Genomic DNA, 461,373 nt, shown 5'->3' with positions numbered 1-461,373 from the left:
TGGTGGTATTGCAGCTTGGTTGGGTTCGAAAAATATATATAAACCGATGGGCAATCTAATAAGACATATTCGACAATTGGTAGGCGAACCCAATGAAACTGCAGAATTGCCGATGGATGATTATAATTATTTGGAGCAAATCTTTAAAAATTTGAATTTGGAAAATAAAGAATATATCCATACTATACGTACAAATCAAAATCTGTTTAAACAAAAGCAATTGTCCTGCTTGATTAATGGAGATATCGCTGGTTTCCAATCATTTGAGGTCCCGGAAAAGGTAAGAATGCCGCTTCTACACGAAAATTATTCGGTAATTTTTATGGAGATTGAGGGGATTCACGAGTTTAATAAGAAGTTTACATCGCTTGAGCAAGAATTAATGTACTTTGCGATTGAAAATATTACAGAGGAGGTATTCGGTGAATTTGGCTTTGCTATGACTTGCCGGATCGAGCCTTATCGTATTGTAAGCGTACTCAACTTCTCCGAAGGTGTGCAAAGTGTTGACGATCATGAAAGTGTCAGGAAAATCGAAGAGCTAAGCAGATTAGCACAGGCTGAGATTGAGAGGCTGCTTGGCATTTCCACCAGTATCGGATTCAGTGCAGCTGTTAAAGATATTCATGCCATTAAAACGGCCTATCAGCAGGCGATCATTGCGAATTCATACAGGGTCTATTTTGGAAAGGGGAGCATTACCTATTATCAGAATGTAGCTGTAATTGATGATGTTAAATTATTTGATAGTAAAACCATACAATGGACCGAGATTAAAGAACAATTAAAGATATATCTGCGCATGAATGAATGGGATAAAATTGAGGACTGTATTTCGCAAATTATCGAGAACATTTCATTTGTCGGGATTACGCAGGTGGACTTACAGTTTATTTTTCTCCAATATATTGCTTGCATTTCGGATATTTCCAACGAGTCGCTCATTCCGATCTCAGAAGTATTTGGCGAGGATTTTAGCTTTGATCGCAATGTAAGTCAAATAGCAACTATGGTAGAAATGCAAACGGAAATGATTCGGTTAGCCCAAGAATTGCTTGTAAAATTAGATCATAAGAAAAGTCACATTCATCAGGAGCTTATCGATAAACTTTTGATTTATATAGAGGAGAATATTGAGAAGAACATCACTTTGGAATCTCTTGCCGCGAAAGCTTTTATGCATCCCACTTATTTGAGTAAAATTTGCAAAAACATAACAGGAATTGGGTTAGGAGAGCAAATCGTCCGGATCAGAATCCAGAAAGCAAATGAACTGCTCCTGAATACAAATATCGGAATCAATGATATCTCCATACGAGTAGGGTACACCAACCCGCGTGCATTTTACCGATTATTTAAGGATCATACTGGATACACGCCGGGCGAATTTAGAAAAAAAGTCTCGTTAAACAAGATAGTTTAAGTCAAGGGGGTCACAATTATGGTTATTAGCTTAAAACGAATGGTCGGGTTGTGTTTAATAATACTATTAGTCGCAGCGGCTGCAGGCTGCAACGGAATTTCGAGCCTGGATTCTGCAGCCACTACGCCAACCCGTTCACCGGCTGAGACAATATCCAATACAACCGATGACCAAATCTATGAGATTAAATGGCATGGTTCATTTCAGCTCCAGAATATTGAAGCGGATACTTATGTGGAGCGAATGCTCGAAAAGAAATTCAATGTAAAAATTACTTTAGTTAATGCCAACATGGATAAGCTGAAGCTAATGGCGACCACCAATGATTTACCGGATATAATAAGGCTTGCTGATCCAAGGGATGTGAGTTCTTTTGCAAACACAGGCTTTACCCTTGAGCTTCCGCTCGAGCTGCTGAAGGAGCAAATGCCCCATATTACAAATTCAATTAACTATTCAGACCCAAGCTTATGGGGTTTGACCAAAACCAATAATAAGAATTATGGAATTCCGCAATATCTGTCTATCGTGCCTTGGGATGCGGAAATGACCTGGCGCAAGGATATTCTTGACCTTGCAGGCATTGCCAAGGTACCCGCTACTATTGCGGAATATGACGATGCATTCCGTATTATTTCGGATAAGAAATTGGAGATCATTGCCCAAACCAATCCTGAACTTAAAGAACTGTATATGTTCTCTGCTCCGGACATTCAATTCTCGCACAACCAGTTTACCTGGCTCTTCGGCGCATATGGATCAATGCCAGGCTCCTGGCAGCTGGATGCTCAGGGCAAGGTAGTCCGCGGTGAGACTTTGCCTGGAACGAGAGAAGCATTGGCAAAGCTTGCTGAATGGTATAAATTGGGATATATTGATCCGAGATTCGTTACAGATCGATCTCAACAAATCGACGCCAGTTACTATTCGGGAAGGATCGTCATGACAACGAAAGGAATCGGTGATGTCGTTGCCAAGGAACCGAATGCTTTGCAAAAGGCATTGCCCAGCGTTCAATATGTGAATACGACCGCTCCAAAGGGACCAAATGGACATGCCGGCATATGGTCTTGGGGCAAGCGTCAAAACTTTGTCGCTCTATCGTCCGATCTAAAGGCTGACCCAAAGAAGGTCAATAAAATATTGCAAATCCTTGAAGCGATTGCTTCCGATGAAGAGCTCTATAAGCTGACTCAGTGGGGAGAGGAGGGCAAATCATACACCATAATTGACGGTGTTCCGAATCAGCTTCCGCCCTACAACTCCCCGCTTTCTGCGGAAAGCTCTGCGATGGGGGCACTCGGAGCCGGAATCGGGTTGTTTGGCCCCTTCGGCGAGACGGAAATAGTCAACAAGTTTTTGGATCCCGTCATGGTAAAAGAATGGAAGGAAAAATACTCGGGGAAACCGGATGTTACTTTCGCGCTTGAATTACCGTCAACTAATGTGTTAGAGCAAAGCCTTATTGAAAAGTGGGTAGAAACCTTTGTATCGATCATTATCGGCAATGCACCTTTATCCGCTTATGATGATTATCTCCTATGGCTGGACTCCCATGGCGGAAAACAATTAACCGAAGAAGCTAGTGAACTGTATGCACAACGCTTTAAAATCAAATAACATTTGCAAGAAAAAGCGCATCCCGGTTCACTTTGATAAGTGGAATGGGATGTTTTTTGTTTTGATATATAGGAATGAGCACTAATCTTGGAGAAAGTCACTAACCACTTTTTACCATTTAGAGCAAAGTTATATCGGAATGCGCACTGATATGGGGGATTGTCACTTGTCGCTGATAGGCTTTCTAACTAGTCTATAGGAGAGAAACAAAATTAGGGGAGATGAGGCTAATAAAAGCAATGCTGCAGCTTTTAAGATACATTATTGGGGATTAGTCAGACAATTTAAGCATTACATATTTGTTTTTGGAATGCCAAGCTTAGTCAAATAAATGGACAAAAAAACAGGAGGATGGACAATGAATAAGAGTTTTACGAAAATTTCCAGTTTAATACTTATACTTGCGTTTACATTAACCACTTTTGCAGGCTGTACAAAGGATCCTAAACCAGCGGTAACTGCTACAACAGCTGCAAACTCACCAGCTGCAAACTCACCGGCTGCAACTCAGGCAGCAACGGAGTCACAAGCACCAGCAGAAGCTGGCAAGTATTATGATATGTATGACAAGGTGCAGGACAGCTCGGAATTGCCGGATTGGACTGGAAAGCAGCTGAAATTGAAGGTGTGGTATGCACATGGTACAGGCGATGCCAAGCGTACAACATCCGAATCAGATGTTGTTTCCCCAGAATTCAAGCGGGTAACGGGCATTGAATTGGATAAAGATGCATCCTTCGATAATGGAGGAAATGAAAATACAGTGAAAATGGGGATGCTGAATGCATCCAATGACTGGCCGGATATTGCTTTTTCTTCAGGATTAGGGCCATTCAAGGATTTGCTGGCGGCAGGCAAGGTTTATGATCTGACTGAGCTTATTAAGCAATACGCTCCTAATATGGCGAAAAGAATGCCAGCGGATCTATTTCCGTTAATAAAAGAACAAATCACAAACAATAATCAAACGGGTGAAACGTTCGGCTTTCCAACTATGCTTGGTGATCCTGACAAATCTTTAAAGAAAATGGATCCTTCTTATATAAGCCCCAATGCTCAGAATGGTCCAAGCGGCTTCATCTATGTGAGAGATGACATTATTAAAAAGCTGTATCCAACTGCAAAAACGCAAAATGAAATTGACGACTTATATGTGAAGAACGGGAAGTTCACGAAGGAAGATCTGTTTGATATCCCGCTTAAGACAAAAGATGATGTCTTCAAAATGCTATATGATATCCAGGCTTTGATTAAAAAAGAAGGAATCAAGGAGAATGGCAAGCCTTTGCAGGTTTCCTACGCATATGGCGGAGGGGATAACTGGAGTGCTTTTACTTCATTGCTTCCAACTCTAGAAAGAATTCCGGCAAATAATAATTATTTTACTTACTATGATAAAACATCAAAAAGCTTGAAGTTAATGTTTCAACAGGATTTTTTCAAGCAAGCTGTGAAGGGATTTAATAAATTGGTTCAAGATAAAATTATGGATCCCAATTCATTGCTTGAGAATAACGCTACGCATCTTGAAAATTTAAATAATGGTCAATATGCTGTCGTTTATCTCAATGATACTCCAGATGAAACCAAGCTGAAAGCTGCTGGTAAAACCTTCAGATATAGAAAGGTTTGGTTGGATTCTCCGGTTCAGACAGATAAATTCATCTCACCGTCCGGACCTACAGGAATTAATTACAGCATTCTTATTTTTAAAGATAAAGTAAAAGAAGAAGATCTGCCGCAAATTATTCGTTACCTGGATTATATGATGTCCGAGGTTGGAGAGAAAATGTATACTTGGGGTCCCAAAAGTGCCGGTCTTTTCAATGAAGTTGATGGGAAAAGGACTTTCAAGGATAAGGATTTAGAAGATGCCATGGTTTACAATAAGGACAATGGCAGCTCGGTTAAATACAATCTTAACAATACAAGATTAGCTTCCACTAATGGGTTTGGCAACACTTGGCCGTATTACCCGACTTACATGTGGGGAAATGGCAAAGTCGCTCCACTGTATACGTATGAAAAGGTGAGAAGTCCTGGAGATGCTTTGGCATTCTTTGATCCGGGCAATTTACCAGGGAATACGCAAGCAGATATGGCGACAACTCTCAAAGTAGATTCAGCCATTTGGGCATTCTTTTCCACAGTTCCTTCTGCTAATGAGTTTTGGAAGGGTAGAGATGCTTTAGAAAAGGTCTTAACCAAAACAATGACAGCTAAGAATGACGCACAATTCGAAGCATTATGGAAAACGTTCAGCGATCAGGCAATTGCAAGCGGCGCAACACCAGCAACACTAAAAGATATTAATGATTACTTCGCGAAAGAAAATGCAGGGATTCTGAACTAAAACATATCAGTTCACAATGAGATTACCTTGGCTATATCAGGCATTTATTAATCCTGATATAGCCAAGGATTACTATTTTAACGAAGGGGGCGGATATTCAACTAATCTGATTTTTTTATTAAGCGCTTTCATTCTAGGAGGTTGACATTAATATTAAATCAAGATGAGCTCAGAATAAAAAATGGAGGTATGAAGATATGTTGAAAAAATTTAACATGCTTGTTTTATCACTTGTAATGGTATTTGGCCTATTAATAACGAACATAGACAAGGCAGAGGCAGCAACCTCTTATTATGTAGCCACTACAGGCCTTGATACGAACGCAGGTACTTTGGCATCACCTTTCCTGACGATTCAGAAAGCAGCAACGGTTGCCGTTGCCGGGGATACGGTCAACATTCGCACAGGCACTTACCGCGAGACGATAACGCCTACGAACTCTGGTACATCAGGCAATCCAATTACGTACCAGCCGTATAATAATGAAGTTGTTACAGTTAGTGGAGCCGACACGGCTAATGGCAGCTGGTCTATGTACAGCGGAAACATCTATGAGCGGACGATGACGATGACGAATGGCTACAACAACTATATGACCAATAACACGACGTTGTTGGCCAATCAGGTGTTTGTTAACGGTGCCATGATGATCCAGGCTCGCTGGCCCAATTTGCCCAATTCGGATGATCTATTCAACCGCAATGATTATCGAAATGCAACACTTGGTACTTGGTCAACAACAGGATCGCAGACGGTTAACGACAGCGGCATTCCAAACATTGCTGGAGGCTGGGTAGGCGGTACCATTTGGGTCAATGGCTGGTATTATACCCAAACACGCAACATTACAGCTCATGCAGGCCCGTTGATTACTATGGATGGCGGTCTCATCAGTCCTGGGGATGGGAAATTTAGAAAATTTTATTACTTGACCGGCAAGCTCGGAGCGTTGGATGTAGCAAAGGAATGGTTCTACGACGGCACCAAGCTTTATCTATATCAGCCGGGCGGTGGAAGTCCGACCAACGTTGAAGTGAAGAAGCGCAACTACGCTTTCGATCTTAGCAACAGATCCTATACTACAGTCAAGAATTTGAAGATATTCGCGGCTACAATTATCTCAAACTCGAGCAGCACCAATATTACATTGGATGGGTTGACTGCCAAATATATTAACCATGGAGTGACCCTGACAGAATCTGAAGTGACCTATTCGCACACTGGACAAAGCGACACTACGACTGGAGCTACAGGCATTCGCCTGATGGGGGCTAACAGCATTATCAAGAACAGCGATATTTCGTTCAGCTCCGGTATGGGGATTATGCTGGGAGCGGGCAACACGGCGACTAATAATCTGGTACATGATATCGATTATGACGGTTCATATGCCAGTGCAATTGCGCCGCTCAGCGGGACCAGTGGGCAGCAGATTACGTACAACACGATCTATAGAACGGGGCGATCCAGTATCGACATGCGGCCGCCGAGCAACCAGAACGTGAATATCGGCTATAACAATATGTATGACTTCGGGATGATCAGCCAAGACTTGGGTGCGATCTATTCTTGGGATGAAGCGAATTTGACTGGAACACGCATCCATCACAACTGGATCCACGATTCTAAAGCCGTTCTCGGTGCGGAAGGAATACAAGTTGGAATTTATTTTGACCAGGGTGCTGGCCCGACACAGTCAGATCATAATGTACTCTGGAATAACGTGACAGCCGACTACTACGTACAGCATTTAACTTCAGCCGACTCTCAGAAAATCTACAACAACACTATGGCTACTTCTTCCTACGCTTCATATGTAAGTTATTCTGCCGGTTATGCCAATGACAGCATGAAGAACAATATTTACCGTGACGAAATAATTAATATAAATGGGCTTGTGGTTCCAGAAACTAATATCGATCCTTCGACAACATCCCTTAATATGGGGACAAACCCGTTATTCGTAGGTGCAGGAACGGCAGGACTTGATTTCCGCATACAATCGGGATCCCCAGCTAAGGACACCGGGGCTGTCATTGCAGGGGTAACAGACGGATATGTGGGGAGTAATCCTGACAAAGGCGCATATGAGTACCTTGGAACAGATTGGGTTCCTGGCTATGTTGCAGGTGGTGGACCAACACCAACGCCTACACCAAGTCCGACACCTCCTCCAGGCGGAACAACGGTTTATGAAGCAGAAGGCGGAACTTATGCAGGCGGATCTGGCCAGCAAAGCGCATCTAATGCATCGAACGGTTTAGTGGTTGGTGGCATTAATGCAGTAGGGGCTTACTCCCAGGTTAGCAATGTAAACGGTGGTGCCGGAGGAAGCGCAACGCTTGTTGTCCGATTCTCTAATGGTTCCGGTGGTGTGAAGACATTGAGCTTATACGTTAATGGAGTGAAAATCCAGCAAACAAGCTTTGCCAATACCGGAAGCTGGAATACGTTTGCGGATACGGCATCTATACCGATTACACTTAATTCTGGAACCGGCAACACGATCAAGATTCAAAGAGATGCAGCCGACACTCCTGCGGGGGATATCGACAAATATACCGTAACGACATCAGGCACGCCGACACCAACGCCGACACCAACGCCGACACCAACGCCGACACCAACGCCAACTCCGCCGCCAACGACAACAATCAATGACACGGTGACTGGCACCGGACAGAATCAGTTTGAGTATGTGGGTGCAGGCTGGGCTTCAGGAGCGAGTGTTGGAGCGTACTTGGATAATGAACACTACTCTGGCACCACCAATGATTACTATAACGTAGATTTTACAGGAACGAAGATTACCGTCTATTCGCAAAAATTCACTTCTTCAGGTATTGCCGCCTATTCCATTGACGGTGGGACAGAGACCAATGTGGATCATTACAATGCAACCAAATTATTAAATACATTAGTATTTACGAGCCCTACATTAACAAGCGGCAGTCATACGCTTAAGGTCAGGGTAACTGGGACGAAGAATGCCAGCTCATCGTCTTACTGGCTTGTAGCCGACAGAGTGGTTATAACTCCTTAGCAGGTTGTCAACATGATTAACAGAGTCCTCCGGTCATTCAATGATCGGGGACTTCGTTCGTATTACAGAGTAATGGATGGGAGCTAAGTTCTAGCGGATTACGCGCTATTATTGGCTTAAGTCATTTGCCTTTTTTAAATGGCTTAGGCTAAGTTGTATCGGATTACGCACTGATATGGGGGATAGTCACTTGTCACTGTATTGCATTCTAACTAGTCTTAAGTAGAGAGTTAAACTGTATGATCAGATCTGAAAGGAGTGGTGCTTTCTCTAGAATCCATATGAGGATTCACATTTAAATGGTTATAATGCAGCACAAATTTGAGGAGGTATTAATTGACATGCATTTACTAAAGCTGAGTTTAAACAAAAAGTTGATTAAATTGGCAATTATTATTCTTATTAGCGCTTTTATTGCACCTGTAGCTCCATTTGGGATTACACACTATGTACATGCGGCTGGAACGCTCTATTTCGTAGGCGGAGCGGGTGCTTCTGACAGCAATCCGGGTACACCTTCCCAGCCTTTTGCGACGATCCAGAAGGCTGCCAACGTGGCAGTAGCCGGGGATACGATCAATATCCGTACTGGCATTTACCGGGAAACGATCCTACCAGCCAATTCCGGCACAGCCGGCAATCCAATCGTTTATCAGCCGGATGGAGCTGCCGTAGTAACGGTAAGCGGAGCGGATATCGCTGATGGCGGTTGGTCGGTTCACAGCGGCAATATCTACAAGAAGACGATTGCGATGACCAATGGCTATAATGCCAATATGACCAACAATACCACTCTGATGGCGAATCAGGTGTTTGTTAACAGTAAGATGATGATTGAGGCACGCTGGCCGAATCTTCCCGATTCCGATGATTTATTCAACCGGAATAATTTACGCGACGGGTTGGCGGCTACTTGGTCAACATCAGGTACCCAGACGCTTACTGATGCAAGCATTCCGAGTATAAGCGGCGGTTGGGCAGGCGGCACAATCTGGACGAATGGCTGGTTTATCTCGCAAACCCGCAACATTACCGCCAGTACAGGTTCACAGCTTACACTCTCAGGCGGTTCGATCGCTCCGGATTTCAGAAAGTACTACTATCTGACCGGGAAGCTGGGAGCATTAGATGTGGAGAAGGAATGGTTCTACGACGGCACGGAGCTTTATCTGTGGCAGTCAGGCGGAGGAACTCCCTCTACTGTGGAAGTAAAGAAACGGAATTATGCTTTTGATTTGAGCAATCGATCCTATATCACGATCCAGAAGATTAATTTGTTCGCAGCGTCGATCACGACGAACACGAGCAGCACGAACATTACATTGGATGGATTGAATGCCAAATACATCAACCACGATGTGACCTTAACGGATTCCGACGTTAATTACTCGCATACTGGGCAAGTCATTACAAATGTAGGAGCCGCAGGTATCCGCTTGATGGGAGCTAACAGCATCATCAAGAACAGTGAGGTTGCATACAGCTCCAACATGGGAATTGTGTTAGGGGCAGGCAACATCGCGACCAATAATCTGGTGCATGACATCGACTATGATGGATCCTATGCCAGCGCGATTGCGCCAGTCAGCGGGACTGCTGGGCAACAGATTACTTACAATACGATCTACAGAACGGGACGGTCAAGCATCGACTTGCGTCCGCCAAGCAATCAAAACCTCAATATCGGCTATAACGATATGTACCACTATGGGATGCTTAACATGGACATGGGCGCGATCTATTCATGGGGTGATTCTAATCTGAGCGGAACTCGTGTCCACCACAACTGGATCCATGATTCGAAAGCACTTTTGGATGGGCAGGGTATCCAAACAGGGATATATTTTGACCAAGGTGCCGGACCGGTGCAATCAGACCATAATGTGCTCTGGAACAACATGACAGATTATTATGACCAGCATGCCGAGAACAGTGTTACTCCGCAGGTCTTCACACTCTACAATAATACGTTCGGGTCAACGAACTATGCTTCTTACGTGACCTACCAAAACGGACAAACCGATATACTGACCAACAATATTTACCGTGATGAGGTGCTTGTCGTCAATAATTCGACGCATTCGCTCAATAAAACCACGTATCCCGAGTTTCTGAACGAGGGTAACGGCGGGCTGAAGTATCGCTTGAAAACGAATTCGCCGGCAGTTGACACAGGGGCTGAGATTGCAGGTGTAACTGATGGATTTAAAGGAAGCGCCCCGGACATTGGTGCGTATGAGAGTGGCGATACGGATTGGATTCCGGGCTACTCAGCAGCGGGTTATGTGCCAGGATATTACGCCACCGAATTGCCGATTCCAACACCGGCCCCAACGCCAACGGATACATCGGCTCCAGGTACTGTAACGGTCAATGATGATGTGACAGGCACTGGAGAAAATCAATATGAGTACGTGGGAGCCTGGTCCGCAAGTGCGAATACAGAAGCGTATTTGCAAACGGACCACTACGATAATGCGGCCGATGATTACTACCAGATCAGGTTTACTGGAAGCCAAGTGAAGGTATACGGCGAGAAAAATGCTTCTTTCGGTATCATTGCGGTATCCGTTGACGGTGGACCAGAAACTTTGGTGGATCTGTATAGCTCGACCAGGGTCGTCAATACGTTGCTTTATGCGAGCTCTACGCTAACCAATAGCAGCCATATCGTAAAAGTCAGAGTTACTGGAACGAAGAATGCAAGTTCAAACAATACTTATACGACTGCCGACAGAGTTGTCATTACAACGGGTATCGTCACAATCAATGACGATGAAACAGGCACCGGAGAAAACCAATATGAATATGTAGGCTCATGGTCTGCAAGCGCGAATACGCAAGCCTATATGCAAACGGACCACTACGATAACGTAACGAATGACTACTACCAGATCAGGTTCACAGGCAGCCAAGTGAAAGTATATGGCGAGAAAAACAGCTCATTCGGTATCGTCGCTGTGTCCGTTGATGGCGGACCGGAAACGCTTGTGGATCTTTATAGTGCCACCAGACTGGTTAATACATTGCTTTATACCAGCCCAACATTGGCAAATAGCGGCCATACGGTTAAAGTCCGGATTACCGGAACGAAGAATGCCAGCTCAGGCAATACTTATACTACTGCCGATAGAGTTGTCGTCACACTCGGGGTTACGCCGCCACCAGGCACTGTAACGGTCAATGATGATGTGACAGGCACCGGGCAAAACCAATATGAATACGTAGGCGCATGGTCTGCAAGCGCGAATCCGCAAGCTTATCTGGAAACGGACCATTACGATAATGCGGCCAATGATTATTATCAGATCAGGTTTACCGGAAGCCAGATCAAAGTGTACGGGGAGAAGAATAGCTCCTTCGGGATCGCAGCGATATCCATTGACGGTGGAGCAGAAACATTGGTGGACAGCTACAGTGAGGTGAGGATGGTTAATACGTTGCTCTACACCAGCCCTGTATTAGCCTATGGCAGCCATACGGTTAAAGTCCGCATTACCGGAACGAAGAATGCTAACTCAGGTAACACTTATATTACTTCTGACAGGGTTGTTATTCATACCGGCTCCAAATATGAAGCGGAAAATGCTTTGCTGACAGGAGGAGCCGTTGCAAAAACAGACCATACCGGTTATTCCGGAACCGGATTTGCCGGCGGGTTTGAGAATGCTGGCGCTGCCGCTGCCTTTGCTGTGAATGCGGCAACGGAAGGCAGCAAGGATATCACATTGCGATATGCAAATGATAGCACCTCGATTGTAAGTGTTTTTGTTAATGAGGCCAAGATCAGGCAGATTAGCTTGCCTGCTACAGGCGGTTTCGATAGCTGGAGCTACGATACACAGGCATTAACACTGAATGCAGGGGATAATACAATTACCTATAAGTACGACACAAGCGATACCGGTGCTGTAAATCTTGATTTTGTGAGTGTGCCGATTGAAGAGGCTACTACGCCGGTGCCGACTCCAACGCCAGTACCGACTGGATCACCGACTGCAACGCCAACACCGACGCCAACTCCGGTTCCAACACCGACACCAACGCCGGAGCCAGTGCCTGATCCGGGAACCAAGTATGAGGCGGAAGATGCGGCACTTGCGAATGGGGCTGCGGTCAATACGGACCACACGGATTATTCGGGAGCTGGATTTGTCGGCGGGTATGGAAATGCTGGCGCTTTAACTACTTTCACAGTAAATGCGGCGACTGCAGGAAACAAGGATGTCACCTTGCGCTACGCCAACGGCAATAACACATCATCCTTAAGTGTTTATGTGAATGGTGTGAAGATTAACCAGATCAGCTTGCCGGGTACAGGAAGCTGGGATGCATGGGGATACAAAACGGCGAACTTGGCTTTAAATGCAGGGAATAATACGATTACCTACAAGTATGATGCAGATGACATTGGTGCCGTGAATCTCGATTATATTAAAATAGCATTTGATGTGTCGCCTGCTCCTGAGCCAGGAACCAAGTATGAGGCGGAAAGCGCTGAGCTTGCAAATGGGGCATCGATCAATACGGACCATACCGATTATTCCGGAGCCGGGTTTGTTGACGGGTATGGGAATGCTGGCGCTACAACTACCTTCACGTTAAATCTGGCGACAGCGGGAAACAAGGATATCTCATTGCGCTACGCTAACGGTAATAACACATCATCCTTAAGTGTTTATGTGAATGGCGTTAAGATCAAGAGGACCGCATTGCCAGGAACAGGCAGCTGGGATACGTGGGGCTACAAAACGAATACATTAACCTTGCAGGCCGGTGTTAACACAATCGCCTACAAGTTTGATGCAGGAGATATTGGTGCGGTAAATCTCGATTATATCAGCATACCATTTGAGTCTACTCCAACACCGACACCAAGTCCGACACCTACTCCTACGCCAACAATTCCACCATTATTCCAGAATAATGTTGTGTCAGGTGTCACAGGAACAGGGACAGCAGAGATATCCAATCCTGCTGGAGGATACACATTGAATCCGAATTTTGCTTTAGCTTTCACCAGCTATTTTGATCAACAATTCAGTGCGCAGCCTTTGCCACAGGCAGTTGTAACGCCAAGTTCGGTTACAGCGGGGAACAAATCCGTTTCGCAAAACAGCAGTACAATGGCATTGCCGAAACAGGTTTATGCAGGCTCGGTTTCAATAGCTAATGCATATGGGACGATGTCCATTGGTGATTCAACGACCGTAGGAAGCACGGCAATCTACGGCGGAACCTCCTGTACCATCGGAGCAACAACGAACCTGACCATTTATGGGGATGTTGTGTGTAACGGACCACTTGTCTTTACCGGTTACATTAACGGTTTGACGATTCATGGCAACGTGATTGCGGCAGGGGGTATTACATTTAATTCAAGCGTAGGCTCGTTTACGATCGATGGCAGCTTGAGCTCTCAGGGAAGCGTTGCCTTCCAAGGCAGCAATATTGCAGCGGGCCAAATCAATGGCGATCTAATCGGGCATGGCATCAGCTTTCATGGCTTCTCGTCGTTAGCGGTTTTAGGCAATGTGAGCAGCACGCTGGATTTTATGCCAAGCAGCGGGAATTATACAAGCTTCACGATTGGCAAATCCGTATATGTCACGGGCAACTCACAGTTTTCAACCTTCAATAAAGTGGCGATCCAAGGCTCTTATTATGGAAAAGGCGGCATTGATATGCATAACCAAATATCCGGTAACGGTTTAACCGTTGGCAAATCGATGCTTTCTAGAGATTCCGTAAACTTCCATGGCATTGGTGCTCCCGTAAATATCGGTAACTTTATTGGCGCATTAAATCAGCTTAATTTCAATAACAATATTTCGGGCACGGTGAATCTAGGCGGTATAACCGCTGGGAAAGTCAGCATATACAATAATTATGCTCCAGCGAATATATTCATCAATTACAATCCACCAACAGGTGCACAGGGATGATAAGCGGCATTTTATTAATTTAAAAAAGGCGAACCTCCGTGCTTTTCATAAACGGAGGTTCTTCCTTTTTTCATAGCGTAGTTTCTCGTTATTTTATCCATAATTTAAATTGACCTACGGCTGTATGAAAATTTTTATAGTTTACAATCAATCACATCTCCTTGACATTTTGTAGCATAATAAGCTTGAATAAAGAGATGAAGTTTATGGAGGTGGCAATTATGGCAAGAGGACGTCCGCGTGCTTTTGATACGGAAGGGGCTCTAGATTGTGCGCTTCATATGTTCTGGGAGAGAGGGTTTGAAGGTACATCTGTGGCTGATTTAACGGAAGCTATGGGGATTAATCCTCCAAGCCTGTATGCTGCTTTTGGAAATAAGGAAGAATTGTTTATTAAAATTCTTGATCGATATGCGGAGGGACCCGCTATATATATGCGAGAGGCCTTTGCAAAACCTACCGTACGCGAGGTTGTAGAAGGATTGCTGTATGGCGCTGCTGAAGCTACAACTAATCCAGCTACTCCTCTTGGATGTTTAACTGTGCAAGGAGGTATCTCATCTGGAGCATCGGGTGATGCGATCAAGCAGGAATTAAGTGCTCGTCGAGCAGGAGGCGAAAATGCGCTTAAAGAACGGTTCGAACATGCAAAAATAAATGGGGAAATTCCAACTGATGTTAATGCTGAAGATCTGGCAAGCTTCTATGTGACCGTATTCCAAGGAATGGCTGTACAAGCAGGTGCTGGTGGAAGCCGCGAGAAATTGATAAGAATAGCTACTAATGCCTTACGTCTTTGGCCATCTTGAACGCAGAAAATTAATAGTATCCCCTTTAAGTAAACAGTGAAAGCAAGACACCTACTGTTAAACTTAAAGGGGTTTTTTTATGGGCAGAATATCAGTGAACCGCTTAGGGTGTTTTAAATTAAGGAAACATTTTCTTTAAAACAGACCCTATTTTCGCTAACTCTTAAGCTGTAAGGTAATTTTACAGTAAATAACGCAAGAATGGCGCTAACATAAAAAAAATTTCGCTATTAACGCCATTCTTGCGTTATCTGCCTAATAATTCACCCATACAAGTTGTTTTTAGGAAAATCATAACACTAATAGCGAAATTCTTTCCCTAAGAATAGCGGGTCAGATAAGGACTAGAAAGTTACGAGGTTGAGTTGGCTTTTAATTTCCATTTGACATAATATTAGTTAGTATATATATTTAGTGAGTGCTACATAATTAACTCAAACATTAATTGGGAATGGAGGTATACATCTTGTCAACGACATTAACTCACCAAAGTATTCCTTTATCTACCGTTATGCGTGAACGTCGTGCTGTCAGAACTTACGATCCGACATTCAAAATAGCTAGAGATGAGATTAAGGAAATATTGCGAGAAGCCATTCAGGCTCCGTCTGGATCCAATTTGCAGGCTTGGCGCTTTTTGGTTATTGATTCACAACCGCTGAAAGAAAAGCTGCTGCCAATTGCCTACAATCAAAAGCAAGTGGGGGATGCATCGGCTGTTATTGCAGTACTAGGTGATTTGGAAAACTTTAAGTTCACAGAAACAATCTACGATCGTGCTGTTAAAGCGGGACATATGACTGAGGCTGCAAAAGACTCTAAAGTTGAGGGTACACTAAAAATGTATGCAACATTTCCTTACGAGCTTACAAGTAAGTACGCATATATTGATGGCGGACTCGTATCCATGCAATTGATGCTTGCAGCAAAAGCTAGGGGTTACGACACCGTGCCTATGGCTGGTTATGATGTAAACAAGTTTAAAGAAGCATTCGGAATTAGTGAGCGTTACGTTTCAGTCATGCTTATTGCTATCGGAAAAGCGACTAAAGAAGGACATCCTTCCATTCGCTTGACCGTAGATGAAGTGACAAGCTGGAATGAAATGTCATTCTAATTCAAATTTAGTTATTTGGAGGATTGAGGATTAAGATATGAGTACTGCCAGTAACCTTATAGACACGCATCTTAAAATCTGGTCTGATACAAATCGTGATCGACGCAGAGAGTCGATTAATGAGCTCTACGCTGAGAATTGTAAGGTTTATGACCCTTTTTATCCGGACGTATTTGTTGGCCGCGATGCACTAATGACATTAATTGATGAAGTACAGCTGAAGTTTCCTGGGTTTGCATTTAGCATTATATCTGGATCGCTAGATGAACACCATGGAGCAATAAAACTTAGCTGGTTTTATGGGCCAGCTGAAAATCCCAAAGCAATCACGGGTCAGGATTTCTTCCTTATTGAGGATGATTTAATTAGCTCGTTGTATATTTTTATTGAAAAACTCGCGGACTAATTAGTATTAATAATTATTTGAAAAAACTAATGCAACATGAGGAGATATACACAATGACAAAAGTATTATACGTAACCGCACATCCACTAGACCACAGCGTATCCAGCAGCTTGGCTGTAGGCAAGGAATTTTTAGAAGCATACAAAAATTCAAATCCCGATGATGAAATCATTCTATTAGATTTGTACAATATGGATATTCCGTATATTGATGCCGATGTATTCAGTGGCTGGGGTAAGCTTGCTAGCGGCTCAGCTTTTGATCAATTAAGCCCAGAATCTCAAGCAAAAGTATCACGTTTGGGTGAAATTGTAGATCAATTTGTTTCTGCAGATAAAGTTGTTGTCGTCAATCCAGTATGGAACTTTTTATTCCCTCCTATTCTAAAAGCATATATTGACGCGATTTGCGTAGCGGGAAAAACATTTAAATTCAATGAGGCAGGTGTTCTTGTAGGGTTAGCGGCTGACAAAAAATTGCTGCACATTCAAGCTTCCGGCAGCGTACTTTCCGAAGGTCCTTTTCAAGGCTTTGAATTCAGCCACCGTTACCTGACAGCTATTGCACAATTCATCGGAATTCAATCTATTGAAGTTGTTTATGTAGAAGGTGCTGGTGCTTCACCGGATAAGGGCGCGGAAATCAAGGAAAAAGCTATGCAGAAAGCACGTGAATTAGGAAAAAGCTTCTAAACAGAAGCGATCATATGATTGATTTTTTAAAGTGATGCGGAAAGGCCCTAAGCCATAAATTGGCTAGGGGCTTTTCTGCGTGGAATTCCTGTCTTATTTCGCAACTTTCTGATCAAATCCCCCTTTCACAACCTCTAGGCCAGTTGCAAGGGCACCGCTCTTTAGGGCAGTCAAAAGTTTCTCAAGCGTAATATCGAATGGCTGGTTTGGATTACTTACCGCAGTCAGAAGTCGTTGGCCGATATTCTCAGCGCCGCTTCTCATAGTAGCTTTGATGATAGGTTTGGACTTTTTTATAACTTTCTTGAAGATTTTTCTCGGGATACTAGACATGTGTCTCACCTCCTTCCGAAAATCCGGTTCCCCAGAAGTAATGGTTTTTATTCTAGCGCCGACTTTTTTTATTCTTGCGGCGTTTACGACGAAGAGCTGCTTTTTCCTTTTTCTTCTCTTTTTCTACCCAACGGGAGAATGCGTTGCCGATAGCGAGAGCAGCTCCTACCAACATCGACGAGAGGCTCTCGGTCTTGTTGTCTTCAATCTCCGGTTTGCCTTCTAGTGACTGCAGATTTGTACTAAGGAGCTGTTGCATTTCTGGATCTTGGGTTTGGTTCTCCAACCTTTTCCAGCACATCTCAGCATCCTTGTTCCGACCGATTCTGTGGTACGCCTCACCGAGATCATAGACTACTTGCGAGTACTTCTCAGGCTCGAGTGTGCCCTCTTGGCGCATCTCTTGATCGATAAGGAAAGTATAATCTTCAATTACCGTCTGTGTTCGGCGGAAATGCTTCTCCGGCAGCTTGAATACAGCTTTGCCACGAAGCAGTCGGATCAAGCTGTCCTCCGGAGCGGCGGCTACCGCTTTGTCGAGAAGCTTCAAGCCGTTTTTCGACCATTTCAGTTTTTCTAATGGTTTTGTTTTATCCCGAGCAATTAATAGCATTGTGCCGCCATAATATGCGTTGACAAGCGGGTGGGCGGGATTTTCTAATCGCAGCTGTTCAAACAGCCGATTCGCTTCCTGAACGGCGGTTACATCGCCTGCAACGGCATCCCTATATATTTGGGCAGCCTGGTCGAGTCTCTCATTAAATGAGTCAGAATTATCTTGGTTTTGGTTTGTCAATGCTTTCCTTCCTCTCTAAACGTTATTTGGGAGAGACGCTGCAAGACCGCATTCGCTTTGTCCGGTTTTCCAGCATTTTGATAAGCGGTACTGAGGTTTTGGATTACCTCTCTGACTTGCTTTTGGGTAAGGTAACTAGCGTTTTCTTCATAGCGATCAAGAAGGAAGGTGAAGTCCTCGATCGCCGTTTGCAAGCAATGAAAAAAGGACTCCGGCAGTCGCAGACAGACGTTTGCGCGTAACAGCCGAATTTCTTTATCGTTCGGATCTGAATTAATGGCCCGATTCAAGGTATCAAATCCTTCTTGCGCTTTATCTGCTTTTTCCAGAGGTTTAACGGAATCTCGCGCTATTAGAACTAGAGAGCTTCCATAATAGGCTTCAATTAGTGCATTGCCAGGCTCAGCCTCACGGAGTTTTGAGAGATGCTGGTTTGCGCTTTTCACCGCGTTTTTGTCTCCGTCTACACCTTTATAATGGAGCTTTTTGGCTTCCTCGAATTGTTTTTTATGTTTGCTGTCAGTTGCTATTTCTATCACCCTCCCTATGAAAAGTCATGATGAATCACGAGAATCTGGTATATCTGTTGTACAGGAAGCGATACAAAACGGGAGATTCCAGACTCGGGACTGAATACATGGATGCCACTGTCCAAGCTGCGTTTTGCAGATTCTTGTGGTATTCGCAGAACATGTCTCATTCTGCTTTGTCCGATAAAGATCGTATCATCCGTTATAGCAATTCCCCGCGTAAAGCCCGTAACTTGAATCTTAGTCTGGTTTCCAACAACTGCACAGAATGACATGGAGTCGCAATAAGTCAGTTGGCCTTCATGCACCATAACCGTATGAGGCATATGCAAATCGCTAACGACGATATGATTCGCTGGCGCTATATCCAAGCGTTTATTAGGTTGAAAATCGGTTAGGTCAATAGCGACTATCCCACCGTTTTTTTTAGCCGGATCCAGATACCATTCGTCATAAGGAGAAAACATCGAAGCATATAAGATGTTTCCTTCTAACCAAATATCATTGATATGATGAACATCTTTATCTGCTGGATTGAATCGAATTTCTCCTATTCGCATGAATGTATCGACCTCATAGCAACCAATCGCATTGATTTCCGTTTCTACGACAAGTACAGCTTTATCATTCAGCTTTGCGATGCCATGAAAGTCGAGTTTCGGGTGTTTCGTTGTAGATATGAGCTGAAACCGATGATTCATAGTAATAATCTGATTGTCATCAGTCGTAACGATGAGTTGGTCATTTACCCACGTCATTCCTAAACAACTGGCAGTGAACAGCTTCTTTAAAGAATTATGTTTAAAATCTAGTAAAAATAATCCCCCCTCATCCGAGCTGCTAGCCGGACAGCTTATTAGAAGCCGTGTGTAGAGATGTTGAAAATCTGGGCCTTGCTCCAATCCGTATAGCAACACCGATATGTTCCCTCCTTCCTTCATGCTTCCGGAAGCTTCATACTTGATACGATATGTGACTCTCCCATATAGCGATTGGATGAAATACTTACTTTTATAAAAATATACGCTTGTCTGAGTCAAGTCTTTATTTCTTGCATTTAATACAGAGAGAGTAACTAGGAAGGAGGGAAACAAATCAACAACATGATTAATGAAGGATAAGTAGAAAGAATGCTAGAACTGACGCAGAAATCTGCTAATAAAACGGGATCAGCATAGTTGTTCAGGGGGAACGGAATAGGGGGGAGAACTTGTCAGAGAGCAAGATTACATGGTGTCCATCCATTATTGTAAGAGATGACCGCTACCGATTGAATAATCACAAAAGCTGTGTATTGTGGTTAACGGGACTCTCTGGATCTGGGAAATCAACTTTGGCCTTTGAAATAGAAAAGGAGCTTTATAACTTGAATTGCCACGCTTATGTCTTGGACGGGGACAATATCCGTCACGGTTTGAACAATGATCTTGGTTTCAGTCCGGATGAGCGTAAAGAGAATATTCGTAGAATAGCGGAAGTGGCCAATCTTTTTGTAGATGCAGGAATTGTTGCCGTTACGGCATTTATTTCGCCTTATCGAGCGGATCGTGACATGGCACGATCTATTTTTCATAAAGGGGATTTTATAGAGATTTATGTAAAGTGTTCGCTTAGTGAATGCGAAAGACGTGATCCAAAGGGACTGTACAAAAAAGCTAGAGTTGGTGAAATCTTAGAGTTTACTGGGATTTCGGCTCCCTATGAACCTCCAGTTCTGCAGGAGATAACAATAGAATCGGAAAGGCTAACGGTAAGCGAATCAGTTACCCAGATCCTAGACTTTTTAATATTCCATAACTACTTATATAAAGTGTGAAAAAAGATAGGAGGATTTTTATGAAGTTGCAATCCCATAAGATGACGGTTTCCATTGACGAGCATTCATCCCATTTGGAGCCATTCAAAGTTTTTTTCAAGCAATTGGATGATGAAGGAGTAACTATAGAAAAACTGCCTCGGCAAAGAATAGAAGACTATCAGTTGAAAGCTATTAACTCTACGCTTGCTCATATTTGGAACCGGAATGAATATTACCGTTCACAGCTGGTAGCGGCAGGCTTCACAGAACCGAAAATCGAAAGCCTAGAGCATTTAACTTCTATACCATTGTTGAAGAAAGCCGTTATAAGAGGAGATAAGCAGAAGATCTTGTGCGTTGATCATAAAGAAATTGGTCAGGTTCACCTGACAAGCGGGACCTCGGGGGTACCGACTTATACCTCCTACACCTTAGCTGATCAATATATATACGACTTGCTGCCGAAATATTTGGAATTGTTTAAGGAGTCGGAAGTGGATGTGGCGGCAATCGCGCTGCCGTATGAATTTGCGCTGCCAGGTCTTGGATTCCAGCGGTTGTTTCAATTTGCGTTTGGAATGGCAGTGCTGTCGCTTGGTAAAGGCGGATACATGGCTCCTGTCGATAAGTCATTGGAATTAATGAAGGAATACCAAGCTACAGTCCTAGCTACGACCCCTTCCTATGCAGCGCTCTTGGCGGAAGAAAGCGAGCGGGCTGGCATTAAAATAGGTGAAGATATCCGATTGAAGAAAATTTTACTTACGGGTGAAGGCTGTTCTGCCACCTTCCGAGAGCGGCTGGAAAAATGGTGGGGATGCGAAGTATCTTTCTTCTACGGCTCAACGGAATGCGGGGGAGTTGCTGTTGAATGTAGTGAACACAATGGGTATCACGTGATGGAAGGACATGTAAAAGTAGAAATCATCGATCCGGTTACGGAGGAACGGCTTCCTAACGGCAGAACGGGTGAAATCATTGTGACGACACTGCTGCGCGAAGGAATGCCAATGGTGCGCTATCGCAGCGGGGATATCGGTAATATCCAAAAATCCAATTGCGCTTGCGGCATCACAATGGATCTTCTGCACCTGAGAGGCAGAATGGAGAACATGCTGCACCTGGGAGGTGAGGACTATTCTCCATTCATGATAGAACACTTCCTCATGGAAATCCCCGATGTGGGTATGTGGTATCACTTCAAGTTAAATCAAGGAGTCTTTAAGATTGAAGCTGAGCCATTTCGGACGGAATTAAGCGACGAGCAATTGGCAGCGAAAATCCGAAAGCATATGTCTGACCGGATCGGGATTGATTGCGAGGTAGAAATCAGGCACGATATCCCTCGTACATTCGGTAAAGCGACCCGTGTATTCATTTAACGGCATGGAACAAGGAGGTAGCCTTATGACCGACAGCAGTAGGGAGCGGGAGGAGAAGTTCAAGGATTTATTAATACGCCTTGCTAAATCCCCTCTGTACAAGGATAAATTATCGCCATATAACCTGGATAGCATTGGATTAGACCGCATACAAACACTGCCGTTGACAACAAAAGATGATCTCCGGAAAGCCGGCACTTTCGGTCACCTTGCCGTTGAAATGAAAGAGATTGCGCAATACCACGAATCAACCGGTACGACAGGAGAGCCTTCTGCTTCCTGGTTTACTCAAGAAGATTTGAGGATTGGCGGAAAACAGCTGAAAGAATGCGGTGTTCGCTTAATAGCGGAAGATCTTGTGCTGATTCGTTTTCCCTATGCATTGGCACTACCCGCTTTCTTAATGCAGCAAGCAGCATGGCAGTCGGGAGCAGGGGTGGTTCCAGCAAGTGGTCGTACTTTAGTAACGCCATATCCGAGAGTGCTGAATCTTATGAAGCGTCTTCGAGTCACTGTGATGGCGGGACTGCCACGCGAAATGGAACTGCTGGCCGAGACAGCGCGTCTAGTTGGTTCCGTTTCGAACAAAGATTTTCCAGCACTGCGGGCTATTTGCGTTGCCGGTGAATTGATGAGCGACAAGCGCAGGGAACATATAGAAAAACTGTGGGGCGTGCCTGTATATAATATGTATGGTTCGACGGAAACAGCTAATATCGCTGCCATGTGTGAATATGGTGCGATGCATATCGTGGAACAGGATTTTTTCGTGGAAGTGCTGAATGAAGACGGTTCAGGTCCGGTTACTCAGGGTGAGAGAGGGTTTGCCGCGATTACAACACTTTCCCATCAGGGTTCTCCTCTGTTGCGATACTTTAATGAAGACATTATCTCTGTTGAACCTTCCTTGTGTGCTTGCGGTCGATTAGTAGGAAAACTGGTGCACTACGGTAGAAGTAAAGATCGAATTGTTTTCGGTGAAACCATTCTCGACGCCTTGGATATCCATGAAGCCGTATATTCGTTGTTTCCTGCTCCAGATGCTTGGAAGGTGTTGGAGCAAGAGAACGGGCTGCACTTTCTTCTTGATTCTCATGAGTCTGGAAAATGGCCAGAGGAGTATATCCGTTCTCAATTATCGTATAAGCTGCAAGTGCCTGTCACTATAGAGATCATTGCCGACTCAATGTTGCTCGATCGTGCTGCTCTCGTGAGTTATGTTTCGTCGACAAAGCCGGTATATATTCAAAAGCTTGATCGAAGCGGGCAATCGAATCATACGGCAGATAAGGAATAAGGAGATTAGTTAGCCAGGATAAGAAGGGAGTGTTCGTCATGAACGAAAAATTGCAACAATTACTATCTCAAATGGATGGAGTTAACCGCCAATTGCTCCAGCTGCTGGGCGAACGGGCACGTATGGTCAATGAAATTGTTGAAGAAAAGAAAAGTCAGGGCATAGCGGAAGAGGAGTCAATTGGCGACCAACAAATACTAATCGAGCTTGCAAAACATAGCTTGGCAATTCCTCAAGGAAAAAAAGCTGCTGAAACAGGCCGCAAGCTGCTCGTTAGTCGCCATCATAAGAATGAGGATACGATCATCCATATCAAAGGCACCGAATTCGGAGGTTCCTCTCACGTTACTGTCGCCGGTCCTTGTTCAATCGAATCTAGAGATCAGCTTCTGACGGTTGCGGTCGCTTTGAAGAAAGCGGGAATTACGGTCTTGCGCGGAGGTGCATTCAAACCGCGAACTTCTCCGTATGACTTTCAAGGGCTCGGCGAAGATGGCTGGAAAATCATGAAGGAAGTTGCTGATGAAATTGGCATGGTGACTATCAGTGAAATCATGACTCCTTCCCAAATCGATATGGCAGCTCGTTATATCGATATCTTTCAGATTGGTGCCCGCAATATGCAGAATTTCGATCTGTTGAAAGCCGTCGGCCAAACCAAGAAACCTGTACTACTGAAGCGCGGCCTTTCCGCAACGCTGGAGGAGTTCATTCTTGCCGCAGAATATATCCTATACAACGGCAATGACCAGGTTATGTTAATCGAGCGCGGGATACGTACCTTTGAAAAATGGACTCGAAATACGCTAGATATTTCTGCAGTTCCCCTATTGAAACAGGAGACTCATCTTCCGGTACTTGTGGATATTAGTCATGCCACCGGCCGTAAAGATATCCTGCTTGCTTGCGCGAAAGCTGCTCTAGCTGCAGGCGCCGACGGGATCATGGTCGAAGTGCACTCGAATCCAGAGGCTGCACTCTCTGATGCGAAGCAGCAGCTCAATATGGATGAGTTTAGCACATTCTGGAAGGGGCTCCGCGATTCGGGCTTGTATCATTGACAGTGTCGCGAAGTGGCACGAAAAGACATTCGGTTAATGGAGGAGAGTGTATGACAGATATAAATTCTATTAGCAAGGACTCGCAGTATGAAGATGAGGCTTTGGAATTTTTACACGGGTTGATATTCGATATTCTTTTGGTGACGGACGGACGTACGACGGATATTCTGGAAACATTGTTGAATGAAAAAGTACTCGTTACTGTGATTCGACAAGAGCAAATCAATGAAGAATATGCCGATCTTCTGGGTGAATCGTCCGGCGCTCCGTATTATATTAGAGAATCTATCTTAATAAGCGAAAAGAGCCACTTTATTGTATCTCACAATATTGCACTTGTCATTTCGAAGCATGTGCCGCCTTCTTTGTTTGAGAAGATTGCGCATCAACAAGAAGGGATTGGAAAGTCAATTAGCTCTATTGGTTTGCAATCATTCAGAAAGCTGGTCGACTCCGGATATAAAAGTGAGGAAGAAGCTGTCGATTTATTCCAAAAGCCGATCAAGCTGCGTTTTCCAGAGCTGTGCCATAAAGTTCCTTACAAGAGATACTCGATTTATTTCGGACTTTTACCAGGGATTCAGATGCTTGAATATTTTAATCCGGATGTCGTCAGACGCCGTTTGAAACAAATTATCAAAAATAAAATTGGAGGGATGAATCATGAGTGACGAAACGACAAAAAAGCAGAAGCTAGCAAATAAGATATTAAAGATGGTGGAAAAAGAAAAAGTAAAAGCAGAGAAGAAAGCAATGAAGCAATTAAAGAAAGCGGAAGAAGAAAAAGTAAAAGAGCAGGAGCGCCTTGAGAAACAAACACTGAAAGAGGAAAAGAAAGCAAAAGAGCAAGCAGAAGAGCAAGCAGATGAACAAGCAGATGAACAAGCAGAAGAGCTAGCAGAAGAGCAAGCAGAAGAGCAAGCAGAAGAACAAGCAAAAGAGCAAGCAGAAGAGCAAGGAGATTAATATAAGGCTTGTATGCTGAGACTGCTCCCCTGGAATTCGCTAGGGGAGCGGTCGTTTAGTTTTTTCTGTTAATTAGGTGAGTGTCCTCGATATTATGGGTACATGCATATAGTTCGGAGTAATTCCACTACTGTCCATTCCCAAGGTACAAATCAGTACATAAGAATATGGAGAAAGTAGTGAGACATGAACTGGGAGGGTTAAATATGGATAATCCTAAAAATGAATCAGATGAGATTCCGAAGGAAGCTACGGAAGCAGATCCATCAGCAACAGAAACGGAGACAGATCAGGATTGGAAACAGTTTATCCATGCAGAACAAGAAAAATTTCAAAATCGGGAAAAAATGGAGCAGAATCCTATAATCAAAGAGGGTGAATCCTCAGCTGAAATACTTGCTTCCATCCTAGTAAAGATTCCAGTTAAACGTATAGTGGAATCGGCGGTTGAATTCCTTAATAAGAAAGTATCCAAATCAAAGAAAAAGTCTAAAAAGTGATCTAGCCCTTATTGTGAAGGGTTATTTTTATTATTATTCTTCGCATTGCTTCTATATTGATTAGGGGTTACTCCATAAACCTTTTTAAAGAGTGTGAAGAAATGACTGCGACTTAGAAAACCTGATTTTTCCATAATATCATTAATGGTCTCTTCCGTATTGGCAATCATCTCGCCTGCATTGACTAATCGAACGTTATTGATATAGTCTGTCATTGAGATTAGACGATGTTTTTTGAATAGCTTGCCCAAATAAGAGGCAGATAGATTAACCTTTTCTGCAATTGTATCAAGCGATAAAGCCGGATTTGCAAAGTCTTTATCAATGATTGAGGTCACATCTTCTAAAAGCTTAATATATTTGTTGTCTTTCTTCGATTCCAACTCAATAGATAAAGATTCAAACAAACTATAAAAGTCGGTTTGGATTTTTTCCAAGGTTTCAATTTTTTGCAGCTTAGCCAGATAAATATTTAGATTGAAATTTACTTTTAGCGAATGATTGGCTTCTAAGACTTCAATGGCAGAGCGGATGGACAATAGCAAGCGAATCAGCACGGAATTGAGAATGGTAAAGCTATACTGTGAAGCATTTTGGATAATATCCGATAATGCTTTTTCGGCTTCGATATGCTGGCCTTGGATAAGGGAATCTGTCATTTTTTTATCCAGCTCCTGTGGATACTTATAGTTCTCATCGAACTTTATATTTAAATTTTCTTGGAAAATCAGTGACTTATAGCCAAAAATCAGTCTGTAATAAGATAAATCTAATGTTTTTAAATATTGGTGGTTCAGCTCGTGCAAGGTTTCAAAGGCTTCACTAGATGTGAACGAAATCGAAAGATTCAAGAATTTTTGGGCATTTTCTTGAATTTCTATAATTAATGCAACCAATTGTTCATTTTTTGACGGTAAGCCAGGCAAGCTATAGTTGATTAAGACAAGTATTTGATCTTCTTCTATATCAATGCACTCATGCTTATATACCTTGGAGAAAATTTCAGAAACGATATTATTTAGCCCATATTTCAATAAGCCTCGATCTGTAAGGTTGAAGTTGGCATTGAATTCGGCAAAATGATCGAGTTTGATTAAAACCATGAGAAACGAATCCTTCGGCTCGAGCATAATATTATATTTGTTAAATTGCTTTTGGATTCCTTCAACCGAATGCAGACCTTCCGTATTAACCATTTTTCGCAAAAAGTTTTGTTTCTTGTAATAATAATCATTCTTTTTCTCAGATTCTAGGATGTTGTAATTTTGAATGACTAATTTAATAGGGAGATAGAGCCTGCGGGAAAAATAAAACGACAGGATAAAGCTGCATAGAATGAAGATTAAAACAAAAAGATAAGTATTATGCTTCATTTTATTAATATCTTGAACAATGTAAGGATACGGTGTAATACTAACTAATTTCCAATCAAATACATCTGTAGCTGTATAGGTTACAAATGAATCTACACCATCGACATCCATCCGCAGATAACCTGCTTTTTCTTTAGAGGCATTGATCGCTTGGATGTAATTTGTGTTGCTTATGTTTGTTGAAATCGGATGCAAAGAGTCATCTGATAGCAGTTGGCCGTCATGGTCTACAATAAATGTCCGATTATGGCCGCTTTGTCCAGATGTGCTGATGCTTTCTCTAAGCGATTCTTCGGATATATTGAGAATAATCGCTTCACTCACTTTTCCACTTTGAACTTGAGAGTCGAAGAAAAGATAGGAATAGACATAAATGAATTGCTTAGCTTCTGCATCTTCTAACTCACTTATCGCATTTGGGATCTTTCTAAGCACCATACTATGCGATTTAATGTGGTAAATGTCATCTAGAGTAGTGAATATCCCACTATCCATGAAGTTGGAACGATCATAAACAAAGCGTAAACCAGGATATGCGTAAATATTATGACCATTATAGATATATATAGATTGCAGGAAAGGATAAATGTTTTTATAAGAAAGTAATTTGTCCTTGTAAGTGGTGTATTTATCTGAATCAACATCTGAATATAAGAGATCTGTTATGGTATTGTCGAAGAATGCAGTGGTTGCAAGTGAATTGGCAGTTCGCTCCATAACGCTAACGTTGCGGCTTGTGTTCTGCAGGTCTGTTTTTTGCTGATTGTAGACCATAGAAAGTGCGAATTTCTCGAAGTTTTTAGTTAAAAAGGAAGATTGCACAAAAATCACTAATACAGAGCTCAATAAGAAGGGCATTAATATCGATAAAAACAGCTGGAATGGGTTTTTCAAGATGAAATTTTTAAGCATGTTTGCAGCTCCTCCTAATTGAAAATATTACTCTATGTAATAAAAAGAATTCAAAACGAATGAAATAAAAGCAAAAAACGCGAATTACAGTACAAAAACATGCTTTGAGAACTCCAAATTTGCTCGAAAAAGAACTAATTTATCGATTTAGAAATTGTTTGTTTGCCAAAAGGAGGTTATAGTTTGGGACATGAAACAACGATTGATGGAAAAACAAAAATGAAGAAAATGGGTTAGAGGGGTGAAGCACAGTGAACAAAAAGAAAGGATTCATGTTTTATCAAAATTATAGAAAAAATATACAATTGAGTATGTTAGCGCTTCCAGCCATTCTTCTAATATTTATATTCTCGTATATCCCAATGGCAGGCGCATTCATTGCGTTTAAGAGCATTAACTATGAACTTGGCTTATTTCACAGCCCATGGGTAGGCTTCGAGAACTTTAAATTCTTCTTCACTTCAAGCGATGCTTGGCTGGTAGTAAGAAACACGCTTTCCTATAATATCATATTCATCGTAGTTGGAACATTCCTTTCTGTCGTATTCGCTATTCTTCTAAATGAAGTTCTCAGTACTAAACTAGTAAAAATTTATCAAACGATCTTTTTCTTTCCTTATTTCTTCTCGTGGATCATTGTAGCGTATATGGTATTTGCCTTCATCGGGCCTTATGGAATCATATCTATGGCGATGGCAAAAATGGGTATCACAACCGAATTTTATACGACAACCTGGATATGGCCTTTCTTGTTAACTTTAATTAATATATGGAAGGGTCTGGGCTACGTCAGTATTATCTTCTATGCAGGTATCTTGGGTATTTCACAGGAATACTTTGAAGCTGCTGCGATTGATGGGGCTACTAAATTCCAAATGGTCCGCAACATTACGATTCCACTGTTAATGCCTTTAATTATGATCCTATCCTTACTATCTATTGGTAAAATATTCTACTCGGATTTTGGTTTATTCTTCTTCGTTCCACGGGAAATTGGCCAGCTGTACCCTGTCACGCAGGTTATTGATACCTATGTTTATCGGATGCTAAGAGTTTCAGGAGATCTGGGGATGTCATCTGCGGTTGGTTTATTCCAATCTACAATGGGCTTTATTGTAGTTATGCTTAGCAACTATGTCGTGAGGAAAGTAAATGATGAAAACAAAATGTTCTAAATAGAGCTTGATCGTATGAACGAAGTTTTCTATTGATATCACTAAGGAGGTGGGAAAATGTTGCTTAAGAAGATATTGCCTCAGACACTAATTAATACATTGTTCATCTTATTTAGTCTCTCTTGTATAATCCCACTTATAGCTATAATCTCGATTTCATTCTCGAATGAAACGGAGATTATGAAGAATGGATATAAGCTGCTTCCGCAATCATTTGATCTTAATGCCTATGCTTATATTTTATATAAACCCCTGCAAATATTAAATGCATTTAAAGTTTCGCTTTTTATAAGTGTCTTTGGAACCTTCATTTCAGTGCTGATTATGGCAGGAATTGCTTATCCCTTGGCACGTGAAGACTATAAATGGAAAAACAAGCTTAGCTTCTACGTGTTTTTTACAATGTTGTTCAATGGTGGGTTGGTTCCAACTTATATCTTAATCAGCAATTACCTGCATTTGAAAAATACGATTTGGGTGCTGATCCTGCCCTATTTGGCAGCTCCGTGGTTTATTCTAATCCTGCGCTCTTTTATGCAGAAGATTCCGCACAGTATCATCGAATCCTGCATGATAGATGGTGCCAGTGAATTTAGAACGTTTTTTCAAATTGTTATTCCGCTTGCCAAACCAGGACTTGCCACTGTCGGATTATTTACACTTCTGACGTATTGGAATGATTGGTGGCTGAGCCTGCTTTATATAGAGAAGGAAAGCTTAGTACCCTTGCAATTTATGTTATATAGGATGATGAACAATATTCAGTTTCTAACTAGCTCGTCGAATCAACTGCCGCCAGGAATGGTGAATGCAGTGCTTCCTTCAGAATCAGCGCGTATGGCAATGGCAATCCTTGCAGCTGGGCCTATGCTGCTAGTGTTTCCATTCTTCCAGAAGCATTTCGTTCGCGGTTTAACAGTTGGCGCAGTTAAAGGGTAGCTTATTAATGGAGTCAACTCCATTGTAAGAATAGATCAAAACACTATAGAGGAGGATTCAACTATGTTAAAAGGATCAAAGTTTTCAAAAGTGGGGATCGTTGCAACAATTATGGTATTGGTTCTAAGCATGCTGCTTTCCGCATGTTCCAAAAAAGAAGCTACTACAGAAACACCTGCTGCATCAGTAGCAGCAACTGCAGCAGCGACGGCAGCACCAGCTGAATCAGCAGCACCAGCAGCTTTACCTGAAGTTAAATTGACATGGTACTTCCCAGGGAATTTCCCACAACCAGAGCAAGATAAAGTATTTGAAGAAGTCAACAAAGTCTTAAAAGAAAAAATCAATACTACAGTTGATTTCAAGCCAGTTGGTTTTGGAGAATATGAGCAAAAAATGCAAGTTGTAATCGCCTCAGGTGAAGCTTACGATTTGGCATTTACTTCAAACTGGATCAACAATTACACCTCAAATGTTGCTAAAGGCGCTTTCTTACCTTTGGATGACTTACTTGTTAAATATGCTCCGAAGTCATTCGCTTCCGTTCCAGAAGCGTTCTGGACAGCTACTAAAGTAAAAGGAAAAATTTACGGATTTGTGAATCAACAAATCTCTGCAAGAACGCCTGACGTCGTTATTCCTAAATCATTGGTGGATAAATACCAGCTTGATACAAGTGCAATTAGCGGAAAACTTTCTGTTGATAACTTATCTGCGCTTGAGCCGTTTATTCAAGCCGTAACGAAAGACGATCCAAAGAAACCGTTTATTACAGCTCTTAGCCAATTTGGAGATGGATTTAATTTTGAAACTATTGCAGGGATGAATGTTCCAGGGGCAGTCGTTTATACGGATGATACTCTTAAAGTAGTTAATCAATATGAATCTGCTGAAGTTATGAAATTTGCTGCTTTAATGAGAGATTGGAATAAAAAAGGATACTTGAACGCAAGTGAGCGTATTGCCAAGAAACTTGATAACAGCCAAGACGATTTAAAAGCTGGTAAAGCAGGCGTAATTATTGGTGGTGCTTATAAACCAGGTGTTGAAGTTGTTATGGCGGCACAAGCCGGATATCCTACAGTTGATATCCCAGCGGGGCAAGCCCACCTTACTACAGGCGGAATTATTGCTACGATGCATGCAATCAATAGAAATTCGAAAAATCCAGAAAGAGCTATGATGCTGCTTGAGCTATTGAACACGGATGCTGATCTTTATAACCTTCTAAACTTCGGAATTAAAGACAACCACTTTAAAATTGATGCAGACGGTTTCATGGTTCCTGGAGATAACAGCAAAGCATATGCTCCAAACGTGCCTTGGATGTTCGCTACGAATTACCTTGCATTTGTAGACAAAGGAATGCCAAAAACAGTTTGGGAAGATACTAAGAAAGTTAACGCTGATGCAGTTCCTTCCAAATTATTAGGGTTTACATTCGATGGTACTCCAGTTAAAGCTGAAATTGCTAAAACTAGTGCAGTATACGATGAGTACTACAGAGCGATTGAACTAGGTGTTGCTAGCGAAGCTAAATATACGGAATTCGTTGCAAAACTGAAAACAGCTGGATCCGACAAGGTTATTGCTGAAATGCAGGCACAAATCGATGCTTGGAAGGCTACGAAATAAGCTGAGTTACTAAATGAGTTGATCTTCAATCATCTTCATGGATTGAAGATCAGCTTTCATTGTTATTAGGAATTTTCAAGAACAATATAGGTTTAATGTTAAATTACATATGTCTCGCATTAACATCAAAGAATCAGTTTTACATAAGTTTGTTAAATTTTATTAATAATCGTACATGATATATTATAAATGCAGAAAATGATTTACATGATATGAAAACATGGGCTAAACGAACGGAGGAACTATGAGTTTTAATCACAGAAATTTATCGAAAAATATGTATCCTTCATCCTTTTGGGGAGCTAAATGGAAAGAAGCCATACCTGTAGGCAATGGAGTAGTAGGTGCTTCGGTATATGGAGGTGTGTATAAAGAAACGGTATTGCTGAATCATGCGGATTTATGGACTCAAGGCATTACAGCTGAGCTGCCTGACGTAAGCGACAAACTAAGATCTACACGTGAGCTGTTAGCTCAAGGGAAAGCTGAAGTCGCAGATCATGTTATTGCACAATCCTTGAAAGATGCTGGCTATAACGCTGAACATGCGCTGCCGCTGCCTCTAGGCGATTTGCATATTATCATGGATCAGAGTAAAGGCTTTGAGGATTACAGCCGGACGTTGGATATGGAAACAGGGGAGGTTTCCGTTTCCTGGTTGGAAGGAAGGATTAGATATGAACGGGTTTTGTTCGTTTCAAGATCAGATGATGTCATCATATATGAGCTGAGTTGTTCAGAGCCGGATCATATTTCTTGTATCCTGAAATTTGATGTGCATGGCAATGGTGAGCCAGAACAATTTAAAACGGCTTTGGAGAGATCATTGTCAGAGAGTAAGCAATCATATGGCGAAGATAATTATCTCTATTACGCTGTGAAGAATGATAATGGTATGGATTTTGGAGCAGTAGCTAGAGTTGAGCTTGATGGCGGAAGTATTACGAATAAGAATGGATCCTTGCAAATCCAAGAGGCTAATCGTGTTCTGATCTACATTCGATTGTTCGTGAATGGTGCCAGACAAGAGTGCTGGCAAGAATTAAAAAGTGGATTGAACAGCATGACTTCTGATTATTTCACTTTATTGGAACGGCATGCGAGTGAGCATTCTCGCTTATTCCACGCGATGAAGTTTAATCTCCATGCGCCCGATAGAGATCGATATAATGAAGAATATTTGATGGATGCGTACAAGGGCAAGCAATCATTGGCGTTGATGGAGAAAATGTGGTCATTTGGCCGCCATTTGCTGATCTCCAGTACTCGGGAAGGCGGTCAGCCTTGCCATTTGTATGGCCTGTGGTGCGGCGAATATAACGCGCTTTGGGCATTTCATATGGTCAACTTGAATTTACAAATGATTTATTGGCAAGCGTTAAGCGGCAACATGCCTGAGCTGCTGCTCCCAGTATTTGATTATATGGAAGATAAGCTGGAGGATTTTCGCACTAATGCCAAACGCTTATTCGGCTGCCGAGGGATCTTCGTTCCTGCGCCGACGACACCTGAATCAGGTTTGTTGAAGATTACATATCCACACATTATCCACTGGATATCAGGTGCGGGCTGGATTGCTCAATTCTATGTGAAATACTATCAATATACATTGGACGAAGATTTCCTGCGACAACGGACTTTGCCCTTTTTATATGAAACTGCTTTATTCTATGAAGATTATTTCACGATTGGCGAGGATGGCTTTATTGTCATAAGTCCCTCCATTTCCCCTGAAAATACGCCTAGTAATTACGTGAAGCAGTCGAATCTAGATGGGTATGAGTCTGGCGGAGTTATGGAAACGACGATGAATGCGACCATGGATTATGCAGTAGCTAAGGAAGTATGGACGAGCTTAGTAAATTTGGCTCCAATAGCAGGTATGTATGGAGATGAAGTTGCGAAATGGAATGAAATGCTGGCACGTATTCCAGCTTATCAGACCAATGAGGATGGAGCTATTCGGGAGTGGATGCATCCGGGCTTTGACGACAATGATCAACATCGCCATTTGGCGCATATCTATCCGTTATTCCCAGGCTCAGAGATCGATATGGACAGCCCTCCAGGGCAGTATAATCCGTTCGTTAAAGCCGTGGATAACCGGGCAAATGATCGTACGCTAAGAGAGCAATGTGCATGGTCTTTCATGTATATTGCCAATGCGTATGCCCGTATGGGGAAAGGAGAGGAAGTGATTAAAAGCTTCGAAAAGCTAAGCAAAGCCAATCTATTGAGCAACTTATTTACATTATGCAATGATTGGCGCGATATGGGACTGACTTTCGAGATGCCAGCAGCGCCATTTCAAATTGATGCGAATATGGGCTGGTGCGCTGTTGTTCAAGAAATGCTGGTGTTATCCTCACCAGGGAAAATTCGTGTTCTCCATGCTTTACCGCAAAGCTGGAGCCAAGGTAAGGCAGGCCCGATGCTGGCACACGGCAGTATCGAAGTTACACTTGAATGGGATTTAAGCAATAAGGAAGCTCAAGTTGAATTATGCGCAACCAAGATAGACCAGACTATTGAGTTGATTGTAGGTGATCAAAGAACAAAGATTGAGCTCAAGGCTCAAATTCCAAGTGTGTTTAAATACGAATTATAATGGAGGAATAAGGATGAAAAAGTTATTTTCGCATGTTCTAGTTGTCTGTATGCTGTTCACCATGGCCAACTTGATAAGCTTTTCACAAAATGCTTCCGCAGCCGTCCAAGCTACTTACTATGTATCACCTACAGGCAGTGACACCAACCCAGGCACGCTAGCCCAACCTTTTCTAACCATTGGGAAAGCTCAAACCGTAGTTCGTACGATCAATAGCTCTATGACAGGAGATATCCTGGTTTATCTTAGGGGAGGAACCTATGCACTCTCATCGACCTTTACCCTTACTTCGCTGGATTCGGGAACCAATGGCTTTAATGTCATATATAAAGCCTACACCAGCGAGAATCCAGTTATAAGCGGGGGAACTCCAATTACAGGCTGGATACTGGATGATTCTATAAACAATATCTATAAAGCAAATGTAGGAACCTCACTGAATACAAGACAGTTATATGTGGATGGTGTTAGAGCCATACGGGCAAGAGGGCTGGACAATCCCGCAGGCTTTACCATGACAACAAACGGATATACTTTGCCATCGACGGGTACCTACGCCAATATGGCGAGCTGGGGCAATAAAAGTGAGATTGAAACGGTAAATAAACAAAGCTGGATGAGTAAAAGATTTGGCTTCAGTACGATTACGGGAACAGCTGCAATAATGAAAAACCCGGGATGGACAGATGCGACCATTAATGGCAATAGTCGCGGAAGTATAAGCTGGATAGAAAACGCTTATGAATTATTGGATTCAGCTGGAGAATGGTACTATAACCGAACAACAGGATATATGTTCTATAAGCCGCGTACCGGAGAGAATATGTCCACTTCGACTTTCATTGCTGCTAAACTGGAAACTTTAGTCAATGGCGCTGGAACACTGGCTTCGCCAGTTACTAATATTCAGTTTGACGGGATTACCTTTGCTTATAATACTTGGCTTGAACCAAGCGGCAATAACAGCTATGCAGATTTTCAATCGGGAGTCGTGTATCGTGACCTTGGTGCAGCATATACAGAACATCAATGGAGTACTAATCAATATAAGACACCTGCTGGTGTAACCTTTAAAGCGTCAAAAAATATTGTGATTAAGAACAGTACGTTTACTCATATGGGTAACGCAGCCTTGAATTTTGAGTACGGCAGCCAAGACAACCAGATTGATTATAATACGTTTTCGGATATTTCGGGAAATGGAATTAACATAGGCGGTGTAGATGTTGCTGACCACCACCCGACCGATGCAAGAGTAATTGTGAAGAATAACGTGGTGTCTAATAACACGATCACTAAAATCGGTGTTGAGTATTTAGACAATGTCGGAATCTTTGTTGGTTATTCGGAAGGTACTGCGATCACGCATAATAAACTTTACGATTTACCTTATACAGGTATTTCTGCAGGTTGGGGTTGGGGATTTATAGATACTTTGGGAACATCGGTTGCCAAGAATAACGTAATCGATCACAACCTTATTTATAACTTTAACCATACTTTGAATGATGGCGGGGGAATATACACCCTAGGCAGTCAACCTGGATCCGTTGTGTATAGCAATTATATTTATGATGATAAGAACCAATATGCTTTTCTTTATCGAGACAATGGCTCGTCCGGTTTTTTTGATTCAAACAACGTCTTAAGTAAGCAGAACTCAGGCACAAACAATTGGTATTATACGAATCCGAATCCTGCAGGTTATTTTTCAGCGCATGACAACAACGCTTATTATAACTACTATTCATCAGGAATGAGTACTTATCAGACTGGCGGAACCAACGTTGCAGCGAATAATACGGCAGTTGTGAGCGACGCTTGGAATTCAACTGCACAAGCCATTATTGCAAACGCTGGCGTAGGCGGCGGTGATGGACCAACACCTAATTTTCAAGTTCCAGGCAGCACGACTTCCGTTTTACTCTCACAAGGTAAAACAGCTACAGCATCATCCTTTGCTTCAAGTACGTTTGATGCCTCCAAGGCTGTAGACGGCAGTACTACTACACGCTGGACACAATCCAGTGGAGCGGCAAACCCGACATGGTTGAAAGTAGACTTAGGCGCTAATTATTCGGTTACAAGTGTGATTTCAGATTTTTACGTTGCTTCAAGCAGCGGAAATAAGTACAAGATTGAGTATTCAACGGATGATGTTAATTACACGATGTATGCAAACAAAATCGATAACTTCAAGGTAACAGGTGCGGATTCAAGATCAGCAGTTACAGCCAGATATATGAAAATCACGTTTGCGGATACTCAAGGACTGGATGCTTCGCTGAAGGAATTTAATATTTATGGAGATCCAACACCGATTATGAGTCCTATTTCTCAAGGGAAAACGGCGACAGCATCTTCTAATTATTCAACTATATATGATGCAGCCAAAGCAGTTGATGGCGATATGGCATCCAGATGGGCACAAGTCAGTGGAGGTGCAGATCCGCAGTGGTTAAAGGTTGACTTGGGAGCGAATTATACGATTACCAGCACGAACACGAATTTTCATTTGCCTTCAGGGCTTGGCATGAAGTACAAAATTGAATACTCAACGGATGACAGTACTTATTCAATGTATCTGGATCATACGGGAAGTTATGCAACACAATCCTCTGTTACGGATACGAATGCAGGCTCCATTACCGCGCGTTACATGAGAATCACGTTAACAGGAACACAAGGGCAAGGAAGCAGCCTCTATGAGTTTAAGGTGTTCGGAAGCTCAGGTGCGCCTTCGGTTCCGGTTTCTCAAGGTAAAACAGCCACAGCTTCATCGATTTATTCTGGCACTTATGATGCTTCTAAAGCTGTGGATGGAAGTATTTCAACAAGATGGGCACAAGTCAGTGGCGGGTCTGATCCGCAATGGCTGAAGGTTGACTTGGGTGCCAATTATACGATAACCAGTACGAATACGAATTTTCATTTGCCATCGGGACTTGGGATGAAGTACAAAATTGAATATTCATCTAATGATAGTACCTATTCCACTTATTCCGACCATACAGCAAGCTATACGACACAAGCGTCTAACACAGATACCAATGCGGGCTCAATTACAGCAAGGTATATTCGGATAACCCTTACAGATACACAGGTTCAAGGCAGCAGTATATACGAGTTTGCCGTGTATGGAAGCCTGAGCAGCACACCGGTATTGCTCTCACAAGGTAAAACAGCTACCGCTTCTTCAACTTACTCCAGTACTTATGATGCTCCTAAAGCTGTAGACGGCAACTCTGGAACTCGCTGGGCACAAGTAAGTGGTGGGTCAGACCCACAATCGTTGAAAGTAGATTTAGGCTCCAACTACTCTATCAGCAGTGTGAATACGACATTCTATCAACAGTTGGGATTAGGGGAGAAATATAAAATCGAATATTCAACAGATGATAGTACTTACAGCATGTATTACGACCATACCGGAAGCTTTACGACCCAAACCTCGAACACGGATACCAATGCTGCTTCGATAACAGCCAGATATATGAGGATTACATTAACGGCTACGCAAGCTCAGGGCAGCAGCATTTATGAATTTTCTGTTTATGGTCAATAGGTCTATGGTCAAAAAAAATCACCGTATCATCGACTTAGTGCGATGATACGGTGATTTCTATTACAACCCTTCTCTTACTAGTGACGATAGCTTCTTATAACGTGCATAATTTGCTTGGTAGATTTCTGTTATTTTTGGGTTGGGGTAGTAGGTTCTTTTAACTTTTACGAGCTGCTCTACAGCTGTCTCATAGGAGGGATAAACACCTGATGCAATACCTGCAAGAATGGCAGTACCCATCGTTCCTGCCTCGCTAATTGCTAGAGTCTCCACTTTTCTTCCCATAATATCTGCTTTCATTTGCATCCACAGCTCAGATTTGGCTCCGCCGCCAACTGCTTTTAAGGTGTCGACTTTAATACCTGCGAGCTCCAAGCACTCTAAATTATAAAGCATCTCATAGGTAATACCCTCCAAAAGTCCGCGATAAATATGGGCAGGCGTTGTCTCAAAGCTTAACCCGTAGATCATTCCTTTTGCAGCGGGATTCATAAACGGTGTTCCTGAGCCAGCGAAATGCGGGATGACCAGCAGCTCTGTGGGGTCTGTTCCAGCCAGTTCATTAAAAATATCATAAACGCTTATTCCTCTGCGACGCGCTTCGGCTGCCTCTATTTGCCCGTAGCATTCTACATACCATTTTAATAAAGAGCCCCCCGTAAAATTAAAAGCGTAGGTGAGATAGTGGTTGGGGAGCGTGTGTGGAGCACAATTGAAATTATGCTGCAGCATCGATTTATTCAATACAGGCTGCTTAAATGTAGGGACTATACACTCGACAGTTCCGATTCCATCAATGGCTTGACCCGCTTGTAAAACTCCCGCTCCAAGAGCAGCACAAGCTTGGTCATGTCCTCCAGCTACAACTAACGTTTTTGGTGAGAGACCAATGGTTGCAGCGATTTTCTTGCTAACTGTTCCAATAATGTGACCAGAAGGAACTAATTCAGAGAATAGATGGGAATCGATTCCAGCAGCTTCCATAATGGCCGGCTCCCAAGCTTTCTGCGTAATATTCATCGCCATCGTTCGGGAAGCTAATGAATAGTCAATCATGGCAATTCCCGTAAGCTGATAAGCAATAAAATCTCCGAAGAGCATGAATTTCCATGTTTTAAGATAAATCTCTGGTTGATGCTCTTTGATCCACATGATTTTGTTAATGGTGTACATCGGATGAACCGGTATGCCGGTTAAAGCCATAATCTGCTCTCCGCCCAAATTCACTTGAAGCCGTTTAGCCTCAAGCTGTCCTCGGGAATCTGTATACAGGATGCTGTTGCCCAAAACTTCGCCATTCACGCCAACAGGAACAGCCGATTCTCCAAATGAAGAAATCGAAAGCGCCTGAATAGGAGCACCCTGATAATCTCGGGTTACTTGATAAATCACTTTTTGAACAGCCTGCCAAACCTCGTTTGGATTTAATTCTGCATATCCGCTGTGAGAGTGGATGATGGGATAGTCTTGATAGGCAAAGGCAATGGCGTTTCCTGCTTCATTAAACAATGTACATTTGCTTCCAGAGGTTCCGATATCTAAACCCATAAGTGACATTTTAATTGGCTCCTTCTTTTAAAGCGCTTTAAATAAATTATAGTATATTTTATTATGTTTGAAAATACCTCGGTATATTAATAAAAAATAATCCGTTTTATATTGAAGTTTGGCTAAAAAAGTTTTACAATAATATTTAAAGCGCTTTAAATAAAATTAGGTTTATAAAAAGAGAGGATGTTTATTGATGCTAACTAGAAAACAGGTAAAAGAATTTCAAGAGCACTCCAAGCAGCTTTTTCTTGCAAATGGGATTGTGCTGGCTGCTCATGAAGTGGATCAAATTGAGGTTGCAGATTTTGGCTTGAACGAGTTTGAAGTTACAGGGCTTGGACTGTTGGTTTATGTGAATACACCGCGAGTTTGTGCCAAGGAGCTTATTATGCTGCCTATGCAAACCTGTCCAGAGCACCGCCACCCAAGAATCGATGAGCATAATCCCGGTAAAGAGGAAACTTTCCGCTGCAGAGCAGGCAAAGTATATCTTTTTGTCTCTGGAGAACGCACGGATCAGCCGCTGGCATTGCCCCCGAAAGATAGTGAAGCCTATTACACCGTATGGAATCAGGTTGAGCTGAATCCAGGGGATCAATATACGATTATGCCAAATGTGAAGCACTGGTTTCAAGCTGGACCTGAAGGTGCAATTATCACTGAATTTTCTACAACTAGTTTAGATCAATTTGATATTTTTACCGATCCTAATGTATCCAGATTCACGACGATCGTAGAGTAATAAGAATAGGAGGACATACCATGCCAAACGTGCCGATGAAAGAAATGCTCCAGGATGCAGCAGCAAGAGGGTATGCTGTTCCTTGCTTCAACGCGATTAATCTCGATATGATTCGCGGTATTATTCAAGCAGCAGAGGAGGAGAATTCCCCGGTTATTCTCTGCCATGCCGAAATCCATTTCAAGTACACACCTTTGGAGCAAATTGCCCCGATTATGGTTGCAGCGATGAACAATGCCAAGGTCCCCGTTTCCATTCTGCTCGATCATGGCAAGAGTTTTTCCGCTACTATGAAAGCAATGAAGCTGGGCTTTAACGCCGTTATGTTTGATGGCTCCGAATATAACTACGAGGATAATGTGCAGCGAACAGCTGAGGTTGTGAAAATTGCGAGAGAGTTCGATGTTTCCGTTGAAGGCGAGCTTGGATATGTGACAAGACCCGTAAGCGGTGGTGCTGAAGGAGCAGATGATGATTCGATTATTGATGATACCTCCTATTACACGGATCCGGAGCAAGCTGGAGAATTTGTTGAACGAACAGGCGTAGACGCGCTGGCAGTTGCTTTTGGAACCGTTCATGGCGTATATCTCAAAAAACCTAATCTAGATATTCATCGACTAGGCCAAATCAGAGACAATGTGGCTGTTCCCTTGGTTATGCATGGGGGATCAGGGCTTAGTGAAGTTGATTTCTCTGATTCCATTCATCAAGGAATTGCCAAAATAAATTATTATACGAACATGGCATTAAAAGTAAGCGATAAGCTTAGAGAGCAATTGATTGAAAAGCAAGAGCATGTATTCTATCATGATATTATGATGTCTACCATTCACGAGTTCAGTGAAGATGCACGACAGGTTATGCGAATGTTTGGCAGTCATCAGAAAGCCTAAATTCGGAAGAGGATCGTTATGATTACTTTAAAAGATGTCGCGATTAAAGCAGGCGTATCGGAAGCAACTGCTTCTCTAGCTATGAATAATAAAAAAACAGTCAACGCAGAAACAAGGAAAAAGGTGCTTGAGGTTGCTGCTGCCATGGGCTATATTCCCAACAGTATCGCTCGGGGGTTGGCTAGAAGTAAAACGAACACCATTGGCTTGATTGTTACAGATGTGCAGAACCCCTATTTTGGCGGAATTATTGGTTATATAGATGAGTATTTAAGATTGGAGCAATATAATTTTATTCTTTCGGTTTCTAATGATGATCTCTTGAAGGAGAGTCAGATCATTGAGAGCTTTATTCGCCAACGGGTAGATGGGGTGATTATCATCCCTGCTCAGTCACCTAGAGCGGACTTTCTTTCTTTTAACCAATTGGATTTGAATAAAATTCCTTATGTATTCTCGACAACCTATGATGAAGGCTGGGAGAGCCATGCTGTCATGACGGATTTGACAAAGGGTTCTTATTTATTAACGAAGTACTTGCTAGGCTTAGGCCACAGATCCATTATGGTATTAGTCAGCAGCAATCGGACGGTTTCGATTTCTAAGCTTCGTTTGGACGGGTGCATGCGCGCTTATGATGAAGCTGGTTTGGCGTGGGATACAGTCAATATTGTGGAGTGCAGGAAGAATGATTTCAATTCCGGCTACAAAGCGGTCATGAACGAGTTGAGTAATGGAAATAAGCCTGATGCGATTATGGCGATTAACGATATTATGGCTTTAGGGGCTATGAAGGCGCTCAAAGAATTAAATTTGAAAATTCCAGAGGACATATCTGTAGCTGGCTATGATGATCTGATTTTCTCGTCCATTTCAGATATTTCGTTGACTACAGTACGTCAGGATATTGCGGAGATTAGCCATGAAACTGTCCAATTGCTGCTTGATCGTATTAAAGGAAAAGATCTGATACCTAGAACCCGATTCGTTCAGCCTGAGCTAATTATCCGCCATTCGACTGGGGTTCGTACAGAGTGAATATAGCTATTCAATGCTCTTATTGTGTACAATGAGAAGGAGTAAGTAGTATTAATCTATGTATGAAACGGGAGGAAACAAAGTGGGTAAAATGGAAGTTGGTTTACAGCTGTATACGCTTCGTGATCAAATGGCTATTGATCTGGAAGGTACCTTGCGTCATGTTGCTGCTCTTGGTTATAGTGGTGTGGAGTTTGCCGGTTACTTTGGAAGAAGTGCACAAGAAATTCGTAGTCTCTTGGATGAATTAAACCTTAAAGCTATCGGCAGTCACATTGGGTTAACGAATATTAGCGAGAATTTGCAAGGTGAAATTGATTTTATCAAAACGATCGGTGGCAGTTACTTTACTTGCCCGAGTGTGCCAGAGGAAGATCGCAAGGATGCTGCGGGCTGGCAGAGCTTGTATGCGATTTTTCAGAAGACTGGTGAAGAAGTAGGCAAACAAGGTTTGCAGTTCTGCTACCACAACCATGCCTTTGAGTTTGATATTCAAGTTGGCGATGAATTTGCGTTTGATGCTTTATATCAAACGACTACAACCGAAGCGGTTAAGGTAGAATTGGATGTTTGCTGGGTCCAATTTGCCAAACAAGATGTTCTGACTTATATCGAAAAATATAAAGGTCGAATTCCTTTATTACATTTGAAGGATTTTACGAGAGATGAACAAGGGCAGTTAAAGACATTGGAGCTAGGGCAAGGTGAAGTACAGCTTGACCAAGTAATTGATGCTTCTGTCAAAGCGGGTGTGAAATGGCTGATTGTGGAACAAGACAGCTGCCAGAATCCTCCGCTCGAGAGTATCGCTAACAGTATGAATTGGTTGCGTTCACAAAATTCGGATACATACATTCTTAGATAAGCAGTGAAGTGCGTCGATAAATTTAATAAGGAAGCAGAGGGGCTGTTAACTCATATGAGTTAACAGCCCCCTCTTTTTTAAATAAACTACTCTTAATAATTTCTTAATATAACGAAAACATACCGATTACAATACGAATATATACTTACTTAGGATCAAGACAGCATTGAGTGAAATGTTGTTTAATTTTATGCGGCCACGAATGGTACAATATTTCTATATTATGGAAAATACACGGCATATTGTTTCATAACCGTGTTTCATAATTTAACAAGAGAGGAGATTTGCACTATACGTTGACGGGAAGGGCAGGCAGATAAAATGACAAAAAGGTGTGGATTTTAGAGTGAATAGAACTATTTTCAATACTGGAAAGAAAACGTTGGTAATCCTTGCAGTGACTTTGGCGCTGTTTATGAGCTTTACAAGCTTGGCATGGGCCCATTTCACTTCAACAGGTTATTCAGATATTACGGTAGAGGCCAATACTTTAAAGTATGGCTTGTTTTTCTCGGATCATGACCTTATCCAAATTTTCCCTGCAGACAAAGATGGCGACGATAAGCTAAGCAACGAGGAACTCGCTGGGTCAATGGACAAGCTGAGTGCGTTAATAGATGACGGACTAATTCTTACGGGAGACGGTAAACTCGGAAAAGGAATAATAGAAAGTGCTAGTCGAGTTAAGAGAGCCAGTATGGATATGATTGGCATTAATATTCAATATAATTTTGAGGCGCCCGTGAAGCTTTTTATGGTGCAATATGATTTTTTTTGGTATGGCGGAATCGATCCGGCCCACCGCAATTATGCAACAATTCACTTTGGAAGCCAGACAATTGAACAGGTACTGAATAGCGAGAATTATATTATTCAGCTTCAAGGAGCTGATACCGCCCCAGCTGCAACATCTGCCGATACTGTCCCAGCTGTAACATCTAATGAACCTGTGAAAAACCTGTCGACTTCCTGGATGACAACACTACGTACATATACAGTTATGGGCATGGAACACATTTGGTCTGGGATTGATCATATGTTGTTTCTGTTAGGGCTAGTCCTAGCATCGGATAAGCGAAAATGGAACGTGGTGAAGCTGATTTCAGCCTTTACAGTCGGGCATTGTATTACACTTGCCTTATCCTCATTCGAGCTCGCTTACCTTTCTCCGAAAATTGTCGAGCCATTGATCGCGTTGAGCATTGTGTATATTGCGGTTGAAAACATTTGGAAAAGAAAGCAAAACAGTCCTATTGGGGTTACTTTACTATTTGGTTTAGTACACGGCTTTGGATTCGCTGAAATATTGAGAGGAACGCTGACTGATCATATGGCACTTCCATTATTCTCATTTAATCTTGGAGTGGAATTCGGACAACTCGCTGTACTGGCAGTTATTATTCCGGCGCTTTGGGCGCTCGGCCGTATCCCGGTCAAAATCAATTGGGTACGCTACGGTTCAGGTATCATCGGTGTATTTGGGCTGATCTGGTTAATAGAGCGAATCGTGTCTCTATAAAAATTTATTATTCATTACATTCTACTAATTGAAGGAGTGTTTAGATTTTGTTTAAAAGAAGCTTTAAACGTTGGATTTCATCTATTTCTATAGCAACAATAATACTAGGCTCTGTAATCCAGCCAGCAATGGCTGAGATGGATATTACCGCTGGACCTCCAGCTCCTAAGCTGTTGATTACTGAGCTGGTTCCGGATTCTGCAAACGTAAATTCGAAGGATGCTTACGAATTTATTGAAGTTTACAACAACTCTGATGTGCCTGTAAACTTTAAAGATTACGATCTGGCTTATCGTGCTCCTGGACCATCTGTTCCATTGATTTGGTCAGCAGGAAGCGGAGACATTATTATTCCAGCTAGAAAACCCTTAGTATTTTGGGTTATGAATAGTGAAAGTAATCTTCTAACTGCCGATCAGTTTAATTTAAACTACGGCACTCACCTTACAGAAGGTACCAATCTATTTCGAGTCGTTGGTGGAGCTGATGTTGCTACTGCAGGTGGCATGTCTAATACCGCAGCTAGAGATCTCATTATTCAAGACAAGGCTAAAGTGGAAATAGCAATTGCCTCTTATCAGAATGACGCACAAACCGTGCCTGATAAAGGTATCTTCTACAAGCTGCCAACGGACGGGAAGAATATGGTGATGCTGCCGATGGCAGGTTCGTTTGCAGCAACTCCAGGAGATGTTGGAGCTTTTCAGGTTTCGGATATCTATGTGAACGAGCTGCCAGTAATTACGCATACCCCTCTTGCAGTGGCTAATCCTGCTGATAATGTGACAATTAATGCAAAAATAACGAATGCAGAGAACATATCTGGAATGGATACTGTAACAGCGGCGATCTACTATAAATCGTCGACGGAATCCGTTTTTAAAGCAGTATATATGACCTCTTTAACGTTAGATAGCTTTAAAGGCCAGATCCCGAAGGCATCACTAACAGGAGCTCAGCTGCAATACTATATTGAAGCTCGGGACAGCGCTAATACGGTAAAATCAAATGTTTATTCCGTTGCAATTGGCGATGGAAGCTATGACTATACAAAGGTGCCACCGTTAATGGTAACAGAGTTGGTTCCAGACAGTGCCAACGTTACAGGAGTAAGCAGTGATGCTTACGAATTTATCGAGGTGTATAACAACACGGATAAAATTATTAATTTTAAAAACTACAAATTAATTTACAGATATATGGATAGCAATCCGATCAAAGATGTAGAGTGGTCTACTGGAGGCCAGAACATCTTGATCCCAGCTCAAAAATCAATTGTTTTATGGGTTATCAATAGTGCGAATGGCGCCTTAACTACTTCAGATTTCAATGCGAACTATGGTGGAAGTGGTCTTGTAGAGAATGAAAACCTATTCCGTATTTTTAACGATGGCATGGCTAATGGAACTCCACGCGGAATAGTCATAGAAGATGTTACAGGTAAAGAAATTTCTGGCTCTTATTACGAGAATGATGATCAAACACAGATTAACAAAGGGATATTCTACCGATTCCCGATGGATGGAACCAAGAATACGGTTATCACAAGCGCGGGTGTTAATAATGCAACCCCAGGTGTGGTAGACGCATCTCAGGTCCCAGTGAATCCAGTGACATTGGCGGAGCCGCCAGTAATAACACATACTCCGGTATTGCAGGCAGATACTGAGAATGACATCAATATTGATGCAGCTATCAGTAATGTTGGACCAAACGAAACGGTTAATGCAACTGTATATTACAAGGTATCCTCCCAATCTGCATACCAATGGGCTGTGATGAATTATTCGGCAAGCACTGGATATCATGCAGCTATTCCGAGGGAGTCCTTGACGGAAACTACTATTGATTACTATATTCAGGCTAACAAAGGTGATCTTACAGTTAAGACGGATACCTATACCGTGATGGTTAAGCTTCCGGCATTTGATCCCCAAAAAGTACCGCAGCTGCTTGTAACAGAAGTTGTTCCTGACTCAACGAATGTCGGAAGCGCAGATGGTTATGAGTTTGTGGAGGTATATAACAATACCGATCAGGCGATTAATTTCAAAGATTATGTTATTCGTTACCGTTATACAGATCTAGGACCAGATGGTGATGTACTATGGCCTTCCGTTCCAAACGATTTAGTAATTCCGTCTGGAAAAACACTAGTATTCTGGATTATCAATACCCAGAATGCAAGTAAAACAGTTGCAGATTTCAATGCCATTTATGGTACGAGTCTAGTTGAAAATCAGAATATTGTACGGATATTCAGTGATGGTATGGCCAATACAGGACCACGCGGTCTAGTCGTAGCTTCCAATTCAGGTACTGACATTTCTGCGTCCTACTATGTTACCGATGCTGAAACCGTAGCGAACAAAGGGATTTTCTACAAATTCCCGGTTGACGGCAGCTCGAAAATGATTAAATATAGTGCAGGTCTTCTAGCAGCTACCCCAGGCACAGTCAATTCGGTTCAAGTACCTGGACAGCGAGTGCATTTGATTGCAGATACTATGAAACCCGAAATTACAGATAATACAGGCAAGACCGAAGTACCGCAATCGGGGGACTTTGAAATCTCCGCCGATGCAAATGACGATCACCAGGTTAAGACAGTACTGCTTTACTATAAAACGGACAAGCAAGCAGACTATAAGAAGGAATACTTGACCGAAAGCTTTGCAGATACTTTGTACCATTTTATGTTTTATTCTCCTGATCTTATTGGAAATACATATTTGGAGTATTATTTTGTCGCTTCAGATGGGACCAATGAGACCAGCACAACGCCAGTCAGGGTTAACATTACTGGAGGCCCGGATCATTCACAGCTTCGTTTGAATCTAAAGAATGGTGATTTTGTATCAAATAATAAAATCATTAAAGCTAATGGTGAAAATGTTGATCCGTCCAAGCTGAAGTTATCTATTGATGATAGTGAGCTGACGCAATCCACATTCACTGCACTTGAAAATGGAGCTTATTTTGCTTTCGATGCAAATGGTGTTAACTATTATTTCAAGAACGGTGTTACGATGGGCCAGGATATTATGCAAATCTTCCAAGACCCGATTAACAGCTATACAACCTTATCAGTACCCATTCAGGCTGACCGCTTGAAAGAAGGCAATAATGTTATTGCAATCAGGGCGGGTACAAAAGCGTCGCCTTTTGATGACAGTCCAGAAGAGAACAAAGATAATTTTACAGTAAAGAATGTCCGACTCGTATTGGCGGACGGCACCCAAATCTATGATCCTAAATATGCTAATGCAGTTACTATTATTAAAATGGGTGACAGCGGTGCTGCAGTTCCGGTCATTGAATTCAGCTTCAATTTGCTCGCGAGCAAGCTGACATCCAAGGCATACGATTGGAATACCAAAACAGCTAGCGATGGGATTCATAAAGTATCTCTAACAAATGAACAGAGCGAAACGATTACCGCAAACGTAACAATTGACAATACAGCGCCAGTCATTGTGCCTTCAGTAAAAGAAGGACAATTGTACCGAGGTCCATTTACAATTAATGCTGCTGTAACTGATGCATACTCTGGAGTAGATAAAGTGGAAGCGACATTGGATGCCAAGCCGCTTACTATGCCGTTTTCCACTTCCTCCTCGAAATTAGCTGCTGGCAATCATGTGCTAGTGGTTACGGCAACTGATAAAGTCGGGAACAAAGGTACTTCAACCATTAAATTCGCAGTGCCTGATGAGAACCCGATCGCTCCGGTGCTTGTTTCGCCAGAGCAAGGTGCAACTGTACTTGCTGGTAACGTTAGGTTGACTGTTAAAGTAGCAGATCCAACAAACGATGATCTGGACGTTTCCTTTTACAGAGGCTTCAAGTACGATGCCAATGTGCAAAATGACTTTGTCAGCTATCATGGCGCGGCTGTTACAGAGCCTCCAAAGCAGCAAATACCAGGTGGCGAAACTGCCTTTACTCAAGAGGATTACCAGAAAATCAGCAAGCCTGATGGAGACTACCTGATTGATAATTCCGTTGAAAAATTCCCTTATCAGCGCTTTGAGGTTGCGATAGATGAATCTGTCAAAGCAACGGATAAAGTGAACATTAATTGGAAGGGTAAATCACTCGAGGGACGCAAGGTCTCGCTTTATGCCTGGAGTTCAGCAAAGATGAGCTGGCAGGTGCTAGATTCTAAGATAGCTGGCACTGTTGATTTTGAGCTAACAGCTGATGTTGAGGCTGGGGTTTATGAGAATGGAAATAAGATCCAAGTTATGGTTCAGGATGAAATTGCTGTAGTTCAGGATGATGGCGGAAGCTCAGATAATTATGACTTCTCTTTTGCCTGGATGTCCGATACGCAATATTATGCGGAGAGCTATCCATATATCTTTCAGGATATCGTAAAATGGATCGCTGACAATAAAGAAAAGAATAAAATTAAATATGTCATTCATACAGGCGACATTGTCGATGATGCCGATCAGCAATATGAGTGGGATGAAGCTAATAAAGATATGAAAGTGCTTGAGGATGCGAAAATTCCTTACGGCGTTTTGGCTGGTAATCATGACGTTCTTCATCAGGACAACGACTACAGCTATTACAATAAGCATTTCGGAGAAGATCGTTTTAAGGATCAACCGACCTATGGTGAATCATACGATAACAACCGGGGACATTATGATCTGATTTCTTCCAATGGAAATGATTTCATAATCGTTTATATGGGTTGGGGTTATGGTGATAAAGAGATCGATTGGATTAATGAAGTGCTGGCGAAGTATCCTAATCGCAAAGCGATTTTGAACTTCCACGAGTATCTTTTAGTATCAAACAATCGTGCTCCGATGGCTGATAAAGTATTTGAGCGTGTCGTTAAACCGAACAAGAATGTGTTTGCCGTATTGTCCGGACATTATCATAATGCCTTGCTGCATCAGGATGCGATCGATGATGACGGTGATGGTGTACCTGACCGTAACGTATATCAAATGCTTGCAGATTATCAAGGAGCGCCAGAAGGCGGTCTTGGATACATCCGTTTGCTGCAATTCGATATGAAGAATGATAAAGTCAACATCAAGACCTACTCACCTTATCTAGATGACTTTAATTTCTACGATACAGATGAATATCCAGGTAAGGATGAATTTTCTATTAATTTAAATATTCAGCCAGTGACTAAGCAAGTAGCCACCGATTATATCGGGGTAAGAGTATATTCTGATCAGTTGATCCAGAAGAATGAAGGGGTCATAAGCGGCAGTAATTCATCTGCTGATTGGAATGGACTTGCAGATAAGGCAACCTACGAATGGTATACATCCGTACAAGATGTATACGGAGGCAATAAGCTCTCGGAAATTTGGAAGTTTACTACTGGAACACCTCCAGCTGCTCCAAATGTGACCGTGAACGATGAGACGAATATCGTAACTGGCTTAACGACAGCGATGGAATATAAGCTGGATAGCGCAGACTATGTCATGTACAATCCGACGATCTTCAATGCGTTAGACTTAAGCGGAATTCATACCTTGTTAGTGCGCATAGCTGCTGATGAGAACACAGGAACACCGGCTGGACTTGTTACAACATTGATATTTACGGCACCACCGGGGACGCCAGCTGCTCCAAATGTGACCGTGAACGATGAGACGAATATCGTAACTGGCTTAACGACAGCGATGGAATATAAGCTGGATAGCGCAGACTATGTCATGTACAATCCGACGATCTTCAATGCGTTAGACTTAAGCGGAATTCATACCTTGTTAGTGCGCATAGCTGCTGATGAGAACACAGGAACACCGGCTGGACTTGTTACAACATTGATATTTACGGCACCACCGGGGACGCCAGCTGCTCCAAATGTGACTGTGAATGATGATACGAATATCGTAACTGGCTTAACAACAGCAATGGAATATAAGCTGGATAGCGCAGATTATGTCAAGTACGATGCGACGATTTTCAATGCGTTAGATTTAAGCGGAATTCATACCTTGTTAGTGCGTATAGCTGCTGATGAGAACACAGGAACACCAGCTGGGCTTATCACAACTTTGGCATTTACAGCAACACCGGGAACGCCAGATTCACCAGCTGCTCCAAATGTGACCTTGAATGATGTCACGAATATCGTAACTGGCTTAACGACAAAGATGGAGTATAAGCTCGATACTGCAGACTATGTCATGTACGATGCGACGATTTTCAATGCGTTAGATTTAAGCGGGATTCATATCTTGTTAGTGCGAATAGCGGCTGATGAGAACACAGGAACACCGGCTGGACTGGTCACAACTTTGACCTTTACACAGGCAACAACGCCACCACCAACATCACCGCCAACGTCTACGCCGACACCAGCGGTAACACCGACACCAATTCCAACGGCAACTCCAACGCCGGAGCCAATGGTAATCGATAAAGGTATCGATGGAGCAGTTTCTATTCCAACTGCGATGTTGTCTGTAAGTCAAAACGGTAACACAACGATTACACTGCCAGCGGATACTTCGGAAATTAAATTGCCGTCTAATACAGTGGAACTGTTAGGCGATAGCAAGCTTGAATTGAAAATGGACCATGTTTCTCTAAATATTCCAACTAATTTAATTAAACAATTAACCGGATTATTGTCAGCAGATGAGCTGAAAGACAGCAGTATTTCATTAAAATTAAATCCGTTGTCCGAATCACAAGCACAAGATATTTTAGATAAGAGTCAAACCTCTCCAAAAGATAGCATTAAACGAGCAGGTGATATCTACGAATTTAGCCTTTCCATTACTTCTAAAAATGGAGCTAGTGCAAATCTATCTAAGTTTAATGAGCCGATCACCATTCGTTTAAAAGTAGATAGCTCTAGTGATATGAACTTAACCGGTGTATTCTATATTTCCGATTCTGGGGAGTTGGAATATGTAGGCGGAGAGCTTGTAAATGGAGAAATAGTAGCACAGATCAATCACTTTAGTAAGTATGCGGTTTTGGAGCTGAACAAGAATTTTGACGATGTGGCTAGCAGCTATTGGGCATCCAATGTGATCAAAGGATTAGCAGCTAAGCAGATTATTAATGGTGTTACTGCAACTACCTTTGAACCTGCAAAAGATGTGACACGAGCTGAATTTGTCTCACTTCTTGTCCGAGCATTAAAGCTCACTGATAAAGGCGCGAATGCATTTAAAGATGTATCGGCAAATGATTGGTATGCAGATGCCGTTTCCATTGCCACTAAAGCTGGAATTGTGAATGGTGTGAGCGGGAATTTATTCAAACCAAATGCTCCAATTTCTCGTGAAGAGATGGTTACCATCATGATGCGTGCTTATGCAGTAGTAAATGGAAATCCAGATCAAGGTACTACAGAATCCTCTTTCAAAGATGATGCGAAAATATCTGCCTGGGCTTCACAATATGTAAAAACGGCAGTAGCTTTAAACTTAATAAAAGGCCGTACATCAAGCACATTTGATCCGCAAGGCATTACTTCGCGTGCTGAGGCAGCTCAAGTGATCTACAATTTGCTTAACAAATAATTGGACAATGCTCATTGAGTAAAAATTTTGACGGCCTTAATCATTTTCCGCGCTTGCCATACTTGACACTTATCAAGATAGTGTGTGAAAATGATTTAAGGCAGCATAATTTAACCTAAAGTGAGTGGTCGCGATGAAGGATAGGCGCAAGCAGGATACCGGACAATCGCATATAACCCTCTTTTTTAAAGGGACCGAGTGGAAGTTAACAACTTCCGCCCGGTCCCTTTCTTTAGGTACAGCACGAAAGGGGACAAGAAAAATGATCACAAATAGAGAACAAGGCATAGGTGATGAAGAGGCAGCTTCAGCCTTATTAAGTGGTGAACAAATGTCTACTGAAGCATTAGCATCAGTAGTAATAGATGGAGAGCAGCTGACGCCAGAACTGGTGGCTGAGGTAGCTTTTAACAATAGACCTGTAGTACTTTCTATGGAAGCTTTCAAGCGAGTATTGGAATGTCGCAATATGGTGGAGGAGCTAGTCACCTCCGGAAGGGCTGTTTATGGCGTTACAACCGGGTTTGGAAAATTCAGTGATGTGCGCATTTCGCCAGAAGACGCAGCGCAGCTGCAGGTCAATTTGATCCGCAGCCATGCCTGCGCAGTCGGCACCCCCTTACCTGAATCAACTGTTCGCGCACTGATGTTATTACGAGCAAACGCGCTCGCCAAAGGCCATTCCGGTATACGTCCAGTAACCTTACAACTCCTAATTGATTGCATCAACCATGATGTGCTCCCGGTTGTTCCGGAACAAGGTTCACTTGGCGCAAGCGGAGACTTAGCACCCTTGTCTCATTTGGCACTTGTGCTGATGGGAGAGGGAGAGGCCTTCTACAAAGGACAGCGAATGCCGGGCGCAGAAGCTCTAGCAATAGCAGGTCTGACCCAAATCGCCTTGCAAGCCAAAGAGGGACTTGCGCTCATTAATGGGACACAAATTATGACTTCAATCGGAACTTTGGCGTTTGTTAAATCGGAGCGCCTTGCGAAAATCGCAGATGTAATTGCTTCGCTAACGGTAGAGAGTTTACGCGGGATACCTGATGCTTTTGCTGATGAAGTCCAGCGTATACGTCCTTATCCGGAGCAAATCGGTGTGGCTGGAAACCTGCGTACGTTGCTAGAAGGCAGCAAGTTGACAACTCGGCAGGGAGAGATTCGAGTACAAGACGCCTATTCGCTGCGCTGCTTGCCACAGGTTCATGGAGCTACACGCCAAGTTCTCTCTTATGTACAAGATAAGATAACCATCGAAATCAACTCGGCGACTGACAATCCGCTGTTATTCGTCGATAAAGGTCTTGTTATCTCCGGTGGCAATTTCCATGGTCAGCCGATTGCCTTTGCCATGGACTTTCTAAAAATTGGCATGAGTGAGCTGGCGAACATTTCTGAACGCCGTACTGAGCGGCTGGTGAACCCAGCTCTGTCAGGAGGGCTGCCTGCTTTCCTAAGCCACAATCCAGGCATTAGTTCCGGTATGATGATTACACAATATGTCAGTGCATCACTCGTATCGGAGAATAAAGTTTTGGCTCATCCCGCAAGCGTTGACTCAATCCCATCCTCGGGGAACCAAGAAGACCATGTATCTATGGGTACAACAGGAGCTAGACATGCAGTGATAGTAGTCGATAATGTGTCGAAAGTGTTGGCAATCGAGCTGATATGCGCTGCTGAAGCAGCTGATTTTGTCGGAGTGGAAGGTCTCGCTCCAGCAACTCGCGTATTGTATGACAAGCTGCGTATGCTAGTTCCACCGGTCTTGGAGGATCGGTCTACTTCACGAAATATTGAAGACGTAGCTAATGCTCTGCTGGAGGGTGAATGGTTGAAAGCCGTTGAAGCGGTGTCTGGTTCACTTTTCTAATCTAAATTCCATTATGAATGAATAATATAAATAACCTTTTGGGAGGGAATAGGTATGACTGCTAATATTGAAACCAATAAAAAACGTGAAATCCGCGCTCCTCGTGGTATCGAACTATCTTGTAAAGGATGGGTGCAGGAGGCTGCGATGCGTATGTTAATGAATAATCTCGATCCGGAGGTTGCCGAGCGCCCAGAGGATCTTGTCGTGTACGGCGGAAATGGCAAAGCTGCGCGTAATTGGCCGTCTTATGACGTAATTGTGCGCGAACTGCAACGTTTGGAGAATGACGAAACCTTGCTAATTCAATCAGGGAAGCCTGTCGGAGTCTTCAAAACGCACGAGCGAGCACCACGCGTACTGCTTTCGAACTCGGTGCTCGTACCAAAATGGGCGAACTGGGAGCATTTCCGTGATTTGGAGCAAAAAGGTCTCATGATGTACGGTCAAATGACGGCAGGAAGCTGGATTTACATTGGCACACAAGGTATTTTACAAGGAACTTATGAAACCTTTGCTGAAGCCGCTCGTCAGCACACAAATGGTACACTCAAGGGCACTTTGACCCTGACTGCAGGCTTAGGAGGAATGGGCGGCGCACAACCGTTGGCTGTTACCATGAATGATGGGGTTGTCATCGCTGTCGAAGTTGACCGCACTCGCATTGAGCGACGTATCCAAACTCGCTATTGTGATGTTCTTGCAGAGACATTGGATGAAGCCCTGGAAATGGCTAATAAAGCGAGAGAAAAGGACAAATCACTAGCAATTGGCCTGTTAGGCAATGCGGCGGAGATCTATCCGGAATTTGTTCGACGCGGGATCAAGCCAGATTTTGTAACGGATCAGACATCGGCCCATGACCCGTTAATTGGCTATATTCCTGCAGGATACACACTAGAAGAAGCTTCTGCTCTACGCGATAAAGATCCGAATCAATATATAGAGCTTTCTAAATCCAGCATGGCAATTCATGTTCAAGCAATGCTGGATTTGCAGCAAATGGGTTCAGTAGTGTTCGACTATGGTAATAACATTCGTCAAGTGGCGTTTGATCAAGGTGTAACAAATGCATTCGATTTTCCTGGCTTCGTACCAGCCTATATCCGACCGCTTTTCTGCGAAGGTAAAGGTCCATTCCGCTGGGTCGCACTCTCCGGGGATCCCGAAGACATACGTAAAACAGATGAACTCATCATAAAGCTATTTCCGGAAAATGAGCACCTGCACCGCTGGATCAAGATGGCAGGTGAACGTATAGCGTTCCAAGGACTTCCGGCACGGATTTGCTGGCTCGGATATGGCGAACGTGAAAAATTCGGCCTCGCATTAAACGAAATGGTAAAGAATGGTGAGCTGAAAGCGCCGATTGTTATAGGGCGCGACCATTTGGACTGTGGATCCGTGGCATCTCCAAACCGTGAAACGGAAGCAATGAAAGATGGCTCAGATGCGGTTGGCGACTGGGCGATTTTGAACGCACTGATCAACACCTCTGCGGGAGCATCTTGGGTATCCTTCCATCATGGCGGAGGAGTTGGCATGGGCTATTCCCTGCATGCAGGGATGGTAATCGTAGCAGACGGAACGGATGAAGCAGCAGAACGCTTACGTTGTGTATTGACTTCAGATCCGGGAATGGGAGTCATCCGCCACGTGGATGCCGGTTATGACGAAGCGATAGAAACGGCAGAAAAGCACGGCATTTGTATCCCAATGCGTGATCATTGTTAGAAAATTAGGTTTAGCAATTAATAGGAATTATCTAAGGGGGAAAATGCGCATGGAACCGATTGATTTGCTTGTGAAGGGTATCGGTCGTCTCTTTACTCCACCGGGGAATGCACCTCGTTATGGAGCAGAAATGCAGGAAATTAGCGCGATTATAGACGCTGTAATTGCGATTCGTGAAGGGAGAATCGCTCTCTTCGGACCTGTACATGAGGTTTACCAACTTCTTGAAGGTGTTGAAATTCGGAGCACAATCGATGTTGGCGGACGTATGGTCACTCCAGGTCTGGTCGATCCGCACACGCATCTAGTACATGGTGGTTCACGTGAGCATGAGTTAGTTCTGAAGCGTTCGGGCGTGCCTTATTTGGATATCTTAGATCAGGGTGGCGGCATTCTGAACAGTGTGAAATCCACCCGTGCTGCCAGTGAGCAGGAGCTTTATGACAAGGCATCTAAGAGCCTTAAAGAAATGCTGCTTAATGGAGTTACTACTGTAGAAGCAAAAAGCGGCTACGGACTTACATTGGAGGATGAGCTGAAGCAATTGCATGTGGTGAAACGTCTCAATCAGACTAATTCAATCGACATCGTCTCGACATTTATGGGGGCACACGCTGTACCAATGGAATACAAAGGGCGCACAGAAGAGTATGTAGATCTGGTCATCGATAAAATGCTTCCTAAAGTAGCTAGCGAAGGGCTTGCTGAATTTTGCGATGTTTTCTGCGAAGAGGGTGTTTTTTCGGTTGAACAGTCGCGCCGAATATTACTGGAGGGCAAGCGTCTTGGACTAATTCCAAAAATTCATGCGGACGAAATTGTTTCTCTTCATGGTGCTGAACTAGCAGGAGAAGTAGGTGCGATCTCGGCAGAGCATTTGTTAGCTGCTACGGATGAAGGCTTAGCTAAATTGGCAGAAGGCGGCGTGATTCCGGTGCTTTTGCCAGGCACTTCGTTTTATCTCGGACTATGCAAGCACGCGAGGGCGCGAGACATGATTGATAAGTTTAATTTGCCAGTGGCGTTATCTACGGATTACAATCCAGGATCTTGTCCGACCGAGTCGATACAGCTCATCATTATGCTGGCGTCCCTGAAATTGAAAATGACGCCAGAGGAGATCTTGACCGCATGCACGATCAACGCGGCAAACGCACTTGGCCGCGGTTCTGATATTGGTTCTATCGAAGTTGGGAAACGGGCAGATTTGACGATTTTCAATGCGCCGAACCTTGCTTATCTGCCATATCATTTTGGCATTAATCATACGTTTGGTGTGATTAAAGACGGGCAGGTAGTCGTCTGGAACGGCCAAATTACGGCATTAGAAAGGAAAAAGGAGGAAACAGTGCTATGAGTCATGAGATCCCTTTTCTGAAATCACCAGATCAAGCTATATTTCGTGATCATATGGAAACCAAGGTCGCACAATGGATTTCCCAATGGGACGGATATGAACAATTACTCGCAGGAGTCATCGGTATTCCTTTGTCCAAGCCCTCAATTTCTCATTCAGGCGCCTCGACAACACCGGCTGCAGTTCGTGCGGCATTTAAATCTTTTACTACATATTCATTGGAATATGAGGTTGATCTGCAGCATTTGAAGGTGCGCGATCTCGGTGATATCCAAATGCATGTGACAGATATCTCAGAATGCCATCGTCGTATTGAGGAGAGTTTGCGTGCACTGTATAAAGCGCAGCCTAATCTCATTCCGCTCATCTTTGGCGGCGATCATTCCATAACCTTCCCTTCACTGAAAGCATTTGTTGAGCGGCACCCTGGGAGGAAGGTGGGTATTATCCATTTTGACGCCCACCATGATGTTCGCAATTTCGATGATGGCGGAGTTACGAACGGGACTCCATTCCGCAGCATTATCGAATCCAATATTGTCGAAGGGCGTAATATTGTGCAAATTGGCATACGGGGTTTCATGAATTCGAAGCCTTATCACGACTATGTGAAGAACAAAGGTGTACATGTTTATACCTCGCGAGATGTACGCACCATGGGCATTAACGCTGTGCTCGATAAAGCGATCGAGCTCGCAGGTGACGGCACCGATGTGTTGTATGTGAGCTTCGACATGGATGTAATTGACCAAGCGTACGCACCAGGCTGTCCGGCAATAGGCGCAGGCGGCATGGAGCCATGGGACGTGCTGGATGCTATGTATCGACTGGGTGCATTGCCGCAAGTACAAGGTTTGGATTTTGTTTGTATAGATCCAACTGTTGATGTTCGCAATATGACCTCGCGATTAGCGGTGCAGATCATGTTAAGCTTCTTAGCAGGATTGGCGATGAGAACTTAAGCGAATTTTTTTGACAAGTTTCCCCCTTCCCAAAATTAACCATCTATGATATGTTATTTTTCGACAATAACGTTTATTAGAAGAAGGGGACACAAATTAATGAAAAAACCATTTAGTCTTAAATTCGTTAACTTTTTTATAATTGCCAAGCTATTCTTTTTTTCCTTGTATATTTTATTGCTAATAACTCTTGTGTATATTCATCCGATTGAAGGGTTTTGGTATAACTTTAAATTGGGGGTTTTAGATGCAATTACAGGGGATTCCGATATAGTGCTCACTGACAGCGAAATTGCAGAAGCTATAGGGGAAATGATAGGTAGTATTTTAATTCCCACTATTTTAGTAATATTGAACATTCTATTTATCCGAAAATTTATGTATAAAATGACGGTTACTATGTTGGTTATACAGGTTTTCTTTGCTTTTTCCAATAATATTTTTAGTGTACTCTTGAGCGTTATTTTGCTATTCATTGTTTTATTTAATAAGAACACCAAAAATTATATAAAACAAAGGAATGCAATAGAAAGTGATCCTATTGCCCTTGAAAATCCTCCGTATTAATAATGGTATCAAAAACAGGACATCCCTTAATGGCGATGTCCCGTTTTTTTTGTGTTTCCTATAATTCCAAAGTCTCACCAATAGTTAACGCTTGTCCTTTTACTCCGCGTTTTGCCAACAATTCAATGAATCCTGGCGCATCCTGATTGATCATCGGAAATGTATTGAAATGAATGGGTACAACTAGCTTAGCGCCTAACCACTCTGCAGCGATCGCCGCATCCTCAGGACCCATTGTGAAATGTCCCCCAATTGGCAGGAATGCTACATCAATGGAATAAAGCTCACCGAACATTTTCATATCCCCAAAAAGACTGGTATCTCCTGTATGGAGAATTGTCAGACCTTCCACACGGATGATGAAGCCAGCAGGCATGCCGGCATACATAATTCTTTGCTCATCCTCCAGTACAATTCCCGAGCTGTGGAAGGCTTGAATCATCGTCGCTTTAGCAAAGCCAAGATCAACGGTGCCTCCCATGTTCATTGGAATCGTCTTGACTCCCTTCCAGCCCATATAAGTAGCCAATTCTACAATTGCTACAACGGGAGCATCATTGCTCAAGGCAATCGGTTCGGCATCCAAAATGTGATCCATATGTGCATGAGTTAATAATACAGCGTCTGTTTTGATGTCGTCAGGCGTGGAAATGGCTGCTGGATTCCCTCTTAGAAAAGGATCGATAATGAGCGATTTGCCTTCTGTTTCAATTTGTATACACGAGTGACCATGGTTAATAATTTTCATTGGTATCCCTCCTATATTTCTATTATATCTCTCTTTATCCCTTTTGAAAAAGGAAGGTCTTATTCACTCCATTTTGAGATCGCTGTAGAGTAATATTAAGGATTAGGTTAGTATTAAAATTAGCAACGTATTGAAGCATTATGGCGTAATGCAAAGGGAGTTGAGGGTATGGAAGATATACATGTGGATGATTCCTTGCCATTTCTGCATAATGCAGGTGACATCGTTATTCAATCTGGCTTCGTACTTGGTCCGAGGATAATTAGAGATTACGAGCTGGTTTATTTTCCTGAGGGGACCCATTCGATTTATAAACTGGGGAATCTGCCATTTATCCTCGATGAACCATGTTTCATTTTTACCCGTCCAGATACGATTCATACTTATCATTTTGCTGCAGATAAGATTGTACGGCATATGTTTGTACATTTCGATTATGCAGCACTGCGGAATGCAGAACCCAGATTCCAATTGCTCTTACAGGACGGCAATCATTTTCCGGCACTCCATCAACCGCTTTTACCTGGGATTATGAAGAAAATACTCTGGATCGCCAACCACCAGCCTCCTTATTGGAAGCGACGAATGGCGGTTTTATTGGCAGCATTGCTGGAAGAATTATCTTCGGTTTCAGGTCACACACCTGAGGAAACTGCACCTGATCTGCCCATCCCAATCATCCGTGCCATTGAATATATGGAAGAGCATCTCTCGAGTCCAATAACCATTGAAGAGATTGCCCAACGTTCAGGGTGGTCTCATGAGCATTTTACAAGAGTATTCGTTGCTAGTGTAGGTATAACACCTAAGCGAATGCTGCTCGAAAGGCGGCTTATTCGTGCTGAAGGAATGATGATGAAGGGTGAAATTACGGTCAAACAAATCGCCTTCTGGGTAGGTTTTCGTGACGAGCATCACTTCTCCAAAATGTACAAACGAATTCGTGGAATGAACCCATCTGATTATATTAAACGCTGTAAAGACACTTTATTCCGGCATACCGCCATGATATCCGATCCACAGACCCCGTATCCGGTAAATCGTCATATTCTGATCAATACCTATATCAAATAAACACATCATTTTGCGGTTTTGGTACATTGAAAACGTTCACACAAGTGGCTAAAATGAAGAATATAACTAGCAGATAGGATAGGAGAATAAGCGCTATGGGGAAATATTATATGCCGAAATCCCGTTCACGGGAAAACCGCTACATGGTTAGTGTTAAAGAGTACTCCCATTATCAGCGAGAAGGTTACCTAATAGTAAGGGGACTTTTGTCACCAGAAGATATTGCAGAGCTGTATGCTTTTGCTGAGAAATCGAGACTTCAAAAAGAAAATTCTAACAAAAGCTCTGAGAAAAGGGATGCAAGTCCACTCGGGGAAGAGTTTGCACAGGCGACTCGAATTCATATGCTTTCCCGATTAGATGAGGTAGCGGAGCGAGGAATGCTGCATCCGCGTATTCTTGATGTAACAGAAGCGATTATCGGACCTGATGTATATGCGGTTCAATCAATGCTGTTTCTTAACCCCCCTGGTAAAGGTGGTCAAGGCTGGCACCAGGATGCTTGTTATATCAAAACTCACCCGGATACACTAGTTGGTGCATGGATTGCGCTCGAACCAGCGGATGAGGAAAACGGCTGCTTATGGGTCGTTCCCGGATCCAATCATGAGCCTATTTATCCGCCAGTTGAGGTTGGTGGCGGTAATGTTCATGCGTTAGATTCGTTTGGGGATCTGAATACGGTTCAGAATGTCAGCCATCTGGATGATGAAATCAATACCCTTTCGAAGGTAGTGGCGAATTACCCGCCAGCGATTTCAGTACCTTTGAATGCAGGGGATGTACTATTCTTCCATTCACATTTATTGCACAGATCCTTTCCTAATAAGTCAGTGGATCGGTTTCGCCGCTCCTATGTATGCCACTACTGTAATGCTAGATCATGGATTCCTTGGGATCATGATGGGTATGAAGGCGATTCAGGCAATTACAGGCAGATTCTCGCTCGCGGTAAAACGCATATGCCGTATGCTGCACCAACTTACGGTACTGAAATATTCTTGGCCGATGAAGACAATGAGGATAGTGTCACCATGGTAGGTACGGACGATGGCATGATGATGCCGATGGGGATGGAGAAAGACAAGTGATTATTAACTAGAGTACAATAGAAAAGGCCATCCCAAGTGAACGATTACTGGGGATGGCCTTTTCTATTGTAGGGTCAAAAAGCTGCTATATTTGCTTCCGATAACCGCCAGGAGTTTGCCCAGTCCATTTCTTGAAAGCGTTATGGAAAGCGACTGGCTCGGAAAATCCAAGCGCATAGGAGATATCGCTGATTGAAAAATGTGGGTTTCTAAGATAGCTCTCAGCCATGTTCTTGCGGATTAAAGCAAGCAGATCCTTGAAGGTAGTATTGTCCTTTTTTAATTGCATCTGAAGGGAGCGGACGCTATAGCCAAGATTGCTAGCTATATCCTGGATTCTAGGAATCGTTCCGTCGAATTTTTTGATAATCGCATGGCTAATCATTTCTGAGAATGATTGCTCTAATTTCAAAGCACGTATCATTTGGACCGCATGGTCCTCCACAATTTGCAACAGCTGCTGATTGCGATAAATAATCGGTAAATTCAAAACACTTGAGTCAAAAACAAATGCATTTTCCTGTTGACTGAAGGTGAGATTTGTGCCGAACAGACGGGTGTAGGGCTCGATATCAAGAGGTGTATTTTGTGTGAATGAGACCGTTTTTAATTTTAGCGGATCGCCTGTAAGCTTCTGAAAAGAGCTCATTGTTACGGTTATCCCATCGTTTCCTGTAGTAGGATGGGCAGCCCCAATTGGCAGTACAATGTGGCTTTTATGGATGATTGCTTTGGGAATTTCACTCGTCCGCCGGAAATGAAGTAGGGGAGTTTGGAAAGGTTTTAGCCAACTTGTATACAAAATAATTTATATGTTGACATACTGCGATTGAGCTATTAAACTTCATAGTGAAAAGCTAAAAAACAGGCAGAAGTATTATCTAATTCACGGATAAAAATGGAGGGTACTCATGAGTATGACGGCGCTCACAAAAGAACAAATCGATTTTTTTGAAACGTTTGGCTTTATTAAATTCCCCCAGCTTTTTGCAGATCGTTTAGACTGGATTTTGGAGCAATTTGCCGATACCTTTCCTCAAGAAGACAAAGCAATGGTGCATGATGGCAGCAAGAGAACCTGTGTAGTGCCTTTTATTGATCAGAAAATGTCTACTTTGTTGGATGACCCACGTATTCTGGCAATTGGCTCTTCCTTATTAGGCGATGATTTTAACTACATGGGCAGTGACGGCAATTATTATACGGGAGATACCGGATGGCATCGTGATGGTTTTCATAAGAAGCATAGGCATCTGAAAATTGCCTTTTACTTGGATCAGCTGGATGGGAATTCGGGTGCGTTACGGGTTATTCCGGGGAGCCATCGTGTGCATGACCAGTTTGGCAAGGATTTAACGGGGACAACTGGGAAAAGCGAAACCTTCTGGCAGGTAGCTGGTGCAGATGTACCCGCTTATGTATTGGATGTAACGCCAGGAGATGTGCTCGTATTCAATCATAATACCTTCCATTCCTCATGGAACGGGAATTCAAATCGTCGAATGTTCACGATTAATTTATGTGAGCGTTATGAGGAGCAGGACCTTCAGGAGCTGCGAGACTACATTTCGAGCTTTGATCGGTTCTGGTTGGATCGTGTATTCTCCGAAACAATGAGGAATACCGCTTCACCAGAAAGAATGAAGCATTTGGAGCAGGTTATGGCTAACGACGGACATTTGGCAGCATTAAGCGCGGAGAAACGCCTTACTATGGCGGAGCCTTCACGGGGTTAGGATCTAAGTAAATCTATCAAATTGTAAAAACCACCTTCGGTTATGGAGGTGGTTTTAATTTTAGTACGTTATGAGATGTTTAGAAACCACCTAGAAAATGAACTATCTGCAAAAATCCATTCTCCAGAGATATTCTTGAGTAATATCGCTCATTTTTTTTGCTCTAACTGGAAAACCTCCAGTTAAAATTACATTATTCGGGCCAATTCAGTGAATAACTGGAAATGATAAATTCCAGATAAATTCTACCCATTATCGCGATATTCCTGAGGTGTTAAATTGGTTTCCCGTTTAAAGAATCGACCGAAAGAGGTGGCGGAATCAAAGCCTGCTTTTACGGCGATTTCCTGAACCTTAAGCTTGGAATGCTTGAGCAATTCTTGAGATTTTATCAGTCGCAATTGGGTGATATAGTGGGAAATCCCTTGCCCAGTATGTTGTTTAAAAAGCCGAGATAGATAAGTTGGATTTAGGTATACAATTTCCGCCAATCGAACCAAGGATAATTCCTCATCGAGATGCCGGTCTATGTATGCCTTCAGCTTAGTAACCAGAAATTCGGCGCCTTCTTCACTCTCTTTATTCCGATCCTCGAGCAATAAGAGGATTAATTCTTTTAAATAAACAACGGCTTGCTCCCAGCTGAGATGGGCATCTAAGGAAAAGAGCTTGTTCAGATCCTCAGTTAGTGCAAGCTGGCTCCATTTCTGATGCTGATTGATATAAGCCAGCAGCATGTAGGAAATGCCATTATAGGTTTCATGCAGAAACGGGTTGTTGTGCTTCAATTGGCGGGTGAGCTCAACTAATTCCTCGAAGTCATTCAATAGACGATGTTCCATAATTAAATCGGATGACAAAAGCTGCTTTAGCTTACTCTGGGCCTTTAATTCAAGCTCGCTTTTAACCGTGCCCTCTTGAAAATTGCGGGTTACTTCATCCGTTAAGATCATTTCTTCGCGTTGACCAAAGCCATAGAAGAGAATCTGACGGAGCTCAGCATACTTAACAGGAATCCCATTCCAGTCTATAGTCGTACTGCTTGCTACAAAGGAAACCGGCAATTTTAAATACTTTTGACAAGCAGATTGAATGGATTCCAGTTGGCTATGCACATAACGAATCCATTTATTCGGAGTGGAGCCCCATTGACTTGCAGGGTTCTCCTGAAGACAGCTAAGCAATGATCTATGGTCCAAGGTCATGCCAAAGTAATTAAAGTCCTTCAAGAATTCCTCCGTAATATTCTGCACAGCATAATAGAGTAGAGCTTTATCAGCATCTGATATCGAAGGATCCCAGCGATCTACCCTAGCTATGATTAACAGCAAAGGCAGCTTGGCATCAAACTGAATTTTCAGTTCGTCAAGCCGATGCTGTTTCACTGAATTCAGTCCGTATACGAGCTTATGGAAATAATCCTTTTGTAAAGTAACTAGTGATTGCTGTAGTTTGCTTTGTGTCTGTTCATGAAGATTATCTATTTCAGATTCACGGCTCAGCTCTGTCATCGCTTTTTGAATCGCTTGAAGAATGACCTCATCACCATCTGTTTTGAGGATATAATCTACACTGCCATTGCGAATTGCGGTTTGAATATAGTTGAAATCATCGTAGCCGGAGAGAAAAATAACCTTGCATTGCGGCCATTGCTCGATAATTCGCGCTTGCAGCTCCAATCCGTTCATCCCCGGCATCCGAATGTCACTTAAGGCGATATCAATTTTAACTCTATTTAACAGCAGTAATGCTTCATCTGCAGAATGAGCGCAATAGACCTCTAATTCCAGTGAGGATTCTTCAACCAACAGCTGCTTTAACCCTCTTACAATATTCGGCTCATTATCTACGATCATCAGACGGAACATCGTTGATTTCCTCCTCAATTGGAATCATTACTACTACTATTAAGCCACCTAGCTTACCTCTGTTTACCTCGAGATTTGCCGCATTTCCAAAATGAAGCATCAGCCGCTGTTTCACATTAAGCAAACCTTCACTATCGGTCATTTTATCAGACTGTTCTAATTGAGCCCGAATCATTTCTAGCATCGTATCGCTTAATATTGTTCCATTATCCTCTACAGATATTTCAAAATAATTCGCGTTCTCAGCAAAAGAAATTTGGATCAGTCCACCTGTTGAGTTATCCTCTAAACCATGTTTATAGCAGTTTTCAATCAAGGGCTGCAGAAATAACTTGGGTACATTTAATGCAGTGAACTTTTCCGGGATCATTCCGAATTCCACCTGTATATGATCCTCGAAGCGAATATTTTGGATAGCAACATAAGATAGGCAGAAATTAATCTCCTGTTCTAGAGGGACAAAGTCAGCGGTTTTAGTCACATATTTAAAATAATCCCCAAGATTTTTCGTGAACGGGATGACTTTATCCAGTTCATGCATTTTGGCAAGACGATATAAATTGAAGAAGCAGTTATAGAGAAAGTGAGGATTAATCTGTGATTGCAATTGCTTGAGCTCTGCTACCTTAACCTGATACTTTTGGACATAAACCTCATTGATAAGCTCATCCAGCCGGAATACCATCCGATTAAATTGTAAGTAGAGGTAGTTAAATTCATCCTTGGATCGATAGCTTAGCTGAGTTGACAAATTACCTTTTTCGACATTCCTAAAAGCACCTGTTAATTGTTTGAGAGGCGTATGAATCACCTGATAGATTTGATATGAAAAGAGCAGGATGACGAGAATAGAGGCGATCGAAATCCACCATAGCCAGGTGGCAAATTGCTTGATGGGTCCAATAAAGCTATTCTCATCTACAAATATCGCTAGAGTAAGGCCAAGCTTTGGGGACTTCTCATAAAAAGCATAATATTTGGTTTTATTAGATTGAAAGCTTTCATACCCACTTATTTGATTAGCTAATAGATTTTGCTTGATTGTTTGCTTGGTTTTCTCAATATTAGCGGGTATGTTGCCCCCGATTTCATTCCAGCTAAGATCCTCGTTCATTAGCATGGCTCCACCGTTTCCATTGATTGAAAAGCTAGATAAGGATTTTTGCAAGGCAGAGCTTGAGATCTGCAAACCGAGAGTAAATCCTTTACCAATTGAAGTAAAGCTGGGATAAGGTCTACTCATCCATAGGCTATTATTAAATAGAATAAACGGAGAGGAATAAGTATCTGTAAGCTGATTCATTGCAGCAGCTTCATCAGGATGGATGGGGTCGAAGCTGGCAGCAGAAACTTTACGGTTGAAAGCGGGAATGTAAACAAAGGCATCCTCGACATAAGAACTCATATATTTCAAGATTGTTAGTTTATTTTGGACACTCTTAAAGGTTTCCGTATACAGCTGATCTGACATGAAAGATGAAGTATAGGCCAGATTATTGATATCTTCATCGATGAGATACTGTTGCTGAATCGAAATTAGGGGGGCGAAGCTATATTCTAATGCTGTTAAATAATAATTTACTTTGGCCTGCATCGAGCTTGTGATTTCATTGCGAACCAAGCGCTCACTGCGAATATTCGTCGCAAGGCTAATAATAATTAACGGAATAATGATAACTAGAAAGGTTAGGACAAGCTTAGGGAAAATATTCAGGTTATTGATGAATCGCAAGAGTTTCACTCCTCTCAGCTGGGTAATTCTAGTATAGCTTGAATTGCTAGTTAGACAAAGAGGAGACCGTAAAAAGTTGAGGATTGTAGAGTGAATGTAAAGGAATGTAGAGTTTAAGGCAATTAGTTGAGGAAGGTAGAGTTGAAGTAAAGAAAGGATGATATTCATTAGTAAATCACTGCTTTATTGTTAAAGCATCAACATATATGGCTGCAATTCGTCAGCGAGATGTTGAAAAAATGATAAGGTTGGAGTGTGTATATGATAATGCTGAAGCACTTTTATGTAAAATGGTTGCCGCTTGTCTTAACATTTGCTATCGTGGTGAGTTTTCTCTCAGGAATTCCCGCAACGGCTGCCATCGATTCCTCAGGAACAGTTACTGCTTCGTACACTTACCACGGTGATAATGTGAGCCAAGTAAATGATGGGATTTTGTCGTATGATGACTCACCTAAAAACCGTTGGACCTCCTATGAATCACCTAATTCTACGGATTGGGTACAAACTGAATTCACAGAAGCAGTAACGAAAAATACAGTAGGTATTTATATATTTGATGATGGGGGAGGAATAAAAGCTCCAAGTTCTTACGATGTCCAATATTGGAGTGGAACTACTTGGCTTAGTGCTTCGAACCAGGTTAAATCTCCTGCAATTCCCGCAGGAAACGAACTGAATACAGTTGTATTTAGCTTGGTATCTGCAACTAAATTTCGTGTTCTGTTTACACACCAAGGCGCGAAAAGTGGCGTGACGGAAATTCTTTATGTGGATTCAAACATGGAGGCTCCACCAACAACGCCAGCAGTTCCCTTAGGCATTGCATCTGCCTCCTACACCTTTCATCTTGATCAAGTTAACCAAATTAATGATGGAATTATATCGTATGACAGCTCGCCTCAAAACCGCTGGACTTCCTATGAATCACCTAATGCAACAGACTGGGTGCAGACGAATTTCGAAACGGATAAGCTTAAGGATACGGTAGGTATTTATATTTATGCAGATGGGGGAGGGGTAAAGGCGCCAAGTGCATACGATATCCAATACTTGAATGAAAGTGATGTTTGGGTTAGTGCTGCCGGACAGATCAAATCACCATCAATCCCGCTAGGCAATGCTTTAAATATAGTTTCATTCACACCAGTTGTGGCTGCTAAGTTCCGTATCTTATTTACACACTCCGATGCGAAGACGGGTATAACCGAGATTGTTTATGTGGATTCAACGACTCAATCTATCCCTGCACCTCCGTCATTAGGGATTGCAACGGCATCCTATGCTAATTCTGGTGATCCGGCAACCAAAATCAATGATGAGATCATCTCGTTTAATGATTTTCCACAGAACCGATGGACAGCATATGGCTCCCCCAACTCTACGGATTGGGTACAGACAGAATATGAAAGCGGCAGATCGAAGAACACGGTAGGCATTTATATTTATGACGATGGGGGAGGGGTAAAGGCTCCAAGTGCATACGATGTCCAATACTGGAATGGAACTTCATGGGTTAGTGCTGCTAATCAGATCAAATCACCCGCTGTACCTACCGGCAGTGTATTAAACCTGGTTACTTTTCATACTGTAATTGCGACAAAGTATCGTATTCTGTTTACGCATCTGCCTGGGGCAAAGACAGGAGTTTCGGAAATAGCTTATGTGGATTCAAATATGGAGCCAATTCCAGTAGCACCACCGGTGATAATAGTGGAACCGATTATAAATATAATATCTCCTGACTATGGTTCAACGGTCTCGGGTATGGTAACTATCCAATTTAAAGCGCCTGGAATGAAGAATCTTTGGGCAAGAGCTTGGCATCAGCCCGATGCAACGCACACGGATCCCAATGGATATGATTCCAGATTTCAGAATGTGATCCCAGATGCTGAAGGGAATGGCACGATTACTTTCCCAGCGGATCAATTCCCGCATGGTCCAACAACGATAATATTAAACAGCTGGAATGCGCCAGAGGGAGATGCTTCTTTCACTAAAACCGCTGACAGCTACCTTCAATTGTATAATCAAGGTGGAGTCACATGGAATCAAGGAATTCCAGCTGCACCGCCACAAGCTGCGGGTATGCAAATGCTGTATCAAGATGACTTCAACTCAGCGTTGTCTATTTCCAAAACAGGCGCTGGCACTAGGTATGCTTCGCTTAAACCGGATTGGCCTAATGGAGCCGAATTTGGTGAAGCCATTTTTGCGGATCCGATCGATAGTGTTAATCCATTCTCCATTCTTGGAGATGATTATCTGCGTATTCGGGTAAGTAAAGCTCCTGAAGGATACGTAGATCCACAGGGCTGGAATCGTAAATTCGTCGGTGGTCTGCTCTCCTCCGTCCGGCTTGACGGTACAGGTATTTCAGCTACAAATGGTTACTTCGAAGCGCGAATTCTGATGCCCGCCGGTAAAGGTGCTTGGCCAGCATTCTGGTTGATGTCCAAGGAATCTACAGGACCTAATCATACAGCATCAACTGCTGAAATCGATACAGTAGAAGCATATGGACATAATCCTAGCGGAGCATGTCAAGCCAAACATTGGTGGTCGGGCAGCCCAGAATCCCATCAAACCAATTGCTCATCTACAAATTTTGCTTATGGGGATAATGCTTCCACATGGCATACTTACGGTACTAAAATTACACCAACAGAAATCATCTATTACATCGATAATGTTGAGGTTTGGAGACATTCGTCTTTTGCCCAAGCCAATACACCGATGTATTTCATGCTTAACCTCGCTCTTGGCGGTGGATGGCCGATTGACCTTGCAAAGTATAACAATCAAATCGATATGTTTGTTGATTATGTAAGAGTTTTCGAGCCTGTATTAGGTGGAAGTCCAACACCAACACCGACTGCAACACCAACACCAACAGCAACAGCAACGCCAACACCAACACCAACACCGCTCCCAGTCGGAACAGCCTCTGCATCATACACTTTTAGAATGGATAACGTAGATCAGGTCAATGACGGCATCATTTCTTATATCGATACTCCTCATAATAGATGGACTGCTTATGAATCACCGAATGCAACGGATTGGGTTCAGACGGATTTTGGCAGCAGCATTACTAGGAATAAAGCAAACCTCTACATTTATGATGACGGAGGCGGTATTAAGGCTCCTAGCAGCTATGACGTACAATTTTGGAATGGAACGAGCTGGATTAGTACAGCCAATCAAGTTAAATCACCGCTATCGCCAGTTGGAAGCCAGTTGAATAGTGTTAGCTTTACTTCGGTATCTGCAACCAAGTTTCGTGTTGTGTTTACCCATCCAGCAGGGGCGAAGTCAGGCTTAACAGAAATTTCTTATGAAAGCACAGGTGGAACAACACCCACACCAACACCAATTCCGGCAATTTTTCAGAATAATATTGTTTTTGGAAGCGCAGGTACAGGGACAGCAGAAATAGCTAATCCTGCAAGTGGGAACACATTGGATCCTAATTTTGCAACAGACTTCAATAGCTACTTTAATCAACAATTTAGTGCACAGCCGTTGTCACTTGCCATTGTTACTCCAAGTTCGGTTACAGCGGGAAATAAATCTGTTTCGCAAAACAGCAGTAACATGGCTTTGCCACGGCAGCTTTATGCCGGCACTGTTTCGATTTCAAACGCATATGGGACGATGTCCATAGGTGACGCTTCAACTATTGGGACTACAGTACTCTATGGCGGAAGTTCCTGCACCATAGGAGCGACATCTAACTTGACCATATATGGGGATATCGTGTGCAACGGACCGCTTACCTTTACTGGAAATATCACTGGATTGACGATCCATGGAAATGTAATTGCAGCAGGCGGCATCACTTTTAAATCAAGTGTAGGATCATTTACGGTTGATCAAACTATGAGTGCACAGGGAAGCATTGTCTTCCAAGGAAGTAACATTGCAGCGGGTATTATAGGTGGTGATTTAATTGGGGCCGGAATTAGTTTTAAAGGCTTCACTTCCCTATCTGTAGCGGGAAATGTGAGTAGTACGCAGGACTTTATGCCGAGCAGTGGGAACTATACAAGCTTTATTATCGGCAAATCCTTGTTTGTTACCGGCAAATCCCAATTTTCAACCTTCAATAAAGTACTAATCCAAGGATCTTATTACGGAAAAGGTAATATCGATATGCATAATCAAATATCCTCAAATGGTCTTACCGTGGGTAAATCTATGCTTTCTAATGGATCTATCGATTTTCACGGTATTGGTGCCCCAGTAAATATAGGCAATTATCTAGGTGCCTTAATTAAGCTGAATTTTAATAATAATATTTCTGGCAATGTTCATCTCGGCGGTATAGCAGCAGGGCAAATAAACATATCCAATAATTTTGCTCCAGCTAATATTTTTATCAATTAGGATGACAAAACCAATAGTCCTTTTAAAAGCGGTGCTGCCGCTTTTAAAGGATTATAAAGCGAGTTTTCAACAAAGTACTTGAGGAAGGTAGAGTCGATATAGAGAAATGCTCATTTACTCAGCATTTACACTGGATTAAACTTATTACATAGGTGAAAGGAGGCGGAATTACACAGAAGTATGCAACTAGAAATTTTCTGTTCTAAAACTCAAAATTGAAAAGGAGAATGTAAATGATGATCGCTAGACAGCTTAAAGCCAAATACATTTCTATCGTATTAACACTGGTACTTATGGCTTCTTTTATTTCGGCAATTCCTGCTTCAGCAGATGTACCAGGAACAGCAACGGCCTCGTACACTTTTTTTATGGATAATGTGAGTCAGGTCAATGATGGGGTAATCTCTTATAATAATTCACCGCAAAATCGCTGGACTGCCTATGAATCAACCAATGCTACGGACTGGGTTCAAACAGATTATGCCAGCAGCTGGACTAAGAATAAGCTTAGCCTATACATTTATAGTGACGGAGGCGGGGTAAAAGCTCCAGCCAGCTATAATGTGCAATACTGGAATGGAACAGCATGGGTAAATGCAGCCAGTCAGGTGAAATCGCCCGCAGCCCCAACGGGAAATCAATTAAATACGGTTACTTTCACAGGAGTCGCGGCAACCAAATTCCGTGTTGTCTTCACTCATGCAACTGGAGCGAAAACAGGTGTAACGGAGCTCCTCTATGAAAATACAGGTGGGGCAACACCAACGCCTACTCCAACTCCAACAGCCACACCTACGCCAACTCCGCTTCCTGTGGGAACAGCCTCAGCCTCTTATACCTTTAGTGGAGATAATGTGGCTCAGGTCAATGACAGTATAGTTTCCTATACGGATACACCTAGAAACCGTTGGACAGCTTATCAATCGCCTAATGCTACAGATTGGGTCCAGACGGATTTTGGGAGCAGCAGTACAAGGAATAAAGCAAAGCTGAATATTTATGATGATGGGGGCGGTGTTAAAGCACCAAGCGGCTATAATGTACAGTACTGGAATGGAACTACATGGGTAAATGCAGCCAGTCAAGTTAAATCACCAGCTGCACCGGCCGGCAATCAATTAAATTCGGTTACTTTTACTGCTGTATCGGCAACCAAGTTTCGTATCGTTTTCACTCATCCTGCTGGAGCGAAATCGGGAGTAACAGAGATTTCATATGAAAATACAGGCGGGGCAACACCAACGCCTACTCCAACACCGACACCGACTGCAACGCCAACTCCTACAGCAACACCCGTACCAACAGCTACACCAACTCCTCCGCCTGGAGGTTACACTCCCTATGAGATTACGGTTACCTCACCAGCGATTGGTTCAACTATCAATGGAACCATTACCGTGCAATTCTACGCACCAGGAATGCAAAATGTTTGGGCAAGAGCCTGGCATCAGCCTGATGCCACACACACGAATCCCAACGGTTATGACACTTGGTTTCAGAATGTGGCACCGAACGCAACAACAGGCTTTGGGCAAATCACTTTTCCTGCAGATCAATACCCACATGGACCTATTACCATCGTTTTAAACGCCTGGGATACGCCGGAAGGAAATCCAAACTATACTCATTCAGATAACAACTATTTGCAGCTTTATAACAATGGAGGTGTTGTTTGGAATCAAGGCATACCTGCCGCACCCTCACAAGCTGCTGGTATGAGTATGTTGTTCCAAGATGACTTTACTTCTGCATTGTCCGTTTCTAAAACGGGTGCAGGAACTACCTATACAAGTCTTAAGCCAGACTGGCCGAATGGCTCTGAATTTGGTGAAGCAATATTCGCAGATCCTGCTACAGTAAACAATCCATTTACCATATTGGGCAGTAATTATTTGCGAATACGTTCAAGTAATGCACCTGCAGGATTTGTAGATCCACAAGGCTGGAATCGTACTCATTTAGGAGGCATGCTCTCTTCCGTTCGTTTGGATGGAACTGGTATTGCTGCCACAAATGGTTACTTTGAAGCACGTATTCTAATGCCTGCTGGGAAAGGAGCATGGCCTGCATTCTGGCTGATGTCCAAAGACAGTACGGGGGCTTCACATGTTGCATCCACAGCAGAGCTAGACACTGTTGAGGCGTACGGGCAAGACCCGTCTGGAGCTTGCAGATCTGTACATTGGTGGTCAGGCAGCCCGGAATCCCATCAAACCAATTGTTCATCCTCGCTCTTTTCTTATGGCGATAATGCTTCTACTTGGCATACCTATGGGACTAAAGTGACTTCAACTAACATCTTATTTTATATTGATAATGTCCAGGTTTGGAGTCAGCCTACTTTTTCTCAAGCTAATACCCCCTTATATTTTATGCTAAACCTTGCACTGGGTGGAGGCTGGCCGATTGACTTAGCGAAATATAACAATCAGATAGATATGTATGTGGATTATGTAAGAGTCTTTCAATAAGTCTTGAAGTTGCTTTAAATGAATATTCTGAATCGAAGACTCTAGCCTTTTGGCTGGGGTCTTCTTTAATTAAGAAGTTGAGAAATGTCTATCGAATGTAGAGAAAGGATGATATATTTTGTCGAGAGACTATCTTACTATTAAGCCATAAGGAATCATCCTTATCACATTATCAGGGAGGCAAAAACAAATGAAGAAGAATGTTAAGAAATGGTTGAATCTATCCTTTATTTTACTACTTACAGCTGCAATTGCGGCATGCAGTAATGGGAAAGCAGTTGAAACAGCAAGCCCAGAAGCAGCGGCAACAGCTGCACCAGGAACAACAGCACCAGAAGCTACACCGGTAGCTGCAGTAGAAACGGCTAAGCCTGATCCTAATGCTAAGTATGAACCGGCTATCGAGATAACGACTGTGAGAAATCAAGAACCATCGGATAAGTTTAAAGAAGGCGAATCCTTAGACAATAATGTTTGGACAAAAGCTTATGAATCCGAGCTTGGAATCAAAGTTAAAAACTTATGGGTTGTAACTGGAGCTCAATATGAACAAAAGCTAAACCTATCGATTGCGGCTAATGATTTACCTGATTTTTTTCGAGTTAACGCTAAGCAATTTAGACAGCTAGTTGCAGAAGATAAACTTGAGGATTTAACAGGTCTAGTGAATGACTATGGATCAGCACAAACCAAAGAAATGATCGATCGCGGCGTTAATGCAAAGCTTGCAGCAAGCGAAAAAGGCAAGCTGATGGCGATACCACATGCTGAAGATTATTATGGCGGAGCAAATCTATTATATGTTCGTACAGATTGGCTGAAAAAACTAAATCTTCCAGAGCCTAAGACTATGGATGATTTCCTGAAAATTGCAAATGCATTTACAACACAAGATCCAGACGGCAATAAGAAGAATGATACTTACGGTCTTGCTGCTTCAAAGGATATTCTCGGCGGTTACCCTGACTTGTCCGGTTTCATGAACGGCTACCATGCATATATGAAAATTTGGGTTAAAGATGCTGCAGGCAAGCTGGTATACGGCAGTGTTCAGCCAGAAATGAAAACGGCTTTGGCTAAGCTGCAGGAACTGTATAAAGCAGGAGTAATTGATAAAGAATTTGGGATTAAAGATGGCGGTAAAGCGGCTGAATTGCAAGTAGCTGGTAAAGTAGGGATGAGTTTTGGGGCAATGTGGAATCCACTTTGGCCATTACAGGATGGAGTAACTAAGGACCTGACTGCAGAATGGACGGCTTATCCGATTCCTTCCGCTGATGGAACACCAGCTAATGTCCAAACAGATGCAAACTTTGATGAGTTCTGGGTAGTGAAAAAAGGTGCCAAGAATCCGGAAGCTATCGTAAAAATGTTTAATTTCTATAATGAAAAAATAGACGGAGATAAAGCACAGCCTGATATTTATCAAACTTCTGGAGGTATTGAAGTTTTCAAATATGCTCTAATGTCAGGTGGATATGGAACAACAAAGGGTCTACTTGCTATTCATAAGAGTGTTGTTGATGCGCTTCAATCCAAAGATGCAAGTAAATTGAATCCCGAAGGAAAAGGCTACTATGATAAAATTCTCTTATTCCAAGGCGGCGATCGCACCAATTGGGGAACAAACAAAGTGTTCGGAGATGGCGGTTCTTGGGCTGTGATTGGTCAGTACTATGATCAGAATAAGCAATTGACCAAAAACGAATTTTTTGGACCACTAACTACGACAATGACTGAGAAAAATGCCATATTAGAAAAATTGACACTAGAAACTTTTGCGAAAATAATTCTTGGTGCACCAATTACTGAGTTTGATAAGTATGTAGAGTCATGGAACAAGCTTGGCGGAGAGCAAATTACTAAAGAAGCTAATGAATGGTATGCAAACAAATAAGAAATAGTTTACGGGGAAGGTCGGAGTATTCCTCCGGCCTTTCCTAATCTTTGAAAAGTTAGGTGGGAGATTAGTTATGAATAGTAAACGGTTCGGACGTGAGTTTCCGCTTCATCTAATGGTGCTTCCATCCTTCATACTTGTACTTATTTTTAGCTATGGTCCCATATTGGGATTAATCATTGCTTTTAAGAAGTATTCTTTAGTTAAAGGTATATTTGGTTCCAAATGGAATGGCTTCGAAAACTATACTTATTTGTTCCAAATGCCAGATATATGGATAGTCATTCGGAACACGGTCTATATTGCAATCTTAAAAATACTAGCAGGGTTAATAGTTCCCATTACCGTTGCTTTGCTTTTAAATGAAATCAGGATGGAAAGATTTAAGCGTTGGATTCAAACGATGATTTATCTGCCGCATTTTCTTTCATGGATTATATTAGGTGGTATTCTAATTGATATTTTGTCGCCATCTTCAGGAATTGTGAATCAGCTGCTTGGTGTGTTTGGGATTGATCCCATCTTCTTTCTTGGAAGCAATCATTGGTTTGCAAATGTAATGGTCACATCGGACGTTTGGAAGGAATTTGGTTTTAGCACAATTGTTTATTTGGCCGCTTTAACAGGGATTAATCCATCGCTTTATGAAGCTGCTGTTATTGACGGTGCTAACCGTTGGAAGCAAACGATGAATGTCACACTTCCTGGGATGGCGCCAATCATTGTGTTATTGGGCACCCTGAGCCTAGCAAATGTACTAAATGCAGGATTCGACCAAATTTATAATCTTTATAGCCCTCAGGTTTATGAAAGCGGGGATATAATCGACACTTGGGTATACAGGCTTGGCATCCAGCAGGCTCAATATAGCTTAGCAACAGCAGTTGGACTATTAAAATCATTTGTATCCGTCATATTGATTTCCAGCTCCTATTATTTAGCTTACAAATGGGCAAATTATCGGATTTTCTAGTTGGAGATAGGAGGATTCGTCGTGAAGCAAGCTTCTTTATCTGGAAAAATATTTAATGCAGGCAATTATATCTTTTTATTCTTAATGGCTGTGATCTGTTTGCTGCCTTTAATTAATGTCTTTGCGGTCTCATTCAGCTCCAGCACAGCAGCAAGTGCAGGCTTAGTTAAGCTCTGGCCCGTGGAATTTACTTTGAAATCCTATGAATATGTGCTGCAGAAGCCTGAATTTCTCCGAGCATTTGGGATTAGTCTGCAACGGGTTGTTCTTGGCACAACCATCAGTATGATTCTGGTCACTTTTCTAGCCTATCCTTTGTCCAAAGAGTCGAAAGCATTTAAAGGCAGAACTTTCTATGCATGGTTCTTTGTCCTGACGATGTTAGTTAGTGGTGGATTAATTCCGTGGTATCTTATTATCAAAAGTGTGCATTTATTAGATAGCCTTTGGGCGTTGATCTTGCCAGGAGGCGTGGTTATATTCAATGTTGTGCTGCTGCTAAACTTCTATCGCGGGCTCCCTAAGGAATTGGAAGAAGCAGCTACTGTAGATGGGGCCAATCATTGGACCATTCTCGCAAAAATATATATTCCTTTATCCGGTCCAGCTTTGGCAACAATCCTGCTGTTTACGATGGTGGGGCATTGGAACTCATGGTTTGACGGATTAATTCTGATGAATCGGCCTGAGCATTATCCCTTGCAAAGCTATTTGCAAACGGTAGTGGTCAATCGTGAATTTAGCCTGCTTGACCCAAACGATATATCTTCGCTATCAGAAGTATCCGACAGAACCTTAAAAGGTGCACAAATTTTCTTAGCTGCTTTACCGATATTAGTTGTATATCCTTTCCTGCAGCGGTTTTTTATTAAAGGTGTGGTAATGGGGAGTGTTAAGGGATAAAGCTTTGTATTTCAATTGGAGGTATAGATTATATGGACATGATTAATCGAGCTGAAGTTGAGCATTTAGCAACACCTCATAAATGGGGGCGTCAGGTAGTTCAGGGGTCAGGCATTGCTGGAAGTTTTGATGAAAAGGGCGTTGATTGCCCGTTTGTTTTCTATCACAATGACTTATTTCACATGATGTATATTGGGTTCAATGGAGAGGGCTATCAAACGGCGCTGGCTACAAGCTCGAATTTAATCGATTGGGAATTTCAAGGACTTATGTTGGAAAGATCGGAAACATCGCATTGGGATCATGTAGGTGCTGCGGGCTCATGGATTCTGCTGGAATCGGCTGATTTATACACTTTGCCGAAGCTTAAGAAAATAGACAATAAATATTGGATGATCTATCATGCCTATCCGCAGGTTGGCTATGAATCTGGCGGGGCAGTTATGGGATTGGCTTGGTGCGAGGATGAGCTGCTGCTGAATTGGCATCGGCTTGAACAGCCTGTTTTCACCTATGAGCAAGGTGCAGAATGGGAGCAAGGCGGGTTGTATAAATGCTGTGTGATCGAAGCTCAAGATCAGTATTGGATGTTCTATAACGCCAAAGAGAAAGCAGAATGGCCATGGAAGGAAGAAACAGGCGTGGCTGTTTCTGAGGATCTAATCCATTGGACACGAACTGAAGAAAATCCACTAATGACTGTTAAGGACGATAGCTTCTTCAGCCAGTATTACAGCGATCCATGCATTAAACATGACGGTCAGCGCTGGGTCAATTTCGGCTTTGGTTTTGATGGGAAGCATGCCCAAGGAGCTTTGGCTTTGTCCAATGATTTATTACACTGGGATAGCTTACCAGAGCCTTGGATTCCGATTGGAGGTCCGGGTGAATTGGACGAAATACATGCACATAAATCTTCCGTAATCTATTGGCAGGATACTTTATACCACTTTTACTGTGCCTGTCGACCCGCAAAAACGGGTGATCCAGCGACGATTGAATACAATGATAATTACCGAGAATTCAGATGTATTACAGTGGCTACGAGTAAGAAGCTGGATTAATGCAAAGGGACAGACCTTAAAAACGGTTTGTCCTTTTGTGGTTTTTTAAATTGGAGAAACGGGCTTGGGATTTGCATATAAATAGGATTTTATATCATGGCCCACGAAAGCCTTCCAGATAATAAAGTTGTACGGGTAGGTCCAATCTATATCCGGTTGAGGTTCATCAAATATTTGGTGGAGCCTGCTGTTATTGAATAATATAGATCCCCGTTGGTCAAAGGCTACACCGTCGACCCACAGCATTCTGTCATCCGAGACAAAATGATTAAAGCTGTTGCTTTCAGGTGAAAAGAAGCCAACTCCCTTCCCTTCCACCATAGTATAAAAAATATTCCCTTTATTGTCGCCACGCATGCCATCGCTGTTAGTGCCTTTGCTTCCAAGGGATCGCACAGCTTTACCTATTTCCTCTAATGGAGTGTTGGAATTTCTTAGCAGTAAAGTATCAATAGCATATAAATTTCGCCCTGTTACCTGACAGTAGTAGAGAGTTAAGCGATCTGCAGACAGAGCAATTCCATCGGCCCCTATTTTTAGGGGCTTCTTTCTATATACCGGTTGGTAATCTATTTCAAAATGAAACCCAGGAAAGTCTTGCGTACTATAGTGCTGATCAAGCACTCTGCGGAACGTTTTAGTTCGCATATTAAAGATAATGATTCCACCGACTACCGGATGGTCGGTCCAGCCGTTCCCTGAATCAGTGATATAGACATACCCATTAGTATTATCAACGACCAGGTCATTGAGAATGGAGGTGCGATAAGGAGCAATTTCATTCGGGATGATTATAGAAGTGATTAGATTATTAGTATTTAAATCCCATAAAACCAGCTTCTGTGAACTCTCAGGTGAAGGGTTAAAATCGATTTTACCTTGATCCAATATCCACATTCGATTATATTCGTCGATTTCATATCCCAATACGGATTGCAAGGCATTTAAGCTTCCGGCTTTATTCCATTCCCAGCTTGGAAAAGCTTCTAGATAAGGCTTTCCATTCTGGATGACAATTCGATTCAGTGTAGCTGGAATACCTTGGGCCCAACGCGGAACCGAGACATAGTAGTTCCCTTGCTGGTCAACCTTGACCCCGGCAGGCATACACTTCTTCCAATATTGATTATCCTCAAATTCCTGCTTCATTTTTTGATCCGCAAAAATCCAGTCCAAATGATTCCAATGAAAAATTATTTTGAATTGACCTATTTTATTTGAGTCCAAATTATTGAATTGGGTTAGCCCCTTATTCTGCATTTAGCGTCTGCCCCCTTATCTAAGGTATATAGCTAGATATATGCCTAGGGTACAAAAAGGGTTAACGAGCTATGAGCGGAAGATAGCTAAATTAATAATGTAATTCTTACGAAGATATTAACAGAATATAACAAATTTTTATCGGAATTAGCAGGCTGCCATTTAATAAATTGTAAGCTTAATGTAAGGATTAATTAACAATTGCGTTAGTATCTTATAATATTTACTCGTTAAGGTTAGGAGGAAGAAAAAACCATTTGGGAGGAATAGAAAATGAAAAAATTAACTAAAATCGCAGCAGCTATTTTACTAACTTTAACATTATTGGCACCTGGATTTGCTGCTGCAGATGACATGAAAGCAATGGTCGATTACAGTAAAGTAAAAGTAGTAACTAAAAGCAAAATGGAGCTGGTGCCGCTGAGAGAAATAGCAGAAAGCCTTGGATATCAAGTTGCATGGGATGCTAAGACTCACTTTATTACATTGACATGTACAACGATGAGTAACTCTATGATGGATGACAAGAAGATGGACGACGGTAAAATGATGGATGATAAGAAGATGGATGACGGCAAAATGATGGATGACGGCAAAATGATGGATGACGGCAAAATGATGGATGACAAGAAGATGGATGACGGCAAAATGATGGATAACAAGAAGGTGGACGACAGCAAAATGATGGAGAAAAAATATATGGTGAAAATTAAGGTAGGCAGTAAAAATATTACTGTGGATATGTCCGAAAAAATGCTCTCAAGCGCACCTACAATAATTAATAGCAAGACGTATGTTAGTAAATCATTCATAGAAATGTACTTAGCCAACAAAACGATGATGAAATAGGTAGATATAAACCAATATAAGACCTTCTCTCAAAAAGTTAATTAATTGAGGGAAGGTTTTTTAATGGACTTTTTTAGGTTTTATTAGCGGTAGTATAAAAAAACAATTTGTGTAGATATTAACATATGTTCACATAGACAGCTTAGATTTTGAAATCTATTTTTAAAGGATGTATGTACATACATGTTTAACACAATATTATTATGGACGATTTTTATCTCATCATGGACCTCATTGTGTTTCTTGAGTAAGTGGACTATTAAGCGATTCATGCCAGTAGCAATTTTTGGCTCACTTTTAGTGACGTTACAAAATGAGCTTTCCTATACGTTTAAATGGTGGGTTGTCGAAAAAACTATATTTCCTTGGGTTATTACCTATGTGCCATTTGTTTATGGTGCCTTTTTAGTGGGAACCATCTGGATATTTCACTTTACCTTCGGGAGGTTTTGGTTGTATTTAATAACTAACATCATTATGGATTTATTTTTTGCTTTTCCTATGAATTATTGGTTTAACAAATTAAAGCTATATCAATTAGTTAATTATACAAGTTGGAATGTTTTCTTCACATTTGTAGGTTTATCTATTGTGATTTATGGCTATCAGCTTTGGCAAGAAGGAGTACTAATAAAACCAGCTCAGGAGGAGGATAAAAGAAATACAAAAAAAATCGACTTTAATTACTGGGGTGGCAGTAAGAAACGTGCCCGCTAAATGGATGGCTCCCTCAATAACATTAAAATTTTATCAAAACATCAACCATTCTATATCCGGTTGATGTTTTATTATTTTATTCGGGTCTTACTGTTCTCCCTTTTTCAATTCAGATGAGCTTTCGAGCAGGCCTAGTTTTCGGGCAATAAAAGGTGTTGTACTTGCTTGCAGCAGCAGAGTAACTAGGATGGCCATAAAGACGATAGCAGACACCAGCTTTCCTTCAGCCAGACCAGAGCTTGCGACAATTCCAGCAAGTGCGGCAGCGATAACACCTGTTTCCCTTGTCCAGAAGAAGAAAAGGACTTCCGGGCGCGTCCATTTGGCTTTGGAATCGGGTAAGAGACTCGCAAGCACGGTAATCGGTCGGGCTACGAAAATGAAGATGGCAATAACAATTAAACCTAGCCATCCATATTGTTTCAACGCAGCAAAGTCGACCTGACTTCCTAATAAAATGAACACTAGCATACGCAGCTTTAAGCTCACAGCATCAATGAATTGGTGGGCTGCTTGTTCTTCTTTAGGCAATACAGTTAGGCGTAGAGATTTGGCATTTCCAAACATTAAGCCTGTAACAAAGACACTCATAAAACCACTTGCATGAATCTGTTCGGCCACTAGATATGATCCTAGAACAGCTAATACTACGACCATGGGGGTAAATTCACGTAACAAACCCCGGTCATTTTCAGAAATAAGAAATGTCGCTACAAATCCGATAATAGCCCCTACAATAATTCCACCCAATGCAAGCTGGATAAATTCAAATCCGATAGAAAATACTCCAGCATCCTTGCTTGAGAATAACAACCCAAATACTACTGTAGTCATAATTGCACCTGTTGCATCGGTGAATGCGGATTCTGTGATAACGGTTTGAGCTACTTTCCTGCGAATCGGGAACTTTTGAAATATCGGAACAAGTGCTGCTGGATCTGTGGAAGCTAGGATTGAGCCAAGCAGCAGAGCAACCAGAAAAGGAATATTAAATATCCACATGGCTGCAAAAGCAACAATAAATGCAGTAATTACGACACCTAAGGTAGACAACAAGCTGATCGTACGCCATACTTTCTGCAATATCTCAAAGCTGGTAATAACCCCGCCATGAAAAATAATAAAACAAGCTCCGAACAATAAAATCATCTGGTTCATAGTAGACTCAGCATGGATATCGACAAGTGACAACACAGAAGGACCTAGCAAAATGCCTAATACAATGAATATCGCAACATCTGGCAGTCCTAATTTCTCAGCCAATTTCCCTCCCAAAGTCCCAATGAGAAAAATGATAAATAATGCCAACAGATAATGCTGTGCTAATAATAATGTTTCCGAATGCATGTGAATAGCCTCCAGTAAGTGTTTGATACCCATAAATCTGAAATAACCCCAAAAATGACAAAGAGAAGCCTGCATTGACAGGCTCCTCCAGTGTGGTTCTATTCTTCTGTCTGTTATTATATAAGTATTCTCACCTTCAATGCAAATATGTATCGTCAATGTTATAATGCATTTATCATGGACCAAGCCTAAGAAGCGTGGTTTTCCGACTTTTTTGATTTAATTAGGAGGCTCTTATGAATTGGATTGATATCCGTAAATGGAAGTTTACACCGCCTCAGGTGCTTGTATTGGGCTTTGCTCTAATGATTTTGATTGGGACATGCCTATTGGCTTTGCCGATCTCTTCTGTTCATGGTACCTCTTTGACCCTTATCAATGCTTTTTTTACGGCTACATCTGCTACTTGTGTCACTGGACTAGTTATCGTCGATACAGGAACCCACTTTACGATTTTTGGACAAATAGTAATTATTGCATTAATTCAAATTGGCGGATTAGGATTTATGAGTATGACGACTTTAATCGCTTTTGTCCTTAAGAAGAGAATTTCGTTTAAAGAGCGGCTTCTATTGAAAGAAGCTTTGAATCAGGAAAATGTAGATGGGATTGTCCGTTTATTTCGCAAGGTGCTAGTGTATTCCCTTTCTATTCAATGTGCAGCAGCGGTTCTTTTTACTATCCGATGGTCATTCGATCTCGGGTTTTCTAAAGCGCTTTACTTTGGAGTCTGGCACGCAATTTCTTTTTTTAACAATGCAGGGTTCGACTTATTTGGTTCTATTAATGGCGAATTCAGCTCTTTAACTGGATATGCAAATGACTTTATCACGAATTTTGTAACTATGGCTTTAATCATTCTAGGTGGGTTAGGTTTTATAGTTTTATCCGATTTAATTGAATTCAAGAAGGTTAAGAAACTTAGCTTGCATTCCAAAGTCGTTCTCAGCATGACAGGCTTTCTTATCGCTTCCGGGGCGATTATTATCTTTATTCTTGAGTTTACGAATCCTCACACTATGGGGCATTTATCTTTTGGAGGCAGAATGCTTGCTTCCTTCTTCCAATCTGTAACGCCAAGAACGGCTGGTGCCAATACACTGGATTTGAGCAGCTTAAGGCAAGCGACCCAGTTTTTCTTGGTTATTCTGATGTTTATCGGTGCATCTCCTGGGTCGACTGGAGGCGGAATCAAAACCACAACCTTTGCCATTCTAATTGGCGCAGTGATTGCGATGATCCGCGGTAAAGAAGATATCGTTTTCTTCCGATTCCGCTTGGCCAAAGAACGCATACTTAAAGCGATTACGTTAACCATGCTTGCATTATTCCTTGTAATTTTTGTAGCCATGGTATTATCCACCACTGAGGATGCTGCCTTTATAAGAATCATATTCGAGGTAACATCAGCGTTTGGAACAGTAGGTTTATCATTAGGACTTACCCCTTATCTAACTGTTTTCGGTAAAATCATGATCAGCTTAACGATGTTTGCAGGGAGACTTGGACCCATAACAATGGCTTACGCCCTCCAGCCTAAACAAGAAAAAGAGTTATATCGGTATACCGAAGGGAAAATTACGATTGGATAGGAGACTGGCCATGAAAAAACAGTATGCGGTGATTGGCTTAGGTAGGTTCGGATCAAGCCTGGCTAAAGAATTGATCGAGCTCGGTTTTGACGTTTTGGGTATTGATAGCTCAGAGCAAACTGTTGAAAAATTGAACGGAATACTCACCCGTGCAGTAATTGCTGATTCGACAGACATTGAGGCTTTGAAAGCACTAGGCATTGGTAATTTCGATTGCGTTATTGTGGCGATTGGCAATGATATTCAATCCAGTATTTTAACTTCGATGCTCTTGAAAGAATTGGAAGTAAAAACCGTAGTAGCCAAAGCACTCACCGAACTACACGGCAAGGTATTGAATAAGATGGGGGTCGATCGTATCGTTTACCCGGAAAGGGATATGGGCATCAGAGTAGCGCACCAGCTGGCATCTCCAAATCTGTTGGACTATATTGAAATATCCAAAGATTACACGGTAGCCGAGCTTTCCGTTCCTAAACGTTTGTCTGGTCTATCCCTTAAAGAGTTGGATCTCCGTGTTAAATATGGCTGCAGCGTTATTGCAATTAATCGTAAAGATAGTGTAACCATTGCACCTATGGGAACAGATATCTTAAATGATTCAGATGTAATGGTTATTATCGGAAATAACCAGCAAATCATAGATTTTGAACGTGAATTTATTGATTAGTCGATTTGGGAGATGAACAGTTTTCTTTAAAGAATTTCCAGTTCTATCAAAGCAAACTTTCTATTATGTCCTACAGGGGAGTCGCATTCATGCAATTCTTAAATAAATATATACGCAAGTTTCGCAAGCAATTTGGGCTTGCTTTTATCTTCTTGTCCTTCGAGGCTTTGGCAGATTTGATGCAGCCGACAATCATCGCCAAAATCATCGATGTTGGTATAGCTCAGAATAATCTGGATTATGTCCTGCGTATGGGCGGCTTGATGCTGCTGATAACAGCCGTAGGTGCAGTTGCAGCCAGTGGCCGCAATATTGTGGCCAGTCGGGTTTCGCAGCGATTTGGCGCAGACTTACGTTCGGATATGTTTCGCAAAATCCAAGGCTTTTCCTTCGAGAATTTGGATAAATATGATAGAGCTTCTCTAGTAACCCGATTAACAGGTGATGTGACCCAAGTGCAAGTGTTCGTTAATGGGCTAATGCGCATCTTCATGAAGGCGCCCTTATTATGTATAGGTGCGCTTATTATGGCGATACGTCTGGATCCTCATTTGGCTATTGTGCTGCTTATCGTGGTTCCACTAGTAGGCTTGCTCATTGTGATTAACGTTAAGGTAGGCTTTCCTTTTTTCACCAAGGTACAGTTAGCTCTTGATCGGATGAATAGTATTATCAGAGAGTACTTATCGGGAGTTCGGGTTGTAAAAGCCTTTAACCGCTTTGATTATGAGGTGGGCAAATTTGATAAAGCAAATGATCAGTACCAAGAAAGATCCAAAACAGCATTGCGTGCCTTGGCCATATTCACTCCAGGCATAACACTAACCGTCAATTTTGGAATTGTCGCTGTGGTTTGGTTCGGTGGTCTTCAGGTTAAACAGGGGCATATGCAGGTAGGGCATATCATTGCTTTTACTAACTATATGACACAAATTCTGTTTGCCTTGATGGTCATTTCAATGGTATTTAATATGTTCGTGCGGGCTAGAGCTTCTGCAGTACGAATCGGCGAAGTGTTTGCGGAAGAAAATAAGATGTCCTGGAAAAAGGAAGCTCCAAAGCAAGCTGAGGTTAAGGGTAAGGTTGAGTTCAAGGATGTTGCTTTTTCTTATGAAGGGCTTGAGGGTGAGCCTGTAATTCGTCGTATAACCTTTGAATGCAAGTCAGGTGAAACAGTGGGGATTATTGGTTCTACGGGCTCTGGTAAAAGCAGTCTAGTTAGCTTGATCCCGCGTTTTTATGATGCAAGCTCTGGCTCTGTCGAGGTAAACGGAGTGGATGTGAGAACGATAGATCCGAAGCTTTTAAGAGAAAAGGTAGCTATAGTTCCGCAAAAAACGGTGTTGTTCAGTGGCAGTATCCTTGAGAATATCAGATGGGGTAAAGAAGCAGCAACTCTGGAGGAAATCGTGCAAGCAGCTAGTATGGCTGAAGCTAATTCGTTTATTGCTGAATTTCCAGAAGGCTATGAGACTAGATTAGGCAGAGGCGGAGTCAATTTATCAGGCGGGCAAAAGCAGCGGATTTCAATTGCGAGAGCTTTGGTGCGGCAGCCGGAAATTCTGATTCTCGATGATTGTACAAGTGCTGTAGATCCAGTAACAGAGGCGAATATTAAGCAAGCTCTGAAGAGCTATGCGAAGGATCTTACCTGCTTGATTATTGCTCAACGAATTTCCTCCGTGATGGATGCTGATAAAATAATAGTCTTAAATGAAGGTGAAATCGTCGGGATGGGCAACCATGATGAACTAATGAAAAATAATCTAGTTTACCAGGAAATCTTCCAATCGCAGGTCGGTAAAGAGGTGCATAAGAATGTCTAAAGCCAATCAACCATCACCGGAGCAAAAAGCCCAAGCGGATGCTGCCGCTCGCCCTAATCCACTAGGTAATATGGGAAACTTTGGCAATCGCGGCGGAGTTAAAGTTAAACCGAAGAATTTTAAAGGAACCATAGGCAGGTTATGGGCGTATTTTGGCAAAGAACGTAGATTATTAACGATTATTTTCCTACTGATTGTGGTTAATGCGATCATAACCTTATCAGTGCCCTACCTGCTAGGCTTATCGATTGATGCTATGTCCATGTCCACGACGACGCATGGTTTGTTCAATATGTACTTGCTTAAGATAGTCATTTTGTCTCTGATTGCAGCCTTTATCGTAGATGGAGCCCTCACCTTTCTGCAAAGCTGGCTTATGGCAGGCGTAGCCCAACGAATTGTGGCAAATTTACGGCTTAAATTATTCGATAAGCTGCAAAAACTGCCTCTAGGCTACTTCGATTCGCGATCGCATGGGGATGTCATGAGTCGCTTAACCAACGATATCGACAATGTCAGTACAACGATTTCGCAGTCCACTACCCAGCTCATGTCGAGCTCAATAGTAATTGTCGGTTCGCTCGTGATGATGCTGGTGCTGAGTCCTTTATTAACATTAGCTAGTTTAATTACGCTGCCTCTGGTCATTCTACTTGCTCGTACGATTACCAAAAGAACAAGTCTGCTCTTTAAAGATCAGCAGGCAAAGCTCGGACAGCTCAATGGCCACATTGAAGAAACGATTTCAGGTATCCTGATCATTCAAGCCTTTAACCATGAGGCTAAAGCAATTGATGAGTTTGATAGGGTTAATAATCAGCTTTCTGAGGTTGGCTTGAAGGCGCAGATTTGGTCAGGCTTTCTCATGCCTTTGTTAAGTGTAATTAATAATATTGGCTTTGCGGCAGTTGCTATTGTCGGTGGGGTATTGGCGATAAACGGACATATTACCGTAGGAGTCATAGCCAGTTTTCTGAGTTATTCTAGACAATTTGTTAGACCCTTGACGGAGCTAGCTAATACGTACAATGTGCTGCAATCAGGAGTGGCAGGCGCAGAGCGGGTTTTTGAAGTATTGGATGTGGATGAAGAAACGGATGATAAGCCAGGTGCAATTGTCCTGCATAATCCTCGAGGTCATGTCGTGTTTGATAATGTCAGCTTTGGTTATAGACCGGATGTGCCTATCCTGCAAAATGTTAGCTTTGATTCTGCAGCAGGAAGCAGCTACGCTTTTGTTGGTCCTACGGGTGCAGGCAAGACAACGATTGTTAATTTGCTGACCAGATTCTATGACGTGACAAGCGGGGCAATTTATATAGATGGTGTGGATATTAAAGAATACACACGTGACAGCTTAAGAAAATGCTTTGGGATTGTACTGCAGGATACTTATTTATTCTCAGGAACGATTATGGAAAATATTCAATATGGCAAATCAGATGCTACACAAGATGAGGTTGAAGCGGCGGCAGTTCTGGCTAATGCAGATTCATTCATTAAGCGATTGCCAATGCAATATGAGACCCTATTATCTGAAAATGGAGGCAATTTAAGTCAAGGTCAGAGGCAGCTTTTGGCAATCGCACGTGTTATTCTGGCAAAGCCGTCTATTCTGATTCTTGATGAAGCTACCAGCAGCATCGATACACGAACAGAGCTGCATATACAGGATGCCTTATTGAAAATTATGCAAGGACGGACCAGCTTTATCATCGCTCATCGCCTTAATACCATTCGTGATGCGGATAGTATTATGGTTATAGATCATGGCGGAATTGTTGAGAAAGGCAATCATGAGCAGCTGATAGCGGCGCAAGGGACCTATTATGGGATGTTCCATAATCAATTTAAGAATCTGCAGGGTGTTTAAAATTAGGATACTATGTTACCTTAGTTAATGGGATAAACTAAGGTTGAGCTGTGAAAGATACAACTTAACCAGATACAGGATCTTTCATTTTCGGGGGTGTGAACAGATATGAGCTTCAACATGTGGGGGAATGTAAAAGCCTTTTTTTACGATTACTTAACTTTAAAAAAGCGGATTATTATTATCTTTTTATTTAGCACATTGATTCCTTTTATTTGCATAGGGCTGATTTCTTATTATACGATCTACTCGATTCTTACCAATAAAATTCAAAGCGGTATTCTAAGCAGCTTAAATCAAGTTGAGCTTTCATTAGAGAATACGATCAGTAATTTAAACCATGTATCCCAGCAGCTTGTTTCTTCTCAGGGAAGCGTAGTCAAAAAATTAGACCAATTGTTATCCGCCGATGAGGATAAGCCCTACGATCGACATCAAATGAAAAGTGATTTGAAGGAAGAATTAAGTCTTATCTCCTTTACAAATCCAAGTATCGGATTAACCTTGTTCTACTTCGATAAGGATCACTCCTACGACCTTGAAAATTCGGGTGTTAGAACAAGCTTTTCTCCGGGGAAATTACCGTTGCTTGCCCGATATTCTGAAATTTCCTATTATGGTCCCCATGTAAGCAATAACCAATTCGACAATCAATATGTGTTGTCCGCTTTAAGGAAGGTTGATTTGTCTAATCGCGATGATGTTTATGTTTACATTGAAACTGGGTTCCATTTTACGCAAAGCATTCTCGATAATGATCAAACGGGCGGTAAAAAGTCCCACTTATTCCTTGACAATAACGGTAGAATTGCTTATAGCGAATTACCAAATTCGTTTGCAGTAGATACGGCATTCCCAGGATTTGCAAAAGAAAAGTCAACCGGCACCTATAACGGCTTTTACTGGTTTAGACAGGCAAGCACACAAGGCTGGAGCATTGTCTCGGTGATCCCAAAAGCGGATTATAATAAAGAGATGAATCGTTGGTTTGTGCAAATCCTCTTATTTTCCTTGGTTTTTTTAGCGATGAGTTTATTTCTAGCTTGGCTATTATGGAAAATGGTGTATCGTCCTTTGAATAGCTTCAATAAAGAAATAAAGCTTATGGCGCAAAACCAGATTCAATCAACCACACCAAGAACAAAAATACCAGAATTCGATTTCCTCCTGAAACAATTTCGGCAAATGAAAGAACAAATATGGAATTTGTTCGCTGAAGTAGAGCAGAAAGAGCGGCGCAGGGCCGATCTTGAAGTAGAGAAGCTGCTCTATCAAATCAACCCGCATTTTCTGATGAATACGTTGGATACGGTACATTGGCTGGCTGTTATGAACGGGCAAACCGAAATAGATAAGCTTGTATCGTCTCTAAACAAACTGCTGCATTATAATTTAGGCAAGCTGGGACAAGCATCGACGATTCAAGAGGAAATTGAGGCACTGAAGCAATACCTTATTCTCCAACAAATTCGTTATGATTTTCAATTTGATGTGCAGATTCATGTGGATGAAGCTGTTTTAAAAATGCCAATTCCGCGGTTTATCCTACAGCCGCTCGTGGAAAACTCGCTTTATCATGGTTTAAACGACGATGGTTATATCCGGGTTGAAGTAAGATTAACGCATACAGTCAATATTACCATTCAAGATAACGGGTCAGGGATGTCAGAGGAAACAATTCAAAATTTATTGAATAACCCAGAGGTTGAAAATAGGAAGGTCGGCATGGGTATAGGAATGAACTATGTGAAGAGAATGATTGAATCCCAATATGGAGAGCTGGCTCAGTTGAAAATTGAAAGTGTTCTAGGAAAAGGAACGAGCATTTACTTAAGCTTGCCTATCTTGGAGGTGGAACGGAAAGATGATTAAAGTAATGATTGTGGATGACGACAAATTAGTCCGTAAGGGACTTATTTCGGCAATGCCTTGGCAGGATTTTGATATGGTCGTGGTTGGAGAAGCAAGCAATGGTGAAAAAGCGCTTGAGCTTTTAGAAACGCAATCCGTGGACTTATTGCTGACGGATCTTGCAATGCCTGTTATGTCAGGAATTGAATTGATAAAACATGTGCGGAATCGGTTTCCACAGATTTATATTGTGGTGCTTACGCTGCACCAAGATTTTGAATATATTCAGGAAGTGCTCCGATTAGGTGTTATTGACTATATTGCTAAGGTTCAACTCGAAAAAGAGCGTTTTGAAGAGGTGCTTGCAAGAATTCACAATCGTATTGCCCAGGAATCCCAAAAGAGCGCTAATCATAATGAAAAATATCTAGATGATCAGGCTTATATTCTGCTCTCACTGAATGGCCTTAATCGAGATACTTGGGTTGAGGACTGGAATAAAAGCGCTGAACATGTGATGGTTGAAGTGGATCTTAACCTTTGGCTTTGGGTAAAGACGGATGATCAAGCCCAGGATACAGGCTTAGTGAAGCTAGCGCAGGAAATCAAGGCTAAACCAGAATGGTCTCTCATACATGTGAACGAGCTTAACGGCAGAAGTATCAAGGATGTCCATACTCGGCTGAAGGAGTTTAGGGAAAAAGAATTCTTCTACAGCTATCAACCGGACTCAAGTATAAAGGCTGTAGCGCTTTGGGAAGTGAATAACAGCTTGACTGGCCGGGATGAAGAAAGCTTGGAGCAAATCAGGGAAAATTGGTCAGCACACGAATGGATTTATCAAGATGCCGTATTCAAAAGCCATGTGAATGATTTGAAAGAGCTGCGTCTGTCTCAGCCAAAGCTGCTCGGATTGCTCTATGCCTTAATGGATAAATGGAATTTAATCTTATTCCCAGTCAGCTCATTGAAAATTCAACTTGAGGGTTCGTTTGCTTCTTGGCATCATGTTGAGGCATGGTTTATGAATACACGTCTAATAATTCGGAATGCTATAAGCAAGACCTCATATTCGGATGAAGTTATGGAATGTATTATAAAAGCGACCTATATCGCTCATGAAGAAATGGACCAACAGATCACAGCCGCTAGTATCGCTAAGAGAGTCAACATGAGTAGAAGTTATTTTAGCCAATGCTTTAAAGAAATCACCGGGATTAATTTTAGCGATCATTTACGACGAATTCGTCTTGAGAAGGCTAAAGAATATTTGTTGTTTACGAACAAGACCATTCTCTGGATTGCCGAGCATGTTGGTTATTTGGATGATAAATATTTTAGCCGTACTTTTAGAGAGCATGTAGGCATGCTGCCAAGCGAATATAGACAGAAAAGCAGTGGGGTTAGAGATTTGCCCGATAAATAGGGGGAAATATGTCCGAAGATTAAGGCTAAGCGGTCTAGACGGAGATAATTCTCGGTAGATTGTCTCTCTAAATGTGGAACCGCTTTCTATCCAAACAATCGATTCTTATGTGATACCTTTAGCATGTAGACAAATTCTAAAAGCGAAAGAAGGGGCACACATGAGCAAGTCAAAACAACGCATCCAGATTTTACTAGCAGGACTGATTCTCGTAGTAAGCTTAAGCGCATGCTCGAGTAAGACAACAACTTCTACTGAAACACCAGCTGCTTCAACAGCAGGAGCGACGGAAGGAACACAAACTGCAGCAGCTGGCAGTGCAGCGGATCCATTCGGTAAAGCCGAAAAGCCAATTACGATCAAAATCGGTAAAGATGTGGACGCAGCGGATAAAAGCTTGCCAGCTGGTGACTCACCGGAGAGCAATCCATATACACGCTATATTAAAGAAAATTTGAATATTGATACGAAAATTGTATGGCAGGCTCAATCAGGTAAGGATTATGACCAGAAGGTGAATTTGGCGATTGCCAGCAATGACTTGCCAGATGCATTGGTTGTTAAAGATACGCAATTCAGACAAATGGTTAAAAGCGGACAGCTCGCAGATTTAACCGAGGTTTATAATAAATACGCTTCTCCGGCACTAAAGAGCATCATTGAAACAACTAAAGGGCTTGCACTTAAGTCGGTAACTGTTGATGGTAAAATGTATGCTTTGCCAAATGTTACAACCGAATCCGATATGGTCCATATGATGTGGATTCGCAAGGACTGGTTGGATAAATTAGGCTTGCAGCCGCCTAAAACGATGGATGACCTGGAAAAGGTAGCGAAAGCTTTTGTAGAACAAGATCCAGATGGTAATGGAAAAGCGGATACGATTGGAATCACAGGCCCGCAATTGGGCGGTTTAATTAATGCGGATTTCATTAACCCCAACAATAATAACTATGGTTTCGATCCGATATTTGGCTCGTATCATTCTTACCCTGGCTTTTGGTTGAAGGGCGCTGATGGTAAAACAACTTATGGCTCGATCCAGCCTGAAACGAAGCAAGCACTTTCCAAGCTGCATGATCTTTACGCTGCGGGATTAATTGATAAAGAAATGAGCATTCGCAAGGATGCGCAGGAGCTAATTAAGAATGGAACATCAGGCATTTATTTCGGTATGTGGTGGGCAGGCGGATACGGACCCTTGGGAGATGCAATCAAGATCAATCCAAAGGCAAACTGGCAGGCCTATACGGCACCTCTAGACGCCAGTGGTGAATTTACACCGCACATGGGCAACCCAACTAACCAATTTCTTGTTGTTCGCAAGGGGTATGAACATCCTGAAGCAGCGATCCAGATGGAAAACCTTTTGCTAAGAGATGAATCTAAATTCGATGTTAGTGTGAACATTGGCAATTATCCATTGCGTATTGTTTTTGCCCCAATGGATGAAATGGATGTAACTTATAACATGTTGAAAGAGGTTTTAGCAGGCACAAAAACAGCCGCGGAATTAGATATTCCCGGATATAAGCTCCTTAAAGATGATGCTGAAAATGTAAAAAAAGTGAAGCTAGAGCCTTATGATAAGTACGACATTCAGTACTGGGATCCAAATGCTGATCTGGGAGTATGGAAACGGATGTATTCTACTTTTGTAGGGGTTGGAGCACTTCAGCATCCGTACAAAAAAACTTACAGTGTTACTTATGCACAAACCAAAACGGTGGAAAGCAGATGGGCAACGCTTGATAAGCTAGAAAAGGAAACCTTTCTAAAAATTATTATGGGTGCTGCGCCAATCGATTCTTTCGATAAGTTTGTTTCAGATTGGAAGAAGCAAGGCGGAGATACAATTTTAAGCGAAATAGACGCGGATCTTAAATAAAATAATTCTCGAACAGGGCGTCAGACTTGCGCTGACGCTTTTCTCTTCAGAACTGAGAATGGAAGTGATAAGAAGATGATTTCTAAAGGATACGCCAAGCACTATTACCTAATGCTCCTTCCAGGATTTATTTGGTTAACATTATTCAGCATCGTCCCGATGTTTGGGATAATGATTGCTTTCAAGGACTTCAATCCGGGAATCGGAATGTTGAAATCTGCTTGGATCGGACTTGAAAATTTCGAGTATTTGTTTTCGCTGAACGATAGTAAGACCGTTTTTTTCAATACCCTATTTATTGCAGTGATGAAAATTATCGCGAACATGATCGTGCCGCTAGTTTTTGCACTGATGTTGAATGAATTGCGCAGTACCATTATGAAAAGATGGGTTCAAACGATTGTATATTTGCCTCACTTTTTATCTTGGGTTATTCTATCGGGCATTTTATTGGATATTTTATCGTTTAAAGGTCCAGTTAACAGCTTATTAGCTAATTTTGGGATCGAACCTGTTTTATTCTTTGGCAGAGCAGATTTATTTCCTTTTATCATTGTAGGCAGCGATGTTTGGAAGGAGTTTGGATTTAATACGATTATCTTTTTAGCAGCTTTGACAGGTATTAATCCTTCTTTGTACGAAGCGGCTTCCATTGATGGGGCTACCCGCTGGAAACGTTTATTGCATGTCACGCTTCCTGGTATTGTTACAACGGTAATTTTGCTTTCTGTACTTAGCCTCGGCAATGTCTTGAATGCCGGCTTTGACCAAATTTTTAATCTGTATAATCCGCTTGTTTATTCAAGTGGAGACATTATTGACACTTGGGTTTACCGTACAGGCCTATTGAATTTGCAATATGGTTTAGCAACTGCAATGGGACTTTTAAAATCCGTCATTAGCTTTACGCTCATCACGACTTCTTATTTCTTGGCGGCTAAGTTTGCAAATTATCGTATTTTTTGACATAAAGGAGTATTCCTATGATTAGAGAGACAACACTTGGCTCCAAGGCATTTGATGTTTTACTTATCCTATTTCTCGTAGGTACAGCGCTGTTATGTGTGCTTCCCTTGTGGTACACGCTGGCGGTTTCATTAAGTGATAATGCAGCTGCTTCTGCTGGTCAGGTCAGTTTTTATCCAAAAGGGTTTAACTTTGGTTCCTATATAGAAATTATGGGCGACAGTAAGTTTTTTAATTCGTTTTGGATTTCGATCCAACGTGTGGTTTTGGGCTCTGGGCTTAACTTTATCGTTATTATTCTCTTGGCCTACCCCTTATCTAAGAATGCAAGGAATTTACCATTCCGTAATCTGTTAATGTGGATACTCGTTTTTACAATGCTGTTTAACGGGGGATTGGTCCCGTGGTATCAAACAGTTAAATCCTTAGGTCTGATTAATAATATCTGGGCGCTTGTACTTGGAAGTGGTGTTCCGGTTTTCAGTGTAATTCTTGTGATTAATTATTTCCGTAATTTGCCTAAGGAATTGGAGGAAGCGGCTTTAGTGGATGGAGCTGGCCCGTGGTATATGCTGGTGAAAATTTATATTCCGCTTGCCGTTCCTGTGCTTGCTACTGTAACGCTGTTCAGTATTGTTTATCACTGGAATGAGTTTTTTAACGGCCTTGTATTAATGTCCAACGCCGATCACTATCCTCTGCAAACCTACATTCAGCAATTAGTTGTTATTGTAGATGCCAATACCATGACCGCTGAGCAGATCCAGCATATGAGCGAGCTTTCCAATCAGACGCTGAATGCGGCGAAGATCTTTATAGCCATGATACCGGTTTTGATCATTTACCCGTTTCTGCAAAGATTCTTTATTCATGGGATTACATTAGGGTCTGTTAAAGAATAACGGTATTCCATATTAAGCTGGAAAGCATCATGAGCAATCATGGTGCTTTTTTTGTTTTTGAAAATATAGAGCAAAGTGACTTTTCTCACATTCGTTTAAAGTCTCATCTCCTATAATGGAGTTATAGACGTATGCTGAGGAGCGATTAAAATGGATCATGCAAAAACAAGAATTCAGATGGAGCTAAGCACTCATCCTTATTTTCAATTTAATGCAGCTATTGAACGCTTGGAGGAAGAACACAGAGTGCTGCGTGAAAGCTTGCAGGAGCTGTGCACCCTTGTAAAGGCCATTGATTATAGAAAAGATACTACAATTTGGGCCGCATGCATGACTGATTTAAGACGGAGAATTGCAGATTTTAAACAAGCTTTAGAGAAACATTCTTTTTGGGAGGAAGAGGTATTATTTAAGCTGGTAGATCAGTATTTTGATGAAATTCCAAGCCTATTCGGGCTGATTGAGCAGGAGCATGAGCTAGTAGATAAATTTATGGATGCTTTTATCTCTGTTGTAGATCAGAACATATTAGCTGTCAGTCCCAAGGATGTTGCCAAAATGAGCGCTTATTTACAGCTAGCATTGAGCAGTCTGCTTGAGCATTTCAAGAAGGAAGAAGATATCATGGCTTCACTTGCTGATTTTTCCAACCAATATGGCTATTAAAAGGAGGAAATTACGATGATTACATGTAACGATTGCGGAAGAATAAATGAGGGCAAAGAGCTGGGGAAAAGCTGGATTTGCGAGGATTGCAAGGAAGGTACTGAAGAATTAAAGGATTCATCCATTAAGCCAATAGGTGATTAGAGAAAGGCAGGTAGAGCTATGATAACAGGACTAATAGTAGTAGATGGAGCTTTTAAATCAAAGATTTTTCTAGAACATACTCCATGGCTTCAGGATCAGATCAAAATCATGCGGACTTTATGCAGCGAAATTATCGTTGTCACTCAGGAACCCAAGCCGTTTTATCAGGTGTTGGATGTAGGTGTTCGTTTAATCACAGATTGCCTACCGGGAAAAGGCCCGCTCAGCTGCTTATTTGCTGGCTTTAGTCTAGCTCAGTTTCATGATGTCTGGGTAGTGAATGGTGAACATCCGTTTTTAAATGTAAGTGCAGTTGAGCAGCTGCTTGATCGGAAAAGATCGGGTTACGATGCCGCAATTCCAATGGTTAATGATGTTTTATATCCTTTGCATGGAGTTTATGATCGTAGGTGTGCTGCGAAAGCTTTGCCGTTATTGAATAAAGGAGTAACTAAAGTGGAAGCTTTATTACAAGAAATTCGCTGGAGTTCATTATCGGATGTAAGGCTAGATGCTAATGCAATCGTATCCTAATAATAGAGAAAGAAGTGATTTATGATGCAATTCGAGATGTTACATCCGATCGATCAACTATTGATGATAATGGAAAGAATTTATGGCTATGGCATGACAACAACCTCTGGAGGGAATTTATCGATTCTGGATGACAATGGAGATATCTGGATAACTCCTGCAGGTGTTGATAAGGGTTCTTTAACTCGTTCTGATATAGTTTGCGTAAAACCGGATGGCACCTTAGTGGGTAATCATAAGCCATCCAGCGAGTATCCCTTTCATAAACTGATATATAGAACAAGACCGGATATTAAAGCAGTTGTCCATGCACATCCACCGGCATTGGTTGCGTTTAGTATTGTTAGAAAGATCCCCAATCTACATCTATTGCCGACAGATCATTTAATTTGTGGGCGTGTGGGGATGGCCGATTATGCACTTCCGGGAAGTGAGCAGCTGGGTGAAAATATAGCCAAGGTTTTCGCACAAGGTACGGATACGGTAATGCTGGAAAACCACGGTATTGTGATCGGCAAAAAAAATCTGCTATCCGCTTTCCAAGCCTTCGAAACACTGGATTATTGTGCGAGATTAGAAATTAAGGCGAATCGAATGGGGACTCTCAACACTCTTACCGATGAGCATCTTAATAAAAAACGTGATGTGCTGATGAATGAGTTTGTACCTGCAGGCTATTCAGCTAAAGAACGAGAAATTCGCCGAGAAATGTGCAAGCTGATAAAGCGCTCCTATGATCAACGATTATTCACCAGCACCCAAGGTACTTTTTCACAAAGAGTGGATCATCAGTCATTCGTAATAACCCCATACGGCTTGGATCGCAAATATCTCGAGCCTGAGGATTTGGTCCGCATTGAAGACGGTAGCAAAGAAGTTGGTAAGAACCCAAGCCGATCTGCCTTATTGCATCAATACATCTATGATACACAGCCACAAATTGATTCTATAATCATTGCGCATCCACCCAACATTATGGCTTTTGCGGTTACGGCTAATATTTTTGATTCGCGAATTATTCCAGAGAGCTATATTTTATTGAGAAGCATGCCTAAATTGCCTTATGGAGCTACCTTCTTAACGCTAAAAGACACAGCTGCCATTTTTACGAAAGATGTCCCTATTGCGATAGCAGAAAATGATTGTGTAATTGCTACAGGAAATAGCTTGTTAAATGCATTCGATCGATTAGAGGTAGCGGAATACAGTGCTAAGGCGATTATCTCAGCGAGATGCTTGGGAAATATTGTGCCTATAGATACGGCCAAGATTAAAGAAATCGATATAGCGTTTAAGCTTTAATTTAAATGTTAAAGGCATATTCAAATTAGTGAAAACTTTCACATGAGGTGTGATAAAAGTCACTGTTGATTAAGTTTAAGCCGTTCATAATAAGGATATGAGATGGATAGAAAGAATATGGAGGCGTTAAATATGATCGTAAAAGAAATTAAGATTAATGAACCTAGTGCGGCAGAAGTGGAAGTTAATCGTTTGGTTAAGCAAGCAATAGCAGCCCAGGAAGAATTTATGAAGATGGATCAAGAGCAAATTGATCATATAGTGCAGCATATGGCTTTAGCCGGTCTTGATCGTCATATGGTGCTGGCTAAGCATGCAATTGAAGAAACTGGCAGAGGTGTTTATGAAGATAAGATCACGAAGAATATATTTGCAACAGAGTACATTTATCATAGCATCAAGGCTGAAAAGACAGTTGGTGTAATTGAAGATAACCCTTACGAGCATTATCAGAAGGTAGCAGAGCCAGTTGGGATTATTGCGGGTGTTACTCCGGTTACTAACCCAACGTCTACCACGATGTTTAAATCTTTAATTGCTATAAAAACGCGGAACCCAATTATCTTTGGTTTCCATCCTTCAGCACAAAACTGCAGTGCATCGGCTGCGGCCACATTATTGGATGCTGCGGTTAAATGCGGAGCTCCTAAGCATTGCATTCAGTGGATTGAGAATCCATCCATTGAAGCCACATCCTTGTTGATGAATCATCCTGATGTGGCCTTAATTCTTGCAACGGGTGGTCCGAGTATGGTTAAAGCAGCCTACAGTACTGGAAAACCCGCGTTAGGAGTGGGTGCAGGTAATGTGCCATGCTTTATTGAAAAAACAGCCAACTTAAAGCAAGCGGTCAATGACTTAATCTTATCGAAAACATTTGATAATGGCATGATCTGTGCTTCCGAGCAAGCGGTAATTCTTGAAGAGCCAATATATGAGCAAGCTAAGAAGCTAATGATGGAGATGGGTTGTTATTTTCTGAATAAAGCCGAAACGGCTTTGGTTTCCAAACTGGTCATTCATCCAGAAAAATGTGCGGTAAATGCCGTTATTGTCGGCCAGCCTGCTTTAACAATTGCAACAATGGCAGGGGTAGCTGTTCCAGCCGATACGAAAATTTTAGTTGCTGAAATTAATGGCGTTGGCCGGGATTTCCCATTGTCTGCAGAGAAGCTTTGTCCAGTTCTAGCTTGCTACAAAGTGAAAAACGCCGAGCAAGGAACAGAACGCGCTGCTGAAATTGTAGCCTATGGCGGCATGGGACATTCGTCGGTTATTCATTCTACAGATGATAATGTCATTAAAGCTTTCGCGGCAAAAATGCCAACAGGTCGAATTATTATTAATTCGCCTTCAACACACGGTGCGATTGGTGATATTTACAATACAAATTTACCTTCGCTGACACTTGGCTGCGGCTCGTATGGCCATAACTCGACCACTTCCAATGTAACAGCTGTTAATCTTTTGAATATTAAAAGAGTTGCTCATAGAACGGTGAATATGCAATGGTTCAAGATTCCAGCTAAAGTTTATTTTGAAAAAGGCGCAACTCAATATTTGGAGAAAATGCCGGATATCACACGAGTATTGATTGTTACAGATCCGATGATGGTTAAACTTGGCTATGTGGAACGGGTAGAGCATTATTTGCGTAAACGGAAAACACCGGTTTTAATTGAGATTTTCTCCGAGGTGGAGCCAGATCCATCCGTTGATACAGTGGACCGTGGAACAGCAGCGATGAATCGGTTTCAACCCGATTGTATTATTGCGCTTGGCGGAGGCTCTCCAATGGATGCAGCAAAAGCGATGTGGTTGTTCTATGAATATCCGGATACCGACTTTCAATCGCTTAAACAGAAATTTATGGATATCCGCAAACGGATTTACAAGTATCCCAGACTAGGAAAGAAAGCACAGTTCGTGGCGATTCCTACGACTTCGGGTACGGGTTCTGAAGTGACTTCCTTTGCTGTAATTACCGATAAGAGTAAAGGCAATACCAAGTATCCTTTGGCTGATTATGAGCTAACGCCGGATGTGGCTATTATTGATCCAGATTATGTGTATTCATTGCCTAAAACAGCGGTTGCTGATACTGGAATGGATGTATTGACACATGCGATTGAGGCTTATGTTTCCGTTATGGCAAGTGACTTTACAGACGGATTAGCGATGAAAGCTATTCAATTGGTATTCGAATATTTAGAATCTTCTTTTGCTACTGCTAATCCTTTGGCCCGTGAAAAAATGCATAATGCTTCATCTATCGCTGGAATGGCGTTTGCCAATGCATTTTTAGGCATTAACCACAGCTTGGCGCATAAATGGGGTGGTGAGTATCATACGGCTCACGGACGTACTAATGCAATCCTATTGCCTTATGTTATTCGATACAACGCATCCAAACCAACCAAGTTTGCTTCGTTTCCGAAATATGATCATTTTGTTGCTGATATTCGCTATGCAGAAATTGCACGTATGCTTGGTTTACAAGCTCGTACAACAGAAGAAGGTGTAACTAGCCTGATTGATGCAATCGATAAGCTCAATAAAAAATTGGGAATTGAAGAGAGATTTCAAGACCTTGGCTTTGACCCGATGCAATTTGAAGCAAGAGTTGATTATTTGGCAGATCGTGCATTCGAAGACCAATGTACCACCGCGAATCCAAGAATGCCGCTAGTTACGGAATTAGCAGATATCTATCGTCAGGCCTTTTATGGTAAAGGCACAATCTAAGATTATGCTTACGAAGAGAATTTTTTGAAGAAAATTCTGAGGAGGTATTCTAAATGACAATCAGGGCTGAAGTGAAACATATAGAATCAATCGAAAAAAAGGCTTGGCTAGGTTTTAAACCGGGTAACTGGGAGCAGCAAATTGATGTGAATGACTTTATTGAACAGAATTTGACTCCTTATCATGGAGATGCTGCTTTCTTAGCCCCTGCTACAGAAGCTACGAAATTTCTATGGCAGAAAATAGCCGAGCTTACTCGTTTAGAGCGAGAAAACGGAGGCGTATTGGATATCGATTTGAATACGATCTCGACCATAACCTCTCATGCGGCAGGGTATATAGATCAAAGCAAAGAGCAAATTGTCGGTATGCAAACGGATGCCCCTTTAAAACGCTCGATTCAACCCTTTGGCGGCATCCGAATGGTGATTGATGCCTGTGAAGCTTATGGATTCCAACTGCCTAAGGAGATTGAACAAATTTTTACGGATGTTCGTAAGACGCATAATCAAGGTGTTTTTGATGCTTATACTACAGAAATGAAGACGGCCCGTAAAGCAGCTATTATTACTGGCCTTCCTGATGCCTATGGCCGTGGGCGTATCATCGGTGATTATCGTCGTGTAACCTTATATGGTGTGGATTTTCTGATTGCGAACAAGAAAAAAGACTTGCTGAATTTAGAAAATAAAACAATGACAGACACTATTATCCGTGCACGTGAAGAGCATTCCGAGCAAATTCGCAGCTTGCAGGAATTGAAGGTTATGGCACAAAGCTATGGCTTTGATATTTCTAAGCCCGCTGCAAATGCTAAAGAAGCTGTGCAATGGCTTTACTTCGCTTATCTCGCAGCAGTCAAAGAGCAAAATGGAGCGGCCATGAGCTTAGGCCGAGTATCGAGCTTCTTAGATATCTATATAGATCGTGATCTCAAGAACGGGGTTATTACAGAGAATGAAGCGCAAGAACTGATGGACCATTTTATAATGAAGCTGCGGATAGTTAAGTTCCTCAGAACTCCAGAATACAATGAACTGTTCAGTGGCGACCCAACCTGGGTTACGGAATGTATTGGCGGCATGGCATTAAGTGGTGAAACACGTGTGACTCGTAATTCTTTCCGGTTCATGCATACTCTTTATAACCTAGGACCTGCGCCAGAACCTAATTTAACCGTACTGTGGTCGGAAAAGCTCCCGAAAGGCTTTAAAGACTTCTGTGCTAAAGTCTCGATTGAAACAAGCTCGATTCAGTATGAGAGTGATGACTTAATGCGTCCCTATCATGGAGACGATTATGGCATAGCCTGTTGTGTTTCTGCTATGCGAATTGGCAAGCAGCTGCAATTTTTCGGAGCACGTGCTAATTTAGGCAAAGCATTGCTTTATGCGATAAACGGCGGGATCGACGAAAAGCTAGGTATTCAAGTCGCTCCTGCCACTGCGCCGATTACCTCTGAAGTATTAGATTACGATGAGGTAATGCAGAAATATGAGGAAGTATTGGAATGGCTTGCCGAACTCTATATAAACACATTAAACGTAATCCATTACATGCATGACAAATATAGCTATGAACGCTTAGAATTGGCACTGCATGATGCTGAAATTCTACGTACCATGGCTTGCGGAATTGCTGGATTATCTGTTGTTGCCGATAGCTTAAGTGCGATTAAACACACCAAGGTTATTCCAATCCGTAATGACAAAGGCATTGCTGTTGAGTTCGATATAACGGGTGAATATCCGCAGTTTGGGAATAATGATGATCGTGTTGATAAAATCGCACTTGAGATTACTGAATTATTCATGAACAAGCTGCGAAAGCATCATACGTATCGAAATGCGGTTCCGACTCTGTCTATCCTGACCATTACATCTAACGTCGTTTATGGGAAGAAAACCGGGAGCACGCCTGATGGACGTAAAGCTGGGGAGCCGTTTGCTCCTGGTGCGAATCCGATGCATGGCCGTGACCGTAAAGGTGCTTTGGCTTCATTGAATTCAGTCGCCAAAATTCCATATGCTAGCTGTCAGGATGGAATATCCAATACTTTCTCGATTATTCCAAAAGCACTTGGTCGGGAGGAATTAACACGAATTGATAATTTAGCATCCTTGCTAGATGGATATATGGTTAGTGGAGGACATCATCTGAATGTCAATGTGTTTGATCGCTCCAAGCTGCTGGATGCTATGGAGCACCCGGAGAACTATCCTCAACTGACCATTAGAGTATCCGGTTATGCGGTAAACTTTATTAAGCTAACTCGGGAGCAGCAGCTGGATGTCATTAACCGGACATTCCACGGTACGATGTGATGAAGGGGCGCATTCATTCGATTGAGACCTTCGGTGCCTTGGATGGACCAGGCATACGTTTTGTATTATTCATGCAAGGCTGTGCTTTGCAATGTCAATATTGCCATAATCCAGATAGCTGGGATACGACGATTGGGCGTAAAGTTGAGGTTGAGGAGCTACTAAGCGAAATTGAGCCTTATCTTCATTATTACCGCAGCTCTGGCGGGGGAATTACCGTAACGGGTGGAGAGCCGACTTTACAGGCGGCTTTCTTAGCTCGGCTCTTTAAAGAAATTAAAAAACGTTGGGGTCTTCATACGACCCTCGATACTTCAGGCTTTTGTGAGCCAAGCCATCTCAAAGGTTTGATGGAAGGGACGGATTTGGTTTTGCTGGATTTAAAGCAGATAAACCCGGAAAAGCACCTTTTATTGACAGGTCAGTCCAATGAGCGGATTCTCCAATTCGCAGAGTCTCTCTCCAAAATTCATAAACCAGTGTGGATTCGTCATGTGCTTGTACCCGGCCTCACCGATGATTATGCGGACTTGTTTGAATTAGGTCGTTTTATTGGCGGTCTCAGCAATGTGGAACGCATCGAAATTCTCCCTTACCATCGTATGGGAGTATACAAATGGCAGCAAATGAACAAAACATACCCTTTAGAAGGTATCGAGTCGCCAACAGATCAAGAGGTGGAGCGTGCTAGAGCTATTATTGAGCTAGGGCGTGGGTAAATTTGTATAAGAGTAGATATAGTTGCTAACGTCATTTCCGATATACCGGGGATGACGTTTATTTAGATTTGCCTGTAATGCTGAAAAACTCTCTTGAGCACTAAAGTAACCAAGAAAGCTGACTGTAATGCTGAAAAACACTCATAGTGCGACCGAACCAGTAGAGTAAAGCGATATGGCCGCTTTAAAACCAGCTCTCCCGTCGAATGGGTGAATTTAAAGCGACGGCGCCGCTTTAAAACTAGCTCTCCCGTCGAATGGGTGAATTTAAAGCGACGGCGCCGCTTTAAAACTAGCTCTCCCGTCGAATGGGTGAATTTAAAGCGACGTGGCCGCTTTAAAACTAGCTCAATCGCCTAAAGGATGAATTTAAAGCGGCGTGGCCGCTTTAAAAACTAGCTCAATCGCCGAAAGGGTGAATTTAAAGCGGCGTGACCGCTTTAAAACTAGCTCGACCGCCGAATGGGTGGATGCAAAGCGCCGAGGCCGCTTTAAAACCAGCTCAGCCGCCGAATGGGTGAATTTAAAGCGACGTGGCCGCTTTAAAACTAGCTCAATCGCCGAATGGGTGAATTTAAAGCGACGTGGCCGCTTTAAAACTAGCTCAATCGCCGAATGGGTGAATTTAAAGCAACGTGGCCGCTTTAAAACTAGCTCAATCGCCGAATGGGTGAATTTAAAGCGACGTGGCCGCTTTAAATCTAGCTCAACCGCCTATACCCCTAAACCCACTAAGGGGTTTTAACTGTAAAGTTCAGGAGATTCCCTGATTACTTTAAACGGACTCAAGCGGTAAGATAAGGGTATAGGATTTAGAGGAGGCAGCGGCCATGATCGATATGCGTGAGGAGTTAGAAATTTCGGGTGAAACAGCTGATTTTTTTGGAGAAGAGAATTTTGCGAGGCTTCAAAGCATCATGTATCCCAAACAAATTGCTCGTGGTGCATTTCTGTTCTGGGAAGGCGATCTGGCTGATAAGCTTTACTACTTACGATCGGGGCAAATTCATTTAACTAAATCAACTGCAGAGGGTAAAGATTTAATTCTTTCTATCCTTCAAAAAGGGGATTTAATTGGTGAGATTGATGGGAGCGAGGAGACACTTCATAGCTTTAGTGCAATTGCCATCGAAGCCGCTGATATCGGCGTTATTCATAAAAAAGATCTCGACATACTCCTATACAGACATGGAGATTTCGCGATCCAATTTATTAAATGGATGGGCTTGACTCATCGTACAACCCAATCTAAGTTTCGTGATTTATTGCTTTTTGGCAAACCAGGTGCATTGGCCTCTACATTAATCCGCATGAGTAATACTTATGGTGAGAAGCTCCTAGATGGGATTCATCTAAAGCTCAAGCTGACAAATACAGAAATGGCAGATTTAATTGGTACTACACGTGAAGGTGTAAACCGTATTCTGAATACATTAAAAGATGAAGGAACGATTAGCCTAGTGAAAGGTAATATCGTCATTCATCGCTTAGAGGATTTACGTAAAATGTGTAATTGTCCAACTTCCCCGCCTTGTCCTACAGCTATTTGCAGACTCTAATCTGCAAGGGTTTTCGGAGCTGTAAGCACAATACGAGTACCTTTACCTGGCTCTGAGAATATTTCAAGGCTCCCGCCGATACCTCGTGCTCGCTCGTCCATACTGAATAAACCAACACCTTTTTTGTTGAGCTCTCGTGAAAAGCCTTGGCCTTCGTCGTAAATTTGGACTTCAATCTGATTTTCTGTTTCGATCAATTTCACAGTGGCTTCCGCTACATCTGCATATTTACTAATATTCGTCAGAGCTTCTTGAATGATGCGATAGATTGTTGTTTCAATCTGGATATCTAACCGTTTCCGTAAATTCGATTCAAAAAGAATCCGGATAGCAAAATGCTGGGTAAAATTATCAATATAGGTTCGAATTGCAGGTGTGACCCCTAAATCATCAAGCACGGATGGACGAAGCTCCCAAGCGAGACTGCGTACTTCTTCGATAACAGTGGAGACACTACGCCTTAGCTTTTCCAGCTCTGTATTCTCCTGCTGTGAAATAATCCGATCCAATTGAATTAATAGAGCAAACATACTCTGACCGATCCCATCATGCAGCTCACGAGAAAATCGTTTCCGTTCTTCTTCCTGTACATTCAGAACCTGCTTCATCATCATCTTCAATTCTTCTTCTACTCGCTTAAGCTCTGTAACCTCATTGCGAATCGCTAGAAACTGGTAGGGCTTGTTCTTATCATCCAAAAAAGGCACGATTGTTGTGTTAACCCAATAGTAGGTACCATCCTTCGCACGATTCTTAATATCCCCTCGCCAAATACTGCCAGCTGAGATCGTCTCCCAAATATCTTGAATAAAGTCTTTAGAATGAAAGCCCGAATTAATAATCCGATGATCTTTACCCAAAAGCTCCTTGCGTGAATATTGTGAAATATCACAGAATTTATCATTTACATAGAGAATCTTCCCATGATGATCGGTAACGGCGACAATCGATGATTCATCCAAAGCAAATTTCAAGTCTGCCAATTGTTTAAGGGATTGCTGAAGCTCATAGCGAAAATGGATATCCATCTGTTGGGAATCCATCTGATCTAGCAGCGTGTTGACATTCTGGCCAATGACTTCAGGGAATATTAGGTCCAAGTCTCTATTCAAAATTCAACAATCCCTTCTTCATGGCAAATTTGACTAACTCCGGTCGTGTCTTCAAACCAAGCTTCTCCATGAGATTGCTTTTATGGGTTTCTACTGTTTTTACACTAATGATTAAATGTTCTGCGATCTCTCTATTGGCATAACCCTTGGCAATCCAGCCTAAAATTTCTTTTTCCCGATCAGAAAGGGTATCGTAAATATCTTTATTTTCCCCGTTTTTAAGTTTTTCTAGATACTCGCTCATTAAACGCTTGGTTGCCGTTGGGTATAGATAAGCATCCCCTTGAGCAATGGAATGAATCGCTGTAAGCAGCTCTTCATGAGGTGCGTTTTTAAGAATGTATCCGGAGGCACCTGCATGAATCGCACGAAACAAATATTCATCATCGTCATGCATCGTTAAAACAAGGATTGCGATATCTGGAATCAGCTTCTTTAACTCAGTCGTTGCAGTCATCCCATCCTTGCCATGAGGCATGCTTAAATCCATTAGTACAACATCAGGCTTAAGCTCTAGTGCTTTCGCAATGGCTTCATTCCCTTCAGCTGCTTCTCCAATGACCTCGCGCGTTTTATGATCATTTAACAACGTTATTAGTCCAGAACGGACAATCGCATGGTCATCTACAACTAGAATTCGAATCATCATTCTCACCTCTTGATTTAGATTATATCATGCTCACTGGAGAAGTTGCTCAAAGCGATCAATCAAATTTGAGACCAAGTGCAAATCATTGTCTTCATAATAACGATCGGAGCGATTGCCAATCAGCAGCACAGCACGTGTTTCATCCTGTAATTTAATAGGTACTGCTAGTGCGGTATGCAAATGTTCGACCAACATAATGGGATAATCGTGCTGGAGACGTGATAACTCTTTTTCATTCATGACCGCATCAATAATGATGGGGCGTCCTAGCTTCATGACAAGTCCTGCTAAACCACGGCCTAGCTTTTGGGCTAATCGTTTGTAACGCTCATTAGTATTTCCTGAGACGTACAACCAACGAATCCGGCTATCCTGTAGATCAATCCAAGCTAATCCCGAAAAATCACTCGTTGTAATCTTACATAACGAATCCAATTCTTGTTGGATTTCTTGATCAACATTTTCTTCCATTGAAGGATAGATCATTTGTCTCACCTCATTCCACCAGGCCATAACCTAATTACCCTAGGTTATTTAAGTATAGCTTTAGTTGTAGTTATTGTATTTCGGGGAATTCCCTGATTTATAGGATTGAATTTGCTTAGTGAAAGATAGGGGGTTTGCACGGTAAGATTCAGTGTTTCTCCCGATAACAATAGGACTCAGCTCGCGGTATGATGATATCAGGAAAACAAAGAGGAGCTGGCGATCATGATTATGAATTGGCTAAGAGGAAGTAAATATGCAGCGGTATTTTTAACATTGGTTCGGTTATATGTTGGGTATCAATTTTTGAAGGCAGGCTGGCACAAGATTACTGGAGATAAAGCATTTGATGCATCTGGCTTTCTTAAGGGTGCGGTCGCTAAACCGGTAATGGAAAGTGGAACACAAGATCAAGTTTATCCAAACTTTGTAGCGTTTCTCAATCATTTTGCTATACCTAACGTAAAGCTATTCAATGTAATGGTGCCTTGGGGTGAGCTATTCATTGGCATCGGATTAATTCTAGGAGCTTTGACTACAGCAGCTGTATTCTTCGGAATGCTGATGAACTTTACTTTCATGCTGGCAGGGACTGTTTCTAGTAATCCATGGTTGATTTTACTAAGTATCTTCATTATTGTGGCTGGTGCAAACGCAGGTAAATTTGGCGCCGATTACTACATTCTTCCTTATATTCGTCAATGGTACGGCAAAATTGTAAAGCATAACAAGGATGAAGTGACAGGGACTCCTTTAAAGCCTCATTTAAACTAAAAGATAAACTATAAAAGTCACAAGGAGCTGTTGAAGATGCCATATAAAAAAATTCTGGTAGCGTATGACGGTTCCAAAGCATCAGAGGATGCAATCGAGCAAGCGATCATGCTTGCTCGAGATAATGAAGCAACACAGCTAGAGGTTATACATGTCTATAATATGCCAACAATTATCATTGGAGAAGCTATCTTTACACCTGCACCAGGCCAGGAAAAAGAAGCTATTGCCTATTCGCAGGCTATTGTTGAAAAAGCAAAAGGCCATCTAAAAAATACGCCGCATAAAACCGTGACTTTGCACAAAGGAAATCCAGCAAAAGTTATTCTGGAACAAGCTGACGAAACGCATTGTGATCTAATTGTTATTGGAAGTCGCGGACATAGTGGAATTAAGGAATTCATGTTAGGCAGTGTCAGCCATAATGTAGTGATGCACTCTAAAATACCAGTGCTCATAGTGAAATGAGAGTAGAACGAGACCATAAAAAGATCGCTTTTACTCAAAGCGGTCTTTTGCATTTCTATTGATCATTTATTAAGCTTTTTCTGGATCTGATAACAGCCTGCATTCCCGGAAAGCATAGTGTTTACATCCGATACAACGATTCGTATCCAATTGAGTTAGGGCATAATCAATCGCTTCGCCTGTATGCTCGAAAAAGTGATTTTCACCAATGATTGGATAAAGGCCTGTTCGTTTCAGGACATCTTTAGGCTGATGTTTCATTCCTGAAATAAGCACCTGACCAGAAAATGATTGGAAATGCATCACTAGACTCGCAATATTGGCTTCACCCGTCGTATCCATAAAGGGAACTTTACCCATGCGTAAAAGCAATATCTTGGGTCGAAGAGTTATTGTAGACATTAAGGCTTTCCCAAAAATATCAGCTGCCCCAAAGAAAAGGGCGCCTTCAATGGTATATATAGTAATTTGTGGACAGTCATGATCTTCTCCAACCATATGGGGGTAAAGCTTCTCGTGCTTGACGGTGGGATCCGGAAGGACCTTAACCACGGTGAGCATTTCACTCATGCGTTTTACAAATAAGATGACAGCCATTATAAGTCCTACCTCAACAGCGATTGTTAATGTAGTGAAAACCGTCAATACAAATGTAAGGATAAGGACTATGGAATCGGTTGTTTTAGTTTTAAGCACATGGACAAATTCTGCTCGTTCACTCATATTCCAAGCTACGAGCATTAAAATTGGAGCTATGCTGGCAAGTGGGATATGGGATGCGTAGGGTGCAAAAAGGAGAAGCACAATAAGCACAACTATTCCATGAATAATCCCTGAAAAAGGAGATACAGCGCCATTCTTAATATTAGTTGCTGTTCTAGCTATCGCCCCCGTAGCGGGAATGCCGCCAAAAAAAGGTGTAATCATATTGGCAATGCCTTGCCCAATAAGCTCGCGATTGCTATTATGACGGGTTCGGGTCATTCCATCTGCAACAACAGCAGACAAAAGCGATTCAATACTCCCAAGCATAGCGATTACAAAAGCTGGGCTAAGCAATTGCTCAATACGCTCCCATGTAATATCTAATAAATGAAATGCCGGTAATTGGCTGGATATCGCACCGAATGATGAGCCAATTGTCGCGACATCACCTTTAAAGAACACGAAGGCCACTACACTTGAAACAAGGATCCCGACTAAAGATGCTGGGATCTTCGAGAAATATCGAGGTGTTAGCAATAAACAGCATAAACAAATGATCGCTATGATTACACTATTTAGATGAATAGTCGAGAGATGAAGCAACATATCTTTCATATTATCTAGAAACTTTTCATGACGCTGCAGTCCTTGTAAGCCAAGGAAATTAGCAATTTGGCCACTGAAAATAATGATAGCAATCCCAGCTGTAAATCCGATCGTAACAGGTCGAGGGATAAACTTGATTAAGGCACCAAGCTTAAATAAGCCCAATAAAACAAGAATAACTCCAGCCATAAAGCCTGCAATCAGCAGGTTTTCATAGCCATATTGCATGACAATGGCAAAGAGGATTGGAATAAAAGCTCCCGTAGGTCCGGCAATTTGAAATTTGGACCCTCCAAATAAAGAAACCAGAATACCAGCGACGATGGTTGTATAGATGCCATATTCCGGTTTTACTCCGGCAGCAATAGCAAAAGCCATCCCTAATGGAATGGCGATTATGCCTACAATCAAGCCGGAAACTAAATCCTTACGAAATGCAGATACAGTATATCCATAGAACCTTCCAGTCCATTTCATGATAACTAACCTTCTTTTCTGGTGTTTTCGTTCCGCATATCCTCCAATAAAGATATGGTATCGACGAGATGATTATCAAAAATGGCTTTAGCGACTACTAATAAATCTTTTATTAAAGGATCGCGAAGCGAGTAGATCACAGAGGTTCCATCTTTAATGCCATATACAACGTTTTTGCTGCGCAAAATAGCAAGCTGTTGAGATACTGTAGAACCTTCAGAGCCTAGAATAGCCTGCAATTCATTAACATTTTTATTACCTTCACTTAATAGCTCTAATATTCGAATTCTCATAGGATGTGCAAGTGCTTTGAAAAATTCTGTTTTAAACTGGAGAATTTCACGGTTCATTATATTTACTCCTTAATATATATGAATATTTAAATATAAGAATATTATAACACAATTGGTTCAATAAATCTTTCAACTCTTATGTATCCTAAATTGGAGGAATTTATATGTCTTATCATAAACCTCAGCATATTGCAGAATTAACGGTAGAAACGGGCTACAAGAAAGCAATGCTGCCGCTTACTGAATTGCTTGTATTGGGCTTCCTTGGAGGAGCTTTTATTGCGATTGGTTTTCTATTGGATATTCGCATTGTTGCTACAATGCCAGCAGAGTGGGGAAGCTTCGCGGGATTTATTGGAGCTTCCGTGTTTCCTGTAGGGCTTATTTTGGTCGTTGTAGCGGGTGGAGAGCTGTTGACTGGCAATATGATGGCAGTTCCACTTGCTTGGATGGCTGGAAGAATAAAAGCACACCATGTGTTGAAAAATTGGCTGTTAATCACTTTAACTAATTTTGCTGGTGCTTTATTCGTCGCTTACTTTTTCGGGCATGTATTGGGCTTAACAGAGACGGGAGCTTTTCTAACCAAGACGGTTGATTTAGTAGCTCATAAGCTGGATGAAAGCTTTTTGCAGGCTTTTGTTTCTGGGATTGGCTGCAATTGGCTTGTCGCTTTAGCGGTCTGGTTAGCTTACGGTTCAGATGATATTGGTGGTAAAGTGCTTGCCATTTGGTTTCCAACCATGGCGTTTGTAGCCATCGGCTTCCAGCATGTCGTGGCTAACATGTTTTTAATTCCGGCTGCAATTTTTGCAGGTTATTACAATTGGGGGGATTATCTGCATAATTTTGTAGCTGTTTTTCTGGGCAATGCGGCAGGTGGAACCATTTTTGTAGCAGGCATATATTGGGTGGCTTATCTGAGGAAAACACATGAGCTGAAGTGATTTTCATCACTGTTATGCAATAATGGTGCGAGTACTATAAGAGGATAGGATCAATTCTATAATGGAATGGAGAATGATAGTTATGTATAGAAAGGAACTAATTTCATCCAACTCTCTAGAAACTGCTGGACCTACGAAATTTACGAATGTAGTAAAGAGATTAAAAGAAGAGCATTCATCTCTGGAGGAGAAATTGAACCACCTTTATATAAAAGCGGAGCAAGCACAAGGAAATCGGGATATGTCAGTTACTTTGAATTTACTGCTGCTTTTACGGGTTGATGTCAAAAACTTGATGAAGGAGCTAGGCGCACACGAGGAGTGGGAGGAGCTGCAGGTTTATCCAATTGCCTCAGCCTATTTTAAACAGCGAATTCGTCCTTCTATCACACCTTCTATCTGGGTATTGGAAAAAGAGCATGAAATCGTCAAGCAATGTTTTCAGCCCTTTCTGCTGTTATCCAAGGAGATCATTGCCACTGTAGAAAATAATCAGGCTAAGGTCTTTAAGCAGTTGAATCTCTGCCTTGTATATTTACTTCAAGGATGCTCAGTGCTGCAGGAGCATATAGAGCTTGAGGAAGGTTTAATTTATCCACTTGTGGATGAGATTATTGCAGCAATTGGCCACAAAGAAATAAGCATTTAAAAAGGAGAATAAGCTAGATGAGCTTCCCAAAAATGATCATCGAACATATGACACCCCGAATACCAGTCATGCAAGGAGGCATGGGGATTAAAGTCTCTTTAAGCGGTTTAGCAGCAGCTGTTGCCAATGCTGGGGGAATAGGTACTATCTCAGGTACAGGGATTTCAATTGAAGTGTTAAAGGAACATATTCGTAAAGCAAGAGAGCTTACCAATGGGTTAGGTTATATAGGGGTTAATGTCTTATTTGCGATGAAGGATTTTGCGGAAACCATTAAAGCAGCCATGCAGGAGAAAGTTGATTTTATTATTTCAGGTGCCGGATTTTCGCGAGATATGTATGCTTGGGGAAGAGAATATGGGGTGCCAGTGATCTCGATCGTCTCTTCTGCTAAATTAGCTAGATTAGCTCAAAGATTAGGTGCATCAGCAGTTGTAGTGGAAGGCTTTGAAGCTGGTGGACATCTGGGCACGGATAGGCCTTTATTCGATATCCTCCCAGAGGTTGTCGAAGCAGTAAATATACCCGTTATTGCAGCAGGCGGCATTCTTCATGGAGAGGATATAGCCAAAGCAATTCAAATGGGAGCAGTAGGTGTACAGATGGGATCCAGATTTGTGGCAAGTCATGAGTGCGATGCCCATCCGGCCTTTAAACAAATGTATTTGGATTGCAAGGAAGGTGGTACCGTGCTTGTGAAAACAACGGTAGGACTCGAAGGTCGTGCCATTAAAAATCACTTTACCGATATGATCTTTGGAGATAAAAAAGTCAAGATTGATAAATGCGACAGCTGCCTTAAACATTGCTCTTATCGATTTTGCACCAGAGATTCTTTAATGAAGTCAATTGATGGAGATGTAGAGAACGGACTGGTTTTTGCTGGTGCAAGAGTCCATGAAATTAGAGAGATTATGTCTGTACAAGCCATTATGGATACGTTAATGAAAGAGTATGAGTTGGCTACATGAATTCACATTATTACCCAATCATCCAATCTAGCAATTTCAACGTTAGTAACCTGCTTTGATCCCAACCAAACCAGAGCTTGCATGACCAAAGGGGAGCAATTCTCAGTGGTCAATAACTCAAAATCTACCCAACCAACGCCAACGGAATCATTGTCTTCCAAATCAGTAGAATAGGAAAGCTCTCCGCTTAAATGCTCAACTTGATAGTATATGGCAATATGATGAATATGGGTGGTTTCTTGCTTTTCTAGCTTGAAAGGAATGAGGTAATCGAGAACACCTATATTCTCTATAACCGTAATGCTTATCCCCGTTTCTTCTTTAAACTCTCTTCGGAGCGCTTGGGCTAAGGGTTCATTCGGCTCAACTCTTCCTCCGGGAAGATCATATCTATTTGTGTACGGCCCCCCGACCTTATTAATCAATAAAATTTTGCCTTCCTGAATACAAATTCCATACACACCTAGATGTTTGTGCCACTTCTCTTCCATATTACCCCTCCAGGAAAAATGTCCATGCGAATAAAGAGCACTTTGCAACGGCTGATCTATTCAATATATTAAATGATAATGGTATGCTGACAATACCACAAGTGACAGCCGATAATTGTAAGAGCAACAGTAATCAATGGAGAAAATATTAAGGGGAGCTAGTAAAACAAAAGTTTGAAGTAATATAGGTATGACTGTATTATTTTACAATAATAAAGAGCTTGTGTTATCCTATGTGCAACTAATTAGTTTCACATAGGAGGTTTTTATTCTGGAACAGATAACAGTTGTACGAAGTATATTCATTCAAGCATCTCAGGAGCGTGTGTGGAAGGCAGTGACGGAAGCAGAGCAGCTTTCAAAATGGTATTCCCCAGGTTCGCCTTGGGAAATTCCTCTTTTACAAGTAGGAGAGACAGCTTATTTTCATCATTCCCCCAACTCCTACCATGTCGGCACGGAGGTTGTGACTATGCAGGCAACGATAGAGATAGTAGATGCACCAAATCGGTTTGCTCTTCGCTGGGAGCTAGATTCAACAGATGTGGTCATGATAACCACCTTTATACTAGTAAAAGAGAATGACGGTACTCGAGTGACTATAACTGAAACGGGATATGAGACCCGTGAACAAGCAAAACCGACGGAAGCGGGATATGCGATGTCGCTGGAAAACCTGCAGGCACATTTAGAAGGAAAGAGCTTACCCCATTGAGTGCTGAGCTGATTTTTAATGCATTGGGTGATCCCTTGCGCAGGAAGCTGATGGAAACACTTGCTGAGAACAGCCCCCGAACAGCGACTCAGCTTGCGGAAATATACCCCATCACACGCCAGGGTATTCTCAAGCATCTGAATGTACTCCAGAATTCAGGATTGGTAACCGTCCAGCAACAAGGACGTGAAAAACGCTACAATATAACTCCTAAGCCTTTAGGGGAGCTGGAACAATGGGTTCATAACATTGGTGAAAAGTCGGAACAACGCTTGCTTAGGCTTAAGGAAATGCTTGAAAATAAGGAGTGATTTTTATAAAACTGACGATTAATGGAGGTATTTTAATGCAAGACAAGCAAACCGAAATGAACAGATTAGCCTGGAATACTAAAGCATATGATGCATGGTTGATTGAATATGGAGCTCCGGCTGAAGAAGCAGACAAATTAGTGGGAAATCCACAATACCCATTACGTCGTTGGTTGAAATATATAGGTGAGCCCAAGGGGCAACGAATCATTAATCTTCTAGGTTCAACCGGCAGAAAGGCAATATCTCTAGCTATTCTTGGCGCAGACGTAACTATCGTTGATATATCTGAAGATAACAAACGTTACGCTCTAGAGGTTTCAGAGGCAGCAGGTGTTAAAGTGGAATACATAAATGCAGATGTTTTGAACATTCCCAATGAAGAGGATTTAAGGGGCTTTGATTTAGTGCTTATGGAATTTGGAATATTGCATTATTTCTCGGATTTACGGCAGCTTTTCGCGATTGTCGCGCGGATGTTGAAAACGAATGGACGGTTTATTTTGACCGATTTCCATCCTGTTGCAACTAAATTAATCGATATCACTGGCGATAAAGCAGCTTTAAAATCAGATGCTGACTATTTTCAGTCGAAACTTCTCGAAGGTACTATATCTTTTCACGGGATTTTGCCAGAGGAGGAACGAAACGATTTACCCCCAGTAATGCTAAGAAAATGGACGCTTGGGGAGATACTATCCGCTTTGGCAAGTGAGGGAATGTACTTAAGGATTCTTGAAGAAGAACCTAATAAGATTCATAGCCAATTCCCAGAATTCTATACAGTTATAGCCGATAAGATTGTTGCAAATTCACCACTAATTCCAGTTATTAAACAGGAGGTTTAGGAATGTTCATTGTAAATATGGAGGGAGCCATTTATAAAGCGGGAAAATGGTTGGTTATTGAACGCAGTTTAAAGGAAGAACACGCAGGAGGAACCCTTTCACTCGTTGGTGGTAAAGTGGATGAGGAAGGAAATTCGCTGGATATTATGGAAAGAACAATTAGAAGGGAGATTTATGAGGAGGTTGGGATCGAGATTGAACTGAACCCCCAGTTCCTATATAGCTCATCTTTCGTTTTAGATGATGGCAGGCATGTTATTAATGTTGTTTTTCTTTGCGAATATGATCAAGGTACAGCTTATCCCAAAAGCCAGGATGAAGTTGAGGCTGTATATTGGATGACAAGTGATGAAATAATAGACCATCCGAAAGTAACCCCCTGGTTGATAGAGAGCATAGAAAGAGCAGAGAAACAGCGAGCAGCGACCCTATGAAATCATACGTGCCAAAGATTGGTCTCAACAATTACTGGGGAGCAAGAAAGAAGAAAGAACGATTAATCAAGTGCAATTGGATTGGATAGATTGCTTTTATAGTTCAAGCAAAAGTATGGCGTTATTAACGAATCTGTTTCGCTAATAACGCCAATTTTCTGCTTACTTATATTTAGACCAGAAAGAAAGTAAAATTCGCACAAACCACGGCAAACGCCAGCCTGCTTTATCGGCTTGCTTGGCAAAGTTAATGAAAGAACCTCCGACTCGACGCTGCTGCTTGACGGTTTCCTCATCTGTTCTCACTGTGAAACGATATCCATCCTTCAAGCCTTCTATCTTCAATTCTAAATGATCAAATTTCTCAGTGTACTGCTTTTGTGTATCGTCTTCATGGGGAATATGCTCTTTGTTTTCTTCATTCATGCTAAGTCACCTGCCTGTTCTGTTAGTGGACTTGCCATCATGCGCTCAAATTTTTTGTCTAGCGATCTATAATAAACCAGAAACGGCAAGGAGCTCACAGCTGCAGCATAGCCGGCTTCGTGGGATTGAAACGCATAAAGTCCAATTGCTGCCAGCCATAAACTGACGAAAAGCAAGGCTGTAAATTTCTGTTTTTTCTGGTAGTATTTTGTCCAGCCATTAGCTCGGCTTTGCTTAAGTGAAAGCTCACCTTGTCTAATCTGAATTTGCAGCAGCTGCTCCAATTGGAGGGGGAGCCTGAGTATAGCTTTTCCTGTTAGCAATAAAATAGGCGGAATTGAATAGCGGACGTCCTTCCTTTCATTCCCAAAGGTTTTATCTAGCATCGGTTTTGCAATTTCTTTGCCTAAGGCGAGGTAATCGACATCAGGAGCAAGGGTTGCAATCACGCCAGACACAATGCCTGCTGCTCTTCCCAGGAAGGCAAACTCTGCAGGCATTTGAATCGCATTGCCGTTAACGAAGGAACGCAGCTGCGTCATTAATGTCTGAATGGCCTGCTCGTCAAAGCTTTGAAAACCTCTGCTTAAATATAGGTTTGTTGCAGCTTCCATTGCGTCGGCAATTTGAGCTTGATCGGCAACTTTATTCACAAAACGCAGCTCAGCCAAAGCTGTCACCATTAACGGATAATTCTGCAGCAGCAACGCTGAAATCAAGCTTATAAAAGAAGTGCGTTGAGCTCGACTGATACTGCCCATCATCCCAAAATCGATAAAGACAAGCGTGCCATCTGCTTCTAAGCGTATATTCCCTGGATGAGGATCTGCATGGAAGAAGCCATCGACGATTAGCTGCTGCAGGAAGCTCGCGGCAAACCGCTGCACAATTTCCTTGGGCTTTAGGCCGTGCTTATGAAGCGCTTGAAGATCAGTAATCAGAAAGCCCTCGATCCATTCCATGACTATGATCCGCCTGGTTATTAAAGCCGTATAATATTTAGGCACTCTCACCCGTAAAGCAGGGTCAATATTACGCTCAAAGGACTCTGCGTGCTGCATTTCTTGGATGAAATCCAACTCCTTCGAAACTATCTCTACTAATTCGCTGTAAAGTCTGTCCAGATCCAATGATTTACCCCAAGAAGTAAAACGTTTTGTAAGCTTCATAACAATTCGAATGGCACGAAAATCAGCTTGGAAAATACGATCAATCCGTGGACGCTGAATTTTGATTGCTACAGCTGTTCCATCCAGCAGCTTAGCTTTATAAACAACAGCAATGGATGCAGAGGCGACTGCAGCTGTGCCAATTTCCAGCAAATGCTCGGTATAGGGAGCTTGCCACTGCGACTCAAGGACCTTTAAAGCAGCTTCTCTGGGTACAGGTGTTACCTGATCAATTAGACCAGAAAGCTCATCAGTAAAAATAGCAGGTAGCAGATCGGCTCGCGTGCTGAGGAATTGCCCTACCTTAATGAGTATGCCCTCCAAGCTTAACGCTCTTGCTTTGAAGCGCTTAGCTTGCTGCTTGAGCAAGAGCTCCCATTGCAGAGTTAACTCGCGGGGCGGCAATTTTGCTTTTCGTTGCTGAAACCACCAAATCTCCAAGAAAAAACGGATAGACATGGTGGTAATAACCCAAATGCGGTATAAACGGTTTGTTTTCAATGTTATCACCTGCTGAACGCCGAGTAAGAACTGCGTTTCAATTTGTTGTTACCTTTTAAGCGTAGCATTTTACAGAATATACTTGAACAAAATCTATACAATAAATTGATGAAATTGCGGAAATGTCAAGAATTTGTTGAAATATCTACACAAAATATCTATAATTAAGCATGGCTAAAGTTTCATACGAGGAGCAGATAATGAAGATTAAATATATGACCTTTACAAGATCAGAAGATTGGGAGCAAGCTTTGCAGAATAATCAAGATAGACCCTTGCTTTTATTGAAGCACAGTACGGCATGTCCTATTAGCAGTCATGCTTTTGGAGAATTTGTGGTATATACACAAAGGCCGAAGCCTTTAGTGGATTTTGCGCTTGTTCGAGTTATAGAATCTCGTGGAATCTCAAATCAAATTGAAACCGATCTAGTCTTGGAGCATCAATCACCCCAAATCATATTAATTAAACAAAGAAAGGTATTTTGGCATGCCACACATTGGCAAGTAACCTATGAGCGTATAGTTCAGCAGGTCAATCAACTAATCCACCATAATTCCTTTTAACCAAACAGAAGGAGAGACAAGCAAACATGGAAGTACTGAATCATCGGACTTTTTACGATATGATCATATCTGGGGCACAGGAAATTATTTATCATCAAAATGAATTAAATGCCATCAACGTCTTCCCTGTAGCAGATGGTGATACAGGCAACAATCTAGCTCATCTAATGGGCATGATCACAAGGGATTGCATGTGGGGCGACTCGTCCAAGGATACTTTAGAACGAATAAAGCTAGCTTGCATGCGCGGATCACGCGGGAACTCTGGAATGATTTTCTCGCAGTTTATTATTACGATGTGCAATTTCCTGCTGCTCTATCCCGAAGTGAAATATAAGCAGTTTCTTGAGATGTGCGAGCTTTCTGTACAAAGTGCGATAAAATCGGTTGCTGCACCCCAGGAAGGGACAGTCTTGACGGTAATGAAAACCTGGGTACGGGTAATGAAAGAAGCAAGCAGGGGTACCGAAAGCATTCAGCAAGTACTAAAGCAATCTCTTGCTGAAGTCAACACGGCGCTGGAGCATACCAAAAACCAGCTTGAAGTACTGCGTGTTCATAATGTTGTGGATGCAGGAGCTAAAGGCTTTGTGCATTTTTTAAAGGGGTTGATCGAGGTTAGATTGCAGCCTAAACCATTTAATGGAAGCTCATCTGCTAACTTAACTCTGGAAGAAAAGCCGCATGTTTTCGCGGAGCATGAAGAAATTCCATTTCGGTATTGTTCTGAATTTCTTTTTGAAACAGCAACAGACCCAGAGGCTTTGAAAGGACAATTAAGCGATTTAGGCGATTCTTTAGTTATCGTGAGTGACAATGGACTGGCAAAGGTTCATCTACATACTAATGATCCAGCACGGGCTGCAAGGATATTCTCGGACATGGGGAAATTGGTTTACCAGAAAGTGGAGGATATGCATAGGCAATATCAAGGCATTTATCAACGTAAATCTTCGATTGCTTTGGTTGTAGATTCTGCTTGTGATTTACCGCAGGAATGGATGGATGCCTACCAAATTCATATGCTGCCTCTGCAGCTCCAAGTAGGCAAGTCAACTTTCCTAGATAAGGTAACTTTGCAGCCGGACGTATTCTATACCATGCTTGAGGAAAGCACAGAGCAGCCAAAGAGCTCGCAGCCAAACCTACTAAGTGTAGAGCAGCTTTACCAACAGCTTCTTCAGCAATATGAATCCGTTGTTTCTATTCATCTTTCCAAAGAACTGAGCGGCACTTATAATGTATGCTGTATGGCAGCTGAACAAATTGACTCTGCAAGAATTCATGTAGTAAATTCACGCACATTGTCCGGCGCTTATGGTTTATTGGCTTGTCGCATAGCTGAAGCTCTCGAAACAGGAAGCTCTTTTTCTGAGATTAAGCATGCTATTAAAGGCTGGATCCCGAAATCGGAAATTCTTGTTAGTGTGCCAACCTTGAAATATATGCTTCGAGGAGGACGTGTAAGTCCCTTGCAAGGCAAGATTGCAAGGTGGTTGAGCATGAAGCCAATTGTATCTATCGATCACGAAGGAAAGTCGTTGCTATATGGCAAAACTTTTTTCTCCAAATCCAGTCAAGGTAAAATGTTTCAGCTGCTCAAAAGGATTCATCTTAAGCATGGCATAGCTCAATATGCGCTTCTGCATGCCGGCAATCCTGAGAGCATGAAGCAATGTGAACTTGAAATGATTAACATTACAGGCTCCAGGCCTTTATATATTACCAACGTATCCCCTGTGATTGGAGCAAATGCAGGTAAAGGTGCAATTAGTGTAGCTATGTTATTAAATGAGAACAATACGAGAGGTGGAGTCTAAGATGTGGTCCTTATATGCGGTAAGCAGTATTGCTGTATTGATTTTTATGGTGCTGTTTTTTCTAGTAGCCCAAATTATTAAAGATAATTCGATCATCGATATTGGCTGGGGAATTGGATTTGTTATTGTTGCTTTCGTCAGCTTTTTTCATAGCAAAGGTTATGATAGTCGGCAGCTTTTGGTGCTGATCATGGTTGTAATATGGGGCACTCGGTTAGCGCTTCATCTCTATATTCGGTCCATTGGGCGAGGCGAGGATTTCCGTTATGCGAATTTCCGCAAGGATTGGGGCAAAAATGCTTTCATTATAGCGTTCTTTCGCGTTTTTATGATGCAAGGTGTGATTATGCTGCTGCTTTCCTACCCGTTATTGCGTGTTAATGCGGTACAAAGCTCTGGCTTGGATGTATGGGCGGTTATAGGGCTGGTTGTTTGGTGCGTGGGCTTTTTGTTTCAAGCTATCGGGGACTATCAGCTGGAGCATTTTAAGAAAACTCGTACGAACAAAGATGCTATATTGAAAACAGGCTTATGGCGGTTTACACGACATCCGAATTATTTTGGTGAGGCTGCTATGTGGTGGGGCATATTCCTTGTGGTTTTACCTGTTCATTTAGGCTGGACAGCTGTGTTCAGCGCTTTATTCATCAACCTGCTTCTACTCAAAGTGTCAGGTGTTCCTTTTCTTGATAAAAGATATGCAGGCAATGAAGCCTATCAAACATACAAGCAGGAAACCAACCTATTTATTCCATGGTTCCCTGCTGCTAAGAAAGCAAAGTCCTTATGAAGATAGCCAAAATCATTAGCTTTTTGTTATTGTTGGGGATGACGATCGGTATAACCTTTGGACTGATTGAAGGTGATTTTTGGGGAGACGGCTCTGTCTTGATGGGATTGCTTTGGGGCAAACTGACTTTAGTTGATTTCTATGTGGGGATTACGCTGTTTTCGGGCTGGGTTATCTTTCGTGAATGCTCTTGGTGGCGCTCTATGCTCTGGATTATCCTGTTGATCCTTCTAGGAAATTGGACAACTTCGCTTTATGTTTTTATAGCATTGATTCAAAGCAGGGACAGCTGGTCTGCCTTTGGTTATGGCAATAGAAGAAAGTGAGTGGCTAAGATGTACAATAGTAAAATGATTGTCAAGCAGCTTGGTCTGTCAGCGGGAACACTTCGCGCTTGGGAAACACGATATGGCGTAATTCAGCCTGTTAGGACGGAGGGCGGCCATAGATTATATTCGGACGAGGACTTGGCAGACCTGCGTTGGCTGAAGATGGAGACCGAGGATAAAGGCATAAGTATTCGTCACGCTGCTCAGCAGTTGATCAAGAATAAAGCCCTGCAGGCGGAAGCCTTGCCCTTATCCAGCTACAAGACACCGGAACCAAAAGCATACTTTATAGACATGCAAAATAATCTTTATGCTCATTTAGTTGATTTTGATGCGGGTAAGTCTAATGCATTAGTTGATCTCGGGTTTTCAATGTACCAATTTGACGATATGTTCCATGAGGTTCTGGTTCCGCTAATGGCGCGAGTTGGTGATGAATGGGAGCGGGGAACCATAACGGCGGTGCAGGAGCATTTTATTAGCCATTTTGTGCAGCTGCGGTTTGCGCAATTTTTTCGGCTATTTCAGGTTGATTCAACGAAACCGAAGGTTTTAGCCTTGTGCCCATCTGGAGAACAGCATCAGGTAGGGCTGTTGTTGTTTTCATTATTCCTGCGCCGCAAAGGACTCGATGTGATTTATATTGGTGCAGATACCCCGCTAGAGGGGATCAGCCAATTAATCCTTGTTAAAGATATTCAGTTTCTCTGTTTATCATTAACGAATCCAAAACGTCTCAAAGCGGGATTGAGCTTCATAGGAAGCATCCACAAGGAAGTGCCTGAAGTGGAGCTTGTATTAGGCGGAAAGGCATTTAATGGCCTGCCAAAGGGACATTCCTTGTATCCTTATGTCATTGGGCAATCCATGGAAAGCTGGGAGATGTGGTATCAGAGAGAAGTGATTAAGACCTGATCTCCCTAACGCTTTCTCTACTAACAAGCTCAGTAGTCAGAACCTTTTGCGGGGATACGTTTCTACCTTCTAGCATATCAACGAGCATTTGAGTTGCTTGGTAGCCTATTTCGTATTTATTCTGATTAATTGTTGTCATAGGAGGAGTAGCGTAACCAGATAAACTAATGTTATCAAAGCCAACGATGGAAACATGCTCAGGTACATTTTTACCAAGTATTCGGATCCCTTGCATAGCACCTAGCCCCATTAAATCGCTTGCACAGAATATAGCCGTGATATCTGGAGCCGTTGTAAGTAGTCGAATAGCTGCCTCTAATCCACCCAACTCTGAGAACTGTCCATCACCTACAATGCTTTCATCATAAGGAATACTCGATTCCTGCAAGGCAAGCTTGTACCCCTCTAATCTTTTAATGCTTACCTCAGCTTTGGAATGGCCATTAATCATTGCAATACGGCGATGACCTTTTGTGATTAAATGGTTAACTGCCTCTTTCGCTCCATTAATATTATCGGAGGTGATTAGACCGACATTTTTCCCTTTGATAGATATATCAATAATTACAGAGGTGATAGATGAGCTCACGATTTCTTGAATATAAGCATCATCCAAACGTATGCCCATAATGATCACTCCGTCCACTCCCCGTTCATGACATAACGCCTTATAAGATTTAACCATTTGCTTCTGTGAATTAGTGCTAAATAAGACAAGGTCATAGTTCAGCTCCCCAGCTCGATCATTCATCCCACAGAGAATTTCAAAAGCAATATTATCCTTGCTGCTGCTTCGAGTGACACTTGAGAGAAGCAGTCCAATTGTATTGGTCTTCTTAACTACTAAACTTCGCGCTGCAATATTCGGGGAGTATCCCAGATCAAAAGCAATCTGTTTGATTTTCTTCTTCGTTTCTTCATTTACATCAAAATAATCATTTAATGCTCTAGAAACAGTTGTAACGGAAACGTTAGCTGCTTTGGCAATATCTTTAATGGTAGTCATCGGTACCTCCGAAACGTTTCTAATTGGTTATTTGTTATCATTATTGTAAGCGATATTGATATTTTGAGCAATAAAAACCTAATAATCAGCTAAATTAGAGATGGTATGCATAAAAAAACAATAAAAAATAGATTGATTTTTAAATTAATCATGCATATAATGGCAATACGGGGCGACCGAAACGTTTCGGAAATAATCAACTAGAGGTGATTTTCAATGGAATACAGGGTAATTAAAGAAAATGATCTCTTTCTCACTACAAACCCCAATGGTGATATCCCGCATAATAATCCCACAGGCTTAGGTTTATTTACTAAAGACACCAGGTACTTAAGCAGAATGGAATTTAGAATTAATGGAAAGCAACCGGTGCTATTAACTTCTCAGGCAGACGAGAATTTTTTAATGACATTTTTGTTAACCAATGTACCCGGTGATGCTAGCGAGAAGCTGCCGCTCTGGAGAGAATCAATTGAATTAAAACGTACAAGGTTTATCTATGATGGTGTTTTATATGAAAGCGCTACCTTCACAAACTATTATCCCAAGGAGCTTGAGTTTGAATTTTCCAGCCAGTTCGATGCTGATTTCAATGACATGTTTATTGTACGCGGCTTCTTGGGAGGCAAGGTAGGGGTAAAAAGACAACCTGCCTATGAAACGGGTAAGCTAACTTTGAACTATGAATCAGCAGATGAGGTTGCAAGAGAAACGCGAATTCAATGGGATAGCAGTGAAACGAAATACGAGGAATGCGGCATTGTCCACTTTCTCATAAAGCTTGCGCCACGAGATTCAAAAACGATCTGCTTTTTTATTGTTCCCTTTCATAATGGAGTTGGAGCCATACCACTTCCCATAGATGAGGCGCGCCATTTATTAGAGCAATCCTATGTTTCATGGAACAAGCAAACTACCCAACTGAGTAGTGACTCTCCTATTCTAAGTCGGCTTTATTATCAAGGTGTTCAGGATATGCGTGTATTGCTCACGGATCTTGGATTTGGCACATTTCCAGTAGCTGGACTTCCCTGGTATGCCGTACCTTTTGGGCGAGATAGTCTGATTGCAGCTTTACAAATGCTAGCGGTTAACCCACAGGTAGCACGTGGTACTTTGCTGACTATGGCCCATTATCAAGCAACCAAGATAGAGGAATGGCGAGATGAGCAGCCTGGTAAAATCATGCATGAAATTCGTTACGGCGAGCTTGCTAATACCAATCAAATTCCATTCACGCCTTACTTTGGTTCAGTGGATGCTACGCCGCTTTTCCTACTGCTGCTAGCTGAATATTTTGACTGGACGGAAGACATTCTGCTCGTTGAGCAGTTAATGCCTCAATTGGAAAAAGCATTGGATTGGATCGACATCTACGGGGATGAGGACAAGGATTCTTTTGTAGAGTATCATCTTAAATCATCCAAAGGCATTGCCAATCAAGGCTGGAAGGATTCAGCCGATTCTATCGTCCATGAGGATGGAAGCTATGCCAAAGCGCCTATTGCTCTGGTTGAAGTTCAAGGCTATGTTTATCAGGCCAAAACCAAGCTAGCTCCCATTCTCAGACTTCTAGGGAAGACTATCCTTGCGGATAAGCTAGAGCTTGAAGCAGCCTTAATGAAGGAGTCGTTTGAATCGGCATTTTGGATGGAAGACCACAAGTTTTATGCCATAGCATTGGATGAAAATAAAAAGCAGGTACGCTCGATCACGTCAAACCCAGGTCACGCGCTAATGTCAGGACTTATGGACCCAGCAAGAGCCGTACATGTGGCCAAAAGATTGGTAGCTAAAGATATGTTTAGCGGATATGGCATTCGTACGATGAGTGATCAATCTGCAGGGTACAATCCTATGAGCTACCATGATGGAAGTGTTTGGCCTCATGATAACTCGATGTGCTTACTTGGCTTAAGCAGCAATGGTTTTCATGAAGAAGCCAATCAGGTTATCGAAGGTTTGATGAAAAGTGTTGCAGGCTTCGAGCATTACCGACTTCCCGAATTGTTCTGCGGTTATAGTGCAGATCATGGCATGCCAGTCCCTTATCCGGTAGCATGCTCGCCGCAAGCTTGGGCTGCGGGCACACCTCTTGTTTTCATGCAGGTCATGCTGGGTATTAAACCAGATGCAATTAACAAAAGCATTTTCTTAAATCCTTCCCTACCTAAGGGAGTCAATGAACTAACGATTGATAATTTATACGTTGCTCAAGGTCGATTGTCTTTAACAATTAAACGTCAGTCAAACGGTACTTTAACCATCGATATTTCGGCTAATTCAACGGGGTACCGGATTGAAAGCGGCCAATCGACCGCAGCTGTATACAGCTAGAGCAATGCAACAATCTTGTGTTGCTTTAATTGCATAAATAGATTCATACTAATGGGAGGTATTAAAAATGAAAAAAAGAATCTCAGTAACACTCGTTTTTATTATGGCGTTATGTTTGGTTTTAGCTGCCTGCAGCAAAAAAGACACAGCGAGCACAAGCTCACCAGCCCCAACTACTGCTCCAGCTGCTTCGACAACTCCTGAAAGCGCTGCACCAGCTGAAACAAAGGCTCCTGTTGAGCAGACGACAGTAACCTTGAACGGTTGGGGATCATCACCAGAAGAGCAAACGCTATTACAACAAGTTTTAGATGAATTTCAGCAGAAAAATCCTGATATTAAAGTAAAGTATGAAGTTATTGCAGACCAGTATATGGACGTTATCAAGACTCGTTTAATTGGCGGTACAGGGCCAGATGTATTCTATCTGGATGCTTTTGAAGCACCAGCTCTAATTGCTAAGAACGTAATTGAGCCGCTTGACTCCTACGTACAAAGCGACTTTGATGTTGCTGACTTTGAGCAACCATTATTAGAAGCATTTAAAGCGGACGGCAAAACATATGGCTTTCCAAAAGATTATTCTACACTTGCCTTATTTTATAATAAAAAAATGTTTGCCGATGCGGGAATTACAGCACCACCAGCAACTTGGGATGAGATGCTAGAGATTTCGAAAAAGCTAACAAAAGGCAAAACTCAATACGGATTTGGTGCTGCTCCTGAGCTAGCACGTCAAATGTTCGTGCTTAACGCTTTTGGCGGTAAAATTTCAGATCAAGATGGCAATGCAAGCTTCGCATCGCCTGATAGCTTGAAGGGCTTGCAGGTGGTTATTGATCAGCATCTTAAAGACAAAACCTCTGCACAGCCATCTGATGTAGGCGCAGGGTGGGGCGGAGAAATGTTCGGCCAAGGCAAAGCGGCTATGGTCTTGGAAGGAAACTGGGCGATTCCCTATTTGCAAAGTACTTTCCCTGCTATTGATTATGCTACTGCTGAAGTTCCAACAATTAATGGTAAAAAAGGCACAATGGCATTTACAGTTGCTTACGTAATGAACAAAGCATCGAAGAGTAAAGATGCTTCATGGAGATTGCTTTCTTATCTTACAGGTAAAGAAGGAATGAAGACATGGACCAGTAAAGGCTTTGCGCTTCCTACTCGTAAATCAGTAGCAGCTGAGCTTGGCTTTGACAAGGATGCACTTCGTGGTGCTTTAGTTGCTGGAGGATCTTATGCAACTCCGTGGCAAGCGGGCAAAACATTGCCAACGATCATGACGAATTTCAACAACCAATTTGTCAGTGCATATCTGGGCTCGCAAACGCTTGATGCTGCAATGAAGAAAGCTCAAGAAACGGCTAACAAAGAAATTAAAGCAGCCCAATAATTCGCAATCATCTAAATAGTTTAGCAGCAAAGCAAGGGATGGCTTATCCTCCCTTGCTTTGTAACTGTTACTGACCCTCAGAAGGAGGTCCCAACAATGAAAACGACAGTACGGAAGCACAATCAGCGTAATACGTTTATGGGTTACTTTTTTATGTCACCCGCGATTATTATTCTTTCCGTATTTTTTATATTGCCTATTTTATTTGCTGTATTTCTGTCTTTTACAAAAGCAGAGCTATTGGGGGACGTGAGCTTCACCTTCAAAGGAATCGATAATTTCACAAGAATGTTCGATGATGAACGTGTGATGATTGCCTTAAAAAACACAGCACAATATGTGATTATTGTTGTACCGCTGCAGACTTTTTTAGCCTTAATTCTGGCTTCCGCTCTCAATGCCAAAATAAAATTTAAAAATGTGTTCCGTGTGCTTTTCTTTCTACCTACGGTTACCTCTTCTGCTGTATTAACCCTGATGTTTGTTTGGATATTAAACAGCCAAGGCTTGCTCAATGAGTTCCTGCAGTGGGTTGGCTTGCCTACATACAACTGGCTCGGAGACCCGGCAGTAGCATTAAAAGGAATTATGGGAATGAACATTTGGTCTACGGCACCAACCTTTATGGTTGTATACTTAGCCGCTTTACAGGATGTGCCGGATTCATTATATGAAGCCGCTGAAATGGACGGAGCAACTTGGCTGCAGAAATTCTGGCGAATTACCGTACCCATGTTAAGACCTGCCACTACGTTTGTTGTGATTATGGGGATTGTCGGAACTTTTCAGCTGTTCGATCAAGCTTACATTTTCTCTAACGGATCGGGTGGTCCTAACAACTCGACCTTAACTGTTGTACTTTTGGTTTACCAATATGCTTTTAAAAATTTGGAAATGGGCTATGCATCAGCATTAACTCTAATGCTGGCATCTGTGATTATGGTTGCTACCTTATTGCAGCGCCTTGTATTTAAAGAAGAAAAGTTGGACTAGGAGGCGAGTTAATGAATTTATCCAAAGGTAGACAATCTAAAGGCGTTTTATTGTATGTGATTTTGATTTTCTATGCAGTTATTACGTTAATTCCTTTTCTTTGGGCACTTTCTTCTTCATTTAAGACACTGGGCGAGATCGTTTCGGGCAGCATGAGCTTTATCCCCCAAAAATTCACATTTGAGAATTATAAAACGATTTTTTTGCAGGAGCCGCTTTTTTCGCGTTGGTTGTTTAATAGTGTACTTGTTGCTTCTATTGTGACTTGCTTTAATCTATTGTTCAATTCAATGTCAGGATATGCCTTAGCGCGAATCGATTTTAAGGGGAACAAATTTTGGTTTTTTATCGTCTTAGCTGTTCTCATGATTCCTGGGCAAATAACGATAATACCGCTTTATTTAATTATTAAGGAATTAGGCTGGTTAAACAGTTATGAGGGGATAATTGTCCCTGGATTAGTAAGTGCTACTTTCATTTTCATGATGCGGCAGTTTTTTCTTAGCTTCCCGAAGGAGCTTGAAGAAGCAGCGGAAATTGACGGATTGGGTCGGATTGGCACCTTTTTCCGTGTTGTCATGCCGTTGGCAAAACCTGCTTTAGCTGCACAAGCGATATTTATTTTCTTAGGTGCCTGGAATGACTTTTTAAGACCCTTAATATTAATGTCAGATAAATCGATGTTTACGTTACCTTTGGGGCTCAATACCTTTAAAGGCCAATATATTTCATTCTGGAATTTAATCATGGCTGCTTCCATGGTGTTCACGATTCCAGCTCTGCTGGTTTATGCCTTTTTCAATCGTTTCTTTATTAAAGGGGTTACGTTTACTGGGGGCAAATAAGAGTAAGGATTCGCGATCCAATAAACTAGCTTTATGAAGTGTTTGAAGCCAAAAGGGGTAGTCGAATTTTAAATTTGAAATATCCCTTTTGTACTTGGTTATAGATTGTGATTTCCGGGGATACATTTTATAATTAAATTAATGGATATCAGAAGAAATAATTATGGAACGACGTAAAGAGGCGGAGATTGAATGAGTAAACGGATGGCTAAAACCTGGGAACAAGAGCAAGAAATACTGGAGCAGATGAGGCAAGATGGAGTACCGGATGAAGATTTGGTTGTAGATGATATTCTGAGCGAGGAAGACGGCATTTTGTTGGTTCGCAAATCAACACTTACCTATTTGGCGGGTGACTATTATTTTGGCGTTAGTTATGAGATGTGGCAGGATGCGGAGATGTATAAGCAAGGAATTTATGGGGAGTACTTAGAGGACGAGGATGAAATAGCTTACTGTATTCCGCTTGTTGGCCAGGATGATGGCGAAGCGATGGAACAGTTCAGATTAGCTTTAGCAGAAATTAAAGAGTAGTCTCTCGTTTCAGATTAACATCGGATGGGTAAATAATTAAGTCACCCGATCGTTACTAATAGAGAGAAGGATTTAATATATGTCAATTGTTGAGATCAATCAGTTCGAGAAGAAAATGGAAATACGCAACATTCAAACCGAAGATATAGATGCTATTCTTGAACTTCAGGCCATTTGTTTTGCTGGGATGATTCCTTGGGAACGTGCACATTTGGAAAGCCATCTGGAGATTTTTCCGGAAGGGCAGTTTTGTGTTGAATACGATGGTACAATTATTGGTTCATGCTCGAGCCTACTCGTGAATTTTGATGAATATGATGATCGTCATACTTGGGATGACATCACAGATGAAGGATACATTCGCAATCATGACCCAGAAGGGTTTAACTTATATGCAATTGAGGTAATGGTACATCCGGAATATCGCAGAATGAAGATTGGTCGTAGGCTGTATGAAGCAAGAAAGGATTTAGCCCGTGAATTGAATTTAAAGAGTATTATTCTTGGCGGGAGAATTCCTAATTATCACCTACATTCAGATAAAATGACACCGCGCAAATACGTTGAAGAAGTCGTACTTCATAATATTTATGATCCAGTGTTAACCTTTCAATTATTAAATGGTTTTACTTTAATGCGGATTAATAAGAATTACTTGCCTGATGATAAGGCTTCACAGAAATATGCGACCATTATGGAATGGAACAATGTGGATTTCCGAGCGCATACTAAACGTCATTTTCGTACTGCATTTCCGGTGCGGATTTGTGTGATTCAATATGAAATGAAGAAAATCGATTCTTTCGAGCAATTCGCCAATCAGGTCGAGTATTATACAGCGGTTGCTTCTGATAATATATCTGATTTTGCTGTTTTTCCTGAGTTGTTTACGACGCAGTTAATGTCTTTTTTAGATGAGAAGACCTCGAGTCAAGCGATTAGACGATTAACGGATTTCACAGAACAATATATTCAACTTTTCACCCATTTAGCGTTAAAGTACAATGTGAATATAATTGGCGGCTCTCATATTGTCGAGGAAGATGATCGCATTTTTAATATTGCTTACTTGTTTCGCAGGGATGGAACGATTGAGAAGCAATACAAGATTCATATTACACCCAATGAGCGCAAGTATTGGGGGATTAGCCAAGGAAACGAAGTCAAGGTATTCGATACAGATTGCGGCAAAATCAACATTCAAATCTGCTATGATATCGAATTTCCAGAGATTTCACGGATTGCAGTTGATAAAGGGGCGAAGATTATTTTTACGCCGTTCTGTACAGAGGATCGACAGGGTTATCTGAGAGTGCGTTATTGCGCGCAAGCTAGAGCTGTAGAGAACCAAGTTTATACCGTTATTGCTGGAACAGTGGGTAACATGTCGCAAGTAGCTAATATGGATATTCAATATGCGCAATCGGGGATTTTTACACCATCGGATTTTGAATTTGAGCGTGATGGGATTGTCGGCGAGTGCAACCCTAATATTGAAACCGTAGTAATCGGCGATATTGATCTTGAGAAGCTTAGCAGACAACGCAAGTCTGGAACGGTAAGGCACTTGAAGGATCGTCGTTTGGACATCTACCAGATTAAATATAAAGAGAAATTAGATAAGCATTAAGTATTAGTAGGATCACCCCACATTTAAAGTGTTATAGGCATTGTCCGAGAATCAACGGGTCAACTATAATTAATGAAACAAAATGTGGAGGTAAACCTACAATGACCCCAATAAAAGCAAGCACCAGAGATCCAAGAGTAAGAGATTACGTAAACCCAGTTCGCATCGTGTGGACTTCTAGTGATAATGAGTCGTTTGTGGAGAATAGCGAGAGCTTGCTTGAAGGTAGAGATGGGCAAGCTACGCTTCATTCGAATAATGCCTGCATAATGAGAAACAATGGCAAGCCTGCAAGTATTCTGCTGGATTATGGTAAAGAGCTTCATGGTGGCGTGCAAATTGCCAGCTGGTTTCTAGCTGGGAAGAATCGCACGGCTAAAATCAGAGTGCGCTTTGGGGAATCTGTCATGGAAGCCATGAGTGAGATCGGTGGAGAATATGGTGCAACGAATGACCATGCCATTCGCGATCAAATTATTGAAATCGGTTGGCTTGGCGCAACGGAAATTGGCAACACTGGCTTCCGTTTTGTGCGCATTGATGTAGTCGAAGAGAATACCTTTATAGAATTGAAAAGTGTTCGAGCCGTTTATTTGTATCGCGATCTCGAATATAAAGGCAGCTTTAACAGCAGTGATCCACTATTGAATGAAATTTGGAAAACCGGTGCATATACGGTCCATCTTAATATGCAGGACTATCTTTGGGATGGAATTAAGCGGGATCGCTTGGTCTGGATAGGTGATCTGCATCCGGAAACTTCAACATTGCAAGCTGTTTTCGGCCATAGTGATATCGTACCAAAAAGCCTTGATTTTATCCGTGACCAAACTCCTTTGCCCGGGTGGATGAATACCATTCCAAGCTATTCAATTTGGTGGATTATCATTCATCATGATTGGTACATGCATAATGGGGATTTGGTCTATTTGCGTGAACAGAAGGACTATTTAATTGGTTTATTGGACTTAATTACGGAGCATATCAACGATGACGGGACTAATTCTACTCCCTCTCCGTTCTTAGATTGGCCATCCAGTGAAAATCAAGCTGGTGTGCAAGCGGGGTTACATGGCCTCTTTACACTAGCGATGAAATATGGCGCTGTATTATGTGAGCTGCTTGGCGCTCAATCAGAAGCTGAAAAATATAGAACTACAGAGGCTAAGCTCCGTCAGCATCATCCTCATCATGCGGATAGCAAGCAAGCGGCTGCACTCTTAGCACTAGCTGGAATTATGGATCCGACTGAAGCTAATCGTGAGGTTATTGCAGTTGGCGGCTCCAAAGGTGTATCCACTTTTTATGGCTATTATATGCTTGAAGCACGCGCTAAAGCAGGCGATATTCAAGGCAGCCTTGACTGTATTCGTGAATTCTGGGGTGCGATGCTTTCTTTAGGCGCGACTACATTCTGGGAAGATTTCGATATGGAATGGATGAAGGATGCAGCACGAATTGATGAGATAACTCCCGAAGGTAAAATAGACATCCACAACACATATGGAAATTACTGCTATAAAGGCTTTAGGCATAGCTTATGCCATGGCTGGGCTTCGGGTCCAACTGCTTGGATGACACGTTATGTATTAGGTATTCACATTGTGGAAGCGGGATGCAAGACGATTCGAATAGAACCTCATCTCGGTAATTTGGACTGGGTAGAGGGTACATTTCCAACACCGCAGGGTATAGTTTATGTGAAGCATGTTAAAGGTGCGGATGGTAAGATTCAAACAGAATATAAAGCACCTTCTGGTGTCGCTGTTATTTCCGTATAATGATTTTGCCATCATGGGAACTATCTTGACTTTAATCGAATGATCATTTAACCTACATTCATGAGACATAAAGATGATAATAAGAACGAGGCTATCACCCAAGCAACGATTGAGCTGCTTAACGAAGTAGGTTTTTCGGAAATCTCGATGTCGAAGATCGCTAAGCGAGCTAAGGTATCTGCAGCAACGATTTACGTCTATTTTGAGAATAAGGAGGATATGCTTGGCAAGATGTATTTGAATGTTAAGGAGAAGCTGAGCCAGAGGATGAGTCATGGGATTAATGAATCGACTCCGGTTAAACTTGCATTTGAATTAATTATGAGGAACTTAATGGCGTTTAATCTGGATAATAAAGCATACTTTATGTTCTTAGAGCAGTTTTCGACTTCGCCGCTTATTGATAAGCTGCAGCTGGGAGGAAGCGTTTCGTTGTTCAATCCACTTTTTGAGCTGGTGGAAAAGGGCAGGACTGAGAAAATATTAAAGCCAGTTAACACGCTTTTCATCCTTTCTTTCTGTTATTTTCCAATTACACAGTTAGCGAAAGCCTGCATTAATGGTCAATTAGAAATCAATGAAAAATACCTCAATGAAGTTATTCAAATGAGCTGGGATGCTGTAAAAGCATGACCTGCTCTTTTTTTATTGGGCTCCCATAGCTTATAATGAAATAAATTCAGAAGTAAGAAAGGGAGATTGGTTTATGGGGAGCTTTATGGATGAGAACTTTTTGTTAAAAGGGGAAATTGCCCAAGATTTATATCATAATTATGCGAAAGACATGCCGATTATTGACTACCATTGCCATTTAAGTCCCAAAGAAATCTATGAGAATAAACAGTTTAAGAACTTAACGGATATCTGGTTATATGGGGATCATTATAAGTGGAAAGCCATGAGAAGCAATGGGATCACGGAGGAATTGATTACTGGGAATGCAACTGATCTTGAAAAATTTGAAGCATGGGTCAAAACGGTTCCGATGACATTAGGCAATCCGCTTTATCATTGGTCGCATCTCGAGCTGCAGCGTTATTTTGGAGTCGATGAGATTATTAAGGAAAGCAATGCCGCAGTTATTTGGGAAAAAGTAAATGCTTCGTTAAATAGTGGGGGCTTTGGTGCCAGAGATTTCATTGAAAAATCAAATGTAAAAGTGATCTGTACAACCGATGATCCAACGGACTCCCTAGAGTATCATCTTAAGTTAAAGGAAGACAGCAGCTTTACAGGAAAAGTGCTTCCTTCCTTTCGTCCAGATAAAGGATTAGAGATTAATCGCAGCACCTTCGTTCCATGGATCAAGAAGCTTGAAGGAGCCGCAGAGCAGTCGATTACTAACCTAGACGAGCTACTAATGGCGTTAGAAAAAAGGATTCTTTTCTTTCATTCAGTAGGATGCAGGATCTCAGATCATGCCTTGGACTATGTCCCCTATGCTGAGGCTTCAAAAGATGAGGTCGCTGAGATTTTCCTCAAAGCTATTGGAGGCAATAATGTTACTTTGGAGCAAGAAAAGCAATATAAAACATATATAATCATATTTATTGGGAAAATATATGCCAAGCTGAATTGGACTATGCAGCTCCACATCAATGCTGCACGCAACAACAGTACGAGAATGTTCCAAAACATTGGTCCAGATACAGGCTTTGATTCGATCAATGATAGTCCATTAGCTTATCAATTAGGAAAACTATTAGATAGCTTGGATCAAGAGGATGCACTTCCCAAAACCATTCTTTATTCTTTGAATCCCAATGATTATCCGGTTTTGGCTACGATAATGGGCAGCTTTCAAGGGGGTGGCATTCCTGGGAAAATTCAATTCGGTTCTGCTTGGTGGTTTAATGATACGAAGGACGGTATGCTTGAACAATTTAAAATGCTTGCTAATATGGGGTTATTAAGCCGCTTTGTCGGGATGCTGACGGACTCAAGGAGCTTTTTATCGTATACACGTCATGAGTATTTCCGCAGATTACTTTGCAACTTAATTGGAGAATGGGCGGAGAATGGTGAAATACCCGACGACCGAGAAATGCTAGGGTCTTTCATTCAAGGAATCTGTTACAATAATGCCAAAGAATATTTTCAGTTTTAAGAGAAATAAAGGTTTATAGACTAAAGCTTTTACGGTATGCCGATGCGGTCATACCGGTAATTTTACGGAATATCTTATTGAAAAAGCGGTAATCGTTATACCCGACTAGCTCGGATATTTCGGTTACTGTTTTTGTGTTTTCAACAAGTAATTTGCAAGCTTCTTCAATTCGCAGCTTCTGGAGATAGTCAAACACGCTGATCCCCGTGATCTTTTTGAAAACACTTGAAAAATAGCTTTTGCTTAATAAGGCTTGCTGCGAAAGCTCGTTGATTTGAATCGGGTTTGAGAAGTTGCTGCGCATATATTGGATCGATTTCTGAATTAGCTCGAGCTTATAAGCATCTGGATGTGGCTGATCACGATAGAGATCCTTGTGGATTCTGTAAGTTTTAATGAGCAGCTCGCAAAGCTGCATTTTGAGAATATCAGCATAACCTTCTTGCTGGGCTTCATACTCTTTATGCATGGTTTGAAACAGCTGGACAAAATCTTTTTTTAAGCTCTCATGTAAGATTAAATCGGCCTTATAACCGGTTTCTTCCGGATATAATCCCTTCAACAGAAATAAACCCGTAATCCCTCGCATAATCGGAAGTTCGATCTGGAGATGCTCGATAAAAGCAGGCAGAAACATGCAGTTATAAACCTCAAGCCCATCCGAATTAGCGCGATCATAAGGATAGAAGCAATGAGGGGTATCATAATTAATAATGAAAAGATCGCCTTCTGTTACCGGTATAGTACTGCCATGAACGACATGTATACCTTTGCCGCGATTTACATAAACGATTTCTATAAAATCATGTGCATGCATATGCAGTGCATCATAGTTGTCATAAACATACCTATTAATCGAAAAAGGCATATTTTCAACGAAAAAGTCACTAGAGTGGAGCATGATCATTTTCTCGATGGCAATTCACTCTTTTCCTGTAGAGTATGGCAATATTATTCTAACTAACGAGCTTTAATAATCAGCTACCAAAATTTGCGCTTCACCTTCAGCGAATGTTTTATCTGCATAACCATCCCCCCATTCGCACAGCGATCTGAGAATCGGCTCAAGCGATTGCCCCAGTTCCGTAGTCGAATATTCGACCTTTGGAGGGACTTGATTAAACATTTTTCGACTAATAAGTCCAGCAGCTTCCAATTCTCTGAGTGTTTGAATAAGCATCTTTTGAGTGATACTATGCACAAGTCGTTTTAACTCACTGGTGCGTTTAGGACCTTTGATTAAATAGTATAAAACTAGCCCCTTCCATTTCCCTCCGATAACCTCCAGGGTAACTTCTAGGTTGCAATAATAAACCTTCATGCTGGACAGCCCCTTTCAATCACAATAGTTACTTTTTAGATACTATATAACTTAAAAGTGGGTACTGTTATTATAGTTTCATTTGATACATAATAACACTTGTAAGAAGTATTAAATAGTTTTTTAAAAGAAAAAATACTTGTTGCAAAAAATTAGCTTTAAAAAAGGAGAGTAATAATATGGGTAAGTTTAATGGGAAAGTGGCAGTTGTAACAGGAGGCACTAGCGGTATTGGTCTAGCAACAGCACAGCAGCTTGTTAAGGAAGGCGCACATGTTTTTATTACGGGACGCAGGCAAAGTGAGCTTGATGCAGCGGTGAAGCTGATAGGAAATAATGTAACCGGTATTCAAGGAGATATTTCCAATCTGGCGGATTTGGATAAGCTGTACGATGCAGTGAAGCAAGAGAAAGGACATTTGGACATTCTATTTGCTAATGCTGGAGGTGGATCCATGCTTCCATTGGGTGAAATTACAGAGGAGCATTATGACAAAACCTTCGACATTAACGTAAAGGGAACGATCTTCACAGTCCAAAAGGCATTGTCATTATTCCCCAATAAAGTAGGTTCGATTATCCTGACTGGTTCAATGGTAGGTTCGATGGGGATGCCAGCATTCAGTATCTACAGTGCAACAAAAGCAGCAATTAGACAGTTAATTCGCAGCTGGATTCTTGATTTGAAAGGCACACAAATCCGGGTAAATGTGGTTAGTCCTGGAACGGTTATTACACCAGCTTATGATGAATTATTCGGGACAGAGCTCAATAATGCCATGGAGTATGCCAAGTCGACAACTCCGCTAGGAAGATTGGGAACAATGGAAGATATTGCGAATGCGGTAATATTCCTTGCCTCCAATGAAAGCAGCTATATAAATGGAATCGAATTGTTCGTGGATGGCGGAGCAGCACAAATTTAATTTTTTAAAATAAGCTCTCTTTTACTTTTTAATAGTATTAGTTTACAATGATCTATATATTGCAAATACGCAATGTACATTGTGAATTATATTAAATTGTAACTAGGAGTGAACTAAGTGACTAAACAAACTTACAGAATGGACTATCCACGTCCGCAATTTGAAAGAACCGAGTGGCTTAATTTAAACGGTGAATGGGAATTTGATTATGATGACCAGCAAGTTGGCGATCAGGAAAAATGGTATCTGGCCCATGACTTTAATAAACGGATCCAAGTGCCATTTTGCTTCCAAAGCAGTCTAAGCGGAATTGGAGATACCGGTTTTCATGATATAGTTTGGTACAGAACAAAGGTTGCTTTACCGGAGCAATTTGCTGGAAAAAGAAGCATAATGCATTTTGGTGCAGTGGATTATGCGGCTTGGGTATGGGTGAATGGGCAGCTGGTTAAATATCACGAAGGGGGACACACTCCATTTTCAGTAGATATCACTGAGCAGTTAAATGATGGTGAGAATGTGATTATCGTCAAAGCTCAAGATTTTAGTCGAGATTATACCTTACCTAAAGGGAAGCAATATTGGCTCGAAGAGTCTGCCTCGATTTTCTATACTCGGACTACGGGTATCTGGCAAACGGTTTGGTTGGAGCCACTTGCAGAGACATATTTAGAGAAGGTTAAACTGACCCCAGACATTGATGCCAAAGAAATCAAAGTCAGCACATTTTTTCAAGGAAGCTTGAAAGAAACGTTACATTTGAAAACCATTATTTCATTTGCCGGCACCCCAGTAACAGAGGAAATCATCAAGGTTAATAGCAATGAAATGTCCCGTAGAATTGGGCTTCCTGATTTTAATGATCATGGCAGCGGCCGCTTGTGGTCGCCTGAGCATCCGAATTTATATGATGTAGAGTTTATCTTGCTTGACGGAGATAATGAAATAGACAGAGTGAAAAGCTATTTTGGAATGCGTAAAATATCCATTGAAGCAGGCAGAGTTTGCTTGAATAATCGATTTTATTATATGAAGCTTGTATTGGATCAAGGTTATTTTCCCGAGGGCATTCTGACACCGCCATCGGACGATGCTATTAAGCAGGATGTAGAATTAACGAAGGCCATGGGCTTTAACGGAGCAAGAAAGCATCAAAAAGTGGAGGACCCGCGGTATCTATATTGGTGTGATCGCTTAGGTTTATTGGTTTGGGGAGAGATGGCTAATGCTTCAGATTTCTCAGAAACCTACGTCCGTAGAATAACGGCGGAATGGCAGGAAGCGGTTGAACGGGATTATAATCACCCTTGTATTGTCGCCTGGGTACCGCTTAATGAGAGCTGGGGAGTGCCGAATATCTTAGTTGACAAGCTTCAGCAGCAGCATGCACTTGCTATGTACCATCTGACTAAATCGTTGGATAGTACCCGCTTAGTTATCTCGAATGATGGCTGGGAGCATGTTAAATCGGATATTTGCACCATTCATGATTATGAGAGTAACCGAGAGGTGCTAACAGATCGATATAGCTCAGCTGAAAAAGCGGTTAGCGCTTTTCCTGCAAACAGGTGGATTAATGTGCCCGGTTACCCTTATCAAGGTGAACCAATTCATGTTTCGGAATATGGTGGAATCTCATTCAAAAAAAGTGATTGGGAAGGCTGGGGATATTCCGCTGCGCAAAGTGATGAAGATTTCATTGAGCGTTATAAAGCAGTGACAGTTCCATTGCTGCAATCACCTGTCGTACAAGGGTTTTGTTATACGCAATTAACCGATGTAGAGCAGGAAATCAATGGGCTTCTAACCTATGATCGCAAGCCTAAGGTTGCTTTAGAAATCATTAAACAAATTAACGATGGAAAAGTTAATTAGCTTATAATGATTAAAAACCTCCTATTTAGTTTAATACTAAGTATGAGGAGGTGTTCATTTATGACCATTGAAAATGGTAAAGAAGATGAAATCCCAGCAACCAGCATTCCTGAAATAACACCAAAGGTCTTCCCGGAAGCAGCACCTGTCAATATTCCTGAAATATATCCACCAGAAACCCCAGAAATACCGGTTGCACCGCAATCGCCGGAGATTCCGGGCCGTACTACGCCAAATGAGTTTTGATCAAGGATAAACGGCTTTGCCGTTCTTCCGTAACAAATCGTGCACTTTCATTTGAAAAAGCAGCCCTCGGGCTGCTTTTTTGGTGAATGGACCGTATTTAAAGGGAGGCGTAGCAGAATAACTACAATTAAGGAAGGATATTCGTTATTAGATACACCATTTTCTCTATGTGGGGCTTGCATTCTGGATTTGGCATCATATAGCGAAATTATGGCGTTATCAGAGAAATCGTTTCGTTAATAACGCCATAGTTTCCTTACATCCACTAAAATTCAACACATCACCTCTTGATAGCGAAAATCAGGTATGTAATAGAGAAATTCTTTCCTTAAAATACGAGAACCCCATGAATGTATTCATGGGGCTACTTGATTTAGAAGAGGAATATACCTTCTAAGGATTAACAACTATCTCGGCGAACTGCATGCGATACTGATTAATGTCATTTGGATTAGCTCTTAAGCTGGTTCCATTAATTTTTACATACCGCGCATTCTGGCTGCTGAAGGTAAAGCTCTGTCCGACACCGGCTGGCAAAGCATAACCAGTTTGTGTTGCAACGGTGGTCCAGTTTATATTGTCTGTGGATAGTTGAATCGTGAAATTAATTGGGAAACCATATCCGGTATTAGCCCCATCATTTCTTGGATAAAGTAAGACTTTTGACAAGGCTTGTGAAGTAGTTAAATCAACGGTTACCCATTCTGTGTGGTTTGTAGTGAGACTATTTAAGCTTGACCAGCCCATGGAGCCAGGGGATGAGAATGTCAATCCATCTGTAGCTTTGGCTAGAGCCCAATCTGAGTTAGACACCGCACTGCTTGCTGTAACTGTTTTGTTCAAAGCAAGGTTAGGCGTTACCACATCCAATACGTCTAATTGCATATAAACACCGCTTGTCTTTATCCCTTTAATAGTATGGCTCCCGGGGGATAAGCTCCTGTTGCTGTAGAGCACCTGTTGTGGAATATAGCCCCCAGCGTTCAATGCGCTTACGGTCTGTTTATAGACACCATCGATGTAAATATCAATGTTGCCATAATTGACATCCTTTGAAGTAATGTAATCAATTCCCGTGCTATTGAACGTATATTCAAAATAATTCCCATTAGTCGTTGTATAATGGACATCATTGCTATAATCTCCGACATTGCGACTGCCGCTGTAGCCCCAAGTGCCCGAATAGGCAATCGATGCATCTGTATCGTTTTTCTTAATTACGCCACCCGTACTTCCTCCGCTAGCAACCATTCTAATCACTGTATCCAAACTATCCCAGTTATCTGCCGCTCCTAAAGTAAGTGTTACATTGGTTGCATTTTGTGTAATAGCGACTGCATGCCCGTTTTTCAGGATTGTTGGTGTACTGAATGTCTTGCCATCGCTTGGAGCAGGCAAGGTTAAAACTTTACCGACAGGAGGATTGAGCACATGGATATATTCAATTAAATTATTAGTAGCTTTGGTGGCGACAATTCCATTAGGCAAGCTGTTAAGCGTTGTTCCGCTTGATCTGGCATAGGAAGTGCTGGGAAATACATTTTTCAAAGAAGCGCCCACAGCATTAATATAACCACCTAACGTTTGCAGGCCTGTTTTTACCCCATCTGGCCAAAGCACGCCAAACCCTGCATAATTGCCAGCATTCCACAGCATTCCGCCACCGTTCTGATTAACACCGGCTTCAAGTACAGTGAACCGAAACATATTTTCTGCTGTATTCTTCATTTGATTGGTTCCTGTTGGTGTTGACGCCCACCATTGGCCATCCGTTGTCATTACGGTTGCTGTCTGATTATAGGTTGCTGTCCAAGTGTTGATATCCGCAGGCTGACCATAATATTCCCTCGCGGTATAATCAGTTGTTCCTCCGCCTTGGGAATTTGCAGCATCGCCGGTGCTGCCGTTGCCGACTATAATTCGATTGGAGTTTCCGGCTAGCAAGCTGGTACGAAGCCTTGGTTTATCGATCTTGGTTTGAAAAGGACCATCAAAGACCATATCAATCCAATAACCTGCGATCCCGGTCCCGTATCGATTGCCCATTTCCGTAACTACATCGTTGATGAAATTGTTCCATACTAGATAACCATTGGATGAATCATTCCAGCCTGTAGCTGTTTGATCAGCAACTGTGAAGTCATGTCCATCTGTCACATGAATATATAGCGCTAATTCAATACCATATGGCTGTAAGGCATTAATCAAATCCTGAATGACATCATGTGAGGAGGCATGTCCAGCCCCCCGCCACAGGTTCATTTTTGCACTTGGATACAAGGCATTCATCGCGTAATGCCATCCAGTAAGTGTAACATAATCCACTCCGAACGAATTAACATCCGCGGCAAACTGTGTCGCATTAAAGTTATTGCCCAGCTCATTTAAGTTCAAAGGTATAGTCCCATTCGGATAAATGGTCTGGTTGAAGGAGGAAGAACCATACGTGAAATGAGAAAACAAGCCATAATGACTTTGGGTATACCAATTGTTAGCTGGATCTGCTTGGGACTCCTTAACATGAATGTTTAAGCTGATAAGCAATAAACAGGCTACTAGGGCTGTTAAGCCGATAGTTTTGGAGCAAAAGGCTTTTAACATAAAATTTAACACATCCTTTTCATTTTTGTAATCGCTTTCATTTTTATGATAGCAACATTTAAATATTAAGTATAGCCAGTAAAAATACGATTTTTCCCTAAAATAATACGATTTTTAGCTTAAATTTCTCTGAGATTTATTTAGATAGCGGTTGGCTGTCTCCGACTGTATAATAGAAAATTGTAGATACTAACTGTGTTAAATAATGGGGGGCGGATCACAATGTTAAAGCTGCGAACCGGTCTTTTTGGAAAGCTGAGCTTAAGCCAGAAGCTGTTTCTATATTTGTTTCTCTTAATTATAGTTCCGCTTGTAAGCGCTGCAATAATAATTAACTCCAAAGCTTCTACCGTCATTACTAATAAAACATATGAGAATGTGTTTCAAACCTTAAAACAAACCCGCTTTAATCTGGAGAATATCCTCAAGGAAGTCAACTACTTATCGGTCTCTATTTTTTCGGATGATAATGTGCAGGAATTAATCAAGTTTCATTCCGAAAAGTCTTACTTGGATATGGATAGAACTAAGGTTAAGCTGCAGAAAGCTTGGGGCGGGACCTCATTTAATTCCATTCTAGGCTCCAAACCTTACATCAATTCGATTAGCATTAGCCAGGACAATGAAATTATATATCAAATAGGTGATTTAGTTCAGGAAGATGAGCGGCAATATACTCCTATTGTGACTGAATTAAAAGGCAAGGTATTCTGGACTTCTTTACATCAATTAGACTATTTGCTGCCTAACTCCAAAAACGTAGTTTCTTTACTTCGAGCAGTTAATAATCTCGATACGACCAAACAAATTGCGATCGAAAGAATCAGCTTGGATGAAGCCGTTTTGTCTTCCTTCTATGCTGGGATTAATTCTTGGCTAAAAGGTGAAATTTATATTATTGATGCACAAGGCAGGGTTGTATCTTCACAGGATAAAGCTTTGTTAGGTAAAGAGCTCGGTTCAGAGTCCTACATCCAAAAGGTGCTGGCAGATGAACAGGAAGGGAGCTTTTCGACACGTATTGATGAAGCTTCCTATTCGATCTTTTATTGCAATTTAATGGAGCCTGGATGGCGGCTTGTTCAAATCGTTCCGGAAGGTGAACTGAATAAACAATTAAAGGTCATCAACGAGTTTATTATCATTTGTATTGCTATCTGTCTATTATTTGGGATTTATTTCTCATATGCCCAGAATAAAAGCATCGTAAAACCGCTTAAGCTCTTGGCTAAAGAAATGGGTAAAGTGAAGAATGGTGTGTTTGACGTCCACTTAAAAGTACATTCACAGGACGAAATTGGCAGGGTTAGCCTAATTTTTATTAATATGATCCGACAGACGAAAGAGCTGATTGATAAGGTTTATAAAAGCCAGCTTAAAGAAAAGGAAGCTGAGCTGAAAGCACTTCAAGCTCAAATTAACCCGCACTTTTTATACAATACTTTGGACTCGATTCGCTGGCTTGCCGTTAAAAATAAGGATTTTGCTGTTAGCGAGCAGCTTGAGGTGTTGTCTGATTTATTCCGTCATGTATTGAATAACGGCGAAGAAGTAACAACAATCGGTGAAGAAATCGAGCATTTGCGAAACTATATGTTTATTCAGAACAATAGGTTCGGTGACAAAATAAGCTTTGTGCAACAAATTGATCCGCAGCTGTTTACCCAGAAGACTATTAAGTTAATCCTCCAGCCTTTAATTGAAAACGCGATATTCCATGGCTTGGAGCCCAAAATAGGAAAAGGAACGATTACTTTGACCATTGAGCGAAAAGAAAACAAACTCATCTATGTCATTGCTGATGATGGGGTAGGGATGGATGCAAGCCAAATGACCCGTATCCTGTCCCATCAAATGGAGCAAGAGCATGCCTTCGCCTTGAAAAATATTCATGATCGCATTCAGCTTCGGTTTGGCGGGGATTATGGTTTGACTATAGAGAGTGAGTTTAATATCGGAACAGCTGTACACATCATTATGCCTATAATGTCAGATGAGGGGGAATAGGAATGAAGCTGCTAATTGTAGATGATGAGATTCAAATTCGCCAAGGGCTGCGAGAAGGCATTGATTGGCAGTCTTTGGGGTTTGAAGAGGTGTTTGTTGCAGAGAATGGGATTGAAGCTTTGGAAATTTATCGCTCGTTTCAGCCTGATTTAGTCTTAACGGATGTTCGAATGCCAGGCATGGACGGTCTGGAGCTTTGCCGGAGAATTAGAGTGTTATCCACTGTAACCAAGATAGTCATTCTAAGCGGCTATTCCGATTTTGAATATGCTAAGCAAGCCTTGCAAGCAGGAGTTAGTGAATACGAATTAAAGCCGATTAAACTAAGAAGCTTAATCCAATTGGTCACCCGAATAAAGGATGATATTCTGAAAGAAAAAATAGTAGAGAAAGAGCAGCATAACAACCAAGCCAGGAGATTATTGGAGCGAATGATTTCTGGGGAGATTGCCAATCCTCTCGAAATTAAGCAAGGGCTGTTAAAGTATTATCGTCTTCAAATAGGAGATGAGCTGGTCTGTCTTGCTATTGATCTGGATCACATAGAAAGTCAAGAAATTAAACGGAGGAACGTGAGTGAAGAAGCAAGCGTGTTTCATTATTTACATAAAGAACTCAACGATTTATGTAAAACCATTCAGGGCATCGTTTATGAAAGGTCGCAGAAAGCTTATTATATTCTTGCCTCACCTCGGGATGGGGCAATGATAAAAAGGCAGCTCCCTCTTCTCTTTAGTTCCATAAATGAGCGCTTGAACACTCGATATGGAAAGTCAATATCGATGGGCATTAGCAGCCGTGGCTCACTGAAGAATCTTCAACAACTATTTACAGAAGCGGACCAGACTCTGCAGCGTAATTTATTTCATGGCCGCTGCCATTTTCTTTACTTTGAGGATATTCAGGAATATGCGCACAATAAGCATATTTATGTGCTGAGAGAGAAAGAACTAACCGAATGTATAATCCGTCTGGATTTTGAAGCAGCGCGGATTATTGTCGATGATGAGTTTGCGCGAATAAGTGAGCTTAGAGAGCTGACTATTTTTCAAGTGAAAAGTATTTGCCTGGACTTATTGAATATCTTAATCCATTCTCTGGGCAAGCAGCATGTGGATGTCGATACGAATGAATTGGATCATCTTAGGGTCATGGAAGATTATAAGATGTGGGTGCTAGGGTTCTACAATAGAGTATTCAGTGATCTATACAGCTTGCAAACTACTAAATACAATACAAGCATTACGAAAGCTATAGAGTATTTAAAAAAACATTATTCTTCGGAAATATCTATTGAAAGTGTAGCTGAAATAATCGGTATTACACCTAACTACTTCAGTCATTTATTTAAGAAAGAAACGAATATCCCGTTCAGTGAATTTTTAAATACGGTTCGTATTCATGCAGCAAAAAATTTATTGAAGCAATCCAATGATAAAGTGTATGAGATATCAGAGAAGGTAGGCTTTCAGGATATTAAGTATTTCAATCAAGTTTTTAAAAAAATAGAAGGCAAGTCGCCTAAGGAATATCGCAGTCAGGTTTCACTATAAGTCGTGTAATCCGATTTGATCGTAGTTTTTTCAGTCTATTTTGTAGAATTACAGCCTATCTTGGATTAAATTCGCCAAGCTATAATGAAAGCGTAATCAAATTGCTTGCGATAATAGGGAGGATAAAGAAAATGATTAAGTCAAACAAATTCAAAGCTACTATGGTATTGATGTTGTGCTGCTTTATGCTAGTGATTACTGCTTGCGGAAGCAAGGCTAAAGAAACCGCGGTAGATAGTACTGCAACTGCAGCTCCAAGTACTGCTGCCGCTACTTCAGCTCCAGTTGAAAGTGCTGCGCCAGCAAAGATAATCGATATTAATTTCTATGGCAAAATTGTAGAGTATACCTCGGGCGAGCCTATGGTAAAAGCGCTTCAAGAGGATTTAAAGGATAAATATAAAATCGAAGGCATTCAAGTCGATTGGGGTAATCTTGAGAAAGTTATTAAGACTGGTATTGCTTCAGGAACTCCGGCTGATGTCTATCAATTCTGGCCAGGAAATATGAAAACATTTGTAGATAACAATCAAGCTTTAGATTTGACACCATACTTGGAGGCTGATGGCGGGGCTTGGATGAAGACCTTTACCCCAGCTCTTCTGGATATTGGGAAGTTTAACGGCAAATATTATAATCTGCCGCTCTCTTCGAACTTCGCAACACTTTATGTTAATACCGCGATCTTTGAAAAAGCGGGTGTAGCCGTTCCAGATCAATGGACATGGGAGCAATTCTTAACGGCTAGCAAAACGATTAAAGATAAAACAGGTGCTTTTCCATTCGTTATTTCCAAGGATCTTCAGGACTGGTTGTTCCGCAATGGCCTGCTCAGTGTTGCTAAGAGTGAGAACAAATTGGCTGATCTTGGCGCTGGTAAAATTCCGGCCACAGATCCTATGTTCGCAACAGTACTGACAAGTATCAAACAGCTTTTTGATGCTCAGTACGCTTATCCAGGTGCTGGTGCGATTACAATTAGCCGTGATGAGGCAAAAGCAGCATTCTATCAAGGTAAAGTAGCCATGCTGGCAGAGGTATCAGCTAATGTTAAGGATATTCTAACTAATGCTAAAGATTTCAAAGCAACTGCAGTGGTTTGGCCATCAGTAGGCAAGGATAATGCTATTCTCGGCGGTGCAGACGGATTATTCATTCCAGCAAATGCTCCTCATCCAGAAGCATCTGTAGAAGTGCTTAAAGCTTACTTGGGTACTAAAATTCAAAAAATCCACGCGGACTTAGGATATGCTACAGCAAATGTAGAAGTACAAGTAACAGATCCAACCGTAAACAGTATTATGAAAATGGCTGCTTATATCTATCCAACTGAATTCACTTCATTCAGCCCTAAGATTACGGACTATGTTCAGAAAGAGCTGCTTGCAGCTTTAGTGCTTGGTGGCAAAAGCAATAAAGATATTCAAGAGGCTTTGGAGAAATTAAGACTTGCTGCAGCTGCTAAATAAACAATAAGCTTACTTTTCATGAGATAGGTTGAGCTTAATCTCAGCCTGTCTCATTTTAATATGAAAGAGAAGGTGGATAATACATGAATCCTACTGCAGATATCAAGCCGAAAGCCTTCGTTAAAGCCCGAAGCAAGCTTCATTATAAAACAAGCATAACCGGGATCTTATTTCTCATACCGGCACTAGTTATGATCGCTTATACCATCTTCATACCTACAGTATGGAATTTCATGCTGAGCTTTCAGAAATGGGATGGCTTTAAGATCTATAAATGGATTGGGCTTAAAAACTATAAAGATGTGATGGCTGATGAGACAACGCGAATAAGCTTATATCACTCCGTGTATATTGCCGTACTTTCCACTGTTGTTGCTGTAATAATCGGTGTTATGCTTGCTGCATTTATTTATCGCTTAGGTAAAAAAGAAGGTGCTGTGTACCGTTTAATTCTGTTTATGCCATCTATGCTGCCGCTTGCGATTATTGGTCTCTTATTCTCTTTTATGTTTAGCCCGGAAATGGGCTTAATCAATCAATTCTTACGGTTAATTGGTGCAGGCGCGCTTGCTACGGCCTGGTTAGAGAATAGCCATACTGTACTTCTGTCGATTATTGCGGTTGGGATATGGCGAATTGCCGGGTTAACTATGATGCTTTGTTTTGCAGCGATGCAATCAATTCCTATCTCCTTATTTGAATCCAGTAAATTGGACGGCGCTACTTACTTCAAACAATGGATCCATATTGTGCTTCCACTGATCAAACCAATTATTCAATTGTCTGTCATTTTCACCCTGGTTCTGCAATTCAAAACCTATGACCTTGTGTTTGTAATGACTGGAGGAGGACCTGGCTCCATCTCGAAAACAATTCCTTTGCATATGATCGATACCGCATTCACCTTCAATGAATTCGGCGCATCCGCGGCTATGGGATTCCTGCTCACAATCATTGTGATGCTTTTTATAGTAGTCTTTAACCGTATTCTGAAGGGGGAGCAGTATGAGTACTAAGATCAAACGAAAAGTAGATATTGCAGAAATCACCACCAGCAGAACGTTTCTATTAGTATTCATCATCCTAACGGTCTATCCGATTTTATTCGTAGCTTTGACCTCCTTAAAGTCAACAGAGGAGTTCTATACCAATGTATGGCTATGGCCGAAAAAATTTGCATGGAGTAACTTTCCAAAGGCATTAATCGATGCGCATATCGGTGCTTATTTTATGACTAGCTTGATTGTTGTTGCGATAAGTGTCGCTATTATCCTATTGTTTGGTGCAATGGCAGGCTACGCATTAGCGAGACTTCGAGTACCTTTTACTGGCTTGATTTTATTCCTGCTGTTATCGACTACTTTTTTGCCATCGGAAATGGTCATTATGCCGCTTTATATTATGATGAGTAAGATGAAGCTGCTGGGAAGCTACTATTCGCTAATTATCCCCTATGTAGGCTGGTCCTTGCCCATGACGATTTTTATATTTCATCGGTTTTTTAAAACCTTGCCTATTGAATTATTGGAGTCAGCGAGGATGGATGGATGCACGGAAGCTCAGACCTTTACGAAAATAACCGCGCCGTTAATGATGCCAGCCATTGCCACTTGTGCAATATTCAGCTTTGTTGGACTGTGGGGGGAGCTCCTCTGGGCGTCTATCTCGCTTTCCATGTCCAGCTTGAGGACCATTCCATTTGGTGTGATTTCCTTTAAGTCACAATTTGCCACAGATTGGGGTCCGCTATCGGCCTCGATTACACTCATTTTGATTCCACTTATTATCCTCTTTCTATTTGTTCAGAAATATTTTGTGCAAGGCATTACTGGGGGAGCCGTTAAAGGTTAGCTTTAGTAAATTAATCGGCTTCACTAGGGTTTTTCCTAGTGGAGCTTTTTTAAGGTTTATAGGTCGGGAAAATTAGAAATTCAATAAAATCGTAAAATATGTCTAGTAGATATTAAAAAGTGACGTATGAGCTGAGGGGCTGTTCAGGTATACTTAAGGGTACTAGAAGTATCCTAGGAGGCAGCTCTAAAATGAAGGGTAAATTTCAAGGGGGAGTCAGAAGTATTTTACTTTTGATTTTATGTTTATATATATCAGGCTGCACAATGCACAAAGCTCCCCAACCGCAGGAGTCGGCAGTCAGCAAAGTGAGGATTACGTTTTGGTCCCCGTTTAGCGGCGGAGACGGCCAATTTATGGCAGCCTTGATCCAGCAATTTAATGCGGAGAATCAAGATCATATTAAAGTGGAGCAGATTAACAATAATTCAGGCGATTATTATACGAAGCTTCCCACTGCGATTGTGACGGAAGAGGCGCCGGATGTAGCCATTATTCATTCCTCCAAATATTCACAGTATGTACCAGCTAGCTTTCTAACGGATATTGATTCTTTGGCGTTAGAGGCAGGAGTGAAATGGGAGGAATTCAACCCAGCCATTCTAAAGAGCACGGTCATTAACGATAAACATTATGGGATTCCGCTCGATACGCATTTGGAGGTCATGTATTATAATAAAAAATGGTTGCGGGAAGCGGGGCTTTTGGATCAGTCTGAAAAACCTGATCTACGACAAGGTGAAGAAGGATTTACTAGCTTTTTAGAGCGGCTCCAGCAGAATATCCCCGCCAATATTGCTCCGCTGGCTGAACCTAATGTGCGGATTGATGCCTATTGGTTATGGTATTCCCTGTATAATCAAATGAATATAGATGGTGGTAGGATGTACACCGACGACGGCAAAAAAGCAGCAATCGATAATCCATCTGCATTGAAATCCTTGCAGTATGTAAACTCTCTTTATACCAGTAAGCTCATTCCAGCCAATATCAATGATACAGTTCTTACATTCTCTGCCGGAAAGGCAGCCGTATTAATAACAGGCGTTTGGGCAACAGGCACTTTTGAGAAAATAGCTGGCTTGGACTTTGGCGTTACGAAAATTCCAGTGATCTATGATCACCCTGCTGCTTGGGGGGATTCACATACCTTTGCTATCCCCTACCATAAGAATCAAGATAAACAGAAGTCGCTTGCTGCGATTAAGTTCGCCAATTGGGTAGCGGAGCATGGAGCAAGCTGGGCGAAAGCAGGCCATATCCCAGCTGTTACTAAAGCGGTCGAGTCTGAGGAATTCCAGAAGATGAAGTATCGTCCCGATTATGCAAGCTCTGCAGATGATGTGAAATATTTCCCGAATAATCCTAAGCAGGGGAAAATCAATGATGAAATCGTACGTGAATTTGAGAAGATGATGGCAGGTCAACTTTCTCCACAAGAGGTGCTGCACAATGCTCAAAGCATTATTACTCGGAACATTCAGGAATAGCATGGGCTTTTTGGAACAGCGAATTCAATGGTTTAAGAATCTTCCTGTGGTCACTAAATTAGTTGTCATTAACTTTATTCTGATCGCTTTGCCGCTTGCTATAGCCAGCTATTTGACTTATACAAGCTATTCAACATCGATTCAAAAAAATATCGGCAGATATCAAATGGATGTCGTGAAGGAATTGACGGCGAATATTGATACCTATATGAATGAGCTGAATTTATTAAGCTTAATGCCCTACCAAGCACCTGAAATTATTCAATATCTAGCAGCGCCCAAAAAGCCGGACGAGCCGCTGCCTTTTACAGAAAGAGTTAATTTAGAGGATTTTACTAAACGGGTATTTGCGAATGGACGGGTTGATATTACAGGGATTACACTTTACAGTTCAGTTGGTGGAGCTTACGAGGTGTTGTCCGAAGCTCAGCCAAATTATTCTTATAAAAGTGTTAAAGATGAGCTTTGGTTTGCTAAGGTTTCTCAAACAGGTAAAGTGGTTTATGTGAAGTCCAAAAACGAGAATAATTACTCTTTTGCGAGAAAAATTCGCAGTGTTGAAACAGGCAATGAGCTTGGTTATGTCGTGCTTGATGTAGATAAGAATATCATTCGCAATAAAATGGAAGCCTTAACCAACGAGAATAAAAATATTATCATTCTGGATGAAACAGGAGATTTGGTTTACAAAAGCCAAGCCTTCGAGATCGAACCAAATGCCATTAATCAATATAGCGGTTCAGGGACAGTTGTGTTTCGCCAGCAGCACGATAAAGTATTGCTTTCCTATTATACATCTCCGATCACAGGCTGGAAGATGATGGAGATGGTGCCGTTAGCAACTTTACTTGCGGATACGGTCCAGGTAAGGAATTACATTATTTTAATCGGGTTGATCTGTCTATTGCTTGGAGTTATCATTTCTATTTGGATTGCGGTGCGCATTACAAATCCAATTAGCGAATTGCGTAATTTAATGAAAAAGGTTGTACGCGGCGACCTAGATGTCTCGATTCCAATCAGCAGCAGAGATGAAATTGGGCAGCTTAGCCAATCCTTTAATACCATGGTATCTAAGCTTAGTGATTTGGGCTATCGCCTATTCGAATCTGAGATTCGGGAGAAAAATTCGCAAATCGCGGCGCTGCAGAGCCAGATTAACCCTCATTTTCTATATAACACATTAGGTTCTATCAGCATGTATGCCGAAATTCAAGGCAATCGTGAAGTAGTCAAGATGACCAATAGCTTGAGCAAGCTGCTTCGTTACAGCATTAACAGTCAGAAGAGTCAGGTACCGCTTGAAATGGAGCTCGAGCATGTCAAAGGCTATATGGCTATTCAGCAAATACGCTTTGAACACAAAATTCAATTTTATGTCGAGGTAGAGCCTGAATTATTGAAAGGCTCGGTTATTCGGTTTATTCTGCAGCCTATAGTTGAGAATAGTATTGTGCATGGCTTTGAGAAAGGAAATGGTTTTGGCACAATCATCTTATCGGGCAAGAAAATCGATGACACGATGGTAATCAAGATTCAAGATGACGGAGCGGGCATGAATGCCCTGCAATTGCAAGCTCTACTAGATAAAAAAACTAGCATTGTCAATCCTGAGGAAGGAAAAGGCGGGCACGGCTTAATGAATGTACATCGCAGAATTGTATTGCGTTATGGCAATCAGTTTGGTTTAACAATTGAAAGCGACCTGGCCAAAGGCACAACAATAAGTCTGGTATTACCGTTTACGGATGTCGAAGTAATGGAGGAGAATTGAAATGCCAACCATATTAATTGTAGACGATGAAACCATCTTCCATAAAGGAATTCAGCTTATGATCGCTGAAATGAACTCCGATTGGGTAGTCATTAGTGAAGCCAGTGATGGAGTGGAAGCGCTCGAGAAAATAGCAGAGCGACAGCCTGATCTCATCATTACCGATATCAAAATGCCGCGGATGGATGGGATTCAGCTGCAATATATCGTTAAGGAACGCTATCCAGAAGTAGCCTGTGTAGTTATGAGCGGCTATAATGATTTTCAATATGCTAGAGAATCCTTGCGCTTAGGGGCGAAGGATTACTTAATGAAGCCTTTTGATCGAGAAGAATTATATAAATTGCTGGACACAATTAAAGCGGAATGGACGCATGTTAAAGATAATATAGGCAGTAAAATGGGCACAGAGGATAAACAAGTTCAGGCACAAATGCGCCAGCATGTACTCGAAGGCTTATTAACGGGAAGCGTGCATAATGCGGAGACAGAGCTGCTCGAAAGTGTTGGGATTAGCTTTCCTAAGGCCTACATTACTTGTTTGATTGCCAAGCTAGATCGCGATTCGGTTACGGATGAAAGATACAATCAGATGGATCCTTCCTTATTTTCGCTTTATATTAGGCAGTTTATTCAAGAGTTTGTTGATATTTCTATGCTGGGTTATGTTTTTATTCTATCTGAAACCCAGGTTATTGTTTTATTAAGCCACGAAAACGATATAACAATCCAGGAAGATATAGAGCAATTGACCACGCGAATTCGTCATGAAATTCATAACTTATCTAATCTTACCATTACTTTTGGAATGGGCAGTCCTGCCAAGGATTTGGAGTCGATTGCTATTTCGTTTAAAGAAGCAGAAATGGCGCTACTATATCGTTTGGTTATAGGTGGAGACAGATTGCTTTCGGCAACAACACTTGCAGAGCTGACATCTGATAAATTTGATTTTCATTCCTATGATTGGCATGCATTGAAGCAATCTGTTCAAGAAGGCGATAAACGAAATGCCAAGCTGCACACAGAGCTTTTGATCACTAAGCTATGCGAGGAATGGAAGGATCCAGAGATGATTCAACAGCAGATTTGCCAAATCCTGCTGCATTTCTATGAGTTAGCGGTTAACTTAGCCATTGCCAAAACATGGTTGAAAGGAACGGATGTCAAGCAGGTTTTGATGGATGTATGCTCCTATTCGTCCCGCAAGGAATTAATCGAGCGCTGTATGCAGTTAATTGGAGATCTGACTGATTGCATAGTGAACCGTAAGAAAAAGTTTGTAGCCAGTCCCGTTGAGCTTGTTGTGAATTATGTTGAAGAGCATTTTGCTGAATCTATCACCTTGAATATGATGGCAGAGATCGTTTATCTAAGTCCAACCTATCTAAGCAGTCTATTCAAGAGTAAACGCGGACAATCCTTCGTAGATTTTCTCACAGAGAAGCGGATGGAGAAAGCCAAAAACATGCTGCTTTACTCCGATGATAAAATCCAAGTAATCTCCGAAGCAACTGGCTTCACAAACATCCGGCATTTTAATCGCGTGTTTAAGCTAGCTACTCGGAGAACTCCTTCTGAGTTTCGTGAGGGTAAGCGGGAGTAAAATAAGCCTTCACAGGAAATTGCCTATTAAGTGCAGTCATATTATTTAAAAAGTATGTTTGAATAGCTCCAAAATTTGTTATAATGGATTAAGAAATTATTCTTAATTGAATGGAGGAATAACAGATGCAATGGGAAGAAGTGAAAGACCATTATCCATCGCAATGGGTGCTTATTGAAGCAATTGATGCTACCTCGCAGTTCAATAAACGTATCGTTGAAGAAATTTCAATTGTCGACTCCTTTAATGAAGATAGTAAAGAGGCTTTAAAAAAATATATTCAATTACATCGTGCGAATAAAGATCGAGAGTTATATGTGGTTCATACCTCACGTGAACATCTGGAAATTGAGGAGAAAATATGGACAGGGATTAGGGCAAATCCATGAAGTTAAATATGATTTATGGGTTGCCTTTTGTAGATGCTGTTTTTTCTCATCGTGGCAAAGAAATTACAGTTTCTAATGTGTTGATAGATACAGGCTCCGCAACAACTTTGCTCTCAGCGGAGATTGCACTTGAACTTGGATTGGAGCCTGAGCTTACGGATACAATTCAAACGATGCGAGGTGTTGGTGGTAAGGAGTTTGTGTACGAGAAGAATTTAGACAAGCTTACTTTGGATTCTGCATCTATTCTGGAATACACCATACAAATTGGTGATATGGATTATGGAATTCACATCAATGCTATTATTGGCACAGATTTTCTCACCAATGCTAAGATTGTTGTGGATTTAAGCGAGTTGGAGATTTACGTGAAGGTAAAATAACTTTTACAGCAGGACATATTTTAAGATTGTATAGACCCATTTTTGGGTCTTTTTTTGTTTCATATAATATGTCCATATGTTCTAAGATATCGTCATGGTAAGACTTATTAATTGCGGGTATATTAAAAACGAGTTCAAATCGAGGGGAGATTATACAAATGGTGAATATGAAAAAGTTTCAAACTTTAGGCGTTACAGTGTTGGCTTCTGCAATTGTGTTGTCAGGTTGTTCTACGAAAAAAGATGCTGAGTCATCTGCAGCACCTGCTGCTTCAACAGATGCAGCTGCTACCCAAGCGCCAGCTTCAAACGGTGAAAAGGTAAACATTAACTTCTGGACGCCATTCTCAGGTAATGATGGTCCATTCATGAAGAAAATTGTTGATAAATATAACAAAGCACAAGATAAATACACGGTAAAAATGACAATCCAGCCTAATGGAGATTATTACAAACTGCTGGATACAGCATTCGCAACAAAAAAATCAGTTCCAGATGTAGCCATTATGCATCTTGACCAAACGCCAACTTATATTTCAAAGGATTTATTGCAGCCGATTGAGGCAATTGCAAAAACAGCTGGAGTGGATCAAGCTAACTTTCCTGCAGCGACCGTGGATTATTCTACAAAAGATGGTCACTGGTACAGTATTCCTCTAGACATTCACCCACTTATTATGTACTACAATAAAGATTTGTTTAAGGCTGCTGGAATTGAAGCACCACCTACAAATCGTGAAGAGTTTGTAGCGGCTGCTTTAAAACTAACGGATGCTTCCAAAGGTGTATGGGGAGCAGCTATGCCAACATTCTGGATTCAAAACTTTCTCTTCCCAACCGTATTATTTCAAAATGGCGGCAGCTTTCTAGATGACAAAGGTAATATTGCTTATAACTCACCTGCTGGTGTAGAAGCAGTCACGTTCATGAGAAGCTTAACTACCATGAAGGTTTCTCCTCCAATCGTAGCAGCTGATGGAGATTTCAATTTATTCCAGCAAGGCAAGAGCGCGATGCATTTTAATGGTCCATGGTCCAAGGATGCATTCGACAAAGCGAAGATCAATTATGGCGTTGCACCAGTACCACAGCTTGGAACAGTTAAACAAGCAGTTTTTGGAGGCTCCCATAATTTTATAATTCCAAAGACTACGACAGATACCAATGTGCTTGCAGGTGTGGGTGATTTCTTGAAATATGTATCTGACAATTCAATTGATTGGGCAGAGTCAGGTCAAGCGGTTGCTTCTAAAGTAGTACGTGACAGCGATGCATTCAAAGCTATGACTCAACAACAGGTAGAAGTTGCCAAAGAATTTGATTATGTACAATTTGCTCCTAAGGTATTAAATTGGGGACCTATTTCAGACAGTATTTGGAGTGAATTGGCAAATGCCTTGCAAGGTAAGAAAGATCCTAAAAAAGCATTGGATGACGCAGCAGCAAAATCAACACAAGCGATGAAAAAATAATCGTTAAATAGTTATTAATTAAGGCGGGTATCCGATACCCGCCTTAATTTTAGAGTATTGGAGGGAACATTATGGATTCATCGACGAATTGGAAATCAAAGCTAACATCTAGTTTATTTATTTTACCGTATTTATTAGCTTTTCTAGCCTTTACCCTGATTCCGATCATATACGGCTTTATCATAAGCTTGAAACAATATAATTTACTGGATGAAGTACATCCCTATGTGGGGTTTGCCAATTACAAGAGTATTTTTACTGCCGGGACACAGGAGCATGATTTGTTCTTCATCGGAATGAAAGCAACCTTGAAATTTGTTGTGTTCTCTGTTCCCTTTCTGGTATTAGTCGGATTAGGCTTCGCTTTGCTCTTAAATGCTTTACCTGAAAAGCTTCGCTCTTTATTTAGATCTGTTTATTTTATACCCTTCTCGGTTTCGGCTACCGTAATGGCTGTTATTTGGAAAAGAGTATTCGATGTCACAGGTGGACTGCTCAATCACATCATTGCTCAATTTGGCTATCGAGAGTTTAATCCCATCCCTTGGCTGCTGGATACACCGTATGTTTGGATCGCATTGGTGGTATCTACCCTATGGTGGACGATTGGCTTCAATATGATTATTTTCGTAAACGCATTAAATAGTGTGCCGGAGGATCTTTATGAAGCAGCAAGTCTGGATGGCGCTAATGGTTGGGATAGACTGAAGAGTATTACGCTCCCCTCGATTAAGCCAGTGATGATTTTTGTGCTGATTACCACAACCATTGCTTCTTATAATGTTTATGCTCAGCCTAATTTAATGAGTAATGCAGGAGATGAAACCAAAGTCTTGCTGATGGGTATTCTGCAAACGGCTTATTTAGGGCGGGAGATTGGTTCTGCTTCAGCGATGGCCATTCTCATGGGCTTAACCATTATGATCGTTTCTATTATTCAATTTAAAGTTACTAATAGAAAGGAGTAGGGATACCTTGAAATCAAAAAAACTCTTTTATGTTTTACTAGCAAGCGTATTGGCAATCATTTTTATTCTGCCGATGCTGTGGATGGTTTCAAATTCCGTGAAGTCAGATATTGAGGTTATTTCACCGACTTTTCATTTGCTTCCACAAGAATTCACTTGGGAAAACTATACTAGTATATTTACGGGCAGTGATGTCGAAGTTCCGATTTTTCGTTGGATGTTTAATTCCTTTTTTGTTGGCTTTGCGGCAACATTTTTAGTTATACTTGTGGATACCATGGCTGCTTATGCACTGGTCAAGCTGGACATTTATTTTAAAAAAACATTGTTTGCGTTATTCGTGGGATCACTAATGGTGCCAGGTATAATTTCCTTTCTGCCACAATACTTGAATTTCAGTAATTTTAATTTGATTAATACGTACTATGTTCTAATCTTGCCTTATTCGGGTGCTGCGCTTGGTGTATTCTTATTGATGCAATTCTTCCAATCCTTTCCAGCAGAAATTATCGAGGCGGGTAGAATTGATGGGGCTAACAAGTGGAAGGTCTTCATTTCTATTCTAATGCCGTCATCGATATCCATTGTAACTACATTAGCTATTTTCACCTTTATGGGTGTATTCAATGATTACGTTTGGCCATTCTTCACCGTAACGGATTTGAATATGCGGACTATGACCGCTGGCGTTGCAGTAATGGCGACGGGGAGCTTTACACAGTCATATGGAAAATTGATGGCATTAGCAACCTTATCTACATTACCGACATTACTTGTCTTTCTTATCGGACAAAAGCAGTTCGTCAAATCCATAACAGCCTCTGGCGTTAAGCAATAAGCTGATTTGCTGCTGCAAAGGGAGAATAAACCATGACTATTCATTTCCGATCATTACTTGTTATTCTATGTTTGATTTTCATTATGGAAGGTTGTTCGAGCGTGAATAAAACGACTGAGTCACCAGCGATAAAGACATTTACTAATCCTATCATCGGAGACGGGGCAGATCCTTGGGTCACCTCCAAAGATGGCTTTTACTACTACACGCAAACCACAGGAACGAATATCCGAATTTGGAAATCAAAGACCTTAACCGGGCTAGCTGATGCGGAGTATAAAGATGTTTGGTTTCCACCGCTTACAGGCGGTAACACCTCGAATATTTGGGCACCTGAGCTGCATTATTTAAATGGCAAATGGTATGTATATTATGCTGCAGATGATGGGCAGAATGAGAATCATCGGATGTATGTACTTGAATCGGAAACGGATGACCCTCTGGGCAATTATATAGATAAAGGGATGCTTGATACAGACGGCAAATGGGCGATTGACGGGACAGTTTTGGAGAAAAAAGATGGTTCCCTATATTTCATTTGGTCAGGCTGGGAAGGCGATGTTAATGTAAGCCAACAGCTATACATTGCAGAAATGAGCAACCCATTTACAATCAAGGGCAAAGGCGTTGAAATTTCACGACCGACCTATGCTTGGGAAATGGTGGGTACACCAACAATTAATGAAGGACCTCAGGTACTGATGCATGATGATAAAACATTCATCGTTTATTCAGCAAGCGGCAGCTGGACCGATGATTATTGTTTGGGCATGCTGAGCACGGAGTTAAACAGTGATCTGTTGAATCCAGCTTCTTGGAAAAAGCATGAACTACCCGTATTCTCGAAAACAGCTGAGGTATTCGGCCCCGGCCATAATTCATTTATTAAATCTATAGACGGTACGGAGGATTGGATTATCTATCATGCCGCAAAATTAGCAGGCTCTGGTTGGGTAAGAAATGTCCGCATGCAGAGCTTTAATTGGGATAAAGATGGTAACCCAAATTTTGGAGTTCCAGTCACGGAAGGGGTTCAGCTTGCTGTTCCTAGTGGAGAATAGACATATTTAATGCCAAGAACAGTTAAATACTGTTCTTTTCTTCTATTATTATAAAAATAATGTTACCAATACGGCACAAGGGGCAAAAATAGTGTAGTATTTAAAGGAGCACATAACTATAAAAAAATGCATAGGGAATTGGGAGCTGTAGACTTGTCAAAAGATGAAGTGATTTTAACCCGTGAGGGATTGCAGAAGTTGGAGCTTGAACTGGAAGACCTGAAGATTGTAAAACGCAAAGAAGTAGCCGCACGTATTAAAACGGCGATCAGCTATGGCGATCTTAAAGAAAATAGTGAATATCATTCTGCTAAGAATGATCAGTCCTTCATGGAAGGAAGGATCATCACCTTGGAAAGAATGCTTAATAAAGCTAAAGTTGCAGATACCGATAATGTAGATGTGAAATATGTTCGAGTTGGTTTTATGGTCGTGCTTAATGATGTTGAAGTTTCTGAGCGAATCGAGTATCGAATCGTTGGTCCTGCCGAGGCAGATGTTCTGGAAAGTAAAATATCCTATGAAAGTCCATTAGGCAAGACTTTGATGGGCAAATGTGTAGGCGATGTTATTAATGTACCTGCACCTATGGGTGTCATTCAATATGAGCTGTTAGAAATCAGAGCCGTTTAAGGCTATTTTAAAATATTATTTTGATGTACAGGGCTTCTTGGGGGATTTTCCTAGGAAGCTCTTTTAGTTTGGATATAATCCAGCTAGCTATGGTATGAAAAAGAGGGCACGTACGCTATAATAATTTTAGAGCTTGCATTTATAAAAGAAAAGAGGATTTGAACCTTGATTATTAAACCGAAAGTTAGAGGCTTTATCTGTACGACTGCCCATCCTGTTGGATGCGCTTATCAAGTTCAAGAACAAGTGAATTATGTTAAAAGTCAGAACCCCATAGAAGGACCGAAAAAGGTGTTGGTTATTGGCGCTTCTACGGGATATGGCCTTGCTTCGCGGATTGCAGCAACCTTTGGTGCTGGAGCAAATACGATCGGTGTGTTTTTCGAAAGACCAGCATCAGATGACCGTACTGCATCAGCAGGCTGGTACAACACAATTGAATTTGAAAAACAGGCACGTGAAGCTGGATATTATGCTGAGAGTATCAATGGCGATGCTTTTTCTGATGAGGTTAAGCAGCTGACTATTGATTTGATTCGCGCTAATATGGGTCAGGTCGATATGGTCGTATACAGCTTGGCATCTCCGCGCCGGACCCACCCGAAAACAGGTGAAGTATTCTCTTCTGTATTGAAGCCATTGGGCGGAACCTATTCGAATAAAACGGTTAATTTTCACACAGGCGAAGTAACGGAAGTGACCATAGAAGCAGCGAACGAGGAAGAAATTAGACAAACCGTAGCGGTTATGGGCGGCGAGGATTGGGAAATGTGGATCCATGCGCTTCAGGAAGCTGGAGTTTTGGCGGATGGGGCAACTACACTGGCATATTCCTACATAGGACCTGAGATCACTCAGGCGGTTTACCGTGAAGGGACTATCGGCAGAGCCAAGGACCATCTGGAAGCAACTGCACTAAGCTTGAATAATCAGCTGCAAGCTACAGGCGGACGTGCTTATGTTTCTGTAAATAAGGCGCTTGTGACACAGTCTAGCTCAGCGATCCCAGTTGTGCCACTTTATATTTCCTTACTATTTAAAGTAATGAAAGAGAAAGGCTTGCATGAAGGCTGTATTGAGCAGATGTATCGACTTTTCGCGGAACAGCTGTTTAATGGCAATAAAGCAGCTGTTGATGAAAAAGGACGTATCCGTGTAGATGATTGGGAAATGCGGAGCGATGTGCAAAGTGAAGTGGACACTTTATGGAATAAGGTTTCAACTGATAATCTCGGAGAGCTGTCAGATATTGCAGGGTATCGCAAGGATTTCTTCAAGCTGTTTGGCTTTGAAGTAGATTCAGTTGATTATGAATTGGATGTAACTCCATAAAGAATAAGAAACAGCCTGCTCCCGTAAAGGAAGCAGGCTGTTTTAAATTGCAGGACTCTACATCATCGGAACATATCCGAAGTAACCAATATTCGGGTCAAAGTTTTCATTGTCATAGATTGTGCCGCTCCATGTAAGTACCACGACTTTACCTTTATCCATCTCGGATTCCAGTTCTTCCGCATGCTCCTTAGAAACGCCTACAGATCTCAGCTTAGCTCGCAATTCATCCCCGGTAGAACGGAATAAATTAGCGGTTGCTGTAATGATACCTTCTTCCGCAATACCAATTTCGTTAGCATCTGTATGTTCACTGATATGTTCAGTTCTTTTTTTATCATGTGTCAGGACGAAAATCTTTTCTTTTACATAACCTTGGCTTTCGAGTTCGGCAATCTTATTACGTGTCTCCAGGATGTTGTTAAGTGTATATACCTTTGTATGTTCAGTCATTGTGTATTCCTCCTTGATTCTCGTTTATTTTTAACAATGCCCGACTTATAGGCTTGTTATTCTTTACTTAACCATGTCATGGAGAATTGAAACAAAGCTGTCTGAATAAATGACTCGGTCAACACATTATTGCAAAGCTATGACAGGATCGCCGTGGGACGCAGAGGATCTTGTTCAAGAAACATTACTGAAAACTTACGCAGTACTGCCAAAGCTATGGCAACCGCTAAATTATCCGGTTCATTTTAACGGTTATACTCACGACTGAATTCTGTTATCATTTGAGGTATGTTACAATGTTTGGAAAAACAAGTAAATTGGAGGCGGATATTGAGTGGAAAACGATAAACTGACTTATGCTGGAGCAGGAATTGATATTGATGATACGGATGCAGTAAAGCAAAACATGGCTAAAAGCTTGATGACAAATGATAGCCGGGTTTTGAATTCACTTGGTGCTTTTGCTTCTTTATATGACTTTAAATTTCCAGAATATGAGCATCCTGTAATGGTTATGAAAACAGAGGAACCGGGTTCCAAACAAAAGCTGGCTTTTCAGCATGGACGAGTTCGCTCCATTTGCTACGATATGATTAACCATTTGATCAATGACATTATTGTTATGGGTGCTAAACCTCTTGCTGTTCAGGATGCAATTATTTGTGGCTCGATTGAAAAAGAAATAATCAGCGAAATTGTTGATGCTGTTTCATCCGCTTGCAAAGAGCAGGATTGCGTTCTAACTGGCGGCGAGACTTCTATTCAACCGGGAGTTCTGGAGAAAGGTTCTTACATTCTCACGTCCAGTATAGTTGGGATCGTCGACAAAGCGAAGATCATAGACGGTTCAGCAATCCGCAAGGGAGATATTGTCTTGGCTATTGAGTCCAATGGGATACATACGAATGGGTATACATTGGTTAGAGCTATTATGGACAAATATCCTGAAATCCTCGATATGAGGGTGGGTTATGAGAGCTTTCTAGACGCCATTATGAAGCCGCATCTCTGCTATTACAAGCCATTGAGAGATTTGTTTGGGATGGATGGTCTTCACGGAATGGCTCATATTACGGGCGGCGGGATTGAAGGGAATTTGAGCAGGGTCATTCCAAATGAGTTAAATGCAATTATTGACTTAGCTAAGGTTGAAGTATTGCCTCTATTCCAAATGCTCCATAAAATTGGGAACATAGACGAAAAGGAAATGCTCCGCACGTTCAATATGGGTATTGGCCTAGTTGTGGTTGTTGATTCGGATATAGTGGAAACCATAATAGAGCATGTAGCTTCATTCGGGTTGAAAAGCTACGTAATCGGTGAAATAGCTGATGGTAGCAAGCAGATTATTTTTCAACAAGAGTTGAGCTGGGGGGTTAAGTGATTCACTCTATGAAAAACGTATCATTCGGCACCCGCATATTCGCTTTTTTGTGGGATTATGTAATCATTTTAGGTTACATCATCCTGCTGATCGGATTATCTTTCCTTATAGAACCGCTGGTGACTCCGCTGTTTACGACAAATCCATTGTTAGCGGAGTTTACGGGGTTTCTATTTATTACACTACCTGTATATCTTTATTTTGCCATCTGTGAAGGCTCGAAAGCGCATGCAACATGGGGTAAACGAAAAATGGGGGTTGTAGTAGCTGGCATTTACGGTCAAAAGATCGGACTTGGAACCTCGCTTTTTCGTTCTGGACTTAAATTCCTTCCTTGGGAGCTAGCTCATTTCACCATTTGGCACATGGTCATTCCTTCTGAATACCCCGATTATATCATTTATTCATTATTGGGAACGGTCTACGGTTTGGCACTTGTTTACTTAATAAGCCCATTATGGAGCAAGAATAAACAAACTCTTTATGACTCTATCGCTCTGACAGTGGTTAGATTCAAGGAGTGAGGTCAAGCTCTACCATCCAACCAAACGGATCGGAGTTAACTCCTTTTTGTATACCTGTTAAAGCGTCATAAAGCCTTTGCGAAAGCTCGCCTATTAAACCGTTTTGAATTACAAGCTTATCATCCTGCCAGCTGAGTTCACCAATGGGTGATATAACGGCGGCAGTTCCTGTGCCAAAGGCTTCTTCTAAAGAACCGTCTTTACCGGCTTCATACACTTCTTCAATCGAAATTACTTTCTCAACAACAGGAATATTCCAATGCGTTAATAGCTGAATAATGGAACTCCGGGTGATACCATCCAAGATACTTCCATTTAATGAAGGCGTATAAACAGTTCCCTTGATTTTGAAAAATACATTCATGCTGCCTACCTCTTCAATATATCTTTTATGAATGCCATCCAGCCATAAGACTTGGGAGTAACCCTGTTTTTTGGCATTTTCTTGTGCGTTTAGACCTGCGGCATAATTCCCTGCTGTCTTGGCTTCACCGACTCCACCAATTACGGCGCGAACAAACTCGGACTCAACAAAGATCTTAACTGGATTCACACCTTCTGGGTAATAAGCGCCAACCGGTGACATAATGATTACGAACTGATAATGCGTGGAAGGAGATACACCTAATGCGGGTTGAACAGCAAATACAAATGGGCGAATATACAGAGATGTCCCTGGCTCCGTTGGAATCCAATCCTGATCGGCACTGATCAATAGCTCTAAAGCTTCCAATACAACCTTCTCATTTAGCTGAGGGATACTTAAGCGCTCATTAGAGCGGTTCATTCTTTGGATGTTTTTCTGTGGTCTGAATAAAAGAGTTCGTCCATCCTCCGTTCTGTATGCTTTTAATCCTTCAAAAACGGTTTGACCGTAATGAAATATTTTCGCTGATGGATCTAAGACAATGGGCTGATAAGGTACAACACGAGGCTGGTACCAGCCCTTTTCTAACGAATAATCCATAATAAACATATGATCTGTAAAATAAACTCCGAATCCCAGCTGATTCTGTGGCGGCTTGATTTTTTTAACTTTGCAACGCTCCAATTGTATTTCCAAAGGCTGAACCATCTTAACCATCTCCTTAGATTCTGTTGGCGATAGTTGAATCCTAACACCTCATCCTATATATTTAAAATATCTATTTTGTTTAATGTTTATACCTTTTAGGTATGAAAGTTGGGGTGGAGCTATGGACATGCGTCAATTAAGGTATTTTTTGATGATCGCCCAAGAGGGGCAAATTACGCGTGCGGCTAAGCTGCTTAATATGGAACAACCTCCCTTAAGCAGGCAGCTGAAGCAAATGGAAGAGGAGCTTGGTGTTAGGCTGTTTGATCGTAATAAAATGCGCTTAAAGCTGACAGCTGCCGGAGTGCTGCTAATGCAAAAAGCAGAAATGCTGCTGAATCAATTCGATGAATCAATAAAAGAGGTCAAAGAATTAGAGGAAGGCATTCGAGGCGTTTTATCAATTGGATCCGTTGTCTCCTGCATCTCACTCTTACCTAAGCAAATTGAGTTATTCAGGGAGAAACATCCTCAAGTAACGTTTAAGCTTTCCGAAGGTGATCATTATTATTTAGGAGATCAGCTGGAGAAGCGAGAAATTGAATTGATCCTAGCAAGACTGCCGTTTGAGGCACCCAAAAACCAGCAGCATTATGAGATACTCCATTTACCCTCCGATCCTTTTGTAGCCGTTATACCAAGTGCATGGGCTTCCAATTTCGGTGATCATAAGATTAAGATGAAGGAATTAGCTGGCTATCCTTTCTTAACATTGAAGACAGACAAAACAACTCGGATGCACGAGCAGGTGGTTGAAGAATGTAAAAGCCATGGCTTTGAACCAACTATTATTTGTGAATGTTCAAGTGTAGCGATCATTATGTCGCTTATAGCTCAAGGGATCGGCGCTACTGTGTTTCCTAAATCAGTGATGTCATCCTTTCCGAATACTGTGGTTAAGATGCTCGAAATTCAGGATGCTGAGTTTCAGTCAGAGGTTGGTGTTCTGTGGTTGAAGGATCGCTATCTATCTAAAAGTGCCCAGCAATTCATCGATAGTTTTCGAACCTTTAAGTGACTTAAATAACCGTCTGTGGGTGAGAACTATAAAGTAATTGATGAATATGGTTTGCCGCAAGAATGGAATTCTGCAGGTAATAATGGATCAGAGCGATATATAGAAGTACAAGTTTGGGATGACAAGCTTTTGAAAGAGTGACAGGGAATAAATGGAAGGTTATAGCCTAGCAGATGTCGAATAATAGGTTATTGTGAAACAGGGGGAAATAGAATGAAGCTTAAGATTGGTATGATTATTGCTTTGTTGATATGTACAGCTTGTCAGTCTAAGGAAGCAGATTTGGTGACTGATGTTAAGCCAGAGACTACAGTGAAACCAAAAACGGAGATTGCTGTTGCTGCGCAAACACCTCAAACCAAGAAAGAATTCAAGTTAGAAGAGTTGATACCTCAAGGTAGAAAGATAGCGACTGATTTGAGTGGAGAACCGCTTAAAGCAGAAGGCGATTTAAATAAAGATGGTATAGAAGACTTGGTTTTTATTGTTGACTCTGAGGCAATGGATGTATTAGAGAACAGGGATTTAGCGATTTATTTGGGTGAAAAGGACGGCAGTTATACTAAATCCATTTATGCTAAGAGCATTATTATGTGCAAGAACTGTGGCGGTGGGGGAATTGAGGAACCAGTACAGGATTTGGCTGTAGATAGGGGTTCAGTAGTTCTGAATTCTATGTGGGGATCTTCTACCAGAGAATATGAAAACGCTAGATTTCAACTAAGAGATAAGCTGTGGTTGCTAATAGGTTACACTAGTGGGATTTATTCCATATATGAAGAAACAGCGTCACAAAGAGATTTTAACTTAATAACAGGTGATTACATATTAAAAGCAGGTAAAAGTATGGACATACTTAAAACAATTAGCTCGGGGAAAAACTCACCACGGAAACTAGTTGAGTTAGTGAACTATGTGGGTGACCCCGATAATGAAGCTTTGTCAAAGCTGAGTAACAATGATCATATCGAATATGTTACTGAATCACCAAATCGTAAGTATGTTTTCTATATTTATTATGATAATGGTACACATAGTACAAAGGAAGTGCCTTCTCGTGTATATGTAAAACAATTGGATGCAAAGGATCCAATTGAATTAAAAGATGTGGATGATAGTATAAATTCGGTTGTGTGGTCACCAGACGGAAATTATTTATTAGTTGGTTTAGTAGCTGGAGATGAGCATAAACATCATGGTAATTTGTATAAAGCTTCTTCGATGGAAACCTTGAAAAGTATAAATTATTATGGAGATGTTACGTTCTCCCCAGATTCAACTAGAATAGTTTATTCAAGTGATGACTTAGCGGATACGAAAGTGAGCAGTTTAAATCTTGAAAAAGAGGATGAAAGGGAATCTCTGGTTATCTATGATAGTACAACGAATGATACCTATTCGATAGTTGATTCGTATGCCAGTGGTATATACTTTACCCCTTTTTGGAACAACAAAGATGAAATAGCGTACGTGGTGGAATCGATGATAGAAGGAGTGGTTACGGACCAATCGATTATTAAGGTTAAGTCTGGAAAACCTGAGCTAAAGCCTAAAGTATCTAGTATTTATCCGTTGTATGAAAATGAAAAAGGAAAATTCTCATTTGAGTTTCCAAAGGAATGGGAGAATAAGTATGCGATAAAGGAATATCAAAGCGGGATAACCATCCTACATAAAAATGATTTTTCTACAAAAGGGGAGCTGTTTGGTGTATTTGAATATGGCTCCGTGGATGAATGGAAAGAATTTTTAATAGACCAGCCAAGTGGTGAGCCTTATGTAAAGCTTGGGGTCAGGGATGGCAGGGTGTTTGTTAAAAAGTCCCCGGGTGGTGAAGTTTATGATACCAACACTTTATTAGGAAAGAAGACCGCGGAGGATTACTTTAAGCTGCTGGAACAAGAAGCTTCGATTATAGAAACCTTTAAGTTTACTGATTAAACAGTGAGAATGGAGGAGTTTAAATGGCTGGTTATGCAGAGCAAGAAGGAACTTTTTTATTGCAGGAGATTCTGTTTAAAGAACGATTAGGAATAGATATGGATCTGCCAAGAATAGCAGATTCGAACAAAGGTACTTATGGCCATGTTCTGGTAGCTGCAGGTACGAGGCAGATGAGTGGAGCAGGATTATTATGTTCACATGCCGCTCTGCGCGGAGGCTGCGGACTGGTTTCTTGGGCTTTGCCGAATCGCTTGCTGGAGCCTATGCTAGGGAGATTGCCTGAGATTATGCTGCATGGTATTGCGGACAGGGAGCGGGGCGATTGGTCGGAAGTCTCCAGTGAGGAAGTGATCCAGTTAGCCGATAACAAGGATGTTCTTGTTATCGGGCCTGGCATGGGGAGGTTTCAAGGGGATAGCGCATGGCTGCGCGCTATCTGGGAAGGGACGCGCTGTCCGCTGGTTGTGGATGCGGACGCGCTGAACATGATTGCCGACGCGACGGACTTCGCGTCGTGGGGGGCGAGGTCTGCGGCGGTGATCCTCACGCCGCATCCAGGCGAGATGGCGCGCCTGCTAGGCAGCATTCCCGTGCACGAGGTGCAACGGGAACGCACTGGCTTAGCGCGCCGCTATGCGGTTCAGCACGGAGTAACACTCGTGCTGAAAGGCACGGGCACCGTGTGCGCCACCCCCGAAGGCGTCGTGTATGTTAACACGACGGGCAACCCGGGGATGGCCACCGCCGGTGCCGGCGATGTTCTTGCAGGCGTGCTTGGCAGCCTGCTGGCACAAAAGCTGACCGCCGAGCAAGCTGCGTGCCTCGGCGTCTACAAGCACGGCGCGGCAGGCGATCGCGCCGCCGCCAAACGTCATTCCGCTGGCTCGCTCATCGCCAGCGACATCATCGAAGCACTATAATTCTCCAAGCAATATGCCTAATATTTGTGCGAATTATGGAGCGGAGGCTCCCAAAGACCAAGTTAAGCACATGGATTATGCTTATTCATAGGAAATTGTTTCGAAATCGAGGCATTTCCAGTGCATAAGCATAATTTTTGTGTTAATAGCCTCAGTTATTGATCAAGGAGGCTCTATTTGCACAATTTTTAGGCTTATAGAAAATTGATTGGTCCGCGCATCAATTCCTTCTATCTGTTATCCCCTGCGACTGAGCGAAAGGGATACAGGTCAAACAGTATTTCGCTTTTTTGTTGTACATTTCCCCACTCAAATGATTGTTGACAATCATCAATTTAAAAAGTAACATTACATCATAATTAAACGAAAGGAGCTGAGGAGTTTGCTGCGTTTTTCGGGAAAAACGGTAGTTATTACAGGTGGTGCCACTGGAATTGGATTTGCCGCTGCAGAGCTTTTTGTCCGTGAAGGTGCAAGGATTGTCATTGCAGGTCGCAGCAGTAAGGCTGGAGAAGCAGCAATAAAAGCCTTGAAAGATATCATCGAAGAACTAGTCAAGAAAGATACTTCATTTCCTTCTCACATGCCCATATACGTTCAAACCGATGTGGCCATCGAAGCTGATGTAAGCAGACTGATGGAGTTAGCCGCTGAACAAACTGGCAGAATTGATGTGTTGGTCAATAATGCAGCGATGTTCTATGAAAGCGATTTTTTGACGGAAACGACCGAGCAATGGCATCAAGTGTTTAATGTGATTGCAGACGGGGCTTATTTTTGTACAAAGCATGCAGCTAAGGTGATGGTAGATAAAGAAATTAAAGGTGCGATCGTCAATATATCCTCGATTAATAGCTACAGAGCACTTCAGAAATCGAGTCATTATAATGCTGCCAAAGGTGCGTTGGATCAGCTGACACGCTGTACTGCACTTGAGCTTGCACCACATGGGATCCGAGTGAATGGAGTAGCTCCAGGTTTTATTGATACAGGTTTATCTGTCATTGGCGGCGTAAATGAATTGGAAACCGAAGACTTCTTGCATTATTATGTTAAACAGAGGAAGATTCCGCTTGCGAGAGCAGGGTTTCCGCAGGAAATTGCGACAATTATCGCTTTTTTGGCATCCGATGAATCCTCTTATATTCAAGGAGCAATCATTCCTGCAGATGGCGGGTTATCGATTACATTTTAGAAGAATTATTCCTAACACATTTGGAGGTAATCTCAATGGAACAAAGTAAGGAATACGGCAATTGGCAGCAAATAAACGAACTAATCCGCCGCAAAATATTCGCCCCAGGCGAGACCATTATGAGCATGCTGGTTGAGCTTAAACAAGGTGGGATTGGACCTGAACACTCCCATCCACATGAGCAGCTCAGCTTCGTTGTTACTGGAAAGCTTGAATTTACGATTGCGGGTATCATCCATTATGTTTCGGCAGGCGAGCAAATTCTTGTTCCAAGTAATCAGCTGCATACGGTAGCAGCACTTGAAGATACTCAGGTTTTAGAAACATTCACCCCTTTGCGCGAAGATTTATTGAATTCAGTTAACTAAAAAGATGGGGGATTACCGATGAAAATTACTGAAGTTGAAGCGATTTATTTAAGCTTACCTGATTTGGATGCATCCAAATGTGACGGTACGCAAGATACATTAATTATCAGAATTCACACGGACGAAGGAATTACCGGAATTGGCGAGGTTGATTCATCGCCGCTTGTGGCCAAAGCTGTGGTGGATGCACCTGCTTCTCACTCGATTGCAACTGGACTGCGAAGTCTATTGATTGGTGAAAACCCGCTTGAGATTGAACGCCTTTGGGATAAAATGTATCGTGGAACCAACTACTTTGGGCGGACGGGGCCAGCCTTGCATGCGATGAGCGGGGTCGATATTGCGTTATGGGATATTCTCGGCAAGAAGATGAATCTTCCCGTTGCAATAATGCTTGGTGGCATATTCAACCCTAAACTTAAGGCTTATGCCAGCGCATTAATGCCCGATACTATTGAAGATGCGGTAAAGCTAGCTGAAGAAAACCTCAAGCTTGGTTATAAAGCGATGAAGTTTGGTTGGGGTCCGATTGGCAAGAATGCTAAATTTGACGAAGCCCAGATTAAGGCGATTCGTGAAACAGTAGGTGAAGATATTGATATCATGATCGATGCAGGCCTGGCTTGGGATTTAAAAGGCGCTTTGCGTATGGCAGAGGTCTATGAGAAATATAATTTATTCTGGCTAGAGGAACCGGTTCATTCTAATGATATTGCCGGCTATCGCGAATTATCTGACCGCACTAGCTTATCAATTGCTGGCGGGGAACAAGAAAGCGGCAGAATGGCGTTTCAGCGTTTGTTGGATGACGGGCACGTGGATATTATTCAACCCGATTTAGCTCGTGTCGGCGGATTAACGGAAGGCAAGAAAATCGCTTATATGGCTTATGACCGTCAAAAAAAGGTTGTTCCTCATGCTTTTAAAACAGGAATTTTAGTTGCAGCAAGCACACATTTTGCAGCAGCAATTCCGAATGGTTTTATGATCGAGTACACGGTTTCAACATCTCCCTTATCCCGTGATTTGATCAGTAATCCGATAGATTTTAAAGATGGTTATGTGACTGTTCCTTTGGATCGTCCAGGCCTCGGTGTAGAGATTGATGAGAAAGTATTGGAGAAATACAGGGTTAATTAGATGCCATATTCCATGAAATATAAACAAAAAGAGCCTGAGATGATTTTCCTCAAGGCTCTTTTCATTATCTTCAGGCTGATCAGGAGAAACAAAGCAAGCAATCTTCGTTATGAATATGCTGGGTCCACGCTGTAGAAATCAACTCAAAATTCTTGCCTTTTAATGCTTCAACTAATACAACATGGTCACGGGGAACCTGATTTAAATCGGTGAATTTTTGCGTGTTCTTAATGAAATGCAGGCGCAGCCTGTTTACAATACTTGCCCATATTTGCAGTGTGTAGCTGGATTCACTGAAAGCTAACAAATGCTCATGAAAGCGAATATCCTCTTCAATCAGCATGAATAAATCATTTTCTGCAGCGAGAATTGTCATTTTGGCAACTATTGAATCCAGAACATCAAACCATGCATCATCCCACTTATCGAGGTTGTATTTAATGGCATAAAGCTCGAGCTGAAGACGGATGGGGATCAATAAATCAACAATTTCCTCTTTCTGAACATCAGCAACTACTGTTTCACGATAAGGCGAGCAAACGACTAGACCCATGGCCTCCAGATCACGAAAGGCTTCGCGAATCGGTCCACGACTGATTTTCATTTGCTCAGAAATTTCTAGCTCTTTAAGTTTATCGCCAGACTTAAGATCTCCATGGATAATGGCATTCCGTATATCTGAGGCTACTTTTTGGCGTAAAGAAGGGTTTTCTTGATTTTTAAATTGAAATTGCGTCATAGCCGTTTCACCAACTTTTACTTTATTAAGCTTTAGTATAGAGGAGAAGGCTCTAAATAACAATAAATCCTGCATACTCTTGATTGTTGACAATTTTTACGATTAAGCGCATTGTACGGTATGGAACTTGAGTGTTTTTTAGTCCATCAAGGCAACATAAGACGAACAGGGATAACAGCCATGTGGCTTATCGCAACTTTGTTATCTTATATGGTTGGTGTTCATTTGGGATATGGGTTAATTGGCGTTTATTGGTGTATGATTGCAGACGAGTATGTGAGAGGTTTTATTGCACTTTTCCGCTGGAGACGTAAAAAATATTTAAAGCTCGCAGAACAGAAAGTGGAGTCATCGAATCGAGTAATGAAAACGATCGGCCAGATCTCAGAGCAACTGTAAGATAAAGTTCTTTCTGCTATAATAGGGATGAGAATGGAGTTGGTGAGCTATGCTATTTTATATCTGTGCTGCTTTCGTTGTGTTGGTGGATCAAGCTTCAAAAATACTTGTTCGATTGAATATGGAAGTGGGGGATACTCTCCCATTTTGGCGCAATCATGTGCATTTTAATTTCTACGAGAATAGCGGCGCAGCTTTTAGTTCCTTTCAAGGCTTTGGACGTTATTTTGTAATTGTTGCCCTCGCTTTAGTTGTGGGTGTCATCTATTATCGTCGCAAAGGGGAGTTACGCGGAGTATTCATTGAGCTGGGGACGGGATTTTTAGTTGGCGGCGCGATTGGCAATGCTATCGATCGAACCTTATATAATAAAGTAACGGATTTTCTAGTGTTTGGACAGGATGGCGGAATTCTCAATCTGGCGGATATCGCGATTAATATCGGGATGTTTTTTATCATGGTCCATACTTTGCTGGGTTTTTGGAAAAACCGCAAGAGCTCATCTCATGAAAAACCCCTGAATCTTCAATGAAGATCAGGGGTTTTAAATTATTTCAATACACTTCCACCGTACAAAAAGCGATATTCCCAAGCGTTTCCAAGCACTTTATCCTCGCGTACACCGCCGGATTCAATTGAATAGGTATGCAGGATCTTGCCATTTCCAAGGTAGATTCCAACGTGAGTGATCGTTTCTTTTGATTTATTAATGGAAGCATAATCGGATGCTTTAGATCCTTCATAGGACATAAAGAACATTAAATCTCCGCGTTTAAGCTGACTAATATGAGTAACATCCGTATCCAACTGTTTCACCAAACTACCTTGTGCCCGCGAATCACCAGGCAATAAATCATTGATCCCATCCAAAAAAGCTTGTCTTATGAAATCTGAACAATCAAAGGTATCGGTATCTGAACGGCTCGAGCCGAATTCATAAGGTGTGCCTAGATAGCGGATACCTGCTTGGATAACACGATCAATTTCTTCTGCTAAGGGAAGTTTGATGCCTGTGACGGAAAGGTCTGTTGTTAAGTATGTTGGGCTTGTGCTGACATAGCCTTTGATACCATTCATATCTTGAGCTCGATACCAAGCACTGTTCACTTTTTCAAGCACAAGCATTTTCTCACCGGGCTGCAGCATTCGAATCCGAGCACCAGTAGGAGAAGGCTGAGTTCTAAAGTTTACTCCTGCAATGATTTTTGCATTGGATTTTACGGTTATGTATGTATTTGCGGTCGAAACGTAGCCCCTTTTTCCTTTACTATCTTTAATGGAATACCAGTAGGCATTTACTTTATCAAGCACCTCAACAGATTCATTTTTTTGCAGGTATCGGATAAATCCGCTTGTTGTTGAAGGACCATTGCGTAAGCTGACACTTTGGACAATTTTCGCCTCTGTGATTGCTCCTGTGGCTGCTTGAGCGATAACAGGAATGAAGAGCATACTAAGTAAGACTACCATTAAACTAACCTTGAGCATTCTTCCCATTGTTGAATTACCTCCAAATTATGCCTGACTGTGTGTGTACGAGCTCTATGTGATGGAATAGGTATGGGTTTAATTATAGTAACAAATAGAACAGCAAAGAATATGCCAATATTATCATTTGATAGAAGCTAGATGATCCTTTAGTCCCTGTTAGACAAAGAACAGCCCCAAATACTTGGGGCTGAAGTCATGTGAGAAAATTCGAGAGGTAGTATTATCCAATTAGGTGGTGCATTAAACTAACGAATCACGCGCCGAGCTGTTGTGTAATTATGTCCCCACCAACCAGAATTTATATCAGAGATTGTTACACCAGGGTCTCCCCAGGTATGAAGGATTTTCCCGTTTCCGATATAAACAGCTACATGATGAACGGGTGAATAGAAGAATACAAGATCCCCAGGCTTCAGGTTATTACGCGATACATAAGTACCCACACGAGATTGATCATGAGATGAACGCGGGAGATCAATTCCAGACTTGTCAAAAATATATTGCATTAGGGAAGAACAGTCGAACCGTTTACTAGATCCTGAATCAGCACCAAATTTATATTTAACCCCAATAAAGCGCTTTCCTGTTGCGATAATATTGCTTGCTTTTGATGAAGAAATAGTTGTGTCTGCGTAAGCCGGTTTTGCTGTGAAGAACATGCTGCCTGAAACCATCATGGATAAACTTAGAGATACGGCTACAATTGATTTGGCCCAGTGTTTTTTAATTGAAGTATACATATGCTTTGTACCCCCTAGTTAGTTTATGAAGCGTTTCCATAGACATACTATACCATACGTTTTTTAACCACTATTTACTAAGCGTGCATTTAAGCCAGACGTGGATTAGCTTTTATCCAAATCATGAAAGTTTCGTGAGAATTTTCTCATGAGTTTTTTATGGTATTTTATTGAATGGTGGTATATAAGCTTTTTTTATCAAAATAGAGCTTGTCTAACTAAATGTCATAGAATAAGGAGAGGTCAAGCCTCTCCCAGTGGAATACTTTCTGTAGATTCTGATTCTGTGTTATTTCCTAATTTTACAAACTGACGGAAGTGCTTGATTCTAGATTCGCTATTAATCAGACTTGTCGATCCAATTTGCAGGGCGGAAGCTTCCGCTAAACCAATAACATCAACTCGGTTTACTTTGATAAAAGGCGACTCCTGAACAACGTTCATATTGACTTTCTCTAGAGGTAGATTAGGTTGGGGAAGCTCTTTATTAAATGATGGATAATCCTCAAATTCAGCTTCGCTCGTGAAAAAAACAGCAAACTGACGCTGAACGGCTAATGCCCGTGTGTGGCCTGAAATCTTCGCAGAATCGCCCACGATTAGCGTGGAAGCCGATGAAATACCAGATACTATAATGTAATTTACAATAGAGGTTCGCCTCATATTAACACCTACGTAATTGAAGCAAGAGGAACAAGTGGACCAATAATTAGTGATTCAGGTGGTGTGTCGAAGAGGGAGGAGAGTGTAATCACTTCTGCGTCACCAATCAGAAAAATAGACGAGCTCGATACACCAATAATGCGAATATCGCCTACTGAAATTTCTTTATTAATCACGGTATAATTCATTTGGATTCACGCTCACTTTCACTTAGCTTACTTAAATATTGATTTAAGCCACTCCAAATATCTTTTTTAACCTTATCTGTAATGGCAGCCTCGGAGTGATAGTAACGTATTCGTTCATCAATTTGGTTCCTTAAATCTTCAATAATAAAAGTGTGCTTTTCGTAGTCAAGAACCAGATTATACTGCTTGCTTAACGTTTGAAGCTCAACAGGCACTTCAGTATCCAGATATTGATTAATCTTAGTTTGAATTTGACGGAAATGATTGGTTTCTTGATTGAGCTCAGCGGTGCGTTCGTTTAGAGATTTTCCATCGATACTAAGATCTTCAATGGATTTACCTGGTGCCGGCGAGATTCCGATATTAAGTGTCCCCTCGAGCTTTTCGATTTTTAATTGGTCAAAATTATATTCGATTTTATCTACTGTAGAGGATGGCTGTTTTTTCAATGACTCTATTTCATGAAGTATGTTTTGCAGGGATTGCTCTAGCTGCAGGAGCTTCTGTGATTGCCAATTCATATGCTGAATAAGCTGCTGAGCCTGTAATGGATCCATAATATCACCCCATTAATAAAATTATGCGGGGATTAATAAATCATTCGCAGGAGGACGATTTTAAATTGGAGGGGGGAGCGGCACAAGACTAGGAACGGGTGCTGTTTCTTCCATGCTTGGTGCTGGACCTGTAAATCCACCCGTATTATATAAATTGGATAATGCGCTAATCATCCCTGAGCTGCCGATTTGCAGCACAGAGGAGTTGGTAACGGCATCGACCCTAAGCTGTTGAATGACAATGGATTGGTGAATAGTTAAATTCATCTAGAATCACCCTCCAGCTACAGTATCTATGGCATCCGGATCATTGGTATTCGTACTGCTTGCTTGGTTATTCGATATGTTAGGACCGAAATTATCCCCCGTATTAAATGAATTGGCACCCGCATAGGTTTTGGAGCTGCTGGCCAAATTAATAATGGCTACGTCGCCGATTTGCACAGTGGAGCTGGGGCCAACACTTAGAATTTTGATGTTTCCAACAATAGAAGGCATTACAGCAACACCCTTCTTTTTAGTCTCCTATCGGATATACGGATAACTTGCAAGCAGCCCGTTAACAGTATAGTCCATTGTATTGTATGTAGCTATTAGCCCATGTGTTCAAACAATCACCTCTTAAAATATGTAACATATAGTATGTAAAAAAGTGATGCAGGGAGCGATAGCTTTGGATCAATCAACCATTAAAAAGTGGGCCAATCAAGACATTTTTTCCAATAAAAAATTCCCTTTCACGAATGATAATCCATTAGAGAATTATGATTTATCATCGATTCATTCCTATGTACAGAATGTATTATCACAGGTATCTACAGGTGATGAAATGTTGAGATCTGAGATTTTTGAAACCCATCAATGGGTTATAGCCAAAATAAAGATCCCCAACAAGCTGCATCCGAAAAACTTAAGGGTTTGGGTAAATGCCACTCATGTCAAGATAGAGAAAGCTCCAGAAGGTAAAGAGCAAATCCTCAATCTACCTTGCCGAGTGGACCCTCATGCCAAAAAAGCGATATACAAAAAAGGCATCCTTGAAATCAGGATACCTAAGGTGAAATATAAAGATCGCTATCATGAAGTGTTTTTCTAAAGTGCAGGGGGCGTAAAGCTTCGCAGCGCGAATTCCGCATCAAGCATGAAGAAAGCATTGCTGTCTTTATCGATCCGCTTGAGCTTATGTATAATGCTGTCGAACATGGCTTCTTCTTCAACCTGCTCATCGATAAACCATTTAAGAAATTGAATGGTTGCATGCTCGCGATCATTCATAGCTAAATCGGAAAGATTGTAAATTCGTTTGGTTACAATCTTTTCGTGCTCAAAAGCTTGTTCGAATGCATCTAGAATCGATGCTTGTTGATTACTAGGCGTATCCATGCCTGCTAATTCCGCGCGTCTGCCACGGTCATTAAGATACTTGTACATTTTCATAGCATGAAATCGTTCTTCTTCAGCTTGTACAATGAAGAAGTTGGCGAATCCGTCCCAGCTTTCTCCTGAACAGTATGCGGCAAGTGATAAATAGACATGTGCCGAGTAAAATTCAAAGTTCATTTGTTCGTTTAAAGCTTTACCCAAGGTTTCATTCAACAAATTCGGCACACACCTTTTCATATTGATATTATCCTATTAAATGCTTTAATCGACCATAAAGCAAATCTGGAGATGCAGCTGTTATTTCTGACTTACCAATCATCACGAAACATTGCTTGGAACAGAGCTTGCAGCAGCCCAAACAATCCTTCTCCTTTTGCTTGATATCAGGAAATTCAGCTTTTATTGTATTATATACTATTTTCGAGCCTTTTTTTAAATTTCGGCAGCAATATTTTATTTTTTTCAAGGGATAATGCCCTCCTAGGATGTCACATTCACTTATGAATTAATGATAATGGTTATCATTATCAAAGTCAATGAAACAAGCTTAAAAAAGCAGCAAAACGAAGAAGTAAATTCGTTTGCTGCTTGGGTCATTAAATATATTCGCGCATCCCTTTTTCCTTAAGAAGTGTAACCATATCCTTGACTGATTGTGCTTTGTCCTTTGGACAAATTAATAGGGCATCCTCGGTATCCGCAATGATCAAGCCGTCAATCCCAATGGTTGTTATCAATCTGCCATTCCCATACACGATGGAATTACGTGTATCAATCCCAAGATGGTTGGCTTTGACGATATTACCCAATTCATCGGGAGGAAAAATAGCACCAAGTGCATCCCAGCTGCCGATATCATTCCAACCAAAATCTCCAGCAACAACGACTACTTCATCACAGCGTTCAAGAATGCCGTAATCGATAGAAATACTCTGCAGAGTAGGATAGATCGCATTAATCATTTCAGCCTCTTGTTCCGTACCCAAGTAAGTACTGAGGGGCTGCATTGTTTTGAATAGTCTTGGTAAATAACGTTTAAAGTTTTCAATGATAACGGAGGTTTTCCAGATAAATATTCCGCTATTCCACAAATAATGACCAGAAGCCAAGTACCCTTGTGCTTTTTGGAAGTTTGGTTTTTCGACAAACTCGGCAACATCATATACCGCACATGGACTTGTCATTACAGGTAAATTTTCGAAGCTAATGTATCCATAACCAGTTGAAGCAAAGGTAGGTTTGATGCCTATGGTCACAATCTGATTGGATTCCATAGCGACTAAGCAAGCTTCATCGAGTGTTTTTTTGAATTGAACCTCGTCTGTAATGTAATGATCAGATGGTAAAACGACCATTATTGAATCACCATAAGTTTTCTCAATAAATAAGGCTGCAAATAAAATACTGGCTGCTGTATTGCGTGCAATAGGTTCAACGAGGATATTGCTCTTTGGAACGCTATTGTGCATGATTTTCTGCAATAATTCTGCTTGAGATTGATTGGTTACAACGATGGTATTCTCTAACGGAATAATTCCTTCATATCTGGCAATTGTGTCATTAAGCATAATATCATTGCCGCTGATATTCAGCAGCTGTTTAGGCATTTCTTGTCGGGATAGCGGCCAGAATCTTGATCCACCGCCACCTGCGAGAATAGTTGCAAATTTATTCATTATTCATCACCAACTGTGTTATAGAATAGGATATGATGCTTTCTGAGCCCTGATTTAAATTCAAACCTGTTGAATGAATGCCATCGTAGCATCCACCCGATTGGAGATCAATTAAGGATACATGCAAGGAATTGCGGCCCAAATACCAGTCATAACAAAGATTAGCTAAATACAAATATTTTGGATCGCCCATAACTTCATATGCGTCTCGACAGGCTAGCAAAGTCTCACAAGCTTCAATAGGCTGCTCATCGAATAAGGCAGCTTCTCCATTACGCAATAGCCAGCCATTGCTGCCAATTGGCTTAAAGTAGCCCTCAGTGGAAAAGGTCTTAGAAACTAGGAAGTCGAAGCTTTCTTTTGCCGTTTCTTTGAAATCTGTGCGTCCAGTTAAGCTAGCCGCTTTGAATAACGCCCAAGGAAGCATCGCATTGCCATAAGTAATGCTATCTTCAAACCAATGCCAGTTAACACCTTTAACAATGCTGTACTGCCTATGAAGTCGAGATGCAAGCTCATCTACTAAATTCATCAGCGCAGCTCTTGGGAGGAAATTTGTGGCTTCACTTGATTTTTCTTCATAAACATAAGGAAAGCTATAATTCAATGAATCAGGCGTTTCCAACATATAACATAAGCCAACAATTGCGTAAGCCATTGCACGAGGAGAATTCAAAGCTTGGATGTGAGGGAGCGCTTGATTGATCATATACCTGCATGTATTCTGGAGGTTATCCGGTACGCTTGCTTCGGAAAGTGCAAATCCAAGTGCCCACAGTGTGCGCCCTTGGCAATCATCAGAGCCGCGCTCCTCATTAAAAATGCGATTATAATCCATGAAATTACGGAATGAGCCATCTGCATTTTGTGAATGATGGACAAAAGAAAGGTAGGTATGGATCAAATCTAAGGAAACAATATCCTGTTTGCTTTTATGCAGCAGTATTGCTGCTATTAAGGCACGGGCGTTATCATCCGTAGTATATCCTTTAGTACGATCGGGAATACCAAATTTAGTGTGCTGGAATATACCCGTATCATCGGTCAATCTACGTAAATAATCAGTTTGTAGAGAATGGATAAGTTGAACAGCCATTAAATCGCACTCCTTCTAAGGGATAGGTATTTTGCATCTAATGTACCGCGAACCAACATGGCGTATCGCTTAGCGATTTCACTCCACATCATGGTTTTGCCTAAAGCTAGGGTACGAGCTTCCATTTCTTTTTTCTTAAGGGGATTGTCTAATAAGTCAAGGATACAGGCTTGCAAGGAAGCAGAGTCGCGAAATTTCGCGAGATAACCTCTTCCATCTGCGAGCATTTCTTCTGCATATCGATAAGGTGTAGAAACGATTACACGACCATAACCAACGCCATAAGCCAAGGTGCCGCTCACTGCTTGGTCCTTACCTAGATAGGGAGTCATATAAATATCTGACATAACTAGGGATTGAATGACTTCCTCTTGTGTTAATAATTTATCAACAAATTTGACATTGTTGTCTAGATCGAGCGAATGAATCAAGTCCTTTAATTGCTGCCGATAAACTTCGCCTGTTTCCTCTTTTACTACGGGGTGGGTTTTACCCCAAATAATATACAAAGCTTCAGGATGAGTTTCGACAACACCTTTGATCGCTTCAATTCCATATTCAATCCCTTTTCCTGGACTCAAGAAACCAAAGGTTGAAATAATCTTACGATCCGTAAACCCGTAATGTTCCTTGAGATTAGCTCTAGATTCCGTGTTTACAGAAGGAACACCATGATGAACAACCTCAATTTTCTCAAGTGGGACATCATAAATTTGTATCAAGTTATGGACGGTGTTTTGGGCCATCGTAATAACCTTTTCACTGGATTCGCCAAGCCTATGCATAATGAAACGTTGTTTGGGGCTTGGTTGACTTAGCACTGTATGAAAAACGACCATAAACGGGATATTAAGCCTATCGACTAGATCTAATAAATATTCGCCGCTTTCGCCACCATAAATCCCAAATTCATGCTGAATGATTAGCAGATCTGCGTTGGAACGATTCAGCTCTTCAGCGACTTGGGCATATCTAACTCGTTGCTGTTGATCGATTTGCATAATCACCTGAGAATCATATGCGTATGACTTTCCATTATTGTTGATAGCAATCACTTTTGGAGAATTAAAGTCCTTTATATGGGCAAACTGATCAATCAAATCTTGTGTGAAAGTAGCGATACCACATTCTCTTGGTAGGCTTGTGCCCAGGAAAACTACGTTCCTTTTGTTGTTTTGTTCATTCATTACATAACCTCCTAATGGATATTTTTGTTTCCAAATAACGAGAACCTTGTAAACGATAGTTACCCATTTTTTTCACATTTGAATCAGTTAGGCCAGCAATGGTTATAAATCAGGCAAACTTACAACTTGATTGGTAAAGTATAAGTATACTGTGGTAAAGTAGCTTTTATTACAAGATGGATAGGGTGATTCGATTGACTTTTAACCAATTAAGCGTCAAGACATGTGCAGAATTGTTACAAGAATTTCAACAATTAGAGCGTTTTAAAAAGGTGGATAAGGTCGAATTTTCTGGTGTTGGCGGTAGAGATGTCTACAACATTACCGCTCCTTTTATAGATGAGGGCCATCCAGTTGTCGTGGGAAGAGTTGAGGAAAGGCACAGTGAATTCTCACAAGTTTTCTTTTTCTCATGTACGGATGATATTTGGTCTCCGCGTGAGCATACGCATACTTATAATTTGCAGGATCCGTTCATGACCCATGTGCACGGAGAGCTTATTTTTGGTGGAGTAGAGATCATTACGGCTGCAGATAATCCTAATATGATTATTTCTTGGGTAACCCAGTTTTACCGTGGAATTAACATTGATTCGTTGTGTCACTTTGCTTCAGGACCTGGCACGATGAAGGATATTCGGATGATAGAATTACAAGATGGTAGGGTGGGTGTTTTCACTCGTCCTCAAGGGAAGAAGGGTGGCAGAGGACAAATCGGATTTACGATTATTCCATCCTTAGCGGATTTAAATGAGGCTACCTTTCTTGATGCAGAGCTTCTTCAGGATCAATTCGTCCCGGAAGAGTGGGGGGGAGCTAATGAGGTTCACTTGTTGAAGAATGGCTGGGTGGGCGTGCTCGGACATATTGCCTGTTTTGATGATCAGAAAAACAAACATTACTACTCGATGGTTTTTGGCTTGAATCCGTATACAATGGAGCGCTCTCCGCTCAAAATCATTGCGGTCAGGGACGATTTTCCAGAAGGGCCGGAGAAGAGGCCTGATCTCGAGGATGTTATTTTTAGCGGGGGCTTAATTCGCAAGGAACACGGGAGAGTTGAGCTTTCCGTAGGTGTGAGTGATGCAGAGGCATACCGAATTGAGCTTCCAGATCCATTCCTTGAATATGAAGCACAGTAGGTGCCAAAACATTATGAAAACTCGCTGCCTCTAAGAGGCTGCGAGTTTTTTGGTTTTTATTAAATTTTTGTGTGAATATGTTTCAATTTTCGACAATCGGTTTATATAGAAGCAACAAGCACTATGGTTATTAATTCCAAAAAGTAAGGTAAATTTTACGTCTTTCGAGATGCAATTTTATATAGGAAGAGGGTGTCCCATATGAACAAAGTAATCCCAATTGTGCTGCTCTTTGGTGGTCTGACGATTTTTGGTGGATTCATAAGCAAAGCTATTTCACCACCTGCATTTGAGATGACAACTCAGGCAGTGACGTCAACAGTAGAAGCTAAGCAAGCAACTACTTCGGCTGATATGCAAAGTATAGAGCTGAAACGGATTAATTTGGATAAGGTGGAGCCTATGGAAGAATCCAAACCTAATAAAACTGTAAAAACAAAATTTGACTTAAATAATGTTAATGGTATTTCACTTAATGATAATGTGGAAATCGTAATTGAAAAATTAGGACAACCCATTTCAATAGATAAAGATTCTTATACTCCTGAATTGATAGTCTACACTTACGAAGAGATGAATATAGGATTTAGTGATGGAATCGTCAGTTATGTTGAAGTTTTAGTAGCAGCAGGAACCGTGAAAATTGACGGAATATCGCTCCGAATTGACTCAGAAAGCTTAAAAAAGGCTCTAGGTGAACCGGATTTTGTTGCAGAGGACGGTATCGTATTTCAACGAAATGTATTCTTAGTTAAGCTGTTTACGGATATGGAAACCCATGAGGTAACATCACTGCACTACTACCATCATTCGAATACCTAAAATAATAAAAACAGCCGTCTTCCAAGTGGAGGACGGCATTGCTATTTAATCCTTTTATTGAAAAAAACAGATTCAAAAGTGTATTATATGATATAAATATAGTAGCTCTTTCACAAGTCGTTTAAAATAAAAGGGGTCTTAAAAGTGAGTATCATTATTGTAGATGATAATTTAACGAACCAGCTAATCATAGTAAGAATATTGGAAAATGCCGGCTATAAAGACTTATTGACGGCTTCATCTGCTCAAGAGCTCTTCATACATTTAAAGATGGATACGTCCAATACTCAAGAGCTGCCAGTGGACTTGATTTTATTAGATATGATGATGCCTGCGATAGATGGTGTGGAGGCATGTCGGCGAATTCAAGATCAATCACATCTGCGAGATATCCCAATTGTTTTCGTTACTGCAATGGGGGATTCCAATAAAATGGCGGAAGCCTTGGATGCTGGGGCAATTGATTATGTAATGAAGCCAATCAATAAAATTGAGCTGCTTGCCCGGATTCGCTCGGCATTAAGGTTAAAGTATGAGAAGAATTGGCATAAGGAAAGAGACAAGCACATTAATTCGGAGCTGGAGCTAGCTAAACAGGTGCAAGGAAGTGTATTAAGCCAGCCGATTGATGATGAAAATGTTAAAATCGACGCTTTTTATCAGCCTTCTTTTGAGCTGGCTGGTGATTTTTACGCTTGGTATCGGATTAGTGAGCATCGCTATGGAATTATTTTGTTGGATATGATGGGGCATGGGATCTCTTCCTCTTTGGTCTGTATGTTTATTTCTTCCGTTTTGCAAGACACGATCAAGAAAATAACCGATCCAGAGCAGGTTATATCAGAATTAAATCGATATATGAACCGACTTAATATGCCGGATAAACTAGTTAATTATTATTTTACGGCGATATATTTGGTGTTGGATACAGAGGAGAAAACGATCGAATATGTTAATGCAGGACACCCGCCGGGCTTGGTTTTTATGGACGATCAAGTTGTTCAGCTTGAACAAAGCAGTTGTGCGGTAGGCTTTTTTGAAAAGATCAATATTAGTAAGGGGAAATTAAAGTATACGGGATCGCTGCAAATTGTGCTTTATACGGATGGTTTGATGGAATTTGTGCAAGAGGACAGAGATAGCAATCTCGAATTAGAAGTATTCACAGCTCAATTAAAAAACTATAAAGATTTAGCATTTGCAGATCTTGCGGCTAATTTTGATTTAAGAGATAATGAAGTCATTCAAGAGGATGATATCTGTTTAGTGCGTATTTCGACCAAATGAATGGTTTATTAACATGGGTGTGGGGGCCGTGGAATGAAGATTAGATCGAAGCTATTAATAGGGTTTGGTACCATGCTAATATTAATGAGTGCCTTAGCAGGGATTGGAATTAATCGTTTATACCATTTGAATGGGGCAATGGACGAAATCTATCTTAATCGATATGCAAAAGTAAGCTTGGCCTATGCTATTAGAGGTAATGTATCGACTGCATCTCGCGGTTTATTGAATATAATTCTTAACGAACCTGGATTGGATAAAGCTAAAGAAATGAAAACGACTAATACAGCTCTAGATGCTGCAGGTAAAGATTTTGCTGAAATCTATAAAACATCTCCGGATGCTGCAGAGAATAAATTAATGCAAGAGCTTATTGAGAGTGGTACCAAATATCTAGAATATAAAGATAATATATATAAATATTCAGCCAACAACCAATATGAACAAGCCGCAGCCTATCGGAAGAATTTTGGAGTGGCGATTCAACTTGATTTAAATGCCAATTTAGACGAATTGGTTAAATTTCAAGAAGAGCAAGTAGCCGCTTCCTACAATAAATCATCTGATATGAACCAAGTAGCCATTCAATTTTTGAAAATTTTACTCGGTTGTGGATTATTATTGGGGTTAGGGATCATGATATGGATTATTAGCAGCATCTCCAATGGCTTAAATCGAGTTCTTAGGGTTTTAGCTAATTTCTCACGAGGAGAGTTTGATGTCGCTTCTCGCATTCAGATCATATCCAGAGATGAAATTGGCGAGGTTTCTACAGCCTTTAATTCAATGGCCGATGAAATCGAGAAAAAACGGCAGCTAGAGCTTGAATACAATCGCAATAAGGATGAACAGACTTGGCTAAAAACGAATGTCGCTCACATGACGACTTTATTCCAAAGTGCAAAGGATCAAAAAGCAGTATCTCAGATTTTCATGAGCGAAATTGCGGATATGGTAGGGATGACATGCGGTGCGTTCTATCTCAATGAAGTTATTGGTTATGAGATGGTGCTCAACCTGCGAGGAGTATACGCTTATAAACAAATGGAAGCTCTGCCCCTAACCATTCAATATGGTGAGGGTCTAGTCGGGCAATGTGCACTTGACGCAAAGATCTTGGTGCTCAAAGAAATTCCGGAAAACTATATTCAGGTTAAATCCAGTCTGGGCAGTTTGAAGCCATCAAGTCTGCTCATTTATCCCGTGCTTTTTGAAGGTAAATTGATTGCTGTGATTGAAATGGCGACGCTCTACGAATTTACACCTTTACAGATGACATTATTGGATCAATTGTCCAACGCATTAAGTATCAGCTTAATCAGTATTCAAGGTAGAACACGGGTTGAGGAATTATTGCGAATTTCGCAAGAGCTGACAGAAGAGCTGCAAGCTCAATCAGAAGAATTGTTGCTGCAACAAAATGAGCTTAGGGATTCTAATAAACTACTTGAAGCTCAAATCGAACAAACCGAGCAAATTAATAAACAAATCGAGAAAACGAAATCAATTCTAGAGCAGCAAACCATCCAATTGTCCACATCCTCTAATTATAAGTCTGAGTTTTTGGCGAATATGTCGCATGAATTACGGACACCATTGAATAGTATGTTGATTCTGTCTCAGCTGTTGGCGGAGAATAAAGAAGGTAATATGACGCCTAAACAAATTGAGTTCGCTAGTACGGTACATTCTTCTGGTTCTGATTTAATGCGGTTAATTGATGAAATCCTAGACTTGTCGAAGGTAGAAGCGGGTAAAATAGAGATTGCGCCAGAGCTTATGCAGTTAAGTGTATTGCAAGAAGATATGCTTCGCAGATTCTCATTAGTAGCCAAAAAGAAGAACATTGCTTACAATGTTTATCTGGATAAAGTTGTTCCACAAGCCTTGTTTACAGATAGTTATCGCGTTGAACAAATTTTGAACAATCTATTGTCGAATGCCTTTAAATTCACGGAAAAAGGGCAGGTTGGTTTACATATTTCGCAAGCCGATCCCTATATTACATTTGCGGTTACGGATACAGGAATTGGTATTCCGGAAGAGAAACGTCAAATGATTTTCGAGGCTTTTAAACAGGAAAATGGCACAACCAGTCGTAAATATGGTGGAACAGGCCTAGGATTATCCATTAGTAGAGAGCTTGCCCGACTTCTAGGCGGCAAAATAGAAATAAGCAGTGAAAAAGGTCAAGGCAGCATATTTACACTTTTCTTACCTGAGCAATATGTGGAGGGTGTCGAAATAGTGCCAGCCCGATCACCACATTGGGAAACTGCCATATCTAATCTTAGTTTAAGTGATATAGAAGGCGAAATCATTGATAATCATACCTCCTTTCAGGACAATCAATTTAAAGGCAAGAAAATATTATTAGTCGATGATGATATAAGGAATATTTTTGCTTTATCTAGTGTTTTGGAGAACTATAGCATGAAGATCACATTTGCGGAAAATGGTCGTCAAGCACTGGAGATTACGCAGCAGCAGACAGATTTCGATATCATTTTAATGGATATCATGATGCCTGAAATGGATGGTTATGAAACAATAAGGTTATTGCGTACACAGCCTCAATTTGAAGAGATTCCGATTATTGCATTGACGGCAAATGCCATGAACACGGATCGTGATTTATGTATTAAAGCGGGGGCATCCGATTACATTTCGAAACCAATTCAAATCGAGCGGCTTTTAGCACTTATGGCTGAAAAACTTTTGTGAGGAGACTTTCAGATGGAATTTGATTATCCTATTAATATTCTATTAGTCGACGATCATGAGCAGAATTTATTAGCACTCGAAGCTGTGCTTGAAGAAGAAAACTACAATTTGGTTCGTGCTATTTCGGGTGAAGAAGCACTCCGAAGTATTCTTAAAGATGAATTCGCCTTAATCGTCTTAGATGTTGAAATGCCTGGGATGGATGGTTTTGAGACAGCTAAGCTGATTAAGCTGCGGGAAAAGTCTAAGAGCATTCCGATTATTTTTATTACGGCCAAGAATCGTGAGATGGAGCATCTATTCACTGGTTATTCTATTGGAGCTATCGATTACATGGTAAAGCCATTTATCCCGCAATTATTGAAGTCGAAGATTGATGGCTTTGTAAGTATGTATGTCATCAATAAAAAGCTGCAAATTCAAACGGAGCTGCTGCATCAACGCTCTTTGGAATTAGAGAAAACGAATAAAGCGCTGATGCGTACAACATTTGAATTAATTCGGACGGAAGCGCAAGCGAGAATCATTGGGGAAACGTCCATTGATACTATGGTTATTTTCAATAGTGAGGGGATTATCTTGAATTTAAATCCTGCTGCTATAAGTATGTTTGGTTACCATGAAGATGAACTGGTGGGGCAATCCATAAGTAAGATGCTTCCGATGATAGCAGAACGTGTTGATGGCTCCTATAAAGTTTTGCAGAAATATCTTGTAGATAAGCTCAGTGATGTCAAACCAATACGTAAGGATGGGACCACCTTCTACGCTGAAATTCAAATTGGGGAAGCTACGATTGATGATAGTCCGTTTTTTGCTTGTACGATAAGTGATATTACAGAACGAAAAATAGCTGAACAGGATATGCTGAAGGCCAAGGAGGAAGCAGAGCAAGCGGCACGCGTCAAAACGGAATTTCTCGCGATGATGAGTCATGAGATTCGAACACCGATGAATGGAATTATTGGAATGACGGATTTGCTGATCGATTCTGGATTGAATTCAGAGCAATTGGAGTACGCAGAGATTGTTCATAAAAGCAGCGATGCCCTTTTGAATGTAATCAATGATATTCTGGATTTTTCCAAAATCGAATCGGGTAAAATGGAGTTGGAGCAGGTCCCGTTGGAGTTAACCTCTCTGATCGAAGAAACCTTCGATCTGTTTACCGCTCAAACACGCGATAGAGAGCTTAACATGGAATATTACATTGATCAGAAATTACCTGTTCATATTCTAGGAGATGTCACTAGGCTGCGCCAAATATTGATTAATTTAGTTGGGAATGCAGTGAAATTCACCGAAAAAGGCACGATTTATGTGCTAATTAATTTACTGGAAAAGCACGAGAACTCCCTGGAAATTGAATTTATTATTAAGGATACAGGCATTGGAATCCCTCCAGAACAAATGATTCACTTATTTAAACCTTTTTCACAGCTTGATTCATCTATGACTCGTAAATATGGTGGTACAGGGCTGGGGTTAGCTATTTGCAAAACATTAGTAGAACTTATGGATGGAACGATTCGCAACGAGCAAAATGAGGAAAATGGAGCTACCTTTGTATTTACGATCCGAGCTAAAACCTATGTATATCCAGATGCTGTGAATAGTTTAACTGGCCCATCATCGATGGTAGAGGTTCCTGCTGTCAGGAAAACCGCATTATTGCATATAATGATAGCCGAGGATAATGAAATTAACCAAAAACTGCTGCTGCGTATTCTCCAAAAGTTAGGGCATTCCGTTGAAATTGCCAGTAATGGCTTACAGGTATTGGAGTTAATTAAACATAAAAAATTTGATTTAATTCTCATGGACCTGCAGATGCCGGAAATGGACGGGTTTAAAGCAACTAATGCAATTATGGATGATGTTCCTAAGGAGTCGATACCTATAATCATTGCAGTAACTGCTAGTACTTCACAAACAGATATAGATCATTGCATGGCTTTAGGAATGTCAGGGTTCATCAGTAAACCGATTAAGATAAAAAATATTGAAAAAGTGCTGGAGCAGCATTTTGCTAATCTATAATCCGGCAACAAACAGCGTCTTTTATTCTTTTATAGAATAAAGGCGTTTTTTTGTTTCAAAAATGGTTTTAACGGGTACTTTCTAATTAACTAAGAAAACAGGAGGAATCAGCATGATACTTCAAATAAGCGCGATTATTATTGCCATTGCTTTCGTTGCTCTGGTTATATATTTGATTCAGACCCTAAAATCGCTGAATGCAACCTTGGTGGTCACCCAACAAACAGTAAATCAGCTTACCGAGAAGGTTACTCAAATCGGAGCTGAAGTTACGGATGTGATTCATAGCACAAACCTAGTAACGCAGGATGTACGCAGAAAAATGAATTCATTGGATTTCTTGTTTAATTCCGTAAGCGATGTAGGGCAAATCGTCAATGTGTTCACTTCCACTGCCAAAAAACTTATAACACTTAAAGGAGGAGCTAAACGTGAAATTAGCTAAAAATGGGGAATTTACAATGAATCGACAAGAGGTTGCTGAATTTAGCGCATGGTTAAATGATCATCCTAGAGAAAGATTCAAACGATTTAACGAAGTGGTTCAAGCCTATATGAACTATCAGCAAAGCGATTTCCAAATAAATGAATGGGCACTTGATGAAGCTCAGTAACAATAGCAAATAAACGAACTCACCGTAAGGTGGGTTTTTTAATTTACATAGATCTGTAGAAGTAACAAAATGTATACTTTCTTATTATTAAAAAAACCCTTCTGCAGGGCTAGATTAGCCATGCAAAAGGGTTTAATTAGGTGGAAATTTAAGCTAGATAAGCACCTAACATCCAGATATGCTTTTCAAGTGAAGTTCTAATTTGGATCATCATATCTGCACTTGGTTGATCTTTTTGCTCTTCAGCGGCTTCGATTCCTTGGGTCAATTCTTTAGCGATTGTTTCGAAATCTTCGATAACCTGAGCCACCATCTGAGTAGCTGATTCATTTCCTTTAGCTTCCTTAATGGAAGATAGAGCCAAATGTTCTTTTAGTGTTGCAGTTGGTTTGCTTTGAAGCGATAAGATTCTTTCTGCTACAACATCAAGATGTAATCCAGCTTCCGTATAAAGCTCTTCAAATTTAATATGCAGTGTGAAAAAGTTTTCTCCCTTTACATACCAGTGGAAATTATGAAGCTTGGCGTAAAGAACGGACCAGTTGGCCACCTGCTTATTAAGTATTTCTGTTACTGGGGTTGTCTTTGTAAGTACTTTTGACATATTGTTTTCCTCCAATTCAATTTTGTTTTAGTTCTTACCTAGTTATTACCCCTTATGCCTAAAATTTAAACAGGCTATTGTAAAAATAAATCAAAATGTTTCATTATTTTGAGGATGGGTAATTAAAGTGTAGTAGCTATCATAGAGGACATACTACCAGGAGATGAGGAAAATGACTAAATTGTCAGAAGTTAAGTCGGTCAAATTATTAGAGATGCTGCAAGCTATCGATTATGCTTTAGTAGAATTGAATCTTTATCTGGATGTAATCCCTGGAGATTCGAATGCTTTACAGCAGTTCAACACACTAAACGAGCAACGGGAAGAAATTCGATCACAGCTGCACGCACAATTAGGAGCCATTAGCTCGTACAATATATTGAGTGATCCGGATAATCGGAAATGGAGCCTTGCGCCATAACTAATTATAGCTTGATTAAAAAAGTCGTCCCGGAGTTGTTTATGACAAAGGAATGACTTTTTGTAAATATTTATAATTATATGTTTCAAAACAAAATAAGTGTGGTAAGAATGTAAGTAGTCGCATATTCTATATATTGGAGGGATAATGATTCTATGAAAAAACGAATATTTTTAGGACTAATCGTGCTAGTTTCAACAACACTTATTCTAGGCTTAGCTAATGCCAAAGGAAACGTTGGACACAAAACACCGACCAATACAACAACTAACTCGACTGTATTTATACATAATATAAATGAAGCAAACGGGCAATTATTGCTTACATCCGATGAGATCCAATGGTATGAAGACGAGGAAGCCAACCTACAATTCCGTGAGCATGAAGAAGATGCCAATGAGCAGGAAGCGCTTGATGGCTACTATATTGTAAATGATAATTCAGAGCTACAATCTTTACGCATATCTCCTAATGCTGAGGTGATCATGCAAATTTATGATCAACCTGGCGTCACGGCTGAACCCGAGCTTAATCCAGATGAAGCTGTCTCGTTAAAGCAGTTTAAAGCTTTATTCAATCAAATGGATCGTTTGGATTTGCGAGATTATCCCTTTCACTTAACGATAAAGAATGGCGAAGTAATTAAAATTGTGCAACAGTTTATACCTTAATCCCATGTATATTCTTTCAAAAGGAGGCCTGACTGGTTTCCTTTTTTTTGCGTATAATCGTAGGTGGTCATAAATTTGGTAATAGTGTTATAATATCAATTAATTACAATTATGGGTTAGAGGAGATTGAGATGTTTACTAACAGGAGATTCAATATACGTTCCAAAATTATATTGGGTAATGTGATAGTTGTTATTATTCTTGCTATTAGCGTTTTTGTAGTTAATGGAAGAATTGCGGCTTTGCAGCATGAAATAGATTTTATCTCCAACCATGATATTGAAGTTCATGATGTCACAAATCAAATGGAAAAAAATGAATTTAATATGGAAACAGGTCAACGAGGGTATATTATTACCGGCAATCAATCGTACCTGGATTTATATAGTGACGGTAGTATTAAATGGGTTGAGAGTTATCAGAAGCTACATGAATTAGTTAGTGATAACCCAGTTCAACAGAAAAACCTTAGTTTGATTAAGTCAACTATCGAAGAATGGATGAGCGTTGTTGGGGATCCGACCATCGCATTGAAAAAAGCTAGTAAAACCGAAGAGTTGAATCAATTTTTTGCAGCAGATCCTGGTAAAAAGTACATTGAACAGATGCGTAACCAATTTGAAACTTTTCTGGCAACAGAGAAGAAGCTGACTACTCAACGCGTGTCTAGTGTAGATCATAGCAACTATTTGCTGAAGATTTCGCTTTATCTATTATTAGTAGTGGTGTCGCTGATCTCGATTGTGATAGCACTCATAATCTCGAAGTCGATCATTACTACTTTAAACCAAGTTAAACAAATGATTAAAGCTATGAGCTCTGAGAATGGAGACTTTAGCAAGCGGATTGAAATTACAACAAAAGATGAAATTAGTGATTTAGGTCACGCAACTAATGAATTATTAGAGAGCGTGGAAAGATTCGCATGGCTGCAGAGCAATGCAGCTGAAGTTGTCAGCTCTTATCAAGGAATTAATAATATTACTAATCTAGCAGATGCATTTATAGCTAAAGTTGCTTTACTTGTTGAAGCAAGCTATGGAGTCGTCTATATCCGTGAAGAACGGAGAATGAAGGATGAGTTCGTTAGACAGGCTTCCTATGCGTTATATGGAGAGCATGAAGCTGGACTAAGCTTTCGTTTGGGAGAAGGCTTGATCGGACAAAGTGCGTTGGATAAACGTACAATAATAATAGAGCAGGTACCCAATCATTATTATAGAATCGTCTCAGGCTTAGGTCAGGCTTCACCCCAGAGCTTATTAATTGTTCCCGTTATTTTTATGAATCGAGTAGAAGCTGTTATTGAATTTGCCTCTTTTAAAGCTTTTACTCAGATTCAGCAAACTTTCATTGAACAGATTCAAAGCAATTTTGGAGCTGCCATTCACAGCGTTACTGGACGTATGGAAGTGGAGAGATTGCTGAATGAGTCTCAAACAATGACGGAAGAACTGCAAGCTCAGTCGGAAGAGCTTCAGGCGCAATCGGAAGAGCTACAGATGCAACAGGAAGAAATGTTGATGATTAATGAAAATTTAGATAAACAGAATCAGCTTGCACTCATAAAAACAGCAGAGCTAGAGAAGGCTAAGGATGAGCTGGAGTCCTCTTCAGCTGAATTGCAGAAAAGCTCGCAGTACAAGTCGGATTTTTTAGCTAATATGTCTCATGAGCTGAGAACCCCATTAAACAGCATCTTAATTTTATCGCAAATGCTGGCGGAGAATAATCACAAAACATTGACTGTCGAGGAAGAAAGATTCTCAAAGACCATTTATGATTCTGGCAAGGATCTTTTGAATTTAATTGATGATATTCTAGATTTATCGAAGGTTGAAGCTGGGAAGATTGATGTGATTATTAGCGAATTGAATGTTACGGAAATTCCTGATTTAATGAAGCTAAGCTTTGACCCCATAGCCCAATCCAAGGCAATTGGCTTTGATGTGATTATTGGTGAAGGCGTACCAGAGATTATCTCTACAGATGGCCAGCGGCTTCAACAAATATTGAAAAATTTATTATCCAATGCTTTCAAGTTTACAGAGCAAGGCAAAGTTACGATGAAGATCGAAAAAGCTGAACCGAAGTTAGTTAAACAGCTATTACCTAAGTATAAGAATGAGCTTGCGTTGGCTTTCTCTATTATTGACACAGGGATTGGTATTCCATTAGAGAAGCAGCAGCTAATATTTGACGCATTTAAACAAGTAGATGGAACCATTAGTCGACGTTATGGGGGTACAGGTCTAGGCTTATCTATTTCTCTAAGCTTTGCACGATTGTTAGGCGGCTGTCTTATTCTTGAAAGTGAAATGGGCAAGGGAAGCAATTTCACGCTTTATTTACCTTGTTTATCCAGTAAGGATCTAAGCTCAGCCATTCAATTGGAAATTGCTGCTTCGTCCGTAATTCGACCGCTTTATCCAAGAGCTGGTGAAGTGACCGTCACTGAAAATGATATATTCCTAAATAAAAAAGTTTTGCTAGCTGAAGATGATTCGCGAAATGTGTATGCACTTGTTCATGCGTTTGAAGCTAAAGGAATTACGTTAAAGGTAGCCAGTAATGGCCAAGAGTGTTTGGATATATTGCGAGCTGATCCGAGCTTCGATCTTGTGCTTATGGACGTTATGATGCCCGTTATGAACGGATATGAGGCAATGTCAGCGATCCGTATGGATTCGATTCTTAAAGATATGCCGATCATAGCCTTAACTGCAAAAGCGATGAAAATGGATCGTCAGAAATGCTTGGAAGCTGGAGCCTCCGATTATATAAGCAAACCCATAGATATGGCCCAATTATACTCCTTAATGCGGGTTTGGATTAAGCAATAATCTTGTTATCTAGCAATCCATCGATATCCTCCTGCTATTCTGCAGGCAGGGTATTTTTTTTATTTTGTTTAAAATGTTTCAAAATATGAATAATGGGTAAGAAGATTAAACTTGAAACAGGAGAGCAGGTGTCGGACATGTTGATTGTCCTGTTTATTGTTTCCCTAATAACTGGACGAAGAAGAGTTTAGCAACGTATTTTACAAGATTATTCTAAATTGAATTTGACTAAGGGAAGAGTAGAAAGCTACTCTTCCCTACTTGCTGTTTACTAAGGTCAAGGAGAGGAAGCTTTATATGAAGAATCAGGATAATGTACTTAATGAAACAAGTAGTGACCATATCGACTCCAAGGAGCTTTTAAATGCTTTAATTGCACTCAAAAAAGGGGATTTTTCATTAAGGCTTCCTTATGACAAGAACGGAATAGCTGGGAAAATTGCAGACACGTTTAATGATATTATGGATATTAAAGAAAACTTATTCATCGAGGTAAAGAATATTGTCAATGTAGTAGGGAAGCAGGGGAAGCTGAATAAACGTTTGACACTGCAGAACCATTCTGGCTCCTGGCAGGTTTTTACGGATTCAATTAACGATTTAATTACAGACCTAACCCAACCCACTAGTGAAATGGTACGGGTAATTGGAGCCGTTGCGAATGGGGACTTGTCCAAGAAAATTACGGCAGATGTACAAGGTGAAATTCTTGAAATGAAGAATACGATTAATACGATGGTTGATCAGCTAAGCACCTTTGCATCTGAAGTTACCCGTGTGGCTCGTGAGGTTGGAACAGAAGGCAAGCTTGGTGGTCAAGCTAAGGTTATAGGTGTAGGTGGCACGTGGAAAGATTTAACTGAAAGTGTTAATTACATGGCGGGGAATTTAACCAGTCAAGTTCGAAATATTGCAGAAGTCACAACAGCAGTTGCGAATGGAGATTTATCCAAGCAGATTACGGTCGACGCCAGAGGTGAAATTCTTGAACTGAAGAGCACAATTAATACCATGGTGGATCAATTACGAACCTTCTCATCTGAGGTTACGCGTGTTGCGCGCGAGGTTGGCACAGAAGGGAAGCTAGGTGGGCAGGCTGAGGTAGTAGGTGTTGGGGGGACTTGGAAGGATCTAACGGACAGTGTAAATTATATGGCGAGCAATTTAACTGATCAGGTGCGGAATATTGCTGCAGTTACCACAGCAGTTGCAAAAGGCGATCTCTCTAAAAAAATTACGGCAGATGTACAAGGTGAAATTCTCGAGCTGAAGAATACGATCAACATGATGGTGGATCAGCTTAGCACATTTGCCTCTGAGGTTACTCGGGTTGCCCGTGAGGTTGGGACAGATGGCAAGCTCGGCGGTCAAGCTCAGGTGCAGGATGTAGGTGGTACCTGGCGAGATTTAACCGAAAGCGTAAATTATATGGCGAGTAATTTGACCAATCAGGTGCGGAATATAGCAGATGTTACAACGGCTGTGGCCAATGGGGATCTTTCCAAAAAAATTACCGTTGATGTAAAAGGTGAAATTCTTGAGCTGAAGAGCACAATTAATACGATGGTGGATCAGCTAAGTACATTTGCGTCTGAGGTAACTCGCGTTGCAAGTGAAGTTGGGATTGAGGGTAAGCTCGGTGGGCAAGCGGATGTTAAGGATGTCTCTGGCACTTGGAAAATTCTTACGGATAGCGTTAATTTCATGGCGATCAATTTGACGGACCAGGTACGTAATATTGCTGAGGTGACAACGGCGGTTGCAAAAGGTGATTTGACTAAGCAAATTACGGTTAATGCCCGCGGTGAAATTCTTGAATTGAAGAGTACGATCAATACGATGGTGGAACAGCTTAGTACGTTTGCCTCTGAGGTAACGCGAGTTGCGCGTGAGGTTGGAACCGAAGGTAAGCTTGGTGGTCAAGCTGAGGTTAAAGGTGTTGGCGGGACATGGAAGGATTTAACGGAGAATGTTAATTACATGGCGCTAAATGTAACCAATCAGGTACGTAATATTGCTTTGGTTACTACAGCGGTAGCCAATGGAGATCTGTCTAAGAAAATCACAGCAGATTTCCGTGGAGAAATTCTTGAACTGAAGAACACGATTAATACGATGGTAGATCAACTAAGTACATTTGCATCCGAGGTTACACGAGTTGCGCGTGAGGTAGGTACGGAAGGCAAGCTGGGTGGACAAGCTCAGGTTAAAGGCGTTGGAGGGACTTGGAAGGATCTCACTGAGAGTGTTAATTATATGGCGAGCAATTTAACGGATCAGGTACGAAATATTGCAGAAGTGACGACAGCAGTTGCAAATGGTGATCTTTCGAAGAAAATTACCGTAGATGTTAAAGGCGAAATTCTCCAATTAAAGAGCACGATTAATACGATGGTCGATCAGCTCAGTAATTTTGCTTCAGAGGTTACTCGCGTAGCCCGCGAGGTAGGAACGGAAGGCAAGCTAGGTGGGCAAGCCGATGTTAAGGATGTTTCAGGTACTTGGAAAGGCCTCACCGACAATGTTAATATCATGGCGAATAATTTGACGGATCAGGTTCGTGGAATTGCTAAGGTCGTGACTGCGGTAGCTAATGGAGATCTATCTAAGAAAATCACCGTGGATGTCAAAGGCGAGCTGCTTGAGCTTAAGGATACGATGAATACGATGGTGGATCAGCTGAATTCATTTGCTTCTGAGGTTACACGGGTAGCGCGTGAGGTTGGTACGGAAGGCAAGCTGGGCGGGCAATCACAGGTTAGAGGGGTCGGTGGGATCTGGAAGGACCTAACGGATAACGTTAATATTATGGCGACTAATTTAACTGACCAGGTACGGGGAATTGCCAAGGTTGTGACTGCTGTTGCAAACGGTAATCTCAAGCTCAAGCTGACCGTTGAAGCGAAGGGCGAGATTGCTGAGCTGACTGATACGATTAACAGTATGATTGATACATTGGCTACATTCGCTGATCAAGTAACAACAGTTGCCCGTGAAGTGGGTGCAGAAGGAAAGCTAGGCGGTCAAGCGCATGTGCCTGGTGCTGCGGGAACATGGAGAGATTTAACGGACAACGTAAATCAGCTTGCTGAAAACTTAACCACGCAGGTGCGCGCGATTATGAATGTAGCGACTGCAGTGACCAAAGGTGATTTATCGCGAACGATTGCTGTAGAAGCAGCTGGTGATATGGCTACATTGAAGGATAACATCAATGAAATGATTCGCAATCTTAAAGAAACTACGCGGATCAATACAGAACAAGATTGGCTGAAGACCAATCTCGCTAAATTTAGTCGCATGCTCCAAGGGCAACGGGATTTAATTGCCATATGCAGACTGATTCTTTCTGAGCTGGCACCCTTGGTTTCCATGCAGCATGGAGTTTTCTTCATTAATGAAAACGTCAATGGTGAGCAGGTGCTCAAATTATTTGCGAGCTATGGATATCAGCAGCGCAAGCAAATCTCTAACGAATTCAAAGCAGGCCAAGGTTTAATCGGACAATGCTTGATTGAGAAGCAACGCATATTGCTGACGAATGTTCCAAGTGATTATGTTGTCATTAGCTCTGCCTTGGGTGAAGCCACTCCATTGAATATAGTGCTTTTGCCAATTATCTTTGAAGGGCAAGTACTTGCCGTATTAGAGCTAGCGTCCTTCCGCAGCTTTAGTGTAATCGATCTCGGCTTTTTGGATCAATTGACAGAAAGCATTGGGATTGTACTTAATACTATGCAAGCGAATATTCGTACAGAGGAATTGCTAACCCAATCACAGTCTTTAACGGAAGAGCTGCAGAATCAACAGGAGCAATTGCAGCATACCAATGAAGAACTGGAAGAGAAAGCGAAAATGTTGGTCATCCAAAAGGCAGAGGTGGAAAGCAAGAATAGTGAAGTAGAGCTGGCTAAACAATTCTTAGAAGAGAAAGCAGAGCAGCTTGCCCTTACATCTAAATATAAGTCGGAATTTCTAGCTAATATGTCACACGAGCTCCGCACACCACTTAATAGCCTATTGCTGCTCTCTGAACGACTGTCTAATAATTCGGATAATAATCTGACTGAGGAAGAGGTTAAATGCTCCAAAACGATCCATGAATCCGGCTTGGATTTGTTGAATTTAATTAACGATATTCTCGATCTTTCCAAAATAGAGTCAGGCACGATTACTCCGGAATTTAGTGATTTGCGGATCACAGACCTAGTTGAGAATATTAAGCGTACCTTTAATCACATGGCCAAAGAAAAAGAAATTGATTTCGAGATTGAAGTCGAGCCAAACACTCCACAAAAAATTACAACGGATATTAAACGTCTGCAGCAGGTTATTAAAAATTTACTTTCAAATGCCTTTAAGTTTACAGCGCAAGGTAAGGTTACATTAAGAATGGGCGTTGTTTCCAGTGGCTGGAGTAGGAATCATGTAACCTTGAATACAGCTGAGAAGGTTTTGGCAATCATGGTCATTGATACCGGAATTGGTATACCTAAAGAGAAGCAGCGGATTATTTTTGAAGCCTTCCAGCAAGCAGATGGCAGCACAAGCCGAATCTATGGCGGCACTGGCCTGGGGCTTGCGATCAGTCGAGAAATTACAGAAATGCTTCGTGGGGAAATTACCTTAGTAAGTGAAGTTAGCGAAGGCAGCACATTTATTCTTTATTTGCCGATGAATGTGGATTATTTTGAGACTAAGGCTTCAAGCCTCCCAATAAGTATGAGATCAGCTCAAGAAGATAAAAAAGAAGCAAAGCCCGTTGTTGAAATGCTGATATCCGATTATGAGCAGCAATTTAAGCCGGGACTTCTGATCGAGCATTACAAGGAGGATATTAAAGATGATCGCAAGAATATTCAACCGGGTGATGATGTATATCTAGTAGTCGAGGATGATGTTAAGTTTGCGCAGATTCTCTTAGACATTTTACGGAAAAAGGGCATTAAAGTTATCGTTACCTCACAAGGGAGTAAAGTGATCCAACTGGTTCGCCATTATAATCCTATGGCTATTACATTGGATGTCGGGCTTCAAGACAGTGATGGTGCAACTGTAATCCATCAATTGAAGAATGATCTAGAGCTGCGCCATATCCCGATTTGTTTAATTACTGTTCAGGATGAGAGTGTTCCTTTACTGCAGTATGGGGCATTCACTTATATGTGCAAGCCCATTACCCAAGATGAGCTTGAAGTGGTTACTAGGAATATTAAAGAATTCGCCGAAAAGGATTATCGCAGCCTGTTGATTGTTTGCAATGATGAAGAACGAAGCATACAAATGGTTGAAACTATAAAGAATGATGATATCTCTATCACTGTTGTGAATACCGCTAGAAAAGCGCTGAATCAATTGAAAAATCAAGTTTATGATTGCATAGTATTGGATAATTCTTTATCAGATCTTACTAGCAACAAGCTCATTAAAGAAATTCAATTAATCGAGAAAAATACTTTAACGCCTATTGTGCTTAATAATAGTAGAACCTTGACTCCAGCGGAAGAGACGGAATTTGAAGAATTGATGAAGTTATATGTAATTAAAGAATCCAAATCACCGATCATGCTTTTGGATGAAACGGCATTGTTTTTACATCGTCGCCTCACAAGTCTATCCGCCACACAAGTGGATATATTGAAGAAGCTTCATCAGACGGATGAGCTAACGTCCAAAAAGGTACTGCTGGTGGATGATGATATTCGTAATATTTTTGCTCTAACAGGTATTCTAGAGCGTCATAATATGAAAGTCGTTTCTGCTGAGAACGGTAAAGATGCAATTGAGCTTTTACGGAAAATCCCGGATATTGACGTTGTGCTGATGGATATTATGATGCCGATTATGGATGGCTACGAAACAACACGCACAATACGTCGAATTCCCGAATTTAAATTCCTGCCAATCATTGCTTTGACAGCAAATGCAATGATTGGCGACCGTGAGAAGTGTATTGAAGCGGGAGCATCTGATTACATCACAAAACCAGTTAATACCACACAGCTACTGACTATGATCCGTGCTTGGCTGTACAGTTAATCGCTGTTATTAAAGGCTCTACGCATACATCTGCGTGGAGCCTTTTCTATGAGTATTTACCTATAAAAAAGTAGTTTTAAAATTTATGTAGAATAGATGTTTCAAAGCCTATAAAGCTGTGTATATATAAGCAAGCAACAACAAATTAGATTCAAAAAGGAGCAATTATTATGAAAAAAAGTTTATCAATGATCGGGTCTTTAGTCCTAGCTTTCACTGTTTTCTCATCCGTTGCATTAGCGGACACTGCTCCTGAAGTAACACCTGTTAAAACGGCAGATGAACAAAACGACATGCTCACCACACTAGGCATCTTCACAGGAGATGAAACAGGCGATATGAATTTGGATGGCTTCACTAATCGTGCACAAGCGTCTAAAATCGTCGACATCCTCTGGGGTCTCCCGCAAGACACTGCAGCAGCAGATAAATACAAAGATTTAAATGGATATGGCTGGGCTACAGGTTACATCGGTGCAACTTCTAAGATCGCATTATTTAGAGGAGATGAAAAAGGTAACTTCAACCCAGGAGCTCGTATTAGTATTGAAGAGCTTGCAGTCGTGTTAGTACGTGCCTTTCAATTACCGACTAGTGCAACAGACGAAGTTACGGGAAATGTAGCAGTATGGGCGAAGAGCTCCGTTGCAGCAGCACTTAAAGCAGGACTTATACCTACCGTATTTGATTACACAGCAAGTGCAACACGTGCTGATCTGATCATGTCAGCTTATGCATCATACTCTAAAATCAACCAAATTGAACCACCGGGATATGGTAATTACATAGTAATGTAATTAATCCTACAATAATAAAGAGCAGCAGGCGATCGTTGCCTGCTTGCTCTTTTTCAATACGTTTACGCTTGGTATTATAAACTATGCTATGATAGAATTATCTGTTTCATATCCACATCAATAGGTTATATAGTGTATAACAGTGAAGGAGGATTTAGATGATAAAAACATGTGTTGTTTGTGAAATTGAATTAAACAATGATAACGAATCGGATGAATTTCCAGGGTATTGCAATTTCTGTGTTGAAAATAATCATGTTATTGAGGAAGACTTACCACAAGTATAAGTATACTGTTATCGGGCAACGTATTGCTTATCTATTCGCTGCTTACTTCTGGTATCCAAGGAAGGCAGCTTGTTCTTATTTAAAAAGTTTATTCGACTTATTGAGGAATGCAAAGAATGACGTGGGAAGGAAATTGATTATGTGAAATGAATGTACAATTTGGCAAGGAAACAGATCTAACAAATGATAGACTCAAAGAATTCAGTGTTGTCGGAATAGCAGTCTCACCCTTAAAGCTGGAGGCGCTGAAGCAATTTTTAGACCATTTGGATAATGTGCGCGGCCTGTCTTATGTCATTGCTCAGTTGGGTTCGCCAAAAACTAAAGATATTCAAATAGAGCAGCTCTCCAAACATACGGAGAAAAAGATTTTCCATGCGGAAAATCATATGGAGCTTCTTTCGGATTGCATTTATTTGCTGCCGCCCCAGCATGACATAATCTTTCGTGCTGGGAAAATCCATTTGACAGAGTGTACATCCGAGACTAAGTTACTTGATATGCCGGCAGATCGTTTTATGAAGTCGTTAGTTGAAGGCTTCGGCAGCAATGCGATTGGAATCCTTTTTTGTGGCAAGGGAATTGATGGTACGCGTGGAATTGAAGCGATTACTCATGCCAATGGACTGATTATGGTAGAGGAGAAGAATACACATAAACCTTTACGTATAACGGGAAGTGATATAGAGATTGATCGCACGGATTACATTCTCTCTCCGGAGGAAATGCCCAATCACATCATTGAATATATAGAATTTTATATGAACCAGACCAAAGAATCGATTGAAGTAGAGTTAAAGACCCTGTTTTCCATTATCAAGCAGGCATCAAGCACGGACTTCTCCGTTTACAAACAGGCTAGTGTGATGCGCCGTATCCAAAGGAGGATGGGCATTCTACAATTTGAATATCTTAAGGACTATAACAAATATCTGTACCATCATGCAAACGAAGTCATTTTGCTGCAAAAGGATTTATTGATTGGTGTCACAGAGTTTTTTCGTGATTCTGACGCATTCTCCATCTTAGCAGATAAGGTGATTCCAGCCATCTTCGAGCGGCAACGGTTGGAAAAACAGATTAGGGTTTGGGTGCCAGGCTGCTCTACAGGAGAGGAAGTATACTCCATTGCAATATTGATAAAAAAACAAATGGAGGTAATGGAAGAAAGATTTGAAGTTAAGATATTCGCTACCGATCTGGACAAGGATGCCATTCATACAGCAAGCAGAGGTATATATTCTGAGAGCATTACGAAAAATGTTAAGCCAGAGCTCTTGAATGCCTATTTCTCACATCATGGAAACCAGTACAAAGTGAATAAAGAAATCCGGCAGATGGTCATTTTTGCGCAGCATAATTTGCTTAATGATCCGCCTTTTATTCAAATTGATCTAGTATCCTGTCGAAATTTGCTGATCTATTTTCAGCCAGAAGCACAAAGAAAAGTGATCTCCATATTTGATTTTTCTTTGAAGCCGGAAGCCAGCTTGTTTTTAGGACCAAGCGAATCACTAGGGAACTTAACGAATCTATTTATTCCTATAAATAATAAATGGAATTTATATCAACACAAAGAGAATAGGTACTTGTTTGCACAAAGTTCCTTGGATTTGGGTGATCATGAAAGTGACACAAAGCTGCTCCACAAGAAAAAAATCATCACTAAGCTTAAGGAAACTGAAAAAATACTTAAATTGGATACTATTCTTACAAAGCTGATTGAAGAATATGTGGCTACTTGTATTATTGTAGATGAGAATAATGACATTATCCATATAAATGGGGATGCTAATCAGTATTTATCGATCCCTAAGGGTAAACCAAGCCTAAATTTGTTTAAAATGATCCCGGAATATTTATCCATTATCATTGGTACTGCTCTTTATAAAGCACGGAAAGAGAAAAAGGAGGTCATATACCGGGATGTTAGCATAAAAGATAATCATAAAGGCCATTCTATTCATTTGACTGTTAAATCGTTGATACTGCACTCAACAAATGAAAAGCTAATGGTTCTTTTCTTCGAGGAAGCAGGGAATTTGGTAAAGAGCAGTGAAGAAATTACTAAAGAGGATAAGATTCAGCAGTCCTTCAATGTTAAGGGCAATACCGGACAACATGATGAAGATTTGGAGCATGAATTACTGCTTGCCAAGGATACTTTGCAGATATTAAACCTAAAGCTGGAAACCACAAACGAAGAGCTCGAAACTTCGATTGAAGAGCTGGAAACGGCGAATGAACAATTGATTGTTGCCAATGAGGAGCTGCAAACCACTAATGAGGAGCTGCAATCAGGAAATGAAGAGTTAGTTGCGGTAAATAACGAATATCAGTATAAAATCCAAGAATTAACGGATATAAATATCGAGATTTCTAATTTTTTCCATAGTACCAATATAGCAACTGTATTTTTAGATGAAAAGCTGAATATTCGTAAATTTACTCCAGCTGCGGTCAAAGAGATTAACTTGAAGGAAAGTCAGATTGGGCAGCCTATTGGTGATCTGCTGCACAATTTGAAGTATGAGCAGTTAGCAGATGACGCCATCAAGGTACTTCTTACGGGTGAACCTATAGAAATTGAAGCACAAAGTTTAAATGACGAATGGTTTGCGATTAAAGTCCTGCCTTATCTTTCGAGCCGCAGCTTGAAAGAAGGGGTGGTTATAACTTGTATCAATATAACGGAGCAACGGCGAAAAAGCTTCTCCAAAGATAATGGTAATCAAAGCGGCGTTTTGGAATTAGAAATGCTGGCAGTCACTAACCAGCTGTCGGCAGGAATTGCCCAAGAAATTCGCAATCCGCTTCTAGCATTAAAGGAGTTTAACAATTTGAGTGAAAGTATGACCGCTGAATTGGATCGAATTGAAGCTATGATCAATGAATTAATCATATTGGCACCGCCGCTTCAGACGGAATTTACTAATGTTGATGTTGTAGGCATACTGCATGATGTTATAGCGCTATTTGAACCGCAGGCTATTCTAAAAGAAGTGGAAATCCTGGTGAAATTTACGGTGCCTAATCTTTTCATCCATTGTGTTCCTGTCCAGCTCAAGCAGTTGTTTATTAATATTCTCAATAATGGCATGAATTCCATGCTGCAAGGTGGAAATATGATCATTAAAGTGAAGTCTGTCGACAAAACTGCATTCATTAGCTTTAGCGATAGTGGAGCCGAGACCCCAAGGCCCAGACCGTCCCAGCAGAATGAGAACGCCAGAAAAACTAGAGAAAAAAGTGAAAGGCTGAACACCATAGTAAACAATAAAATTATCGAAAACCATCAGGGTGCTATTTCGTTCAAAAGTAAGCCAGGAAAAGGAACTGTTGTGGAGATTATACTGAAGTTATAATTGTTAAAATTAGTTTAAACAAATAAAAAATAGATAGAGATTCAGATGTGATCTGAGGACTCTATCCATTTTTATTACATTGTTCAGTAAGAAGGCTGCTCTTGGCAATGTTAAAACTTAGGAATTATGTATTTGACCAAAAAATACATCACTCCGAAAAAAATGATTAGATAAGCTGCATATTTGATCAATGTAGTTAACACCATGCTTGAATCGGTTTTTTTCTCAATACGGGTTTCTTTTTTATCAATATCGTTGGATAAATTCATCGATAATCGCCCTCCCTGCTTGTATCTTCAATAAATTCTTGTTACTATTTATTTAACCATTAACCGTAGGAGTGAAACATATGAATATTGAGAAATTTATTATGGATCAGCAAGAGAATGATGAAGAATATGTGTTTTATTTGAGTGGAGAGCTTGATCTCTCAGTAGCTCCCCAATTGCGTTCAGCATTGGAATCGATTGTTAATCAGGTTGAGAAACCATTGATCCTCAATTTAAAGAATTTAAAATATATTGACAGCACTGGGATAGGTATTATCATTTCTGTTTTAAAAATACGTGATGAACTAAATGCTCCATTCACTGTTCGTGAAATACCGGCACCTATCAAGCGTTTATTTGACCTTACGGGTATTTCCGAGTTTCTTAAGGAAAATACAGAGAATCAAGCATGAACGAAATCCGATTGAAAATTCCAGCGCATGCTGATTACGTAGAGCTTGTGCGATTGTGCTTATATGGAATTGCCTCTGATATGGGCTTTTCTCTCGAAGCGATCGATGACATGAAGGTTGCAGCTGCGGAAGCCTGCAATAATGCTGTACTGCATGCAAATCCACAAGGTGAAACAAATTTCATAGATATCGTATTTGAGATAACAGAAGCAAGCTTAACCATTCGGGTTAAAGATCAGGGGCTAAGCTTTGATTTTCAGGAAACCCTTGCAAGAGAGACCTCTCTGCATAACAAAGCGGTAAACGAGCTTCAGACAAGCGGATTAGGGCTTTTTCTAATGCAAGCACTGATGGATGATGTAACTGTTCTGACTGAGAATGGTACCGAGGTTATACTAACTAAGCATATTTAGCACAAAAGCCCACTGAACGGCATTTAATCCGTAGCTTCAGTGGGTCTTTCTTTTTATTTTCGAATCAATCTTTTATAGTGATCTGCTATTGTTTCAAATACAAGGTATTCGGGTAATTCAGAGTATATACGGAGTCCTTAAAGGACAGAAAAGAAAGGGAAGAAACTATATGAATGCATGCATAGGTTTAACCATTCCAGCTAAAGCAGAATATCTGCATATCGTGAGGCTCACGCTATTTGGCATAGCTTCGAATGTAGGCTTTTCTTATGAGCAAATTGAAGATATGAAGGTTGCGGTTGCAGAAGCATGCAATAATGTCGTCTTACATGCTTATGAAAATCAAGAGCCAGGGTCATTGGAAATTCAATTTGAATTAGAAGAAAACGGTTTAAGCATTCATGTTAAGGATGAGGGCTCAAGCTTTAATTATGAACAAATGGTTAATAAATCATCTACGCTTCACGATAAGACACTGGAGGAAGCAACAGTGGGAGGACTTGGCATTTTTATGATGCACGCTTTAATGGATAAAGTCCAAGTACGTACCAATCATGGTACGGAGGTTATTCTCTCCAAACTGTTACACAGAAATGAGGACCTGGCATGAATTTAAATTCATCCCCTCTTCAGCAAAATGAAATGAATGAGTACATTAAACAATATCAACAAAGCAATTCGAATGAAATAGCCACAAAATTGATTCTATACTATCAGCCTATTGTAAAAATGGCAGCGGGTAAAATGTCGAGGAATAAACCGGATTTATATGAAGACCTATTCCAAGTCGGGCAAATGTCCATGCTTCGTTTATTTCAGCAATTTGACAGCTCGATGGGAATTCCTTTTGAAGCTTATGCGATGAAGAGCATCATTGGTCATCTGAAGAATTATTTGCGTGATAAATCATGGTTTATTAAGGTACCTAGAAGAATTAAAGAAAAAGGTCTGTTGATTCAGCATGCTGTTGATGAACTGACTGTAGCTTTGGAACGTTCCCCTCGTATGGATGAAATTGCTGATTATCTAGATCTATCGGTTGAAGAAACCATTGAGATCATGGCAGGTCGAGAAAGCTATAACTATATATCTTTGGACACTCCTTTATCCAATGAAGAGGATAGCTCATCAATTGGAGATTTAATGGGTTCACAAGCAGATGATTACCAAGCTTTTGAGATGCGTGCTGATCTAGAAGAAGCCATGGTTCAATTGAAAAAAGATGAGCGGATCATCATTTTTTTGGCGTATAATGAAGGGCAATCGCAGAGGCAAATTGCCGAACAACTAGGTATTTCACAAATGAGCGTCTCCCGTATTCAAAAAAGAGCAATTGGCAAACTGAAAGTGCTTTTGGTGGACCAAAATTTGTCATCTTTTCTGGAATGATTTTGACGTAAAGCTTCCTCTAGGATTATAATTGGTATATTATTTCTTAAATTATGTGCTTATGTACCATCCCTAATGGAGGATCGATAATGGCCAAGATCATGATTGTGGATGATGCAATGTTTATGCGGCAAATGCTGCGGAATATTATAATTGATATGAATTTTGAAGAAATATGTGAAGCTAAGAGTGGCTTAGAAGCTATTCAGCTTTATGGAGAGCAAAGACCGGATATAGTTACAATGGATATTACTATGCCAGATATGGATGGATATACAGCTGTCAAGGAAATCATTAAGCTCTATCCAGATGCCAAAATAATTATGTGCTCTGCTGTGGGTCAACAAAGAATGATTTTAAATTCTATCATGGCAGGTGCAAAAGATTTTATTGTTAAACCATTTGATAAAAAACGTGTTATTGACTCGTTAACAAAGGTATTAAATAAATGACAGATAAAACATATATGCTTACGAAGAAGGCTTTCTAACGAAAGCCCAGAGGAGGACCCAATCAATGAACCCATTACAAGAGGCTCTACAAATTTTAGAAATAGATCATTTCGAAAATCCGAATGTATATGCGCTCCGATTAAATGGGAAACGTGTATTTGTGAATAAATGGGATACAGGAACGAGCTTTCTTAAAGAAATTAAGCAAGAAATGTTGTGGCAATTCGTTGGATTATTAAAAAGTGAGCCTGGAGTGCTATCATCCATAAGCATTGAAGATTTTTTAATGGTTAAATACATAAAGCCTTATATAATAAGAATTAATTTTCCGCCTACCTCCAGTGATTACTATGTCGATATTTATAAGATAGGCTCCCCTGATAAGCTCGATAATAATATATTGCAGTTGTGGGAAGACAAGTCAGCTTATTATTGGCTAAGAGATTTTATTAATGAGATCACAAACGGATAAAAGAGACCTTAGAGAAGGTCTCTTTTTTAAAATTCTAAGAAAGTATAAATTTTTCACTTGAACTGATCTTAGAATTCCGGACAAACGCTCCGTCTTAAAAGACGGTGAAGCCGTTTATACATGAATATCAGAAGTATATAATTCCTCTAAAATGGAGAGTGAAGCCTGTATGGGAGAAAAAGTTGAATCGGACAATTCCTCGTCTTATCCTCTTAAGTCAAATGAAAAATTTACTATCATTGGTATCTCCGCTTCTCTAGATAAACTCGAGCCATTGGAGCAATTTTTAAGACAGATGGTCCCTAATAGTGGATTAGCGTTTATTGTAGCGCAAAACAGTGCTTCAAGTATTGAATTATTCCCTTTAGAGATTATTGCTAAGTTTACGGTTATGGATGTTTACTCGATTGAAGGAGATACAGAAATTCGACCGAATAGTGTGTATCTTTTACCTCCTAGTCAGAACATTGAATTTCATGAGAAAAAGCTAGTTTTGAGCAAAATGGATGAGGAAAACGGCAACGTCTTGCTTGCGAATCGTTTTATGACTGAATTAGCCAATACCTACGGAAATAAGGCCATATGCGTATTATTCTCCATGGATAGAGATGTTGGTGCTCAAGGCATTGAGGCAATTAATCAGGCTAATGGCGTTGTAATGATTGAAGAATCCAAGCCTCGTACAAGATCAGATCTAAGTGGTATTAATTATGATCAGGTTGAATACATGCTTTTACCACATGAGATGCCTTGGCATATTCTCGAATATATAAAGTTCTATACAAATCATACAAAAGAATCCATAGAGGAAGAGCGAGAGCGCTTATTTGTCATTCTAAAGCAGACAACGGGTGTCGATTTCAGTTCTTACAAACAAGCAAGTATATTAAGAAGAATTCAACGACGAATGGGAATACAAGGCCATCAATCTCTGCACGAATATAACCAATTTTTAAATGAAAATGTAGCCGAGGTTGCAGCCTTGCAGAAGGATTTATTAATTGGTGTTACTCATTTTTTTCGTGATAGTAAAGCTTTTTCAGTTATTCAAAAAAAAGTGATTCCAATGATATTTGCACAACGGAATGAAGACAAGCAGATCAGAGTATGGGTAGCAGGTTGTTCAACTGGGGAGGAAGTATATTCTTTAGCCATTCTGTTCCGCGAATACATGGATGCACATAAAGAAGAATACAATGTAAAAATATTTGCTACGGATCTAGATAAGGATTCGGTCCAACATGCCAGTAAAGGAATCTATACAGAAGCCATTAGAAAACATGTTAAATCACAATATGTTGAGAATTATTTCACACGGCGAGGCGAGGATTATCAAGTAAATAAAGAAATTCGTCAAATGATTATTTTTGCTCAGCATAATCTGCTAAAAGATCCACCATTTAACCAGTTGGATTTAGTGACATGCCGTAATATGTTAATTTATTTGCAGCCCGAAATGCAAAGAAAAGTAATTTCCTTGTTTCATTTTTCGCTTAATTCAAATGCTTTTTTATTCTTAGGGCCAAGTGAAACACTGGGTAAGCTGGCCAATTTGTTTGAAAACATCGATACTAAATGGAATATTTATCAATACAATGAAATGAATCAGTGGCTATCCCCCCATACATATGGCAGTAGTGAAATGCTCAATATTAAAAAAACGAATGATAAGAGTAGTGTAATTTCTCGATTGAAAGATACAGATCGTATTCAAAAAATGGATGCGATTTATGCAAAGCTGATTGAAGATTACGTGGGCACGTTTATCATTATAGATGACAATAACGATATTATTCACATTAATGGCAGTGCAAATAAATATTTATGCATTCCTAAAGGCAAGCCTAGCCATAGTCTTTTCAGAATGATTCTAGAGTCATTGTCTATTACTATGCATACAGCGCTTCATAAAGTAAGAAAGGAGCATACTGAGGTTATCTATCAGGATATAATGGTAAAAACGATTAACGGACCACTTACGATTAATTTAATTGCGAAGCCATTCCATATGAATTCATGGAATGAAAAGCTGATAATCATTTTTTTTGAAGAAATTATCAAGAGTTCAGATATTGAAATTAGTGATACGGGATTAAATCAGGAAAAAAGAGAACAGAGCTTCTTGCAGATCGACAAAAGTATAATTCAGCACATTAAAGACTTGGACCAAGAGTTATTTCTGGCTAAAGAATCCTTGCAAGCAACCATCGAGGAATTGGAATCCTCCAATGAAGAGTTTCAAGCATCAAATGAAGAATTAATTGTCGTAAATGAAGAAATGCAAAGCACCAATGAAGAACTGCAATCGGTTAATGAAGAATTGAAAGCAATAAACAACGAATATCAACATAAGATACAAGAGCTGACTGAAATGAATAATGATATGTCAAATTTGATCGTGAGCAGTAATATAGCCACGCTCTTTCTTGATATGAATATAAACATCCGCAAATTCAATCCTGCAATAACCTTTGAAATTAATTTGATGGATTTCGATATTGGCCGTCCATTAAGCGATATTTCACATAATTTGATTTATAATTCCCTATTAGTGGACGTTAAACAAGTGCTTTTTACACATGTAATCATTGAAAAAGATATTCAAAGTAAAAATGGAAAATACTATTCCGTCAAAATATTGCCTTGTCGCGCAGCAGACCAGACAGTGGTAGGTGTAGTCATTTCCTTAGTGGATATTTCAGAAGCCAAAAAAACAAGCGAAGAACTATTGATGCTATCTCATGCGATTCACCAAAGTCCAGGCAGCATAGTAATCACCGATTTGGGGCAAAGAATTAAATATACGAATGCAAGATATATGGAGCAAACGGGCTACCAAATGGAGGAGGTAGTTAATTTAACACTTAATTTATTCTCAGACAATCTTTCCGCAGAACAATTATCTGCAATATGGGATCAGGTTCAAGCGGGTGAGAAATGGGTAGGGGAGCTTATAAACAAACGGAAGAATGGAGAAAGCTATGCTGAGCTCGTTACTCTATTGCCTATTAAAGATGATGATGACAAAATTATTAGTTATCTAAGGGTTTCCGATGATATCACAGAGCAGAAGCATACACTAGAATTACTCTATAAATCAGATATGCTATCCGTTGTGGGACAATTAGCTGCCGGAATTGCACACGAGATACGAAACCCATTGACTGCGCTGAAAGGCTTCACTAAATTATTGGCGCCTGATACGAAAAAGAAAAATTATATTGAAATTATGATGTCTGAATTGAATAGAATCGAAACGATTATCAGTGAACTGCTTATGCTAGCTCGCCCGCAAATGCTTCACTTTGAGAAAAAGAATGTTTTGGATATTCTTCAGGATGTAATCATGCTGCTTGAAGGTCAAGCGATCCTCAATAATGTAGAAATAATCACTAAATTTGCAGATGATTTGCCTTGGATCATCTGTGTTCAAAACCAGCTGAAGCAGGTATTTATTAATATCATTAAGAACGGGATTGAGGCCATGCCACAAGGCGGGGACTTAATTATTAAAGCTAGGCTGTTGGAGAGCAACAAAATCCTTATCAGCTTTACGGATCATGGAGTCGGTATACCAGAGAACAAGATTCCCCAAATTGGAGATCCTTTTTATTCAACCAAAGAAAATGGCACAGGATTAGGTCTAATGGTGAGCTATAAAATAATTGAGAATCATCAAGGGAATATTGAGATTAAAAGTATTGTCGGCAAAGGTACAACCTTTGAGATTATTCTCAACATAATGGAAGTACTCGCTTAAAATGTACGAAAATAAACACAATTTCATACGACAATTTTCTTGTTTTGTGATATGATTTTGAATGGTTCTATTTTGTTAAGGAATTGTAAATGTGCGAATACTAGGTTTTGTCTAATACTTTCAGGAGGCATTGCATGTTAGTCATCATTATTATTGTTGTTTTGGCGCTTATGTTTGATTTTATAAACGGATTTCATGATACAGCCAATGCTATTGCTACATCCGTTTCCACAAAGGCATTAACGCCTCGAGTTGCGGTTATCTATGCTGCTATTTTAAATTTTGTTGGGGCCGTTGTTTTTGACCAAGTAGCAAAGAATATCGGAAATGGCATTGCCAATCCAATGAATTTAGATCCTACAATCGGTTTACATATTGTGATTGCAGCTTTGGTTTCCGCTATTCTATGGAATTTACTTACCTGGTATTTTGGGATTCCATCCTCATCCTCGCATACCCTTATTGGTTCAATGGCTGGAGCAGTTATTGCCGGAGCAGGAAGTGGAGCCATTAATTGGAGCGGTTTTATTAAAATTATTAAAATCTTAGTACTATCCCCTTTTATTGCATTTGCGATCGGTTTTATACTTATGTATGTGGTCAAATGGATTGTCTTAATGCTTGGAAATGGCTCTCCTAGCAAATTTAACCGTAGTTTCCGATTTATGCAAATTTTCTCTGCAGGCGTGCAAGCATTCTCACATGGATCGAACGATGCACAAAAAGCAATGGGAATTATCGTTTTCGCTTTAGTCGTTGGTGGCTATCAGGTGGATACAAGTTATATTCCCCTGTGGGTGAAAATTTCGGCCGCACTTGCCATGGCTTTTGGAACCTCCATAGGTGGCTGGCGTATCATTAAGACTATTGGCCGAAAAATTATTAAAATTGAACCTATGAATGGATTTACATCGGATATAACGGCCACATTGGTCTTACAAACAGCTACCGCATACGGTATGCCATTATCAACCACCCATGTCATCACATCTTCTATTATTGGAACAGGTACTGCACTTAGACCGAAATCAATCAATTGGGGAATTGTTGGCAAGATGGTTATGACTTGGGTAATTACCATTCCGATCTCGATTGTACTTGCTTTCCTTATATACAAGCTTTTTTACACAATATTATAGAAAATCGGCATAGCCGGTATCCTAAGCCAAGCACATTGCTTGGCTTTTCTTTTTTTTCCGCAGCTTTGGGAATTGTGTTAAAATGGTAATAGAAAGCAATATTCGACAGCATTCATCCTCTCCCCAATTCGTAAAAGAGAGCGAAGGTGAAAGTTATGCAAGCGATATCAACGGGAATTAAAGGATTGGACTTTATTCTAAATGGCGGTTTTGCCAAAGGGGCTACCGTTATTGTAGAAGGCCAACCTGGAACAGGTAAAACAACCTTAGGCATGCAATTTCTCTATCATGGTGCCAAGTATCAAGGTGAATCTGGGATTTATATTACGTTTGAAGAGCTTCCAGAGCAAATTTATGCGGATATGCTACAGTTTGGGTGGGATATTAAACAACTGGAAGCAGAAGGAAAACTACGCGTCTTATGCATCTCGCCTGATGTATTGATGGAACAAATGATTGAACCCAATGGACTTTTCGAACAAATCATTCGTCAGATGAACTGCAAGAGAATTGTCATAGATAGTATAAGTTTATTTAAATATGTTGTCGCTTTCGCTCAATCCATTCGTCCAACGATTTATCGTTTACGTAATATTTTACGCAAGTTTTCCTTAACAGCATTGCTTATCCGTGAGCAGACGGAAGAAGAAGGCGCATTCCCTCCTTTTGAAAATTATGTTTTTGATGGAGTTATTCGTTTGAAGCTTAAACCTTATATGGAAACTTACCGAATTCGTACGCTTGAAGTTCTCAAAATGAGAGGACGACAAATTACGGAAGGCGAGCATGCTTACCGAATTACTAATGAGGGCATTTACCTGTTGCCGGCTCGTTCGATGGTGGGTGATTATGCCTATGTGCAGCGGAATGAATATACACCTACTGGCATTGATAAGCTTGATGAGATGCTAGGTGGAGGGATTGCTGCGGGAACCATATATTTGTTGGATACCAATAGCAAAGCAAATTATAAATACATAGTAGCTGCGATTCTTGCCAGTCGGTTGAATATAGGTGAGAATCTCGTTGCAATGATTTCTAGCTTAAATACAGCCTTCACCTTTAACGAGTTGATGAGAATGTTTGACATTAATGCTGAAGAAGTAATAGCGCGTAAAGGACTTTACTTTATAGAACATTATAATCGTTCCTATCCGGATATGTACCTTCCTTTCGTGTTAGATGCCAGCAAGCTAACTATTGAGAACTACAAGGAATGGCTAGTGGAGCAACTGGGGCAATTAATTCGTCAGCGTGAGAATAAAGCGGAGAATTGGTTCCTATATTATGATTTGAACACAATCATTGCTGAGCATGGCAAAGATTATGTGAAAAAGTATTTTGCTGAAGAGACGGCGTTGGCTAGAACAAGAGGGATTACCGTTATCGTGCTTTGCAACTTTGCTGAGATTGGTGAAGAAATGGCCTCCTATCTACAAAGAACGGTTAATGGGGTTATCCGAACTTGGGTCGATGGTTCATATCAATATTTGCAAGTAACGAAGTCCGCTAATGGTAAAATTTCAGAGCCTATGCTCGTTGAGAATATAAGCCAGAAACCGTTTATTCGTCTGCTTTAGTCATATTCAGCATATGCTTACGAAGCCAGTTTTCTAACGAAAACTCAGCATATGCTTACGAAGATAGCTTGCTTACGCAAGCTCTTAGGAGGTCCCGATGAAAGAGGAAATTATTCTAAAGCTGCAAGTGGAATGTGTCATGTTTTTTCATAATAATCCTTATGCTTTGGAGTCGATAGAGGGGCTCTCTATGCGTTTGGGCAGAGAAGCCGAACTGTTAGAAGCCATCTTACTGCGCCTCGTCTCACTCGCCATACTAGAGAGAATCGGCAATGGTCCGCGTTCCATTTACCGATATATTCCACCTATTACAATGGAGGATAAGGATCTACAATGGAAAAGCAGTTGATTCTTCTGCAGCAGCTATTTCAAGATAGTGCTGCCATACATAACATTGCAATAATAATGACGGATACCCAAGGGAAATTTATAACGCGTCCTGTGGGTGACCCGAAATTACTGCAGCCAATGCTTGAAACAGATCATCCAGATCGGTTCTCAACACACTTAATTTCGTTAATATTTGCAGATGATCCTTTATTGTTCAATAAAGAATACGATATAACATCTGAATTAAAGGCAACCTTCATTCAGATACATACTAATAACCGTTTAGCTTATTACATAGGATTGGCTTATTCTTCCCAATTAGACGCCGAGAACCACTTAAAGTATTTTAAGACTATTACATCTGTTGCTGAAGCTTTGCTCTCGTTGGAGTCTGAGAAGGGGTGGATTCGTAAACAGGTATCAGCCGTGCATGAGTTATCGGTTATTGTTGAACAACCGCCTACTTCCCCTAAATTACATAAAATGATGGAATTGTTGTTTCATGCACATAAAGGAATTGACTTTCTAGGGTATGCGGAGAAGGAGCATGATATTGGATTTCGTGTAACCGAACTGGTTCATCTTAAGGAATCTACCCTGCTGGATGCACACTTTTCTTTAGGTGAAGGATTCCTTGGCCAGGTAGCAACTACGCGACAGTTAGGCTATTGGGAGCATATTGATAAAGATCCGCGAATAAGTTTTTTCATTCAGAATAAGCTGCATCCGCAAACCTTATTCTGTTACCCGATAATGAATAGTGATACATTGATCGGTTTATTGTTTGGCGGCAGTGAAACGGAAACGGAGATTGCAGAAGGATTATTGCATCTAGGTCAAGCTGTAGCGGCATTAATCGGAGTACATATAACATTCCAATCCTTGCGAAGCGATCGTGATACGTATTATCTTCGTATGTCCATGCTCATGGAAATCTGTAAAACATTGAGTGTTGTTAAAGACATCAAACGAGTATTATTCATCCTTGTGGATCTTAGCTTGAATTTGGTGCAGGGCAGCTTTTCCTGTGTAATCCATAAGCAGGCTGCAGATAAGATGAACATAGTATCGCGAGGTATGCCTCGGAGCCAAGCAGAGAAATATCTCAAGGATATCTCGGTTCGTTATGCGGAAACAGCGACTAACCGTTTAGATGAGCGTGCTTTTGAAGGAGCAGGGTTATATATATTTGAAGGCTTTCAAACCATGGAATTTCCGCTTATGTATGGAAATACGTTTTATGGCGTGTTATCGATTGCAATCTCAACAAGTAATGATTTTATTGAATACAAGGAATTTATGCAGAGCTTAACCATTGTTGCGAGCTCAGCAATCGATCGAATTCAAGGGGAATTATCCACATCTGCTTGGGAGGCTATCGAGCTCCTGCACCGTTCGATACAACAATGGGATCCTCCAGCTTTTATGCTTTCACAGCTTGCTAGGGAAATGATTATTGATTATTCACATGTTTCCGAGCTTCCTGCATCACAGAGTAAATTGTTAGAGATGGCGATCCTGCTGAATGCCTTTGATCCTCAATTATTAGGCAGCATTCTTAAAGCTACCCCCGAGAATGCAATATTAATTCAGTTAGCTGACGAAGTAAGGAATATTCGGGTATTACTTGAAGGCAGATCAGGCAGAGTTGAAGCTTTATCTCATAGTGAGAACAGCCAGATAGTGGCATTGACGTTATTCTATACAGAGCATTTAACAAGCTATTCAGTTGAACCACCTATTATCTTTCGTTTAGAACTTCGTGAAAGCTTTGCAAAATTCATTTCCAAAAGACAGATTGTGGATATGGAAATGTCGATTTTTGAACCCATTCTGGAGAATCGTACGGAGCATGGCGACCTAAAGCAAGCGATCAAAGCACTTAAGCTTTTATCAGCAAGAGAACAAGATGTCATTTCATTAGTAGCTGAAGGAAGAAGTAATCGAGAAATAGCTGAAAAACTGGTCATTAGTGAGCATACGGTGAAAAATCATATGACAAGTATTTTTAATAAAATGGGAGTCACGGATCGTTCACATTTAATTGCGATGGTTTATCAGCTTGGATATAATGCAAATTGAACGCAATAGGAAGTTCTTCCTATACGAAAAGCCTGATAAGACTGACTCTTTATCATTAATAAGGAGTCAGTCTTTATATTTTGGCAAGAATAGGAAGTTAGAGTGAATAAGCTGTTGTCGAAATTTGTAGAAAATAAGAAACGTTGGGGATATGTTTTTAATACATAAAAGCGCAAAATAAAGGTACAGCATGATTAGAGCGGCATAGAGAGAAAAGAGATTTTGGCCAAAGGCAAAGGAGAAGATAGTATGAATAAGAAACTGGATATGAAACAAATGATTTCTTACGCAATGGATTTTTGTAGAGATGAGCCCGCAGTATCGTTCTTACTTAGAAGAATAAGGTCTTATGACGTTCATCTATATATTCAAGCAGTAAGATCGGCATATTTTAGTATGGAATTGGCAAAAGGACTACATATGACAGATGCAGAACAAGCCATTGTATACCGTTCGGCTTTGCTTCAAGACGTAGGGAAATTGCAGCATGATAATACTAATTTCCTCAATCATCCGCTATTAAGTGTTGAATTATTACAGCCTATGATTGAGAATGGCTTAATAGATCGCGATGCGATTCTGGAGCATCATGAGAACTTAGATGGGACAGGCTACCCAAAAGGTTTGAATTGGGAGAAAATATCACTTACAGGCAGGATTCTCCGCGTTGCCGATAGCTTTGCAAGTATGATTAAATTTGATCGCAGCAATGGCGAGGTTAATGATGTCGGTCAAGCTATGGAAGAACTTTACCGCTGGGGCGATATGATGTACGACACGGATTTAGTTGATCTAATAGCTTTTTACTACAGTCCGCTTACAGTGCAGGCAAACAAAAAAGGTGCAATCAGTTATTTGTAAGTTAAAATTCATATTATGGGAGAAATTCCCTTTAACAAATGGGGTAGCTGTGTTAGTATAGTGATTATCCCTTCATAATGATCAGTTCAGTAAGGGCCTAACTTCTTAATGAAGTTGAGGCTCTTCTTTTGAGAGATGTGGAGTGAACTTTTACCGATAATGCAAGGAGGTCTGAGGTTTAGCATGTATTTAGTCAGCAAATTTAATAATGATAAAATGCTTATTATTGGTTTGTTACTTCATTTAATAGCGGGATGGATATGGTTTGATTCTATTCAAGGGAAGCACTTTCTTATCGTGGCAACTTGCGTTTTACTACTCAACATGATTACTTTTGTGAGCTTACGTTCATTTTGGCGTAAAACCATACCCTTTCAACGTTATATTCATTTGCTCAGCCTTGTATGTTGTACACTATTTATTCAAGCTACTTTTTTAGAAAGCCTTATTCCAATGCTGCATATGATTGTGATAATTGTAGTTTCCGCATTCTATTTAGTGCCTAGATTAATTTGGTTTATTTCAATGACCTATTTTCTTAGCTACTTTATCTTTATTTACAAAACTAATTTTCCTCAAAACGAAATATATGTATCAGTAGTATCCATAACCTTTATTCTATTTATTGTGATTGCCCTACATAAGATTTGCTTGATTTGCCATTTGCAAATGACCCAAATCCAAAAACTAGAACGGGATCATAATTTTGAAAGAATGGGGCAACAGCAGCATTTAGCTACAATTGGTCAGATTGCTGCGTCCATCGCCCATGATATCCGCAATCCGCTTACTTCGATTCAAGGCTTTATTCAATTAATTGAAAAGAATGAACAGAAGAATGAACAAAGCAACAGCTACCATAATTACTTTCAAATTATTCGTTCCGAAATTACCAGGATTGACACCTTGCTTCGCGAAGTATTGATGTTATCTAAATCTCATACAGCAGATAGTGATTCTTGGAGTATCATTCATTTGGATGGTTTGCTGGAACGCTTAGTTTTATTGATGGATCCGGATGCTCTAAAAAGCAATATCCAAATTCGGTTGCATTTGAACCATGCACCTGTGGTTAGAGGCTCGGAGGATAAGCTTCAGCAGGTTTTTATGAATTTATTGCGTAATGCTATTGAAGCTATCTCGGAGAATGGCAGGATCGATATAATTCTCAAAGAAACAGACGGGTTAGCCATTATTCATTTTCAAGATACCGGTTCAGGCATTGATGAAACTAGTCAAGATCACCTATTTACTCCTTTTTTCACTACAAAAGGAGAAGGGACAGGCTTAGGGCTTTCCATATGCCAGTCCATTATCAAAGCCTACGATGGAGAAATTAAAGTTCGAAACCTACCAGAGAAAGGGGCGGAATTTACGGTAATACTACCCATATAAGAATGAATTGTCACATCTGCGGTTAATCTATAGAGCATACAACTTTAAAAGAAAGAAGGTTGCTCTATGGATAAGGTACCCGTTTATTTGCAATTTGCCCATGAGAAAACAGCACTGCAAGCGTTTGATACACTGCAGGAGCTAGAATACAACGTAGAATTGCTGGAGCATGAACATGTAGAACATATTCCCACTTTGGTATTATATGTTAATAACACGGATCTAACATCTGCATTAGAAATAGCCCAAGCACATGGTGGCTGGATAGTCGAGGGTAAAAGGTCCATTCCAGAATTAGAGATCTTAACCTCCGCATATGAACTGGACTATGTACCTATTCCGGCACATGTAGTGAACGATGAAGAAATAGGGGATCCTTCAGAAGGAGATTACGATCATTTTCCGGCTGGTGTTCGATTATAGGTGATATTGCATAGCTGCGCTTAAACCTGCGGTGTAGCCTGTAGAAAAGGCAGCAGTGATATTATAGCCCCCCGTGTAACCATGAATATCAAGTATCTCACCACAAAAATATAAACCATGCATTAAATGCGATTCCATTGTTTTTGGGTCAACTTCTTTTAAATTGACCCCGCCACCTGTTACGAAAGCTTCCTCGATGGATAGGGTGCCATTGATCTGAATGGGAAATGATTTAATTAACTGGGCCATTTCCATCCATGGCTGTTTAGGAATATTGTCAAAGGTGATATCTTCTTTTAAACCAGACCTGCTGAGTAATTGTGGAATTAAACGCTCAGCTAATAATCCCTTTAGGACATTTTTAATAGCTTTTTTAGGCTCATTCCTCGATAGCTCCATAGTCTCTGCATATATTTGCTCGATTGATTTGCTTGGAAACAGATCAATCGTTAGTAATACAGAAGGATTATCAAATTGTTTAAGCTGCTTAACGACAAATTGACTGCATCGCAGAGCAATGGGTCCTGATATGCCAAAATGGGTAAAGATCATATCGCCAACATGGTGAATAATCTTTTTACCTTTTGGATTCCATACTGTTAACCCTACATTCCTCAAAGATAAGCCTTGTAAATCCTTGCTGCGAATAAAGCTTTCATTTGAGGTTAGAGGAACTTCGGTTGGATAAAGCTCTGAAATGGAATGACCTGCTTTAATCGCCCATTCATATCCATCTCCTTCCGAGCCTGTTTGTGGTACGGATTTACCTCCAACCGCTACAATTACACATTTGGTCTGAATCACATCTCCATTTCTTAGCTTTACTCCTCTAACATTTCCTTGCTCGTAAAGCACCTCTTTCACGGGACTATTGATTCTTATATCTACTCCTTGAGCTTTAACCTTACTAACAAGCGCATCTACAACACTTTTTGCTTTATCACTAACGGGAAAGATTCTGCCATTATCTTCTTCCTTCAGCTCAATGCCTAGACCTTCAAAAAAAGTCATTATATCTTTGTTGTTAAAATTGGCAAAAGAACTATACAGATATCTACCGTTACCTGGGATATGTTTAATTAATTCATCCTGCTCTTTAGCATTTGTTACATTACAACGCCCACCACCTGAGATACCCAGCTTCCGTCCAAGCTTTTCACCTTTGTCAATTAGCAGTACTTTCGCACCCTGAGTGCTTGCGGCTATACTAGCCATTAAGCCTGATGAACCTGCGCCAATAATAATTATGTCATATGTCATAGATTTGAATCTCCATTCTGATATACTAACAGTATAATTACATTGTACTCATTACTGAGGAGAAAATAAAATGCGAGATGAATTGCATTGGGGACCTTTTACGCTACAGTGGAGCATGCTAAGCTGGATTGCAGCATTCCTAGCTGGATATGGGCTTATTTATTTAATTTTTAAAAGGCACAAGAATGAACAATTGAATAATGAGCTATTAACAATCATAAGTAATGGTTTATTTACTTTCATGATCGTTTGGAAGTTTGGAGCCGTTATTTTGGATATTAGTATAATATGGACAAGGCCGCTGGGCTTGCTATTATTCACTGGGGGGCTGCAAGAGACGTATTATGGCATTATTGCAGCATGCTTAATAGTCCTTTACAGCTTACGTAAGCGAAGCATTTCAATTCGACCGCTTGCTGATGCTTTATCATGGGGAATCCCCGGTTCAGTTTGTGTTTATCAGCTTTTTAATTTAAAGACAAGTCCGCTGAGTATATATGTGTTTATCCTTGCTGTTGTTATTTTGTTAGGGTTATTTCTCATAAAGACTTTAAATTTAGGCTCAGGTAATACAGCGAAATGGTTCTGTATTAGCTTTGGCTTGGGTATGTTGCTGCTTAGTTTATTCGCACAGCCGCAAGTAAAGTCATTGCTTACTACGGATCAGATCTGGTTTGCAGCTATGGTCTTGAGTGGTTTGTTTTCGAATCCATTGCTGAATTTCATAGATTGTAGCTTCATTGTGCATCCTAATCTAAGAAAGGAGCGGGATAGTATGATGGATCCTAAAGAGCAAGATAATGGAGGATAAACGACCAGAAGGTACGGAGGACGATGCTATAAACGCATACGATGCTTTGGATGATGCAGACGAGCTGGATCCCTTTGAAATTAATTTTTTACCCCAATATAAACAAGGCCGCGGTCCCAAGGGGCCATTTATCAATCAATATGGTGTTCTAATCGGAGATCATGAGTATGTATCAGAAGAATCTCCTTTAGAACAATGGACAGAGAACACCGATCCAGCTGTTATGGCAGGAGATCAGTGGGTTCATCCCTACAAGGATATTGGCTTCCTTACTACAGAGAATCGTGAGTACTTTGAACAAGGGATAGCTCCGCAGAGTGGGATCTTTATGCACCCAGATAAAAATGCTGCCTACGGAACCAGTTTAGCTCAAGACATCGAAGAGGGAGATAAACCGGATAAATTAGCTGATAATACTGATTGATACAAAAGTGCTTTGCTTTCGTGCGCAACGGATGTATAATATGACTTAAGCAACATTTTAGCTTAATAACTTGGTTGAGGAGTGATAGACATGGCATTATCGTTCGATTCGTATATGAAGGATATGGTTCAACCCATGCGGGATGATTTAACCCGTCTAGGAATACAAGAATTACGGACACCTGATGAGGTTGTAGAGCATCTTCCATATGTAGAAGGCACCGCACTTTTGGTTATTAACTCAGTTTGTGGTTGTGCAGCAGGTCAATGTAGACCGGGCGTAGCCCAAGCACTACAGAATGCAGTTAAACCAGATCATTTATTTACTGTTTTTGCTGGACAAGATAAAGAAGCGACTGCAAAGGCTCGCGAATACCTTGCTCCATATCCACCTTCTTCACCATCTATTGCACTTTTCAAAGATGGCAAGCTGGTACACTTTATTCAACGTCATCAAATTGAAGATCGTTCAGCAGAAATGATTTCAGCAGACTTAACAGCTGCTTTTGAGAATTTCTGTCAATAAGAAGCACTTCAAGCTTGAGCCTAGCATATATGCTAGGCTTTTTTTGCGTTGTTTTTTGCATAGTATTAGCCATAAAAAGCCATTCTATTAGCAGACACTAAATCTGATTGTTTAGGAATGATGAGATGAACTTCCTGCTTTTTTGGTTGCGCCGATATAAATACAAATCAAATCCTAAACTTCAAAGTAAGCAAAATAAAAAGCATGAAGAACAAGACAATGCTAAAACAAGCTCAGATTTAGCAGTGAATTTAGCGGAGCTGCGCTCACGATTTTATGAAACACCCGATCTCATCGTTCGCCCATTTTATTCTCAGCAATTGAAATGTAAGGTTGCATTATGTTATTTGGACGGATTGACGGATAAGAATGCACTAAATACTTATATTCTTCGGCCGCTGATGTTTACGGATAACAAGGAGGAAGAGGCTTTAGTTAATATTGGAGATATCAAATATATAAGAAAATGGGAGCAGATTGATGATTCACTTTTAAATGGTTTTAGCCTTCTATTTATAGAAGGGAATTCGCAAGTAACCATTTATAACACCCAAGGATGGCCACAACGCGCGATTGAAGATCCTCAGCTTGAAGCTTCCATAAAAGGCGGTCATCAAGGGTTCGTTGAAACAGGGGGAAAGAATATTGCCTTAATTCGCAGATATGTAACCGATCGGAACTTGAAAATAAGAGAGCTCAAGATCGGAAAAAGAGCTGAAAGCACAATATCAATTCTATATATCGCTGATATTGCTCGTCCTGAACTTCTGAAAATGCTTGAAGCTAGAATTCGTAAAGTCGATGTGGACTTTATTCTTAATACAGGTGAATTAGCAGAGCTAATCGAGGATAACCCGTATTCGCCTTTCCCCCAATTCGGATTAACAGAGCGTCCTGATGCTGCAGCTTCACAGCTAATGCAAGGGCGAATGTGCATAGTTGTGGATCGTTCACCAAGTGTAATAATCGCACCCATGACGATGACCGCCTTTTTTCAGAGTGTAGATGATTATAGCACCCGCTGGTTAACTGCTTCATTTATACGCCTCTTACGTTTTTTTGCGTTTTTTGTAGCTGTTTTTTTACCAGCCTTATACATAGCAGTTATCTCATTTAATTATGAAATTATCCCGTTAAATTTACTTTTATCTATTGGTGAATCAAGAGGACAGGTGCCATTCCCCCCTATTCTAGAAGCATTAATCATGGAATTGACTTTAGAAATGCTTAGAGAAGCAGGAATACGTCTTCCAGCACCTATTGGCCAAACTGTAGGTATTGTTGGAGGGATAGTTATCGGACAAACAGCTGTTCAAGCAGGAATTGTCAGCAATATCATGGTGGTAGTAGTTGCTTTAACGGGCATTTCCTCTTTCATAATACCCAATTATGATATGTCTTCAGCTATTCGTTTGATTCGCTTTCCGATGATGCTTATCGCATCTATTTTTGGAGTTTTTGGTGTTGCATTAGGCTGGATGATTTTAATTGCCCATCTGATTTCGTTAGAATCGCTTGGCACACCTTATGGATCACCACTAGCGCCATTCCGCTTTAAAGATATGAAGGACACTTTCATAAGATTGCCTCTATGGACAATGAAATCACGACCTACAAGCGCACGGCCCATTCAAGATCAAAGAGCGGGCAATAGCCAACCTAAGGGGAATGAGAAATGAACAAATATCAGCTGAGTCAGATAACCTTTTTGCAATACGTTTATTTGATTTCTGGTATCCAGATTGGTGTCTCATTATTATATTTGCCACGTTTGTTAGCTGAAACGGCAGGAACGGATGGTTGGATCTCGCTCATTATAGGCTGGATTATTGCCGTATGTATCAGTGTAATTATTATTAAAATCATGAAAAAACATCCGGATTCCAGCATCATTGATATCTTACCGCGCTATTTTGGCAAATGGCTAGGAAACCTTATAACAATCGCATATGCCATATACTTTTTACTAGTTGCCTATATTGTAATTGATCGAACAGTGCTCTACACAAAGCTTTGGAGCTTACAGCAAACCTCATCTAGCTTGATCCTTCTTATGCTGCTGATTCCAACCTACATGATTGGAAAAAAAAGCATTCGTATTACTGGAAGATATGCCGAGCTTGTTTTTTTCTTATTTTTCTGGATGGGCATTATTTATTTGGTTCCATTAAAACATGCTCATTGGCTGCATCTATTACCGTTCATTAAAGAAGGCTGGCAGCCAATCCTTTTAACAGTAAAAACAGCATTATACGCCTTTTCTGGTTTTGAGAGCGCCTTTTTTCTCTATCCTTTTTTAACTAATAAGAAGCTGGCAACGGTGGGAATTGTGATGGCTAATACAATCTCACTGTCTGTCTTCTTACTGGTTACTTTAGTCTGTTTTTTGTTTTTCAGTCCAGATGAAATCACTCATTATTTTGACCCATCCATTGAGGTGCTTAAAGTCATCGAGTTTCGGTTTCTTGAACGATTTGATGTCTGTATGTTTATTGCGTATATATTTGTTCTTACACTAACATGGATTCCCTTGCTGCAATTTTGTGTTTTATGTACAAGTCATATCATGGGAAAAGCTGATCCTAAAAATCACTTTTTGATTGTTTTACTTCTTATATTAGCAATTACTTATTTCATTAATCCCACATTTAAGCAAAATGATAGTCTACGGAGTGTGGTGAATATATTCAAGCTAATCTTAGCCTTCATTTTTCCGATCTGTTTATTACTCTATTCGTTTCTCTATGATTATTTTCAGAGGAGGAAAGCAGCTTGAAACGTTTGATGAGTCTGTTAATGGGAGTATGTTTAATTTTTTCCACAGTGGGCTGCAGTGATCGGATAAATCTAGAGGATATTACTCTGGCATTGATGATTGGAGTTGATCTGGATGAAAACGATAATCTTGTCGTTTATATGTCTAGTCCGGTTTTCAATAAAGATGTACAGAATAAAGAAGAGGAGCATAGCTTCGTTACTAAAACCTTGCAATATTCAACCAAACAATTTGATTCTGTAGTCACAGCAATAACAAGCGGGGGTAAGCTGCAAACCTTGCTGATCGGTAAACGGATTCTAGAGCATCCAGGTTGGTTTAAGTTATTAGACCTGTCTTATCGCAATCCTAAGCTATCGGTGAACTGTGTTGTTGCAGGGGTTGAGGGTCCTTTATCGGAAGTGTTTTTTTATAAACCGCCAGATAAGCCTCGGCTAATGCTGCATATTAAGAAGCTGATTGAAACCGCACATCGCAGAAATATTACCGTATATACAACAATCCTTGAGCTTCATCGCCAGATGTACGAAAAAGGAGAAACCCCAGCTATAACATTTATTAAGAAGAAAAAAGAAATTGAAGTGGTTGGAACAGCCTTACTGGATAAAGAAGGTCAATATAAAACAATGCTAACCGCAGAAGATAATACTCTATTATCCATTCTTAAAAAAAGGAAAGTCCGCCAAACTTTAACTGTACAAATACCACAAAAAGAAAATAAAGGCTTTTTTGATACAAACTATGTATCCTTCATACTCAGTAATCCCAAGTTTAAAATAAAAACAAACTATGGGCAGGAGCAGTTCAATTATGATATTCAAATTAAAATGCCTATTTTAATAACCGAACGGTTATTTTCTATGGATACAAATGAAAAATCAAATCAACTCGAACAATTGATTCAAGACCAGCTTGATCGGAGATATGCTGCCCTATTCAAGAAATTACAGAAATATAAGGTAGATCCACTAGGATTGGGGCTTTATGCGCGGGCTTATCAATATAAGGAATGGAAAAGGGTACAAGGAAATTGGTCAGAAGCGTTCGCTGAAGCAAGAGTATCAGCTAAAGTGAAAGTGAAAATTATTGATTCTGGTAATATTCAATAAGAGACCGTGTTAATTAGGTTTGGAAGATATAACGCCATAACAGCGAGCATTGATTTCTGCAGCTCTTGCCTTGCCTGCACGGTCGCTAATGTATTCATAACCAATTGCTAAGCTAGGCTTCCGCTTGATATTATGGGCGTCTGTAGCTAGAGTGTGCACATGATTGGCAGCGATTAAGTGATTTGCATAATCCAAGGCTTCCTGACTGTTATTCCCGAGCAAGCTATCCACAGATACCTGTGTCCATGCGCCTGCGTTGACAAGCTGATTGATTAATTCGGGTTGCTTGCGAAAAAAGACATGACGCTCGGGATGCGGAATAATCGGAGTGATGCCTCGAGCAAGCAGCCATGCTACTATTTCCGGAGTTTCAGGATCATAGTCCGTCCATCGCTGTTCCAATAATACATAACGCGCATCGGGACCTAGAAAACAAAACTCATTCTGCTCCACTTGACGGTATAGAGTTTGCTTACTCTTGAGCTGAACTTCACAGCCAGGGTGCAAAGTAATCTTAATATTGTTCTGATCAAAAGCTTTTTGGAGAATTGCGGTTTTATTTTGCACATAAGCTCTAGTATTATTATAATGGATATTAAGATGAGGAGTTGCTATGATATGACAAATGCCATCTTGATAGGCATAACGTGCCATAGCCAGCGATTCCGCTAAGTCATTGGCGCCATCGTCTATTCCGTGCAATATGTGACAGTGTATATCGATCATGATGATAACTCCTCTTGAAGGATTTTCGAATAAGCATATCAAAACAAGCAAACAAAATCCATTTATTAAATCTCCCAGGAGGTAACTATGAGCTTACAAAATGAAATTATTGCAAAGCTGAATGTAAAACCGCAAATTGATGTTGAAGTTGAAATTCGCAGCCGAATTGATTTTCTGAAGGGTTATGTATTGAATGCTCATGCTACAGGATTGTTAATTGCGATTAGTGGGGGAATTGACAGCGCAGTTGCCGCAGGGTTATGCCAGACGGCGACCAATGAATTGGCGGAGGAAACAGGCAAGGATTATATGACAGTTGGTGTATTCCAGCCAAGTGGTGTGCAAGGAGATATTGAAGACAGCTATGCCGTAGCAAGGGCCTTTAATATCAAGCACCAAATGGAAACTAACATCGAAGAAGCTGTAGACGAGATTACGCTTGAAGCTGAGTATGGACTTAAGAACATTGGTGTACATAGACATTTAAGCCGTGGAGGTAAAGGCAACATCAAGGCAAGAACGCGGATGGTTGTCCAATATGCGATTGCCTTTGAGCTTAATTTACTTGTAGTTGGCACGGATCATGCTTCTGAAGCACTTACTGGATTCTTCACTAAGCACGGAGATGGAGCCGTTGATATTACACCGCTTAGCTCTTTAAACAAACGACAGGTTAGGCTAATTGCCGTAAAACTGGGTGTTCCCCAAAGCATTCTGGATAAAGCCCCTACTGCGGGCTTATGGGACGGGCAAACAGATGAGAGTGAGCTTGGGATCAAGTATGATGATAATAGTGATTATTTAGAAGGCAAAGAGATTGATCCTATCATTCTCGAGAAGATAGAGAAGCAGTACTTAAAAACAGAGCACAAACGGGCAACAATACCAGGAATCTAAGGAGATGAAAGTATGCATTCATTTAGTGAGTTGATTCAACAGCTGTTGGTTCATCAGAACGAAGTCACGATTGGTTCAGGAGACAATGAGCTGCGCGGCACTATAACATCATTTGATAAAGAGCACGCTGTGATTGTGTTCACAGATATTCAGCCGAATGGGTTAAAGCATTTCATTCCGCTAACATCTATTCGCAGCTTCGGCGTAGATGAGAGTGACGGGGGCTTAACCTGTTACCTAGACCTGTTCAAAAGATAGAGCTAACGGAGGAATCAAGGTGCAGAACTATAGCTTTCACAAATATCATGCGTTGGGTAATGATTATATTGTAATGGATCCGAATCATACGCAAATTGAGCTTACAACCGAGAACATTAAATTAATTTGTCATCGTCATTATGGAGCGGGCTCGGATGGTATTCTGTATGGCCCTATTATTTCCGGCGATGAAATTAAGCTTAGAATCTTTAATCCGGATGGCAGTGAGGCGGAGAAGAGCGGAAATGGGATCCGAATATTCTCAAGATATTTACTTGATGCCGGTTATATAACTTCAGACAGCTTTGTTTTACAAACCTTAGGCGGGCAAGTAGTGGTGGAGATTCTCAAAACTTCAGGGGAGCTCATCAAGGTAAACATGGGAAAAGTCTCTTTTCAAAGTGACGTGATTCCTATGCTGGGAGACTCGAGAGAAGTTATTGATGAAGAGATGAAATTTGGAGATGAGGGTTACAACGTAACCTGTCTTTCGATTGGCAATCCGCATTGTGTAATTCCGGCAACTGACATTTCAGAAGCGCTTGCTCGGAAGCTGGGTCCTCTAGTAGAGAATCATAGTGATTTTCCGAATAAAATAAATCTGCAGCTGCTAAAAGTAATGGATCGTCACAATATCCAAATTGAAATATGGGAACGGGGCGCTGGATACACAATGGCCTCGGGAAGCAGCAGCTGTGCCGCAGCAAGTGCTGCATTTCGCTTAGGATTAATTGAAAACAAAGTAGCCGTGCACATGCCAGGTGGAATTATAAATATCGAAATTACCGCAGATGGATTTGTATATATGACAGGGACTGTAGACAGTGTGGCACGAGGTGTGTTTACAGATCATTTTCTTAAACAGCTGCAATAAAATTAAGCGAGAAAAACGAGAGTAAATCTGTAGAGCCTGACCGTCCTTAAGGGACGGTTTTGCTATGTTATTAGAGAGAAAATTTAGTTGCCCTGTCTAAAAAAAGTTGAAGGTTGTACATAATAAGGTAGCAGGGCAAAACTGTTTCTCTAGACCCACACGATTCCGATCTGTTAAAATTCTTATGAGAACACTTTGATGGAGGAATACTGTTGAAAGCATACGACGAGATAAGACAGGGTGAAAAAGGTGCTTGGGTCAGTATTGTATCGTACTTAATGCTCTCTGCACTAAAATTATTAGTAGGCCTGGCTTCCGGCTCGCAAGCACTTTTGGCAGATGGTTTGAATAATACGACGGATATCGTTGCATCTATTGCCATATTGATTGGTTTAAAAATATCGCGTAAACCGCCTGATCCTGATCATCATTATGGTCACTTCCGTGCAGAAACGATTGCTGCTATGGTTGCATCTTTTATTATGGCAGCTGTTGGACTCCAGGTGCTTTATCAAGCGGGTACCAAGTTTTTCAAGCCAATGCTGGAAAAGCCAGATATTCTTGCAGCATGGACAGCGTTGTTCTGTGCGTTGGTAATGCTCATTGTTTTTAGATATAATCATCGCCTAGCTAAACGTATTAATAGTAAAGCTATGATGGCAGCGGCGCAGGACAATCGTTCCGATGCTTTTGTCAGTATAGGTGCTTTTGTTGGGATTATCGGCTCACAATTTGGTTTGCCATGGCTGGACCCTTTATCCGCTGTACTTGTGGGGCTTATCATTTGTCGAACAGCTTGGACGATCTTTCACGATGCATCACATGCGCTGACGGATGGCTTTGATGAAGATGAATTGGCACAAATCAGTAAAACGGTTAAAAAGACACCCGGTGTTGAAGCGATCCGCGACATTAAAGCACGTGTACATGGGAACAATGTCTTAGTTGATGTGACCATTGAAGTAGACAATATGCTCAATGTCGTGGAAAGCCACGAAATTACCGAAAAAATTGAAGAACGTATGTTAAGCAAACATAATATAGGCCATGTGCATGTTCATATAGAACCCAATAAAGATAAATTGTAACTAGAGCTAGAGCGGGAGCATCAAGTACTTACATATTCAGCTTATGTAAAACCCGATGTGTCCGCTCGATAATATCTTTGATTTGTTTAGGTGTAGTACATAGTGGAAGCCAGTAGTACAAGGTGTCACCGAGCGGTCGGAGAAAGAGACCTTCCTGTAAACCTGCTTGATAAGCTCTAAAGCCGATTCGTTCTGTGAAATCATAACGTTGTTTACTTGCTTTATCGGCGAATAAGTCAAAGGCAGCAATCATGCCTAAGCTGCGGATGTTATCGACATGGGTGAATGCACCGAAGGTCTGCATTTGTTCACGCAAGTAAGCTGCGCTTTCCTCGACCTGAGCCATGACAGGCTCGTCTTCAAAGATGCTCAGCGACGCTAAGGCTGTCGCAGTTGCGATCGGATTGCCAGTAAAGCTATGTCCATGCGTGAAGGTTTTAAGGGTTTCGTAGTCGTCGTAAAACGCGTCAAACACCGCGGTCGTACATAAGGTTGCCGCCAAGGGCATCACGCCGGCGGTAATCCCTTTGGACAGGCACATGAAATCCGGCGTGATCGCAGCGTGATCACAGGCAAACATTCGGCCTGTCCGCCCAAAGCCTGTCGCCACTTCATCGGCGATTAAATGCACTTCGTATTGCGTGCAGAGCTCACGCAAGCCCTGCAAGTACGCGGCGGGATAGATGATCATCCCGCCTGCCGCTTGAACCATCGGCTCGATGATCAGCGCAGCGATCTCGCCCGCCGATGATTCAAGCCGCTGCCGGACGGCAGCCAAGCAGTGGGCCACGCAAGCGTGCGCCCCCTGCTCGGACGTGTCCGGCCAGGTCCCAACATTCGGCGATGGCACCGAATACGCCGAAAAAAGCAGTGGGCGGAAGACGCTGTGATACGCGCCGACGCCCCCAACACTCACGGCGCCAAGCGTGTCGCCGTGGTAGCTATTCTCCACGAAAACAAACTTCGTTTTCGATTCCCTCCCCGATTGCTGCCAATATTGAAACGACATTTTCAGCGCAACCTCAACCGCAGTTGAGCCATTGTCCGAATAAAATACTTTATCCAAGCCTGGTGGAGTAATCTGGACTAGCTGCTCAGCTAACTCAATCCCTGATGGATGCGTCAAACCGCTGAACATGACATGGTCCATCAGCTCCAATTGGCGAGCAATGGCCATCTTGATCCGGGGATGGGAATGGCCATGAAGATTAACCCACCATGAGGAATTGGTGTCATAATACGAATTGCCGTCCGCATCATACAGATAAACGCCTTCGGCACGTTCGATGAGGATTGGATCGAGCTCAGCATAATCCTTCATTTGCGTGAAAGGATGCCAAACATGTTGACGATCTTTGCGTAGCAATTCTTGTTTTCTTATAGGATCCATGAGATTGATAACTCCTTTGGTTATGTTCTGGGGTACGTATAAATTTTAACTCAAATAAGGTAAACTGAAAAGAAAACGGCTATTTATTTAACTGATCGAATTATGGGAAAGAGGGTTTTCGGATGATTTATGGGGTAGGCATGGATATGCTCGAGATCAACCGCATGAAAAAAATCATGGAAGGCAAAGCGGCTAAGCGCTTTTTGGAGCGTATTCTAACTGTGGCAGAGCGGGAATTGGCAGAAACGCGCAAAGGCAGATTGAGCGAGTTTATTGCCGGGAGGTTCGCAGCTAAAGAAGCTTTAGTCAAAGCATTAGGCTGTGGTCTTGGTCAAATTGTTGGATTCCAGGATATCGAAATTTTGCCTAATTCGCTGGGTAAGCCTGACTGTACGATTTCAGCCTCCGCATTAGAAAGGTTGGGCTTCAACGTAGATTCCGGTCTACGGATTCATTTGAGCATTACACATAGTGAATCCATGGCAGCAGCTTATGTAATTATCGAACTTAGTTAAGAGGCTATTTCTAGGTCGTTAGACTTTAGAAATAGCCTCTTAACTTTTTACAAATTATATTATTTTTTAGCAGCCAGCCAAGCAGCCAATATTTGAATTTCTTCGGCTTTTAACGACTTATTGAATGATGGCATTGCATCCCCACCGTTGGTAATTTGGGTGGTTATTTGTGCTTTGGTCAGCTTGCCGCCAATCTTTTGCAGATTAGGACCGAAGTCTCCTGCTAAATCGACACCATGGCAGCTTGTGCAGCTTTGTTTGAATAAGGCTTCTGCAGCGCCGCTATTGACAGCTACAGGTGGTTTTGGGGATGGTGTTGGTGCAGCAGTTGAAGTAGGTTTAGCGGTCGCAGTTGCTTTTGGTGTAGCTGTTGCAGCTGCTTTTGGTGTAACTGTTGGCGTTGCAGCTGGTGCCGATGCTTCTGGAGTTGTGGTAGGGACAGGTGTCGCGCTCGTTTCCAATGTAGCTTGAGGTGAGGCGGTTGCTTCTGGTGAACCACTTGCTTCAGCTAGCGGTGAATTTGTTGGGCTTGCTGCAATTGGGCTTATTGCTGGAGCTGTTGAGCTTTCTGCCGGCTTATCACTACCACATGCTGTTAATGCCACTACAATCGATATAGAAAGTAAAAGTGCGCTTAATCTTCTTAGCATGATTTTCCCCCCTTATTTATTATAAATTCGCTGTAGAATCCACCCACAAGCCAGTATGCTTAATCCTCCCATGCCTTCAAGCACGAAAGGGGCATATCCTAGATACCAGATGCTCACAATAGCTGTTAAACCAAACAGCCAGAAGCCGAGCCAAATCAGCTCTCTGCTCAATACGGCACCTATTACTACATAAAAGAAAGCCAAAAACAGTGTGCAAAGTACAGGGATCACCAGGAGAATGTCAGATTCTGCAATGTACCAGAGTAACACTAAGGAACCAATCAGCGAAAGGAGTGGAAAAAGCTTTTTATAAGATTGCCAAGTTTGTGCTGAAAGCTGGGTTGGTACTATGATCTGTGAACGAAGTCGTAATATAATCAGCAAGCTGGCCAAAGCAGCAAGCAGCAAAGTTATAAGCTTGATTGTTTTCAAAGTGGGGGTTTCCATTAGAAAATCAATAATTCCACTTGCCATCCACTGTATTCCCCATATATAAAATAAGAGAAACCAAGATTTCCTCGTTTGTTGCATGAACTCACACGTCCTTTAAAAATTTTGCCTGTCAATCCAATTCTTCTTAGCCTAATTTATACCTTAAGCTCATCTTAAAGCAAATGTCACATTAGCTCAACCTTTGAGCGTTTTTTTGTCGTATAATAAGTTAGATGGTTTACTCCCAGTTAACGACAGAGAGAGGGATTAGGTTTGGATAATCAGCTGCAAAAACAATATTTTTCAACGGAGCTGCTGCTCTGGTATGAACGAAGTAAACGAGATTTGCCTTGGCGAAGAAGTAAAAACCCTTATTACATATGGGTTTCTGAGATAATGCTGCAACAAACTAGAGTGGATACGGTGATTCCGTATTTTCATAGATTTATCGAAAAATTCCCGACCGTCGCTGCGCTTGCCGCTGCCCCGGAGTCTGAGGTTCTTAAAGCCTGGGAAGGGCTTGGTTATTATTCCCGTGCTCGTAATCTGCAATCGGCTGTACGTGAGGTGCATGAACAATATAATGGGATTGTACCTAGTGATAAAGCCGAGATTTCTGAGCTGAAGGGTGTCGGACCTTATACGGCAGGTGCTATTCTTAGTATTGCCTATAATCAGCCCGAGCCTGCCGTGGATGGCAATGTGATGCGAGTGCTTTCGCGGTATTTTGCCTTGGAGGATGATATTGCCAAGCCAAGTACGCGGATTGGTATTGAGCGCTTAGCCCAAGGGCTTATCCCAGCGGGCGAAGCAGGCGCATTCAACCAAGCACTAATGGAGCTTGGGGCGACGGTTTGTACGCCGCGCGCACCGCAATGTTTGACTTGCCCGGTGCAGGTGCATTGCGCCGGACGTTTGGCCGGCATTGCCGAGCAGCTGCCGGTCAAGACGAAGGCGAAGCCGCCGCGTCCCGAACGCCGTGCGGTGGCGCTAATTGTGGGCAGCGGCGCCCATGGAGGCCAGCTGCTCATTCGCCAGCGCCCGCAGGACGGGCTGCTGGCTCGCATGTGGGAGCTCCCACATGCGGAGCTGCCTCCAGCGCGCAGCGCTAGCGCCGCCGAAGGCGTGACGCCCGCGGCTGCGCCAGCACGCGGAGCACAGCGCCGTGCGGCCCGCGGCGGTGTTCCCGAGGAAAGCCATGACGTGGTCATGGCTTTCCTGCGGGAGCACCTCGCGGCAGCCGACGGCATCGGCATCGTCCCAAAAGCATGGTTCATGAACACGGAGCACGTGTTCAGCCACATTCTTTGGGACATGTTTGTCTACCGCTGCGAGGCAGCAGCGGCAGCACTTTCCTCGGAAGCGCCGAACTCGCTTCCCCCTAACTATCGTTGGCTGAACGTCAACGAAATGGAAGAATACCCTTTTCCCAACGTATTCTTACGAATTATCAACGAATACAAGTCTCTATTGTAGGATAATAATAATTGGCTACGTTACACTGATTTTCAGTGACGGTGACTTGGTTTGTTTATGTAACCTGCTGTTAGCTCGATATTCAGCTTATGGTGACCATTAGTGCTATGTCGAGGCTAAGTATGGCTGTGATACGCTGTAAATCAGTGCATCGTGACTGGGGTTCTTGAAGCAACCTGCAATTAGCTTGATTCCGCGTATGGTGCCCCATAAAATTCGGCATTCGTTGCCAAGTTAGGTAACAAAACTAATAAACTCCTGAGCTAATTAAATAACCGCATAACGTTTTGATAATCCAAACAAAAAAAGAACCAAGCGAAGATCATCGCTTGGTTCTTCTCACTACAGATATGCTCTTACTTAGCAGCAGAATATTTAGCAGCAACTGCATCCCAGTTAACTACGTTCCAGAAAGCGGCGATGTAGTCAGGGCGTTTGTTCTGATATTTCAAGTAGTAAGCATGTTCCCAAACGTCCATACCTAGAATAGGTGTGTTACCTTCGGAAATCGGGCTGTCTTGGTTTGGAGTGCTGCTAACAACTAGCTTGCCAGCTGGAGTAACGCTCAACCATGCCCAACCACTACCAAAACGTGTAATACCTGCTTTTGCGAAATCTTCTTTAAATTTATCAAGACCGCCAAGCTCTGAAGCAATAGCATCAGCCAATTCGCCAGTTGGTGCTCCGCCAGCATTAGGTCCGATGATTTCCCAGAAAAGCGTGTGGTTAGCGTGACCGCCACCGTTGTTGCGAACTGCAGGACGAATATTCTCAGGAACACTGTTCAAATCAGTCAAAAGCTCTTCAATGCTTTTGGCTTGAAGCTCTGCATGACCTTCCAAAGCCGCGTTTAAGTTTGTTACGTAAGCATTGTGATGACGGTCGTGATGAATCATCATTGTTTGCTCATCGATATGGGGCTCAAGCGCGTTGTTCGGATAAGATAGTGCTGGTAATTGATGTGCCATGAATAAAAAACCTCCTAAAATTATGTAGTCTTTTCGTAACCATTATCCCCTATTTTTCATAACAAAGCAACATGTATGTCTGTTATGTCAGGGTAAAGAAAATGTAAACATCTTCGCTATAGATATACCCATAAAAGCAGAATTTGAAGCATAAGTTATTCTGTAACGTGCTCAAGTAAGTCGTGTAATAAAATGTAAAAAAATCTCAATTCTCTCGTAAATAGGAGCAATGAAGCGTTTACATGAGATAATTAAAGCTTTTTAAAAAAATATTTTGATTTGAAGAAGGAATTGCGTGAAATTTGTCGTATTTGTAAAGTTACCAATCTATGCAACAAGGAGAGTCATACATGAAGGTTCGTTCCTTTCAATTAGCGGATTACGTTACAGTAACGCATTTGTTAGAAAAGGTATTGCCAGAGGCTTGTTACGATGAGACTATGGAGGCCTTTGCAAGACAGTTATCATGGGATTCGGAATTGGTATTGGTAGCAGAGAAAGAACAGTCCATTGTTGGCATAATTATTGGTACAATTGATAACAATAAGGGTTACTTTTACAGGGTAGCGGTTCATGCGGATCATCAACGTCAAGGCATCGGAAAGACACTTATTGAAACGATGAAGCAACGCTTTGTTCATCGCAACGTAAGTCGGATTTTTGTTGCAGGTGATATTCACAATAAAACCTTTTTACCTGTTTATGAATCCGTCGGCTATCGAGCTACTGATTATTCGCGAGCTGAGCAACGACTGCGAATTACAAGCGGTTACTAAATCTTAAGCATATCAACTCAAACCATAGCCATGGATGAGCGGATGTGCTTTTCTTTTATAATTTACATAATTTACAGGAAGGGAGTTGCTTATGGAACCATTCTCTAACTTTATAATTAAAAGCTTTAAGCATGATGGTCACTTGCATCGCATGTGGTTAGAGAATTGGTTGGTTCCGGCTAACCTGCTTCATCCAGATCACACAGCTGAATCGATGATGGTGCTAGTGAATAGCCATACGAAAATTAGTGAAGCGGATGGCAGAGATTGGGTGAGTAAAATCCCCGTGGTCTGTTTTTTTATTCCTGGACAATGGTATAATATTGTGGCACTGCTTGAAAGTGGAGGCATACGGTATTATTGCAATATCGCTTCGCCCGTTTACTGCAGTCAGGACGTATTGACTTATATTGATTATGATCTCGATGTTATCCTGACCTCCAATGGCAACAAACAAATTGTCGATCAGCATGAATATGAACGTCACAGAATTAATTATCGTTACTCCAAGATCGTCGAATCGAAGGTGCAAGCGGGGTTAGATGATTTAATTCGTCGAATAGATAATAAAATGCCGCCTTTTCATGATGAACTAGTATGGGCATACTATGATTTGTGGAAGATTAGGTGAAAGATAAGGTGAGGATATGCCCCAATCTGTTGCGCAAGGAAATCGCCCCTATTGGGACCAATTGAAGCAAGAAATTATAGCTGCTGCATCCTCTATGGGGATCGACAAAATAGGATTTACAACAGCGGATCCTTTTCTAGAGCTTAAATCTATTCTCGAAAATCACCGTGCTAAAGGGTTTGAATCTGGCTTTGAGGAGCCAGATATTGCAAAACGAGTTTACCCAGAACTAACTCTCCCAGAACCTAAATCCATTATCGCGATTGCGATTGCGTATCCTTCAAAGCTGCCACCGAATCCCCCACGCTCGGAGCCTGGGGCTTATCGTGGAATAATCTCCCGATCCTCCTGGGGGGAGGATTACCATCATGTGCTGCGAAATCGTTTAGCGAGATTAGAAAAATTCATACATGAAAGAGTAACCGACGCAAGAATCGAGAGCATGGTCGATACAGGCGTATTTGCTGATCGGGCAGTTGCCGAAAGAGCGGGTATTGGCTGGAGCGGTAAAAACTGCTCAGTCATCACACCTGAGTTTGGCTCATGGGTATATTTAGGCGAAATGCTGACGAATCTGCCTTTCTCACCTGATGTACCCGTTACCGAAAGCTGTGGAGATTGTACGCTTTGCATTGATTCTTGCCCGACTGGAGCTCTAGTAGGTCCGGGGCAGTTGAATTCAAGCTTGTGCATTTCATTCGTGACACAAACTAAAGGGATGGTTTCAGACGAATTTAAGGAGAAAATTGGCAATCGGCTATACGGCTGTGATACCTGCCAAGTGGTTTGTCCCAAGAACAAGGGAATGAATTGGACGCATCAGCCTGAGCTGCAGCCAGATCCGGAGCTTGTTAAGCCGTTATTGATCCCGTTGCTTTCATTAAGCAATAAACAATTTCTGGCGCAATACGGCCGCAGCGCTTCATCATGGAGAGGCAAGAAGCCTATTCAAAGAAATGCAATCATTGCACTAGGAAACTTCAAAGATGAGAGCGCTATGCCGATACTAATAGATAAGCTGCTATTAGATCCTCGACCGGAGATTCGGGCTACGGCTGCATGGTCTATCAGTAAAATTGGCGGAGAACAGGCGTTAAATGCTATTCAAAAGGGAATATTGCAGGAGCAGGATCCAGCAGCGTTATATGAGCTTGAGAAGGCAAGAGACAAGCTGACTGAAGGTAAAGGAGGAATGGATAAGTGAATAACATCATTTATTATGATGAAATTGCAACGCCAATAGGTCCACTTACCCTCTGCGCCACTGAAAACGGCTTATGCCATTTAGAATTTTCTGGCTTTGCCGATGCAGCAGATACCTTACGAGTTTGGTCGATTAAACATATGAAGCGAGATCAATTTGTCAGGGATGCAGCTGCTTTAAGTGAAGTGGTTAACCAGCTTAAACAATATTTTAGCGGATCACGACATAGCTTTGATTTAACTTTGGACATGCAGGGTACACCCTTTCAACGTGCGGTTTGGCAAGCTTTGCAAACCATTCCTTATGGGGAAACCAATTCATATAAGAGTATTGGTGAGAAAATTGGCCAGCCTAAAGCAGTTCGTGCCGTAGGTGGTGCGAATAATCGCAATCCGATTCCAATTATAGTTCCATGCCATAGAGTAATCGGGGCTAATGGAGCGATGGTTGGGTTTGGTGGCGGCTTGCCGGTCAAACATTTTTTGTTAGATCATGAAACTCAACATACTAAAGAATTACAGTCACAATGAGTTGGATAACAGATGCTAGCTTAAAAAGGGTGAGACAATGAGATACGTGAATATTGAGATGGTGGAATCAGGGCAGTTTTTAGGGAGAACGATTTTTGCAAGTAATGGAGCTATTTTGTTATCCGATGGGGTGCAGCTCACGGTCTATATGATCAATACGTTAAGACGTATTGGGGTTACGATGATTTACATCAAAGAGGCGTATTTGGAAGATGTTGAAATTATCGATGTAGTATCTGAAGAGAATAAACGCCTTGTCATGCAGCGCATGGGTGAGACGTTTGATTCGTTGCGTTCGGGTAAAGAATTCAGCACCAAGAATATCAGTGTCAGCGTCGACCGGATGTTGGATGATGTGATTAAGAATAAAGAAGTTCTCGTTCAGCTATCGGATATCCGTACCAGGGATAATGAAATGTACGTTCATGCGATGAATGTTTGTACAATTTCAGCCTTAATTGGCATTAATATGGGCTTAACTCAGCAACAAGTGAAAGAACTGGCGATTGGAGCCTTGCTTCATGACGTTGGTAAAATAGAGCTAATTGTCGATGATACCTCATCTGATTTAAAAAGACATCATACTTGGCGTGGTTTTGAGCTTTTGAAGAATAAGCGTGAATTCAGCCTTCTGATTGCACATGTTGCGTTTCAGCATCATGAAACCTTGGACGGAGAGGGCATTCCACGCAGGTTGGATAGTGAGCAAATTCATATTTATGCCAAAATTGTCGCCGCAGCTAATATATTTGATAACTTATTGTATAATCCAGGTGATGGTAAACGCATGCTACCTCATGATGCTTGTGAGCTAATGATGACGATGGCAGGCACGAGGATTGACCATGAGGTTTTGATTCATTTTCTACGTACCGTATCGATTTATCCGACTGGCTCCTCCGTAAGATTATCAACCAGAGAATCAGGTGTTGTTGTGGGTCAGCATAGAGGATTGCCTGGCCGTCCCATTGTCCGAGTAGCTAAACAAGAGTTTGACAATGAACTGCAAATTAAAGAAATTGATTTAGCCAAACATACGACTGTATTTATTGATACGGTATTATCATAATTTCCGTTGAAATGTTATGATAGATGAGTACACAATTAACTTATAGAGGTGGATTCTAAGATGTGGCAGTGGATTATTCCGATTGTAACTTTACTGGTAGGCGGGATTGGCGGTTTTTTTGTAGGGGTGTATTATTTGCGTAAACAGCTGGAGAATATGCAGAACAATCCAGAAATGCTGCAACAGATGGCTAAACAGATGGGTTATAACATGAACAAGAATCAGATGACTAAGGTTCAGCAAATGATGAAAAAGCAAAAACTGAAGTAAGTTCGTTAGGAGTGAGCAAAATATGCCGTCTAAAGAGTATAGAAATACCAAAGTAGCAGAAAATCGTGAGCAGATTGAAGATCATGTTCGCGCCATTTTAAGATTAATTGGTGAGGATGTTGAACGGGAAGGCTTACTGGATACTCCAGCCCGTGTCACTCGGATGTATGAGGAGATATTCTCGGGCTATGATGCCGATTTATCTGATGTTCTTGGAGTTACCTTTGATGAGCAGCATGAAGAGCTTGTTATTGTGAAGGACATTGTTTACTACAGCCAATGCGAGCATCATATGGCACCGTTTTTTGGGAAAATTCATATCGGGTACATTCCTAGTGGGAAAATAGCCGGTTTAAGTAAGTTTGCACGATTAGTGGACGCAGTTACACGTAAGCTGCAGGTTCAAGAACGAATTACCACCGATATTGCAGATTTGCTGGAAAAAGAGCTTAAACCACAAGGTGTAATGGTCGTTGTCGAAGGCGAGCACTTATGTATGTGCGCACGTGGTGTGAAGAAGTATGGCAGTAAAACCATCACATCAGGCGTCCGAGGAATTTTTCGCAAAGATGCGGCGCTTCGTTCCGAATTCATGTCCTTGATCAAAGATTAAAAAACAGGCTGTTGAGAAGATTTCCTTCTCAACAGCCTGTTTTTTGATGTTGCGCCTGCGCAAAGGAGCTTTTAAAGCGTCCGCGCCGCTTTAAAAGCAGTCGCGCCCGCGCAAAGGAGGTTTTAAAGCGTCCGCGCCGCTTTAAAAGCAGTCGCGCCCGCGCAAAGGAGGTTTTAAAGCGTCCGCGCCGCTTTAAAAGCAGTCGCGCCCGCGCAAAGGAGGTTTTAAAGCGTCCGCGCCGCTTTAAAAGCAGTCGCGCCCGCGCAAAGGAGCTTTTAAAGCGTCCGCGCCGCTTTAAAAGCAGTCGCGCCCGCGCAAAGGAGCTTTTAAAGCGTCCGCGCCGCTTTAAAAGCAGTCGCGCCCGCGCAAAGGAGCTTTTAAAGCGTCCGCGCCGCTTTAAAAGCAGTCGCGCCCGCGCAAAGGAGCTTTTAAAGCGTCCGCGCCGCTTTAAAAGCAGTCGCGCCCGCGCAAAGGAGCTTTTAAAGCGTCCGCGCCGCTTTAAAAGCAGTCGCGCCCGCGCAAAGGAGCTTTTAAAGCGTCCGCGCCGCTTTAAAAGCAGTCGCGCCCGCGCAAAGGAGGTTTTAAAGCGTCCGCGCCGCTTTAAAAGCAGTCGCGCCCGCGCAAAGGAGGTTTTAAAGCGTCCGCGCCGCTTTAAAAGCAGTCGCGCCCGCGCAAAGGAGCTTTTAAAGCGTCCGCGCCGCTTTAAAAGCAGTCGCGCCCGCGCAAAGGAGGTTTTAAAGCGTCCGCGCCGCTTTAAAAGCAGTCGCGCCCGCGCAAAGGAGCTTTTAAAGCGTCCGCGCCGCTTTAAAAGCAGTCGCGCCCGCGCAAAGGAGCTTTTAAAGCGTCCGCGCCGCTTTAAAAGCAGTCGCGCCCGCGCAAAGGAGCTTTTAAAGCGTCCGCGCCGCTTTAAAAGCAGTCGCGCCTGCGCAAAGGAAGTTTTAAAGCGTCCGCGCCGCTTTAAAAGCAGTCGCGCCTGCGCAAAGGAAGTTTTAAAGCGTCCGCGCCGCTTTAAAAGCAGTCGCGCCTGCGCAAAGGAAGTTTTAAAGCGTCCGCGCCGCTTTAAAAGCAGTCGCGCCTGCGCAAAGGAAGTTTTAAAGCGTCCGCGCCGCTTTAAAAGCAGTCGCGCCTGCGCAAAGGAAGTTTTAAAGCGTCCGCGCCGCTTTAAAAGCCGTTGCGCCGTCGCTAAATTAAGTACTCCCGCGCAATATCTTCCAGAACATAGCTATGATTGCGATGTGTATTATCGGTTATTGGTTTAAGCAGCTTTTTCTCCATAAGTTGTCTCAAAATACGGCGGCTAAACTCAGGACCTGACTGCAGACAATGACAAGCGTCTCCAAGACGGATTGGACGATTTAACTGTAGTGCATAACGCATTACTTCACGCTCAAAGAGAGATAACTCGGAATAGGAGCCACCCGATAGTCTCGAATAACGTCCAAGCAATTCATAGAAAGCACGTCGGCATGCTTCCGCCTTCTTGTCCAGTTCATCCCAAGTGAAAGGGATGTAGAGATATCGACATATAGCCATTGTTCTCACCCGCATTCTCTCAAAGGAAAATCGATCTCGGGTGATATTATCCCCATGAGAAACAAATCCCTCACTCTCAAAAGCAAACTCCAGTGGTAGGTAGAATACATCGATAAAAATCCTCACACCAGTTGTACTCACAACTTCATACTCCAGCGTCAGACCGTCGAATGATTTCAACACTGGCCACAATACCACTTCCAAGAGTTTTTTTGTTCCAGTAAGATCCTTGTTTAACATTTCCCTCCTTTGTCCTGTAGCCCCCTTGCGCTGCTTTTCCAAAAACTCCTCATACATTTTTTCAAACAAGCTTGATCACCCTCTCCAGAAAAATAAAAAAAACGCTGCTCGCTCCGAAGAGACAAACAGCGTGTGCTTCACGCAGGATTATAGAGATGTTAATTTGTACTTAAACATTAGCATTTTTCGTTAAAGCATCTTTTAGTGGATGCTAATCTGACCATATACATATGAACTTTCGTAAAAGCATCTTTTATTAGATTATCATTTTTTACGATCAAGAGGCAAGTTTTTATAATTAAGTTTTAAAGTATCCTATAGTATCCTATAGTATCCTATAAAGAAACCTTATCAATAAATTCCATGGTTTTCTTGAAGTAGCCTTTAGGATCTGTATCATAAACAAGCTCATGCTTTGCTTTTGGTTTAATCCAGATGGTCGATAAAGCATTCGCTGATTGGTTATCTGCTAAATGCTGAATAATCGTGTAAGGGGAGCGCTCATCTTCTTTGCCATGAATAAAAAAGATCGGTACGCTGTATGCTGTGCTAAGTACTTTTTGGTAGGGAATCTGAGTAAGACCTGTGCCGTTAATATAAGGAAACATGTAATGGATCAGCATTTTTGAAGGATATTCAGGTAGATTAAGCTTACTCTTGATATTCATGAACATCGTATCAGGGGTAGCGATGAAGGTACTATCAAGAATCATTGCATTAATATCTTTGGTTTGAAGAGCAGCCTGAAGTGTCGTTCCAGCCCCCATTGAAAAGCCCCAAACTATAACCTCACTTGCCCCAAGCTGTTTAACAAATCGCACAGCCCCTAATAGCTCCTTAGATTCCTTAATTCCGCCAGTAAAAGAAACATGATTAGCTTTATTCGCATAAGCATAATCAAACATTAAGACATTGAAGTTTTTTTTATGTAAGGCTGCTGCAATTTTGTAAATGGGCATCCACGGCTCTTCACGATTGCCAGCATAGCTATGAGAGAATATGACCGTTTTAGTAGAAGACACAACACTTGGAATATACCATCCATTTAGATGAGAGGCATCTGTTAAACTAGGAAAGCTGACATCTTCATAAGATAGACCGACTGCTAGCTTGGGATTAGATCGAAGGGCATCATGAGCGGGATTGCCTAGCATCCAAGCGATATAACCATAAAAGGCAATGATAGATACAATGAAAGCGCTAACAATAATCATAGCTGAGAATAATACCGTTTTCTGTATGCCTCTAAGATGACGAACAGACTTAGTTCTTATCTGAGGTAGGGGTAAAGTAGGAAAAGATGATGATGGGGGTGGGTATACAGACATGGGGCATTTCTCCTTCTTGAGGTCTGATAAACGTTTGTTAATGGATGTGCTTTAGTGTTTTTATTGTATGCGATTGCAATTATCAATTACTATAGTAATTCGTAAATGTCAACCAAATGTAAAGAGTTTGTAATATAGGAAATATAGATGTAATGCTTTACCTTCTCTTGCGATTTCCGTTATACTAAGAGAAATCAAGTTTCACATGGTGAAACCCAAATCCTGTTAATGGTTGGGTTACTATTAGGGAGGTTGCCTTCGTGGAAGATGGGAAATTAACTGTTCGTGCGGTAGAACGTGCGATGGATATATTACTTTGTTTTGTTGATGTGAAAGAGCTGAGTTTAACGGAAATTTCCAATAAAGTCTCCCTGCATAAAAGTACTGTACATCGTCTATTGGCTTCCCTGGAGGGGAAAGCTTTTATTCAGCGTGATGGGGCTACGGAAAAATATCGCTTAGGCTTTCGACTTTGGGAGCTGTCTGCAAATCTGATTCAAAGTGATGATATGGGGGTTGTGCTGCTACCGGAAATGGAGCGTTTACGCGATCAGGTAGGGGAAACGATTTCTTTATATATTCGAGATGGCAATGAGCGAGTGCGCGTTCAAGCCGTACAGAGTAATCAAGCGATTCGCCGAGTTGCGCCTGTTGGGGCAAGAATGCCGCTTTTCGTAGGTGCATCGAGTAAAGTATTGCTTGCTTACGCAGATGAAGCTGTACAGGAGCAAGTAATCAATACAGCGAAAATAACATCCGGCCTTGACAGCAACGTACTTATTCAAATGCTTGAGGACACACGCAAGCTTGGGTTTGCCACCAGCATAGAAGAGAGAGAGCCTGGTGCCGCCGCGGTATCTGCGCCGATATTCGGTAGAGATGGGAAGCTTATGGCTTCCTTGGCCGTCTCAGGTCCTGCTAATCGATTGACGCAAACTAAGATGCTGGAGCATGTGCCTTCGATTATTGAGGCAGCCCATCGAATGGGGACTATGCTGCGATAGAAACTCCCGCCCTTAAAGGAGGCGCAACCGTTTACCCTCGTTTACAAAAGCTAAACGGACGAAAGAACCCATTAAGGTGTTTAATGAAGGTATGCTAGTAAATGCATTCATTCATCGAGGTGGGAATATGAAGGTTACAGTAGTAGGAACGGGATATGTAGGCTTGACTACGGCGGTTTCCTTAGCATATTTAGGTCATAATGTTATAGGAATAGATAAGGATGAACAGAAGATAGCCATGCTGCTGGAAGAAAAGAGCCCAATTCATGAAACAGGAATTGAGGTGCTTTTGAAGGAAGTCAGGCACAATCTTTACTTTACAAGCAACACCTTAGAGGCAGTTGGCTTGTCTGATATTATCATCATTGCAGTTGGTACGCCTTCAAGACCAGACGGAAGCGCCGATACGCAGTTTGTTGAGAATGCTGTCCGTGAAATTGCAGAAGGTTTTTTAGATGGGCACACTTACATTATTGTGATGAAATCGACAGTACCCATTGGAACTAATCGAAGGGTACAATATGTTATTGAAGCAACACTTCGTGAAAAGGATATCAAAGCGGAGTTTTTTGTCGCATCCAATCCTGAATTTTTGCGTGAAGGTATGGCACTCTGGTATAGCTTTTTCCCCGATCGTATTGTGATTGGCAGTGAACATAATGAAGTCATTGAGAAGCTAAGATTATTATTCAAACCTATATTGGAACAAACTTTTTCACCGCCTGCTTTTATTCCAAGACCTCAAGGCTATCAATTACCCCCACTGATTATAACGGATCCGACCAGCTCGGAAATGATTAAATATGCAGCGAATGCATTTTTGGCAACGAAAATCAGCTTCGTAAATGAAATTGCAGGGCTCTGTGAGAAAGTAGGAGCGGATATTGTTGAGGTTACGCGAGGTATGGGGGCAGACCCGCGAATTGGAGCGCCTTTTCTCCAAGCTGGCTTAGGCTGGGGAGGCTCCTGTTTTCCCAAGGACACAAAAGCGTTGCAAGCCTTAGCTAACGAATATGACTATTCGTTGCCTATCCTGAAGGCTGTTTGTGAAATAAACCAACGGCAAATTTATTTGATTATCGAGATGCTGCAGAAGCATCTAAAAGTATTGCGAGGAAGAACAATCGGTATATTTGGCTTAGCATTTAAACCTAATACAGATGATATTCGGGATGCTCCTGCGCTTGAGATTATTAAGGAATTATTAACACGTGATGCTACTATCAAGGTACATGATCCAATTGCGATGGTTAATATGCGTAATGTGTTAAGCAGTAATCAGGTGGAATATTGTGAGGATCCTTATGTGCTAGCTAACCAATGTGATGCAATTATAATAGCGACGGAATGGGAAGCTTACAGGCATCTAGACTACTCCAGAGTTAAAACAAATATGCGTAATCCAATTCTAATTGATGCGAGAAATTGCCTTGATGTTCATGAAATTAGAAGGTTGGGTATGATCTACAATGGCATTGGCCGGGTGTGAGTCCTGATAATCCAGGTCTAGCGAAAATTATAAATCTACCTGCAAAAATCCATGTAAATGGAACAAAATTAGCGGTTTGAAAGGTTTTACCTGCAAAAATCCATGTAGATTTTTCGAAAATCCCTAAAATCAACGATTTTGGGCTGTTTTTAGAAATCTGCCTGTAAATTTGCAGGTAGATTGTCGCAAAATCACTTTTTTATTAAATGAAACTGTATTTTTGATGTTTCATCCCTAAAAACAAATTAGTTAGAGCAAGACAAAAAAACCATGAATGCAGCTGTTATAACAGCTGCATTCATGGTTTTTTACTTGCTATATATCCAATTAAACTTAAGCCATAATTTGACGAAGCACGGTTTGCAGGATACCGCCATTGCGATAGTAATCTACGTCAACCAAGCTGTCCAAACGGACAATGGCTTCAAAATCAAACGATGAACCATCATTACGAGCGACGGTTACTTTAACCTTTTGCCCTGGTTGAACATCATTCGAGAGTCCGCTGATCGTAAAGGTTTCTGTTCCAGTAATCCCTAAAGTTCTCCAGCCTAAGCCTTCTGGGAACTGCAAAGGAAGAACGCCCATACCCACAAGGTTACTGCGGTGAATACGCTCGAAGCTCTCAGCGATTACAGCTTTTACGCCTAACAAGAAGGTACCTTTTGCTGCCCAGTCGCGTGAGCTGCCAGTCCCATATTCTTTACCAGCGATAACTACCAGGTTTGTATTATTCTCTTGATATTTCATTGAAGCATCATAGATCGACATTACTTCGCCTGTTGGCAAGTAAGTCGTAACGCCGCCTTCAGTACCAGGAGCTACTTGATTACGAATACGCACATTAGCGAAAGTGCCACGCATCATAGCTTCATGATTACCACGACGTGAGCCGTAGGAGTTGAAATCTTCTTTTTTAACGCCATTTTCAATTAGATATTTACCAGCTGGGCTTGTAGTCGTAATATTACCGGCTGGGGAAATATGATCTGTTGTAACGGAATCGCCCATTAAAGCTAGAGCTTTTGCGCCATGAATATCAGCGATATCATCTAAAACCGTTCCAAGATCAGTAAAGAATGGAGGTTCCTGAATGTAAGTTGATTTATTATCCCACTCGTACAATTCGCCTTCTGGAATCGGAATTTCATTCCAACGCTCATTTTGACGGAAAACATTTTTATATTTGGCACGGAACATATCTGGAGTAACGGCTGTGCGAACGGCATCTTGAACTTCTTTGGAAGTCGGCCAGATGTCCTTAAGGTAAACAGGCTCGTTATTAGTATCATAACCAAGTGGTTCAGTTGCAAGATCAATATTAACTGTCCCAGCAATTGCGTAAGCTACAACTAGCGGTGGAGAAGCTAAATAGTTGGCTTTAATCTGAGCATGAATCCGGCCTTCAAAGTTACGGTTACCGCTTAATACAGCAGCTACAGTTAAATCATTATCGATGATCGCGTCATTAACTGCATCAGGTAATGGACCACTGTTGCCGATACAAGTTGCACAGCCATATCCGGCTACGAAGAAGCCAAGCTTTTCAAGCGGTTCTAGCAATCCAGCTTTTATTAAATATTCGGTTACAACAAGAGATCCTGGAGTTAAGCTGCTTTTTACATATGCTGGTTTGACTAAACCGCGTTCTATAGCTTTCTTGGCGACAAGACCTGCGCCCAGCATAACACTTGGGTTAGAAGTATTAGTACAGCTTGTAATAGCTGCGATAACTACAGCACCTGTTTTTAATTGCTCAGGCTTGCTGTTTTTTTGCTTGATTTCGACGCTAGCGTTAATTTTTTCTTCCGATAAACCATAGCCGCCTTTATCAATCGGTGTACGAATGATGCTATTGAAAGCTTCCTTCATTGAAGTAAGCTCGATACGATCCTGTGGACGTTTCGGCCCAGCTAAGCTTGGTACAACCGTAGACATATCCAATTCCATAGTCGTGCTAAAAACGGGATCTGGAGTAGAGTCAGTGCGGAACATACCTTGTGCTTTATAATAAGCTTCAACTAGAGCAATATGCTCTTCTTCACGGCCAGTGCCGCGTAGATAGTTGATTGTTTCTTCATCAACAGGGAAGAATCCAACAGTTGCGCCATACTCAGGAGCCATGTTTGCGACAGTCGCTCGGTCAGCCAAGCTAATGTTGCTTAAGCCTGTACCATAGAACTCGACGAATTTACCAACAACGCCTTTTTTACGTAAAATTTGTGTAATCGTTAAGGCAAGATCCGTAGCTGTTGAACCCTCAGCTAAGCTGCCTGTTAATTTAAAGCCAACAACCTCAGGTGTTACAAAATATAAAGGCTGACCCAGCATACCTGCTTCAGCTTCAATACCGCCAACGCCCCAACCAACTACGCCAAGACCATTGATCATTGTAGTATGTGAATCTGTACCTACTAATGAATCCGGGTAAACTTCCGTTTCGTCACCGATTTGTTTAGTTGTTGCAACAGATGCCAGATACTCCAAGTTAACCTGATGGACAATCCCAGTAGCAGGAGGTACAGCACGGAAGTTATCAAATGCGGTTTGCGCCCAGCGCAAGAAACGGTAACGCTCATCATTACGTTCGAACTCTACATTCACATTGAAATCCAATGCATCAGCAGTACCAAAAGCATCAACCATAACTGAGTGATCAATAACAAGATCAACCGGAACTAGAGGATTGATTCTCTTTGCATCGCCGCCTGCACGACTCATGGTGGAACGCATAGCTGCTAAATCAACAACAACCGGAACACCGGTAAAATCCTGAAGCACGATACGTGCAGGAATGAATGGAATTTCTTTATTGAAGTCTTGGCCTTCTGCCCAGCCTGCGATTTGTTTCACATGCTCAGTTGTAATGGCATGACCGTCAAACTGACGAACAGCTGCTTCAAGCAATACTTTAATAGAGAAAGGAAGCTTGGAAATCGTGCCGAAGCCTTTAGCTTCTAATGAATCTACATGATAATACACATAATCTTTACCGCTAATGGTTAAATTCTTTTTGACTGAATAATGGTCGTTCCTTGCCATTTACTTCGCCTCCGTTAGATGAGTGACTAAAAGCTGGATTGAGTTTCATTAGATGAAACCTAATTTCATAAATAAATTATATAGCTTAAGTATACAATTTTGCATACACTTCGTAAACCCCATAAGCTCATTATTTCCTTAATATTTACTTACATGCTTCATTTACAAACATGATTTTTAAACTAGAATCATAAATTAAATAGGATGAATATTGAAAAATGGTAAAGAGGTGATCTAATGAGCTGGAATACGTTGTTAGACGAGTATGTAGATATTAGGAATCAGATGCTGTTTGACTATGATATTGGCCCTTTAGCTAGTCTTGTTGCGGATGCGATTTATTTAAATACACAAAAAATAAAGTTATTTCGTCTATACCAGCTTCAACAGCAACGTAATCTCAGAATGTTCAAACATAACTCGACCTATAATATCGTTCGCTTCGAAGAAAGAGAGAATGAAGCTGTAGCATGGATCGAGATATCTTTAAGCAATCAATATCAAATTGGAGCAGCGGTTCATATAGAAGAAAGGCTGGAATGTGAGCAGATAAGCATGCGTTCTTATAATGGGCATTGGTACATAAACCGGATTTATCCAATGCTTAGGGTTCGTCCTAATCTTCCTACAGAACCTGAGTATCCACGCGTTCCAAGCAGCTACAATCGAAGTCAGGTACAGACATACGCTCATACTTGGTGGAATTCACATAATCCCAACTATTTATTTTTTGAAAATGATGATTGCACGAATTTTGTTTCACAATGCCTCTTTGCAGGCAATGCACCAATGAACTATACTGGAAAAAGAGAATTAGGCTGGTGGTATCAAGGGAAAAAGGGTAATCAAGAGCTATGGAGCTTTAGCTGGGCTGTTGCAGATTCGCTCAATCGCTTTTTAGGCAGCGACTCCAAGGAATGGCATGCTGAGCGGGTGGATGTTCCGCAGAAGCTCACCATTGGTGATGTTATTAGCTATGATTGGGATGGAAACGGTCATTATCAGCATAGCGCGATTGTGACTGAGGTAGATGCCAACGGCATGCCCTTGATATGCGCACACACCACCAACAGTAAAAATCGATATTGGGATTATCGGGACTCTTATGCTTGGACTTCCTTAACGAAGTATCGCTTTTTCCACATGCCGGATCAATTTTAAAAGTTAATCTTTCACACATTATCAGGAGGTAATCATGAATAGAAAAATACGCGTGGGTCTGATTTACGGAGGAAAGTCTGGCGAGCATGATGTGTCCTTACAGACCGCGTTGGCAGTCATTCAAGCTTTTGATCACACTAAATACGAAATTCATCCTATATATATTTCTAAGCAAGGTGGCTGGAAAGCAGGTATAGCTTTAGAAGGACCTGTATATCAAATCTCAAATTTAACTTTTTCAGATATAGAAGATGCTAAGGGATCTGGGCAAGCTATATCCCAACCATCTACAGGCATAGAAGCTATTTTTGCAGGTACTGTCGAGCTTACCTCAACGAAATCACCGGATTTGCAGGGCTTGGACGTTATCTTCCCGCTCTTGCACGGAACCTTTGGTGAGGATGGGACTATTCAAGGATTACTGGAAATGGCAAATATCCCTTATGTGGGAGCGGGAGTATTGGCATCCGCTGTTGGCATGGATAAGATAATGATGAAAAAGGTTTTCGCACAAGAAGGCATACCGCAATGTCTGTTTCGACATTTCACACGTACGCAATGGGCTAAAGAGGAAGCATTCCATCTGATGGAAATTGAAACAGCACTGGGTTATCCTTGTTTTGTAAAACCAGCGAACCTGGGCTCTAGTGTCGGGATCTCTAAGGCACGCAATCAAGAGGAGTTAATAGCAGCCATCAGCTTTGCCTTTCAATATGACCGCAAGGTTATCGTTGAGGAGCATGTAGACGCTAGAGAAATCGAAGTCGCTGTTCTCGGCAATGATGAACCACAAGCATCCGTGCCTGGTGAGATATTACCTTGCAACGAGTTTTATGACTACAAAGCGAAATATGTCGATGGTAAATCAGAAATGGTCATCCCAGCACAAATCTCAGATGAACTGGCGGAGCAATTGCAGCAATTAGCGGTTCGTGCATTTATTGCTATTGATGGATCAGGATTATCACGTGTCGATTTCTTCGTGAGAACCTCAGATAGTGCAGTATTCATAAATGAAATTAATACGATGCCTGGTTTTACCCCATTTAGTATGTACCCGTTGCTATGGAAGGAAAGCGGTAAGCCGTACGTGCAATTGCTGGATGATTTAATTGAGCTAGCCTTGCAAAGACATGAGGATAAGCAACAAATACAATATAGTACGGATTAAATTAAGAATGGAGGCGAAACTAAATGGGATTTCAAACCGAATTTAATAGTGTATGTAAATTTAAATCGAAACAGGAATTATATGATTTGATGGAATATGGCCGGGGGAAGATGGTGAAAACTGGCTTTCGTGTCTATCCAACTGGACAAAAGGTGATTGCCTATAGCCCAGAGAATAAAGCTGTCGCAATCGTCCAAATTAATGCATCGATTGCAGAGATCAATTTTCAAGGGGAAGAAAGAACTCAAGTAGAGATGGAGTTAGTGCGGGAATTGACAACAGACGAGTCCGCTGTATTGACTTCATTGGCAGCTGAAATGTTCTTTAATGATAATTAAGAGCTATAGCACTTATATTTAATCGATCATAGGGGAAAGTAAGCTGTAAGATGATCGATTGGAGTGAGTGCGATGATAGTTCGTTTTGGCTATGTGGCCATGTCGACTTTGGTTGAGAATGCTTCACCCTCAAGAATGATGACAGTAACTAATTTTATTAAGCTAGAAGATCGCGAAGCTGCTATTCGTAAGCTAGAGCGATTAGCTTTAGAGAATTTGCACAATACCTTGCGACTTTTGCGACATAATCGTGCTTATCAAATTCAAGTGTATCGCTTCACATCCAAACTTATCCCACTTTTTGGACATGCCTTGCTGGCAGAGTGGGATCCTTTTCTTGTTTTGGCGGAGGGCTTCTCAACAATTGGCGAATTTGTACGTGATAATGAGATGCGAGTTAGCTTCCATCCCGATCATTTTACCGTGTTAAGCACACCTAGGCCAGAGGTGTTAGAGAATAGTGTAGGCGACCTTAAGCGCCATGTTCAAATGCTCCAGGCTATGGGCTTAGATAAACAGAGTAAATGCAATATACATATTGGCGGTGCATATGGTGATAAACCTTCTGCTTCAGAACGATTTGCCAAGCATTTTCTTGAGCTCGATCCAACGATTCAAGAACGGATTACACTGGAAAATGATGATAAAACCTTTACAGCAATAGAAACCTTAGAGCTTTGTGAAAAGCTTAAAGTTCCAATGGTTTTGGATATTCATCATTATCAGGTGAATAACAATGGAGAAGTGCTTTCTGATTTATGGGGTCGTATTTATCAGACTTGGCCAGATGATCTTCCTCCAAAAATTCATGTATCCAGTCCAAAAAGCATTAAAGTTCCTCGTGCACATGCTGATTATGTTGATTCCATTCTATTGCTTGATTTTATGAGAGATATTGCTTCGACTACACCGCGTTTGGATGTCATGCTGGAGGCAAAGATGAAGGATGCTGCGTTGATTCAATTGATGGTGGACCTTGCAGATATCACAGGAATTCGCATCATTGATGGTGCTTCTCTTGAGATTAATTAATGAAAGCGATAGGTATGCACTTACCCTAAACACCACTTCGTATATAAACGAACTGGTGCTTTTTCTTAAGGTCGGGAACTTTGTGGTATTTATTACGTATATTTACTATACTGAAAGTAAGTCTTTGAAAGAAAGAGCTGATATTGTTGAATGATTCTTTAGATAACGGTTACAAATTAGGTGGTAAAAGCTTTACTGTGGTAGCGATTAATACGGCTGCAACAGCGGGAGAGTGGATTAAGAGCAAGCTAGGTACGTTTTCTAACCTAGATTATAAATATTCGCCGCATGATCTGGTCACGGAAGTAGACAAAGGCGCTGAAACTTTAATTCGTAATCTGATCTCAACGCATTTCCCACAGCATTCCTTTCTGGGGGAAGAGGGCGTTGAGCCTGGTCCGGATGCATCAGCCCAAGCATTGGCGGATTTAAGTGATTCGGAATATCTATGGATTGTGGATCCAATTGATGGAACAACGAATTATGTACATGGCTTTCCGTTTTTTGTTGTCTCGATTGCGCTTGCTTATAAAGGTGAGGTCATAGTGGGTGTGATTTATGATCCATCACGAGATGAGTTATTCGTTGCCGAAAAAGGCAAAGGCGCGTATGTAAAAGGAAAGCGTATGAGTGTTTCCGCTGAAAATAAGCTTATAGATAGCTTGGTAGGCTCAGGATTCCCAGCGGATCGTAATTATGCGCTACCTATTAACTTAACAGGTATTCAAGCGTTGGCGCCGAAAGTAAGGAATATTCGTGTAGCGGGTTCTGCTGCGCTTCATCTTGCTTACGTGGCTGCGGGACGACTAAGCGGGTTTTGGGAAATCGGGCTTAATTCTTGGGATATGGCTGCTGGGTCATTGCTGATCCAAGAAGCAGGTGGCAAAGTTACGGACACGGAAGGAAAACCTTATTCACTTGGTGTACGGAATGTAATGGCTACAAACGGCAACATTCACCAGGAGCTGCAGGAAGAGTTAGGTTTATGTGGAGGAACGGGGTTTTAAGACATGCCCAAGAAGCGCTTTGAGAATTTAGATAACGTTGCGATGAATAATACATTAGCACGTCTGAGACAGTGGCGTAAGGAACGAAATGCTAAGAAAAAGGACCTTACATATAGCATACCCAAAGTAGCCCAAGTAACTATGGATGCCGCTTTGAATCAGAATTCGATTACTTGGATCGGGCATGCTACTTTTTTACTGCGTTACGGTGGATTAACCATTGTAACCGATCCAGTTTGGGCTAAGAGCATGGGCTTTCAGAAGCGCCTTGCGGAACCGGGAATTTCAATAGATTTAATGCCCCCAGTGGATGTAGTGTTGATCTCACATGGGCATTATGACCATTTAAACTTTCCATCCTTGCGTGCTTTGAAAGGTGATCCACTGATATTAGTGCCAAAAGGACTCAAAAGTAAGTTTTTACGCAAGGGTTTTCGCAAGGTTGAAGAAATGTCTTGGTGGGAGAGCAAAACGATTAGTGGTGTTCAGTTCGACTTTGTTCCTACCCAGCACTGGACGAGGCGGACACCTTGGGATACGAATAGCTCACACTGGGGTGGTTGGGTGCTGCAAGAGGAGAAGCGGACAACCGATAATGCGCCTTCGATTTATTTTGCAGGAGATAGTGGCTACTTTCGCGGGTTTGAAGAGATTGGAAAGCGATATAAGCTGGATTATGTCTTAATGCCGATTGGTGCCTATGAGCCGGAATGGTTCATGTCCAACCAGCATGTCACACCTGAACAAGCGATTCAAGCCTACATCGATGCAGGCGGGAAGCATTTCATTCCGATGCATTATGGAGCGTTTTTCTTAGCGGATGATACTCCGAAGGAAGCGTTGGATCGTTTAAACGCGGAGTGGCAGCGACTTAAGCTTGACACAGCCGCGTTGAATATTCTGATCCATGGGGAAACATTGCCTGTTACATAATTTCTGTTTTCAATTCACCTGTGACTGGATTAATTAAAGCAATTCTCGCTTCAATGGCTTGACCAGCTTCATCAGTCAGCTTCAATTTATTGGTTCGGCCTTTTTCAATAATCATCTTGACCATAGCAGGAGAAATGGATTTACCAAAGCTTTCTTTCCAGATCACGAATTTACAGCCTTCTTTATAACCGCTGCAGCCGTACCCCTTATTCCCCATGAAAATATGACCGGTACAGCCTTCTCGCGGGCAGCTGGCGATACTTTCACGACTAAGTGGAGCGGTTGATTTTTTGACCGTTATGGTTGACGATTTTTTCGTGATTGCCTTATCCTCTGCCGTCTTAGACGGCTTTTTTGTTGGTTTTGCAGGAGGCTCTGGACGCGCAAATGCTTCTTTAGCTGCTCGAGGCTGTGCCCGCACTTTGTCGATAATTAAAGTCGTAAACTTCTTAACGTTTTCCATAAACGTGGCATCAGAGGCAATGCCTTTGGATATTTCGTTGAGCCTACGCTCCCAATGTCCGGTCATTTCTGGTGAGGTTAATAACTCAACACCTGCGCTGCGAATTAGTTCGATTGCCATGCGGCCTTTTGGCGAGATTTGAATTTTCTTACCTTGCATCTCGATATATTCCACATTTTTTAAGCGCTCTATGGTTGCGGCCCGTGTTGCCGGTGTGCCTAAGCCTGAATCCTTCATGGCATCACGCAATTCCTCGTCTTCAACCTGTTTACCTGCACTCTCCATAGCTTTAAGCAAGGTGCCCTCATTATAATGCTTGGGTGGCTGGGTTTCCTTTTCCTTAGCGATTGCATCTGTACAGAGGATCTCCGTATTAGGATCAACACTAAATGAGGTGCTAGTCTCTTCTTCAAGCTCCTCTTCCTCATCTTTTCCTTTGGGTTTCTTAGCTGTTTCTTTGGCTTGATCGGCATAAATCACTTTCCAGCCTAGATCCAGCAGCTGCTTGACTATGGTTTTGAATGATTCTTTTTCGACTTCGGTCATCACAGTATGTACTTTATACTCAGCGGCCGGATAAAAATGCGATAAAAAGCGGCGTACGATCAAATCATAAATTTTTTGTTCATCAGGGGCTAATCCATTGGCTTTCTTATGGGTCGGCAGAATGGCATGATGATCCTCAACCTTGGTGGGATTGCAGATGCTTTTATTGTTTTTATTAACAAAATTTTTATTAGCATCCTTAACAAAAGTCTCGTAAGGAGTGCCGCGTAACGCATCCAAAGAACGATGCATCTCTGGTATGTTCTGTTCCGTCACATAGTTTGAGTTTGTTCGCGGATAGGAGATGACTTTGTGTTTTTCATAGAGCACCTGGGCAATGTCCAAGGTTTTCTTGGCGGAAAAAGCGTATTTGCCATTTGCTTCGCGCTGCAGCAGGGTTAAATCGAATAATTTAAAAGGGAATTCCTTGGTATCCTTTACTTCGTAGGAAGTGATGGCTCCTATTTTACCCTTAACTTTGGCGACAATAGCTTCGGCTTGCTCAGGTTTAGTAATACGATCGCCTTGCCAATTACCTTTATAGCTGGTTGTGTCCTGAGTAAAATGCCCCTCAACCTCATAGAATTTATTAGAGGCGAAAGCATCAATTTGAATCTGGCGATCATAAATAAGTGCTAAAACCGGTGTTTGAACACGCCCAACGGAAAGCAAGACATTGTGTTTGGATGTGAATGCTCGTGTGCCATTCATGCCAACTAACCAATCCGCTTCACTGCGAGCTTTGGCTGCTTTGGTCAAATTCTCGTATTCAGCGCCATCCTTAAGATTTGCGAAGCCATGACGAATAGTTTCCGGAGTCAAATCGGAAATCCATAATCGTTTTACAGGCTGCTGTAAATGAAGATGTCGTTGAATCAAGGAGAAAATATGCTGCCCCTCACGCCCGGCATCACATGCATTAACAAGATGGTCGCACTTTTTGGCTAAATCGGAAATAACGGTGAGCTGGCTTTTGGTTTTTTCATTGGGCAGCAGCTTGAAATGTTCAGGAATAATGGGGAGATCATTAAAATTCCACTTTTTATATTTGTCGTCATATTTATCGGGTTCAGCTAAGCTGATTAAATGTCCGATCGCCCAGGTGATGATATAATCGTTGCCTTCAAGATAAGTGCGATTATTGACTGCCTTAGGCTCAATAGCAGCGGCAATATTGCGTCCCATATCGGGTTTTTCGGCGATGATTAACGTTTTCATGGGAAGGGACCTCTTTCGTAAAGGAATAATGATCTTTGAAATGTACTTTGTCTAGTGTACAGATTTTTATAGCTTGTTTCAATGAATGATTTATAGTTGATTGAATATTTCTCTATGCTTCATATACATTCAATGCGCTATAGGGATACCCAATTTCCTTGTACTAACTGGAATTCCTCCTGCAAATAGCATGTAAATGCAGTGATATCGTCTTTTAACTGGAAAACGTACCTATAAAATAGGCTTTTTTACTGATAAGCACTCTTACTCAAATATTAGCGGGAGCAATTCCATTTAAATGTTCAGAATAGCCACTTTCCAAGTAAATAGCGGTATGTTTTCCAGTTATTCAAGGTAGTCCAGTACGTCACGAGCCAGTTCGTAACCAACAACACGAATTTCGTTGCCGCGTAAAGCAGGAATCAGCCAACCTTTAGCACAGAGTTTTTGCAGCATTAAAACGGCTGTTTTATGATCAACTTTAAAATGCATTTCCACATCCTTCGGCCTTATTGGCTCAACATGTACAATAGCAAATCTTATAATTTCTTTCTCAGCAAACATGGCTCGGGAGACGGGCGTTTTGCTTGGCTGGTAGCGACTTAACACCATACGCAGCAATGAAATGCAAAGCTCAGGTCTCTGCTCAACATCGTCATATGCAAAGGAGATCACCTGAAATCCCATAGCATGAAGAAATGTCTCACGATTAAGCTCGTTGCAATATTTGAAACGATCCATGTCCCTTACGTGTGTAGCGAAGCCTTTAATCTCAATTAAAAGCTTAACGAAACCTTGCAGCCAAACGAAATCAGCAACGTATGATCTGCCACGCCAATCGAGTACCTCGTATTCTGGATGCAGCTGATCAAAATTCCCTTGGGAAGGCCACCAAACGTTTCTTAGAAATAGCTGATCTCCATGCTGATGGCCTCTTTCAAGCCTGCCACGACGCTCGCCAGTACGATTGACTAGATGGTTATTAATAAATAAATCATGTGCTTTCTCAAAAGTCATGGTACTAATCCTCCCCTGAAAATAAAAAGAACGTCCTGTTGCCACTCTAAAGAGTGTAACAGGACGTTCTTCGTCACTTTATTACGATTATAATCGATATGGTTTAAGCTGTCGAGTGTGTGTACAAAATAAATACTTTACGTGTACGTTTTTATAGGTTATAATGTGTACATATAATAAAATATTTGTATACACAAAAGGAAGGTAACCATGATGACTGAGAGAAAAACGATTCAAGTAAAGCCTGATATACATGCCCGCTTGGAAAAAATGTTCAATAATGACATTGGAGCCTGCTTAGGTGTAAGAAGTACATCGGATTTAATTGAGTATCTTTGTGATTTTCATGATGAACACAACTCTTCGGAGAGTATCCTTGCCATGGAGGTTGTTAAGCTGATCCGATTGAGATTAGCCACACCATCGTCCGCGAAACTCACAGAATCAGAAATATCATCCGTTCCTTCCGATTGTTAATAATAATAAGCTATTAAGGGGGATTGGCTAATGTCTAATGAATCCATAGCAGGCTTGAGTGTAGAACATATTCAGCATAAGAGAATGACAAAAGCAAAATTAATCAACAAAGCAATTTTAATGTTTATGGGAGCTGCATTAGTAGCTGTCGCATTGGAAATTTTTCTGATACCGAATAATATTATTGATGGGGGCATAGTTGGTGTTTCCATTATGCTAGCCCATTTCATCAAGATTCCGATCGGTGTATTTCTCTTCGTGTTGAACCTTCCCTTTCTTTTCTTAGGCTACAAACAAATTGGTAAGACCTTCGCGCTTTCAACACTTTTCTCTATAGTAATTATGTCGATAGGTACCCAATTGCTTCACCCCGTTGCTCCACTTACTAAAGATCCAATGCTTTCAGCAGTTTTTGGCGGTATTATCCTAGGAATTGGTGTAGGATTGGTCATTAGGTCCGGAGGTTCATTGGACGGGACAGAAATTGTAGCGATTTTATTTAATAAAAAGACACCTTTTTCTGTGGGTGAAGTCGTGATGTTCTTCAATTTATTTATTCTCGGCAGCGCTGGTTTCGTGTTTGGTTGGGATCATGCGATGTATTCTTTAATGGCGTATTTTATTGCTTTTAAAATGATTGATATCACTATTGAAGGCTTTGACGAATCCAAAGCGATCTGGATCATTAGCGATAGGAATAAAGATATTGGGGATACCATTTCCCAACGTTTAGGACGCGGTGTTACTTATCTGCATGGTGAAGGCGGTTATACGGGAGATACCAAACGCGTAATATTCTGCGTAGTTACGAGAATTGAAGAAGCCAAGATGAAATCCATTGTGGATGAAATCGATCCATTTGCTTTCCTGGCTGTCGGCAACATTCATGATGTTAAAGGCGGTAGATTTAAGAAGAAGGATATCCATTAATTTTGGAGGAATCCGTAATTATATATCTATATTATATGCAGCTTATGGGGTTTCCATGGGCTGCTTTTGTTTTGCGCAATCCTAGCACAACAAATTCCATTATTTGTAGTATAAGGTCATATTAAGCGCGAATTTGGAGGAGGCATTATGAAATTCAACAACCGGTATTATGTTTATACAGTCATGCTACTTCTACTAATAATTATCATTTATACAATTAGTTTTAATAATGGTAATTCTTCCGATACATCGTTAGAACCGATGCAAACTGTTGAAGCACCACAACAAACCATACCAGTAGAACAAATTCCAACACCACAGCCCACAATTACTGTAAATGCAGTTGAGGAAAAGCCAATACCAGTAGTCTCGCAACCAAATACTGATTTATTTACTTATACAGCGTGTGAGGAGGACATTAAGTTTAATCAAGCTCTAGCTCAATCTAATAATAAAGACATATTCCAACCGACTGCTTTAGCAGAAGGGAAAGAATTTAGCAATGTTCGAGCCATCTCAACAAGCAAAATGACAGATGGGGCAGGTTATGGATTTAAATATGGCACTTCCTTCGCTCTACAAAAGGGTGGATCTATTCATGCATGGGGCTTACGCAGCTTCGAAACCTCAACTATTGCTTCATTTCCTAAGCTTGTAATAGGATTGCCAGCTATGGTTCAAACAGAGGGTGAGTTTGCCTTGTCTAAGGAGGGGCAGGTCTGGTTATTAAATAATGGAGAAAAACCTTATGCTATTCAAGCTTTAGATCATGTGAAAATGTTACGCCAAGATGGAAGCGGGACACTAATTGTCTTGAAAACGGACCAAACTGTGTGGGCATGGCACCGGTTAGAAGAAAATCCGCAAGGGCAGCTAGTGCAGTTTTCGATTAAACAAGCTAAGCAAATTTATGCTGGATTAAATACATTTTATGTTATCCAGGTCAACGGTACTTTATGGGAAACAGCTTCATCATGGAATAATACAGACCTAGATGATTTTAAACAAATGGAGCTGCCGCAAACGGTTAAAGCCGTACAAGTAGATTCCCTATTTAACAACAAAGTATTTATTAAATCGGACATAGGGGATTGGTATGAGTATAATCTTGAAAGTAAATTTACTAAAGTAGAAATATTGAAGGACATGGTAAAAATTGCAGGAAACTATTCTAATATAATTGCATTAAAAAAGGATGGCACAGTTTGGAGCTGGGACGATCAGTCTGAGCTAATGTTTAATGAAGGTTATACAGGTGTTTTAACTAAAGCTGCTCAATTGCAGGGAATTAAAGATGCGATAGATATACAAGCGGGGAGCGATCACTTTCTTGTATTGACAAGTGAAGGCAAAGTGCTTAGCTGGGGCAGTAATATGTATGGGCAGCTTGGCAGAATGCCATTTTATTATGACAAGCTGACCACGATTGGGACGACAAAGGGGATTGAAGGTATTGCTGCTGCTTGGGATGGACTATATCTATTTGGCAAAAATGATGTTTGGATGCTGAATGAGACCCAACAGCTTGTTCCAATTATGCAAGGGAAAGCAATAATAAAGATGGTCTCGCTTGCAGGAGAACCAGGGTTTTTAACAAATATGGGTGAATATATCCTATTCAGTTCGGGGTTAACAGTGTGTCATGTTCTGCGAGCCAATACACCCATTGTAGATATGGAGGAGGGCTCAACGGAATTGCTCATCAAACTCCAAGGTAACCAAATATTCGCAATTAATCTCGATAATTATGATAAATATCAAATTACAGAAGTAAAAAAACTCACATTTGAACCTAAATTGACTAGTAATGTGAATATGATGATGACTAACGTGCTGCCTTTTGTGTTTACAGATAAGGGTGAGATGTATGTTCAAGATCAGATAAAAGGTGATGAGTGGGTAATGAAGCCAATCACAGGCTTGCCGCAAATCAAAGAAGCAAGCGCTATTTATGGCAGCTTTTATGACCATGATGGTAATATAGCTAAGGTTATAGACCCAGCAGGTGAGGTTTATAATATAAATATAACGTTGGAGCGTAATGAAAATTCAGAGATAACCACAAAGCTCTTTAAGTCAATTAAAACAGGTGAGCGAGCAGAGCATCTATTGGGCGCTATGACAATTTCGGACCAGGGTGAACTTCAAGAGCAGGAGCGTTTTAGGTTGCAGGATCAATTGAAGGCTGGTGAGCAGATTAGTTTTATGAGCTCCATTTATGCGATTGCATCCGGTGGAGAAGGTCAATCTACTTTTCATCATGTGCTGGTTATGCAAGATGGCCGGATCCAGTGGTTAGGCTTTAGCTCGTTTTTTCATGATTTTGCGCAACCAGATCTGGTAGTTTCAGGGTAGGTATTTGGGTAAGTTTTAAGGGAATTTCTTACCCATGACATGATCTAGAGGAATAAAGCCAATGCTTCTACTGTCTTTGCTATTATTACGATTATCACCCATAACATAAATATGCTTATCTGGAACAACAACTTTCTGATCAGAACTGTATTTCATCGCTTCTTTAATATAGGCCTCATCTAGAGCAACCCCATTCCGATATACCTGATTATCCTTAAATTTAAGCGAATCTCCTGGTTTGCCTATTACTCTTTTTACATAAAAAATTGGATCAGAGCCCGAGGTGAGGAATTGCAATAAGGGGAACTCCATTAGATCATCCTTGAAGGTTCGCTTGCGATCTATGCGACTGTCAATAACCACTATATCGGAGTAATTAGGCAGATATGAAAAGGTATGAGGGAATTTATTAACTATCAGATACTGTTTATCATGAAGACTTGGATCCATGGAATGGCCACTTACCTTAAAAGGCTGGAATACGAATAAACTGATACAGAAAGCAACGATAAAGGCGATTCCTAGGGAACGAAACCAGCTCCAAATTTCATAAAGTGTTTTCATGGTTGACCTCCAAATAGTTTGAGTATCATATAAGCTAAATAAGTAATTTAATATAGCTTACTGGGCAAAAGTAAAGAACCCAAAAGAAATAGACTAAAGCTAGCAAATTGGTGAACTGGAAGCACATGATAAATAGCTCCACCTAAATTCGAAAATAGTTGCTGAAGAAGCCGCTTCTTGTGAGGGACATAAACTCGCAATTGTTCAATAGACCTGTCAATGGTGCTTTCATTGGGATACTTTACGGAATAATGTTCCAGATATAGCTGGATTTCTGCTAAATCATCGGCAATTTGAGAATCTTCATTCGTTGCCTGGTGAAAATTAGTCTTAACCTTGATTCTCTTCATCAGCTACCATCCTCCCTAGGATTCGTTTAAGCTTAGCGATTCCTTGAAACAACCGCGATTTTACAGCCGATTCTTGGCTGCTCGTTGTCTGTGCAATCTCAGACACCTTCATTTCATGATAATACTTCAGTACAATGGCTTCTCGTTGAGAATCAGATAGCTCTTGTAATGCGCTTTGGATGTGAATGCGCACTTCTTGTTGATTCAATAAATCCTCCACATTACTATACGGCTCAAAGGGCATCGAATTTTGCAAGGGTGTCGTTAGAGATTCTTTATATTGCCGACTTCGGTAATAATCTCGACATATATTTACTGCCAAGGTGAGCAGCCAATGTGCGAACTTGCCCTGTTCCTTATATATCGAGAGCGACTTCATCATTCTAATCAAAGTTTCTTGAGTGAGATCCAATGATATATGATAATCAGCTGTTCTCCGATATAAATAAGCGAAAATCATTTTATAATGACGACGGACTAGCACCTCCATAGCCGCTTGGCTGCCTTGATGTATTTCCTTGATTAGTTCTTCGTCCGATGGCATATTCTCACCACAATTCCTCGCTTTATAATGTCTTCTATAAGTATTAACGTATGAAATCGCCAAAACGATTTAAATGACAGGCTTTATTGAAAATGATCCTATAGAAAACTAGGTACTAGAAAAAGTTAATTCTTATAAACTTTGACTCACATCTGTAACATGTCTAATAAGAAGAATTATAACATGTTCCATCTGGAGGTCTAAGTATGAATGATTTTAAGAAGCGACTGCAGCACATGAAAACGGTTCAAGATAATCTTGCTAAAGAATACGAGGCGGTGTTAAACGAATACGAATCCCATGATTTGATTCAGGAGAATCAAACGCTGCGTCGAGATTACGAAGAATATAAATTACGAGTAGGTGAATTAAAGCAGAAGCAAAAGGAAATTGAAGCTGAGAATGCTCATCTAAGATCGGCAATTAAAGATCAGATAGTCGATGAGAAGCTTAATATTCTTAAGGTATCTCAGGAAAAGCTGAATACCTATTTTAGAAGCGCTACACAACCTGCCTATAATAAGCTTTATGCACTTGAACAGGAGTCCCGTCAAGAAGTAGATCGCTTAGTAGCGCGAACAACCAAGAACCTACAGGAAGAAAAGCAGGAGATCCTGGCGAAGCTGGAGCAAATATCCGCAGAGCTAAATGCTAAGGTTATTCTCCATATAGAGCTTTTGGACCTCAAAGAAAAGGATATGCTGCATGGAGTTTCTGAAGGCTACGACCAGTTGTCCAAAGAAGAGATAACGGAAGAGGTTATCCAGAAGCGTGCCAAACAAAATCAGCTTGAAATGAAAATAGGGCTAAATTGGATCAACAAGCTAGGGATTTTGTTAATTATTTTTGGTGTTGGCGCTGCCTTTAAACATTCTTACTCCCATTTTCTTAACGATTATTTCAAAGGTATTATGTTTTTTGTACTTGGCGGTTTAATGCTGGCAGGTGGCGAATATCTATATCGTAAGAATAAACAAACCTTCGCTTTAGGGGTAATTGGAGGTGGAATTGCCATCTTATATGGCTCGATCTTTTTCAGCTATTTCTTATTAGAGATCATTGAGATGCCAGCAGCCTTACTCTTATCTGTCCTCGTTACACTCTTAGCTATTGTGCTTTCTCTGCGCTATGATTCACGAACGGTATGTTCGTTTGGGTTAGTTGGCGGCTACTTCCCGCTATATTCTTATATCATCGCTTTTGATCTGCAAGGAGCAGCGGTTTATGCGGCAATGGGTTATCTAGTGCTGCTGACTTTATCAATTCTTATCGTTTCTTTCCGTAAGAAGTGGAATGTTGTACATTATATTAGCTTTTTACTAAACATTCCTTCGATGATTGTACTGATCCTATTGTCATCCAGTGATACCGTTAATATGGGGTATGCGGCTGTAACCTTTATCATCTACTTAGGCATTACGCTCGGGTATTCTTTTAAACATAAAGTGAGCTTAAGTAAGCTGGATGTGGCTTTGCTGGCGATTAATACAACGGTGAGCTGTATTGTGCTTTATTATTTGTTTGATGAGCTGGAGTTAACTGAATATAGAGGCTTGCTGGCGCTTGCTTTTAGTTTAATTTATCTGCTCCTAGCTCGCTTTATGGTGAGGATCATGAAGCATGAAAAACAAACCTTGTTACTGTTCTACGGTACTTCGTTAACCTTTGCCATATTAATAATTCCGTTTCAATTTGGAGTACATTGGTTATCCCTAGGCTGGTTGATTGAAGCGTTAATCCTCATGGCTTTTGGACACTCTGTACGAATTAAGTCGCTTGAAAAGTCAGGGTGGATGGTATTCCTCCTTTGTTTGGGAGCTTTCTATATAGAGGTACTCGCGATTGTTACTGGGGACTGGAATCCAACCGATTTTTTTAATTTAAAATATACAAGCATTATGCTAGGGCTGCTGTTAGTCATGATTTACTACTTGCTAAGTCAAAAGAAGCTTGGAGCTCATTCAGGTGTTTTCCGTAACTTTAGTGAAAAGCTGACTACCTTTAAATATTTTACATTGGCGAATTTATGGATCTATCTAATTTACGAGAGCATGCATTTTTATCATCAATTTATTCCGCAGCAATATGAGTTATATCATTTCTATGAGGTTATGGTGTTGGCTTTTATTAGCATTGGTCTGGCTTATGCTTTAACTAAAGCGATGCTGCTGTATGACAGAATCGTCAAATATTATGCGCTTTTTCTATATTCTGTCGGGTGTTTAATTGGACTTTATGTCACTGTGAAGATGCCGCTTTTAAACGATGATATGGCTCAAAATTCTTATATGGAGTACTTGGCTTTAGGTATTTTGATTGCTTTTAATGGGATTGTTTTTTTCAGTGGACGTGGGCTGTTAATTGCTTTTATTCGCCAACAATACAAGAACATTGAGCTCTATCCATTCATTCTTGCGATCTATTTATTGGGCATATCCGCTGCTTTTCTAAATGTACAGCTTCAGCTAGGGGATGTAGGATTTATCTCCAGCATTGTTTATCTAGGTTTGGCTATCAGTTATATTCTGTATGGCTTCCGCAAGAGATATGTGTACATTCGTCGTCTAGGATTAGCTCTGACATTGCTCTCAACAGGTAAATTGTTTCTTATAGACTTAGCGTATTTGGCAGAGGGCAGTAAAATATTGGCTTACTTTTGTTTCGGAGTTGCTCTACTCGGGATTTCGTTTATATACCAAAGGGTGTCTAATAAGCTCGAGGAGCTGCCGTTGGGGGCAAAGAAGTAGCTTTAAAATTAGGGGTGTTCGAATAATACTATATTATGGTAGAATTGCTATATTTATGAGTGATAATATGTGTAGGAGCCCTAGTGAGTGAATATTATAGTGGTAGTAGTGATGATTATCCAGTGCTGAGGGGAAGTGATAGGGTAGTAGGTAAAACCCGTCATGACAAGAATGACAAAGAATTGAAGGTAAAAATGTTTAGTAGAATAGTAGGTTCATAGACACATACAAAAACTTAGAGGTGCAGAAGATGAAGAAAGTAGTCAGCTCAATTTTAATTGTTTTAATGTTAGTTATGAGTTCAACCAGTGTTTTTGCAAAGAATATATTACCACCAAACCACACTCCTACAACAGTTTTCCAAGATATTGCCCCGATGTATAATGTGGATAAATCAAAGTCGTTTAGCATTAAATTAGCACTAGCAAACGATGCTTTTGATGTCTTTATTAAAGATCAGTTCGAAGTTACTACTGATCGCAATGGTGACGATCCTTTGTTGGCTGATATTAGTTACAATAAGAAAACAAAAACTATCACAATCAAGCCTGATAAAACAGGGTGGGGAGTTTACCCGAGAAAAGGTATTGATGATACAGGTGGCAGATCTTGGGGAGGTTTAGATAGATACTATCTGATCATTTATCAAGATGTTAAAGCAAAATCTGTCAAAAATTTAAAAGTTCCAAAACGTATGATGTTTACAATTGGATCGCCAGTTGAAAAACCAATTATTAAAACCGTATCAAATAGCGACGGAGAGTATTCCTTGAATTGGAACAAAATCCCTGGAGCAACTAGCTACAAAGTTTATAGTGGCAGCAGATTTAAGCTAGAGCTAGAAGCAACTGTCACTGAGCCAACATATCTACTGAATGATACTACAAATGAGAAGATATATTCAATGAACAGTAAAATTCATAGTGGTGGCGAATATACAGTAAGTGCAATAGTTAATGGGAAAGAGTCTAACATAAGTAATATTGCTAATATGGATGATTATGAATCGTCAGCACTGCACTCACTATCTTACGGTGAAAAAGCTTCGTACAGCGATAGTGATTCCATTGACTCTTTATTTGATCTACCCAGAACACTGTCAGTAGACACGCACAAATATATTTCTGCCGATGAAAGTCCCACTGGAAGCAGCACATATGTAGCTAAAATTGTACCAGTGATTTGGGATTTTAAAACAAATGTATCCGACTCCGACTACAGTGTTAGATACATTGGAAGGTTGCAGGGAACAACTTTACAAGTAACTGTTCTCCTGTCAAAAGCTCCAACTCAAGAAGAAATAGATGCTTTTAATAGTGGAGCAGTGGTGTCACCAGCCAAAAATGTTCCTTCAATTGATATTACGGATAGTATTAATGTTGACGGAGGTTTCATATCAACACCAACTGCAACTCCGACACCGACACCGACACCAACACCAACACCAACACCAACACCAACACCAACACCAACACCAATACCAACACCAATACCAACTACAACTCCAGTTGAAACAATTAACCCAACGAATACAGAAACTCCAACTCCAGTACCAACTGTAGTACCTACTGCAACACCAACGCCTGTACCTACTGCAACACCAACAGTGAAACCGACAGTAAAACCAGTTCCAACAGCCACACCTTCTTCAGGAACTTCTGATATTACTAACGTAGTCACAGCTCCGGTAGTGGAACCAGTTGATGGATTGGGTACTGCTATTATTAAAGGCTTAACAGCAGGCAACGAAAAAATTGATTTAAGTAAATATCCGGCCGCAGGGGATTCAACAGCATTGTATGATTACGTGTATAAGATTATAACTCAATATCCGTTAATCGTTGGTGAAAAACAATTTTCATATGACTATAAAACTATGTCATTGTTAGTTGACTACTCCATGACAAAAGATGAAATGACTAGACAACAAACGGAAATTAAAGCAAAAGTTAAGCAAATTGTTGCGGAGATTATAACACCGGGAATGGCATATTTGGATAAAGAGAAAGCAATTCATGATTGGATTATTGATCATGGCGCCTATCAGGATGAAGTACTAGCGGCTTACAATAGCGGTACTGATATGTCAGATATAGCGGCTCAATATTCATCAGCCTTTAGCGTCTATGGGATTCTTGTAAAAGGCTTAGGTGTGTGTCAAAGTTATGCAGAAACATTTAAAATGTTAGCTGACGAAGCTGGATTACAAACAGTTGTTATGTCCGGTAAACTCGATGGGACACCACATGCTTGGAACATGATTAAAATCGATGGTAAATGGTATCACGTTGATCCTACTAATAATGACGTAGGAATTCCCTATGCTGTTTATAACACAAGCGACAAGTTTATGGTTTCCAACTATACTTTTGATAAAGAATTTGAAATTGATCAGAACATAGCTGGATATGCTAGCCTCGATGATAAACAAGATTATTATTATAAGAATTTATTGCACGCGGAATCAGTATCTGAATTGCAAACAGCTTTAGATTCAGCCATAACAAACCATGTGAATTTCAACATTAAGGTAGATCCTTCTATGACACAAAAAGAAGTTTATGACCAGTTGAATGCAACTTTGGACGCTTCAAGTGTAACCGGAAACGTTAGGTATGGAATGGCGTTTAGAATTCTAATGGTTATACTGGAATAATAAAAATATTTATTAAATTGAAAGTGGGAACTTATCCCACTTTTTTCTTTTGCATAAAAATATAAGGCGGGTAGTTGTATGAAGAGGAAGAAACAGATTAATTAATAAGAGCTATCAACGCTGCAAAGCAAAAAGCTTGCCGCTCCGCAGGAGATGTAGTACAATCGTTCTAACCCATATGTTAACCACATATAATTTAATTGGTTGACATTTAACTTGTGGAGAACTGGCTTGAAATCATAGGAGAACTATATGCTTAGAGAAGGTATCTTTATCACTGGAACAGATACAGGTGTGGGCAAAACGCAGGTAACAGCAGGGCTGGCAGCTTTGCTGCAAAGGCTTGGTGAGCAGGGAGCTGCGCAGCGCGAAGCAGCTCAAGGTGAAGCCGCACATAGCGAAGCTTATGTGCGGCTATGGAAGCCGGTGCAATCCGGCGCAGCGCTCGGCCTGCCAACGGCGGACAGCTACCGGCTGCTGCACGGCAGCGGGCTTGCTATGCGAGAGGCGGATATCGCCTCGCATACATTTGCGGCGCCTGTGGCGCCATGGCTTGCCGCCCGCGCAGCAGGAGCGCCGCTGCAGTTCCGCGACCTGGTCGCGGACGGCAAGCGCAGGCTGCAGCAGTCGGGCTGCCTGCTGGTCGAAGGCGCAGGCGGGCTGCTCGTCCCGCTGGCCGAAGGCAAGCGGATGGCCGATCTGGCAGCGGAGCTATCGCTGCCGTTGTTGATCATCGCGCGAACGGGGCTTGGCACCGTGAATCATACGCTGCTCACAGTCGCTTATGCGCGGCAAGCCGGCCTCGAAGTGCTAGGTGTCATCTTGAATGACAGCCAAAGCGGCAGCTTTGAACTCTCCCGCCTGCCCGAGGCTGTTCAAATGGCCAAAGACAATGCCCAAATGATCGAACAGTTTGGCGATGTTCCAGTGCTCGGTATTCTGCCATGGATGGCGGAGGATGAGCACGCAGATGCAGCTGGTTGGGCAGCCTGGCGGGAGCAGTGGACAGCGGAAATCGAAAGCTCTGTGCATTTAAATGTATTTTATGATTTAAAAAATAGGAGGCAACGGCAATGATAACCATGATAAGCAATTGGAATGAGCTGGCAGATAAAGCCATTCGCGGTGAGCTATTGACGATAGAAGAAGGAGTGGCCGTGCTGGAGGCGGACGATGATGAGCTACTGGATATCATGAGTGCTGCGTTCAAGGTAAGAAAGCATTATTTTGGCAAAAAGGTGAAGCTCAATCTAATTATCAATGCCAAAAGCGGCTTATGTCCAGAGGATTGCGGCTATTGCTCACAGTCCATCGTTTCCACGGCTCCAGTTTCTAAGTACCCATTGCTAGAAAAAGATACCCTAGTCGCAGGAGCTCGTAAGGCGATGGAATTGAAGGTTGGTACATACTGTATTGTTGCCAGCGGTCGCGGACCAACGGGCAAAGAAGTCGATCAAGTGATTGCCGCTGTGAAAGAAATTAAATCAACCATGCCGATGAAGATTTGTGCGTGTCTAGGGATTTTATCAGATGAGCAGGCAGTCAGGCTGAAAGAAGCGGGGGTTGACCGCTACAATCATAATTTAAATACAAGCGCCAGCAATTTTAATAAAATTACGACTACCCATACTTACGATGATCGTGTTGCCACGGTGGAGAAGGCTAAAGCATCAGGCATGTCGCCTTGCTCAGGCTGTATCGTTGGCATGGGTGAAACCAATCAAGAAATTGTCGAGATTGCTTATGCACTGCGAGAGCTTGATGCGGACTCGATCCCTGTTAACTTTTTAAATTCAATTAAAGGCACCCCGCTTGAGAATAACAAGGAGCTTAATCCACGCAAGTGCTTAAAGGTGCTGGCATTAATGCGCTTTATTAACCCAACTAAGGAAATACGCGCTTCGGGTGGACGTGAAGTTAATCTACGCTCGATGCAGGTGCTGTGTTTGTATGCGGCTAACTCCTTATTCGTAGGCGACTATTTAACAACAGAAGGCCAAGAAGCCTCGCAGGATCACAAAATGATCGAGGATATGGGCTTTGAAATTGAGCTTTGTGCCTTGTAGTCCGCAGAGTATGAGGAGACTAGAATCATGAGCAGTATGCTTCAATGGATGGATGCGGAGTTACGACAGTTAGAAGATAAGTCGCAGCTCCGCAGCTTAACATCAGCGTCTAGTTTAGTCGATGGCTTCTTGAGTAATCAAACACAGAAATTAATCAATTTGGCTTCCAATCATTATCTGGGTCTAGATTTACAGCTGTCCGAAGAAACCCTTAAACGCCTCACAGAACAAGCGAAAGCTTGGGGGACACAGGTAGGCTTAGGCTCAACCAGCTCCCGGCTAGTTGTGGGTAGTGATCCAGCATTTATGGAGTTTGAGCAGGTTTTTGCTGCATTTAAAGGAACGGAAAGCTGTCTATTGTTTGGCAGCGGGTTTATGGCGAACAGCGGAGTGATCCCAGCTTTAGTGGGACGGCATGATGTTGTTTTTAGCGATCGTTTGAATCATGCGAGCATAGTGGATGGGATAAATCTTAGTAGAGCGGAACATATCCGTTATCGCCATCGTGATCTCGATCAGCTGGAGCAGCAGCTTAAGCAGGTTAATCCAGCCAAGCGAAAGCTGATCGTTACTGATACGATTTTCAGTATGGATGGAAGTCTTGCCCCGCTAAAGGATTTAGTAACGTTAAAAGAACGTTACGGTGCCATGCTAATGGTGGATGAAGCCCATAGTGGCGGGGTTTATGGAACGAATGGCGAAGGCTTGACGCACGAGCTTGGATTGACGAGTCAGGTTGATATTCAAATGGGTACTTTTAGTAAAGCGTATGGTTGTTACGGGGCTTATATTGCTGGCGATGAGGTCTTGCGCAAATACTTAATTAATAAAGCACGCAGCTTTATTTATACCACGGCATTGCCTCCGTTGATTGTATTGGCGATACATGATAACTGGCTGCAAGCTCAGCGAGATAGCTGGCGCCGCCATACATTAATTAGCCAAGCAGCTTGGTTTCGTGAGCAACTTAAATTAGCGGGCTTCAATATTGGCGAGAGCGAGTGCCAAATCGTTCCGCTGATTGTTGGTGCCAACGAGATAACGGTAGCTTTAAGCCAACGTCTTCAACAGCTGGGTGTAGCAGCAGTCGCCATTCGACCGCCAACGGTCCCTGAGGGCTCGGCACGAATTCGTTTTTCACTCACTGCCTCAATCACCCATACACAGCTGCAGTTGGCTGTAGATCATATTAAGAAAGCTGGGGCTGAGCTAGGCATCATCTAATTCAGTACAGAAGTAGGCTATATTATGGAAACTAATATTCTCTGGATTCATGGTTGGGGGATGTCATCTCAGATATGGGGGGATGTCTCATCTTGGTTGCCAGAGGTAAATCATCATTTTTTTAGTTATGCGGGCTGCGATACTATTGATTCATTTCATGTTGCACTAAGCGATAAATTACTAAGTGCTGGTGAGAATAAGCAATGGACTTTGGTAGGCTGGTCATTAGGTGCAATGCTTGCTCTTGAGCAATGGATGAACAGATTTGATAATCCCAAGGCTTACTCGATTCATTCGATAATTATTGTCGCAGGGACATTGCGATTTACTAATTCAAATCGACAGCTAGGCTGGCCAGAACGGGTAATCGAGCGGATGCGCAAACAATTGCAGTTAAATCCTCAAGAAACCTTGCTGCAATTCGCGAGCTCGATGTTCAGTGAGTCAGATCAGGAGAGTGCTGAATTCACTAAGCTGTCCGAAACAATTGCTGCCTTTGCTCAAGCTACAGATTTCACGCCTGCTGGACTGGATGCTGGGCTTGTTTATTTGCGGGACACTGACCTTTCCGTTCATTGGGAGGTACCCTATGTACAGCGCCCTCAATTACTATGGCTTCACGGTGCCGATGACCCGATTTGCCCAGCTGGAGGAATGCCTGATCTAAACCGTGCAGAAGTATTCGTATTCCCCGAAACAGGGCACATTCCATTTTTGACTAAACCCGAACTATTTTATGATCAAGTTAGGAGCTTTCTACATGCAAACAGACCCGATGATGCTCAATAAAAAGCTGGTTCGCCAGCATTTTGATCGACATGCCGCTGAATATGATCTTTATGCTGTAGTCCAGAGGAAAATGGCAAATCAATTGATGAAGCTGATTCAACAATCCGCTCCGCAAAAGCAATTCCAGCGAATTCTAGAAATCGGCTGCGGAACAGGGCTTTTAACGGAGATGCTTCAGCAGCAATGGGGTTCGGCCCTTATCACTGCGGTGGATATCTCGCCTGAAATGATTAAGCAAACTAAGCTGAAGCTTGGAGAGCAAGTAAGTAAAATAAGGTTTATCGCTGCAGATGCGGAGGAGCTTGTTTCAACAGATTTGCTGCACGGGGATTATGATTTAATTATTTCCAATGCGACCTTTCAATGGTTTCAACAGCCTGCAGAAACCATAAAAAGCTTGTTAGCTAAAATGCAATCTCCAAATGGCTTATTTGCTTTTTCGACGTTTGGATCTCGTACTTTTTATGAGCTGCACGATTCTTTTCGAGCGGCCGAATCTTTACTGAATCTCAAACCTACTTCACATGGACAGGCTTTTCACACCGAAGAATTTTGGAGTTCATTATTTAGTAATATCTCTTTAAGTTCATCCACTTTCAATTGGCAGCAAGAAGAACAAACGGTGTTTCATCCGAATGTACGCGATTTTCTGACAAGTATTAAGCGGGTGGGGGCAGGAAATGCAACTCAATCCTCAGGGCAGGCCCTTCAGCTTCGTCAGCTTTTTAAACAAATGGAAGCTTACTATTCGCAGCATTATTCCTCAATAAATGGGATCAAGGCTACCTATGATTTAGCGTTTGGACTATTTATCAACGAATTATAGCGATGTTTTTTATATAAAAAAAGAACCCTGATTATAATCAGAGTTCTGAACTTGGGCTTTAGGTTAGTTTTAGACTTTATTTGAATGGTATCCCTTTGCCTCAGAAGCGACTAAAGAGCTCTACCCTTGATCCATACATTTTGCAGCTGTAAATCAGCTGAAACTAATAATAAATCGGCTTGCTTGCCAACGGCAATACTTCCCATTTGATCGCTGAAGCCTAAGGTAGCAGCGGGATTACCGCTGGCCATTTGACTTACTTGAGGTATCGACAACCCGACTTTCTCAACGCAAAACCTAAATGCATCAATCATTGTTAGTGTACTTCCTGCTAAGCTATCGCCTTCGAGTAGACGGGCGACGCCGCCTTTGACCACCACTTTCAATCCGCCAAGCTCAAAAAGCCCTTCAGCTAATCCTGTAGCACTCATAGCATCTGTAACTAGCAGCAATCTATCTTGCGGTTTTGCTTTGCTCAAAAGCTGAATACAAGCGGGATGTACATGATGTCCATCAGCAATGACTTCGGCATAAATCCGATCATCCGATAATACAGCTCCAACCGTACCAGGCTCGCGATGATGCAACACACGCATAGCGTTGAAGGTATGAACTGCATGCTGTAGACCGTGTTCAACTGCTGCTTCAATTTGATCATAAGAAGCGTCTGTATGTCCGCAAGCTACAGTAATACCTTGGGATTTAAGCCAGCTAATCAGCGGCAAAGCTCCTTCCCGTTCTGGCGCAAGCGTCAGTAAACGGATAACGTCGGGATGCTGTTCGATCCAATCTTCAAGCCATTTGATTTGTGGCAGAACGATAAAGGCTGGATTCTGTGCACCGGGAAATTTGGGGCTGATGAAAGGACCTTCTAAATGGACCCCAAGCAATTGTGCGTAAGGCATATTTCCTTGCATATAATCATCCACTACGGAGAGCACGGCTGAGATTCCTTCGTGAGGTGCCGTCATAGTAGTTGCTAACATCGCTGTTGTGCCATTTTTACTGTGAAAGCCTGTGATTGTTTCTAATGACTCGCGAGTGGCATCCATGAAATCGGCTCCGAATCCGCCATGCACATGTACATCAATAAATCCTGGCAGTACCCAGCTGCCTTGAGCGTCAATAATTTTATCAACATCCGTAAATTGCTTGAGCTCAGCTTCCGTACCTACCCAAGCCATTTTGCCATCATTGACTAGCAGAGCTCCATTTTCGATAATAGATCCGTCTTGAACGACTATTCTTCCATTCTTGATTATCCAAGCTTCTGGTGATTTCATGAGAACAATACCCCCGCTTCTGCGTCTAACATAACGACTAAATTAGGATGAGTTTGCAGCAATGATGCTGGATTTTCGGTAGTTATCGGGCCTGTGAGCGCATCGTGAACGATTTTGGCTTTATCCGCGCCGCGGACTACTAGGAGAATAGTTTTAGCTTTAAGAATGGTGCCAATTCCCATAGTTATCGCATGTGTGGGAACTTGATCGAGACTGTCAAAATACCGCGCATTAGCAAGTCTAGTCTCTTCTTTGAGCTCAACAATATGAGTTCCGCCAACTAATCCGGCATCCGGCTCATTGAAACCAATATGCCCATTATGGCCTAGACCCAAAATTTGCAAATCAATTTGCTTTACCTTATCCAGAAGTGAGTCATATCGAGAGCACTCCGCTTGCAGATCAGCTGCATTGCCATTAGGGATATGGATACTCGTTTCAGGCATGTCTATCTGAGAGAATAGATGCTGCTGCATATAGGCATGATAGCTTTGATCATGGGTTTCGGGCAAGCCAACATACTCATCCAAATTAAAGCTAATCGCTTCACGAAAATGGATATGCTGCTGCTCATATAGCTTAATCAGCGCTTCATAGATGCCTACAGGTGTTCCGCCAGTTGCTAACCCAAGCACAGCATTAGGTTTGGCTTGCAGCAAATGTGCGATCAGTCCGGCAGCAGCTGTATTAAGTAGTTCATTGTTAGGGAAAAATCGAATGTCCATGTTGTTTCTACCTCTTTTTACGATATTTTTGAACCATTTGATAAGAGAGCTCAAGCTGTGGAATATATTGCGAGAAATTTGAACTGAGCAGCGCAGTGAACAAAATATCGATAACATGCAGCTGGGCAATACGGGATGCCATATCCCCGCGACGAATGCCTGCTTCGAGAGTGGAGGTGAACAATTTAATGTCAGCTTGTTTAGATAAAGTGTTTGTACCGTATTTAGTTAAACTGATTGTGGTTGCTCCACGTTCTCTGGCAGCTTGCAAGGATGCAATCGTTTCTAAAGTTTCACCCGAATAGGAAATGGCGAAAGCAACATCTTGGGGCTGAAGGTTGGAGGCTGATGTAATTTGCATATGAGGATCTGAGCTTGCAGATGCATGAATCCCAATTCTAACAAGCTTTTGGGCAAAATCCTGAGCGACAACACCTGAGGTAGCAACTCCATAAAGCTCAATCCGATTGGCTTCACTAAAAGCATCTAATGCTCGCTGCAATTCCTTAACATCAAGCATACGAGTTGTATCCGTAATCGACCGAAGGTGATTAGCTTCCATGGCACCGATAATTTTGTGGAGGGAGTTCCCAGCAACAATATCTTGATAGGATTGACTTTGTGGCTGTCCCGCCAGCTCAGTAGCTAGTTTAACCTTGAAATCCGTATATCCCTTAAAATGAAACGTTTTGCAGAATCGTGATATGGTAGCTGTGCTTGCGCTTGAAGCTAAAGAAAGATCGGCTATTCCCATGGTAATGACCTGTAAAGCATGATCCATAATATACTGCGCAAGTGCCTGTTCTTTAGCGTGGAGCTGGGAATGTCTATCCGCGATAGCTTGAATAATATTCGACATGATTCACCTCCAACTGTAAATTACATGAAAATTAATTACTGATATATTTAAATAAATATGAAAATTATTTTCGTAAATATCATATCGTATTTGCGTAAGTTGGTCAATGCAGAAAATCATAGGTTTATGGCGTGAAATCACAATTTTTATATTGATAAGGTAGTGGTATACTAGAAAAAGTTGTTTACAAATGATGATATTCAAGGAGTGAAATCTGATGGCAAAGTTCAGAGTGGGGATTATCGGTTGCGGTAATATTTTCCCCATGCATGCAGTATCGATTCAGCAAAGCGGGTTGGCAGAAGTTGTCGCTATTTGTGACATCAAGGAAGATCGCGTACGTAGATGGGCGGATGTCTATCATTGTGCCGCGTATACAGATTATCAAGAAATGATCGATAAAGCAGATCTTGATGTTGTACATATCTGTACTCCTCATTATCTTCATGCACCAATGGTCATATATGCAGCTAATGCAGGCAAGCATGTAATGACGGAGAAACCGATGAGTATTAGCATAGAAGAAGCAGAGCAAATGATTGAGGCGTGTGAGAAGAATAAAGTTACCTTTGGGGTTATTTTTCAGAACAGATACAATCCTGGCTCACTTCTTATTAAAGAAGCTTTGGATAAATTTGAACTGGGTCACATTCTCGGCGGCAAATGCTCGGTTACTTGGAAGCGGACGGATGAATACTACAGCAAAAGCGATTGGAAGGGCACCTGGGATATGGAGGGTGGCGGCGTTCTGATCGACCAAGCAATTCACACAATGGATTTAATTCGCTGGTTTATGGGACAAGATATTGAATATGTGGAAGCGCAGATCGGTAATCGTGCCCATGAAATTATTCAAGTCGAGGATAGCGCAGAAGGCGTGATTAAATATAAGAACGGTGTGTTTACCGGATTCTATGCCATCAACTATTATAGCTACGATGCTCCTGTAGAAATTGAATTGCACTGTGAGCATGCTATCGCCAAAATGGTCGGAGATAAAGCTACAATTACCTACAATGATGGCTTTAGCGTAACTCGCGATTCCGATCCTAATGAATCCGTCGATTTCGGAGACGGTGTGAAATCCTATTGGGGTGTAAGCCATGTTAAGCAAATAAAAGAATTTTATCAAAACGTCACGGATGGTGTTACACCAGCGATTGATGGTAAAGAAGCTTTCAAAACACAGAAGATGATCGCATCGATATATAAATCGGGTAAAGAAAATAAACGAATTTATTTGTAGGGAAATAAAATTAGACCGTTGAGCTAAGTGGCTTAACGGTCTTTTTAATGATCTTAGGATTCCGACTAACGCTCCGACGTAAATGCGCATAACCGTTTATACATGTATCATAGAAAATTATGTAAGCTTCATTTCAGTAGATAGCTGTGAGGGAATATACGAAAGTGAAATCACCTCCAGTATCTCAAGATATCTCAGAATTATAATTAAGGTGGAAGTTAGAGATGGAATTTGGTTGAGTACCGTGCTGTAGCTATAAAAAATATCGCTACAAAGCTAGTTTAGTTAAAGTAATCGGCTGTAGAGATATTTAATATTGTTAGGGTGGAAGTTGGAGATGGGAATTGGTTGAGTACCATGCTGTAGCTATAAAAAATATCGCTACAGAGCTAGTTTAGTTAAAGTAATCGGCTGTAGAGATATTTAATATTGTTAGGTTGAGGTTGAAGCGAGCCCGCAGGATGAGTTTGTTCTTTACTTATGAGCTCGACGAGAGCTGTAGCGCCAGAAACTGGCGTTACAAGATCCGAAAGGAACTCGACGAAAAAAAGAAGCCGAAAACTAGTCATAGTCTTCAGCTTCTACAATATTTATTGCCCTTCACTTCTCTGACAAATCCAGCCAAGCCATTTCCGTCGCAGTTAGCTCAAGCTCTGCCCCCTGCTGGCAAGAGCGCATCTCTTCCTCACTGCGTGGACCTATGAGAGCGCATGTTGGAAAAGGTTGATTCAGCACATATGCCAATGCGATCTGGATGGCACTCAAGCCTTTTTTCTTCGCGAGCTCTTCCGCTCTGCGTAGACGTTCCCAGTTTTCATCGCTATAGAAAACACGGACTAGATCAGCATTATCGCGATTCTCCGGGGTAAAGCGGCCGCTGAAGAAGCCTCTTGCTTGTGCAGACCATGAAAGCAGGGGCAGCTGGTGTTCTTCATACCACTTCAAACCCTCGGCATCAATCGAAACACAGTTCATCCAAAAAGGTTCGTTAGCCTTAGCCAAGCTAAGGTTAGGGCTGCTGAAGCTGAAGCCGATAATTCCATGCTGCGACGCATATTCCGCAGCAGCTTGCAGCCGTTCGTGCGACCAGTTCGAAGCGCCAATGGCACCAATTCGCCCCGCTTCAATATGTTCATTTAAAGCTTCGAGTATAGGACCTACAGGCACTTCCGGATCATCGCGGTGCAGCGCATATAAAGCTACGTAATCCGTATGCAGTCTTTCCAGACTTATCATTAAATCACTCCGAATAGCCGTTGCATTCACACGAGGACCGTTAGCATCATGATGCGCACCTTTGGTAAGGACATTGATTTCACCATGTTTATTATTCTCATCTAGCCATTTCCCAATTGCTTGCTCACTCTCGCCGCCACAATAAATAAAGCCAGTATCCAATGTGTTTCCGCCAATAGCTAAATACTTGTCCATGATATCGCTGACTTCATCCGGGTTATTCAATCTAAAAAAATCAGTTCCCATGATCAGCTGTGATACAGGGGCTGCCAAGCCTTGAATTGTAATAGTTTTCATCAGGTACATTGCCTCCTATATAATTATACGATTGCGTTCTCGTGCAGATTGTAAACAAGCATCAAGAACCTTCATATTAAGATGAGCGTCCTCTGCTGCGAAACGCATTGGTTTTTGTCCCCAAGCGGCATAAGCAAGATCATCGGCTTGTAGTGCATACTGATCTAAGTCAGGCACTTCTTCTTCACGACGTCCTTCTGGGGTTATTACGACGAAACCCCCACGGTTTCCTGATGTAACATAAGCGGATGGAACTTCAATGCGTCCGATTGTTCCCAAGACCTCAAGCGGATTGCGAAAATCAGCCCACATGCCACAGTCAAACGAAAGAGCCACGCCACCAGAAAACTCGATTAGACCAGAGGCCATCATATCGACATCATCATGCTCTGGTGAGAAGAAAGCATGCACCGTAGCCGCTTGTGGTTCTTCATCAAGCAGGTAACGCGCTGCACTGATTGGATAGCACCCAACATCATAGAGAGAGCCTCCTCCCATAGAGCGTTGATAACGAACGTTCTTAGCATCTTTTGCATTATTGAAGGTGAAAGCACCATGGATACCGCGAATCTCACCGATTTCACCGGATTTAATAATGGCTTTTATTCGATCGTAGCGAGGGTGGTGTCTATACATAAAAGCTTCGGAGAATTGAACGCCAGCTTTGGCACATGCTGTGACCATAGACTCTGCTTCTTCCGCATTCAATGCGCAAGGCTTCTCGCAGAGCACATGCTTGCCGGCTTCCGCAGCCCGGATAGTCCATTCCTTGTGGAGATGATTTGGGAGCGGGATGTAGACGGCATCAATATTCTTATCAGCCAATAACTCTTCATAGCTTCCGTAGACAGTTGGTATTCCACAAGCTTCTGCTGCTTTCTGTGCTTTTTCTAAGCTGCGGCTTGCAATTGCTGTAACAATTCCAGTCTTGGATTGTTGTATGCCCGGAATAGCAGAGCGAATGGCAATGCCAGCACATCCAAGAATCCCCCATCTAAGCTTATCTTTATGCATGAGATCACATCCTGTTTCTTTTATATTAACGTTATATTGTAATTGTAATACTGATAAATTAAAATATATATAACATTATTTTGTGGATTATAAAACAATATTGTTATTACAATCTTTAAGGAGCGACGAATCCAAATGCAACGGCAAAGCATGCTTCCTACATTGCAAAAGTCTACGTTTTTTATTTTTCCAGAATCAGTTGGGTATTATTATGAATTGCCGCAGCATTATGTAGAACGGCCAAATGGCTATAATTCCTACAGCCTTCATTTTATTGTATCCGGTAAAGGTTTCGTTGAACGAGATGGTATAGTACATACTTTGCATAAGGGGGATGCATTTCTTTATACACCTCTGCAAAAACAACATTACTACAGCAGTAAGGACGATCCTTGGGAAATAAGATGGGTCCATTTCTATGGGGCTAAGCTGAAGGAGTTTCTGTTTGAGCAAGGCTTTTTTCATAATATTTGGACACTTCACAGATGGAGCGAGCTAGAGGTTGCCTATAAAGAGTTATTAGTCTCAGCAGAGACCTATGGGATTTTACATCCAGCTAAGCTTTCAGCGCAGACTTATGCCATCCTCGCAGAGTTCATGAGTTATGCGATTCCCCACACCGCTAACCGTGGCATTGAGTCAACGGACCGAATCATGAACCTGCTGCCTTTGATGCGACAAAAAGCCTGCGAGCCCTTCCTTTTGGAGGAATGGGCTGAGCAGGTGGGGGTAGGTACTCATTATTTCTGTAAGCTTTTTCGCAAATCAACCTCAATGACTCCTGTTTCATTTATTACATTGTGTCGAATGCAAGTGGCTAAACAGCTATTAATAGAGCAAACGGATTTAAACATTAAAGACATTGCCCTTCAAGCGGGCTACATAAGTGCCAGTTATTTCAACGAGCAGTTTCTGAAGCATGAAGGCATGAGACCTAACGAATATCGTAAATTGTTTATTGAAAATTAAATATGCGGCTCCATGCCAAGTTCGATCCAATCCTCGCGAGCAGGTCCATATAATTCTGGCACACGTAATCCGGCTTGGCGCATGACTACAGTTATCTGGCCGCGATGATGGATTTCATGAGAACAGAGAATCCGCAGCGTTAAGCCGTTGAGCCAATCTTCACCATACATATTAGTCTTTTGCAGCAAACTAGCATCCGTCCATTGAGATTGAATAGCTAGGATCAAGCCTTGGCTAGCTCTGTTATATTCGGCTGCAATTAAGGCGGCTGAATCAGGTGCAAGCTCACCGCCTGCTGGTTCAGGAAATTCAAGTCCAGTACGAGACATCATCTCGTGAACAGTAGTGGTTATGTGCCATGCTAATTGACCGAGCTTGCGGTGATTAGGTGCGATTTGCTGCAGCAGCGATGCATCTGTTAATGTGTTGAGTACTCGCTGTGTACCAGTTGATTCTTGGGTCCAGCTTGAAACAAAATCGTTGATTGTCATAAACATAATTAGAAAACCTCCTGTTTTTTTACCCTTGGATAAGGGCAGTATTCTTAAGATCTTTATTTGCTGCTTGTGAATCATGACTTGCTGTAAGTAGACGTTCATTGCTCATGTATAAGACGAATAGAAAGCCTAACCCTGCTGGAATAATTGCCCATGCAAAGGTTTGAGCAATGGATGAGGACAATGCAGCGGTGATTTTATCCAGTGTGGAAGCTGGGATTTGGGCTCTGCCTGCTTGTGAGAGTAATTCGCGAGGGTCACCGATACTTTCTGGAGTATTTCCTTGCCCTGCAAAAGCTTCACTCATTTGACTTGTAAATATATTTCGTTGAATAATCCCAAAAATAGTAATCCCAATCGTCATGCCAAGTGAGCGAACAAAAGCAAAGGTTGCATTCGCCGAACCGCGTTGAACGGTATCAAAATGATGGATAACGGCATTGCTCAGCACGGAGAAGGAAGCTCCAATTCCAAGCCCAGTAATAATCATATAAATCGTCACCACAAAACGAGATGTGGTTGGAGTTAGAGTAGTCAGTAAAATGATGCCGAGTACAAGTAGGATTAAAGAAGTTAACATGATATTGCGATAGCTGAATTTATTCATGATCATCCCGCCAATCATTGCGGTTATAACGGAGCTAACCATCATTGGCAGCAGGACTAGTCCGGAATTAGTAGCGGTACCTCCGAATACACCTTGAATATATAGAGGGATAAAAACCACAGCGACAACAAATGCAGCCCCTGAGAATAAGGCGACTAACGTGCTTCCCGCGAATAAACGATATTTAAACATATTGAATGAGATTATAGGCTCCTCAACCTTGGTTTCTATAATCAGGAAGGTAATTAATAACACGAAGAAAGCAGCGAAAAGCCCGAGTATAGTGAAAGAATCCCACGCATATTTATTACCGCCAAGCTCAATGGCGAACATGAGAGCAACAATCGAGCTGACTAGTGTGAGCGATCCCCACCAATCAATTTTTTGTTTAGCGTGCTGCAAGGATTCTTTGTAAAAGAAAGCAACAAGCACAAAAGCCAATAATCCTAGTGGAAGGTTAATGTAGAATATCCAATGCCAGCTTATGTAATCTGTAATATAAGCACCTAACAACGGTCCGAATATGCTGGAGAGTCCAAAAACAGCTCCGAATATTCCACTCATTTTGCCGCGTTTTTCCATAGGGATTATATCAAACAAAATACTGAATGCGATAGGAACTAATGCTCCGCCACCAATGCCTTGAATCGCCCGATAGATGCTCAGCTCAACGATGCTATGGGCTGTCCCGCAAAGCACCGAACCAAGTAGAAACGTCAATATCCCAAATACAAAGAATCGTTTACGGCCAAACATATCTGAGAGCTTGCCAAAAATCGGCATCCCAGCCATCTCAGCAACCATATAAGCTGAGGTTACCCAGACAAACTTGTCCAAGCCTCCCAAATCCCCAACAATCGTTCCCATGGCAGTTGCGACAATCGTGTTATCAATTGCTGCAATAAAGATTCCTAACAGTAGCCCTACAATTACAATGTTCATATTGCTTTTCTTAATAGCCAACCTCATTCTCCCCTTCATTTACATGTTCGATTCATGTTTTCATCTTACCCCACTCTCCCTGACAGCATTATGTCAGTAATTAAATATATAGCTGAACAATTTCTTGCGCCTTTTTCATAACAGCTTGTAAGACCGATTGTGGTTCTAGAATTTTCAAGTCTGCACCATAGCTCAGTAAAAATCCATAGAGCCAGGGCTCTTCAGGCTGCATAGTGGTAACTAATATTGTACCGTCGGGCTGTACGACAATTTTATCGGCTGAGTAATAATCCTGAACCTTCGCTTTAGCTTTTGGCTGAAACAACAAGACTAAGCGGACGCACTCTGCACGGTTCGAACGCTCCCAGCGGTAATCCATATCCTCAGGAGGGATAAGTCTACGCTCAAAAGCTTCAGAAAGCTGCTGCAAATCTTTAATCCGCGAAAGCCGGAAAATCCGCAGCTCTTTGCGCAAACGGCAGTACCCATGTAAGTACCAAATGTATCGTTTCATGACAATACCCAAAGGCTCGCAATCCCTTTCGCTGTCAGAGCCTTCTGAATTTGTATAAGCAAACCGGACCAATTGAAGATCGCGTGCTGCCTTTTTTAAAATACTTAACTTCTCTTTTTCTGTATCTCCGCCATGCCAAGGATTAAGATCGATCACGACTTGCTGGCTTATGGCTGCGGCTGCACCTTGCTCTGTTTTGGACATCAGAGTGCCAACCTTATCTAATAGACTGCCTATATCCGGCTCATCTAAGGAGGGGTGCATACTTTTTAATGCAAGTATAATTGATTGCAGCTCTTCCAAAGAAAGCAGCTGTCGATCCAATCGATACTGGTCCATAATCTCATAACCACCGTCGGAGCCGGTATACGAAATAATAGGAATCCCAGATTGATTAATTGATTCCAAATCTCGATAAATGGTACGCAAAGAAACCTCGAATCGATCTGAGAGCTCTTTGGCACCAACCCGTTTCCGATTTAGCAGTAGCATAGTTATGGCAAGCAGTCGATCTAATTTCATTTGGAAGCCTCCAATTTATTTATTATTCAAAAGCTAAGGAGATGGGTATTAGTATTAGAACACTAAATTCAGTTATATAATGATTATAACTAATTTGTGTGAGGGTGGGGATCTAATGAAGAAATTTAGAGGATTTGCAATTGGGGTATTGGTGGGTGGTATACTTATGACTACGTTACCTTCATTGGCTGCAACGATGAAATATATGCTGGTTAAAGCTACATATCCGATTTATGTCAACAATACACAATATAATAGCCCGGAGCTGCCTATTCTGAATTATGAAGGGAATACTTATATTCCGATGAAGGCGATTGGTGAATTATTAGGCGGAGCGGTTCAATGGAATGCAGATCTAAAGCGAGCTGAAATATATTATGGTGGCGTGGAGCCTACAGAAAACAATGCATTTCGTAAGATTAAAGCTAGTGGGACAAATGGCAAGTATAGTGTAACAGGTGAAGGAAGGGTGTTCGAAGCTGTCATGAGTTATGCGGTAACAGACGGGCATACCTATCTTTTAGAGAAAAACTATATGTTGAATGAAGGTGGTCCTGCTTGGTCAGCATTTACATTAGATATTCAGATTTCTAAAGATAAGCTGCCTCTTAACGGCACATTATCTGTGGAATTATTCGAATATAGTGCTAAGGACGGCAGTAAAATCAATATTATTACTGTTCCGTTAGAGAGCTTTAAACCATAATTGAGCTTATTTAAGAAAGGGAGACTACTAAAATGAATATTTTTCAGAAGCTTAAAGAAGGGGCAAATAAAGCAACAGATTATGCCCAGCAAACCATGAAAACAACAAAAATCAATACGCAGATTTCTGGATTAAAGCGCGAAATTGAACGCAATAATACACAAATAGGTCATGCAGTATATGAAGCTTATAAAGCAAATGATTTAACCTTGGCAGAGGATGCAGTCCGAAAATTCTCCAAAGATAACATGATTCTAGAAAATGAAATCTCTCAGCTGGAACGCGATATTGAAGTGATCAAGAATGAGAAAATGTGTGATTGCGGCGGCAAGGCTTCCATGGAAGCAAGATTCTGCCCTAAGTGTGGGAAGCAATTCCCATTTGAACCTGAGGTGGAAATGGAGGAAGACGAAGAGGAAGAAGTTGCGCAAATTCAGACCGTTTGCAACAATTGTGGGGCTGAATTAGCACCTGAAGCTCATTTTTGTGAGAAGTGTGGAACAGTTGTAAAGTGAAATGGAGCTTTTCTTACTTTGAGTTAATATAAAAAAGCGCTAGAGTTTTTACTCTAACGCTTTTTTATATATTATATTAGGTGTGTTTTACTCCGTTGCAACTGATTGATCAGCCTGTAAGCCAACTGGAGCAATCCGTACGAAGCTTGTAACAAGATCATTCAATAGCGACTCTATTTGTGCTGCTGCATCCGTTTGACCGGAGTTTGCAAGCTCAGCTTGATAAGCGCCTAGGAGCTCATTTAGATCTTTAAGGCTCTGAGCACCGATCGGCTCAATTTTAATCTTAGCTCCTTTTGCAATACGACGCTCAATGGCAGCGATATCGAGGCCCATCTCAGGGTTAAGTCGTTGATAAACGACTCCACCTGTCATACCTGCACATATCCATGGACCTGGATCACCAAGAACAACGGCACGACCGTTGGTCATATATTCAAAAGCGAAGCCTTTTAAGTTAGCGCGACTAGCTATTCCACCTAAATGATCCTGCAGAGGAGTAGTAATTTCACCACCGAATACGACATCAGCTCCAGAGAAACGAATGCAAGCACGAGAATCCGCATTTCCTTGAATTAGGAATAGACCGTGTTGTGCACCGTATCCGAAGGATTTACCAACAGATCCATTGATGTAAGCATTATAACGACTTGGAGATTTTAGAATGGCAACTTTCCCGCCTGCGGCCATTTTACCAACGCCGTCTTCAGCTCCGCCATGTACGGTGATATTAACACCGCGAGCATTAAATGCAGCTAAACCATTTCCAGGTACAGAGCCATCCGTAAGATCAAGCGAAATCTTAGGCAAGCTATCGTAGCTGCCATCGAGGTGATCGCTAACGCGAAGACTGGAGAAACGAGCACCAAGAATACGTGCTTCAGATGAAAGCTTTGACCAAGTACGATTGACTGGAGCTTGAAAAGAAACGGCAGTTGGATAGAAGGCTTGCCCTTCAGCACCAGCAGCTAATGGAATATCTACAGTTGCCATTTCGGCAACATCATCATAATTAATCGCAGTGTCTGGTTTTTCAACATTGATGAATTGAGCAGGAGCAGGGCGTAAAATATCGGACAAATCAATTTGCTCGAGGCAACGTGCTTGCACCAATAAATCAGAACGGCCAACAAGCTCTTGCGCGTTTTTAAAACCAAGCTCTGCAACAATGGAACGAACCTCTTCGCCCATCGACCCGAATAAACGAACCAAGCCATCCACTGCAAGATCCAAGACGCGTGGTACGAAACGACGCAAGCCTTTTTCTTCGGCTTCTTCCATCGAATCAATCTGCGTAGCAATTCCGACATGGCAGGTATCTAAATGACAGCCTCGGCAAGTCGTACAGCCGATTGCTTGCATCGCGATACTTCCAAAGCCACAGCGGTTAGCGCCGAGCATCATCATTTTCACAACGTCGACACCCGACTTTAAGCCGCCATCGGACCAAAGCTCAACCTGATGACGCAGACCTGCTTCAATTAAAGCGACGTGAGCAAGCTTGGTACCAATTTCTGTTGGCAATCCTACATGTGTTAAGGAATGAATCCGTGCTGCACCTGTACCGCCATCGAAACCGGATAACGTAATAACATCAGCGCCTGCTTTGGCAACACCAACTACAATTGTACCGATGCCTGGAACAACAGGTACTTTTACAATAATTTTGGCTTTACGGCCGCTTGCTTCGCGTAATTCCGAAATAATCTGTGATAAATCCTCAATGGAATAAATATCATGATTATTGGAAGGTGAGATCAAATCGGAACCGATAGTCGCATTACGTGCTGCTGCGATTTTGGCTGTTACCTTGGAGCCTGGTAAATGTCCGCCTTCACCTGGTTTTGCACCTTGGCCAATTTTAATTTCTAGGAAAGCAACGGAATTAGCAAGCTCGACGTTAATCCCGAAACGACCAGATGCGACCTGCGCTCCACGCGTTTTTTTGTAGCGACCGAGCATATCCTTGATCTCGCCGCCTTCACCGTTCATGGTAACCATGTTAAGACGTTCACCAGCTTCGGCGTAAGAGCGGAAGGCCGTTTCATTCTGTGAGCCAAATGACATCGAAGAGATAAGCATCGGCAAGCTGTGATCACCCACAGAAATATCCACTTGCTCTGGATTCAACGGGCTGCGACCTTGTAGAGCTTTAGTATAATTGAAGTCAGTGATATGACGAATTGAAACAGGGTTCTTGATCTCTTCTTCGCGAAGCTTATCTGTGTAATCGCTATATGGTGATGTACCGGCAGCCGCTTCATTCAAGGATTTCCACATCCGTTGGAAAAAGTGGAAGTTGCGTGCTGCTTTGGCTTTTGGATCGCTGAAGTCAGCATACCGTTTCTCGGCATCCGCTTCTAGTTTGGCAAAGCTGGTACCCGCTTTTTCACTGCCCAGATAGTTAACGATATCCAGTACTTCTGCAACCTCGGGATGTAGTCCGATGGAAGAAAAGAAGCGGGTATAACCGCGCAACTCGTGAGTACCGATGGTGGAGATAACTTTTTCCAAACCTTTTGATAAAGCCGAATGGACTTTTTTTGCTGCTGGAGATCCGCTTTTACTTGATGCAGTACCGAATAATAAGTAAGGTGAAATCACATCTGCACCTAGCCCGCAAGCTACTGCAATGTCATGCAGATTACGAATAGCACCAGAACGAAGCACAATGGAAGCCTGTCGACGCAGGTTATCGCCTAAGCCTAGTTTTTCTGAACGCAGGGCAATATCAATTTTGGATACAGCAAGATGCGGTTCGAGCCACAAAAGGTCATTTTGATGAGCAAGCTTGTCGTCCAATAAGAGTAAAAGTGCTCCTTGTTTAACGGCAGCAACAGCATCATCAGCTAATTTGTCTAATGCAGCACTAATGGTAGTTCCTTTTGGGAAGGTTGTGGATAGAGTTGCTACAGCATTTGGAGAATGTGCTTGGAAAACGCCAAGCAATTGCTCAAGTGATGGCTGGCTTAAATCGGCTTCACTATCAAGTCCATTAACTCCTTCAAGCACAAGCGGAGCCAATAGCTCCAAACGAAGGCGGTTGTCTAATGCTGCGAATACGGCTGGACGCGGCCCAACAATAATTCGAGTCGAGAAATGCTCCATTTCACGGTCGCGGTCAATCGCAGGGTTGGTTACAACAGCAACGCTTTCTTTAATAAAATCAGGAATATTTTGACGTTCCCAGTGTAATGCAGCATGTGGGCCATCATGACCTAATGAACGAATCGGCTCTGCGCCGGTTTCCGACATGGTTTCGATCATTTGAATGCCTTCGCGATCCCAACCAAATGCGCTATAAAGTGAATCTGTAATAGTTGAGGCATCGTCAAAGGATTCGTTTAAACCAGTTGGAGTGTAGGATAAGAATTTGCGCATGCCTGTGAAATCTATTTTGCGGCTGGCCCGTTCCAAAACTAGATTCTGCACTTCTGGGTAAGTAACAACCTCAACTGGTTGGCCTGGATTTAACTTTACGCCGATCTTTTCGCCTGGTGCGATTGCTTTTGGTTCACTAACCATTTCCCCGACGGAAATAATCCCTTGCTCCGATGAAAAGAATAGAGATTCCTCGCTTTCTACCATCCATAATGGACGTAAGCCTAGCGCATCCACGCTATAAATACATTCGTTTCCGTATCTTGAGACAATCCCAGCAGGACCTTGGGCAAAGTGCCCCCAGATTTGACGGAAGTACACATATAAATCCTGCAGCTCTGGGCGATATAATTTCATTTCACTAATAATGGGTGGGAAAACAATTTCCATGGCTTCAAATAAGCTTAAATCAAAACGATGAATAAACGTTTCGATCGTACGGTTCATGTCCTGTGAGTCACTTCCGCCATCTACGAGAGGAACGCCAATCATATCTGCTTCGTAACGAAGCTTCTTGATAGTGTTAATCTCTCCATTATGTCCGAGCAAAGAGAAAGGCTGAACACGGAAGAAGCTGGATAATGTATTAGTAGAAAAACGGTTGTGACCAATCGTTACTTGCGCAGCAAATAAGGGATCACGTGTATCATTAAAGTAAAGTGGGAGAATACTAGCAGCACCCATAACTTTGTAAGCAGCAGTAGTGTTGCTTAATGTTGCAACATGAACGGTGAATTTGCTCTCGATGGCGATATGCAGTTCAAAAAGGTGATCCGCTGTACGCACATTGGGTTCTTCACATATTGCAGCGACCTGCCAAAAAGTAGGCTCATCCAAACGACCGTTGCTTCCAAGCACGGAGCTGTCGACTTGGTTTTCTTGCTCTATTAGAATAGTAACCTGGTGTGAGTTAAAAAGCTGACGGATCTGAGTTTGGATTTCAGCTACACTAAGCTCCAATTTACGCGGTACGAAAATATGGGCAATCGTAAAACGGCTATCAAAAGCAAGCTTGCCATCTAAGCCAGCAGCTTGCAAACGAGCTTCCCAAAGTGCACGAGGAATATCTGTGAGAATACCACAGCCGTCACCTTCGCCATTGATAAAACCCGAACGATGCTCTAGCTTGACCAGTGCATTTATCGTTTTTGCTATATTGTCGCTTGAGGGTAAACCATTCTTTTCGATGATACTGATAATCCCACAGCTGTCATGTTCGGTTTCCAAAAGATTCTGAAAATGGCTTTCGTTATGCATAATTCTGTTCATGTTGTCGGTCAGATGACTGACCTCCACCTCCTGTAGGGAATGATTTATCTGAATAATAAATGAATAAAAATACATTAATACTGCATATTTCATTTATTTAAAACTTCGTTTTTCATGGGGTATTTCACTTTAGAATATCTCTGAATTGGTAAGCCATGCGGGGCGAATATAATTTCTGACGTTTGAGCGATGGTAAGAAAATCCTTTGTCTATATGCTTTGATTCTTAAAAATTATTAATATGGCAAAGTAGTATCAGAATAACATGAAATTCAAGGCAGGACAATAGCGAGAAGGGTAAGATTGGAAATTTAGTGAAATGAAAGCGTTACCTAAATTGCATATCAGTGAATAATGGTGAATATTGGCGGTGTTGGTAAATAAAAAAGCCAATGTCATAATGCTGACGTTGGCTTTGAGGTGGGTTTTGAAAAAAAATAGTCTTGGATGAAAAATTAGATTGTTCGTGTTTTGCTCATTACTGCGAAAGCATTCTCTACGGCAGTTAGGGTTTCATCCAAGTCAGTTTCGCTGTGTGCAATAGTCATAAACCAAGCTTCATATTTGGATGGCGCAAGATTAATTCCTTGATCCAGCATCAATCGGAAAAATTGCGCAAATATTTCACCATCGGTATCTTGCGCTTCCTCATAATTGGTGATGGGATGATTGCAAAAATGAGTGGAGAAGGCTCCGCCAATCCGGTTGATGGTTAAGTCGATAGCGTGCTTATCGGCTGCGGTTTGAATGCCTGCGGCTAAGCGGGCAGCCATGGAGTCGAGCTTGGCGTAGACGCCTGGCTGCTTCAGCGCCTGTAAGCAGGCGATGCCTGCAGATATGGAGGCAGGGTTACCGGCCATGGTTCCCGCTTGATAAGCGGGACCGAGAGGGGCTACCTGCTCCATAATGTCTTGGCGGCCGCCATAGGCGCCTATGGGCAGGCCGCCGCCGATGATCTTGCCGAGCGCCGTGAGGTCCGGCTCGACCGCTTTCCAAGCTGCGGCGTCCTTAGCGTCGCCTAGCAAAGGCAACTCCTCGTACGTCTGCGCCGCGCCGTACTGAAAGCGAAACGCGGTGATCACCTCGTCGTAGATCACCAAAGCCCCGTGCTGTCGCGCCAAGCTGCACAGCCCTTCCAGATAACCCGCCTTCGGCATAACCATGCCGAAGTTCCCGACAATCGGCTCGACCATCACCGCCGCCGTTTCAGAACCCCACCGCGCAAGCGCGGTCTCCAGCGCCGCCAAGTCGTTGAACGGCACTGTAATGACCTCTTGCGCAATAGAAGGCGGAACGCCGGCACTATCCGGAATGCCGAGCGTTGAAGGACCCGAACCGGCCGCAACCAGCACCAGATCCGAGTGGCCGTGATAGCATCCGGCAAACTTGATGATCTTGCTGCGTCCGGTGTAGGCGCGTGCCACGCGAATCGTCGTCATCACCGCTTCCGTGCCGGAGTTCACAAACCTGACCTGATGCAACGAAGGAATCGCGTCCTTCAGCATCTGGGCAAAAGTTACCTCGAGCTCCGTCGGTGTCCCATACAAAAGCCCGTTCTCTGCGGCACGGCATATTGCCTCCGTCACATCTGGATGGGCATGTCCGAGAATAATCGGACCATAAGCTGCCAGATAATCGATATAGCGATTATCATCCACATCCCAGAAATAAGCGCCTTTCCCGCGCTTCATGAATACTGGCGCGCCTCCACCCACAGCCTTGAATGACCGCGAAGGACTGTTAACTCCACCAACAATATGCTTTAAAGCTTCTTTATAAAATACCTCAGATTGCTTCCTAACTTTCCCCACTAAGTATCTCCCCTTGTAACTAAAATGAATTACTCAAAATATTTCTATAGCGATAAAAAACATCCTAACAGCAGGTTACTTAAAACCAATCTGGTTCTGTAACGATATTTCATACCGTTACACCGTATGTGTCTACAAACAATAACCGTCTAAAGTCACTCAAATGATAAAAAACATCCTAACAGCAGTAACTTAAAACCAATCTGGTTCTGTAACGATATTTCATATCGTTACAACGTGTGTGTCAGCAAGCAGCAACTATCTAAAATCCTTCTAACGATAAAAAACATCCTAACAGCAGTAACTTAAAACCAATCTGGTTCTGTAACGATATTTCATACCGTTACAACGTGTGTGTCAGCAAGCAGCAACTATCTAAAATCTTTCTAACGATAAAAAACATCCAACAGCAGGTTACTTAAAACCAATCTGGTTCTGTAACGATATTTAATACCGTTACAACGTGTGTGTCAGCAAGCAGCAACTATCTAAAATCCTTCTAACGATAAAAAACATCCTAACAGCAGGTTACTTAAAACCAATCTGATTCTGTAACGATATTTCATACCGTTACAATATCATTCTCTTTAGCTATTAAGAAAATCTCAATTTGCTAAGGAGCACTTCTGCACCTTGTTTGAACGATCTCCACTCATTCTCCGAAATGAGGTGCAAATCTGCACCTTGCTTGAGTGATCATGGCTCATTCCCCGAAATGAGGTGCATTTCTGCACCTTGTTTAAGTGATCTCAGTTCATTCGGGGACACCCCCCTTAAATAAACAACAGCCGGTCTAGGTTAGACCGACTGCTTCACTTATCTTTATTTACTCGGTCACTTCTCTAGGTCACTTCTCTAGGCCAATTCCCTAGGTCACTTCCCCAACGATTCCCTTCAACCACCCGATTGAATAACAGGCTTAGGCGATGGTGTTACATTAGGTGCTACTGTAGGTACTGGTGTAGTTGTTGGAATTGGAGTTGCTGATGGTATAGGTGTTGGCGTTGGGTCAACATTTGTTACTGGTACCTCAGTAGGACTAATGGATTCAACAGGGTCTCCCGAAGGACTAGGCTGTATGGATTCCGATGGTATTATAGGCTCCCCAGATGAAGTTGGAGTGGGAGTTGGTGTTGGTGTTGGTTTTACTGATGCAAGTGGTGTAGCAGTTGGTGTAGGCTTTGGTGTAGATGGTCTTGATGTAGGTCTCCTCGTTGCAGTCGGTTGCATATGGGCAAGGGGCTGCTCCACTCCGGTTAGGGACTCAACAAACTTATCTTGAATATAGGCTTTCAATAATTCAGGATCCGTTGAAAGAACAGACGCTCCGTTAATTCGGGTATCATCTAATAAATGAGCAGGGGGAACTTGAATTCCCACAAAACCAGAGGATTTTGCATCAAAACCAAGGGCTCCAAGCTTCATCTTTTCCGAAAAGGTATCAATATTCGTTTCGATATAGGGATCAATAGCTGCAAGAATACTTGGCAGTTTAATAATGCCTGCAGTTGATTGCATTTTTTCTGAGATAGCTGTTAAAAACTTACGCTGTCTTTCGGAACGGGTGAAATCTGACATGGCATCATGACGGAAACGTACATACTGCAGAGCTGTTTTTCCATCCAATTCCTGATAACCTTGCTTAAGATGGATATCATAAACATGATCATCTTCTGCATCTTCATAATCCATATCTTTTTCAACATCGATACTGACTCCGCCGAGTGCATCGACAACGCCGATAAAGCCTTTGAAATCCATATAGACATAATACTGAATCGGAATATCCAATAAATTGCTGACAGTTTTCATCGCTAATGTAGGTCCGCCTAATGCCATTGCTGCATTGATTCGATCTGAACCATGCCCTGGAATCTTCACGTATGTATCACGCAAAATGGAAATTAATAAGGCCTTTTTAGTATTAGGTTCTATTGAAACTACCATCATTGAGTCAGAACGAGGTACTTCGTTGCCGCTTTTTTCCAGACCGCGAGCATCGGCACCAAGCACTAGAATATTAACTCTTTGTGTGCCTTCCCATTTGGGAGCGGCTAATTCCGGGTCATTTTTACTTATGTTGTCGAGTTGCTGAATGGGTGAATTCGGTTTTGCTGCACCTATATGATTAACCGCCGAGTATAGATGAATAATATAATAGCCGATAAGAAGAATTGCGATACTGCCTATTGAAATCAAACTCCATTTAATCTTTTTACGCATGATGTCCCTACCTTTACGATTCAAACCTTTTCCTTTGCTAAGGGTTGATGTATGATTTGTATATTCTTTCATTATAGAATGCCCAACTTCAGATATGCAAGTCGAACGGAGGACTCGAAATACAATGCTGGCAATAGATGTCAAAAACCTTACTAAACAATTCAAAGCACAACGCAACCGAGAAGGAGTTAAGGGGGCACTAAAAGATCTTTTTCGCCGGGAATATAATGAAATTACTGCTGTAGATGATATTAGCTTTCAGATTCCAAAAGGTGAGATTTGTGGCTACATCGGCGAGAATGGCGCAGGTAAATCGACAACAATCAAGATGCTCACAGGGATTCTTGTGCCCACTTCGGGAGAAATTCATGTGAATGGCTTTGTGCCTTATAAAGAAAGAGAAAAATTCGTTCGTGGAATTGGTGTAGTATTTGGCCAACGCAGTCAATTATGGTGGGATATTGGTGTAATTGAGTCCTTTCAGCTGCTGCGGAAGGTTTATCGAGTTAGTGAAGCGGATTATAAATCACGTCTAGATGAGCTGGTGCAGCGTCTGCAATTGGCAGATTTACTTAATCGGCCAGTAAGAAAGCTTAGTCTGGGACAGCGGATGCGCTGTGAGCTAGCTGCCTCGTTACTTCATAATCCGGCTATAGTCTTCTTGGACGAGCCGACCATTGGTCTGGATATTGTCGTAAAAACCGAAATTCGTGAGTTTCTTAAATCGATGAACCAACGTTATGAAACAACGATTTTACTCACTACCCATGATTTACAGGATATTGAGGCGCTTTGCTCACGAGTAATCATGTTGGATGATGGAAAAGTTATTTATGACGGTGGACTAGAAGAACTGAAAAATCGTTGGGGTAAGGGCAAGGAAATTGTTTTCCAATTTACCTCGGGACAGGAACTTTTTGCTTTACAGGCTTTAACTGCTGGGCTAGAGGTAGCGTGGTCACAAGAAAATGAATATGTGGCCAAAGTCTGGGTGCCAACGGAGCAGGCTAATCTCTCGGAGGTATTGAGCAGAGTCGTTGGTGTAATGCCTATCCACGATGTCAAAATCATTGAAACCAACACCGATGACATTGTGCGTGAAATCTATAAATCAGGTTCGGCAAAAGGAAAGATAGAGCTATGATGGGTGCTTATTTGGAAATGATCCGTATGCGTTTTCTGATGATGTTAGCTTATCGGATGAATTATTATAGTGGAATTGTGATTTACATCGTTAATATAGGAGCGCAATACTTTTTGTGGAAAGCGATTTATGCAGGAAATGGCAGTTTAATGGGCATGGATATGGGTCAAATGACCACTTATGTAGCCGTTTCATGGATGGCACGTGCGTTTTATTTCAACAATCTGGACAGTGAGATTGCTCGTGAAATCAAAGACGGCAGTGTAGCAATCCAATTTATTCGACCATATAAATATCTTCTAGTCAAAATATTCCAAGGCATGGGTGAGGGACTTTTTCGATTGATCCTATTTTCAACACCTGGAATGATTATTGTTTGCTTTATACTGCCGGTGCAGCTGCCCAAGGATCCTGTCATTTGGTTGATTTTTTTCGCCATGCTGCTATTCAGTTACTTGATTAACTCACAAATTAACATTTTAACCGGATTGTTTGCGTTCTTCGTGGAAAATAATGAAGGTTTGATGCGGATGAAGCGGGTTGCTGTCGATTTGTTTTCAGGGCTAATCGTACCCATTGCTTTTTTTCCGTTGTGGGCTGAGCGGATTTTACACTGGCTGCCCTTTCAAGCCATCTCATATTTACCCAGTGCGGTTTTCACTGGAAAAGTAGCAGGCTCGGCAATCCAACAGGTATTTGCTGTGCAAATTGCTTGGTTTCTCGTTCTGATTTTGCCGATTTATTTAATTTGGCGCCGTGCGCGTCATCGCTTGTTTGTGCAGGGAGGTTAAGGCATGTTATTCTATGGATCCTTATTTCTAGATTACTCCAAAAATTATATGAAAACGAAGCTGACTTATCGTGCCGATCTATGGCTTGAGATCATCTCAGATTTGCTTTTTCAAGGGATGAACTTGTTTTTTATTCTGGTTGTTTTCTTGCATACGCAATCCTTAGCTGGGTGGTCCGAGGCGCAAATTTTGTTTATTTATGGTTACTTTATGATTCCTTACGGTGTATTTACATGCTTTTTCAATCTTTGGGGATTCGCAGATAAATACATTGTAAAAGGCGAAATGGATCGTGTACTTACACGTCCTGCACACAACCTGGTCCAGCTTATCCTTGAAAATATGGATCCTGCCTCCTTAGTAGGCTCGTTGGTTGGCGCAATTATCATGGGCATTGCTTGGGCGCAGATTGGACTGCCTTTCCATGTGCTCGACATATTCGTATTTCTTTTATTCCTATTAGGATCAGTACTCGTCTATGCTGGCGTTTATATCATTCTAACGGCTATTTCCTTCTTTGTGGATGCGCAGACGGGTATTTTGCCGCTTGTTTACAATATTCAGAATTATGGCAGATATCCCGTGAAAATTTACAACAGAGCTATTCAAATTTTATTAACCTGGATATTGCCATTTGCTTTCGTTGGCTTTTATCCGGCTGCTTATTTCTTGGATGCAGATAATTGGGCAGGTTTTGCCTTCATTACTCCGCTTATTGGTGTGTTGTTCTTTACAGCCGCATTACTATTCTGGAACTTTGGTGTAAAAAGATACCGTGGAGCAGGCTCATAGATTAAATGGCAAGCAGAGAGGGAAATCACAATGACTTTAGAAATTGGCAAAAAAGCACCGAATTTTAAGCTAGCGGCTACAAATGGGGAGATTGTAAAATTATCAGATTTTAAAGGAAAAAACGTTATCCTCTATTTCTATCCTAAGGATTTGACAACAGCCTGTATTAATCAAGCCTGTGATTTTCGTGATAAAATAACAGAGTTTACTGACAATAATACTGTAATTCTCGGAGTCAGTATGGATCCCGTGAAACAGCATCATCGTTTTATCGATAAGTACAACCTGCCTTTTATGCTGCTGGCGGACGAAGATCATGCTGTATGTGAGTTGTATGAGGTTTGGCTGCTTAAAAAATTGTACGGCGTTGAATATATGGGGATTGTCAGATCGACTTTTCTAATCGATAAAAAAGGGATTCTAGTTAAGGAATGGCGAAACATTCGCGTTAAAGGGCATGTAGAAGCTGTTTTGGGGACTGTAAGAGGGAAGTAATTTAAGTAGCCGATATCGCAATAAAAAGACCAGAAGCGTTATCTGCTTCTGGTCTTTTTATTATTATTTAAAACTCAATGACTGCCCTTAGCAGCCATCCGTTCTGAAATACGTTTAAGCTTATGGTAATAGGTCATCAAATCAACCTTTGCTTTTTCAGCATCTGGTCGGCTAGGCTGCAGTTTTTCAATGCCCCAGAAGATGATCAAATGCTCGAATACCTGATTGAAGTAAGAGACGGGACCGTAATTGGCATCTTTCGCGATTACTTCCATGCGGTCTTTAAATTGCGGCATGCTAACACCTGGCATTGCAAAATTAGTCATTGCTTTGTGAATATAGTAAATAAAGTTATGATCAACAGCTAAATAACCTTTAACAGCATCGCGGTAAAAAGCAAAATGCAAGGACTCATCCTTAGCAATGCGTCGTAGTAAGCTAGCTAACATTTTATCGTGATCTTTACAAGCAATGGCCACATTATTATAAAATACTAGAGTAGCTAATTCTTGAACTGTGGTATAAACCATCGTCTCAATAGCAGTATCAAAGTCAGGTGCATACCCGCCTTCTACAACTTCCTTGCGCAGTAAATGAAGTGCATGCGGATCTGCATTTCGTGTTATTATAAGATAGGTTTCCAATAGTGATGAATGTTGGTCTTCTTCCGAAACCCAGGTGTGAACGAAATCCTGAAGTACTTTTAAAGATCCTTTGAAGGTTGTAGCTAAGTGATGATAGAAGAAAGGTAGATTTACTTCCGTTAAAAGCGAAGTTTCAACAGCCGTATAAATGGCAGGTGGAAGTGTCCTTTGGTCTATCGACCAAGGCAACTCAATAAAGCTTTTACCAAGTTCCCAAGGGATGAACTCATGGTAGCTCCAGTCAATATTGGCCGCACGTTCCTTATGCTGTCTATATAACTCTGTTAGGTAAGGCTCTAATTTGTGATCAAAAATATTAAGTTGATAGTGTTCTGGAAGCATGTTTCCTCCTAAGAGCTTTACCGAGGCAAAGCTGGCTGCGTAAGCAAAATCTAAGTTTTGAGTCTGAACTTGCTTCGTAAGTTTAATCTACGTGGATAGCCAAGCATTGGTTGCACTTTTTTACTGTAGTAAATGACTCTTTTTTGTGTCGATAATTTTATCATTTTTAAATACTACCCCTTAACATATATGTTTATGCTGACAAAGTCAATAATAGTCATAATTGACTCTATGTAAACATATAATTTATGGAAGAAGGAACTGAAGAGCCGACGGAGGTAAGATTGTTAATGTTTACTCGCTTATTCACTTTTACTGTAAGAGTACTAATAGTGCTGTTACTTCTATTATTGTGTCAATTTTACCTAAATATACATGGAATTTCTGCAATTTATGCAAAGTCTAGTGATTTATCTTCTGAGCTTTATGAGCAATTAATGCTCGGAAAAAGAATTTACCCTGCCAATCAAGAAAAGAAAACATATACAAAGCCAACGCAGCCAACGGTTTATTTAACCTTTGACGATGGACCCAGTATCCAGACACCTAAGGTATTGGAAATTTTAAAAAAGGACAAGATTAAGGCAACTTTCTTTATGGTTGGAAAAATGGCTGAAGAGCATCCAGAGCTTGTTAAACAGGTTTTTATTGCAGGTCATACGATTGGAAATCACACTTATAATCATGTTTATAAGCAACTCTATAATAGGAACCTCTTAGAGTTTTGGCGGCAAATTCAGCAAACCGAAAAAATTCTTTATTCGATATGTGGAATTAAACCAGAGCTTGTCAGGGCGCCTGGAGGAACCTATACGCATTTTGATGCCTTCTATTACTATGATATGGATGAAGCGGGTTATACGATGATGGATTGGAATATGGATAGCTCTGATTCTTCGCGTGCGAATGTACCTGCTGATGAAATCGTGGCAAAAATCAAGGGGAGCACCTTGAATCATGAGGTAATATTACTGATGCATGATGGTACAGGGCATGGTCAAACGGTTCAAGCTCTTCCAGAAATTATCGCATATTTTAAGAAACTGGGTTATGCATTTGCTCCGTTGACGACGACGGTAAAACCTGTCCAAGCGCCGCTTTCTCCCAATAAACCAAAATCTCCCTACAGCTATGAACAGTTCATCGAGCAAGAAGAACGGGTTAAACAGGATATCTTGCAGCGTCTGAAACGACCTGTAATATTGCCTATTGGTGCAAGTCTGCTTGGTGTAACTGCAGTACTGCTTGACGGAACTTCGCTGCTGCCGGACTTAGCTCTTCCTTAGCTCTTCTGCAGAGTGAGATGGGATTGACTAAATTGACATCCTGTACATAAACTCTGGCTAATTCACCGCGTTCTATATATTCTCTGACTTCCAAGGCTGATACGAAGATAGCCCCATAACCACCGATAACTGCTCTAATGGATTCGGACAAGCCATTAAACTGCAGCCCAATTCGTGGAGGAGGAGCATTCTGAATTTTGCATAAAGCAAATAATTTATCTCGAGATGAGCTTCCCTCTTCTCTTAGAATAAATGGCTCATTCATCATTTGGTCCAAGGCGACGGCCTGATCTGCATAAGGATGTTTAGTAGGCACGACAAACCAAAGCGGATCCTCGAACAAAAGCTCACTATGGATTAGTGGGTGATTGACAGCTCCTCCACCAATTACAGCAAGCTCTGCCTCATAATGAAGCAAGGACTCCATAGCATCTGTGGAGTTTTTTGTTGTTAGTGTGCAATCGATTAGAGCATGCAATTGTTTGAATTGTGAGAGCCACAATGGAAGCAGATAGTTGGCAGGGAGATAGGTTGAAACAATCTGGAGACTACCTAAATGACCTAAGTTGTATGCTTTCATCCGCGCTTCGATTTCACTTTCCAAGGCAAATAGGCGAATAGCATCCTTAGCTAAAATTTCACCAGAGGAGGTTAAGATAATGCCTCTGCCTTTGGGAGAGATGAGTTTGGTGTTTAGCTCTTTTTCCAAATTTCGAATTTGGGCAGTTACGGCCGGTTGACTGATTCGCAGCTCATCTGCTGCTTGGGTTACGCTGCCGTGCAAGGCGACTTTAGCGAATATCTTTAAGGCGTGAAGATTCACTCCTTGTTCCTCCTATTCATCAATATAATTTATGTATTAGGTAAAAATAAATATTATTCTTATGAATGGTTATGTCTTATTCTAAAGCTAACGATGCACACATTGCAACGATAAGAATGGGGATGCTACTTATGAAGCTGATTTGTTTTGAATGTAAGAGTGATTACTCCGATAAATCTTTTCAATATCAATGTCATTGTGGCGGTTTATTTCAGGTGGTTCATGATTTTAAAGCGGTGGATAGTGAGAAATTGCGCCGAATGTTCGCTGAGCGGCTTTCACAACGCATGAGTATGCACGCTAGTGGCGTATGGCGCTACAAAGAGCTGATTTACCCTGAACTGCCTGAAGCCTTTGTAACGACCAAATATGAAGGCAATACGGGCTTGTATGCTTCAGAGTCGCTCCAGGCTTACACAGGGGTTCGTCAAGTATGGCTAAAGGCGCAAAGTGAGAATCCCAGCGGTTCATTTAAGGATAATGGGATGACAGTAGCCGTTTCACATGCACGTTCCTTAGGAAAACAGAAGCTTGCTTGCTCATCTACAGGAAACACATCTTCCTCTTTGGCCATGTATGCCGCATTGGCTGGTTGTAAAGCTTATGTTTATGTACCGGAGCGTCAGGTGTCGGAGAATAAAATCAAGCAAACTCTAGCTTATGGAGCTGAAATTATCCGGATTGCAGGGACGTATGACGATGGAATCCGTTTTCTGGAGCAGAATTATGAAGAGTTAGGTCTTTATGTATGCAATTCAATCAATCCCTGGCGAATTGAAGGACAGAAAAGCATGATTTATGAAGCAGCACAATCTTTAAACTGGAAGATTCCTGATTGGATTATTGTACCCGGTGGTGCATTAAGCAATGCCGTTTCACTGGGCAAAGGCTTGAATGATTTGTACATGCTTGGATTTATTGATCATTTGCCGAAAGTAGCTGTTGTTCAAGCAGAGGGGGCGAGTCCATTTCATCGGATGATCGAAGGCAACCATCCAACACTAATCCCCGAGCTGCAGCCACAAACGATAGCTTCAGCAATGAATATTGGCAACCTACCTAGCTGGCGCAAGGCTCAAGCAATGTTGAGCCAAACCAAAGGAGTAACGGTGAGTGTAACAGATGAGGAAATTCTAGCAGCAAAGCAGCTGATAGATCGAAGTGGAATAGGATGTGAGCCGGCATCTGCGGCAACGGTTGCTGGGTTAAGGAAATTGACTGCCAGTTTGATCATTGATCCAGATGAGACAGCTTTGTGTGTTCTTACGGGTCATATTTTGAAGGATTTCGCATCTTTCCTTGACTATGATAATTGAGGTTCTATATAATTACTAAATATTATCAAGGAAACGACCGAGGAGAGAATGTGACCCATGACGAAGCCAAATGAAATAATTGTGGTCTTGGATTTTGGAGGCCAATATAATCAATTGATTGCTAGACGTATTCGCGATCTAGGCGTTTACAGCGAACTATTGCCTTATAATGTTACTGCAGAGAAATTAACAGCACTAAATCCCAAAGGAATTGTTTTCTCAGGCGGCCCATCTAGCGTTTACGAAGACAAAGCTCCACAGGTGGATCCAGCAATCTATGATTTGGGTATTCCTATCTTGGGGATTTGTTATGGGATGCAGTTAATGGCACACCAGCTTAAAGGGAAAGTAGAGCGGGCTGGCAAGCGTGAGTACGGTAAAGCTGATGTAGATTTTGCTGAAGATAATCTGCTGATTCATGGGTTAGACCGCAAGCAAACAGTCTGGATGAGTCATGGAGACATGGTTTCTGAATTGCCAGAAGGCTTCGTGGCTGATGCAAGCACGGACCATGCCCCAATTGCTGGAATGAGCCATTTCGATAAAAAAATGTTCGGGGTTCAATTCCACCCTGAGGTCAGGCATTCCATATTTGGCAATGAGATCATTCGCAACTTTCTTTACAACATTTGTGATTGTGATGGCAACTGGAGTATGGGAACGTTCATCGAGGATACAATCCGTGAAATTCGTGAAGAGGTTGGCGATAAAAAGGTACTCTGTGCATTAAGTGGTGGTGTAGATTCTTCTGTTGTTGCCATACTGCTGCATAAAGCTATTGGTAAACAATTAACCTGTATGTTCATCGACCACGGTTTGTTGCGTAAAGATGAAGGCGAAAGCGTTATGGAAACCTTTGTAGGCAAGTTTGATATGAAGGTTGTCAAAATTGATGCTCAAGAGAGATTTTTGGGCAAATTAGTTGGCATCGATGATCCTGAACAAAAGCGAAAAATCATTGGTACTGAATTTATCCGCGTGTTCGAGGAAGAGTCTGCACAATTCGATGATTTCACATTCCTAGCACAAGGTACTTTGTATACAGACATTGTAGAGAGTGGTACTGCTACGGCGCAAACGATCAAATCACATCATAATGTAGGCGGATTGCCTAAGGATATGAAGTTTAAGCTAGTAGAGCCGCTAAAAGCTTTGTTTAAAGACGAAGTACGTATAGTGGGTGCGGAATGCGGCTTACCGGATGCGATTGTATGGCGTCAGCCATTCCCAGGTCCAGGCTTAGCGATTCGTGTACTTGGTGAAGTGACGGAAGAAAAACTTAAAATTGTTCGTGAATCCGATGCAATTCTGCGTGACGAGATTGCAAAAGCAGGCCTTGATCGTGAGATCTGGCAGTATTTTACGGCATTGCCGAATATGAAAAGTGTTGGCGTTATGGGCGATGCTCGAACGTATTCCTATACAGTTGGGCTGCGTGCTGTCACATCAATTGATGGCATGACTGCAGATTGGGCAAGAATTCCTTATGATGTACTTGAGAAAATCTCGAATCGAATTGTTAACGAAGTTGAGAATGTAAACCGCATTGTCTACGATATTACCTCTAAACCACCTGCAACAATTGAGTGGGAGTAGTGTAATTCCAAGTTCAACTGCAACAATAGAGTGCAAAAAATTACTTTCTTTTATCTGCTTTGTTTAGCAAATAGGAGGGAGTATTTTTTTTGTGTAAAAACTTCCCATTTAAAACTTTATTATTAATAAAAGGCAACTACAGAGGGGGAAATTGGATCCCATCTGAGTTGCCATAAAATCATCATACTATTCTTCTTTATATTCGGATTTCGTATCAATCCCAATCATTTTGGTTTTACCATCCCATGTTACACCAATATTGAATGCCTTTGCTATATCGCGGAGCTTAAAGTAGTTATTTCCATCAATATTAAAGGTGATAAGATTAAGCAATGTTCCGTCGAGGTATACAGTGGATGCGGTGATCTTTGCTTCTTTTGATACTGTTTGATCCGATAATGCAAGTTCTCCGCCAACAGTTGTATAGGCTTTGTTCGATTCAAGGCTAATAGCATTTTTCAAATTATCAAAACCAACTCCAAATTGTTTCTCGGAACCATGTACCACTGTAGCAAAATCCCGCAATTTAAAAAAGTTATTGCCGTTGATAGTGTAGGCCTCGAAAGATATTTGTTTATCGTTAACCAACACAATGGAAGCTGTAGGAATAGCATTAACAGTAGGTTCAGACTGAATTAGGTCTAGAGTATAAACTTCTATTCTACTTTGAGCAGCATTGCCCAAATCCTTGTCATAGGAATATGTCCAAAATAGTTTTCCTTCTTTGTAAAGAGGAAGCTTAGAAGTATAAATACGAGTACCCTTCATATTCGTTGCTTCGCGCAAAGTTTCACCATAGGAGGACAATATCATATAGTACGAATTCTTAAAGCTATGGTTCTCAAATTCTTCCCACATAACAATAAACCTGTCATCATCCGTTGCTACAATCCTAGGGTTAGCCACATCCTTATCAGCCGTATATTCAGTTAACCAAATTACACCATAGTCAACCAAATCTTTATCAAGGAAATAACTTCCTGGTTGATTCCCAGTTTCTCCCTTCAGAACACGCTCTTTTCCTTTACTTAGCAAATTAGACTGAATGTCGATTGTATTCCAACTTTTGTTGTCTCCAAGATCCTTCTTTATTATTTGGATAAACAAATTTCGAGATTCATTTCGTTCATTTGGGGCGGGCGCTCCTGACAAAGTCTTTTCTGACGAACCGACTAGAGCATAGCCTTTAGTTCCTTCAGAAATACCACCCAGCTGAGAAAATGTAGCATTATAGCCGTATGGAAATGCTTCACCTTCACGGAAATGAAAAGGTTCAATAGTAGCTGAATCACCTTGTACTACCTTTGTGATTAGAAACCCACGAGGGTACGCATCCCCACGGTCTGCGTATAAAAATCCGCCATCGGAAGTGTTAATGACTTGTTGGTCAAAGGAATGGCTCGAATACGGTTTTGGCATATCGAGCGGCTCCATTGTACTGCTGCTAGCATAAACTACTTGGCTTGCCTGATGGTTCAAACCGTCCGGGCTTTGAAACATTTTTCGGGCAAAATACGCTGATATCGTACCGTTTTTATAAGCAATACTTGCATTCCCTGCATCAAAAGGAATTTTGACATTTAAATCTCCAGCCCTATATTCAGCGCTGCCAACTTTTTTACCACTCGAATTGTATTTCGTAATGATCACATTCTTGCTTGATTTATCAGATTCATCTACCGTTTTTCCCCACAACATATAATAATTACCGTTTTCATCAATTGTCGCTGCACCAAAAAGAGGAAGCTCTTTTGATATTTCAAATGTATTAATACTTATAAACTCTTTATTCAGAATAGTGATATAAACTTTATCATTACCCTCATATAGCAAATTCAATCTTCCCTGATGGTCGAAAAACTCAGATGTTCCCCCAGCAATATTATCGGTTGATCTAGGAAAATCCGAAAACGAACTAACAGTTGGGTTGTTTTCTTTCGTAACTATAACTGACTTTTTAACTATTGTATCGTGAAATTGCCTTGGAAAAACAATAACCTCACACTGATCGGAAAGACCAGATGTGGTTGTCCCAGTGATATATGTAGTGCCTGCTCCAACCCCAGTAACAAGACCACTCTCGCTAACAGTGGCGATCTTGCTATTCTGAGTAGTCCAGCTAATTTTATCGATTCCTTGTCCTGGTATAAACGTAAAATCAAGAACTTCTCCTTGACCCTGTGCGACTATGATACGCTTCTTTTGTAAAGAACCACCCACCGCTTGTTGCCTATACGGGAGATCAGCACTGCCATCCCCTGATTTAAAATTGACAGAAGTTAAATCTAAGTAAATGGCGGGACGAATTCCTATACTGTTATATGCATAGTCATTGTTGATGAATCCTTCGCCACTTACATAGTATTCAACCGAGCCATAATCATTGGAGGGATAAGGAGTCGTTAACCAATAGCTCCCATAACTAACTTCCTTCGAACCGTTGTTACTAGTAGACATGTTTTGGAACGCTTTTAACGTTGGTTTGGCGCGATAGTCCCATCCTCTGTCATAAACGAATTGCTTCAATTCATTAATTGACAGTACAAAGACCTTGTCTGTAACATTTTGATAGTAAGCTTGGTCATAATTCTCGATAACAGCTTTACTATCTTTCCACTCTTCAGATACATATTGATGTGACTCATTACCACCATCTCGTTTGTCTTTATCCAACTCAGTCAACAATACTTTGTTGGTTACTGATTTAATTGCGTTACGCTCAGCTTCAGTAAAATTACTATCAGCAAGAAATCCTTTTTCCGTGTCATAAGAATTATATCCACTATATACATTTGCAGCTGAAGGGGGATTCTGAATCCATGAGATCACGCTATCGCCGCTGTTCAACCATTGCCTAATATTTGAATCATGCCAGTAGTTGCTGCCAAGTTCGATTCTAATAGTTTCCGAGTGTTTACTGCCGCTAGAATCAAATGCTTTATTGGTAAGGATCTTCTCGGCAAATAAAAGCGGATCCCCATCTTTATCAATGTTTATTACCCTCCATAGTATGGGTTCCCCATCATATGAGCCATAATTTATGTAATCCCCTACTTTTACCATGGACGCAGCTTGTACATAATTTTGTATCGTGGGTGTTAATAATCCGTACGTGAGTAGGGCTATTAATAGGATAGCATTTAGTATTTTTTTCATAACTTGTCCTCCAATCTTTGTTTATATTTAGTGTACTGTAAGAAACTTAAAGTGGGTAGAGAAAAAGGACGTACTAACGGATTTTCACCCAATAGTACGTCCTTTACTAGTCAGTTTCACTATTGAAACTTTAATTCTAACCAACGAGGTTTGGATTAAAGTCCTTTTTTGTTGTTGTTATGCAGAAAGGGTAGCATCTTTTCCCCGATAACCATCTCTGACTTACAGACGGGGCAAGTCGGAACATTCTTAAAAGAAAAGTTGTCTCTCATCCAACCAGAGCAGCTTTCACTGCTGCAAGCCCATATGGATGTAGCTTCTTCCGGGATAATTTCCGTAGTTCTCTTCGCAAACATCAGACATCCACTCCTCTATTACTGAAATTCAATTACAGCTTTACTACGTTTTCTGCTTGTGCTCCGCGATTGCCTTGAACCACGTTAAACTCTACTGCTTGACCTTCGTCAAGTGACTTAAAGCCTTCTCCTGAAATAGCTGAGAAATGAACAAAAACATCATCTCCGCCTTCTACTTCAATAAATCCAAATCCTTTTTCTGCGTTAAACCATTTTACCTTGCCTGTTGCCATGTTTAAAACCTCCGTTAGTTTTCGTGTGAAACTCCCTTAATAATATGTCAATGATCCCCTTTATCTATACGGCTTATTTTAGTAAATCAGGAGGTATAAGTAAATTTGCATATACGGACCTTCCGATTTACAATGAAATAAGGTATGGAAGAAAGGATGGATCAATGTGGGCGTGAAATTTGCAAAAGAATATGAGGACATTATTGCCGAATTAGTGCAGGCCATAGGTGAAATGGAGGGCTGCGCTGAATTGTTAGAAATAGAGCCTCAACAGTGGGTAGAGCTTGATGAAGACGAGAGACAGGAATGCTTGCGAACTTTGGCAGATGATATCTTCTATGGATTGGGCTCAGAGCCCGTATTACCATTCGGAGATGGGCTTATTACGTATGATTCAATCAAGCATACGATTCACATCAAATATGCAGATGACAAGATTATCCGAGTGGTACATTTAATTTAATCTATGCTTTCAATTACAAGCAGTTGGCCTTGATCAATCTCAATATGAGCAAATGGCTCAATAATTCGATTGCTAACGCCTAGAGATTGTCCAATTGTAAGCGTAGCTTGATGCAATGGATACTGGAAGCCCTGTAAGGTAATACCCGTTACCTTGGAGGTAAAGGGTAATAAAGAAACATGACTAAAGCGATTGGATCTTTGAAGTCTGGTGGATTGATTAATCAAACGTATGCGATTATGCGAGTCAACAATGGTACAGGTTGTTTGACTCGGCAATGCTTGCGATAATAAATGGATATTAGCTAATGAATGATCAAACCGCGTACCTAAACCGCCATACAAGATAATTTCTTGTGGTTTTTGATCTAGCGCCCAGGAGAATGCCATTTCTGTGTCTGAATAGTCTTTCAAGACAGGGTCACAGGTTAACAATTCTTCACTATTGAGGCGAATTAGATTAAGCTCCGTTTCGTTTACGGAATCGAAATCACCCAAGGCTATATTTGGCCTAATTCCATTCTGCACTAAAAATAGAGCACCGCGGTCTGCACCAACGTATATATCTCCAAGTTGGGTATCCTCTAGCGCCCAAGCGCCTAGAGCCCCGCCTGAATAAATAAGGACGCGCTGCTGCTTCATACATGGTCTCCTTCGATTGCTTAAAGGCATTTCATTCTTGTCCGTTACTTCTTACTCTATTCTATAATAGCATATTTTATGCCTAAAAGGGTAATAAAAAAACGCAAAGCTTCGCATTATATTTATTGCAATAAAAGGATTTATTGATGAATACGGATTAGTGCGCTATTATCGGAGTATGAAGCGGAGGTACTCTTATGCTGAATCTTACTATGGATCAACAACTTAGACTCTATGCGAAAGTGATTGAGAATACACTGCAAGCCATTCTAATTACGGATATTGAAGGTAAAATTATTTACGCAAATGGAGCTTTTTTGAAACAAACGGGTTATGAATTAACAGAGCTATATGGTCAAACACCCCGCATTTTGAAATCAGGTAAGCAAGATAACCAATATTATCATGACCTATGGGAAACACTGCTTGAAATTGGACAATGGCAAGGTGAGCTATGGAATCGTGATAAAAATGGGCGATTATTTTTCGAACAAATAAGTATTAGTGCAGTTAAAGGCGAGCAAGGTGACGTTGCGTATTATGTGGCGATATCCACTGACATAACGACATACAAGCTCGAAAGGGAAAAGCTCGAAGAGGTTAATTCGGTACTGCAGCAGCTTTCTTCGATTGATGGGCTAACATCCATTGCCAACCGGCGCTATTTTGACGAGAACCTAGAACGAGAGTGGAGAAGAGCGATTCGCAAGAAGACAGAGCTTTCACTTATCATGATAGATATTGATTATTTTAAATCCTTTAACGATACATATGGACATTTAAGCGGTGATGAGTGTATTAAAACCGTTGCCCAAGTTTTGAATAGTTCGGTAAATAGACCAGGTGATCTGGCTGCGCGTTTTGGAGGAGAAGAGTTTATTGTGCTGCTTCCAGATACGGAGCTAGAAGGAGCAATGAAGGTGGCGCGGTCCATTCGGGCTACGGTAGAAGCTTTGCAAATCGTTCACGCAGGCTCCTTAATTAACGACTATGTGACAGTAAGTCTTGGGGTAGCTACCATTTCACCGGGTGTGGAGCAGACGGCTAAGGAATTGGTTTATGCAGCAGATCAAGTTTTGTATGAAGCCAAACAAAATGGCCGAAATCGCATTTCTGCAGTCCGGCCCATTTAAGGAAGTTTAATTAAGCATAATAGCGATTCAAAAGCTCTTTTTTGGATATAGCAATAATTTTGGGGACGAGCAATTGCGGTTTGGATTGCAGTCTTTTTTTGCCTTGTGGATGTAAGACGAAAAGTAATAATTTCAAATAATACCGTGTACTGATCGAGAAGATTCCAGTTGGCAAATCAATGACAGAGAACCCAAGTTTTCTAGATCCGCGGTGAATAAGACTTATTCCATATAATCCTTTGACATTGTGCCACTGGGGATCATTCTGCAGCAATAAGTTGACCTGCGGCATGAATACTTCCATTCTCCGAATAATTTGGATGGCTAAACTCATTTCACTTGTTGCATCGGCACTAAGCTGGAATAGAATACTATTATCGAGATGCAGCTCAGCTATCAGATCCCCTTTAACAATCTGTTCTCCATCTTCTAGCGTTAAAATTTCTTTTCCGGTATATTCTCTAACTCGTACTTTAAGTAACGGATTCTGCAGATCTATGGCAACCACTCGGAATAACTTAAGGAATAATCGCTCCCATAACATCCACAAGAAAACAACAGTTTGCTTGGTGCGACTTAGAATTAAGGGGGTAGGCGTTCGTCTATCCTGGTAATTCATCATCTCGTCAATCCGCATACAATGTAAGCCTCTTCGTGTAACATCTTCTAGAACATGGTCTAAGGCTTCTAACATGTAAAAAGGCGCATCATGGTCAGCGCCAAAGGTTTCACCGCTATCGTGTAATAAAATAACGGAACCATCTGTAATTTTGCGCAGCAGCTTGTTCTTGAGATTTTTCTTGCTGATTTGACTGCGCCAATCATAAGCCATTAGTGACCAGAATACGATGTGATATTGATTTTTTAAGAAAAAGTCACCTAGATTAAGAATCCCCCAGGGTGGTCGATAATAAGTAGGACGATCCCCTGTGATAGCTTCGATAATATCAGCGGACTTATGAATATGCTCTTTTTTAATAGTCCATGGTGTCATCAGCCAATTAGAAGCATGAATGTAATTATGAATTCCGATTTGATGCCCTTCATCATGAATGCGTTTAATAATAGCTGGGTTAAGCTCTGCCTTCTGACCGAGAACAAAAAAAGTAGCTTTTACATTATGTTTTTTTAATAAATCCAATAATTGGGGGGTATACTTAGGATCAGGGCCGTCATCGAAGGTGAAGGCAATTTCTCGCCGCACGCTGCCTTTGCGAAATACACCTAATCCAAATATCCTTGTTAATAACCAAGGTATGAACATATAGATTACTAGAAAGATCAGAATCCCCCATAGTAGTTTTTCACGCATGATCTTTCTTCCTTTCTAAGAACCGTATATCGTAAGTATAATCTAAGAACTTCGTCCTGCAAGCTTTCTTCTAAAAAAAAGACTGATATAACGCTGATAACGATATAAACTCCATTTGCTCTGTGGAACAATTCCGCAGCTTTCCGTTAGCAATATCGCGTTTAAAGCATCTAATGTGGAGGACTTCATTTGGAAAGCTTTGGCTTTAAGCTTCAAGGTAAGCAAGATCTGTGGATTGTGAATAATGGCAATTAATTGGTCCAATAACTCCATTTCATCTCTGGCTTGTCTGGCAACGCCTGCTTTTAATAAAAAGGCAGCATTGTCCTGCTCTTGTCCTGGGAGTGGCTTATACAGCAGCATTGGCAATTCTAATGCAAGTGCTTCCGAAATAGTCAATCCACCTGGCTTCGTAACAATCAAATCAGAGATAGCCATAATTTCATGAACATGCTGTATGTATCCAGTTAATGCTATAGAATGCTTAGAATTTTTTAATTCCTCTGTTAGCTTTTGCTTTAGTTTATGATTGTGACCACAAACAATGACAAACTGAATCTTTTTAGGTAAAGCATCGGATTGCAGCAATTGGATGAATTCTTTGCTAATCATGCCAAGACCACCGCCCATGACCATTACAATGGGGAGCTCTGTAGACAAACCGTGCTTTTCCTTAAGCCCAGTTCGATCATACTCTACACAAAAATGAGAGCGTATGGGAATGCCTGTAACAGAAATATCGGATTCTGGAATGCCATGCTCACGCTGCAGAAGCTGACTAACATGATCAGATCCCACAAGATATTGGTCTGTATGGGGGTGAAGCCAGTAGCTATGGTCGGTATGGTCGGTTAGGATTGTAACAGTTGGAACTGTTGTTAATCCTTTGGATTTAAGAATCGAAATTGCGGCAGCGGCAGAAGGAAATGTGCTTACAATGACATCCGGCTGCACTTCCTCTAATAGTTTAACCATTCTGCTCAAACTAAACGAACGAATTTTTTTGAAAATATAGGACATGGTTGTATCATTTCGGGTAATTTGAAATAAATAACCGTAAAAAACGGGAAAGTTTTTAACCAGCTGCAAGTAAAAATATTTACCAACCGAGTGCAGATGAGGATGAGTCCATGCCATGAAGTCGACAATCTCAACCTCAATATCGGGATGAGAAACCAATGAAGCTTCAGATATTGCTCGTGCAGCTTGTTTATGCCCGTCGCCATAATCACCGGATAGAATTAGGATTTTTTGTTTCTTGCATTCATTCATCGGATAGAACACCCCACTATTAATTTCAAGAATAGACACCGTATCCCTATCATGGATGATGTACTCCCTTAATTGTAGTCTATAATTATTAACATTTTATTATGTGAAATATAATTTTTTTCTTAATTTAATTTACAATACAAATAGTAAGAACTTAAAACTTCGCTATTGGTTCGTTATTCTCCTGCTTCTGAATAGAGATTACCACTATATAATGGTATAAAGAAGCATGGTATAGTTTTATAAACTGGAGGAATTGCCTTGATTAAATATGTGATTTTTGATTTTGATGGAACGGTTGCAGACTCAAAGGAGCTTGCATTTGATTTGCTAAATGAGCTGTCTGATAAATATGGATTTCGCAAAATAACAAGGACCGAAGCTAATGCTTTAATGCTGCTTTCTATGAAAGAAAGACTTAAATCTTTGCATGTTCCTTTGGTACAGCTGCCATTTATGGTCATGGAGCTTAAGAAAAATTATGCAAAGATTCTGCCATTTATTAAACCCTTTAAAGGAATCAAGGAAGTGTTGCTCTCTTTAAAGCGCCAAAATATTAAAACGGTAGTGATCTCTTCTAATTCGGTTGAGAATATAAAAAAGTTTTTAGTTAAGCATGAAATGAATTCTTTTGAAACTATCCATTCTCAAAGCAATATTTTTGGTAAACACAGGTCGATCAAAGCTTTGCTTAGCCAACAGAAAATCGGTTTGCAGGAAGTCATTTATATTGGAGATGAACACCGGGATATAGAAGCGTGTAAAAAAGCGAAGATCAAGATTATCTCCGTCAAATGGGGACTGGACCCGGTTGCATTATTGAGGAAGGCAAATCCAGATTACATGATTGATGCTCCTGCGGATATCCTTAAAGTTATTGCTTCACTGAATGCTTGATAAACCACTTTCTAACCAGTTCATCATTGAACTGAAATTATGCTCAGCATCCTGATAACCTTGGTCATAAAGTGATGTCAGTACAAGTGGATTTCTTTCCATACCTTTAGTTTGAATAGTGCGGCTAGGGCGAATCACAAAAGCTGCCTTCGATGCTTCCAGTTGCTTGATTTCATCCAAAGTTTGATTATAAACCTCGTGATGATTGTTTATAGCTTGTCCCAGCTCTTTATATCGACCATAAAACTGCCTAGTCAATAAGGGAAGAAGACGAGGCTTGCGCTGATATTCCCCTGAATTCGTAAGTATTATCACATTCATTCGATTACCATCTGAAATGGATTGCTGGATAGGAATCGGTGCTGTAATTCCACCGTCAAGTAATTGTAAATCTTGATACGGAACGATTGAAGTGATAAAAGGAATGCTGCATGAAGCTCGAATGATTTTGAATATCTCCGTACAGGTCATTTTATCGAAAAACATACAACAGCCCGACGCGCAGTTGGTTACGCCTACTTTGAAAATCTCCTTAGCATGTTGAAACGCCTCAAAATGAAAAGGCTCCAGCGTATAAGGAAGCTCATCAAAAATATAGTCTAAGCCAAGAATACTTTTTCCTCGCCATAGATTACGATAGCTTATATACCTGTGGTCATGAAGATAGTTGATATGCATGTTTCTTCCAAGTCCTTTTTGTCTGGCTAAATAAGCCGATGCATTACAAGCACCTGCTGAAACAGCAGCTACATAAGGGAAATACAACCTTTGCTCCATGTAATAATCCAATACCCCTGCCGTATAAACTCCGCGCATACCCCCACCTTGCAGTACCAGGCCGACTCCATTCATCTTCAAATCCCCTTGTGTCACTAAGATAAGCTTAGCATCCCATCCAGATTGAAGTATTATGCTTGCGCAATATGGAGCAGCATGATTATATTAATTAAACTGATCCAAAATGAATCATTTTACGAATAGATAAATAAACTCTAAAATGGGGGATTATCGATGTGGACGGATAACTGGCTTGAGAAAAATAGATTCCCCGATTTTCTAATTCGAATCGGTATTCGCCGCTTATTAAAGCAACGTTTGAAGGAGCTTGAGCAGGCTAGAAAAACAGATAATCAGTATATGCATACATTTACTAAGAGACTGCGGCAAAAACCAATAGCTGTTCATACAACAGAAGCGAATCAACAGCACTATGAAGTGCCTACCAGTTTCTTTTTTGAGGTTTTAGGTAAGCAGCTCAAATATAGCAGTGGTTATTGGGCGGATTCGGTATCCATACATAACGCATTAGAGCATTTAGATGCTTCAGAAGAGCATATGCTTAAATTAACCTGCCAGCGTGCGGGATTAGTAGATGGACAAGAAATATTAGAGCTAGGCTGCGGCTGGGGCTCGCTTTCCATATATATGGCGTCTAATTATCCACAAAGTCAGATAACGGTTGTATCTAACTCGGCTTCACAAAAAGCATATATTGATCAAGCTGCTCGTGAAAGGGGCTTAACAAATCTTAATGTAATCACAGCAGATATGAATGATCTGGAGCTTGAGGTAAAATTTGCACGTATTGTGTCCGTTGAAATGTTTGAGCATATGCAGAATTATGCTTTATTGCTAGAAAAGCTTAATAGATTTCTCTTGCCGGATGGAAAGCTTTTTGTGCATATCTTTACACATCAATCAACTGCTTATTTATTCGAAGTTCAGGATGAGACAGATTGGATGGCTAAATATTTCTTTACGGGCGGTATGATGCCTTCTGTTGATATTTTTGCTCATTTTAATCACCATCTTGTTGTGGAGCAGCAGTGGAAAGTTAACGGCAAGCATTATCAGAAAACCTGTGAAGCATGGCTGCAAAAGATGGATGCCCATCGACAAACAGTTATGCCGATTCTAGTCGAAACCTACGGTGTAGAACAAGCAACTAAATGGTGGGTTTATTGGCGGGTATTCTTCATGTCCTGTGCAGAGCTATTTGGCCTAAATAAAGGTAATGAATGGTTTGTAAGCCATTATCTATTAGGCAAGCGCGGGGAGGTTACCTAATGGGGCCGAATCCGAGGCTGAATATAGCCATTATTGGTGGGGGAGTTGCGGGACTTACAGCAGCGCATATTCTAGATCGTCAGCATCGAATTACTTTATATGAAAAGAATAATTATGTAGGCGGGCATACGAATACGGTTGTCATCCCAGATGGTCCAGATCAAGGGATTGCAGTGGATACAGGCTTTATTGTGCTTAATAATCAAACTTATCCATTATTTAGTCGGTTATTGCAGCAATTGGGCGTAGCTGTTCGTGATAGTGAAATGTCTTTCAGCTATTACAACGAGGAAAATCAATTTCAATATGCAGGCACTTCGGTGAACGGGTTATTCGCCCAAAGAATAAACCTTTTGCGACCTGCTTTTTATAAAATGCTTCATGACATTACTTATTTCAATAAAAGAGCTCTGGTTGATTTGCATAATGGTGCTTTACTAGGGCTGTCATTGGGTCAATATCTTTTTCGGCTGAATTTTTCTAAAGCTTTTATCCACCAGTACTTGTTGCCAATGGGAGCCGCAATTTGGTCGACACCTGCCTCGTATGTTATGGAATATCCGGTTGAGAGCTTTGTGCGATTTTTCAAGAATCATGGATTGCTTTCGTTAAGTAATCGTCCCCAATGGCAAACGGTTATGGGTGGAAGCCACAGCTATGTAAAAGCATTTCTGAAGCAGTTCTCAGGGGAAATTCAATTGAATGCGCAAATCGCATCTGTACATCGGGATTTATCGGGAGTATCCATGCAAATGAGAGACGGCTCTGAGCGGAAATATGATCGTGTCATTATGGCTGCTCATGCGGATGAATCTCTGAAATTGTTAGCCGACCCTTCAATTGAAGAGCAGAAATGGTTAGGAGCTTGGAAGTATTCCTCCAATCACACAGTGCTGCACACAGATTCCTCCGTGCTCCCACCGCTTAAACGTGCATGGGCTTCTTGGAACTATGGGAAAGAGAAGAATACGGGAGATAATCAACCTGTATCGCTTACTTATTACATGAATCGGTTGCAAGGACTGCAAACTCATGCCCATTATTGTGTAACGTTAAACCGTTCGAAGCCTATTCCAGCTAATCAGATCATTCGAGAATTTAACTATATGCATCCTATGTATTCTTTAGCGGCGTTGGACTCTCAAAGAAAATTGCCTGCATTAAATGGAGTGAAAAACACTTATTTCTGCGGGAGCTACTTCGGTTATGGTTTTCACGAGGACGCGGTTCGGTCAGCGGTGGATGTAACAATGAATTTTGGATTAAGCCTATGAGCCATTCACGGATTTATCAAGGTGAGGTGTGGCATGCCAGATTTAACCCTGTTGGCCATTCGTTTCAATATCCGGTATATTTCTTTTCTTTTCGACTTAGTGAGCTAGAGGGATTGAGCAAGCAGGTACGATTTTTTAGCTACAATCGTTGCAATCTTGTTTCCTTGTATGATCGTGATTATCTATCAGGGAGTGGCAGCATTGAACAAAAATTGCGTCGCATTTTAACTGAAAAAGGTCTTAATGCTGAGGTGGAAGAGATCGATTTGGTTACAACGGCCCGCTATTTCCACTATGTTTTCAATCCAGTTAGCTTCTACTATTGCTATCGAGCCGATCAATCGTTGAGCTGTATTGTTGCTGAAGTCAATAACACATTTGGCGAACGACATGTTTATGTTTTGGATTCCGCAAAAAGTTTGCAGGATGAAAGTAATAGTTATATTTATGAAGAAGCAAAAGCTTTTCATGTTTCACCCTTCAATGATATGGCAGGTTATTATAAATTTTATTTTAGCGATATTACCGAAGAAATTAAGATTAAAGTTGACCTTTACAAAGAAGGAAAGCGGGTTTTCGCAACTATGATGAAAGGTGCTGCATTGCCTTTTCAATCAAGCTCTCTGTTGAGTACGATCATGCGATACCCGCTTTCAACTGCCCTGACGATGCCGCGAATTGTATGGCAAGCAGCAAAAATTCACTGGAAGAAAGGACTTCCCATCTATATGAAACCACAACCGAGCAGTGCCATGACTGTACAAGTAGCCAAACCATCAATTCGCATCCGCATCTGTCAACGTCTTGTTTTTCGATTCTTCTCTAATCTCCAAGTAGGCTGTCTTATCATTCATTTGCCTAATCGGGAGCAGCATGTTTTTGGGGATTCGAGCTCAACGCTCAAAGTAAACTTTTACGTTCGAGATTACCGCGTATTCCTCCGTCTAGCTAAGGATGCTGATATTGGTTTAGGAGAAGCTTATACAGATGGTTTCTGGGATTGTGATCATTTAACTAAATTAATTGAGATTTTTGTGGAAAATCGGCCTTATATCAACGATAATAATTTAATATTCGCTTCATTGGGACGCTTGTTCAACCGTGTAGGGCATATATTTAATCGCAATAGCTTAAGCGGCAGCCGTAAAAACATTTCTTTTCACTACGATCTGAGCAACTCCTTTTATCGCACCTTTTTAGATCCGACCATGACATATTCCTGTGCCTTGTACAATCAGCCTGAAGATAGTCTAGAACAAGCGCAAAGAAATAAATTGAATGCAATGATTGAAAAGGCGCAAATTAAAGCAAGTGATCACGTATTGGAAATTGGCTCAGGCTGGGGAGCGTTTTCTATAGAAGCGGTTAGGCAAACCGGGTGTCGGGTGACGACAATTACTTTGTCGGATCAGCAATATGAGCTTGCTACTAGGCGGGTGCTTGATGCAGGACTGCAGGACCGTATTTCTGTAGAGCTATGCGATTATCGTAAAATGACAGGACAATTCGACAAAATTGTTTCGATTGAAATGTTCGAAGCTGTCGGGCATCAATATTATGGGACGTTTTTTCAAACCTGTGATCGGCTGCTGAAACCAAATGGACTTGTAGCTATGCAGGTCATAACCATTGCGGATCAGAACTATGAGATGTATCGTAAAAGTGTGGACTGGATTCAGAAGCATATCTTTCCTGGAGGTACGGTACCCTCATTGACGGCGATGACAGCTGCCATGACCAAGCATTCCACCTTCATGATTGAGAAGCTAGATAATATGGGAATCCATTATGCACGAACCTTGCGCGATTGGCGTGAAGCTTTTACTAAAAACCAAGCAGATATTCAACAGCTGGGCTTTGATGAAGCCTTCCAGCGCAGCTGGGAATATTATCTTTGTTATTGTGAAGCGGGCTTTAATAAGCGAGTTTTGGGAACCCTGCAATTTGTACTAACAAGAACGAATAACAGTAATCTACCACAAATGGTATAATTTCATAAAAGCATAGAAAACCGTTTTCTCCAGGCATCATTATGGGGAGGGCGGTTTTGGTAATGAAAGGATGTTTTTATGGAGCCAGAACGAATAACAAGGAGAAAATTTATGCTCAAGGGTATGGGGTTTTTTGCGGCATTGGCGGCTTTTACAGGTGGTTATGCCTTTTTCGGTGAACGATATTGGATTCAAACAAAACAAGTTTCATTAAGCTTTCCTAAATTGCCGAAGACATTTAGCGGAATGCGTATGGTACAATTTAGTGATGTTCATTTGGGAAAACATTATAGCAACCATAGATTAGAAAAGCTCGTTGCCGAAATTATGGAGCTGAAGCCAGATCTGATTTGCTTTACTGGAGACTTATTCGATACACATGACGGAGATCCAAATGATAGTATAATTCCATTGCTGGCAAAGCTTAATGCGCCTTTAGGCAAATTTGCCGCATTAGGAAATCATGATCATGCAAAGGGCAAATCAAGAATTGTTGATATTCTCACTAGAAGTGGACTTCGTGTTTTGGACAATGAGCAGAGTATTCTGGAAAAACAAGGGGAACGCATTCGGATTGTTGGGGTAGACGATATGTTTATGGGCAAACCAAATTTAAATAAAGCTTTGCAAGAGGAATTTGCTCCGTCGTTTACGTTGCTGCTGTCGCATGCTCCGGATTATGCAGATCAAGCCAGTCATTTTCCGATTGATCTCCAAATATCGGGTCACAGTCACGGTGGGCAGGTAAGGTTGCCATTTATCGGGGCGATAACTACTCCTAAATTTGGACGAAAATATATTCAAGGGCTTCACAAAGTAAAAGACAGCCAGCTTTTGGTTTATACAAATCGTGGAATTGGTACGACTAATTTACCTGTTCGCTTGTTTTGCCGCCCTGAAATAACTGTTTTCACGCTTTTAAGAGAGGTGTAATCCCTTGATTAAGTATGAGATTGTCGGTTCTAGATTGTCTGAAGAACGGATTGATATAGAAAATGAGGGTCAGTATATGGAGGAAAAGACCATCAAAGAGATTGAAGGAATTATTGAGCAGTTTGGATTGCTAATTACGCAAAAATCTCCGCTCTCCACTTTGAAGGGCTCGACACATTATCATCTTAAAATAGGTAAACAAGCTGGTTTATTGGAAGTCACCTATTGGCCAGTTAAAAAACGTCTATGGGTGGAAATCCATGATAATAGACGTGCTGAATGGAATCAAGCTATGATAAGCTCGTTTTCTGAAGCCTTGGCTGTCTGTTTCTCTGGGAGCTTGGAGCATATAGTTAATTGAATTCAATTGAATTTAAAATTGTGGATGATGGCTCTTATCTGGGAGCCATTATTTTGCATTGAGCAAAGAAGCGTACATTTCTATTTGGATAAGGCTAGTGTGCAATCAATAGATAAATATTAACATTTAATAGTATTAGAGAGAGAAAGAGAGAATAGAAGAAGAGGATTAGGGAATCAGGAGCAAGAGGAGCAAGGGAAACGAAAGTTAATTTAAAGAGATTATAATTGGCGGCAAGTTGCTATTTAGGGGGAAGCATCATGCGTTCATATAGTATTAATTCATGCTGTGGTTTAAATAGTAGTTCAAATTGCTGCTCAAGCGGTAGTTTATGCTGTGATGGTATTCCAATAAAAAAAGGCGTAACGGGAGCAACCGGGGCCACAGGACCGACGGGTGAAACTGGAGCAACGGGAGTAACAGGAGCAACAGGTGCAACAGGGGTTACTGGAGCAACGGGAGCAACGGGAGCCACGGGTGAAACTGGAGCAACGGGAGCAACAGGAGCAACGGGAGCAACGGGAGTTACGGGTGCCATGGGAGCAACAGGACCGACGGGGGCGACAGGAGCAACAGGAGTTCCGGGGGCAACGGGAGCTACAGGTGCAACGGGAGCAACGGGAGCAACAGGTGCAACAGGACCGACGGGAGCAACAGGTGCAACAGGAGCAACGGGAGCAACGGGAGCAACGGGAGCAACAGGAGCAACAGGAGCAACGGGAGCAACAGGAGCAACAGGAGCAACAGGAGCAACAGGAGCAACAGGAGCAACAGGAGCAACAGGAGCAACAGGAGCAACGGGAGCAACAGGAGTAACGGGAGCAACAGGAGTAACGGGAGCAACAGGAGCAACGGGACCGACGGGGGCGACAGGAGTAACGGGAGCAACAGGAGCAACAGGAGCAACGGGAGCCACAGGCACTTTAATTGGTGGCTCTGCGGCCAATACGAACGGAGCTACAATTCTACTAACACTAATAACCCCAACTGCTAATATACCTTTTCCCAATGCACAAAATTTAACAACTGGCATAACTGTAAACAATCCAACGGCAGATACATTTACGATAAGTGTAACAGGTAGGTACCACATCATCTATTCCGTTTATGCAACACTTACGTTGTTAACAGCTTTTCAATTATTCCGAAATGGAGTTGCGGTTCCAGGGACACTGGTAAATGCAGCAATTGGTATTGGGATGGTATTCAATCAGGTCATTATCAATGTCACTGCAGGCGATACAGTACAAGTCAGAGTAACTGCCACTTTGGCCGCAACGATTACATTAGCTGGGGGAACTACGGCAGCAACAATTTCCATTGTTCAGGTCAGTTGATGCTAACAACAAATGGGCAAATAACATGGTTACTCTGAAAAATCGTTAAAGAGATAACCTTTTCCCTCCAACTTACATTTAATACAAGAAGGCATTTTAATTCGTATGGGGGAAAGAAGGGATATCGCTGAAAAGGAACAATTGTTGTTCAAAAAAAGCTGTTGTAGCTTTTATAACCATACTATTCCTAATATGCCCTTCAAAAAATCGGAAAAAGCATAAGCGCAAATGCCATATAAAAAGAAAACGTTGTATTCGACCAAGAATCTATTCTGAGCATTGTAAAATAAGTAAAAAACAAAAGTATCCATGTTCACCATGCTCCCCAAAAGGATATCGGTTGATGCACAAGGTATGTGTACATTCATCCTGTAATTCACCCAGTAATTCATCCAGTAATTCTTCCAGTAATTCATCCAGTAATTCATCTCGTAAGGTAAAATCAGATCCACCCTATGATCCACACAAAGGGTCACCTGAAAAGCAAGTGAAGTTATTGGAAAAGGAATGCTGTGGTAATTTTTTAATTCAAAACGGTCAATCATTTCCTTTGCAATTATGGGAAGCTGGTGAAAGTTTACAAGTAGATCTAGCTCAAATTTCTGTTTTTAATAGCTCGTCCAGTACAGAATCTCTCGAAGTAGACATTACAGGCTCAGAACAAGCGAATATGCAGATATATCCAGGCAATACGGGCACATATACAGGTCAGAACATTAAAACCATTCATATAACTGCTGAGGGAAGCAATTCGATATATGTGGAAGGTAAGTATACGGTGTCTTCAACTTTTCGATTAAAGAATGAAGCTTCTTAAAAGGACCTGCCTATGTAAAATAAAAAGTGGGTTTTCAGCAAATGCACTGAAAAACCACTATGAGTATACACTATCATAAGCTATATCGAACCGTAATACAGAATTCACCTTCTGCATCTGCAGTTGAGCCCAGCGTAATCGTATCAAAACGAGAGATCGTGAAAGTGTAACTGCTTCCTGCAAGTATTGTGATTGTTTGAACAGTTCCCGCATTCTGAGAAAAGGTAATAGTCAGTGGCCCTGTTCCGACCTCGAACTTAACATATCCGGTACCACTGATGATCTGAGAAATATTATCCGAATAAATGATTTGAGTGCCAGCGGCTGGGACTACCCAGTTGGTGCAAACTTTATCTTGCACAATAGTTTTATCTGAGCAACAGCTTAGCGAGGATGTGGTTGTACATGTACTCATCATATGCCTCCTTGGTTCTTAATTATGAAATGGGATAACGAGTAGTTATGCAGAATTCTCCTTGAAAGGTGATACCAGCCGATGCCGCTGGCAGAACAACCTGGATAGCGCTAAAGCGTCGGTACGTAAAGGCTACGCTGGTTCCTGGTGTAAGTGTAATTGCTGTGCCGATGACTGCCCCAGTGCTATCAAGAACCTCAAGAGAAACATTTCCACTTCCAATGTCATATTGCAAATAACCAGTACCCACAATATTCTGAGTGATGTTGTTGGTATAGACAATAACATCAACTGCAGCTACTGCTCCGAGCCCACTCCAAGGGCTACAGACCTTGTCTTGCACGAATTCTTTATTAGGGCAGCAGCTTAATGCAGATGATGAACTATTACATCCCATATTCTGTGCAACCTCCTTTTTTTAATTTCTAGATAGTTAATGCAGAATGCTCTTATATCGCGTGGACATCTATCTCAGGTCTATTAACTTTTATAAGCCTATTATTATATTTATATGTATTTAGAAGGTTATGATTGTTTGAGTATAGAAAAAAAATGAGATGCATGAAGGCACCTCATTTCCTAATTGTGTTTACTACATTAAAAAAAGGGTTGCCCATATCCGTATCCATAACCAGGTGCTCCATAACCAGGTGCTCCATAACCGGGTGCTCCGTAGCCATACCCTCCTGGATAACCACCAAAGCCGCCTCCATAACCGCCGTAACCGTAACCGCCATAAGCGCCAGCAGTGCCAACTGCAAGAAGGTCAAATAAAACTAGAGGAATAATTGCTTTAGTGTGTACTTTCCCTTTTTGTGCAGCAAAAATTAATCTTGACCCTTTAATTCCTACTAATTTACCTGTTACTACAGTGCCGTCTTTTTTCACCGCATCAATATTACGCCCGATCCATTTTTTGGCTTCTTCTTTACTGACAGCTACACTCATTTTGTTCGCCTCCATTATGGTTATAATCACTAGTAAAGAAATCCCTACTTACCTATCATATGCATGGCCAAATGAGATGATTGGATGTCTGCTCTAGTCTAATAAAAATGTGCATTAGCACCCAAGCAATTAGTGGAATTTACCATACACTATGATTGTAAACAAACAGCATTATGCTTAATGCCTCGTTTAATTTAGGTAGAAGAAAGGAGGATTGCACAATGGGAGTAGTTGCAGGTGGAGTTGGAGGATTAGGTGGATTCACATCTACTGGTGCTATATTGGTGCTGTTCATTTTGTTGGTTATTATTAGTCGTGCTATCTTAATTTAATTAACTAAAACAAAAAGGCCTACCCGTCAGAGCAGACGGATAGGTCTTTTACAATTGGAATAACTCAATAATCGATTCCGTACAAAATTGTGGACTGTATTTAATATTAAGCTGATTATTAATCCGATTCTGCAGCAACAATGGATATTGGTCACTTAGCAGTTTATTAAACCAAGCTGCAATTGTAGCAATCGATTGAATTTCTTCACCAAAACCATTTTCAATAAAATATTGACGATTCTCTTCCTCTTGACCTGGAATTGGGCTATAAAACAACATTGGGATTCCTTTTGACATGGCCTCCGTACAAGTCATCCCGCCAGGCTTGGTGATCAATAAATCCGAAACATCCATTAGTTTATTGATATCTTTAGTGAAACCAAACAGATGAATATTCGGGTGTTTAAAGCGTTCATCCTCTGATAATTTATGTAATACCTTCTCGTTATTCCCAGTGCAGAAAATGAGCTGAATTTTATCGCGCCATTGGGCAATATAGTTCATCATTTCTTCATCATCGATTAATCCCCAGCCACCGCCCATTACTAGTACAGTTGGCATATCTTGCAGCTTAAAGCTTAATCTGGATTCTTCTCTGTTTGGTATTTCCCAGAATTTAGGGTGAACGGGAATGCCGGTTATTTGAATGACATCTGAAGAGATGCCCCGTTGAATCAATTTGTTTTTAACTTCACTAGTAGAAACCATGTAATAGTTTACCTCTAAATCTACCCAGGAGCCATGTGCATCATAATCTGTAATTACCGTACATAGAGGTGTTGATAAACCTGCTCGTTTCAATCGTGAAACAATTACGGTAGGAAAGGGATGAGTGCTAATAATTAAATCCGGTCGCAGTTGCCTAATAATATTAGCTGTTCGCGAATAAAAAAGCCGATGTAAGGCTAATGAGCTTAGACGGCTCATAGATGATTTATTATAAGATTGGTATAGCTTACCAACCAAGTTTGGCTTGTTGGTTACGGTTTTACGATAGGCTGAGAAAATCCAAGGCGCAATGGTAGGATGCTGGAAGGCTCCTAATTCAAGAACGCGAGTCGTAATGTTTTTAGATAATTGTCGCAATCCCATAGATAAGGCTTGAGCGGCTTGGGTGTGCCCGGAACCGAATCCTTCGGATAGGAGAAGGACTCTTTTTTTTCGCAAGAAAATTCACCACCTTTACAAAATATTTAGATATGCTTTATTTTTACTTTATGATAACACGTTTTACCTTTGTAGGAAATTCGAAATGATTTTTAAAAATTAACAATTTTCACATCAAAATGCGATTTTTTAAATTGATATAATTATTTCGGGATGTTAAACTATAAAAATATAATTAAGCCAAATCAAATTAGAGGTCGAATACTTGCATAGAGTGGCGTCTGGGAAACTCAAGCGCTTTCAAGTAGAGAAGGGAAGGTCGCACAAGAAATGAAGCACAATGGATTACCTCAAAAACAAGGATTGTATGACCCAAAGAATGAACATGATGCTTGCGGGATTGGATTTGTCGCGAACATTAAAGGAAAGCCATCACATGAAATCGTTCGTCAAGCATTGACTGTACTTTGCAACTTAGACCACCGTGGCGGTCAAGGCAGTGAGTCCAATACAGGTGACGGTGCAGGGATATTATTGCAAATCCCTCATTCTTTTTTCCTGAAATCCTTGGCTGATCAGGGAGTTCAGCTTCCTGCTGCCAATGAATATGGTGTGGCAATGGCTTACTTGCCGCAGGATGAAGCATTAAGGGCGCAATGTGAGCAGATTCTTGAAGGTTTTGTAGTAGAAGTAGGTCAGATTGTGCTTGGCTGGCGTACGGTTCCTACGAATAATAGATCATTGGGCGATTCAGCCGTTTCAGCAGAACCTTTTGTGCGTCAATTGTTCATTGGTCAAAGCAAGGATGTTAAAGATAACTTAGCTTTCGAGCGTAAGCTGTTCGTTATTCGTAAACTAGCAGAGAATGCTATAGCTGCAATGGATGCGGTTTCTCAATTTTATTTCGCGAGCTTTTCGAGTCGTACTATAGTATATAAAGGGATGTTAACTCCTGAGCAAGTGGATGCGTATTATCTTGAATTGCAGGATCCTTCTTTGGAGTCTGCCATTGCTTTAGTGCATTCACGCTTTAGCACGAACACATTCCCAAGCTGGGAACGGGCACATCCTTATCGCTTCTTAATTCATAACGGAGAGATTAACACATTGCGCGGTAATGTAAACTGGATGCATGCACGTCAGGCTATGTGTGAAACGGACTTATTCGGTGAGGATTTTAAAAGGATTCTGCCTGTTGTAGATAACGATGGAAGCGATTCACAGATTTTTGATAATACATTGGAATTTCTTATGCTGTCAGGCCGCTCATTGCCGCATGCAGCTATGATGATGATTCCGGAGCCTTGGTCCAAGCATGAGAATATGGATGCAGCTAGACGTGCTTTTTATGAATATCACAGCTGTTTGATGGAGCCGTGGGATGGACCGGCTGCAATTGCTTTCACAGATGGCAAAATGATCGGAGCTTTATTGGATCGAAATGGACTAAGACCCGCTCGTTATTATGTTACATCCGATGATTTAATCGTACTTGCTTCTGAAGCGGGAGTATTGAATATACCCGTTGAGAAAATTATTCGTAAGGATCGTTTACAGCCTGGGCGTATGCTAGTCGTAGATACTGTGCAAGGTAAAATTCTTACAGATGAAGAGATCAAACAGGATATTATTCATGAGCATCCTTACGAAGCTTGGCTTTCCGAACATTTGGTTAGTTTAGAAGATTTACCAGAAGCGCCGCATGTCCATGAATCTGATCACGCTACAGTGCTTAAGCGCCAACAAGCCTTTGGTTATACGTTTGAAGTATTGCGCAAAGTGTTGGAGCCTATGGCTAAGAATGGTGTCGATCCAATCGGTTCCATGGGGAATGATGCACCGCTTGCTGTACTATCCGGACGCCCTCAAATTCTATATAACTATTTCAAACAATTGTTCGCTCAGGTTACTAACCCGCCAATTGATGCGAATTTTGAAGAAATTATTACAGCTCAAGGAACAACTATTGGACCTGAGCGCAATTTAATTAACCCAGAGCCTGAAAGCTGTAGACAAATTCGGATCAAAACTCCGATTCTGAATAATGATGAGCTTGCTAAGCTGCGTCATATAGATCGTGCTGGCTTCAAGTCAGTAACACTTCCTATAATCTACAAAGTTGCAGAAGGTACTACTGGTTTGGAGCAAGCAATCGAAGAGCTTTATGTTGCTGCTGATCGTGCAATTGCTGAAGGTGCTACATTTCTAATCTTATCTGACCGTGGAGTAGACGAAGAATTTGCAGCTATACCTGCGCTGCTTGCTGTATCTGGCACACATCATCATTTGATTCGTGAAGGCACAAGAACCAAGGTCAGCTTAATCGTTGAATCTGCTGAGCCGCGCGAAGTTCATCATTTTGCTTTGTTAATTGGGTTCGGGGCTGGGGCTGTTAATCCTTACCTCGCTTTTGAAACCTTGGACGATATGATCAATCAGAAGATTCTAGTTAACATGACGCACGAAAAAGCGGTTTATAACTATTTGAAAGCAACCACTAAGGGCGTAGTTAAAGTTTTAGCCAAAATGGGGATTTCAACTATTCAGAGCTATCGTGGAGCACAAATTTTTGAAGCAATCGGCTTGAATAAAGCGGTAGTGGATAAATATTTTACATGGACAGCTTCACGTATTGAAGGTATTGGTTTAGACATCATTGCACAAGAAGTGCAAATTCGTCATCAACGTGCTTATTCTGTACAAGAAGGTCGCGATCCTGTGCTTGATACAGGCGGAGACTTGCAATGGCGTTCAAACGGCGAAGAGCATCTCTATAACCCACAAACGATTCATGCTCTGCAAACGGCTGTACGGACGAATAACTATAGTATGTACAAAACGTTTGTCGGTCATATCCAACGTGATTCCGAGCAACAGTTTAATTTACGTGGAATGCTAGCGTTCAAAGGCGATCGTTCACCGATCTCAATCGATGAAGTAGAGCCAGTTGAATCGTTATTCAAGCGTTTCAAAACAGGTGCCATGTCCTATGGTTCCATTAGCCAAGAAGCCCATGAGAGCATTGCAATTGCAATGAATCGGATCGGCGGCAAGAGCAATACGGGTGAGGGCGGAGAAAATCCAAACCGTTTTGTTCAGGATGCCAATGGAGATTCACGCCGCAGTGCAATTAAACAAGTAGCTTCAGGCCGCTTTGGGGTAACGAGTAATTACTTGGTTAATGCAGACGAAATTCAGATTAAAATGGCTCAAGGTGCTAAGCCTGGTGAAGGCGGTCAGTTGCCTGGTGCGAAGATATATCCTTGGATTGCAGAGGTTCGCGGTGTTACACCAGGAGTTGGTTTGATTTCTCCGCCGCCGCATCATGATATTTATTCAATTGAAGATTTAGCTGAACTCATACATGATTTAAAGAATGCCAATCCTCGTGCAAGAATCAGCGTTAAATTAGTTTCTGAGGTTGGAGTTGGAACAATTGCAGCAGGTGTTGCCAAAGGTAAAGCGGATGTTGTGCTAATTAGTGGTTATGATGGCGGAACAGGCGCATCTCCAGAAACGAGTATTCATCATGCGGGTTTACCATGGGAGCTTGGGTTAGCGGAAACTCACCAAACCCTCGTTTTGAATAATTTACGCAGTCGTATTGTAGTTGAAACAGATGGCAAGCTTTTAGTTGGCCGTGATGTAGTAGTTGCAGCATTGCTTGGAGCCGAGGAATTTGGCTTTGCAACAACACCGTTAATTTCATTAGGCTGTATTATGATGAGAGTTTGCCATTTGGATACTTGTCCGGTTGGTGTAGCTACACAGAATCCAGAGCTGCGTAAAAAATTCGCAGGCGATCCTGCTCATGTAGTTAACTTTATGACCTTTATTGCTCAGGATGTTCGTGAAATTATGGCACAATTAGGATTCCGCACCATTGAAGAAATGGTAGGACGTACAGATGTGTTAGAAGCGAAGCAAGCTGTTGAACATTGGAAGGCTAGAGGCATTGATTTATCCGCTTTATTATATCAGCCTGATATGCCAGATAATGTCGGTAGATTCTGCCAAGAGCAACAAGATCACGGGTTAGAGAATTCGATTGATATGCAACAGCTGCTTACCATTTGTAAACCAGCTTTAGATAATAAAGAGCATGTTCATGCCATTCTGCCGATTCGCAATGTAAACCGAGTAGTCGGTACGATTCTTGGGAGTGAAGTTACTCGCAAATATGGAATAGATGGATTACCACATGATACGATCCGTCTTCATTTTAACGGCTCAGCAGGTCAGAGCTTTGGAGCTTTCATTCCAAAAGGGATCACATTATCTTTGGAAGGCGATTCCAATGATTATGTGGGCAAAGGTCTTTCTGGTGGTAAAATTGCGGTCTTCCCGGCTAGCAAATCTTCATTTGTAGCAGAAGAAAATATCATTATCGGGAATGTTGCCCTTTATGGAGCGACTGACGGCGATGCTTATATTCGTGGAAGAGCAGGAGAGCGCTTCTGTGTACGTAATAGTGGTGCGCGTGCTGTAGTTGAAGGTGTTGGCGATCATGGCTGTGAATACATGACAGGCGGGCGCGTAGTGGTTCTAGGTCCTACTGGACGCAACTTCGCAGCAGGTATGTCTGGTGGTATTGCGTATGTGTACGATCCACATGGCAAATTCTCAACACAGGTCAATTCGGAAATGGTCTACCTGGAGCAAATTACGGAGCATTACGAGAATAATGAAGTACATTTAATGATTCGCAATCATCATAAGTTTACTGGCAGCGAAGTCGCACATCGGATCCTCGAGTCATGGGAAGAAAGTGTTTTTGATTTCGTGAAGGTTATCCCTAAGGATTACAAACGGATGTTTGAATCCATTGAGAGCGGTAAGAAATCAGGCTTAAGCAATGAGCAAGCCATTATGGCTGCTTTTGAACAAAACATGAAGGATATATCCCGCGTGGGTGGAAATTAATAAATTTATCAAATGCTTACAATGCTTACGATGCTAGTTTTGCAAATGCAAAACTCTAAAGGAGAACGGAACGATGGGCAAACCTACTGGCTTTATTGAATTCACTCGTGAAGTTCCAAAAGAAGATGACCCGCTGCTGCGGATTAGTCATTATGAGGAATTTCACCAGCATTTTTCGGAAGAAAAGCTCCAAACGCAAGGCGCTCGCTGTATGGATTGTGGAATCCCTTTCTGTCATACAGGTAAATTAATTAGCGGGATGGCAGCTGGCTGTCCTGTTAATAACTTGATTCCAGAGTGGAACGATTTGGTTTACCGTGGACAATGGAGAGAGGCACTCGATCGTTTGCATAAAACGAATAACTTCCCTGAATTTACGGGAAGAGTTTGCCCCGCACCGTGCGAAGGTTCATGTACAGTGGGCTTAAACGGCTCCCCTGTAACGATTAAGAATATCGAGCGCTCGATTATTGATAAAGGCTTTGACGAAGGCTGGGTTGTTCCAGAACCACCTGTTCATCGCACAGGTAAGAAAGTAGCTGTTATTGGTTCAGGTCCTTCAGGGTTAGCTTGTGCTGCACAATTGAATAAAGCCGGTCATCTGGTAACAGTATTTGAGCGTTCCGATCGTGTCGGCGGTTTGTTGATGTACGGAATTCCAAACATGAAGCTGGATAAACAACACGTTCAACGCCGTGTTGAGGTATTAGCTGCTGAAGGAGTAACTTTCATCACCAGCACAGAAGTGGGTAAGGATTATCCAGCTGAGAAATTACTTCAGGAGTTTGATTCGGTTGTATTGTGCGGTGGAGCTACAAAAGGACGCGATTTGCCAATTGAAGGCCGCGAATTAAAGGGCATTCATCTAGCGATGGAATTTCTGCATAAGAACACAAAAAGCTTGTTAGACAGCAAACATGAAGATGGACAATATATTTCGGCTTCAGGTAAAGATGTTATCGTTATTGGTGGTGGTGATACCGGGACGGACTGTGTAGGTACTTCGGTACGTCATGGTTGTGCAACGGTTACCCAATATGAAATCATGGCTAAGCCTCCTGAGAAACGTGCTGGCAACAATCCTTGGCCAGAATGGCCAAAGGTTTACAAAATGGATTACGGCCAAGAAGAAGCTGCTGCTAAATTTGGCGGGGATCCACGTCAATACCTGATTTCCACCAAGAAATTTGTTGGCGATGATAATGGACATGTGAAGGAATTGCATACCGTTCTTATTGAATGGAAAAAAGATGATAATGGTCGTTTCGGACCTGTTGAAGTTCCAGGCAGTGAGAAGGTTTATCCGGCACAGCTTGTGCTTCTTGCAATGGGCTTTATGGGACCTGAGAATAGTCTTTTGGATCAGCTAGGCGTGGAGAAGGATGAACGTTCCAATGCTAAAGCTGAATATGACAAGTTTTCAACAAATGTAAAAGGTGTGTTCACTGCAGGAGATATGCGTCGTGGTCAAAGCTTGGTTGTATGGGCTATTAATGAAGGCCGCGCGGCTGCTAGAGAATGTGATCGTTATTTGATGGGCTCTTCCAATTTGCCATAAAAACAGTTACGATAAAGAGGAATCGTTAACGAGCACCCCATTCAAGTGGGGAATTCGTTAGGGGCTCCTCTTTATTATTCTACTAGATTCTGTAATTCTACTAAAGGAGTTAACTTCTATGATGTATAGCAATATTTTATCTAAAGAGGAGCTTGAAGCTTTATTAACTCCTGAAGAATTAGAGGTATTTAAAACCGAACAGCAAGATACTGTCGAGCATGAGCTTATGTTGAACCCTGCTCATTTATTATTGGCTTTACGGGAATTAGAAGATACGGTTGGGCGATTAACAGCAAGAGTAGGGCAGTTAGAAGATCAATTAGCTTTAAAGCCGTTGCTCCTAGAGCCAGAAATTCTGCAAGTAGTTAATAAAGTCATCGAGACCGCTTTATTCGAAATGCCTATAGTAGGATTAGAAGCTAGTTTGGACAACAACGAATTAGATGATGACACAGTGGTAACAGACTATAGGGATGTAATCCTATCCAATGAACTAGATGAGCAACAAACTGAAATAGAAGCTGAAACTTACATAGAACCTGAGTTCGAACCACAACTAGAGGATCAAATCGAGCTCAAAACAGAAGAACTAAACGAGCAAGAAGTGATAGATGAGCTAGTTGAAATAGATGAGCTGGAAGAAAATATGGAGATATCCGAGGATGAAAAAGCTATGTTATTAGCAAGTGACTCGGAAACTATTGGTGATGAGGCAGATTCGTTAGTTGAATCAGATTCCAACCATGAACCTGATCGACTAGATGAATCCGAGCAAATTTCGGAAACAGGCTTATACTCTACTGACACTCCGCAAGAATCTAGCTTAATCTCCAGATCAGCTCGCCATCGAGAGCGCAAACCATCGTTTATGAGCAGATTACTTAAGTAACCTTGAAAAGATAAACATACGAGATCGTATTCCGAAGCAAACTTTAGGGAGTGTTCATAATGGAATTAAATATAGCTCAGCTTAGTGAAATTGGTAGTGTTATGAACAAACGAGCCGGAGAGGTTATTTTTAGCGAAGGTGAGCCAGGGCATGAGATGTATGTAGTAATTAGCGGACAAGTTGAAATTACTATACAACAGGAATCTAGATCGATTGTTTTAGGGCAAGTGGATGAGGGCGGGTTTTTTGGAGAAATGTCTTTGCTTGAAGGCATGCCGCGCAGTGGAACGGCAAAAGCAGTTGTATCCACTCAGCTAGTGGTTCTGCAGCAAGAATCCTTCCGCCAGTTTATGACTAGTGACAGTGAGTTGGCGTGGCAAGTGATGAATGGTCTATCAACTCGCTTGCGCAACCAAAATCGGGAATTTGCCCAAAGATTAGGCAAAGATTTGCAAGATGTAGCGGATCAATTGAATTCAAGTGCTCAAGGAATTTCAGGAACCATTAAGCAAATAGCAGCATCTGCAGAAGAGATTGAATTAAATGAACAGCAATTGGCCCATAATATAACAGAAATCAAAGATATCTCCAAGGAAATTAGTGAATCCCTTATGTTTATTGGCAAGGTAGCTCAGCAAACCAAGGTTTTTGGGTTGAATGCATCTATTGAGGCGGCGCGAAGCGGAGAATTTGGTAGAGGCTTTGGTGTAATTGCTGAAGAAATTCGTAAACTATCCGAGGTTTCCCGTCAAAATGCTGAGAAAATGAATAACCTGACCTTACAAATCAATGCTAAAATGGAGCAAGTTACTAAAGCTTCTAATACCAGTACTCAGAAAAGCCAAGAGCAGTCTTTGGCTACCCATAACATGGTCACATCTGTTGATGAAGTGGCAGGCATGGCGAATAAATTAGCCAATATTGCAAATTCACTATAAGAAGCTAGAATCAATTGAGGGATCCAATATGCCAGAATTACATTTGCAATTGAAGCAAGCAAAACCAGATTTTCAGCAACAGATTGAACCGGATCTGCAACAATTTGCACATCAATGGGTATGTGATATTCAACCCATTGATGATGGATATCTGTTGTTGCCGGAAGTTATGATGCGCAAGCATGGCATCTTTGTTTTTTTTATCGAAGAAGGCTGTAAGGTTTGTAGAGAAGAAGATGCCACCTCTTGGGAGGATTTTCTGCTGATGAACCTTGCCCATACCTTAGCCGAACGCCATAATGCAATCTTGAAGATAGATGGAGAAGGCAAATCCATAGATGTGGCGCCTGACAATTATGCGACCTTTGACCATTATGTGGAGACAGTGCTGGAACGCTATGATGACGTCGTTAAGGATATGAAAAAATATTGGTTGTACACCCATCGCAATCGATCTTTAAGGTAATCATCCACGCCCCTAGCATGTTGCTGAGGGTTTTTTTTAACCAATAATACGGCTAACGGGCAATTTGTTCCATTGTTGCCCGTTAGCAGTAAAGAAGCGGAGTTTTGAATCATGGAGCAAGTAAAAATGTTGATTGACCGATTAATAACAGAACAATCCTTAGTACAGGGGACATTAAGCAATCTTCGGAAAAAAACACCAGATCAAGCTACAAAAGTCCAAATTAAACCCGTTCAGCTGAAGGGCAAACAACACTATCAGTTTACTTTTACAGTGGGAGCGAAAGTCCTGCATGAGAATATTGCCGCCGAAGAAGCGAGTGATAAATTGTTAAAGCTGCTTCGTGATGAGTTCAAACAGGCCTTGCTGCAAGCGAAGGATGCGGATTATCAAATCCTCGCTAATAAACCTACCAAAGCATCCATATTGAAGAAAAGTGCAAGTAAGGCTGCTGCACCTGTGGAGCTTAGCCACAATCGCAAGAAAAATTACTTGCTAAATGAAGGGGAAGTAGTCCCTTTTCTTATAGAGCTTGGTGTGATGAATTCGCAAGGCAAGGTGCTGGCAGCTAAGTATGATAAGTTCAAGCAGATCAACCGTTTCTTGGAGATGGTTGATGATGTTGTGCCGCATTTACAGCGTGACAGACAGCTGGAGATTATTGATTTTGGCTGCGGGAAGTCTTATTTAACATTTGCCTTATATCACTATTTAGTAAACACTCAGAAGCTGAATGTTCGAATGATTGGCTTGGACTTAAAAGCAGATGTTATTGCAACTTGCAGTACTTTGGCTGCAAAGCTAGGGTATGAGAATTTGATTTTTCGTTTAGGAGATATAAATGATTATTCCGATTCGGAGCATGTGGATATGGTCGTAACCTTGCATGCTTGCGATACTGCAACAGATGCGGCTTTAGAAAAAGCAGTACGCTGGGATGCAGCAGTCATTCTTTCTGTTCCTTGCTGCCAGCATGAGTTATATGCTCAGGTAAAGAATGATGCGCTTATTCCGATGCTGCAGCATGGCATTATTAAGGAGCGTTTTGCAGCATTAGCGACGGATTCCTTGCGAGCACAGCTGCTTGATCTCATGGGCTATAAAACACAAATTATCGAATTTATCGATGTAGAGAATACACCAAAAAATCTGCTTATTCGCGCTGTAAAACAGGTTCAAGATCTAGAAGCTGCCGATGACCATCTCGATCAGAAAGCTAAAGAATATCTAACCTTCAAGCAAATGCTACAAATAACGCCTTATTTGGAGAAGGGATTAAGCGATCGATTGCAGCCGATTTTTGATAAGGTGACGCAAAATAAATATAACAGGCAAAATAATTAGTTTTTCAACCGATAAAGAAACAATTTCGTTATTAGATACATCTTTTTCTTTAATCTGCTTCAATAACCTTTGAAAATGGAACTTTAGCGAAATTTTGGCGTTGATAAAGTAACTCTGGCGTTAATAACGCAGATTATTCTTAAAAATCGAGAATTATTATGCTTTTAATCAAAAATAAAGAAAATTTGGTATGATATAATGAAAATTTTTCTATATTTCTTTAATTGCCAAGATGCTCCATATCGTCTTAGCAATGGTACAAGAATAATCGAATTTGAATGAAACCAAAGGCAATAAGCACCGTAAAATTAGATAGTAATTAACAGGTAAATGATTTAATTATTAAACGAAAGTTACTAAACTACGAAAGGAGGTGAGTCAATTGGATTTCACCATCGATATAACATGGATAACGATATTACTGGGGATTACGAGCTGTTTATTCGGCTACTTTGCCTTAAGTCCTTTGTTATATGGTCCATCAAGTCGTGTGATGAGCTTAAAAGGATTTTTCTTGAAAATGATCCCCAATGGGCAGCTGTTATCCAGCTCTAATCGTAGATTAGGAAATATCCGTAGAAGAAAACCCAGCTTAAGAATGATTAAAACCTCGTCTTTAGCAGAAGAAGCGTCGCCAACCCCCTTGTTGTTTAGCCCAAGCAATACCAAAACAAGGGAGGAATTTCTATGTATTCATGGTTTTATCCAATCGCTGCGATCTTGCAGCCTGTACTCACCTTCTTTTTCAATCTGACCCAAGATTGGGGTTTAGCTATTATCATTTTTACCTTATTTATCAAGTCCACGTTATTCTTTCTCAACCTACGCGTAGCACGTCAGCAGGTCAAGCAAGCTAAGCTTCAGCCTCAATTGCAAGAGCTCCGCAAACAAAGCAAGGATGATCCTAAAAAGCTTGCGGAAGCTAATCTACAATTATACAAAGAAAATGGGATTAAGCCATTCTCTACTATAGCTGTAGCGCTGCTGCAAATGCCGATTTTTATGGGTATGTATGGACTGTTTGTGCTTCACGGTGGTGCCATGACCTCTATGCTGGTTCCGTGGGTTGCAACACTTGCGCATGCGGATAGCTCGCATATTATGCCATTTCTTGCAGCGGCATTAACGTTTGCATCAAGTATGATTCCATTAACAAGTGAAATGAGTTTACAAACTTCTACACGGCAAAAGCTGGGAATCTCCGTATTCGCATCGACGATTTATATCTTTATGATGTGGCGCTCGCCGATTGCTCTAGGACTCTATTGGGCAACAAGCTCTCTATATGGATTGCTAGAAAGATGGTTTTATCGGACAAATGTGGGTAAAAACCTACTTTTACGCTAAAATAACTTTCCAACATATAACAACAATGGTAGTATTAAAAAAGGTCTATAAATGAGAGAAATTTGGAGGGGACACATGAGTACATCGATTGTACAGCTTAAAAATGTAACGAAAAAGATTGGCAGTAAAACCATTATAGACGGTTTAAGCTTTGAAGTGCCAAAAGGCGAGGTATTCGGATTTCTAGGTCCCAATGGTGCTGGTAAAACAACAACGATCCGGATGATGGTTGGACTTATGAGAATCACCGAAGGTGAAATTCTAATTGATGGGCACAGCATAACGAAGGATTTTGAAAAGGCAATTTCTAAGGTAGGCGCTATTGTTGAGAATCCAGAGATGTACAAGTATCTAACTGGGTATCAGAATCTAGTCCATTTTGCGAGAATGTCAGCTGGAGTTACTAAAGAACGGATTCAAGAAGTAATAAAGCTAGTAGCTTTAGAGAATCGGATTAACGACAAGGTGAAAACCTATTCCTTAGGGATGCGTCAAAGATTAGGTGTTGCTCAAGCGTTATTAGCAAGACCTTCCTTGCTAATTCTTGATGAGCCGACCAATGGTTTGGATCCAGCAGGGATTCGTGAGCTGCGTGATTATCTGCGTAAGCTTACTCAGGAGGAAGGGATCTCCGTAGTCGTTTCCAGTCATCTATTATCTGAAATGGAGCTTATGTGTGACCGTGTAGCGATTATTCAGAATGGTAAGCTAATTGATGTGCGTTTGATCAAAGAGTATACCAATGATGGCGATAAGAGCAAGGTTGTCTTCGAAGTCAATGATAAAGAGCTGGCTATTCGTGTGCTCGCAACTAGTCCTTTCACTGCTACCACTATACCGGATGGTTTGGAGTTCGCAATTGATCGCGATCAAATTGCTGAATTGAATACTTTGTTGGTTTACGGTGGAGTCAAGGTTTACAGTATCAAGACGATCACTCAAACTCTTGAGGATAAATTCTTGGAAATGACGGGGAGTGATCAAATTGCTTAATCTTATCTTAAACGAAAATATGAAAATTTATCGTCGAATACGTACTTGGATTTTGGTAGGACTTGTGCTCATTGTGGAAGGTTTAGCATTCTGGATTTATAATGAGAGCGGCGGACAGCCCTATGATCATACTCTATGGGGTGGAGTTCTGTTTATGTCAAATTTAACGATTGCAGCTTTGTTTGCAACTATTATAATAGCGGCTGATTCTGTGGCTGGTGAGTTTAGCGGTGGAACGATTAAGCTATTATTGATCCGGCCTGCAACCCGAACCAAAATACTCTTATCTAAATATCTTTCTGTTTTTGGCTTTTTATTGTTTTTATTTGTAATTTTATTCGTGACGTCGTTTATTGTATCGGGTTTAATGTACGGTTTTGGTTCTACAACAGAATTGTATAGTTATATGGGGAAAGGCAATGTTACTCATCATATCTCATTGGCAAGCCAGACCTTTCGCTCCTATGGTTTTAGTTGCATTCTAATTGTTATTATCATATCTTTATGTTTTATGGTTTCTAGCGTATTTAGAAGCAGTGCGATTGCTATCACGATATCTATCGTATTGTTTTTTGCAGGAGCCATTATCGGAGGCATTATCAGCCAATTTAAATGGGCGAAATATTACCTTTTCTCAAATGTAGACTTACAGATTTATCTTACTGATCAAATTCCAATTCCAGGATCAGGTATGACGCTAACCTTTTCCATTATTGTATTGCTTGTTTATTTTATCATCTTTAATGGTCTTTCTTGGTTTGTTTTCAAGAAAAGAGACGTGGCTTCTTAAGCCCTGATTTCCAAATAAAGCATAAATCAATCAAGCGCTGTTCGTCTAAATCGACGAGGCGCTTTTTTGTTGTCTCCGCCCTTGGTCTAGGGAAAGAATGCGACCTTTGTGAATTAATAAACCATCCCTCGGTCCATTCTTGACCGTGCTGTATATCAAGTATGCTAAGGATACAGAAATGCTTGCAAAGTAAGTTTTCTAAGAAATATCCAAGGAGGATAAAGATGACTAAGCCAATTGTACAGATTCGCAATGTTAGTAAGAAGATAGGTGCCAAAACAATTATTGATCAGCTGAGCTTTGAGGTTCCCAAAGGTGAGGTGTTCGGTTTTCTTGGACCTAATGGTGCAGGGAAAACAACAACGATTCGAATGATGGTCGGATTGATGAAGATCAGTGAAGGTGAGATATTGATTGATGGAGTAAGCATTACTAAGGATTTTGAGAAGGCTATTGCCAAAGTAGGAGCTATTGTCGAGAATCCAGAGATGTATAAATATTTAACCGGGTATCAAAACCTAGTGCATTTTGCGAGAATGTCGCCTGGGGTCACGAAAGAACGTATTCAGGAAGTTATTACTTTGGTTGCTTTGGAGAATCGGATTAATGATAAAGTCAAAACATATTCGTTAGGCATGCGCCAAAGATTAGGTGTTGCTCAAGCGCTTCTACATAAGCCATCTTTATTAATACTCGATGAACCAACCAACGGTTTAGATCCAGCGGGGATTCGTGAGCTGCGTGATTATTTGCGGAGATTAACTCGTGAGGAAGGCATATCTGTAGTGGTATCCAGTCATCTTCTATCAGAAATGGAACTGATGTGTGATCGCGTTGCCATTATCCAGAATGGAAAGCTGGTCGATGTTCGCTTAATTAAGGATTATTTCAATGAAGGGGATCAGAATAAGGTTGCTTTTGAAGTGGATCAGCCGGAGCTTGCTCTAAGGGTTTTTAGTGAAAAAACTTCACAAGTGGCTTTCGTTAAAAATGGACTTATCGAGCTTAGTTTAGACAGAGAGCAAATTGCAGAAGCGGTCGTTCTCATGGTTCAGAATGGTATCAAAGTTTATAGTATCAAACCAATCATACAATCGCTTGAGGACAAATTTCTGGAAATGACAGGGAGTGAGCAAATTGCTTAATTTATTAAGAAATGAGAATATGAAAATTTATCGCCGCCTTCGTACATGGATGCTAATTCTCCTATTAATTGCTTTGACTAGCACATTGCTTATTATCATTCACAATGAAACACCAGCCTTAAAGGATGGTAATTGGAAAGCTGAAGTGCAGGAACAAATTGCTGACGGCAAAAGTGCTCTACAAAGTGATAAAAATCTTCCAGAAGATATAAAAGCAGATATTACCGATGATATCAAAGAGAATGAATACCGATTATCTAATAACCTACCGCCATCTGATCGTTCTGTATGGGGAGGAGTACTGAACGCTGCTAATTTAATTATTATTGTAACTATTTTTACAGTAGTCATTGCTGCAGATAGTGTTGCCGGAGAATTTGGTGGTGGCACAATCAAGCTGTTATTAATTCGGCCAGCATCTCGCTCCAAAATATTGCTCTCCAAATATATTTCAATCTTGATTTTCTCCGTTTTATTGTTAGGGGTGCTGTTCGGAAGCTCCTTTCTCTTGTCAGGCTTCATGGAAGGATTCAAGGATATAGGCGTTTCACATATTTATACAGATAATGAGCATGTTATTCATCAGGTTAGTATTATTGGCCATGTTATCCAAACCTATGGATATAATTGTGTGGATTTAATTATGATTGTCACGATGGCGTTTATGCTATCTACCGTATTTCGTAGCAGCTCATTAGCTATTGGTATCTCTTTAGGGCTGCTTTTTGTAGGCTCAGGGATAGATGAATTGATTTCCCGATATAGCTGGTCCAAGTATTATTTGTTTACCAATACAGATTTATCCCAATATCTTAATGATAGTCCTCGTGTTGAAGGGATGACGTTACAATTCTCGATAGCCGTATTAGTTGTGTACTTTTTAGTCTTTAATTTATTGTCATGGTCTCTTTTTAAGAAAAGGGATGTTGCGGCTTAAATTCTGGATTTGATTCAAGCATTAAGGCAACACTTCCTATAGGGAGGTGATCTTGTGGTCTGGGTCATCATTGTGCTGCTGTTGTTCATTTTTCAAATTATGACTATTCTAGTTGCTGAGTTTCGTTACCCTTCTAAGACAGTGGCATGGTTGGTTATCCTCTTTATATTCCCGCTTATTGGATTTGTAATGTATTATTTTATGGCAAAAACGTATTCACAGAAGCGTAAATCGAAGCGTAAAGGCCAAAGGGTAATGAAGGAAATACGGCGTGATTTGCAAAAAATAGCTCAGCGGTCGGACGAAGCGGATGTGCCGCTGCATGGAGTTTGGAAGCATCAACGATTATTTGGACTGCTGCATAACTTGCCAGGATGTGTGATATGTAAACACAATTCGGTGACAACCTTCGCGGAGACTAAAGAGATGTTCGATGCGCTTAAATCAGCAATAGAGGCTGCAAAGGATCATATTCATTTTCAATTTTATACGATTCGCAATGACCTAATAGGTACAGAATTTCAACAGCTGTTGATTCGTAAAGCTCAAGAGGGTGTTAAGGTACGTGTCTTGTATGATGGGATAGGCAGCTATAGTCTTCCAAAAGGTTATGTTAAGGAGTTAACGGATGCGGGAGCTGAGGTACATAGCTTTCTGGATCCGTTGATTGCCTTTATCGATAAGCGTTTAAATTACCGCAATCATCGTAAAATTGTTGTGATTGATGGAACGGTTGGTTTTTTTGGCGGTGTCAATGTTGGTGATGAATATTTAGGAGGCAATCCTAAGCTAGGTTATTGGCGAGATACCCATTTTCAACTGGAAGGCAATGCGGTTTATTTTCTGCAGAATACTTTTTTAACGGATTGGTGTTTTGCCAGTGGAGCTGTGTTGTCGGATTCTAGATATTATCCAGAGCTGCTGGATAAAGAAAACAATCAGTGGGTGCAAATAGTTACCAGTGGCCCGGATGAGCATTGGGATGCGATTCTGGAGGTGTATTTTGCCGCAATTACGACAGCACAACAGCGGATACATATTGCTTCGCCTTATTTTGTGCCAGATGCCAGCATTTTTATGGCGCTCAAAATGGCGGCAATAAGCGGGATTGAAGTGAAGATTATTTTTCCATTGGTGCCGGACTCAGAGCTTGTTCACTTGGCTTCCTTGTCGTATATGGAAGAATTAATGCAGGCAGGGGTCGTTTTTTATCAATATGCAAAAGGTTTTATCCATTCCAAAATATTGATAATAGATGATACGATCGCTTTTGTAGGTACGGCGAATTTGGACATGCGCAGCTTTTTTAGCAACTTTGAATTGAATGCTGTGATGTTTGATAACAAGGTAATCGGCCAATTAGAAGCTGATTTCCGCCAGGATTTACTGGATAGCAAGCTAATGATCCTGGAAGAATTCCGAAAACGCTCGCGGTTTGAGAAAGCCAAGGAAGCTTTCGCTAGAACACTTTCTCCACTTTTATGAAATAATTGGATCGCATAGACTACTCTCATCATGCCCATAATAAAAATGCACTTATCCAAAATACTAGGTGGTGTAAAATGGCGGAGGATTGCGAGTCTTGTGTGGATGGGGAACATGAAGGCAGAGAAGATCACTATATGGATATTGATCGGATGATTAATGAAGGGCTTGGCGGTGGTAATGTTACTCCTCATAATGGCTTAATCGAGGAATCTACAACGGAAACCATGGATGAGACCGAATGAATTTAGATGCTGCTCTGTCGACAAGCAAATTGTTGGCTGGAGCGGCATTTTTACATTTTAATGATGATTCAACTTGGTATGTATACCTTGCTACATTGCTGGCAGACAGATATAATAAGTTCAACAATAGACGGAGGTTGAGTAGCTTGCCTGTAAACGATGAGTTTGGATTAATTCGGCAATGGACGAATCCTTATCAGACAGCTGCTATGCAAAAATCACTGGGAGTTGTTGTCGGCATTGGGGATGACGCTGCAGTTGTAGAAATGAAAGCTGGGTTCCAGCTTGTCCTTTCTAGTGATACTATGGTACAGGACATACATTTCAATGAAAAGACCATGCGAATGTCAGATGTTGGCTTTAAGGCAATGGCCGCAGCTTTAAGTGATTTGTCTGCTATGGGAGCTATCCCGAAATATGCTTTAGTATCATTAACTTTGCCCAAGAACGCGGATATAACATTATCTAAGCAATTATACGAGGGTTTATATGCATGTGCCGATCAATTCGGCGTGGCAATTGTTGGTGGAGATACGACTTCAACACTTGGAGGATGGGTCGTCACTATACAGGTCACGGGTGAAATTGAAGCGGGAATGGCGTTATTGCGTTCCACAGCTAGCCCTGGGGATATCGTTTTTATAACGGGGCCGTTAGGATGTTCAGCCGCAGGCTTGGATTATTTAAACACGGAATCTCCCTTAAAACTTGATTTGAATCAATCAGAATCTATTGAGCGATTAATTGAAAAGCATCGGCGTCCACTGCCTCAAATTCTTGCTGGTCGTACTTTATTACATAGCGGCAGCTGTCATGCGCTGAATGATATCAGTGACGGATTAGCAAGTGAGGCATGGGAAATTGCAGAGGCTTCAAAGGTTGGAATATTGTTGAATGAAGCCATGATTCCTCGGAACCCTGATCTAATTCTGTATGCAGAGCTGGCAGGAAAATCTGCAATGGACTGGATTCTGTACGGTGGTGAGGAGTATCAATTAATTGGAACCGCTCCAAAGTCACAGGTAGCGTTTATTGAACAAGAGTTTAAAAAGAACCAGCTGGATTATCATATTATTGGAGAGGTTACGGAGCTCTTCGCAGGTGTGCGCTTGCTTCAGCTGGATGACATTGAAGTAGAGATTGCGAAAAAAGGATATAACCACTTTGCCTAAGGGGATGAGTTAGTGATGACCAAGCGAACGGTTTATCGTTTTCAAGCGAATTCACTCAAGGATACAACGAGATTAGCGGAACATTTATCGGCGTATATGGATCAAGGTGCTGTTATTGCCTTGGATGGTGATCTAGGTGCTGGTAAAACAGCCTTTTCACAGGCTGTAGCACGATGTCTTGGCGTGGTGGACACGGTGAATAGCCCGACATTCACGATTATTAAAGAATATCAAGGTCGCTTGCTGCCATTCTATCATATGGATGTATATCGAATTACGGAACTAGAAGCAGAGGAATTAGGGCTTGATGAATATTTTTATGGTGAAGGTGTGACGATTGTCGAATGGGCTAATCGCATTGAAGCGCTTATGCCGGCGGAGCGTCTATCTATTTATATAGAGAATCTAGGTCCAGTGGAGCGAAGCTTTCTGTTAGTTCCTTCTGGTGAGAAATATCAAAATTGGTGCGAAGCTTTAAAGGAGAACAAATTATTCTATGATCCAGATAAATTGGAATGACCCCAAGGCACATTTCCCAGGCCGGATACTGGCGTTGGACACCTCAACTGCTGCAATGTCCATTGCCATACTTGAACAAGGTCAGCTTATACAAGAAACACATATTCATGCAGATCGTACGCACTCTTTACATTTGATGCCAATGATTCAAGAACTAATTAAATCAGTTGGGATGAAACTATCCGATTTATCAGCAATAGCTGTTGGTGTTGGACCAGGTTCATATACGGGGGTACGTATTGGTGTAACAGCTGCGAAAACATTGGCATGGACGCTTAAAGTACCCATAATTGGTGTCTCAAGCTTAGAAGCAATGGCATTGGGAGCAGCTGCCTCGGAGACATCAGTACCAAAAGAGGAGCCTCATTGGATTGTTCCACTAATGGATGCACGACGTGCTCAAGCTTATACCGGCTTGTATAGCCTAAACGGAGAGCAATGGGAATGTTTAGCCATAGATGGAATACGTTTAGTTGAACGATGGTTAGCTCAGCTTGCTCAATCGGTTCAAGTGGAGCGGCAGGTTAAGCTACAGACTAGCCCCGTACGGATTTCATTTGTAGGTGAAATGGCATCATTTCTCGAGATTCTTCAGCCATTCGTTTTATTGGATTCTTCCTTAACTCAGATAAAAGATGTTGAAATATCAGCTTTATATATTGGATTGTTAGGCTCCCTGCGTTTGGCAGCTGGGAAACAAGATGACGTTCATCAAATCATTCCCAATTACACTCAATTAACCGAAGCAGAAGCCAATCTATTGGCAAAGTCGCATTGAAAGGATGTGGAGTGGCTTGAATGAACAAAGAGGACAACACCCTCTGACAACAAATGAACATCAGTCTACACTCGAGTTTCGTTCTATGCGGATTGATGATATTCCTGCTATCTGTGAAATTGAAATTGAAGCATTCGCGACGCCTTGGACTAAAGAAGCCTTTAATAATGAACTGACAAATAATCATTTTGCTAAATATATGGTCATGGAATTGTCTGGGGAAGTTGTCGGTTATGGGGGGATGTGGCTGATCGTAGATGAGGCGCATGTTACCAATATCGCAGTTGCTGCACCGTATCGCGGACGCAAATGGGGTGAACGTCTGCTCATCGAGCTGCAAAAAACAGCCTCGTATATGGGTGCCGTTAGGATGACATTAGAGGTACGTGTATCGAATTCGATTGCGCAACGCTTGTATGGGAAACTAGGATTTTATCCAGTGGGAACCAGGCGGGGGTATTATTCAGATAATAATGAGGATGCCATAATCATGTGGGCAGAGCTGCCTAAATATGAGAGTGGTAATTGAGTAAAAGAGAAGTCCGAATAGAAAGTGAAGTGCAGGGAATGCCTACTTATATTATGGCCATCGAGACCAGCTGCGATGAAACATCCGTAGCAATTATTGAGAATGGGACTGTGATTCGTTCCAATATTGTTTCCAGCCAAATTGAAACCCACCAGCAATTCGGTGGAGTCGTGCCAGAAATTGCTTCTCGTAAACATGTCGAGATGATTACTTGGATTATTGAAGAGGCATTAAAGGTAGCTCAGCTTGAATTAAGTGATTTATCAGCGATTGCTGTAACCCAAGGGCCAGGACTTGTCGGTGCTCTATTGGTAGGTATTATTGCAGCTAAATCCCTATCCCTAGCCTTGGATATCCCGCTTATCGGCGTTCATCATATTGCAGGTCATATTTATGCTAATCAACTGGTACACACACTGGAGTATCCATTGATATCATTAGTGGTATCTGGAGGGCATACGGAGATTGTTTACATGGAAGCGCCAGGACAGTTTAAAATCATTGGGAAAACGCGTGATGATGCAGCAGGTGAAGCGTATGACAAGGTAGCTAGAGCATTAGGCCTACCGTATCCAGGTGGTCCATTTCTGGATCGTTTGGCTCAAGAGGCTGAGGAAAGTATACCTTTACCTCGAGCTTGGTTGGAATCGGATAGCTATGATTTCAGCTTTAGCGGCTTGAAATCAGCCGTGCTTTCGGTAATTAATCAAGCGAAGATGAAAGGATTAACCTTGAACTCTGGGCATGTAGCCAGGGGGTTTCAAGAATCCGTAGTTGAGGTTGTTGTCGAAAAAGCCTTGCGTGCGGTAAAAGCTTATGGTGCTAAACAATTGATATTGGCTGGTGGTGTAGCGGCAAATCGTGGACTTCGTGAACGCTTAACAGCTAGCTGCGAGAAGCTGGAAATTCCATTATTGATACCACCACTTAATTTATGTACAGATAACGCTGCCATGATTGGAGCTGCTGCATTTCTGAAATGGGAGAAGCAGCAATTTGCTTCCTTGGATCTAAAGGCGGACCCCTCTTTATCATTAGAGGCTTGGTCTGTTTAATTGCCCCTCATTTCGAGCATCCGATCAGGACAACTCATGACTTATCTGGACCGTTTTCTAACTTTGCCTCGTGCAATGCGGAAGCGGTCTTATTTTAATCGAGTTAAAGGAATTCACTTTGCGATGTAGAACAATTAAAGCTAACTACCTAGAGACATTAATGCAGACAACGTTCGCTCGAGGTAAATAAGCCATTGGGAAGTAAAAGCCATGATAAAGAACCTCAAGCTCAAAACGAAGCTCATCCTCACCTATGTATTTACGATCGTGATCCCTCTAATGATCATTGGTGAAATTATTCTGAATGTCTCTGGCGAGCAAATTCTGTATCAAGCCACTGAAACGGCAGTCGACTCCTCAAAACAAGTCAACCATAATATCAAAGAATTATTCCTCCAGTATGCTGATATTTCCAACCGGCTTTTTTACGACCAAACGCTGAAAAGCTACCTTAATCCCAATAAACAGTACGATGGTGTGCTCGAGAGTATCAATGCCTATGAAAGCTACCTGAAGCCAATCGCTTATTATGATTTCAACCTCAGAAACAATTTTGCCACGATGAAAATATTCTTTTTGAACAAAACATTGGTCCAGGATTTTAACAATTATATTTTTGCAGACGATGATATTAGGAATACAGAGGAATATAAAAGAGCAGAAGCTGCCAATGGCTTGATTACCTGGGGGTATCATGACCATAGCATTTATTTGGCGCGTGCTTTGAGTGATGTTAATAATGAGCCGATTGGTGTTGTGTCGATTGAAATTCCGGAGAAATGGGTGCTTTCACTAATTGAGGAGAGCCGCAAGGAAGATAAGCTCATCATGGTTTCAGATACTGAAGGCAAGGTGATTTCCTCAAACGATCGCAATTTAATTGGCAGTTCGATTGGGGACAAGCCGTATTTTGCAGGAATGATGGAGCATGATATTGGCAGTCTGGATTATAAAGCCGAAGATTATAAAATTATCTATAACACCATCAGTGGCGATAATTCCTTGCCCAAATGGAAGGTTATTACGTTGATACCGGTTAACAAGCTGCTCGAGCAAGAGCGGAGAATTAAACAAATTGGCATTACGGTTTGCTTAATCAGCTTGCTGGTTTCCTGTGTTATTTTTCTATTCCTCTTAGGGAAAATTACAAAGCGGATTAAAACACTTGAGCTAGGGATGCAGCGTGTAAAAGAAGGTGAGTTTACGACGGTTGCCGATTCAGGTCCACTTGATGAAATTGGTGTGATGACGCGGAATTTTAATACGATGGTTGAAAGCCTTAAACGGCTTATTTATGAGAATTATGAAGCGAAGCTTGAGCTGAAGGAAATTGCTTTGAAAAAACGTGAAGCCGAGCTCTACGCACTGCAAAATCAAATCAATCCGCATTTTCTGTTTAATACACTTGAGTCGATTCGGATGAAAATCATCAATGTCGGCGATAATGAAAGCTCGTTAATGGTTTTAAATTTGTCAAAAATCCTCCGGAAAAGCCTGAATTGGCAAGGTGAAATGATCCAGCTCGCAGAAGAACTGGAGTTTGTCCGCAACTATCTGGACATCCAGAAATCGCGATTTAAGAACAAAATTAGTTATGATATTGTCGCTGCAGATGAATTGTTGGAGATCATGATTCCCAAGCTCATCATTCAGCCTATTGTCGATAATGCGATTAAACACGGGATTGAAAACAAGCGCGGCAAAGGCTTAATTCACATTCATATCTTTGTGGAAGAAGGCAGACTGATAGTAAGTGTAGCAGATAATGGGAAAGGAATGAGCACGGAAATCCTCGAACGCTTGCGGAGCGAGCTTGCTGGAAGTGAGCTTTTTACCAAAAAAACAAGCATCGGCATCAAAAATGTCAATGATCGCATTAAGCTGCATTATGGTGCTATTTATGGGTTGTTGGTGGAAAGTATTCAGCATGAAGGCACGACTGTGACAATTATTTTGCCTGAACCTCCACAAGAAAACCTTTAGATAAAATTTAGGGGAGTCCATAATTTTTCAAATCATCATGTAGAATTTATGGGATGTTATCCTATGCAAATATTTGTACTATTTAGATGTAAAGTAAGCGCTATACAAATTGCATGGGGAGGTTTTTTTGTGAAAAGAACGAATTTTTTATCAGCAATGATTATCTCAGCATTAGTAGTAGTCCTTGTTGTAGGCTGCAGCAAAAGTACTACAAGCGATGAAGAAACCAAAGTGGCTGCAACAGCAGCGCCTAGCACTGCAGCTACAGAATCAGCTGCACCTGCTGAAGAAACAGCACCTGCCAAAGAGCCAGTAACTCTAAAATGGTTCGGTAGCCAGGTAAATAAGGCTTTAACTGAGAATATTCAGAAGGACCCTGTTATGCAGGAAATCACTAAAAAGACTGGTGTTACTTTGGATTTTGAACCCTATATGAGTGGTGACTTGATTGCAAAAGCAAGCGTTGCCATTGCCAGCGGTGACCTTCCAGACGTTTTTGTTTTTGGAAATCCTGAGCTAAGAAGCAAGCTGCTAACAGCAAAAACACTTATTCCTCTAGACGACCTGGTGAAAACAAATGCACCTGATTTAATGAAAAATGGCGAATATGCCTTGAAATTGAGCAAACTGATGCGTTCTGGCGGCGAAGATAAGCTGTACTTCATTCCAGGTGGAATCAACACCTCTGACTTTGATCCACAGTATCAACAGAATACATGGAACATTCGTTGGGATTTGTATAAAAAGCTAGGTAAACCTGAGCTTAAAACTCATGATCAGCTGCTTAAAGTAATGAAGGATATGCAGAACCTTGAACCAACTAATGCTAATGGCAAGAAAAACTATGCATTTGGGTTGTTCTTTTCTGAAGGCTGGGGCTCATGGGTTATTGATAAAGCAATCGCTAATAATGCAGGGATGCAAGCTGTAGGATCGTATACTGTATATCGTGATGTAGAGAAGGATGTCTTGCTTCCGCGTTTGACTGATCCTGACAACGTCTTCTGGAAATCAATGAAATTCTACAATAAAGCCTATCAAATGGGTTTACTTGATCCTGAATCAGCTACGATGAAATTTCAGAATTTAGCGGATAAAGGTAAAGAAGGCAGATACTTTGCAGCTCCGGCAAACTGGCTGCTAGGTGGAGCTGACCAGAACTTCATCGCGACAGGATCGCCTGAAAAAGGCTATGCTCCTTTCCTGGTTGATGCTAAATCAGATTATTTATATCTAGTTGCACTTAGTGAAGGTGGTAATCAATTTGACTTCTCCATCACTAAAGCTAACAAACATCCTGAAAGAGCAATGGATGTGATTAACTTCTTGGCTAGCTTCGAAGGCGAAGAGCTGATCTACAATGGTGTTGAAGGTGTAAATTGGAAGATTGAGAATGGTATTCCTAAGTTGACAGAAGAGGCAATCAAGGGAATCAAATCGGATCCGGATTATTCAGAAAAATCAGGCACAGAGAAATATAACAATCTACTTGTTATGTCAGCTCTCAAGGATCCTAAAGGATATTTTGCCCGATTCAAAAATATTCCAGGGACGATCGAGCAATTAATGACTGATGTACAGAAGGATTTCAGTAAAGAAATGGGCATCGATTACCCAACCCAATTCATCGAAAAAATCCCGCATTATGAAGTTTCAACTTCATTACTGCAATCGATTCAACCGGTACCAGGCTCTGACATTGCGAGCTCAGAAGCGAAAATCGGCACTTACGTTGAAAACACAGCAGCTAAAGCTATTTTTGCTAAAAACGATGCAGACTTTGAAAAGGCTAAATTGGATTTTATCGCAGATATTAAAGCAATGGGTGCGGATAAAGTATTCGAATACAACAAAACAAAATATGAAGAAATGAAAACTAAAGTTGCCGCAATGAAATAATTGCCATGCACAATTCTTATAGCTCCTGACATACGCGTCGGGAGCTATAAAATTATCAAGAATGGAGTCGGTATGATGATTCACTATAGTTCAAACGAACAAAGATGGACTATATCCAATACAAGCGCTACTTACATCGTCGGACTTCGTGATAATAAATGCCACCATCTGGGCTACATTCCAAATGCTTTTACCGAGCAAATGGAGGAGTGGATTAAGCCTCAGAAGGAGTTTCAGCCTGAATCAGAGGTACATGTCAATTATGGCAGCCGTGTTCATCATCATGGAGCAAGATGGCTGGGTTGTAACGCTAGCAGTCGGGCAGAATACCAAAGTCATACGATCGAAGAGCTTGAAGAGAGTCAAATTTTAACGATTACGTCGCTGGATTCTGTTTCTGGTCTTGTAATAAACAATCATTATACCATTTATACAAATTCACCAGCATTAGTTAGATCAGTTACTCTACGGAATATAGCAAATTTACCGATTGATATTCAGCATTTAGGCTCCTTTTCAATCTATGGCATGCCGTTTTTCACTGCAGAGCCCCCTGGTAAAGAAATTATTATTCACAGCTTTCCTACTTCATGGTGCTGGGAGGGTCAAACACAGAGCATGACCGCAGAAGAGGCAGGGCTGTTTCATAAAAATAGTCTAGGCAGCTGGCACATAGAGAGTACGGGTTCGTGGTCTTCAAAAGAATATATGCCCTTCTTTGTGATTGAACAAAAGGCGCTCGGGATCTTCTGGTGTGTCCAAATTGAGCATTCCGGCTCGTGGAGATTTGAAATAAGCGGCACAGGTGTTAGTGAAAATGGACTTTATATGCAAGGTGGATTAGGTAATTATGCTAATGCCCACTGGATGAAGCGGCTTTTGCCGGGTGAAGAGTTTTCATCGCCAAAAATATCTTTAGCTTGTACTCAAGGTACGATTGATAATGCTTTTAACGCAATGCACCAGCATCGCGCTCAAGTGCTGATTCAACGAAGCATTAACGACAGAAGCTTTCCGGTTATTTTCAACGAGTGGATTTCTACTGAAGGCAAGGTTAGAGAAGAGACCGTGCATGCTCATCTTGATGCGTTAGATGGTTTGGGAGTCGAGGTATATGCGATTGATGCTGGCTGGTATTTTCCGTTTGTCAAAGAAATTGATTGCAGCCTCTGGTATTTGTACGCAGGAGATTGGGAGCCGGATGCGGGGAGATTTCCTTCAGGTATCACAAAAACAGTGGAGAGAATTAAGCAAAAAGGCATGATCGCCGGCATTTGGCTGGAAATTGAAGTAGCTGGCACTGAATCACGTGCCTATTACGATTATGAACAACTGTTTATGAAGACAGATTATGGCGTTCTTGAAGATAACACAAGGCGATTTCTCTACTTTGGTTATGCGGAAACGAGAGCTTATGCTACAGCAGTAGTTGAGAAGCTGATAAAAGCTGGATTTGGTTATTTTAAAATTGACTACAATAATGATTTAGGCTTGGGCTGTATGAATGCTGGAATTAGTCTGGGGCATGGACTTGTTGAGCATGTTCGCGGTTATTATGGGTGGCTGGATAGTATGCGTAATAAATATCCTGAGGTCATTTTCGAAAATTGTTCCAGTGGTGGCAACAGACTCGATTATGGGATGCTCGCTCGTTCAGACTTAGCTTCGATTACCGATCAAGCCGATTGGTTTCGTTTAAGCCGTGTTTTTTATGGGGTTAGTAAATATATTCATCCTTCGCAGATGGGGAATTGGTCCGTGGTTAAGCCCGATATCAGTGTGAAAGAGCTCGTATTTCGTTTGACAAATTCAATGCTGGGGCGGATGCACCTTAGTGGATTGATTGAGCAGCTTGCATCTGAAATGAAGGAAATTGTGGCTCAGGCGATTCAATTCTATAAAAAGTGGCGGGATATTCTCAACGACGTCAGTGTTTACCATCATACGGAGGATGTATCGCTGCAGCAACTTGATGGCTGGCTGATCCTGCAAATGAATAATGCTACAAACACTAAGCTATGTGTCGGTGCCTGGAGACTTGCTGATAAGCAAAATTGTCGAACTGTCAAAATAACCGGAATTGACCCATCGAAGCTTTATAAAGTCACATCGTTTCCAGAATCAGTTGAGAAAATAATAAGTGGAAAATTGTGGGCTGATCAATTCTCAATTGAGCTGGAGTCAGAATTTAGTTCAGTGATATATGGCATAGAGCAAATAAGAAAGGCAGATGAGGTATGAGCAGCTTTGAATATAAAGGGGTCAAAACCAAGCAAATTTCGTTCCCTCTTGGCGGTTTAGGAACTGGGTGTATCGGGCTTGCAGGCAATGGAGATCTAATTGATTGGGAGATTTATAACAAACCCAATAAAGGGGGGACTAATGACTTTACACATTTTGCTGTCAAGGCAGAAGCGAATGGGAAATTAGTTGATGCAAGAATCCTTGCAGGCGACCTTGGTCCTCCGTATATGGGCGGAATGCGGGGACCGAAGACTAATCTGTTTGGTTTTGGTCCATCAAGAGCGACGATGGCAGGGGTCCCACACTTCAAAAATTTGACCTTTACTGGCGAGTTTCCCATTGCGACTGTGCTTTATTCAGACGAGTATTTTCCAGGTGAGATTACGTTGACAGCGTTTAACCCGTTCATCCCTTTGAATGACGCTGACTCTTCGATTCCTGGTGCATTTTTCGAGCTTGAGGTCACCAATACAGCTGCTGAAGAAATGACTTATACGTTTTGTTTATCGCTTAATAATCCATTAACTAAAGGAACCACCATAAATACTTATCAAAAAACAGACTCTACTCATCTGATTAAGCTTGCATCCAGTAAACATACGGAAGCTGAATTCGGTTATGGAGATCTTACTTTAGCCACAGATGGGGAGACTGTCAGTTATCAGGAGTATTGGTATCGAGGTGGAGGAGTAGATAATGTCGAAACATTTTGGCGTGAGTTTACTGCAGTTGAGCCATTGAGGAATCGCAATTATGCAGTGGCGGGTACTGATGCTACTGATGACGTCTGTTCAATGACAGTAAGCATTATTATACCAGCAGGTGAGTGTAGAAAAACTCGGTATATGATCGCGTGGAATTTTCCGAATTGTCATAATTATTGGAATCTTGAAAGTCCTACCGAGCCGCTAAAGATTTGGAAAAACTACTATGCTTCCTTGTTTGCAGATTCTACTGAGAGCGCTAGGTATGGCTTAAATAATTGGGAGCGGCTTTTCGCTGAAACGCTGGCATTTAAAAAGGCATTATTTAATTCGACTTTGCCCGAAGCTGCTATTGAAGCGATTTCGGCAAATATCTCTATTCTTAAATCACCAACATCACTTCGTCTTGAGGATGGCTCTTTTTATGGCTGGGAGGGCTGTTTCCCGGATACGGGCAGCTGTGAAGGGACCTGTTCTCATGTTTGGAATTATGCGTATGCGCTGCCATTTTTGTTTCCAAAGCTGGAACGTTCGATTCGAAATCTGGATTACCAATATAATCTTCGGGATTCTGGGAGCATGGCTTTTCGCCTGCAATTGCCGCTTGGTAGGGAGCGTTTCAGTTTTCGAGCGTGTGTTGATGGACAAATGGGTGGTGTAATCAAAGCGTATCGCGACTGGAAAATATCTGGTGACACAGTATGGTTGAAGTCAATTTGGGAGCCATTGAAAAAATCTTTAGAGTTTGCATGGTCGCCTGAGAATGAAGATTACTGGGATGAACATAAAACCGGTGTTATCTCTGGGGTGCAGCATCATACCCTTGATGTCGAAATGTTTGGAGCAAATTCATGGCTAAATGGATTCTATCTTGCGGCGCTTAAGGCTGCTTCTGAAATGGCGGATCATTTGGGAGAAGCGGATAAAGCCTTGGAGTATGGGCAATTATTCGAACGCGGCAAACAATGGACAGACGAAAATTTGTTTAATGGCGCTTACTATTATCAAAAGATTGATCTCAAGGACAAAACCTTGCTTGATCGCCTGCAAGCTGGTGAATCCTTAATGGGCAAGAACACCGATGACGTCTACTGGAACTCCGAAGCAGAGGAAATTAAATACCAGATTGGTGAGGGCTGCGGCATTGACCAGGTAGTAGCCCAATGGCACGCTAACTTGTGTGGGCTCGGTGAAATCTTTGACCGCAACCAAACCAGACAAGCCTTGCAATCGATCTATAAACATAATTTTAAAAAGAGTATGAGAGAGGTTTTTAACCCTTGGCGGATTTTCAGTATTAACGATGAAGCGGGTACGATGATTTGCGATTGGCCAGAGGGAGCTGTAAAACCGGCTATACCTTTATCTTATGCTCAAGAAACAATGAGCGGCTTCGAATATCAATTTGCCGTTCACTTGATTCAGGAAGGCTTTATTGACCAAGGAGTGGAAGTCGTTAAAGCTATTCGAGATCGCTACGATGGCGAAAAACGCAATCCTTGGAATGAGATAGAGCACGGCAGCAACTACTCGCGCTCGATGGCAAGCTATGCTTTATTGAATGCCTTCAGTGGGTTTGAATTTAACCTGCCACTGCAGATGATTGGGTTTAATCCGGTGCAGCTAGATGAGCAAGGAAGCTTTCAAAGCTTCTGGTCGCTCGATTCTGCTTGGGGCGTCTTCAGCATACAGCCAGGGCGAGTTGAGCTTAGCGTCTTATATGGTGAACTGACATTAAAAGAGCTGAAGCTCGCTTTCTTAGCAGGAGTAGAAGTTACCGGGATTTCTCTAGAAGGTGAAGCAATTCCCTTCATTCGTAACTCTATAAGCTTACTATTCTCACAAGCCGATACTATTTCTAAAGACAGTAGTTTAGTAATTGAGCATGAGTAACGCATATTGGACAAATTGACACAATAATTTCCAGGACTTCAGGTGCGAAATTTTCCTTTCAGACCTGTATCCCCTTTACATAGGCCTAACTTGAACACTCTGATTAATGAGTAATCATGAGAATTATATCATGCAAGTAAATGTATATTTATTCAATAATCCCAAATTAACTAGGAGGTTATAGTTTATGAGAAGAACATTATGGATTCATTGTAGTTTTGTTATTGCGGCAGTTTTGCTGGTATTGCTTGCGCCGTCAAATAATCGTGCTTGGGCTGTAGGTGCGAGTGATACTTTGAAGCCAATTGGTTCTGCAGCATCAGGTACGAATACAGTTTCTTGGGATAGTCCGAACAATCAATATGTGCTGCAATTTACAGATGGTACGGATACTATCAAGTATATGATTTCGTTAAATGAAACCAATGTGACCAAAGGGCTGATCGATATTAAAGCCCAGCTAAATAGCAATTCAGTGATATATCCGGTTTATTCCGGTGGTCCGAGCTACAGAAATAGCTCAGGCACTTTAATGACGCCGAGTGCATTATCAGCAGCAGCCTCAGTCTCCTATACACATGGTTTAGCAAGCAACACTGTAACTTTCACAGTAACAGACACCTACCAATCAGTTGCTAGAACGAAAATGTACACCTACCAGATTCAAGGCAAAACTTTAATAGTTAATGTCAACAGTGCTGCAACCGCAGGCAATAACAATTATGCAGGCTTGCAGCTGGAGCGCAGCTCCGCGACAACTAATGCCGCTATCAGAAGCATGGCTTATGCTGATGATCAGCCTTATGTTATGGTGGACAGCACTTATTTTTATAGTAATGTTCTCGATAAGTTCAAGTCCAACAGTACTGGCTTCACCCTACAAAGCTCAGCCTTCAGCTCGAGTTCAGTATTCGCCTCAACAGATACAACTTACGACAAGAATACTGCAGGTAATGTAAATGCCTTGAATGAAACCTTTTATGTTACTTTGAGCAATGATGTAATGGATACAATTTATAAGACTAGTAAAACCGCTTCAGCCTATCGCAACAGTTTGACAGATTTGGTTGTCCTCGATTATTGGCAGGAGGGTCACGGGTTTGGTGCGGATAACAGAAATTTGTTTGGCATGGATTTGCCATCAAGGATCAAGATCGTTGATAAAATGTTTAATGACTGGAAAATGAGCAAGGTATTAGTTCAGGATCATCAATGGCAGAGGTATTCTTATGATGTGAATTTACCAGCGCATTATCCAGCTAATCCGATGCTGGGCACTAGCACGGAGTTCGCTTCGTATGTCTCAAAGGTGAAAAGTACCTATGGTTATAAAATTTCACTTCACGAAGACTACTGGTATATGTATCCGGATGCAACGAATCCTTATTGGAATGCGACGGGACAAGGCAAAGTAGCTAAGGATGCAAGCGGTACCTATCGAAATGGCTGGTATCTTGCCGACACAGGTGTAATGTCCTATGCGATTCGTGCTGAGCAAATGAAGTACTATTCAGATCTTGAATCTACACAAATTAATACAAATTACGATCCGAATGCAGCTTATTTGGACGTGAATGGGGCTTGGCCTCCAGACAATCTGAATCAGATTTCACTTGATGCAAGCGCACCAGACTCGAAGACAATGAAGGATGCTATTATTGGCAACAAAACGTTATTCGATTCGGTTCAAACCATTTACGGAGGACCGCTTACAAGTGAAGGCGCAGGCAGTTCTGGTCGCTTCGATTCCTCTTATGCAGGTTATGTAGATGGGATCGAACGTAAAATTACAGGCGGAGCTAATGCTGATGTCATTGTGGATTACGAAGTGAAGCAGCTGCGTCCATTAATGGCTAATTTGGGAATGGGTAATAATTTTTTCCCAGGTCCAACGATTACAAATGCAGATTGGGATAAATATCGCGCGATGCTGATCGCTTTTAATCATATGGGCTGGATGAATCCACAGAGCTACGGCAGACCTGATTTAATTGGTAAAGAATATTACATGATCCAACCCTTGCAAGCGCAATATCTCGACACTTCAGTTTCTGTGAGCACCATTGAATATTGGAATGGAACAGCTTATCGCACAGTTAGTCAGGCGCTTAAAGATGGCTATGATTTTAAAAAGGCGAAGATTCATATGGTTTACAGCAATGGTCTGAATATTTATGTGAATTTTGACAGCAGCAATTGGACGGTTACTTATAATTCGGTCAGTTACACTCTGGATCAAAATGGCTGGGTTGCCGGCAATACCAGTATCAGCTTTCTTGAGTATTCTTGTTTGAAAGGCGGCGTGCGTGTAGATTATGTCGACACTACGAACCATACTTATGCCGATGCACGGGGAACCTATACTACATTCCCAACATTCACAACAAAGGGTATGAAGCTGGTTAAAAAATCAACTGGAGATACGACTGCACCAACAATTAAAAACATGAAAATTACCAACCTCACAGATACCACAGTCAGTTTCTCATGGAGTACGGATGAAAGTGCCTCAACTTTAGCGGATTATGGAACTACAACTAGCTATGGAACGAGCTATGTGGCACCGCTTGATTTTGATAAAAATCATTCCTACACCATAAGCAATCTGTCTGCTAATACGACCTATCATTTCCGTGTACGCGCAGAAGATATTGCGAATAATGGTGCTAACTCTGGTGATTTCGTGTTCAAGACATTGCCTGCAGGAAATAAAGCTTCAGCACAATTCACTGCAACGCAAGGCACGAATAATTGGTACTATCAGTATTTAAGCGGCACCAGTTATACAAACCTGCCAAGTTGGGATAGTACAAACTCAGTATGGAAGCATGCATCAGACAGCAATAACTACATTGGCGCAAGCTACCAGCATCCTGGCAGCGCTTCGGATTCCGTACGTAAATGGGTTGCACCTTCATCTGGTTGGGTCCAAGTAACGGGCGAGCCGAACAAAAGCAGCTATGAAAACATTTGGGACAATGTTATTGACGATGATGGTTTGTATGCTTATATTAGCTTAAATAATGACATCATTTGGAATAAATATATTGAATCACAGAATCAAAGTAAAAACCGTCATGACCTGACGATTTATGTGACCGCTGGCGACGTGCTTTATTTCCGTGAAAATAAAAATGGTGTTAATAGCTATGATGGCCTTAGCTGGGATCCGTGGATATCGTATATCAGCAAAACAAGCTTCACAGCATCGACTGATTACACCTCAGATATGGGCGCATCAAACTGGTTTAACCGCTCATGGGACGGCACTCTATTCCGTGAAATGACGTATAGTGGTACCTCATGGTCTGAAGGCTCGGCAAGTCTGTTCAACAATTATGCAATTCCTTCAAGCACACGAGACGCATCAAGATCGTGGGTTGCCAAAGCAAGCGGCAGCATCAAAATTACCGGTACTGCGAAGAAAAAAGTCACTGGTGGAGACGGTGTTATTGTTGATATCTTCTTGAATAATCAAAGCATCTGGAATAAAACGATAGCTGCTAGTGACACTACAGGTTACACTCATGACTTAACGATTCATATAGAGGCTGGAGATTTAGTTGAATTCCGCGTCAATCGCAACATCACTGCGACCAGCGATGATACCACTTGGGATCCAACGATTGCTTATGTTAAACCATTCTATTCAGTGGATGATACAACTTCAACTCAAGGCAATAATGGCTGGTATTATCAGAAATGGGATGGCAGCAATTATACGAATTTAACCTGGAATGGAACCTCAAGCATATGGGAGCTAGCATCAACCTTTTTAGCAATCGACACGATCAATATGCACCCAGAAAACTCTTATGATGCAGTCCGCAAGTGGGTTGCTCCGAATGATGGCAAAGTTAAAGTGTATGGGACGATTCAAAGACCAACAACGGGCGGGGATGGAGTCATTGCGAAAACAGTGCTTAATTCCGTAGAATATTGGGGATTAGCAATCGGCGGAACAGATACAACGACCAAATCCTTCTCATACTACATGACTGTTCATGCAGGTGATGCGATTTATTTCAGATTGAGCAAGAACAGCACGATTGCCAACGATACTACTGCATGGAAAATCAAGATCGAATACGATCTTGAACGTTACAAGGCATCAGAGGATTGGAGCTCAGTCCAAGGCATGCATAATTGGTCGTACCAGCGTCTGAATGCAGGGACGTATACTGATTTACCATGGATTCCACTTAACAATGATTGGGAATACTCTACTTTTTGCATTATCAGTGTTACGAATATGCACCCTTGTTCAACAGATGATACAGTAAGAAAATGGGTCGCTCCTTTTAAAGGGACCATTAGGGTGAAAGGCAATACTGGAGTAAGTGCTAGTGGTGGTGACGGAGTTGTTGTTACGATTAAGCAAGGCGCTACAACGAAATGGTCACGAACGCTAAGCGCAGAAAAATTGCCATACCTGCCTGATGCCATGTTCGCCTACGATTTAACACTGGATGTTAATGTGAATGATCCGATCTATTTTATTCTCAATAAAAATAGTACGATTACCTCAGACAGCACCTTGTTAAACCCTGAGATCATTTATACTGCCAAATAAACCAAGAAGATTATCATAATGGAGGCAACGCATATGTTTAAAGTCATTATAGTCGACGACGAGTACGATATTAGACAGGGATTGAAGAACATCATCAACTGGGAAGAGCAAGGCTTTTATATTGTCGGCGAGGCGGAGGATGGCATTGAAGCGCTTGAGGTTTACGAGCGTGAACAGCCTAGCCTGATCATTACCGATATTAAAATGCCAGAAATCGATGGTCTCAATTTGACTCGCAAGCTTAAAGCACTTAATCCGGATATCAATATTTTGATCATTAGCGGCTATAATGACTTTACTTATGCAAAAGAAGCATTAAAATACGGTGTCAATGACTACCTGCTCAAGCCAATTGACAGTCAGGAGTTGTGCCATGTACTAAGTCAGATTAAAGAGAGAATTCTCGAAAATTTAATTAGGCAAAAGAGCACTCAACAGAAGCTTGCCATGCTCAAGGATTATTTTTTCGTGAGGCTAGTTAAGGCTGAGATGATTGAGGAAGATATTATCGATACAGCTAATGAGTATGCCATAGATTTGCACTCCAAGGATTATTGCATGCTTATCATTGAAATAGACAATTACGGACAATCTCTGATTGAGCTGTCAGGCAAAGAGATTCGGCTGAAAAAATTTGCGATTCGCAACATCATTGAAGATATTTTAAAGGAAACGGACAGTGGCTATGTATTTGAGAATGAAGAAAATCGTTATAATGTGCTCGTGATCGCCAAGGATGGCAAGCTGAGCAAGGAATTCTTGCTTACGCTCTCTACTAAAATCAAGGACTGTCTGGCTGTATTTGCTAAAGAGAGCATTACGATTGGTATCGGAGTGATCGTGCATCAATATGCCAAGATTAAATTTTCTTATAAAACTGCTGAAGCTGCCATAGGTGAAAGTCTCCTGTCCATCAAGACGAAGATTTTCTATTATGATGCTGAGAACCATGTTAACAATCAGAACATCTGGAATCTTAAATGGGATAATACTGAGCTATTCAAGGCAGTGAGGGCGGATAATACTAAACAAATTCGGGCTGAGATTGACCTGCTTTTTAAAGAAATTCATTTGGTTTCCAAAAAAATCCGCAAGGATATTATTAAGTTTGCAATTTACGGCCTCTCCCAGCTGATGATGGAATATAAGGGAGATTGGCGCGAGCTGTTTAACGATAAATTTAGCCACATGGAAGAGACTTTATTGCATAGCAATCTGGCACCAATGAAGGAATTACTTGTAGAGATTTGTAAGGAAGTCAGCAGCTATATAAAGGCCAAGGAATCTAATTCAATAGATTCCATTATTCAAGAGATTGTCGAATATATTCACCAGCATTATTGGGAAGAAATCAATCTGCGCAAGCTTTCAAATCTTTTCTATGTCAATGCAAGCTATCTGGGTCAATTATTTAAAAAAGAAACAGGCGAGTATTTCAACGATTTTATTAACAAAATCAGAATCGATAACGCGACAAAGCTACTGGAAGCAAACAAACTGTCGATCAAGGACATTTCTGAAAAGATCGGCTACAAATATGTCGATCACTTTTATCGTAACTTCAAAGCGATTATCGGAGTTAATCCAGGTGATTATCGCAAAGGGATTCAGGATGCTCCGCAATGAGTCTATATTTTTTCAAATGACATTGTAGAGTTTATGGAATGCCCCACCACCCAGAAATCGTTATGATAAATACATAGACTTGAAGGGTGTGAAACAAATTTGAAAACGAAAAAGAGGCTATCTTCCAATGTGATTTCTTTGCTGCTGATGACGGTACCTTTCTTCGTATTGGTATTGATTTTTAGTTATGTTCCACTATGGGGCTGGAGTATTGCCTTCTTTGATTACTCTCCAGGTGTCAGCTTGTTTGAATCGAAGTTTGCTGGATTTAAATATTTTATCGAGCTGTTTGCCGGAGATTCGCAGTTTCTGATGGTGATGCGCAATACACTTGTACTCAGCTTTCTGAATTTATTGACAACGCCTTTGCCGATCATCCTTGCCATTATGATAGTTGAGGTGAAGATTGGCTGGTTGCGAAGGTTTATCCAAACCATTTCTTCCTTCCCTTACTTTGTATCGTGGATCATTGTTTATTCGATGTTTTTCACCTTTCTTTCTGTGGATGATGGCTTGATTAACCAGCTTTTTTTCACAAACCGCCCGATTGATATCTTAGGTGATCCTGATTGGACCTGGGCTTTGCAAACCTTTGCGTCTTTATGGAAAAGTATGGGCTGGACGGCAATCATATATATTGCAGCTATCTCTAATCTGGATCAGGAGCTGTACCATGCTGCACAGGTGGATGGAGCGGGACGGCTCAAGCAAATATGGCACATTACCATACCGGGAGTTATGCCGACATTTATCGTTATTTTACTCTTAACAATTGGAAATCTCGTTTCGACTGGGTTCGAACAGTATTACGTCTTTCATAATCCGTTGATTCACGATGTGATTGAGGTATTGGATACTTATACTTATCGACTTGGCTTGGTTCAGCTTGACTTCTCGTTTTCAACTGCGGTTGGTATTTTTAAAACGGTGGTCAGTGTGCTGCTGCTGTTCTCAGTTAATCTATTTTCCAAAAAAGTCCTGGGACGTTCCATTATCTAAAATGAGCAAAGCTAGTCGATAGAAAGAGGTGGCAACGCTATGCCGAAAGCACTAAGTGCCAAATATTTTGACATTATCAATTTATCGCTGCTCTTCCTGGTCGGAGTGGTGACGTTTTATCCGTTTTACCTGATTTTTATTCAATCGATCAGCAATCCTATGGATGTGATTAAAGGGGATGTTTTGCTGCTCCCGACTCACATAACTTTTGTGAATTATATGACGATTTTTAAACAAAGCAATATCTGGCATGCTGCATATATATCAACAGCTAGAACAGTAATCGGAACAATATTGACCGTATTCTGCTGTGCGATGTTTGCCTATGGTTTGAGTAAGGAGATTCTGCCATTTCGCAAGCTCATGTACCGCATGGTTGTAGTGACAATGTACATTAGCCCCAATCTGATTCCCTGGTATATCACCATGAAGTCACTGCATCTGACTAACAATTTTATGGCCTATATTCTTCCGTTAATTATTGTGCCGTTTTATGTGATTCTGATTAAAACTTATTTTGAGCAATTGCCGCCTGCGCTTGAAGAGTCTGCGATGATTGATGGTGCGCGCTACATTGATATCTTTTTTAGAATAATTTTGCCACTCTCCGCGCCGATCCTAGCAACTGTAGCGATTTTCCAAGCGGTGACGCACTGGAATTCATGGGTAGACAACTTCTTCTTGAATCCGGCTTCGCGCTTTCAGACCTTGCAGCTGCTGTTGCTTACGTTTCTTAATGATCAAAGCGCGGCTTCCCATGCCACAGATTCGAATTATTTGTCAAAAATAAAGGTCACACCCACCTCGATTCGCATGACGATTACGATGATAGTGGTTTTGCCGATATTTATCGTTTATCCGTTTTTGCAAAGGTTTTTTGTCAAGGGTATCATGCTTGGTGCGGTTAAAGGTTAGTTAAGATTGAAAAGGAGACATAGAATGCTATCGATTAGTTATGCTGATTATTTTAACAAGGTTCATGGCGGCTGGATTGGAAAATGTATTGGCGGCACCATTGGAGCTGCGATGGAAGGCAACAGGGAGCTGATGACCTTTACGCTGGATAATGTGTTTCCTGCAGAAATTCCACCGAATGATGATCTTGATTTGCAGATCCTCTGGCTTCAGGTTTTGGAGCAAAAGGGGGCACGTCTGGAAAGTCGTGATTTAGCAGATGCCTGGCTTGAATATTGCTGGTATCCGTTTAATGAGTATGGGTATTTCGTGAAAAACTATCGTCTGGGTATTGCCCCGCCTTATTCTGGCCATTTCAACAATGAATTCTTTAAAAATTCAATGGGCTGTCCGATCCGTTCGGAAATTTGGGGCTTTGTATGTCCGGGTAATCCCCAGCTTGCCGCTGAATATGCGTATAAAGATGGTGTATTGGATCATGATACGGAATCAGTTTATGGGGAACAGTTCTTTGCTGCGCTTGAGGCGGAGGCGTTTTTTGAGACGGATATTTTTGAGTTAATTGCTAAAGGGTTGGCGTTAATCCCGGCAGATTCTATTGTTGCACAGTGTATTCAGTTTGTGATTGACCGTTTTAATGCGGGAGTGACCTGGATGGATACAAGAAGAGAAATTTTAGTGAATTATGGCTCTCCTGATGCCTCCCATTGCGTAGAAAATGTTGGGTTTACCGTATTGGCTTTGTTGTTTGGGCGCGGAGATTTTACGGATACCATGCTCATTGCTGTCAATAGTGGTTATGATACCGACTGTACGGCTGCAACCTCGGGTGCAATTTTGGGGCAAATATTGGGTGGAGATTCAATTCCTCAAGTGTGGCTGGATAAAATGGGGGCAGAGTATGTAATGTGGTTCGATTTGCACCGCCGTTCCATGTTGATCAGCGATTTGGCTGAGGATACATGTAAAGCGGGGTTATCATTGATTCGCGATGGGTTAGTAGCGGTTAAGATAACTGAGATTCCTCAGCATATAGAGCCATCTTTACCAGTAGCACCCGCTATTCCACTATACTCTCTTGAGGTCATTTATCTGGGTAACCCTTCGATTGGATTTGGAGAAACGGCTGATGTCGAAGTGGTTGTTTTTAATCGGAGCAGCGTTGGTGTAGCTGGTGTTTTAAGTATTGGATTGCCAGAGAGTTTGTTATGTGAGAGCAGTAGTATTCCTTTGACGGTTGAATCGGGTGGGGAGTTGAAATTACAGCTGCATTTTTCTGTTCATGAAAAATTGATCGCTTTTCCTCAAAAAAATGTTGTCAGTTTATCTTGGAATGATGGTGAAACATTGTTTTCTGAAAGAAGCTTTGGCTTTTCTGGAGCAGTGCGAATGAAGGTAATTGGTCCATTTTGGGATAGCTATGATACACAAATTCATGGTGAGGTGAATCCCTATCTGAATGGCAAGCCTGCGGGCAGAGCCTGGTTTAACAACTTTATTAACATAGATAAAGCTTATATAGATGAAAATTTTGCTGACTTGGAGCAGACTGCTGGGACTTATGTGAATTTCCATACAGATAAGTTGGCATTGAACGAGATTTTCTCTCATCGTGGGCAATCTTGTTTATATCTTGTGCATAATATTATTAGTCCAGTGGCTCGTGATGCTTATGCGGTTATTGGCAATAATGATGCCTATAAGTTTTGGTTGAATGGGCAATTAACGAGTGAAGCCAAAGAGCACACGATGTGGATGCCCTACAATAATGATGTGCCGATCAAGCTAAAACGGGGTCGCAACCAGTTTATTTTCAAAATTGTCCGCTCTGATAATAATTTCGAATTCAGCATTGGTTTAAGAGGTGATCTTCCTTTTATGCAGGAGCCCAATTTTACACATTGGTACGTAGATTTGGCTAGTAGTATTGACAACTGAATTTTTGCATACTATAATCATAATCAATTCTACAAAACGATAACGCAATGATTAGGATTAGTAAGGATCATTCCTTCGTACAGAGAGCTGCGGGTTGGTGCAACGCAGTCAAGGAACTCCCTGAACTCACTTATGAGCGGTAAAGCGGAAGCTAAGAGTCCTCAGCTCTTATTAGTACGTTTTGACGGTTGACCCCCGTGATCAGGTAGCAATCCCCAAGGATTGCAACGAGTGGGTTCTGCGAAAGCTGAACCAATAAGAGTGGTACCGCGATGGTTAAGACCTGTCGTCTCTTACGCTGATATCTAACAACTGATTTATGGTTGTGTGTTGTCTGCATAGGAGATGATGGGTCTTTTTTAGTTTCTCTCCGCCCCATATCAGATAGTGATGAACAGGAACAGTAGGAATTAGCTTTCGTACAGAGAGCTGCGGGTTGGTGCGACGCAGCCGAAGGAAAATCTGAAGCTCGCCTGGGAGCATTGAGGCTGAACGGCATGACGAGAGCTCCTTCATGTTAGTAAGCCAGTACGGTTAACCTCCGTTATAAGGTGCGCCGAATCTTCGTTGTTTATGACGAATGCTTCGGACATGAGTGGGTTTGAAGCGGAAGCTTCAAGCCAACGAGAGTGGTACCGCGTGGGCTATTATAGCCTGTCGTCTCTTGATACGTTTAAGGGCAATTTATCGATTATTGCTGATTAAATGTGTTGGAGACGGCAGGCTTTTTGTGTTCTTAAAAAACTAAACTAAAAAGGATGATTCCGATGAAAAAAATACAAATATTCGATACAACCCTACGAGATGGTGAACAGGCACCAGGAGCTTCACTTTCGCCAGAAGCGAAAATTCGCATAGCCAGACAGCTTGTTAAGCTAGGGGTAGATGTGCTGGAGCCTGGCTTTCCAATTTCAAGTCCGGGAGAATTCGCAGCTGTACAGCAGATTTCAAGAGAAATGCAGGGGATAGAAATTTGCGGCTTTGCCCGTTCTGTTCGAGAGGACATTGATTCTGCGCTTAAAGCTACTCAGGATGCTGAGAAACGAAGAATTCATATGTTTCTCTCCTCCTCCGATATTCATTTGGATTTTCAGCTTCGTAAATCCCGTGAACAGGTCGTAGAAATCGCGCGGAGAATGGTTGCCCATGCCAAGCAATTCGTGGATCGGATTGAATTCTCACCGATGGATGCTACGCGTACAGGTGAAGAGTTTCTTCACCAAGTCGTTGAGGCGGTCATAGCGGAGGGTGCAACTATTATTAATATTCCCGATACGGTAGGGTACGCATTGCCTGAGGAATATGGCAGGTTATTCACACGAGTCCGCCAAGGGGTAAGAGGCGGCAATAGTGTGGAATATAGTGCCCATTGCCATAATGATTTGGGGCTGGCCGTTGCCAATAGCATAGCAGCTATTCAAGCAGGAGTAACGCAAGTGGAAGTGACTGTTAATGGTATTGGGGAGCGTGCAGGTAATTGTTCGCTTGAAGAGCTGGTTATGGCTTTGGAAACGAGAAAGCTGACACTTGGAGTAGAAACCTCGATCCAGCTTCAAGAAATTTATGCGACATCACGTATGGTGCGTAGAGAAATGAATTTTCCAATAGCCTTGAATAAACCGATTGTGGGTCGTAATGCCTTCCAGCATGAAGCCGGTATCCATCAGGATGGTTTGATTAAGAATCGGAATACCTATGAAATTATGGATCCTATTCAAATGGGGATTCCGCGCAAAATGATTATTCTAGGTAAGCACTCCGGTCGTCATGCAATTAAACATCGCCTTAGCCAGCTAAGTATAGTTATTAATGACCAGCAGCTTGAGCCGCTTTATGAAAAATTCAAAGTACTAGCTGATACACAAAAAATCGTCACAGATGCTGAGCTTGTCATGCTGCTGGATGATCCCGCACACCCCTCTCATGAAGCGTTCGAGATCCAAGATATGCAGGTTGTGTCGGGGAGCGATCGTAAACGTGAGGCTATCATTACCTTGTATGATACTCGCACAAGTAAGACCTATTCATGCTCTGCTGCTGGTGCAGGAGCGGTTGAGGCTTTAATTGGGTGTATCAAGCAAGCAATGCCTTTTGAGGCTAGGCTTGTGGAACTAGAAGTCCATTCGATGTACAATGGCGAATCTTCAAGTGAAGCAGCTGAGGGAGAAGCTGAAGTGACTATTGAAGTAAAAGGAGATATGTTTATCGCTAATGGGATAGATACAGATATCGCCTTTGCTGCAGCCAAAGCTTATCTTGCTGCATGCAATCAAGCCATTCACAAAACGCTGGAAATTGTTCCACAGATATAGTTTCACAAACGTAGGTATATAGTCCCTGGTGACTGTGAATTTTAGTTTAAATCAAGTTATCCACAGACCCTGTGAATAGTGGGGATAAGATTTGCAAAAGCGCGCGGAGCCTAAGATTAAGGAATTGTAAACAAAGAATAAGTTTTTCATAGCAAATGTGGATAACGGGGATAATCGACTTTTTTCGTTAAAATTTGCTAGAAAACATGCCAATTTTACCTGTGATTAGTGTGGATAAGTCTGTGGACAAATAAATTGTCGATATAAATTCGGAATTATAGTTATTCCGACTTATGGACAAGGATTTCAGCTAGAGAAGCGAAATTCCCGATCTTTTGTTATACTAAAATTAAGAAGATGGGGGAGGTGTCCAATGATTTATCCAGATGGAGTAAAGAAGCGGTTGCGTCGTATCGAAGGACAGGTTGCAGGTATATTAAAGATGATAGAAAACGAAAAAGGCTGCAAGGATGTTGTTTCCCAATTAAGTGCCGTTCGGAGTGCTGTGGATAAGACAATTGCTACTATTGTAGCCACCCACTTGGAAGCGGCAGTTATTCAAAAGATTACCTCAGGTGGCAATACGGGGAAAGCAGTGGAAGAAGCTATTGATTTGTTTGTTAAAAGTAAATAAGGAATTGTTTTTTAATGATTAATTATCTTAACTATTACAAGGATTTAATTGCTGGCTAAGGAAGGTTTTGCGTTATTTCATACATGAATTTCGTTAATGAGGTCAACTTAGCTTGGACCCAAAGGAGATAACGAAAAACTGGCGTTATTAGCGAAGAAGATTCGTTAATAACGCCAGTCTTTCTGTATTTTGCTGAGAAACAATGTAATGAAACATTTATAAGGAAAATGTTGTGTCTAATAGCGAAATTATTTCTCTAACAAATTAAATTCACTACATTAATCCATTCTGTATTAACCTTACTCCGCCAACAAAGCTTCCCAATCTGCATAGAAACGCTGTAAGGCAAGCTTCTTAGCCTCAATACTCACATTCTTCTCCTGCACTAGCAGATAGTCATTAAATACACCAGGTAAAGTTAGTTCATGCTCTAAAGCACTGACCTCAGCTTCTACACGGGCGATATCTGCCTCTACTTGCTCTACTTTTCGTTGCTTGCTGCGTTCTTCGCGTTTGGCAAGCTTATCTGCTTCATAATCACTTGGTTTTTCAACAGCAGCTTGACCAGCTTTCTTAGCAGCCGCAGCCAAACGTTCCGCTTGCATTTCGGCGATTTCCAGCTTCTTTTCTACATAATCATCATAGTTCCCGAGAAAAGCATCAACTCCAGAGGGGCTTAATTCTAGAATACGTTCCGCCATTTTATTGAGGAAATAACGATCATGAGATATGAAGAGTAACGTGCCGTCGTAATCTAGGAGTGAAGCCTCAAGGACTTCTTTACTATAAAGATCCAAATGATTGGTTGGCTCATCGAGAATAAGTACATTTGCATTCAACAGCATTAGTTTAGCTAGCGCAACCCGGGCTTTCTCACCGCCGCTCAAAGCGGATATTTTCTTGAATACATCTTCACCACTGAATAGAAAATTACCGAGAACTGTCCGAATTCGTGCTTCTTCTAAATGTGGGTAAGTACTCCAAACTTCATCTAGCACATTGGATTGGGGATTCAAAGTACCTTGTTCTTGATCATAGTAACCAATCTTTACATTGGCTCCCCATTTGATTGTTCCCTTGCTTTGTGAATGCTGCTCCATTAATATTTTGAGAATCGTTGATTTTCCAATTCCATTAGGACCGATTAGTGCGGCAGTATCTCCGCGAGAAAGCTGAAAGGAAACATGCTGGAACAAAGGACGTGCACTCTGAAAAGCAAATGCAAGCTCGTTAATCTGCAGAACATCCTTACCGGTAGCTTGTTCAATTTGAAAGGCAAAGTTTGCTCGCTTTAAATCACCCATAGGTTTGTCCACTCGGTCCATTTTGTCCAAGGCTTTGCGCCGGCTTTGCGCTCTCTTGGTTGTCGAGGCACGCACAATATTTCGCTCAACAAACTGTTCCATACGGGCTATTTCACCCTGCTGCTTGTCGAACTGCTTCATTTGAATTTCATAATCTGCTGCTTTAATTTCGATAAACCGTGAATAATTGCCTGTATAACGCTGCGAGCCGTGTCGTTCAATTTCATATATAGTGGTGACTAATGCATCCAGAAAATAGCGATCATGAGATACAACGAGAATAGCACCTGGATAAGAGCGGAGATAGTCCTCCAGCCAGGTTAAAGTAGGGATGTCGAGATGATTGGTAGGCTCATCCAGCATTAGAAGCTCTGGCTGCAGCAGTAACATTTTGGCAAGTGCGAGCCTTGTTTTCTGCCCTCCGCTTAATGTGCTGCATATCGTATCCGAAGAGATGGCACCAAAACCCATGCCATGCAGAATGCTGCGGATTCTCGTCTCGATTTCATAGCCGCCTTGTTCACGGAACCATTCCGAACGCAAAGCATAGCGGTTCATCGTTTCTTCATAGAGCTTGGAGTTGTCTAGAAGTTCAGGCTCAGACATCTTTTGTTCCAAAAGTCGAAGCTCTGCCTCAACGGTAAGCAAAGCGGAGAATACCTCTCGCATCTCAGCTATAATGGAACGGTTCGTATTCAGCCCGCTGTTTTGGGCGAGATAACCGATTCGAGTTTCCTTCGATTTAAAAATATCGCCGCTATCATACGACATTTCCCCGGAAATAATTTGTAGAAAGGTCGATTTTCCAGCTCCATTAACACCAACCAAACCAATGCGATCTCGTTCTTGGACTTGCATAGTTATATTCGATATAACGGACTGAACCCCGTAGCTTTTGGATATATTCGATGCTTGTAGTAACATAATTTAATGAAAGCCTCCGTATAAGAATGTAATCGTTTAACTAATCTTCTTCTAATGATACATGAATTTACAGCAACATTCACGTATGGATTTCAACAAAAGTGCGATTGATCGTATAATCATGTAAAATAAAATAAGGTAATCGTCAATCGCTTGTCAGAGAGTGGAGGTTTGTGTTGAAAGTAATGACCTTTAATATACATCATGGCAAAGGTTTGGATGGTAAAACAGACCTAGGCCGTATCCTTAAAGAAATTCTTAAGTCCGAAGCAGATATTGTTGCCTTGCAGGAAGTAGATCGATTTCAGCCTCGTAGTTATTTTCGAGATCAAGTCACTATTCTGGCTAAAGGTGCAGGTATGTTTAGTTGTTACTCACCGAGTTTGAATTTTGGTTTTAGTCAATATGGTAATGCGATTCTTAGCAAGTGGCCTATCGCATCTAAAACGATTTTTAATATGGATGGTGGATTAGAGCGAAGAAGCATCCTCATTGCCAATATTAAACTGAGCGGAGCTCAAAGTCCGAACGAGCTTGAATCTTCATTCACTATTGTTAATACGCATCTAGGTGTTCTTGCTCAAGAATATAAATGGCAAATGCCAATTTTATGCGAAAAAATAAACGAGCTGTCTATGCCAACGATTGTTTTAGGGGACTTTAATATGGAACCATCTAATGCTACTATGAAAATAATCGACCCCAAGTGGCATAGAATAAGACTACCGCGGCCTCAAGCGACTATGCAGAATGGCAAGCAAATCGATCATATTTTTACTAATAAAGGTTGCCGGGATTCACGAGCTTGGGTGCAGGAAACGGTTGCGTCCGATCATCATGCAGTTCTTGCAGAATTGCCCGATTTTCTGAAGTAGCTGGGTACGTTTCGTTATAAGAAAGTTTATGCTAAAATATAGGAAAAGAACCTGCGGAATATTTAATCCCATTAAGTAAAGGAGCGCTTGAAATGTCTTCGAGCTCATCTTCAATCATTGAGCAAAAAGCTCGATTGCGCAAGCTTATCTCCTTAGAACGTTCGTCCTTAGAAAATGATATGCGATTACAAAAATCCGAGATTATTTGTCAACGTGCGATAGAACATCTTCAATTAAAATGGAGTTTAGAGTTGCAGAAAAATTATATTTTATACACTTACATACCCTTTCGAGATGAGCTTAACATCATGCCGATTATAGAATGGTGTTGGCAAAAAGGGATTCCAGTAGCCGCACCTCGGGTGCAGTCTAGTCTTAAAGCACTAAATTTTCATTATATTAACGGAGTTAATGATCTGCAGCCGCAGCCACCTTGGGGCATACTGGAACCATTAGCCGATACTCGTATTGTTGATTACTCGCTGTATCAAGGTTACATGCTGATCCCAGGGCTAGCTTTCGATATGAAAAGAGCGCGTTTAGGCTATGGTGGTGGTTATTACGATAAGTTTCTGCAAAGCATGGATGAGCGGAACGTAAGGATATACAAGCTTGCACTCGCCATGGATTTGCAAATTGTCGAAGAGGTGCCGTGTGAGAAGCATGACCTCGCGGTAGATCTAATTATATCCGAAACCAGAGCTATCTAATTCCGTAAGAAAGCATAGAGGTGAATCTGATCGAAGAGAAAACGGATTTTACACATTTTAACGACCAAGGTCGTGCACATATGGTGGATGTTTCAGACAAGGCTAGCAATAAGCGGATTGCGGTAGCAGCTTCTAAGGTAGTTATGCTGCCCACAACACTCTCAGCGATTAAGCAAGGACAGATTAAAAAAGGCGATGTACTCGCTGTTGCCCAAATTGCTGGAATTATGGCGGCTAAGAAAACATCCGATTGGATCCCAATGTGCCATCCGCTTCCAATAACAGGTGTGGACGTGCAATTTTCCGATAATGGGGTGGATGAGTTATATATAGAAGCAACTGTAAAAACAACCGGACAAACGGGCGTTGAGATGGAAGCATTAACTGCTGTATCCGCTGCGGCGTTAACAGTGTATGATATGTGTAAAGCTTTAGAAAAAGGAATGTCTATAGGACCCACAATACTGCTAACTAAAACAGGCGGCAAAAACGGCGATTATCAGCGAGAAATCATTTAATGGATGATAAGGGGGTAGATGATGCATGCGGTGGAAGGTTGCGATTCTCACAGCAAGTGATCGAGGGTTCAAAGGTGAAAGAGAAGATACCAGTGCACAAGTTATTCGTGAGTTGGTTGAAGAGGAGCTTCAAGGCGAAATTATCGAATACCGGATCGTTCCTGATGAAATCAAAGAAATTATGGCCTCATTAATTGAAATGACTGATTATTATCAAGCCGATTTAGTGCTAACTACAGGCGGTACGGGCTTATCACCACGCGACGTAACACCTGAGGCAACCTTGCAGGTCATTGATCGTCTTGTTCCAGGAATTGCTGAAGCGATGCGAATGACCGCTATGCTGAAAAGTCCACGAGCTATGTTATCTAGATCCGTTGCCGGGATTCGCGGACAATCCTTGATTATTAATCTGCCGGGAAGTCCTAAGGGAGTTAATGAAAGCTTAGCAGCGATTATGGATCAGCTTCCACATGCACTGAATATACTCACAGGTCATCAACCGGATCACAACGAAAACACTTAAGAAGAGGAGTTGGAATGTATGGGCGCGTTTGGACCTATTCATATCATATTGATTGTTATTGTAGCTTTATTGTTGTTTGGACCTAGCAAGCTGCCGGAATTGGGAAAAGCTTTCGGTAAAACGCTAAGGGAATTTAAGAATGGTACCAAAGATATTATGAATGACAATGACGAAACACCACAAGTTCAGCCAGGAACACGTAAAGAAATTCGTTCGGAAAAAGCTAATGTGCAGGAAGCTCAATTTCGTGAAGTGAGTGAAGTAAGCACCGAAGAAAAAGTAGAGAAAAAACCACAGGACAGCCGAAGATTGCCGGATTGAACTGAAGGTAGATAAGGTTGGTGAAATGATGCAAGAAGATGCTATGTCTCTTGTTGAGCATTTAGGTGAATTGCGTAAACGAATAATCTGGATAATTGCTGTACTAGTGCTGGGGATGATCGGTGGTTTTTTTGTAGCTAAGCCTATATTGATTTATCTTCAAGAAGCATCGCCACTTGTGAATGCGACCTGGCATGCCTTTTCACCGTGGGACGGACTTAGGGTTTATATGCAGCTATCCTTTATTATTGCTTTAGTTGTTACGGGACCTGTTACGTTATATCACCTATGGTCATTCGTGAAACCAGGGCTTAGCAAAGAAGAGCAGAAGGCAACAATAGGCTATATACCATTTTCAGTGCTTTTATTCCTAGTTGGCTTGGCGTTTGCTTATTTCGTTGTATTCCCGATGGCTTTTAAATTTGCATCTGGACTGACGGGTAGCTTGATGCTCACAGAAACATATGGAATCACCCAATATTTCTCCTTTATGTTCAATATTCTGCTGCCCATCTCCTTATTATTTGAATTACCGGTAGTTGTGATGTTTCTAACACGCATTCGCTTGCTTAATCCAATTAGATTGCACAAAATGCGTCGATATGCTTATCTCGCACTTGTTATACTTTCGACTGTCGTGACTCCGCCTGATGCGCTTTCGGCGATCATTGTCGCCATCCCGCTTATTATTCTCTACGAGATCAGTGTATTGCTTTCTAAAGTTATATATAGGAAGCAGCTGGCTAAAGATCGTGTTTGGGCAGATGAGTATGGGGATAAGTAGGTTGCTCCAAGTATACTGAAGCTGCTGAATGTGTCCTTTAAGTAACCAATTTAGTGGTAGCTAGCTTAGCGAAAGAATTTCGCTATTAGTGATATGATTTTCTTTATTGTTGTGTTCAATGAGGTTTATTAGGTAAATAACGAAAGTATGGCGTTAATATAGAAAGTGTTTCGTTATTAACGCCAAAATTTCCTTGATTTCACTTAAATACCTGAGCAGTAGTTAAAATAAAGAAAATTTAGTCTGTTATAGCGAAAATTTTTCCATAACTCTGAGTGTAGAGTGAATTTATTACAAGAGTTTACTTGATTTTCCAAGTGTAATTGGATTAAAATGATCTTATAGTAATTTTTCGTGTGAAGCACACCCGAACGACAGCCTAGAGCTGCGTTTTGGTGTGTTTTTTGCATTAGAATTCTAAAAAAAATCAAATGAGAGGAGTAATTAAGATGCATACTGAGGTAGTGCGTTTTATTGCTAAGTTTGAGGAGGAGGCGATAAGAAAAGGATTGTATCGAAAGAAATTAGGTGATATTGAGGTATTATTTCTGGAGTTGGTGTTGGGACCGGTGTTTAATTATGATTTTGAAGGATTAAGTGCAGAGTTTCCTTTGAAGGATTTCAAGGGTGGAGATCGCTTTGTTGACTTCATCTATATTAGAAATGGTATGAGATTTGTTTTCGAAATCGATGGATTTACAACTCATGCACGAGACATATCACCAGGTGATTTTGATGATCACCTTTATCGTCAAAATGAACTCATACTTTCAGGGTGGTTTTTACTGCGTTTTTCAGCTAATCAAGTTAAACGTCGGGCAGAGCAGTGTCAGAAGCAAATTTTTCATGCCATTGGACATTGGTGGTCATTGAGCCATTCATTAAATAATGGTGGTGCGCATTCATGGGCAGAGCGTAAAAAAAGAATAGCTAAACTCGCTTTGAGAAGTGGAGGTGTAATACATACAAAGGATGTTGAAATAGAATTCGGATGAATTCATCGCACAGCCCTTAATTGGTTGAATCGAGCGGTTGCTGAAAACTTGCTTGTCCCTGTTAAACCTAATCTGCGTGTGATCGGATATCGCTTAATTGGCTATGAAACTTAAGGAATAATATTCGAATAGCTGGATAAACTGAAATAGGTGTGATTTTCCAAAAGGACCGTTGCAGGCATTTTGAATAAATTGTGAATGTCGTGAAAAGCACTTGCAAAATGATGGAAAACTCGGTATCATAATAAGTGTTGTTAGCACTCGTCACCTTCAAGTGCTAATAATGAGGATTATATTCAAAATAAACATAATATATCAAGGAGGCTATTTTCAATGATTAAACCGTTGGGCGATCGCGTAGTGATTGAAGCTATTGCGAAAGAAGAGAAAACTGCAAGTGGGATCGTATTGCCAGACAATGCAAAAGAAAAGCCGCAAGAAGGTAAAGTTGTTGCTGTAGGCAGCGGGCATTTGAAAGACGGAGCACGTACACCGTTGGAAGTTAAAGAAGGCGATAAAGTTCTATTCTCGAAGTATGCGGGAACTGAAGTTAAATTTGAAGGTAAAGAGCTTTTGATTATGCGTGAGAGCGACATTCTGGCCATTCTGGCTTAATAATAATTATGGGAGGTTTCATTTAACATGGCAAAGGAAATTAAATTTAGTGAAGACGCGCGTCGCGCAATGCTTCGTGGTGTAGATGCTTTAGCAAACGCAGTAAAAGTTACATTGGGTCCAAAAGGGCGTAATGTTGTTCTTGAGAAAAAATTCGGCAGCCCATTGATCACTAATGATGGTGTTACAATTGCTAAAGAAATCGAGCTTGAAGATGCGTTTGAGAACATGGGCGCACAATTGGTTAAAGAAGTAGCTACTAAGACTAATGACGTTGCCGGTGACGGAACAACAACAGCAACTGTACTTGCACAAGCTATGATTCGCGAAGGCCTTAAAAACGTAACTGCGGGCGCAAACCCAATGGTTATCCGCAAGGGTATCGAAAAAGCAGTTAAAGCAGCGCTTGAAGAATTGGTTCGCATCTCCAAGCCAATCGAAGGCAAACAATCCATTGCTCAGGTTGCATCCATTTCTTCCGCTGACGAAGAAGTAGGTCAATTGATTGCTGAAGCTATGGAAAAAGTCGGAAACGACGGCGTTATCACAGTTGAAGAATCCAGAGGCTTTGTAACTGAGCTTGAAGTGGTTGAAGGAATGCAATTCGACCGTGGATACGTTTCAGCTTACATGGTTACTGATACAGATAAAATGGAAGCTGTTCTTGATGATCCGTACATTCTGATCACAGACAAAAAAGTTTCCAACATCCAAGAAATCTTGCCAGTACTTGAAAAAGTAGTTCAACAAGGTAAACCATTGGTTATCATCGCTGAAGATATCGAAGGCGAAGCAATGGCTACATTGGTAGTGAACAAATTGCGTGGAACATTCGTATGCGTAGGCGTTAAAGCTCCTGGCTTTGGCGATCGCCGTAAAGCAATGTTGCAAGATATCGCTGCATTAACTGGTGGTCAAGTAATCACTGAAGAATTGGGCTTGGAATTGAAATCAACAACTGTGGATCAATTGGGTCGTGCTCGTCAAGTGCGCGTTACTAAAGAAAACACAATCATCGTTGATGGTTCAGGCGACAAGAAGGATATCGGAGCTCGCATTTCACAAATTCGTGCACAGCTTGAAGATACAACTTCAGACTTCGACAGAGAGAAATTGCAAGAGCGTTTGGCTAAATTGTCAGGCGGAGTTGCAGTAATCAAAGTTGGAGCAGCTACTGAAACAGAACTTAAAGAACGCAAGCTTCGCATCGAAGATGCATTGAACTCTACTCGCGCAGCGGTAGAAGAAGGTATCGTTTCCGGTGGTGGTACAGCGTTAGTGAACGTATACGCAGCAGTTGCAGCAGTTGAAGCAACAGGCGACGAAAGAACTGGCGTTAACATCGTGCTTCGCGCGTTGGAAGAGCCTGTACGCATTATTGCACAAAATGCTGGGCAAGAAGGTTCAGTAATCGTAGAACGTCTTAAAAAAGAAGCTGTGGGCATTGGTTACAATGCAGCATCTGGCGAATGGGTCAACATGTTTGACGCAGGTATCGTAGATCCAGCTAAAGTTACACGTTCAGCACTACAAAATGCAGCATCCGTTGCAGCTATGTTCTTGACTACCGAAGCTGTTATTGCCGACAAACCGGACAATAGCAAAGGCGGCGGCATGCCAGACATGGGCGGTATGGGCGGCATGGGTGGAATGGGCGGCATGATGTAGTTTTTACATCATACAGCTAGAAATAGTGATTAAGGGCTTCCTTCGGGGAGTCCTTTTTTTGTTGGGTGATGAAGAAGTCACATTTCTTGCGAAAAATAGGCTAAATTAAGTTCAATAAACTTAATTTAGCCTATTTTAGTTAGCTGATATCTGATCTCAACTTGCTCCATTTAACTTTTTGTCAAGTTCTTTGATTTTGTCGTTTAATGGCTGTAGGTCAATCTTTCTTTCAAGATCAGCAATTTTTTCTTTAAGTATGATAACCTCAGACTCGAGTATTTGATTTTCTTTACTGAGAACATTGATTTCATTGTTTACAAGCATAAAAATTCCCCCACTTAGTAATATGAATTTTATTTTATCACATTATACACAGTACAGTAAGTAGGGAAAAATGAACATTTTCATGTAAGAAGTAAAAAACTCACTGCAGGCTTTGTAATGAGGTTTCACATTACTTAGATTCAATTGACTGTTGCTGCTGTTTGTCCTTCTCAACCATAGCTGCAGCTTCTGCGGCCGTTGCTAAAGATTCGGTTTTTTTCTGATTGAAATAAAATTGCTTGAAGCTATGGAAAAAGTCGGAAACGACGGCGTTATCACAGTTGAAGAATTCAGAGGCGGTTATCATCGCTGAAGATAACGAAGCCGAAGCAATGGCTACATTGGTAGTGAACAAATTGCGTGGAACATTCGTATGCGTAGGCGTTAAAGCTCCTGGCTTTGGCGATCGCCGTAAAGCAATGTTGCAGGATATCGTTGCATTAATTGGTGGTCAAGTAATCACTGAAGAATTGGGCTTGGAATTGAAATCAACAACTGTGGAACAATTGGGTCATGCTCGTCAAGTGCGCGTTACTAAAGAAAACACAATCATCGCTGATGGTTCAGGAGACAAGAAGGATATCGGAGCTCGCATTTCACAAATTCGTGCACAGCTTGAAGGTACAACTTCAGACTTCGAAAGCGAGAAATTGCAAGAGCGTTTGACTAAATTGTCAGGCGGCGTTGCAGTTATCAAAGTTGGAGCAGCTACTGAAACAGAACTTAAAGAACGCAAGCTTCGCATCGAAGATGCATTGAACTCTACTCGCGCAGCGGTAGAAGAAGGTATCGTTTCCGGTGGTGGTACAGCGTTAGTGAACGTATCCGCAGCAGTTGCAGCAGTTGAAGCAACAGGCGACGAAAGAATTGGCGTTAACATCGTGCTTCGCGCGTTGGAAGAGCCTGTACGCATTATTGCACAAAACGCTAGGCAAGAAGGTTCAGTAATCGTAGAACGTCTTAAAAAAGAAGCTGTGGGCATTGGTTACAATGCATAGGAGAAAAGCAGTGCATCCACAAAAAAAAGAACCCGATACCGAAGTATCGAGCTCTTTTAACTAGAATTCTAATTAGTTAATGAATTCAGCTTTTGTTAAGAAACGCTTCAACATAGTTGCAGATTGTGCACGTGTTGCTGTCTTGTTAGATCCGATCGTTTTGTCGGTAAGACCATTGATGATACCGGCATTGATCGCAGCAGCGACTTCAGCTTGTGCCCAAACAATTTTGTTGGAGTCTGTATACTTAGCAAGCAACGTAGCTTGTTGAGCAACAGTTACATCAGCTTTTACACCTGCATATTTCAATGCACGTACTACTAATGCAGCAAGCTCTTCACGAGTGATTTGCTTGTTTGGAGCGAAGGTACCATCTTCATAACCATTGATCAGTCCTGCTTTAGCAGCGGCTGTAACAGCTCCAGCAAACCAATCAGATGCATTTACATCCTTGAAGTAGGTATTGCTAGTTACGGAAGTAGTTAAACCTAGGGAACGAACAACAAGTGCAGCAAATTGAGCACGAGTAATGTTGCTTTCTGGTGCAAATGTAGTTGATGACATACCTTCAACGACAACTTTGTTAGCTAAAAGCTCAATATCCTTTTTAGCCCAGTGAGTAGAAATGTCGGAGAAGCTTTTGTTGAAAGAAGCAACTGTATAGATACTGCTTCCATTACGCTTCAACGTAGCAACGCTTTTTCCATTTGCATTGGCAAAAGTGGAAGGTACGAAGTTAAATGTTTTTGCATCCGGATTGTACAATATCCCAGTAGTATTGCTGGAATCTACAGTTGAGTTTACATTCAACGTACGAGAAACATAAGTGTTCCCGAAATCAACATTTATGGATTTACCATCTTTAGCAACAGCTTGTACATTGAAATCAATGGCATCAGCAAGTAAAGTAGCGCCAGATGTAGCAGCAGCAGCTTTAATAGCATCAAGAGTAGCGCCAGTCACTTTACTAATCGTAACCTTAATTGTAAGATCTGCAACGCTGATACCAAGTGCTTTAGCAAGATCATCTAATTTCAGTACGGAAAGTGGAATCGTGATAGAACCGTTGTCGGAAGTAATAGTTAATGAAGCTCCAGCTTTCTTAGCAGCTTCTACCAAAGCGGAAGCAGGCAATAAAGCTGACTCACCAGTTATCTTGATTGTAACAGATAGGCTGTTAGCAAATGCATTTGTTAATGAAGTTGCATCAACATTACCATTAGCATCAGCGGATATAGTTACTGTTGGAGCTGGAGTTGCACCACCACCAGTTCCAGGGTCACCTGATCCTGGGTTACCTGAACCAGGGTTACCAGTACTTGCAGCATAAACATATACTGTTGATGTTACACTTTGACCAGCATAAGTTGCAGTTAAATTAGAATAACCAACACTTACCGGTGTAATAGTACCTGCATTAACAGTTGCAACAGATACATTATCAGAAATAATAGTTGCATATGCACTTGCATCTTCAATGTCACCATTCGAGTATGTTGCATAAACTACTGAAGTTACTTGACTTCCAATAGTTGCATTATAAATTGGACTAGTAAATGCAATTGTTGGAACATCGTAAACTACTTGACTTACAGTATCCGTAACTAATGTTACATAACGATAGGTTACACCAGTTACATCAGTATCTAGGAGATACTCATAATCATTAATACCGTTAGAAATATATGTTGCACTTGTAGTAGTATAAGCAGTCGTAGCACCTGGAGCGTATACATAAACCTGAACACCACTTGGAGCATAAGTTGTACTATAAACACTACCTGTCACATTTCCTTTGCTATATGAAGCTGAAGCAAATGCAAGTACAGGTGTAAGCATAGAAATAACAAGTAAAAATACCATTATTCCGGCAATCTTTTGTTTTATAATAGATTTCATCTTTGAATCTCTCCTCTTATCTCTTTTTCTAGTTTGTCTAGTAAAATTTTCTTGATTCATCATTAAGTATTTCACCTCCTTTTCCTGATATGAATATATAACAAGGCTTAGGCCATAGTTAACATAAATTATGAAAAGCAAAAACAGAAAATAACCTATGAAACCCATTTTTCACAGCAAAATGGATTAAAGAAGTTTTAATTTCTAATATGTATACCTCAAGTCGAACAAAAAGTTTCTTTTTTTGATAAAAAATTTCAAAAACATAAATAAATCAGGTATAAAATGCCAAAATTGTCGAGATATCTGTTAACAGTGTTTAAATTATGCAGCTACTGAAACAGAATTTTGATAAAAATATACTGATTGTAGAAAATATAGGAATGTTTAAAGCTCTAAAGAACACAAACCTAAATCTAAAGGAAAAGGTTAGAGAGAGAACACTGGAGGTTGAGGCAAAAAATGAACTATTACTTAAAATCTGCCATGAGAAAAGCAAAGTACTTGATGTTGTAGCCCGTGACCTGAGAAGCCTTATAAGCGGTATTTATAGCCTATCTTAATAATATTCACGGCTCTCAATGAAATAGCTGATCAAGATGCAGTCAAGGGCGTTGAGCTTAAGGAGAGTCTAGACCTTCTGATTATCATTACAGACTCAAGTAAATATTTTTTGGAATTGATCAACGACATACTGGATGTGTCTGCTATCGAGAAGTGGAATTTAACACTTAATCTTGAGAATGTTATCTGTCCTTCTTACATAAATAAATCAAAATTGATCAACAACTAGCCCAGGATATAAATATTACTCTTGAGTAGTTGAAAATAGAAATTGAGAATAGACGATTGGCCGGAGTACCTGAAATTCAGAGGGATAGATTGTTCAAGGTTTTCTCGAAAACATCATCAACCCCTTTCGGGGAAGAAAAAAGTAATGACCTTGGCCTATATATCTAACAAGATAGAGGCTGTTTTTTATTATAAGCTTAGGAAGGCTTTTCTTGAGGGGGAGGATTAAGACAAATCAATTTTTAAAGAATCAGAGCAAGTCAATACAGTGTTTACATGATACTGTTTCCGGTAATGAAAATCCATATTGTAGTACTTCGTAGGTTTAGGAGATTACCAAAAGATTATTATCAGTAGCTATCTAAGAGTAAAACGATCTGTATGGTGTTATACACTTGTTAACAAGCATTGCAGGAATAGATTAACTACAACAAATGGAAAGTTACAGAGCTTATGTGTATCGGGAAAACAATTGCACGATCGTGAGATGAAAAAATATGATGGCCATTCTTTTGGCACGTCCTGAATTGGCTATCCCTGAATGATGACAGCTTTGTGAAATCTGACTTTCATGGTAATCACAAAAAAGTACTGCTCAACGGTTTCTAGCTAAACATAAACAACGCGCACCGATTGGGTATCGGCACGCGTTGTTTATGTTTAGCTTTTTTAATTGTCTACATGAAGGTGGATAATCACCATGAACAAAATGCATTGAGCCTTCTAAATTACTTAGATTGTTGGGCAGCTTCCAGTTCCAGTCTGTCCTTCTCAGCCTTAGCTGCAGCTTCTGCATCCGCCGTATCAAGCTTAGCAGCTAAAGCTGTGTCTTCTTGCTCTAACGCTTTTAACGTATCTAGATAAGTGTGTGCAATCACTCTGTCAATCGGAGCTGACAGAGTTTCTGTTAGTCCAGGTTTCAACATCTCTATGGCTTCAGGGTACTTTTTCTGTTCAAAGTAAATTTTCCCAATGGAAGCTCTAATCGGTGATGTAACGGCAAATGGATTACCTTGTCCCTGTCCTTTAGGAAGAGTTAATAAATGTGCTTCTTGTGCAAGGAATTTATCATATAATGCTAATGCGTTTGGCCAATGCTGCTCACCCAATTGAACGTTCAAATCAATGGCACGTTCAAAAATACTAACATCCCAAGTGAATTTGTTTAATCCATCAGTAACGACTGCTAATGCATCTTCTTTTTTATTTTCTAGAAGTGCCAGTTGGTATTCATACTCGAGAACACCACGATTATTGGGTTCAGTCTTTTTCAAATTCTTTGTAAGCTCAGTGGCTTTAGTATAAAAACTCTCATCATGCAATTGGTTAAAGCCTTGAATCATTAAGTTAATCTTCATTAAAACAAAATCGGGATGGTGTGGTCTAAGACCAAGAGCCTTATCCAAGGACACTGTAAATTCTTGATAAGGTTTTTGCATTTGTAAGCCAGTTTGAGCCGTATTAAATAAATTATTGGCATGATAGCTTACTGAAGAAATGATGAGTATGGTAATACCAATTACACTGATAAGAGCAGGATATATCCAACGCAATTTGGTAATTGTTAAAACGTTCTTCCATTGAATTTCTTTAAAAGGAATAGATCCTGCCATACCACCTAAACAGAGGAAAACGACCGCAGCCAAGTAAACGTAACTCATATCGAAATCAAGCAAGCTATGAACAAATATCGTTATAAACATGATATAAAATATAAGATGACGATCATTGTCTTTGTTGGGTTGGTTAAAGAAATATTTAAAGTAATAAAAGAATAATGCCCCGAGAAAAGCTAATAGGAAAAAGATACCTAAAATTCCGACATCGACTAAATATTGCAATAAGAAATTATGCGTTTGTCTGCTAGTATAAGGATTGTTCTGATACTTCTCATAAAGAACATTCCAACCTGCACCGCCTGCCCCTAATACTGGATAATCCTCAACAAGTTTCACAGCATCTTTATAAAATGTGCCACGTTCAAGAACACTATGTTGTTGAAAATTAATATTCTCTAAACGTGTACGTAGGATCTCAGGTAAAATCTTGGTAAACCCAGTATCGCCTAAGAGTAAAACAGCACCAAGGACACCCGCTAAAACAATTCCAACAGGGAAAACCAAAGTTAAATACTTATTTGCTTTTTTGTGTGCAAATTTTGATTCTATAGCAGGTACGACATATTTATAAATCAGTGTGACTACTACGGCGAATAACAATGAAACAATAAGTAATCGGCTCCAGCCGGATAAAGAGTTGTTGTTGAAAAAGGAGAGGTAATGACTTACTTTACCCGTTGTATTATATTGCTCTAGGTTAGTTGTATTAATAGGTGTAGCAATTGTAACAATTTTATCTGTTATAGAAATAGAAATCACTGCCGCTACGGCTAAGTATAAAAACATTTGAATCTGGCGCAACAATGAAATGAAAGGTAGGATTAAGATAAAAATAATTGGCAATAGAACTAACGCTCCCCGTGATTGCGTAAGCCAAAAGGAAGTTAAAATAGGAATAATCATTAAACTGTGAGCCAACACATAATACCACTTCTTCGAGGAGATAACTAAATACAAAGCCACGAATAAAATAGCCATTAGAAATCCCGCATACGCATTAGCATATTGGAATAAAGATGTCAGTCTTAGTCCTTGATCAAACATTACTGCGTCTTTATTAAAGTAATTACCGAATAAATTAAGAAAGCCAACAAACACAACCATATATGCCGATAACACTAGAGCATATTGCGTAACCTTGGCACTTAGCTTGCTTTTTCCAACAAAGCTGCCTAACAAGAAGAAAATCGCATATAGAATACTGATTAAGGTCATATTAGATGCTAAGTGATGTGAAGCAGCCCCAAACTGAGAAATTAAGTAAGAGAAAGGAATCACCCAGATGGCTATGTTCAGGATATCTCCAAAATTTCGCAAGCGCCAATGTCCCCAATAATAGATGGATAAAATCAGTAGAAAGATAGAACTCCAAACCACTGCTCCATAGATGGGAGTTTCAAACGCTTCAATATTCCCATTAAATAGTGCGTGACTTTGAAAGGGAGCAAAAAACAAAAATAGAACAACAAAACTCAGTAAAGCCCAAAATACGATGGATTCTTTTTCTTTAAATGTGTTTGTATTAGCAAGCAAGGTTTTTATGGGATCTTTTTTCGCGGTTGATTTCAATTAAAAAAACTCCTTTTTCTAAATAGGTCAAATCCGACAATTTCCGTCATAATCTTATCATAAAGTATATTGTTTTCCAATTTATTATTGTTACCAAAGACTAATTGTAACATCTTACTATCTTTTAGCGCATGTGTTTGATAAAATGTATAAGATAATTTATCTTAATTTGTTAATTTAGGAGATATGAATGAAATGATAAAGCTTAATAGCATAAAAAAGTTAATGGTATTGCATCGGTTAATATTTGACTTGACTAGAAACGATTTGAAAAATAGATACTTTGGTTCTTACCTAGGAGTGCTATGGGCATTTATTCAACCGACTATTTCTATATTAATTTACTGGTTTGTTTTTCAAGTAGGCTTTAAATCTACCCCTATTGATAATTTTCCATTTATTTTGTGGTTGGCTTCGGCGATGATTGCTTGGAACTTTTTTGCGGATTGTGTCCAATCCTCGACTAATGCTATCATTGAAAATAGCTATTTAGTTAAAAAGGTTGTTTTTAGAATCAGTATTTTACCTTTTGTCAAGTTATATTCAGCATTTATTATTCACTTGTTTTTTATTATTTTAGTGTCCCTAATGTTTATTGTTTATAAGCACCCTCTCAATTTCCACGTTCTGCAAATAAGCTATTATTTATTATGTACAATATGTTTAACCTTGGGCATTTCTTGGCTAACATCATCTTTGGGAATATTTTTGAAGGATGTAAATCAAATTATAGCCATGTTACTCCAATTTGGTTTTTGGCTAACTCCGATCTTTTATTCACTTAATATTATTCCTGGGAAAATACAATTTTTATATAATTACAACCCTGTATATTATATTACTGAGGGGTATAGGAACTCTTTTATTTATAGTAAATGGTTCTGGGAAGATCCGAAACAAACATTAATTTTTTGGGTGATGACTTTTATTATCATGATAATTGGAGCTACAGTTTTCAAAAAATTAAAACCTCACTTTGCAGATGTATTATAAAGGAGCACAAAACAATGAATGCTAATTTAGCTGCTAAGATTGAAATGATTACAAAAAAGTATAAGTTGTACAATAAACCGATGGACAGATTAAAAGAATCTATCCACCCATTCAAGAAAAATTATCATAAGGATTTTTATGCAATAAATAATGTTTCCTTTGAAATAAAAAAAGGTGAAACTGTAGGGATAATCGGGAAAAATGGCTCTGGCAAATCAACAATGCTAAAAATGATAACAGGTGTGCTAACACCGACATCAGGTACAATTCAAATTAACGGAACCATATCCGCACTTTTAGAGCTTGGTGCAGGGTTTAACCCAGAGTACACAGGGATTGAGAATATCTACATGAATGGTTTAATATGTGGCTTTACTAAAAGTGAAATGGACGAAAAATTGGATGATATTCTCTCATTCGCAGATATTGGAGAATTTGTATATCAACCTGTAAAGATATATTCAAGCGGTATGTTCGTAAGATTAGCCTTTGCTGTAGCCATTAATGTTGATCCAGATATATTAATTGTTGATGAAGCGTTAAGCGTAGGCGATATGCGCTTCCAACAAAAATGCTACAGAAAAATTGAAGAATATAAATCGACTAAAACCATACTTCTGGTGTCTCACGATATGGCTACTATTACGAATTATTGTGATCGTGCCATTTGGATAAATGAGGGTGAACTCATTTTTGATGGATCTCCTAGGGAAATTGTAAAAAAATATCAGGCATTTATGGCTGACTCAAATTTGTCGAAATATACACATGTGGTTGAAGAATATGTTGAACCAAATTCTTCCGACAATATGTTAATTGATCCAATTGATCGGGATTTAGATGTTTTAGGTGATAATTCAGCTATAATTACGGGAATATCCTTACTGGATGCACAGAATAATGAAAAGATAAATCTTGTTAATCCTGATCAACAATTAAAGCTACTCATTAAAGTTAAGTCTAATCAGGCTATTATTGATCCAATTGTAGGTTTCTCCATAAAAGATCGCATTGGTAACGTAATGGTACAAACTAATAATTATGTTTTGGGAATCACTTTAGATCCATTAGTTAATAATAGCTATATGACCTATTGCTTTAATTTTTCTTTACCAAACTTGAATAAAGGTCAATATACCATATCTCCTGCAATTGCTTCTGGTTCTCAAAGCGATCATATCCAGCATAGCTGGATACATGACGCTATTGTTTTTAATGTGCTTTTAACTACTAAGCATGATCTTGAAGGGTTTTTAATTATGAATGATGTTGATTTTAGTCAAATAAATTAAGGTGGTCATTTGAGTTGGAATTTACAGGTGAACGGTTTATCCCAAACTACCCAGACAAGCAAATTGAAATTGAACATTTGCAAAGATATTATTCAATTGCGAATCTAGTAAAAGGTAAAATAGTTGTTGATGCTGCCTGTGGAGAAGGTTATGGATCTTTTTTTCTATCAAAAAGTGCAGAAAAAGTAATTGGGATTGATATAAGTGATGAAGCAATTTCAAATGCACAATTAAAATATAAAGAATCTCAGAATATCAAATTTATACAGGGGTCTGTGGATTCATTAACAATGTTAGATGATAATTCTATTGATGTATTTGTTTCCTTTGAGACAATAGAACATATTAATGAGCAACAGCAATTGAAATTTATAGCAGAAGTTACAAGAGTACTTAAAGATGACGGTATTTTTCTGATCTCAACTCCTGATAAATATTGGTATACAGATTGGGCCAATCATAATAATACCTTTCATGTAAAAGAATTTTATAAAGAAGAATTCAAAACGTTTTTAGAAGGTTTTTTTGCTAATATTCAATTTTTTTATCAAAAATTCGAGGTTCTGTCCATAGTAGCAAATAATAATAGTAACTATGTAAATCACATAGCTTTAGATGGAGATTTAAACCTGAATCAAGGTAAATATATAATTGCTATTTGCAGTAAAAAGGATATTGGAGATATCGACTTCAGTTCAATTATTTCTATTAAAGAAATCACTTACAATAATTTAATAACTCGCATTACTTCACTACAAGAAGAAGTAGAAGAAAGAAATATTCATATTCATAATTTAGATCAACGAATTAATGACCTAGATTATCAGCAACAAACCCATCTCCAAGAAAAAGAAATTCAAATGGAGAAGATTGAGAAGTGTAAAGAAGAAATTGTGAAGCAAAAAGAAGATATAATAATGCAAAAAGAAGAAATTCTGAAGCAGAAAGAAGAAATTCTGAAGCAGAAAGAAGAAATTCTGAAGCAGAAAAACGAATGGATAGAGCAAAAAGAAAGGTTTAACGAACAATCAAAGGCGCTTGAATTAAAATCAGAAGATTGTTATCAAAAAAACAAACAATTAGAAGAAATTATACATTCGGATATGTGGAGGTTTTTCTCTAAATACTACAAAATTCGCGATCAAGTTATACCTCCTAATAGCAAACGTAAATTAATTGCAAAATTATTAAAAAGATCCTTAAAAGAGCCGAGAGCTATGCTTTCAAAAATTAATATGGGGAATTTTAAAAAATTCAGATATTATCTAAATACAGATAAGAACGGCTTGTTGGAAGAACGAATTGATAATTACTTAAACAGGTTTAATGCAACAGAAACGACTTCTCAACAACTTTTTTTGGTTGATGATGATATTGAGCTGGAAAAGTTAGTTTTTCCTATCTATGAGAATCCAAAGGTTACGATAATAATTCCTGTTTACAATCAATGGCGATACACCTACGCTTGTTTAAAGTCTATTTTGCTGCAAACACCGGGGATACCATATGAGGTCATTATTGCAGACGATGTGTCTACAGATGATACTATGAAAATAAATGAGTATGTGGATAATATTACAGTAGTGCGTGATGAAATTAATCGTGGGTTTTTATTAAATTGTAATAATGCAGCTACTTATGCAAAAGGTGCTTATATATTCTTGCTAAATAATGATACCAATGTCCAAGCTAATTATTTAGATTCACTGGTCGAATTAATTGAATCGGATAAAAGAATTGGAATGGTTGGCTCTAAGTTAGTTTATCCAGATGGTAGGCTTCAGGAAGCAGGAGGAATCATTTGGAATGATGCAGGTGGATGGAATTATGGTAGATTAGATGAACCGGATACTACACAATATAATTACGTTAAAGAAGTAGATTATATTTCTGGAGCTGCAATCATGATTCGTAGAGAGCTATGGGAATCAATCGGTGGGTTTGATGAAAGATATGTTCCTGCTTATTTTGAAGATTCCGATCTTGCATTTGAAGTCAGAAAGCATGGATATAAGGTATTGTTACAGCCTAAATCAGTAGTTGTGCATTTCGAGGGTATCTCACATGGGACTAATACTAATACTGGAATTAAAGGTTACCAAATAAAGAATAAAGAAAAGTTTATTGAAAAATGGGGAGAAGTGTTAAAAAGTGAGCATTTCGCAGATGCGCATAATGTATATTGGGCTAGAGATCGTAGTCAGTTCAAGAAAACCCTTCTAATTATTGATCATTACGTACCTCATTTTGATAAGGATGCGGGAAGCAGAACCGTTTATCAGTACGTCAAGTTATTCGTAGAGATGGGATTTAATGTGAAATTTGTTGGTGATAATTATTATAATCATCAGCCTTATACTTCAATTCTCGAACAATTAGGCGTAGAAGTTTTCTATGGCAATTGGTATGCAAGTCACTTTAAGGAATGGTTGAAATTAAATGGTCAATATATCGATTATGCTTTTTTGAATAGACCGCACATTACTGAGAAGTATATAGATCAAATTAAAAAATATACAAAAGCAAAGATTATTTACTATGGGCATGATTTACATTTCTTAAGAGAGATAAGGGAGTATAGACTTACCAATAATCCTGAACTGTTAAAATCCTCGGAGAAATGGAAGGAAATTGAGTTTGACATTTTTTCTAAATCAGATGTAGTTTATTATCCTTCACAGGTAGAGGTAGACGAAATTAAACAATATCTACCTGAGTTAAACATTAAAGCCATTCCGGCGTATATCTTTGATACACTGAAAGGAAATATTAAAGCTTTCTCAGAAAGAGAGGATTTGCTTTTTGTTGGTGGATTTGGACATAAACCTAATATTGATGCGGTCCTTTGGTTTATACAAGAAGTGTTTCCAGCAATATTAAATCAATATCCGGATATGAAAATATATATAGTAGGATCAAATCCTCCTGAGCTAATTAAGAATTTACAGGCTAAGAACATCATAATAACTGGTTTTGTTACCGATGAACGGTTAGAGCAATATTATAATGATTGTAAGATAGTTGTTGTTCCACTAACTTTCGGTGCTGGTGTGAAAGGTAAAGTTGTTGAAGCTTTATATCATGGGATTCCAATTGTAACAACTAGCGTAGGGTCAGAAGGATTACCGAATATTGCGAGTTATGTGTTAGAGTCTGATGAAGGAAGTAGCTTTGCGGGATTAGTTAATGAGCTTTATGTAGATAATGAGCGGTTAGAGCTTCTTTCAGCTCAATCTATTAACTATGTTCAAAAGTACTTCTCTAAGCAAAGTGTTTTAAAAATTATTAGTCATGACTTCGAATTGAAAGGAAATACTGATGATTATTAGATCTAAAGCACCATTGAGATTGGGACTGGCTGGCGGAGGTACGGACGTTTCTCCCTATAGTGATCAATTTGGAGGTTATGTCTTAAATGCAACTATTGATATGTATGCTTATTGTACGATAGAGACAACGGATAGAAACACAGTTGTCTTTCATGCAGCTGATCGAGATGAGATATTTGAAGCTAAGTCAGAGGCGTCCTATGAATTGAACGGTTATTTGGATTTGCATAAAGGAATATACAATCGCATTGTAAAACAATTTAATAATAAACAGGCACTCTCAATTAAAGTAACAACGTATTCAGATGCTCCTGCAGGTTCTGGATTAGGTTCGTCATCAACCATGGTTGTAGCCATATTAAAGGCTTTTGTAGAATGGTTGAATCTTCCTTTAGGAGATTATGATATTGCGCAGTTAGCTTATCAAATTGAGCGAGTTGATGTTGGTTTAAGCGGTGGAAAACAGGATCAATATGCGGCTACTTTTGGTGGATTTAATTTTATTGAGTTTAATGCTAATGATCATGTAATTGTTAATCCACTTCGTATCAAACATTGGATAATCAATGAGCTGGAGAATTCAGTAGTGCTATATTATACAAGTGTTTCAAGAGAATCTGCCAAAATTATTGATGAACAAGTTAGAAGTGTGGAATCTAATAATACAAAATCATTAGAGGCCATGCATGAGTTGAAAATCGATGCGCTTATAATGAAGGAAGCTATCTTGAGAGGCGATATTCTTAAATTTGCCAATTACCTCGGTAAATCATGGGATGCCAAAAAAAGAATGGCTGCATCAATCTCAAACAGCAACTTAGATCATATCTACGATATTGCAATTCAAGCAGGTGCTTATGCTGGAAAAGTTTCAGGTGCAGGTGGTGGCGGTTTTATGATGTTTATTGTTGATCCAGTTCTAAGACTTAATGTAATTAAAGAGTTAGAAAAGTTAGACGGCCATGTGATGAATTTTCACTTCACAAAAAATGGTACTCAAGCCTGGAGGGTTTAGGATGCACAATTATATTAAAAATCATATCAAAGAATCATATGAGATTAAAAAATCAATACTTGAAAATGATCAATTAACGAATTTGATTAAAGAGGTATCAGAAAAAGCCATCGAGGTCTATCGTGCAGGCAACAAGACTATTCTTGCAGGAAATGGTGGCAGCGCAGCAGATGCGCAACATATTGCCGGCGAATTTGTAAGCCGGTTTTATTTTGATCGACCAGGTTTAGCATCTTTAGCACTAACTACTGATACTTCTATACTTACAGCAATTGGCAACGATTATGGATATGAACAGCTATTTGCCAGACAGGTACAAGCTAACGGAGTTAAAGGCGATATGTTCATTGGCATCTCCACCTCTGGCAATTCCAAGAACGTTATTAAAGCGTTAGAAGTATGCAAAGAAAAAGGAATAATAACCGTAGGCTTCACAGGTGCATCAGGTGGAAATATGGCAGAACTATGTGATTATTGCATTAAAGTACCTTCCAATGAAACCCCACGAATTCAAGAATCTCACATATTAATTGGTCATATTCTTTGTGCTATTGTTGAAGAAGTTATATTTGGAAAGGGCTTTTAAGTTATGGAGGCCATTATTCTCGCAGGCGGCTTAGGGAGTCGCCTGCGATCTGTTGTTGCAGATGTCCCGAAGCCTATGGCACCAATTAATAATCAACCTTTTTTGAAATATCTTATGGATTATCTAGATAAAGAAGGGATAACAAAGGTTATCCTATCAACAGGTTACAAGCATGAGGTAATTGAAGCTTGTTTTGGTAGTAGATATAAGGATATTGAAATTGTTTATTCGATCGAAGATCAACCATTAGGTACTGGTGGAGCGATAAAAAAAGCACTTGATAAAGTGACTTCTGAGAACGTATTTATACTTAATGGAGATACTTTTTTTAATGTAAATCTGCAGCAATTACTTGAAAAACATCTTGAATTAAATTCTCTATTAACGTTCTCTTTAAAACCAATGACACAATTTGACCGTTATGGGATAGTAAAAACGAATGCTGATCGGATTGTAGCCTTTACAGAGAAAATGTATTGTGAATCGGGAAATATAAATGGTGGCGTTTATGTAGCGCAATCTAGTTTGTTTAATCAATTAGACTTACCTGATAAATTTTCTTTCGAAACAGATTACATGGTGAGATATGTTGAAGAATTAAATTTTAATGCCTTGATTTCTGATAAATATTTTATTGATATTGGTATTCCCGAGGATTATTCAAAAGCTCAATCCGAATTAGAGCAGCAACTATGAAAAAAAAGGCGCTATTTTTGGATCGGGATGGTATTATTAACGTCGAAAAGAATTACGTATACAAAATTGAAGATTTTGAATTTATGGATGGAATTTTTGAGATTCTTAGATTTTTTCAGGAAAAAGGCTATTTATTAATAATCATTACTAATCAAGCTGGTATTGGTAGAGGATATTATACAGAAGAGGAGTTTCATATTCTTACAGCGTGGATGCTCAAGCAATTTGAACTACAGGGCATATATATTACGAAGGTTGAGTTTTCTCCATATCATCCAGAGCATGGGTTAGGTAAATATAAATTGGATAGCGACTGTAGGAAACCAAATCCAGGCATGATTTTAAGATCTGCAAAAGAATTTGATGTTGATTTAACTGAATCTATATTGATTGGGGATAAGGATTCTGATATTGAAGCTGGATTACGGGCAGGAGTAAATAAGAATATATTAATTAGTAATGGTGAGAATATTTCAATTAATGAGAGAACAGCAAATGTTATTGAAAACAATTACGTAAATTTATTGAGCTTTATCGAAAAGGGGATTTATGAATATTAAAAAGATGAATTTTACTAAACTAAATATTTTCTACATTTTTTTATTCATTCAAATAGTGTTATATATTTTATACATTAATAATTCTACTGCAAATATAATCTTCCAAGACCAATTTGATTTCTTGAATTTTTTAGGAAAGTATTATAATGGGGATTTGACTTTTCAAGATTTATGGCGTGGTCACTTAGAACATCGTACTTTAGGTTACAATATTATTTTTCTCTTAAATGCTATTTTTTTTCATTTAAATACAACATTGGAAATGTATTTTGGTGCTTTTATTTTAGCTATTACTAGCATAATATTATTTAAAAACTATAGTAGAAGTCTTCATCAATTGGGAAATGATAAGTATAAACAATTTTCCTCACTATTTATAATCATGCTATTGTTTAGTCTTATTCAATGGGAAAGTATTGTGTTTAGTCTTGGTATAGCAGAATTTATTAAAAATCTATTTTTTATTCTTACCTTTGTTTACTTAGATTTGGTCATTAATTTTCGAACAAGAAAAAATATTATTGTATTTATTTTGTTTTTCATTTGCTCTATATTAGTATTTGGTGGTGGTTATGGCCCAGCTTTAGTTTTGAGCATGATTATAATATTAATAATCAATTTATTTATTAGTAAATCTGTGAAATTTTCTAAAAATTTAAAACTATTGTTATATGTTTTATTTCTTTCAAGCGTTTTATTTTTAATCTATTTTTATCATATCTATGAAGACAATATGGTCGCAGAACATGCGTCTATTAGTCAAAAAATATCATTTATTTTCCATCATTTTATAAATGCAATAAAATATGTGCTATTATCAATTTCATCCAGCGTAGTTGGGGTGAATGTAGCAGATAAATACTTTAGTCTGAATAAGAACATTATTATTGGTACATTAATTGCTCTTCTTTTTGTGTATAGTTTAATTAAATTTTTTAAAACGAAAATGTATATTAAGACATGGTTACCATTGCTCTTTTTCATTTATGGTTTTATTACCTTTGGTTTAATATTAGTGGGACGTTTTGATTTTGGAATTACTTATGGAATGTCATCTAGATATGTACCTAATACTCAATTTGCGATAATTGGTATTGTATGGATTTTGTTTTATTGTTTATTTTTAGAGATAAAAGTGAATGCGAGTGAAGTAAAGAAATATAAAAAAACAAAGATAATTTTATATTTACTACTTATCGGAGTAATATTTTCAGGGCATCTCGTAACAACAATTGTCGAGTGGAAAATATCACCTTATCGAAAAATTAATTTTGAAAAACTTAGAACAATTGCAATGGATATAGATAAGTATAGCTCCTCTGATTTAAATATGTTTCAATATGATGAAAGTATGGTTCGGAATGGACTGAAGATATTACAAAAGAATAATCTTAGTGTTTATTATGATTATAAAGGACAAAGAATTGGAAGCAATCTCACATCGGCAAATCTTATATCTGGATGGTATCCAATAGAGGGTGAATTTAGATGGACAAGTAAAGAAGCAATTGGTTACTTCAATATTGAGTCTGAAAGCAATTTGCATATCCAAGGAAATATACCGGATGTATATAGTAATTTAGTTTTATCAATTTCTATAGATGATAAAATAATTATGAAAAGCGAACTAAAAAATGGAGATTTTGATATCTCAAAAAAAGTAGAGCAAATTGGAATTAAGAAAGTAACATTAAGTTTAAGTGATTCTTTCATTCCAAAGCAAACAGGAAACTCAAAGGATGAAAGAGAATTGGGTATTATCATAAAATCTATTAGTTTTAAAAGGGAATAAATACTCAATCATGAAATTAGTGCAAGCTTGTTCATGGGCTAACCTAATTAGATATTTGGACAGGTTTGAAATGTCACTAATTACAGAGGATTTTTGCCTTAAACAGACTTAGAGTTAACAAATGGGGTGTGTATTATTGTATTAAAAAACAGATTGATAGGTATTATATGTATTTTTATTGCTATTCTATTTCAAATTATCCCGTATAATAAATTAATTTTAAATGGAGTATTTAAGTACCCCTCAAATCAAATTGGAACAATACAAAGTGGAATTGAATTTTTATGTTTACTAATTCTTTTTTTTGGAATGTCGTTTATTAAAAATCGAAACAAATTTGTTATTTCCTTTTTAGTAGTCATTTTCTTATTTTTATTATTTCATCAAGTACTTTTAGCTGCTGTACTGGGTATCGTTTATTTTGAAATTATTATTATGTTTGGTAGTTTTATATTTAAAATTTTATCTATAAACTCCAAAGATGGGATTCGAAAATATTTAGATTTTTTTATAGTTGGTTTAACCATTTGGTGTTTTCTTGCTATTGTTTTATCTTTCGCTGGATATGGAAATATTAATTGTCTTAGAGTGTTAACTATTTTTATTGCTCTGATAAGTTTTATTAATCACAAGTGCATTCCATTAGTTTTCTGCATAGTAAAAGAGATTTCAATAAGTAATATATTGGAAAGGCTTTTCCAGTTATTTATTACTTTAACCATTTTAGTTCAATATGGGAAACTAACTAACGTTATTGATTTTGATTCAATGATGTATGGATTGAGACCTGAATATGTTTTATTTGGAGAAAGTTCCTTTTTTGATAATTTAGGATATGTTCTTTTTCCCTATTATTATCCTAAATTATTTGAATTGTTTCTTGCCCCTTTAAGTAATTTAGACTCGTTCAGTTTTATTTATAGTGGAAATGTGTTTGTGTTGATTCTGTTAACTTTAACAATATATATATTTATTAGAGAAAACGGAAGCAAGAAGATTGAAGCCTTGATAGTTACAAGTGTCACTATATCAATACCAATGGTGTCTAATATGGCCTCAACTGCAAAACCTGATTTATTTAATGCTTTAATTATAGTTTTAGCAACATTCTATTTTTGGAATTGGATAAAAACAAACAATTTCAATAGTCTTATACTTGGATTAATTGGGTCGACTATTTCATTATCTATAAAATTTAATAGTTTTCTTTTTGTACCATTGATAATTTTTGGTGTGTTTATTCTACGATTAATAAATAATAAATATGAAATCAAATATTATAAAAAAATAAAGACTAATAATTACCCTATTATAAGTATTTTAATTTTATCCTTTTTGGTGTTGTTAGGGGTTTGTTATCGTACGTTCATTCTTACTGGATATCCGATTTTTCCGTTGCTAAGTAATTTATGGGGAATAATTGGATTTAAGCTAAAATACCCCTTTTTAAATTTAAACATAGTACCTACTAATTCATTAAACTTTATGGAGATAATAAAACATTGGTATCATTTAGTGTTAGATCCTAATAAATATAGTAATTTTGCAATGATTTGGCCAGGTAATCTTTATATTTTTTTATTGATTATTACAACATTATTATCTTTTATGCATTTTAATAAAAAAAATTACAAGTTATTTTTTGTAGTATTACCAATGTTTATAGCTTTTATTTATTTTTTAACAACCGCAGCAAAAGGGGGGGATGGAAACTATTACTTGGCTCCGGTCATATTGATTATAGTTACATTAATTAAACCACTTCTTGAGTTTAATTGGGAAATTAAACGTCTAATATTAGCTTGCCTCATTTTGTTTATTCCATTACAATTATTTTTAGTGCTAGTTTCACATTCATCATGGACACCTGGTATGAGCAAACTAACTATAAGTGGATTGAAACTATGGTCAAGTTCAAAAACTGAAAAACATATAGTATTTCAAGATATTGGTCTTTTAGAAATTGAAAAATATCTAGAAACTAATAATAAAGCAAACTCAAGATGCATTGGTTATGGCCCAGATGGAATTATGCACCAACTTTCATGTGGTTTTGAATATATTCCTCATGTAGTGATGGCATATGGTGGTAATTCTACTATAGGTAACAATAGAGAAAATTTTTTAAACTACCTAGAATGGGGACATATAAGGTTTATAATTAGGCCTAAAGCAATGGATTTAGAGGGTGATTCAATTAATAAGACAATCACTGAATTAAAGGCAGATCCCAAAGTACATTTAATTGAATCTGCAGATTTCACAATGCTTGATATTTCTGATTTAATTTATTAACTTAATCTAATAACTTGATTGTTGCAAAATCTTGATGTTTCAATGCATGCAGGGGAGCCTATAAAAGCATTAGAGTAAAATGTAATGGTGAGAAGTTTGTGAAGTGTGAGTTTATTTGATACCATGATGTTTGTATGAAATTAAGGAAAAATAATTTTGGAGTGATTATAAAGAATGGATACTAAACAATTATTTATATCAGTTGTAATCCCTGTTTATGGATGTGAATTATGTTTAGAGCAATTATATCTTCGGCTAAAAAGAACATTGGAACCAATAAGTAGTAATTTCGAAATTATCTTAGTTAATGATGCAAGTCCTGATGAATCTTGGAACACAATTAAATACTTAGCTGAAATGGATAGTAGAGTAAAAGGAATTAATCTTTCAAGAAATTTTGGACAGCATTATGCAATAACAGCTGGTCTTGATTACGCGCATGGTGAATGGGTTGTCGTTATGGATTGTGATTTACAAGATCAACCCGAAGAAATTACTAAATTATATAATACAGTTAGTAAAGGGTATGATGTAGTATTTGGTAGAAGACATGAACGAAAAGATACATTTTTAAAGAAGCTAGGATCTTTCGTTTTCTTTAAAATATTAGATTATTTTACTGACAGTAAATCAGATAATTCAATAGCAAATTTCTCAATAAGTTCAAACAAAGTGATTCGTAATTTTAGAATGATAAAGGAGCAAGGGAGATCATTCCCACTTTTTGTAAAATGGTTAGGATTTAATATAGGTTACGTTGATATTGAACATTCAAAAAGATTAATTGGTAAAACTTCATATAATTTTAAAAAGTTATTTAAATTTGCGATTAATAATATAATATTCCAATCCAATAAGCCCCTTCAATTATCCATTGTATTTGGCTTTTTAATATCACTTGTATCATGTATATTTGGTATGTATTTAATGATTAGATATTTCTTTTTAAATCAACCGGTATCAGGATGGACAAGTTTGATTGTTTCACTGTATCTAATAGGTGGATTGTTGTTTGCTAATATGGGTATTCTAGGACTTTACATTGGGAAGACATTTTCTGAAGTGAAGAAAAGACCGCTTTACGTTGTTAAAAATGCTATAGGAATAAAGATAAATGATTGAAACTAATAGGAGGGAAATTTGAATGAAGAAAATTGAACTATTAAATGAAATTAAGGAAATATTACAGGTAGACATGGAATTAACAGATGATATGAAACTGGAGGAAATTGAAGACTGGGATTCATTAGCAATTGTTAGTGTAATTTCACTTTTCGACCTTTTGCTTTCAGTGAATATTACTTCACAACAAGTGAATAATTGCAGAACAATCCAAGATTTATTAAATCTGACTAACGGAAAATTAGAATGATTAAATTTACAGAAAATGATTTATATTTGGTAACAGGTGCAAGCTCGGGAATAGGTAAAGCGATTGCTTTAAGAATTAATGAACTTGGTGGAAAAGTACTTGCGGTTGCTAGAAGAGAAGAAAAATTGATCGAGATGAGAAAGTTAGCTCTGCATCCCGATTTAATTATTCCAATTGTAAAAGATTTATCGGCTAATTTAGATGAATTGCCTTTATGGTTGAGAAATCTGACCATTGAATTTGGTAAATTTAAAGGGCTAATATTATCTGCTGGGGTTCAACAGACTGTGCCTTTAAAAACAATTTCTATCACAAAGGCTAAAGAATTATTTGAAGTTAATTATTTTGCAAACTTAAGCTTATGTAAAGGTTTTTGTGATAAAAGAGTATACTCCGAATCTAAAAGTTCAATTGTGTTAATATCTTCAATAGCAGCGATAAAAGGAAGTCCAGGTCTTATTAATTATAGTGCTGCTAAAGGAGCGATTGATTCCTTAGTAAAATCTATGGCATTAGAAGTCGCAAAATATGGTATTAGGGTGAACGCAATAGCACCTGGTTTTGTATTGACTGAAATGATTGAAAATTGGCAAGGTGAAAATACTGGAGAGTATTTAGAGAAAATGACTAAGGGATACCCTTTAGGCTTAGGAAGGGTTGATGATATAGCAGATTTGACTTGTTTTTTACTTTCTGGAAGTTCAAGGTGGATTACTGGACAAAGTATTGTCATAGATGGTGGTGCAAGTATATGATCATTGAGGAAAACGGTATTCGACTTTTGAGATTAACTGAAGAACATATTGAATTAGTAAGAAATTGGAGGAATGATCCTAAAATATCTCAGTTTATGGAGTTTCGGGATTTTATAACAGAAGAAATGCAAAAAAAATGGTTTTTATCTATTGACAATAAAGAAAATTATTATTTTTTAATTGAATATAAACATCAGCTTATAGGATTGACTGAGATTAAGAAAATTAATTTTACAGATCATTCCGCTGAAGCGGGTATCTTTATTTATTCCGAGGAATACTTAAATTCAATGATACCTTTTCAAGTGACTTTGTCTTTGCTTGATTTTGCTTTTAATTATTTAAATATTGTTTTTATTAATTCTTACATTCTTAAAAGTAATAAGAGAGCTATTCGTTTTAATAAAGCGTTAGGCTTTGTTATGTTGGATGCTCAGGAAGCCATAGAAAAACAACACTACAGATTATTCAAAGATAATTTTTTGTTATGTACTAGGAAAATTAGAAGTGTGATAAAAAAGGAAATCACTTTATAAACCTTTTTATGGGTTCTAAATTAATTTCTTTTTTTTAATTTCTTGTTGTACAATACACGTAGGCTAAAACAATTAGAGGATAGGATGTGAGTATAAATCTTGATAAAAAGTTATATTCAATCAATTGAGTATTATTTCCCACAAAAGAAGGAGTATAATTCCACTGAAGACAAAATAACAGGGAAAATAGGTATATATGAACGGAATATCTCTACTGAAAATGAGATTGCTTCTGATTTTGCAGTTCAAGCAGCAGAAAAACTTTTTCAGAATTCAGATTTTGACAAGAATCAAATTGATTATTTGCTTTATTGTACACAATCTCCAGATTATATATTACCTACTACAGCTTGCCTTATCCAAGAACGATTGAAATTACCAACTACTTGTGGTGCACTTGACTTTAATCTGGGATGTTCAGGATATGTTTACGGTTTGTCCCTTGCCAAAGGATTGATTGAAACAGGTATTGCAAAGAATGTATTATTACTTACTGCTGATACTTATAGTAAGTATATTCATCCACAAGATAAAAGTGTGAGAGTATTGTTCGGTGACGCAGGGACAGCCTCTTTAATTTCAGGAATGCATTCCGAAACTGATTATATTGGCCCATTTGTATTTGGTACAGATGGGAGAGGTGCAAATAATTTAATAATTCCAGCCGGCGGAAGCAGAGAGCCAATATCACAAGAGTCAGGAATTGCAATACAGGATTCTTTTGGGAATACGAGGTCAAGACAAAATTTGTATATGAATGGTCCAGAGATATTTAATTTTACACTGCAAGAGATTCCTCTAGCTTTTCAAACATTATTAAACAAGTCAAGTCATGAAATTTCGGATTATGACTTGTTTGTATTTCATCAAGCTAATAAATATATGCTGGAACATCTCAGGAAAAAGCTGAAAATTGAAAGTGAGAAGTTCTCCATACAGATGGAGGATTGTGGTAATACTGTATCTTCTACAATTCCAATTGCTTTAAAACGAGAATGGGCTAATCAAAGAATTACCCTCAACTCAAGAATGATGTTATTAGGTTTTGGAGTAGGATATTCTTGGGCAGGTTGCGATATAGTATGGCATGAAAATTACTCATAATATGGAGGAATGGAAAATGAATAAAGTAGAATTTATAAATGAATTTGAGGAAAATGTTGTTTTTGTTGAAGTTGGATCTTTGAATGTAGAAAGTATTTTGGCTGATATTGAGGAATGGGATTCTATGGCTACTGTGGCTACTATAGCTTTGATTGATGAACATTTTGATATTACCCTTAAAGCTGAAAAATTAACCTCTTGTCTTACTTTAGGCGATATTATTGCGTTAATACAACATAAGTTGGAAGGTTAATTGAGATGACAATAGCTAATGTTTATAACTCGAGAATTGTTGGTATTGCATGTGCTGTTCCAAATAATGAACTAGATATAGCACAATTTGGAAATCGATTTACTGAAAAGGAAATCAAAAAAATTTCTAATATGGTCGGAGTGAAAAAGTTATTTAGAGTAAATGAGGAACAAACAACAGCTGATTTATGTATTGCCGCAGCAGAAAAAATACTAGATGACCTTAACTGGGAGAGGGACAGTATAGATGGAATAGTATTCGTAACACAAACACCTGACTATATACTCCCAGCCACATCATGTTCAATTCAAAAAAAATTAGGCTTATCCGATCATTGCTTAGCATTTGATGTTTCATTAGGTTGCTCTGGATATGTCTATGGATTGTTAATCGCCTCTCAATTTATACAAAGTAAGGCGTGTAAGAGGATGTTATTGCTTGTAGGCGATACGATCAGCAAGGTTATATCCCCAGAGGATCGATCGGTTGCTTTACTATTTGGTGATGCAGGTTCTGCAACTGCATTAGAATTTTCAGAGGTAGAGCAGAAGATGACTTTTGTTGTTGGGACTGATGGTCATGGTGAACAAAATTTAATTATTCCGGCAGGTGGCTTCAGGACCCGTAAGGGAAGTGAAACAAATGTCAAGGTGAAAAATGACGATGGGAATATACGCTCTCAAGAAGATCTCTATATGAATGGTTCAGAGATCTTTAACTTTACACAGGAGCGTGTGCCCAGGTTGATAAAGGAAACTTTAGATAGTAGCAGTATGATTGAAGCAGAAGTGGATTATTATGTTTTACATCAAGCTAATAAATTCATGCTGGATTATATTGTGAAAAAAACTGGAATTGATAAAGATAAGCTTCCTACAAACATAGAAAAATATGGGAATACGAGTTCTGCTTCTATCCCCCTTGTATTAGTGGGATGTCTGAAGGATGAACTTTTGAATAAACCACTAAACCTATGTTTAGCGGGATTTGGAGTGGGCTATTCTTGGGCGGGGGCAACTATCAATTCAAATAAAATATTTTGTTCTGAAATTGTTTATTGTTAGGAGATTGATTAAGTATGAATCCTTTTACTTTGCAAGATAAACTTATTCTTATAACAGGTGCATCTTCAGGCATCGGAAGAAAAACAGCAGAAATCTTAAGTAATCAAGGAGCCATAGTTGTTCTGGTAGGAAGAAACGAGGAGCAATTATCTAAAACACTTGAACAAACAAAAAATCCCGATAAACATTTCATTGAAGTTTTTGATCTTACTCAAACTGATGAAATATCTGGCTGGATAAAAGGTCTTTCAAAAAAAATCGGGAAACCATTTAATGGTTTTGTACACTGCGCTGGTTTACATCAGACCATTCCAATTAGAGTAATAAAAAAGAAACATATGGAAGAAGAAATGTCTCTTAATTTATACGCAGGAATTGCTATTATGAAAGGTTTTTCGAGTAAAAACATTTGCGTCAAAGGAAGTTCATATGTTTTTATTTCTTCTGTAATGGGTTTAGTTGGTGAGTCTGGAGTTATTAGTTATTCTGCAAGTAAAGGGGCAGTCATAGCAGCAGTTAAATCTGCAGCTATAGAATTATCCTCCTTACAAATTAGGGTGAATTCCATTTCCCCAGGAATTGTACAAACTGAGATGGCTGCAGATATCTTTAGCTCTATACCTAAAGAACAATATGAATTGGTATTAAAGAAACATCCATTGGGATTTGGAAGTCCAGAAGATGTAGCTTATGCTACTGTATATTTATTATCTGACGCTGCAAGATGGATTACGGGAACTAATTTAATAGTAGATGGTGGATACACTTGTCAGTAGCTACCACTAAAATAATTCGATAATTGTTTGGGTGAAAGGATTAATATGGGATATTTATATATATTCGGCACGATACTTTTCACTGTAGTAGGGCAAATTATGCTTAAATGGAGAATTGGCAAATTTGGATCATTACCTGAAGATACGATGGACAAGATTATTTTCTTAAGTAGGCTTATGATTGATCCATTTATTTTGTTTAGTTTTTTTTCGGCTTTTATTGCTTCGTTATTCTGGATAGGAGCAATGACTAAATTTGATATCTCATTTGCATATCCTTTTATGAGTTTATCGTTTGTTTTAGTGTTTTTTATTTCAATATTCCTATTTAAAGAGCCAGTTACATTCTATAAATGTGCGGGCATGTCTTTAATCGTGTTAGGAATAATAATAACAAGTAGGACGTGACTATGATACACTTTAATGTTCCAGCGATAACTGGTAAAGAACAAGAATATATCGCACAAGCTATTTTAAACAAAAAGCTTTCTGGTGACGGTAATTTTACTAAACAATGTAACGAGTGGTTTGAGAACCATTTTCGAACACGAAAAGCATTACTTACAACATCGTGTACTCATGCTCTTGAGTTAGCTGCTATTTTAGCTGATATTCAAGAAGGGGATGAAGTTATTATGCCTTCCTATACTTTTGTTTCAACAGCTAACGCTTTTGTATTAAGAGGTGCGAGAATTGTTTTTGTAGATATTCGACCGGATACTATGAATATTGATGAAACACTTATCGAGGCTGCTATAACCAAGTATACGAAAGCCATAGTTCCAGTTCACTATGCTGGCGTTTCTTGCGAAATGGAAGTAATTATGGATCTAGCACTGAGATATAATTTATTAGTGATTGAGGATGCGGCCCAAGGAGTTATGAGCACCTATAAAGGAAGAGCATTAGGTACCATTGGGCATATGGGTTGTTTTAGCTTCCATGAAACGAAAAATTACAATTGTGGAGAAGGTGGAGCTATTCTACTTAATGATAATAGCTTTGTAGAGCGTGCCGAAATAATTAGAGAAAAAGGAACTAATAGAGCTCTGTTTTTTAGAGGGGAGATAGATAAATACACTTGGGTAGATGTAGGTTCTTCATATCTTCCTAGTGAGATTAATGCTGCTTTCTTGTACGCTCAATTAGAATCAGCAGAAGTTATTAATTCTGATAGGTTAAAAAGTTGGAACTTGTATTATAAATTATTAAGACCACTCCAAGAAAAAGGACAAATAGAGCTTCCGAATATTCCAATGGAATGTGTGCATAACGCCCATATGTTTTACTTGAAAGTGAAAAACTTAGAAGAGCGTACTGCCTTGATGGCCTTTTTGAAAGAAAAAGGAGTTATGAGTGTATTTCACTATGTCCCATTGCACAGTTCCACTGCAGGTAGACGTTTCGGGAAAATGCATGCAGAGGATAGATTTACTTCACAAGAGAGTGATAAATTATTAAGGCTTCCTTTATATTATAATTTTGGAGAAGACCAGATCGGAAGAGTAGTAGATTCCATATATTCGTTTTTTATAAATAAATAGACATATTGGGGGGATTAAAATGAAAGGTATCATCTTAGCTGGAGGAACAGGATCACGTCTTTTTCCTTTAACCAAAGTTACAAACAAACATTTACTACCTGTTGGGAAATATCCAATGATATTTCATTCTGTTTATAAGTTAAAGCAAGCTGACATCTTGGATATTCTTATAGTCACCGGGAAAGATCATATGGGTGATGTTGTTAATTTGCTTGGAAGTGGTAAAGAAATGGGTGTAAGCTTCACTTATAAAGTCCAGGATGAAGCAGGCGGAATAGCCCAAGCATTAGGGTTAGCTGAGCATTTTGTAGGTCAAGATCAAATGGTTGTTATTTTAGGTGATAATGTCTTTGTTGACGATATTTCTAAATATACAGTTAATTTTAAAGAACAGAAAACCGGTGCGAAAATATTAATTCAAGAAGTAAATGACCCACAAAGATATGGTGTTCCCGAATTGCAAGGGGATAGGATAGTTTCTATTGAAGAAAAACCATTACAGCCCAAGAGCAATTATGCAGTTACAGGTATTTATATGTATGATTGTAATGTGTTCGAAATAGTTAAAACGTTAAAGCCTTCTGGACGAGGTGAGCTTGAAATTACAGATGTAAATAATGCGTACATTGTTAGAAATGAATTAACATACGATGTATTAGATGGTTGGTGGACAGATGCAGGTACTCATGCATCATTAGCAAAAGCGAATGAATTAGCACAAGAATTATTTTTTGGTGAGGATTTCGGTAAACTCAAATTATAGGTAGGTGCGCTAATGAAGGTGATTGAAACAAAGCTAAGTGGTGTTGTAATTATAGAACCGAAAGTCCATTCAGATGAGCGCGGTTTCTTTGTGGAAAGTTATAACCAGTTGCTGTTTGGTAAATATAATATTAACCATACCTTTATCCAAGATAATCACTCTCTATCGGTTGAAAAAGGTGTGATTAGAGGGCTTCATTATCAATTAAAACCGAAAGCACAGACAAAGCTAGTTCGTGTCTTAGTAGGTGAAATCTATGACGTAGTTGTAGACATTCGCCCCAGCTCTGAAACTTACGGTCAGTGGATAAGCGTTTTATTAAGTGGAGAGAATAAACGGCAATTGCTTGTACCAACTGGTTTTGCGCATGGATTTTGTACTACTGTAATTAATACGGAAGTATTATATAAGGTGGATGAATATTATTCGCCTGTGCATGATAGGGGGATTCTATGGAATGACCCTTCACTTGGAATTGATTGGCCAATTTCTAATCCGATATTATCTGATAAGGATCACAAGCAACCTTTACTAAAGGATGCAGAAATTAATTTTGAATAAAAGGTAACCTGCTTTTAGGAGCGAATAAAATAATGAGTTTAAAAGTATTAAAGAAATACAAAAATCCTTTATTTTTAATTTCCCTTTTTATTATTAATTTTATGTGGTTTTTTAAAATGGGATCTCATTTTCATGTGTTAATGGGAGATGACCTAGCAGCTTGGAATTCATTCGAACAGGGCACTTCTTTTTTATCCAAGGCATTATTAAATACGGACGGTCAGAAATATAGACCGGTTTGGAACCTGATTCAATATGTTTTGTTCAAATTGTTTAATAGTAAATATCAGTTATTTTTTTGACAAATATTCTTTTTAATTACATTATTGTTATCTCTATATATAGCTTAACTAGAAGGATAAGTAAATGTAGCGCTTTAATAGCTTTTTGTATTAGTTTGCTTTATATTACATCTAGGTTTTCTTTTTATAATATTTTGCAGCTAAATGGTTTAATGGAAGCAATCTGTTTACTGATTATTATTCTAATACTTAATTATTCTTTTAGTTTTTATCAAACAGGAAAACATAATTCTGCGTACATGATTATAATATTATTTCTGATACTTATTTTTACTCATGAACGATTTATTGCCTTGCTGCCTTTTATCGTATTATTAATTTCTTTTAGTAAAAATTTAGTTAAAAGAAAGAAAATCTACTTTTGTTCAATTCCAATAATTTTTGTTATATTTAATATTTTTATTAAAGATATTGTTTTTCAAACGGGCTTTATGGTTGGAACTGGTGGAACTAATATTACGTTTAGTTTTTATTACATTTTTATATTTACAGCATGTGGGATATTAAATTTATTAGGTCTCAATGTTGGGCCACCTTATCTAAATGGGGAGTACATTCAGAATTCAAAATTGTACGTTCAATTGTTTAGTTTTTTCATAAGTCTGATAACTGTGGGGTTAATTATCTTCTTTATCAGAAATAATAAATTAGATAAACGATCAAATTTAATGGCAGTATTAACTGCAATTTTTCTAATCAGCTTATTGTTATTACCAGCAGTATTAACTATTCGTTTAGAATTAAGGTGGGTCTACGCTCCTTTTATTGTGTTATTGCTGTTATTTGCTTATATCTTTGGGAGAATTGAAAAAAAGCTATCGTATTTAGCCTTAATACTTTTGACTGTGTTTTCACTAGCAAATAATCTTTATTATAAAGATTATAATAATAATTCACGTGTTTTCTTTATTAGGTCTCAAGAAGCGGCAGAAGTTGTATATGATGATACAGTGAAAAGATATGGGGAGAATATAACGGACTATAAGATATATGTTATTAAAAACAGTGATTTTGAATGGATATTATTGGGGGAGACTTTTTTTAAACAATTCGAATTAAAAAAGAAGGTTACCTTCAACTATGTTGATAACATCCAAGATATAGAGAATAGTACAGAACATGCAATAATCTTTAGATTTAATGATGATACAAAAAAAGTTGAAAACATTTCAAAATTAATTCTAAAACAGGAGGCAATAAAATGAAATATTTAGTTACGGGCGGTGCTGGATTCATTGGCAGTAATTTTATTATGTATATCCTGCAAAAGCATCCAAGTGTGAGCATTATCAACTTGGATGCTTTGACGTATGCAGGTAATTTAGAGAATCTTGAAAGTGTTCAGGATGATCCGAGGTATAAATTTATAAAAGGGGATATTACAGATAATAAACTAGTAGATGAGATATTTGAGAGTGGAATAGACTATGTGGTTCATTTTGCAGCAGAATCACATGTAGATCGCAGTATTCTTGATGCAAGTATTTTCGTTAAAACAAATGTTATGGGTACTCAAGTCTTACTTGATGCTGCTAAGCGTTATGGTGTCACTAAATTCGTTCATGTATCTACAGATGAAGTTTATGGGTCTCTGGGTGCAACTGGGTTGTTTCTTGAAGATACTCCTCTTGCTCCGAACAGTCCTTACTCTGCAAGTAAAGCAGGTTCTGATTTATTAGTTAGAGCGTACCATGAAACTTTTGGACTTCCAGTTAACATTACAAGATGCTCAAACAACTACGGACCGTTTCAATTTCCTGAAAAGCTTATTCCTTTAATGATTGCAAATGCTTTAAGTGATAAATCATTACCTGTTTATGGCGATGGCTTAAATATACGTGATTGGTTATACGTAGAGGATCATTGTAGTGCAATTGATTTGGTTGTTCATCAAGGCGAACTTGGAGAAGTTTATAATATAGGTGGAAATAATGAACGAACGAATATTCAAATAGTGAAGACAGTGCTTACTGAGCTTGGTAAGTCAGAATCATTAATTGAATATGTTCAGGATAGATTGGGACATGACAGACGTTATGGAATTGATGCAACGAAGATTACTCAGCAGCTTGGTTGGAAGCCACAATTCGATTTCGAAAAAGGAATGCCTAAAACTATTCAATGGTATTTAGATAATCAAAGCTGGTGGAAAAGAATCCAATCAGGTGAGTATGAGGAGTATTATACCAAACAGTACGGATTACGGCGGTGAGACAATAATTGAAAATATTGATAACAGGTGCAAACGGCCAGCTTGGACGGGATTTAGTAGAGATCATTGGTTTAGAACACGATGTAATTGGATTTGGCAGAGAAGAACTGGATATTTGTGATCTTGAACAATGTCGTTCAGTTATTAATAAAGAAATGCCAAATTTAATTATTCATGCTGCTGCCTACACTGCTGTTGATTTAGCAGAATCTGAAGAGGATCTTGCATTTAGGATCAATGCATTCGGTACTCGTAATGTAACGATGGCCGCTGAAGAGATTAACGCCAAGCTTTGTTATGTTAGCACGGATTATGTGTTTGATGGTAGATCAGAGAGCTCTTATAAAGAATATGATAACACCAACCCACAATCTATTTATGGTAAGTCAAAGCATGCTGGTGAACTTTTGGTTCAATCACTTTCTAATCATTATTTTATTGTTCGCACCTCATGGGTATATGGTCAATACGGAAATAACTTTGTGAAGACAATGCTAAAATTAGGTAAAGAAAAACCAAATCTTAAAGTTGTTGATGATCAAATTGGCTCACCAACCTATACAATAGATCTATGTCAATTTATTCTTGAATTGATTGCTTCAGAAAAATATGGCATTTACCATGCGTCGAATTCTGGAAGCTGCTCATGGTTTGATTTTGCAAAAGCTATTTTTTCAGAAACTGATTACGTAACGAAAGTGGAACCATGCACAACCGATGAATTCCCACGACCAGCACCACGTCCCAGACATTCGGTTATGGACCATCAAGCCATCCGTTCCAATAATTTTACGGATTTGCGACCATGGAGAGAGGCTTTAAAAGAATTTCTAATAAGTATTAAATAGTTTGAAAATAATTTTAGATAAACAATAGAGCCAATTATTAATGGGCTCTTTTTTCTTTAAATGAATAAAAATGTTAGTTCATTCATTTACCTCATGCCATAAACATATATTTATGTTAAAATAAAGCGAAGCAAAGAAAGAAAATAACTAAGTTTGCTGGTGACATTTGATGGATGTAAGTATTCTTATATTAAATTACAATACTAGAGAGCTGACATTAAATGCTCTTCAATCGGTTTACGAATCAATATCATCTTATTCTTTTGAAGTGATCTTAGTAGATAATGCTTCAAAAGACGACAGTATAGAACATATTCAGCGTGAGTTCCCACAAGTTAAATTGATACTAAACAAAGAAAATGTCGGATTCGCCATAGCGAACAATCAGGCTATGCGCATCTCTCAAGGGCGATATGTTTTACTTCTAAATTCAGATACGCTGATTCAGCAGGACACTTTAGCTATTATGCTTCAGTTCATGGACAAGCATCCTGAGGTAGGCGCAGCAGGCTGTAAGCTTGTTCTGCAAGATGGATCTTTGGACAAGGCATGCAAACGGGGCTTTCCAACGCCTTCAGCGTCTTTCTATTACGCTTTTGGTATATCAAAGCTATTTCCCGCTGTTCCTAGGTTTAATCAGTACCAGCTCGGCTATAAGGACCCTGACGACGCATACCCTGTGGATTGCTTGGTAGGTGCTTTTATGTTTGTGCGTCGAGCTGCTATCGATCAAGTGGGAATGCTGGACGAGGAATTCTTCATGTATGGCGAAGACATTGATTGGTGTTATAGAATTAAACAAGCAGGCTGGGTCAATTATTACTATCCAAAAACGCAAATTTTACATTTAAAAGGTGCCAGCAGCCGTCGAAAACCAGTGAAAATTGTCTATGAATTTCATCGAGCGATGTGGTTGTTTCATCGAAAGCATTATCAAAAAAACTACCCCTACATTGTAAATGGTCTCGTATATGCAGGAATTGGTGTCAAGCTAGCGTTATCTTTAGTGAAAAATCAGATCAAACGAATGAGGTGAATACTGCATGATTCGCAAAAGTCAGTCTATTTTAACTCAGATATACGCTCTTTGTGACTTCTGCGTTATTCAAATCGTATTTTTTATGGCTTGGTGGATCAAGTTTAATTCAGGTATAATGCCAGCGGCTTCACCACTTCCCAAAGAACAATATTATTTATGGACCTTAGTCTATAGCATAATTGTGATTTCACTCGGTTTTTTGTTGAGTTTTTATTCGCCTAAACGTAAAAAGCGGTTTTCATTTGAAATACTTAAAATTATTCAAGTACACTTAATTAGTTTGCTTATTCTCTTAAGTCTCTTGTTTATTAATAAAGAACTTGATATTTCGCGGCAATTTCTTGCAGTACTGCTTTCAATGACCATTATAACAACTTCAATTTATCGATATATTGTCAAAATGACCTTAAGAAATCTCAGAACAAAAGGCTACAACAAGCAATTTGTTCTAATTTTAGGTGCAGGCAGCTTGGGGAGAAAGTTCTATGATAAGGTTCAGCAACAACCGGATTTAGGTGTCGAGATCATTGGCTTTTTAGATGATTTCCACACAAAACATGATAGTGTTAACCGTGAATATAAACCGATCCTCGGTATGATAGATAACTTGGAAAATATACTGGAGTCTGTTATTGTCGATGAAGTGATTATTGCACTTCCACTGGCCGCACATGATAAGTATGGGAAGATAATAAATGTCTGTGAAAAAGCAGGTATAAGGACGATGATCATTCCTGATTTCTATGATATCCTGCCAGCACGGCCTTATTTTGATCATTTTGCTGGAATTCCATTGATTAATGTACGTGATATTCCATTGGACGATATGGGGAATCGGTTAGCAAAACGTGCCTTTGATATTGTTTTTTCTTTATTTGCATTAATAGTTACTTCGCCTGTATTAGCAGTCGTAGCAGTTGCAATTAAATTGACTTCACCTGGACCTGTGATTTTCAAACAAGAACGTGTAGGCTTGAACCGTCGGATGTTCTCGATGTATAAATTCCGTTCAATGCGACAGGCTAGTCTGAAAACGGCAGATACAGGCTGGACCACTGAAAATGATGTTCGTAAAACGAAGATAGGTGCTTTTATCCGCAAAACTAGCTTGGATGAGCTGCCGCAGTTTTTTAATGTGTTGTTCGGCCATATGAGTGTGGTAGGTCCGCGTCCGGAGCGCCCATTTTTCGTAGACCAGTTTAAAGAAGAGATTCCGAAGTATATGGTCAAGCATCATATTCGTCCCGGCATTACAGGGTGGGCGCAGAGTAATGGGTTACGTGGTGATACATCAATTGAAGAGCGGATCTCACTTGATATTTTTTACATCGAAAATTGGACTTTTTTATTTGATATTAAAATAATTTGGTTGACGATTTATAAAGGCTTTGTTAACAAAAATGCCTATTAATTAAGGTAGAGGAGTTTGACAGAATGCGCGCAATTCGAGATATAGTACAGATCGACAACGAATTTCATGCAGTAGCAGAGCTGAATGCTTTAACAACAACAACATTTGCGTGTAAGCAATCTGATGGAGATTATACAGTGGATCTCTCCACTCCGAGAGAATGGTTAAATGATCAACTAACAACCGCAGAAGTCGTTGGCTTTATAACCGACAAAAGCTTCGAACTAATGAGACGCCAGCTGATTTTCTCGAAAGTGGAAGAGTTCCACGATTTGTTTCATCTCAGAAAGCCGTTTGTATCAGGCGAATCAAATTTAAGCTATGCGGGCAAAATATACGATAAAAAAGAGATGGTCGCTTTAACAGACGCTTCTCTAGATTTCTGGTTGACAGCGGGAAGGTTCTGTAAGCAGTTTGAAACCGAAATGGCAGCTTATATTGGCGTTCGTTATGCATTATTAACCAACTCTGGCTCATCGGCCAACTTACTTGCGGTATCGGCGTTAAGTTCTCCTAAGCTGGGCGAACGACGTTTACTTCCAGGCGATGAGGTTATAACAGTCGCAGCAGGCTTTCCAACTACGGTCGCTCCTATCGTCCAAAACCGTCTAATCCCTGTATTCATCGATGTAGATCTAGCGACTTATAACATTAGCGTAGAAGAAATTGAACAAGCGATCACACCTAAAACCAAAGCTATTATGATTGCTCATACAATGGGAAATCCGTTCAATCTTTCCGAGGTTGTCCGTATTGCTCAGAAGCATAATTTATGGCTAATCGAAGATAATTGTGATGCTCTTGGGTCACGATATGATGGTAAGTTGACTGGCACATTTGGCCACATTGCAACCTCCAGCTTTTACCCACCACACCATATTACTATGGGTGAAGGTGGCGCAGTTTACACGAATGATCCTATTCTCAAGATGGCGCTTGAATCGTTCCGTGACTGGGGACGTGATTGCTGGTGCCCATCAGGCTGTGATAATACGTGCAAAAAACGCTTTGGCTGGCAGCTAGGTGAGCTTCCGCTTGGTTATGATCATAAATATACTTATTCACACATAGGATATAATTTAAAAGTTACAGATATGCAGGCTGCTATTGGAATTGAGCAATTAAAGAAGCTGCCTTCATTTATTGATCGTCGGATTCATAATTTTAATCGCCTCAAATCGGGACTCGCTGATTTAACAGACATTCTGATCCTTCCAGAAGCTACACCGAACAGTGAGCCAAGCTGGTTTGGTTTTATCCTCACCATTAAAGATGGAGAAAAGTACTCGCGGACACGAATTACCGAATATTTGGAGGCCAATAAGGTCCAAACTCGTATGCTTTTTGCAGGGAATTTAATTAAGCAGCCTGCTTTTCATGGAGTGGAGTACCGACAGGTTGGCGACCTCCCTAACACGGACAAGATTATGTATGATACTTTTTTAGTTGGAGTTTACCCCGGTCTTACAGATGAGATGATTGACTATATGATCACTACAATTAAAGAAGCTGTATATAATACATGAAAGCATTAATAAAAAAGCTAAATCAACCGTTTTTTAGATTTCTAATTGTTGGAGGCATCAATACCATATTCGGTTATGGTTTGTTTGCCTTTTTTATTTATCTTAATCTGCATTATTCGGTAGCATCACTGCTCTCTACCATTCTTGGGGTACTGTTCAATTTTAAAACAACGGGGAAATTAGTTTTCAATTCAAGTGATAATCGACTTATCGTGCGATTTTTTGCGGTTTATGGTATGGTTTACTTAGTTAATGTCGGGTTATTAAAAGGATTTCAGTTGATCGGGTTGAATGTTTATATAGCAGGTGCCATTCTAGTTTTGCCCTTGGCAATCCTGTCTTTTTTATTAAATAGAAAATTTGTTTTCAAAAAATAATTCGTCCTACCGGAGGTTTGATATGAAGGTTGTTATTCTTGCAGGTGGATATGGAACGCGAATTAGTGAGGAATCGCATCTCAAGCCTAAACCGATGATTGAAATTGGTGAAAGGCCAATATTGTGGCATATTATGAAGCTCTATTCCAATTATGGGTTCAATGATTTTATTATATGTTTGGGCTACAAAGGCTTCTATATTAAAGAGTATTTCGCGCATTATTTCTTGCATGAATCGGATGTTACTTTTGATTTTCGTAGTGGTGGCGATAATCTTTCTGTTACTCATGAACATTCAGCAGAGCCGTGGAAGGTCACTTTAGTCAACACTGGCTTGGATACAATGACAGGCGGACGAGTAAAACGAATTCAAAAATACATAAATAATGAACCATTCATGCTGACATATGGCGATGGAGTTTCGGATGTGAATCTTAAGGAGCTTACTGAGTTTCATCATAAACACGGTAAGCTGGCAACTGTAACTTCGGTACAGCCGGCAGGAAGATTTGGCGCTTTAGATATCTCAGACAGCCACGAGGTCAGAGGCTTTCATGAGAAACCAAAAGGCGATGGAACGTGGATTAACGCAGGTTTCTTCGTATTACAGCCAGAGATTTTTGATTATATTGCGGATGATTCGACTATATTTGAAAAAGAACCTCTTGAGCAGCTAGCCACTGATCATTCTTTGATGGCCTATAAGCATAATGGTTTCTGGCAGCCTATGGACACACTTCGAGATCGGAATTACTTGGAGGACCTATGGAAAACAGGAAAAGCTCCATGGAAAAATTGGATATGATGAGCCGCGAGCAATTTTGGCAGGGCAAAAAAGTTTTTGTTACGGGGCACACTGGGTTTAAAGGGTCATGGTTATGCCTCTGGTTGAATAAGCTGGGTGCTGAAGTTACGGGATATGCTTTGCAGCCTCCAACCAAGCCTTCGTTATTTGAGATAACAAAGCTCTCTACGAAAATGAACTCGATTATTGGAGATATCAGAGACGCAGCAGCTTTAAATAAAGCAATGGCGGATAACAGTCCCGAAATCGTCATCCATATGGCAGCACAGCCTTTAGTTCGTGAATCCTACAATACACCTGTTGAAACCTATGCAACGAATGTGATGGGCACTGTAAATTTGTTAGAAGCAGTTAGACATAATCCAAGTGTTAAAGCTGTTGTGAATGTAACGACAGATAAAGTTTATGAGAATAAAGAGTGGCATTGGGGTTATCGGGAGAACGAACCATTAGGCGGATTGGACCCTTACTCGAATAGTAAAGCCTGTTCAGAGCTAGTGACTCAAGCTTATAGGCAATCATTTTTTGCTAATGGGGCAGCTGTGGCATCAGCTAGAGCTGGTAACGTTATTGGTGGAGGAGATTGGGCTGCAGATCGTCTAATTCCTGATTGTATTAACGCTTTGTTGCAAGGAGAGGCTGTGCGAATACGCAATCCTTACTCCATTCGACCTTGGCAGCATGTGCTAGAACCGTTAAGCGGGTACCTTAGCTTGGCTGAAAAGCTTTTCACAAATGGTAAGCCTTTTGCAGAAAGCTGGAACTTTGGTCCAGATGATCAAGATGCTAAGCCTGTGCAATGGATCGTTGAAGCATTGTGCGCTAAATGGGGACATGAAATCGGATTTACAATAGATGAAGGCGATCATCCTCACGAAGCTAAGTTTCTTAAATTGGATTGCTCCAAAGCGAAAAATGAGCTTCAATGGCAGCCTTGCTGGAGCTTAGATACAACACTCGACAAAATTGTCGAATGGTCCAAAGTATATCAGTCACAAGGTGACATGCAGGCCATTTGTTTAGCTCAAATCGCAGCTTATGAAGCTGTATTAAATCTACAAAACTGAGGTGAGACAGCTTGCGAAAAATACTTGTAACTGGCGCAACTGGCTTTGTTGGTGCCAATCTAGTGCGTGCTTTATTAGCCAAGCCAGATTTAGAAATATACATCCTTGCGCGTAGAACCTCAGATTTATGGAGGATAGCTGATGTTAAACAACAACTGAAGCAGCTGATTTATTGTAATTTAGAAGATCGGGCTGAAGTGTTCGAGATCATCGACAAGGCAAAGCCTAATGTTGTTTACCATGTTGCAACCTATGGAGGTTTTCCTAGCCAAAGCAATCATTCCCAAATGCTGCAATCAAATATCCAAGCTACTATGAATCTTTTGGATGCTTCGATTTCAAGTGGTGTAGCTACATTTATCAATACGGGAACGTCCTCCGAGTACGGCTTGAAGAACCATCCGATAAAAGAGACAGATCTGTGTGAACCCGTGAACTTCTACGGAATCACTAAGCTTGCAGCTACGAATTATTGCACAATGCTAGGGAAAACAAGCGAGACAAAGGTGTGTACCTTAAGATTATTCTCACCGTATGGTGAGTTAGAAGATCCTTCAAGGTTGTATCCTAGCATTGTGAACTCCTTATTAAGCAACGAGCGTCCTAAACTCTCTAGACCTCAATCCGTTAGAGATTTTATCGCAATTGAAAAAGTAGCTCAAGTCTATCTGGATATTATTGATACTGATTTTTCCTCAGGTGATATTATTAATGTGGCATCTGGTGAGCAACAAACAATTGAGCAATTTTATAATTCAATAGCTTTAAAGTTAGATAAGACACATCTTCAGCCCATCTGGGGCGAAGCGCCTCCTCGAGCCAATGAACCGCAAATGTGGCAGGCTGATGTAAGTAAGCTCAAATCATTGTTACCCCAAATCAAATAAATGAGGTCTCCGAATGGAAAATACCAATATACGTAGATCGATTGTACATATGTGCCATTATTCAAAATCCTCGCATGTGGGGACTTGTTTGTCGATGGTTGATATTCTGTACGTATTATATTATAAAATTATGCACTTAGATCCTACCAATCCGACTATGGCTGGACGAGACAAGTTTATCCTTAGCAAAGGCCACGGTGGTGCGGCCCTATATGCAACATTGGCTGAGAGAGGCTATTTTCCAAAATCATATTTGGATCGTTATTATGTGGACGGTGGTTTGCTCCCTGGGCATCTGGATATGGAAGCTGTTCCTGGCGTCGAAGTTTCTGCTGGCTCATTGGGACATGGTTTATCGATTGGAATTGGCATGGCTATTGCGAATCAGCTTGATCAGGATAAAGGGCATATCTATGTATTGGTTGGCGACGGTGAATGCAATGAGGGATCGATTTGGGAAGCGGTTATGCTTGCCTCGACTTTAAAGCTGCAGAATTTGACGGTAATTATTGACTACAATCAGCTGCAAAGCTTTGGGTGGACTAATGAAGTTATCAATCAAGAGAACATGTCGGAGCGCTGGAGCAGCTTTGGCTGGGATGCAATCGATATAGACGGCCATAATCTTAAAGCTATTGAGGATGCCTTCAAGCTTCCGCATAAAGGTCCAAGAGCCATTATCGCTCACACGGTTAAAGGCAAAGGGGTTTCCTATATGGAGAATAAATTGGAGTGGCATTATAAGTCGCCTAACGATGAACAGCTCGCTCAAGCCCTGCAGGAATTAGGTGAAGCATGAGAACCACTTTTATAAATACCTTAACAGAAGAAGCTAAATCAAATGATCGTATTTTCATTATCACGCCGGACTTGGGCTTTTCCGTATTAGAACGGTTTCGTGATCTGTTCCCTAATCGTTTTCTAAATGTCGGTATTGCTGAACAGAATGCAGTAGGTGTAGCAGCGGGTCTAGCTCTCTCTGGCAAAATAGTCTACGTATACAGCATCGTACCCTTCGTCACTATGCGCTGCTTCGAACAGGTGCGAGTTGATGTAGCCTACATGAACACTAATGTCAGATTAATTGGTGTAGGTGCAGGACTATCTTATGGACCTGCTGGTGCAACACATCATTCCATCGAGGATATCGCGGTGATGCGAAACCTGCCTAATATGACGGTTTGCTGCCCAGGTGATCCGCTTGAAGTAAGAGAAATCGTCAAGCAAAGCGTCGATTACCAAGGTCCGATGTACATCCGACTAGGCAAAAATGGCGAACCTACGATACACAAGGAAACCCAGCAGCTTACAATCGGTAAAGCAATACAGGTTTCAGAAGGAAAAGATTTGATTATCATTACAACCAGCAATATGCTCGAAGAAGGCAATCAAATTGCCGACAGTCTTAAAGAACAAGGTAAGACAGTAACGTTGGTCAGCATGCATACCATTAAACCTTTTGATTCAGAAACTGTACTCCGTTTGATCAACAAAGGAATACCGATGGTAACGTTAGAAGAGCACAATATCATTGGTGGATTAGGTAGTGCAGTAGCAGAAGTTATTGCTGAGAGTGGACAAGCGGTTCGCTTTAAACGGATTGGGATTAAGGATGTTTTCTGCCATGATGTTGGAAGTCAGCAGTACCTTAGGGGTAAGCTGATAAATGCCTATCAAGAAATTACAGACTTTATGGTATAATTTCAGAAAATACGCTTGTCCGAGAAAAGGAGGTCCAGATGAAATCGATCAGCATTGTAACGCCTTGTTATAACGAAGAAGCCAATGTTAAAGAGGTCTATGCACAGGTTAAAGCCGTAATTGAGCAGCTGGGCAATTATTCGTATGAGCATATCTTTATAGATAATGCTTCCAAGGATAATACTCTGATGCTTCTTAAAGAGCTGGCTGCTGTAGATCCCAACGTGAAAATTATCGCAAACTCGCGAAACTTCGGCCATATTCGTTCGCCTTATCATGCTTTGCTGCAAGCCAGTGGTGATGCGGTCATTCTGCTAGTGGCTGATTTGCAGGACCCTCCTAAGATGATTAAGGATTTTGTAGAGAAGTGGGAAGAAGGCTACAAGGTTGTACTTGGTGTTAAAACGGAGAGCGAGGAATCCTTCCTCATGTTTGGCGTTCGCAAAATGTACTATAACTTCATTAACCGCGTCTCTGAGATCGAGTTAACTAAGAACAATACCGGCTTTGGCTTATACGATAAACAAATCATTCAAATTTTACGTGAAATTGATGATCCCTATCCCTACTTTAGAGGGCTGATCTCTGATATTGGCTTCCCAAGCTATAAAATAGAGTACCTTCAGCCACAACGCAAACGAGGAATTACTAAAAATAATTTTTACACTCTATATGATATTGCGATGCTGGGGATTACCAATCATTCCAAAATCCCACTTAGATTGGCCGCGATGCTTGGCTTTGCGATGTCAGCTATTAGTTTCTTAGTGGCGATTGTGTATTTGTTGGCTAAATTAATATTCTGGAATTACTTCTCAGTCGGCTTAGCACCACTTGTAATAGGTCTCTTCTTCTTCTCATCGGTTCAGCTTTTCTTTATTGGAATAATCGGAGAGTATATTGGTTCCATCCACACCCAGGTTTTAAAGCGACCTTTGGTAGTGGAAAAGGAACGGATTAATTTTATTAAAGATCACGATATAAACAAATGAACGGTTCTGTAGAGAGATGTTTACAATTTCAAGATTATGATATAATTGTATAAAAGCGAGGTGAGTCGATATGCAATATGTTACAAAGGAACAGTTTGATGAATTCTATAATACCTTCAAAAACAGAAATGTAATTGAAGTAAATGAATTAGTTCAAGTGATGGAAAAGCAGTTCGGATATAAAGCTGATCTGATTCAACCTACACCTACCTTAGAACAAAAAGGCAAGATAACAGATGCAATATTCTCCAATCAAGAGATACTGCAGCAATTAAGACAGTCAAAAATGGATCGTGATGATGGTATACCCATTTATAGTAATGATATTGCCGATTTTACCAAATTGGTTGATGAGATAGCAGATGAAAGATAGACAATTTGAAGTAATATGGTCATCTCACGCTCAAGTAAGTCTCGCTAGAATGAAGAAATGGAAAGTTAAATCCATTGAAGTTTTTAAACGTGCTAAATATATTCTTGCTGACAAACCGCTTGAACGCAGCGATGGTATGGCAGAGTATGTAGGATTTGAATTTAACGGTTACAACTGGATGCTTTTAAATAACGTTATTATTGTTTATTCTATTTCACTTGAAGATCAGAAGGTTTACATTGATGCATGTTATTATGCAAATACAGGGCTGTCCCATCTCTTTTTTTGGGGAATAGAGCCAGATGATGATTAACTGTGATTAAGGGAAGTCTCTAGGTTGATCAATGAGACTTCTTTTGCTTGTGAAGCAAATAGGTATAAGCCTGGAAGGAATTGTTTAAATTGCAGAAGCTAGCCAAGATTTTAGTTATAGTACCCGCTTATAATGAGCAGGATAATCTCCCTGATTTAGTGTACAAGCTGAGACAGGTAGAGCCCAAGCTCGATATCTTAGTCATCAATGATCGATCTCAGGACCAAACTGCGCAGATATGCAAAGAGCTGAATGTAAACACGATTCATTTGCCTTGTAATCTCGGAATTGGTGGAGCCGTGCAAACAGGCTATAAATATGCGCACTTACATGGATATGACTATGCAGTACAAGTAGATGGAGATGGGCAGCATGACCCTACATATATAAGTAATATTCTTCAACCGTTATTTAATAATCAAGCAGATTTAGTGATAGGCTCGCGTTATATCAATAAAGAGGGCTTCCAATCGACAGCGATGCGCCGGATGGGGATCAAGTATTTCAGCTTGCTAATTAATCTGCTCATTCACCAGAAGGTGACGGATCCGACTTCCGGCTTTCGTGCCTGCAATGCTAAAGTGATCGAATTGTTCTCACGCTTTTATCCCGCGGATTACCCAGAGCCAGAATCGATTGTCTTTATCAAAAGAAACGGGTATAGGATTAGCGAAATCCCAGTTATTATGCAAGAGCGGCTGGGTGGAGTTTCGTCGATTAAATCTTTTAGAACCTTGTATTATATGATCAAAGTGTCCATTGCCATTCTGATTGATAAAATGCGCAGGCACACTGAGGTGAACCAATGATCCCTCTGAAGCTGCAGCTGATTATGTCGTTAATTTCTTTGGGTGGATTAGTATTTCTCTTAAACCAAATCGTTAAATATAAGCTAGAGCTTAAATATTCATTGTTATGGTTATTCCTTAGTCTAGCTACAATTCTTCTAGCAGTAATTCCAAAAATAAGCTCCAATATTGCGCATTGGTTTGGTATTGAGACGCCGGTTAATGTACTGTTCTTATTCGGTATTCTGGTCTCGTTGATGATCGTGTTTAGCTTAACGGTTGCCTTATCCCAACATATGGTCCGGATTAGACATTTGTCGCAGGAGCTCGGCATTTATAAGAATGAATTGGCGAAGCTGCAGGAACGTGTAGATGAATTTGTAAAGGCGAAGGTATAATTTTAACGGAATGGTTGCATAATGCATAACATACTCATAAGTAGTACAAGGGGGTATGTTTATGCGTGACCGTGAGGAACCGTATCAGGAAGACCCTATGGCAGTAGGGCGCGGAATGGTTTTTGGGGTCGTATTTGGTACCATTCTCTGGACCTTTATTCTTGTTGCCATTTGGTATTGGGTATATAACTAAAAAGAAAAAGGCAACCCCGCAGTCAGCAATGACCTCTGGGTTGCCTTTATTTGCTTTGTCCGATGAAACTGATTTACGGTGTATAAAAGTTTTCTGTATAGTAGACGCGGTCTTTTTCACTTAAGCCAACTCCAACACCTAGTCGTTTGAAATCGGTTAGGATGTTCTTACGATGACCTTCTGAATTCATCCAGCCTTCATGGGCGAATATGGCGCTTTGCTGGCCATAAGCAATGTTCTCACCAGCTGACGAGTATGTGATTCCTTCTGCTTTCATCCGATCAAACGGAGATTTCCCAGCCAAATTCTCATGTGCAAAATAACCATTGCTCCCCATATCTACACTATGCTTGCGTGCTGAGGCTGCTGCGTCATCAGCCCAGATAAATGCGGTATGACCCATTCTAACGCGAACGGCATTGACTAAGTCGAAGTCCTGTCGCTCAAAGCTTTGACTTAGCTCTTTGCTTGGTTTTCCAGCAAAGCCTCTTAGCGAGAGCTCAACTTCTTTAGCAATTTGTTGGACAGCAGTTACGGTATAGTTGACATGAATATCATAAAAAATAGTCGTATACGCATCATCCAATAGGAATATATCTTTTTCTCCAGCTTCACGCATAATGGAGTAGATTGTGTTGCCTTTTTGAATTTCAGTAAGTGAAGCGCCATATTGTTTCTTAACTTCTACGGCCGTACTTCCGACTTTAATCCCATGCTTCGATTGCCATTTTGTAGTATTGCCATATAAGCCAACGACTTTACCTTGCAACACACCTATTTGTGCATAATTTTTATAATCTTTGTTATAAATATACCATTGAAATCCATATTCACTTAAGTCTTTACGAATGGGTTGTCCGAGATTTTTCACCAGATCAGCTTCAGAATCTCCTATGGCAATACCGCGTATCGAGAATTCGGCATCATCCCTAACAGTCTCATTTCTCTTAAGCTTATCTTCTTCTACAACTCCTTTAGCAGCGGATAAAGTAACCCCCTGATCCAAAAGGTTTTTCATGAAACTAACGGCTTCAGCACGAGTCAGCGGTGCTTCTTTACCAAATCCTGCAACGGTTGCAGCGGTTTTCCCATTAGCAAGCTTATGGTCGAGCAAGTACTGCACAGCTTTATCCATACTTAGCAGCTGACCTTGAGATGCGGCAACAATGCTTGCAACTTGCCCCCGCAAAACGGGTTTAGATGCCGCCGCGAGTGAAACAGGCCAATTCATAGTAGTCAGAGCATATGTATAATATTTGGTATACCAGGGTCTCGATGGCACGATTGGGATTTTCATTTCTGGAAAAGAATTAAACAGCATAGTCACAAACTCAGCTTCCGTCACATTGCGGTTAGGTCCGAAAGTACCGTCACCTGTTCCTTTTACAATACCAAGATCAGCAGCCCACATTATGGTTGCATTTGCCCAATGTCCATTAACATCACTGAAGGTGATAGTATCGGTATCTGCTAGTATTCTCTCCGACTTAATAGATGAAACTCCTACTGTAAGCGTTATCGCTATGGTTCCAATAATTACCTTACACATTCCTCTTAGCTGCATTTTACGTCAATCCTTTCCCTAGTTGGCTGAAATAAGCTTCTCTATGAATCGGTACAGTACTATCTATTTTACCAGTTCTTTATCACTTAACACCAGCTGTAGAATAATTTTAATATCTTCTTGCGTAGTCAGAGTCACTAAATGTGGATTAGTTAGTCCAAAATCTGCAAAGGTTACGGTAGTATCGCCTTTAAGTTTAAGCAATTCTTCCTCGTAGAGTACCTCGCCTATGAATTGAACTACTTTTATGGCTCTAAAGGAGCCTGAATCTCTGTCAACTCTTGAGCTTTATATTTAAGACGCGATACTTCAATGGCTTCGCTCAATAAATCGGATACATGAATGCTATCACGAATATTTTTCAATAAAAAGGTAGGGGTCGTAGTATCCGTTGTGTATAGTAGAAGATCGCCAACTCGGACTATCCGTTCCATAAGATTACGTTTCAAGGAAATATCCCGAATGCGATATAGACGGATTTCTTCACGCTTTTTAGTGAATACCCCCCGATCCACGATGAGCCGCTGATCGGTTATTGTGTATTTAATGAAGCTGGGAACTCCATAATTAAATGGCTTGCCTTCCCATAGAACCGTTTCGTTCAGCATCACGGTCAACTCCCTTTTTCTAAATTGAAGTTCTCATCCAACGATTTCCATGATTTGCAGCGAGCTTGTTTTACTTAAATCAATAAATGCACCATCCACTGAAATTAATGGACTGGCTGGGTTACTTGCGTGAACAAGTACTATCGATGCTTTTTTTCCATTGGATAGAATGACTTCGCTGCCAATTTGGGCATTCATGAGTAAGTTTAGAAACGTTAAGCCAATTTTTGAATCAAACTGACCATGCAGGATATTCTCATAAACGGTATGAATGACTTGAAAGAAAGGTAACGCTGGGCGCTGCGGGCGATCGGATGTCATGGCTACGTAAACATCGGCTAAGGCTACTATTTTGCTGAAAATATGAATTTCCGAGCCTGCTAGCTGTTGGGGATATCCACTGCCATCTTCTCTTTCATGATGTTGAACAGCTACTATGGCAGCACGAGGGTCAAGAGCAGACTCTTTCAGAAGATCTCTCCCCATATAGGTATGCAGCTTCATCATGTCATATTCACCTGCATCAAGCTCTGAGGTTTTATGCAGCAAAGTATGAGGCAGTTTAATAGAGCCAATATCGCAAAGGCTTGCAGCTATTGTGAGATGAGCGATCTCATCCTCATCCATTTTGAGTGAACGCCCAAGGAGAGCAGCAATATAAGAAACTCCGATACTATGCTTAAATCGAAAATCGCCTTCTGCTTTCAAGTCAGCAAAGAGCTTATAAATGCTGCTGTTTTTAGTTGCTTCAAGGATGGTTGGCAAAAGGAAATTCTCAACGTCAGCAATCGGGACTTTGCCCGTATATTTAACAATATCTTCAATTTCTTGCAGCAGGGCATTAGTCCGCTTAACGGAACCGTTAGCTTTAGCCGCTTTTGGAGAATCGGGAGCATCCGATACTGAAACGGTTACTTCTTCATTTGTTACCAACTCAACATGGATATTGAAGGTCTCAATTTTGAATTTTTCTAGCTTATCGATATGACTTTCAGAGAGGATGGTTTCCGTTGGAATGATCATCATGCCTTTTGAGTTAACAACACTTTGAAGCAATCGCTTTCCAACAAGATCTTCATAATTAGTAAATTGCATAGAGTAAAATCCCTCCCACTATAAAGTATTGTTTTCGCCTGTTTTCTCGCTTATTCTTAGTTTTTCAACTTTGACACCTTGAGGAGAATGGAGGAAAATTGTTGTAGAACCATATATTTCTATAAGGGTCGTTGCGGGAACAGGGCTTGGACTCGTTTTCATCCAAACTGTGAATATTGTTTATGATCGCACAGTGGATCTCCACATTCACCCTTGGGGTTTACCCTCCCATATCACGCTGGGTCTATGCCCTTACATTCCTTCGTTCTACCTCTCAAGGGGTGGAGGCCGATTCTTGCTCCTTAACTGGGTCATGGCCCTTATGGAAAATTAACTTCGGCTTCTCCGGTGCTTCAATTGTCAAGTTGTAAACATGTTAATAAAGTGAGAATTCACACTTCTTATTATTGATTCATTTCTGTCCACATGTGAATAAGTGAACATCTCAATTTATGCAGCATCTTTTTGTAATTGCACTAAGCGAACAGGTCCTATTACATCATAGGCGTCATATTCTTTTTGCTTTGTTCCAAGTGTAAAGAGTACACGTACCAGTTTTCCACATAATGCGATAAGCGATTGCTTCTTTTTCAACGGATTCTGGCTTCGCGTTGTATAATGCTTGTGTAGTGCTTTAAACTCTGCGTTCTTCGCTACCATTGGCATGATACAACGGAAGAGTAATCCCCGAAGACGCGATCGTCCTCGTTTACTTATTCCCGTCTTGCCTTTTCTCTTGCCAGAACTGTTTTCTTTAAGATTCAAGCCAGCTAAACGAATAATCTGTTGTCCATGATCATACTTATTCAGGTCTCCTACCTCTGCTAGGAATCCTGCCACGCTTGTAATACCCACTCCTGGAATGCCCAGCATTTGCGCTGTTCCTGGGATCTCACCAAGAATTTTCAGAACTTCTTGCATGATCGTTTCTACTTGCTTAGAAAACAGGTTAAACTGCTCTAACAAAGCGGCTAGCTCTATCCGAGCGGCAACCGCCCCTTCGGTCAGCCCGATGGAAGATAGAGCAGTCTCATACAGTTTCTCAGCTCTCTTGATGCCCACACCCTGCTTAATTTCCGTCTTCCAATGAACAAGAACGCCTCTGGCGCCCAAAGAGACAATTTCTTGCGGAGTAGGAAATTGGTGCAAGGCCATGAGTGAAGCTTTACCCGTCCAATCCTTAAACACCTGTAGATATTCAGGAAAGAAACGGTCAATCCAGTTGTGTACACGTGCCTGAACCTGAGTTAGATTCACCACGACCTTTTCACGCAAATTCATTAAAATACGTAAATCTGCATAGGCTTCTGTGGGCAAATTCGGTTCCGTATACTTTCCATTGCGAACGAGATCTGCAATAACCTTTGCATCTTTGTAGTCACTCTTGGTTTGAGAGTTATCCTCTATTTCCTTTGTCTTATTGACATGATGCGGATTGACGAGCACAACCTTAATTCCCTCACCTTGCAGATAAGCCGCTAACGGAAACCAATAATGTCCGGTAGGTTCGACACCAAAAACAATTTCACTTTTGGCATGATCCTGTTGTAGACCCTTCATCCATCCAGCTAGTTTCGTTAAGCCTTCTCGATCATTGTAAAACTCACAGTCCTTACCTAGCTCAATACCACGATAATCTACAGCACGTGCCACGTGAATTTTCTTAGCAATGTCTGCACCTACAACCAACGTATTTTCAGAAATTCGTGTAATCCGTTGATTCTGCTTCTGTTTCATCTTATACTTCATTTGTGCGCCTCTTTTCGTATAGGTTTTTGTTCTGGCTGGAACAATTCCTAGTATACAAGAGGTGCATTTTTCATTCAAAGCTCAAATTACTTCATTACAGGAATAGCTCCTTAAATTAAGTAGTATCGTATAAAAACAAAAATCACCCTGCTTCAAAAGAAGCTAGGATGATTAATAACATCATGAATGACATTCCTATGCTTCGGTAACCCAGCCACCATTGGTCCAACAACCTTTAGGTCTGCAGCTTTGCGCCCTTATCTTTCGATAAGTTTGCCCTTCTCGTCTATGAACTAATAGTAATCTATTTCTATGATAATATCTACCATTATGCAAGAAATTTAGTTAAGAAGTCTTCTATATTTAGACCTACATTCCAATAGAATAATGTTGGGGGGAGTTATTGTCTTTAAGCGATTAGTTTAGTATTATAATTATAAATAAAACCGTGACGAAGAACGTCCTGAGCATCCATTGATTGATGGTGCTTGGGACTTTTTTGCGTTCAAGAGGAGATAATTTAGATGGGATTTAACGATGAGTATAACAAATGGTTGGACTATCACTTCAATAGCAGATCGGGGGAGCGAAAAGGTAGACTGCAAAGAGGGCATGGACATGGTGAAAAAGTATTTATGGAGCGTGTATGGTGGCATATATTCGGTAACTTTGATGATTTGCATCCTGAATATGAGGTTATGGATTGGCGAGGAAAGCCTTATTTTATTGATCTTGTGTGGAAGCCCGGACGATGTAAGTTTGCATTTGAGGTGAAAGGCTACGGTCCACATGTACAAGATACGGACAGGATTCGTTATCGACGTGAGTTAGACCGTGAAATTTATTTGCAAATATTAGGGTTTCGCGTAGTTGCAATCCCATACGATGATTTGGAGGCTGATCCTCAACTGACTATTAATTTGCTGAAATCATTATTGGCACCGTATATGGCGACAAACTTACAAGTTAACAAATATACTCGCCTGGAAAGCGGAGTATTACTGCTAACGCTCCAATATAATGATTTTATTCGGCCAGTTGATATTGTTAAGGAGCTGAGAATCAATCGTCGTACGGCGGTGTTAACTTTACAATCGCTTTGCAAGAAGGGGAAGCTCAAACCAATTTTATCTGGAAAAGAAACCAAAATCGTGCGCTACGAATTTGTACGCTCATTTACGGATGGTTGGATTTGGTAAATTCGGAAAGAAGGTGCAGAAATGCACCTTGTACTGGTGACTTCGCTCAAAGTGGCTGATTGAGGTGCAGAAATGCACCTTATACTGGTGGAATCGCTCAAAGTAGCTGAATGAGGTGCAGGAATGCACCTTGTACTGGTGACTTCGCTCAAAGTGGCTGATTGAGGTGCAGAAATGCACCTTGTACTGGCGGGTTCGCTCAAAGCGACCGAATGAGGTGCAGAAATGCACCTTATACCGTTGGATTCGCTCTAAGTCGCTGAATAAGGTGCAGAAATGCACCTTATACTGGTGACTTCGCTCAAAGTAGCTGAATGAGGTGCAGAAATGCACCTTGTACCGGTGGATTCGCTCAAAGTAGCTGAATGAGGTGCAGAAATGCACCTTTTTCAGCAATTAACAAACACAGAAAAGTGTTAGCAAAACTAACAAATGCTTAACAAATTGCAGGGAACTTACCAAATACCTGTAACCCATAATTAGCCTTATTCAGTTAAGGGGGCGAAGAGTAAAATGAAATTATGGAAACGCAGTATCAAGATTCAATTCATTCTAATTGTCACGTTGTTGGTTATTCTTTCGGGGACTTTAGCGGGGGTCATTACTTACCAAACTGCGAAAAAAGAATTGAAGGAATCAGGCCTCCAGCAGCTCCAGGAGATTGTTGCAGGCGCCATAGCGGTCTCAGCCACCTTGCAGGACGAAGTGATAGCAGGCAATTTAACACTAAAAGAAGCACAGGACAAAGCAAAAGACATCATTGACGGTCCGATGAATCCGGATGGCAAGTCACGGGATTTAACTAAAGCTCACTTTATGTATAAGACAGAAGGTTACATGTGGGCAAGTGACAATGATATCACACTAACTATGCATCCACTTGGCTTTGAGAATGTAAGCCTCAAGGATTATCAACTCGATAATGGGGTCTATCTTACTGCTGAATTAGTAAGACGGGGGAAATTGCCAAATGCAGAAGATCGAACTCTTGTATATCCATGGAAGAATGCTGGAAGAATGCTAATGAAACTGTAGCCCGACAACAAATCGGTTACACCGACTATTATGAACCATGGGGGTGGACGTTTGGAATCGCCGCTTACCCAACTGAATTTAATGGGTCATTACCCGTAATACGATCCGTTCTAATAGTGGGTATTGCTATCCTTTCCTTAATCATCGCTTTTGCCTTTATGTGGTATCTAAATATTAAGTTCAAGCTACTATTCCAAATGAAAGAAATTGCTGAAAAAGTAAGCTCTGGCGATCTATCCGTTCAACCAATTAAGGTCAATTCTAAAGATGAGATTGGACAGGTAGCGATCGTATTTAATCAAATGATTGATAATTTAAAAATACTAATTGGACAAGCAATGGAGTCCTCTCTTAGCATAACAGCAGCTACGGCCGAGATATCCGCAACAACAGAGGATGTCGCAAAAGGAAGCATGAATCAAGCAGAAGCTGCCCAATATGCTTCAGAGCTAGTAAGAGGATTGACTGTAGTAGTTAATTCGGTATCTCAAAAAGCACAGCAAGCATCAGAGATTACGAAAAAAGCGAATCAAGGGGCAATATCTGGAGGAGAAGCCATCCGAGTTTCGATTAACAGCATGGACAAGCTTTCACAGCGTATGTCCGAATTGGAGAAGGACTCCATTAAGATCGGGGACATTATTGAAGTCATAAACGATATTTCCGATCAAACTAATTTGCTTGCACTTAATGCAGCGATCGAAGCGGCTCGAGCTGGCGAACAAGGCAGAGGATTTGCTGTAGTTGCCGATGAAGTACGGAAATTGGCGGAAAGAAGTGGAGAAGCAACAAAGCAAATTGCTTTAATTATTAAAGGCATGCAAGGAAGCACGCAAGAGAGCGTAAATGCCGTAAATGAAGCAGCGACGCTTTCACAGCAAACAGGAGAAGTGCTTGGCGATACCGTACGATTTTTTGCAGAAGTCGCACAGCAAGTAGAGGAAATTGCGGCTGCAAGTGAGAAGCAAGCGACTCAATCCGAGGAAGTTATGAGTCAAATTGAATCCATTGCAGCGATTAGTGAGCAGTCTGCAGCGGCTTCCGAAGAGATAGCAAGCTCTACCCAGTCTCTCGGCGCCTTAACATATGAGTTTAATCGAATTGTAATGAAATTTCGCTTATAAAAGCAGCAGAGTTTAACCAATAAAGGCATTCGGGAGGCTATCTCCTTGATGTCTAAGAAGATGATGGATGAATATTTAATGTTCTATGCGGGGAAATTACCTAGCTGTTTCCGAAGAATGACCGCTTCATAGCAAATTGGTCTATTCAATTTAGGAGAAATTGGATCTTCAACTCTACTAATTAGCATGTTACTCTTACCTAAAACAGAATAGATAGGAAGAGGGTACTTGAAAATGGATTCGATCGAGCTCACTGGCCTTCGTGCTAAACTCACCCCACTAAGCTTGGAGCATACTGAGGAATTATATGATGCTGCTAAAGATCCGGAAATCTGGACCTACCTGCCAGAAAAAATCCAAACTTTGGAGGAAACGCTGAAATTTATAGAGGATGCGCTTTTGATTAAAGAAAAAGGTGTGGAAATACCTTTTGCAGTGATTGATTTAGAGACGAATAGCATCGTAGGATCTACGCGGCTGATGAATATCTCCATGCCTAATCGCCACTTGGAGATTGGCTGGACCTGGTACAACCCATCTGTCTGGCGAACGCGTATGAACACAGAATGCAAATATATGCTGCTTAAATATTGCTTTGAAGTACTAGAAACCGTACGTGTTCAATTCTGTGCGGATATAAGGAATACTCGCTCCAACCAAGGGATCCTGAGATTAGGCGCGGTTCAAGAAGGAATCCTCAGGCGAAATCGAATTCTAAGTGACGGCTACATTCGTGATGCTAGCATTTACAGTATTATTAGTGAGGAATGGCCGAGTGTAAAAGAGCGGCTGGAGCATTTTTTAGATACTAAATAGAAACGTTATTATCTGACTTTTTCCTTGGAGCGGGACCAAACCTGCTCTTTGGTTTTAAAAATCTCAGCTTGCCATATTTGATAACCGTATAGAATTAATGCAAAAGCAACAAATATAAACCAACGTTCCCATGGAGTAATATGGATTAGTTGATATACCCCTAATTTCTCTTGTAACAAATAATGGAATGGAAATACAGCAAACATAAAATCCATAACAATGTTTGTCACTAGATATACCCAAAATTTGCCGAATGTTAAGTGGAAAATCCAAAGAGTTGCAATTATAAACATTCCGAATACACCGGAAACGAATAAAGGCTTTAACCAAGGTATAATAACTACTTTAATAATCCAGTGTTTCTGATTAAAAGCAATCACATTATAAACAGCCATTAGAAAGGATGCTAGAATGGCTGCCGGGGCATAACGCTTTATGCTCTCTTTTTCCATGAAGAATAGGGTTAACCAAGGGCCGATCAGTAGCAGCCACAGTATGATTTTGCTCACCAAATATCACTATCCTTCACTTTTTATTTATAGTGTTTCCTTTCTTGTTAAGGTTATCCTGTAATACTCAAACATTCCAAACGAAGCGCCACAACAACAATCACTGACTAAAAAGGCTATGATAGTCTGTCCTTCAGCAAACTGTCACAGCCTAAACTCTTGTCAGAATTCTTTCTCAGCTTGTCATGCTAGTCTGCATAAATGTCCAAGTCCCCTCATAGACATGTACAAGACTTTAATTTAACTGGGAAGAGGGGATGAGGGGAATGCGCCGGATCACATGGATTATAGCCCTCGTAGTAGGAGTAACAATGGTTTTGGCAGGATGCGGCAAGAAGGATGCAGGTTCTGTGGTGAATGACTTGGATCAGTTAGTTGGCAAAATGGACAGCTATCAAGCTAGCGGAACCATGACATTGCAGACGGGGCAGGAGCCGCAGGATTATCAAGTGGAAGTGTGGTACAAGAGCAAGAATTATTACAGAATCTCACTGGTCAATGAGAAAAAAGACATTTCCCAAATTGTTTTGCGCAACGATGAAGGAGTGTTCGTTTTGACGCCGCATTTGAACAAAAGCTTTCGCTTTAAAAGCGATTGGCCCGAAAGGCAAGGACAGGTTTATCTGTATCAATCCTTGGTACAAAGCATTGTCGATGATAAAGCGCGTCAATTTACTGTAGACAATGGAGCGTATGTGTTCGATGTGACAGCCAATTACCAGAATGCATCCAACTTAGCAAGGCAAAGAATTTGGTTGAATAAAAAGAATTATGCACCACAGCACGTCGAAGTATCCGATGCTAATGCGAATGTCAAGGTTATTGTCGACTTTAAGCAATTTGAATTTGGCAAGAAGTTTGATAAGGATTCTTTTGATATGAAGCGAAATATGACAGCAGGAAACATGAACATTCTACCTTTAGATCAGGAAAAAGCTACTGGGAACGTGGATCCAACCATTAAAGATCTGATAAAGCCAGAGGTTGATAAAGCAACAGTTGGCACTGTAGCTCCCGAAGATAAAGCAGTTTCAGGTACAATCGATCCCGTAACAGGAGCAACGATAGTAGAAAATGCAGAAGATGTAGAAGACGCTGCACTTTCAGGCACCCCAGTAGATGGTAAGAAAAGTCCGGATGATAAAGCTGTTGGGGAAACAGATACCCCAATTACTGAACCTGTAGTAAACCCAGCAGAACCAGTAAACCCGGCAAATCCTCAAGAAGAGAAGCTGACATTTGGAGCTATTGATCCAAGCTACACCCCATTAGGTGTTAAACAGGTAGATATTGCCGAAATAACACTTGGAGGTACTAAAGCGATATTGATGCGCTACGCTGGTGATTATAACTATTCAATCGTCGAATCCAAACCTCAGGTTGAAGAAGCAATGGCTACTGTACTTAATGGAGACATTGTTGATCTTGGTTTCACTTTGGCCGTTATTACGGGGGATGAGATGAAATCCCTGCAATGGTTACAGAATGGTATGGAATTTAAATTATCTTCCAGCGATTTGCCAGAGGAAGAAATGATTAAAGTTGCTATGGCATTCGAAGGACAAAGCAGCAAGTAATTCGGAGCATTGACAGCCTTCGGAGAACCGATTAACATAGGTTTAATGATTAGAGAATGCAATCAAAGCTGATAAAGGGAGCTAGAGTCGGATTATAGACTTTAGTCCCTTCTCCGTTTTAGAAGAAGGTGAATGTAAGTGGATTCGTTTTACCGCCCCACCTGGGTTGAGATATCGTTGGATGCTTTGCAGCATAATTTTCACGCCTTTCGTCAGCTGATTCCGGTTAATGTGGAGATTATGGCTGTAGTTAAAGCCGATGCATATGGACATGGTGCTGTCGCAGTAGCAAAAGAAGTTATGGAGATCGGTGCTGCATATTTGGCGGTCGCATTTCTGGATGAGGCTTTAGAGCTTCGCCGTGCAGGAATAACCGCACCGATTCTAGTTCTGGGATATACCTCGGAGCAGGGGCTTCCTCTGGCGATTGAATATAACATAACCTTAAATGTATATCAGCCAACGATTCTTAGAGCATTGGCTGCTTTGAGCAGTGAAGAGTATCCCGTGAACATCCACATCAAGCTGGATACGGGAATGGGTCGGCTAGGGCTTCATGACGAAGTGGAAGCGATCGCTTTTATAGAAGCAGCTTTGGCTTTGCCTTATGTGAATGTCGAAGGGATTTTTACACATTATGCCAGCGCGGATGAAGCAGATAAAACGTATACGATCAAGCAGCATGAGAAGTTTGATGGAGTTGTCCAATATTTTGCTAAAAAGAAGGTTGGCTTTAAATATATCCACGCGGGGAATAGTGCAGCTGCAATTGATGTCCCTGAGTTAACATACAATATGGTACGGTTAGGTATCAGCATGTACGGGCTTTATCCTTCGGGTGAGGTTCATAAGGAACGTATAGATCTACAACCGGTGATGAGCTTAAAAACAGGTGTGGTTCATCTGAAAGAGCTGCCTAAAGGCTCCGGTATTAGCTACGGTACCATCTATCGCACAGAGCTTGAGTCTGAGTGGATTGCCACTTTGCCCGTTGGTTATGCAGATGGTTTTTCACGTATGCTGACAAGTAAGGCACAAGCGTTGATTCATGGGCAAAAAGTGCCGATTGTTGGGACCATTTGCATGGATCAATGTATGATTAATGTAAGCAGTGTCGACGGAGTTCAGCTAGAGGATGAGGTTGTTCTGCTCGGGAGACAAGGAAATTCCAGCATTACTGCGGATGAGTTGGCCGTGCAGCTGGGCACCATCAATTATGAAATCACTTGTATGATCTCACATCGCGTACCAAGAGTTTATATACGTGGAGGTCAAGTTTTCCATGCTGTCAATTTATTGCAGCACCATGGCATATAGGTATCCCATGATTTACTTGTAGAGTTTTTTGCGAATTAAGCAGGATTATGCAGACGAATGTAGAATATAACATATTGGATATACGCTATGCATATATTGAACTCTGTATAAAAATGCTTCATCTTCATCATAATGGTAATAGTAGCTGTGCAACGTAGTTGGGGGTGCGAAAGTTGTCTAATCTAAACACAAAACGTATTATGATCAGTCTACCAGACCATTTATTGCAAGAAGTCGATGGGATTGTAGAGAAAGAAAACTCCAATCGCAGTGAGTTTATTCGGCAAGCTATGAAGCTTTATTTGATGGAACGTAAAAAAAGAGTGCTCCGTGAATCCATGCAGCGCGGCTATATGGAAATGGCCAAAATCAATTTACACATTGCTTTGGAAGCATTTCAAGCTGAGGAAGACGCTGGAAGCACTGTGAACCGTTTAGTTAGCGGGGTGTAGACATTGATTGTTAAACGTGGCGATGTGTTTTTTGCAGAGTTGTCTCCTGTGGTCGGTTCTGAGCAAGGAGGCGTTCGACCGGTATTGATTATTCAGAATGATATTGGAAATCGCTTCAGCCCTACTGTAATTATTGCCGCAATTACGGCACAAATTCAAAAAGCAAAGCTGCCTACACATGTGGAAATTGATGCAGAAACACATGGCTTTGATCGTGATTCCGTTATTCTGCTGGAACAAATTAGAACCATCGATAAACAACGCTTAACGGATAAAATTACTCATCTCGATGATGAAACGATGCGTAAGGTAGATGAAGGCTTACAAATTAGTGTGGGCTTGATTGATTTTTAACTGCAAAACCAACCCTAAAGATTAATAATGAAAAACCAACTCTAGAGAATAAAATGAAGCGAGGGCGGTTTGGTTCCCTCGTTTTTTGGCTGTAAAGAGGCTTGGAAATGGACGAAAAATCAAGAATAATACAGTTAACGGACAACATGTTGCCTATTAATCGTATACATAAAGGATGGGAAGCATGGAAAAAGAAGATAAGGTTTTGGATGCAAGAGAAGCATCAGAGGGAAAAACGAAAATTGTCCAGACAGCAGCACAAAAAGCACAGACGCAGGGGCGCATCTTAAAGCAAATATCTGCAGAGCTCCAATTGCCGCAAGCTAAAGTTAAAACAACCATGGATTTGTTGGACGAAGGGAATACCATTCCTTTTATAGCTCGGTATCGTAAGGAAATGACAGGCGAGCTGGATGAGAATGAGCTGCGCGCGATTGAAGAAAGACTGCAGTATCTGCGAAACCTCGAAGAACGCAAGCTTGAGGTCATTCGATTAATAGATGAACAAGGCAAGCTAACTCCGGAGCTTCAGGCTGCTATTGAACAAGCGGGTAAGCTGCAAGAGCTGGAGGATTTATATCGTCCGTTCCGTCAAAAACGCAAAACACGGGCAAGCGTAGCCAAAGAACGCGGCTTAGAGCCTTTAGCTGCTTGGGTTATGACCCAACCGAAACAAGGGAATGTGCTAGCTGAAGCGGGTAAATATGTAGATGAAGCTAAAGATGTACCAACCCCTGAAGCGGCACTGCAAGGAGCGATGGATATTATTGCTGAGCAAATTGCAGACGATGCTAAAATGCGTGCGTGGATTCGTCGTTATACCCATGATAATGGTGTAGTAAGAACAGAAGCTAAGGACAAGCAGTTAGAATCCGTTTATGAAATGTACTATGCTTACCAAGAGCCGGTTAAACGCCTGCCTCCACATCGTACTTTAGCGATTAATCGTGCGGAAAGAGAAGAAGTGATCAAGGTAGCTTTGGATGTGACGAATGATAAAATCCATGATTTCATCGGGCGTCATTATATTCGCGGTGAATCGATTGTTAAGTCAACCCTAACGCTTATTATTGAAGATGCCTATAAACGTTTGCTTGCACCATCTATTGACCGTGAGGTCCGTGGGGAATTGACGGATAAAGCCGAGGAGCATGCGATTCGAATTTTTGCGGAGAATCTGCGTGCTTTACTGCTGCAGCCTCCGGTAAAAGGTAAAATTGTACTTGGCGTCGATCCCGCATTCCGGACAGGCTGTAAGCTTGCTGTTGTCGATGATACCGGTAAGGTGCTGGAAATTGCAGTTACGTACCCAACCCCACCTAATAACAAAATTACGGAAGCCAAAGCAAAGATCAAGCAAATGATCAGTCAATATCGCGTTGAATTGATTGTAATTGGCAATGGAACAGCTTCTCGCGAGACCGAGCAGTTTATTGCTGAGCTGATTAAAGAGGTCAAGGATTCAGGGACGCTGAAGGAAACAGGGGCGGGTACAGGAGTAGGAACAGGAGTAGGAACAGGGCACTCTCGCAAGCTCGAGTATATTATTGTGAGCGAAGCCGGGGCGAGTGTATACTCGGCTTCGAAGCTGGCTCAAACGGAGTTCCCCGACATGGATGTGTCGGAACGCAGTGCGATCTCGATCGCTAGGCGGATGCAGGACCCGCTGGCGGAGCTTGTGAAGATCGACCCCAAGTCCATCGGGGTCGGGCAGTACCAGCATGACGTTACGCAGAAACGTCTGGAAGAGAGCTTGACCGGCGTCGTCGAGTCGGCGGTGAATCATGTTGGCGTCGACCTGAATACAGCGTCGCCGTCGCTTTTGTCCCACGTCGCGGGAGTGAACGGCACGATCGCGAAGAACATCGTTGCTTACCGGGAGGAACACGGTAAGTTCACTAACCGCAAGCAGCTGCAGAAGGTTGCGCGGTTGGGGGCTAAAGCCTACGAGCAATGCGTAGGCTTCATGCGGATCAGCGGGGGTGAGAACCCGCTGGACGGCACTCCTATCCACCCCGAGTCCTACGGGGTGGTCGATGCTTTGTTCCAGGAGCTCCGCCTGGAACTGCGCCAGCTCGGCTCACAGCCGCTGCGTGAAACGCTGCAGCTGCTTGAGCCTGAAGCCCTCGCGCCGAAGCTTGGCGTGGGTGTCCCGACGTTGCGGGACATCGTGGACAGCCTTCAGCGGCCTGGACGCGACCCGCGCGAGTCGACGCCCTTACCGATCTTCCGCACCGACGTGCTGAAGATCGAGGACCTCGTAGCGGGCATGGAACTGCATGGCACCGTGCGCAATGTCATTGACTTCGGCGCCTTCGTGGACATCGGCATCAAGAACGATGGTCTCGTCCACATCTCGCAGCTCAGCGACAGCTTCGTGAAACGGCCGATGGACGTTGTCTCCATTGGAGATACTGTAACCGTCCGCGTCCTTGAAGTAGACATGAAAAAAGGCCGCGTAAGCCTAACAATGAAAACACAATAACCACTTGGAATGCCAAGTGGATTACAAAAAGCAGTCAACACCTCACGGTGAAGGCTGCTTTTCAGCATTTCCTAGCTAACTTTTTCCACTTAAAGCTGCCCTAACAATAAATATTATTGCTACGGCTTTTTACTAAACTAATTTGCTTCTGTAACTATATTTTATATTGTTTCAAGGCACCCTGTAGCTTACTTTTTTCACCTTAAGCTGCCCTAACACTAAATAATATCGCTACAACCCGTCACTCAAACTAACTAGCTTTTGTAACGATATTTCTTATTGCTTCAGATAACTTGCCACTCATTAGCATATAAAAACCGCCCCTTTTAGGACGGTTTCACTAACTATTACATACTTCCCTGCTCAGACAAATTTGTTTCTAATTCCTCACGATATCGGGTGCAATAAAAGAACCAGCATTCGTTTAATAAACGAACCTGTCTCAGGTTTTTAGTCTGGTAAGCGCGTGATAACTGATTGCATAGCCATTGTGGCATAGGTGTCAGCCCCTTTCGGATCCAAGATCCGTTGCTTTTCCACAGCATATGAGCTTAACAGGGCGGATGTGACTATTTTAGCTATAATCTAAGCTATTGCAACTAAACCAATCCTTCTGCTTCTTCCTCATACCACTGCTCCAACTGTGCTTGCAAAGCGCGAATTTCCGTCAAAAGTGAGATTAACGGATATTCCGTCTCCGTAATAGAAGCAAATTTTTGCTCCAAATGATTAATGTAATCCAAACCGTTCCAAATCGGAAAGCGATCGTCCATGATATCTAAATTGTCGCACTCAATCGTCATTACAGGGAGCTTGGGGATGTTACCTGCGGTGAATTTCGCAATTTCTTTATGTAGTCTGCGATTTAATGCAGTCAGCTGATACATATGGGTAGCAGGCATCTCCACAAATTCCAAAACATCGCCCAATTGAAGCATACCGTATCTCATTTTAGCCATAGTAGAAGCATTCCCCTTTATCGTTTAAAATATAATAGATTGCCGTAATATTTAAAATTCATAATGTCCTTTGATGGGACATTCCTACTTGACAGTGTAACGAATGTAGGGTACAAATTCAAGTAGAGATCATTCATTCTTAAGGGGAATAAGCATGGAGAATAAGCAGCTGCAGCAGTGGATCGAGCATATTTCATTAACATCCTTCGGTGTGCCTTTTAAGCATATAGCTTCATTTAATAGCCGTTTGCGTACGACCGGGGGGCGTTATTTTACCAAATCTCATAATATTGAAATTAGTAGTTTGCAATTAGAGCTGCATGGAACGGAAGAAGTTGAAAAAATAATTAAACATGAATTATGCCATTATCATTTGCATTTGGCACGTCGCGGCTATCAGCATCGTGATGCAGATTTCAAACAATTGTTGAAGCAGGTGGGTGGAACAAGGTTTTGCAGTGCATTGCCGATCCCTAAACGCAAGGAGCCCTATCGTTATAAATTGCTTTGTACAAGCTGCGAAATGGAGTATTTACGTAAGCGTAAAGTCAATCCTTCTAAATACGCGTGTGGAAAATGTCGGGGGAAATTAAAGCTATTTCAGATTGTACTTGTCAAGCAAGTGACTTAACCTTGACTTCAACCAAAAATCATGATAAATTTTAAAGTGTCATTTTCCCTGATAGCTCAGTTGGTAGAGCACTCGACTGTTAATCGAGTTGTCGCAGGTTCGAGTCCTGCTCGGGGAGCCATTAACTTTTGGAGAGATACCCAAGTGGCTATAAGGGGCTCCTCTGCTAAGGGAGTAGTCGTGTAATGCGTGCGAGGGTTCGAATCCCTCTCTCTCCGTTCTAGCACCAAACAAAAACCGCTAGTTGCCTCGGCAGCTGCGGTTTTTTGTTGAATTATAAGAAAGTATAAGTTTTTTTACTTATACTTTCTTATAATTCCGGACAAACACACCATCTTCCTTCGGAAGGATGGCGTAGCCGTTTATCCTTGCTTACATCCACTTTTTGCGTTTATAATAAATTACCATGAGCGCTGTAATCACAAACATTACACAGATAACAATCGGATAGCTGTATGCCCAATCAAGCTCAGGCATGACTCGAAAATTCATCCCATAAAGCCCAACAATAAACGTCAACGGTAAAAAAATCGAGCTAATGATCGTCAACGTTTTCATAATCTCATTCATCCGATCAGACTTCATCCCCATCTGCAGCTCCAAAAGGCCTGTTAAGGATTCCCTGTAAGAGTCCAAAGAGTCGACAACGCGTGAAATATGATCATAAATATCAATAAAATAGACATCCGCTTCATTGCTCATAAAAGGCAGGTTTTGATGACAGATGGCGCCCATAATAATTTTCTCCTCAGCCATATAACGACGAACCTGGTGCAACAAACGCTTCAAATGAAAAATATCCTTGGCAATCCGAATATAAGGGTTCCGAAAAATACCGCGTTCCATTTTATCGACTTTATCCTCGACATGGTCCACTAGCAGCGTATATTCATCCACACAGCGATCTAAAAGATGGTAGAGAATGGCACCAGAATTGTCCATTCTATTGTCAAACTGCTGGAACTCCTGATGAAGCTCATCAAGAAAAGTAATTTCTTCATAGTAAATTGTGATGAGATAATTCTTCCCAATCACAATCGCCATCTCAATTGGCGTCATATTCTTAGGATGTACCGCATAAAAGCTGAGATATGTTTGATTCTTGTAGCGGTCCATCTTAGGACGTTGCTTCATATTAATACAATCTTCAACAAGCAAAGGATGACACTTAAAAGTTTCACCCAATACATGCTTAACTTCCTCAGGTGATGGTTTAAGCATGCGAATCCACACAACCTCAGCTTCTAGTGGGGCACGGACATCTTCTTCGGTTATCTTTTGATTCGTTGAATTATAAATCAGCATACTGGATCCCACCGTTCTTGAACCTAAGACTATTAACCACAGCATAGCATAAAAGAATTAGCTTGTCTTTCGTATCCATATCCGTTATAATAACTTTTGTTGTCTTTCAGAAAGACGAAGTTTAGGCCCGTTGGTCAAGTGGTTAAGACACCTCCCTTTCACGGAGGTAACAGGGGTTCGAGTCCCCTACGGGTCACCATTTATGAGACATTAGCTCAGCTGGTAGAGCACCTGACTTTTAATCAGGGTGTCGAAGGTTCGAATCCTTCATGTCTCACCATTTTTGTACTTTACAAAAATTAAATACCCTCGTATTAAGCGGTCATGGTGGAACGGCAGACACGCCATCTTGAGGGGGTGGTGCCTTCGGGTGTGCGGGTTCAAATCCCGCTGACCGCATTACAGTTTAAAACTCTCGGAACCCTTACACAGTAAGGGTTCTTTTGTTTTTAAAATTGATATGATGAGTGAAAAGTATATTGGATATAAATCTTTGGGGACGAATTGGGGACGAAAAAATAATGAATAGAGTGGTAATCAATGCCTGCTTCTTATAAGCAATATTTTTAAGATCTTAAATATCAATCTGATGGAGATTCCTTCATGTGCTTATTTTTACCAACACTGCGTTTGCGCAGACTGAAACCATGCCCGCTGCGTTGCGTTTTTTTGCAAAATATCAGCCTATCACTCCGATCATACTCGCTTGTCGTTGCTGTTCATTCATTTTTTTATTCCCCTCTCATGGAGGTTATCGCAGATAGTATCCCATAAAGTGAGGGGATCGGGGAGCAGTCATATGTTGTGGGGAGGTAATGAAATGGAGGACGGTAAGTGAGGGTTCACCCTGCATTCTGGGGCGTTGGACAATCGCTGCTTCTTCTGTCGGTATGACAATCATCGATTTACAATTGGAGTTCTCGAGGAAGCCTGGCATTGAAGAACGACCAATAGCCCCGTAGACGAAGAGAGTCAGGGCAATTTTCCAGCCATTACACGGTCTCGATCGGTGTTGGCTCGATCCGCTTTAGATGTTTTTCTAGTAAATCCGCATCACATACTGCCGCTACAAGTTGACTATCTAATTATTCAAAAAATGAGGTACACGGATATGTTCGAAGTTGAGTATACGATTGAAGAAGACGTATATAAATATCCTATTCTTAGATTTATTCTACAACCTCTTGTTGAGAATGCGCTTTATCATGGTATTCGAGATAGTGGTAGAAAGGGAATAATAGCAATTGGTGCATATCTTAAGGAGATCATGTATTCCTTTAGGATATTATTTCAAAATTAATACTACCCTGCTAAATCCCTTGATGCTCGCGATAATCAGTGGGCGAGCAGCCAACCGTTTTTTTGAACAAGCGATTGAAATGTCGGTAATTTGGAATTCCAACCTTGTAAGCAATTTCAAATGTTTTGAGGTTGGTGGTTATCAGATGTACTTTGGCACGTTCTATGCGCTCACGAGTGAGGAACTGCACGAATGGCTCACTGGTTATTTTTTTGAAAATCTGCGAGAAATAATTAGAACTGTAATTAATAGATTCTGCTAAATCCTCGAGAATATACTGGTGCTCGGGATGCGCCTTTATTTCAAGGATAATAGCTGCAACGGTACGGTCTACAGACTGCCCATTCGCCAAAAGACTGTTCAAGCTTACCGTAAACGAGCTGCACATTTCGTGAAGCGACCCAAGCGTCTGGCACGAGAAGAGCTCCTCTTGGAACTCGACTGTGTTGATGTGAGGGTCATTATCACGATTTAGCGAGGAGAGCAGAACATTCAAGGCATCGAAGAACAGTCCTTTGATTTGCTGAGGCTGCCAGCGATTGCGAATAGCCTCATCCAAAGTAAAAGTAATCAGCTCGTCCGATTTCCAAGAGGCTTGTTTAAGCAATGCTTCACGAATTCGGACGCTCCAAATCCCACGTGCTTCCAAGGGCAGAGGCGTATAGCCCAGAGGTATGTCTAAAGTGTGGGAAAAAGCAACATTTAAAGGTTGGTAAAAGAATAAATCTGGCTCCCTAAACGCTTTTCTCAACCAGGGCAACGCCTCACTAAGAGGGCTTGTGCCCATCTGCACACCCATGACAAAGCAACGAATTTTGAGAAATTGGACTAAAGCGGAAGCTATTTCCGTTCCTGTGAGTTCAACATTGCCTGAGCTTTGGACGATTGCAAGAAAGCGCCCCCTATCCAGCGCGATTAATCGGCAAGGACCCGACCTTTGCAAATATTCTTGCATTACGTTAACTGCGGCGAACTGCCATAGCTTTAGCTCCTCGGTCTTCTGAATGGAGAAGCGTAGTCCTTTGCGGTCGAATTCTATCCAGAAAAAAGCATAGGGTCCATTCACGGTTGGGAATCCGGATCCCTCGAGATGATGCAGCCACTGCTCGTTTTGTCCAAGCACCATTTCAAGAAATAAATTGCTCTCAATTTGGATCTCGTTCCGCTTTATCTTTTGTTGAAGAGCTGTTTGTGCGAATTTGGCTTCAGATTGACCCATAATGGCTGGAAGCATTCCCTCGAGTATATGAGTCAGCAGGTTTGAATCTAGCAAGCAGCGTTCCTTGAGCACATAAGAGGAAGCGCCAAGCTCAATGGCTTCCTGCGCGAAATGAAAATCTTCATGGCAAGTAAGAAGGATGTAGAGAGGAGGCTGAACCATAGTGTGCCTCAGCTCACGAATCATCTCAAGCCCGCTTTTCACAGGCATTGTAATATCCGTTATGACTATTTGCGGCTTCAGCTCCATAATAAGCGCAGCCCCCTCCGCGCCATTCTCTGCTTCGCCTAGCAGCTCGAATAAATCACTTCGCTGCTCTATCATGTGTCGGAATACTTTGAGTGCGGGTCTTTCATCCTCAACGAGAACAACCGTCGTTTTCTGCATAAGAACCTCCCATATTGCAAGCTTTAATCCAATTTATTATTGAAACGAAAGAGGAACGTAGTACCTCTATCTATTGAACTTGTAAATTCGTATTCCGCTTCAGGTCCGTATACCAGTCGAATGCGATCCCAAACATTACGAATGCCAATATGCATTCCAGTAGCCTCCAATAAAAGCCCCATTCGCAGTTGAGCAAGTTCGAATTCGTTTATACCCTTGCCGTTATCCGTAAGGCTGATGGAAATCTGATCACCCTCGGTAATTCTTGCCACACGCAGTATTAGCTTTCCATTAAGCTCCTTCAGGGGAAGAATGCCATGAAAGACGGCATTTTCGACCAATGGCTGTAGAAGCAGCTTGGGTACAAGGAGCTCCTCCAGGCCCTCGTCTATCTCTGTTTCCAAGACAAATGCTCTTTCGTAACGAAGCTCTAGCATGTGCAGGTAATCATCAATATAAGCAATTTCTTGCTCCAACGGCACGTGCTGCTCGAAGTGTTCCATGGAGTAGCGCAGAAGTGAGAGCAAACTGCCCATAAGTGACTTGATTTTGTCGTAATCGCCCATAATAGTGTACACCAATATCGTGTTTAGGCTATTATATAAAAAATGTGGATTAATCTGAGATTGCAGTGCTTTGATCTCTGTACGCCGTTTGAGTTCCTCTGATAGCTTCAAATCACTAAGTAATGTCTGCATATGTACCGACATCGCATTGAGTGTATGGCTTAACTCTCCAATTTCTCTGGGGGCAGGAGCAACCTTGACTGGAGCGAAATGCCCTTGCTTAATACGCTCGATATGCCTTCTTACCGCAAGCAAAGGGCGATAAAGGTAGAAGGCAAAGCCAAGGACGGAGATAAATCCGGCAATAGCGAGCAGGACAGCCCAATATTGGACGAATTGGCGAATGCGACGAGTGTCTTCCGTCAACACCTCAGCCGGGATTTCAGAGATTACAATAACCTGGTCGTATTGTTTGGACTGCTTGATCAGCACCAATCGTTCATTGAACAGGAATTGCGAGGATTGACCAAGTTGCTTCCAGCGTTCCAGCAAAGCCTGAGCAGATGAGTGGGCATCCTTGATACTGAGTGGATTTGTTGAAGAAATCAAGCTTCCTTGTGCATTGACAAGAGTGAAGAAACCTTTGTTGTCCGTTTCGACACGTTGGATAAGGTTGCGGTACAAGCTGTTTTTGATCGATATAATCAGAATTCCTTTAGCTTCCTGCCAGGTATCAAAAGGAATTCGCCTTAAATAATACGAGCGACCGCTATTATCAACGTTCTCATTCATATATCTCCAAGACTTACCCGATTTCAGGAAGTTGGAAGCGACTTTGCTAAAGCGCTCACGATCCTCGTAACTAACATTGCTTGAAGTGGTAAGTCCTTCATTTCTTAGCCTAAATAAGCCAAGATCGCCATCATTGTGAAAAACAGAGGCTGCAATATCTAGTGTTGCACTCAAGTAATTGGTTTGCACGGAATCCTCGTACGCACTGCCCGTTGAAGTCAAGGAGGACAGCACTGTAGGAAAAGATCCGTATTGATTACCCAAATCCTGAAGCTGGATCATTGTTAATTCGATCCGCTCCATGAGTTGACCGACTACCTGTTCATTGATGCGGCTCACCTGTTTCTGAATGGAAGCATCGGCTGCACCTTGTGTATTAACCACCAGAATGATAAGCGGAATGAATAGAACAGCCAGCATGAATATCAATAAACGAAAGAAAAAACTCGTTTTAAGGAACTGAAAAAAACGCACGTTATCACCCCCTTCTATTATAACGTGATTCTAATCGTGGAAATAGGGAGATGTTCAAAATTCATAAATCGGGTACACTCTATCAAGATAACGCCATGTAATGAAAACGAATTATTCCATATAATCAAATTAGCAGTTAATTGCAGAATAGGAGAGGGGTAAAACAAGATGTTAAAGAAGAAAACGTTAGGCTTACTATTGACCGCAACATTGATTGCCACTTTGGCAACGGGCTGTTCTTCAAGCGGTTCCAAAACAGAAGAGACGAAAGCACCCGTGGCTTCATCGGGAACAACAACAGCAGCACCGACAACCTTGAAAGTGCTTGCCATTATATTTGGTCAGCTGCCTAATGCTGACAATAATTTAGCGAAGGCTGACATTGAGAAACGCGGCAATATCAAGCTGGACATCGATTTTGTTCCAGCGGATGCTTACTCAGACAAGCTAAGCATATCTCTAACTTCAGGAGCGAATTACGATCTTGTCCTTTTCACTGACCCTTTCAATAAGTATCAAAGCTTTATCAAAAGTGGTGCTTTTCAAGATCTGACTCCCTACATCAAAGGCAAGAAAAATCTTGAGTTCATTCCAGAGCAAACGTGGAAAAATACGGAGAGCAATGGTCTACGTTTCGGAATACCTCGCCCTCGCGGCTTGTATGGTGGCGGCGAAGCTAATATCATTCTTCGTAAAGATTGGCTGGACCAATATAATCTTCAGGTGCCGAAGACATTGGATGAATTCACAAATGTGCTTAAAGTCTTTAAGGAGAAAGATCCAGCAGGTGGCGGTAAAACAATCCCTTATATAGTGACCAACACGATAGATGCCTATACGCAGATTCCGCCATTTGGCATGGCCAATCCGATAGCTTTCTCCTTCGGACTGCCCAATGCTTACAAGATTGAAGGAGGTAAGGCGAGTGCTGTATTCCAACAGCCAGAATACAAATCGTATCTGGAATGGCTTCGCCAAGCATACAAGGATAAGCTAATCGATAAGGATGCGCCTGTACAAAAGAGCTCGCAAGGGCAAGATAAATTTTTTGCTGGTGTTGCTGGATCTTATGTTGGTCAGGTGCAGCATATGAACCCTTCGGATTCATCTACCTACGGCAAGCTGCTTAAGACTGATCCGAATGCGAAGCTGGTTGCCATTCCTGAGCTTTCAGGTCCCAAAGGGGCAAAAGGTGCAGCGGTGATTACGGGCTATTATGGTCTGTGGGTGGTTCCGCAGTCCGTTGCCAAAGATAAAGTCCAGAAGATTGTTGACTTCCTTGATTTCAGCGCCAGTGAAGAGAACGATGCATTCTATCAGACAGGTGTAGTTGGTGTTCATTCTAGCGGACTTAAGAACGGGATTGCTGAAAAAACACCAGAGCAAGAAAAGGCTTACGCCAATGACCGTATCGATGTGTTTGTGATGGAAAACCGCTATGACCCTTACTACTATACTAAATCAACAACTAATCCTGATGTGGTCAAGACAAGTAAAAGCATCCTTGATGCGATTAGTAAAATTGGTATAGCCAATCCTTTCTTGCCTTACATTTCAGAAACAGCTGGTAAAAATCCGGATATTCTTAAGCCATTAACAGCGGCTGCAACGAAGTATGTAATGGGTGAAGGGGAATACGATTCGGTGCAGAAAGAAATTGACGTTTGGGCTGCAGGAACTGGCGAAACCATCCTCAAAGAATATCTCGATCAATATTCGAAGGATCATCCTTAAACGGGAGTTGGAAACGAGGGAGAGGGGATGTCCTCTCTCTTTCTGCTTTACTTGATTATCAAACAACATATGAAAAAGCAGGTGGATTAGCAATGGGAAATACATGGAAGAAACACATGCCGCTTTATGCATTTGCGCTGCCGGGTATGCTTTATTTTATATTATTTAAATATGTTCCCATCTGGGGACTCTTGTTGGCCTTTCAAGAATATAGTCCTTTTCGCGGCTTTTTTCAGAGTGATTGGGTAGGGCTGGCTAACTTTAAAGAGTTATTCGCCAAATCTGACTTCATTATTTTACTAAATAATACACTTTTATTAAGCTTTTATAATTTGGTTTTTTACTTTCCGCTTGTCATTGTTCTTTCCCTGCTGCTTAACGATTTACGATTTCGTGTCTACAAAAAAATAGTGCAATCCGTGCTTTATCTGCCACATTTTGTATCTTGGGTCATTATTGCCGGTATTACGATTATTTTCTTCGGTCCTTCAGGAATTATTAACCAGCTGGTTGAGAAGTTTGGGGGCAGCGATTTGTCTTTTATGACATCGACGGAATGGTTTCGTCCTTTGATGGTACTGCAGCATATCTGGAGGGATATGGGGTGGGGTACAATTATTCTGTTAGCTGCTTTGGTGGGGATTAATCCAGAGCTCTACGATGCCGCGAATGTAGATGGAGCGGGTAAATTAAGAATGATGTGGAGCATCTCACTTCCAAGCATTCGAAGTACAATTGTCGTGTTAGTGCTGCTCCAGCTTGGCACATCATTAGACTCTAATTTTTACCAGATATTCTTGTCTGAGAACGCGCTAAATCATGCGGTGGCGAATGTATTCGACCTTTACGTCTACCAAGTTGGACTTCTACAAGGAAATTTCAGCATGGCGACTACCGTAGGTCTTTTCAAATCCGTAGCGAGCCTGCTTATGGTGCTTGTTGCAGATTATTTTGCGAAAATATTAGGTGAAGAAGGAATTTTTTAAGGAGGAGCTATGGGAATTAAGAACAAACTTTATGATTATGGATTAGCAGCTTTCTTGTTACTCCTCTGTCTTACCGTCCTCATTCCCTTCTTATATATGCTGGCCGTTTCATTCAGCTACCCAGCGGATTCGGAGGGTGGTGCTTTTTTCTTGTTGCCGCCAAGATGGACATTTGATGCTTATTACTACCTGTTTTCTACATCCGTTTTTGTTAAAGTAATCGGCAATACGGTTTATATTACAGTCGTCGGTACCATTCTTAGTCTTATTGTGTCCGTGCTGCTGGCTTATGCACTTTCGAAAAAAACATTGCCAGGTCGACGTGTGATGATGACCGCTATTTTTTTGACAATGATTTTTCAAGTCGGACTTATTCCAACCTATCTCGTGGTCAAATCATTTGGATTGATCGACAGCTACTGGGCGGTTATGCTTCCCGTTCTTACTAATGCGTTTACGATCATGATCATGAAAACTTTTTTTCAAGCCTTGCCAGCCAGCCTTGACGAGGCAGCGCGTATCGATGGTGCTAAAGAACTGCGTATCCTACTGTCTGTTGTCATCCCCATGTCAACACCCATTATTGCTACCTTTGCTATCTTCTTTATGGTGGATAGATGGAATGAATTTTTTAATGCGATTATTTATTTGAAGGCAAATAAATGGCCCATTCAGGCATTGCTGCGACAAATGGTTGTCGTCGGATCTTCCCAAACAGGCTCTGATGCAGGCACAGAGGCGATTTCGCAGAATCTCGGTCTCAATGTGAAGATGGCGGCAATTCTGCTGGCTATGCTGCCAATCGTTTCGACTTATCCTTTTTTCCAGAAGTATTTCGAGAAGGGTGCTACGCTTGGTGCTGTGAAAGAATAATATGCCGAAGATAAGCATTATATAGCGGAGAAAAAGGTGAGAACGTTTTTAGTAGATCTCTTATGATGAAAACAGGAAGACAATCAGCCATTATATGAGGAGTGGAGCAAATGTTGAAATTAAATCAAGTCCATGCAGCCCAATATCGAGAAGATGGTTATCTGATTTACAAAAAGCCTGTTTTTACTAAAGATAAGATGGATCGATTGGAAGCCATTTTTGAAGATCATTTGCGTGATAAAGGGGATAAAATTTCTGATGAGCTCGATCGGCCCCATGTACGAGATCCGAGGCTGCTGGAATTTCTGCTGAGTGATGAGGTGCTGGATGTGATTGAGCCAATCATTGGACCTAATATTGCGCTTTGGTCGAGTCATTTTATTTGCAAAGATCCATTCAAAGGAAGAGCGACTCCGTGGCATGAGGATTCCGCTTACTGGAAAGGCAGGGCCTCTTCCTTTGAAAATATTGTAACCCTATGGCTGGCTATTGATCCCAGTAATAAACAGAATGGCTGTATGAGAGTCATTCCCGGCACACACACACATGGGTTCTCGGAATATGTGCCTGCGGATAGCAAGAACAACACATTTGATTCTCAGATTAAAGGCGTTGACGAATCCAAAGCGGTATATTTTGAATTGCAGCGTGGTGAGTGCTCGCTGCATGATTCAAGAATCATTCATGGCGCCGAAGCAAACACAAGTGCATTCCGTCGTTGTGGGTACACCATGCGCTATTTCTCAACGGATACGAAGGTGCTAGACCAAAGGGAAATTTGGCTTTGCCGCGGTAAAGATCTTGCAGGGAATGTGTATCAGAACGTTCAGATATAAAAACCTATATGTTGCAAGCAAACGGATTTCATAGATTGAGGGGAGTTAGATGAACAAGCGTGAACCGACCCGGCTGCTAATGCATGACTTTACGAAATCGACGGCTTCTTTTCATATGGCCCTGCATGTATTGAAGGATAGTGTTCCGATGCATTGGCACGACTTTTACGAGCTGAGCTATATTCTAGAGGGAGAAGGGACACAGTTTCTGAACGGCGTTGAGGAGCCTTTGAAGCAAGGGGGGCTTATGCTGCTGACACCCGCTGATTTTCATGAGGTCAAAGTAAAACCGGGAACCACGCTCAGAAAATTCAATGTCATATTCTCTCATGAGCTGTTGGACGAGAAGGTGAAGCTGCTGCTGTTCCGCAATTTCTTCGAGAAGTCAGTGCAACTGGGCGAAGCGGAGGCGGAATGGATGGAAGCAGATTTTCAGCGGCTGTGGCGCGAATATCAGGGTCAAGCTGAAGGTCGAATGCTTGGAATGGAGTATACACTTAATCGGATACTGCTTGATTTATTTCGGTATTGCTCGAGGTTAAACAGGCACGAAGCACATCAAGGCAGATCTGCAGTCATTCATCATGCCTTGGTTTTCATGCAGCATCATTTTCGTGAAGCGCTAACGCTTGAACAGGTCGCAGCTCAGACCAACCTATCGGCGAATTACTTCAGCGAGTGTTTTCGTAAGGTAACCGGCATTACGTTTCAGCAGCATTTACTTGATATGCGCTTGCAGTTTGCCCATGCCTTGATGACCTCCTCGCAGATGAACGTTACAGAGGTGTGTTTAACTTCGGGGTTTAACACACTTAACCATTTTGAGCGATCCTTCAAGCGCAAATACGGGCGTACACCTCGCAGCATGCGGGTTTTTATTTCTTGAGATATATTGAGAGAAGAATAAATTTAAGGATAAATAAAGGAGTTAGAGGGCATGAAAGCATTCAAATACGGTGCAGTATTGAAGGTTCAACGAGAGTTTACACTAGAAGATATCAAGCGCTCACTGGAGAGCATGAAAGGTATTGGTATGAATACCGTCGTTATATGGCCGGCTGTATTCTGGTGGGAGGATCGTACTCTTGCACATTATCCGTTCAATACGGGGCGTAGAATTTTGGAGATGGCTGATGAGCTCGAGATGAATATTATCATGGAGCTCGAGGGACAAATTACGTGCTTGGAATACATGCCGGACTTCGTCATGCGTCCCGAGTATTTTGCCGTGGATGCGGATGGTCATCATTTAAACAAAGGCACAGGCTACGGTTACCTTAATTACAGTCATCCTGAAGTGCGGATGCTGCTACATAAAGTATTCGAAAGTGCTGTTTCCAATTACAAGGATTATTCTTCTTTATATGGCTACGATATTTATAATGAAACACGTTTTGAGTCTTTCGATAGCTATACGCTCCAAACTTTCAGAGAATGGCTGAAGGAAAAGTATGGCACCATCGAGGCCCTTAATGATGCATGGGAAAGAACCTATTATGACTGGTCGCAAATTCAGTTTTCAAACTGGATGTGGGCGAGCGTTATGCCTGTTGTCGATTACAATCAATTTAAGAAATTCAACATGGGCAGAATTCTGCGCGAGTGGTCCGCAGTGGTCAAGGCGATTGATCCCCATCATCCGACGATTGCAGATAATGTGTATGCTTCCGTTTCTAGAGACGAGCACTATGTACTCCCCCAGGATGATTGGAATGTAGCGGAGAGTGTTGATGAATTCGGCATTTCCCTCTACCCCAAGAATGATGCTGTTGGATTAACTCCTTCCCAACGATGGCAGACGCTTTCAGGTGTGCACTCTGCTTCCCGTGAGGGACGCTTCTGGATTTCAGAGCTCCAGAGTCATAATGTGGCGATGTTCAATCCGTTTAGCGTTGTCAAGCCGCATTACTTGCGTTGGTGGTGCTGGGAAGCAATTTCCCATGGAGCCAAAGGAATCATTTATTGGAAATGGGATCCTTTTACTAAAGGGGTGCAGACCATGGGGCGAGGCTTGGTGGATACCCGCGGGAATTACACGGTTCGCGCGCATGAAGTTAAGGCAATCGCAGATGTACTAGCGGGTCATGAGCGGGAATTTGCAGAGTATGATCGAGAGCTGCCTAAGGTGGCTATTCTCTATGATCAGCTGAACCATGACTTCACTAAGGCTTATTCAAGAAACCATGGACAAAAGCTCTCGGACTCCATTCTGTTGGATTCGTTGACTGGGATGTATGAAGCATTCTGGGAAGAAGGCGTTGCTGCAGACTATGTCATACCACGCAATGTACTGAGCGGAGAAGTGAACAAATATAAAGCTTTGTTCATTACCAGCCAGGTCAATGTTACGGTCGAGCTTGCTGCAGCCATCGCAGATTTCATGGCACAGGGAGGCCTTGTCGTTTGCGATGGGCGATTCGGTGCTGTGGATAATTTAGGCATGGTGCATACTGTTATGCCTTTGGGTACAAGAAACGATGTATTGGGCTATACCTTCGAGGATATCGATCCGGAGGATTTGAATATTCGTTACACTAGCTTAACTTCAAGCGAAGGAAACAAGGATGAACTGGAGCTTGAGCTTGAGCTGACAGGCTACTATGAAAGACAAATTCTAGCTATATACGACTCGCGAGTGGAAGTACTCGGTCGCTTTGACAATGACGATCCTGCTATCATCAGAACACCGCACGGAAAAGGGGCAATCCTAACACTCGCCACATTTATGTGGTATGGCTATTTCATGGAGAAGCCAAAGGCGGTACTAGATTTCGTAAGGCAATTAGCTGACAGGTATGCCCTACGTGTTCATACATCAAGTCGCAAAGAGCTGAAGCTTTCGTCGTTACGCGGTAAGGATGGCCTTCTATTGTTTGTTACGAATTATGGAAAGGAAGACTTGATGGCGGATATAATTCTAGGCGATTTAGATTCGAATAGTTGCACAATAAAGCATTTATATGAAGGTAAAGTGCAGGAGCTGGCGGTGGAAGCCGACGGGAAATTGAAGTTTGCGTTTGAGATCAGCGGTCAGGATGTATCGGTGATCAAAGTTTCTTTTGCAGGATAATGGAGGGATTGAAAGTGGCTGAAGAGTATTACAAGAAGGTACTAAAACTATCATCCTCCCGAGTTTGGAGAACATATTATGGTGGTAAAGAGCTGGATAAATGGCATGGAAAAACCAGCCCGGAGGACGGGGAGCTGCCGGAGGATTGGATTGCCTCTACGGTGAACGCGCGTAATCCAGGGAGGGAGTCGATTCTGGATGAGGGTCTCAGCTATGTAATCTTGGAGGGCGGAGGAAGGCGGCTGCTTAAGGCTTTAATTGAGGAGGACCCAGACGCCTTTTTGGGCACTGTACATACAGAACGATTTGGCAGCCAAACGGGTGTGCTTGTAAAAATGATTGACTCACTCAGCCGATTAACCATTCAAGTACATCCAGACAAACGATTTGCTAAAGAGGTGCTGAACTCGAATTACGGTAAGACCGAGTCCTGGTATATTCTTGGGGGACGCGAGGTGAATGGTGAAGTACCCCATGTATTCTTTGGATTTAAGCCGGGTATTACAAGGGAAGTGTGGCAGGATCTCTTCAATCGACAGGATATCCCAGGGATGTTGAATTCTCTACACAAGATCCCTGTGAATGCAGGGGACGTGTTCTTCATTGAGGGAGGCGTTCCCCACGCGATTGGAGCAGGATGCTTTCTAATTGAGGTGCAAGAGCCGACGGATTACACATTGCGCACAGAGCGGACGACCCCGGAGGGACGGACAATTCCCGAGCTATTGATTCATCAAGGGGCAGGTCTGAAAAGCTTATTCGACTGCTTCCACTATGACAGCTTCACGGAAGAGGAAACGATTGCGAAATGGCGCAAGGAACCGCAAACCATTTATTCAAGCATAGATTCGGATGAAGCTGTTTTAATAGGCGAGGATACGACTACGTTGTTTGGTATGAATCGAATAAATGTGCGTGTTGCCTATCAATCGGCTGCTAAGAGCACCTTTGCGATTGCTGTAATTGTTAAAGGTGCCGGTGAAATCGCTTGGGAGGACGGCTCGTTAATCGTGCGTCAAGGTGATTTTCTGTTTATGCCCGTAGGCATTGGCAGTGTGCGCTGGACAGCGGCTAGTGGTACTGAATTGCAGATAGTCGTTTGTACTCCACCATTCCCTGTTCTAGGGTGGAACGGCTACCTCCCTTCAGAATCTTTGTGTTAACTAAATTGGGATCGTAGTATGTTGTAATTAGTAGGAGTTCCCATAAAAATATTAATTTATTCTGAGCAAACTAACTGGAAAACTCCTATCTATTAACTGAAAAATTGTTTGCTTCAATATTTACCCACTGAAAAAGAATGGCTTGTGGATGCAGGTTCTAGAGGTCACGGGGAGCTATGGGCTATTCCATGGGAGGGTGGAGTTGAGGATAACGTCCGAATTATAATTCTAATCCTGCTTGCCGGAGTTTAAGATAGCAATCGATTGTAAGCCATGTTGTGGAATCGGGGATACAAGATGTACGGAGTCATAATCGTCAGAAGGTAGTATTTCTTCCAAATCCGTATGTCTTTTATTAAAGCCGAATCTCAAACCAATGACTGCATTACCTAATATTGATCAACGCAGCTTGGATGGCGCGTAGCCATAATGACGTTTGAAAAGCTTGCTGAAGGTATAGATATCCATGTAGCCTAGCGTGTTGGATACTTCAGTAACGGACATTGTGGTTTCTGTCAAAAGGTGAACGGAACGCTCCATTCGCAGCTTCGTTATGGTTTCCTTCAGTGTAATTCCAGTATGCTCCTTCATCAGCTTGCTTATATATCGCGGCGTGAAACCAAAGGGTTTGACTAAAGCTTCATAATTAATGGGTTCAGAAAGCTGGAAGCGAATGGCGTCCTGTATCTTTAGAATAATCAGCTTATGTTGATAGCTTTGAAGCGGGAGCTCTTTACGATTAATCCCCCTAATCCATCGGGTGAGAATTAATTTAAGCAGAATGTCAATTTCAGCTGAGTCGTTATCGTCGTCCTGTCGATGAGCCAATTCTATTAATTGATGCACTAAAGGCTCGATGAGGGATGTATCCCGAAAGGTGACACAGCGTTCTTCGGGCAAGATGCCCACTATAGCTTCTTTCTCTTCTTTGTCCACCATGCTGAAATGGCAGAATAGGACGAATAGAGGTTGATTCGGGTTTTGCTCCGCTGAGATTCGGTCTTCAGGCTGAAGTATAAAGCAAGTTCCGGGTTGAATGGAATAGCTCACTTGATTAATATTTATCTTGCCTCGACCTGATACTACATACCAGACATCATAATCTTTAAAAGGACTTGGCTGCCAAGACCAGCTTGGTTCACATTGGTATTTACCAGATGACTTGCTCGCTAGCATATATAGATCGTTCCACTGAGTGGAAAGCTTGACTTCTGTTGACATAAAGCTACTCCTCCTTAATTCAAATCAATCTGACATATATCTATAGCATAACAAAATAATACGCAGTTGAGTACAAAAAGTATGAAGCTTCTGCCATTCTGTGATTGGCTCCTAAGTGGTATCCTTAAATAAAGGATATCACATTAAATAACAGGAGGAATAATGTATGAGTAAATTGGAATTAACCGCAGAGCAAATAAACAATCAGCTGTATCGATATGATAAGGTGCACGTAAGTCTAAATAGCAAAAACGAATTGCAGGCTGAGCACTTGCAGAATTATCGAAGGGATGGATTCCTTTCCATCGATTCTTTGTTGGAGCAGCCTATCGTGGATAGCGCAATTGAAGGGGTTATGGAACTTGGCTTTGTCGATAGGAAAGGAGCAAAGCTGCAATTTATAAAGTCGGAAAAGGAGCTTAAAACTTTAGAAGAAAAAGAACTGGCGTTACGTAAAATCTCCGAATTTGTTGAGGAGGATGAACGGCTCAAGGCTGTTGCGTACCACCCAGAAATTCTAAACGTAATCCGACAGATTTTTGGGGAAGAGCCTAAGCTGATACAGGATATGGCCCTACTGAAACCACCGCATGGTGGGGGTGAGAAGCCATGGCATCAAGACATGGCCTATGGTAATTTAACCTATACGAAAGCGGTTATTGGCGTATGGATCGCTTTAGATGAAGCGGATGTCAATAATGGCTGTATGCACGTCATTCCAAGATCCCATCAGGAGGGGGCAACACCGCACTATGCAATCCGGGATTGGCAGCTTTGCGACATTCAAGTTCCTGTGGAAAGAGATGTCATTGTTCCCTTAAAGCCAGGCGGAGTTTTGTTCTTCCATGGAATGCTGTACCATGGAACCCCATCTAATTTCTCGAACAAACAGCGCCGAGCTTTGCAATTCCATTATGCCCCTGCTTCTTCGGAGCGTGTGGGTCCACATGAATATAAGCGGATGTTCACTAATGAATTATCAGGTGCGGAGTGTTAGTTAACTTGCTGCAGCATTTCTTTGCGGTATTGATGAGGTGACATGCCTTTCTGATTTTTAAACTGTTTGATGAAATAACTGGAATGATTGAAGCCTGATTCCAGCGCGATTTGAGTAATACTTTTGGCGGGGTCGAGCAGTAATTGCTCGGCTCTTCGTATTTTTAAGAGCAATGTATATTGAATAAAAGACGTATGCATGAGCTTTTTAAAAAAACTAGCAAACCGACTATAGCTCATCATACTCATTCTAGCTGCTTCATCAGCCGTAATATTCTTGTGGCAGTTATCATTTAAATAGACAAGTAATTGGCTGAATGCTTCCATTCTGCTTGTGTCCTCGAACGAGGTGGATTCGGAATCTGTAAAGAACACTTTTTGGTGGCGAAGCAGCCAGAGGGTTAGCTTTAGTACCGCGGCTGCAATGGCAAGCTCAAATCCGAGTAACTTAGAGCGGTACTCCGTTGCCATTTCTTCTATAAGACCATGAATATAGGATTTGTCCTGTTGTTCTGGCTTGATTATTTTTACAAGTCCACTGAATGAAGCACTATAAGGTGAAAAATGGCGTAGTTGAAAAGCAAGCTTTGGCATTGGGCTTAATAATTCAGGATCGAAACCAATCACGTAATGATGCGAATGTTGGTTTTTATCAACGGTCACACTGTGTACTTCACAGGGATGGATAATAATGAATTCTCCTTCTTCAGCCTCATAAATATGGTTTCCGTTTGTAATAGAAGCTTTACCAGAAGCAAAATATATAATTTCCATATGATAATGCCAATGGGACGGAATGTGATAGCCTTGGTCATTAGTTATTTGGCTGCCTATATAGAAAGGCCTGTCTATATCGGTTAATCCGCTTTGATTTTTATTTTGTTCGAAATAAGGGCTCGGGATCATCTCTTAAACTCCTCAAAAAATAAGTAGAATCGTTATATTATTCGGTAGCTTTATTATAGTGTATGCACTTATTTTTTTGTACTCTTGAGATACGTTTGAATATGGAGGCGAAAAGAATGGATCAGAATAGATTGTTGTCATTACCTAGTAAATTTTTTGTGGGGTGTAATTATTGGGCCTCTCATGCAGGAACAGCGATGTGGACGGATTGGCGTCCGGAGCAGGTTGATCTGGATTTGAAAAGGTTGTCGGAAGCTGGAATCGAGGTCATTCGTGTTTTCCCGCTTTGGCCTGATTTTCAGCCTATCGAAAGTATGTATACAGGAGAAGGTCAGCATCATGGTTATCGATTTGGTGAAGCAAGGCTTCCGGATGATGAGGCTGGAAGGGCCGGAATGTCAAAGATTATGATGGAGCGCTTTCGAGACTTTACAGAGATTGCAAGTCGATATGGGATCAAACTAATTGTAGGACTGATCACAGGCTGGATGAGTGGACGTCTCTTTGTGCCCCCTGCCCTGCGAGGCAAGCCGATCCTTACTGACCCTGATTCCATTCGCTGGCAGGTGCGATTTGTTAGCTATTTTGTGAAGGATATGAAAGATTCCAGTGCTATCATTGCTTGGGATTTGGGGAACGAGTGTAATGTCATGGGGAAAGTCGCAAGTCAAGCAGCTGCTTATGTATGGACAGCTGCTATTGCTAATGCCATAAAGGGCAATGATACAACACGTCCGTTGATATCTGGAATGCATAGCTTGCAGCCTAAAGGGAAATGGACCATGCAGGATCAGGGCGAGCTGACAGATATTCTCACAACACATCCTTATCCATTCTGGACACAGTATATGGATTACGATCCGCTGACATCGATTCGTCCTACACTGCATGCTACAATAGAAAGTTTGTTTTATGGCCAAATTGGTGAGAAGCCTTGCTTCGCAGAAGAGATGGGAACGATGGGACCTATGGTTTGCAGTGAAGAAGTGGCTGCCGCTTTTGGCCGTACAAGTATGCTGTCCCAGTGGGCGCATGGACTTCCCGGTTTGTTATGGTGGTGTGCCAACGATCAGACGAAGCTCAATCATGCTCCTTACGATTGGGTAGCTTGTGAAGGTGAGCTTGGACTAATGACTGAGGAAGGCAGAGTTAAACCGGTGTTAAGGGAGATGGGGCGATTAAAGCAGGTTATCCAAGAGCTGCCGTTTGATAATTTACCGGATCGGATTGTTGATGGTGTGTGCATACTTAACAGTGAACAGGATCATTGGGCTGTTGCAATGGGTGCTTTTCTCTTAGCGAAGCAGGCCGGCTTTGATATCGATTTCCGGTTTGAGGATCAGCCTATTCCGGATGCTAGCTTCTATTTATTGCCCTGTGTAACGGGCGTACAAGGAGTAGCTAAGCAACGCTGGGAACAGCTATTGCATAAGGTAGATGAGGGTGCAACACTCTACATGTCGTCAAATGATGGTTATATGCTTAATTTTGCAGAGCTAACGGGGTTAACGGTGCAAAATCGCAGCCGCCGAGCAACGGATGCCGTTGCCATCTTGAAACATAAGAAGGGTGATATTGCATTGAATTTCCCAGGTGCATTCAAGCTGGAGTTCAGCAATGATCGAGCTGAGATACTTGCATCAGAAGCAGATGGCAATCCAGTTCTGACGAAAGCATCGTATGGAAAAGGATGGGTGTATTTCTGTTCTTTACCGCTTGAGCTAGCTATGACACAGCGAACCGGTGTTAGTTATCAGCCGCTGGAATTCCCTTATTGGCGGATGTATGAAGCAATTTCCCGAGAAGTACGAGCTATGCGGGTACTTCAAGTAGATGAGCCTCATATTGGGATAACCGAGCACCCAGCGGATGAAATCTCGCAACTCGCCGTGCTGATCAACTATTCTCCACAACAAAGAGAAGTTCCATTGTTAGTTAAAGAGGGCTGGTACTTGGCTGATTGCTTTTATGGGAAGAAGCCTCAGGAGAGGGATGGAAAGACCTTTATAAGTTTTGAGCCCAATGATGCCGTTATTCTTAAGTATGTAAGGTCTTAAAAGTCTCGAGTTTATATAAGGCAACGTTAACATAAGGCTGTTCATTTGTGTATACAGACAAAGGGCAGTCTTTATGCAGTGGTAGTTTATTTAACAAAACCATGCATTTATCTTTGTTAATGACAAACATTTTCCAAATGAATAAAAAGGCCAAGGCTATTCTGAAAATGATTTCGAAAATTGAATGATAAAAATTATTACTGCTGTTATAATAAAAAGTTATGGAAGCGTTACCTAGCTGAATCTACAGATAGAATGGCAACGCAGAGGAATGTTTAATCTGTGATGGTGAATTGAATATAAAAACTGGGGGAGTCTCAATTGATCCGTTATATAAAGAGTTCGTTGCAATGGAAACTCATTCTAATGATTTCGTCTATAGTCATACTAATTATCGCGACTATTGGCAGCTTCAGCTATTATAAGAGCTCGAGGGCAATACAATCCGATGCACAGCGATTCAGTAATCAAATTCTTAAACAGGCTACCTTAAACCTAACCCGCTATATTAATGATAACGAACGATTTTTCCAGTCCTTGGCTGTCAGTGATGATTTTCAGGTATGGACAAGACTTACACCAAAGGACATCTATGGTAATTATCTAAGCTTAAAGAATATGGAAAATCATTACATTGATCCTTATATTAGCTATCATCCGGAAGCACTTTCGATCATTATGTATAATAGAAATGGGAACGAAACCATTTATCGCAACAGCTCTACCTTGGACCCTGTGCTCGATACTCAATTCACTTTGCCAGCATCGGGGATGATTGATCAGCTGCTTGATCATGGTAAAACTCAAACTATTGTCAAAGTAAGGGAGGACTATAAGTCCAATTATGGTCGTAGGATTAAGCTCCCTGTTCTGACTTATTTCCAAAAGCAGTTTTATAATAACCAAACCGCTTATCTTGCTGTTGATATTTCGCTAGAGCCAACCCAGCAGATCTTGAATGAGATTGAATTAGGCAAAAATGGGCAGGCATTAATCGTTAATTCTGCAGGCCTTGTGATATCGGCTCCAGACCTAAATCTAATCAATACCAAGTTAGATCAAGCGACTCTGGATCAGATGGGAACTATTCCCTCAGGCTATGTATACGATGGAAACAAGAAGCAGTTGATCGTTTACCAGTCCATTCAACGGACGGATTGGCGTGTGATTGTATTCGTGCCTTACAACGAATTGGCCAAACGTATTATCGAGATACGAAATTGGACGATTGCTATGACACTTCTTAGTCTATGTATTGCTATAATATTGGTATATCTGGTAGCCCACTCTGTTACTAAAAGGCTCAAATTGCTTCGCAGAACGATTAAGATGGGAAAGCTAGGTCATTTCGATATTCGTTCAGATGTGAAGGGGACAGATGAGGTTGCGGAATTATCTGAGGCCTATAATTTGTTGCTTGATCGAATCGACTCTTCCATCCATTTGCTTGCTGAATCGAAAATTGTGCAGCAGCAGGCTATATTATCGGCACTGCAGTCACAGATTAATTCTCATTTTCTCTATAATGCACTTGAATCGATTAATGCTATGGCTAATCTGGCTGGGCATCAGCAAATTCGCAAGTCAACACTGGCCTTGTCTAATATGCTGCGTTACACGTCTAATTACAAAGAATCGCTTGTCACCCTAGAAGATGAAGTGGCACATATAAGCGATTATATTCAAATTATGGACAATCTGTATCGGGATGAAATGGAATTCCACTTTGATATAGATTCTGAGGTAGCTCAAGCTCAATGTTTAAAAGCAACCATTCAGCCTTTTGTCGAGAACTGCATTAAGCATGGTTTTGAAGTAACTGGCAACCGAATGACCATCCGTATATCTGCTTATCGCTGGGAGAAAGATTACATCCGAGTAGAGATTGAAGATAATGGGAGTGGAATTAATCCTGAACAACTCCATGAAATTAATGATGCATTAAACAGGGAAAGTACAGAACAAGAGTTTTTACAATTGACACGTATTGGTATGCTAAATGTGCAGTACAGATTAAAAACCTATTACCCTCATCATCAGAAGAGTGGCATTTCAGTAGAGCGAGTATCTGCTGATGGAGGAACCAAGGTATCTGTCATATTTCCTTACCGAGTAAAGGAGAGGAATACTTTATGATTCGCGTTTTACTGGTAGATGATTCTGCGCTTATTAGGGATAGCCTTGAAATGTCATTGAAGGCTTATCAACAAACAACTGTTGTTGCAGGAGCCGCTGCAAATGGACTTAAGGCATTGGACTGGCTGAAATCTCACTATGCTGATTTATGTATCACGGATATTAGAATGCCTGCGATGGATGGACTGACACTTGTTGCTGAAATTAATCAGCTCTATCCATGGATGAGATCTATTATTGTGTCAAGCTATGATAATTTTCAATATG

At 41.0% G+C, this 461,373-nt stretch carries 403 protein-coding genes, 5 tRNA genes, 2 pseudogenes, 1 riboswitch and 2 other annotated features (2 of these 413 cut by a window edge); of the genes and pseudogenes, 313 read left to right on the top strand and 97 right to left on the bottom strand.

The window, feature by feature from the left end:
* From EHS13_RS29920 to EHS13_RS29880, 9 genes are all read left to right on the top strand, one after another.
* Positions 1 to 1,423, top strand: the 3' portion of a protein-coding gene (locus tag EHS13_RS29920) for a helix-turn-helix domain-containing protein (protein WP_155703882.1). The gene continues 857 nt to the left of window position 1, outside the view; 1,423 of the gene's 2,280 nt are visible here — the last part of the coding sequence; the start codon falls outside the window, past its left edge; its stop codon occupies positions 1,421 to 1,423.
* 18 nt (positions 1,424 to 1,441) lie between these two features.
* Positions 1,442 to 3,043 carry an extracellular solute-binding protein gene (locus tag EHS13_RS29915; RefSeq protein ID WP_155703881.1) on the top strand — a complete coding sequence of 534 codons (1,602 nt, stop codon included), beginning with the start codon at positions 1,442 to 1,444 and terminating at the stop codon, positions 3,041 to 3,043.
* A gap of 358 nt (positions 3,044 to 3,401) precedes the next feature.
* Entirely contained in the window at positions 3,402 to 5,396 is a 1,995-nt protein-coding gene (locus EHS13_RS29910; protein ID WP_155703880.1) for a type 2 periplasmic-binding domain-containing protein, read from the top strand.
* A 197-nt stretch (positions 5,397 to 5,593) separates the two neighbouring features.
* Entirely contained in the window at positions 5,594 to 8,440 is a 2,847-nt protein-coding gene (locus EHS13_RS36320) for a right-handed parallel beta-helix repeat-containing protein (RefSeq protein WP_162463318.1), read from the top strand.
* 341 nt (positions 8,441 to 8,781) lie between these two features.
* Entirely contained in the window at positions 8,782 to 14,385 is a 5,604-nt protein-coding gene (locus EHS13_RS29900) for a CBM35 domain-containing protein (RefSeq protein ID WP_162463317.1), read from the top strand.
* A 221-nt stretch (positions 14,386 to 14,606) separates the two neighbouring features.
* The gene (locus EHS13_RS29895) at positions 14,607 to 15,194 is read left to right on the top strand and encodes a TetR/AcrR family transcriptional regulator (protein WP_155703878.1); all 588 of its coding nucleotides are present in this window, start codon (positions 14,607 to 14,609) and stop codon (positions 15,192 to 15,194) included.
* Between the two features lie 451 nt (positions 15,195 to 15,645).
* Positions 15,646 to 16,311 carry a nitroreductase family protein gene (locus EHS13_RS29890; RefSeq protein ID WP_155703877.1) on the top strand — a complete coding sequence of 222 codons (666 nt, stop codon included), beginning with the start codon at positions 15,646 to 15,648 and terminating at the stop codon, positions 16,309 to 16,311.
* Positions 16,312 to 16,348: 37 nt separating this feature from the next.
* Positions 16,349 to 16,717 carry a nuclear transport factor 2 family protein gene (locus tag EHS13_RS29885; RefSeq protein ID WP_155703876.1) on the top strand — a complete coding sequence of 123 codons (369 nt, stop codon included), beginning with the start codon at positions 16,349 to 16,351 and terminating at the stop codon, positions 16,715 to 16,717.
* Between the two features lie 53 nt (positions 16,718 to 16,770).
* The gene (locus EHS13_RS29880; RefSeq protein WP_155703875.1) at positions 16,771 to 17,409 is read left to right on the top strand and encodes an FMN-dependent NADH-azoreductase; all 639 of its coding nucleotides are present in this window, start codon (positions 16,771 to 16,773) and stop codon (positions 17,407 to 17,409) included.
* Positions 17,410 to 17,502: 93 nt separating this feature from the next.
* Here the strand turns inward: EHS13_RS29880 and EHS13_RS29875 are convergent, their stop codons facing one another.
* Genes EHS13_RS29875 through EHS13_RS29860 form a run of 4 tightly spaced genes read right to left on the bottom strand, consistent with a single transcriptional unit; the run spans position 17,503 to position 19,985 of the window.
* Positions 17,503 to 17,742, bottom strand: a complete 240-nt coding sequence (locus tag EHS13_RS29875; protein WP_155703874.1) for a hypothetical protein — start codon at positions 17,740 to 17,742, stop codon at positions 17,503 to 17,505.
* Positions 17,743 to 17,794: 52 nt separating this feature from the next.
* Positions 17,795 to 18,538 carry a hypothetical protein gene (locus EHS13_RS29870; protein WP_227013596.1) on the bottom strand — a complete coding sequence of 248 codons (744 nt, stop codon included), beginning with the start codon at positions 18,536 to 18,538 and terminating at the stop codon, positions 17,795 to 17,797.
* Positions 18,535 to 19,077: a tetratricopeptide repeat protein gene (locus EHS13_RS29865; protein WP_227013595.1), complete on the bottom strand. Its 543-nt coding sequence runs from the start codon at positions 19,075 to 19,077 to the stop codon at positions 18,535 to 18,537. Before EHS13_RS29865 ends, EHS13_RS29870 begins: the two co-directional genes overlap by 4 nt.
* A gap of 5 nt (positions 19,078 to 19,082) precedes the next feature.
* Positions 19,083 to 19,985: a DUF4915 domain-containing protein gene (locus EHS13_RS29860; protein WP_162463316.1), complete on the bottom strand. Its 903-nt coding sequence runs from the start codon at positions 19,983 to 19,985 to the stop codon at positions 19,083 to 19,085.
* 293 nt (positions 19,986 to 20,278) lie between these two features.
* Here EHS13_RS29860 and cysC point away from each other — a divergent pair, with 293 nt between their 5' ends.
* The 7 genes from cysC (at position 20,279) to EHS13_RS29825 (ending at position 26,072) form a co-directional block, all read left to right on the top strand.
* Positions 20,279 to 20,884, top strand: a complete 606-nt coding sequence (gene cysC, locus EHS13_RS29855) for an adenylyl-sulfate kinase (RefSeq protein ID WP_155703872.1) — start codon at positions 20,279 to 20,281, stop codon at positions 20,882 to 20,884.
* Between the two features lie 20 nt (positions 20,885 to 20,904).
* Complete coding sequence (locus EHS13_RS29850; RefSeq protein WP_155703871.1) at positions 20,905 to 22,248, top strand: phenylacetate--CoA ligase family protein; 1,344 nt, start codon at positions 20,905 to 20,907, stop codon at positions 22,246 to 22,248.
* 25 nt (positions 22,249 to 22,273) lie between these two features.
* Positions 22,274 to 23,545 (top strand): phenylacetate--CoA ligase family protein, encoded by a 1,272-nt coding sequence (locus EHS13_RS29845; RefSeq protein ID WP_155703870.1) that lies wholly within the window; start codon positions 22,274 to 22,276, stop codon positions 23,543 to 23,545.
* Between the two features lie 38 nt (positions 23,546 to 23,583).
* Complete coding sequence (locus EHS13_RS29840; protein ID WP_155703869.1) at positions 23,584 to 24,606, top strand: bifunctional 3-deoxy-7-phosphoheptulonate synthase/chorismate mutase; 1,023 nt, start codon at positions 23,584 to 23,586, stop codon at positions 24,604 to 24,606.
* A gap of 50 nt (positions 24,607 to 24,656) precedes the next feature.
* Positions 24,657 to 25,277, top strand: coding sequence for a 4-hydroxybenzoate synthetase (locus EHS13_RS29835; protein WP_155703868.1), 621 nt, complete (start codon positions 24,657 to 24,659; stop codon positions 25,275 to 25,277).
* Entirely contained in the window at positions 25,270 to 25,572 is a 303-nt protein-coding gene (locus EHS13_RS29830) for a hypothetical protein (RefSeq protein ID WP_155703867.1), read from the top strand. The genes EHS13_RS29835 and EHS13_RS29830 overlap by 8 nt, the downstream gene beginning before the upstream one ends.
* A gap of 206 nt (positions 25,573 to 25,778) precedes the next feature.
* Positions 25,779 to 26,072: a hypothetical protein gene (locus EHS13_RS29825; protein WP_155703866.1), complete on the top strand. Its 294-nt coding sequence runs from the start codon at positions 25,779 to 25,781 to the stop codon at positions 26,070 to 26,072.
* 8 nt (positions 26,073 to 26,080) lie between these two features.
* On the opposite strand, the gene EHS13_RS29820 is transcribed toward EHS13_RS29825, so the two are convergent.
* The gene (locus tag EHS13_RS29820) at positions 26,081 to 28,357 is read right to left on the bottom strand and encodes an AraC family transcriptional regulator (RefSeq protein ID WP_155703865.1); all 2,277 of its coding nucleotides are present in this window, start codon (positions 28,355 to 28,357) and stop codon (positions 26,081 to 26,083) included.
* A 251-nt stretch (positions 28,358 to 28,608) separates the two neighbouring features.
* Here EHS13_RS29820 and EHS13_RS29815 point away from each other — a divergent pair, with 251 nt between their 5' ends.
* From EHS13_RS29815 to EHS13_RS29795, 5 genes are all read left to right on the top strand, one after another.
* Positions 28,609 to 29,532 (top strand): ABC transporter permease, encoded by a 924-nt coding sequence (locus tag EHS13_RS29815; protein WP_227013593.1) that lies wholly within the window; start codon positions 28,609 to 28,611, stop codon positions 29,530 to 29,532.
* A 57-nt stretch (positions 29,533 to 29,589) separates the two neighbouring features.
* Positions 29,590 to 30,471 carry a carbohydrate ABC transporter permease gene (locus EHS13_RS29810; protein ID WP_155703864.1) on the top strand — a complete coding sequence of 294 codons (882 nt, stop codon included), beginning with the start codon at positions 29,590 to 29,592 and terminating at the stop codon, positions 30,469 to 30,471.
* A 63-nt stretch (positions 30,472 to 30,534) separates the two neighbouring features.
* A complete protein-coding gene (locus tag EHS13_RS29805) occupies positions 30,535 to 32,106 on the top strand; it encodes an ABC transporter substrate-binding protein (protein ID WP_155703863.1) in 1,572 nt (523 codons plus the stop codon).
* 244 nt (positions 32,107 to 32,350) lie between these two features.
* Positions 32,351 to 34,714, top strand: a complete 2,364-nt coding sequence (locus EHS13_RS29800; protein WP_227013592.1) for a glycoside hydrolase family 95 protein — start codon at positions 32,351 to 32,353, stop codon at positions 34,712 to 34,714.
* 13 nt (positions 34,715 to 34,727) lie between these two features.
* Complete coding sequence (locus tag EHS13_RS29795) at positions 34,728 to 38,279, top strand: discoidin domain-containing protein (RefSeq protein ID WP_155703862.1); 3,552 nt, start codon at positions 34,728 to 34,730, stop codon at positions 38,277 to 38,279.
* A 60-nt stretch (positions 38,280 to 38,339) separates the two neighbouring features.
* Here the strand turns inward: EHS13_RS29795 and EHS13_RS29790 are convergent, their stop codons facing one another.
* Entirely contained in the window at positions 38,340 to 39,836 is a 1,497-nt protein-coding gene (locus tag EHS13_RS29790; RefSeq protein ID WP_155703861.1) for an FGGY-family carbohydrate kinase, read from the bottom strand.
* Between the two features lie 184 nt (positions 39,837 to 40,020).
* Between EHS13_RS29790 and EHS13_RS29785 the strand changes: the two genes are divergently transcribed.
* From EHS13_RS29785 to EHS13_RS29735, 11 genes are all read left to right on the top strand, one after another.
* Positions 40,021 to 40,572 carry a D-lyxose/D-mannose family sugar isomerase gene (locus tag EHS13_RS29785; RefSeq protein WP_405083526.1) on the top strand — a complete coding sequence of 184 codons (552 nt, stop codon included), beginning with the start codon at positions 40,021 to 40,023 and terminating at the stop codon, positions 40,570 to 40,572.
* Between the two features lie 20 nt (positions 40,573 to 40,592).
* Positions 40,593 to 41,468, top strand: a complete 876-nt coding sequence (locus EHS13_RS29780) for a class II fructose-bisphosphate aldolase (RefSeq protein WP_155703859.1) — start codon at positions 40,593 to 40,595, stop codon at positions 41,466 to 41,468.
* Between the two features lie 18 nt (positions 41,469 to 41,486).
* Positions 41,487 to 42,506 carry a LacI family DNA-binding transcriptional regulator gene (locus EHS13_RS29775; RefSeq protein WP_155703858.1) on the top strand — a complete coding sequence of 340 codons (1,020 nt, stop codon included), beginning with the start codon at positions 41,487 to 41,489 and terminating at the stop codon, positions 42,504 to 42,506.
* 82 nt (positions 42,507 to 42,588) lie between these two features.
* Positions 42,589 to 43,371, top strand: coding sequence for a sugar phosphate isomerase/epimerase family protein (locus EHS13_RS29770; RefSeq protein ID WP_155703857.1), 783 nt, complete (start codon positions 42,589 to 42,591; stop codon positions 43,369 to 43,371).
* Positions 43,372 to 43,717: 346 nt separating this feature from the next.
* Positions 43,718 to 44,890, top strand: a complete 1,173-nt coding sequence (locus tag EHS13_RS29765) for a HupE/UreJ family protein (protein ID WP_155703856.1) — start codon at positions 43,718 to 43,720, stop codon at positions 44,888 to 44,890.
* Between the two features lie 47 nt (positions 44,891 to 44,937).
* Positions 44,938 to 52,413: an S-layer homology domain-containing protein gene (locus EHS13_RS29760; RefSeq protein ID WP_155703855.1), complete on the top strand. Its 7,476-nt coding sequence runs from the start codon at positions 44,938 to 44,940 to the stop codon at positions 52,411 to 52,413.
* A 331-nt stretch (positions 52,414 to 52,744) separates the two neighbouring features.
* The gene (gene hutH / locus EHS13_RS29755; RefSeq protein ID WP_155705564.1) at positions 52,745 to 54,289 is read left to right on the top strand and encodes a histidine ammonia-lyase; all 1,545 of its coding nucleotides are present in this window, start codon (positions 52,745 to 52,747) and stop codon (positions 54,287 to 54,289) included.
* A gap of 54 nt (positions 54,290 to 54,343) precedes the next feature.
* Positions 54,344 to 56,023: a urocanate hydratase gene (hutU, locus tag EHS13_RS29750; RefSeq protein ID WP_155703854.1), complete on the top strand. Its 1,680-nt coding sequence runs from the start codon at positions 54,344 to 54,346 to the stop codon at positions 56,021 to 56,023.
* A 49-nt stretch (positions 56,024 to 56,072) separates the two neighbouring features.
* On the top strand, positions 56,073 to 57,380 hold the full coding sequence (gene hutI, locus EHS13_RS29745) for an imidazolonepropionase (RefSeq protein ID WP_155705563.1): 1,308 nt from the start codon (positions 56,073 to 56,075) through the stop codon (positions 57,378 to 57,380).
* Entirely contained in the window at positions 57,377 to 58,342 is a 966-nt protein-coding gene (hutG, locus tag EHS13_RS29740) for a formimidoylglutamase (RefSeq protein ID WP_155703853.1), read from the top strand. Before hutI ends, hutG begins: the two co-directional genes overlap by 4 nt.
* 99 nt (positions 58,343 to 58,441) lie before the next feature.
* Entirely contained in the window at positions 58,442 to 58,909 is a 468-nt protein-coding gene (locus EHS13_RS29735) for a hypothetical protein (protein ID WP_155703852.1), read from the top strand.
* A 58-nt stretch (positions 58,910 to 58,967) separates the two neighbouring features.
* On the opposite strand, the gene EHS13_RS29730 is transcribed toward EHS13_RS29735, so the two are convergent.
* Positions 58,968 to 59,657, bottom strand: a complete 690-nt coding sequence (locus EHS13_RS29730; protein WP_155703851.1) for a metal-dependent hydrolase — start codon at positions 59,655 to 59,657, stop codon at positions 58,968 to 58,970.
* Positions 59,658 to 59,825: 168 nt separating this feature from the next.
* Here EHS13_RS29730 and EHS13_RS29725 point away from each other — a divergent pair, with 168 nt between their 5' ends.
* Together EHS13_RS29725 and EHS13_RS29720 are read left to right on the top strand one after the other, a co-directional pair.
* Positions 59,826 to 60,731 (top strand): AraC family transcriptional regulator, encoded by a 906-nt coding sequence (locus tag EHS13_RS29725; protein ID WP_155703850.1) that lies wholly within the window; start codon positions 59,826 to 59,828, stop codon positions 60,729 to 60,731.
* Between the two features lie 95 nt (positions 60,732 to 60,826).
* Positions 60,827 to 61,822 (top strand): phytanoyl-CoA dioxygenase family protein, encoded by a 996-nt coding sequence (locus EHS13_RS29720; RefSeq protein ID WP_155703849.1) that lies wholly within the window; start codon positions 60,827 to 60,829, stop codon positions 61,820 to 61,822.
* Between the two features lie 85 nt (positions 61,823 to 61,907).
* On the opposite strand, the gene EHS13_RS29715 is transcribed toward EHS13_RS29720, so the two are convergent.
* Positions 61,908 to 62,624 carry a helix-turn-helix domain-containing protein gene (locus EHS13_RS29715; RefSeq protein WP_155703848.1) on the bottom strand — a complete coding sequence of 239 codons (717 nt, stop codon included), beginning with the start codon at positions 62,622 to 62,624 and terminating at the stop codon, positions 61,908 to 61,910.
* Positions 62,625 to 62,733: 109 nt separating this feature from the next.
* Here EHS13_RS29715 and EHS13_RS29710 point away from each other — a divergent pair, with 109 nt between their 5' ends.
* Entirely contained in the window at positions 62,734 to 63,558 is an 825-nt protein-coding gene (locus EHS13_RS29710) for a phytanoyl-CoA dioxygenase family protein (RefSeq protein WP_155703847.1), read from the top strand.
* A gap of 245 nt (positions 63,559 to 63,803) precedes the next feature.
* Here EHS13_RS29710 and EHS13_RS29705 read toward each other — a convergent pair whose 3' ends face one another.
* Together EHS13_RS29705 and EHS13_RS29700 are read right to left on the bottom strand one after the other, a co-directional pair.
* Positions 63,804 to 65,426, bottom strand: coding sequence for a response regulator transcription factor (locus tag EHS13_RS29705; protein ID WP_155703846.1), 1,623 nt, complete (start codon positions 65,424 to 65,426; stop codon positions 63,804 to 63,806).
* A complete protein-coding gene (locus EHS13_RS29700) occupies positions 65,401 to 67,158 on the bottom strand; it encodes a sensor histidine kinase (protein ID WP_162463314.1) in 1,758 nt (585 codons plus the stop codon). The genes EHS13_RS29705 and EHS13_RS29700 overlap by 26 nt, the downstream gene beginning before the upstream one ends.
* A 261-nt stretch (positions 67,159 to 67,419) precedes the next feature.
* On the opposite strand from EHS13_RS29700, the gene EHS13_RS29695 reads away from it, so the two are divergent.
* From EHS13_RS29695 to EHS13_RS29670, 6 genes are all read left to right on the top strand, one after another.
* Positions 67,420 to 71,550 carry a glycoside hydrolase family 16 protein gene (locus EHS13_RS29695; RefSeq protein WP_155703844.1) on the top strand — a complete coding sequence of 1,377 codons (4,131 nt, stop codon included), beginning with the start codon at positions 67,420 to 67,422 and terminating at the stop codon, positions 71,548 to 71,550.
* A gap of 233 nt (positions 71,551 to 71,783) precedes the next feature.
* On the top strand, positions 71,784 to 74,021 hold the full coding sequence (locus EHS13_RS37300) for a glycoside hydrolase family 16 protein (protein ID WP_155703843.1): 2,238 nt from the start codon (positions 71,784 to 71,786) through the stop codon (positions 74,019 to 74,021).
* 190 nt (positions 74,022 to 74,211) lie between these two features.
* Complete coding sequence (locus EHS13_RS29685) at positions 74,212 to 75,918, top strand: extracellular solute-binding protein (protein WP_155703842.1); 1,707 nt, start codon at positions 74,212 to 74,214, stop codon at positions 75,916 to 75,918.
* A gap of 76 nt (positions 75,919 to 75,994) precedes the next feature.
* Positions 75,995 to 76,894: an ABC transporter permease gene (locus tag EHS13_RS29680; protein ID WP_155703841.1), complete on the top strand. Its 900-nt coding sequence runs from the start codon at positions 75,995 to 75,997 to the stop codon at positions 76,892 to 76,894.
* A 21-nt stretch (positions 76,895 to 76,915) separates the two neighbouring features.
* On the top strand, positions 76,916 to 77,797 hold the full coding sequence (locus EHS13_RS29675) for a carbohydrate ABC transporter permease (RefSeq protein ID WP_227013591.1): 882 nt from the start codon (positions 76,916 to 76,918) through the stop codon (positions 77,795 to 77,797).
* A 32-nt stretch (positions 77,798 to 77,829) separates the two neighbouring features.
* Entirely contained in the window at positions 77,830 to 78,861 is a 1,032-nt protein-coding gene (locus EHS13_RS29670) for a glycoside hydrolase family protein (protein ID WP_227013590.1), read from the top strand.
* A gap of 45 nt (positions 78,862 to 78,906) precedes the next feature.
* On the opposite strand, the gene EHS13_RS29665 is transcribed toward EHS13_RS29670, so the two are convergent.
* Positions 78,907 to 80,121, bottom strand: coding sequence for an L-dopachrome tautomerase-related protein (locus tag EHS13_RS29665; RefSeq protein ID WP_155703840.1), 1,215 nt, complete (start codon positions 80,119 to 80,121; stop codon positions 78,907 to 78,909).
* 273 nt (positions 80,122 to 80,394) lie between these two features.
* Between EHS13_RS29665 and EHS13_RS29660 the strand changes: the two genes are divergently transcribed.
* Together EHS13_RS29660 and EHS13_RS29655 are read left to right on the top strand one after the other, a co-directional pair.
* Positions 80,395 to 80,970: a stalk domain-containing protein gene (locus tag EHS13_RS29660; protein WP_155703839.1), complete on the top strand. Its 576-nt coding sequence runs from the start codon at positions 80,395 to 80,397 to the stop codon at positions 80,968 to 80,970.
* A gap of 270 nt (positions 80,971 to 81,240) precedes the next feature.
* Positions 81,241 to 81,687 carry a hypothetical protein gene (locus tag EHS13_RS29655; protein WP_155703838.1) on the top strand — a complete coding sequence of 149 codons (447 nt, stop codon included), beginning with the start codon at positions 81,241 to 81,243 and terminating at the stop codon, positions 81,685 to 81,687.
* A gap of 87 nt (positions 81,688 to 81,774) precedes the next feature.
* Here EHS13_RS29655 and EHS13_RS29650 read toward each other — a convergent pair whose 3' ends face one another.
* On the bottom strand, positions 81,775 to 83,034 hold the full coding sequence (locus EHS13_RS29650; protein ID WP_162463313.1) for a cation:proton antiporter: 1,260 nt from the start codon (positions 83,032 to 83,034) through the stop codon (positions 81,775 to 81,777).
* Positions 83,035 to 83,270: 236 nt separating this feature from the next.
* Here EHS13_RS29650 and EHS13_RS29645 point away from each other — a divergent pair, with 236 nt between their 5' ends.
* From EHS13_RS29645 to EHS13_RS29565, 18 genes are all read left to right on the top strand, one after another.
* The gene (locus EHS13_RS29645; RefSeq protein WP_155703836.1) at positions 83,271 to 84,626 is read left to right on the top strand and encodes a TrkH family potassium uptake protein; all 1,356 of its coding nucleotides are present in this window, start codon (positions 83,271 to 83,273) and stop codon (positions 84,624 to 84,626) included.
* 10 nt (positions 84,627 to 84,636) lie between these two features.
* Complete coding sequence (locus tag EHS13_RS29640; RefSeq protein ID WP_155703835.1) at positions 84,637 to 85,296, top strand: potassium channel family protein; 660 nt, start codon at positions 84,637 to 84,639, stop codon at positions 85,294 to 85,296.
* 89 nt (positions 85,297 to 85,385) lie between these two features.
* The gene (locus tag EHS13_RS29635) at positions 85,386 to 87,122 is read left to right on the top strand and encodes an ABC transporter ATP-binding protein (RefSeq protein WP_155703834.1); all 1,737 of its coding nucleotides are present in this window, start codon (positions 85,386 to 85,388) and stop codon (positions 87,120 to 87,122) included.
* Positions 87,115 to 88,995: an ABC transporter ATP-binding protein gene (locus EHS13_RS29630; RefSeq protein WP_155703833.1), complete on the top strand. Its 1,881-nt coding sequence runs from the start codon at positions 87,115 to 87,117 to the stop codon at positions 88,993 to 88,995. The genes EHS13_RS29635 and EHS13_RS29630 overlap by 8 nt, the downstream gene beginning before the upstream one ends.
* Positions 88,996 to 89,103: 108 nt before the next feature.
* Complete coding sequence (locus EHS13_RS29625) at positions 89,104 to 90,867, top strand: sensor histidine kinase (protein ID WP_227013589.1); 1,764 nt, start codon at positions 89,104 to 89,106, stop codon at positions 90,865 to 90,867.
* On the top strand, positions 90,860 to 92,272 hold the full coding sequence (locus EHS13_RS29620) for a response regulator transcription factor (protein WP_155703832.1): 1,413 nt from the start codon (positions 90,860 to 90,862) through the stop codon (positions 92,270 to 92,272). Before EHS13_RS29625 ends, EHS13_RS29620 begins: the two co-directional genes overlap by 8 nt.
* Before the next feature lie 160 nt (positions 92,273 to 92,432).
* Complete coding sequence (locus tag EHS13_RS29615) at positions 92,433 to 94,160, top strand: extracellular solute-binding protein (RefSeq protein ID WP_155703831.1); 1,728 nt, start codon at positions 92,433 to 92,435, stop codon at positions 94,158 to 94,160.
* A 75-nt stretch (positions 94,161 to 94,235) separates the two neighbouring features.
* Positions 94,236 to 95,126, top strand: coding sequence for an ABC transporter permease (locus EHS13_RS29610; protein ID WP_155703830.1), 891 nt, complete (start codon positions 94,236 to 94,238; stop codon positions 95,124 to 95,126).
* 17 nt (positions 95,127 to 95,143) lie between these two features.
* Positions 95,144 to 96,028: a carbohydrate ABC transporter permease gene (locus EHS13_RS29605; protein ID WP_155703829.1), complete on the top strand. Its 885-nt coding sequence runs from the start codon at positions 95,144 to 95,146 to the stop codon at positions 96,026 to 96,028.
* A gap of 150 nt (positions 96,029 to 96,178) precedes the next feature.
* Positions 96,179 to 96,694 (top strand): hemerythrin domain-containing protein, encoded by a 516-nt coding sequence (locus tag EHS13_RS29600; protein WP_155703828.1) that lies wholly within the window; start codon positions 96,179 to 96,181, stop codon positions 96,692 to 96,694.
* A gap of 15 nt (positions 96,695 to 96,709) precedes the next feature.
* On the top strand, positions 96,710 to 96,838 hold the full coding sequence (locus tag EHS13_RS37295; RefSeq protein ID WP_264373559.1) for a hypothetical protein: 129 nt from the start codon (positions 96,710 to 96,712) through the stop codon (positions 96,836 to 96,838).
* Positions 96,839 to 96,856: 18 nt separating this feature from the next.
* Positions 96,857 to 97,372: an NTP transferase domain-containing protein gene (locus tag EHS13_RS29595; protein WP_155703827.1), complete on the top strand. Its 516-nt coding sequence runs from the start codon at positions 96,857 to 96,859 to the stop codon at positions 97,370 to 97,372.
* Between the two features lie 21 nt (positions 97,373 to 97,393).
* Complete coding sequence (locus EHS13_RS29590; RefSeq protein ID WP_405083525.1) at positions 97,394 to 98,674, top strand: class II aldolase/adducin family protein; 1,281 nt, start codon at positions 97,394 to 97,396, stop codon at positions 98,672 to 98,674.
* A 117-nt stretch (positions 98,675 to 98,791) separates the two neighbouring features.
* Complete coding sequence (gene adhE / locus EHS13_RS29585; protein WP_155705558.1) at positions 98,792 to 101,419, top strand: bifunctional acetaldehyde-CoA/alcohol dehydrogenase; 2,628 nt, start codon at positions 98,792 to 98,794, stop codon at positions 101,417 to 101,419.
* A gap of 53 nt (positions 101,420 to 101,472) precedes the next feature.
* Positions 101,473 to 103,743 (top strand): formate C-acetyltransferase, encoded by a 2,271-nt coding sequence (pflB, locus tag EHS13_RS29580; RefSeq protein ID WP_155703826.1) that lies wholly within the window; start codon positions 101,473 to 101,475, stop codon positions 103,741 to 103,743.
* Positions 103,743 to 104,462: a pyruvate formate-lyase-activating protein gene (pflA, locus tag EHS13_RS29575; protein ID WP_155705557.1), complete on the top strand. Its 720-nt coding sequence runs from the start codon at positions 103,743 to 103,745 to the stop codon at positions 104,460 to 104,462. Before pflB ends, pflA begins: the two co-directional genes overlap by 1 nt.
* A 466-nt stretch (positions 104,463 to 104,928) precedes the next feature.
* Complete coding sequence (locus EHS13_RS29570; RefSeq protein WP_155703825.1) at positions 104,929 to 105,207, top strand: hypothetical protein; 279 nt, start codon at positions 104,929 to 104,931, stop codon at positions 105,205 to 105,207.
* Positions 105,208 to 105,292: 85 nt separating this feature from the next.
* Positions 105,293 to 106,021, top strand: a complete 729-nt coding sequence (locus tag EHS13_RS29565; RefSeq protein ID WP_155703824.1) for a Crp/Fnr family transcriptional regulator — start codon at positions 105,293 to 105,295, stop codon at positions 106,019 to 106,021.
* Here EHS13_RS29565 and EHS13_RS29560 read toward each other — a convergent pair.
* The 3 genes from EHS13_RS29560 to EHS13_RS29550 are packed head-to-tail and all read right to left on the bottom strand — an operon-like array spanning position 106,018 to position 108,295.
* On the bottom strand, positions 106,018 to 107,133 hold the full coding sequence (locus EHS13_RS29560; protein ID WP_405083524.1) for a PAS domain-containing sensor histidine kinase: 1,116 nt from the start codon (positions 107,131 to 107,133) through the stop codon (positions 106,018 to 106,020). The genes EHS13_RS29565 and EHS13_RS29560 overlap by 4 nt on opposite strands.
* Positions 107,126 to 107,779, bottom strand: a complete 654-nt coding sequence (locus tag EHS13_RS29555) for a response regulator (protein ID WP_155705555.1) — start codon at positions 107,777 to 107,779, stop codon at positions 107,126 to 107,128. Before EHS13_RS29555 ends, EHS13_RS29560 begins: the two co-directional genes overlap by 8 nt.
* A 33-nt stretch (positions 107,780 to 107,812) precedes the next feature.
* Positions 107,813 to 108,295: a GAF domain-containing protein gene (locus EHS13_RS29550; RefSeq protein ID WP_155703823.1), complete on the bottom strand. Its 483-nt coding sequence runs from the start codon at positions 108,293 to 108,295 to the stop codon at positions 107,813 to 107,815.
* Positions 108,296 to 108,493: 198 nt separating this feature from the next.
* On the opposite strand from EHS13_RS29550, the gene EHS13_RS29545 reads away from it, so the two are divergent.
* Together EHS13_RS29545 and EHS13_RS29540 are read left to right on the top strand one after the other, a co-directional pair.
* Positions 108,494 to 109,042 (top strand): DoxX family protein, encoded by a 549-nt coding sequence (locus EHS13_RS29545; RefSeq protein WP_193571456.1) that lies wholly within the window; start codon positions 108,494 to 108,496, stop codon positions 109,040 to 109,042.
* A 36-nt stretch (positions 109,043 to 109,078) separates the two neighbouring features.
* Positions 109,079 to 109,510, top strand: coding sequence for a universal stress protein (locus tag EHS13_RS29540; protein ID WP_155703822.1), 432 nt, complete (start codon positions 109,079 to 109,081; stop codon positions 109,508 to 109,510).
* A gap of 69 nt (positions 109,511 to 109,579) precedes the next feature.
* On the opposite strand, the gene EHS13_RS29535 is transcribed toward EHS13_RS29540, so the two are convergent.
* Both EHS13_RS29535 and EHS13_RS29530 read right to left on the bottom strand, forming a co-directional pair.
* Positions 109,580 to 111,298 carry a SulP family inorganic anion transporter gene (locus EHS13_RS29535; protein WP_155703821.1) on the bottom strand — a complete coding sequence of 573 codons (1,719 nt, stop codon included), beginning with the start codon at positions 111,296 to 111,298 and terminating at the stop codon, positions 109,580 to 109,582.
* Positions 111,299 to 111,303: 5 nt separating this feature from the next.
* Positions 111,304 to 111,648 carry an ArsR/SmtB family transcription factor gene (locus EHS13_RS29530; protein WP_155703820.1) on the bottom strand — a complete coding sequence of 115 codons (345 nt, stop codon included), beginning with the start codon at positions 111,646 to 111,648 and terminating at the stop codon, positions 111,304 to 111,306.
* A gap of 107 nt (positions 111,649 to 111,755) precedes the next feature.
* Here EHS13_RS29530 and EHS13_RS29525 point away from each other — a divergent pair, with 107 nt between their 5' ends.
* The 3 genes from EHS13_RS29525 to EHS13_RS29515 all read left to right on the top strand — a co-directional run bounded on the left by EHS13_RS29525 (position 111,756) and on the right by EHS13_RS29515 (position 114,158).
* Positions 111,756 to 112,538 (top strand): formate/nitrite transporter family protein, encoded by a 783-nt coding sequence (locus EHS13_RS29525; protein ID WP_155703819.1) that lies wholly within the window; start codon positions 111,756 to 111,758, stop codon positions 112,536 to 112,538.
* A gap of 82 nt (positions 112,539 to 112,620) precedes the next feature.
* A complete protein-coding gene (locus EHS13_RS29520) occupies positions 112,621 to 113,187 on the top strand; it encodes a hemerythrin domain-containing protein (RefSeq protein WP_162463311.1) in 567 nt (188 codons plus the stop codon).
* A gap of 17 nt (positions 113,188 to 113,204) precedes the next feature.
* The gene (locus EHS13_RS29515) at positions 113,205 to 114,158 is read left to right on the top strand and encodes an NAD(P)H-dependent flavin oxidoreductase (protein WP_155703817.1); all 954 of its coding nucleotides are present in this window, start codon (positions 113,205 to 113,207) and stop codon (positions 114,156 to 114,158) included.
* A gap of 2 nt (positions 114,159 to 114,160) precedes the next feature.
* Here the strand turns inward: EHS13_RS29515 and EHS13_RS29510 are convergent, their stop codons facing one another.
* Positions 114,161 to 114,649 carry an NUDIX hydrolase gene (locus EHS13_RS29510; RefSeq protein ID WP_155703816.1) on the bottom strand — a complete coding sequence of 163 codons (489 nt, stop codon included), beginning with the start codon at positions 114,647 to 114,649 and terminating at the stop codon, positions 114,161 to 114,163.
* Between the two features lie 268 nt (positions 114,650 to 114,917).
* Here EHS13_RS29510 and EHS13_RS29505 point away from each other — a divergent pair, with 268 nt between their 5' ends.
* Genes EHS13_RS29505 through EHS13_RS29490 form a run of 4 tightly spaced genes read left to right on the top strand, consistent with a single transcriptional unit; the run spans position 114,918 to position 116,957 of the window.
* Positions 114,918 to 115,364, top strand: coding sequence for an SRPBCC domain-containing protein (locus EHS13_RS29505; protein ID WP_155703815.1), 447 nt, complete (start codon positions 114,918 to 114,920; stop codon positions 115,362 to 115,364).
* Complete coding sequence (locus EHS13_RS29500) at positions 115,361 to 115,675, top strand: ArsR/SmtB family transcription factor (protein WP_155703814.1); 315 nt, start codon at positions 115,361 to 115,363, stop codon at positions 115,673 to 115,675. The genes EHS13_RS29505 and EHS13_RS29500 overlap by 4 nt, the downstream gene beginning before the upstream one ends.
* Positions 115,676 to 115,710: 35 nt before the next feature.
* Positions 115,711 to 116,523, top strand: coding sequence for a class I SAM-dependent methyltransferase (locus EHS13_RS29495; RefSeq protein ID WP_155703813.1), 813 nt, complete (start codon positions 115,711 to 115,713; stop codon positions 116,521 to 116,523).
* Between the two features lie 2 nt (positions 116,524 to 116,525).
* Entirely contained in the window at positions 116,526 to 116,957 is a 432-nt protein-coding gene (locus EHS13_RS29490) for an NUDIX hydrolase (RefSeq protein ID WP_155703812.1), read from the top strand.
* 162 nt (positions 116,958 to 117,119) lie between these two features.
* On the opposite strand, the gene EHS13_RS29485 is transcribed toward EHS13_RS29490, so the two are convergent.
* Together EHS13_RS29485 and EHS13_RS29480 are read right to left on the bottom strand one after the other, a co-directional pair.
* A complete protein-coding gene (locus EHS13_RS29485; RefSeq protein ID WP_155703811.1) occupies positions 117,120 to 117,383 on the bottom strand; it encodes a hypothetical protein in 264 nt (87 codons plus the stop codon).
* Positions 117,380 to 119,053: an ABC1 kinase family protein gene (locus EHS13_RS29480; protein ID WP_155703810.1), complete on the bottom strand. Its 1,674-nt coding sequence runs from the start codon at positions 119,051 to 119,053 to the stop codon at positions 117,380 to 117,382. The genes EHS13_RS29485 and EHS13_RS29480 overlap by 4 nt, the downstream gene beginning before the upstream one ends.
* 200 nt (positions 119,054 to 119,253) lie before the next feature.
* Between EHS13_RS29480 and ytxJ the strand changes: the two genes are divergently transcribed.
* The 5 genes from ytxJ to EHS13_RS29455 are packed head-to-tail and all read left to right on the top strand — an operon-like array spanning position 119,254 to position 123,473.
* Complete coding sequence (gene ytxJ / locus EHS13_RS29475; protein WP_162463310.1) at positions 119,254 to 119,619, top strand: bacillithiol system redox-active protein YtxJ; 366 nt, start codon at positions 119,254 to 119,256, stop codon at positions 119,617 to 119,619.
* Between the two features lie 26 nt (positions 119,620 to 119,645).
* Positions 119,646 to 121,439 carry a DegV family protein gene (locus EHS13_RS29470; RefSeq protein WP_155703808.1) on the top strand — a complete coding sequence of 598 codons (1,794 nt, stop codon included), beginning with the start codon at positions 119,646 to 119,648 and terminating at the stop codon, positions 121,437 to 121,439.
* A gap of 1 nt (position 121,440) precedes the next feature.
* Positions 121,441 to 122,229, top strand: coding sequence for a DUF1295 domain-containing protein (locus EHS13_RS29465; RefSeq protein ID WP_162463309.1), 789 nt, complete (start codon positions 121,441 to 121,443; stop codon positions 122,227 to 122,229).
* On the top strand, positions 122,226 to 122,555 hold the full coding sequence (locus EHS13_RS29460) for a DUF1475 family protein (RefSeq protein WP_155703806.1): 330 nt from the start codon (positions 122,226 to 122,228) through the stop codon (positions 122,553 to 122,555). The genes EHS13_RS29465 and EHS13_RS29460 overlap by 4 nt, the downstream gene beginning before the upstream one ends.
* 9 nt (positions 122,556 to 122,564) lie before the next feature.
* A complete protein-coding gene (locus EHS13_RS29455) occupies positions 122,565 to 123,473 on the top strand; it encodes a MerR family transcriptional regulator (RefSeq protein ID WP_155703805.1) in 909 nt (302 codons plus the stop codon).
* On the opposite strand, the gene EHS13_RS29450 is transcribed toward EHS13_RS29455, so the two are convergent.
* On the bottom strand, positions 123,463 to 124,479 hold the full coding sequence (locus EHS13_RS29450) for a LacI family DNA-binding transcriptional regulator (protein WP_155703804.1): 1,017 nt from the start codon (positions 124,477 to 124,479) through the stop codon (positions 123,463 to 123,465). The genes EHS13_RS29455 and EHS13_RS29450 overlap by 11 nt on opposite strands.
* 216 nt (positions 124,480 to 124,695) lie before the next feature.
* On the opposite strand from EHS13_RS29450, the gene EHS13_RS29445 reads away from it, so the two are divergent.
* From EHS13_RS29445 to uxaC, 9 genes are all read left to right on the top strand, one after another.
* A complete protein-coding gene (locus tag EHS13_RS29445) occupies positions 124,696 to 126,816 on the top strand; it encodes an amylo-alpha-1,6-glucosidase (RefSeq protein ID WP_155703803.1) in 2,121 nt (706 codons plus the stop codon).
* Between the two features lie 67 nt (positions 126,817 to 126,883).
* Positions 126,884 to 128,209, top strand: a complete 1,326-nt coding sequence (locus EHS13_RS29440; RefSeq protein WP_155703802.1) for an ABC transporter substrate-binding protein — start codon at positions 126,884 to 126,886, stop codon at positions 128,207 to 128,209.
* Between the two features lie 96 nt (positions 128,210 to 128,305).
* On the top strand, positions 128,306 to 129,202 hold the full coding sequence (locus tag EHS13_RS29435) for a carbohydrate ABC transporter permease (protein ID WP_227013586.1): 897 nt from the start codon (positions 128,306 to 128,308) through the stop codon (positions 129,200 to 129,202).
* Between the two features lie 11 nt (positions 129,203 to 129,213).
* Entirely contained in the window at positions 129,214 to 130,047 is an 834-nt protein-coding gene (locus EHS13_RS29430; RefSeq protein WP_155703801.1) for a carbohydrate ABC transporter permease, read from the top strand.
* Between the two features lie 192 nt (positions 130,048 to 130,239).
* Positions 130,240 to 130,581: a hypothetical protein gene (locus tag EHS13_RS29425; RefSeq protein ID WP_155703800.1), complete on the top strand. Its 342-nt coding sequence runs from the start codon at positions 130,240 to 130,242 to the stop codon at positions 130,579 to 130,581.
* A gap of 79 nt (positions 130,582 to 130,660) precedes the next feature.
* Entirely contained in the window at positions 130,661 to 132,211 is a 1,551-nt protein-coding gene (locus EHS13_RS29420) for a bifunctional GNAT family N-acetyltransferase/carbon-nitrogen hydrolase family protein (RefSeq protein ID WP_155703799.1), read from the top strand.
* Positions 132,212 to 132,312: 101 nt separating this feature from the next.
* Positions 132,313 to 133,992, top strand: a complete 1,680-nt coding sequence (locus tag EHS13_RS29415) for an alpha-L-rhamnosidase-related protein (RefSeq protein WP_155703798.1) — start codon at positions 132,313 to 132,315, stop codon at positions 133,990 to 133,992.
* Positions 133,993 to 134,052: 60 nt separating this feature from the next.
* Positions 134,053 to 134,625, top strand: a complete 573-nt coding sequence (locus tag EHS13_RS29410; protein WP_155703797.1) for a TetR/AcrR family transcriptional regulator — start codon at positions 134,053 to 134,055, stop codon at positions 134,623 to 134,625.
* A gap of 73 nt (positions 134,626 to 134,698) precedes the next feature.
* Complete coding sequence (uxaC, locus tag EHS13_RS29405; protein ID WP_155703796.1) at positions 134,699 to 136,099, top strand: glucuronate isomerase; 1,401 nt, start codon at positions 134,699 to 134,701, stop codon at positions 136,097 to 136,099.
* 13 nt (positions 136,100 to 136,112) lie between these two features.
* Here uxaC and EHS13_RS29400 read toward each other — a convergent pair whose 3' ends face one another.
* Positions 136,113 to 137,000, bottom strand: coding sequence for an AraC family transcriptional regulator (locus EHS13_RS29400; protein ID WP_162463308.1), 888 nt, complete (start codon positions 136,998 to 137,000; stop codon positions 136,113 to 136,115).
* 69 nt (positions 137,001 to 137,069) lie between these two features.
* Complete coding sequence (locus tag EHS13_RS29395) at positions 137,070 to 137,420, bottom strand: winged helix-turn-helix transcriptional regulator (protein WP_155703794.1); 351 nt, start codon at positions 137,418 to 137,420, stop codon at positions 137,070 to 137,072.
* Positions 137,421 to 137,599: 179 nt separating this feature from the next.
* Here EHS13_RS29395 and EHS13_RS29390 point away from each other — a divergent pair, with 179 nt between their 5' ends.
* The 3 genes from EHS13_RS29390 to EHS13_RS29380 all read left to right on the top strand — a co-directional run bounded on the left by EHS13_RS29390 (position 137,600) and on the right by EHS13_RS29380 (position 140,467).
* Positions 137,600 to 138,346, top strand: a complete 747-nt coding sequence (locus EHS13_RS29390) for an SDR family NAD(P)-dependent oxidoreductase (protein WP_155703793.1) — start codon at positions 137,600 to 137,602, stop codon at positions 138,344 to 138,346.
* Between the two features lie 138 nt (positions 138,347 to 138,484).
* Positions 138,485 to 140,221, top strand: coding sequence for a glycoside hydrolase family 2 protein (locus tag EHS13_RS29385; protein ID WP_155705552.1), 1,737 nt, complete (start codon positions 138,485 to 138,487; stop codon positions 140,219 to 140,221).
* Positions 140,222 to 140,281: 60 nt separating this feature from the next.
* A complete protein-coding gene (locus EHS13_RS29380) occupies positions 140,282 to 140,467 on the top strand; it encodes a hypothetical protein (protein ID WP_155703792.1) in 186 nt (61 codons plus the stop codon).
* A gap of 393 nt (positions 140,468 to 140,860) precedes the next feature.
* On the opposite strand, the gene EHS13_RS29375 is transcribed toward EHS13_RS29380, so the two are convergent.
* A complete protein-coding gene (locus EHS13_RS29375) occupies positions 140,861 to 143,068 on the bottom strand; it encodes a discoidin domain-containing protein (RefSeq protein ID WP_155703791.1) in 2,208 nt (735 codons plus the stop codon).
* A 222-nt stretch (positions 143,069 to 143,290) separates the two neighbouring features.
* Between EHS13_RS29375 and EHS13_RS29370 the strand changes: the two genes are divergently transcribed.
* The 16 genes from EHS13_RS29370 (at position 143,291) to fabV (ending at position 161,894) form a co-directional block, all read left to right on the top strand.
* Positions 143,291 to 145,075, top strand: coding sequence for a sensor histidine kinase (locus EHS13_RS29370; protein WP_155703790.1), 1,785 nt, complete (start codon positions 143,291 to 143,293; stop codon positions 145,073 to 145,075).
* 2 nt (positions 145,076 to 145,077) lie between these two features.
* Positions 145,078 to 146,628 carry a response regulator gene (locus EHS13_RS29365; RefSeq protein WP_155703789.1) on the top strand — a complete coding sequence of 517 codons (1,551 nt, stop codon included), beginning with the start codon at positions 145,078 to 145,080 and terminating at the stop codon, positions 146,626 to 146,628.
* Positions 146,629 to 146,759: 131 nt separating this feature from the next.
* A complete protein-coding gene (locus tag EHS13_RS29360) occupies positions 146,760 to 148,097 on the top strand; it encodes an ABC transporter substrate-binding protein (RefSeq protein ID WP_155703788.1) in 1,338 nt (445 codons plus the stop codon).
* Positions 148,098 to 148,180: 83 nt separating this feature from the next.
* Complete coding sequence (locus EHS13_RS29355) at positions 148,181 to 149,113, top strand: carbohydrate ABC transporter permease (protein WP_155703787.1); 933 nt, start codon at positions 148,181 to 148,183, stop codon at positions 149,111 to 149,113.
* The gene (locus EHS13_RS29350; RefSeq protein ID WP_155703786.1) at positions 149,103 to 149,948 is read left to right on the top strand and encodes a carbohydrate ABC transporter permease; all 846 of its coding nucleotides are present in this window, start codon (positions 149,103 to 149,105) and stop codon (positions 149,946 to 149,948) included. Before EHS13_RS29355 ends, EHS13_RS29350 begins: the two co-directional genes overlap by 11 nt.
* 191 nt (positions 149,949 to 150,139) lie before the next feature.
* Positions 150,140 to 151,438: an ABC transporter substrate-binding protein gene (locus EHS13_RS29345; protein ID WP_155703785.1), complete on the top strand. Its 1,299-nt coding sequence runs from the start codon at positions 150,140 to 150,142 to the stop codon at positions 151,436 to 151,438.
* Positions 151,401 to 153,212: a sensor histidine kinase gene (locus EHS13_RS29340; protein WP_155703784.1), complete on the top strand. Its 1,812-nt coding sequence runs from the start codon at positions 151,401 to 151,403 to the stop codon at positions 153,210 to 153,212. Before EHS13_RS29345 ends, EHS13_RS29340 begins: the two co-directional genes overlap by 38 nt.
* A 1-nt stretch (position 153,213) precedes the next feature.
* Positions 153,214 to 154,818, top strand: coding sequence for a response regulator (locus EHS13_RS29335; RefSeq protein WP_155703783.1), 1,605 nt, complete (start codon positions 153,214 to 153,216; stop codon positions 154,816 to 154,818).
* A gap of 125 nt (positions 154,819 to 154,943) precedes the next feature.
* Positions 154,944 to 155,207, top strand: coding sequence for a hypothetical protein (locus tag EHS13_RS29330; protein ID WP_155703782.1), 264 nt, complete (start codon positions 154,944 to 154,946; stop codon positions 155,205 to 155,207).
* A complete protein-coding gene (locus EHS13_RS29325) occupies positions 155,204 to 155,590 on the top strand; it encodes a retropepsin-like aspartic protease (protein WP_155703781.1) in 387 nt (128 codons plus the stop codon). Before EHS13_RS29330 ends, EHS13_RS29325 begins: the two co-directional genes overlap by 4 nt.
* 167 nt (positions 155,591 to 155,757) lie before the next feature.
* Positions 155,758 to 157,062 carry an ABC transporter substrate-binding protein gene (locus tag EHS13_RS29320; protein WP_227013584.1) on the top strand — a complete coding sequence of 435 codons (1,305 nt, stop codon included), beginning with the start codon at positions 155,758 to 155,760 and terminating at the stop codon, positions 157,060 to 157,062.
* Between the two features lie 71 nt (positions 157,063 to 157,133).
* Positions 157,134 to 158,030 carry a carbohydrate ABC transporter permease gene (locus EHS13_RS29315; RefSeq protein WP_155703779.1) on the top strand — a complete coding sequence of 299 codons (897 nt, stop codon included), beginning with the start codon at positions 157,134 to 157,136 and terminating at the stop codon, positions 158,028 to 158,030.
* Between the two features lie 7 nt (positions 158,031 to 158,037).
* Positions 158,038 to 158,868, top strand: coding sequence for a carbohydrate ABC transporter permease (locus tag EHS13_RS29310; protein WP_227013582.1), 831 nt, complete (start codon positions 158,038 to 158,040; stop codon positions 158,866 to 158,868).
* 32 nt (positions 158,869 to 158,900) lie between these two features.
* Entirely contained in the window at positions 158,901 to 159,929 is a 1,029-nt protein-coding gene (locus tag EHS13_RS29305; RefSeq protein WP_155703778.1) for a glycoside hydrolase family 43 protein, read from the top strand.
* Positions 159,930 to 160,082: 153 nt separating this feature from the next.
* Positions 160,083 to 160,562, top strand: coding sequence for a transcription elongation factor GreA (gene greA / locus EHS13_RS29300; RefSeq protein WP_155703777.1), 480 nt, complete (start codon positions 160,083 to 160,085; stop codon positions 160,560 to 160,562).
* A 165-nt stretch (positions 160,563 to 160,727) separates the two neighbouring features.
* The gene (gene fabV, locus EHS13_RS29295) at positions 160,728 to 161,894 is read left to right on the top strand and encodes an enoyl-ACP reductase FabV (RefSeq protein ID WP_155703776.1); all 1,167 of its coding nucleotides are present in this window, start codon (positions 160,728 to 160,730) and stop codon (positions 161,892 to 161,894) included.
* Positions 161,895 to 161,951: 57 nt separating this feature from the next.
* Here the strand turns inward: fabV and EHS13_RS29290 are convergent, their stop codons facing one another.
* Positions 161,952 to 162,347: a YflT domain-containing protein gene (locus EHS13_RS29290; RefSeq protein ID WP_155703775.1), complete on the bottom strand. Its 396-nt coding sequence runs from the start codon at positions 162,345 to 162,347 to the stop codon at positions 161,952 to 161,954.
* Between the two features lie 109 nt (positions 162,348 to 162,456).
* Between EHS13_RS29290 and EHS13_RS37645 the strand changes: the two genes are divergently transcribed.
* The 3 genes from EHS13_RS37645 (at position 162,457) to EHS13_RS29275 (ending at position 164,255) form a co-directional block, all read left to right on the top strand.
* Complete coding sequence (locus tag EHS13_RS37645; RefSeq protein ID WP_155703774.1) at positions 162,457 to 162,615, top strand: sigma factor; 159 nt, start codon at positions 162,457 to 162,459, stop codon at positions 162,613 to 162,615.
* A gap of 66 nt (positions 162,616 to 162,681) precedes the next feature.
* Positions 162,682 to 163,731, top strand: coding sequence for a phosphoribosylformylglycinamidine cyclo-ligase (purM, locus tag EHS13_RS29280; protein ID WP_155703773.1), 1,050 nt, complete (start codon positions 162,682 to 162,684; stop codon positions 163,729 to 163,731).
* 8 nt (positions 163,732 to 163,739) lie between these two features.
* Positions 163,740 to 164,255, top strand: coding sequence for an RDD family protein (locus EHS13_RS29275; RefSeq protein ID WP_155703772.1), 516 nt, complete (start codon positions 163,740 to 163,742; stop codon positions 164,253 to 164,255).
* Here EHS13_RS29275 and EHS13_RS29270 read toward each other — a convergent pair.
* Positions 164,245 to 165,330: a branched-chain amino acid aminotransferase gene (locus EHS13_RS29270; RefSeq protein WP_155703771.1), complete on the bottom strand. Its 1,086-nt coding sequence runs from the start codon at positions 165,328 to 165,330 to the stop codon at positions 164,245 to 164,247. The two genes, EHS13_RS29275 and EHS13_RS29270, sit on opposite strands and share 11 nt — an antisense overlap.
* 121 nt (positions 165,331 to 165,451) lie before the next feature.
* Here EHS13_RS29270 and EHS13_RS29265 point away from each other — a divergent pair, with 121 nt between their 5' ends.
* From EHS13_RS29265 to EHS13_RS29240, 7 genes and pseudogenes are all read left to right on the top strand, one after another.
* Positions 165,452 to 166,348, top strand: a complete 897-nt coding sequence (locus EHS13_RS29265) for a LysR family transcriptional regulator (RefSeq protein ID WP_155703770.1) — start codon at positions 165,452 to 165,454, stop codon at positions 166,346 to 166,348.
* A gap of 15 nt (positions 166,349 to 166,363) precedes the next feature.
* Complete coding sequence (locus EHS13_RS37290; protein WP_264373556.1) at positions 166,364 to 166,489, top strand: hypothetical protein; 126 nt, start codon at positions 166,364 to 166,366, stop codon at positions 166,487 to 166,489.
* 72 nt (positions 166,490 to 166,561) lie between these two features.
* A complete protein-coding gene (locus EHS13_RS29260; RefSeq protein WP_155703769.1) occupies positions 166,562 to 168,289 on the top strand; it encodes a TolB family protein in 1,728 nt (575 codons plus the stop codon).
* A 35-nt stretch (positions 168,290 to 168,324) separates the two neighbouring features.
* Positions 168,325 to 169,212 (top strand): annotated as a pseudogene (locus EHS13_RS29255) (NAD(P)H-hydrate dehydratase); the annotation flags it as partial.
* 382 nt (positions 169,213 to 169,594) lie between these two features.
* Positions 169,595 to 170,407 (top strand): SDR family NAD(P)-dependent oxidoreductase, encoded by an 813-nt coding sequence (locus EHS13_RS29250; RefSeq protein ID WP_155703767.1) that lies wholly within the window; start codon positions 169,595 to 169,597, stop codon positions 170,405 to 170,407.
* Between the two features lie 35 nt (positions 170,408 to 170,442).
* Positions 170,443 to 170,775 (top strand): cupin domain-containing protein, encoded by a 333-nt coding sequence (locus EHS13_RS29245; RefSeq protein WP_155703766.1) that lies wholly within the window; start codon positions 170,443 to 170,445, stop codon positions 170,773 to 170,775.
* Between the two features lie 18 nt (positions 170,776 to 170,793).
* Positions 170,794 to 171,915 (top strand): mandelate racemase/muconate lactonizing enzyme family protein, encoded by a 1,122-nt coding sequence (locus tag EHS13_RS29240; protein WP_155703765.1) that lies wholly within the window; start codon positions 170,794 to 170,796, stop codon positions 171,913 to 171,915.
* Between the two features lie 79 nt (positions 171,916 to 171,994).
* Here EHS13_RS29240 and EHS13_RS29235 read toward each other — a convergent pair whose 3' ends face one another.
* Complete coding sequence (locus EHS13_RS29235) at positions 171,995 to 172,747, bottom strand: GntR family transcriptional regulator (RefSeq protein WP_155703764.1); 753 nt, start codon at positions 172,745 to 172,747, stop codon at positions 171,995 to 171,997.
* 87 nt (positions 172,748 to 172,834) lie between these two features.
* Between EHS13_RS29235 and EHS13_RS29230 the strand changes: the two genes are divergently transcribed.
* Together EHS13_RS29230 and lspA are read left to right on the top strand one after the other, a co-directional pair.
* Positions 172,835 to 173,053: a hypothetical protein gene (locus EHS13_RS29230; protein ID WP_162463306.1), complete on the top strand. Its 219-nt coding sequence runs from the start codon at positions 172,835 to 172,837 to the stop codon at positions 173,051 to 173,053.
* A gap of 49 nt (positions 173,054 to 173,102) precedes the next feature.
* Complete coding sequence (lspA, locus tag EHS13_RS29225; protein ID WP_155703762.1) at positions 173,103 to 173,585, top strand: signal peptidase II; 483 nt, start codon at positions 173,103 to 173,105, stop codon at positions 173,583 to 173,585.
* Positions 173,586 to 173,602: 17 nt separating this feature from the next.
* On the opposite strand, the gene EHS13_RS29220 is transcribed toward lspA, so the two are convergent.
* From EHS13_RS29220 to EHS13_RS29190, 7 genes are all read right to left on the bottom strand, one after another.
* Positions 173,603 to 174,550 (bottom strand): C40 family peptidase, encoded by a 948-nt coding sequence (locus EHS13_RS29220; protein WP_155703761.1) that lies wholly within the window; start codon positions 174,548 to 174,550, stop codon positions 173,603 to 173,605.
* Between the two features lie 239 nt (positions 174,551 to 174,789).
* Complete coding sequence (locus tag EHS13_RS29215) at positions 174,790 to 175,284, bottom strand: C40 family peptidase (RefSeq protein ID WP_155703760.1); 495 nt, start codon at positions 175,282 to 175,284, stop codon at positions 174,790 to 174,792.
* Between the two features lie 243 nt (positions 175,285 to 175,527).
* Positions 175,528 to 175,947: a spore germination protein GerPE gene (locus EHS13_RS29210; RefSeq protein ID WP_155703759.1), complete on the bottom strand. Its 420-nt coding sequence runs from the start codon at positions 175,945 to 175,947 to the stop codon at positions 175,528 to 175,530.
* Between the two features lie 8 nt (positions 175,948 to 175,955).
* Positions 175,956 to 176,135: a spore gernimation protein GerPD gene (locus EHS13_RS29205; protein WP_155703758.1), complete on the bottom strand. Its 180-nt coding sequence runs from the start codon at positions 176,133 to 176,135 to the stop codon at positions 175,956 to 175,958.
* Positions 176,132 to 176,692: a spore germination protein GerPC gene (gene gerPC, locus EHS13_RS29200; RefSeq protein ID WP_155703757.1), complete on the bottom strand. Its 561-nt coding sequence runs from the start codon at positions 176,690 to 176,692 to the stop codon at positions 176,132 to 176,134. The genes EHS13_RS29205 and gerPC overlap by 4 nt, the downstream gene beginning before the upstream one ends.
* A gap of 60 nt (positions 176,693 to 176,752) precedes the next feature.
* Positions 176,753 to 176,959, bottom strand: a complete 207-nt coding sequence (locus EHS13_RS29195; RefSeq protein WP_155703756.1) for a spore germination protein GerPB — start codon at positions 176,957 to 176,959, stop codon at positions 176,753 to 176,755.
* A gap of 6 nt (positions 176,960 to 176,965) precedes the next feature.
* Positions 176,966 to 177,190, bottom strand: a complete 225-nt coding sequence (locus tag EHS13_RS29190) for a spore germination protein (protein WP_155703755.1) — start codon at positions 177,188 to 177,190, stop codon at positions 176,966 to 176,968.
* A 175-nt stretch (positions 177,191 to 177,365) separates the two neighbouring features.
* Here EHS13_RS29190 and EHS13_RS29185 point away from each other — a divergent pair, with 175 nt between their 5' ends.
* Complete coding sequence (locus EHS13_RS29185) at positions 177,366 to 177,788, top strand: Hsp20/alpha crystallin family protein (protein ID WP_155703754.1); 423 nt, start codon at positions 177,366 to 177,368, stop codon at positions 177,786 to 177,788.
* On the opposite strand, the gene EHS13_RS29180 is transcribed toward EHS13_RS29185, so the two are convergent.
* From EHS13_RS29180 to EHS13_RS29160, 5 genes are all read right to left on the bottom strand, one after another.
* A complete protein-coding gene (locus EHS13_RS29180; protein ID WP_193571562.1) occupies positions 177,785 to 178,291 on the bottom strand; it encodes a ferritin in 507 nt (168 codons plus the stop codon). The genes EHS13_RS29185 and EHS13_RS29180 overlap by 4 nt on opposite strands.
* A gap of 28 nt (positions 178,292 to 178,319) precedes the next feature.
* Positions 178,320 to 178,541 (bottom strand): DUF1450 domain-containing protein, encoded by a 222-nt coding sequence (locus tag EHS13_RS29175; protein ID WP_193571455.1) that lies wholly within the window; start codon positions 178,539 to 178,541, stop codon positions 178,320 to 178,322.
* 130 nt (positions 178,542 to 178,671) lie between these two features.
* Complete coding sequence (locus EHS13_RS29170; RefSeq protein WP_155703752.1) at positions 178,672 to 179,751, bottom strand: mannose-1-phosphate guanylyltransferase; 1,080 nt, start codon at positions 179,749 to 179,751, stop codon at positions 178,672 to 178,674.
* Positions 179,744 to 180,847, bottom strand: a complete 1,104-nt coding sequence (locus EHS13_RS29165; RefSeq protein ID WP_155703751.1) for a glycosyltransferase — start codon at positions 180,845 to 180,847, stop codon at positions 179,744 to 179,746. The genes EHS13_RS29170 and EHS13_RS29165 overlap by 8 nt, the downstream gene beginning before the upstream one ends.
* Positions 180,847 to 182,034, bottom strand: a complete 1,188-nt coding sequence (locus EHS13_RS29160; RefSeq protein WP_155703750.1) for a glycosyltransferase family 4 protein — start codon at positions 182,032 to 182,034, stop codon at positions 180,847 to 180,849. The genes EHS13_RS29165 and EHS13_RS29160 overlap by 1 nt, the downstream gene beginning before the upstream one ends.
* 194 nt (positions 182,035 to 182,228) lie before the next feature.
* On the opposite strand from EHS13_RS29160, the gene EHS13_RS29155 reads away from it, so the two are divergent.
* The 7 genes from EHS13_RS29155 to EHS13_RS29125 all read left to right on the top strand — a co-directional run bounded on the left by EHS13_RS29155 (position 182,229) and on the right by EHS13_RS29125 (position 190,663).
* On the top strand, positions 182,229 to 183,176 hold the full coding sequence (locus EHS13_RS29155; RefSeq protein WP_227013580.1) for a DUF1861 family protein: 948 nt from the start codon (positions 182,229 to 182,231) through the stop codon (positions 183,174 to 183,176).
* A 201-nt stretch (positions 183,177 to 183,377) separates the two neighbouring features.
* Complete coding sequence (locus EHS13_RS29150; RefSeq protein WP_155703748.1) at positions 183,378 to 183,998, top strand: hypothetical protein; 621 nt, start codon at positions 183,378 to 183,380, stop codon at positions 183,996 to 183,998.
* A gap of 144 nt (positions 183,999 to 184,142) precedes the next feature.
* Positions 184,143 to 185,285, top strand: a complete 1,143-nt coding sequence (locus EHS13_RS29145; RefSeq protein WP_155703747.1) for a SpoIIE family protein phosphatase — start codon at positions 184,143 to 184,145, stop codon at positions 185,283 to 185,285.
* A gap of 33 nt (positions 185,286 to 185,318) precedes the next feature.
* On the top strand, positions 185,319 to 188,009 hold the full coding sequence (locus EHS13_RS29140) for an ATP-binding protein (RefSeq protein ID WP_155703746.1): 2,691 nt from the start codon (positions 185,319 to 185,321) through the stop codon (positions 188,007 to 188,009).
* Positions 188,010 to 188,021: 12 nt separating this feature from the next.
* Positions 188,022 to 190,049: a hybrid sensor histidine kinase/response regulator gene (locus tag EHS13_RS29135; RefSeq protein ID WP_155703745.1), complete on the top strand. Its 2,028-nt coding sequence runs from the start codon at positions 188,022 to 188,024 to the stop codon at positions 190,047 to 190,049.
* 112 nt (positions 190,050 to 190,161) lie between these two features.
* Positions 190,162 to 190,494: a DUF948 domain-containing protein gene (locus tag EHS13_RS29130; RefSeq protein ID WP_155703744.1), complete on the top strand. Its 333-nt coding sequence runs from the start codon at positions 190,162 to 190,164 to the stop codon at positions 190,492 to 190,494.
* Positions 190,481 to 190,663 (top strand): hypothetical protein, encoded by a 183-nt coding sequence (locus EHS13_RS29125; RefSeq protein WP_155703743.1) that lies wholly within the window; start codon positions 190,481 to 190,483, stop codon positions 190,661 to 190,663. Before EHS13_RS29130 ends, EHS13_RS29125 begins: the two co-directional genes overlap by 14 nt.
* Before the next feature lie 148 nt (positions 190,664 to 190,811).
* On the opposite strand, the gene EHS13_RS29120 is transcribed toward EHS13_RS29125, so the two are convergent.
* Positions 190,812 to 191,267 carry a Dps family protein gene (locus EHS13_RS29120; protein WP_155703742.1) on the bottom strand — a complete coding sequence of 152 codons (456 nt, stop codon included), beginning with the start codon at positions 191,265 to 191,267 and terminating at the stop codon, positions 190,812 to 190,814.
* A 172-nt stretch (positions 191,268 to 191,439) separates the two neighbouring features.
* On the opposite strand from EHS13_RS29120, the gene EHS13_RS29115 reads away from it, so the two are divergent.
* The 7 genes from EHS13_RS29115 to EHS13_RS29090 all read left to right on the top strand — a co-directional run bounded on the left by EHS13_RS29115 (position 191,440) and on the right by EHS13_RS29090 (position 205,690).
* Positions 191,440 to 191,688, top strand: coding sequence for a spore coat protein CotJB (locus tag EHS13_RS29115; RefSeq protein WP_227013579.1), 249 nt, complete (start codon positions 191,440 to 191,442; stop codon positions 191,686 to 191,688).
* Positions 191,689 to 191,843: 155 nt separating this feature from the next.
* Positions 191,844 to 192,359 (top strand): hypothetical protein, encoded by a 516-nt coding sequence (locus EHS13_RS29110; RefSeq protein WP_155703740.1) that lies wholly within the window; start codon positions 191,844 to 191,846, stop codon positions 192,357 to 192,359.
* A 131-nt stretch (positions 192,360 to 192,490) separates the two neighbouring features.
* Positions 192,491 to 195,202, top strand: coding sequence for a CHASE3 domain-containing protein (locus EHS13_RS29105; protein WP_155703739.1), 2,712 nt, complete (start codon positions 192,491 to 192,493; stop codon positions 195,200 to 195,202).
* A 297-nt stretch (positions 195,203 to 195,499) separates the two neighbouring features.
* Positions 195,500 to 201,241 (top strand): HAMP domain-containing protein, encoded by a 5,742-nt coding sequence (locus EHS13_RS29100; RefSeq protein WP_155703738.1) that lies wholly within the window; start codon positions 195,500 to 195,502, stop codon positions 201,239 to 201,241.
* A gap of 170 nt (positions 201,242 to 201,411) precedes the next feature.
* Positions 201,412 to 202,038, top strand: coding sequence for an S-layer homology domain-containing protein (locus EHS13_RS29095; protein WP_155703737.1), 627 nt, complete (start codon positions 201,412 to 201,414; stop codon positions 202,036 to 202,038).
* A gap of 158 nt (positions 202,039 to 202,196) precedes the next feature.
* Entirely contained in the window at positions 202,197 to 202,325 is a 129-nt protein-coding gene (locus tag EHS13_RS37285) for a hypothetical protein (protein WP_264373555.1), read from the top strand.
* A gap of 146 nt (positions 202,326 to 202,471) precedes the next feature.
* Positions 202,472 to 205,690, top strand: coding sequence for a CheR family methyltransferase (locus tag EHS13_RS29090; RefSeq protein ID WP_155703736.1), 3,219 nt, complete (start codon positions 202,472 to 202,474; stop codon positions 205,688 to 205,690).
* A gap of 110 nt (positions 205,691 to 205,800) precedes the next feature.
* Here EHS13_RS29090 and EHS13_RS36485 read toward each other — a convergent pair whose 3' ends face one another.
* On the bottom strand, positions 205,801 to 205,959 hold the full coding sequence (locus EHS13_RS36485) for a hypothetical protein (RefSeq protein WP_193571454.1): 159 nt from the start codon (positions 205,957 to 205,959) through the stop codon (positions 205,801 to 205,803).
* A gap of 80 nt (positions 205,960 to 206,039) precedes the next feature.
* Between EHS13_RS36485 and EHS13_RS29085 the strand changes: the two genes are divergently transcribed.
* From EHS13_RS29085 to EHS13_RS29020, 14 genes are all read left to right on the top strand, one after another.
* Positions 206,040 to 206,372: an STAS domain-containing protein gene (locus EHS13_RS29085; RefSeq protein ID WP_155703735.1), complete on the top strand. Its 333-nt coding sequence runs from the start codon at positions 206,040 to 206,042 to the stop codon at positions 206,370 to 206,372.
* Positions 206,369 to 206,785, top strand: a complete 417-nt coding sequence (gene rsbW / locus EHS13_RS29080) for an anti-sigma B factor RsbW (RefSeq protein ID WP_155703734.1) — start codon at positions 206,369 to 206,371, stop codon at positions 206,783 to 206,785. The genes EHS13_RS29085 and rsbW (EHS13_RS29080) overlap by 4 nt, the downstream gene beginning before the upstream one ends.
* A 169-nt stretch (positions 206,786 to 206,954) precedes the next feature.
* A complete protein-coding gene (gene rsbW, locus EHS13_RS29075) occupies positions 206,955 to 207,395 on the top strand; it encodes an anti-sigma B factor RsbW (protein WP_155703733.1) in 441 nt (146 codons plus the stop codon).
* Positions 207,392 to 208,174, top strand: coding sequence for a sigma-70 family RNA polymerase sigma factor (locus tag EHS13_RS29070; RefSeq protein WP_155703732.1), 783 nt, complete (start codon positions 207,392 to 207,394; stop codon positions 208,172 to 208,174). The genes rsbW (EHS13_RS29075) and EHS13_RS29070 overlap by 4 nt, the downstream gene beginning before the upstream one ends.
* Positions 208,175 to 208,260: 86 nt before the next feature.
* Entirely contained in the window at positions 208,261 to 208,626 is a 366-nt protein-coding gene (locus EHS13_RS29065) for a response regulator (RefSeq protein ID WP_155705549.1), read from the top strand.
* A gap of 64 nt (positions 208,627 to 208,690) precedes the next feature.
* On the top strand, positions 208,691 to 209,098 hold the full coding sequence (locus tag EHS13_RS29060) for a hypothetical protein (protein ID WP_155703731.1): 408 nt from the start codon (positions 208,691 to 208,693) through the stop codon (positions 209,096 to 209,098).
* Positions 209,099 to 209,267: 169 nt separating this feature from the next.
* Positions 209,268 to 212,858, top strand: coding sequence for a CheR family methyltransferase (locus tag EHS13_RS29055; protein ID WP_162463305.1), 3,591 nt, complete (start codon positions 209,268 to 209,270; stop codon positions 212,856 to 212,858).
* A gap of 134 nt (positions 212,859 to 212,992) precedes the next feature.
* Positions 212,993 to 213,997, top strand: a complete 1,005-nt coding sequence (locus EHS13_RS29050) for an inorganic phosphate transporter (RefSeq protein WP_155703729.1) — start codon at positions 212,993 to 212,995, stop codon at positions 213,995 to 213,997.
* Positions 213,998 to 214,152: 155 nt separating this feature from the next.
* Positions 214,153 to 215,577 (top strand): ATPase domain-containing protein, encoded by a 1,425-nt coding sequence (locus EHS13_RS29045; protein WP_155705548.1) that lies wholly within the window; start codon positions 214,153 to 214,155, stop codon positions 215,575 to 215,577.
* Positions 215,578 to 215,674: 97 nt separating this feature from the next.
* Positions 215,675 to 215,926 carry a hypothetical protein gene (locus tag EHS13_RS29040; protein ID WP_155703728.1) on the top strand — a complete coding sequence of 84 codons (252 nt, stop codon included), beginning with the start codon at positions 215,675 to 215,677 and terminating at the stop codon, positions 215,924 to 215,926.
* Entirely contained in the window at positions 215,911 to 217,989 is a 2,079-nt protein-coding gene (locus EHS13_RS29035; protein ID WP_227013578.1) for a LuxR C-terminal-related transcriptional regulator, read from the top strand. Before EHS13_RS29040 ends, EHS13_RS29035 begins: the two co-directional genes overlap by 16 nt.
* Positions 217,990 to 218,238: 249 nt before the next feature.
* Positions 218,239 to 218,850 carry an HD-GYP domain-containing protein gene (locus EHS13_RS29030; RefSeq protein WP_155703727.1) on the top strand — a complete coding sequence of 204 codons (612 nt, stop codon included), beginning with the start codon at positions 218,239 to 218,241 and terminating at the stop codon, positions 218,848 to 218,850.
* Positions 218,851 to 219,033: 183 nt separating this feature from the next.
* Positions 219,034 to 220,245 (top strand): two-component system sensor histidine kinase NtrB, encoded by a 1,212-nt coding sequence (locus tag EHS13_RS29025; RefSeq protein WP_162463304.1) that lies wholly within the window; start codon positions 219,034 to 219,036, stop codon positions 220,243 to 220,245.
* A 66-nt stretch (positions 220,246 to 220,311) separates the two neighbouring features.
* The gene (locus EHS13_RS29020) at positions 220,312 to 220,668 is read left to right on the top strand and encodes a hypothetical protein (protein WP_155703725.1); all 357 of its coding nucleotides are present in this window, start codon (positions 220,312 to 220,314) and stop codon (positions 220,666 to 220,668) included.
* On the opposite strand, the gene EHS13_RS29015 is transcribed toward EHS13_RS29020, so the two are convergent.
* Positions 220,663 to 221,928: a BaiN/RdsA family NAD(P)/FAD-dependent oxidoreductase gene (locus EHS13_RS29015; RefSeq protein WP_155703724.1), complete on the bottom strand. Its 1,266-nt coding sequence runs from the start codon at positions 221,926 to 221,928 to the stop codon at positions 220,663 to 220,665. The two genes, EHS13_RS29020 and EHS13_RS29015, sit on opposite strands and share 6 nt — an antisense overlap.
* Before the next feature lie 70 nt (positions 221,929 to 221,998).
* On the opposite strand from EHS13_RS29015, the gene EHS13_RS29010 reads away from it, so the two are divergent.
* The 6 genes from EHS13_RS29010 to EHS13_RS28985 all read left to right on the top strand — a co-directional run bounded on the left by EHS13_RS29010 (position 221,999) and on the right by EHS13_RS28985 (position 227,573).
* The gene (locus EHS13_RS29010; RefSeq protein ID WP_155703723.1) at positions 221,999 to 222,739 is read left to right on the top strand and encodes a hypothetical protein; all 741 of its coding nucleotides are present in this window, start codon (positions 221,999 to 222,001) and stop codon (positions 222,737 to 222,739) included.
* Entirely contained in the window at positions 222,729 to 223,163 is a 435-nt protein-coding gene (locus tag EHS13_RS29005; RefSeq protein ID WP_155703722.1) for a DUF3905 domain-containing protein, read from the top strand. Before EHS13_RS29010 ends, EHS13_RS29005 begins: the two co-directional genes overlap by 11 nt.
* A 90-nt stretch (positions 223,164 to 223,253) precedes the next feature.
* Positions 223,254 to 223,688 carry a BrxA/BrxB family bacilliredoxin gene (locus EHS13_RS29000; RefSeq protein ID WP_155703721.1) on the top strand — a complete coding sequence of 145 codons (435 nt, stop codon included), beginning with the start codon at positions 223,254 to 223,256 and terminating at the stop codon, positions 223,686 to 223,688.
* A gap of 125 nt (positions 223,689 to 223,813) precedes the next feature.
* Positions 223,814 to 225,367 (top strand): spore germination protein, encoded by a 1,554-nt coding sequence (locus tag EHS13_RS28995; protein ID WP_155703720.1) that lies wholly within the window; start codon positions 223,814 to 223,816, stop codon positions 225,365 to 225,367.
* Positions 225,364 to 226,464 carry a GerAB/ArcD/ProY family transporter gene (locus EHS13_RS28990; protein WP_155703719.1) on the top strand — a complete coding sequence of 367 codons (1,101 nt, stop codon included), beginning with the start codon at positions 225,364 to 225,366 and terminating at the stop codon, positions 226,462 to 226,464. The genes EHS13_RS28995 and EHS13_RS28990 overlap by 4 nt, the downstream gene beginning before the upstream one ends.
* Positions 226,461 to 227,573, top strand: coding sequence for a Ger(x)C family spore germination protein (locus EHS13_RS28985; protein ID WP_155703718.1), 1,113 nt, complete (start codon positions 226,461 to 226,463; stop codon positions 227,571 to 227,573). The genes EHS13_RS28990 and EHS13_RS28985 overlap by 4 nt, the downstream gene beginning before the upstream one ends.
* Before the next feature lie 9 nt (positions 227,574 to 227,582).
* Here EHS13_RS28985 and EHS13_RS28980 read toward each other — a convergent pair whose 3' ends face one another.
* The gene (locus EHS13_RS28980; protein WP_155703717.1) at positions 227,583 to 228,299 is read right to left on the bottom strand and encodes a tyrosine-protein phosphatase; all 717 of its coding nucleotides are present in this window, start codon (positions 228,297 to 228,299) and stop codon (positions 227,583 to 227,585) included.
* 87 nt (positions 228,300 to 228,386) lie between these two features.
* Here EHS13_RS28980 and nadE point away from each other — a divergent pair, with 87 nt between their 5' ends.
* From nadE to EHS13_RS28960, 4 genes are all read left to right on the top strand, one after another.
* Complete coding sequence (gene nadE / locus EHS13_RS28975) at positions 228,387 to 229,196, top strand: NAD(+) synthase (RefSeq protein WP_155703716.1); 810 nt, start codon at positions 228,387 to 228,389, stop codon at positions 229,194 to 229,196.
* A gap of 12 nt (positions 229,197 to 229,208) precedes the next feature.
* Entirely contained in the window at positions 229,209 to 229,454 is a 246-nt protein-coding gene (locus tag EHS13_RS28970) for a hypothetical protein (RefSeq protein ID WP_155703715.1), read from the top strand.
* A gap of 19 nt (positions 229,455 to 229,473) precedes the next feature.
* Complete coding sequence (gene dapF / locus EHS13_RS28965) at positions 229,474 to 230,328, top strand: diaminopimelate epimerase (RefSeq protein WP_227013577.1); 855 nt, start codon at positions 229,474 to 229,476, stop codon at positions 230,326 to 230,328.
* 209 nt (positions 230,329 to 230,537) lie between these two features.
* Entirely contained in the window at positions 230,538 to 231,416 is an 879-nt protein-coding gene (locus EHS13_RS28960; protein WP_319633437.1) for a cation diffusion facilitator family transporter, read from the top strand.
* 28 nt (positions 231,417 to 231,444) lie between these two features.
* Here EHS13_RS28960 and bioA read toward each other — a convergent pair whose 3' ends face one another.
* Positions 231,445 to 232,806, bottom strand: a complete 1,362-nt coding sequence (gene bioA, locus EHS13_RS28955; RefSeq protein ID WP_155703713.1) for an adenosylmethionine--8-amino-7-oxononanoate transaminase — start codon at positions 232,804 to 232,806, stop codon at positions 231,445 to 231,447.
* A 122-nt stretch (positions 232,807 to 232,928) separates the two neighbouring features.
* Between bioA and acpS the strand changes: the two genes are divergently transcribed.
* On the top strand, positions 232,929 to 233,321 hold the full coding sequence (gene acpS, locus EHS13_RS28950) for a holo-ACP synthase (protein WP_155703712.1): 393 nt from the start codon (positions 232,929 to 232,931) through the stop codon (positions 233,319 to 233,321).
* Between the two features lie 59 nt (positions 233,322 to 233,380).
* Here the strand turns inward: acpS and EHS13_RS28945 are convergent, their stop codons facing one another.
* Together EHS13_RS28945 and EHS13_RS28940 are read right to left on the bottom strand one after the other, a co-directional pair.
* Positions 233,381 to 233,971: a cytochrome c gene (locus tag EHS13_RS28945; protein WP_155703711.1), complete on the bottom strand. Its 591-nt coding sequence runs from the start codon at positions 233,969 to 233,971 to the stop codon at positions 233,381 to 233,383.
* 12 nt (positions 233,972 to 233,983) lie between these two features.
* Entirely contained in the window at positions 233,984 to 234,445 is a 462-nt protein-coding gene (locus EHS13_RS28940; protein ID WP_155703710.1) for a hypothetical protein, read from the bottom strand.
* A gap of 231 nt (positions 234,446 to 234,676) precedes the next feature.
* Here EHS13_RS28940 and mutY point away from each other — a divergent pair, with 231 nt between their 5' ends.
* Entirely contained in the window at positions 234,677 to 235,879 is a 1,203-nt protein-coding gene (mutY, locus tag EHS13_RS28935) for an A/G-specific adenine glycosylase (RefSeq protein WP_155703709.1), read from the top strand.
* 356 nt (positions 235,880 to 236,235) lie between these two features.
* Here the strand turns inward: mutY and EHS13_RS28930 are convergent, their stop codons facing one another.
* Positions 236,236 to 236,847: a superoxide dismutase gene (locus tag EHS13_RS28930; RefSeq protein WP_155703708.1), complete on the bottom strand. Its 612-nt coding sequence runs from the start codon at positions 236,845 to 236,847 to the stop codon at positions 236,236 to 236,238.
* Between the two features lie 350 nt (positions 236,848 to 237,197).
* Here EHS13_RS28930 and EHS13_RS28925 point away from each other — a divergent pair, with 350 nt between their 5' ends.
* The 7 genes from EHS13_RS28925 to folE all read left to right on the top strand — a co-directional run bounded on the left by EHS13_RS28925 (position 237,198) and on the right by folE (position 241,940).
* Complete coding sequence (locus tag EHS13_RS28925; protein ID WP_227013576.1) at positions 237,198 to 237,623, top strand: GNAT family N-acetyltransferase; 426 nt, start codon at positions 237,198 to 237,200, stop codon at positions 237,621 to 237,623.
* 91 nt (positions 237,624 to 237,714) lie between these two features.
* Positions 237,715 to 238,254: a DUF402 domain-containing protein gene (locus EHS13_RS28920; protein WP_155703706.1), complete on the top strand. Its 540-nt coding sequence runs from the start codon at positions 237,715 to 237,717 to the stop codon at positions 238,252 to 238,254.
* 16 nt (positions 238,255 to 238,270) lie between these two features.
* On the top strand, positions 238,271 to 239,458 hold the full coding sequence (gene queG, locus EHS13_RS28915) for a tRNA epoxyqueuosine(34) reductase QueG (RefSeq protein WP_155703705.1): 1,188 nt from the start codon (positions 238,271 to 238,273) through the stop codon (positions 239,456 to 239,458).
* Positions 239,455 to 239,988, top strand: a complete 534-nt coding sequence (locus tag EHS13_RS28910) for a methylated-DNA--[protein]-cysteine S-methyltransferase (RefSeq protein ID WP_155703704.1) — start codon at positions 239,455 to 239,457, stop codon at positions 239,986 to 239,988. Before queG ends, EHS13_RS28910 begins: the two co-directional genes overlap by 4 nt.
* 37 nt (positions 239,989 to 240,025) lie before the next feature.
* Positions 240,026 to 241,057, top strand: a complete 1,032-nt coding sequence (locus tag EHS13_RS28905; protein ID WP_155703703.1) for an HD-GYP domain-containing protein — start codon at positions 240,026 to 240,028, stop codon at positions 241,055 to 241,057.
* A 60-nt stretch (positions 241,058 to 241,117) separates the two neighbouring features.
* Positions 241,118 to 241,327 (top strand): YneF family protein, encoded by a 210-nt coding sequence (locus tag EHS13_RS28900; protein ID WP_155703702.1) that lies wholly within the window; start codon positions 241,118 to 241,120, stop codon positions 241,325 to 241,327.
* 22 nt (positions 241,328 to 241,349) lie between these two features.
* The gene (gene folE / locus EHS13_RS28895) at positions 241,350 to 241,940 is read left to right on the top strand and encodes a GTP cyclohydrolase I FolE (RefSeq protein WP_155703701.1); all 591 of its coding nucleotides are present in this window, start codon (positions 241,350 to 241,352) and stop codon (positions 241,938 to 241,940) included.
* 1,182 nt (positions 241,941 to 243,122) lie between these two features.
* Here folE and EHS13_RS28890 read toward each other — a convergent pair.
* Complete coding sequence (locus tag EHS13_RS28890) at positions 243,123 to 243,713, bottom strand: hypothetical protein (RefSeq protein ID WP_155703700.1); 591 nt, start codon at positions 243,711 to 243,713, stop codon at positions 243,123 to 243,125.
* Between the two features lie 335 nt (positions 243,714 to 244,048).
* Positions 244,049 to 245,041 carry an alpha/beta hydrolase gene (locus EHS13_RS28885; protein ID WP_155703699.1) on the bottom strand — a complete coding sequence of 331 codons (993 nt, stop codon included), beginning with the start codon at positions 245,039 to 245,041 and terminating at the stop codon, positions 244,049 to 244,051.
* Positions 245,042 to 245,301: 260 nt separating this feature from the next.
* Here EHS13_RS28885 and EHS13_RS28880 point away from each other — a divergent pair, with 260 nt between their 5' ends.
* Both EHS13_RS28880 and EHS13_RS28875 read left to right on the top strand, forming a co-directional pair.
* A complete protein-coding gene (locus EHS13_RS28880; protein ID WP_155703698.1) occupies positions 245,302 to 246,045 on the top strand; it encodes an IclR family transcriptional regulator in 744 nt (247 codons plus the stop codon).
* Between the two features lie 127 nt (positions 246,046 to 246,172).
* Positions 246,173 to 247,534 (top strand): UDP-glucose dehydrogenase family protein, encoded by a 1,362-nt coding sequence (locus EHS13_RS28875; RefSeq protein WP_155703697.1) that lies wholly within the window; start codon positions 246,173 to 246,175, stop codon positions 247,532 to 247,534.
* Positions 247,535 to 247,867: 333 nt separating this feature from the next.
* On the opposite strand, the gene acnA is transcribed toward EHS13_RS28875, so the two are convergent.
* Complete coding sequence (acnA, locus tag EHS13_RS28870; RefSeq protein WP_155703696.1) at positions 247,868 to 250,576, bottom strand: aconitate hydratase AcnA; 2,709 nt, start codon at positions 250,574 to 250,576, stop codon at positions 247,868 to 247,870.
* A 237-nt stretch (positions 250,577 to 250,813) separates the two neighbouring features.
* Here acnA and EHS13_RS28865 point away from each other — a divergent pair, with 237 nt between their 5' ends.
* The 6 genes from EHS13_RS28865 to EHS13_RS28840 all read left to right on the top strand — a co-directional run bounded on the left by EHS13_RS28865 (position 250,814) and on the right by EHS13_RS28840 (position 256,218).
* Complete coding sequence (locus tag EHS13_RS28865; protein WP_155703695.1) at positions 250,814 to 251,737, top strand: amidase domain-containing protein; 924 nt, start codon at positions 250,814 to 250,816, stop codon at positions 251,735 to 251,737.
* A 34-nt stretch (positions 251,738 to 251,771) separates the two neighbouring features.
* Complete coding sequence (locus tag EHS13_RS28860) at positions 251,772 to 252,908, top strand: D-alanine--D-alanine ligase (RefSeq protein ID WP_155703694.1); 1,137 nt, start codon at positions 251,772 to 251,774, stop codon at positions 252,906 to 252,908.
* A 23-nt stretch (positions 252,909 to 252,931) separates the two neighbouring features.
* A complete protein-coding gene (locus EHS13_RS28855; protein WP_155703693.1) occupies positions 252,932 to 253,246 on the top strand; it encodes a hypothetical protein in 315 nt (104 codons plus the stop codon).
* 72 nt (positions 253,247 to 253,318) lie between these two features.
* The gene (gene uvsE / locus EHS13_RS28850) at positions 253,319 to 254,278 is read left to right on the top strand and encodes a UV DNA damage repair endonuclease UvsE (RefSeq protein ID WP_155703692.1); all 960 of its coding nucleotides are present in this window, start codon (positions 253,319 to 253,321) and stop codon (positions 254,276 to 254,278) included.
* A 146-nt stretch (positions 254,279 to 254,424) separates the two neighbouring features.
* Positions 254,425 to 255,285 carry an inositol monophosphatase family protein gene (locus EHS13_RS28845; RefSeq protein WP_155703691.1) on the top strand — a complete coding sequence of 287 codons (861 nt, stop codon included), beginning with the start codon at positions 254,425 to 254,427 and terminating at the stop codon, positions 255,283 to 255,285.
* Positions 255,286 to 255,288: 3 nt separating this feature from the next.
* Entirely contained in the window at positions 255,289 to 256,218 is a 930-nt protein-coding gene (locus tag EHS13_RS28840; RefSeq protein WP_155703690.1) for an MBL fold metallo-hydrolase, read from the top strand.
* On the opposite strand, the gene EHS13_RS28835 is transcribed toward EHS13_RS28840, so the two are convergent.
* On the bottom strand, positions 256,211 to 258,445 hold the full coding sequence (locus tag EHS13_RS28835) for a type IA DNA topoisomerase (RefSeq protein WP_155703689.1): 2,235 nt from the start codon (positions 258,443 to 258,445) through the stop codon (positions 256,211 to 256,213). The genes EHS13_RS28840 and EHS13_RS28835 overlap by 8 nt on opposite strands.
* A gap of 345 nt (positions 258,446 to 258,790) precedes the next feature.
* A complete protein-coding gene (locus EHS13_RS28830) occupies positions 258,791 to 259,462 on the bottom strand; it encodes a DUF559 domain-containing protein (RefSeq protein WP_155703688.1) in 672 nt (223 codons plus the stop codon).
* Between the two features lie 210 nt (positions 259,463 to 259,672).
* On the opposite strand from EHS13_RS28830, the gene EHS13_RS28825 reads away from it, so the two are divergent.
* From EHS13_RS28825 to EHS13_RS28815, 3 genes are all read left to right on the top strand, one after another.
* Positions 259,673 to 259,939 carry a hypothetical protein gene (locus tag EHS13_RS28825; protein ID WP_155703687.1) on the top strand — a complete coding sequence of 89 codons (267 nt, stop codon included), beginning with the start codon at positions 259,673 to 259,675 and terminating at the stop codon, positions 259,937 to 259,939.
* Positions 259,940 to 260,023: 84 nt separating this feature from the next.
* On the top strand, positions 260,024 to 260,869 hold the full coding sequence (locus tag EHS13_RS28820) for a YitT family protein (RefSeq protein WP_405083596.1): 846 nt from the start codon (positions 260,024 to 260,026) through the stop codon (positions 260,867 to 260,869).
* A gap of 147 nt (positions 260,870 to 261,016) precedes the next feature.
* A complete protein-coding gene (locus EHS13_RS28815) occupies positions 261,017 to 263,224 on the top strand; it encodes an RCC1 domain-containing protein (protein WP_155703685.1) in 2,208 nt (735 codons plus the stop codon).
* A gap of 15 nt (positions 263,225 to 263,239) precedes the next feature.
* Here the strand turns inward: EHS13_RS28815 and lepB are convergent, their stop codons facing one another.
* The 3 genes from lepB to EHS13_RS28800 are packed head-to-tail and all read right to left on the bottom strand — an operon-like array spanning position 263,240 to position 264,682.
* Complete coding sequence (gene lepB, locus EHS13_RS28810) at positions 263,240 to 263,788, bottom strand: signal peptidase I (RefSeq protein ID WP_155703684.1); 549 nt, start codon at positions 263,786 to 263,788, stop codon at positions 263,240 to 263,242.
* 47 nt (positions 263,789 to 263,835) lie between these two features.
* Positions 263,836 to 264,138: a hypothetical protein gene (locus EHS13_RS28805; protein ID WP_155703683.1), complete on the bottom strand. Its 303-nt coding sequence runs from the start codon at positions 264,136 to 264,138 to the stop codon at positions 263,836 to 263,838.
* On the bottom strand, positions 264,119 to 264,682 hold the full coding sequence (locus tag EHS13_RS28800; RefSeq protein WP_155703682.1) for an RNA polymerase sigma factor: 564 nt from the start codon (positions 264,680 to 264,682) through the stop codon (positions 264,119 to 264,121). The genes EHS13_RS28805 and EHS13_RS28800 overlap by 20 nt, the downstream gene beginning before the upstream one ends.
* Positions 264,683 to 264,888: 206 nt before the next feature.
* Here EHS13_RS28800 and EHS13_RS28795 point away from each other — a divergent pair, with 206 nt between their 5' ends.
* The 7 genes from EHS13_RS28795 (at position 264,889) to bioC (ending at position 274,990) form a co-directional block, all read left to right on the top strand.
* Entirely contained in the window at positions 264,889 to 267,429 is a 2,541-nt protein-coding gene (locus tag EHS13_RS28795) for a DUF2339 domain-containing protein (RefSeq protein WP_155703681.1), read from the top strand.
* Between the two features lie 250 nt (positions 267,430 to 267,679).
* Positions 267,680 to 270,085 (top strand): transglutaminase domain-containing protein, encoded by a 2,406-nt coding sequence (locus EHS13_RS28790; protein ID WP_155703680.1) that lies wholly within the window; start codon positions 267,680 to 267,682, stop codon positions 270,083 to 270,085.
* Positions 270,086 to 270,337: 252 nt separating this feature from the next.
* Positions 270,338 to 271,162, top strand: a complete 825-nt coding sequence (gene bioD / locus EHS13_RS28785) for a dethiobiotin synthase (protein WP_155703679.1) — start codon at positions 270,338 to 270,340, stop codon at positions 271,160 to 271,162.
* Positions 271,159 to 272,151 (top strand): biotin synthase BioB, encoded by a 993-nt coding sequence (gene bioB / locus EHS13_RS28780; RefSeq protein WP_155703678.1) that lies wholly within the window; start codon positions 271,159 to 271,161, stop codon positions 272,149 to 272,151. Before bioD ends, bioB begins: the two co-directional genes overlap by 4 nt.
* A gap of 27 nt (positions 272,152 to 272,178) precedes the next feature.
* Complete coding sequence (gene bioF / locus EHS13_RS28775) at positions 272,179 to 273,375, top strand: 8-amino-7-oxononanoate synthase (protein WP_155703677.1); 1,197 nt, start codon at positions 272,179 to 272,181, stop codon at positions 273,373 to 273,375.
* 24 nt (positions 273,376 to 273,399) lie between these two features.
* On the top strand, positions 273,400 to 274,164 hold the full coding sequence (locus EHS13_RS28770) for an alpha/beta fold hydrolase (protein ID WP_155703676.1): 765 nt from the start codon (positions 273,400 to 273,402) through the stop codon (positions 274,162 to 274,164).
* Entirely contained in the window at positions 274,136 to 274,990 is an 855-nt protein-coding gene (gene bioC, locus EHS13_RS28765) for a malonyl-ACP O-methyltransferase BioC (RefSeq protein WP_162463303.1), read from the top strand. Before EHS13_RS28770 ends, bioC begins: the two co-directional genes overlap by 29 nt.
* A 110-nt stretch (positions 274,991 to 275,100) precedes the next feature.
* Here the strand turns inward: bioC and nagA are convergent, their stop codons facing one another.
* The 3 genes from nagA to EHS13_RS28750 are packed head-to-tail and all read right to left on the bottom strand — an operon-like array spanning position 275,101 to position 277,857.
* Entirely contained in the window at positions 275,101 to 276,273 is a 1,173-nt protein-coding gene (gene nagA / locus EHS13_RS28760; RefSeq protein ID WP_155703674.1) for an N-acetylglucosamine-6-phosphate deacetylase, read from the bottom strand.
* A complete protein-coding gene (gene nagB, locus EHS13_RS28755) occupies positions 276,270 to 276,998 on the bottom strand; it encodes a glucosamine-6-phosphate deaminase (protein WP_155703673.1) in 729 nt (242 codons plus the stop codon). Before nagB ends, nagA begins: the two co-directional genes overlap by 4 nt.
* Positions 276,999 to 277,005: 7 nt before the next feature.
* The gene (locus EHS13_RS28750) at positions 277,006 to 277,857 is read right to left on the bottom strand and encodes a MurR/RpiR family transcriptional regulator (RefSeq protein WP_155703672.1); all 852 of its coding nucleotides are present in this window, start codon (positions 277,855 to 277,857) and stop codon (positions 277,006 to 277,008) included.
* A 217-nt stretch (positions 277,858 to 278,074) separates the two neighbouring features.
* Here EHS13_RS28750 and EHS13_RS28745 point away from each other — a divergent pair, with 217 nt between their 5' ends.
* Positions 278,075 to 279,103, top strand: coding sequence for a Gfo/Idh/MocA family protein (locus tag EHS13_RS28745; RefSeq protein ID WP_155703671.1), 1,029 nt, complete (start codon positions 278,075 to 278,077; stop codon positions 279,101 to 279,103).
* Between the two features lie 600 nt (positions 279,104 to 279,703).
* Here EHS13_RS28745 and EHS13_RS28735 read toward each other — a convergent pair.
* Positions 279,704 to 280,636, bottom strand: coding sequence for an aldo/keto reductase (locus EHS13_RS28735; RefSeq protein WP_155703669.1), 933 nt, complete (start codon positions 280,634 to 280,636; stop codon positions 279,704 to 279,706).
* Positions 280,637 to 280,651: 15 nt separating this feature from the next.
* Positions 280,652 to 281,650 carry a Gfo/Idh/MocA family protein gene (locus tag EHS13_RS28730; protein ID WP_155703668.1) on the bottom strand — a complete coding sequence of 333 codons (999 nt, stop codon included), beginning with the start codon at positions 281,648 to 281,650 and terminating at the stop codon, positions 280,652 to 280,654.
* 135 nt (positions 281,651 to 281,785) lie between these two features.
* Here EHS13_RS28730 and EHS13_RS28725 point away from each other — a divergent pair, with 135 nt between their 5' ends.
* Positions 281,786 to 282,619 carry an AraC family transcriptional regulator gene (locus tag EHS13_RS28725; RefSeq protein WP_155703667.1) on the top strand — a complete coding sequence of 278 codons (834 nt, stop codon included), beginning with the start codon at positions 281,786 to 281,788 and terminating at the stop codon, positions 282,617 to 282,619.
* Here EHS13_RS28725 and EHS13_RS28720 read toward each other — a convergent pair.
* The 3 genes from EHS13_RS28720 to EHS13_RS28710 all read right to left on the bottom strand — a co-directional run bounded on the left by EHS13_RS28720 (position 282,616) and on the right by EHS13_RS28710 (position 285,701).
* Positions 282,616 to 283,116 (bottom strand): DinB family protein, encoded by a 501-nt coding sequence (locus tag EHS13_RS28720; protein WP_155703666.1) that lies wholly within the window; start codon positions 283,114 to 283,116, stop codon positions 282,616 to 282,618. The genes EHS13_RS28725 and EHS13_RS28720 overlap by 4 nt on opposite strands.
* A 22-nt stretch (positions 283,117 to 283,138) precedes the next feature.
* Complete coding sequence (locus tag EHS13_RS28715; protein WP_452446440.1) at positions 283,139 to 284,665, bottom strand: MDR family MFS transporter; 1,527 nt, start codon at positions 284,663 to 284,665, stop codon at positions 283,139 to 283,141.
* Positions 284,666 to 284,765: 100 nt separating this feature from the next.
* Positions 284,766 to 285,701 (bottom strand): helix-turn-helix transcriptional regulator, encoded by a 936-nt coding sequence (locus tag EHS13_RS28710; RefSeq protein ID WP_155703664.1) that lies wholly within the window; start codon positions 285,699 to 285,701, stop codon positions 284,766 to 284,768.
* 115 nt (positions 285,702 to 285,816) lie between these two features.
* On the opposite strand from EHS13_RS28710, the gene EHS13_RS28705 reads away from it, so the two are divergent.
* Together EHS13_RS28705 and EHS13_RS28700 are read left to right on the top strand one after the other, a co-directional pair.
* Positions 285,817 to 286,407: a Gmad2 immunoglobulin-like domain-containing protein gene (locus EHS13_RS28705; protein WP_162463302.1), complete on the top strand. Its 591-nt coding sequence runs from the start codon at positions 285,817 to 285,819 to the stop codon at positions 286,405 to 286,407.
* Positions 286,408 to 286,439: 32 nt separating this feature from the next.
* A complete protein-coding gene (locus EHS13_RS28700) occupies positions 286,440 to 286,922 on the top strand; it encodes a zinc-ribbon domain-containing protein (RefSeq protein WP_155703662.1) in 483 nt (160 codons plus the stop codon).
* 87 nt (positions 286,923 to 287,009) lie between these two features.
* Here EHS13_RS28700 and EHS13_RS28695 read toward each other — a convergent pair whose 3' ends face one another.
* From EHS13_RS28695 to EHS13_RS28685, 3 genes are all read right to left on the bottom strand, one after another.
* On the bottom strand, positions 287,010 to 291,572 hold the full coding sequence (locus tag EHS13_RS28695; RefSeq protein WP_227013574.1) for a glutamate synthase-related protein: 4,563 nt from the start codon (positions 291,570 to 291,572) through the stop codon (positions 287,010 to 287,012).
* Positions 291,573 to 292,026: 454 nt separating this feature from the next.
* Positions 292,027 to 293,382: a glutamate-1-semialdehyde 2,1-aminomutase gene (locus EHS13_RS28690; RefSeq protein WP_155703661.1), complete on the bottom strand. Its 1,356-nt coding sequence runs from the start codon at positions 293,380 to 293,382 to the stop codon at positions 292,027 to 292,029.
* 894 nt (positions 293,383 to 294,276) lie between these two features.
* Positions 294,277 to 295,605 carry an LCP family protein gene (locus EHS13_RS28685; protein WP_227013572.1) on the bottom strand — a complete coding sequence of 443 codons (1,329 nt, stop codon included), beginning with the start codon at positions 295,603 to 295,605 and terminating at the stop codon, positions 294,277 to 294,279.
* A gap of 124 nt (positions 295,606 to 295,729) precedes the next feature.
* Here EHS13_RS28685 and EHS13_RS28680 point away from each other — a divergent pair, with 124 nt between their 5' ends.
* From EHS13_RS28680 to bcp, 4 genes are read left to right on the top strand one after another with little or no spacing between them, the layout of a single operon-like run.
* Positions 295,730 to 296,749 carry an ABC transporter ATP-binding protein gene (locus EHS13_RS28680; RefSeq protein ID WP_155703660.1) on the top strand — a complete coding sequence of 340 codons (1,020 nt, stop codon included), beginning with the start codon at positions 295,730 to 295,732 and terminating at the stop codon, positions 296,747 to 296,749.
* The gene (locus EHS13_RS28675; RefSeq protein WP_155703659.1) at positions 296,746 to 297,540 is read left to right on the top strand and encodes an ABC transporter permease; all 795 of its coding nucleotides are present in this window, start codon (positions 296,746 to 296,748) and stop codon (positions 297,538 to 297,540) included. The genes EHS13_RS28680 and EHS13_RS28675 overlap by 4 nt, the downstream gene beginning before the upstream one ends.
* Before the next feature lie 3 nt (positions 297,541 to 297,543).
* Positions 297,544 to 298,332, top strand: a complete 789-nt coding sequence (locus tag EHS13_RS28670) for an ABC transporter permease (protein ID WP_155703658.1) — start codon at positions 297,544 to 297,546, stop codon at positions 298,330 to 298,332.
* Between the two features lie 30 nt (positions 298,333 to 298,362).
* Positions 298,363 to 298,827: a thioredoxin-dependent thiol peroxidase gene (gene bcp / locus EHS13_RS28665; protein WP_155703657.1), complete on the top strand. Its 465-nt coding sequence runs from the start codon at positions 298,363 to 298,365 to the stop codon at positions 298,825 to 298,827.
* 74 nt (positions 298,828 to 298,901) lie between these two features.
* Here the strand turns inward: bcp and EHS13_RS28660 are convergent, their stop codons facing one another.
* On the bottom strand, positions 298,902 to 299,813 hold the full coding sequence (locus EHS13_RS28660) for an acyl-ACP desaturase (protein WP_155703656.1): 912 nt from the start codon (positions 299,811 to 299,813) through the stop codon (positions 298,902 to 298,904).
* A 290-nt stretch (positions 299,814 to 300,103) separates the two neighbouring features.
* Between EHS13_RS28660 and EHS13_RS28655 the strand changes: the two genes are divergently transcribed.
* Positions 300,104 to 301,099, top strand: a complete 996-nt coding sequence (locus tag EHS13_RS28655; RefSeq protein WP_162463301.1) for a polysaccharide deacetylase family protein — start codon at positions 300,104 to 300,106, stop codon at positions 301,097 to 301,099.
* Here the strand turns inward: EHS13_RS28655 and EHS13_RS28650 are convergent.
* Complete coding sequence (locus EHS13_RS28650; protein ID WP_155703654.1) at positions 301,020 to 301,922, bottom strand: LysR family transcriptional regulator; 903 nt, start codon at positions 301,920 to 301,922, stop codon at positions 301,020 to 301,022. The two genes, EHS13_RS28655 and EHS13_RS28650, sit on opposite strands and share 80 nt — an antisense overlap.
* 131 nt (positions 301,923 to 302,053) lie before the next feature.
* Here EHS13_RS28650 and thrC point away from each other — a divergent pair, with 131 nt between their 5' ends.
* Together thrC and guaA are read left to right on the top strand one after the other, a co-directional pair.
* Positions 302,054 to 303,238 (top strand): threonine synthase, encoded by a 1,185-nt coding sequence (gene thrC, locus EHS13_RS28645; RefSeq protein WP_155703653.1) that lies wholly within the window; start codon positions 302,054 to 302,056, stop codon positions 303,236 to 303,238.
* Positions 303,239 to 303,295: 57 nt separating this feature from the next.
* Entirely contained in the window at positions 303,296 to 304,834 is a 1,539-nt protein-coding gene (gene guaA / locus EHS13_RS28640; protein ID WP_155703652.1) for a glutamine-hydrolyzing GMP synthase, read from the top strand.
* 186 nt (positions 304,835 to 305,020) lie between these two features.
* Here the strand turns inward: guaA and EHS13_RS36995 are convergent, their stop codons facing one another.
* The 3 genes from EHS13_RS36995 to EHS13_RS28625 all read right to left on the bottom strand — a co-directional run bounded on the left by EHS13_RS36995 (position 305,021) and on the right by EHS13_RS28625 (position 308,579).
* Positions 305,021 to 307,990 (bottom strand): DUF6273 domain-containing protein, encoded by a 2,970-nt coding sequence (locus EHS13_RS36995; RefSeq protein WP_227013570.1) that lies wholly within the window; start codon positions 307,988 to 307,990, stop codon positions 305,021 to 305,023.
* Between the two features lie 155 nt (positions 307,991 to 308,145).
* Positions 308,146 to 308,346 carry a cold-shock protein gene (locus EHS13_RS28630; protein ID WP_319633395.1) on the bottom strand — a complete coding sequence of 67 codons (201 nt, stop codon included), beginning with the start codon at positions 308,344 to 308,346 and terminating at the stop codon, positions 308,146 to 308,148.
* A 32-nt stretch (positions 308,347 to 308,378) separates the two neighbouring features.
* Positions 308,379 to 308,579 carry a cold-shock protein gene (locus tag EHS13_RS28625; protein WP_155703650.1) on the bottom strand — a complete coding sequence of 67 codons (201 nt, stop codon included), beginning with the start codon at positions 308,577 to 308,579 and terminating at the stop codon, positions 308,379 to 308,381.
* A gap of 166 nt (positions 308,580 to 308,745) precedes the next feature.
* Here EHS13_RS28625 and EHS13_RS28620 point away from each other — a divergent pair, with 166 nt between their 5' ends.
* Positions 308,746 to 309,042 (top strand): hypothetical protein, encoded by a 297-nt coding sequence (locus EHS13_RS28620; RefSeq protein ID WP_155703649.1) that lies wholly within the window; start codon positions 308,746 to 308,748, stop codon positions 309,040 to 309,042.
* Here the strand turns inward: EHS13_RS28620 and EHS13_RS28615 are convergent.
* A complete protein-coding gene (locus EHS13_RS28615; RefSeq protein WP_155703648.1) occupies positions 309,039 to 309,683 on the bottom strand; it encodes a thiamine diphosphokinase in 645 nt (214 codons plus the stop codon). The genes EHS13_RS28620 and EHS13_RS28615 overlap by 4 nt on opposite strands.
* A gap of 197 nt (positions 309,684 to 309,880) precedes the next feature.
* On the opposite strand from EHS13_RS28615, the gene EHS13_RS28610 reads away from it, so the two are divergent.
* Positions 309,881 to 310,816: a diguanylate cyclase gene (locus EHS13_RS28610; protein ID WP_155703647.1), complete on the top strand. Its 936-nt coding sequence runs from the start codon at positions 309,881 to 309,883 to the stop codon at positions 310,814 to 310,816.
* A 10-nt stretch (positions 310,817 to 310,826) separates the two neighbouring features.
* Here EHS13_RS28610 and EHS13_RS28605 read toward each other — a convergent pair whose 3' ends face one another.
* Positions 310,827 to 312,128, bottom strand: a complete 1,302-nt coding sequence (locus tag EHS13_RS28605) for a polysaccharide deacetylase family protein (protein ID WP_155703646.1) — start codon at positions 312,126 to 312,128, stop codon at positions 310,827 to 310,829.
* Positions 312,129 to 312,170: 42 nt separating this feature from the next.
* Positions 312,171 to 313,439: an MGDG synthase family glycosyltransferase gene (locus EHS13_RS28600; protein ID WP_227013568.1), complete on the bottom strand. Its 1,269-nt coding sequence runs from the start codon at positions 313,437 to 313,439 to the stop codon at positions 312,171 to 312,173.
* A 222-nt stretch (positions 313,440 to 313,661) separates the two neighbouring features.
* On the opposite strand from EHS13_RS28600, the gene EHS13_RS28595 reads away from it, so the two are divergent.
* A complete protein-coding gene (locus EHS13_RS28595) occupies positions 313,662 to 314,297 on the top strand; it encodes an HAD-IA family hydrolase (RefSeq protein WP_162463300.1) in 636 nt (211 codons plus the stop codon).
* On the opposite strand, the gene EHS13_RS28590 is transcribed toward EHS13_RS28595, so the two are convergent.
* Entirely contained in the window at positions 314,283 to 315,149 is an 867-nt protein-coding gene (locus EHS13_RS28590; RefSeq protein WP_155703643.1) for a patatin-like phospholipase family protein, read from the bottom strand. The two genes, EHS13_RS28595 and EHS13_RS28590, sit on opposite strands and share 15 nt — an antisense overlap.
* 159 nt (positions 315,150 to 315,308) lie before the next feature.
* Between EHS13_RS28590 and EHS13_RS28585 the strand changes: the two genes are divergently transcribed.
* The 7 genes from EHS13_RS28585 (at position 315,309) to EHS13_RS28555 (ending at position 323,077) form a co-directional block, all read left to right on the top strand.
* Entirely contained in the window at positions 315,309 to 316,364 is a 1,056-nt protein-coding gene (locus EHS13_RS28585; RefSeq protein WP_155703642.1) for an SAM-dependent methyltransferase, read from the top strand.
* Positions 316,364 to 317,638, top strand: a complete 1,275-nt coding sequence (locus tag EHS13_RS28580) for an NAD(P)/FAD-dependent oxidoreductase (protein ID WP_227013566.1) — start codon at positions 316,364 to 316,366, stop codon at positions 317,636 to 317,638. Before EHS13_RS28585 ends, EHS13_RS28580 begins: the two co-directional genes overlap by 1 nt.
* Positions 317,635 to 319,629, top strand: coding sequence for a DUF1365 family protein (locus EHS13_RS28575; protein WP_155703641.1), 1,995 nt, complete (start codon positions 317,635 to 317,637; stop codon positions 319,627 to 319,629). The genes EHS13_RS28580 and EHS13_RS28575 overlap by 4 nt, the downstream gene beginning before the upstream one ends.
* Before the next feature lie 111 nt (positions 319,630 to 319,740).
* A complete protein-coding gene (locus tag EHS13_RS28570; protein ID WP_227013565.1) occupies positions 319,741 to 320,562 on the top strand; it encodes a metallophosphoesterase in 822 nt (273 codons plus the stop codon).
* Between the two features lie 4 nt (positions 320,563 to 320,566).
* A complete protein-coding gene (locus tag EHS13_RS28565) occupies positions 320,567 to 320,923 on the top strand; it encodes a hypothetical protein (protein WP_155703639.1) in 357 nt (118 codons plus the stop codon).
* Between the two features lie 260 nt (positions 320,924 to 321,183).
* Complete coding sequence (locus EHS13_RS28560) at positions 321,184 to 322,260, top strand: BclA C-terminal domain-containing protein (RefSeq protein ID WP_155703638.1); 1,077 nt, start codon at positions 321,184 to 321,186, stop codon at positions 322,258 to 322,260.
* A gap of 343 nt (positions 322,261 to 322,603) precedes the next feature.
* Entirely contained in the window at positions 322,604 to 323,077 is a 474-nt protein-coding gene (locus EHS13_RS28555) for an S-Ena type endospore appendage (RefSeq protein ID WP_155703637.1), read from the top strand.
* 73 nt (positions 323,078 to 323,150) lie between these two features.
* Here EHS13_RS28555 and EHS13_RS28550 read toward each other — a convergent pair whose 3' ends face one another.
* The 3 genes from EHS13_RS28550 to EHS13_RS28540 all read right to left on the bottom strand — a co-directional run bounded on the left by EHS13_RS28550 (position 323,151) and on the right by EHS13_RS28540 (position 324,440).
* Positions 323,151 to 323,492: a DUF3992 domain-containing protein gene (locus tag EHS13_RS28550; RefSeq protein WP_155705543.1), complete on the bottom strand. Its 342-nt coding sequence runs from the start codon at positions 323,490 to 323,492 to the stop codon at positions 323,151 to 323,153.
* A 22-nt stretch (positions 323,493 to 323,514) separates the two neighbouring features.
* Entirely contained in the window at positions 323,515 to 323,889 is a 375-nt protein-coding gene (locus EHS13_RS28545) for a DUF3992 domain-containing protein (RefSeq protein WP_155703636.1), read from the bottom strand.
* Positions 323,890 to 324,089: 200 nt separating this feature from the next.
* The gene (locus EHS13_RS28540; protein ID WP_155703635.1) at positions 324,090 to 324,440 is read right to left on the bottom strand and encodes a hypothetical protein; all 351 of its coding nucleotides are present in this window, start codon (positions 324,438 to 324,440) and stop codon (positions 324,090 to 324,092) included.
* 221 nt (positions 324,441 to 324,661) lie between these two features.
* Between EHS13_RS28540 and EHS13_RS36990 the strand changes: the two genes are divergently transcribed.
* Entirely contained in the window at positions 324,662 to 324,772 is a 111-nt protein-coding gene (locus EHS13_RS36990) for a sporulation protein YjcZ (RefSeq protein WP_227013563.1), read from the top strand.
* 48 nt (positions 324,773 to 324,820) lie between these two features.
* On the opposite strand, the gene EHS13_RS28535 is transcribed toward EHS13_RS36990, so the two are convergent.
* A complete protein-coding gene (locus tag EHS13_RS28535; protein WP_193571453.1) occupies positions 324,821 to 325,939 on the bottom strand; it encodes an MGDG synthase family glycosyltransferase in 1,119 nt (372 codons plus the stop codon).
* Positions 325,940 to 326,209: 270 nt separating this feature from the next.
* On the opposite strand from EHS13_RS28535, the gene gltB reads away from it, so the two are divergent.
* The 30 genes from gltB to EHS13_RS28395 all read left to right on the top strand — a co-directional run bounded on the left by gltB (position 326,210) and on the right by EHS13_RS28395 (position 368,712).
* Positions 326,210 to 330,802 carry a glutamate synthase large subunit gene (gene gltB / locus EHS13_RS28530; RefSeq protein ID WP_155703633.1) on the top strand — a complete coding sequence of 1,531 codons (4,593 nt, stop codon included), beginning with the start codon at positions 326,210 to 326,212 and terminating at the stop codon, positions 330,800 to 330,802.
* Between the two features lie 73 nt (positions 330,803 to 330,875).
* Complete coding sequence (locus tag EHS13_RS28525) at positions 330,876 to 332,360, top strand: glutamate synthase subunit beta (protein WP_155703632.1); 1,485 nt, start codon at positions 330,876 to 330,878, stop codon at positions 332,358 to 332,360.
* Positions 332,361 to 332,478: 118 nt separating this feature from the next.
* Positions 332,479 to 333,249, top strand: coding sequence for a hypothetical protein (locus tag EHS13_RS28520; RefSeq protein ID WP_155703631.1), 771 nt, complete (start codon positions 332,479 to 332,481; stop codon positions 333,247 to 333,249).
* 59 nt (positions 333,250 to 333,308) lie between these two features.
* Positions 333,309 to 334,187: a methyl-accepting chemotaxis protein gene (locus EHS13_RS28515; protein WP_155703630.1), complete on the top strand. Its 879-nt coding sequence runs from the start codon at positions 333,309 to 333,311 to the stop codon at positions 334,185 to 334,187.
* Between the two features lie 28 nt (positions 334,188 to 334,215).
* Positions 334,216 to 334,653 carry a hypothetical protein gene (locus tag EHS13_RS28510; RefSeq protein WP_155703629.1) on the top strand — a complete coding sequence of 146 codons (438 nt, stop codon included), beginning with the start codon at positions 334,216 to 334,218 and terminating at the stop codon, positions 334,651 to 334,653.
* 111 nt (positions 334,654 to 334,764) lie between these two features.
* The gene (locus tag EHS13_RS28505) at positions 334,765 to 335,997 is read left to right on the top strand and encodes a class I SAM-dependent methyltransferase (RefSeq protein ID WP_155703628.1); all 1,233 of its coding nucleotides are present in this window, start codon (positions 334,765 to 334,767) and stop codon (positions 335,995 to 335,997) included.
* Between the two features lie 382 nt (positions 335,998 to 336,379).
* The gene (locus tag EHS13_RS36315; RefSeq protein ID WP_162463299.1) at positions 336,380 to 336,751 is read left to right on the top strand and encodes a hypothetical protein; all 372 of its coding nucleotides are present in this window, start codon (positions 336,380 to 336,382) and stop codon (positions 336,749 to 336,751) included.
* Positions 336,685 to 337,344 carry a YidC/Oxa1 family membrane protein insertase gene (locus tag EHS13_RS28500; protein WP_155703627.1) on the top strand — a complete coding sequence of 220 codons (660 nt, stop codon included), beginning with the start codon at positions 336,685 to 336,687 and terminating at the stop codon, positions 337,342 to 337,344. Before EHS13_RS36315 ends, EHS13_RS28500 begins: the two co-directional genes overlap by 67 nt.
* Before the next feature lie 75 nt (positions 337,345 to 337,419).
* The gene (locus EHS13_RS28495; protein WP_155703626.1) at positions 337,420 to 338,337 is read left to right on the top strand and encodes an ABC transporter ATP-binding protein; all 918 of its coding nucleotides are present in this window, start codon (positions 337,420 to 337,422) and stop codon (positions 338,335 to 338,337) included.
* Positions 338,321 to 339,127, top strand: a complete 807-nt coding sequence (locus EHS13_RS28490) for an ABC transporter permease (RefSeq protein WP_227013562.1) — start codon at positions 338,321 to 338,323, stop codon at positions 339,125 to 339,127. Before EHS13_RS28495 ends, EHS13_RS28490 begins: the two co-directional genes overlap by 17 nt.
* Before the next feature lie 224 nt (positions 339,128 to 339,351).
* Positions 339,352 to 340,272 carry an ABC transporter ATP-binding protein gene (locus EHS13_RS28485; RefSeq protein WP_155703624.1) on the top strand — a complete coding sequence of 307 codons (921 nt, stop codon included), beginning with the start codon at positions 339,352 to 339,354 and terminating at the stop codon, positions 340,270 to 340,272.
* A gap of 19 nt (positions 340,273 to 340,291) precedes the next feature.
* Positions 340,292 to 341,209, top strand: coding sequence for an ABC transporter permease (locus EHS13_RS28480; protein ID WP_264373553.1), 918 nt, complete (start codon positions 340,292 to 340,294; stop codon positions 341,207 to 341,209).
* A 54-nt stretch (positions 341,210 to 341,263) separates the two neighbouring features.
* Entirely contained in the window at positions 341,264 to 342,694 is a 1,431-nt protein-coding gene (gene cls, locus EHS13_RS28475; protein WP_155703622.1) for a cardiolipin synthase, read from the top strand.
* Between the two features lie 77 nt (positions 342,695 to 342,771).
* Complete coding sequence (locus EHS13_RS36480) at positions 342,772 to 342,939, top strand: hypothetical protein (protein ID WP_193571452.1); 168 nt, start codon at positions 342,772 to 342,774, stop codon at positions 342,937 to 342,939.
* A complete protein-coding gene (gene thiL / locus EHS13_RS28470; protein ID WP_155703621.1) occupies positions 342,936 to 344,111 on the top strand; it encodes a thiamine-phosphate kinase in 1,176 nt (391 codons plus the stop codon). The genes EHS13_RS36480 and thiL overlap by 4 nt, the downstream gene beginning before the upstream one ends.
* Before the next feature lie 15 nt (positions 344,112 to 344,126).
* Positions 344,127 to 344,630 (top strand): tRNA (adenosine(37)-N6)-threonylcarbamoyltransferase complex ATPase subunit type 1 TsaE, encoded by a 504-nt coding sequence (gene tsaE / locus EHS13_RS28465; RefSeq protein ID WP_155705542.1) that lies wholly within the window; start codon positions 344,127 to 344,129, stop codon positions 344,628 to 344,630.
* On the top strand, positions 344,608 to 345,408 hold the full coding sequence (gene tsaB / locus EHS13_RS28460; RefSeq protein WP_155703620.1) for a tRNA (adenosine(37)-N6)-threonylcarbamoyltransferase complex dimerization subunit type 1 TsaB: 801 nt from the start codon (positions 344,608 to 344,610) through the stop codon (positions 345,406 to 345,408). Before tsaE ends, tsaB begins: the two co-directional genes overlap by 23 nt.
* 85 nt (positions 345,409 to 345,493) lie before the next feature.
* Complete coding sequence (gene rimI / locus EHS13_RS28455) at positions 345,494 to 345,937, top strand: ribosomal protein S18-alanine N-acetyltransferase (protein WP_227014068.1); 444 nt, start codon at positions 345,494 to 345,496, stop codon at positions 345,935 to 345,937.
* Positions 345,938 to 345,975: 38 nt separating this feature from the next.
* The gene (tsaD, locus tag EHS13_RS28450; RefSeq protein WP_155705541.1) at positions 345,976 to 346,992 is read left to right on the top strand and encodes a tRNA (adenosine(37)-N6)-threonylcarbamoyltransferase complex transferase subunit TsaD; all 1,017 of its coding nucleotides are present in this window, start codon (positions 345,976 to 345,978) and stop codon (positions 346,990 to 346,992) included.
* A 210-nt stretch (positions 346,993 to 347,202) separates the two neighbouring features.
* Positions 347,203 to 348,975, top strand: a complete 1,773-nt coding sequence (locus EHS13_RS28445; RefSeq protein WP_155703618.1) for a sensor histidine kinase — start codon at positions 347,203 to 347,205, stop codon at positions 348,973 to 348,975.
* Between the two features lie 129 nt (positions 348,976 to 349,104).
* Positions 349,105 to 350,874, top strand: coding sequence for an extracellular solute-binding protein (locus tag EHS13_RS28440; RefSeq protein ID WP_162463298.1), 1,770 nt, complete (start codon positions 349,105 to 349,107; stop codon positions 350,872 to 350,874).
* 72 nt (positions 350,875 to 350,946) lie between these two features.
* The gene (locus tag EHS13_RS28435) at positions 350,947 to 353,115 is read left to right on the top strand and encodes an alpha-galactosidase (protein WP_155703616.1); all 2,169 of its coding nucleotides are present in this window, start codon (positions 350,947 to 350,949) and stop codon (positions 353,113 to 353,115) included.
* Positions 353,112 to 355,715 (top strand): GH116 family glycosyl-hydrolase, encoded by a 2,604-nt coding sequence (locus tag EHS13_RS28430; RefSeq protein ID WP_155703615.1) that lies wholly within the window; start codon positions 353,112 to 353,114, stop codon positions 355,713 to 355,715. Before EHS13_RS28435 ends, EHS13_RS28430 begins: the two co-directional genes overlap by 4 nt.
* 187 nt (positions 355,716 to 355,902) lie before the next feature.
* A complete protein-coding gene (locus EHS13_RS28425; RefSeq protein WP_155703614.1) occupies positions 355,903 to 360,288 on the top strand; it encodes a fibronectin type III domain-containing protein in 4,386 nt (1,461 codons plus the stop codon).
* Between the two features lie 33 nt (positions 360,289 to 360,321).
* Positions 360,322 to 361,914, top strand: a complete 1,593-nt coding sequence (locus EHS13_RS28420) for a response regulator transcription factor (RefSeq protein WP_162463297.1) — start codon at positions 360,322 to 360,324, stop codon at positions 361,912 to 361,914.
* A gap of 99 nt (positions 361,915 to 362,013) precedes the next feature.
* Complete coding sequence (locus EHS13_RS28415; protein ID WP_227013559.1) at positions 362,014 to 362,913, top strand: ABC transporter permease; 900 nt, start codon at positions 362,014 to 362,016, stop codon at positions 362,911 to 362,913.
* 39 nt (positions 362,914 to 362,952) lie between these two features.
* Entirely contained in the window at positions 362,953 to 363,828 is an 876-nt protein-coding gene (locus EHS13_RS28410) for a carbohydrate ABC transporter permease (RefSeq protein ID WP_155703612.1), read from the top strand.
* A gap of 24 nt (positions 363,829 to 363,852) precedes the next feature.
* A complete protein-coding gene (locus EHS13_RS28405; RefSeq protein ID WP_155703611.1) occupies positions 363,853 to 365,766 on the top strand; it encodes an ADP-ribosylglycohydrolase family protein in 1,914 nt (637 codons plus the stop codon).
* Between the two features lie 38 nt (positions 365,767 to 365,804).
* Positions 365,805 to 366,063: a binding site (T-box leader), on the top strand.
* An 84-nt stretch (positions 366,064 to 366,147) separates the two neighbouring features.
* Positions 366,148 to 366,434 (top strand) — a binding site (T-box leader).
* A 99-nt stretch (positions 366,435 to 366,533) separates the two neighbouring features.
* A complete protein-coding gene (locus EHS13_RS28400; RefSeq protein ID WP_155703610.1) occupies positions 366,534 to 368,078 on the top strand; it encodes a 2-isopropylmalate synthase in 1,545 nt (514 codons plus the stop codon).
* 373 nt (positions 368,079 to 368,451) lie between these two features.
* Positions 368,452 to 368,712 carry a metal-sensing transcriptional repressor gene (locus tag EHS13_RS28395; protein ID WP_155703609.1) on the top strand — a complete coding sequence of 87 codons (261 nt, stop codon included), beginning with the start codon at positions 368,452 to 368,454 and terminating at the stop codon, positions 368,710 to 368,712.
* A gap of 299 nt (positions 368,713 to 369,011) precedes the next feature.
* On the opposite strand, the gene EHS13_RS28390 is transcribed toward EHS13_RS28395, so the two are convergent.
* Complete coding sequence (locus tag EHS13_RS28390; protein WP_155703608.1) at positions 369,012 to 370,940, bottom strand: ABC-F family ATP-binding cassette domain-containing protein; 1,929 nt, start codon at positions 370,938 to 370,940, stop codon at positions 369,012 to 369,014.
* A 185-nt stretch (positions 370,941 to 371,125) separates the two neighbouring features.
* On the opposite strand from EHS13_RS28390, the gene EHS13_RS28385 reads away from it, so the two are divergent.
* The 9 genes from EHS13_RS28385 (at position 371,126) to groL (ending at position 377,952) form a co-directional block, all read left to right on the top strand.
* Positions 371,126 to 371,815 carry an endonuclease/exonuclease/phosphatase family protein gene (locus EHS13_RS28385; protein ID WP_227014067.1) on the top strand — a complete coding sequence of 230 codons (690 nt, stop codon included), beginning with the start codon at positions 371,126 to 371,128 and terminating at the stop codon, positions 371,813 to 371,815.
* Between the two features lie 92 nt (positions 371,816 to 371,907).
* Positions 371,908 to 372,525, top strand: a complete 618-nt coding sequence (locus EHS13_RS28380; protein ID WP_155703606.1) for a 5-formyltetrahydrofolate cyclo-ligase — start codon at positions 371,908 to 371,910, stop codon at positions 372,523 to 372,525.
* 20 nt (positions 372,526 to 372,545) lie between these two features.
* Positions 372,546 to 373,043 (top strand): cyclic pyranopterin monophosphate synthase MoaC, encoded by a 498-nt coding sequence (gene moaC / locus EHS13_RS28375; RefSeq protein WP_405083522.1) that lies wholly within the window; start codon positions 372,546 to 372,548, stop codon positions 373,041 to 373,043.
* A 25-nt stretch (positions 373,044 to 373,068) separates the two neighbouring features.
* Positions 373,069 to 373,569, top strand: a complete 501-nt coding sequence (locus EHS13_RS28370) for a MogA/MoaB family molybdenum cofactor biosynthesis protein (RefSeq protein WP_155703605.1) — start codon at positions 373,069 to 373,071, stop codon at positions 373,567 to 373,569.
* A gap of 18 nt (positions 373,570 to 373,587) precedes the next feature.
* The gene (locus tag EHS13_RS28365) at positions 373,588 to 373,890 is read left to right on the top strand and encodes a twin-arginine translocase TatA/TatE family subunit (RefSeq protein ID WP_155703604.1); all 303 of its coding nucleotides are present in this window, start codon (positions 373,588 to 373,590) and stop codon (positions 373,888 to 373,890) included.
* Between the two features lie 25 nt (positions 373,891 to 373,915).
* Entirely contained in the window at positions 373,916 to 374,674 is a 759-nt protein-coding gene (tatC, locus tag EHS13_RS28360; RefSeq protein WP_227013558.1) for a twin-arginine translocase subunit TatC, read from the top strand.
* Positions 374,675 to 375,123: 449 nt separating this feature from the next.
* Entirely contained in the window at positions 375,124 to 375,669 is a 546-nt protein-coding gene (locus EHS13_RS28355) for a DUF559 domain-containing protein (protein ID WP_162463296.1), read from the top strand.
* 333 nt (positions 375,670 to 376,002) lie between these two features.
* Positions 376,003 to 376,284, top strand: coding sequence for a co-chaperone GroES (gene groES / locus EHS13_RS28350; protein ID WP_155703602.1), 282 nt, complete (start codon positions 376,003 to 376,005; stop codon positions 376,282 to 376,284).
* Between the two features lie 27 nt (positions 376,285 to 376,311).
* A complete protein-coding gene (gene groL / locus EHS13_RS28345; protein ID WP_155703601.1) occupies positions 376,312 to 377,952 on the top strand; it encodes a chaperonin GroEL in 1,641 nt (546 codons plus the stop codon).
* Positions 377,953 to 378,108: 156 nt separating this feature from the next.
* Here groL and EHS13_RS28340 read toward each other — a convergent pair whose 3' ends face one another.
* Entirely contained in the window at positions 378,109 to 378,276 is a 168-nt protein-coding gene (locus EHS13_RS28340; protein WP_155703600.1) for a hypothetical protein, read from the bottom strand.
* Between the two features lie 130 nt (positions 378,277 to 378,406).
* On the bottom strand, positions 378,407 to 378,631 hold the full coding sequence (locus tag EHS13_RS37640) for a hypothetical protein (RefSeq protein WP_227014097.1): 225 nt from the start codon (positions 378,629 to 378,631) through the stop codon (positions 378,407 to 378,409).
* Between EHS13_RS37640 and EHS13_RS28335 the strand changes: the two are divergent.
* A pseudogene (locus EHS13_RS28335) lies at positions 378,570 to 379,271 on the top strand (TCP-1/cpn60 chaperonin family protein); the annotation flags it as partial. The gene EHS13_RS37640 and the pseudogene EHS13_RS28335 sit on opposite strands and share 62 nt — an antisense overlap.
* Before the next feature lie 75 nt (positions 379,272 to 379,346).
* On the opposite strand, the gene EHS13_RS28330 reads toward EHS13_RS28335, so the two are convergent.
* Positions 379,347 to 381,173 carry an S-layer homology domain-containing protein gene (locus EHS13_RS28330; RefSeq protein ID WP_227013557.1) on the bottom strand — a complete coding sequence of 609 codons (1,827 nt, stop codon included), beginning with the start codon at positions 381,171 to 381,173 and terminating at the stop codon, positions 379,347 to 379,349.
* Between the two features lie 326 nt (positions 381,174 to 381,499).
* On the opposite strand from EHS13_RS28330, the gene EHS13_RS36980 reads away from it, so the two are divergent.
* On the top strand, positions 381,500 to 381,736 hold the full coding sequence (locus EHS13_RS36980) for a hypothetical protein (protein ID WP_227013556.1): 237 nt from the start codon (positions 381,500 to 381,502) through the stop codon (positions 381,734 to 381,736).
* 957 nt (positions 381,737 to 382,693) lie between these two features.
* Here EHS13_RS36980 and EHS13_RS28325 read toward each other — a convergent pair.
* Positions 382,694 to 385,153, bottom strand: a complete 2,460-nt coding sequence (locus tag EHS13_RS28325; RefSeq protein ID WP_155703599.1) for an O-antigen ligase family protein — start codon at positions 385,151 to 385,153, stop codon at positions 382,694 to 382,696.
* Positions 385,154 to 385,348: 195 nt separating this feature from the next.
* On the opposite strand from EHS13_RS28325, the gene EHS13_RS28320 reads away from it, so the two are divergent.
* The 40 genes from EHS13_RS28320 to EHS13_RS37280 all read left to right on the top strand — a co-directional run bounded on the left by EHS13_RS28320 (position 385,349) and on the right by EHS13_RS37280 (position 421,671).
* Positions 385,349 to 386,146, top strand: coding sequence for an ABC transporter permease (locus tag EHS13_RS28320; protein ID WP_227013555.1), 798 nt, complete (start codon positions 385,349 to 385,351; stop codon positions 386,144 to 386,146).
* 14 nt (positions 386,147 to 386,160) lie between these two features.
* On the top strand, positions 386,161 to 387,438 hold the full coding sequence (locus tag EHS13_RS28315; protein ID WP_155703597.1) for an ABC transporter ATP-binding protein: 1,278 nt from the start codon (positions 386,161 to 386,163) through the stop codon (positions 387,436 to 387,438).
* A 14-nt stretch (positions 387,439 to 387,452) separates the two neighbouring features.
* Positions 387,453 to 390,767, top strand: coding sequence for a glycosyltransferase (locus EHS13_RS28310; RefSeq protein ID WP_155703596.1), 3,315 nt, complete (start codon positions 387,453 to 387,455; stop codon positions 390,765 to 390,767).
* The gene (locus EHS13_RS28305) at positions 390,757 to 391,782 is read left to right on the top strand and encodes a GHMP family kinase ATP-binding protein (RefSeq protein WP_155703595.1); all 1,026 of its coding nucleotides are present in this window, start codon (positions 390,757 to 390,759) and stop codon (positions 391,780 to 391,782) included. The genes EHS13_RS28310 and EHS13_RS28305 overlap by 11 nt, the downstream gene beginning before the upstream one ends.
* A 1-nt stretch (position 391,783) precedes the next feature.
* Positions 391,784 to 392,368, top strand: coding sequence for a D-sedoheptulose 7-phosphate isomerase (gene gmhA2, locus EHS13_RS28300; RefSeq protein ID WP_155703594.1), 585 nt, complete (start codon positions 391,784 to 391,786; stop codon positions 392,366 to 392,368).
* Between the two features lie 3 nt (positions 392,369 to 392,371).
* Positions 392,372 to 393,064, top strand: a complete 693-nt coding sequence (locus EHS13_RS28295; RefSeq protein WP_155703593.1) for a nucleotidyltransferase family protein — start codon at positions 392,372 to 392,374, stop codon at positions 393,062 to 393,064.
* Positions 393,061 to 393,624, top strand: a complete 564-nt coding sequence (locus EHS13_RS28290; protein ID WP_155703592.1) for a D-glycero-alpha-D-manno-heptose-1,7-bisphosphate 7-phosphatase — start codon at positions 393,061 to 393,063, stop codon at positions 393,622 to 393,624. Before EHS13_RS28295 ends, EHS13_RS28290 begins: the two co-directional genes overlap by 4 nt.
* 121 nt (positions 393,625 to 393,745) lie before the next feature.
* Positions 393,746 to 395,416 (top strand): hypothetical protein, encoded by a 1,671-nt coding sequence (locus tag EHS13_RS28285; protein ID WP_227013554.1) that lies wholly within the window; start codon positions 393,746 to 393,748, stop codon positions 395,414 to 395,416.
* A 153-nt stretch (positions 395,417 to 395,569) separates the two neighbouring features.
* Positions 395,570 to 397,711: a hypothetical protein gene (locus EHS13_RS28280; RefSeq protein WP_227013553.1), complete on the top strand. Its 2,142-nt coding sequence runs from the start codon at positions 395,570 to 395,572 to the stop codon at positions 397,709 to 397,711.
* Positions 397,712 to 397,885: 174 nt separating this feature from the next.
* A complete protein-coding gene (locus tag EHS13_RS28275) occupies positions 397,886 to 398,833 on the top strand; it encodes a glycosyltransferase family 2 protein (protein WP_155703589.1) in 948 nt (315 codons plus the stop codon).
* Between the two features lie 22 nt (positions 398,834 to 398,855).
* Positions 398,856 to 399,083 carry a phosphopantetheine-binding protein gene (locus tag EHS13_RS28270; protein WP_155703588.1) on the top strand — a complete coding sequence of 76 codons (228 nt, stop codon included), beginning with the start codon at positions 398,856 to 398,858 and terminating at the stop codon, positions 399,081 to 399,083.
* On the top strand, positions 399,080 to 399,838 hold the full coding sequence (locus tag EHS13_RS28265) for an SDR family NAD(P)-dependent oxidoreductase (protein ID WP_155703587.1): 759 nt from the start codon (positions 399,080 to 399,082) through the stop codon (positions 399,836 to 399,838). The genes EHS13_RS28270 and EHS13_RS28265 overlap by 4 nt, the downstream gene beginning before the upstream one ends.
* On the top strand, positions 399,835 to 400,374 hold the full coding sequence (locus EHS13_RS28260; RefSeq protein WP_155703586.1) for a GNAT family N-acetyltransferase: 540 nt from the start codon (positions 399,835 to 399,837) through the stop codon (positions 400,372 to 400,374). The genes EHS13_RS28265 and EHS13_RS28260 overlap by 4 nt, the downstream gene beginning before the upstream one ends.
* Positions 400,375 to 400,473: 99 nt before the next feature.
* Complete coding sequence (locus EHS13_RS28255; RefSeq protein WP_227013550.1) at positions 400,474 to 401,478, top strand: 3-oxoacyl-ACP synthase III family protein; 1,005 nt, start codon at positions 400,474 to 400,476, stop codon at positions 401,476 to 401,478.
* Between the two features lie 16 nt (positions 401,479 to 401,494).
* On the top strand, positions 401,495 to 401,731 hold the full coding sequence (locus tag EHS13_RS28250) for an acyl carrier protein (RefSeq protein WP_155703584.1): 237 nt from the start codon (positions 401,495 to 401,497) through the stop codon (positions 401,729 to 401,731).
* A 5-nt stretch (positions 401,732 to 401,736) separates the two neighbouring features.
* Positions 401,737 to 402,795, top strand: a complete 1,059-nt coding sequence (locus tag EHS13_RS28245) for a ketoacyl-ACP synthase III (protein ID WP_155703583.1) — start codon at positions 401,737 to 401,739, stop codon at positions 402,793 to 402,795.
* Positions 402,796 to 402,809: 14 nt separating this feature from the next.
* Positions 402,810 to 403,571 (top strand): SDR family NAD(P)-dependent oxidoreductase, encoded by a 762-nt coding sequence (locus EHS13_RS28240; protein WP_155703582.1) that lies wholly within the window; start codon positions 402,810 to 402,812, stop codon positions 403,569 to 403,571.
* Positions 403,572 to 403,616: 45 nt separating this feature from the next.
* Positions 403,617 to 403,979 (top strand): EamA family transporter, encoded by a 363-nt coding sequence (locus EHS13_RS28235; RefSeq protein WP_155703581.1) that lies wholly within the window; start codon positions 403,617 to 403,619, stop codon positions 403,977 to 403,979.
* A 2-nt stretch (positions 403,980 to 403,981) separates the two neighbouring features.
* Positions 403,982 to 405,115 (top strand): dTDP-4-amino-4,6-dideoxygalactose transaminase, encoded by a 1,134-nt coding sequence (rffA, locus tag EHS13_RS28230; protein ID WP_155703580.1) that lies wholly within the window; start codon positions 403,982 to 403,984, stop codon positions 405,113 to 405,115.
* A gap of 19 nt (positions 405,116 to 405,134) precedes the next feature.
* Positions 405,135 to 405,878: a sugar phosphate nucleotidyltransferase gene (locus EHS13_RS28225; RefSeq protein WP_155703579.1), complete on the top strand. Its 744-nt coding sequence runs from the start codon at positions 405,135 to 405,137 to the stop codon at positions 405,876 to 405,878.
* 12 nt (positions 405,879 to 405,890) lie between these two features.
* A complete protein-coding gene (gene rfbC / locus EHS13_RS28220; protein ID WP_155703578.1) occupies positions 405,891 to 406,439 on the top strand; it encodes a dTDP-4-dehydrorhamnose 3,5-epimerase in 549 nt (182 codons plus the stop codon).
* Positions 406,440 to 406,471: 32 nt separating this feature from the next.
* Positions 406,472 to 406,741, top strand: coding sequence for a hypothetical protein (locus EHS13_RS28215; protein ID WP_155703577.1), 270 nt, complete (start codon positions 406,472 to 406,474; stop codon positions 406,739 to 406,741).
* A gap of 239 nt (positions 406,742 to 406,980) precedes the next feature.
* A complete protein-coding gene (locus tag EHS13_RS28210; RefSeq protein WP_155703576.1) occupies positions 406,981 to 407,946 on the top strand; it encodes a hypothetical protein in 966 nt (321 codons plus the stop codon).
* Positions 407,943 to 408,953, top strand: coding sequence for a dTDP-glucose 4,6-dehydratase (rfbB, locus tag EHS13_RS28205; protein ID WP_155703575.1), 1,011 nt, complete (start codon positions 407,943 to 407,945; stop codon positions 408,951 to 408,953). Before EHS13_RS28210 ends, rfbB begins: the two co-directional genes overlap by 4 nt.
* 8 nt (positions 408,954 to 408,961) lie before the next feature.
* Positions 408,962 to 409,801: a dTDP-4-dehydrorhamnose reductase gene (gene rfbD / locus EHS13_RS28200; RefSeq protein WP_155703574.1), complete on the top strand. Its 840-nt coding sequence runs from the start codon at positions 408,962 to 408,964 to the stop codon at positions 409,799 to 409,801.
* A 169-nt stretch (positions 409,802 to 409,970) separates the two neighbouring features.
* Positions 409,971 to 410,837, top strand: coding sequence for a glycosyltransferase family 2 protein (locus tag EHS13_RS28195; RefSeq protein WP_155703573.1), 867 nt, complete (start codon positions 409,971 to 409,973; stop codon positions 410,835 to 410,837).
* 7 nt (positions 410,838 to 410,844) lie between these two features.
* On the top strand, positions 410,845 to 412,251 hold the full coding sequence (locus EHS13_RS28190; RefSeq protein ID WP_155703572.1) for an undecaprenyl-phosphate glucose phosphotransferase: 1,407 nt from the start codon (positions 410,845 to 410,847) through the stop codon (positions 412,249 to 412,251).
* Positions 412,252 to 412,274: 23 nt separating this feature from the next.
* Positions 412,275 to 413,777, top strand: coding sequence for a lipopolysaccharide biosynthesis protein RfbH (gene rfbH, locus EHS13_RS28185; protein ID WP_227013548.1), 1,503 nt, complete (start codon positions 412,275 to 412,277; stop codon positions 413,775 to 413,777).
* The gene (locus EHS13_RS28180; protein WP_155703571.1) at positions 413,774 to 414,154 is read left to right on the top strand and encodes a GtrA family protein; all 381 of its coding nucleotides are present in this window, start codon (positions 413,774 to 413,776) and stop codon (positions 414,152 to 414,154) included. Before rfbH ends, EHS13_RS28180 begins: the two co-directional genes overlap by 4 nt.
* Positions 414,155 to 414,176: 22 nt before the next feature.
* Positions 414,177 to 414,959 carry a glucose-1-phosphate cytidylyltransferase gene (gene rfbF, locus EHS13_RS28175; RefSeq protein ID WP_155703570.1) on the top strand — a complete coding sequence of 261 codons (783 nt, stop codon included), beginning with the start codon at positions 414,177 to 414,179 and terminating at the stop codon, positions 414,957 to 414,959.
* On the top strand, positions 414,920 to 416,026 hold the full coding sequence (rfbG, locus tag EHS13_RS28170; protein ID WP_227013546.1) for a CDP-glucose 4,6-dehydratase: 1,107 nt from the start codon (positions 414,920 to 414,922) through the stop codon (positions 416,024 to 416,026). Before rfbF ends, rfbG begins: the two co-directional genes overlap by 40 nt.
* A gap of 11 nt (positions 416,027 to 416,037) precedes the next feature.
* Positions 416,038 to 416,913: an NAD-dependent epimerase/dehydratase family protein gene (locus EHS13_RS28165; RefSeq protein WP_155703569.1), complete on the top strand. Its 876-nt coding sequence runs from the start codon at positions 416,038 to 416,040 to the stop codon at positions 416,911 to 416,913.
* A 13-nt stretch (positions 416,914 to 416,926) separates the two neighbouring features.
* Positions 416,927 to 417,712 (top strand): transketolase, encoded by a 786-nt coding sequence (locus tag EHS13_RS28160; protein WP_155703568.1) that lies wholly within the window; start codon positions 416,927 to 416,929, stop codon positions 417,710 to 417,712.
* Complete coding sequence (locus EHS13_RS28155) at positions 417,709 to 418,614, top strand: transketolase family protein (protein ID WP_155703567.1); 906 nt, start codon at positions 417,709 to 417,711, stop codon at positions 418,612 to 418,614. Before EHS13_RS28160 ends, EHS13_RS28155 begins: the two co-directional genes overlap by 4 nt.
* A gap of 38 nt (positions 418,615 to 418,652) precedes the next feature.
* The gene (locus EHS13_RS28150) at positions 418,653 to 419,606 is read left to right on the top strand and encodes a glycosyltransferase family 2 protein (RefSeq protein WP_155703566.1); all 954 of its coding nucleotides are present in this window, start codon (positions 418,653 to 418,655) and stop codon (positions 419,604 to 419,606) included.
* Between the two features lie 70 nt (positions 419,607 to 419,676).
* Positions 419,677 to 419,979 carry a hypothetical protein gene (locus EHS13_RS28145; RefSeq protein ID WP_155703565.1) on the top strand — a complete coding sequence of 101 codons (303 nt, stop codon included), beginning with the start codon at positions 419,677 to 419,679 and terminating at the stop codon, positions 419,977 to 419,979.
* A complete protein-coding gene (locus EHS13_RS28140; RefSeq protein ID WP_155703564.1) occupies positions 419,969 to 420,292 on the top strand; it encodes a hypothetical protein in 324 nt (107 codons plus the stop codon). Before EHS13_RS28145 ends, EHS13_RS28140 begins: the two co-directional genes overlap by 11 nt.
* A gap of 89 nt (positions 420,293 to 420,381) precedes the next feature.
* Entirely contained in the window at positions 420,382 to 421,101 is a 720-nt protein-coding gene (locus EHS13_RS28135; protein WP_155703563.1) for a glycosyltransferase family 2 protein, read from the top strand.
* Complete coding sequence (locus EHS13_RS28130) at positions 421,098 to 421,478, top strand: DUF2304 domain-containing protein (RefSeq protein ID WP_155703562.1); 381 nt, start codon at positions 421,098 to 421,100, stop codon at positions 421,476 to 421,478. Before EHS13_RS28135 ends, EHS13_RS28130 begins: the two co-directional genes overlap by 4 nt.
* 61 nt (positions 421,479 to 421,539) lie before the next feature.
* Positions 421,540 to 421,671, top strand: coding sequence for a hypothetical protein (locus EHS13_RS37280; RefSeq protein ID WP_264373551.1), 132 nt, complete (start codon positions 421,540 to 421,542; stop codon positions 421,669 to 421,671).
* Between the two features lie 73 nt (positions 421,672 to 421,744).
* Here the strand turns inward: EHS13_RS37280 and EHS13_RS28125 are convergent, their stop codons facing one another.
* From EHS13_RS28125 to EHS13_RS28105, 5 genes are all read right to left on the bottom strand, one after another.
* Positions 421,745 to 423,235, bottom strand: a complete 1,491-nt coding sequence (locus EHS13_RS28125) for a CAP-associated domain-containing protein (protein ID WP_155703561.1) — start codon at positions 423,233 to 423,235, stop codon at positions 421,745 to 421,747.
* 63 nt (positions 423,236 to 423,298) lie between these two features.
* A complete protein-coding gene (locus tag EHS13_RS28120; RefSeq protein WP_155703560.1) occupies positions 423,299 to 423,439 on the bottom strand; it encodes a hypothetical protein in 141 nt (46 codons plus the stop codon).
* A gap of 41 nt (positions 423,440 to 423,480) precedes the next feature.
* A complete protein-coding gene (locus EHS13_RS28115; RefSeq protein WP_155703559.1) occupies positions 423,481 to 423,843 on the bottom strand; it encodes a PH domain-containing protein in 363 nt (120 codons plus the stop codon).
* 33 nt (positions 423,844 to 423,876) lie between these two features.
* The gene (locus tag EHS13_RS28110; protein ID WP_155703558.1) at positions 423,877 to 424,938 is read right to left on the bottom strand and encodes an HD-GYP domain-containing protein; all 1,062 of its coding nucleotides are present in this window, start codon (positions 424,936 to 424,938) and stop codon (positions 423,877 to 423,879) included.
* Between the two features lie 450 nt (positions 424,939 to 425,388).
* Positions 425,389 to 426,687 (bottom strand): IS110 family RNA-guided transposase, encoded by a 1,299-nt coding sequence (locus EHS13_RS28105; protein ID WP_155698944.1) that lies wholly within the window; start codon positions 426,685 to 426,687, stop codon positions 425,389 to 425,391.
* A gap of 201 nt (positions 426,688 to 426,888) precedes the next feature.
* A riboswitch (cyclic di-GMP riboswitch) is annotated at positions 426,889 to 426,975 on the bottom strand.
* Between the two features lie 236 nt (positions 426,976 to 427,211).
* On the opposite strand from EHS13_RS28105, the gene EHS13_RS28100 reads away from it, so the two are divergent.
* The 4 genes from EHS13_RS28100 (at position 427,212) to EHS13_RS28085 (ending at position 430,861) form a co-directional block, all read left to right on the top strand.
* Positions 427,212 to 427,886 carry a hypothetical protein gene (locus tag EHS13_RS28100; protein ID WP_155703557.1) on the top strand — a complete coding sequence of 225 codons (675 nt, stop codon included), beginning with the start codon at positions 427,212 to 427,214 and terminating at the stop codon, positions 427,884 to 427,886.
* 513 nt (positions 427,887 to 428,399) lie between these two features.
* Entirely contained in the window at positions 428,400 to 428,921 is a 522-nt protein-coding gene (locus EHS13_RS28095) for a cache domain-containing protein (protein WP_155703556.1), read from the top strand.
* The gene (locus EHS13_RS28090) at positions 428,885 to 430,045 is read left to right on the top strand and encodes a methyl-accepting chemotaxis protein (RefSeq protein ID WP_155703555.1); all 1,161 of its coding nucleotides are present in this window, start codon (positions 428,885 to 428,887) and stop codon (positions 430,043 to 430,045) included. Before EHS13_RS28095 ends, EHS13_RS28090 begins: the two co-directional genes overlap by 37 nt.
* A 234-nt stretch (positions 430,046 to 430,279) precedes the next feature.
* Positions 430,280 to 430,861 carry a GNAT family N-acetyltransferase gene (locus EHS13_RS28085; protein WP_155703554.1) on the top strand — a complete coding sequence of 194 codons (582 nt, stop codon included), beginning with the start codon at positions 430,280 to 430,282 and terminating at the stop codon, positions 430,859 to 430,861.
* 8 nt (positions 430,862 to 430,869) lie between these two features.
* Here EHS13_RS28085 and EHS13_RS28080 read toward each other — a convergent pair whose 3' ends face one another.
* The gene (locus EHS13_RS28080; protein ID WP_227013544.1) at positions 430,870 to 431,313 is read right to left on the bottom strand and encodes a hypothetical protein; all 444 of its coding nucleotides are present in this window, start codon (positions 431,311 to 431,313) and stop codon (positions 430,870 to 430,872) included.
* Positions 431,314 to 431,636: 323 nt separating this feature from the next.
* On the opposite strand from EHS13_RS28080, the gene EHS13_RS28075 reads away from it, so the two are divergent.
* The 5 genes from EHS13_RS28075 (at position 431,637) to EHS13_RS28055 (ending at position 437,555) form a co-directional block, all read left to right on the top strand.
* A complete protein-coding gene (locus tag EHS13_RS28075) occupies positions 431,637 to 432,947 on the top strand; it encodes a LolA family protein (RefSeq protein ID WP_155703552.1) in 1,311 nt (436 codons plus the stop codon).
* 138 nt (positions 432,948 to 433,085) lie between these two features.
* A complete protein-coding gene (alr, locus tag EHS13_RS28070) occupies positions 433,086 to 434,264 on the top strand; it encodes an alanine racemase (protein WP_155703551.1) in 1,179 nt (392 codons plus the stop codon).
* Positions 434,265 to 434,437: 173 nt separating this feature from the next.
* Positions 434,438 to 434,716, top strand: coding sequence for a CopG family ribbon-helix-helix protein (locus EHS13_RS28065; RefSeq protein ID WP_155703550.1), 279 nt, complete (start codon positions 434,438 to 434,440; stop codon positions 434,714 to 434,716).
* A 3-nt stretch (positions 434,717 to 434,719) separates the two neighbouring features.
* On the top strand, positions 434,720 to 435,070 hold the full coding sequence (locus EHS13_RS28060; protein ID WP_155703549.1) for a type II toxin-antitoxin system PemK/MazF family toxin: 351 nt from the start codon (positions 434,720 to 434,722) through the stop codon (positions 435,068 to 435,070).
* A 184-nt stretch (positions 435,071 to 435,254) separates the two neighbouring features.
* Positions 435,255 to 437,555 (top strand): Tex family protein, encoded by a 2,301-nt coding sequence (locus EHS13_RS28055; protein WP_155703548.1) that lies wholly within the window; start codon positions 435,255 to 435,257, stop codon positions 437,553 to 437,555.
* A gap of 347 nt (positions 437,556 to 437,902) precedes the next feature.
* Here the strand turns inward: EHS13_RS28055 and cmpA are convergent, their stop codons facing one another.
* Both cmpA and EHS13_RS28045 read right to left on the bottom strand, forming a co-directional pair.
* Positions 437,903 to 438,052, bottom strand: coding sequence for a cortex morphogenetic protein CmpA (cmpA, locus tag EHS13_RS28050; RefSeq protein WP_155703547.1), 150 nt, complete (start codon positions 438,050 to 438,052; stop codon positions 437,903 to 437,905).
* Between the two features lie 102 nt (positions 438,053 to 438,154).
* Positions 438,155 to 438,514 carry a hydrolase/acyltransferase gene (locus tag EHS13_RS28045; protein ID WP_155703546.1) on the bottom strand — a complete coding sequence of 120 codons (360 nt, stop codon included), beginning with the start codon at positions 438,512 to 438,514 and terminating at the stop codon, positions 438,155 to 438,157.
* 154 nt (positions 438,515 to 438,668) lie between these two features.
* On the opposite strand from EHS13_RS28045, the gene EHS13_RS28040 reads away from it, so the two are divergent.
* The 3 genes from EHS13_RS28040 to EHS13_RS28030 all read left to right on the top strand — a co-directional run bounded on the left by EHS13_RS28040 (position 438,669) and on the right by EHS13_RS28030 (position 439,363).
* Positions 438,669 to 439,145, top strand: a complete 477-nt coding sequence (locus EHS13_RS28040; protein ID WP_155703545.1) for a SprT family protein — start codon at positions 438,669 to 438,671, stop codon at positions 439,143 to 439,145.
* A 45-nt stretch (positions 439,146 to 439,190) separates the two neighbouring features.
* Positions 439,191 to 439,266, top strand: a tRNA-Asn gene (locus tag EHS13_RS28035).
* Between the two features lie 9 nt (positions 439,267 to 439,275).
* Positions 439,276 to 439,363: transfer RNA gene (locus EHS13_RS28030), tRNA-Ser, on the top strand.
* Between the two features lie 154 nt (positions 439,364 to 439,517).
* Here EHS13_RS28030 and corA read toward each other — a convergent pair.
* The gene (gene corA, locus EHS13_RS28025) at positions 439,518 to 440,450 is read right to left on the bottom strand and encodes a magnesium/cobalt transporter CorA (RefSeq protein WP_155703544.1); all 933 of its coding nucleotides are present in this window, start codon (positions 440,448 to 440,450) and stop codon (positions 439,518 to 439,520) included.
* A 124-nt stretch (positions 440,451 to 440,574) separates the two neighbouring features.
* Here corA and EHS13_RS28020 point away from each other — a divergent pair.
* The 5 genes from EHS13_RS28020 to EHS13_RS36970 all read left to right on the top strand — a co-directional run bounded on the left by EHS13_RS28020 (position 440,575) and on the right by EHS13_RS36970 (position 441,750).
* Positions 440,575 to 440,649: transfer RNA gene (locus EHS13_RS28020), tRNA-Glu, on the top strand.
* A 5-nt stretch (positions 440,650 to 440,654) separates the two neighbouring features.
* Positions 440,655 to 440,730 (top strand) — tRNA-Lys (locus EHS13_RS28015).
* A 38-nt stretch (positions 440,731 to 440,768) separates the two neighbouring features.
* Positions 440,769 to 440,849, top strand: a tRNA-Leu gene (locus tag EHS13_RS28010).
* A gap of 416 nt (positions 440,850 to 441,265) precedes the next feature.
* Positions 441,266 to 441,412, top strand: coding sequence for a hypothetical protein (locus EHS13_RS36975; RefSeq protein ID WP_155703543.1), 147 nt, complete (start codon positions 441,266 to 441,268; stop codon positions 441,410 to 441,412).
* 149 nt (positions 441,413 to 441,561) lie between these two features.
* Entirely contained in the window at positions 441,562 to 441,750 is a 189-nt protein-coding gene (locus EHS13_RS36970; protein WP_155703542.1) for a sensor histidine kinase, read from the top strand.
* A 10-nt stretch (positions 441,751 to 441,760) separates the two neighbouring features.
* Here EHS13_RS36970 and EHS13_RS27995 read toward each other — a convergent pair whose 3' ends face one another.
* Positions 441,761 to 443,356 carry a helix-turn-helix domain-containing protein gene (locus EHS13_RS27995; protein ID WP_155703541.1) on the bottom strand — a complete coding sequence of 532 codons (1,596 nt, stop codon included), beginning with the start codon at positions 443,354 to 443,356 and terminating at the stop codon, positions 441,761 to 441,763.
* Between the two features lie 23 nt (positions 443,357 to 443,379).
* Positions 443,380 to 445,128 carry a sensor histidine kinase gene (locus EHS13_RS27990; RefSeq protein ID WP_155703540.1) on the bottom strand — a complete coding sequence of 583 codons (1,749 nt, stop codon included), beginning with the start codon at positions 445,126 to 445,128 and terminating at the stop codon, positions 443,380 to 443,382.
* 168 nt (positions 445,129 to 445,296) lie between these two features.
* On the opposite strand from EHS13_RS27990, the gene EHS13_RS27985 reads away from it, so the two are divergent.
* The 8 genes from EHS13_RS27985 (at position 445,297) to EHS13_RS36965 (ending at position 454,042) form a co-directional block, all read left to right on the top strand.
* Positions 445,297 to 446,862 carry an extracellular solute-binding protein gene (locus tag EHS13_RS27985; protein WP_155703539.1) on the top strand — a complete coding sequence of 522 codons (1,566 nt, stop codon included), beginning with the start codon at positions 445,297 to 445,299 and terminating at the stop codon, positions 446,860 to 446,862.
* Positions 446,863 to 446,954: 92 nt separating this feature from the next.
* Positions 446,955 to 447,848, top strand: coding sequence for an ABC transporter permease (locus EHS13_RS27980; RefSeq protein ID WP_155703538.1), 894 nt, complete (start codon positions 446,955 to 446,957; stop codon positions 447,846 to 447,848).
* A 9-nt stretch (positions 447,849 to 447,857) separates the two neighbouring features.
* Positions 447,858 to 448,721 (top strand): carbohydrate ABC transporter permease, encoded by an 864-nt coding sequence (locus EHS13_RS27975; RefSeq protein ID WP_155703537.1) that lies wholly within the window; start codon positions 447,858 to 447,860, stop codon positions 448,719 to 448,721.
* Between the two features lie 110 nt (positions 448,722 to 448,831).
* On the top strand, positions 448,832 to 449,557 hold the full coding sequence (locus EHS13_RS27970) for a phytanoyl-CoA dioxygenase family protein (protein ID WP_155703536.1): 726 nt from the start codon (positions 448,832 to 448,834) through the stop codon (positions 449,555 to 449,557).
* A gap of 49 nt (positions 449,558 to 449,606) precedes the next feature.
* Positions 449,607 to 450,443, top strand: coding sequence for an AraC family transcriptional regulator (locus EHS13_RS27965; RefSeq protein ID WP_155703535.1), 837 nt, complete (start codon positions 449,607 to 449,609; stop codon positions 450,441 to 450,443).
* 51 nt (positions 450,444 to 450,494) lie between these two features.
* Positions 450,495 to 452,627, top strand: a complete 2,133-nt coding sequence (locus EHS13_RS27960) for a beta-galactosidase (RefSeq protein WP_155703534.1) — start codon at positions 450,495 to 450,497, stop codon at positions 452,625 to 452,627.
* A gap of 14 nt (positions 452,628 to 452,641) precedes the next feature.
* The gene (locus EHS13_RS27955; protein ID WP_155703533.1) at positions 452,642 to 453,790 is read left to right on the top strand and encodes a class I mannose-6-phosphate isomerase; all 1,149 of its coding nucleotides are present in this window, start codon (positions 452,642 to 452,644) and stop codon (positions 453,788 to 453,790) included.
* A gap of 108 nt (positions 453,791 to 453,898) precedes the next feature.
* Positions 453,899 to 454,042: a hypothetical protein gene (locus tag EHS13_RS36965; RefSeq protein ID WP_155703532.1), complete on the top strand. Its 144-nt coding sequence runs from the start codon at positions 453,899 to 453,901 to the stop codon at positions 454,040 to 454,042.
* 147 nt (positions 454,043 to 454,189) lie between these two features.
* Here EHS13_RS36965 and EHS13_RS27945 read toward each other — a convergent pair whose 3' ends face one another.
* Positions 454,190 to 455,011: an AraC family transcriptional regulator gene (locus EHS13_RS27945; protein WP_155703531.1), complete on the bottom strand. Its 822-nt coding sequence runs from the start codon at positions 455,009 to 455,011 to the stop codon at positions 454,190 to 454,192.
* Positions 455,012 to 455,177: 166 nt separating this feature from the next.
* Between EHS13_RS27945 and EHS13_RS27940 the strand changes: the two genes are divergently transcribed.
* On the top strand, positions 455,178 to 456,008 hold the full coding sequence (locus EHS13_RS27940; RefSeq protein WP_155703530.1) for a phytanoyl-CoA dioxygenase family protein: 831 nt from the start codon (positions 455,178 to 455,180) through the stop codon (positions 456,006 to 456,008).
* Here EHS13_RS27940 and EHS13_RS27935 read toward each other — a convergent pair.
* Positions 456,005 to 456,913, bottom strand: coding sequence for an AraC family transcriptional regulator (locus EHS13_RS27935; protein ID WP_155703529.1), 909 nt, complete (start codon positions 456,911 to 456,913; stop codon positions 456,005 to 456,007). The genes EHS13_RS27940 and EHS13_RS27935 overlap by 4 nt on opposite strands.
* Before the next feature lie 116 nt (positions 456,914 to 457,029).
* Here EHS13_RS27935 and EHS13_RS27930 point away from each other — a divergent pair, with 116 nt between their 5' ends.
* From EHS13_RS27930 to EHS13_RS27920, 3 genes are all read left to right on the top strand, one after another.
* Positions 457,030 to 458,970, top strand: a complete 1,941-nt coding sequence (locus EHS13_RS27930) for a glycoside hydrolase 5 family protein (RefSeq protein WP_155703528.1) — start codon at positions 457,030 to 457,032, stop codon at positions 458,968 to 458,970.
* Between the two features lie 321 nt (positions 458,971 to 459,291).
* On the top strand, positions 459,292 to 461,106 hold the full coding sequence (locus EHS13_RS27925; RefSeq protein ID WP_155703527.1) for a cache domain-containing sensor histidine kinase: 1,815 nt from the start codon (positions 459,292 to 459,294) through the stop codon (positions 461,104 to 461,106).
* Positions 461,103 to 461,373 carry the start of a response regulator gene (locus EHS13_RS27920; protein WP_155703526.1) on the top strand. Its footprint extends 818 nt past the window's final position, so the window shows 271 of its 1,089 coding nt (coding positions 1-271); its start codon is at positions 461,103 to 461,105; the stop codon falls past the right edge of the window. The genes EHS13_RS27925 and EHS13_RS27920 overlap by 4 nt, the downstream gene beginning before the upstream one ends.

The sequence above is a fragment of the Paenibacillus psychroresistens genome (assembly GCF_009728935.1).
Lineage (GTDB): Bacteria > Bacillota > Bacilli > Paenibacillales > NBRC-103111 > Paenibacillus_AC > Paenibacillus_AC psychroresistens.
Note: the sequence above shows the minus strand (reverse complement) of the source record. Positions and strands in the feature narration are given on the sequence as shown.

Excerpts from the sequence above, each read along its gene's own strand:
- EHS13_RS29915 (WP_155703881.1), top strand. The coding sequence starts at position 1,442 with ATGGTTATTAGCTTAAAACGAATGGTCGGGTTGTGTTTAATAATACTA.
- EHS13_RS29910 (WP_155703880.1), top strand. The coding sequence starts at position 3,402 with ATGAATAAGAGTTTTACGAAAATTTCCAGTTTAATACTTATACTTGCG.
- EHS13_RS36320 (WP_162463318.1), top strand. The coding sequence starts at position 5,594 with ATGTTGAAAAAATTTAACATGCTTGTTTTATCACTTGTAATGGTATTT.
- EHS13_RS29900 (WP_162463317.1), top strand. The coding sequence starts at position 8,782 with ATGCATTTACTAAAGCTGAGTTTAAACAAAAAGTTGATTAAATTGGCA.
- EHS13_RS29895 (WP_155703878.1), top strand. The coding sequence starts at position 14,607 with ATGGCAAGAGGACGTCCGCGTGCTTTTGATACGGAAGGGGCTCTAGAT.
- EHS13_RS29890 (WP_155703877.1), top strand. The coding sequence starts at position 15,646 with ATGGAGGTATACATCTTGTCAACGACATTAACTCACCAAAGTATTCCT.
- EHS13_RS29885 (WP_155703876.1), top strand. The coding sequence starts at position 16,349 with ATGAGTACTGCCAGTAACCTTATAGACACGCATCTTAAAATCTGGTCT.
- EHS13_RS29880 (WP_155703875.1), top strand. The coding sequence starts at position 16,771 with ATGACAAAAGTATTATACGTAACCGCACATCCACTAGACCACAGCGTA.
- EHS13_RS29875 (WP_155703874.1), bottom strand. The coding sequence starts at position 17,742 with ATGTCTAGTATCCCGAGAAAAATCTTCAAGAAAGTTATAAAAAAGTCC.
- EHS13_RS29850 (WP_155703871.1), top strand. The coding sequence starts at position 20,905 with ATGAAGTTGCAATCCCATAAGATGACGGTTTCCATTGACGAGCATTCA.
- EHS13_RS29845 (WP_155703870.1), top strand. The coding sequence starts at position 22,274 with ATGACCGACAGCAGTAGGGAGCGGGAGGAGAAGTTCAAGGATTTATTA.
- EHS13_RS29840 (WP_155703869.1), top strand. The coding sequence starts at position 23,584 with ATGAACGAAAAATTGCAACAATTACTATCTCAAATGGATGGAGTTAAC.
- EHS13_RS29835 (WP_155703868.1), top strand. The coding sequence starts at position 24,657 with ATGACAGATATAAATTCTATTAGCAAGGACTCGCAGTATGAAGATGAG.
- EHS13_RS29830 (WP_155703867.1), top strand. The coding sequence starts at position 25,270 with ATGAGTGACGAAACGACAAAAAAGCAGAAGCTAGCAAATAAGATATTA.
- EHS13_RS29825 (WP_155703866.1), top strand. The coding sequence starts at position 25,779 with ATGGATAATCCTAAAAATGAATCAGATGAGATTCCGAAGGAAGCTACG.
- EHS13_RS29820 (WP_155703865.1), bottom strand. The coding sequence starts at position 28,357 with ATGCTTAAAAATTTCATCTTGAAAAACCCATTCCAGCTGTTTTTATCG.
- EHS13_RS29810 (WP_155703864.1), top strand. The coding sequence starts at position 29,590 with ATGTTGCTTAAGAAGATATTGCCTCAGACACTAATTAATACATTGTTC.
- EHS13_RS29805 (WP_155703863.1), top strand. The coding sequence starts at position 30,535 with ATGTTAAAAGGATCAAAGTTTTCAAAAGTGGGGATCGTTGCAACAATT.
- EHS13_RS29800 (WP_227013592.1), top strand. The coding sequence starts at position 32,351 with ATGAGTTTTAATCACAGAAATTTATCGAAAAATATGTATCCTTCATCC.
- EHS13_RS29795 (WP_155703862.1), top strand. The coding sequence starts at position 34,728 with ATGAAAAAGTTATTTTCGCATGTTCTAGTTGTCTGTATGCTGTTCACC.
- EHS13_RS29790 (WP_155703861.1), bottom strand. The coding sequence starts at position 39,836 with ATGTCACTTATGGGTTTAGATATCGGAACCTCTGGAAGCAAATGTACA.
- EHS13_RS29780 (WP_155703859.1), top strand. The coding sequence starts at position 40,593 with ATGCCAAACGTGCCGATGAAAGAAATGCTCCAGGATGCAGCAGCAAGA.
- EHS13_RS29775 (WP_155703858.1), top strand. The coding sequence starts at position 41,487 with ATGATTACTTTAAAAGATGTCGCGATTAAAGCAGGCGTATCGGAAGCA.
- hutH (WP_155705564.1), top strand. The coding sequence starts at position 52,745 with ATGTCTACTGAAGCATTAGCATCAGTAGTAATAGATGGAGAGCAGCTG.
- hutU (WP_155703854.1), top strand. The coding sequence starts at position 54,344 with ATGACTGCTAATATTGAAACCAATAAAAAACGTGAAATCCGCGCTCCT.
- hutI (WP_155705563.1), top strand. The coding sequence starts at position 56,073 with ATGGAACCGATTGATTTGCTTGTGAAGGGTATCGGTCGTCTCTTTACT.
- hutG (WP_155703853.1), top strand. The coding sequence starts at position 57,377 with ATGAGTCATGAGATCCCTTTTCTGAAATCACCAGATCAAGCTATATTT.
- EHS13_RS29735 (WP_155703852.1), top strand. The coding sequence starts at position 58,442 with ATGAAAAAACCATTTAGTCTTAAATTCGTTAACTTTTTTATAATTGCC.
- EHS13_RS29730 (WP_155703851.1), bottom strand. The coding sequence starts at position 59,657 with ATGAAAATTATTAACCATGGTCACTCGTGTATACAAATTGAAACAGAA.
- EHS13_RS29725 (WP_155703850.1), top strand. The coding sequence starts at position 59,826 with ATGGAAGATATACATGTGGATGATTCCTTGCCATTTCTGCATAATGCA.
- EHS13_RS29720 (WP_155703849.1), top strand. The coding sequence starts at position 60,827 with ATGGGGAAATATTATATGCCGAAATCCCGTTCACGGGAAAACCGCTAC.
- EHS13_RS29710 (WP_155703847.1), top strand. The coding sequence starts at position 62,734 with ATGAGTATGACGGCGCTCACAAAAGAACAAATCGATTTTTTTGAAACG.
- EHS13_RS29705 (WP_155703846.1), bottom strand. The coding sequence starts at position 65,426 with ATGTTCCGTCTGATGATCGTAGATAATGAGCCGAATATTGTAAGAGGG.
- EHS13_RS29695 (WP_155703844.1), top strand. The coding sequence starts at position 67,420 with ATGATAATGCTGAAGCACTTTTATGTAAAATGGTTGCCGCTTGTCTTA.
- EHS13_RS37300 (WP_155703843.1), top strand. The coding sequence starts at position 71,784 with ATGATGATCGCTAGACAGCTTAAAGCCAAATACATTTCTATCGTATTA.
- EHS13_RS29685 (WP_155703842.1), top strand. The coding sequence starts at position 74,212 with ATGAAGAAGAATGTTAAGAAATGGTTGAATCTATCCTTTATTTTACTA.
- EHS13_RS29680 (WP_155703841.1), top strand. The coding sequence starts at position 75,995 with ATGAATAGTAAACGGTTCGGACGTGAGTTTCCGCTTCATCTAATGGTG.
- EHS13_RS29670 (WP_227013590.1), top strand. The coding sequence starts at position 77,830 with ATGGACATGATTAATCGAGCTGAAGTTGAGCATTTAGCAACACCTCAT.
- EHS13_RS29665 (WP_155703840.1), bottom strand. The coding sequence starts at position 80,121 with ATGCAGAATAAGGGGCTAACCCAATTCAATAATTTGGACTCAAATAAA.
- EHS13_RS29660 (WP_155703839.1), top strand. The coding sequence starts at position 80,395 with ATGAAAAAATTAACTAAAATCGCAGCAGCTATTTTACTAACTTTAACA.
- EHS13_RS29655 (WP_155703838.1), top strand. The coding sequence starts at position 81,241 with ATGCCAGTAGCAATTTTTGGCTCACTTTTAGTGACGTTACAAAATGAG.
- EHS13_RS29650 (WP_162463313.1), bottom strand. The coding sequence starts at position 83,034 with ATGCATTCGGAAACATTATTATTAGCACAGCATTATCTGTTGGCATTA.
- EHS13_RS29645 (WP_155703836.1), top strand. The coding sequence starts at position 83,271 with ATGAATTGGATTGATATCCGTAAATGGAAGTTTACACCGCCTCAGGTG.
- EHS13_RS29640 (WP_155703835.1), top strand. The coding sequence starts at position 84,637 with ATGAAAAAACAGTATGCGGTGATTGGCTTAGGTAGGTTCGGATCAAGC.
- EHS13_RS29635 (WP_155703834.1), top strand. The coding sequence starts at position 85,386 with ATGCAATTCTTAAATAAATATATACGCAAGTTTCGCAAGCAATTTGGG.
- EHS13_RS29630 (WP_155703833.1), top strand. The coding sequence starts at position 87,115 with ATGTCTAAAGCCAATCAACCATCACCGGAGCAAAAAGCCCAAGCGGAT.
- EHS13_RS29625 (WP_227013589.1), top strand. The coding sequence starts at position 89,104 with ATGAGCTTCAACATGTGGGGGAATGTAAAAGCCTTTTTTTACGATTAC.
- EHS13_RS29620 (WP_155703832.1), top strand. The coding sequence starts at position 90,860 with ATGATTAAAGTAATGATTGTGGATGACGACAAATTAGTCCGTAAGGGA.
- EHS13_RS29615 (WP_155703831.1), top strand. The coding sequence starts at position 92,433 with ATGAGCAAGTCAAAACAACGCATCCAGATTTTACTAGCAGGACTGATT.
- EHS13_RS29610 (WP_155703830.1), top strand. The coding sequence starts at position 94,236 with ATGATTTCTAAAGGATACGCCAAGCACTATTACCTAATGCTCCTTCCA.
- EHS13_RS29605 (WP_155703829.1), top strand. The coding sequence starts at position 95,144 with ATGATTAGAGAGACAACACTTGGCTCCAAGGCATTTGATGTTTTACTT.
- EHS13_RS29600 (WP_155703828.1), top strand. The coding sequence starts at position 96,179 with ATGGATCATGCAAAAACAAGAATTCAGATGGAGCTAAGCACTCATCCT.
- EHS13_RS37295 (WP_264373559.1), top strand. The coding sequence starts at position 96,710 with ATGATTACATGTAACGATTGCGGAAGAATAAATGAGGGCAAAGAGCTG.
- EHS13_RS29595 (WP_155703827.1), top strand. The coding sequence starts at position 96,857 with ATGATAACAGGACTAATAGTAGTAGATGGAGCTTTTAAATCAAAGATT.
- EHS13_RS29590 (WP_405083525.1), top strand. The coding sequence starts at position 97,394 with ATGATGCAATTCGAGATGTTACATCCGATCGATCAACTATTGATGATA.
- adhE (WP_155705558.1), top strand. The coding sequence starts at position 98,792 with ATGGAGGCGTTAAATATGATCGTAAAAGAAATTAAGATTAATGAACCT.
- pflB (WP_155703826.1), top strand. The coding sequence starts at position 101,473 with ATGACAATCAGGGCTGAAGTGAAACATATAGAATCAATCGAAAAAAAG.
- pflA (WP_155705557.1), top strand. The coding sequence starts at position 103,743 with ATGAAGGGGCGCATTCATTCGATTGAGACCTTCGGTGCCTTGGATGGA.
- EHS13_RS29565 (WP_155703824.1), top strand. The coding sequence starts at position 105,293 with ATGATCGATATGCGTGAGGAGTTAGAAATTTCGGGTGAAACAGCTGAT.
- EHS13_RS29555 (WP_155705555.1), bottom strand. The coding sequence starts at position 107,779 with ATGATTCGAATTCTAGTTGTAGATGACCATGCGATTGTCCGTTCTGGA.
- EHS13_RS29550 (WP_155703823.1), bottom strand. The coding sequence starts at position 108,295 with ATGGCCTGGTGGAATGAGGTGAGACAAATGATCTATCCTTCAATGGAA.
- EHS13_RS29545 (WP_193571456.1), top strand. The coding sequence starts at position 108,494 with ATGATTATGAATTGGCTAAGAGGAAGTAAATATGCAGCGGTATTTTTA.
- EHS13_RS29540 (WP_155703822.1), top strand. The coding sequence starts at position 109,079 with ATGCCATATAAAAAAATTCTGGTAGCGTATGACGGTTCCAAAGCATCA.
- EHS13_RS29535 (WP_155703821.1), bottom strand. The coding sequence starts at position 111,298 with ATGAAATGGACTGGAAGGTTCTATGGATATACTGTATCTGCATTTCGT.
- EHS13_RS29530 (WP_155703820.1), bottom strand. The coding sequence starts at position 111,648 with ATGAACCGTGAAATTCTCCAGTTTAAAACAGAATTTTTCAAAGCACTT.
- EHS13_RS29525 (WP_155703819.1), top strand. The coding sequence starts at position 111,756 with ATGTCTTATCATAAACCTCAGCATATTGCAGAATTAACGGTAGAAACG.
- EHS13_RS29520 (WP_162463311.1), top strand. The coding sequence starts at position 112,621 with ATGTATAGAAAGGAACTAATTTCATCCAACTCTCTAGAAACTGCTGGA.
- EHS13_RS29515 (WP_155703817.1), top strand. The coding sequence starts at position 113,205 with ATGAGCTTCCCAAAAATGATCATCGAACATATGACACCCCGAATACCA.
- EHS13_RS29510 (WP_155703816.1), bottom strand. The coding sequence starts at position 114,649 with ATGGAAGAGAAGTGGCACAAACATCTAGGTGTGTATGGAATTTGTATT.
- EHS13_RS29495 (WP_155703813.1), top strand. The coding sequence starts at position 115,711 with ATGCAAGACAAGCAAACCGAAATGAACAGATTAGCCTGGAATACTAAA.
- EHS13_RS29490 (WP_155703812.1), top strand. The coding sequence starts at position 116,526 with ATGTTCATTGTAAATATGGAGGGAGCCATTTATAAAGCGGGAAAATGG.
- EHS13_RS29485 (WP_155703811.1), bottom strand. The coding sequence starts at position 117,383 with ATGAATGAAGAAAACAAAGAGCATATTCCCCATGAAGACGATACACAA.
- ytxJ (WP_162463310.1), top strand. The coding sequence starts at position 119,254 with ATGAAGATTAAATATATGACCTTTACAAGATCAGAAGATTGGGAGCAA.
- EHS13_RS29470 (WP_155703808.1), top strand. The coding sequence starts at position 119,646 with ATGGAAGTACTGAATCATCGGACTTTTTACGATATGATCATATCTGGG.
- EHS13_RS29465 (WP_162463309.1), top strand. The coding sequence starts at position 121,441 with ATGTGGTCCTTATATGCGGTAAGCAGTATTGCTGTATTGATTTTTATG.
- EHS13_RS29460 (WP_155703806.1), top strand. The coding sequence starts at position 122,226 with ATGAAGATAGCCAAAATCATTAGCTTTTTGTTATTGTTGGGGATGACG.
- EHS13_RS29455 (WP_155703805.1), top strand. The coding sequence starts at position 122,565 with ATGTACAATAGTAAAATGATTGTCAAGCAGCTTGGTCTGTCAGCGGGA.
- EHS13_RS29450 (WP_155703804.1), bottom strand. The coding sequence starts at position 124,479 with ATGACTACCATTAAAGATATTGCCAAAGCAGCTAACGTTTCCGTTACA.
- EHS13_RS29445 (WP_155703803.1), top strand. The coding sequence starts at position 124,696 with ATGGAATACAGGGTAATTAAAGAAAATGATCTCTTTCTCACTACAAAC.
- EHS13_RS29440 (WP_155703802.1), top strand. The coding sequence starts at position 126,884 with ATGAAAAAAAGAATCTCAGTAACACTCGTTTTTATTATGGCGTTATGT.
- EHS13_RS29435 (WP_227013586.1), top strand. The coding sequence starts at position 128,306 with ATGAAAACGACAGTACGGAAGCACAATCAGCGTAATACGTTTATGGGT.
- EHS13_RS29430 (WP_155703801.1), top strand. The coding sequence starts at position 129,214 with ATGAATTTATCCAAAGGTAGACAATCTAAAGGCGTTTTATTGTATGTG.
- EHS13_RS29425 (WP_155703800.1), top strand. The coding sequence starts at position 130,240 with ATGAGTAAACGGATGGCTAAAACCTGGGAACAAGAGCAAGAAATACTG.
- EHS13_RS29420 (WP_155703799.1), top strand. The coding sequence starts at position 130,661 with ATGTCAATTGTTGAGATCAATCAGTTCGAGAAGAAAATGGAAATACGC.
- EHS13_RS29415 (WP_155703798.1), top strand. The coding sequence starts at position 132,313 with ATGACCCCAATAAAAGCAAGCACCAGAGATCCAAGAGTAAGAGATTAC.
- EHS13_RS29410 (WP_155703797.1), top strand. The coding sequence starts at position 134,053 with ATGAGACATAAAGATGATAATAAGAACGAGGCTATCACCCAAGCAACG.
- uxaC (WP_155703796.1), top strand. The coding sequence starts at position 134,699 with ATGGGGAGCTTTATGGATGAGAACTTTTTGTTAAAAGGGGAAATTGCC.
- EHS13_RS29400 (WP_162463308.1), bottom strand. The coding sequence starts at position 137,000 with ATGCTCCACTCTAGTGACTTTTTCGTTGAAAATATGCCTTTTTCGATT.
- EHS13_RS29395 (WP_155703794.1), bottom strand. The coding sequence starts at position 137,420 with ATGAAGGTTTATTATTGCAACCTAGAAGTTACCCTGGAGGTTATCGGA.
- EHS13_RS29390 (WP_155703793.1), top strand. The coding sequence starts at position 137,600 with ATGGGTAAGTTTAATGGGAAAGTGGCAGTTGTAACAGGAGGCACTAGC.
- EHS13_RS29385 (WP_155705552.1), top strand. The coding sequence starts at position 138,485 with ATGGACTATCCACGTCCGCAATTTGAAAGAACCGAGTGGCTTAATTTA.
- EHS13_RS29380 (WP_155703792.1), top strand. The coding sequence starts at position 140,282 with ATGACCATTGAAAATGGTAAAGAAGATGAAATCCCAGCAACCAGCATT.
- EHS13_RS29375 (WP_155703791.1), bottom strand. The coding sequence starts at position 143,068 with ATGTTAAAAGCCTTTTGCTCCAAAACTATCGGCTTAACAGCCCTAGTA.
- EHS13_RS29370 (WP_155703790.1), top strand. The coding sequence starts at position 143,291 with ATGTTAAAGCTGCGAACCGGTCTTTTTGGAAAGCTGAGCTTAAGCCAG.
- EHS13_RS29365 (WP_155703789.1), top strand. The coding sequence starts at position 145,078 with ATGAAGCTGCTAATTGTAGATGATGAGATTCAAATTCGCCAAGGGCTG.
- EHS13_RS29360 (WP_155703788.1), top strand. The coding sequence starts at position 146,760 with ATGATTAAGTCAAACAAATTCAAAGCTACTATGGTATTGATGTTGTGC.
- EHS13_RS29355 (WP_155703787.1), top strand. The coding sequence starts at position 148,181 with ATGAATCCTACTGCAGATATCAAGCCGAAAGCCTTCGTTAAAGCCCGA.
- EHS13_RS29350 (WP_155703786.1), top strand. The coding sequence starts at position 149,103 with ATGAGTACTAAGATCAAACGAAAAGTAGATATTGCAGAAATCACCACC.
- EHS13_RS29345 (WP_155703785.1), top strand. The coding sequence starts at position 150,140 with ATGAAGGGTAAATTTCAAGGGGGAGTCAGAAGTATTTTACTTTTGATT.
- EHS13_RS29340 (WP_155703784.1), top strand. The coding sequence starts at position 151,401 with ATGCTCAAAGCATTATTACTCGGAACATTCAGGAATAGCATGGGCTTT.
- EHS13_RS29335 (WP_155703783.1), top strand. The coding sequence starts at position 153,214 with ATGCCAACCATATTAATTGTAGACGATGAAACCATCTTCCATAAAGGA.
- EHS13_RS29330 (WP_155703782.1), top strand. The coding sequence starts at position 154,944 with ATGCAATGGGAAGAAGTGAAAGACCATTATCCATCGCAATGGGTGCTT.
- EHS13_RS29325 (WP_155703781.1), top strand. The coding sequence starts at position 155,204 with ATGAAGTTAAATATGATTTATGGGTTGCCTTTTGTAGATGCTGTTTTT.
- EHS13_RS29320 (WP_227013584.1), top strand. The coding sequence starts at position 155,758 with ATGAAAAAGTTTCAAACTTTAGGCGTTACAGTGTTGGCTTCTGCAATT.
- EHS13_RS29315 (WP_155703779.1), top strand. The coding sequence starts at position 157,134 with ATGGATTCATCGACGAATTGGAAATCAAAGCTAACATCTAGTTTATTT.
- EHS13_RS29305 (WP_155703778.1), top strand. The coding sequence starts at position 158,901 with ATGACTATTCATTTCCGATCATTACTTGTTATTCTATGTTTGATTTTC.
- EHS13_RS29290 (WP_155703775.1), bottom strand. The coding sequence starts at position 162,347 with ATGACTGAACATACAAAGGTATATACACTTAACAACATCCTGGAGACA.
- EHS13_RS37645 (WP_155703774.1), top strand. The coding sequence starts at position 162,457 with ATGACTCGGTCAACACATTATTGCAAAGCTATGACAGGATCGCCGTGG.
- EHS13_RS29275 (WP_155703772.1), top strand. The coding sequence starts at position 163,740 with ATGAAAAACGTATCATTCGGCACCCGCATATTCGCTTTTTTGTGGGAT.
- EHS13_RS29270 (WP_155703771.1), bottom strand. The coding sequence starts at position 165,330 with ATGGTTCAGCCTTTGGAAATACAATTGGAGCGTTGCAAAGTTAAAAAA.
- EHS13_RS29265 (WP_155703770.1), top strand. The coding sequence starts at position 165,452 with ATGGACATGCGTCAATTAAGGTATTTTTTGATGATCGCCCAAGAGGGG.
- EHS13_RS29260 (WP_155703769.1), top strand. The coding sequence starts at position 166,562 with ATGAAGCTTAAGATTGGTATGATTATTGCTTTGTTGATATGTACAGCT.
- EHS13_RS29245 (WP_155703766.1), top strand. The coding sequence starts at position 170,443 with ATGGAACAAAGTAAGGAATACGGCAATTGGCAGCAAATAAACGAACTA.
- EHS13_RS29240 (WP_155703765.1), top strand. The coding sequence starts at position 170,794 with ATGAAAATTACTGAAGTTGAAGCGATTTATTTAAGCTTACCTGATTTG.
- EHS13_RS29230 (WP_162463306.1), top strand. The coding sequence starts at position 172,835 with ATGTGGCTTATCGCAACTTTGTTATCTTATATGGTTGGTGTTCATTTG.
- lspA (WP_155703762.1), top strand. The coding sequence starts at position 173,103 with ATGCTATTTTATATCTGTGCTGCTTTCGTTGTGTTGGTGGATCAAGCT.
- EHS13_RS29220 (WP_155703761.1), bottom strand. The coding sequence starts at position 174,550 with ATGGGAAGAATGCTCAAGGTTAGTTTAATGGTAGTCTTACTTAGTATG.
- EHS13_RS29215 (WP_155703760.1), bottom strand. The coding sequence starts at position 175,284 with ATGTATACTTCAATTAAAAAACACTGGGCCAAATCAATTGTAGCCGTA.
- EHS13_RS29210 (WP_155703759.1), bottom strand. The coding sequence starts at position 175,947 with ATGAGGCGAACCTCTATTGTAAATTACATTATAGTATCTGGTATTTCA.
- EHS13_RS29205 (WP_155703758.1), bottom strand. The coding sequence starts at position 176,135 with ATGAATTATACCGTGATTAATAAAGAAATTTCAGTAGGCGATATTCGC.
- gerPC (WP_155703757.1), bottom strand. The coding sequence starts at position 176,692 with ATGGATCCATTACAGGCTCAGCAGCTTATTCAGCATATGAATTGGCAA.
- EHS13_RS29195 (WP_155703756.1), bottom strand. The coding sequence starts at position 176,959 with ATGAATTTAACTATTCACCAATCCATTGTCATTCAACAGCTTAGGGTC.
- EHS13_RS29190 (WP_155703755.1), bottom strand. The coding sequence starts at position 177,190 with ATGCCTTCTATTGTTGGAAACATCAAAATTCTAAGTGTTGGCCCCAGC.
- EHS13_RS29170 (WP_155703752.1), bottom strand. The coding sequence starts at position 179,751 with ATGAATAAATTTGCAACTATTCTCGCAGGTGGCGGTGGATCAAGATTC.
- EHS13_RS29165 (WP_155703751.1), bottom strand. The coding sequence starts at position 180,847 with ATGGCTGTTCAACTTATCCATTCTCTACAAACTGATTATTTACGTAGA.
- EHS13_RS29160 (WP_155703750.1), bottom strand. The coding sequence starts at position 182,034 with ATGAATGAACAAAACAACAAAAGGAACGTAGTTTTCCTGGGCACAAGC.
- EHS13_RS29150 (WP_155703748.1), top strand. The coding sequence starts at position 183,378 with ATGAACAAAGTAATCCCAATTGTGCTGCTCTTTGGTGGTCTGACGATT.
- EHS13_RS29140 (WP_155703746.1), top strand. The coding sequence starts at position 185,319 with ATGAAGATTAGATCGAAGCTATTAATAGGGTTTGGTACCATGCTAATA.
- EHS13_RS29135 (WP_155703745.1), top strand. The coding sequence starts at position 188,022 with ATGGAATTTGATTATCCTATTAATATTCTATTAGTCGACGATCATGAG.
- EHS13_RS29130 (WP_155703744.1), top strand. The coding sequence starts at position 190,162 with ATGATACTTCAAATAAGCGCGATTATTATTGCCATTGCTTTCGTTGCT.
- EHS13_RS29120 (WP_155703742.1), bottom strand. The coding sequence starts at position 191,267 with ATGTCAAAAGTACTTACAAAGACAACCCCAGTAACAGAAATACTTAAT.
- EHS13_RS29115 (WP_227013579.1), top strand. The coding sequence starts at position 191,440 with ATGACTAAATTGTCAGAAGTTAAGTCGGTCAAATTATTAGAGATGCTG.
- EHS13_RS29110 (WP_155703740.1), top strand. The coding sequence starts at position 191,844 with ATGAAAAAACGAATATTTTTAGGACTAATCGTGCTAGTTTCAACAACA.
- EHS13_RS29105 (WP_155703739.1), top strand. The coding sequence starts at position 192,491 with ATGTTTACTAACAGGAGATTCAATATACGTTCCAAAATTATATTGGGT.
- EHS13_RS29100 (WP_155703738.1), top strand. The coding sequence starts at position 195,500 with ATGAAGAATCAGGATAATGTACTTAATGAAACAAGTAGTGACCATATC.
- EHS13_RS29095 (WP_155703737.1), top strand. The coding sequence starts at position 201,412 with ATGAAAAAAAGTTTATCAATGATCGGGTCTTTAGTCCTAGCTTTCACT.
- EHS13_RS37285 (WP_264373555.1), top strand. The coding sequence starts at position 202,197 with ATGATAAAAACATGTGTTGTTTGTGAAATTGAATTAAACAATGATAAC.
- EHS13_RS29090 (WP_155703736.1), top strand. The coding sequence starts at position 202,472 with ATGAATGTACAATTTGGCAAGGAAACAGATCTAACAAATGATAGACTC.
- EHS13_RS36485 (WP_193571454.1), bottom strand. The coding sequence starts at position 205,959 with ATGAATTTATCCAACGATATTGATAAAAAAGAAACCCGTATTGAGAAA.
- EHS13_RS29085 (WP_155703735.1), top strand. The coding sequence starts at position 206,040 with ATGAATATTGAGAAATTTATTATGGATCAGCAAGAGAATGATGAAGAA.
- rsbW (WP_155703734.1), top strand. The coding sequence starts at position 206,369 with ATGAACGAAATCCGATTGAAAATTCCAGCGCATGCTGATTACGTAGAG.
- rsbW (WP_155703733.1), top strand. The coding sequence starts at position 206,955 with ATGAATGCATGCATAGGTTTAACCATTCCAGCTAAAGCAGAATATCTG.
- EHS13_RS29070 (WP_155703732.1), top strand. The coding sequence starts at position 207,392 with ATGAATTTAAATTCATCCCCTCTTCAGCAAAATGAAATGAATGAGTAC.
- EHS13_RS29060 (WP_155703731.1), top strand. The coding sequence starts at position 208,691 with ATGAACCCATTACAAGAGGCTCTACAAATTTTAGAAATAGATCATTTC.
- EHS13_RS29055 (WP_162463305.1), top strand. The coding sequence starts at position 209,268 with ATGGGAGAAAAAGTTGAATCGGACAATTCCTCGTCTTATCCTCTTAAG.
- EHS13_RS29050 (WP_155703729.1), top strand. The coding sequence starts at position 212,993 with ATGTTAGTCATCATTATTATTGTTGTTTTGGCGCTTATGTTTGATTTT.
- EHS13_RS29045 (WP_155705548.1), top strand. The coding sequence starts at position 214,153 with ATGCAAGCGATATCAACGGGAATTAAAGGATTGGACTTTATTCTAAAT.
- EHS13_RS29040 (WP_155703728.1), top strand. The coding sequence starts at position 215,675 with ATGAAAGAGGAAATTATTCTAAAGCTGCAAGTGGAATGTGTCATGTTT.
- EHS13_RS29035 (WP_227013578.1), top strand. The coding sequence starts at position 215,911 with ATGGAAAAGCAGTTGATTCTTCTGCAGCAGCTATTTCAAGATAGTGCT.
- EHS13_RS29030 (WP_155703727.1), top strand. The coding sequence starts at position 218,239 with ATGAATAAGAAACTGGATATGAAACAAATGATTTCTTACGCAATGGAT.
- EHS13_RS29025 (WP_162463304.1), top strand. The coding sequence starts at position 219,034 with ATGTATTTAGTCAGCAAATTTAATAATGATAAAATGCTTATTATTGGT.
- EHS13_RS29020 (WP_155703725.1), top strand. The coding sequence starts at position 220,312 with ATGGATAAGGTACCCGTTTATTTGCAATTTGCCCATGAGAAAACAGCA.
- EHS13_RS29015 (WP_155703724.1), bottom strand. The coding sequence starts at position 221,928 with ATGACATATGACATAATTATTATTGGCGCAGGTTCATCAGGCTTAATG.
- EHS13_RS29010 (WP_155703723.1), top strand. The coding sequence starts at position 221,999 with ATGCGAGATGAATTGCATTGGGGACCTTTTACGCTACAGTGGAGCATG.
- EHS13_RS29005 (WP_155703722.1), top strand. The coding sequence starts at position 222,729 with ATGGAGGATAAACGACCAGAAGGTACGGAGGACGATGCTATAAACGCA.
- EHS13_RS29000 (WP_155703721.1), top strand. The coding sequence starts at position 223,254 with ATGGCATTATCGTTCGATTCGTATATGAAGGATATGGTTCAACCCATG.
- EHS13_RS28995 (WP_155703720.1), top strand. The coding sequence starts at position 223,814 with ATGAACTTCCTGCTTTTTTGGTTGCGCCGATATAAATACAAATCAAAT.
- EHS13_RS28990 (WP_155703719.1), top strand. The coding sequence starts at position 225,364 with ATGAACAAATATCAGCTGAGTCAGATAACCTTTTTGCAATACGTTTAT.
- EHS13_RS28980 (WP_155703717.1), bottom strand. The coding sequence starts at position 228,299 with ATGATCGATATACACTGTCACATATTGCACGGAATAGACGATGGCGCC.
- nadE (WP_155703716.1), top strand. The coding sequence starts at position 228,387 with ATGAGCTTACAAAATGAAATTATTGCAAAGCTGAATGTAAAACCGCAA.
- EHS13_RS28970 (WP_155703715.1), top strand. The coding sequence starts at position 229,209 with ATGCATTCATTTAGTGAGTTGATTCAACAGCTGTTGGTTCATCAGAAC.
- bioA (WP_155703713.1), bottom strand. The coding sequence starts at position 232,806 with ATGGATCCTATAAGAAAACAAGAATTGCTACGCAAAGATCGTCAACAT.
- acpS (WP_155703712.1), top strand. The coding sequence starts at position 232,929 with ATGATTTATGGGGTAGGCATGGATATGCTCGAGATCAACCGCATGAAA.
- EHS13_RS28945 (WP_155703711.1), bottom strand. The coding sequence starts at position 233,971 with ATGCTAAGAAGATTAAGCGCACTTTTACTTTCTATATCGATTGTAGTG.
- EHS13_RS28940 (WP_155703710.1), bottom strand. The coding sequence starts at position 234,445 with ATGGCAAGTGGAATTATTGATTTTCTAATGGAAACCCCCACTTTGAAA.
- EHS13_RS28930 (WP_155703708.1), bottom strand. The coding sequence starts at position 236,847 with ATGGCACATCAATTACCAGCACTATCTTATCCGAACAACGCGCTTGAG.
- EHS13_RS28925 (WP_227013576.1), top strand. The coding sequence starts at position 237,198 with ATGAAGGTTCGTTCCTTTCAATTAGCGGATTACGTTACAGTAACGCAT.
- EHS13_RS28920 (WP_155703706.1), top strand. The coding sequence starts at position 237,715 with ATGGAACCATTCTCTAACTTTATAATTAAAAGCTTTAAGCATGATGGT.
- queG (WP_155703705.1), top strand. The coding sequence starts at position 238,271 with ATGCCCCAATCTGTTGCGCAAGGAAATCGCCCCTATTGGGACCAATTG.
- EHS13_RS28905 (WP_155703703.1), top strand. The coding sequence starts at position 240,026 with ATGAGATACGTGAATATTGAGATGGTGGAATCAGGGCAGTTTTTAGGG.
- EHS13_RS28900 (WP_155703702.1), top strand. The coding sequence starts at position 241,118 with ATGTGGCAGTGGATTATTCCGATTGTAACTTTACTGGTAGGCGGGATT.
- folE (WP_155703701.1), top strand. The coding sequence starts at position 241,350 with ATGCCGTCTAAAGAGTATAGAAATACCAAAGTAGCAGAAAATCGTGAG.
- EHS13_RS28890 (WP_155703700.1), bottom strand. The coding sequence starts at position 243,713 with ATGTTAAACAAGGATCTTACTGGAACAAAAAAACTCTTGGAAGTGGTA.
- EHS13_RS28885 (WP_155703699.1), bottom strand. The coding sequence starts at position 245,041 with ATGTCTGTATACCCACCCCCATCATCATCTTTTCCTACTTTACCCCTA.
- EHS13_RS28875 (WP_155703697.1), top strand. The coding sequence starts at position 246,173 with ATGAAGGTTACAGTAGTAGGAACGGGATATGTAGGCTTGACTACGGCG.
- acnA (WP_155703696.1), bottom strand. The coding sequence starts at position 250,576 with ATGGCAAGGAACGACCATTATTCAGTCAAAAAGAATTTAACCATTAGC.
- EHS13_RS28865 (WP_155703695.1), top strand. The coding sequence starts at position 250,814 with ATGAGCTGGAATACGTTGTTAGACGAGTATGTAGATATTAGGAATCAG.
- EHS13_RS28860 (WP_155703694.1), top strand. The coding sequence starts at position 251,772 with ATGAATAGAAAAATACGCGTGGGTCTGATTTACGGAGGAAAGTCTGGC.
- EHS13_RS28855 (WP_155703693.1), top strand. The coding sequence starts at position 252,932 with ATGGGATTTCAAACCGAATTTAATAGTGTATGTAAATTTAAATCGAAA.
- uvsE (WP_155703692.1), top strand. The coding sequence starts at position 253,319 with ATGATAGTTCGTTTTGGCTATGTGGCCATGTCGACTTTGGTTGAGAAT.
- EHS13_RS28840 (WP_155703690.1), top strand. The coding sequence starts at position 255,289 with ATGCCCAAGAAGCGCTTTGAGAATTTAGATAACGTTGCGATGAATAAT.
- EHS13_RS28835 (WP_155703689.1), bottom strand. The coding sequence starts at position 258,445 with ATGAAAACGTTAATCATCGCCGAAAAACCCGATATGGGACGCAATATT.
- EHS13_RS28830 (WP_155703688.1), bottom strand. The coding sequence starts at position 259,462 with ATGACTTTTGAGAAAGCACATGATTTATTTATTAATAACCATCTAGTC.
- EHS13_RS28825 (WP_155703687.1), top strand. The coding sequence starts at position 259,673 with ATGATGACTGAGAGAAAAACGATTCAAGTAAAGCCTGATATACATGCC.
- EHS13_RS28820 (WP_405083596.1), top strand. The coding sequence starts at position 260,024 with ATGACAAAAGCAAAATTAATCAACAAAGCAATTTTAATGTTTATGGGA.
- EHS13_RS28815 (WP_155703685.1), top strand. The coding sequence starts at position 261,017 with ATGAAATTCAACAACCGGTATTATGTTTATACAGTCATGCTACTTCTA.
- lepB (WP_155703684.1), bottom strand. The coding sequence starts at position 263,788 with ATGAAAACACTTTATGAAATTTGGAGCTGGTTTCGTTCCCTAGGAATC.
- EHS13_RS28805 (WP_155703683.1), bottom strand. The coding sequence starts at position 264,138 with ATGAAGAGAATCAAGGTTAAGACTAATTTTCACCAGGCAACGAATGAA.
- EHS13_RS28800 (WP_155703682.1), bottom strand. The coding sequence starts at position 264,682 with ATGCCATCGGACGAAGAACTAATCAAGGAAATACATCAAGGCAGCCAA.
- EHS13_RS28795 (WP_155703681.1), top strand. The coding sequence starts at position 264,889 with ATGAATGATTTTAAGAAGCGACTGCAGCACATGAAAACGGTTCAAGAT.
- EHS13_RS28790 (WP_155703680.1), top strand. The coding sequence starts at position 267,680 with ATGAAGAAAGTAGTCAGCTCAATTTTAATTGTTTTAATGTTAGTTATG.
- bioD (WP_155703679.1), top strand. The coding sequence starts at position 270,338 with ATGCTTAGAGAAGGTATCTTTATCACTGGAACAGATACAGGTGTGGGC.
- bioB (WP_155703678.1), top strand. The coding sequence starts at position 271,159 with ATGATAACCATGATAAGCAATTGGAATGAGCTGGCAGATAAAGCCATT.
- bioF (WP_155703677.1), top strand. The coding sequence starts at position 272,179 with ATGAGCAGTATGCTTCAATGGATGGATGCGGAGTTACGACAGTTAGAA.
- EHS13_RS28770 (WP_155703676.1), top strand. The coding sequence starts at position 273,400 with ATGGAAACTAATATTCTCTGGATTCATGGTTGGGGGATGTCATCTCAG.
- bioC (WP_162463303.1), top strand. The coding sequence starts at position 274,136 with ATGCAAACAGACCCGATGATGCTCAATAAAAAGCTGGTTCGCCAGCAT.
- nagA (WP_155703674.1), bottom strand. The coding sequence starts at position 276,273 with ATGAAATCACCAGAAGCTTGGATAATCAAGAATGGAAGAATAGTCGTT.
- nagB (WP_155703673.1), bottom strand. The coding sequence starts at position 276,998 with ATGGACATTCGATTTTTCCCTAACAATGAACTACTTAATACAGCTGCT.
- EHS13_RS28750 (WP_155703672.1), bottom strand. The coding sequence starts at position 277,857 with ATGTCGAATATTATTCAAGCTATCGCGGATAGACATTCCCAGCTCCAC.
- EHS13_RS28745 (WP_155703671.1), top strand. The coding sequence starts at position 278,075 with ATGGCAAAGTTCAGAGTGGGGATTATCGGTTGCGGTAATATTTTCCCC.
- EHS13_RS28735 (WP_155703669.1), bottom strand. The coding sequence starts at position 280,636 with ATGAAAACTATTACAATTCAAGGCTTGGCAGCCCCTGTATCACAGCTG.
- EHS13_RS28730 (WP_155703668.1), bottom strand. The coding sequence starts at position 281,650 with ATGCATAAAGATAAGCTTAGATGGGGGATTCTTGGATGTGCTGGCATT.
- EHS13_RS28725 (WP_155703667.1), top strand. The coding sequence starts at position 281,786 with ATGCAACGGCAAAGCATGCTTCCTACATTGCAAAAGTCTACGTTTTTT.
- EHS13_RS28720 (WP_155703666.1), bottom strand. The coding sequence starts at position 283,116 with ATGTTTATGACAATCAACGATTTTGTTTCAAGCTGGACCCAAGAATCA.
- EHS13_RS28715 (WP_452446440.1), bottom strand. The coding sequence starts at position 284,665 with ATGAACATTGTAATTGTAGGGCTACTGTTAGGAATCTTTATTGCAGCA.
- EHS13_RS28710 (WP_155703664.1), bottom strand. The coding sequence starts at position 285,701 with ATGAAATTAGATCGACTGCTTGCCATAACTATGCTACTGCTAAATCGG.
- EHS13_RS28705 (WP_162463302.1), top strand. The coding sequence starts at position 285,817 with ATGAAGAAATTTAGAGGATTTGCAATTGGGGTATTGGTGGGTGGTATA.
- EHS13_RS28700 (WP_155703662.1), top strand. The coding sequence starts at position 286,440 with ATGAATATTTTTCAGAAGCTTAAAGAAGGGGCAAATAAAGCAACAGAT.
- EHS13_RS28695 (WP_227013574.1), bottom strand. The coding sequence starts at position 291,572 with ATGAACAGAATTATGCATAACGAAAGCCATTTTCAGAATCTTTTGGAA.
- EHS13_RS28685 (WP_227013572.1), bottom strand. The coding sequence starts at position 295,605 with ATGCGTAAAAAGATTAAATGGAGTTTGATTTCAATAGGCAGTATCGCA.
- EHS13_RS28680 (WP_155703660.1), top strand. The coding sequence starts at position 295,730 with ATGCTGGCAATAGATGTCAAAAACCTTACTAAACAATTCAAAGCACAA.
- EHS13_RS28675 (WP_155703659.1), top strand. The coding sequence starts at position 296,746 with ATGATGGGTGCTTATTTGGAAATGATCCGTATGCGTTTTCTGATGATG.
- EHS13_RS28670 (WP_155703658.1), top strand. The coding sequence starts at position 297,544 with ATGTTATTCTATGGATCCTTATTTCTAGATTACTCCAAAAATTATATG.
- bcp (WP_155703657.1), top strand. The coding sequence starts at position 298,363 with ATGACTTTAGAAATTGGCAAAAAAGCACCGAATTTTAAGCTAGCGGCT.
- EHS13_RS28660 (WP_155703656.1), bottom strand. The coding sequence starts at position 299,813 with ATGCTTCCAGAACACTATCAACTTAATATTTTTGATCACAAATTAGAG.
- EHS13_RS28655 (WP_162463301.1), top strand. The coding sequence starts at position 300,104 with ATGTTTACTCGCTTATTCACTTTTACTGTAAGAGTACTAATAGTGCTG.
- thrC (WP_155703653.1), top strand. The coding sequence starts at position 302,054 with ATGAAGCTGATTTGTTTTGAATGTAAGAGTGATTACTCCGATAAATCT.
- guaA (WP_155703652.1), top strand. The coding sequence starts at position 303,296 with ATGACGAAGCCAAATGAAATAATTGTGGTCTTGGATTTTGGAGGCCAA.
- EHS13_RS36995 (WP_227013570.1), bottom strand. The coding sequence starts at position 307,990 with ATGAAAAAAATACTAAATGCTATCCTATTAATAGCCCTACTCACGTAC.
- EHS13_RS28630 (WP_319633395.1), bottom strand. The coding sequence starts at position 308,346 with ATGTTTGCGAAGAGAACTACGGAAATTATCCCGGAAGAAGCTACATCC.
- EHS13_RS28625 (WP_155703650.1), bottom strand. The coding sequence starts at position 308,579 with ATGGCAACAGGCAAGGTAAAATGGTTTAACGCAGAAAAAGGATTTGGA.
- EHS13_RS28615 (WP_155703648.1), bottom strand. The coding sequence starts at position 309,683 with ATGAAGCAGCAGCGCGTCCTTATTTATTCAGGCGGGGCTCTAGGCGCT.
- EHS13_RS28610 (WP_155703647.1), top strand. The coding sequence starts at position 309,881 with ATGCTGAATCTTACTATGGATCAACAACTTAGACTCTATGCGAAAGTG.
- EHS13_RS28605 (WP_155703646.1), bottom strand. The coding sequence starts at position 312,128 with ATGCGTGAAAAACTACTATGGGGGATTCTGATCTTTCTAGTAATCTAT.
- EHS13_RS28590 (WP_155703643.1), bottom strand. The coding sequence starts at position 315,149 with ATGAATGGAGTCGGCCTGGTACTGCAAGGTGGGGGTATGCGCGGAGTT.
- EHS13_RS28585 (WP_155703642.1), top strand. The coding sequence starts at position 315,309 with ATGTGGACGGATAACTGGCTTGAGAAAAATAGATTCCCCGATTTTCTA.
- EHS13_RS28580 (WP_227013566.1), top strand. The coding sequence starts at position 316,364 with ATGGGGCCGAATCCGAGGCTGAATATAGCCATTATTGGTGGGGGAGTT.
- EHS13_RS28575 (WP_155703641.1), top strand. The coding sequence starts at position 317,635 with ATGAGCCATTCACGGATTTATCAAGGTGAGGTGTGGCATGCCAGATTT.
- EHS13_RS28570 (WP_227013565.1), top strand. The coding sequence starts at position 319,741 with ATGCTCAAGGGTATGGGGTTTTTTGCGGCATTGGCGGCTTTTACAGGT.
- EHS13_RS28560 (WP_155703638.1), top strand. The coding sequence starts at position 321,184 with ATGCGTTCATATAGTATTAATTCATGCTGTGGTTTAAATAGTAGTTCA.
- EHS13_RS28555 (WP_155703637.1), top strand. The coding sequence starts at position 322,604 with ATGCACAAGGTATGTGTACATTCATCCTGTAATTCACCCAGTAATTCA.
- EHS13_RS28550 (WP_155705543.1), bottom strand. The coding sequence starts at position 323,492 with ATGAGTACATGTACAACCACATCCTCGCTAAGCTGTTGCTCAGATAAA.
- EHS13_RS28545 (WP_155703636.1), bottom strand. The coding sequence starts at position 323,889 with ATGGGATGTAATAGTTCATCATCTGCATTAAGCTGCTGCCCTAATAAA.
- EHS13_RS28540 (WP_155703635.1), bottom strand. The coding sequence starts at position 324,440 with ATGAGTGTAGCTGTCAGTAAAGAAGAAGCCAAAAAATGGATCGGGCGT.
- EHS13_RS36990 (WP_227013563.1), top strand. The coding sequence starts at position 324,662 with ATGGGAGTAGTTGCAGGTGGAGTTGGAGGATTAGGTGGATTCACATCT.
- gltB (WP_155703633.1), top strand. The coding sequence starts at position 326,210 with ATGAAGCACAATGGATTACCTCAAAAACAAGGATTGTATGACCCAAAG.
- EHS13_RS28525 (WP_155703632.1), top strand. The coding sequence starts at position 330,876 with ATGGGCAAACCTACTGGCTTTATTGAATTCACTCGTGAAGTTCCAAAA.
- EHS13_RS28520 (WP_155703631.1), top strand. The coding sequence starts at position 332,479 with ATGATGTATAGCAATATTTTATCTAAAGAGGAGCTTGAAGCTTTATTA.
- EHS13_RS28515 (WP_155703630.1), top strand. The coding sequence starts at position 333,309 with ATGGAATTAAATATAGCTCAGCTTAGTGAAATTGGTAGTGTTATGAAC.
- EHS13_RS28510 (WP_155703629.1), top strand. The coding sequence starts at position 334,216 with ATGCCAGAATTACATTTGCAATTGAAGCAAGCAAAACCAGATTTTCAG.
- EHS13_RS28505 (WP_155703628.1), top strand. The coding sequence starts at position 334,765 with ATGGAGCAAGTAAAAATGTTGATTGACCGATTAATAACAGAACAATCC.
- EHS13_RS28500 (WP_155703627.1), top strand. The coding sequence starts at position 336,685 with ATGTATTCATGGTTTTATCCAATCGCTGCGATCTTGCAGCCTGTACTC.
- EHS13_RS28495 (WP_155703626.1), top strand. The coding sequence starts at position 337,420 with ATGAGTACATCGATTGTACAGCTTAAAAATGTAACGAAAAAGATTGGC.
- EHS13_RS28485 (WP_155703624.1), top strand. The coding sequence starts at position 339,352 with ATGACTAAGCCAATTGTACAGATTCGCAATGTTAGTAAGAAGATAGGT.
- EHS13_RS28480 (WP_264373553.1), top strand. The coding sequence starts at position 340,292 with ATGAAAATTTATCGCCGCCTTCGTACATGGATGCTAATTCTCCTATTA.
- EHS13_RS36480 (WP_193571452.1), top strand. The coding sequence starts at position 342,772 with ATGGCGGAGGATTGCGAGTCTTGTGTGGATGGGGAACATGAAGGCAGA.
- thiL (WP_155703621.1), top strand. The coding sequence starts at position 342,936 with ATGAATTTAGATGCTGCTCTGTCGACAAGCAAATTGTTGGCTGGAGCG.
- tsaE (WP_155705542.1), top strand. The coding sequence starts at position 344,127 with ATGACCAAGCGAACGGTTTATCGTTTTCAAGCGAATTCACTCAAGGAT.
- tsaB (WP_155703620.1), top strand. The coding sequence starts at position 344,608 with ATGATCCAGATAAATTGGAATGACCCCAAGGCACATTTCCCAGGCCGG.
- rimI (WP_227014068.1), top strand. The coding sequence starts at position 345,494 with ATGCGGATTGATGATATTCCTGCTATCTGTGAAATTGAAATTGAAGCA.
- tsaD (WP_155705541.1), top strand. The coding sequence starts at position 345,976 with ATGCCTACTTATATTATGGCCATCGAGACCAGCTGCGATGAAACATCC.
- EHS13_RS28445 (WP_155703618.1), top strand. The coding sequence starts at position 347,203 with ATGATAAAGAACCTCAAGCTCAAAACGAAGCTCATCCTCACCTATGTA.
- EHS13_RS28435 (WP_155703616.1), top strand. The coding sequence starts at position 350,947 with ATGATGATTCACTATAGTTCAAACGAACAAAGATGGACTATATCCAAT.
- EHS13_RS28430 (WP_155703615.1), top strand. The coding sequence starts at position 353,112 with ATGAGCAGCTTTGAATATAAAGGGGTCAAAACCAAGCAAATTTCGTTC.
- EHS13_RS28425 (WP_155703614.1), top strand. The coding sequence starts at position 355,903 with ATGAGAAGAACATTATGGATTCATTGTAGTTTTGTTATTGCGGCAGTT.
- EHS13_RS28420 (WP_162463297.1), top strand. The coding sequence starts at position 360,322 with ATGTTTAAAGTCATTATAGTCGACGACGAGTACGATATTAGACAGGGA.
- EHS13_RS28410 (WP_155703612.1), top strand. The coding sequence starts at position 362,953 with ATGCCGAAAGCACTAAGTGCCAAATATTTTGACATTATCAATTTATCG.
- EHS13_RS28405 (WP_155703611.1), top strand. The coding sequence starts at position 363,853 with ATGCTATCGATTAGTTATGCTGATTATTTTAACAAGGTTCATGGCGGC.
- EHS13_RS28400 (WP_155703610.1), top strand. The coding sequence starts at position 366,534 with ATGAAAAAAATACAAATATTCGATACAACCCTACGAGATGGTGAACAG.
- EHS13_RS28395 (WP_155703609.1), top strand. The coding sequence starts at position 368,452 with ATGATTTATCCAGATGGAGTAAAGAAGCGGTTGCGTCGTATCGAAGGA.
- EHS13_RS28390 (WP_155703608.1), bottom strand. The coding sequence starts at position 370,940 with ATGTTACTACAAGCATCGAATATATCCAAAAGCTACGGGGTTCAGTCC.
- EHS13_RS28385 (WP_227014067.1), top strand. The coding sequence starts at position 371,126 with ATGACCTTTAATATACATCATGGCAAAGGTTTGGATGGTAAAACAGAC.
- EHS13_RS28380 (WP_155703606.1), top strand. The coding sequence starts at position 371,908 with ATGTCTTCGAGCTCATCTTCAATCATTGAGCAAAAAGCTCGATTGCGC.
- EHS13_RS28370 (WP_155703605.1), top strand. The coding sequence starts at position 373,069 with ATGCGGTGGAAGGTTGCGATTCTCACAGCAAGTGATCGAGGGTTCAAA.
- EHS13_RS28365 (WP_155703604.1), top strand. The coding sequence starts at position 373,588 with ATGGGCGCGTTTGGACCTATTCATATCATATTGATTGTTATTGTAGCT.
- tatC (WP_227013558.1), top strand. The coding sequence starts at position 373,916 with ATGATGCAAGAAGATGCTATGTCTCTTGTTGAGCATTTAGGTGAATTG.
- EHS13_RS28355 (WP_162463296.1), top strand. The coding sequence starts at position 375,124 with ATGCATACTGAGGTAGTGCGTTTTATTGCTAAGTTTGAGGAGGAGGCG.
- groES (WP_155703602.1), top strand. The coding sequence starts at position 376,003 with ATGATTAAACCGTTGGGCGATCGCGTAGTGATTGAAGCTATTGCGAAA.
- groL (WP_155703601.1), top strand. The coding sequence starts at position 376,312 with ATGGCAAAGGAAATTAAATTTAGTGAAGACGCGCGTCGCGCAATGCTT.
- EHS13_RS28340 (WP_155703600.1), bottom strand. The coding sequence starts at position 378,276 with ATGCTTGTAAACAATGAAATCAATGTTCTCAGTAAAGAAAATCAAATA.
- EHS13_RS28330 (WP_227013557.1), bottom strand. The coding sequence starts at position 381,173 with ATGAAATCTATTATAAAACAAAAGATTGCCGGAATAATGGTATTTTTA.
- EHS13_RS36980 (WP_227013556.1), top strand. The coding sequence starts at position 381,500 with ATGCAGCTACTGAAACAGAATTTTGATAAAAATATACTGATTGTAGAA.
- EHS13_RS28320 (WP_227013555.1), top strand. The coding sequence starts at position 385,349 with ATGATAAAGCTTAATAGCATAAAAAAGTTAATGGTATTGCATCGGTTA.
- EHS13_RS28315 (WP_155703597.1), top strand. The coding sequence starts at position 386,161 with ATGAATGCTAATTTAGCTGCTAAGATTGAAATGATTACAAAAAAGTAT.
- EHS13_RS28305 (WP_155703595.1), top strand. The coding sequence starts at position 390,757 with ATGATTATTAGATCTAAAGCACCATTGAGATTGGGACTGGCTGGCGGA.
- gmhA2 (WP_155703594.1), top strand. The coding sequence starts at position 391,784 with ATGCACAATTATATTAAAAATCATATCAAAGAATCATATGAGATTAAA.
- EHS13_RS28295 (WP_155703593.1), top strand. The coding sequence starts at position 392,372 with ATGGAGGCCATTATTCTCGCAGGCGGCTTAGGGAGTCGCCTGCGATCT.
- EHS13_RS28290 (WP_155703592.1), top strand. The coding sequence starts at position 393,061 with ATGAAAAAAAAGGCGCTATTTTTGGATCGGGATGGTATTATTAACGTC.
- EHS13_RS28275 (WP_155703589.1), top strand. The coding sequence starts at position 397,886 with ATGGATACTAAACAATTATTTATATCAGTTGTAATCCCTGTTTATGGA.
- EHS13_RS28270 (WP_155703588.1), top strand. The coding sequence starts at position 398,856 with ATGAAGAAAATTGAACTATTAAATGAAATTAAGGAAATATTACAGGTA.
- EHS13_RS28265 (WP_155703587.1), top strand. The coding sequence starts at position 399,080 with ATGATTAAATTTACAGAAAATGATTTATATTTGGTAACAGGTGCAAGC.
- EHS13_RS28260 (WP_155703586.1), top strand. The coding sequence starts at position 399,835 with ATGATCATTGAGGAAAACGGTATTCGACTTTTGAGATTAACTGAAGAA.
- EHS13_RS28250 (WP_155703584.1), top strand. The coding sequence starts at position 401,495 with ATGAATAAAGTAGAATTTATAAATGAATTTGAGGAAAATGTTGTTTTT.
- EHS13_RS28245 (WP_155703583.1), top strand. The coding sequence starts at position 401,737 with ATGACAATAGCTAATGTTTATAACTCGAGAATTGTTGGTATTGCATGT.
- EHS13_RS28240 (WP_155703582.1), top strand. The coding sequence starts at position 402,810 with ATGAATCCTTTTACTTTGCAAGATAAACTTATTCTTATAACAGGTGCA.
- EHS13_RS28235 (WP_155703581.1), top strand. The coding sequence starts at position 403,617 with ATGGGATATTTATATATATTCGGCACGATACTTTTCACTGTAGTAGGG.
- rffA (WP_155703580.1), top strand. The coding sequence starts at position 403,982 with ATGATACACTTTAATGTTCCAGCGATAACTGGTAAAGAACAAGAATAT.
- EHS13_RS28225 (WP_155703579.1), top strand. The coding sequence starts at position 405,135 with ATGAAAGGTATCATCTTAGCTGGAGGAACAGGATCACGTCTTTTTCCT.
- rfbC (WP_155703578.1), top strand. The coding sequence starts at position 405,891 with ATGAAGGTGATTGAAACAAAGCTAAGTGGTGTTGTAATTATAGAACCG.
- EHS13_RS28215 (WP_155703577.1), top strand. The coding sequence starts at position 406,472 with ATGAGTTTAAAAGTATTAAAGAAATACAAAAATCCTTTATTTTTAATT.
- EHS13_RS28210 (WP_155703576.1), top strand. The coding sequence starts at position 406,981 with ATGATTATAATATTATTTCTGATACTTATTTTTACTCATGAACGATTT.
- rfbB (WP_155703575.1), top strand. The coding sequence starts at position 407,943 with ATGAAATATTTAGTTACGGGCGGTGCTGGATTCATTGGCAGTAATTTT.
- EHS13_RS28195 (WP_155703573.1), top strand. The coding sequence starts at position 409,971 with ATGGATGTAAGTATTCTTATATTAAATTACAATACTAGAGAGCTGACA.
- EHS13_RS28190 (WP_155703572.1), top strand. The coding sequence starts at position 410,845 with ATGATTCGCAAAAGTCAGTCTATTTTAACTCAGATATACGCTCTTTGT.
- rfbH (WP_227013548.1), top strand. The coding sequence starts at position 412,275 with ATGCGCGCAATTCGAGATATAGTACAGATCGACAACGAATTTCATGCA.
- EHS13_RS28180 (WP_155703571.1), top strand. The coding sequence starts at position 413,774 with ATGAAAGCATTAATAAAAAAGCTAAATCAACCGTTTTTTAGATTTCTA.
- rfbF (WP_155703570.1), top strand. The coding sequence starts at position 414,177 with ATGAAGGTTGTTATTCTTGCAGGTGGATATGGAACGCGAATTAGTGAG.
- rfbG (WP_227013546.1), top strand. The coding sequence starts at position 414,920 with ATGGAAAACAGGAAAAGCTCCATGGAAAAATTGGATATGATGAGCCGC.
- EHS13_RS28160 (WP_155703568.1), top strand. The coding sequence starts at position 416,927 with ATGGAAAATACCAATATACGTAGATCGATTGTACATATGTGCCATTAT.
- EHS13_RS28155 (WP_155703567.1), top strand. The coding sequence starts at position 417,709 with ATGAGAACCACTTTTATAAATACCTTAACAGAAGAAGCTAAATCAAAT.
- EHS13_RS28150 (WP_155703566.1), top strand. The coding sequence starts at position 418,653 with ATGAAATCGATCAGCATTGTAACGCCTTGTTATAACGAAGAAGCCAAT.
- EHS13_RS28145 (WP_155703565.1), top strand. The coding sequence starts at position 419,677 with ATGCAATATGTTACAAAGGAACAGTTTGATGAATTCTATAATACCTTC.
- EHS13_RS28140 (WP_155703564.1), top strand. The coding sequence starts at position 419,969 with ATGAAAGATAGACAATTTGAAGTAATATGGTCATCTCACGCTCAAGTA.
- EHS13_RS28130 (WP_155703562.1), top strand. The coding sequence starts at position 421,098 with ATGATCCCTCTGAAGCTGCAGCTGATTATGTCGTTAATTTCTTTGGGT.
- EHS13_RS37280 (WP_264373551.1), top strand. The coding sequence starts at position 421,540 with ATGCGTGACCGTGAGGAACCGTATCAGGAAGACCCTATGGCAGTAGGG.
- EHS13_RS28125 (WP_155703561.1), bottom strand. The coding sequence starts at position 423,235 with ATGCAGCTAAGAGGAATGTGTAAGGTAATTATTGGAACCATAGCGATA.
- EHS13_RS28115 (WP_155703559.1), bottom strand. The coding sequence starts at position 423,843 with ATGCTGAACGAAACGGTTCTATGGGAAGGCAAGCCATTTAATTATGGA.
- EHS13_RS28110 (WP_155703558.1), bottom strand. The coding sequence starts at position 424,938 with ATGCAATTTACTAATTATGAAGATCTTGTTGGAAAGCGATTGCTTCAA.
- EHS13_RS28105 (WP_155698944.1), bottom strand. The coding sequence starts at position 426,687 with ATGAAGTATAAGATGAAACAGAAGCAGAATCAACGGATTACACGAATT.
- EHS13_RS28100 (WP_155703557.1), top strand. The coding sequence starts at position 427,212 with ATGGGATTTAACGATGAGTATAACAAATGGTTGGACTATCACTTCAAT.
- EHS13_RS28095 (WP_155703556.1), top strand. The coding sequence starts at position 428,400 with ATGAAATTATGGAAACGCAGTATCAAGATTCAATTCATTCTAATTGTC.
- EHS13_RS28090 (WP_155703555.1), top strand. The coding sequence starts at position 428,885 with ATGGAAGAATGCTGGAAGAATGCTAATGAAACTGTAGCCCGACAACAA.
- EHS13_RS28085 (WP_155703554.1), top strand. The coding sequence starts at position 430,280 with ATGGATTCGATCGAGCTCACTGGCCTTCGTGCTAAACTCACCCCACTA.
- EHS13_RS28080 (WP_227013544.1), bottom strand. The coding sequence starts at position 431,313 with ATGGAAAAAGAGAGCATAAAGCGTTATGCCCCGGCAGCCATTCTAGCA.
- EHS13_RS28075 (WP_155703552.1), top strand. The coding sequence starts at position 431,637 with ATGCGCCGGATCACATGGATTATAGCCCTCGTAGTAGGAGTAACAATG.
- EHS13_RS28055 (WP_155703548.1), top strand. The coding sequence starts at position 435,255 with ATGGAAAAAGAAGATAAGGTTTTGGATGCAAGAGAAGCATCAGAGGGA.
- cmpA (WP_155703547.1), bottom strand. The coding sequence starts at position 438,052 with ATGCCACAATGGCTATGCAATCAGTTATCACGCGCTTACCAGACTAAA.
- EHS13_RS28045 (WP_155703546.1), bottom strand. The coding sequence starts at position 438,514 with ATGGCTAAAATGAGATACGGTATGCTTCAATTGGGCGATGTTTTGGAA.
- EHS13_RS28040 (WP_155703545.1), top strand. The coding sequence starts at position 438,669 with ATGGAGAATAAGCAGCTGCAGCAGTGGATCGAGCATATTTCATTAACA.
- corA (WP_155703544.1), bottom strand. The coding sequence starts at position 440,450 with ATGCTGATTTATAATTCAACGAATCAAAAGATAACCGAAGAAGATGTC.
- EHS13_RS36975 (WP_155703543.1), top strand. The coding sequence starts at position 441,266 with ATGAAATGGAGGACGGTAAGTGAGGGTTCACCCTGCATTCTGGGGCGT.
- EHS13_RS36970 (WP_155703542.1), top strand. The coding sequence starts at position 441,562 with ATGTTCGAAGTTGAGTATACGATTGAAGAAGACGTATATAAATATCCT.
- EHS13_RS27995 (WP_155703541.1), bottom strand. The coding sequence starts at position 443,356 with ATGCAGAAAACGACGGTTGTTCTCGTTGAGGATGAAAGACCCGCACTC.
- EHS13_RS27985 (WP_155703539.1), top strand. The coding sequence starts at position 445,297 with ATGTTAAAGAAGAAAACGTTAGGCTTACTATTGACCGCAACATTGATT.
- EHS13_RS27980 (WP_155703538.1), top strand. The coding sequence starts at position 446,955 with ATGGGAAATACATGGAAGAAACACATGCCGCTTTATGCATTTGCGCTG.
- EHS13_RS27975 (WP_155703537.1), top strand. The coding sequence starts at position 447,858 with ATGGGAATTAAGAACAAACTTTATGATTATGGATTAGCAGCTTTCTTG.
- EHS13_RS27970 (WP_155703536.1), top strand. The coding sequence starts at position 448,832 with ATGTTGAAATTAAATCAAGTCCATGCAGCCCAATATCGAGAAGATGGT.
- EHS13_RS27965 (WP_155703535.1), top strand. The coding sequence starts at position 449,607 with ATGAACAAGCGTGAACCGACCCGGCTGCTAATGCATGACTTTACGAAA.
- EHS13_RS27960 (WP_155703534.1), top strand. The coding sequence starts at position 450,495 with ATGAAAGCATTCAAATACGGTGCAGTATTGAAGGTTCAACGAGAGTTT.
- EHS13_RS27945 (WP_155703531.1), bottom strand. The coding sequence starts at position 455,011 with ATGTCAACAGAAGTCAAGCTTTCCACTCAGTGGAACGATCTATATATG.
- EHS13_RS27940 (WP_155703530.1), top strand. The coding sequence starts at position 455,178 with ATGAGTAAATTGGAATTAACCGCAGAGCAAATAAACAATCAGCTGTAT.
- EHS13_RS27935 (WP_155703529.1), bottom strand. The coding sequence starts at position 456,913 with ATGATCCCGAGCCCTTATTTCGAACAAAATAAAAATCAAAGCGGATTA.
- EHS13_RS27930 (WP_155703528.1), top strand. The coding sequence starts at position 457,030 with ATGGATCAGAATAGATTGTTGTCATTACCTAGTAAATTTTTTGTGGGG.